448 protein-coding genes, 5 tRNA genes, 1 other RNA gene and 2 pseudogenes (1 of these 456 cut by a window edge) are annotated in these 455122 nt (G+C 61.3%); 235 read left to right on the plus strand and 221 right to left on the minus strand.

The window, feature by feature from the left end; genetic code table 11:
• The 8 genes from IC609_RS00005 to flhA all read right to left on the minus strand — a co-directional run.
• A partial coding sequence (locus tag IC609_RS00005) for a TolC family protein (RefSeq protein ID WP_225223929.1) occupies nt 1-625 on the minus strand: 625 nt, incomplete at its 3' end.
• A 176-nt stretch (nt 626-801) separates the two neighbouring features.
• Nucleotides 802-1224 (minus strand): flagellar export chaperone FliS, encoded by a 423-nt coding sequence (fliS, locus tag IC609_RS00010; RefSeq protein WP_191817422.1) that lies wholly within the window; start codon nt 1222-1224, stop codon nt 802-804.
• 98 nt (nt 1225-1322) lie between these two features.
• Nucleotides 1323-1952 (minus strand): hypothetical protein, encoded by a 630-nt coding sequence (locus IC609_RS00015; RefSeq protein WP_191817423.1) that lies wholly within the window; start codon nt 1950-1952, stop codon nt 1323-1325.
• Between the two features lie 8 nt (nt 1953-1960).
• Entirely contained in the window at nt 1961-2458 is a 498-nt protein-coding gene (locus tag IC609_RS00020; RefSeq protein WP_191817424.1) for a hypothetical protein, read from the minus strand.
• A gap of 61 nt (nt 2459-2519) precedes the next feature.
• Nucleotides 2520-3242 (minus strand): RNA polymerase sigma factor FliA, encoded by a 723-nt coding sequence (fliA, locus tag IC609_RS00025; protein ID WP_225223930.1) that lies wholly within the window; start codon nt 3240-3242, stop codon nt 2520-2522.
• Nucleotides 3239-4057 (minus strand): MinD/ParA family protein, encoded by an 819-nt coding sequence (locus tag IC609_RS00030; protein ID WP_191817425.1) that lies wholly within the window; start codon nt 4055-4057, stop codon nt 3239-3241. Before IC609_RS00030 ends, fliA begins: the two co-directional genes overlap by 4 nt.
• Nucleotides 4050-5504: a flagellar biosynthesis protein FlhF gene (locus IC609_RS00035; protein ID WP_191817426.1), complete on the minus strand. Its 1455-nt coding sequence runs from the start codon at nt 5502-5504 to the stop codon at nt 4050-4052. The genes IC609_RS00030 and IC609_RS00035 overlap by 8 nt, the downstream gene beginning before the upstream one ends.
• 6 nt (nt 5505-5510) lie before the next feature.
• The gene (flhA, locus tag IC609_RS00040; RefSeq protein WP_191817427.1) at nt 5511-7628 is read right to left on the minus strand and encodes a flagellar biosynthesis protein FlhA; all 2118 of its coding nucleotides are present in this window, start codon (nt 7626-7628) and stop codon (nt 5511-5513) included.
• Between the two features lie 223 nt (nt 7629-7851).
• Here flhA and IC609_RS00045 point away from each other — a divergent pair, with 223 nt between their 5' ends.
• The 12 genes from IC609_RS00045 to IC609_RS00100 are packed head-to-tail and all read left to right on the plus strand — an operon-like array spanning nt 7852 to nt 17608.
• Complete coding sequence (locus tag IC609_RS00045; protein WP_191817428.1) at nt 7852-9528, plus strand: flagellar hook-length control protein FliK; 1677 nt, start codon at nt 7852-7854, stop codon at nt 9526-9528.
• Between the two features lie 22 nt (nt 9529-9550).
• Complete coding sequence (locus IC609_RS00050; protein WP_191817429.1) at nt 9551-10126, plus strand: flagellar basal body-associated FliL family protein; 576 nt, start codon at nt 9551-9553, stop codon at nt 10124-10126.
• A gap of 18 nt (nt 10127-10144) precedes the next feature.
• A complete protein-coding gene (gene fliM / locus IC609_RS00055; protein WP_191817430.1) occupies nt 10145-11155 on the plus strand; it encodes a flagellar motor switch protein FliM in 1011 nt (336 codons plus the stop codon).
• A 17-nt stretch (nt 11156-11172) separates the two neighbouring features.
• Complete coding sequence (gene fliN, locus IC609_RS00060) at nt 11173-11481, plus strand: flagellar motor switch protein FliN (RefSeq protein ID WP_191817431.1); 309 nt, start codon at nt 11173-11175, stop codon at nt 11479-11481.
• Between the two features lie 11 nt (nt 11482-11492).
• Complete coding sequence (gene fliO, locus IC609_RS00065; RefSeq protein WP_191817432.1) at nt 11493-11798, plus strand: flagellar biosynthetic protein FliO; 306 nt, start codon at nt 11493-11495, stop codon at nt 11796-11798.
• The gene (gene fliP / locus IC609_RS00070) at nt 11795-12538 is read left to right on the plus strand and encodes a flagellar type III secretion system pore protein FliP (RefSeq protein WP_191817433.1); all 744 of its coding nucleotides are present in this window, start codon (nt 11795-11797) and stop codon (nt 12536-12538) included. Before fliO ends, fliP begins: the two co-directional genes overlap by 4 nt.
• A gap of 9 nt (nt 12539-12547) precedes the next feature.
• Nucleotides 12548-12817, plus strand: a complete 270-nt coding sequence (gene fliQ / locus IC609_RS00075) for a flagellar biosynthesis protein FliQ (RefSeq protein WP_191817434.1) — start codon at nt 12548-12550, stop codon at nt 12815-12817.
• A 13-nt stretch (nt 12818-12830) separates the two neighbouring features.
• Nucleotides 12831-13607: a flagellar biosynthetic protein FliR gene (fliR, locus tag IC609_RS00080; RefSeq protein ID WP_191817435.1), complete on the plus strand. Its 777-nt coding sequence runs from the start codon at nt 12831-12833 to the stop codon at nt 13605-13607.
• Entirely contained in the window at nt 13600-14763 is a 1164-nt protein-coding gene (flhB, locus tag IC609_RS00085) for a flagellar biosynthesis protein FlhB (protein WP_191817436.1), read from the plus strand. Before fliR ends, flhB begins: the two co-directional genes overlap by 8 nt.
• A complete protein-coding gene (locus IC609_RS00090; RefSeq protein WP_191817437.1) occupies nt 14760-16055 on the plus strand; it encodes a hypothetical protein in 1296 nt (431 codons plus the stop codon). Before flhB ends, IC609_RS00090 begins: the two co-directional genes overlap by 4 nt.
• The gene (locus IC609_RS00095; protein ID WP_191817438.1) at nt 16052-16606 is read left to right on the plus strand and encodes a hypothetical protein; all 555 of its coding nucleotides are present in this window, start codon (nt 16052-16054) and stop codon (nt 16604-16606) included. The genes IC609_RS00090 and IC609_RS00095 overlap by 4 nt, the downstream gene beginning before the upstream one ends.
• Nucleotides 16607-16624: 18 nt before the next feature.
• Nucleotides 16625-17608, plus strand: coding sequence for a hypothetical protein (locus IC609_RS00100; RefSeq protein WP_191817439.1), 984 nt, complete (start codon nt 16625-16627; stop codon nt 17606-17608).
• A 21-nt stretch (nt 17609-17629) separates the two neighbouring features.
• Here the strand turns inward: IC609_RS00100 and IC609_RS00105 are convergent, their stop codons facing one another.
• Both IC609_RS00105 and IC609_RS00110 read right to left on the minus strand, forming a co-directional pair.
• Nucleotides 17630-18031 carry a surface-adhesin E family protein gene (locus tag IC609_RS00105; protein WP_191817440.1) on the minus strand — a complete coding sequence of 134 codons (402 nt, stop codon included), beginning with the start codon at nt 18029-18031 and terminating at the stop codon, nt 17630-17632.
• Between the two features lie 11 nt (nt 18032-18042).
• Complete coding sequence (locus tag IC609_RS00110) at nt 18043-18969, minus strand: lipid II:glycine glycyltransferase FemX (RefSeq protein ID WP_191817441.1); 927 nt, start codon at nt 18967-18969, stop codon at nt 18043-18045.
• A 3-nt stretch (nt 18970-18972) separates the two neighbouring features.
• On the opposite strand from IC609_RS00110, the gene IC609_RS00115 reads away from it, so the two are divergent.
• The 3 genes from IC609_RS00115 to IC609_RS00125 are packed head-to-tail and all read left to right on the plus strand — an operon-like array spanning nt 18973 to nt 21077.
• A complete protein-coding gene (locus IC609_RS00115; protein WP_225223931.1) occupies nt 18973-19242 on the plus strand; it encodes a hypothetical protein in 270 nt (89 codons plus the stop codon).
• A gap of 15 nt (nt 19243-19257) precedes the next feature.
• Entirely contained in the window at nt 19258-20121 is an 864-nt protein-coding gene (gene motA / locus IC609_RS00120) for a flagellar motor stator protein MotA (protein WP_191817442.1), read from the plus strand.
• The gene (locus IC609_RS00125; protein WP_191817443.1) at nt 20121-21077 is read left to right on the plus strand and encodes a flagellar motor protein MotB; all 957 of its coding nucleotides are present in this window, start codon (nt 20121-20123) and stop codon (nt 21075-21077) included. Before motA ends, IC609_RS00125 begins: the two co-directional genes overlap by 1 nt.
• Before the next feature lie 17 nt (nt 21078-21094).
• On the opposite strand, the gene IC609_RS00130 is transcribed toward IC609_RS00125, so the two are convergent.
• Nucleotides 21095-21589, minus strand: a complete 495-nt coding sequence (locus IC609_RS00130; protein ID WP_191817444.1) for a hypothetical protein — start codon at nt 21587-21589, stop codon at nt 21095-21097.
• Between the two features lie 83 nt (nt 21590-21672).
• Nucleotides 21673-22926 carry a sigma-54 interaction domain-containing protein gene (locus IC609_RS00135; RefSeq protein ID WP_191817445.1) on the minus strand — a complete coding sequence of 418 codons (1254 nt, stop codon included), beginning with the start codon at nt 22924-22926 and terminating at the stop codon, nt 21673-21675.
• Between the two features lie 246 nt (nt 22927-23172).
• Here IC609_RS00135 and IC609_RS00140 point away from each other — a divergent pair, with 246 nt between their 5' ends.
• From IC609_RS00140 to IC609_RS00160, 5 genes are read left to right on the plus strand one after another with little or no spacing between them, the layout of a single operon-like run.
• Nucleotides 23173-23661 carry an LPP20 family lipoprotein gene (locus tag IC609_RS00140; protein ID WP_191817446.1) on the plus strand — a complete coding sequence of 163 codons (489 nt, stop codon included), beginning with the start codon at nt 23173-23175 and terminating at the stop codon, nt 23659-23661.
• A gap of 15 nt (nt 23662-23676) precedes the next feature.
• The gene (locus tag IC609_RS00145) at nt 23677-24900 is read left to right on the plus strand and encodes a hypothetical protein (protein WP_191817447.1); all 1224 of its coding nucleotides are present in this window, start codon (nt 23677-23679) and stop codon (nt 24898-24900) included.
• 25 nt (nt 24901-24925) lie between these two features.
• Nucleotides 24926-25429: a hypothetical protein gene (locus IC609_RS00150; RefSeq protein WP_191817448.1), complete on the plus strand. Its 504-nt coding sequence runs from the start codon at nt 24926-24928 to the stop codon at nt 25427-25429.
• A gap of 26 nt (nt 25430-25455) precedes the next feature.
• Nucleotides 25456-26574, plus strand: coding sequence for a hypothetical protein (locus IC609_RS00155; RefSeq protein ID WP_191817449.1), 1119 nt, complete (start codon nt 25456-25458; stop codon nt 26572-26574).
• On the plus strand, nt 26571-26849 hold the full coding sequence (locus tag IC609_RS00160; protein ID WP_191817450.1) for an EscU/YscU/HrcU family type III secretion system export apparatus switch protein: 279 nt from the start codon (nt 26571-26573) through the stop codon (nt 26847-26849). Before IC609_RS00155 ends, IC609_RS00160 begins: the two co-directional genes overlap by 4 nt.
• Nucleotides 26850-26881: 32 nt before the next feature.
• Here IC609_RS00160 and IC609_RS00165 read toward each other — a convergent pair whose 3' ends face one another.
• The 3 genes from IC609_RS00165 to flgA all read right to left on the minus strand — a co-directional run bounded on the left by IC609_RS00165 (nt 26882) and on the right by flgA (nt 28450).
• Complete coding sequence (locus IC609_RS00165; protein ID WP_191817451.1) at nt 26882-27304, minus strand: flagellar export chaperone FlgN; 423 nt, start codon at nt 27302-27304, stop codon at nt 26882-26884.
• Nucleotides 27305-27311: 7 nt separating this feature from the next.
• Nucleotides 27312-27602: a flagellar biosynthesis anti-sigma factor FlgM gene (gene flgM, locus IC609_RS00170; RefSeq protein WP_191817452.1), complete on the minus strand. Its 291-nt coding sequence runs from the start codon at nt 27600-27602 to the stop codon at nt 27312-27314.
• Nucleotides 27603-27721: 119 nt separating this feature from the next.
• Nucleotides 27722-28450, minus strand: coding sequence for a flagellar basal body P-ring formation chaperone FlgA (flgA, locus tag IC609_RS00175; protein ID WP_225223932.1), 729 nt, complete (start codon nt 28448-28450; stop codon nt 27722-27724).
• A gap of 135 nt (nt 28451-28585) precedes the next feature.
• Here flgA and IC609_RS00180 point away from each other — a divergent pair, with 135 nt between their 5' ends.
• The 17 genes and pseudogenes from IC609_RS00180 to IC609_RS00265 all read left to right on the plus strand — a co-directional run bounded on the left by IC609_RS00180 (nt 28586) and on the right by IC609_RS00265 (nt 46417).
• Nucleotides 28586-29659: a LysM peptidoglycan-binding domain-containing protein gene (locus tag IC609_RS00180; RefSeq protein ID WP_191817453.1), complete on the plus strand. Its 1074-nt coding sequence runs from the start codon at nt 28586-28588 to the stop codon at nt 29657-29659.
• A gap of 177 nt (nt 29660-29836) precedes the next feature.
• Nucleotides 29837-30226: a flagellar basal body rod protein FlgB gene (gene flgB / locus IC609_RS00185; protein ID WP_191817454.1), complete on the plus strand. Its 390-nt coding sequence runs from the start codon at nt 29837-29839 to the stop codon at nt 30224-30226.
• Between the two features lie 2 nt (nt 30227-30228).
• Entirely contained in the window at nt 30229-30654 is a 426-nt protein-coding gene (gene flgC / locus IC609_RS00190) for a flagellar basal body rod protein FlgC (protein ID WP_191817455.1), read from the plus strand.
• 14 nt (nt 30655-30668) lie between these two features.
• Nucleotides 30669-31364: a flagellar hook assembly protein FlgD gene (locus tag IC609_RS00195; RefSeq protein WP_191817456.1), complete on the plus strand. Its 696-nt coding sequence runs from the start codon at nt 30669-30671 to the stop codon at nt 31362-31364.
• Nucleotides 31365-31399: 35 nt separating this feature from the next.
• Nucleotides 31400-33784, plus strand: a complete 2385-nt coding sequence (locus IC609_RS00200) for a flagellar hook-basal body complex protein (RefSeq protein ID WP_191817457.1) — start codon at nt 31400-31402, stop codon at nt 33782-33784.
• Nucleotides 33785-33815: 31 nt separating this feature from the next.
• Nucleotides 33816-34577 (plus strand): flagellar basal body rod protein FlgF, encoded by a 762-nt coding sequence (locus IC609_RS00205; RefSeq protein WP_191817458.1) that lies wholly within the window; start codon nt 33816-33818, stop codon nt 34575-34577.
• Between the two features lie 19 nt (nt 34578-34596).
• Complete coding sequence (gene flgG / locus IC609_RS00210) at nt 34597-35382, plus strand: flagellar basal-body rod protein FlgG (RefSeq protein ID WP_191817459.1); 786 nt, start codon at nt 34597-34599, stop codon at nt 35380-35382.
• 12 nt (nt 35383-35394) lie between these two features.
• Nucleotides 35395-36105, plus strand: coding sequence for a flagellar basal body L-ring protein FlgH (locus tag IC609_RS00215; RefSeq protein ID WP_191817460.1), 711 nt, complete (start codon nt 35395-35397; stop codon nt 36103-36105).
• Nucleotides 36106-36121: 16 nt separating this feature from the next.
• Nucleotides 36122-37270, plus strand: a complete 1149-nt coding sequence (locus IC609_RS00220) for a flagellar basal body P-ring protein FlgI (RefSeq protein WP_191817461.1) — start codon at nt 36122-36124, stop codon at nt 37268-37270.
• A gap of 18 nt (nt 37271-37288) precedes the next feature.
• Complete coding sequence (locus tag IC609_RS00225; RefSeq protein WP_191817462.1) at nt 37289-37747, plus strand: rod-binding protein; 459 nt, start codon at nt 37289-37291, stop codon at nt 37745-37747.
• Entirely contained in the window at nt 37744-40236 is a 2493-nt protein-coding gene (gene flgK, locus IC609_RS00230) for a flagellar hook-associated protein FlgK (protein WP_191817463.1), read from the plus strand. The genes IC609_RS00225 and flgK overlap by 4 nt, the downstream gene beginning before the upstream one ends.
• Before the next feature lie 11 nt (nt 40237-40247).
• A complete protein-coding gene (flgL, locus tag IC609_RS00235; protein WP_191817464.1) occupies nt 40248-41159 on the plus strand; it encodes a flagellar hook-associated protein FlgL in 912 nt (303 codons plus the stop codon).
• Between the two features lie 78 nt (nt 41160-41237).
• Nucleotides 41238-42659, plus strand: coding sequence for a flagellar filament capping protein FliD (fliD, locus tag IC609_RS00240; protein ID WP_191817465.1), 1422 nt, complete (start codon nt 41238-41240; stop codon nt 42657-42659).
• A 175-nt stretch (nt 42660-42834) separates the two neighbouring features.
• Complete coding sequence (locus tag IC609_RS00245) at nt 42835-43209, plus strand: flagellar protein FlaG (protein WP_191817466.1); 375 nt, start codon at nt 42835-42837, stop codon at nt 43207-43209.
• A 159-nt stretch (nt 43210-43368) separates the two neighbouring features.
• Nucleotides 43369-44220, plus strand: a complete 852-nt coding sequence (locus IC609_RS00250) for a flagellin N-terminal helical domain-containing protein (protein WP_191817467.1) — start codon at nt 43369-43371, stop codon at nt 44218-44220.
• 144 nt (nt 44221-44364) lie between these two features.
• Nucleotides 44365-45137 (plus strand): annotated as a pseudogene (locus tag IC609_RS16045) (IS3 family transposase); the annotation flags it as partial.
• Nucleotides 45138-45329: 192 nt separating this feature from the next.
• Nucleotides 45330-46417, plus strand: a pseudogene (locus IC609_RS00265) (IS3 family transposase).
• Between the two features lie 65 nt (nt 46418-46482).
• Here the strand turns inward: IC609_RS00265 and pseI are convergent.
• From pseI to IC609_RS00325, 12 genes are all read right to left on the minus strand, one after another.
• On the minus strand, nt 46483-47529 hold the full coding sequence (gene pseI, locus IC609_RS00270; RefSeq protein ID WP_191817470.1) for a pseudaminic acid synthase: 1047 nt from the start codon (nt 47527-47529) through the stop codon (nt 46483-46485).
• Nucleotides 47513-48208: a WbqC family protein gene (locus tag IC609_RS00275; RefSeq protein ID WP_191817471.1), complete on the minus strand. Its 696-nt coding sequence runs from the start codon at nt 48206-48208 to the stop codon at nt 47513-47515. The genes pseI and IC609_RS00275 overlap by 17 nt, the downstream gene beginning before the upstream one ends.
• A gap of 10 nt (nt 48209-48218) precedes the next feature.
• The gene (locus tag IC609_RS00280) at nt 48219-49457 is read right to left on the minus strand and encodes an FAD-dependent oxidoreductase (RefSeq protein WP_191817472.1); all 1239 of its coding nucleotides are present in this window, start codon (nt 49455-49457) and stop codon (nt 48219-48221) included.
• Nucleotides 49454-50065, minus strand: coding sequence for a class I SAM-dependent methyltransferase (locus tag IC609_RS00285; RefSeq protein ID WP_191817473.1), 612 nt, complete (start codon nt 50063-50065; stop codon nt 49454-49456). Before IC609_RS00285 ends, IC609_RS00280 begins: the two co-directional genes overlap by 4 nt.
• A complete protein-coding gene (gene pseG, locus IC609_RS00290) occupies nt 50052-51047 on the minus strand; it encodes a UDP-2,4-diacetamido-2,4,6-trideoxy-beta-L-altropyranose hydrolase (protein WP_191817474.1) in 996 nt (331 codons plus the stop codon). Before pseG ends, IC609_RS00285 begins: the two co-directional genes overlap by 14 nt.
• A gap of 20 nt (nt 51048-51067) precedes the next feature.
• Complete coding sequence (pseF, locus tag IC609_RS00295) at nt 51068-51748, minus strand: pseudaminic acid cytidylyltransferase (protein WP_333473610.1); 681 nt, start codon at nt 51746-51748, stop codon at nt 51068-51070.
• Nucleotides 51749-51756: 8 nt separating this feature from the next.
• On the minus strand, nt 51757-52917 hold the full coding sequence (gene pseC, locus IC609_RS00300) for a UDP-4-amino-4,6-dideoxy-N-acetyl-beta-L-altrosamine transaminase (RefSeq protein ID WP_191817476.1): 1161 nt from the start codon (nt 52915-52917) through the stop codon (nt 51757-51759).
• A gap of 3 nt (nt 52918-52920) precedes the next feature.
• Nucleotides 52921-53919, minus strand: a complete 999-nt coding sequence (pseB, locus tag IC609_RS00305) for a UDP-N-acetylglucosamine 4,6-dehydratase (inverting) (protein WP_191817477.1) — start codon at nt 53917-53919, stop codon at nt 52921-52923.
• Nucleotides 53920-54086: 167 nt separating this feature from the next.
• Nucleotides 54087-55835: a hypothetical protein gene (locus IC609_RS00310; protein WP_191817478.1), complete on the minus strand. Its 1749-nt coding sequence runs from the start codon at nt 55833-55835 to the stop codon at nt 54087-54089.
• Between the two features lie 32 nt (nt 55836-55867).
• Nucleotides 55868-58405: an HAD family hydrolase gene (locus IC609_RS00315; RefSeq protein ID WP_191817479.1), complete on the minus strand. Its 2538-nt coding sequence runs from the start codon at nt 58403-58405 to the stop codon at nt 55868-55870.
• Nucleotides 58402-59748, minus strand: a complete 1347-nt coding sequence (ispD, locus tag IC609_RS00320; protein ID WP_191817480.1) for a 2-C-methyl-D-erythritol 4-phosphate cytidylyltransferase — start codon at nt 59746-59748, stop codon at nt 58402-58404. The genes IC609_RS00315 and ispD overlap by 4 nt, the downstream gene beginning before the upstream one ends.
• On the minus strand, nt 59741-61126 hold the full coding sequence (locus IC609_RS00325) for a hypothetical protein (RefSeq protein ID WP_191817481.1): 1386 nt from the start codon (nt 61124-61126) through the stop codon (nt 59741-59743). Before IC609_RS00325 ends, ispD begins: the two co-directional genes overlap by 8 nt.
• A 36-nt stretch (nt 61127-61162) precedes the next feature.
• Here IC609_RS00325 and IC609_RS00330 point away from each other — a divergent pair, with 36 nt between their 5' ends.
• From IC609_RS00330 to IC609_RS00380, 11 genes are all read left to right on the plus strand, one after another.
• Nucleotides 61163-61393, plus strand: a complete 231-nt coding sequence (locus IC609_RS00330; protein WP_191817482.1) for a hypothetical protein — start codon at nt 61163-61165, stop codon at nt 61391-61393.
• A 164-nt stretch (nt 61394-61557) separates the two neighbouring features.
• Nucleotides 61558-62394, plus strand: coding sequence for a flagellin N-terminal helical domain-containing protein (locus IC609_RS00335; protein WP_191817483.1), 837 nt, complete (start codon nt 61558-61560; stop codon nt 62392-62394).
• A 328-nt stretch (nt 62395-62722) separates the two neighbouring features.
• Nucleotides 62723-63202: a hypothetical protein gene (locus IC609_RS00340; RefSeq protein WP_191817484.1), complete on the plus strand. Its 480-nt coding sequence runs from the start codon at nt 62723-62725 to the stop codon at nt 63200-63202.
• Between the two features lie 58 nt (nt 63203-63260).
• Complete coding sequence (locus IC609_RS00345; RefSeq protein ID WP_191817485.1) at nt 63261-64112, plus strand: flagellin N-terminal helical domain-containing protein; 852 nt, start codon at nt 63261-63263, stop codon at nt 64110-64112.
• 395 nt (nt 64113-64507) lie between these two features.
• The gene (locus IC609_RS00350; protein ID WP_191817486.1) at nt 64508-65995 is read left to right on the plus strand and encodes a sigma-54 interaction domain-containing protein; all 1488 of its coding nucleotides are present in this window, start codon (nt 64508-64510) and stop codon (nt 65993-65995) included.
• Between the two features lie 11 nt (nt 65996-66006).
• Entirely contained in the window at nt 66007-66351 is a 345-nt protein-coding gene (gene fliE / locus IC609_RS00355; protein ID WP_191817487.1) for a flagellar hook-basal body complex protein FliE, read from the plus strand.
• A 25-nt stretch (nt 66352-66376) separates the two neighbouring features.
• Complete coding sequence (gene fliF, locus IC609_RS00360) at nt 66377-68218, plus strand: flagellar basal-body MS-ring/collar protein FliF (RefSeq protein ID WP_225223933.1); 1842 nt, start codon at nt 66377-66379, stop codon at nt 68216-68218.
• Between the two features lie 21 nt (nt 68219-68239).
• On the plus strand, nt 68240-69334 hold the full coding sequence (gene fliG / locus IC609_RS00365) for a flagellar motor switch protein FliG (RefSeq protein WP_191817488.1): 1095 nt from the start codon (nt 68240-68242) through the stop codon (nt 69332-69334).
• On the plus strand, nt 69321-70283 hold the full coding sequence (locus tag IC609_RS00370) for a FliH/SctL family protein (protein WP_191817489.1): 963 nt from the start codon (nt 69321-69323) through the stop codon (nt 70281-70283). The genes fliG and IC609_RS00370 overlap by 14 nt, the downstream gene beginning before the upstream one ends.
• Nucleotides 70270-71592 (plus strand): FliI/YscN family ATPase, encoded by a 1323-nt coding sequence (locus tag IC609_RS00375; RefSeq protein WP_225223934.1) that lies wholly within the window; start codon nt 70270-70272, stop codon nt 71590-71592. Before IC609_RS00370 ends, IC609_RS00375 begins: the two co-directional genes overlap by 14 nt.
• A 13-nt stretch (nt 71593-71605) precedes the next feature.
• Nucleotides 71606-72055, plus strand: coding sequence for a flagellar export protein FliJ (locus IC609_RS00380; protein WP_191817490.1), 450 nt, complete (start codon nt 71606-71608; stop codon nt 72053-72055).
• 15 nt (nt 72056-72070) lie between these two features.
• On the opposite strand, the gene IC609_RS00385 is transcribed toward IC609_RS00380, so the two are convergent.
• The 11 genes from IC609_RS00385 to uvrB form a co-directional block, all read right to left on the minus strand.
• The gene (locus IC609_RS00385) at nt 72071-73021 is read right to left on the minus strand and encodes a hypothetical protein (protein ID WP_191817491.1); all 951 of its coding nucleotides are present in this window, start codon (nt 73019-73021) and stop codon (nt 72071-72073) included.
• Nucleotides 73022-73401: 380 nt separating this feature from the next.
• A tRNA-Val gene (locus IC609_RS00390) sits at nt 73402-73476 on the minus strand.
• Nucleotides 73477-73528: 52 nt separating this feature from the next.
• Entirely contained in the window at nt 73529-74233 is a 705-nt protein-coding gene (dnaQ, locus tag IC609_RS00395; RefSeq protein ID WP_191817492.1) for a DNA polymerase III subunit epsilon, read from the minus strand.
• 19 nt (nt 74234-74252) lie between these two features.
• Nucleotides 74253-74591 (minus strand): ISC system 2Fe-2S type ferredoxin, encoded by a 339-nt coding sequence (fdx, locus tag IC609_RS00400; RefSeq protein ID WP_191817493.1) that lies wholly within the window; start codon nt 74589-74591, stop codon nt 74253-74255.
• 23 nt (nt 74592-74614) lie between these two features.
• Nucleotides 74615-76480 carry a Fe-S protein assembly chaperone HscA gene (gene hscA / locus IC609_RS00405; protein ID WP_191817494.1) on the minus strand — a complete coding sequence of 622 codons (1866 nt, stop codon included), beginning with the start codon at nt 76478-76480 and terminating at the stop codon, nt 74615-74617.
• Nucleotides 76481-76517: 37 nt separating this feature from the next.
• Nucleotides 76518-77036, minus strand: a complete 519-nt coding sequence (gene hscB, locus IC609_RS00410; protein WP_191818837.1) for a Fe-S protein assembly co-chaperone HscB — start codon at nt 77034-77036, stop codon at nt 76518-76520.
• A 15-nt stretch (nt 77037-77051) separates the two neighbouring features.
• The gene (gene iscA, locus IC609_RS00415) at nt 77052-77375 is read right to left on the minus strand and encodes an iron-sulfur cluster assembly protein IscA (protein WP_191817495.1); all 324 of its coding nucleotides are present in this window, start codon (nt 77373-77375) and stop codon (nt 77052-77054) included.
• A gap of 8 nt (nt 77376-77383) precedes the next feature.
• Complete coding sequence (gene iscU, locus IC609_RS00420; protein WP_191817496.1) at nt 77384-77770, minus strand: Fe-S cluster assembly scaffold IscU; 387 nt, start codon at nt 77768-77770, stop codon at nt 77384-77386.
• A 20-nt stretch (nt 77771-77790) separates the two neighbouring features.
• Nucleotides 77791-79011 (minus strand): IscS subfamily cysteine desulfurase, encoded by a 1221-nt coding sequence (locus IC609_RS00425; RefSeq protein WP_191817497.1) that lies wholly within the window; start codon nt 79009-79011, stop codon nt 77791-77793.
• Between the two features lie 20 nt (nt 79012-79031).
• The gene (iscR, locus tag IC609_RS00430; protein ID WP_191817498.1) at nt 79032-79568 is read right to left on the minus strand and encodes a Fe-S cluster assembly transcriptional regulator IscR; all 537 of its coding nucleotides are present in this window, start codon (nt 79566-79568) and stop codon (nt 79032-79034) included.
• A gap of 156 nt (nt 79569-79724) precedes the next feature.
• On the minus strand, nt 79725-81827 hold the full coding sequence (uvrB, locus tag IC609_RS00435) for an excinuclease ABC subunit UvrB (protein ID WP_191817499.1): 2103 nt from the start codon (nt 81825-81827) through the stop codon (nt 79725-79727).
• A 98-nt stretch (nt 81828-81925) separates the two neighbouring features.
• Here uvrB and IC609_RS00440 point away from each other — a divergent pair, with 98 nt between their 5' ends.
• From IC609_RS00440 to rsxB, 3 genes are all read left to right on the plus strand, one after another.
• The gene (locus IC609_RS00440) at nt 81926-83122 is read left to right on the plus strand and encodes an amino acid aminotransferase (RefSeq protein ID WP_191817500.1); all 1197 of its coding nucleotides are present in this window, start codon (nt 81926-81928) and stop codon (nt 83120-83122) included.
• Between the two features lie 153 nt (nt 83123-83275).
• Nucleotides 83276-84715: a polyhydroxyalkanoate depolymerase gene (locus tag IC609_RS00445; RefSeq protein WP_191817501.1), complete on the plus strand. Its 1440-nt coding sequence runs from the start codon at nt 83276-83278 to the stop codon at nt 84713-84715.
• Between the two features lie 5 nt (nt 84716-84720).
• Nucleotides 84721-85419 carry an electron transport complex subunit RsxB gene (gene rsxB / locus IC609_RS00450; RefSeq protein ID WP_191817502.1) on the plus strand — a complete coding sequence of 233 codons (699 nt, stop codon included), beginning with the start codon at nt 84721-84723 and terminating at the stop codon, nt 85417-85419.
• 34 nt (nt 85420-85453) lie between these two features.
• Here the strand turns inward: rsxB and IC609_RS00455 are convergent, their stop codons facing one another.
• The 5 genes from IC609_RS00455 to scpA are packed head-to-tail and all read right to left on the minus strand — an operon-like array spanning nt 85454 to nt 92766.
• Nucleotides 85454-85936, minus strand: coding sequence for a VOC family protein (locus IC609_RS00455; protein ID WP_191817503.1), 483 nt, complete (start codon nt 85934-85936; stop codon nt 85454-85456).
• On the minus strand, nt 85937-87985 hold the full coding sequence (locus IC609_RS00460) for an acetyl-CoA carboxylase biotin carboxylase subunit (protein ID WP_191817504.1): 2049 nt from the start codon (nt 87983-87985) through the stop codon (nt 85937-85939).
• Nucleotides 87986-88005: 20 nt separating this feature from the next.
• Entirely contained in the window at nt 88006-89538 is a 1533-nt protein-coding gene (locus IC609_RS00465) for an acyl-CoA carboxylase subunit beta (RefSeq protein WP_191817505.1), read from the minus strand.
• Nucleotides 89539-89573: 35 nt separating this feature from the next.
• Complete coding sequence (meaB, locus tag IC609_RS00470; protein WP_191817506.1) at nt 89574-90587, minus strand: methylmalonyl Co-A mutase-associated GTPase MeaB; 1014 nt, start codon at nt 90585-90587, stop codon at nt 89574-89576.
• Between the two features lie 22 nt (nt 90588-90609).
• The gene (gene scpA, locus IC609_RS00475; RefSeq protein WP_191817507.1) at nt 90610-92766 is read right to left on the minus strand and encodes a methylmalonyl-CoA mutase; all 2157 of its coding nucleotides are present in this window, start codon (nt 92764-92766) and stop codon (nt 90610-90612) included.
• Nucleotides 92767-92949: 183 nt separating this feature from the next.
• Here scpA and IC609_RS00480 point away from each other — a divergent pair, with 183 nt between their 5' ends.
• Nucleotides 92950-93585 (plus strand): GntR family transcriptional regulator, encoded by a 636-nt coding sequence (locus IC609_RS00480; protein ID WP_191817508.1) that lies wholly within the window; start codon nt 92950-92952, stop codon nt 93583-93585.
• Between the two features lie 5 nt (nt 93586-93590).
• Here the strand turns inward: IC609_RS00480 and dusA are convergent, their stop codons facing one another.
• Nucleotides 93591-94592, minus strand: coding sequence for a tRNA dihydrouridine(20/20a) synthase DusA (gene dusA / locus IC609_RS00485; protein ID WP_191817509.1), 1002 nt, complete (start codon nt 94590-94592; stop codon nt 93591-93593).
• 97 nt (nt 94593-94689) lie between these two features.
• Here dusA and IC609_RS00490 point away from each other — a divergent pair, with 97 nt between their 5' ends.
• On the plus strand, nt 94690-95112 hold the full coding sequence (locus IC609_RS00490) for an NfeD family protein (RefSeq protein ID WP_191817510.1): 423 nt from the start codon (nt 94690-94692) through the stop codon (nt 95110-95112).
• A gap of 32 nt (nt 95113-95144) precedes the next feature.
• A complete protein-coding gene (locus IC609_RS00495) occupies nt 95145-96065 on the plus strand; it encodes an SPFH domain-containing protein (protein WP_191817511.1) in 921 nt (306 codons plus the stop codon).
• Between the two features lie 94 nt (nt 96066-96159).
• On the opposite strand, the gene phbB is transcribed toward IC609_RS00495, so the two are convergent.
• The 3 genes from phbB to IC609_RS00510 form a co-directional block, all read right to left on the minus strand.
• Nucleotides 96160-96897 carry an acetoacetyl-CoA reductase gene (phbB, locus tag IC609_RS00500; RefSeq protein WP_191817512.1) on the minus strand — a complete coding sequence of 246 codons (738 nt, stop codon included), beginning with the start codon at nt 96895-96897 and terminating at the stop codon, nt 96160-96162.
• 119 nt (nt 96898-97016) lie between these two features.
• Nucleotides 97017-98198 carry an acetyl-CoA C-acetyltransferase gene (locus IC609_RS00505; protein WP_191817513.1) on the minus strand — a complete coding sequence of 394 codons (1182 nt, stop codon included), beginning with the start codon at nt 98196-98198 and terminating at the stop codon, nt 97017-97019.
• A 23-nt stretch (nt 98199-98221) separates the two neighbouring features.
• Entirely contained in the window at nt 98222-99937 is a 1716-nt protein-coding gene (locus IC609_RS00510; RefSeq protein ID WP_191818838.1) for a PHA/PHB synthase family protein, read from the minus strand.
• Between the two features lie 115 nt (nt 99938-100052).
• On the opposite strand from IC609_RS00510, the gene IC609_RS00515 reads away from it, so the two are divergent.
• The gene (locus IC609_RS00515) at nt 100053-100358 is read left to right on the plus strand and encodes a hypothetical protein (RefSeq protein WP_191818839.1); all 306 of its coding nucleotides are present in this window, start codon (nt 100053-100055) and stop codon (nt 100356-100358) included.
• On the opposite strand, the gene pgeF is transcribed toward IC609_RS00515, so the two are convergent.
• Nucleotides 100275-101039: a peptidoglycan editing factor PgeF gene (gene pgeF / locus IC609_RS00520; protein ID WP_191817514.1), complete on the minus strand. Its 765-nt coding sequence runs from the start codon at nt 101037-101039 to the stop codon at nt 100275-100277. The two genes, IC609_RS00515 and pgeF, sit on opposite strands and share 84 nt — an antisense overlap.
• A gap of 107 nt (nt 101040-101146) precedes the next feature.
• On the opposite strand from pgeF, the gene aat reads away from it, so the two are divergent.
• From aat to IC609_RS00535, 3 genes are read left to right on the plus strand one after another with little or no spacing between them, the layout of a single operon-like run.
• Nucleotides 101147-101908, plus strand: coding sequence for a leucyl/phenylalanyl-tRNA--protein transferase (gene aat / locus IC609_RS00525; protein ID WP_191817515.1), 762 nt, complete (start codon nt 101147-101149; stop codon nt 101906-101908).
• Nucleotides 101905-102627, plus strand: coding sequence for an arginyltransferase (locus tag IC609_RS00530; protein WP_191817516.1), 723 nt, complete (start codon nt 101905-101907; stop codon nt 102625-102627). The genes aat and IC609_RS00530 overlap by 4 nt, the downstream gene beginning before the upstream one ends.
• A gap of 60 nt (nt 102628-102687) precedes the next feature.
• Entirely contained in the window at nt 102688-103473 is a 786-nt protein-coding gene (locus IC609_RS00535) for an IclR family transcriptional regulator (protein WP_191817517.1), read from the plus strand.
• A gap of 55 nt (nt 103474-103528) precedes the next feature.
• Here IC609_RS00535 and IC609_RS00540 read toward each other — a convergent pair whose 3' ends face one another.
• The 6 genes from IC609_RS00540 to IC609_RS00565 form a co-directional block, all read right to left on the minus strand.
• Complete coding sequence (locus IC609_RS00540; RefSeq protein ID WP_191817518.1) at nt 103529-104545, minus strand: serine hydrolase; 1017 nt, start codon at nt 104543-104545, stop codon at nt 103529-103531.
• Nucleotides 104546-104697: 152 nt separating this feature from the next.
• Nucleotides 104698-106236 carry a 2-isopropylmalate synthase gene (locus tag IC609_RS00545; protein ID WP_191817519.1) on the minus strand — a complete coding sequence of 513 codons (1539 nt, stop codon included), beginning with the start codon at nt 106234-106236 and terminating at the stop codon, nt 104698-104700.
• 196 nt (nt 106237-106432) lie between these two features.
• The gene (pssA, locus tag IC609_RS00550; protein ID WP_191817520.1) at nt 106433-107248 is read right to left on the minus strand and encodes a CDP-diacylglycerol--serine O-phosphatidyltransferase; all 816 of its coding nucleotides are present in this window, start codon (nt 107246-107248) and stop codon (nt 106433-106435) included.
• Nucleotides 107249-107381: 133 nt separating this feature from the next.
• Nucleotides 107382-108398, minus strand: coding sequence for a ketol-acid reductoisomerase (ilvC, locus tag IC609_RS00555; protein WP_191817521.1), 1017 nt, complete (start codon nt 108396-108398; stop codon nt 107382-107384).
• Between the two features lie 39 nt (nt 108399-108437).
• A complete protein-coding gene (gene ilvN, locus IC609_RS00560; RefSeq protein WP_089953931.1) occupies nt 108438-108929 on the minus strand; it encodes an acetolactate synthase small subunit in 492 nt (163 codons plus the stop codon).
• 2 nt (nt 108930-108931) lie between these two features.
• The gene (locus IC609_RS00565; protein WP_191817522.1) at nt 108932-110695 is read right to left on the minus strand and encodes an acetolactate synthase 3 catalytic subunit; all 1764 of its coding nucleotides are present in this window, start codon (nt 110693-110695) and stop codon (nt 108932-108934) included.
• A 265-nt stretch (nt 110696-110960) separates the two neighbouring features.
• Between IC609_RS00565 and IC609_RS00570 the strand changes: the two genes are divergently transcribed.
• Genes IC609_RS00570 through IC609_RS00595 form a run of 6 tightly spaced genes read left to right on the plus strand, consistent with a single transcriptional unit; the run spans nt 110961 to nt 114227 of the window.
• Nucleotides 110961-111527 carry an RNA polymerase sigma factor gene (locus tag IC609_RS00570; protein ID WP_191817523.1) on the plus strand — a complete coding sequence of 189 codons (567 nt, stop codon included), beginning with the start codon at nt 110961-110963 and terminating at the stop codon, nt 111525-111527.
• Nucleotides 111524-111973: a DUF3619 family protein gene (locus IC609_RS00575; RefSeq protein ID WP_191817524.1), complete on the plus strand. Its 450-nt coding sequence runs from the start codon at nt 111524-111526 to the stop codon at nt 111971-111973. Before IC609_RS00570 ends, IC609_RS00575 begins: the two co-directional genes overlap by 4 nt.
• Nucleotides 111966-112646 (plus strand): DUF3106 domain-containing protein, encoded by a 681-nt coding sequence (locus IC609_RS00580; RefSeq protein WP_191817525.1) that lies wholly within the window; start codon nt 111966-111968, stop codon nt 112644-112646. Before IC609_RS00575 ends, IC609_RS00580 begins: the two co-directional genes overlap by 8 nt.
• The gene (locus IC609_RS00585) at nt 112643-113179 is read left to right on the plus strand and encodes an RDD family protein (protein ID WP_191817526.1); all 537 of its coding nucleotides are present in this window, start codon (nt 112643-112645) and stop codon (nt 113177-113179) included. The genes IC609_RS00580 and IC609_RS00585 overlap by 4 nt, the downstream gene beginning before the upstream one ends.
• 46 nt (nt 113180-113225) lie before the next feature.
• The gene (locus IC609_RS00590; protein WP_191817527.1) at nt 113226-113627 is read left to right on the plus strand and encodes a diacylglycerol kinase; all 402 of its coding nucleotides are present in this window, start codon (nt 113226-113228) and stop codon (nt 113625-113627) included.
• Between the two features lie 12 nt (nt 113628-113639).
• Nucleotides 113640-114227: an LOG family protein gene (locus IC609_RS00595; protein ID WP_191817528.1), complete on the plus strand. Its 588-nt coding sequence runs from the start codon at nt 113640-113642 to the stop codon at nt 114225-114227.
• A gap of 67 nt (nt 114228-114294) precedes the next feature.
• On the opposite strand, the gene IC609_RS00600 is transcribed toward IC609_RS00595, so the two are convergent.
• Both IC609_RS00600 and IC609_RS00605 read right to left on the minus strand, forming a co-directional pair.
• Nucleotides 114295-114633, minus strand: coding sequence for a P-II family nitrogen regulator (locus IC609_RS00600; RefSeq protein WP_191817529.1), 339 nt, complete (start codon nt 114631-114633; stop codon nt 114295-114297).
• Nucleotides 114634-114654: 21 nt separating this feature from the next.
• A complete protein-coding gene (locus IC609_RS00605; protein WP_191817530.1) occupies nt 114655-116328 on the minus strand; it encodes an NAD+ synthase in 1674 nt (557 codons plus the stop codon).
• A 52-nt stretch (nt 116329-116380) separates the two neighbouring features.
• Here IC609_RS00605 and IC609_RS00610 point away from each other — a divergent pair, with 52 nt between their 5' ends.
• Complete coding sequence (locus IC609_RS00610; protein ID WP_191817531.1) at nt 116381-117505, plus strand: GNAT family N-acetyltransferase; 1125 nt, start codon at nt 116381-116383, stop codon at nt 117503-117505.
• Nucleotides 117506-117561: 56 nt separating this feature from the next.
• Here the strand turns inward: IC609_RS00610 and ppa are convergent, their stop codons facing one another.
• On the minus strand, nt 117562-118098 hold the full coding sequence (gene ppa / locus IC609_RS00615) for an inorganic diphosphatase (RefSeq protein WP_191817532.1): 537 nt from the start codon (nt 118096-118098) through the stop codon (nt 117562-117564).
• A 215-nt stretch (nt 118099-118313) separates the two neighbouring features.
• Between ppa and IC609_RS00620 the strand changes: the two genes are divergently transcribed.
• The 6 genes from IC609_RS00620 to moeA all read left to right on the plus strand — a co-directional run bounded on the left by IC609_RS00620 (nt 118314) and on the right by moeA (nt 125833).
• Nucleotides 118314-120383, plus strand: coding sequence for a sodium-translocating pyrophosphatase (locus tag IC609_RS00620; RefSeq protein ID WP_191817533.1), 2070 nt, complete (start codon nt 118314-118316; stop codon nt 120381-120383).
• A gap of 103 nt (nt 120384-120486) precedes the next feature.
• Nucleotides 120487-121920: an aldehyde dehydrogenase family protein gene (locus tag IC609_RS00625; RefSeq protein ID WP_191817534.1), complete on the plus strand. Its 1434-nt coding sequence runs from the start codon at nt 120487-120489 to the stop codon at nt 121918-121920.
• A gap of 20 nt (nt 121921-121940) precedes the next feature.
• Nucleotides 121941-122702, plus strand: coding sequence for an SDR family oxidoreductase (locus IC609_RS00630; protein WP_191817535.1), 762 nt, complete (start codon nt 121941-121943; stop codon nt 122700-122702).
• Nucleotides 122703-122764: 62 nt separating this feature from the next.
• On the plus strand, nt 122765-123907 hold the full coding sequence (gene moaA, locus IC609_RS00635) for a GTP 3',8-cyclase MoaA (protein WP_191817536.1): 1143 nt from the start codon (nt 122765-122767) through the stop codon (nt 123905-123907).
• Between the two features lie 4 nt (nt 123908-123911).
• Entirely contained in the window at nt 123912-124541 is a 630-nt protein-coding gene (mobA, locus tag IC609_RS00640; RefSeq protein ID WP_191817537.1) for a molybdenum cofactor guanylyltransferase MobA, read from the plus strand.
• Between the two features lie 5 nt (nt 124542-124546).
• Nucleotides 124547-125833 carry a molybdopterin molybdotransferase MoeA gene (gene moeA / locus IC609_RS00645; RefSeq protein ID WP_191817538.1) on the plus strand — a complete coding sequence of 429 codons (1287 nt, stop codon included), beginning with the start codon at nt 124547-124549 and terminating at the stop codon, nt 125831-125833.
• A 64-nt stretch (nt 125834-125897) separates the two neighbouring features.
• Here moeA and IC609_RS00650 read toward each other — a convergent pair whose 3' ends face one another.
• From IC609_RS00650 to IC609_RS00665, 4 genes are all read right to left on the minus strand, one after another.
• Nucleotides 125898-128981 carry an efflux RND transporter permease subunit gene (locus tag IC609_RS00650; RefSeq protein ID WP_191817539.1) on the minus strand — a complete coding sequence of 1028 codons (3084 nt, stop codon included), beginning with the start codon at nt 128979-128981 and terminating at the stop codon, nt 125898-125900.
• 1 nt (nt 128982) lies between these two features.
• A complete protein-coding gene (locus IC609_RS00655; protein ID WP_191817540.1) occupies nt 128983-130248 on the minus strand; it encodes an efflux RND transporter periplasmic adaptor subunit in 1266 nt (421 codons plus the stop codon).
• A 126-nt stretch (nt 130249-130374) separates the two neighbouring features.
• Nucleotides 130375-130821, minus strand: coding sequence for a ribonuclease HI (gene rnhA / locus IC609_RS00660; RefSeq protein WP_191818840.1), 447 nt, complete (start codon nt 130819-130821; stop codon nt 130375-130377).
• Between the two features lie 20 nt (nt 130822-130841).
• Nucleotides 130842-131645, minus strand: coding sequence for a class I SAM-dependent methyltransferase (locus IC609_RS00665; RefSeq protein ID WP_333473611.1), 804 nt, complete (start codon nt 131643-131645; stop codon nt 130842-130844).
• Here IC609_RS00665 and gloB point away from each other — a divergent pair.
• Together gloB and IC609_RS00675 are read left to right on the plus strand one after the other, a co-directional pair.
• Nucleotides 131644-132417 (plus strand): hydroxyacylglutathione hydrolase, encoded by a 774-nt coding sequence (gene gloB / locus IC609_RS00670; protein WP_191817541.1) that lies wholly within the window; start codon nt 131644-131646, stop codon nt 132415-132417. The two genes, IC609_RS00665 and gloB, sit on opposite strands and share 2 nt — an antisense overlap.
• Before the next feature lie 23 nt (nt 132418-132440).
• Nucleotides 132441-133940 carry a transglycosylase SLT domain-containing protein gene (locus IC609_RS00675; protein WP_191817542.1) on the plus strand — a complete coding sequence of 500 codons (1500 nt, stop codon included), beginning with the start codon at nt 132441-132443 and terminating at the stop codon, nt 133938-133940.
• Nucleotides 133941-133968: 28 nt separating this feature from the next.
• Here IC609_RS00675 and IC609_RS00680 read toward each other — a convergent pair whose 3' ends face one another.
• From IC609_RS00680 to dnaX, 4 genes are all read right to left on the minus strand, one after another.
• Entirely contained in the window at nt 133969-135009 is a 1041-nt protein-coding gene (locus IC609_RS00680; RefSeq protein WP_191817543.1) for an ABC transporter substrate-binding protein, read from the minus strand.
• Between the two features lie 135 nt (nt 135010-135144).
• Nucleotides 135145-135735 (minus strand): recombination mediator RecR, encoded by a 591-nt coding sequence (gene recR, locus IC609_RS00685; protein ID WP_191817544.1) that lies wholly within the window; start codon nt 135733-135735, stop codon nt 135145-135147.
• A 12-nt stretch (nt 135736-135747) separates the two neighbouring features.
• A complete protein-coding gene (locus tag IC609_RS00690; RefSeq protein ID WP_191817545.1) occupies nt 135748-136071 on the minus strand; it encodes a YbaB/EbfC family nucleoid-associated protein in 324 nt (107 codons plus the stop codon).
• A 28-nt stretch (nt 136072-136099) separates the two neighbouring features.
• Entirely contained in the window at nt 136100-138040 is a 1941-nt protein-coding gene (gene dnaX / locus IC609_RS00695; RefSeq protein ID WP_191817546.1) for a DNA polymerase III subunit gamma/tau, read from the minus strand.
• Between the two features lie 128 nt (nt 138041-138168).
• Here dnaX and ffs point away from each other — a divergent pair.
• An RNA gene (gene ffs, locus IC609_RS00700) (signal recognition particle sRNA small type) lies at nt 138169-138265 on the plus strand.
• 130 nt (nt 138266-138395) lie between these two features.
• Here ffs and IC609_RS00705 read toward each other — a convergent pair.
• Together IC609_RS00705 and IC609_RS00710 are read right to left on the minus strand one after the other, a co-directional pair.
• Nucleotides 138396-138689, minus strand: coding sequence for a hypothetical protein (locus tag IC609_RS00705; protein WP_191817547.1), 294 nt, complete (start codon nt 138687-138689; stop codon nt 138396-138398).
• Nucleotides 138690-138772: 83 nt separating this feature from the next.
• On the minus strand, nt 138773-140074 hold the full coding sequence (locus tag IC609_RS00710; protein WP_191817548.1) for a TIGR03862 family flavoprotein: 1302 nt from the start codon (nt 140072-140074) through the stop codon (nt 138773-138775).
• A gap of 100 nt (nt 140075-140174) precedes the next feature.
• Here IC609_RS00710 and trxA point away from each other — a divergent pair, with 100 nt between their 5' ends.
• From trxA to IC609_RS00740, 6 genes are all read left to right on the plus strand, one after another.
• Nucleotides 140175-140507, plus strand: coding sequence for a thioredoxin TrxA (trxA, locus tag IC609_RS00715; RefSeq protein ID WP_191817549.1), 333 nt, complete (start codon nt 140175-140177; stop codon nt 140505-140507).
• 233 nt (nt 140508-140740) lie between these two features.
• Nucleotides 140741-142003 carry a transcription termination factor Rho gene (rho, locus tag IC609_RS00720; RefSeq protein WP_191817550.1) on the plus strand — a complete coding sequence of 421 codons (1263 nt, stop codon included), beginning with the start codon at nt 140741-140743 and terminating at the stop codon, nt 142001-142003.
• An 82-nt stretch (nt 142004-142085) separates the two neighbouring features.
• Nucleotides 142086-142343 (plus strand): type B 50S ribosomal protein L31, encoded by a 258-nt coding sequence (locus tag IC609_RS00725; RefSeq protein WP_191817551.1) that lies wholly within the window; start codon nt 142086-142088, stop codon nt 142341-142343.
• Nucleotides 142344-142442: 99 nt separating this feature from the next.
• Nucleotides 142443-144146 (plus strand): hypothetical protein, encoded by a 1704-nt coding sequence (locus IC609_RS00730; protein WP_191817552.1) that lies wholly within the window; start codon nt 142443-142445, stop codon nt 144144-144146.
• 3 nt (nt 144147-144149) lie between these two features.
• Entirely contained in the window at nt 144150-145502 is a 1353-nt protein-coding gene (locus tag IC609_RS00735; protein WP_191817553.1) for an MATE family efflux transporter, read from the plus strand.
• A 59-nt stretch (nt 145503-145561) separates the two neighbouring features.
• A complete protein-coding gene (locus IC609_RS00740) occupies nt 145562-145864 on the plus strand; it encodes an antibiotic biosynthesis monooxygenase family protein (protein ID WP_191817554.1) in 303 nt (100 codons plus the stop codon).
• Here the strand turns inward: IC609_RS00740 and IC609_RS00745 are convergent.
• On the minus strand, nt 145851-146339 hold the full coding sequence (locus IC609_RS00745) for a MarR family winged helix-turn-helix transcriptional regulator (protein ID WP_191817555.1): 489 nt from the start codon (nt 146337-146339) through the stop codon (nt 145851-145853). The genes IC609_RS00740 and IC609_RS00745 overlap by 14 nt on opposite strands.
• 154 nt (nt 146340-146493) lie before the next feature.
• Between IC609_RS00745 and IC609_RS00750 the strand changes: the two genes are divergently transcribed.
• The 6 genes from IC609_RS00750 (at nt 146494) to IC609_RS00775 (ending at nt 151174) form a co-directional block, all read left to right on the plus strand.
• Nucleotides 146494-147189 (plus strand): fumarylacetoacetate hydrolase family protein, encoded by a 696-nt coding sequence (locus tag IC609_RS00750; RefSeq protein WP_191817556.1) that lies wholly within the window; start codon nt 146494-146496, stop codon nt 147187-147189.
• A gap of 79 nt (nt 147190-147268) precedes the next feature.
• On the plus strand, nt 147269-148300 hold the full coding sequence (locus IC609_RS00755) for a TRAP transporter substrate-binding protein (RefSeq protein WP_191817557.1): 1032 nt from the start codon (nt 147269-147271) through the stop codon (nt 148298-148300).
• 103 nt (nt 148301-148403) lie between these two features.
• Nucleotides 148404-148892: a TRAP transporter small permease gene (locus IC609_RS00760; protein WP_191817558.1), complete on the plus strand. Its 489-nt coding sequence runs from the start codon at nt 148404-148406 to the stop codon at nt 148890-148892.
• The gene (locus IC609_RS00765) at nt 148889-150205 is read left to right on the plus strand and encodes a TRAP transporter large permease (RefSeq protein ID WP_191817559.1); all 1317 of its coding nucleotides are present in this window, start codon (nt 148889-148891) and stop codon (nt 150203-150205) included. The genes IC609_RS00760 and IC609_RS00765 overlap by 4 nt, the downstream gene beginning before the upstream one ends.
• Nucleotides 150206-150294: 89 nt before the next feature.
• A complete protein-coding gene (locus tag IC609_RS00770; protein WP_191817560.1) occupies nt 150295-150843 on the plus strand; it encodes an NUDIX hydrolase in 549 nt (182 codons plus the stop codon).
• A 94-nt stretch (nt 150844-150937) separates the two neighbouring features.
• The gene (locus IC609_RS00775) at nt 150938-151174 is read left to right on the plus strand and encodes a hypothetical protein (protein ID WP_191817561.1); all 237 of its coding nucleotides are present in this window, start codon (nt 150938-150940) and stop codon (nt 151172-151174) included.
• A gap of 69 nt (nt 151175-151243) precedes the next feature.
• Here the strand turns inward: IC609_RS00775 and IC609_RS00780 are convergent, their stop codons facing one another.
• A complete protein-coding gene (locus IC609_RS00780; protein ID WP_191817562.1) occupies nt 151244-152890 on the minus strand; it encodes an acyl-CoA synthetase in 1647 nt (548 codons plus the stop codon).
• Between the two features lie 83 nt (nt 152891-152973).
• On the opposite strand from IC609_RS00780, the gene dnaG reads away from it, so the two are divergent.
• The gene (gene dnaG / locus IC609_RS00785) at nt 152974-154938 is read left to right on the plus strand and encodes a DNA primase (protein ID WP_191817563.1); all 1965 of its coding nucleotides are present in this window, start codon (nt 152974-152976) and stop codon (nt 154936-154938) included.
• 14 nt (nt 154939-154952) lie between these two features.
• Here dnaG and cysE read toward each other — a convergent pair whose 3' ends face one another.
• From cysE to IC609_RS00800, 3 genes are read right to left on the minus strand one after another with little or no spacing between them, the layout of a single operon-like run.
• Entirely contained in the window at nt 154953-155720 is a 768-nt protein-coding gene (cysE, locus tag IC609_RS00790; RefSeq protein WP_191817564.1) for a serine O-acetyltransferase, read from the minus strand.
• Between the two features lie 22 nt (nt 155721-155742).
• Nucleotides 155743-156483 carry an RNA methyltransferase gene (locus IC609_RS00795; RefSeq protein ID WP_191817565.1) on the minus strand — a complete coding sequence of 247 codons (741 nt, stop codon included), beginning with the start codon at nt 156481-156483 and terminating at the stop codon, nt 155743-155745.
• Nucleotides 156484-156519: 36 nt separating this feature from the next.
• The gene (locus IC609_RS00800; protein ID WP_191817566.1) at nt 156520-156891 is read right to left on the minus strand and encodes a hypothetical protein; all 372 of its coding nucleotides are present in this window, start codon (nt 156889-156891) and stop codon (nt 156520-156522) included.
• Between the two features lie 241 nt (nt 156892-157132).
• Between IC609_RS00800 and IC609_RS00805 the strand changes: the two genes are divergently transcribed.
• Complete coding sequence (locus tag IC609_RS00805) at nt 157133-158065, plus strand: inositol monophosphatase family protein (protein WP_225223936.1); 933 nt, start codon at nt 157133-157135, stop codon at nt 158063-158065.
• 30 nt (nt 158066-158095) lie between these two features.
• Here IC609_RS00805 and IC609_RS00810 read toward each other — a convergent pair whose 3' ends face one another.
• Together IC609_RS00810 and IC609_RS00815 are read right to left on the minus strand one after the other, a co-directional pair.
• A complete protein-coding gene (locus tag IC609_RS00810) occupies nt 158096-158557 on the minus strand; it encodes a CBS domain-containing protein (RefSeq protein WP_191817567.1) in 462 nt (153 codons plus the stop codon).
• 73 nt (nt 158558-158630) lie between these two features.
• Nucleotides 158631-159065, minus strand: coding sequence for an Hsp20/alpha crystallin family protein (locus IC609_RS00815; RefSeq protein WP_191817568.1), 435 nt, complete (start codon nt 159063-159065; stop codon nt 158631-158633).
• 291 nt (nt 159066-159356) lie between these two features.
• Between IC609_RS00815 and mutS the strand changes: the two genes are divergently transcribed.
• From mutS to IC609_RS00830, 3 genes are read left to right on the plus strand one after another with little or no spacing between them, the layout of a single operon-like run.
• Nucleotides 159357-162005, plus strand: coding sequence for a DNA mismatch repair protein MutS (gene mutS / locus IC609_RS00820; protein ID WP_225223937.1), 2649 nt, complete (start codon nt 159357-159359; stop codon nt 162003-162005).
• A gap of 3 nt (nt 162006-162008) precedes the next feature.
• Nucleotides 162009-162836, plus strand: a complete 828-nt coding sequence (locus IC609_RS00825) for a proteasome-type protease (protein WP_191817569.1) — start codon at nt 162009-162011, stop codon at nt 162834-162836.
• Entirely contained in the window at nt 162836-163645 is an 810-nt protein-coding gene (locus IC609_RS00830; protein ID WP_191817570.1) for an alpha/beta fold hydrolase, read from the plus strand. Before IC609_RS00825 ends, IC609_RS00830 begins: the two co-directional genes overlap by 1 nt.
• Before the next feature lie 22 nt (nt 163646-163667).
• Here IC609_RS00830 and IC609_RS00835 read toward each other — a convergent pair whose 3' ends face one another.
• Nucleotides 163668-164492, minus strand: a complete 825-nt coding sequence (locus IC609_RS00835; RefSeq protein ID WP_191817571.1) for an undecaprenyl-diphosphate phosphatase — start codon at nt 164490-164492, stop codon at nt 163668-163670.
• An 85-nt stretch (nt 164493-164577) separates the two neighbouring features.
• On the opposite strand from IC609_RS00835, the gene IC609_RS00840 reads away from it, so the two are divergent.
• Both IC609_RS00840 and IC609_RS00845 read left to right on the plus strand, forming a co-directional pair.
• Nucleotides 164578-164991: a DUF2306 domain-containing protein gene (locus IC609_RS00840; RefSeq protein WP_191817572.1), complete on the plus strand. Its 414-nt coding sequence runs from the start codon at nt 164578-164580 to the stop codon at nt 164989-164991.
• 84 nt (nt 164992-165075) lie between these two features.
• A complete protein-coding gene (locus IC609_RS00845) occupies nt 165076-166299 on the plus strand; it encodes a cytochrome-c peroxidase (protein WP_191817573.1) in 1224 nt (407 codons plus the stop codon).
• A 32-nt stretch (nt 166300-166331) separates the two neighbouring features.
• Here the strand turns inward: IC609_RS00845 and IC609_RS00850 are convergent, their stop codons facing one another.
• On the minus strand, nt 166332-167537 hold the full coding sequence (locus IC609_RS00850; protein WP_191817574.1) for an MFS transporter: 1206 nt from the start codon (nt 167535-167537) through the stop codon (nt 166332-166334).
• Between the two features lie 247 nt (nt 167538-167784).
• Between IC609_RS00850 and IC609_RS00855 the strand changes: the two genes are divergently transcribed.
• Together IC609_RS00855 and IC609_RS00860 are read left to right on the plus strand one after the other, a co-directional pair.
• Nucleotides 167785-169623, plus strand: coding sequence for a glutamine--tRNA ligase/YqeY domain fusion protein (locus IC609_RS00855; protein WP_191817575.1), 1839 nt, complete (start codon nt 167785-167787; stop codon nt 169621-169623).
• A gap of 84 nt (nt 169624-169707) precedes the next feature.
• On the plus strand, nt 169708-170547 hold the full coding sequence (locus IC609_RS00860; RefSeq protein ID WP_191817576.1) for a hypothetical protein: 840 nt from the start codon (nt 169708-169710) through the stop codon (nt 170545-170547).
• A 341-nt stretch (nt 170548-170888) separates the two neighbouring features.
• On the opposite strand, the gene IC609_RS00865 is transcribed toward IC609_RS00860, so the two are convergent.
• Together IC609_RS00865 and IC609_RS00870 are read right to left on the minus strand one after the other, a co-directional pair.
• Nucleotides 170889-171596, minus strand: a complete 708-nt coding sequence (locus IC609_RS00865) for a type I restriction endonuclease subunit R, EcoR124 family (RefSeq protein ID WP_333473612.1) — start codon at nt 171594-171596, stop codon at nt 170889-170891.
• Between the two features lie 59 nt (nt 171597-171655).
• A complete protein-coding gene (locus tag IC609_RS00870) occupies nt 171656-172291 on the minus strand; it encodes a GIY-YIG nuclease family protein (RefSeq protein ID WP_191817577.1) in 636 nt (211 codons plus the stop codon).
• A gap of 181 nt (nt 172292-172472) precedes the next feature.
• On the opposite strand from IC609_RS00870, the gene IC609_RS00875 reads away from it, so the two are divergent.
• The 6 genes from IC609_RS00875 (at nt 172473) to IC609_RS00900 (ending at nt 175536) form a co-directional block, all read left to right on the plus strand.
• On the plus strand, nt 172473-172811 hold the full coding sequence (locus IC609_RS00875) for a type II toxin-antitoxin system RelE/ParE family toxin (RefSeq protein WP_191817578.1): 339 nt from the start codon (nt 172473-172475) through the stop codon (nt 172809-172811).
• On the plus strand, nt 172808-173098 hold the full coding sequence (locus tag IC609_RS00880; RefSeq protein WP_225223938.1) for a helix-turn-helix domain-containing protein: 291 nt from the start codon (nt 172808-172810) through the stop codon (nt 173096-173098). The genes IC609_RS00875 and IC609_RS00880 overlap by 4 nt, the downstream gene beginning before the upstream one ends.
• A 40-nt stretch (nt 173099-173138) precedes the next feature.
• Entirely contained in the window at nt 173139-173678 is a 540-nt protein-coding gene (locus IC609_RS00885; protein WP_191817579.1) for a DUF924 family protein, read from the plus strand.
• A gap of 76 nt (nt 173679-173754) precedes the next feature.
• Nucleotides 173755-174237: a helix-turn-helix transcriptional regulator gene (locus IC609_RS00890; RefSeq protein ID WP_191817580.1), complete on the plus strand. Its 483-nt coding sequence runs from the start codon at nt 173755-173757 to the stop codon at nt 174235-174237.
• 64 nt (nt 174238-174301) lie between these two features.
• Complete coding sequence (locus tag IC609_RS00895; RefSeq protein ID WP_333473613.1) at nt 174302-174913, plus strand: nucleotidyl transferase AbiEii/AbiGii toxin family protein; 612 nt, start codon at nt 174302-174304, stop codon at nt 174911-174913.
• Nucleotides 174914-174918: 5 nt separating this feature from the next.
• A complete protein-coding gene (locus IC609_RS00900; protein ID WP_191817582.1) occupies nt 174919-175536 on the plus strand; it encodes a pyridoxamine 5'-phosphate oxidase family protein in 618 nt (205 codons plus the stop codon).
• Between the two features lie 8 nt (nt 175537-175544).
• Here the strand turns inward: IC609_RS00900 and IC609_RS00905 are convergent, their stop codons facing one another.
• A complete protein-coding gene (locus IC609_RS00905; RefSeq protein ID WP_191817583.1) occupies nt 175545-176213 on the minus strand; it encodes an SOS response-associated peptidase in 669 nt (222 codons plus the stop codon).
• A gap of 39 nt (nt 176214-176252) precedes the next feature.
• Here IC609_RS00905 and IC609_RS00910 point away from each other — a divergent pair, with 39 nt between their 5' ends.
• From IC609_RS00910 to IC609_RS16235, 4 genes are all read left to right on the plus strand, one after another.
• Nucleotides 176253-176786 (plus strand): pseudouridine synthase, encoded by a 534-nt coding sequence (locus tag IC609_RS00910; protein ID WP_191817584.1) that lies wholly within the window; start codon nt 176253-176255, stop codon nt 176784-176786.
• A gap of 47 nt (nt 176787-176833) precedes the next feature.
• Nucleotides 176834-177472 carry an NAD(P)H-dependent oxidoreductase gene (locus IC609_RS00915; protein ID WP_191817585.1) on the plus strand — a complete coding sequence of 213 codons (639 nt, stop codon included), beginning with the start codon at nt 176834-176836 and terminating at the stop codon, nt 177470-177472.
• A gap of 100 nt (nt 177473-177572) precedes the next feature.
• Nucleotides 177573-177872 (plus strand): 2Fe-2S iron-sulfur cluster-binding protein, encoded by a 300-nt coding sequence (locus tag IC609_RS00920; protein ID WP_191817586.1) that lies wholly within the window; start codon nt 177573-177575, stop codon nt 177870-177872.
• Between the two features lie 23 nt (nt 177873-177895).
• Nucleotides 177896-178864, plus strand: coding sequence for an RluA family pseudouridine synthase (locus IC609_RS16235; protein WP_191817587.1), 969 nt, complete (start codon nt 177896-177898; stop codon nt 178862-178864).
• A 102-nt stretch (nt 178865-178966) separates the two neighbouring features.
• On the opposite strand, the gene ntrC is transcribed toward IC609_RS16235, so the two are convergent.
• The 11 genes from ntrC to IC609_RS00980 all read right to left on the minus strand — a co-directional run bounded on the left by ntrC (nt 178967) and on the right by IC609_RS00980 (nt 189038).
• The gene (gene ntrC / locus IC609_RS00930; protein ID WP_191818845.1) at nt 178967-180478 is read right to left on the minus strand and encodes a nitrogen regulation protein NR(I); all 1512 of its coding nucleotides are present in this window, start codon (nt 180476-180478) and stop codon (nt 178967-178969) included.
• Nucleotides 180479-180500: 22 nt separating this feature from the next.
• Complete coding sequence (gene glnL / locus IC609_RS00935; protein ID WP_408611007.1) at nt 180501-181565, minus strand: nitrogen regulation protein NR(II); 1065 nt, start codon at nt 181563-181565, stop codon at nt 180501-180503.
• Nucleotides 181566-181582: 17 nt separating this feature from the next.
• On the minus strand, nt 181583-182155 hold the full coding sequence (locus IC609_RS00940) for a hypothetical protein (RefSeq protein ID WP_191817589.1): 573 nt from the start codon (nt 182153-182155) through the stop codon (nt 181583-181585).
• Nucleotides 182156-182161: 6 nt separating this feature from the next.
• Nucleotides 182162-183577, minus strand: a complete 1416-nt coding sequence (glnA, locus tag IC609_RS00945; RefSeq protein ID WP_191817590.1) for a type I glutamate--ammonia ligase — start codon at nt 183575-183577, stop codon at nt 182162-182164.
• A 199-nt stretch (nt 183578-183776) separates the two neighbouring features.
• Complete coding sequence (locus IC609_RS00950; RefSeq protein ID WP_191817591.1) at nt 183777-184640, minus strand: competence/damage-inducible protein A; 864 nt, start codon at nt 184638-184640, stop codon at nt 183777-183779.
• Nucleotides 184609-185526, minus strand: a complete 918-nt coding sequence (locus IC609_RS00955) for an EI24 domain-containing protein (protein ID WP_191817592.1) — start codon at nt 185524-185526, stop codon at nt 184609-184611. The genes IC609_RS00950 and IC609_RS00955 overlap by 32 nt, the downstream gene beginning before the upstream one ends.
• Nucleotides 185527-185603: 77 nt before the next feature.
• Nucleotides 185604-186011 carry a type II toxin-antitoxin system VapC family toxin gene (locus tag IC609_RS00960; protein WP_191817593.1) on the minus strand — a complete coding sequence of 136 codons (408 nt, stop codon included), beginning with the start codon at nt 186009-186011 and terminating at the stop codon, nt 185604-185606.
• A 9-nt stretch (nt 186012-186020) separates the two neighbouring features.
• Nucleotides 186021-186251 (minus strand): ribbon-helix-helix domain-containing protein, encoded by a 231-nt coding sequence (locus tag IC609_RS00965; protein ID WP_191817594.1) that lies wholly within the window; start codon nt 186249-186251, stop codon nt 186021-186023.
• Nucleotides 186252-186306: 55 nt separating this feature from the next.
• Nucleotides 186307-187269, minus strand: a complete 963-nt coding sequence (locus IC609_RS00970; RefSeq protein ID WP_191817595.1) for a sterol desaturase family protein — start codon at nt 187267-187269, stop codon at nt 186307-186309.
• Between the two features lie 4 nt (nt 187270-187273).
• On the minus strand, nt 187274-188077 hold the full coding sequence (locus tag IC609_RS00975; RefSeq protein WP_191818846.1) for a polysaccharide deacetylase family protein: 804 nt from the start codon (nt 188075-188077) through the stop codon (nt 187274-187276).
• Between the two features lie 13 nt (nt 188078-188090).
• Nucleotides 188091-189038 (minus strand): YVTN family beta-propeller repeat protein, encoded by a 948-nt coding sequence (locus IC609_RS00980; protein ID WP_225224030.1) that lies wholly within the window; start codon nt 189036-189038, stop codon nt 188091-188093.
• 92 nt (nt 189039-189130) lie between these two features.
• Here IC609_RS00980 and IC609_RS00985 point away from each other — a divergent pair, with 92 nt between their 5' ends.
• On the plus strand, nt 189131-189937 hold the full coding sequence (locus tag IC609_RS00985) for an alpha/beta fold hydrolase (RefSeq protein ID WP_191817596.1): 807 nt from the start codon (nt 189131-189133) through the stop codon (nt 189935-189937).
• A gap of 52 nt (nt 189938-189989) precedes the next feature.
• Here the strand turns inward: IC609_RS00985 and IC609_RS00990 are convergent, their stop codons facing one another.
• Complete coding sequence (locus IC609_RS00990) at nt 189990-190709, minus strand: pseudouridine synthase (protein WP_191818849.1); 720 nt, start codon at nt 190707-190709, stop codon at nt 189990-189992.
• 72 nt (nt 190710-190781) lie between these two features.
• On the opposite strand from IC609_RS00990, the gene IC609_RS00995 reads away from it, so the two are divergent.
• Together IC609_RS00995 and IC609_RS01000 are read left to right on the plus strand one after the other, a co-directional pair.
• Nucleotides 190782-191060 carry a hypothetical protein gene (locus IC609_RS00995; RefSeq protein ID WP_191817597.1) on the plus strand — a complete coding sequence of 93 codons (279 nt, stop codon included), beginning with the start codon at nt 190782-190784 and terminating at the stop codon, nt 191058-191060.
• Nucleotides 191057-192046: a P1 family peptidase gene (locus IC609_RS01000; RefSeq protein WP_191817598.1), complete on the plus strand. Its 990-nt coding sequence runs from the start codon at nt 191057-191059 to the stop codon at nt 192044-192046. The genes IC609_RS00995 and IC609_RS01000 overlap by 4 nt, the downstream gene beginning before the upstream one ends.
• Nucleotides 192047-192064: 18 nt before the next feature.
• Here the strand turns inward: IC609_RS01000 and ettA are convergent, their stop codons facing one another.
• The 5 genes from ettA to IC609_RS01025 all read right to left on the minus strand — a co-directional run bounded on the left by ettA (nt 192065) and on the right by IC609_RS01025 (nt 197388).
• Nucleotides 192065-193732 (minus strand): energy-dependent translational throttle protein EttA, encoded by a 1668-nt coding sequence (ettA, locus tag IC609_RS01005; protein ID WP_191817599.1) that lies wholly within the window; start codon nt 193730-193732, stop codon nt 192065-192067.
• Between the two features lie 90 nt (nt 193733-193822).
• Nucleotides 193823-194968, minus strand: a complete 1146-nt coding sequence (locus tag IC609_RS01010) for a 3'-5' exonuclease (protein WP_225223941.1) — start codon at nt 194966-194968, stop codon at nt 193823-193825.
• Nucleotides 194965-195684, minus strand: a complete 720-nt coding sequence (locus IC609_RS01015; RefSeq protein ID WP_191817600.1) for a hypothetical protein — start codon at nt 195682-195684, stop codon at nt 194965-194967. Before IC609_RS01015 ends, IC609_RS01010 begins: the two co-directional genes overlap by 4 nt.
• Nucleotides 195684-196229, minus strand: coding sequence for a hypothetical protein (locus IC609_RS01020; RefSeq protein WP_191817601.1), 546 nt, complete (start codon nt 196227-196229; stop codon nt 195684-195686). Before IC609_RS01020 ends, IC609_RS01015 begins: the two co-directional genes overlap by 1 nt.
• A 163-nt stretch (nt 196230-196392) precedes the next feature.
• Complete coding sequence (locus IC609_RS01025) at nt 196393-197388, minus strand: Bug family tripartite tricarboxylate transporter substrate binding protein (RefSeq protein WP_191817602.1); 996 nt, start codon at nt 197386-197388, stop codon at nt 196393-196395.
• Nucleotides 197389-197704: 316 nt separating this feature from the next.
• Between IC609_RS01025 and IC609_RS01030 the strand changes: the two genes are divergently transcribed.
• Nucleotides 197705-199456 carry a DEAD/DEAH box helicase gene (locus tag IC609_RS01030; protein WP_191817603.1) on the plus strand — a complete coding sequence of 584 codons (1752 nt, stop codon included), beginning with the start codon at nt 197705-197707 and terminating at the stop codon, nt 199454-199456.
• 48 nt (nt 199457-199504) lie between these two features.
• Here the strand turns inward: IC609_RS01030 and IC609_RS01035 are convergent, their stop codons facing one another.
• A complete protein-coding gene (locus tag IC609_RS01035; RefSeq protein ID WP_191817604.1) occupies nt 199505-199888 on the minus strand; it encodes a cupin domain-containing protein in 384 nt (127 codons plus the stop codon).
• 166 nt (nt 199889-200054) lie between these two features.
• Here IC609_RS01035 and IC609_RS01040 point away from each other — a divergent pair, with 166 nt between their 5' ends.
• Nucleotides 200055-201047, plus strand: coding sequence for a 2-hydroxyacid dehydrogenase (locus tag IC609_RS01040; RefSeq protein WP_191817605.1), 993 nt, complete (start codon nt 200055-200057; stop codon nt 201045-201047).
• Between the two features lie 2 nt (nt 201048-201049).
• Here IC609_RS01040 and gntR read toward each other — a convergent pair whose 3' ends face one another.
• Nucleotides 201050-202105, minus strand: a complete 1056-nt coding sequence (gene gntR, locus IC609_RS01045; protein WP_191817606.1) for an HTH-type transcriptional regulator GntR — start codon at nt 202103-202105, stop codon at nt 201050-201052.
• 188 nt (nt 202106-202293) lie between these two features.
• Here gntR and IC609_RS01050 point away from each other — a divergent pair, with 188 nt between their 5' ends.
• The 10 genes from IC609_RS01050 (at nt 202294) to gndA (ending at nt 211196) form a co-directional block, all read left to right on the plus strand.
• A complete protein-coding gene (locus IC609_RS01050) occupies nt 202294-203253 on the plus strand; it encodes a 2-hydroxyacid dehydrogenase (protein ID WP_191817607.1) in 960 nt (319 codons plus the stop codon).
• A gap of 11 nt (nt 203254-203264) precedes the next feature.
• Nucleotides 203265-203816: a gluconokinase gene (locus tag IC609_RS01055; RefSeq protein WP_225223942.1), complete on the plus strand. Its 552-nt coding sequence runs from the start codon at nt 203265-203267 to the stop codon at nt 203814-203816.
• An 18-nt stretch (nt 203817-203834) separates the two neighbouring features.
• Entirely contained in the window at nt 203835-204173 is a 339-nt protein-coding gene (locus IC609_RS01060) for a hypothetical protein (RefSeq protein ID WP_191817608.1), read from the plus strand.
• 37 nt (nt 204174-204210) lie between these two features.
• Nucleotides 204211-205185, plus strand: a complete 975-nt coding sequence (locus IC609_RS01065; protein WP_191817609.1) for a TRAP transporter substrate-binding protein — start codon at nt 204211-204213, stop codon at nt 205183-205185.
• Between the two features lie 64 nt (nt 205186-205249).
• The gene (locus IC609_RS01070) at nt 205250-206017 is read left to right on the plus strand and encodes an SDR family NAD(P)-dependent oxidoreductase (RefSeq protein WP_191817610.1); all 768 of its coding nucleotides are present in this window, start codon (nt 205250-205252) and stop codon (nt 206015-206017) included.
• Between the two features lie 76 nt (nt 206018-206093).
• Nucleotides 206094-206633 (plus strand): TRAP transporter small permease, encoded by a 540-nt coding sequence (locus IC609_RS01075; protein WP_225223943.1) that lies wholly within the window; start codon nt 206094-206096, stop codon nt 206631-206633.
• Nucleotides 206634-206648: 15 nt separating this feature from the next.
• Nucleotides 206649-207926, plus strand: coding sequence for a TRAP transporter large permease (locus tag IC609_RS01080; RefSeq protein ID WP_191817611.1), 1278 nt, complete (start codon nt 206649-206651; stop codon nt 207924-207926).
• Between the two features lie 23 nt (nt 207927-207949).
• The gene (locus IC609_RS01085) at nt 207950-208990 is read left to right on the plus strand and encodes an L-idonate 5-dehydrogenase (protein WP_191817612.1); all 1041 of its coding nucleotides are present in this window, start codon (nt 207950-207952) and stop codon (nt 208988-208990) included.
• A gap of 39 nt (nt 208991-209029) precedes the next feature.
• The gene (locus tag IC609_RS01090; RefSeq protein ID WP_191817613.1) at nt 209030-209779 is read left to right on the plus strand and encodes an SDR family oxidoreductase; all 750 of its coding nucleotides are present in this window, start codon (nt 209030-209032) and stop codon (nt 209777-209779) included.
• 7 nt (nt 209780-209786) lie between these two features.
• Nucleotides 209787-211196 (plus strand): NADP-dependent phosphogluconate dehydrogenase, encoded by a 1410-nt coding sequence (gene gndA / locus IC609_RS01095; protein WP_191817614.1) that lies wholly within the window; start codon nt 209787-209789, stop codon nt 211194-211196.
• Nucleotides 211197-211225: 29 nt separating this feature from the next.
• On the opposite strand, the gene IC609_RS01100 is transcribed toward gndA, so the two are convergent.
• The 3 genes from IC609_RS01100 to IC609_RS01110 all read right to left on the minus strand — a co-directional run bounded on the left by IC609_RS01100 (nt 211226) and on the right by IC609_RS01110 (nt 214284).
• Nucleotides 211226-212419 carry a mandelate racemase/muconate lactonizing enzyme family protein gene (locus IC609_RS01100; protein WP_191817615.1) on the minus strand — a complete coding sequence of 398 codons (1194 nt, stop codon included), beginning with the start codon at nt 212417-212419 and terminating at the stop codon, nt 211226-211228.
• A gap of 66 nt (nt 212420-212485) precedes the next feature.
• Complete coding sequence (locus tag IC609_RS01105) at nt 212486-213493, minus strand: TRAP transporter substrate-binding protein (RefSeq protein ID WP_191817616.1); 1008 nt, start codon at nt 213491-213493, stop codon at nt 212486-212488.
• Nucleotides 213494-213537: 44 nt separating this feature from the next.
• Entirely contained in the window at nt 213538-214284 is a 747-nt protein-coding gene (locus IC609_RS01110; RefSeq protein WP_191817617.1) for a FadR/GntR family transcriptional regulator, read from the minus strand.
• A 185-nt stretch (nt 214285-214469) separates the two neighbouring features.
• On the opposite strand from IC609_RS01110, the gene IC609_RS01115 reads away from it, so the two are divergent.
• Together IC609_RS01115 and denD are read left to right on the plus strand one after the other, a co-directional pair.
• On the plus strand, nt 214470-216206 hold the full coding sequence (locus IC609_RS01115) for an IlvD/Edd family dehydratase (protein WP_191817618.1): 1737 nt from the start codon (nt 214470-214472) through the stop codon (nt 216204-216206).
• A gap of 15 nt (nt 216207-216221) precedes the next feature.
• A complete protein-coding gene (denD, locus tag IC609_RS01120; RefSeq protein WP_191817619.1) occupies nt 216222-217226 on the plus strand; it encodes a D-erythronate dehydrogenase in 1005 nt (334 codons plus the stop codon).
• Nucleotides 217227-217267: 41 nt separating this feature from the next.
• Here denD and IC609_RS01125 read toward each other — a convergent pair whose 3' ends face one another.
• Complete coding sequence (locus IC609_RS01125; RefSeq protein WP_191818854.1) at nt 217268-218548, minus strand: alanine racemase; 1281 nt, start codon at nt 218546-218548, stop codon at nt 217268-217270.
• A gap of 92 nt (nt 218549-218640) precedes the next feature.
• Between IC609_RS01125 and IC609_RS01130 the strand changes: the two genes are divergently transcribed.
• The 3 genes from IC609_RS01130 to IC609_RS01140 are packed head-to-tail and all read left to right on the plus strand — an operon-like array spanning nt 218641 to nt 221152.
• Nucleotides 218641-219603, plus strand: a complete 963-nt coding sequence (locus IC609_RS01130; RefSeq protein ID WP_191817620.1) for a sugar kinase — start codon at nt 218641-218643, stop codon at nt 219601-219603.
• Nucleotides 219600-220499: a 2-dehydro-3-deoxygalactonokinase gene (locus IC609_RS01135; protein WP_191817621.1), complete on the plus strand. Its 900-nt coding sequence runs from the start codon at nt 219600-219602 to the stop codon at nt 220497-220499. The genes IC609_RS01130 and IC609_RS01135 overlap by 4 nt, the downstream gene beginning before the upstream one ends.
• Nucleotides 220500-220501: 2 nt before the next feature.
• Nucleotides 220502-221152: a 2-dehydro-3-deoxy-6-phosphogalactonate aldolase gene (locus IC609_RS01140; protein ID WP_191818856.1), complete on the plus strand. Its 651-nt coding sequence runs from the start codon at nt 220502-220504 to the stop codon at nt 221150-221152.
• Here the strand turns inward: IC609_RS01140 and IC609_RS01145 are convergent.
• Both IC609_RS01145 and IC609_RS01150 read right to left on the minus strand, forming a co-directional pair.
• On the minus strand, nt 221131-221901 hold the full coding sequence (locus tag IC609_RS01145; RefSeq protein ID WP_191817622.1) for a tRNA-uridine aminocarboxypropyltransferase: 771 nt from the start codon (nt 221899-221901) through the stop codon (nt 221131-221133). The two genes, IC609_RS01140 and IC609_RS01145, sit on opposite strands and share 22 nt — an antisense overlap.
• Nucleotides 221901-222278 (minus strand): VOC family protein, encoded by a 378-nt coding sequence (locus IC609_RS01150; protein ID WP_191817623.1) that lies wholly within the window; start codon nt 222276-222278, stop codon nt 221901-221903. Before IC609_RS01150 ends, IC609_RS01145 begins: the two co-directional genes overlap by 1 nt.
• A gap of 142 nt (nt 222279-222420) precedes the next feature.
• Between IC609_RS01150 and IC609_RS01155 the strand changes: the two genes are divergently transcribed.
• From IC609_RS01155 to IC609_RS01165, 3 genes are read left to right on the plus strand one after another with little or no spacing between them, the layout of a single operon-like run.
• The gene (locus tag IC609_RS01155; RefSeq protein ID WP_191817624.1) at nt 222421-222981 is read left to right on the plus strand and encodes a PaaI family thioesterase; all 561 of its coding nucleotides are present in this window, start codon (nt 222421-222423) and stop codon (nt 222979-222981) included.
• Nucleotides 222978-223376, plus strand: coding sequence for a lactoylglutathione lyase (gene gloA / locus IC609_RS01160; protein ID WP_191817625.1), 399 nt, complete (start codon nt 222978-222980; stop codon nt 223374-223376). Before IC609_RS01155 ends, gloA begins: the two co-directional genes overlap by 4 nt.
• A 25-nt stretch (nt 223377-223401) precedes the next feature.
• Nucleotides 223402-224079, plus strand: coding sequence for an SDR family oxidoreductase (locus tag IC609_RS01165; protein WP_191817626.1), 678 nt, complete (start codon nt 223402-223404; stop codon nt 224077-224079).
• A 29-nt stretch (nt 224080-224108) separates the two neighbouring features.
• Here IC609_RS01165 and eda read toward each other — a convergent pair whose 3' ends face one another.
• From eda to IC609_RS01180, 3 genes are all read right to left on the minus strand, one after another.
• Complete coding sequence (gene eda, locus IC609_RS01170) at nt 224109-224744, minus strand: bifunctional 4-hydroxy-2-oxoglutarate aldolase/2-dehydro-3-deoxy-phosphogluconate aldolase (protein WP_191817627.1); 636 nt, start codon at nt 224742-224744, stop codon at nt 224109-224111.
• Nucleotides 224735-226576, minus strand: coding sequence for a phosphogluconate dehydratase (edd, locus tag IC609_RS01175; RefSeq protein WP_191817628.1), 1842 nt, complete (start codon nt 226574-226576; stop codon nt 224735-224737). Before edd ends, eda begins: the two co-directional genes overlap by 10 nt.
• Before the next feature lie 171 nt (nt 226577-226747).
• Entirely contained in the window at nt 226748-226966 is a 219-nt protein-coding gene (locus IC609_RS01180) for a hypothetical protein (protein ID WP_191817629.1), read from the minus strand.
• A gap of 51 nt (nt 226967-227017) precedes the next feature.
• Here IC609_RS01180 and IC609_RS01185 point away from each other — a divergent pair, with 51 nt between their 5' ends.
• On the plus strand, nt 227018-227632 hold the full coding sequence (locus IC609_RS01185) for a gamma-glutamylcyclotransferase (RefSeq protein WP_191817630.1): 615 nt from the start codon (nt 227018-227020) through the stop codon (nt 227630-227632).
• Nucleotides 227633-227725: 93 nt separating this feature from the next.
• On the plus strand, nt 227726-228358 hold the full coding sequence (pdxH, locus tag IC609_RS01190) for a pyridoxamine 5'-phosphate oxidase (RefSeq protein WP_191817631.1): 633 nt from the start codon (nt 227726-227728) through the stop codon (nt 228356-228358).
• Nucleotides 228359-228370: 12 nt separating this feature from the next.
• Here pdxH and IC609_RS01195 read toward each other — a convergent pair whose 3' ends face one another.
• From IC609_RS01195 to IC609_RS01215, 5 genes are all read right to left on the minus strand, one after another.
• Nucleotides 228371-229327 (minus strand): AEC family transporter, encoded by a 957-nt coding sequence (locus IC609_RS01195; RefSeq protein ID WP_191817632.1) that lies wholly within the window; start codon nt 229325-229327, stop codon nt 228371-228373.
• A gap of 91 nt (nt 229328-229418) precedes the next feature.
• Nucleotides 229419-231398, minus strand: coding sequence for a TonB-dependent receptor (locus IC609_RS01200; RefSeq protein ID WP_225223944.1), 1980 nt, complete (start codon nt 231396-231398; stop codon nt 229419-229421).
• A gap of 76 nt (nt 231399-231474) precedes the next feature.
• On the minus strand, nt 231475-231846 hold the full coding sequence (locus IC609_RS01205; protein WP_191817634.1) for a hypothetical protein: 372 nt from the start codon (nt 231844-231846) through the stop codon (nt 231475-231477).
• Between the two features lie 54 nt (nt 231847-231900).
• Nucleotides 231901-232434: a peptide-methionine (S)-S-oxide reductase MsrA gene (gene msrA / locus IC609_RS01210; protein ID WP_191817635.1), complete on the minus strand. Its 534-nt coding sequence runs from the start codon at nt 232432-232434 to the stop codon at nt 231901-231903.
• Between the two features lie 29 nt (nt 232435-232463).
• Nucleotides 232464-233354, minus strand: a complete 891-nt coding sequence (locus tag IC609_RS01215; protein WP_191817636.1) for a LysR family transcriptional regulator — start codon at nt 233352-233354, stop codon at nt 232464-232466.
• A 100-nt stretch (nt 233355-233454) separates the two neighbouring features.
• Here IC609_RS01215 and IC609_RS01220 point away from each other — a divergent pair, with 100 nt between their 5' ends.
• From IC609_RS01220 to IC609_RS01250, 7 genes are all read left to right on the plus strand, one after another.
• On the plus strand, nt 233455-234642 hold the full coding sequence (locus tag IC609_RS01220; protein WP_191817637.1) for an acyl-CoA dehydrogenase: 1188 nt from the start codon (nt 233455-233457) through the stop codon (nt 234640-234642).
• Between the two features lie 175 nt (nt 234643-234817).
• A complete protein-coding gene (locus IC609_RS01225; protein ID WP_191817638.1) occupies nt 234818-235465 on the plus strand; it encodes a TetR/AcrR family transcriptional regulator in 648 nt (215 codons plus the stop codon).
• Nucleotides 235462-236598 (plus strand): efflux RND transporter periplasmic adaptor subunit, encoded by a 1137-nt coding sequence (locus IC609_RS01230; RefSeq protein ID WP_191817639.1) that lies wholly within the window; start codon nt 235462-235464, stop codon nt 236596-236598. The genes IC609_RS01225 and IC609_RS01230 overlap by 4 nt, the downstream gene beginning before the upstream one ends.
• 12 nt (nt 236599-236610) lie before the next feature.
• Nucleotides 236611-239787: an efflux RND transporter permease subunit gene (locus tag IC609_RS01235; RefSeq protein WP_191817640.1), complete on the plus strand. Its 3177-nt coding sequence runs from the start codon at nt 236611-236613 to the stop codon at nt 239785-239787.
• Nucleotides 239788-239827: 40 nt separating this feature from the next.
• Nucleotides 239828-240481, plus strand: coding sequence for a protein-L-isoaspartate O-methyltransferase family protein (locus IC609_RS01240; protein ID WP_191817641.1), 654 nt, complete (start codon nt 239828-239830; stop codon nt 240479-240481).
• Between the two features lie 3 nt (nt 240482-240484).
• Entirely contained in the window at nt 240485-240814 is a 330-nt protein-coding gene (locus IC609_RS01245) for a rhodanese-like domain-containing protein (RefSeq protein ID WP_191817642.1), read from the plus strand.
• 34 nt (nt 240815-240848) lie between these two features.
• Nucleotides 240849-242222, plus strand: a complete 1374-nt coding sequence (locus IC609_RS01250) for a TolC family outer membrane protein (protein ID WP_191817643.1) — start codon at nt 240849-240851, stop codon at nt 242220-242222.
• A 92-nt stretch (nt 242223-242314) separates the two neighbouring features.
• Here the strand turns inward: IC609_RS01250 and IC609_RS01255 are convergent, their stop codons facing one another.
• Entirely contained in the window at nt 242315-243589 is a 1275-nt protein-coding gene (locus IC609_RS01255; RefSeq protein WP_225223945.1) for a 3-deoxy-D-manno-octulosonic acid transferase, read from the minus strand.
• 8 nt (nt 243590-243597) lie between these two features.
• Nucleotides 243598-245001 (minus strand): phosphomannomutase/phosphoglucomutase, encoded by a 1404-nt coding sequence (locus IC609_RS01260; protein WP_191817645.1) that lies wholly within the window; start codon nt 244999-245001, stop codon nt 243598-243600.
• A 125-nt stretch (nt 245002-245126) separates the two neighbouring features.
• Here IC609_RS01260 and IC609_RS01265 point away from each other — a divergent pair, with 125 nt between their 5' ends.
• From IC609_RS01265 to IC609_RS01275, 3 genes are read left to right on the plus strand one after another with little or no spacing between them, the layout of a single operon-like run.
• Entirely contained in the window at nt 245127-246677 is a 1551-nt protein-coding gene (locus IC609_RS01265; protein ID WP_191817646.1) for a DNA-3-methyladenine glycosylase 2 family protein, read from the plus strand.
• Nucleotides 246674-247177, plus strand: a complete 504-nt coding sequence (locus tag IC609_RS01270; RefSeq protein ID WP_191817647.1) for a methylated-DNA--[protein]-cysteine S-methyltransferase — start codon at nt 246674-246676, stop codon at nt 247175-247177. The genes IC609_RS01265 and IC609_RS01270 overlap by 4 nt, the downstream gene beginning before the upstream one ends.
• Nucleotides 247174-248076, plus strand: a complete 903-nt coding sequence (locus IC609_RS01275; RefSeq protein ID WP_191817648.1) for a DMT family transporter — start codon at nt 247174-247176, stop codon at nt 248074-248076. The genes IC609_RS01270 and IC609_RS01275 overlap by 4 nt, the downstream gene beginning before the upstream one ends.
• On the opposite strand, the gene IC609_RS01280 is transcribed toward IC609_RS01275, so the two are convergent.
• The 4 genes from IC609_RS01280 to IC609_RS01295 form a co-directional block, all read right to left on the minus strand.
• Nucleotides 248077-249141, minus strand: coding sequence for a M48 family metallopeptidase (locus IC609_RS01280; RefSeq protein ID WP_191817649.1), 1065 nt, complete (start codon nt 249139-249141; stop codon nt 248077-248079).
• Nucleotides 249142-249154: 13 nt separating this feature from the next.
• On the minus strand, nt 249155-250294 hold the full coding sequence (locus IC609_RS01285; RefSeq protein ID WP_191817650.1) for a YjgN family protein: 1140 nt from the start codon (nt 250292-250294) through the stop codon (nt 249155-249157).
• A gap of 132 nt (nt 250295-250426) precedes the next feature.
• Nucleotides 250427-251467 carry an RNA methyltransferase gene (locus tag IC609_RS01290; RefSeq protein WP_191817651.1) on the minus strand — a complete coding sequence of 347 codons (1041 nt, stop codon included), beginning with the start codon at nt 251465-251467 and terminating at the stop codon, nt 250427-250429.
• A gap of 8 nt (nt 251468-251475) precedes the next feature.
• Nucleotides 251476-251697, minus strand: a complete 222-nt coding sequence (locus IC609_RS01295; RefSeq protein WP_191817652.1) for a SlyX family protein — start codon at nt 251695-251697, stop codon at nt 251476-251478.
• Nucleotides 251698-251873: 176 nt separating this feature from the next.
• On the opposite strand from IC609_RS01295, the gene metK reads away from it, so the two are divergent.
• A complete protein-coding gene (metK, locus tag IC609_RS01300; protein ID WP_191817653.1) occupies nt 251874-253055 on the plus strand; it encodes a methionine adenosyltransferase in 1182 nt (393 codons plus the stop codon).
• A gap of 236 nt (nt 253056-253291) precedes the next feature.
• Nucleotides 253292-254029 (plus strand): phosphoribosyltransferase, encoded by a 738-nt coding sequence (locus IC609_RS01305; protein WP_191817654.1) that lies wholly within the window; start codon nt 253292-253294, stop codon nt 254027-254029.
• Here IC609_RS01305 and rfbC read toward each other — a convergent pair.
• From rfbC to uraH, 6 genes are all read right to left on the minus strand, one after another.
• Nucleotides 253945-254496: a dTDP-4-dehydrorhamnose 3,5-epimerase gene (gene rfbC, locus IC609_RS01310; RefSeq protein ID WP_191817655.1), complete on the minus strand. Its 552-nt coding sequence runs from the start codon at nt 254494-254496 to the stop codon at nt 253945-253947. The genes IC609_RS01305 and rfbC overlap by 85 nt on opposite strands.
• Nucleotides 254497-254499: 3 nt before the next feature.
• Nucleotides 254500-255372, minus strand: a complete 873-nt coding sequence (rfbA, locus tag IC609_RS01315) for a glucose-1-phosphate thymidylyltransferase RfbA (RefSeq protein ID WP_191817656.1) — start codon at nt 255370-255372, stop codon at nt 254500-254502.
• Between the two features lie 32 nt (nt 255373-255404).
• The gene (gene uppS / locus IC609_RS01320) at nt 255405-256127 is read right to left on the minus strand and encodes a polyprenyl diphosphate synthase (RefSeq protein WP_225223946.1); all 723 of its coding nucleotides are present in this window, start codon (nt 256125-256127) and stop codon (nt 255405-255407) included.
• Between the two features lie 95 nt (nt 256128-256222).
• Nucleotides 256223-258580, minus strand: a complete 2358-nt coding sequence (gene xdhB / locus IC609_RS01325; RefSeq protein ID WP_191817657.1) for a xanthine dehydrogenase molybdopterin binding subunit — start codon at nt 258578-258580, stop codon at nt 256223-256225.
• Nucleotides 258581-260053, minus strand: coding sequence for a xanthine dehydrogenase small subunit (gene xdhA / locus IC609_RS01330; protein WP_191817658.1), 1473 nt, complete (start codon nt 260051-260053; stop codon nt 258581-258583). It abuts the gene before it with no gap.
• Nucleotides 260054-260184: 131 nt separating this feature from the next.
• Complete coding sequence (gene uraH / locus IC609_RS01335) at nt 260185-260538, minus strand: hydroxyisourate hydrolase (RefSeq protein WP_191817659.1); 354 nt, start codon at nt 260536-260538, stop codon at nt 260185-260187.
• 132 nt (nt 260539-260670) lie between these two features.
• Between uraH and IC609_RS01340 the strand changes: the two genes are divergently transcribed.
• The 10 genes from IC609_RS01340 to IC609_RS01385 all read left to right on the plus strand — a co-directional run bounded on the left by IC609_RS01340 (nt 260671) and on the right by IC609_RS01385 (nt 273191).
• Nucleotides 260671-261336, plus strand: a complete 666-nt coding sequence (locus IC609_RS01340; protein WP_191817660.1) for a GntR family transcriptional regulator — start codon at nt 260671-260673, stop codon at nt 261334-261336.
• A gap of 21 nt (nt 261337-261357) precedes the next feature.
• A complete protein-coding gene (puuE, locus tag IC609_RS01345) occupies nt 261358-262308 on the plus strand; it encodes an allantoinase PuuE (RefSeq protein ID WP_191817661.1) in 951 nt (316 codons plus the stop codon).
• 2 nt (nt 262309-262310) lie between these two features.
• On the plus strand, nt 262311-264086 hold the full coding sequence (gene uraD / locus IC609_RS01350; protein ID WP_191817662.1) for a 2-oxo-4-hydroxy-4-carboxy-5-ureidoimidazoline decarboxylase: 1776 nt from the start codon (nt 262311-262313) through the stop codon (nt 264084-264086).
• A complete protein-coding gene (locus IC609_RS01355) occupies nt 264083-265336 on the plus strand; it encodes a M20 family metallopeptidase (RefSeq protein ID WP_191817663.1) in 1254 nt (417 codons plus the stop codon). Before uraD ends, IC609_RS01355 begins: the two co-directional genes overlap by 4 nt.
• 148 nt (nt 265337-265484) lie before the next feature.
• Nucleotides 265485-266972, plus strand: a complete 1488-nt coding sequence (locus IC609_RS01360; RefSeq protein WP_191817664.1) for a nucleobase:cation symporter-2 family protein — start codon at nt 265485-265487, stop codon at nt 266970-266972.
• Between the two features lie 212 nt (nt 266973-267184).
• A complete protein-coding gene (locus IC609_RS01365) occupies nt 267185-269482 on the plus strand; it encodes an NADP-dependent malic enzyme (RefSeq protein WP_191817665.1) in 2298 nt (765 codons plus the stop codon).
• A 157-nt stretch (nt 269483-269639) separates the two neighbouring features.
• Nucleotides 269640-270674 (plus strand): ABC transporter substrate-binding protein, encoded by a 1035-nt coding sequence (locus IC609_RS01370; RefSeq protein WP_191817666.1) that lies wholly within the window; start codon nt 269640-269642, stop codon nt 270672-270674.
• Between the two features lie 82 nt (nt 270675-270756).
• Entirely contained in the window at nt 270757-271575 is an 819-nt protein-coding gene (locus tag IC609_RS01375; RefSeq protein ID WP_191817667.1) for an ABC transporter ATP-binding protein, read from the plus strand.
• Nucleotides 271576-271583: 8 nt separating this feature from the next.
• On the plus strand, nt 271584-272351 hold the full coding sequence (locus IC609_RS01380; protein ID WP_191817668.1) for an ABC transporter permease: 768 nt from the start codon (nt 271584-271586) through the stop codon (nt 272349-272351).
• Nucleotides 272352-272360: 9 nt separating this feature from the next.
• Nucleotides 272361-273191 (plus strand): urease accessory protein UreD, encoded by an 831-nt coding sequence (locus tag IC609_RS01385; RefSeq protein WP_191817669.1) that lies wholly within the window; start codon nt 272361-272363, stop codon nt 273189-273191.
• Nucleotides 273192-273269: 78 nt separating this feature from the next.
• Here IC609_RS01385 and urtE read toward each other — a convergent pair whose 3' ends face one another.
• The 5 genes from urtE to urtA form a co-directional block, all read right to left on the minus strand.
• The gene (urtE, locus tag IC609_RS01390) at nt 273270-273974 is read right to left on the minus strand and encodes an urea ABC transporter ATP-binding subunit UrtE (protein ID WP_191817670.1); all 705 of its coding nucleotides are present in this window, start codon (nt 273972-273974) and stop codon (nt 273270-273272) included.
• Between the two features lie 51 nt (nt 273975-274025).
• Nucleotides 274026-274901, minus strand: coding sequence for an urea ABC transporter ATP-binding protein UrtD (urtD, locus tag IC609_RS01395; protein WP_191817671.1), 876 nt, complete (start codon nt 274899-274901; stop codon nt 274026-274028).
• Complete coding sequence (gene urtC, locus IC609_RS01400) at nt 274898-276010, minus strand: urea ABC transporter permease subunit UrtC (protein WP_191817672.1); 1113 nt, start codon at nt 276008-276010, stop codon at nt 274898-274900. Before urtC ends, urtD begins: the two co-directional genes overlap by 4 nt.
• Nucleotides 276007-277575, minus strand: a complete 1569-nt coding sequence (gene urtB, locus IC609_RS01405) for an urea ABC transporter permease subunit UrtB (RefSeq protein WP_191817673.1) — start codon at nt 277573-277575, stop codon at nt 276007-276009. Before urtB ends, urtC begins: the two co-directional genes overlap by 4 nt.
• A 109-nt stretch (nt 277576-277684) precedes the next feature.
• Complete coding sequence (gene urtA / locus IC609_RS01410) at nt 277685-278956, minus strand: urea ABC transporter substrate-binding protein (protein ID WP_191818858.1); 1272 nt, start codon at nt 278954-278956, stop codon at nt 277685-277687.
• 217 nt (nt 278957-279173) lie between these two features.
• Here urtA and IC609_RS01415 point away from each other — a divergent pair, with 217 nt between their 5' ends.
• The 9 genes from IC609_RS01415 (at nt 279174) to IC609_RS01455 (ending at nt 286439) form a co-directional block, all read left to right on the plus strand.
• Nucleotides 279174-279476, plus strand: coding sequence for an urease subunit gamma (locus IC609_RS01415; protein WP_124510104.1), 303 nt, complete (start codon nt 279174-279176; stop codon nt 279474-279476).
• A 20-nt stretch (nt 279477-279496) separates the two neighbouring features.
• A complete protein-coding gene (locus tag IC609_RS01420) occupies nt 279497-279670 on the plus strand; it encodes a hypothetical protein (protein ID WP_191817674.1) in 174 nt (57 codons plus the stop codon).
• Nucleotides 279671-279677: 7 nt separating this feature from the next.
• Nucleotides 279678-280007, plus strand: coding sequence for an urease subunit beta (locus IC609_RS01425; RefSeq protein ID WP_191817675.1), 330 nt, complete (start codon nt 279678-279680; stop codon nt 280005-280007).
• Nucleotide 280008: 1 nt separating this feature from the next.
• The gene (gene ureC, locus IC609_RS01430; protein ID WP_191817676.1) at nt 280009-281727 is read left to right on the plus strand and encodes an urease subunit alpha; all 1719 of its coding nucleotides are present in this window, start codon (nt 280009-280011) and stop codon (nt 281725-281727) included.
• Nucleotides 281727-282332, plus strand: a complete 606-nt coding sequence (gene ureE / locus IC609_RS01435) for an urease accessory protein UreE (RefSeq protein WP_191817677.1) — start codon at nt 281727-281729, stop codon at nt 282330-282332. The genes ureC and ureE overlap by 1 nt, the downstream gene beginning before the upstream one ends.
• Nucleotides 282322-283011 (plus strand): urease accessory protein UreF, encoded by a 690-nt coding sequence (locus tag IC609_RS01440; RefSeq protein ID WP_191817678.1) that lies wholly within the window; start codon nt 282322-282324, stop codon nt 283009-283011. Before ureE ends, IC609_RS01440 begins: the two co-directional genes overlap by 11 nt.
• Entirely contained in the window at nt 283008-283667 is a 660-nt protein-coding gene (gene ureG / locus IC609_RS01445) for an urease accessory protein UreG (protein ID WP_191817679.1), read from the plus strand. Before IC609_RS01440 ends, ureG begins: the two co-directional genes overlap by 4 nt.
• 40 nt (nt 283668-283707) lie before the next feature.
• Nucleotides 283708-283795, plus strand: a tRNA-Ser gene (locus tag IC609_RS01450).
• A gap of 463 nt (nt 283796-284258) precedes the next feature.
• Nucleotides 284259-286439 (plus strand): hypothetical protein, encoded by a 2181-nt coding sequence (locus IC609_RS01455; RefSeq protein WP_191817680.1) that lies wholly within the window; start codon nt 284259-284261, stop codon nt 286437-286439.
• A 271-nt stretch (nt 286440-286710) separates the two neighbouring features.
• Here IC609_RS01455 and IC609_RS01460 read toward each other — a convergent pair whose 3' ends face one another.
• Entirely contained in the window at nt 286711-287670 is a 960-nt protein-coding gene (locus IC609_RS01460) for a Gfo/Idh/MocA family protein (RefSeq protein WP_191817681.1), read from the minus strand.
• 103 nt (nt 287671-287773) lie between these two features.
• Here IC609_RS01460 and IC609_RS01465 point away from each other — a divergent pair, with 103 nt between their 5' ends.
• Together IC609_RS01465 and IC609_RS01470 are read left to right on the plus strand one after the other, a co-directional pair.
• On the plus strand, nt 287774-288145 hold the full coding sequence (locus IC609_RS01465) for a hypothetical protein (RefSeq protein WP_225223947.1): 372 nt from the start codon (nt 287774-287776) through the stop codon (nt 288143-288145).
• Nucleotides 288142-288747, plus strand: coding sequence for a hypothetical protein (locus IC609_RS01470; RefSeq protein WP_191817682.1), 606 nt, complete (start codon nt 288142-288144; stop codon nt 288745-288747). Before IC609_RS01465 ends, IC609_RS01470 begins: the two co-directional genes overlap by 4 nt.
• Here the strand turns inward: IC609_RS01470 and hemW are convergent.
• The 3 genes from hemW to rph are packed head-to-tail and all read right to left on the minus strand — an operon-like array spanning nt 288704 to nt 291256.
• Nucleotides 288704-289888 (minus strand): radical SAM family heme chaperone HemW, encoded by a 1185-nt coding sequence (gene hemW, locus IC609_RS01475; protein WP_191818860.1) that lies wholly within the window; start codon nt 289886-289888, stop codon nt 288704-288706. The two genes, IC609_RS01470 and hemW, sit on opposite strands and share 44 nt — an antisense overlap.
• 34 nt (nt 289889-289922) lie before the next feature.
• Nucleotides 289923-290528, minus strand: a complete 606-nt coding sequence (gene rdgB, locus IC609_RS01480) for an RdgB/HAM1 family non-canonical purine NTP pyrophosphatase (RefSeq protein ID WP_191817683.1) — start codon at nt 290526-290528, stop codon at nt 289923-289925.
• Nucleotides 290525-291256 carry a ribonuclease PH gene (gene rph, locus IC609_RS01485; protein ID WP_191817684.1) on the minus strand — a complete coding sequence of 244 codons (732 nt, stop codon included), beginning with the start codon at nt 291254-291256 and terminating at the stop codon, nt 290525-290527. The genes rdgB and rph overlap by 4 nt, the downstream gene beginning before the upstream one ends.
• A gap of 146 nt (nt 291257-291402) precedes the next feature.
• Here rph and IC609_RS01490 point away from each other — a divergent pair, with 146 nt between their 5' ends.
• The 4 genes from IC609_RS01490 to IC609_RS01505 all read left to right on the plus strand — a co-directional run bounded on the left by IC609_RS01490 (nt 291403) and on the right by IC609_RS01505 (nt 295541).
• Nucleotides 291403-292320 (plus strand): YicC/YloC family endoribonuclease, encoded by a 918-nt coding sequence (locus IC609_RS01490; RefSeq protein ID WP_191817685.1) that lies wholly within the window; start codon nt 291403-291405, stop codon nt 292318-292320.
• Nucleotides 292321-292334: 14 nt separating this feature from the next.
• The gene (gmk, locus tag IC609_RS01495) at nt 292335-292955 is read left to right on the plus strand and encodes a guanylate kinase (protein ID WP_191817686.1); all 621 of its coding nucleotides are present in this window, start codon (nt 292335-292337) and stop codon (nt 292953-292955) included.
• Between the two features lie 17 nt (nt 292956-292972).
• Entirely contained in the window at nt 292973-293173 is a 201-nt protein-coding gene (gene rpoZ / locus IC609_RS01500) for a DNA-directed RNA polymerase subunit omega (RefSeq protein WP_191817687.1), read from the plus strand.
• 109 nt (nt 293174-293282) lie between these two features.
• On the plus strand, nt 293283-295541 hold the full coding sequence (locus tag IC609_RS01505; protein WP_191817688.1) for a RelA/SpoT family protein: 2259 nt from the start codon (nt 293283-293285) through the stop codon (nt 295539-295541).
• 4 nt (nt 295542-295545) lie between these two features.
• Here IC609_RS01505 and greB read toward each other — a convergent pair whose 3' ends face one another.
• Nucleotides 295546-296100 (minus strand): transcription elongation factor GreB, encoded by a 555-nt coding sequence (greB, locus tag IC609_RS01510; RefSeq protein WP_191817689.1) that lies wholly within the window; start codon nt 296098-296100, stop codon nt 295546-295548.
• Nucleotides 296101-296142: 42 nt separating this feature from the next.
• On the opposite strand from greB, the gene IC609_RS01515 reads away from it, so the two are divergent.
• Nucleotides 296143-296943, plus strand: coding sequence for a hypothetical protein (locus tag IC609_RS01515; RefSeq protein ID WP_225223948.1), 801 nt, complete (start codon nt 296143-296145; stop codon nt 296941-296943).
• Nucleotides 296944-297021: 78 nt separating this feature from the next.
• Here IC609_RS01515 and IC609_RS01520 read toward each other — a convergent pair.
• The 3 genes from IC609_RS01520 to IC609_RS01530 all read right to left on the minus strand — a co-directional run bounded on the left by IC609_RS01520 (nt 297022) and on the right by IC609_RS01530 (nt 299010).
• Nucleotides 297022-297098: transfer RNA gene (locus tag IC609_RS01520), tRNA-Arg, on the minus strand.
• A gap of 54 nt (nt 297099-297152) precedes the next feature.
• Nucleotides 297153-298550, minus strand: a complete 1398-nt coding sequence (locus IC609_RS01525; RefSeq protein ID WP_333473617.1) for an MATE family efflux transporter — start codon at nt 298548-298550, stop codon at nt 297153-297155.
• The gene (locus IC609_RS01530; RefSeq protein ID WP_191817692.1) at nt 298543-299010 is read right to left on the minus strand and encodes a MarR family winged helix-turn-helix transcriptional regulator; all 468 of its coding nucleotides are present in this window, start codon (nt 299008-299010) and stop codon (nt 298543-298545) included. Before IC609_RS01530 ends, IC609_RS01525 begins: the two co-directional genes overlap by 8 nt.
• Nucleotides 299011-299058: 48 nt before the next feature.
• On the opposite strand from IC609_RS01530, the gene IC609_RS01535 reads away from it, so the two are divergent.
• A complete protein-coding gene (locus IC609_RS01535; protein ID WP_191817693.1) occupies nt 299059-299607 on the plus strand; it encodes a PaaI family thioesterase in 549 nt (182 codons plus the stop codon).
• Nucleotides 299608-299703: 96 nt separating this feature from the next.
• Nucleotides 299704-300255 (plus strand): hypothetical protein, encoded by a 552-nt coding sequence (locus IC609_RS01540; RefSeq protein WP_191817694.1) that lies wholly within the window; start codon nt 299704-299706, stop codon nt 300253-300255.
• A 145-nt stretch (nt 300256-300400) separates the two neighbouring features.
• Here IC609_RS01540 and hrpA read toward each other — a convergent pair whose 3' ends face one another.
• Nucleotides 300401-304213: an ATP-dependent RNA helicase HrpA gene (gene hrpA / locus IC609_RS01545; protein ID WP_232844230.1), complete on the minus strand. Its 3813-nt coding sequence runs from the start codon at nt 304211-304213 to the stop codon at nt 300401-300403.
• A 146-nt stretch (nt 304214-304359) separates the two neighbouring features.
• On the opposite strand from hrpA, the gene argA reads away from it, so the two are divergent.
• A complete protein-coding gene (argA, locus tag IC609_RS01550) occupies nt 304360-305706 on the plus strand; it encodes an amino-acid N-acetyltransferase (protein ID WP_191817696.1) in 1347 nt (448 codons plus the stop codon).
• Nucleotides 305707-305748: 42 nt separating this feature from the next.
• Here the strand turns inward: argA and IC609_RS01555 are convergent, their stop codons facing one another.
• Nucleotides 305749-306930, minus strand: coding sequence for a pyridoxal phosphate-dependent aminotransferase (locus tag IC609_RS01555; protein ID WP_269902664.1), 1182 nt, complete (start codon nt 306928-306930; stop codon nt 305749-305751).
• A gap of 90 nt (nt 306931-307020) precedes the next feature.
• Here IC609_RS01555 and IC609_RS01560 point away from each other — a divergent pair, with 90 nt between their 5' ends.
• Nucleotides 307021-307275: a hypothetical protein gene (locus tag IC609_RS01560; RefSeq protein ID WP_191818955.1), complete on the plus strand. Its 255-nt coding sequence runs from the start codon at nt 307021-307023 to the stop codon at nt 307273-307275.
• A gap of 88 nt (nt 307276-307363) precedes the next feature.
• Here IC609_RS01560 and recD read toward each other — a convergent pair whose 3' ends face one another.
• Genes recD through recC form a run of 3 tightly spaced genes read right to left on the minus strand, consistent with a single transcriptional unit; the run spans nt 307364 to nt 316685 of the window.
• Nucleotides 307364-309415 carry an exodeoxyribonuclease V subunit alpha gene (gene recD, locus IC609_RS01565; protein WP_225223950.1) on the minus strand — a complete coding sequence of 684 codons (2052 nt, stop codon included), beginning with the start codon at nt 309413-309415 and terminating at the stop codon, nt 307364-307366.
• 44 nt (nt 309416-309459) lie between these two features.
• The gene (gene recB, locus IC609_RS01570) at nt 309460-313122 is read right to left on the minus strand and encodes an exodeoxyribonuclease V subunit beta (protein WP_191817698.1); all 3663 of its coding nucleotides are present in this window, start codon (nt 313120-313122) and stop codon (nt 309460-309462) included.
• The gene (gene recC, locus IC609_RS01575; RefSeq protein ID WP_191817699.1) at nt 313119-316685 is read right to left on the minus strand and encodes an exodeoxyribonuclease V subunit gamma; all 3567 of its coding nucleotides are present in this window, start codon (nt 316683-316685) and stop codon (nt 313119-313121) included. The genes recB and recC overlap by 4 nt, the downstream gene beginning before the upstream one ends.
• Nucleotides 316686-316960: 275 nt before the next feature.
• On the opposite strand from recC, the gene IC609_RS01580 reads away from it, so the two are divergent.
• Together IC609_RS01580 and IC609_RS01585 are read left to right on the plus strand one after the other, a co-directional pair.
• Entirely contained in the window at nt 316961-317359 is a 399-nt protein-coding gene (locus tag IC609_RS01580; protein ID WP_191817700.1) for a 5-fold beta-flower protein, read from the plus strand.
• Nucleotides 317360-317422: 63 nt separating this feature from the next.
• Entirely contained in the window at nt 317423-318058 is a 636-nt protein-coding gene (locus tag IC609_RS01585; protein ID WP_191817701.1) for a flavin reductase family protein, read from the plus strand.
• A gap of 30 nt (nt 318059-318088) precedes the next feature.
• Here IC609_RS01585 and IC609_RS01590 read toward each other — a convergent pair whose 3' ends face one another.
• A complete protein-coding gene (locus tag IC609_RS01590; RefSeq protein ID WP_191817702.1) occupies nt 318089-318886 on the minus strand; it encodes a 2-keto-4-pentenoate hydratase in 798 nt (265 codons plus the stop codon).
• Between the two features lie 57 nt (nt 318887-318943).
• Between IC609_RS01590 and IC609_RS01595 the strand changes: the two genes are divergently transcribed.
• From IC609_RS01595 to IC609_RS01615, 5 genes are all read left to right on the plus strand, one after another.
• Entirely contained in the window at nt 318944-319615 is a 672-nt protein-coding gene (locus IC609_RS01595) for a transglutaminase-like domain-containing protein (RefSeq protein ID WP_191817703.1), read from the plus strand.
• Between the two features lie 135 nt (nt 319616-319750).
• Nucleotides 319751-321061, plus strand: a complete 1311-nt coding sequence (locus tag IC609_RS01600; RefSeq protein WP_191817704.1) for a sensor histidine kinase — start codon at nt 319751-319753, stop codon at nt 321059-321061.
• A complete protein-coding gene (locus IC609_RS01605; protein WP_191817705.1) occupies nt 321058-321882 on the plus strand; it encodes a LytR/AlgR family response regulator transcription factor in 825 nt (274 codons plus the stop codon). Before IC609_RS01600 ends, IC609_RS01605 begins: the two co-directional genes overlap by 4 nt.
• A gap of 18 nt (nt 321883-321900) precedes the next feature.
• Nucleotides 321901-323967 carry a M3 family metallopeptidase gene (locus IC609_RS01610; RefSeq protein ID WP_191817706.1) on the plus strand — a complete coding sequence of 689 codons (2067 nt, stop codon included), beginning with the start codon at nt 321901-321903 and terminating at the stop codon, nt 323965-323967.
• A 37-nt stretch (nt 323968-324004) separates the two neighbouring features.
• A complete protein-coding gene (locus tag IC609_RS01615) occupies nt 324005-326650 on the plus strand; it encodes a zinc-dependent metalloprotease (RefSeq protein WP_191817707.1) in 2646 nt (881 codons plus the stop codon).
• 76 nt (nt 326651-326726) lie between these two features.
• Here IC609_RS01615 and IC609_RS01620 read toward each other — a convergent pair whose 3' ends face one another.
• From IC609_RS01620 to hemC, 4 genes are read right to left on the minus strand one after another with little or no spacing between them, the layout of a single operon-like run.
• A complete protein-coding gene (locus IC609_RS01620) occupies nt 326727-328016 on the minus strand; it encodes a heme biosynthesis HemY N-terminal domain-containing protein (protein WP_191817708.1) in 1290 nt (429 codons plus the stop codon).
• Between the two features lie 5 nt (nt 328017-328021).
• Nucleotides 328022-329068, minus strand: a complete 1047-nt coding sequence (locus tag IC609_RS01625; RefSeq protein WP_191817709.1) for a uroporphyrinogen-III C-methyltransferase — start codon at nt 329066-329068, stop codon at nt 328022-328024.
• On the minus strand, nt 329065-329871 hold the full coding sequence (locus IC609_RS01630) for a uroporphyrinogen-III synthase (protein WP_191817710.1): 807 nt from the start codon (nt 329869-329871) through the stop codon (nt 329065-329067). Before IC609_RS01630 ends, IC609_RS01625 begins: the two co-directional genes overlap by 4 nt.
• Nucleotides 329872-329881: 10 nt before the next feature.
• Nucleotides 329882-330814: a hydroxymethylbilane synthase gene (hemC, locus tag IC609_RS01635; protein WP_191817711.1), complete on the minus strand. Its 933-nt coding sequence runs from the start codon at nt 330812-330814 to the stop codon at nt 329882-329884.
• A gap of 59 nt (nt 330815-330873) precedes the next feature.
• Between hemC and ppc the strand changes: the two genes are divergently transcribed.
• A complete protein-coding gene (ppc, locus tag IC609_RS01640; protein WP_408610983.1) occupies nt 330874-333813 on the plus strand; it encodes a phosphoenolpyruvate carboxylase in 2940 nt (979 codons plus the stop codon).
• A gap of 12 nt (nt 333814-333825) precedes the next feature.
• Here ppc and IC609_RS01645 read toward each other — a convergent pair whose 3' ends face one another.
• The gene (locus tag IC609_RS01645; RefSeq protein ID WP_191817712.1) at nt 333826-335643 is read right to left on the minus strand and encodes a DUF885 domain-containing protein; all 1818 of its coding nucleotides are present in this window, start codon (nt 335641-335643) and stop codon (nt 333826-333828) included.
• A 167-nt stretch (nt 335644-335810) separates the two neighbouring features.
• Between IC609_RS01645 and IC609_RS01650 the strand changes: the two genes are divergently transcribed.
• Both IC609_RS01650 and argH read left to right on the plus strand, forming a co-directional pair.
• Nucleotides 335811-336482, plus strand: coding sequence for a DUF1345 domain-containing protein (locus IC609_RS01650; RefSeq protein WP_191817713.1), 672 nt, complete (start codon nt 335811-335813; stop codon nt 336480-336482).
• A gap of 42 nt (nt 336483-336524) precedes the next feature.
• Nucleotides 336525-337973 (plus strand): argininosuccinate lyase, encoded by a 1449-nt coding sequence (argH, locus tag IC609_RS01655; protein ID WP_191817714.1) that lies wholly within the window; start codon nt 336525-336527, stop codon nt 337971-337973.
• 30 nt (nt 337974-338003) lie between these two features.
• Here argH and IC609_RS01660 read toward each other — a convergent pair whose 3' ends face one another.
• The gene (locus IC609_RS01660) at nt 338004-338657 is read right to left on the minus strand and encodes a hypothetical protein (protein ID WP_191817715.1); all 654 of its coding nucleotides are present in this window, start codon (nt 338655-338657) and stop codon (nt 338004-338006) included.
• Between the two features lie 167 nt (nt 338658-338824).
• Between IC609_RS01660 and IC609_RS01665 the strand changes: the two genes are divergently transcribed.
• Together IC609_RS01665 and IC609_RS01670 are read left to right on the plus strand one after the other, a co-directional pair.
• Complete coding sequence (locus IC609_RS01665) at nt 338825-339142, plus strand: NIPSNAP family protein (protein ID WP_191817716.1); 318 nt, start codon at nt 338825-338827, stop codon at nt 339140-339142.
• A 72-nt stretch (nt 339143-339214) separates the two neighbouring features.
• Entirely contained in the window at nt 339215-339928 is a 714-nt protein-coding gene (locus tag IC609_RS01670) for a YebC/PmpR family DNA-binding transcriptional regulator (RefSeq protein ID WP_191817717.1), read from the plus strand.
• Between the two features lie 55 nt (nt 339929-339983).
• On the opposite strand, the gene IC609_RS01675 is transcribed toward IC609_RS01670, so the two are convergent.
• A complete protein-coding gene (locus IC609_RS01675) occupies nt 339984-341198 on the minus strand; it encodes a urate hydroxylase PuuD (RefSeq protein ID WP_191817718.1) in 1215 nt (404 codons plus the stop codon).
• Nucleotides 341199-341380: 182 nt separating this feature from the next.
• Nucleotides 341381-342181 carry a xanthine dehydrogenase accessory protein XdhC gene (gene xdhC / locus IC609_RS01680; RefSeq protein ID WP_191817719.1) on the minus strand — a complete coding sequence of 267 codons (801 nt, stop codon included), beginning with the start codon at nt 342179-342181 and terminating at the stop codon, nt 341381-341383.
• A 91-nt stretch (nt 342182-342272) separates the two neighbouring features.
• Between xdhC and IC609_RS01685 the strand changes: the two genes are divergently transcribed.
• On the plus strand, nt 342273-342812 hold the full coding sequence (locus tag IC609_RS01685; RefSeq protein ID WP_225223951.1) for a hypothetical protein: 540 nt from the start codon (nt 342273-342275) through the stop codon (nt 342810-342812).
• A gap of 117 nt (nt 342813-342929) precedes the next feature.
• Here the strand turns inward: IC609_RS01685 and IC609_RS01690 are convergent, their stop codons facing one another.
• Both IC609_RS01690 and IC609_RS01695 read right to left on the minus strand, forming a co-directional pair.
• Nucleotides 342930-343226 carry an H-NS histone family protein gene (locus tag IC609_RS01690; RefSeq protein ID WP_191817720.1) on the minus strand — a complete coding sequence of 99 codons (297 nt, stop codon included), beginning with the start codon at nt 343224-343226 and terminating at the stop codon, nt 342930-342932.
• Between the two features lie 96 nt (nt 343227-343322).
• On the minus strand, nt 343323-344618 hold the full coding sequence (locus IC609_RS01695) for a hemolysin family protein (protein ID WP_191817721.1): 1296 nt from the start codon (nt 344616-344618) through the stop codon (nt 343323-343325).
• 100 nt (nt 344619-344718) lie between these two features.
• Here IC609_RS01695 and IC609_RS01700 point away from each other — a divergent pair, with 100 nt between their 5' ends.
• From IC609_RS01700 to IC609_RS01710, 3 genes are read left to right on the plus strand one after another with little or no spacing between them, the layout of a single operon-like run.
• Nucleotides 344719-345549, plus strand: a complete 831-nt coding sequence (locus IC609_RS01700; RefSeq protein ID WP_191817722.1) for a symmetrical bis(5'-nucleosyl)-tetraphosphatase — start codon at nt 344719-344721, stop codon at nt 345547-345549.
• Between the two features lie 41 nt (nt 345550-345590).
• Complete coding sequence (locus IC609_RS01705) at nt 345591-346334, plus strand: CoA pyrophosphatase (protein ID WP_191817723.1); 744 nt, start codon at nt 345591-345593, stop codon at nt 346332-346334.
• Nucleotides 346331-347308, plus strand: a complete 978-nt coding sequence (locus IC609_RS01710) for a CobD/CbiB family protein (protein ID WP_191817724.1) — start codon at nt 346331-346333, stop codon at nt 347306-347308. Before IC609_RS01705 ends, IC609_RS01710 begins: the two co-directional genes overlap by 4 nt.
• 19 nt (nt 347309-347327) lie before the next feature.
• Here IC609_RS01710 and rsgA read toward each other — a convergent pair whose 3' ends face one another.
• Together rsgA and IC609_RS01720 are read right to left on the minus strand one after the other, a co-directional pair.
• Nucleotides 347328-348296, minus strand: a complete 969-nt coding sequence (rsgA, locus tag IC609_RS01715; RefSeq protein WP_191817725.1) for a ribosome small subunit-dependent GTPase A — start codon at nt 348294-348296, stop codon at nt 347328-347330.
• Complete coding sequence (locus IC609_RS01720; protein ID WP_191817726.1) at nt 348293-349552, minus strand: M48 family metallopeptidase; 1260 nt, start codon at nt 349550-349552, stop codon at nt 348293-348295. The genes rsgA and IC609_RS01720 overlap by 4 nt, the downstream gene beginning before the upstream one ends.
• Before the next feature lie 65 nt (nt 349553-349617).
• Here IC609_RS01720 and orn point away from each other — a divergent pair, with 65 nt between their 5' ends.
• Together orn and IC609_RS01730 are read left to right on the plus strand one after the other, a co-directional pair.
• Complete coding sequence (gene orn / locus IC609_RS01725; protein ID WP_191817727.1) at nt 349618-350205, plus strand: oligoribonuclease; 588 nt, start codon at nt 349618-349620, stop codon at nt 350203-350205.
• Between the two features lie 256 nt (nt 350206-350461).
• Nucleotides 350462-352399 carry a DEAD/DEAH box helicase gene (locus tag IC609_RS01730; protein ID WP_191817728.1) on the plus strand — a complete coding sequence of 646 codons (1938 nt, stop codon included), beginning with the start codon at nt 350462-350464 and terminating at the stop codon, nt 352397-352399.
• Between the two features lie 154 nt (nt 352400-352553).
• Here the strand turns inward: IC609_RS01730 and rplS are convergent, their stop codons facing one another.
• The 4 genes from rplS to rpsP all read right to left on the minus strand — a co-directional run bounded on the left by rplS (nt 352554) and on the right by rpsP (nt 354770).
• Nucleotides 352554-352937, minus strand: coding sequence for a 50S ribosomal protein L19 (gene rplS, locus IC609_RS01735; protein WP_191817729.1), 384 nt, complete (start codon nt 352935-352937; stop codon nt 352554-352556).
• Nucleotides 352938-353086: 149 nt separating this feature from the next.
• Entirely contained in the window at nt 353087-353860 is a 774-nt protein-coding gene (gene trmD, locus IC609_RS01740) for a tRNA (guanosine(37)-N1)-methyltransferase TrmD (RefSeq protein ID WP_191817730.1), read from the minus strand.
• A gap of 26 nt (nt 353861-353886) precedes the next feature.
• Nucleotides 353887-354501: a ribosome maturation factor RimM gene (rimM, locus tag IC609_RS01745; RefSeq protein WP_191817731.1), complete on the minus strand. Its 615-nt coding sequence runs from the start codon at nt 354499-354501 to the stop codon at nt 353887-353889.
• A gap of 17 nt (nt 354502-354518) precedes the next feature.
• The gene (gene rpsP, locus IC609_RS01750) at nt 354519-354770 is read right to left on the minus strand and encodes a 30S ribosomal protein S16 (RefSeq protein ID WP_191817732.1); all 252 of its coding nucleotides are present in this window, start codon (nt 354768-354770) and stop codon (nt 354519-354521) included.
• A gap of 136 nt (nt 354771-354906) precedes the next feature.
• Between rpsP and IC609_RS01755 the strand changes: the two genes are divergently transcribed.
• Nucleotides 354907-355428 carry a GNAT family N-acetyltransferase gene (locus tag IC609_RS01755; protein ID WP_191817733.1) on the plus strand — a complete coding sequence of 174 codons (522 nt, stop codon included), beginning with the start codon at nt 354907-354909 and terminating at the stop codon, nt 355426-355428.
• 8 nt (nt 355429-355436) lie between these two features.
• The gene (locus IC609_RS01760) at nt 355437-355883 is read left to right on the plus strand and encodes a TM2 domain-containing protein (RefSeq protein WP_191817734.1); all 447 of its coding nucleotides are present in this window, start codon (nt 355437-355439) and stop codon (nt 355881-355883) included.
• 43 nt (nt 355884-355926) lie between these two features.
• On the opposite strand, the gene IC609_RS01765 is transcribed toward IC609_RS01760, so the two are convergent.
• The 8 genes from IC609_RS01765 to IC609_RS01800 form a co-directional block, all read right to left on the minus strand.
• The gene (locus IC609_RS01765; protein WP_191817735.1) at nt 355927-356937 is read right to left on the minus strand and encodes an inorganic phosphate transporter; all 1011 of its coding nucleotides are present in this window, start codon (nt 356935-356937) and stop codon (nt 355927-355929) included.
• Nucleotides 356938-356959: 22 nt separating this feature from the next.
• The gene (locus IC609_RS01770) at nt 356960-357607 is read right to left on the minus strand and encodes a DUF47 domain-containing protein (RefSeq protein ID WP_191817736.1); all 648 of its coding nucleotides are present in this window, start codon (nt 357605-357607) and stop codon (nt 356960-356962) included.
• 121 nt (nt 357608-357728) lie between these two features.
• On the minus strand, nt 357729-358088 hold the full coding sequence (locus IC609_RS01775; RefSeq protein ID WP_191817737.1) for a DMT family protein: 360 nt from the start codon (nt 358086-358088) through the stop codon (nt 357729-357731).
• The gene (folK, locus tag IC609_RS01780; RefSeq protein WP_191817738.1) at nt 358085-358573 is read right to left on the minus strand and encodes a 2-amino-4-hydroxy-6-hydroxymethyldihydropteridine diphosphokinase; all 489 of its coding nucleotides are present in this window, start codon (nt 358571-358573) and stop codon (nt 358085-358087) included. Before folK ends, IC609_RS01775 begins: the two co-directional genes overlap by 4 nt.
• A gap of 5 nt (nt 358574-358578) precedes the next feature.
• The gene (gene pcnB / locus IC609_RS01785) at nt 358579-360126 is read right to left on the minus strand and encodes a polynucleotide adenylyltransferase PcnB (protein ID WP_191817739.1); all 1548 of its coding nucleotides are present in this window, start codon (nt 360124-360126) and stop codon (nt 358579-358581) included.
• Nucleotides 360123-360791: a histidinol-phosphatase gene (locus IC609_RS01790; RefSeq protein ID WP_191817740.1), complete on the minus strand. Its 669-nt coding sequence runs from the start codon at nt 360789-360791 to the stop codon at nt 360123-360125. Before IC609_RS01790 ends, pcnB begins: the two co-directional genes overlap by 4 nt.
• Nucleotides 360788-361474 carry a DnaA regulatory inactivator Hda gene (gene hda, locus IC609_RS01795; RefSeq protein ID WP_191817741.1) on the minus strand — a complete coding sequence of 229 codons (687 nt, stop codon included), beginning with the start codon at nt 361472-361474 and terminating at the stop codon, nt 360788-360790. Before hda ends, IC609_RS01790 begins: the two co-directional genes overlap by 4 nt.
• A complete protein-coding gene (locus IC609_RS01800) occupies nt 361471-362571 on the minus strand; it encodes an AI-2E family transporter (protein ID WP_225223952.1) in 1101 nt (366 codons plus the stop codon). Before IC609_RS01800 ends, hda begins: the two co-directional genes overlap by 4 nt.
• A gap of 129 nt (nt 362572-362700) precedes the next feature.
• On the opposite strand from IC609_RS01800, the gene purM reads away from it, so the two are divergent.
• Nucleotides 362701-363732: a phosphoribosylformylglycinamidine cyclo-ligase gene (gene purM, locus IC609_RS01805; RefSeq protein ID WP_191817742.1), complete on the plus strand. Its 1032-nt coding sequence runs from the start codon at nt 362701-362703 to the stop codon at nt 363730-363732.
• 4 nt (nt 363733-363736) lie between these two features.
• Here the strand turns inward: purM and IC609_RS01810 are convergent, their stop codons facing one another.
• Both IC609_RS01810 and murJ read right to left on the minus strand, forming a co-directional pair.
• On the minus strand, nt 363737-364600 hold the full coding sequence (locus IC609_RS01810) for a SirB1 family protein (RefSeq protein WP_191817743.1): 864 nt from the start codon (nt 364598-364600) through the stop codon (nt 363737-363739).
• Between the two features lie 11 nt (nt 364601-364611).
• Nucleotides 364612-366177 (minus strand): murein biosynthesis integral membrane protein MurJ, encoded by a 1566-nt coding sequence (gene murJ / locus IC609_RS01815; RefSeq protein ID WP_191817744.1) that lies wholly within the window; start codon nt 366175-366177, stop codon nt 364612-364614.
• 151 nt (nt 366178-366328) lie between these two features.
• On the opposite strand from murJ, the gene rpsT reads away from it, so the two are divergent.
• Entirely contained in the window at nt 366329-366631 is a 303-nt protein-coding gene (gene rpsT, locus IC609_RS01820) for a 30S ribosomal protein S20 (protein ID WP_191817745.1), read from the plus strand.
• Between the two features lie 249 nt (nt 366632-366880).
• Here rpsT and IC609_RS01825 read toward each other — a convergent pair whose 3' ends face one another.
• Nucleotides 366881-367201 (minus strand): DUF3579 domain-containing protein, encoded by a 321-nt coding sequence (locus tag IC609_RS01825; RefSeq protein WP_191817746.1) that lies wholly within the window; start codon nt 367199-367201, stop codon nt 366881-366883.
• A gap of 210 nt (nt 367202-367411) precedes the next feature.
• On the opposite strand from IC609_RS01825, the gene IC609_RS01830 reads away from it, so the two are divergent.
• The 6 genes from IC609_RS01830 (at nt 367412) to kynA (ending at nt 372762) form a co-directional block, all read left to right on the plus strand.
• Nucleotides 367412-368614 carry an aspartate aminotransferase family protein gene (locus tag IC609_RS01830; RefSeq protein WP_191817747.1) on the plus strand — a complete coding sequence of 401 codons (1203 nt, stop codon included), beginning with the start codon at nt 367412-367414 and terminating at the stop codon, nt 368612-368614.
• Complete coding sequence (argF, locus tag IC609_RS01835) at nt 368611-369549, plus strand: ornithine carbamoyltransferase (RefSeq protein ID WP_191817748.1); 939 nt, start codon at nt 368611-368613, stop codon at nt 369547-369549. Before IC609_RS01830 ends, argF begins: the two co-directional genes overlap by 4 nt.
• Nucleotides 369550-369557: 8 nt before the next feature.
• Nucleotides 369558-369866, plus strand: a complete 309-nt coding sequence (locus IC609_RS01840; RefSeq protein ID WP_191817749.1) for a YkgJ family cysteine cluster protein — start codon at nt 369558-369560, stop codon at nt 369864-369866.
• 69 nt (nt 369867-369935) lie between these two features.
• Entirely contained in the window at nt 369936-370565 is a 630-nt protein-coding gene (gene kynB, locus IC609_RS01845; RefSeq protein WP_191817750.1) for an arylformamidase, read from the plus strand.
• Between the two features lie 18 nt (nt 370566-370583).
• Nucleotides 370584-371870: a kynureninase gene (kynU, locus tag IC609_RS01850; protein ID WP_191817751.1), complete on the plus strand. Its 1287-nt coding sequence runs from the start codon at nt 370584-370586 to the stop codon at nt 371868-371870.
• Nucleotides 371871-371880: 10 nt separating this feature from the next.
• Entirely contained in the window at nt 371881-372762 is an 882-nt protein-coding gene (gene kynA / locus IC609_RS01855; RefSeq protein ID WP_191817752.1) for a tryptophan 2,3-dioxygenase, read from the plus strand.
• 30 nt (nt 372763-372792) lie between these two features.
• Here kynA and mutY read toward each other — a convergent pair whose 3' ends face one another.
• Together mutY and mutM are read right to left on the minus strand one after the other, a co-directional pair.
• Nucleotides 372793-373848 (minus strand): A/G-specific adenine glycosylase, encoded by a 1056-nt coding sequence (mutY, locus tag IC609_RS01860; RefSeq protein ID WP_225223954.1) that lies wholly within the window; start codon nt 373846-373848, stop codon nt 372793-372795.
• The gene (mutM, locus tag IC609_RS01865) at nt 373833-374648 is read right to left on the minus strand and encodes a bifunctional DNA-formamidopyrimidine glycosylase/DNA-(apurinic or apyrimidinic site) lyase (RefSeq protein ID WP_191818867.1); all 816 of its coding nucleotides are present in this window, start codon (nt 374646-374648) and stop codon (nt 373833-373835) included. The genes mutY and mutM overlap by 16 nt, the downstream gene beginning before the upstream one ends.
• A gap of 116 nt (nt 374649-374764) precedes the next feature.
• On the opposite strand from mutM, the gene IC609_RS01870 reads away from it, so the two are divergent.
• The 7 genes from IC609_RS01870 (at nt 374765) to pth (ending at nt 380373) form a co-directional block, all read left to right on the plus strand.
• On the plus strand, nt 374765-376444 hold the full coding sequence (locus IC609_RS01870) for a tetratricopeptide repeat protein (RefSeq protein WP_225223955.1): 1680 nt from the start codon (nt 374765-374767) through the stop codon (nt 376442-376444).
• Nucleotides 376441-376932: a lipoprotein insertase outer membrane protein LolB gene (locus IC609_RS01875; protein ID WP_191817753.1), complete on the plus strand. Its 492-nt coding sequence runs from the start codon at nt 376441-376443 to the stop codon at nt 376930-376932. Before IC609_RS01870 ends, IC609_RS01875 begins: the two co-directional genes overlap by 4 nt.
• A gap of 30 nt (nt 376933-376962) precedes the next feature.
• Complete coding sequence (gene ispE / locus IC609_RS01880; RefSeq protein ID WP_191817754.1) at nt 376963-377811, plus strand: 4-(cytidine 5'-diphospho)-2-C-methyl-D-erythritol kinase; 849 nt, start codon at nt 376963-376965, stop codon at nt 377809-377811.
• 33 nt (nt 377812-377844) lie between these two features.
• A tRNA-Gln gene (locus IC609_RS01885) sits at nt 377845-377921 on the plus strand.
• Nucleotides 377922-377966: 45 nt separating this feature from the next.
• Complete coding sequence (locus IC609_RS01890) at nt 377967-378935, plus strand: ribose-phosphate pyrophosphokinase (protein WP_191817755.1); 969 nt, start codon at nt 377967-377969, stop codon at nt 378933-378935.
• 101 nt (nt 378936-379036) lie between these two features.
• A complete protein-coding gene (locus tag IC609_RS01895; protein WP_191817756.1) occupies nt 379037-379663 on the plus strand; it encodes a 50S ribosomal protein L25/general stress protein Ctc in 627 nt (208 codons plus the stop codon).
• Between the two features lie 71 nt (nt 379664-379734).
• Nucleotides 379735-380373, plus strand: a complete 639-nt coding sequence (gene pth / locus IC609_RS01900; protein WP_191817757.1) for an aminoacyl-tRNA hydrolase — start codon at nt 379735-379737, stop codon at nt 380371-380373.
• A gap of 17 nt (nt 380374-380390) precedes the next feature.
• On the opposite strand, the gene IC609_RS01905 is transcribed toward pth, so the two are convergent.
• Nucleotides 380391-380648, minus strand: a complete 258-nt coding sequence (locus tag IC609_RS01905; protein ID WP_191817758.1) for a YfhL family 4Fe-4S dicluster ferredoxin — start codon at nt 380646-380648, stop codon at nt 380391-380393.
• Nucleotides 380649-380714: 66 nt separating this feature from the next.
• Nucleotides 380715-381374, minus strand: coding sequence for a histidine phosphatase family protein (locus IC609_RS01910; RefSeq protein ID WP_191817759.1), 660 nt, complete (start codon nt 381372-381374; stop codon nt 380715-380717).
• A gap of 53 nt (nt 381375-381427) precedes the next feature.
• On the opposite strand from IC609_RS01910, the gene IC609_RS01915 reads away from it, so the two are divergent.
• The 6 genes from IC609_RS01915 (at nt 381428) to IC609_RS01940 (ending at nt 386538) form a co-directional block, all read left to right on the plus strand.
• Nucleotides 381428-382285, plus strand: coding sequence for a 3',5'-nucleoside bisphosphate phosphatase (locus IC609_RS01915; protein WP_191817760.1), 858 nt, complete (start codon nt 381428-381430; stop codon nt 382283-382285).
• On the plus strand, nt 382282-383181 hold the full coding sequence (locus IC609_RS01920) for a DMT family transporter (protein ID WP_333473618.1): 900 nt from the start codon (nt 382282-382284) through the stop codon (nt 383179-383181). Before IC609_RS01915 ends, IC609_RS01920 begins: the two co-directional genes overlap by 4 nt.
• 3 nt (nt 383182-383184) lie before the next feature.
• Nucleotides 383185-383808, plus strand: coding sequence for an L-threonylcarbamoyladenylate synthase (locus tag IC609_RS01925; protein WP_191817761.1), 624 nt, complete (start codon nt 383185-383187; stop codon nt 383806-383808).
• Between the two features lie 41 nt (nt 383809-383849).
• Nucleotides 383850-384518, plus strand: coding sequence for a site-2 protease family protein (locus IC609_RS01930; RefSeq protein WP_191817762.1), 669 nt, complete (start codon nt 383850-383852; stop codon nt 384516-384518).
• A 7-nt stretch (nt 384519-384525) separates the two neighbouring features.
• The gene (locus tag IC609_RS01935) at nt 384526-385845 is read left to right on the plus strand and encodes a tryptophan--tRNA ligase (RefSeq protein WP_191817763.1); all 1320 of its coding nucleotides are present in this window, start codon (nt 384526-384528) and stop codon (nt 385843-385845) included.
• Nucleotides 385846-385929: 84 nt separating this feature from the next.
• Complete coding sequence (locus tag IC609_RS01940; RefSeq protein ID WP_191817764.1) at nt 385930-386538, plus strand: LuxR C-terminal-related transcriptional regulator; 609 nt, start codon at nt 385930-385932, stop codon at nt 386536-386538.
• Nucleotides 386539-386602: 64 nt separating this feature from the next.
• Here the strand turns inward: IC609_RS01940 and IC609_RS01945 are convergent, their stop codons facing one another.
• The 5 genes from IC609_RS01945 to IC609_RS01965 form a co-directional block, all read right to left on the minus strand.
• Entirely contained in the window at nt 386603-386767 is a 165-nt protein-coding gene (locus tag IC609_RS01945) for a hypothetical protein (RefSeq protein ID WP_191817765.1), read from the minus strand.
• Between the two features lie 57 nt (nt 386768-386824).
• Nucleotides 386825-386914 (minus strand) — tRNA-Ser (locus IC609_RS01950).
• A gap of 33 nt (nt 386915-386947) precedes the next feature.
• Nucleotides 386948-388258 (minus strand): serine--tRNA ligase, encoded by a 1311-nt coding sequence (gene serS / locus IC609_RS01955; protein WP_191817766.1) that lies wholly within the window; start codon nt 388256-388258, stop codon nt 386948-386950.
• 16 nt (nt 388259-388274) lie between these two features.
• Nucleotides 388275-389222 (minus strand): 4-hydroxy-3-methylbut-2-enyl diphosphate reductase, encoded by a 948-nt coding sequence (ispH, locus tag IC609_RS01960; RefSeq protein WP_191817767.1) that lies wholly within the window; start codon nt 389220-389222, stop codon nt 388275-388277.
• Entirely contained in the window at nt 389222-389665 is a 444-nt protein-coding gene (locus IC609_RS01965) for an FKBP-type peptidyl-prolyl cis-trans isomerase (protein WP_191817768.1), read from the minus strand. The genes ispH and IC609_RS01965 overlap by 1 nt, the downstream gene beginning before the upstream one ends.
• 118 nt (nt 389666-389783) lie before the next feature.
• On the opposite strand from IC609_RS01965, the gene radC reads away from it, so the two are divergent.
• On the plus strand, nt 389784-390455 hold the full coding sequence (gene radC, locus IC609_RS01970) for a RadC family protein (protein WP_191817769.1): 672 nt from the start codon (nt 389784-389786) through the stop codon (nt 390453-390455).
• 5 nt (nt 390456-390460) lie between these two features.
• Here radC and IC609_RS01975 read toward each other — a convergent pair whose 3' ends face one another.
• From IC609_RS01975 to IC609_RS01985, 3 genes are read right to left on the minus strand one after another with little or no spacing between them, the layout of a single operon-like run.
• Nucleotides 390461-391099 (minus strand): Smr/MutS family protein, encoded by a 639-nt coding sequence (locus IC609_RS01975; RefSeq protein ID WP_191817770.1) that lies wholly within the window; start codon nt 391097-391099, stop codon nt 390461-390463.
• Nucleotides 391096-391503, minus strand: a complete 408-nt coding sequence (locus tag IC609_RS01980) for a group II truncated hemoglobin (RefSeq protein ID WP_191817771.1) — start codon at nt 391501-391503, stop codon at nt 391096-391098. The genes IC609_RS01975 and IC609_RS01980 overlap by 4 nt, the downstream gene beginning before the upstream one ends.
• Before the next feature lie 42 nt (nt 391504-391545).
• Nucleotides 391546-394065, minus strand: coding sequence for an ABC transporter permease (locus tag IC609_RS01985; protein ID WP_191817772.1), 2520 nt, complete (start codon nt 394063-394065; stop codon nt 391546-391548).
• Nucleotides 394066-394171: 106 nt separating this feature from the next.
• Between IC609_RS01985 and IC609_RS01990 the strand changes: the two genes are divergently transcribed.
• Nucleotides 394172-394570 (plus strand): surface-adhesin E family protein, encoded by a 399-nt coding sequence (locus IC609_RS01990; protein WP_191817773.1) that lies wholly within the window; start codon nt 394172-394174, stop codon nt 394568-394570.
• Nucleotides 394571-394581: 11 nt separating this feature from the next.
• On the opposite strand, the gene IC609_RS01995 is transcribed toward IC609_RS01990, so the two are convergent.
• The 20 genes from IC609_RS01995 to IC609_RS02090 form a co-directional block, all read right to left on the minus strand.
• On the minus strand, nt 394582-395448 hold the full coding sequence (locus tag IC609_RS01995) for a formate dehydrogenase accessory sulfurtransferase FdhD (protein WP_225223956.1): 867 nt from the start codon (nt 395446-395448) through the stop codon (nt 394582-394584).
• A gap of 82 nt (nt 395449-395530) precedes the next feature.
• The gene (locus IC609_RS02000) at nt 395531-395857 is read right to left on the minus strand and encodes a hypothetical protein (RefSeq protein WP_191817775.1); all 327 of its coding nucleotides are present in this window, start codon (nt 395855-395857) and stop codon (nt 395531-395533) included.
• Between the two features lie 15 nt (nt 395858-395872).
• The gene (locus IC609_RS02005; RefSeq protein ID WP_191817776.1) at nt 395873-397054 is read right to left on the minus strand and encodes a formate dehydrogenase subunit gamma; all 1182 of its coding nucleotides are present in this window, start codon (nt 397052-397054) and stop codon (nt 395873-395875) included.
• A 19-nt stretch (nt 397055-397073) separates the two neighbouring features.
• Complete coding sequence (locus tag IC609_RS02010) at nt 397074-397307, minus strand: hypothetical protein (protein ID WP_191817777.1); 234 nt, start codon at nt 397305-397307, stop codon at nt 397074-397076.
• Between the two features lie 2 nt (nt 397308-397309).
• Complete coding sequence (gene fdh3B, locus IC609_RS02015; RefSeq protein ID WP_191817778.1) at nt 397310-397912, minus strand: formate dehydrogenase FDH3 subunit beta; 603 nt, start codon at nt 397910-397912, stop codon at nt 397310-397312.
• A gap of 10 nt (nt 397913-397922) precedes the next feature.
• Nucleotides 397923-400883: a formate dehydrogenase subunit alpha gene (locus tag IC609_RS02020; RefSeq protein ID WP_191817779.1), complete on the minus strand. Its 2961-nt coding sequence runs from the start codon at nt 400881-400883 to the stop codon at nt 397923-397925.
• 35 nt (nt 400884-400918) lie between these two features.
• Entirely contained in the window at nt 400919-401128 is a 210-nt protein-coding gene (locus tag IC609_RS02025; RefSeq protein WP_191817780.1) for a formate dehydrogenase, read from the minus strand.
• A gap of 220 nt (nt 401129-401348) precedes the next feature.
• The gene (locus IC609_RS02030) at nt 401349-403208 is read right to left on the minus strand and encodes a TRAP transporter large permease (protein WP_191817781.1); all 1860 of its coding nucleotides are present in this window, start codon (nt 403206-403208) and stop codon (nt 401349-401351) included.
• Nucleotides 403205-403870 (minus strand): TRAP transporter small permease subunit, encoded by a 666-nt coding sequence (locus tag IC609_RS02035; RefSeq protein WP_191817782.1) that lies wholly within the window; start codon nt 403868-403870, stop codon nt 403205-403207. Before IC609_RS02035 ends, IC609_RS02030 begins: the two co-directional genes overlap by 4 nt.
• Nucleotides 403871-403951: 81 nt before the next feature.
• Nucleotides 403952-405070 carry a TRAP transporter substrate-binding protein gene (locus tag IC609_RS02040; protein ID WP_225223957.1) on the minus strand — a complete coding sequence of 373 codons (1119 nt, stop codon included), beginning with the start codon at nt 405068-405070 and terminating at the stop codon, nt 403952-403954.
• 146 nt (nt 405071-405216) lie between these two features.
• Nucleotides 405217-405840 carry a TorD/DmsD family molecular chaperone gene (locus tag IC609_RS02045; RefSeq protein WP_191817784.1) on the minus strand — a complete coding sequence of 208 codons (624 nt, stop codon included), beginning with the start codon at nt 405838-405840 and terminating at the stop codon, nt 405217-405219.
• 2 nt (nt 405841-405842) lie between these two features.
• Entirely contained in the window at nt 405843-407975 is a 2133-nt protein-coding gene (locus tag IC609_RS02050) for a 4Fe-4S dicluster domain-containing protein (protein ID WP_191817785.1), read from the minus strand.
• Nucleotides 407902-408540 (minus strand): DUF3306 domain-containing protein, encoded by a 639-nt coding sequence (locus IC609_RS02055; protein WP_191817786.1) that lies wholly within the window; start codon nt 408538-408540, stop codon nt 407902-407904. Before IC609_RS02055 ends, IC609_RS02050 begins: the two co-directional genes overlap by 74 nt.
• Nucleotides 408537-409112 carry a DUF3305 domain-containing protein gene (locus IC609_RS02060; protein ID WP_408610986.1) on the minus strand — a complete coding sequence of 192 codons (576 nt, stop codon included), beginning with the start codon at nt 409110-409112 and terminating at the stop codon, nt 408537-408539. The genes IC609_RS02055 and IC609_RS02060 overlap by 4 nt, the downstream gene beginning before the upstream one ends.
• Nucleotides 409113-409120: 8 nt before the next feature.
• Nucleotides 409121-411907 (minus strand): formate dehydrogenase subunit alpha, encoded by a 2787-nt coding sequence (fdhF, locus tag IC609_RS02065; RefSeq protein ID WP_191817788.1) that lies wholly within the window; start codon nt 411905-411907, stop codon nt 409121-409123.
• Nucleotides 411904-413613 carry an NADH-ubiquinone oxidoreductase-F iron-sulfur binding region domain-containing protein gene (locus IC609_RS02070; protein ID WP_191817789.1) on the minus strand — a complete coding sequence of 570 codons (1710 nt, stop codon included), beginning with the start codon at nt 413611-413613 and terminating at the stop codon, nt 411904-411906. The genes fdhF and IC609_RS02070 overlap by 4 nt, the downstream gene beginning before the upstream one ends.
• Nucleotides 413614-413619: 6 nt before the next feature.
• Nucleotides 413620-414930 carry a benzoyl-CoA 2,3-epoxidase subunit BoxA gene (gene boxA, locus IC609_RS02075; RefSeq protein WP_191817790.1) on the minus strand — a complete coding sequence of 437 codons (1311 nt, stop codon included), beginning with the start codon at nt 414928-414930 and terminating at the stop codon, nt 413620-413622.
• 243 nt (nt 414931-415173) lie between these two features.
• Nucleotides 415174-416601: a benzoyl-CoA 2,3-epoxidase subunit BoxB gene (boxB, locus tag IC609_RS02080; RefSeq protein ID WP_191817791.1), complete on the minus strand. Its 1428-nt coding sequence runs from the start codon at nt 416599-416601 to the stop codon at nt 415174-415176.
• Between the two features lie 88 nt (nt 416602-416689).
• A complete protein-coding gene (boxC, locus tag IC609_RS02085; RefSeq protein WP_191817792.1) occupies nt 416690-418348 on the minus strand; it encodes a 2,3-epoxybenzoyl-CoA dihydrolase in 1659 nt (552 codons plus the stop codon).
• Between the two features lie 159 nt (nt 418349-418507).
• Nucleotides 418508-419422 carry a helix-turn-helix transcriptional regulator gene (locus IC609_RS02090; protein WP_191817793.1) on the minus strand — a complete coding sequence of 305 codons (915 nt, stop codon included), beginning with the start codon at nt 419420-419422 and terminating at the stop codon, nt 418508-418510.
• A 208-nt stretch (nt 419423-419630) separates the two neighbouring features.
• Between IC609_RS02090 and IC609_RS02095 the strand changes: the two genes are divergently transcribed.
• The gene (locus tag IC609_RS02095; protein ID WP_191817794.1) at nt 419631-421199 is read left to right on the plus strand and encodes a 3,4-dehydroadipyl-CoA semialdehyde dehydrogenase; all 1569 of its coding nucleotides are present in this window, start codon (nt 419631-419633) and stop codon (nt 421197-421199) included.
• 64 nt (nt 421200-421263) lie between these two features.
• Nucleotides 421264-422826, plus strand: coding sequence for a benzoate-CoA ligase family protein (locus IC609_RS02100; RefSeq protein ID WP_191817795.1), 1563 nt, complete (start codon nt 421264-421266; stop codon nt 422824-422826).
• Nucleotides 422827-422893: 67 nt separating this feature from the next.
• Here the strand turns inward: IC609_RS02100 and apbC are convergent, their stop codons facing one another.
• Nucleotides 422894-423982, minus strand: a complete 1089-nt coding sequence (gene apbC, locus IC609_RS02105; protein WP_191817796.1) for an iron-sulfur cluster carrier protein ApbC — start codon at nt 423980-423982, stop codon at nt 422894-422896.
• A 94-nt stretch (nt 423983-424076) separates the two neighbouring features.
• Between apbC and IC609_RS02110 the strand changes: the two genes are divergently transcribed.
• The 7 genes from IC609_RS02110 to panC all read left to right on the plus strand — a co-directional run bounded on the left by IC609_RS02110 (nt 424077) and on the right by panC (nt 432165).
• Nucleotides 424077-425255, plus strand: a complete 1179-nt coding sequence (locus IC609_RS02110; RefSeq protein WP_225224043.1) for a patatin-like phospholipase family protein — start codon at nt 424077-424079, stop codon at nt 425253-425255.
• 91 nt (nt 425256-425346) lie between these two features.
• A complete protein-coding gene (gene metG, locus IC609_RS02115) occupies nt 425347-427413 on the plus strand; it encodes a methionine--tRNA ligase (protein WP_191817798.1) in 2067 nt (688 codons plus the stop codon).
• A 114-nt stretch (nt 427414-427527) separates the two neighbouring features.
• Complete coding sequence (locus tag IC609_RS02120) at nt 427528-429201, plus strand: SulP family inorganic anion transporter (protein WP_191817799.1); 1674 nt, start codon at nt 427528-427530, stop codon at nt 429199-429201.
• Between the two features lie 65 nt (nt 429202-429266).
• Nucleotides 429267-429470: a DUF3460 family protein gene (locus IC609_RS02125; RefSeq protein ID WP_191818872.1), complete on the plus strand. Its 204-nt coding sequence runs from the start codon at nt 429267-429269 to the stop codon at nt 429468-429470.
• Between the two features lie 40 nt (nt 429471-429510).
• Nucleotides 429511-430368 (plus strand): segregation and condensation protein A, encoded by an 858-nt coding sequence (locus IC609_RS02130; protein ID WP_191817800.1) that lies wholly within the window; start codon nt 429511-429513, stop codon nt 430366-430368.
• Between the two features lie 53 nt (nt 430369-430421).
• Nucleotides 430422-431291, plus strand: a complete 870-nt coding sequence (panB, locus tag IC609_RS02135) for a 3-methyl-2-oxobutanoate hydroxymethyltransferase (RefSeq protein WP_191817801.1) — start codon at nt 430422-430424, stop codon at nt 431289-431291.
• Between the two features lie 25 nt (nt 431292-431316).
• A complete protein-coding gene (gene panC / locus IC609_RS02140) occupies nt 431317-432165 on the plus strand; it encodes a pantoate--beta-alanine ligase (protein ID WP_191817802.1) in 849 nt (282 codons plus the stop codon).
• A 48-nt stretch (nt 432166-432213) separates the two neighbouring features.
• Here panC and IC609_RS02145 read toward each other — a convergent pair whose 3' ends face one another.
• The 4 genes from IC609_RS02145 to IC609_RS02160 form a co-directional block, all read right to left on the minus strand.
• The gene (locus tag IC609_RS02145) at nt 432214-433215 is read right to left on the minus strand and encodes an NAD(P)H-dependent glycerol-3-phosphate dehydrogenase (protein ID WP_191817803.1); all 1002 of its coding nucleotides are present in this window, start codon (nt 433213-433215) and stop codon (nt 432214-432216) included.
• A gap of 18 nt (nt 433216-433233) precedes the next feature.
• Nucleotides 433234-433710 carry a protein-export chaperone SecB gene (secB, locus tag IC609_RS02150; RefSeq protein ID WP_191817804.1) on the minus strand — a complete coding sequence of 159 codons (477 nt, stop codon included), beginning with the start codon at nt 433708-433710 and terminating at the stop codon, nt 433234-433236.
• 142 nt (nt 433711-433852) lie between these two features.
• Nucleotides 433853-434113, minus strand: a complete 261-nt coding sequence (gene grxC / locus IC609_RS02155; RefSeq protein ID WP_191817805.1) for a glutaredoxin 3 — start codon at nt 434111-434113, stop codon at nt 433853-433855.
• A 17-nt stretch (nt 434114-434130) separates the two neighbouring features.
• Nucleotides 434131-434532: a rhodanese-like domain-containing protein gene (locus tag IC609_RS02160; protein WP_191818873.1), complete on the minus strand. Its 402-nt coding sequence runs from the start codon at nt 434530-434532 to the stop codon at nt 434131-434133.
• A 111-nt stretch (nt 434533-434643) separates the two neighbouring features.
• On the opposite strand from IC609_RS02160, the gene gpmA reads away from it, so the two are divergent.
• The 3 genes from gpmA (at nt 434644) to IC609_RS02175 (ending at nt 437705) form a co-directional block, all read left to right on the plus strand.
• Complete coding sequence (gpmA, locus tag IC609_RS02165; RefSeq protein WP_191817806.1) at nt 434644-435387, plus strand: 2,3-diphosphoglycerate-dependent phosphoglycerate mutase; 744 nt, start codon at nt 434644-434646, stop codon at nt 435385-435387.
• A gap of 105 nt (nt 435388-435492) precedes the next feature.
• Nucleotides 435493-436941 (plus strand): S41 family peptidase, encoded by a 1449-nt coding sequence (locus IC609_RS02170; protein ID WP_191817807.1) that lies wholly within the window; start codon nt 435493-435495, stop codon nt 436939-436941.
• A gap of 5 nt (nt 436942-436946) precedes the next feature.
• Nucleotides 436947-437705, plus strand: coding sequence for a HesA/MoeB/ThiF family protein (locus IC609_RS02175; protein ID WP_191817808.1), 759 nt, complete (start codon nt 436947-436949; stop codon nt 437703-437705).
• Nucleotides 437706-437721: 16 nt separating this feature from the next.
• Here the strand turns inward: IC609_RS02175 and IC609_RS02180 are convergent, their stop codons facing one another.
• Nucleotides 437722-438216, minus strand: a complete 495-nt coding sequence (locus IC609_RS02180) for a thermonuclease family protein (RefSeq protein WP_225223958.1) — start codon at nt 438214-438216, stop codon at nt 437722-437724.
• Complete coding sequence (locus IC609_RS02185) at nt 438213-438737, minus strand: MarR family winged helix-turn-helix transcriptional regulator (RefSeq protein ID WP_191817809.1); 525 nt, start codon at nt 438735-438737, stop codon at nt 438213-438215. The genes IC609_RS02180 and IC609_RS02185 overlap by 4 nt, the downstream gene beginning before the upstream one ends.
• A 112-nt stretch (nt 438738-438849) precedes the next feature.
• Between IC609_RS02185 and IC609_RS02190 the strand changes: the two genes are divergently transcribed.
• The 7 genes from IC609_RS02190 to IC609_RS02220 all read left to right on the plus strand — a co-directional run bounded on the left by IC609_RS02190 (nt 438850) and on the right by IC609_RS02220 (nt 446328).
• The gene (locus IC609_RS02190) at nt 438850-439809 is read left to right on the plus strand and encodes a tripartite tricarboxylate transporter substrate-binding protein (protein WP_225223959.1); all 960 of its coding nucleotides are present in this window, start codon (nt 438850-438852) and stop codon (nt 439807-439809) included.
• Between the two features lie 127 nt (nt 439810-439936).
• Nucleotides 439937-441370: an NAD-dependent succinate-semialdehyde dehydrogenase gene (locus tag IC609_RS02195; RefSeq protein WP_191817810.1), complete on the plus strand. Its 1434-nt coding sequence runs from the start codon at nt 439937-439939 to the stop codon at nt 441368-441370.
• A 56-nt stretch (nt 441371-441426) separates the two neighbouring features.
• Entirely contained in the window at nt 441427-442398 is a 972-nt protein-coding gene (locus IC609_RS02200) for a Bug family tripartite tricarboxylate transporter substrate binding protein (RefSeq protein ID WP_191817811.1), read from the plus strand.
• A gap of 8 nt (nt 442399-442406) precedes the next feature.
• On the plus strand, nt 442407-443756 hold the full coding sequence (locus tag IC609_RS02205; RefSeq protein WP_191817812.1) for a sulfatase family protein: 1350 nt from the start codon (nt 442407-442409) through the stop codon (nt 443754-443756).
• 28 nt (nt 443757-443784) lie between these two features.
• Nucleotides 443785-445461 (plus strand): SulP family inorganic anion transporter, encoded by a 1677-nt coding sequence (locus IC609_RS02210; protein ID WP_408610987.1) that lies wholly within the window; start codon nt 443785-443787, stop codon nt 445459-445461.
• Nucleotides 445462-445621: 160 nt separating this feature from the next.
• Nucleotides 445622-445948 carry a glycine zipper domain-containing protein gene (locus IC609_RS02215; protein WP_191817814.1) on the plus strand — a complete coding sequence of 109 codons (327 nt, stop codon included), beginning with the start codon at nt 445622-445624 and terminating at the stop codon, nt 445946-445948.
• Nucleotides 445948-446328 (plus strand): hypothetical protein, encoded by a 381-nt coding sequence (locus IC609_RS02220; protein ID WP_191817815.1) that lies wholly within the window; start codon nt 445948-445950, stop codon nt 446326-446328. The genes IC609_RS02215 and IC609_RS02220 overlap by 1 nt, the downstream gene beginning before the upstream one ends.
• 144 nt (nt 446329-446472) lie before the next feature.
• On the opposite strand, the gene IC609_RS02225 is transcribed toward IC609_RS02220, so the two are convergent.
• The 8 genes from IC609_RS02225 to IC609_RS02260 are packed head-to-tail and all read right to left on the minus strand — an operon-like array spanning nt 446473 to nt 450806.
• Nucleotides 446473-446850 carry a VOC family protein gene (locus IC609_RS02225; RefSeq protein WP_191817816.1) on the minus strand — a complete coding sequence of 126 codons (378 nt, stop codon included), beginning with the start codon at nt 446848-446850 and terminating at the stop codon, nt 446473-446475.
• 19 nt (nt 446851-446869) lie between these two features.
• The gene (locus IC609_RS02230) at nt 446870-447313 is read right to left on the minus strand and encodes an SRPBCC family protein (protein WP_191817817.1); all 444 of its coding nucleotides are present in this window, start codon (nt 447311-447313) and stop codon (nt 446870-446872) included.
• A gap of 60 nt (nt 447314-447373) precedes the next feature.
• Complete coding sequence (locus IC609_RS02235; RefSeq protein ID WP_191818878.1) at nt 447374-448066, minus strand: aspartate/glutamate racemase family protein; 693 nt, start codon at nt 448064-448066, stop codon at nt 447374-447376.
• A gap of 36 nt (nt 448067-448102) precedes the next feature.
• Complete coding sequence (locus IC609_RS02240) at nt 448103-448588, minus strand: cupin domain-containing protein (RefSeq protein WP_191817818.1); 486 nt, start codon at nt 448586-448588, stop codon at nt 448103-448105.
• Nucleotides 448585-448935 carry an antibiotic biosynthesis monooxygenase family protein gene (locus IC609_RS02245; protein ID WP_191817819.1) on the minus strand — a complete coding sequence of 117 codons (351 nt, stop codon included), beginning with the start codon at nt 448933-448935 and terminating at the stop codon, nt 448585-448587. Before IC609_RS02245 ends, IC609_RS02240 begins: the two co-directional genes overlap by 4 nt.
• 28 nt (nt 448936-448963) lie before the next feature.
• Nucleotides 448964-450058 carry a DNA glycosylase AlkZ-like family protein gene (locus tag IC609_RS02250; protein WP_191817820.1) on the minus strand — a complete coding sequence of 365 codons (1095 nt, stop codon included), beginning with the start codon at nt 450056-450058 and terminating at the stop codon, nt 448964-448966.
• 36 nt (nt 450059-450094) lie between these two features.
• On the minus strand, nt 450095-450307 hold the full coding sequence (locus tag IC609_RS02255) for a DUF4287 domain-containing protein (RefSeq protein WP_191817821.1): 213 nt from the start codon (nt 450305-450307) through the stop codon (nt 450095-450097).
• A gap of 16 nt (nt 450308-450323) precedes the next feature.
• On the minus strand, nt 450324-450806 hold the full coding sequence (locus IC609_RS02260) for a RidA family protein (RefSeq protein WP_191817822.1): 483 nt from the start codon (nt 450804-450806) through the stop codon (nt 450324-450326).
• Nucleotides 450807-450915: 109 nt separating this feature from the next.
• Between IC609_RS02260 and IC609_RS02265 the strand changes: the two genes are divergently transcribed.
• Nucleotides 450916-452193 (plus strand): Y-family DNA polymerase, encoded by a 1278-nt coding sequence (locus IC609_RS02265; protein WP_191817823.1) that lies wholly within the window; start codon nt 450916-450918, stop codon nt 452191-452193.
• 96 nt (nt 452194-452289) lie between these two features.
• Here the strand turns inward: IC609_RS02265 and IC609_RS02270 are convergent, their stop codons facing one another.
• The 4 genes in view from IC609_RS02270 to folE are tightly spaced (at most 43 nt apart) and all read right to left on the minus strand, a layout consistent with a single transcriptional unit that may run on beyond the window.
• The gene (locus tag IC609_RS02270) at nt 452290-453126 is read right to left on the minus strand and encodes a DUF429 domain-containing protein (protein WP_191817824.1); all 837 of its coding nucleotides are present in this window, start codon (nt 453124-453126) and stop codon (nt 452290-452292) included.
• 6 nt (nt 453127-453132) lie between these two features.
• Nucleotides 453133-454014, minus strand: coding sequence for a DMT family transporter (locus IC609_RS02275; protein ID WP_191817825.1), 882 nt, complete (start codon nt 454012-454014; stop codon nt 453133-453135).
• Nucleotides 454015-454057: 43 nt separating this feature from the next.
• Nucleotides 454058-454480 carry a BLUF domain-containing protein gene (locus tag IC609_RS02280; RefSeq protein WP_191817826.1) on the minus strand — a complete coding sequence of 141 codons (423 nt, stop codon included), beginning with the start codon at nt 454478-454480 and terminating at the stop codon, nt 454058-454060.
• 2 nt (nt 454481-454482) lie between these two features.
• Nucleotides 454483-455122, minus strand: partial view of a GTP cyclohydrolase I gene (gene folE / locus IC609_RS02285; protein WP_191818880.1) — the 3' portion only. It continues 89 nt past the right edge of the window; the window shows 640 of its 729 coding nt (coding positions 90-729); its start codon lies beyond the right edge, outside the window; its stop codon occupies nt 454483-454485.

Here is a 455122-nt window from a genome sequence, read left to right on the forward strand (position 1 = left end):
GTCTAAGCCGCTGGCAATGCGCATGGGGGTAATCGTCTGAGTGTGTGGGAATAGCTGTGGTAACTTGTTGTATGTGGACCGCTAAGCCGCTTCGTTTAAGCAGGTTGGGCTCAGGCTGTGTCAACCTGAGCGAGTTCATGTTGTATTTGTGGTTGTTCTGTGTGGCGCCTGCGGTCTGCGACTGCTCAGGGCCAGTGGCGCTGCGCATAGAAAGGCTGGGCAAGAGGTCTGCCTTTGCAGCTTTGCGTTGCGCCTGGGCACTTTCTTGCTGCGCCTTGACCTGCCGCAGCTGTGGATTTGAACTCAAGCCACGGGCGATCAGTTCCTGCAAAGTTGTGGCGGCATGGTGCTCATGCGACTGTGACACGGGATCAGTGCCCAACAACTCTGTTTGAGGGAGCGTTAAAAACTGCGCTCTTGCCAGATCAGAAAAACGCAGATCACCATACTCATGCGGCCCCGACTGTGCAAACACAGGCGAGATCAACACACCCATGGATGCCAGCAACAGCCTCATCACACCGAACAGGGCGCTTGATTTGCTGGCTGCGCCCATGTGCATGGCTGAACCACACAGTGCAGTTTTCGGTTTTTTTATTGCCTTTAAAGTATTCATTTTTCGCATTTTATATGCCAATAGAAAAATTTTATGGCAAAATAAAGATGCGATGTGTTAAATTATCTTAGTTCGATAGTATTTTTAGATTTATTAATAATTTTCGAAATAACAGCATTTCAAACATCAAAAACGCAAAAGCCGAGCATTTCTGCTCGGCTCGGCATCTCGAAAGAAAGAGGAGATCAGTTGGCGTAAGCGCTGATTTGGCTGCTGGAACCCAACAGACTGGGCAGTGTCTGCCAAGCTTGAGCGATGTCTTTCATCAAAGTGGTGACTTCCTCCAGGGCATTGAGATCATTGTGAGCGTTGACATGGAACAAGCGGCGAGTCACATAAGCATAAAGCTCGTTCAGGTTTTGGGCCAATTCACCGCCGCGCTCAAAGTCCAGCGCACCTTGCAAACCCACCACAATGCGACCAGCACGCGCGATGGCTTTGGATTTTTCCTCAATGGAACGGTTCTGGATATGGCCTTTCGCCATGGCCAAACTTTCGATCAGGCCGTCAAACAACATCTGGATCAGTTGGACATTGTTGGCTGTGGCCACACCTGTGACAATTTGTACAGAACCGTAGCTTTCAGCAGCTCGAGAGTAGGCGCGCATGATCAGAAACTCCTCTTACAACAACATTCTTGTAAGAGGTATCGGTGGTCTGACTGAAAACTTGAGCCCCTGTGCCCAGAAAAAAACCAGCCGACTCGTCAGGCCTTCGGCAGGTCTGTGTGGCCAGAAGCATCCGTTGCTGTGGCTTGCAGCAGCGGAGTTTGAGCGGTGGGAACAGGCATCAACCAGCCTGAAAGAGCTTGACGAACTTCCAGTTGGGTTTTGCTGTAGAGGATATTGGCGGCCTCATCCATGTCTGCCCGGAGGCTGTCCCACAACTCAGGCGGGCGCTGCGATGCCTGTAGACCGCATTGGTAAATGGTTTTGACCTGTGGCATGGGCAGCCATGATTCCACCTGCCCGGTTGCCGTTGAGATGGTGCGAACGTTGGTGGGCTCCATCAGTGTCCCGCGCTCACCGTCGCGCCAACCGTCTTTGTAGATGCCTTCCAGGTGCTTGTGGAGAACGAGGTCGTAGCGTTCTCGCAATTCAGCCAGCAGATCCGAAGAAATGCTTTCAGCGCCTTTGCCGATCATCGCTTCCCATAAACGCCTGCCAGACAGCCCTGCAAAAGGTGCTTTGGACTCCTTGGATGGACCTTTGTCCATTGACAAAGCCATCCTCCGGGTTTCTTTCTCTATGGTGTTGACACGGTCGACCAAGTAAACGATCAACAACAAAATCAGCAGCAGGCCAATGGCAATGAAAGCGGTGGCCAGTGCATCCATGGCGAATCTCAGTCTTTGTCTGCTGGCGGTGCCGCCTCGTCAGCAGCGGGCTCCGATGCACTCGCATCTGCGGCCAATTCGTCACGCAGAAAACTGAGCGCCACAAAGGGCTCTGGCAAACGCAGTTCGTAGTACGAGATTTGGTTGGCCAAGGCCTGCATGGCTTCGATGGCCTTTTCTGCAGTCACTTCGGTCTTTTGATATTTGGACCCCAACACGAAGGCCTCGTGCGAGTACTCGTCGGGAAGGTAGACGTAAACCTCGGTCTCCCCCGATTTGATTTTTTGGAATCGGGAGGCGGTGGGCAAATCAGGCGCTGCGTCTCCGGAGGCCACGGCCAAGGCCGCAGCTTCTTGCCAACGAGCCGTCTGCTCGGCTCCTGCAACAAACGTCTTGTCCAAATGTGCACGGCAAAGCATCCCCATGCGCACACGCATGCTGTGGGCCTCGCGAGAATCGGATTTGAGCGATGCGACTTTTTCAAAAGCCGCCTTCGCCTGCTTCATCTCTTCCTCAGGACTTGACTTGCTTAAAAAGGAAAACATCGCCATTCGGATACCTTATCGTTCAACCAATTTTGAGTTCCAGGCGCAGTTTTTTCACCACGGTGGACAGTATCTGGCTGACTCTTGATTCACTCACGCCCAAAACCTCGCCAATTTCTTTGAGGTTGAGCTCCTCCACATAGTATAGCGACATGACCAGTTTTTCCCGCTCGGGAAGATGGTCAATGGCCTGCATCACGGCATCCATGAACTGCGCTTCTTCCACCATGACTTCCGGCTGCATATGGCTGTCACCGGGCATGCTCATGACCTCATCGGTGACAACTTCCATCGAATAAGTTTCGAAGCGTTTGGCCTGCCCGCGGTCCTTGTGAAATTCTTCAATGTCCTTGCCCATGAATTCGGCCAACTCCACTTGCGTGGGTGCACGGCCCAGCTCGGCACTCAGAACATGAATCGCTTCGTTTTCACTTTTATTGAAAGCCACTGCAGAACGTGGCAAAAACGATTGACGTCTTACCTCATCCAGGATAGCGCCACGAACCCTGCTCAAAGCAAAGTGTTCGAATTCGAATCCTTTGGTGGGGTCAAACGAGCGCGCAGCCTCGATGAGACCCACCATGCCCACCTGGATCAACTCGTCAAGCTCCATGAAGGGAGGCAGCCTGGCCTTGAGGTGAACAGCCACACGTTTGACCATGGGCATGTGGCCCATGATCAGTGACTCATGGCGGTTATCGACCTGCTCGTAAAGTGAAACTGAAGCCACGGTTTTCAGCCTCAAGAAGCGTTGTGGAGCATGCGCCCCATGAAGAACTGCAATCGGCCCGAGGCTTGCTCGATCGGCGGCAACTGGGTGATGAGTTCGGCCAAGGTTCTGAAATCGCGGGCAGCCACGCTGCCTGGCGCAAAGTCCAGCACCGGCTTGTATTTGCGCAAAGACTGCAGCACCAGCTCGTCAGCTGAAATGGAGTGAAGATGGCGTATGGAGATGCCCAAGAAGCGATTACAGACATCGTTCAGACGACGGTAAAGTTGTAATCCCTGAGCGCTGCTGGCGACCATGTTAGGAATCAGATAGATTTCATCCAGATTCTGCTCAGTCGCCATCACTTTGATCAGGCCGTAAGCATCGGCAATCGATGCTGGCTGATCACAGACCACCACAAAACGGCGTTGGCAAGCGGCCATGAAATCGAGCACAGCGGGAGAAATGCCGGCCGCAACGTCGACCACCAGATAGTCTACGGGTTCCTGAATGTCATCAAAGCTGCGGATGATAGCCGCGATTTGGCTGTTGTCCAGCGCCGCCAGATCGCGCACCCCCGATGCACCGGGCACCAAGCGCACCCCTTGTGGGGTGGTGACGATGATGTCACTCAGGGCATGGGAGCCGTCCATCACATGACCAATGTTGAGTGGTGCGTGCACACCCATGGCAATCTGGGCGTTGGCCAAACCCAGATCAGCGTCAAGCAGCATCACTTTGGCACCGCGCATGGCCAAAGCCACCGCCAAATTGATGGAAATCGTTGTTTTGCCAGCGCCGCCTTTGCCGCTGGCAATGCCGATCACCTGGGTGTGGGAGAAGTTATGCATTCAAGACCTTGGCCGTGGAGCGGCTGCGTTTTACAACCTCTTTCGGGGTGGATTCTAAGGGGCTGACGCGCTTGCGGCTTGTTTTTTTCTTGGGCATCACCATGGGCATGGTCCCCAGTGGTGACAGGGCCATCTCGATCAACTGCTCTGGATCAAAGCCCGTCGATGGGTGAGACAGCATCGCACCGTGGCTGATCATGGACACCCCCAGAGTGCTGTTGCACAAGCCCTGGATCAACGGCCAGGGATGGGCAGCTTCATCGAATTTGCTGAGCATCAAAGAAGACCAGGGCACCGTGGCGCTCTCCAGCACTTTTTGAACACTGGTCACCGTAGCGTCCACTGGCAGCACGGCATGCAGCTGGACATTGGGAACCGCTGCGTGAAGCGCTTGCGCATGGGACAGAAAATCGGTTCCAGGTGTGTCGATCCAAATGGCTTTGCGACCAGAAAGCTCATCGAGCAGCAGCTTGAGCGTTTGGGCATCGCTTGCCTTGTAGCACTCGATTCCGGTTTGAGCAGCCAGCACTTGCAGCTGACTCCAGGCACCCGGACGTTGGTCGCAATAACTGATGATGGCTTGCTGCTCGGCATCCAGACTCAAACTGGCCTGCTTGGCCAATCGGACAACCATGAGGGTTTTGCCTGCGCCAGAAGGACCGCACAAGGCATGTGCCCCTTGCTGTGGTGCCGTCACGCCGGGGCGCTTCAAGGCGGCAGACAACAACTGAAAGACCATGCCCCGAGCCTCTTCCACAGAATGCAGATTTCGCACACTGTCCAGCAGCAAGGAACGCAAGCGCGCCGGCATGCCCAACTCCAGCAACTGGTTCCAAAGCTGGTCAATTTCCGGCGACAGGCCTTGGCCACCCTGCCAAACGGCCATTTGCCGTGACAAGGCAAACTCTTGACGCAGCGCTGACATTTCCTGTCGAAGCAGCTCAACCGTTTCCTGGCTGCGTCGGAAATCATGGGCCATTTCCGCTGGCGCGGCAGCCATCGGTGAGGTCACCGGTGCAATGGGGGCGGCCGCAGCCGTTTTGACCAAGGCAGGCTCGGCCACAGCGGATGGAGCAGGATGAGACACCACTCTGCGGGACAGCGCCGTCAAGGCATCCATGACCATGTCATGCTCGGCGGATTCAGGGGTGCCCGAAGACCCCTCTTCAACGGAACTGCCCATCTGTGATTCAAACACTTTGGCGAATGCATGCCCGGCAGGCTTTTCTGCCACATGGACGGACTCTGCGCCCAGAACCGGCAAAGGTTTGAAATCATTGGCCGAGGCAACCGGTGGCACTTCAGGTGCTGTTTCCACAGCCACGACCAATTCAATCTGGTTGTCCACTTTGTGGCTGGAGATGATGAGGACATCCTGACCGTACATCTGGATGGCTTTTTCGTTGGCCGAACGGGTGTCTCGGGCGATGATGCGTTTGAGTTCCATGATTTATCAGTCGTTAGAAACGGCAGGATTGGGGCGGGGATCGGCTTGCACCGTGCTGATGACCTTGACCGATTGGTCATCCGGAATTTCACTGTAGGACAGCACCGTCAGGTCGTTGACGCGGTAACGCACTGAGCGCGACATCCAGGAACGGATCGCAGGCGACACCACCAGCACAGCTGGCAGACCCTGATCCTCCATGTCGCGGGCACTTTGACGCAAGGCCGAGAAAAGGCTTTCTGCCAATGCAGGCTCCAAGACCATGCCCTGCCCGCCCGTGTTCTGTGCCAGCACGTTGTGCAGCAGTTGCTCCAGCTGAGGGTCGAGCGTCAGCACCGACAGGGTGTCACGGTTTTCAACCAGGCCTTGCACAATCATTCGACCCAACTTGGGACGGATCAGGGACGTCAATTGATCCGGGTCCTGCGTGCGGGCACTGGCCTCGGTCAAGGACTCGACGACGGTGCGCATGTCACGGATGGGCACCGACTCTTGCAACAGGTTTTGCAGCGTGCGTGTCACCACGCCCAACGGCAGCTTGCCGGGCACCAGCTCTTCCACCAACTTGGGCGAGCGAGCTGCCAGCTTGTCCAGCAATTTCTGGGCTTCGTCGTGGCTCAACAACTCACTGGCACTGTCACGCAGAACCTTGTTCAAATGCGTGGCAATCGCGGTGCTGGGGTCGACCACGGTGTAGCCCAGGGCACGCGCCTGGTCACGCAGTGAAGGCTCAATCCAGACCGCGTCCAGACCGAAAGCGGGCTCCTTGGTGGCTTGACCTTCGATGCGGCCATAAACCTTTCCAGGGTTGATGGCCAACTCGCGACCCACACGGGCCTCGCCCTTGCCGCGCACCACGCCATTGAGGACGATGTGATAAGCATCAGGGTCCAGGTTCAGGGCATCGCGGATGCGAACGGGCTGCACCAGAAAGCCCAACTCGGCGGACAATTTTTTGCGAACACCTTTGACGCGGGTCATGAGCTGACCACCGGATTCGGGGTTGACCAATGGGATCAGGCCATAACCAATTTCCAGGCCAATCAGATCCACCTGCTCCACATCATCCCAATCCAGCTCTTTAGGTGCATCGGCAACGGCGGGCAAGGCATTGGTCTGCGCCTGCTCTGCTGTGTGTTTTTTGTTGACCACCATGACCCCAATGCCCGCTGTGGCTGCGGCCAAGGTCAGAAAAACCAAGTGCGGCATGCCCGGCACCAAACCCAACAGCGTCAAGATGCCAGCTGTGATGAACAAAGCTGGCGGATTGGCCAGTTGTGTGCTGGCCTGCTCTGTCATGGACTCGGATGTGGTCACCCGTGTCACGATGATGGCCGTGGCCAGAGACAGGAACAAGGACGGGATTTGCGCCACCAGACCATCGCCAATGGTCAGCAAAACATAAATGCGGGTGACTTCGGCCAATGGCAGGTTGTGCTGGCCCACGCCGATGGCCAGACCGCCCACGATGTTGATGATCAGGATCAGCAGACCGGCAACCGCGTCACCGCTCACGAATTTGGAAGCACCGTCCATCGAGCCGAAAAAGTCTGATTCCTGCGACAGCTCTTCGCGGCGCTTCTTGGCGGTTTCCTGATCGATCACACCCGCGTTCAAGTCGGCGTCGATCGACATTTGCTTGCCGGGCATCGCATCCAGCGTGAAACGGGCGTTCACCTCAGAAACACGGCCTGCACCCTTGGTCACCACAATGAAGTTGATGACCATCAGGATCACGAAGATGATGAAACCCACCAGGTAATTGCCCGCGATCACGAACTCGCCAAACGCGGCGATCACCTTGCCGGCTGACTCCGCGCCTTCATGTCCGTGCACCAGGATCACACGGGTAGAGGCCACGTTCAGTGCCAGACGCAGCATGGTGGCAAAGAGCAAGACGGAAGGAAACGAAGAAAAGTCCAGTGGTTTGCGGGTGCCAATCGCGATCATGATGACCACCAGACCCACAATGATGTTGAAAGTGAACAGGATGTCCAGAATGATCGCGGGCAGCGGGATGATCAGCATGGCCATGATCACCAGCACCAGGGCAGGAATGCCCAAACCCGCCAGCTCGAATCTGGAGAAATTCTGTCGAAGTGTTGACAGGGTCATGGTGCTCATGGGGTGATGGGGCTCGTCAAACAGCGGTTCATGGGTCTTTTGACAACCTTCAAGCAATCCTCATGCCACACAAACCGACACCCTGGTGGCCCCACCCATCGGTCCGGGCAGGTTGGCCTGTAATTTGCAATACCTAAGTTGTCGAGGTGAAAGCGGCAAGTTCTTTCCGCCAGCAGCACCTCCACATGTCAACCCAAAGCAGTACCCCTGAAGCACCCACACCATGGCCTTGAACCTTTCAGACAGCTTGAGCACCACGGCAATCACCACGGAAAAGAGTTCTTTTTCGCTCAAAACCAAAGAAATTCCCGATGGGGATGTCGTTGATTTTGGCCAATTGCTGGGGGGCATCATGAATCCGACGCGGCTCAAAACGTTGATCCGCACGGATGGAACCACCGAGTCCGCTGACAACAAGGACACGGACGCCGGGCAAAAATTTGCCAGGGCGAGCACGGATGGCATCGCTTCGGATGCTTCAGCCGCCATGATGGCCATGGGTTTGGCCACGCCCACTCCACCACCGCAAAACCTGACGGCCGTGGTCTTGAGTCCCAACATGACCGCCATCACCCCCAGTCAGTCCACCCCGGACACCGACAGCCTGGTGGCTTTTGCCAAATCACAAGGACTGGACGACAACGTGGCCGCCTGGCTCATCGATGCGAACAAAGGCGCTGCGGTCAGTCCTGTGGCTTCTGCAAAACCACAAGGGCAGGACGACAAGGTGGCCGCTTGGCTCATCGATGCGAACAAAGGCGCTGCGGTCAGCCCCGTGGCTTCTGCAAAACCACAAGGGCAGGACGACAAGGTGGCCGCTTGGCTCCCGACCACGAACAACAGCACGACGGTCGGCACGGCGGCGGCCATCCCCACAGCTGACGCGACATCGGAACCGGGCGTCGTTGGCTCGCCTGGGCTAGCCAGCGCAGCTGCAGCCATCAGTCTTCTGACCTCGCCCATGCAGACGGCAGCCAAACCCTTGGTCACAAGCCCTGCCATGGAGGGCGCCGCACCGCCAGTCCAGCTCATGCCCATGGCTACGCCTACAGCCTGGCTGACGACGCGCCCTGCTGCAGCAGGCAAAACCGCCCATGCCGCCCCTGCTTTGCCACAAACTGCCAGCGACAAGGACACAGCACACGCCAGCGATCTCGACTTGACACTGATTTTTGGCAATGGCAAGGAGCCCGTCAAAACCATGTCCACTGCCGAGGTGTCCTTCACCCCGGCCGCCTGGGTGATGGCGGGTGTGGCTGGCAACGCCGAGCAGGCATCGTCGCTGCTCAGCGACGCCACGCTGGTCCGGTCTTTGGCGAGCAGCAAACAGAGCGACGATGGCAGCGCCAAAGTGGAAGGTCTGAGCGGCATGACCGCCGAGCGCAGCCCTGGCAAAACCAATGACCCGTCGACCAGCGCCACCACCCTCAAAGCCACCGAATCGGGCTTGACCACCGCCGAGCGCGAAGAACTTCACCACGCTCAGGCCGAAAAAATGGGGCAAGCCATCGGCCAACGAATGCTCAGCGAGATGGAAAAAGGCCATTGGCACCTGAAAATGATGCTCAAGCCTGCTAACCTTGGCAACATCGAGGTCGAAATGCGTTTGCGCAATGGTGAGCTGGATGCCAATTTCACCGCATCACAGGCGGCCACGCGTGATTTGCTGCAAGATGGCTTGCCCAAGCTGAAAGACACCTTGACCCAAATGGGCATGGATGTTGCTAGCATGAACATCGGTGGTGGATCGAGCCAAAAAAATGGCGGAGATTCGACACCTCAGCAAGCGCCAGCTTTGACCTCAGAGGCTAAATTGGCACACACCGAGGAAACCACCACCATCATTCAGAGCGCGCAAGTCACTCCGTCCGGTCAGGATGGTCTGGACGTGCTGGTTTGAACCCCATTGAAGAGGCAACACCATGGCAGATGAAGAAATCGAAGTCGAAGAGAAAAAGAAGTCCCCGCTGATCAAGATCATCATCTTTGCCGTGGTGGGCATCCTCGTGCTGGCTGGCACGGTGGTGGGTACGATGTTCGTCACCGGCTTTTTCGATAAAAAAGACAGCAGCGCGGTGGAAGCCCGACTGGCCGAGCTGGAGGCTGCAGCTTCTGCAGCCAAAGCCGCCAGCGAAGCCATCCCGCAAAAAGTCACCAAAGACTCGCCCGAGTTGACGCGTTTTGAGAACAGCTACATGGACCTCGAAAAGCCTTTGGTGTCCAACATGATGAACTCCCGCAAAGTCATGCAGGTCAATGTGTCCATCATGACCCACTACGACGAGCGCGTCTTCAAAAACGTCAAAAAACATGAAGTGGCGCTGCGCTCCGTGGCACTGGATGTGATGCGCCAGCAGACCGACGCTGAGCTCAACACCCCGGAATTTCGCAAGGAACTGGCCAACAAAATCCGTGATGCGATGAACAAGACACTGGAAAAATACGAGGACTTTGGGGGCATTGAAGAAATCTTCTTCTCCAGTTTCGTGGTGCAGTGATACAGAAAACAATCACAAATGTCTGACTCTCAACCCCTGTTGACGCCTGAAGAACTGGCCGCGCTTTCTGCGGCCCTGGACGATGGCAGCCTTGGCGTCGATACAGGGTACAACCTGGAGGTTCAGGTTCGCAAGCACGACCTGACGACCGAAGACAGCAGCCTGGGGATCAATGTCGCTTCACTGGACATGATCAACGAGCGCTTCATTCGCTTGTTCAGGTTGGGCATGCTCGAAGTGCTGCGCACCAGCCCACGGATCAACCCGACACACACGCAAATTGTTCGCTTTGGTGACTACATCAAGGATCTGAAGGCGCCCCTGTCCGTCAACATCATCCGGATGGCACCGTTTCGAGGCTATTCAATGGTGGTGATTGAACCCACTGTGGTCTTCAGTTCTCTGGACAGTTTTTTCGGCGGCTTTGGCCGGGGCGTGGGTCAATTGCCACCTGGTCGGTTGTTTACACCGACCGAAACCCGCATCATCAAAATCATTTTGCAGGTTTTCTTCCGCTCCCTGAAAGAAGCCTGGTCACCCGTCTCAACGGTTGACTTCGAACACGTCAGCTCGGAAATCAACCCGCAATTTGCACAGATCGCTGACGAAAATGATCTGGTGGTGCTGTGCCGTTTTGAATCCGAGTCCAACAACAACAGCCGTGGCACAGGTTTCATCGACATGGTGATTCCATATGTGGCACTCAAACCCGTGCGCGACCTGCTTCGCAGCCGTGTCCAAACAGGCGATGGCAACGAAGAGTCCGACAATTTGTGGCGCAACCAGCTGGTGGATGCGGTCAAAGACGCCGAGCTGCACATGAATGTCCTGCTGGGCAAACTGCAGATTTCACTCAGTCAACTGCAGCAAATGCAAGTGGGTGATGTGCTGCACTTCAAAAAGGCCGACTATGCTCGGGTCATGATCCGCGATCTGCCTGTTTACGACGTGGAAGTCGGCACCATGGGCAGCCAAACCGCGGTCAAGATCGTTGAGGCCATCAGCCCGGCCATGAACACCACAGATTGAATGCCAAGGAGCAGCGAATGAGCGAGTCGAACAATACAGAAAACGGCCAGGAACTGGCCGACAAAGGCCAGATCCACACGGACGTCCTGCAAAACATCCCAGTCACCTTGTCCATTGAAGTGGGTCGTGCCGTGATCAAAATTCGCGACCTGCTGCGACTCACCCAGGGCAGCGTGGTGGAACTCGACCGCATCGCGGGTGAACCTCTGGATCTTTTGGTGAACAACACTGTGGTTGCCCAAGGTGAGGTGGTTCTGCTCAACGATCGCTACGGCATCCGCCTGACCCGCGTTGTCCCGGCCTCCGAGCGCCTCGAAAACCTCTGATAATCACCCTCATGTCGAATGGGTGGACTTTTCTGGACTGGCTGCAATACCTGCTGAGCTTTGCCTTGGTGATTGGCTTGCTGCTGGCCATGCTGTGGGCCTTGCGCAAGCTGCAACATGGGCAGGGTTTCATCAAGCGCCCTCACCAGCGCCTGACCATCCTGGAAAGCCTGTCTGTGGCACCACGCCAGAAAATTGCGCTGGTTCGCATGGATGAGCAAGACATCCTGGTCGGCATCACGGCCCAGAACATCACCGTCCTGCACACCGCCAAAGCCAAGCCTGCCCCTCCCGAGAGCTTCGAGGCCCCTCTATGAAATCCAGATTGTTCTGGCTGGTTCTGTTGTTGAGCCTGCTGCCCGTGTTGGCACAGGCTGCACCTGACATACCGGCCATCACCTCTAGCAACACGGGCAAAGGCACCCAGTACAGCATGTCGCTGCAACTGTTGGCGTTGATGACCACGCTGACGTTGCTGCCATCATTGCTGCTGATGATGACGGCGTTCGTTCGCATCGTCATCGTCATGTCGATCCTGCGATCGGCTCTGGGCACAGGCCAGACCCCGCCCAACATGGTCATTGTGGGACTGTCCCTTTTTCTGACCTTGTTCATCATGTCCCCAGTGCTGAACGACGTCTACCAGAATGCACTGCTGCCCTACATGAACCAGGGCATGCCCTTTGACAAAGCGCTGGCACTGGCTGAGAAACCCATTCGCGCGTTCATGTTGAACCAGACCCGTGAAGACGACATCGCCATGTTCATGGAAATCGCCCGCAACAAGAATTTCAGCAGTGCAGCGGATGTGCCCTTCACCACGCTGGTGCCTGCTTTCCTGACTTCGGAACTCAAGAGCGCCTTCACCATCGGCTTTCTGATTTACATCCCCTTCGTCGTGATCGACCTGATCGTCGCCAGCGTGCTGATGTCGATGGGCATGATGATGCTCTCGCCCATGATGATTTCGATGCCCTTCAAACTCATGCTGTTTGTGCTGGTGGATGGCTGGAGCCTGATCATGGGCTCGCTGGCCTCCAGCTTTGCCATGCCCTAGGAGAGTGACATGGATACCGCAATGGTCATTGACCTGGGCAGACAAGCCCTTTGGACCGCCGTGCTGGTGTGCGCACCGCTCTTGACAGTGGCGTTGGTGATTGGTGTCATCATCGGCATCATCCAGGCCGCCACATCCATCAACGAACAAACCCTGAGTTTCATCCCGAAGCTGATCGGCTTGGCACTGGCACTGCTGTTGTTTGGCAGCTGGCAAATCGTGACATTGGTGGATTTCACCCGATCCATCTTCCAGCGCATCCCCACGCTGTTCACCTGAGCCGAGGCAACGCATGAATGTGTTGGCGGCCGACATCGTGGAGCGGTTTTACACCTTGATGTGGCCCATGCTGCGCATTTCTGCGTTGATGCTCACGGCCCCCATTTTGTCGCAGCACGCCTTCAATTTGCGCATGCGGATCTTGTTGGCACTGGTGCTGGCCTGGATGGTCTATCCACTGCACCGCTGGCCCGTGATTGACCCCACATCGGCACAAGGCCTTGTTGAGCTTTTCAATCAAATCATGATCGGCAGCATGATGGGGCTGATACTCCAGGTGGTGGTGGCTGCGGTCGTGCTGGCTGGACAAAGCGTGGCCACGGCCATGGGGCTTTCGATGGCCAACATGCTGGACCCGAACATGGGTAATGTGCCCGTGATCTCCCAATTTTTCACCATCCTGGCGACATTGATTTTTGTGGGTTTTGGCGGTCACGCCATGCTGTTGGGGCTGATCGCAGATTCCTTTCATGCCCTGCCCATAGGACAGTCATTGCTCAATCAGGAAATCTACGGTCGCATTCTGCGGTGGAGCTCGATGATGTTTTTGGGATCCATGCTCATGGCCTTGCCCGTCATGATTTCCCTCCTGTTCATCAACGTGGGCATGGGTGTTGTCACCCGTGCGGCACCCAGTCTGAATATTTTCGCTGTCGGATTTCCGGCCATGACACTTGGTGGCTTTTTGATCCTGATCATCTCGATGCAAAGCATTGGGGGCCGGATGGAGTGGCTTTGGATGCAGGGCTTCCATGTTCTGCGCGACATCTTGGGGCTGAGCCATGGCTGAGGGCAGCGGAGAAGACCGGACCGAACTGCCCACGGCCAGGAAGCTGAGCAAGGCCAGGGAAGACGGTCAGGTTGCACGCTCGAGCGAACTGCCTGCCGCCGTGATCGTGATCGGCTCATTCATGATCCTGATGATGATGGGTGGCAAACTGGTGCAGAGTTTGGCCAATATCTTTGCCAGCGGGCTGGTGTTTGACCGCAAAAGCTTGGACCGCCCGCAAATGCTGGCCAGCATTTTTGCAGATCAGCTGGTCTCGGCCTACTTGCTGATCATCCCGATCGTCATCTTCACGATCATCGCTGCAGTCGTGTCCTCTGGCATGACAGGGGGCTTTCTGTTTTCCATGCAAGCGGTCATGCCCAAGGCCGCCAAGCTCAACCCGTGGAACGGCCTCAAACGCATTTTTGGCATGCACGCGCTCGTCGAGCTCGCAAAATCCATCCTCAAATTCACCATTGTCTCCAGCGTGTTGTGGTGGTCCATCATGTCCAACATGGACTCCCTCATTCAACTGGGGCAGATGGGCTTGGAGCCTGCGCTCAGCCTGGCCGGCAGAATGATCGCCCAATCTGCCCTTTGGATCGCCCTGAGCCTGGCAGCCATTGCGGCGATCGATGTGCCGTATCAGAAGTATGAATTCATGAAGCGCATGAAGATGACCAAGCAAGAGGTCAAAGACGAATACAAAGACATGGAAGGTCGCCCGGAAATCAAGGCTCAGATACGCAGACGTCAGCGTGAAATGGCCAACGCCCGCATGATCCAGCGCATCAAGGACGCGGATGTGGTGATCACCAACCCCGAGCACTTTGCTGTGGCCCTCGAATACGACCCAACAGGCGATGGTGCCCCCGTCATGGTGGCCAAAGGTTCGGACCATATGGCGGCCAAAATTCGGGAAGAAGCCCAAATTCATGGCATCCACCTGTTTGAAGCCCCCCCATTGGCACGTGCCATTTACTTCACCACCGAACTGGAGCAGCAAGTCCCTGAAGACTTGTACCATGCTGTCGCGCAGGTCATCGCCTACGTTTTCAGCCTTGAAGCAGCCTCACCGCAACAGGCTGCTCGCAACCGCCCTCAGGTCAAAGTGCCCCCGTCCATGCTTTTCAATCCGGATGGCAGCCGTGTTGAGGCCCAGGAAGTTTCCGCATGAATCCATTGATAGACCACACCGACAACCTCTTGCAGGATTTCTTTTTCCGTACCGCAGACCGCATGCGCGTGGAAGGCTGCGCCAACGCCATTGCCAATGAAGGCCTGAGCCTGGTGCTGTATTCGCCTCATGAGGCGCTCCTGGACCATTACCTCGGATTGTTGCTGGAGAGACTGCGCCGCCAGAGCCCGCAGCCACGGATCGAAGCGTACTTTCCCACCAGTACCGAATCACTCATTGCACGCTTCAACGACGTGCTGGCCAAGCAATCCGTCAAAGAAGCCACACGCTCGCCACAAGACAGCGACAATGCTCAAATCTGGGTTGTGCATGACACCCAGCTGTTGCCCGATCAGGAAATCCAGCTGATGGCCCGCCTGATTCAAAATTTCCCGGGTGCCAACATTCGCGCGATTTTGTTGATGACGGGCAACAACCCACAAAAAGCGTCGCTGTCGGCCATGGGCCGCAAGGTCTTACGCTGGGACATTGAAGCCCCCACGCCAGAGCAGGTTCAAATTGCCCTCGACGCAGCGTCTCAAAACGGGCAGCTGCAGGCTGCGACCCAATTGCTGCGCCGCATGGGGCGCCTGACTGCGCCAGACCCTGCTCTGAGCCTCGATGCCGCCGATGCAGAAAATGCGCCCCCCCCCGCCCCCGCTAAATCCAGCTCGGTGAGCTCACTGCGGGCAACGGTGGCGCGCTGGCGCAAGCGCCCTGCAAAGTGGTTTGGCGACCTGCGAGGACGTGTTGCAAATCGATCTGGCACGCGGGTGCCCTCGCGCTTACCCTTGATTTTGGGTGCTGCGTTGCTCACATCAGTGGCGGTGATGGCGTGGGTGCAACCTCAGGCATTTGGTCTGTCTCGCCCAGCGGCAAATCCTTCAACACCTGTTCCGAAACCGGTTGAAGCCTCCCCTGTCGCGCAAGCAGTCGCCGCTTCAGAGCCAGCACCAGAAGTTCCCGACGAATCGCAACTCACCCAGGCGTGGGTGCGCAATCTGCCCAGCGACAGCTTCTTGATTCAGCATGCCAGTGTGATGACTTACGAAAAAGCCCTCATCACACTCAAAACGGTGCCTGCACAAGCCAACGCCAAAGTGGTTGCCGCTTACCGCACTGGAGAGCCTTTGGCACATTTTGTGATTGTTTCCGGGCCGTTTGACTCCTTAGGCAAAGCCTATGAAAGTCTGAAACGCAAAGAAGGCACGAAAAACAGTTGGGTGCGTGCCACCAAAACCTTGCAAGACCAGATCACAGGGCCCACACGCCCGCAGGAAGTCCGTCCATGAGCACCACCAAAGTCCTGAAAAACAAGAAACCGGTAACTGTCGACATCAGTGAGGACTCCCGCACTGCACAGCGCAAACGGACCAAAGTCCAGGTGGCAGCAGATCCGGTCAAGGCACCCGGCAAAGCCCCCATCAAGGTGACGACCAGCCAGTCCCGAGGTGCGGCGAGAGCAGCTGCGCAGCCCCCATCTACCCTGACTGGGAAATCTGCACCTGTGACCCCATCTGCGCCTGCAGCCAAGTCACCACGCCCGAAAACCGCGCGCGCACCTGCGCCAGCGATCCCGGCGTCCATCGCCAAATCCGCTGAACCGTCTTCGAAAAAGAAGCGCACCAAAGCGCCACTGAAGCCTCAAGTTCAAGAATCCACCACTGCTGTCGATACTTCAGCAGAGTCCACAGTGACAACGCCGCCGAGTGCCCCCCGGGCCCCTATCCCTGAGCCGGAGCTTTGGGAAAAAGACAGCCCGGTGATGCGGCGCATCAGCTTGTTGCGTACACGTAATGCACAACTGAATGAACAAGTCCTGAGGCTCAAGAAACCCCTATAAGACTGAAGATCCAAGCCCATGAGTGAATCCACACCACCGACCGCTGACACCCAGGAAGCCCCAGCTTCAACCGAGGCAGCATTCGTTGCGGCCGAGCCTGTGACTGTGCCGGGCAGTGTGGATGCACCGGAGGTCTCTGCGGCCAAAGCGCTTGAGGCGACAGACAGCCCCAAAGCGTCTGACGCCCATGCAGGATTGGCGGTAGACGAAAGGGCTTATCAGCAATACCAGGCTTTGGCACAGACCGTGCTGGATTCTGCTGACATTGCCAGCAAATCAGCGGAATCTGCGCTGGCGGTCAGCGGACAGCTGCGCAAAGCCACCATTGAACTCAAGGCTTTGACCGATGTCGGGCACAAGAAAGCACGTCTTTTGCTGGCCATCGGCGGTGGCGTGATGGTGGTGTGTACCTTGTTTTTCCTGATCATGGGCGTTCGGATGGTCGGTCGCATCAACCAACTGGATGTCATGGTGGAAGCCGTCGGCAAGCGGGTGATCGAGTTGAACGTGGCCATGGAGTCGATCGAAGGCGTCAACCGCAGCATGCAGGAGCTGACGGCCAAGCAGAACGAACTCACGAAAGCACAAGGTCAAATCGAGGGCCGCATCGATGCTTCGCTCAAGCAATCCGAAAGCCTGGTTCAGAAAGTACCCAGTGAAACCGCCAAACAAGTGGCGGCCAGCAGCGATTCGCTGATGCGTCAGGTTCAGGGCATCAACAGCCGACTGCAAAGCCAGGCCAATGCGGTTCAGTCACTCGGTGGGGAGGTCAAGTCACTCAAGTCCGCCGTGGGCAATGTGGACAGCCTCAAGCGTGATGTAGAGAGCCTGATCACCCTGCAAAAAGAGCGCTACCTTGAAGCCTTGCAGAAAAACAATGCCAGCGCAGTCAAAGAACGGGCACTGCAATACCCCAGGGTCTCACCTCCCAAGCCCGCGGAAGCCGCGCCCTCGGCCCAGAGTAACCCTGGCCCAGTCTTGGCACCAGCGGCCAAACCTTGAGGCCATTGCCTCAATGGCGCTTCACTTGCAAAGCCAGATATAGGTGAGCGTGAACAGTCCGTATGGCGGGATTTTTTTCCAGTAGCCTGGCTCTTCGACAGTGAACAGTTTTTTCCCCGTCAAAGACGGGCCACTGAAGCTGTCCATCTGGCTGATGCGGTGCATCTTGTACTGACAGTCGTACTCGTTCATGTAGCGCCGCGACATGACGCCGTCCGGATCCGCGATTTTGAGGTCCTGCATCTCCCAGACACGGCGAATGGCATCGTCTTTCTCGACCGCATTGCGGTTGACGTGCAGGACCACTTCGGGCGTCTCGCCGATCTTGGTCCAGGTCATGGCCTGCGCAGGCGTGGCAAGCCCAACGACAGATGCCAGGAAGGCGCTGCGCCATCCAAATAACGGGAAGTCTCGAAATGCCATCTGTTTCATTTTCAGAAATACGTTCCCGCCAGTGTAAGCACCTGACCACCCGTGGCGAGTTTGAACCGGGAAATGCCTGGCAGATCGTGGGTGTTGATACCCCCCAGATCCAGACGCCGAATGCCTTGCCTTTTCAAATGAAGCATGGCCTGCCAAAGCATGACGTTGTGGGCACTGAGTTTACGCCCCTCCTCGTCCGACCAGCCGATATGGTAGGTGGCCCCACCGCCATGCAACAGGAAGAGCATGGAGGCGATGATTCGTCCTTCATGGCGCGTGGTCGCCACGAAAAAGCCCTGATCAGGCCGCTCGTGGCCATCGATGAATGCGGGCACAAAATCCGTGGGCAACCCATGGAAATTCCGGCTGGCCCTCTGTTCCATCTCCTTTTCGAGTAAATGCCTGCATTCGCGCATGTCGGGTTTGAATTGCACCTGCAAAGGGGCACTGCGCAAAGGACGGAACACCCGGTTGCGCCATTTGCGGTCCAGACCTTCGCGCAGCTTGGCCTCGTCTTGCGTCAAGTCCAGCACGACGGTGGAGTAACCCGTCATCACCCTGTGCAGGCCCTTGACCGATGCGTGTTCCACTTGATCCAGCGGTAAATCAGGCGAAAACAGGGTCACCCTGAACATGCGCGTCGGGATGGACTTCTTGAGTGCCTTGTAGAGGTGGTTTTTAGCCGCCGCATCGAGCGCAGGTGACCAAACGGGTCCACGTGTACAGGACGCCAGGCTGATGTAGTGCAGATACCGCCGTCCGATGAATTGCGCCAGTGCGAGCACCTTCTTGCCGTCCATGACCGCGGCACGGTGCGCCTGAACCCCCAGTGTCTTCATGGCTTCGCCATAAGCCCAGGACTGTTGCAAAGACCCACCATGTTGGGCATGAAATTCCTGCCATGCCTTGCGCGGTAACGCATTCCAGATCACCTTCATGGCATGATCATAGTTAAATTGCTTCTACAGACTCAAGAAATCTACAATTCTGTCGATTTCTCCGATGTCGCCAAACGTATCCGGGCCATGAAACGAGCACCTTCGCAAACGATTTTCTTTGGGCATGATGTGCCCAAAGACCATCTGACGCTGGCGGGCTACCTTTGGCTGGGGGTCTATCTTGGTCTGCCCGTTGTGATTCTGGGCAACCTGCTGGACCTGCTGATGCAAAAATGGTTTGGCTGGTGCATTGGCTTTTGGTGCATCCTCTAGTTTCAAAGGTTAACCATGTTCTTTTTCGTTGGTCTCGCCGTTGTGTTTGGCGCTGTGTTCGGTGGTTACATCATCCACGGGGGCAAGATGGCGCCCATCATCAAGGCCGCGCCTTTCGAGTTCATCATCATTGGTGGTGCGGCCATCGGGGCTTCTTTGGTGAGCAACAGCCTGGCCGTGTTCAAGGCGGCCATGGCCGGTATTGGCACCTGTATCAAAGGCCCCAAATGGCACCAGGCCGACTATCTGGCCTTGATGGTGCTGATCGGCAAACTCCAGGCTGTGATGAAAAAAGAAGGCGTTGTGGCGCTGGAAGGCCATGTCGAAAATCCGGAAGCCAGCCCAATTTTTGGTGAATTCCCTCAGTTGGTCAAAGACCATTCGATCGTCCAAATGATCTGCGACCCTCTGCGCCTGATGGTGATTTCCCAGGGTAACCTGGATCCGGATGCGGTCGATGACCTCATGAAAAGAGCCATCAAAGTCCACCACCACGAAGCCCTGCTGGCCCCGGGGGCACTCACCGCGATTGCCGGTGGTTTGCCTGCTCTGGGTATCGTGGCTTGCGTGTTGGGTGTGGTGAAGACCATGGGCTCGATTGACCAGCCGCCCACCGTGCTGGGTGGCCTGATCGGCTCGGCACTGGTTGGTACCATGCTGGGGGTGTTTTTGGCTTACGGCATGTTCGAACCCTTTGCCGGCCGACTCACCCAGATCATCAACGAAGATGCCCAAGCCTACGATGTGATCAAAGAAATGATTGTGTCCAACCTGAAAGGGTATGCCCAGCCCGTGATCATCGAGTCAGCTCGTGCCTGTATCAGTCACCACAATCAGCCCAGCTTCTCGGAAGTCTTTGACAGCCTGCGGGGGGCTTGATGGCTGAGGCAGACAAACCCGCAGAAGGCACGCCCGACGCAGCACCGGCAGAGCCGGTTCGGCCCATCATCCGCAAAATCATCGTCGAAGATGGTCATGCGGGTGCCCACGGTGGTGCCTGGAAGATTGCGCTTGCGGACATGATGACGGCCATGATGGCCTTCTTTTTGCTGATGTGGCTGTTGGGTGCCAGCACGGATGACAAGCGCAAAAGCGTTGCCGAATACTTCCGCCCTGCTTCGCACAGTCAAATCGTTTTTGGTGAACTGGCAGGCTCCAATGGCATGTTCGGTGGCAAATCCATCATCGATCCAGAAGATGGCTTTCCATTCACCGCCAAACAAACCGCTCTGCTGGAGCGTCTGACCCCCCAGTCAGAAGGTGGCCCCAATGCAGACAACGGGTCCTCGCAAGAAGAACGAAACAGGGAAGGCCCGCAAGATGACGCGCCCAGCGGTGCAGCTGGATCATCGTCCAAACAGCAGGACAAGGAAAATTACGACAAGCTTGAAAAAGACATCAAACAAAAGCTCCAGGATAACAAACAACTCCAGGGCATGAAGGATCAGGTCAACATTGTCCGTGAAAAAGATGGCTTGCGCATCGAAGTGATCGACAAAGCCGATTACTCCATGTTCTCCAGCGGGACTGCCGACATGAATGGCAAAGCGGCCAATCTGATCAAGGAAGTGGCCAAGTCGCTCAAGGACATGCCCAACAAGGTGGCCATTCGTGGCCACACCGACAGCATGGGCTTCGCGCCGGACAGCCTGCGCAACAACTGGTCTTTGTCGAGTGAGCGAGCTGATGCGACTCGCCAAATCCTGCAGGGTGCGGGGATCAACTCCAACCGCTTCTCACGCATCGAGGGCGTCGCAGACACGGCCCCGTTCGTGTCCAATAACCCGGCCGATCCGCGCAATCGGCGGGTCAGCATCACAGTTTTGAACCAATAAGAAAATGATCAAACCGCTCAAAATGGCGGTTTGATCACTTGAGCGCAGGTCCCCTTGATGAGACGGATGGTCTTGCCGGATTGGGTGCCAATGCTCTGTTCAAAGCTGCCTGTCTTGCGGTCGATGGTGAACTCTTCACGGTTGATCATGACCCCGAAACGCTGGAACATGGCTGGGCGTGACACCATCAATTTGCTGCCCACGACGCTCAAGTTACCACCTCGGCTCTCTGAAATCGCAATCTTGCCTTGATACCAGCCCGTGGACTTGGTGAAATCCACTTGAGCCATGGTGATGCGGGAAGGCTCATCGACCGTGATGCCCAAAGCGATCTGCCCATCGAGGTCCAGACTCAGCTCGCAGATCATGTCCATCACGCCCTTGTTGCTGCCAGGCTTGCTGACCTCGACGGGCGATGTGGACGAATCGCCAGAACCGAGCAAGCCCATCAGACCCCAAATGCCTCCCATGAGCGCTGCACCCATGGCCATACCACCGAGTATTTTTTTCATCGTGATTGAAATTGAATTGTGCTTTGCACATCATACCCAGCACAAGCAGCACCCGGCAACTGCCATTGGGTGTAGCCGGCCCGTCAGCCCACTGAGCGCAGTTCGTACTTGTTGATTTTTTCAATCAAGGTGGTGCGCTGCAGCTGCAGCAATTTTGCTGTGCGTGACACATTGCCCTGCGTCCGCGAAAGCGCCTGCTCGATCAGACTGCGCTCGACATTCACCAAATGCTGCTTCAGAGACAACCCATCGGGCGGCAATGTCTGAATGCCTTGCGCCAACAAGATCACTTCCTCCACCGCATTCATTTCATCGTTGGATGCCCCACCAGCCAAAGGACTGGACGGCAGCATGAATGGCGGCAATGGCGCTGGTGCATCCTCGGCCGTCAAAAGCAGATGGGCCATGGGATCGTTGTCATCGGCAAAAGGCCCTTTCGGCGGCTGTGCCGCAGCGACCACACTGGCACCATCGCCACCTGCACGAGCCTGCAAGAGTGCAGACAGGGGCACTTCGGAGCCCCCTGCTGATCCCTTGGACAAGACTTTGGCCTGCAAAGCAGCCATCCCGGACGGCAACATGCTCGATGGCACCATGTGCACATGCACGGCCTGCCCTGGGAACAGCGTTGAAAACCGATCCACCAGATTCGACAACTCACGCACATTCCCTGGCCAGGCATAACCCTCGAACAGTCCCAACATGTCAGGCGCCAGGCTCAGTGGCTTGGTTCCCGGCAACATGTGCTTGCGTGCATAAAACTGAACCAGTTGCGAGACGTCCTGACTGCGCTCACGCAGCGGTGTGGTCGAGATCGGCAAGACATTGATCCGGTAGTACAAGTCCTCGCGAAAACGACCCGCTTCCACTTCCTTTTCAAGATTGCGGTGCGTGGCAGCCACCACGCGCACATCGATCGGCACCTCCGTAGAAGCCCCCACAGGCAAGACACATTTTTCCTGCAACACACGCAGCAATTTCACCTGCATGTCCATCGGCAAATCGCCGATTTCATCGAGAAACAAAGTGCCACCGTTGGCCAACTGAAATCGGCCCATGCGATCAGAAACCGCCCCAGTGAATGTGCCTTTGCGGTGACCAAACAATTCACTCTCGATCAACTCACGGGGAATGGCGCCACAGTTGATCGGGACGAACGGTCCGCTGGCCCGCGGACCTTGCATGTGCAGCGCTTGCGCCACCAACTCCTTGCCTGTTCCGCTTTCACCCGTGACCAGGGCTGTGGAGCTGGAGGCAGCGATGGCCTGAATCAGTTGGCGCAACGATTCGATGGCTGGACTCTGTCCAATGATGGGAATGGCTGAAGCTGGTCGCATGGGGCTAAATTACAATTTCGTCGTTTATAAGATATTTACGCGTTTTTAACAATTTATTTATTAAAAACGACGTCAGTTTGGCGCAACGAGCTTCATTAAAGAGCACCAAAGAACTCACACAAACCATTTTTTCATTGCCCGCCCACGCTGGCCTGCTCAAGAGATCGAAGCTGATGCCGATTCCAGAGACAAGCCGCACACAGCCTGTCTGGAATGTCTGTTGTGGGGCGCAAGGAGTTCTGAACCATGATCCCCCAAAAAATGACAATTGCCCTGCTCGGGCTCATGCTGGCAGGTTGCCAGTCCATCCCCTTGTTCCCGGTTCAAGGCGATGCATCGGGCGCCGAGGGTACCAAACCCAACATGATCACGCCCCTGGTGGAAAAACGTGAAACCATCATGGCCACGGGCTATGCCGTGATCAGCATACAGAACCACAAAAACCCCTCGCAACAGCGTTTGCTGGCGATCCGGGCCTCCAAGCTGGACGCCTACCGGGCCCTGACCGAACAAGTCTATGGTCAGCATCTGGACGCCACCACCACCGTGGCGGACATGACCATCATGAGTGACACTTTCCGCGCCAAGGTTGAAGGCGTGATTTATGGTGCCGTGCTGGTGAGCATCACCCCGGTGGGTGATGACACCTACGAAACGACGCTGTCGCTGGACACGAGCGTGGTGCGCGATCTTCGCTTGCTGTACCTGAGCCAATTGGCCGCACGTCGCAAGTAAGAGCGAGGAGCTGCAATGAAAACCGCTCTTTGGATGGCCGTGGCTCTGGCAGTGGCTCCATCTGTGGCCCTGGCGCAAACCAAAACACCTGCTCGCACCAGCGCACCTGCACCTGCGGCCGCAACACGAGCCCCACTGACAGTGTCTTCATTGCTGCCGGCACCAGCGGCACTTGCCACGCCTTCGACCCCAGCACAAGAGCATGAGCGCCAACTGCAGGCGATTCGGCAGGCTCTGCTCGAAGCCACCATGGATCGCCCGACCCGTGTGATTTCCAGCGCCTGGGTCGATGGCGATGGCGTCCTGCACGAAAGCGCACACTTCCATTCCCAAGCAGAGGTGCAAGGTGTTCGCATCCTGTCCTATGTTCAGGGCGAAGAGCCCGTCACTGCCAAAGTGGACGCCCAGGTCTTGCCTTGGGGCTTGCGCCAAACCAAAGCGGCCGATGGCAGTTGCCAGAGCCCGCCGCGCGCTTGGCGTTTACCGATGACACTGCAAACCCGATTGGACAACGGCTTCAGTGGGTCGCAACAGCACGCCAGTCAATGGCTGCTCAAGGCAGCCAGCCATTACTGGAGTGAGCGCTTGAGCGAGTCCAAACGCTGGCAAGGCCAGGAAAGCGCACGTCCAGCAAGCAACACGTACAGCCAAATGCTGTACGGCAGTGGCGAAGCCAGTGCCGGTTGGGCCGCCGAATTGAGTCTGAGCCCGCAACCTGCACCCGAAGACCAGGCCCTGCCCTGGACCCAGCGCATGCCCTGGGTCGCGCCCGCATGGCGTTGGAGCCTGAACCTCACCGTGGGTCGCCGCTCGGCGCCTGACCTGCCCATCCAGCCCGTATGGACTGCCCGCCAAAGCGTATCCATCCCCATCCAGGACATGACCCACCAACCCACGGTGGTGTTGGCACAACTCCAGCAAGCCCTGGAGCGTAAAGTGGGTGAATGGATCCAGACGCTGGAGCAAAACAACCAATGTGAGCCGCTGCAATTTGCCGTCTTGCGTCAGTCCGGCAGTCAATTGATGCTGCAAGCAGGCCAAGGCAGCGGATTGCGCCCAGGCGACCGGGTGCTGCTCATGAACCCGACACACGTCCCCAGCCGCGTGCTCGAGCCAGGCGCAACACAGCACTTGGCACTGGCAGAGGTGGTGCGCATTGACCGACACCAGACCGAATTACAACAACTCGCTGGCCCGGCCCTGCCCGCGCACGGCCAATGGGTGGCTCTGCCACTGTGATGACCTCTCCCCGGAAATGATCCATATGCGCCTCCGCCCTCACCTCTGTATCACGCCAGTCAAACCCCATCTGGGCGCCCTGATCGTGGGTCTGGCGGCCAGCTGGTCAGGTCTGGTCCATGCCACGGACAGCTCTGCTGCTGCAGCCGCCGTGGCCAAATTGTTGGCTCTGCCTGCACCAGGCAGCGAAACAAGCCTCGCCGCACCAGACCAGACCCGCAGACCGGTTGTCACCGTGCTTCGCGGTGAAACGCTGGACCGTGTCATTCGCCGCACCTTGCCGGGTCAACCTTTCAAGGACGAGTTTGTGCGCAAGGCATTTGTCCAACTCAATCCGGGAAGTTTGGACAACCGATCAACACGGGTCTTGCCCGCTGGCAGCACGCTCCAGGTGCCCACCCCTCAAGACCTGATGGGCATGCTGAGCCAGCAGTACCCTGCACTGCTCAAAACCAGACCGGGCGAGTCTGGCGAAGAAGCTGCTGTGGCCAACTTTGCACCAAAGCGCCGCTGGGTCCAGTACCCGTGAACATGGCTTGATCCGGTTAAAACGCCATGATCACTGGCGCCGAAACGGCCCACCTGAGCACGAGACACAGCCCCATTTACCTGGAGGGCAAGCTGGCTTTGGCCGAAGCCCCCAGCGCGCAAGAGCTGGGATTGCGGGAAGGGCAAATCGTTCGTGCCAATGTACAAGCCCGTGAGGGTGGCCTGCAAATGAGTCTGGGCGGCCGAATGCTGGACTTGCCGCGGGATTTACCTCCGGGCCTGCGCTTGTCGGCTGGAGACAGCCTGCTGTTCAAGGTGCAGGTTCAAAGCGATGGCACCATCGTCCTGCGGCCAGCCTCAGGGCAAGCCAGTGAGCCCCCCCCATCTCTGTCGAGTGCCGCAGCGGTGCCAGGAACTTGGCCGGGCAGAACCCAGCAGCTGGAATTGCGCCCCCCTGACATGGGCTTGCTCAGCCAGCTGTTGCGACCCGGGATACTCGAAGGCCTGGCACAGCAAGTGGCCAGCAGCTCGCCCCAGCTGGCCATGGTTGTTGAGCAGTGGCTGCGCCAGCGCATGAGCATGGCCCAGCTGACACCCGAGAAGCTCAAACAACTGTTCAGTCGCAGTGGCTGGATGAATGAGGCCTTGTCACTGCAAAAACGCAGCCCCGATGGCGTTGACCTCAAAAGCACCCTGAAACAATTGCTGGGCGCGCTTGAAAAACAGGAGGCCGATGGCGTTCACTTGGTCAAGAACGCCCTCGATGACATCGAGTCACGGCAACTGGCTGCGGCGGAATCCCTCAGCGCCCGCGAATGGGCGTTTTCCATCATGCTGCCATTTCGTGATGCAGAACCGGTGGCATTGCGGTTTTCCAAGGCGCGGCGCCCACCAGACGAAGAAACCGCGCCCTTCGTCATCCAGTTGCACACACGCAATCAGGACCTGGGCGAGGTCTGGCTTCAAACCTGCATCAGCCATCAGACCGACGTGGACATGGTCATGTGGGCCGTACGCGAAGACATTGCGGCCCGAGCCCAGGCACAGTCAACCCAGCTGTCGGAGGAGCTGGAAAATGCAGGATTGCGAATGACGCGCTTACAGGTCATTCATGGCGTTGCGCCCAAAGATCTGGCCAGCTGGGTTCCACCCGAGTCTGGCAGCATGGTGGATGTGCGCACATGAAACCCCTGATCAAAGAAGCCATTGCGCTGGAGTATGGCAAGCGGTCCACGCCGATTGTGAGTGCCAGGGGTCAAGACGAACTGGCCCAGCGCATCATCGATGAAGCACGCCAACACGGCGTCTATGTCGCCGAAGACCCTCAATTGGTGGCCCTGTTGTCACGTGTGGATCTGGAGGCAGAAATTCCTACCGAGCTCTATACCGCCGTGGCGGTCATCCTCTCGTGGGTGTATTGGCTCAAGGGCATGCGCCCAGGCGATGAAAAAAGGCCCTGAACAGGCCTGGCAGAAGGGGGCAAATAAGAATATCAGGCCAGATGCTGTGACCAAGTGCCTTGCGGCCGAGACATGCGACCCAGCCGATCGTACAAATCCACTGTGGCAGCTTCTTGGCCTTGCAAGGCCTGCAAAGCACCGCGCACAGCCTGCAATTGGCGCTGCATCAGCTGGATATTGCGCAGATGCGCTTCGCGACAAGCGCGCAGAAGAACCTGCTGGTCTTCCCAAGCCTGAGGCACGGAGGCTTGCGCAGTGGCCCATTGCGCGAGAGCTGACAGCTGCTCCAACACACTGTTTTTTTCTGCCTGAAGTTCCTCAAAACGTGGCAAATCGCGGACTTTGAGTGCCTCAAACTCCAGCTCGAGCAGCGCCTGAAGGCGCTGCGTCAACGGTTCAGCATGCGCCAGCCCAACTTCAGGCAACACTTCGGCCATGCGCAAATCCTCTGTCATGGACGGGTCAGCCCCTGATCATGTTTTCAATGGCCACAAAGTTCTCGGCAATGCGGCGCACATCCAGTGGATACTGACCTTGCTGGATCGCACGCTTGATCGCTTCGACCTTGGCACGGTCAAATTGGGGCTCTTGCGTGGCCTGGCGCGCCACTTCACTGAGGTGAAGTTCATCGCTTTGGCCAGACGCGGGTGCCGCCTTGGCTTTGTCCGTGCTTTGTTCACCCTTGGCTGCCACCTTGCGGATGGAAGAATCCATCTGGGCAATGCGGCCAAAATGAGAAATCGGATCGGTCATGTTGTTACTCTTTTCTGGTCTCTGTCATCTGAGCTGAGACCATGCTCGTATTCAGCATCGGCATGAGATTTTAGAACTTGAGCTGTTTTTCGATTTCTTTTTTATTTTGTATTATGAAATCAATAGCCCTGAACAGCATTGGGCCCCTTCACCACCCCCGTCAGGATCTTGCCTGATTCATTGTTCTTGAGTTGAACCTTCTCTCCCATTCGCCCATCTTGCAATGCCTCGACCCGGGCCGTGATCTGAAAACCTTGGGCCTGCCCCACAGACAGCAGCACCAGCTGACCGCGCTTGACCAGCACAGTCGGCCTCACATCCTGAGTGCGGATCGGTTGACCAGGGCGCAGATCACGCACCAGCTCCGAGTGCAACACATCGGCCACCACCTCAAAGGCAGGTGAGCCCACAAGGGAAGTATCGGCATCAGCCAGCACAACATGAGTCTCGTTGAGCACGGTTCCCCGCGGCAACACCCCGGTGGCCACCAGAACCTTGCGAGGTGCCTCTTTGACTGGTGTGGACTCCCGCTGGGTCGAGGCCAATGGTTTGGGCGCCAATTTGTTGTTCACTTTGACATACAACTGCCATACAGGCTGACTGCAACGCACACGAACCGTCTCTGCGCTGCTGAAAGGCGTGTCCAACACAAGGGGAACACCACAAGCTTGCAACTTCAAACGCGGATCCAGGGGCGCCAACTCCAACGCCTCGATCGGGGTCTTTTGTTGTTCTGACGCCCACTTTTTGACCGTCTGCTCAAGAACTGCCATCGGGCTGACTTCGGTCACCGCTGGGCGTTCGGCTTTGCTTTTGGCCAGGGCAGGACTCAGCAGTCCGTTGCCCATGAGGCCTAGCAGACCCAATCCAAACAAAAGGATCCATCGGCACAGCAATTGCTTTAAGACGTACATGGGTGTGGAAGTTTCGACAGTTTGTGGATGCAGACACACCGATCAAGCAAGAAAGAGACCAAGGCCAATATGGCACTTCAAAATCCGGGAATCACGCCTGCCACCGCCTTGACGAACCTGTCGTCAGGCGGCAGTGTGCCCGGTAAAAATGTCGCCAACAGTGGTCAATTCAGCCGTGTTCTGGCTCAAATTGCCCCCACCACCAGCCCCACCGTGCAGGTCCAGCGGGGGGACACTTTGATCGGCTTGGTCAAAAGCCAACACAGGCAACAGGGCCTCATGGTGAACGACAACCAGGCATTCCGCCTGGCCCATCAGATCGCGGCAGACAACCGCATCGCCAATCCCGACCTGATCCGTCCTGGCCAAAAAATCGACTTCAGCCGCCTGAATCAGACATTCGCTGCCAAACCGCCAACAGTGGCCAGCGTTCTGGACACCCCACCAGCAGCCAAGACGGCCCTCGACCAACTGCGCGCCAGCACCGCTTCGGCAGTGCCCCCCCCCCCTCTCCGATCGGCGGCAAATCACCCCGTCCTGGATCAAGTGCTGAATCGGGCGGTCGATAAAGGCTTTCTGCCAAGCAGCGATTTGGCCGGGGTGCGCAGCAAAATTACCCAGTTGGCCGAAAAATACAACTTCGAGCCCGACGACTTTGCGCGTTTGAGCCTGATGGAAAGTGGCGGCATGAATCCCCGGGCCAGCAACGGTCACTGCCACGGGATCATTCAGTTTTGCGATGGGCCCGCCCGTGGCGCTGCGGCGGTCGGCTTTCCCCGCAATGCCAAAGCCATCCTGGGCATGAGTCTGTTCAAACAACTGGATCTGGTGGACCAGTATTTCAGCAAGGTGGGGATGCCCGTCAAAGCCGAAAAACAAGGTCTGGACGATCTGTACCTGAGCATCCTGTCACCCGCAGCACGCAGTGAAGCTCGCCCTGATGCCCCCCTGTCCATTGGTGGACCTCAGGCCAGCTGGTTGCATGTGGACCGCAACACACGCAACCCGATCACGCGGTCTTCGCTGGTCTCGGGCCTGCATGCCATGACCGAGGTGCTGCTGGGTTCAAACACCCCGAACAAGAGGCCGACGCGCATCTATGCAGAGGTGGCAAACCCCGCCAATCCTGGCTCAGAGTGGTGAGCGGCAAAGCCTTGCCGCCAGCGTCAATTCCTTGCCGCTGAGAGCGGCAGAGTCCCTCAAAAGCGTCAAAAAACCAGCTGGCACGCCTTTTGCAGGGATCGACATGAACAAGCACAACTTGAGGCGTGATCGTCAAAAAGTTGGCAACCAACGGTTTTGGAAATCTGAGGAACCAAGATGAACCTTTTGAACAACATGATGGGGCTGCAAGAGCAAACGCTGCAACTCAAGGCACGTCGTTTGGAAGTCATCGCCCAGAACATTGCCAACGCAGACACGCCCAATTACAAAGCGCGCGACATCGACTTCAAGGCCGTGCTCGGCGCCACCCAGCAGCAGGAAACCGCGATGGAGGCGACCAAATCGGGCCACTACTCGTCAGCCCAGACCATGAGCCCGGACGGCATGCGTTTTCGCACCCCGTTCAACACCTCTTTCGACGGCAACACCGTGGAGATGAGCCTGGAGCAAGCGCAATACGGTAAGGCCGCAGGCGACTACCAGGCCACTCTGAACTTTCTGCAAAGCCGCATTGGCGGCATTCGCAAAGCACTGAAAGGCGAATGAACATGGCACTTGACAGTATTTTTGGCATTGCCGGCACTGCACTGAATGCGCAGTTGACCCGCATGAACGCCACCGCGTCCAACCTGGCCAACGCCGGCACCGTGTCCGCCACCGAAAAAGAAGCTTTCCGCGCCAAACGCCCTGTGTTCCAGGCGCTGATGGACGAGCAAATGACCCATTCGGGCGCAGCCTATGTGGGCGGCGTCAAGGTGGCCAAGATTGCCGACGACACCGCTCCACCCCAGCGTGTTGCAGACCCGAAAAACCCGCTCGCTGACAAAGATGGCTATGTCTACAAATCCAACGTCAGTGAAGTCACCGAAATGGTGGAAATGATGGCTGCCGCACGCTCCTATCAGAACAACGTGGAAGTGATCAACACGGCTCGCCAGTTGATGATGCGCACGCTGGACATCACCAAAGCCTGATTGGACACGCCCACATGACCACCACAGCCCCCACCTCGGCCGCCTTGCTGGGCTCCAAAGTGACCAGCTATGAGGCCAATAAAACGGCCAGCGCCACTGCGACAGCCGCCAACATGGGCAAGCAGGATTTTCTGAAACTGTTCACCGCACAGCTCAACAACCAGGACCCTTTGGATCCGGTGAAAAACGAAGCATTCGTGGCTCAGCTTGCCCAATTCTCGCAACTCGAAGCACTGACCAACATCCAGACTTCCATGGACGGCTTCGTCAACAGCATGTCCTCCGAGAAGATGCTGGGCAGTGCTTCGCTCATTGGCAAACGGATTTCTGTGCCCGATGCGCCAAGTCAGCTCAGCGAGGGCGGCACGATCGACGCCAACATCGATTTGCCAGAGGGTGCCAGCGGCATTCAACTCAATGTCACTGACGCCAATGGCAACAAGGTTCAAGAATTGATCGCCGGCCCACAATTGCCAGGCTCGGCCAATTTGAGCTGGGATGGCCGCGACAGCCTGGGCAATCCAGCGCCTGCAGGCACCTACTACCTCACGGCCAATGCCGTGGTCAATGGCAAAACAACCAAGGTCTCGGTCAACACCCTGGCCACCGTCCGTTCCATCACCACCAACCCTGCTGACGGCAGCATCAGCCTCGACGTGGGCAGCAGCAAACCGATTTTGCTCTCCAGCGTCAAGCAAATCAGCCAGTAAACCATTCAAACCTTCCATAACAGGAGAAGTTCACCATGTCGTTCTATACCTCGCTGACCGGCCTGAACGCTGCCACCGCGCAACTGGGTGTCACCAGCAACAACATCGCCAACGTGGGCACCACAGGGTTCAAGCGCTCACGCGCTGACTTCGGTGACATTTTCTCAACCTCGCCACTGCAAAAATCGTCCAGCAACATCGGTCAGGGCGTCTCGCTCAAACAGGTGAGCCAGGAATTCAGCCAGGGTAACGTCAGCACATCCGGCAACTCCCTGGACTTGGCCATCACTGGCGACGGCTTCTTTCCCCTGCGTTCACCCGACGGGCTGCAGGAGGTTTACACCCGCAACGGCTCCTTCATGCTCAACGACCAGAACAACGTGGTCAACTCGGCTGGCCAACGTCTGCTGTCTGCCGCGGTTGACAGCTCCGGCAAGGCCGACCTGAGCAAGCTCTCGGTGCTGAACATCCCGCCCAAAACATCGGGCATGGCCAAAGAAACCACCAAGATTCAACTGGGTTTGAACTTGCCGGCCGACTCCACCGTGATCACGGCCGAATTCGATCGAACCAACCCTGCCACTTACAACAAAAGCACGGCGCTGACGGTGTACGACAGCGGTGGTAACGGTTATCTGGCCACGGTCTATTACGTCAAAACCCAAGGTGCCAGCCCCTCCATGCCTCAGAGCAAATGGCAAACCTACGTGTATGTTGGCAACAGCAAGGTCACCCCTTCACTGATGCAAGCGACCGACAAAAACGGCCAACAACTGTACGTGAACAAGTATGGCGATATCAAACCGGAATCGGCAGTTCAGGACGAACTGGTGACCGGAAAAACCATGATGTTCTCGCTCAATCAATTGACAGACCAGCGCGTGTCGCAACCAGCCAACCTGCACGGCGAAGAAGTCACGGTCTTGACCGCCGACATGACGCCCACACCTGCAGACGTCAATCTGGGCAAGATCTCTTTGGGCGGTGCGGCCAGCAGCACAGGCACGGCAAAATTCAAACTGTCCGTTGATGGCTCCGCCGATGTGGACATCCAATTGGACGAAACCACCGCAAAAACGCCTGAAGAAATCGCAGCTCGCCTGGCGAATGCCATCAACAAAGCCTTTGGTGACGATGCATTGGTCACGCCGGCAGACCCTACCGCCACGCCTCCCGTGGTTGGCAAGGACGATCGCCGCTATGGCATCGATGTGAAATACGACACGGCAGCGAAACAATTCATCATTTACTCCGGCACCACAGGTGACACCTCGAGCATCAAACTGACTGTGGATGACACCGATCCCGCGGCAACTCAGCTGGGCTTGATCAGCACCGAGACTCCGGCATCGACCATCGATGCTGTTCGTGGCAAGCCCTCGGCCCCCGCCGTGCTCAATGGCAACGCGATCACCGTCAACACCTCGGGCAGCGTGAGCATCAACGACCTGAACAACAAATTCAGCATCACGGTCAATGGCGTCAAGGGCACGATCACGCTGCCGGCACCGAACAACACAGGCACGATCACCGACCTGGCGCAAACGCTGCAGACAGAAATCAACAAACTGGAAGACCCCAATACCGGCAAACCCATTCGCGGCGTGACTGTCAATTTTGATGCCCCGAACAACCGCCTGGTCTTCAGCACAGGCAACACCGGCGACAGCGCTTCCATCAAAGTGACCGGTTCGGCCGATTGGGGCTTGAGCAATTCGGAAACCGCTCGCGGCAGCACATCCAACTGGTACAGCATGCACCAGTTCACCGAAACAGCAGATGGACTGCAAAAGCCCCAATTCATCGATGAAAACGGCAAGCAAACCGCTCTGCGTGATGGCTTCAACACCCTGCCCTCCTGGTCCCCCATCTACCTTGACCGTGGTGAGCTGAGTTTTGACCTGTCGGGTAAAACCCTCTCGCCACGCAGCAACATGCTTTTTGACACAGCCTTCCTGGAAGGTGGTAAAGGCGCTTTGACCATGCAGATCGACTTCACACAGTCGACCCAATACTCGTCACCATTCGCTGTGCTGTCGCAATCGCAAGACGGCGCCCCTGAAGGTGACTTGATGGGACTGGACATCGGCGTGGACGGCTTGGTCAGTGCCAACTATTCCAATGGTTCACAGCAGTCGCTGGGCAAGATCGTTCTGGCCAACTTCTCCAGCCCCACGGGTCTGCGTCAAGTGGGTGATGCCAGCTACCTGGCCTCCGCCACCTCTGGCAAGCCCAAAATCGGTGAAGGCGGCTCAGCAGGCTTCGGTGGCATTCGTGCGGGTGCAACAGAACGGGCCAACGTGGACTTGACCAAGGAACTGGTGGATCTGATCACTGCACAGCGAAACTTCCAGGCCAATGCCAAAGCCATTGAAACCAGCAGCACGATGACCCAGGCCATCGTCAACATCCGTTCCTGATTCAACGGATTGACCTTCAGGTAAACAAGCCATGGATAAACTGGTCTTCACCTCCAACTCCACCATCAAGGAGATGGCCACCGCACGCCAAGTCTTGGTCAACGACCTGGCCAACGTGTCCACTGTGGGCTTCAAGAGCAGCTATGACGTGGCCATGCAATCCGTCAAAGTCCAGGGGGCCGGGTTTGACACACGTGTCCAGGCCCAGGCGGTTGCGCGTGACCTCGTGCGACTTGAGCCCGGTGCCGTCATGGCCACAGGTCGACCTTTGGACATTGCCCTGGCTGGCAGATCGGTGCTGGCAGTGCAGGCGCCCAATGGTGAGATGGCATTCACACGCCGAGGCGACCTCAAGGTCAACGTTCAGGGTCAACTGGAAACCGGCAACGGTCACCTGGTGATGGGTGAAGGCGGTCCGATCAACATCCCGCCCGGCTTGCAAGTCACGGTCAATCCGGACGGCAGCGTCTACGCCCGTGACCCCAACCAAGTCGGACCTGCAGCCTCTGTGCTGATTGACCAACTGCGCCTGCGGGACGCCAGCACGACACCGCTGTCTCGCCGTACCGATGGTTTGTTCAGCGTGGCCGAAAAACCCGCAGGCACAGACATCACCAACGGCCCCGATGTACCTCAAGTGATCCCACAGGCACTGGAGGGCAGCAATGTGAACGCCATCGAAGCCATGGTCCGCCTGATGGACCACTCGCGTAGTTTTGAAACCCAAATGAAGATCATCAAGGAAACCCGATCGCTCGACGAATCCGGCTCCTCCATGATGAAAAACGCCTGATTGAAACCCGGAGAACCCCATGGACGCCTCAATGTGGATTGCCAAGACCGGCCTGGATGCGCAGCAAATGCGCATGTCGGTCATCTCGAACAACTTGGCCAACGTCAACACCACCGGCTTCAAACGAGACCGGGCCTCATTCGAAGACATGCTCTACCAAAACCTGCGCCAACCCGGCTCACAGGTCGGAGCCAACGCCCAAGCCCCCACTGGGTTGATGATGGGTACCGGTGTGCGTATCGTGTCCACCGAAAAAACCCACACACAGGGTAGTTTCGTGTCCACCAAGAATGCCCTCGACTTGGCCATCCAGGGTGAAGGCTTTTTCCAGATCCTGCAACCCGATGGCACCACTGCCTACACGCGTGATGGCTCCTTCAAGTTGTCCAACACTGGGCAATTGGTGACATCGAACGGCGCAGCACTGCAGCCCGCCATCACCATCCCCAACAATGTGGCCAGTGTATCGGTAGGCAACGACGGCACAGTTTCTGTGGAATTGGCCGCTGGTGGCGGCACCCAGGTGATTGGTACCGTGCAGATCGCCCGCTTCGTCAATCCTTCCGGTCTGCAATCCATGGGTCAGAACCTGATGAAAGAAACCCAGGCCAGCGGCGCCCCTCAGGTCAGCCAGGCAGGCTTGGGCGGTGCAGGCAGCATCCAGCAAGGCAGCCTGGAAGCCTCCAACGTCAACGTGGTCGAGGAAATGGTCAACATGATCGAAACACAGCGCGCGTACGAGATCAACTCCAAAGCGATCTCGGCTGTGGACGGCATGCTTAAGTTCCTGAACAACAACATGTAAGGCTCGGTGATCATGCTTCGCCATTTCACAACCGCATCGCTGCTCAGCGTGGTCATCACGCTGATGGCCGGGTGCGCAACACCGCCTGCACCCCTGGCTCATACGCCCGAATTTGCACCGGTCTATCCCCCAGCACTCGAAAAGTCTCAAGGCAACTCCGGTGCCATCTTCAGCAGCCGCACAGACAATTGGTTTGGCCGCAACAAGTCTTACCAGATCGGTGATGTGGTCACCGTGCTGCTGAATGAAGAGACACAAACCGAGCGCAACGTGGCGGCCAACGTCAACCGAAAGTCGACCAACAATGTACTCGCTGGCAGTACAGGCTTGTCCAATGCCATTCAGAACATCAGCATTGGCGGCAGCAAGCTCAGCGGCGTGATGCAAGGCCTCAAGATGGACGGTGCCGAATTCACCAATTCCGGTGGAGGCCAAGACTCCAAGACAGCCAAACTGATTGGCGCGGTGACCGTGACCGTGGTGGAAGTGTTGGCCAATGGCAATTTGGTGGTGCGCGGAGAAAAACAACTGGCGCTGACCGAAGGGTCCGAGATCATCCAGCTCAGCGGCATCATTCGCCCCACAGACATTTCCCCCAGCAACATGGTGCAGTCGAGCCGTTTGGCCAATGCCCAGATCGCCTATCGCGGCACAGGTGACTTGGCCAACGCTTCAAAACCCGGCTGGGGTACGAGCGCACTGATGAAAATCTGGCCCTTCTGAATTTCAGGGATCAATGATGTCTTTCCATCGCTTTCTCTTGACGACCTTGTTGGCACTGCTGGCCTGCGGCAACGCTTGGGCTGACCGTGTCAAAGATTTGGCCACTGTGGCCGCTGGCCGTTCCAACCAATTGATCGGTTTTGGCCTGGTGGTCGGTTTGCAAGGCACGGGCGACGGCTCCGATGTGTCGTTCACCACCCAAAGCATGAAGGCCATTTTGGGCCGTCTGGGCATCAGCGTGGACGTCCCTTTGTCCGACTTCTCTTTGCTCTCTGGCGCAGAAAAAGACGCCAAGGTTGGCAAGATCGATGTCAAAAATACCGCCGCCGTGCTCGTCACAGCTGAACTTCCTGGCTTTGCCAAGCCGGGTCAAAAAATCGATGTAAACGTCTCCGCCATCGGCAAAGCCAGCAGCCTGCGCGGTGGCAATTTGATCTTGACCAGCTTGCGTGGTGTCGACGGTGAAATTTACGGCATTGCACAGGGTGCACTCACAGCCACCGGGGTGGAGAGCAGCGCTGCAGGCTCCAAAGTCAGCATCGGCGTGCCGACATCTGCACGGATTGCCGGTGGTGCCACAGTTGAACGACTGGTGGAGAACCCTTTCGAGAAAGCCTCACACATTGTCATGAACGTGCGTGAAGCCGACTTCACTACCACAAGCGCCATCGTCAATGCCATCAACAAGAATTTTGGCGACGGCATTGCCAAGGCCATCGATGGCATGTCTCTCGCTGTGAAGGCGCCGACCGACCTGTCGCAGCGGGTGAACTTCATGAGCCTGATTGAGAACCTCGATGTGCAACCCGGTGAGCCCCCTGCACGCGTGGTGGTCAATGCCAAAACCGGCACGGTCGTGATCAGCCGCAATGTGAAAGTATCCGCTGCGGCGGTGGCGCACGGGACCATTTCTGTGGCAGTCACGGCCACCAACGAAGTTTCACAGCCCGGTGCGTTTTCACAAGGCCAGACGACTCCAGTGCAGAACGCCGACATCAAAGTGGAAGAACCCAAAAATCCGATGTTCCTGTTCCAGCCTGGTGTTGACCTTCGCCAGATTGTGGATGCGGTCAACCAGGTCGGAGCCACCCCATCGGCATTGATCGCGATCCTCGAAGCCCTCAAGAGCTCGGGCAGTCTGCGCGCTGACCTGATCATCATCTAACGCTTGATCGAGACACCCATGAGCGATTTGTCTACCACCAACTCTGCCAGTTACCTGGACTTTGGTGCGCTTGGCCGCCTCAAGGGTGAGGCATCTCGCGACCCCACTCAGGCCGTTCGGCAAACCGCTGAGCAGTTTGAAGCGTACTTCCTGCAGCAAATGATGAAGTCCATGCGCGACACGGTCGAAAAAAGCGATCTGGTCGAAAGCAACAACATGGAGATGTATCAGGACCTGATGGACAAGGAAGTGGCCATGAAAATGGTCAAGCGCGGCGGCATTGGTGTGGCCAACATGCTGGAAAAGCAGATGCTCAAACAAAGCGCTGAACTCTCCACGCAAGACGCACTGAAATTGCGGCCGATGGTGCAGCCGGAGGCGATACCTTTGGTCAAGCCGACAGAGCCGCTGCCGCTGAAGTCGACGGCCATTCAATCGTATGAGCTCAGTCGCCAAACCGTTGGAGGTAAGCCATGAGTGATTTACTCGGCATTGGCAGCTCCGGCGTGACCGCGTACCAGCGCGCTCTGGCCACAGTCTCTAATAACATTGCCAACGTCAGTACCGACGGCTACAGCCGCCAGGACGTCAACATCACCGCCAACGAACCCAGTCGCGAAGGCATCAGCTACGTTGGCAACGGCTCACGCTTTGATCAGGTTCGCCGTCAGTACGATGCTTTTGTAGAAACCAATCTGCGCAACAGCAACAGTGATTTGGCGGCACAAAAACCCCTACTCACCTATGTCAACCGCCTGATTGACGTCATGGGCGATCAGAGCATTGGACTGACCAGTGCCATGAATGAATTTTTCAAAGCCGCGGGTGATCTTGCCACAGATCCGGCATCGACCATCTCTCGCAGCAGTTTTTTGCAAAATGCCGATGGCTTGGCGGCACGCTTTCGTCAACTGGACAGTCAGCTGCAAATCCTTGACAGCGAAACACGTCAAGCGCTCGAAACGGATGCCGGTCAAATCAATGCCTACACGCAGCAGTTGTCTGCGCTCAACAAACAGCTGAGCAAGAATGGCGATGCAGAGAAACAACCTTCTGAATTGCTGGACCAGCGTGATTTGTTGCTGAAAAAGCTCTCCGAATTGGTGACCATCAAAACCAGTTTTTCGAACAATGGCGAAGTGCTGGTCACGCTTGGAGACACCAACAGTCAGGGATTCTTGGTCAAGGGCGCCACGTCCAGAGATGTCGTTCTGCAAGCTTCTGACCAAGGTGAACTGCAAATCAATTACCGCTATCCGCCCGTCGATGCAGTGAGTGGTAAAAAACTGGCCCTCCCCCCCATCAGCAGTGGAAAAATTGGTGGCACCCTGGCGTTTCGTGAGCAAGTGCTCCAGCCTGCCCAAAACAGTCTGGACAATCTCGCCAGGGTCATGACCACCGAAATCAACCGGATTCACACTTCCGGCATCGACGCCGAAGGAAAACTGGGCGGAGATCTTTTTGGCTTCGCGCCAGAAGCACAAGGCAAAGCAGCCGGCATCCAGGTGATCATCCAAGACACCAACCGTGTGGCTGCTGCTGGGCATTTTCGCATCATTGACGACCCCCTCAACGGCGGCACAGCACAGGCGCGAATCGGGTTCACAGCACCGGTGTACACTGGCCCCACTGGCTTGGTTGATGATTTGGCGAACGGCAACCGCCCTGCGATTGGAAGGCTGAGTCTGAGCGTTGGCGGCAACCAGCCCTACAACAGCGTGGGCTTGATCCCTGTGGGGCAAACCGATGTCGAGATTCACTTGGACCAGCCTCTTGCAGGACAGTCTCTGCAAGTCTTCACACGCGATGGACGGCAACTCCTTGGACAACCTTTGGCCGACGGTTCCATGGTCAAAACCGCCAACGGCATGGAAAGTGGCGCCACGTACAGCACACAGTACCTGAACAAGAGCGGCGACGACACTTACCTGGGCATGGACATCTTCATGGGCGCCAAAGCCAGCCCCATGGCCATCCAGCAGTTCAGCGTCCAAACGGGCGATGCCATCGAACCGCAAATGCGGGCAGCGGTGCTGACTGGCAGCACTTTCAATCCGTCTTTGACTTTACCCATAGCCGCAGGCGATTACACACTCAATGGCGTTGCCTTGGGTGCCCTGCCCCATGGCAGCAGCACCAGCCTGACCGCCATGGTCAACTGGCTGCGCAGCGCCAACGTGACCGGCATCACTGTGACTGCCGACACGGCCAACAACCGCATCGTGATGACCCGAACCGACACCACAGGCGATATCCGTCTTGGCTTGGGCAATGGCGGCAGCGCAGCAGAACTCAAAAAGATGGGGTTCGACACCGCTGTATCGATTCAAGGTGCTGCAGCCGATGATTTGCTGGTTTTTGTGAGCGACTCCAGCAACAGTGCGCGAACTGCAAGTATTTCTTCCCAATTTGGCGCGACCCAGGGCGACATGAAGCAAACCCTGCGCAGCGAGTCGTTCCAGATTCTGTTCAGCACAGACACGCATTATCAGATCATTGACAACAAGACCCAGACCATTTTGGCTGAGCGGGATCTGACTTATGACCCAGCCAATCCAACGCCCAGCATCAGCTACCGCGGTCTGAAAATGGATTTTTCAACCTACCCTAAGCAAGGCGACAAATTCACGATCGACGGCAACACGGATGGCATTGGCAACAACGAGACCATGATGGGTCTGGTGAATTTGGAAAATCAGAACGTCATGCCTGGCGGGCTGACCATGACCGAGGCCTACATTGAGCAAGTCAATAAATTAGGCAATGTATCCAGACAAGCCACGATTGCACAGCAAGCACTGACCGTGGTTTTCAACCAGGCCAAGGAAACACGGGACAGTGTTTCCGGCGTCAGCTTGGACCAAGAAGCTTCTGACTTGGTGCGTTATCAACAAGCCTACCAGGCCAATGCCAAGGTGATGCAAGTCGCCAGTCAACTTTTTGACTCCATTCTTCAGGTCCGCTGAGAAAGACCATCATGAAAATTTCAACCTCGATGCTCTTTGACCGTGCGACTGAGCGCATGAGCACCATTCAAAACCGGTTGGCCACGACGCAGGCTCAAATGGCAGAAACCAAACAAGTTCTCTCGCCCAGCGATGCCCCCGATCAAGCTGCAGCCATTCAACGTCTGCATGGCGAAATTGATCGCCAGGACAGCCACATACAGGCACTGAAGGTGGCCATGCAGCGATTTTCGGCTGAAGAAACCGCGCTGAAGTCATCGAGTGACATCCTGACCCGAGTCAAAGAGTTGGGTCTGCAAGCGGGCAACGACACCTTGAGCCCAGAAGACCGCAAAGCCGTCGGCGTGGAACTCAAGGCATTGCGTCAACAACTGGTCAGTCTGGGCAACAGCCGGGATGACAGCGGCAACTATTTGTTTTCGGGCACACGGGTCAAGACGCCCGCTTTTTCGGAAGATACCGATGGGGTCGTGACCTACCATGGCGATCAAACGCAAACCCAGATACCTGCGGGCGTGGAACGCGTTGTGCAGTTCACGCGCGCTGGTACCGATGTTTTCAGCCGAGTGGTCCGTCAGGATGGGCAGAGCGTAGGTTTCTTTGACGCGCTCGATCACATGATCAAGGCTGTTGACAACAGCGATACCCAGGGCATTCAGCAAGGCATTTCTGATGCCTCCCAGATGAGCAGCAACCTTGACCTGGCTTTGGCTCATACAGGATCCGATCAAAAAGTCGTTCAGTCACAATTGGACGTGCTCAATGAAACGACGCTCCGGCTCAAGTCCTCGCTGTCCCAAGTTGAAGATCTGGACTATGCCAGCGCAGTCACCAAAATGAACAAAGAGATGATGGCCCTGCAGGCCGCCATGGGCAGCTTTTCCAAAATCTCCAGCTTGAGTCTGTTCGAGTACATCAAATGAGCCATGCTGACTGAAACCCATTGCACGGGTTCACATTTCTTTCAGCAGTAACTCCTTCTTTGAAGATCACCAACCACCATGGCCACCAACATCGTTACAACACTGGGCGCAGGTTCTGGCATCGATGTCAAGTCGTTGGCACAAAGTTTGGTCGATGCAGAAAAGACGCCGCGCAAAGACGCTATTGAAGCAAAGATCAAAAAAACAGAGGCCAAAATTTCAGGGCACGGTGCGATCAAATACGCTTTATCTCAATTGCAAACAGCGTTTGCCAAAATGAACGATGCATCTGAGTTTGCCTCCATCAAAACCACGAACAGCCAGCCTGCAGCATTTGGCGTCAGCACCACCAGTCTGGCGGAGGCAGGGAGCTTTAACGTATCTGTGGGACAAATTGCGCAGGCACAACGGACTGTAACCGGCGGCTTTGTAGCCAGAAATACCCCCTTGAGCCCCGACGACGACCTGGAACTGACCCTGGTCACAGGCATCAGCCCAAACACCACCAGCGACACCATCAGTGTCAACACCAAGACACCAGCGGGCATTGTGAGTGCGATCAACAGCGCCAACAAAGGCATCAGCGCTCAGCTCGTCAACACGGGCAGCAATTTCAAAATTGTCATCACAGGCGAAACGGGTGCCGCCAAAGCCTTCACACTGACCAGTTCATCAACAGATGTGACATTCAATGCACCGGCGCAAGTTGCACAAGACGCTCAATTCAGCATCAACGGACTCGGCATTACCCGGAGCAGCAACACCATCAGTGACGTTGTTGATGGCGTCACTTTTGATTTGTACACACCAACCACCACGCCTGCACGTCTGGACTTGCAACGCGAAACCACCAGCATCAAAGACAACATCAAGGGGCTTGTCACCGCATACAACGACTTTGAGTCGGCCATGAAAGTCTTGGGTGACAGAGAAAGCAAAGTGGATGAATTCGGTGGTGCACTCGCAGGCGACAACCTGCTTCAGACTGTTCGCAGCCAGGTCCGGTCCATGGTCACGGGCAATTTCAAGGCATATGCGAACCCATCTGCAACGACCGGTACCCCACTCAACCCTGATGTGTACGCCGGTCGCCACGTCGGTCTGAGCATTGACCGCAATGGCGTCTTGACACTGGACGAAGCCAAACTCGACAAGGCACTGAGCAGCCATTTTGACCAAGTCAGCACCATGTTCACCGCTGGACAAAATGCCCAGAGCATTTACAACCCCGCGAACGGCGGCTTGGCAGGAGAAGCAGTCAAAAAATTGGACAAAATGCTCAGGAGCACCGGCATCATTGATGGCCAAACCAAGACGGCCACAGCCAAAATCACGGCATACAAAGCCGACTTGAGCAAACTCGACGATCAAATGACCAAATTGCTGGACCGGTATACCCAGCAATTCAGTGTCATGGAATCCATCGTGGGCAACAGCAACAGTGTGCGCACCGGACTGAAGAATACTTTCGCGTCCATGTCAAACAGCAACAACAACTAAAACATAAACCCTCAGGAGCATCTGCCCTGGGGATTACGATTTATCTGATTCGGCACTCAAGTTATCGGAGTGAGTGCCGATGCATGGTGACGACTCCCCTGTTCTGGGCATTCACACCCCTGTGGATGCATCCATTTTGTAGCTCATTCAGGGGTCCATTGCAAAGGACATCATCATGACTACCGATATTGCACGGGTCGCCAACACCCCTCCAAGCCCAGTTGCGCACTTGCGTGAAGCACATGGCATCAAAGCGGGAGCCACTGGCCTGGAGCGCAGCGCCAAAGCCGAGCCCAAACCTGCCATTCAGTTCGACCCAGAAGCGCAACGCAAGAACCTTCAGAAAACCCTGGAGGAGCTGAACAACCAGATGAAACAAACCGGTCGCAACCTGAACTTCAAGATGGACGACGCGCTGAACATGCCCATCGTCACGGTGACCAACTCACAAACGGGCGAGGTTATTCGGCAAATCCCCAATGAGGTGGTCGTTCGTGTGGCTCACAACCTGCAGGACCTCAAAGGCATTCTGCTTAACGAAAAAATCTGAAGGCAGCATCTTTTAAAAAAACTTCTCAAGTTTTTTCTGCCAACGACGATTCATCAACCAACAGAGATTCATATCAGATTTTCTGTAAATCCGGCAGGTCCTACTCCCACCAAGGTTCCTGCCACACCAAAGTGAATTTTCTCTTTCAGGAGTAAGACCATGACTGTTATCAACACCAACGTCAAATCGCTTGTTGCTCAGAACGCCATGAGCGTCAACAACCGCAGCTTGAGCAAAGCCATGGAGCAGTTGTCCACTGGCAAGCGCATCAACAGTGCCGGTGACGACGCCGCAGGTTTGGCCATCAGCAACAAAATGACCGCTCAAATCCGCGGTCTGAACCAGGCTGTGCGCAACGCCAATGACGGGATTTCTTTGCTGCAAACTGCAGACGGCGCAACTCAGGAAATCACCAACATGCTGCAACGCATGCGTGAACTGGCTGTGCAAGCCTCCAACGACACCTACACCGCCGATGACCGTTCAGCCCTGAACAACGAAGTCACTGCACTTCAAGATGAAATCACACGCATTGCAGACAACACCGAGTGGAACGGCATGAAACTCTTCACTGCAGCCAGTGCAGGCAGTGCTGGTGGTATTGGCACCTCGGGCCTGGTCACATTGCAAGTGGGTGTGGATGGCACATCGGCCGACCAGATCACGGTTCAGCTGAATGACCTCGACGCTGCCTCCTTGGGCATCAGCGGTATTTCTTTGACCACGACCTCTGGCGCCACTGCGGCCTTGAGCACCTTGGACGATGCACTTGCCCAGATCGACACAGACCGTGCGACTTTCGGCGCAACAATGAACCGACTGACTTACGCTGTCGACAACCTGTCCAACGTCTCGCAGAATGCACAAGCGTCTCGCAGCCGTGTGTTGGACACTGACTACGCACAATCGACCACTGAGCTGGCACGAGCGCAGATCATTCAGCAAGCAGCGACCGCGATGCTGGCGCAGGCCAATCAGCAACCGCAGAGTGTGTTGTCTTTGCTGCGCTGATATTGACCTCCTGCATGAATCGTCTCTGCGAGATGGTTCATGCTCTGGCAAGCCTAAAAAGCCAAGCGAAAGCTTGGCTTTTTTTTGGTGATGACCCGTCCTGCCAGAGGTTGACACCTTTTCTTGGAAGAAAAGGCAAGTCAAATGGAATCAGGTATCAAGAGGAATCAGAAGGACTACACGCTGGCTTTTAAACTGGCTGTGGTCGAACAAGTAGAAAAAGGCGAGCTGACCTACAAACAAGCGCAGCAACGGTATGGGATCCAGGAACGCTCGACGGTGCTGGTGTGGATGCGCAAGCATGGACGCCAAAGCTGGAGCATTCAGGCATCATCGGCAGCCATGCCCCGAGAAAAAACACCCACATCTCTGACACCCGAGCAACAGATCAAAGCCTTGCAAGTTCAACTCAGGGAGGCCAAGGAGAAGGCCCAGTTGTTCGAGGCGGTGCTGGACGTGCTGAAGAAGGACTACGGGGTGCGTGTCGTAAAAAAGCCTTTGGGCAAGTCCTCTCGCAGCAACTCGTCCAAGGGCTGAGTGTGAAGAGGGCTTGCCGCCATATGGGGGTAAGTCGCCAGGCTTTCTATCAGGGCCAGCGGCGTCACGCCCAGCGTGAGAGTCGAGGCCAGGCGGTGGTGCGGTTGGTGCGAGATTGGCGTGTCAGGCAGCCCCAGCTGGGCACACGCAAGCTGCACCATGTGCTGCGTGATCCTCTGGCGAAGGCGGGCATTGAACTGGGGCGCGATGCGATGTTTGATGTGCTGCGCAACGCTGGAATGCTGGTGCCGCAGCGACGGGCGTATCACAAGACCACAGACAGCCATCACCGGTTTCGCCGCCACCCGAACCTGCTCAAGGCGGGGGAGCAGCAACTGTGCGTTACAGCCAGCGAGCAGGTATGGGTGGCTGACATCACCTGAGGGTGTGCAGGATTTTGTGTAAACGGACAATCCCCCTGGGGCATGAGCCCCACAGTCCGTAATCACAATGATCACCAAGAAACACGAAGTACCCGAAGAACTGCTGTCTGGCCTGTTGGCCAACTACAGGTAATCCTCCCTCAAAACCACCGGAGTGAGAAGTAGAAATTTCTCGAAGAGAATTTCTACATGAAGAAGTCCAAGTTTTCCGACAGCCAGATCATGGATGCGCTCAAGCGCGTTGAGTCTGGCCTACCTGTTCCAGACCTTTGCCGCGAAGTCGGTATCAGCACAGCGACCTTTTACAAGTAGCGCGCCAAGTTCGGCGGCATGGACACATCCATGATGGCCCGCATGAAGGAGCTTGAAGAAGAGAACCGGCGGCTCAAGAAGATGTACATCGAGGAAAAGCTCAAGGCCGAGATCGCTGCCGAGTACCTCGCAAAAAAGTAAGTCGGCCGTCTCGTCGTCGCGAGATGGCCAAAGAAGTTGTGGCCCAGCGTGGCATTAGCATACGACTGGCTTGCCGGGTGTTCACGGTCAGCGAGAGCTGCTACCGGTACGAGGCCAAGCTCAATGCAGAGAACGTCCGGATTGCCGAGTGGTTGCAGCGCCTGACGGACAATAACCGCAGCTGGGGCTTTGGGCTGTGTTACCTGTACCTGCGCAACGTCAAAGGCTTCCAGTGGAACCACAAGCGCGTCTACAGGATCTACCGGGAGCTGGAGCTGAACCTGCGCATCAACCCCCGCAAGCGGCTGGTGCGTGACAAGCCCGAGCCGCTGAGCGTGCCCCAGGCCATCAACGAAGTCTGGTCCATGGACTTCATGCACGACCAGCTCGAGGATGGCAGGAGCTTCAGGCTGTTTAACGTCATTGACGACTTCAACCGCGAAGCCTTGGGCATTGAGATCGACTTCTCGCTGCCCGCAGAGCGGGTGATCCGAGCCCTGCGCCAGATCATTGCCTGGCGTGGCAAGCCGCAGGTCATACGCTGCGACAACGGCCCCGAGTACATCAGTGCAACGATCCAGCGCTGGGCGCATGACTGGGGCATCAAGCTCGAATACATCCAGCCGGGCAAGCCCCAGCAAAACGCCTATGTGGAACGGTTTAACCGGACTGTGCGCTATGAATGGCTGTCACAGCACTACTGGACCGATCTGCAGGAGGTTCAGCTGTTCGCCACCCAGTGGATGTGGAAATACAATCACGACCGCCCAAATATGGCCCTGGGCGGCATCACCCCCAAGCAGCGACTGGCCATGGCTGCATAACCGTTCTACTTCTCGCTTCAGTGAAAAACGGGGGGATTACCATGCACCTTGATTCTAGGGACTATTCAGTCTTTGATATCGCATGGCAAAACAGGGGTTCCTGCGACCACTTCTCGAATCAATGTCCTGCCTATCATTTGATCTAAAAATTTAGGGGATAAACCAAATCCAGGTCGTACGCTGCGAATATCGCCTGCCTTAATCTTTGCACCGCAGGCCAGTGTCTTTGTAAAGTAAAGTGAACGGCGATATTTCACATTGCCTTTTTCGCTCGCTTTTTGACCATAGTCCACTTTCCCCAAGGCCCGCCAAGCTGTTTTTGCGCCATGACACAAAACAGCAAGATCAGCTGGTTCCAATGAGAAACTGTCATCAGGCCCACCACCACTTCGGTCAAGGGTGAAATGTTTTTCAATGATGCTGGCGCCCATGGCCACACTGGTAATGGCCGTGGTGTTGTCCAATGTGTGGTCCGACAGGCCAGTCACCAGACCAAATCGCTCGATCATGTCAGGGATGATGCGCAGGTTGTAGTCTTCTGCAGGTGCAGGGTATCCACTCACACAATGCAAAATCGCCAACTCCTTGCAACCACTTTCTCGGGCCGCATCAATAGCTTCTTGAATTTCTTGCGCATCAGCCATCCCGGTAGAAATGATCATGGGCTTGCCCGTGCTCGCCGCATATCTGATCAGCGGCAGATCCACCGCCTCGAATGAGGCAATTTTATAAGCTGGCGCATTCAGGTCTTCCAGCAAGTCAATCGCAGTAGGGTCAAACGGCGAACTGAACAGGGTGATCCCCACTTTTCGGGCGTGTTCAAAAATAGGTTTGTGCCATTCCCACGGCGTATGCGCTTCATCATACAACTCGTAAAGCGTACGACCATCCCAGAGTCCGCCATGAATTTTGAAGTCTTCGCTGTCGCAATTAAGTGTGATGGTGTCGGGTTTGAAAGTTTGAATCTTGACTGCATCAGCACCCGCCTTCTTGGCCTCTTCAATTAAACGCAAGGCCAATGAAAGTTGTCCATTATGGTTAGCTGACAATTCGGCGATGACATATGGCGACTCATTCGTGCCGATAACCCGGCCATCAATTGTGATTTGCATCGTGAGTTCCTTTTTTGACGTACACACCCGCAAAATCCAGTCCGCAATGTCCAATAACGTCGATCACAGACAGATGAGAAACAAAGTTGAGCGACTTCCCTTGGGGATAGGCGCTGGGGATGAATTCACTTAACTTGAGGTTGACACCGGAGAAGTTTTCGAACTGGTCTTCCTCAAGATATGCACGCGAGCCCATGGGCGAATAGTAAGTATCAGCTTGGACCATTTGGCAAATTTCAGCCAAATGGTGGGAGCGATGGCCGCCACAACCCAAATTCGATGCCCTTAGCGTTTTACACCCGATGTTCAACCAGTTGAAAAAAAGAGAGATCAAAGCAATGTTCAAATCAGCCAAGTTCAGATGTGGCCCCTCGAGCACCTCAGTTAACGGCTCGCGCAATTGAGGGTTTTTCCAAATAGAGGGATATGCCACCTGTATTGAGCGCAAATGCTTCTTCTGCCAGGGTGTATCGCATGAAAGAAGGACATCACGAATCAGCGTTTGCTGCGGAGCCTGCTGCACCGGGACAACCAACAGATGTGCTTGACCATTAGAGAGAATGTTGTTTCGACTCTGCCAAGATCTACGCTCGAACTGCACATCGTCAAGAAACACAAACGTGTCAACTTGACTGGCCAGATGAAAATACCCGCTCCAAGGGAGGTACGTGGGCTGCATGATGGCGCAACTAGGCATAAGTGACCTCAGTTTGTGCTTGCAACAGCTCATCCAATGACGAAAGGATAGAGGTGACTTTTTCCTCTCGGCCATAGTATTGCCAACCACCTGGAACCACACCGTGTGCCAGCATTTCTGGTGTCAGGGTCTCAAAGGCTTGGTGCTCCTCTGGGCTGAAATTGACATATCGAGTTTGTTTCGATACGGAAACCAATTGGTGGCCCTGTCCCAATCCACACAGTTGCATCACTCTTTGCAAATCACGCCAGGCAGCGGCGCTGTCAACCGAATCAAAGGTCTCAGCTGAAAATTTTAAAACACCGCCAAGCTCGTAGATATAGAGCCTTACCACACAAGAACTGCTATCGAACACTTGCCAGTAATAGGGCAACGACACGGGCAACTGGGCATCCTTGCGCAGATCACCAACCAATAATTTCATGGGAATCGGCGGTGTATCCAACCGCGTACCGAACAGGCGGCTGAAAAGTGGCTGTGGATTAGCCGTCCACACCACAGCATCCGCCGGTATCTGGTCCGACCGAGAACTCAGAATCAATTGGTCTCCTTCAAGAGAAGGTTTGACCGGTGACTGGAGCCGAATGGTGACACCTAAATCGAGCATGGCCTGCTCCATTCGAACAAAAAACTCTTTATAGCCTTTTCTTGGCAACCAAGCTTTTTCGGCCATTTGTCCCCGCTGTCGACGAGGTATCGCGAGCAATTCATTCGCGCATTGACTCTCCATCTTCCACTTTGGAATTTCCGGATCATCGGGAAAATGAAGCCTCGAAAGTTGCATCGGAATGAGGCAGCGCCAATCGAGGTGTTCAAGATCTCCGAACGATCGTGCCCAATTGATCAGTCCAGGGGCATGCGCTCCATAGGCGTGAAGTCGCTGTAAAGCGCTACCCTCTATTGAAGATACATCCGATAAATAGACTTTCCCATCGAGTGAGGGCTGGGCACAATCGTTCACAACTCTGATTTGACCATTGCCAAGAGCTGTAACGCTACCGTATTCATGCGAGAACTCAATAAATGCATCGGACCAGCCCAATCGATTCACCGAACCCTCGCGCAAATATTGGCACCCATTGAAATAGAGACCGCCAGCCGCCTCAACATCTCGCAGAACTCCACCCAGGCGCTCTCCAGTTTCCAATAATGTCACCTCATGACCTTCCTGAGCGCCATGGAGTGCAGCCATGCAACCTGTGAAGCCGCCACCGATGACAGCGACTTTCATTGGCCGCTCCGGTAGGCATAGACTGTGAAGTCAAAAGGTACAACCCCCGGTTTCACTTCGTAGTCGTTTCGCAGGGTCACAAATGGCGTGACTTCGCGCTTAAGGAATCCGAACACTTTTTCCGGGTATTCATAAAAAAGGTTAGGCGCCTGAAAGTCAACGTACGCGCTCATCATGTTGAAAGACAGTCCAAGTCTGCACATTGAAAAAAGCTTAGCGACAGTCTCTTGGTAAAACTGGCTGTTATTCGCCATCTTGTTGTTGAAAACACCACCCACAAAAACATAGTCAAATTCGAGGTGCGACAAGCGATCGAATTTTTCGAAAGTTCCTTGTGGGAACTTGCACTGACAGAGTGTCAAAAATTCTTCAACAATGTCAGTGCCGTAGTACTCAAAATTAATACCCTGTGCTTGGAGGTAGCTGCCCAGTTGCCCTGTGCCACAACCAAAATCGAGGATCCGCTTGTTCCTCAAGTCACCAATACCTGCGAGCAATTCAAATCGCCTCTCTTGGCTTTTTTTGCAAGCGTACTGAACAGCTTGGGGTGAGTCACCGTGTTCGGCGAGTAAGCGACGGTAATGGGCGCTGATGTCATCGGTGTTCATGAAATTTCTCCAATAAGTTGGCGACCTGCTTAGCACCAGGACGAAGCGTTTCATTGAGGGGCTTTGGCGCCATGGCGGCCGCCTGATGCAGGGCTTTTTGTAGGCATTCAGAGTCTGACAAATCATCCACTGAAAGTGCTACGCCAGTCCCCATTCGTTGCAGTGCATTGGCGACCTCCGCTTGAACAGGGGTGGAATGAATGTTCACCGCAGGAATACCCAGCAGCGCGAGCTCGTATGACACAAAACCACAGCGCACAACGGCCAGTTTTGCACTGCGGTAAAGAGGGGCTGGATTTCGCAGGTCGCAATACACCTGTCCACCGCTTGAAAGACGCTCCTGCCAGTGCGCCATGGGCAGGTAATCAGATGACACCAAAACCTTCAGCGGATGGCAATCGACACGTTCAAGTAATTTTTCGATCAAAGCTGTGAGCGGCTCACTGTGGTCGCCGCCACCTAAAAACAGCAACGTACCGGATCTATCCTCATCACTCTTTGCGTAGAACTCCGGCCTCGCCAACAAGTTCGACCAACCCATGACTTGGACACATTGCTGGGGCAAAAGATCGGTATAGAGCAGTTGCAAGCGGTTCGGTACATTTTGGTCGACTAAGATGTCGCAGTCATGACGGCGATTGGCCAAGTCGTCAATGACCATGATGTGCGCCGCAAAAGGACGTGCAGCGCTTTCCCAGCCTGCATCAATCCCATAGTGATCGATCACCAGCCAATCGACAGATGCCTCATTGTGGATATAAGCGAGTTCCGCCAAGCCATCGCTTGCTGGGTTGATGTCCTGCAAAACGAGGCCACGTTCCCGCATCAAGCTCTTCAATGGGAGAGGCATAGATTGAGCAAGCACAGTGACAGCGTGTCCTCGCTCAAGCAATTCGACACAAAGCACCATACTGCGCATGAAATGACCGTTACCGAACTGCCCTCCAGCGTCCAAGCGGAAAACAAAGTGCAGACGGTTCATGGACAGCTGATGAGATGTATTCATGACTGTGCTTTCCATGCGCGGAACATCCATTCGGCACGGATCCAGTCTTCAGGGGTATCGATATCTTGAACTCGATGGCGAGGCAAGTAGACTGGGCAAGAGTACTTTGAAAAAACGGGTGTTTGTGCCAGCCATGCAGCCGCTTTCCCCCAATAAAACTGACCTGCATCATGCCAAGCCTCCTCCAAATCTTGCGACCTGGTATGGAAATGATCGGGTTGAAACATTTCAACCCTCTGCTCTGAAGTGATGCGAATGGCCCGTTGGATGGGAAATGCGTAACTGGTCACGCTGAACGCGTAATCTGCGCCGCTGCTATGAAGCTGTGCCAAGCCAGATTGGATGTCTTGCGATTGAATGAATGGAGCGGTCGCGTAAATGCAACAAACATCCACTGCGGGAACACCATTCTCGCCTTGCCAAAGGATCGCATGGGCCATGACGGGTGTGGTTCCCGTTTGATCATCTGACAGTTCGGGCGGTCGGACGAAGGGCACCTCAGCGCCAAAAAATTGAGCAATATCTGCGATTTCTTTATCATCTGTACTCACGAGCACGCGGTCAAAACAGCCGCTTTGCAATGCGGCCTCGATTGACCAAGCGATCATCGGCTTTCCCGCAAAGTGCTTGATGTTTTTTCGGGGAATGCGTTTGCTGCCACCGCGTGCAGGAATCACGGCCAATCTCATGAGCAGATGGCCTCTCGCAATGCATCGACAACGAACGACTGTTCTGCATCGGTCAGATTGACATGCATGGGGATGCTGATGGCTTCGCGGTAATACTGCTCGGCCTCAGGAAAATCACCCAGCTTGAAACCCATTTTTTGGTAGTAGGGTTGAGTGTGCACTGGAATGTAATGCAAGTTAACCATGATGTTTTTGGCGCGAAGGGCTTCAAAAACCTCTCGATGACTGCGTGTCATGCGCTGCAATTGCAATCGAATCACATAAAGGTGGAAAGCGCTGTAGCTGTCTGGATTTTGAGCGGGCAATGTCAGCGGCAGATCTGCCAGCAATTCTTTGTATCGCTTGGCTATGTCGTGGCGTCGCTGAATGTAAGCAGTCAGACGCGTCATTTGACTGGTACCCAGTGCAGCCTGGATATCGGTCATGCGGTAGTTATAGCCCAAGGCCACTTGCTCGTAATACCACGGACCATCCATGGGCCGGGTCATCAATGCAGGATCTCTGGTGATGCCGTGGCTTCGCAACAAACCTAGGCGTGTGGCCAGCTTGGTATCGTTGGTCAAGGCCATACCACCTTCACCTGTGGTGATTATCTTCACTGGGTGAAAACTGAAGACGGTGATATCGCTGTAGCAACCATGGCCAATGGGTTCGCCTTTGTATTGAGCGCCAATGGCGTGTGAGGCATCCTCAATGATTTTGAAGCCGTACTTTTGTCCCAAGGCATGTATAGCGACCATATCGCAAGGCTGACCAGTCAGGTGCACTGGCACCACTATTTTGGGCAGTCTGTTGGCTTTTTGAGCCAGGATTAGTTTGGCCTCCAACTTCTCAGGACAGAGGTTGTAGGTATGCGGGTCAATGTCCACAAAATCCACGTTCGCACCACAGTACAAAGCGCAGTTTGCAGATGCCACAAAAGTGTTGGGGGCGGTCCAGAGCCAATCACCAGGACCGAGCTCCATTGCCAAGCAAGCGATGTGGAGTGCAGCAGTGGCATTACTCACAGCAAAAGCATACATGGCACCTGTATGCCTGATCACGCTTTGCTCAAATTGCTCTATAGCGGGTCCTTGCGTCAGATTTACGGATTTGAGTACCGCGACCACAGCGTCTATGTCGGTTTGGGTCACTTCCTGACGGCCATAGGGAATCATCACTCAAATGCTCCCGATTTTTTCTTTGTTGGCAACCATCCAATCCTGCAATTGCTCTTCACTCATCCATTCGGAATTGTTGTCACTTGCATACACAAAACCTTCAGGCACTTTGATACCGGTTTGGATACGCTTCGGACAGTTAGCCCAGCCATTGATGGTGGGCAGAATTTTGAAATGCTCTGGGTACTCATATGTGTAGTGCGCATCTTCGGCACTGATCATCTGTTCATGCAGTTTTTCACCAGGACGAATGCCGACCACTTCCTGGCGGGCTTCAGGTGCAACCACACGAGCGAGATCTGTGACCTTCATTGAAGGTATCTTCTTCACGTAAATTTCACCGCCAACCATGTCTTCAAAAGCGTGCCAAACCAGCTCTACGCCCTCTTCCAGAGAGATCATGAAGCGCGTCATTCGATCGTCTGTAATGGGCAACACACCTTTGTCTTTGATGGACATGAAAAAGGGAATCACGGAACCACGCGATCCCATGACGTTGCCGTATCGAACCACCGAAAAACGAGTTGTTTTCCCACCGGAGTAAGAATTACCCGCGACAAACATTTTGTCTGAGGCCAATTTGGTGGCGCCATACAAATTGATGGGACTGCTGGCTTTATCCGTTGACAGGGCCACCACCTTTTTGACACCCTTGTCGATACAGACATCGATCAAGTTCATGGCACCTATCACATTGGTCTTGACGCACTCAAAAGGGTTGTATTCGGCCGTTGGGACAATTTTGGTTGCGGCAGCATGCACAACAAAATCGACGCCATCCAGCGCACGATGCAATCTGTCTTTGTCTCGTACGTCACCAATGAAAAACCGGACGCGTTCATCCCCATGGAACTTCTTGGCCATGTCCCATTGCTTCATTTCATCGCGTGAAAAGACGATGATTTTCTTAGGGTTGTATTTGGCCAAGGTCATCGGCAGGAAGGTGTTTCCGAACGAACCTGTGCCACCGGTCACAAGAATGGTTGAGTTGCGCAGCATAGAAACCTTGCTTGAAGTGAATACATCAAAAAATTGACACCATCACAAAAAGCATGATTTGTGCCAATTTTTTTGAGCAGTTATCACTTACCAAGAAGCTAACCCATCAAGGCGCCTCTCTCTGAGCAGGTTTTGCTCCATAAATCAACACCACACTAGTCGGTGCATCAATTTGTGAGCCTGCTTTCGCGCAACGCAAGCAACTTAGCGAACTGTGTCAATCGCAATTGATCAAGCTGATTTTTGTCTGAAAGCACTTGCGCTATCAGCTCCAGACCCTGCTCAGGTGAAAAACTCTCCAAGATATTTCCATCAAGCAAAGTTGAGCTGATAAATGGACGATTTGCAATCAAAATGACCGCGCACCCCAGTTCAAGGGCTTCCCACAAAGCAGAAGAAGGGTCATCAATGGCAATGACCAACTCCGTATTTCTAAGCAAAACATCCAATGGCTCTTGAATACCTTTTTGACACAACTCACGGTCAAGCTCAAGCAAATGACAGAATGCATCCAACGGGGTTTGATCGCCTGGCTTCAATCTGTATGCCAACTCACAACCTTCATTTGAGCAAATTTCCACTATGTCAGTCAGTGTTTTTTTAAAAAAACTCAGGCCAGTATTGAGAGCCGTCCATCGGTGAATACCATTGAATAGAACCACCACCTTCTGAGGCCTTGGTGCACTCCACAAATCCATCGTGCTGTCTAGATTGAGCTCTGTTGGCAAATAAACAGGGATATTCACCGCTCCTCGATGAGACATGGAAGGCTGGGGTTGCCAGTATTCAGTTATGACCGTGCAAGGCCCTTCACTGGCCTGATTGATCACATGGCTGTGGGGCAACATATAACAAGGGGACGAAGCATCCTGCGCGGCAGAAAAAAGCGAACCATTGATACCGCCATCAAGATTACTGACAATCAAAGCATCCATTTTTTTGATAGAACACAAGTGAGCCATACCCAGGAACGTCAAACACTGAAAAAGATGCCGTTGCTTGATTTGCTGGATTTGATGCTGGTAAAGATCCAAACGTTCCATTTGATCGCCCAGTATTTCCTGCATCACTTCATCTGTGGAGGCGGTCATGCCTTCAACCATCGCCATCAACGCTTGCTGCATCGATGGGCTCAGGTTTTCATAAGCGGACTGAACCGAAACTCTGTCCTTGAAACCAGTGCCGTCTGGGATGACGTTCCAAAATGGTGGCGAGAGCATCCATGTCTTGGTGGTAACGCCCAGTTTTTTAATCAAATGCAATAATTTTTTCTGATCCGACTTATAAAAAAGACCGCTTGGCGAAATCACAACGTTAGAATCCGATTCCTGCCATTTTTGCGAAACGTCAGCAGACCAATAATTCGGAATTTGACTGTAAACTGTTGGCGCATAAGTCGAAATCAGTTGAGATAGTGGCAAATAAATCGTCTCAGTCTGAAATCCCGCGCGCTGAAGTTTATCTTGAATAATGGCGGTCAACAAACCACCAGGAAAATGGTAATCACCTACGCCCACGCGCTGCAGCATCAACAATGGGACTGATTTGGATAGGTTCTCAACAGCCAATGCTGCGGTTTTTTGGGCAGAAGAAAACAAAGTCAGTTGTGTCAGGTTGTGCTGATGATTCCAATAGGCATGCTCATTGAAGCCCATCGAATTTCGCTGCTCAATGAAGGACTCTTCCAAACACTGCAATTTAGAATACACGTATCGGTGCTCATCTGCAGAAAATGTTCCAGTTGCTTGCAACCAAGTTGGCATTTGAGCGTGTGGGAGTTGCAGCTGAAGACACCTGTCCAGTGCATCAATGGATAAACAAAGCCAATTCGCCTCTTTCGCTAACCAAGGAAACTTCGCAATACCAGCAGTGATCTCATCCGGAAAAATAACCAATACTGTTTTACGCGTGGTCATGAATATCCCTGAAGTTCGGATGAAATAGCGCTTCAATCAACATGAGAGATCACTTTAGGTTCTTCCACTTGCTGGATCGCTAAAATACCGGCTTCTGTTTGAGTGGAAGATGCTGTGCGGGCAGCTATGTCCCTGAACACAATGATCAAAACTATGTCACCCCGAGTTGTCATTGAGCAATCCTTGAGATCGATATGCAGATAACCGTCTGAATTTTCAAAGTGGACAAGTCCTTGACCAAGGCTTTGACCACCTTCGGCATGGGACTTGGGAATCAAATCAACTTGTGACTGCCAACCAGGGTTACTCGCGAATTGTGCCCAATCAACCAATGCGATGGAATGAATTTGCAGCCATTCATGTTTAAGACCAAAACTTAATCCAACGGCTGAACAGGTCTTAATGGCCCTAAGAATGCCTACCTTAAAGCCTTCATGAGAACTGAAACATGGCATTTTTGTTTGGTGAAAATTTTCACCTTGCAACAGCACACAAGGTACATCACCGCCGACGACCTTGTGATCCATCAACGTGAATTTAACCCCCAAGCGTGACTTCAGAAAATTAAAGTTTGTTAATTCAGGTCCGAAAGCGTTTAAATCATTCGATAGCATTTTGTGATATTCGCTATCGTATGTCATATTTCCACCACGTATCAACATTTGTCGGGACATGACGGGATTTGAAATCCAACGCAAACGCCTGGTGCCATTGTTGATGTCGTGACTGAAAAGTTGGTACAACTCTATTTCGCTAACCGTTGGCTGGAGCGTAAATCGCCCGATAAGTCCTGCAGCCTCCATATGCGAGAACGGATGATTTTTGATAAATTGCAAAATATTTTTTGATTGCGTCTGAATAAAATCAAGTGCCGCCGTTTGCACATTCTGCTTAACCAATCGCTGTTGATCCGATAAAGGTGATTTTTCGTACACCGTTCGACCAACCTCTGTATACTGAATCAAACTCCCATTGTCATTGACAGTCAGTTGTTCCAGAGTCTGAATTTGTGACAACAACAAGTTCAATGAATTTCTGTTCATCGAACGGTAGTCAATCAAACCCTTTTTGCTGGTTTGCCTTGAGGAGGCCTCTCGAAGGATCAAGTAACGTCCTTCAAGTTTCAGGCCAAACTCTTCAGCCAAAATACCCTTGATCTGTTCTTGAATCGTCCCGGTGTAGCCTAAGTCAGCCAACACCAATGTTTCCCCAGTCTTGGGTCGAATTTGTTTGTGGATATACCGAATAAAGTTAGCCCGATGCTTGCGCGATGCATCGATGATGGATTGGATGTTTTCAGGCTGCAGAACACTCTGCATGAATTCAGTCCAAGGGAGCGCATCATCCGTCTTGATGTTGACTTGAACTGCGTCGATGTCATGCACCCCCATCAACTGACGGACCATCTCAGCACGGTACATCTTGTCCTTTTGGCTGATCAGGTAGGTCTGTATCGCATGCTCATCGTTGAAATTCAGGGCCAAAGTTGCGAATCTCGATACATCCATCGCATGGACTGGTGCGTCGAAAGGAACGAGGCCTTGAGCTTGCAAGCTCTGGTAGGCCTTGAACGGCAAATAACCGTCTCTCATCATGAAGACGATGCGAGGACTATGGCCTTGCGCTTTGAGCGCTTGAATCTCTGACATCAACCATTGAAGGTACTGAACCATCACCGGGCCCAAGTAATACCAACCAACCATTTCCATGGTGTTGTTTGTCCGAGGCAAACGGGACCATGTGGCGTGCCAATTGCTTGCCATAGGCAAACTTTCGCCATGGTCGTTGCTGAGCAATCGTTGCATGGTGGCATTTTTGCGCATGCAGTCTTCCAACAAGGGCGTGAACCTGTTGAAGTGGTAACCCTTGACCCCAGCGCGACGCGCGCCCTCCAAATCCGCATGAGGGTTATCGCCAATGTGTAAGAAAGCCTCTTGAGGTTCGCCCAATTGTTTGGCCACGATATGAAATAAATCGCGTCCTTTGGTCGTTCGATGATCCGCTGACGTGAAGTAGTGATCGATGTGAACAGGGACACCCGCTTTTTTGGCACAAGACTCCACCAGTTCTTTAAGCTGATGACCATGGATGTACATGTCGCTGACCAACACGGTTTTCATACCCATCTTCTTGGCCTTTGAAAGCAAGTCAAACATGGGCGAATAAGCAAAAAGGTATTTTTTCTCAGTTTCAACCTCTGCACGCACGAACTGCTCGACGAGCTCTTTGGAAGCGTCAGGCAACATGTGTTCATACACTTCCTCAATGGTGACTTCATGTTCACCATACAAACCTGCACGCAATTGCCGAACACGCCGCTCAGCCATACGGCGGCTCTCTGAGCAAATACCGTACTCAATATATAAGGGTTGGTTTTGAAGGTCCTTGAACACCTCAACGGGTTCACTGACTGTTCGCCACAAGAGCGTGTCAAAACAGTCCAGGCTCAAAACCCGTATCTGACCTGCATGTTGATTCAACAAATCAGAAATGGCTGCAATATCGAGACTTGTAGATTCTGGTATTGGATTTTTTTTCATAGCATTTAATTCATTAAGTTCGTTAATCAATGAACACGCTCGAGCCGTCCACTGTGATCACCACAAATCACCCGCGATGCGGACAATGCAATTTGGTACGGGTTAAAAAGGCTGTCCTGAGCCTCTGCTTTGAAATTTGACGTTCGCATTTCAGTGTCCGTGCGCCCGGGAACGATACAGTTCACCCGAATGCCATCTTCTGCCCACTCTTCGCTGAGCCCTTGCGTCAAATTCACAATGGCAGCCTTGGTAGCAGAGTAAACGGCCGAGCCTGCCCGTCCTCGGGTGTAGGAAGACGATGCAAAGAACAGGAGTGAGCCTTGAGTTTGCTCAAGCCAGAAATGCGCATGGCGGGCCACATTCAAGGCGCCGAGCAAGTTGATGTTGATCTGTTCTGCGGCATCTGCGGCTGTTTGCTCTTGTACCTTGCCATTTTTCAGCAGCCCCGCAGCATTCACCACAACATCGATGCCCCCAAATTCAGCTGCGGCATTTTCCAAAGCACGTTGCACATCTTCTTCTTTGGTGATGTCACACCCGCTTTCACGTGAACACCCCAGGACCTGTGCCCCGCCACCCACGAGGATATCGGCCATCGCTTTGCCAATGCCTCGAGTACCACCAAAGATGACCACGCGCTTGCCGCGCAAATTCACCCCCGGCTTGTCCACATTCGATGATTGAGACCGCAAGCGGAACATTTCATCGGCCAGGATCAAATCAATCGGATACGTGACCTTGATGTTTTCTTCACTGCCTTTGACGATGCGCACGCGCGCGTCAGGGTTACAGGCCATGAAAATACCGCAGTCGTCAGTGAATTGGTCAAGCTTGTGCTCCCCCAAGGTCTGATAGCAAGTCACCAGGTCTTTGTATCGGAAAGCCTGTGGTGTTTGACCACGCAACAGGTGCTGGCGCTTGGGAATATGGTCGATGTACCCTTCACGCTCGACAATGATCGTGTCGGCCGTTGGAATGGCCACATCAACGGCATCGTGTTCTTTGAGAGCTTCAATCACATCACGGATGATGCGACCGTCCAAAAATGGCCGCGCTGCATCGTGGATCATGACGTTACGGGGCTTATGTTTTGCCAGGGCCTTGAGGCCCCTCAGGGTCGACGCCTGTCGGCTGGTGCCACCGGCCACCACTTCGACCAAGGGGTCTTCGCTGAACATGTCTGCCACTTTTCTGACTTGGTCAAATGGTGTGGTGACCACAATCACCGCATCTGGCATGTTCTCCCGGAGCGTACTCAGGCTGTGTTCCAAAATGGTTTTTCCCGCAATGCGCACAAATTGTTTGGGCTGATCACCCGACAACCGGGTCCCTGAGCCACCGGCTAACAAGATGCAAGCTGTTTGTTCATGCATGGCACGGCTCCTCTGAATGGGCGTCTTTTGGAGACACCGATTGGTTCAACAAGTCGATGAGTTCTAGAGACATGGCGCCGTCGACTCCTTGGTGCTCCCGCATCAATGTCAGAATTTTTCGCAACTTGGCCGGCTTGTTCTTGATGCATGCCGATAAGGCTTGCAGGCGCGCGGTGAGCATGTAAGACAGGCCGCCCTTGTCCATGGTGGAAGGCGACTCCAGATGTGACAAATACGCTACATCCGGGACTCGCCAGTTGCCATAGTTCTCGGTCAAATTGATTTCAGGGTTGATTGGCGCCTTCATGGTCACATCGAGGAACTCGATGTCCTGCAGTTCAAACGGGGTAAAGGCAAATGTCTGTCGATAGCCGAAGAAGAAATCCACGCCAGTGATCCATTTGCCATCTTTGGGGTGGTAGACAAACACATCGATCCACATGCCTGTCGCGTTGTGCTTGATCGGGATGTAAAAAGTTTCGGGCCCTTTGAGGAATTGGGCAGAGACAGTGAACAAGCCTGATTCTTGTAATGCCATGCACAAGGCGTACTGGTTTTCCCAACCGACGATGCCCACGTCAATGTCTTTGTCGTGCGAGAGCAGCTGCCCCTCACGCACATAGCCCAGCAAAGTCCCGGACACCAGGAATACGGGCGTGCCCTTTTCTTGTGCCATGCGGCTCAAGTCACTCAAAGCACGCGAAGCTTTCTTCAAGTCAAATGACTTTTCGGGCACCGTGAACTCACTGCGGCCAGCCTCCAGCATTCCAGTGCTCACCTGCCCTTCGACGTTTTTTGTCGACACTTGCAATCGCAGCGCCATGTCCAAACTGGCAATCGATTGGATGGCATCTCCAGCTTTACAGTGGTTGCGCGCTATATCCAATTGCACCGCGACCGATTTGGCATGGGGGTCCAATCGATTCAATCGACTGATGGCATTGACATGTTCACCAGCGATCTCCTGAGCACTGGCTGCCAAATGGTTAAGGGCCCGTTGCACCTTCTCCACTTTGGCATTTTGAGCCGCATCCGCACACAGCCCATACAAGCGAGCCAGGGCGCGGTAATCCACGTCCGCCTGCGGCAATCCTGTTTCATCGACGTACAAGCGATGACGACGGGAGAGGCAGCGCGAAATCTGAAGCCAAATGGCCGTCTCAGCTGGCTGACGCCCCAAGTGGGCCAGCAAAGCCACCAATGAAGACCAGTCTTTGTGGTCCAGCAGCAGCTCGACTGCATCTTGCCAAGCCAGCGGGGATCCTTTGGGTTTGGTCTTTTTCAATTGATCGCCTGTCAGCGGCTGTCGGTGTGTCAATGCCTCGACAGCCAGTCGCAAAACCTGCTGACTCGACAATTGGCGCAGACTCGACGCCATCTGCTTTTGCGCAACGGACTGGTAGCAAGCCAACCAATGGCGGGCTCGGTCGACCTCCACATCATTGTGTTCGGCCAGCGTGCAAAGCAACATGGTCAAAGGCCCCTTGCCCAGGGCACGCACGGCCGCAATGGTGTCCTGCGACAGGATTTCTTTGAGCTCCACGCCATCAAATGCTTGCGCCAACGCCGCGTCATCACCCTTGATCAGGGCAGCATTGATGCGGGCCAAGGCGTGGTGCAATTCCGCACTGATTTTCATGAATGACTCCATCTGGCAAAGGTTTGCCGTTGAATTTTTTCTATCAACAAGCAAAAACCGAGCCAGGCATGAAAAGCCAATATTTCCTCTTTTTTGAAAATTGGACTCAAGTTTTCCAGCGTCGCTCCGACTCTGGAACTGTCGAGAAGCAATAAAGACTGGATAAGCCCATGGCCGTCGTCAATTCCAACCTGAATGCACTGGTTTCGCAACACGCGATGGCAGTGAACAACCGCGCCACAACGAACGCAATTCAACAACTGTCTACGGGAAGGCGCATCAACAGTTCAGCAGACGATGCCGCCAGTCTGGCCATCAGCAACAAGCTGGGAAGCCGAATCATCAGCCTGGACATGGCTGTGCGCAATGCAAACGATGGCATTTCGATGCTTGAAACAGCCGATGGGGCTGCGGCAGGCCTGAGTGATGTGCTGTTCCGCATGCGCGATCTATCGGTTCAGGCAGGCAACGACACCAACTCCAGCGACGACCGGGATGCCATGCAGACCGAGGTGGCCGCACTGCAAAGCCAGCTGGGAAACATCCTGAACAACTCTGAATGGAACGGGATGAAAGTCCTCAAAGGCGAAGCAGGCAACTCAGGGACTGTCGCTTTTCAGGTGGGCGCCAGCAGCAGCGACGCCTTCACCTTGTCCATGAGTTCGCTGGACACTGGCTCTTTGGCCAGCGCCCAAACCTCAGGCTCAGTTGATGTGAGCAGCCAATCGGGAGCAGCAGCTGCCATAGAAGTGATTGACAGCGCGTTGACTGAAATTGATCAGGCAAGGACAGAATGGGGAGCCACCGCCAACCGCTTGATGCATGCCGCCAACAATTCAGCCAATGTTTCGCTCAACTCCCAAGCATCACGGAGCACCCTGGTGGACACGGACTACGCCAAGACAACCGCAGAATTGGCCCGTGCCATGATTCTGGAAGAAGCCGGCGCGGCCATGTTGACGCAAGCCAACCAACAACCTGCCTACGTATTGGCTTTGCTACGTTGAATATCTGGCTTCTTATCGTATTGACCAGGCGCTCTAGGTAAGCCTAAGACACCGATGTATTGACAACCTTCTCCTGCGCGTGACCTTGCGCGCACTCAACGACAGCGGCAAACATTGGCCGCTGCCGCTGCTCGCTATGGCCATCAGATGGCCATGATTCCCCCTTGGCTTACATACAAGCTGCGTGCGCCAAGCTCGGGAGGCCAGGCATAAAGATCAAAAAGAACTGGCCACCATCAGTTGGCACAGCCTTTGCTTAATGGGTTTCACAGATCGCTGCGGCAAACATTGTCCGGCGGATTTTTGACACTCACACAGGGGACACCCCATGAGCATGCGCAGTCAACTGCTGATAAATGAAGTCATTGCCCAACAACCTCCACTGTCGAGCAGGGAGGTATCTCGCTTCTCCGCCACAGAGATTCGTGAAGCGATTGCCAAACTGGTGGTGGATGACCGCATGGAATTGGCACAAGCCCTTGGCGATGCAGGGCTGAGCCTCTATCCCAATCATCCCGAAATTTTGGCCATTGCGACTTTGCTGGCTGAAATCCGTCATGACTGGATCGCTGCTGACAGTCTGATTGAACAGCTTGTTCATATCCAGGGAGACGCGACGCCTGTCGTGACTTGGCAGCACTGGGTCCGTATTTTGCGCAGCCAGTGTGAACATCAAAAAGCACTCAAAGTCGTGAAGGCTGCGCTCACTTTGTACCCCGATCAGCCTGTGCTGTTGCAAGAACGTCTTTCTTTGACGGAACTTCTCGGGGACACCAACACCATGCCGTTTTCAGCTCGCGTTCAGTGAAGCGCATTGCTTGCCACGCCAACACAAACCACACATTATTTGATCGCAGGACACAGCCATGACCGTCATCAACACCAATATCAATTCGCTGGTTACCCAAAATGCTTTGGTTCGTAACAACCGAGCCCTGTCCAGCAGCATGGAACAGCTGTCTACAGGAAAGCGCATCAACAGTGCCTCCGATGATGCGGCCGGCCTGGCCATCAGCAACAAGATGACGGCCCAAATCCGTGGTCTGAATCAGGCTGTTCGTAACGCCAACGATGGCATTTCATTGATGCAAACGGCTGAAGGTGCCACCACCGAAATCACCAACATGCTGCAGCGCATGCGTGAACTGGCCGTGCAAGCATCCAACGACACGTACACATCGTCGGATCGCTCCGCGCTGAATGCGGAGGTGACACAACTGAAGGCTGAGATCAGTCGAATTGCCGACAATACAGAGTGGAACGGTATGAAGCTGTTCACTGCGAAAAGCGCAGGCAGCGCTGGAGGCATTGGCACCTCGGGTCTCGTTACTCTCCAGGTTGGCGTTGACGGCACAAGCAGCGACCAAATCACGGTCCAGTTGAATGACATCGATGCCATCGCTTTGGGTGTCAGCGGTATCACACTGACTTCAACATCGGGCGCCACGTCCGCTTTGGCCACACTGGATGCCGCCATCAGTGCCATTGATGACGATCGAGCCAAATTCGGCGCGATCACCAACCGACTGACCTATGCAGTGGATAACCTGACCAACGTCGCGCAAAACACCAGCGCTTCACGCAGCCGTATTCTGGATACCGATTACGCCAAAGCATCGAGTGAGCTGGCTCGAACTCAGATCATTCAGCAGGCGGCAACTGCCATCCTGGCTCAAGCCAACCAAAGTCAGCAATCGGTCCTCAAACTCCTGGGTTGATCGCCAGCCGGCTTTGCCGTCATGACAAACCCGGAACGACGGACTTTGGCATGAGTCCTGAGATGCCCTCATCCGTACGCAGCCCCAATTGCTGGGGCTGCGTCTTTTTTGCTGTGAGCCACAATCCAGCAACCCCTTACGCCTGCAGGCGAATGGGATTTCAGTCACGCGCCTTGCCAGCCATCGATGTCTTGCGCATCTCTGGCCAGCCTTGCCAGGGCATGATTCCTAAACCGACAGTCTGTCAAACTTCCGGCAGTCTGAGACCCTGACACATCTTTAACTTAAATATATTTTAAGTACTCATTTAAATAAAAAAAACATTCACCGGTAATCTTAAAAATCCTGGCACAAGGGTTGCTTAATCAACCTCAACTCATTGCGAGGTTTTTACCGTGAAGTCACAACCCGTTTCTGCTCCTCTGGCCCTTTGGCTGGACCCCGAAACACCCCTCAGTCAAAGCCACGCGCAGGTTCTCAACGAGACCGGCTGGGCTGTGTTGTCGGTGGACACCCTCGATGGCCTGATTCAGCATGCCCCACACGCCTCTGCCATCGTCCTGCGCCTGGCACAGGATGTGACCCGACTCAAAGCCGTACAGCAACTGCTGCAGGACGCCAACGTGTCATTGCCAGTGGTGTGCCGCGTAGACCGTCAGGAACTGGAGCTGGCGGTTGGTGCGACGCAAGCCGGTGCATCAGCCGTTCTGGCATTGCAAGACACCCGTGTGGACAGTTGGCAGCAACTGCGCGAGAACCTGTTTCAGAACACAGCACCTGCGGCACCTGTTCGTCACGTGCGGCATGTGGTGTTTGTTGATCCGGCCAGTCAGCACTTGTTGGCCTTGGCGCAAAAAGTGGCCCAAGCCGAAGTCACCGCCTTGTTGGTGGGTCCAACAGGCGCAGGCAAAGAAGTGCTGGCACGCGTGCTGCATGAAGCTTCACCGCGTGCACGCGGTCCATTTGTGGCCCTCAACTGTGCCGCGATGCCTGAGAACCTGATCGAAGACATGCTCTTCGGTCATGAGAAAGGCGCCTTCACGGGGGCCCACCGCGAACACAAAGGTCTGTTTGAGCAAGCCCAGGGCGGAACCCTGTTCCTCGACGAGATCGGCGAGATGCCAATGCCGTTGCAGAGCAAGTTGCTGCGTGTGCTGCAAGAAAAGCAACTCACTCGCCTGGGTGGTCAGACCGTCATTCCGCTGAATGTGCGCATCGTGGCGGCCACCAACAAAGATTTGCGCCTGGCCATCGAGCAGCGTGAATTCCGTGAAGATCTTTACTACCGCATCGCAACTTTCCGCATGCGTTTACTGCCGCTCAAAGATCGCCCCGGGGACATCATTCCCCTGGCTGTCCAGAGCTTGGTGCAGAACGACAACACTGGCAAGGCCTGGCAAATCCACCCGCAAGCACAAGCACAGCTGCTGCAATACCCCTGGCCTGGCAACGTGCGCGAGCTGGAAAACGTGATGCGCCGTGCCCTGGTGCTGTGCCCGGACCACATTGTGACCTCTGCACACCTGATGTTCGACGACTGGCTCACAACGGAAGCGTTCGCGCCCATCGAAAAAATCGAAACCACAGTTAGCGAAGACCGCGCAACTTTGGCATCAGCCTCTGCCCTGCTCTCTGCGGCATCCCATGATGCACAAGCTTGGTCTGCCCCCTTCCACACAACGGCACCGCAGACACCCCCCCATGCCGTGCAAGACTTGCACAGCGCTTCGCGCATGAATGAGCACCAGGTGATCATGGCCACTCTGGCCGCGACACCCAGCAAGCAAGAAGCAGCCAAACGTTTGGGCATCAGCCCGCGCACACTCCGCTACAAGCTGGCGCAGCTGCGTGAACACGGCCTGGGCATGGCCACTGCGAACTGAGGGAATAAACCATGATCGAAAAAGCCACCTCACCCGCGAACATCACAGCCATGCTGCAAACCTTGCGTGCGCATCAAGCGGAAGCCTCTGGCCTGTCGGGTGCCACCGAAGGATTGGGTCAAAAACCAGTTGGCAAAACCGGCTTTGGCGAGCTGATCAGCAACGCGATTGGCAATGTCAATGAGTTGCAAAATGCAGACGACAAGCTCCAGGACGCCTACGACCGTGGCGAGAATGTGCCCCTGACCGATGTGGTGCTGAGCATGCAGAAATCTTCCCTGGCGTTTGAGGCCACCTTGCAAATTCGCAACAAGGTGCTCAAGGCTTACGAAGAAATTCTGAACATGCCGGTCTGATGACAACATTTAAAGAACAAACACCATGTCTACCGCAACTTTGAACCCAGGCACCATGACCGGCGCCCCCATGCCAGGTGCAGCGACCGGCAATGCCCTTGCCATGACCGGTAACCCGTCCCCAGCAGCAACTGGCGAAGAAACAGGCACAGCACTGGCCCCATGGGGGGTGAGCAGCATCTCTGACACGGTCAAGAATGTCATCACACAACCCGCTGTGCGGCGTGTACTGCCTTTGATCGTGATGCTGTTTGTGCTGGTGGTGTTCGGCCTCACCTATGCACTGATGCAAACGACGCCTTATCGCCCCGTCATGCCCGGTCTACTGGAAGCCGATCAGCAAGCGGCTTACGAGGCCCTCAAAAAAGCCGAGTACAACCCCAAAATCGACCAGCAGACAGGTCAATTGACCGTGCCATCGAACCGGTTTCACGAAGCCCGGATTTACCTGGCATCGCAAGGTTTGCCCAAGGCGGGCGCGACAGGTCTGGACAGTCTGAAAGACCAGTCGTCCATGACCACCAGCCAATTCATGGAGCAGGTCAAAGTCAACGCGGCCATGGAGCAGGAACTGGCCCGCAGCATCATGCAAATCGGCAGCGTACAAAGCGCGCGCGTGCATTTGGCCACACCCAAACAAAGCGTCTTCGTGCGCGACCGCACGCCTCCCAAGGCATCGGTGGTCATCTCGCCCTACCCCGGCCGCGCCGTATCGGCCTCGCAGGTGCAGGCCATTGTTCACCTGGTGTCGTCCAGCGTTCCTTACCTGGCACCTGACCATGTGACCGTTGTCGACAACGTCGGCAAATTGATGACCGAATCGGCGTCCGAGCTCAAACTGGGCTTGACGGCTGCACAAGACCAGCACAAGCAACAGATGGAAGAGGTTTACCGCAACCGCATCTTGCAGATTTTGTCGCCCATTGTGGGCGAGGCGAATGTGCGCTCACAGGTGAACCTGAGCCTGGATTTCACCCAGATCGAGAGCACCACAGAAGACTTTGACAACAAGGACAAAGGCCCCCGCACACGCTCCGAAGTGCTGGCTGAAGAGCGTGGCGCCCTGCGCGATGCAGCAGGCGTTCCTGGCTCCTTGTCGAACACCCCGCCACCCAACCCGACGGCAACAACCAATACGCAGGCCGATCAGACCAAAGGCGATACCGAGTCCAAAAGCACCACCAGCAGCCGTTCAACGCGCAATTACGAACTTGATCGGACCGTGCGTCACGTCAAAAACGCGACCGGCGGCATCATGAAAGTGAGTGTGGCGGTGGTCGTCAACGAGCGCGCAGCACCGCCTCCAGCCAAAGATGCACAACCTGACCCCAAAGCGCCCACCAGCGTGCCTTACACGCAGGAGGAAATGGACCGCATGCTGCAACTGGTGCGCGGTGTTGTCGGCTTCGACCAGCAGCGTGGAGACAACGTTTCTGTGGTTCCTGCCAAGTTTGAGCCTGTGGCCGCGATGGAAACCATCCCATGGTACTTGGAGGATGCGGTGCAAACAGGCATCAAGAGTGCACTGGTGGCCATCAGCTTCATTGTCTTCATGATGATTGTGGTGCGTCCGATCATGCGCAACCTCTACAACCTCAAGTCCAAGGCCGAAGAGGCAGAATTGGCCAAGGCAGCCATTGCCGATGGTGAACTCAGCGCTGAAGACATGCGCATGATCCAGATCGGTGAAGGCGAAAGCCTGGAAGAAATCAAGGCCAAACTCAAGCCCAAGAAATCCAGCATTTCGATGGAAATGCTCGATACGGCCAACACGTACGACGACAAGGTGGCCCTCATCCGCATGCTGGTGGCAGAAGACTCCGGTCGTGTGGCCAACGTGCTCAAGGGCATGATCCGCGCCAATTGATCGTCCAAAGGATTCACAAAAATGGCAACCCAAAAAGAAGAAAAGACCGAGCAAAAGTCAACGAATGCAGCAGCAGATGCTGTGTCCGAAGCCTTGATGCCGGAAGAGCTCAAGAAAGAGCTTGAAGGTCTGTCTGGCACCCAGCGTGCCGCCGTATTGATGCTGCTGCTGGGCGAGCAACAGGCGTCCGAGATCATCAAGTTCATGAGCCCTAAAGAGGTTCAGCACCTGGGTGGTGCCATGGTGTCCGTTGCAGACCTTTCGCAAGAAGCCGTCAACGTGGTGCTGGACGAATTTGTGGTGACGCTCAAGAAACAAACCAGCTTGGGTCTGGGCACCGGCGACTATGTCGAGAAAGTGTTCAAACGTGCCCTGGGCGATGACAAAGCAGCATCTGTGCTCAGCCGCATCATGCCGGGCCAGGGCAGCAAAGGTCTGGAAATCCTGCAGTGGATGGACGCGCGCTCGATTGCCGACATGATCCGCGGTGAACACCCGCAGGTGACCGCCATCATTTTGTCGGTGCTCGACTATGCGATCGCAGCCGACGTCATGAGTTTCTTGCCGGCAGAAGCTCGCCCGGAAATTCTCCAGCGGATTGCCAGCCTGGAAACCGTTCAGCCCTCGGCCATGGAAGAGCTGGAATCGATCATGATGAAACAGTTCGCCTCCAGCTCATCAGCCAAGTCTTCGAGTTTCGGTGGCATCAAAGCCGCCGCCAAGATCATGAACTTCGTCAAGGTGGACATGGAGTCCAGCATCATGTCCGGCTTGGGTCAGCTCGATGCCGATTTGCTGATGAAGATTCAGGACAACATGTTTGTGTTTGACAACCTGGTGGGCGTGGACAACCGCGGCATCCAGGTGCTGATGCGCAACGTGGAGCCCGACATGCTCATGACCGCCCTCAAAGGTGCGGGAGAACAGGTCAGAAACAAATTTTTCGACAACATGTCGGCGCGTGCACGGGTCATGTTCATGGACGACATGGAAGCCAAAGGTCCGCTGCGCATCACCGATGTGGAGGAAGCCCAAAAGCAGGTCATCCGCATTGCGCGCAAACTGTCGGATGCAGGCGAAATGATGCTGGCAGGACGTGGCGATGACTTTGTCTGATCTCGAAAAACCAGCCGCCACGTGGACGTCGGACCCGTTGCTCAACGCCAAGTCCAACTCGCCCAGCTACACCCGAAAGCAATGGGACGAGAAATCGGTTCAGAATTTTGGCCCCTGGCGAATGGGTCAGAAAGCAGAGCCGACGCTCAACCAGACCACGCCTATCGTGCCCGTCATCGGTCACAACGAGCAAGCCGATGCCCAGCAGGCGCTGGAGCATGGCATGGCCGAGCCCGATCCGATGACCGACATCGTAGAGACGGCTCAAGCCCAATTGTCGGAAGCCGCACTGAGTGCATTGCGCGAAGAAGCCTATCAGCGTGGACTCGAAGCAGGTCTGGCGCAAGCCAGGGAAGAACTCAACGCCGAACGGCAACATGAACGGGAGCTGTTCAGGCATCTGACCATTGAGCTGCGCAGCCTCAATCAGGACCCACAACGCTTTTTTGAGCCCCTCAAACGTTTGTCCCTGCATGTGGCCGAACAACTGGTGAGGGGTGAATTGCAAATTTCCGGCCATGTGGTTGATACCTTGATCAAGCAATGCCTGGAACAGTTCGACCATCCCGCAGAGAAAGCGGTCGTGAGTCTGAACCCCGCAGACATGCAGCGACTGCAGGCCATGGAGCCATCGGTGACCCAGGGTCTGGATCTGGAACCCGATCCTCTGCTCAACGCAGGCAGCGTGCGCGTCAGAGTCAACGACACGGTGGTGCAAGACTTGATCGAGCACCGCCTGGAGCCTTTGGTCAGACGACTGCTGAATCAACCGGAAGCCTGGATCAACCGATCTGCCCTGTTGAGCAAGGAAAAAATCGAAGTCAGCGAAGTCAGCCTTCCTTCCCGGGACTGGGGTCGACCCTTGCCAGATGTGCAAGACACCGAAGTCAAGGCCGTCACGCCGCCAGCCGAAACGATTGAACCCGAGGACCAGCATGATGGACTTTGACAGCGAAGTCGATCTGCTGTTGAACGGTCTGCATGCGCCAGAACCCCAGCGCAGCGGTACCCTGGTGCGCTTGGTGGGCATGCGGCTGGAAACCCGTGGTCTGATGGCACCGCTGGGCGCGTGCTGTGAAGTCACCGGTCAATTCGGGCACAGCGTGCAGGCCGAGGTGGTGGGTTTCAATGACGAAACCCTGTACTTGCTGCCCTTCAACGAACCGCATGGCATTGGCCCGGGGGCCAAAGTCACCGTGATCAGCAACACAGCGCAGGTCCGTCTCGGACCTGAACTGCTGGGCCGCATCATCGACGGCAGCGGTGAACCGATCGACGGATTGCCTGCACCCGAATGCAAGGATGTGCTCAGCCTTCAGGGGCGTCCCATCAACCCGATGGAGCGCGGCCCCATCAATCAGATTCTGGATGTGGGGGTCAAGGCCATCAACGGCATGCTGACCATCGGCCGTGGCCAACGCTTGGGTCTGATCGCTGGCTCGGGTGTTGGCAAAAGCGTCTTGCTCGGCATGATGACCCGGTTCACCGAAGCCGATGTGGTCGTGATCGGTCTGATTGGCGAGCGCGGCCGCGAGGTGCAGGCCTTCATCCATGAATCGCTTGGCCCTGAGGGCCTGGCCAAATCGGTGCTGGTGGCTGCGCCCGCCAACGTCTCGCCCGTACTGCGCCTCAAGGCGACGCACATGACGCATGTGATCGCCGAATACTTTCGTGATCAGGGCAAAAACGTGCTGATGCTGGTGGACAGCCTCACCCGCGTGGCCCATGCCCAGCGCGAAATCGGCCTGGCCGTGGGCGAACCCCCTACCGCCAAAGGCTACCCACCGTCGGTGTTTGCTTTGCTGCCCAACCTGATCGAACGCGCAGGTGTTGGTCGGCACGGCCTGGGGTCCATCACGGCCATCTACACCGTGCTGGCCGAAGGCGACGACAGCAATGACCCCATTGTGGACATCGCCCGCGCATCGCTCGACGGGCAGGTCATGCTGTCACGCAAACTGGCCGATGCGGCCCACTACCCTGCCATCGACCTCAACGGCTCGATCTCTCGCGTGATGCAGAACCTGCTGGACCCGCAGGATCTCAAGATGGCCAACCGGTTCAGGCGGCTGTGGTCGCTGTACCAGCAAAACCAGGATCTGATCCAGGTGGGTGCTTATGAAACAGGCAGCAACCCGGAGCTGGACCAGGCCATCCGTTTGCGAGAGGCCATGGAAAACTTTTTGCGCCAGGACATGCACATCAGCCAGGACGCGCAGACCACGCGCCAGGGCATCCATAGCCTGATGCAGGTCTGAAATAGGAGCACACATGAAACCCCAATTGCGTGCATGCTGGCCCGTCCTGTCGGGCAAGGCCAAAGACAAAGTCGTTGAATGCCAGACCAGCATTGGTCAACTGTCCCAACGACTTGAAGATTTCAGGCGAAACCAGTTGCGCCTTCAAAAACTCTATGACGAATACCGTCAGCAAGAGATGGCAGGTGATCAAAACAGCCGGGGCATGCAAGCGGCCATGAACCAGCGCCAATTCATGAACCAGCTGCTGGGTCTGCAGGAAAAGCTGAACCATGAAATCCAGAACACCGAATCCATGCTGGCGCAACAGCGCAAGCAGTTGATCCAGGCCGAGCTCGAATTCCAGAAAATGCAGGCCTTGTCCGAACAAGACCAAAAGCATGTCCAGAAGGCGCTCGACAAGATCGAGCAGCGGCAAATGGACGATCTGGCGGTGGCCCGCTTCAACCTCCGGTCCGCTTGAGCTCAGGGCTGGGGCTCAACGCACGCAGTAAAAATGCAGATCCTGCCCCCGGACCTCATCCACCGACCGGATCGGCGATGGGTTGCGCAAGTCCGGCGCCAGCACTTTACCGCCGGCCAGCACCCATATGTCGTGCTTGAGGCTGACACCGCCACTCCAGTCGCCCAGCATCGAGAGTTGCTCGTACTCTTCGGCCGAGGGTAAACGCGCATTCATGGATACACATGCCCGCTCTGCATCAGCAGGTGTGGGGGCGTGGGTCACCGGACCCGCAGGGGTTCCGACCAGGGTCAGGCGCTTGCTGTTCAACAAGACGTCCGATGGGAAACGTGTGGTCTGAAAAGCGTTGAACATGCGGTTGGCCACCATGTGCGCCGCAGTTTCTGGCAAACCGGAGCCGCTGAAACTGAAGGTTTCACCGCTGCGCAGTTCCACATGCACAGTGAGCACGATGTCGCCACGGCAACCCGACGCAAAGGAATACGTGCCCCAGGCGACGCCGCTGACCCGTGAAAGCATGCGCACATCCAACGGTCCGCGTTGGCGTTGCTCACGCAAGTTGTTCAGAAGATCCAGGACCGAGCCGGGATTGAAAAAACCGATCTTGCGCACACGAGGTGCCGCCTCGCGCATCATCTGGTCCAAAGAAGACTTGATCGCGGCCTCCAGCGTCACATCCCAGCCAGGCCCTCCGGCGGCCAATGCCCGGTTTTTGGAGATCAAGCTGTCGATCACGACCAAGGGCACCAGCGCTTCCTCGGGTGTTGCCCCCAGAAAGACCAGTTCCTTGACCTGGGCACCCATCTCGCGCATCAACGAACTGCGGCTTCGACTGTAAGCGTCTTGGTATTGGCAAAGGTCTGCGCCCCGCACGAAGGGGATTGTCGGCCACAAGGCGGGCGCACTGCTTTGTGCTTGGGCGGACATGGCTGCAAACAAAGCCAGCAGAGTCAACGTTGTTTTCATGATCCGCGACAGCAAAGAATGTGAACTACCGACCAACATGCAAACTCTCCAGACAAAATTGCCAAGCCTCAGCGCTCAGTGCAGATTGACGCCATCGCCACCCCATCGATGGACCATCACGACAACAGTGTATTGAAGCACAACAAGCCTTTCTTGATGGAAGTCAAGCAACAGGCAGAAGTGACATTCCGTCCTGGGCACCCTCAGAAGGCGCATGGCTCCAAGGTTCGGAGATGGATTTGGAGTGTTTGACTGTTTCGAAAATCTATGAAAAGACATCGAAAAATCTAGGATGAACAGTACAGGCGCACCATACTAAAAAACCCAAAGAAAAAGCACCTAGAGTTTCCTCCAGGTGCTTGATTCTATTGGGTTTTATTTGGTGGGCGATACATGGATCGAACATGTGACCCCTGCAGTGTGAATGCAGTGCTCTACCGCTGAGCTAATCGCCCCTCACTGCATTGCAGCGAAGACCACAATTATGCCACAAAAATCAGGTCGTTTTCATGGGCTGATTTGTCGCCACACGGTTTTTCCGCCACTGGCCTTGTCCATTTGTGCCAAAACATCCTCGTGGGCGGCCATTTCCTGGGCATTGGCGGCCAGCACGGGCAGCACAAACTGGCTCAGGTCGCGGCTGACCACTGTGGTTTTCTCGCTGACGGCATCGACCGACTCCATGACCAAGGCCTCCTGGCCACGGGTCATGTTGATGTAGACATCGGCCAGCAACTCGGCGTCCAGCAAAGCGCCGTGCAAGGTGCGGCCGGAGTTGTCCACTTCGAGGCGGTCGCACAGCGCGTCCAGGCTGTTGCGCTTGCCCGGGAACATTTCCTTGGCCATGACCAGGGTGTCGATCACGCCTGACACGTGGTTTTTGAACGGTGGCTTGCCCACGCGCTCGAGCTCTTTGTTGAGAAAGCCGATGTCAAACGCCGCGTTGTGGATGATGACCTCGGCATCCTGCACATACGCCAGGATGTCATCGACCAATTGCGCAAACTTGGGCTTGTCGCGCAAGAACTCGTTGCTGATGCCGTGCACCTTGAGCGCGTCTTCGTGGCTGTCGCGCTCGGGGTTGATGTAAAAGTGCAGGTTGTTGCCCGTCAGCTTGCGGGCATACAGCTCCACGCAACCAATTTCGATGATTCGGTCACCCCCTTCGGCCGACAGGCCTGTGGTTTCCGTGTCCAGAACGATTTGACGCATGGCTTTTCGCTCCGCCTTTTCAGTGGTTTTCTTTGGCGTGGTTGATGGTGTAACGCGGGATCTCGATCACCAGATCCTCGCGGGCCACGATGGCCTGGCAGCTCAGGCGCGAATCGGGCTCCAGCCCCCAGGCCCGGTCGAGCAAGTCCTCCTCGGTTTCTTCCATCTCGTTGAGGCTGCGAAAGCCCTGGCGCACGATCACATGGCAGGTGGTGCAGGCGCAGCTCATGTCACAGGCGTGTTCGATGTTGATGTGGTTTTCGAGCAGGGCTTCGCAAATACTGGTGCCTGCGGCGGCCGTGATCTCGGCACCCTGCGGGCAAAGTTCAACGTGGGGAAGGATCTTGATGACGGGCATGGTGTGTGGGGTTCAGTGGTGTTTCACAGCGACTGGATGTTCTGCCCAGCCAGCGCTTTCTGGATGCTGTGGTTCATGCGTTCAGCCGCGAAAGCTTCCGTGCCTTTGGCCAGGGCTTGTGTGGCGTCTTCCAGGCGCTTGGCGTCCTGCTCGGTCTGAACCGACTGCTGCAAGGCCAACAGCAGCTGGTCAATGGCAGCACGCTGCTCGGCATCGAGCAAATGGCCGTCGGCGGCCAGCGCGCTGCGCGTGGCCAGCAGCATGCGGTCGGCGTCTACGCGGGCTTCAACCAGGGCACGCGCCTGCATGTCTTGCTGGGCCGTTGCAAAGCTGTCTTGCAGCATGGTGGCGATCTGCTCATCTGACAGTCCGTAGGACGGCTTGACGTCGATGCGCGCTTCCACGCCGCTGATCTGCTCCTTGGCGCTGACTTGCAGCAAGCCGTCGGCATCCACCGTGAACGTGACACGGATGCGCGCAGCGCCTGCGGCCATGGGCGGGATGCCCCGCAGCGTGAACCGCGCAAGACTCCGGCAGTCTTGCACCAAGTCGCGCTCGCCTTGCACCACATGCAGGGCCAGTGCGGTTTGGCCGTCCTGGTAGGTCGTGAAGTCCTGCGCCATGGCCGTGGGAATGGTCTGGTTGCGCGGCACAATGCGCTCAACCAAACCGCCCATGGTCTCGATGCCCAGCGACAGCGGGATCACGTCCAGCAGCAGCAAGTCCCCAGCCGAATCGTTGCCCGCCAATTGGTTGGCCTGGATGGCCGCGCCCAGCGCCACCACCTCGTCGGGGTTGAGGTTGTTCAAGGGTGCTTGCCCGAAAAAGTCGCCTACCGCGCGCTGCACTTGCGGCATGCGGGTCGAGCCGCCCACCATGACCACGCCCTGGACTTCGTCCTTGGACAGGCCCGCATCGCGCAGCGCCTTGCGCACCGCCGACAGACAGCGGGCCGTCAAGGCTTCGGTCACGCGCTCAAAGTCGCTGCGCCCGACCTGCACATTCAGGCTACCCGACGCCAGCTGCACGCTCAGCGTCGTGCTGTCGGCGTCCGTCAGCGCTTCTTTGGCGGTGCGTGCCGCCGCTTTCAAACGGGTTTTGTCTTCAGGCGTGTCGGCTTGCACGCCGCTGACCTGCGCCAGTGCCCAATCGGCCAGCGCCCGGTCATAGTCGTCACCACCCAGCGCAGAGTCGCCCCCCGTGGCCATGACTTCAAACACGCCCCGCGTCAGGCGCAAAACGGAAATATCGAAAGTCCCACCGCCGAGATCGAACACGGCGTAAATGCCTTCGCTCGCGTTGTCCAGGCCATAGGCAATGGCCGCCGCCGTGGGTTCGTTGATCAGCCGCAACACGTTCAGGCCAGCCAACTGGGCCGCATCCTTGGTGGCCTGGCGCTGGGCGTCGTCAAAGTAGGCGGGCACGGTGATGACCGCACCGTACAGGTCGTCGTTGAAGCTGTCTTCGGCCTGGTAACGCAAGGTGGCCAAGATCTCGGCACTCACTTCGACCGGGGACTTGGCACCCTGCACCGTCTGGATGGACAGCATCCCGGCTTGCTGGTCTACAAATTGGTAAGGCAATTTTTCAGGATGTGCAATGTCTTTGAGGCCACGCCCCATGAAGCGCTTGACCGAGGCGATGGTGTTGGCCGGGTCCTGCGCCGCATGGGCCTGGGCGTCCCAGCCGATCTGACGGCCCTGCCCTGGCAGGTAGCGGACCACCGAAGGCAAGATCACTCGGCCCTGGCCGTCGGGCAGGCATTCGGCCACGCCATGGCGCACTGCCGCGACCAGCGAATGGGTCGTGCCCAGGTCAATGCCAACGGCGATGCGCCGCTGGTGCGGGTCAGGCGACTGCCCGGGTTCAGAAATCTGCAATAGCGCCATGGTTCACAAACAAAAAGCGTCCTCTTGAAGGACGCGGTCAGGCCGACAACTTGTCGAGTTTAGCGTCCACCTCGTGGGCAAAACGCTCGATGAACATCAGCGCCCTCACCTGCGCCACAGCCGCGTGCGGGTCGCGCTCGACATCGAGCAACTGGCCCAGCGACTGCTGCACGCGCTTGCGCTGCGCCGCCACCTCGTCAGCCAGTGCCTCCAGTGCGCTCACCTGGTCGGTGTCTTCGAGCGCTTCGCGCCAGGCCATTTGCTGCATCAAAAATGCGGCAGGCATGGCCGTGTTGTTTTCGGCCTGTACGGCTGCGCCTTGCAGCTCGCACAGGTAAGCGGCGCGTTTGAGCGGGTCTTTCAGGCGCTGGTGGGCTTCGTTGATGCGCACCGACCACTGCATGGCCACGCGCTGGGCGGCAGCGCCTTCGGCCGCAAAACGATCGGGGTGTGCTTCGCGCTGCAGGGCTTTCCAGCGGTCATCGAGCTGCGCCCGGTCCTGCGCAAACTGCTGCGGGAGTTCAAACAGCTCGAAATCGTTGGCCTGGAGGGAAATCACGCGATCGGCTGCTCAGACGCGGAACGACTCACCACAACCGCAGCGGTCACGTTCGTTCGGGTTGTTGAAGCGAAAGCCCTCGTTCAGACCCTCGCGCACAAAGTCCAGCTCGGTGCCGTCGATGTAGGCCAGGCTTTTGGGGTCCACCAGCACTTTCACGCCATGGCCTTCAAAGATCACGTCTTCGGGCTCGGCTTCGTCCACGTATTCAAGCTTGTAGGCCAAGCCCGAGCACCCCGTGGTCTTGACGCCCAGGCGCACGCCCAGACCCTTGCCCCGTTTGGACAGGTAGCGGTTCACGTGCCGGGCTGCGGCTTCACTGACGGTGATGGCCATGGTTCGCCTTACTGCGCGTGCTTTTTCTTGTAGTCATCGACCGCGGCCTTGATGGCATCTTCGGCCAGGATGGAGCAGTGGATCTTGACAGGTGGCAATGCCAGCTCTTCGGCGATCTCGCTGTTCTTCAAAGCCGCCGCTTCGTCGAGCGTCTTGCCTTTGACCCACTCGGTCACGAGCGAGCTGGACGCGATGGCCGAGCCGCAACCGTAGGTCTTGAAGCGCGCGTCTTCGATCACGCCCGTCTGAGGATTGACTTTGATCTGCAGCTTCATCACGTCGCCGCAAGCGGGCGCGCCGACCATGCCGGTGCCCACATCCTCGTCACCCTTGTCAAAGGAGCCGACATTGCGGGGGTTTTCGTAGTGGTCAACCACTTTTTCAGAATAAGCCATGGTGTTTCTCCGGATTCAGTTCAGTGGGCGGCCCACTGGATGGTGCTCAGATCGATGCCGTCTTTGTACATTTCCCACAGGGGGCTCAGGTCGCGCAGCTTGGTGACGTTCTCGCGAATGGTGGCGATTGCTTCATCGATTTCGGCTTCGGTGGTCCAGCGGCCAATGGTCATGCGCAGGCTGCTGTGGGCCAGCTCGTCACTGCGGCCCAAAGCACGCAACACATAGCTGGGCTCCAGGCTGGCCGAGGTGCAGGCCGAACCCGACGACACCGCCAGACCCTTGATACCCATGATCAGCGACTCGCCTTCAACAAAGTTGAAGCTCATGTTGATGTTGTGCGGCACGCGCTGGGTGGCATGGCCGTTCAAGAACACCTGCTCCATGTCCTTGAGGCCATTGACCAGGCGATCGTGCAAGGCACGGGCCTTGGCGTTGTCCTGAGCCATTTCAAGCCGGGCAATGCGGAATGCTTCACCCATGCCCACGCACTGGTGGGTGGGCAAGGTGCCCGAGCGCATGCCACGCTCATGGCCGCCGCCGTGCATCTGCGCCTCCAGGCGAATGCGGGGCTTGCGGCGCACATACAAAGCGCCAATGCCCTTGGGGCCATAGGTCTTGTGCGAGGCCAGACTCATGAGGTCCACGGGCAGTGTGGCCAGATCGATGGCAACTTTGCCCGTGGCTTGCGCGGCGTCCACATGGAACACGATGCCTTTTTCACGGCACAACGCGCCGATGCCAGGGATGTCCTGGATCACGCCGATTTCGTTGTTCACGAACATGACGCTGATGAGGATGGTGTCGGGCCGGATCGCCGCCTTGAGCGCGTCCATGCTCAGCAAGCCGTCGTCTTGCACGTCAAGGTAGGTGACGTCAAAGCCCTGGCGCTCCAGCTCGCGCATGGTGTCGAGCACAGCCTTGTGCTCGGTCTTGACAGTGATCAGGTGCTTGCCGCGCGACTTGTAGAACTGCGCTGCGCCCTTGATGGCCAGGTTGTTGGACTCGGTCGCGCCGCTGGTCCAGACAATTTCACGCGGGTCGGCGCCAATCAGGTCGGCCACGTCCTTGCGGGCTTTTTCCACCGCCTCTTCGGCCTCCCAGCCCCAGGCATGGCTGCGCGAAGCCGGGTTGCCAAAATGCTCGCGCAACCAGGGGATCATGGCGTCAACCACACGCGGGTCGCACGGCGTGGTGGCGCCGTAGTCCATGTAAATCGGGAAATGAGGTGTGCTGTCCATGGCGTACTTCTTCTAGAGGATCAGGATTTGGCAAAAACGTTGCCGAGCTCAAACACGGAATTGGGACCGGTGATGCGGATCGGCTTGACCACGGGCACCGAAGAAATGGCCCGCTTGATGGCGGGTTTGTTCTCAACGACCAGCCCGCTGGAGAGCTGGTCGTCCACCAGCTTTTGCAAGGAAACGGAATCCAAGAATTCGACCATCTTGGCATTCAGCGATGCCCAAAGGTCGTGCGTCATGCAGCGGCTGTCGCCGCCGTGGCAGTTTTCCTTGCCTCCGCAGTGGGTGGCGTCGATAGGTTCATCCACCGACAAGATGATGTCGGCCACCGTGATGTCGTCGGCCTTGCGGCCCAGGCTGTAGCCGCCGCCGGGTCCGCGGGTGGACTCCACCAGGTTGTGGCGACGCAGTTTGCCGAACAGTTGCTCCAGGTAGGACAGAGAGATCTGCTGGCGCTGGCTGATCGCAGCCAGGGTCACGGGACCGGATTGCTGGCGCAAGGCCAGATCGATCATGGCGGTCACGGCAAAACGGCCTTTGGTGGTCAAACGCATGGCGAGCTCCTGAAGTTGGGCTGAACCTCGTGTCGGCCCGGAAATGCCCCGGGTTCCCGACTAAAGGACTCAAGTATAGCCGAATCCCGATTAAATCGCTCGGGTTACTGAACTGATCAGTCTATTTTTCCACCGACCGCACTGCGGCGGCCAGAATCAAGCCCGCACCAAGGGCACCACGTTGTCACCCCCCGCTGCACCAAAGGCCTGCTCCTTGAGGATGCCCAGCTGGTCGCGCACCTGTGCGGCTTTCTCGAACTCCAGGTTACGGGCGTGCTCCATCATCTGTTTTTCGAGCAACTTGATGGCCTTGGCAATGTCCTTCTCGCTCATGTCTTCGACCTTGGCGCGCTGCAACGCAGCCTGTTCCAGGCGCGCCGCTTCCTGTCCCGACTTCTCGCTGTAGACCCCATCGATGAGGTCGCGCACCTTCTTGACGATGCTCTTGGGCGTGATGCCATGCTCTTCGTTGAAAGCGATCTGCTTGGCCCGGCGCCGCTCGGTCTCGCCCATGGCTTTTTTCATGGACTCGGTGATGCGGTCGGCGTACAAGATCGCCTTGCCGTTCAGGTTACGCGCTGCCCGACCGATGGTCTGGATCAAGCTGCGCTCGGCGCGCAAAAAGCCTTCCTTGTCCGCGTCCAGGATGGCCACCAGCGACACCTCGGGGATGTCGATGCCCTCGCGCAGCAGGTTGATGCCCACCAGCACGTCGAAGGCACCCAGGCGCAGGTCACGCAAAATTTCCACGCGTTCCACCGTGTCCACATCGCTGTGCAGGTAGCGCACCTTGACGCCGTTGTCGCTCAGGTAGTCGGTCAGCTGCTCGGCCATGCGCTTGGTGAGCGTGGTGATCAGCACGCGCTCGTTCTGGTCCACGCGGATGCGGATTTCCTGCAGCACATCGTCCACCTGGTGTGTGGCGGGGCGCACCTCCACCAGCGGGTCCACCAGGCCGGTGGGCCGCACCACCTGCTCCACCACCTGGCCAGCGTGGGTCTTTTCGTAATCGGCCGGTGTGGCCGAAACAAAGATGCACTGGCGCATGCGCTGCTCGAATTCCTCGAACTTGAGGGGGCGGTTGTCCAGCGCACTGGGCAGCCGAAAGCCGTACTCCACCAGCGTGGTCTTGCGCGCCTTGTCGCCGTTGTACATGGCGTTGAGCTGACCAATCATCTGGTGGCTCTCGTCCAGGAACATGATGGCGTCCGCTGGCATGTAGTCGGTCAGCGTGCTGGGCGGCTCGCCGGGCGCGGCACCCGACAAATGCCGGGTGTAGTTTTCAATGCCCTTGCAGTGCCCCACTTCGGACAGCATTTCCAGGTCAAACCGGGTGCGCTGCTCCAGGCGCTGGGCTTCGACCAGCTTGCCCATGCCCACCAGCTCTTTGAGGCGCTGGTCCAGCTCCAGCTTGATGGTCTCCACCGCCGCCAACACCTTGTCGCGGGGCGTCACGTAGTGGCTCGACGGGTAAACGGTGAAGCGTGGGATCTTCTGGCGGATGCGGCCTGTGAGCGGATCGAACAGTTGCAGGCTTTCAATCTCGTCGTCGAACAGCTCGATGCGGATCGCCAGCTCCGAGTGTTCCGCCGGGAACACATCGATGGTGTCGCCGCGCACCCGGAACTTGCCCCGACTGAAATCCTGGTCGTTGCGCTGGTACTGCATGCGGATCAGCTGGGCGATCACATCACGCTGACCCAGTTTGTCCCCCACCCGCAGCGTCATGATCATGCGGTGGTAGCTCTCAGGGTTGCCAATGCCGTAGATGGCCGACACCGTGGCCACAATCACCACATCGCGCCGCTCCATGATGCTTTTGGTGCAAGACAGGCGCATCTGCTCGATGTGCTCGTTGATCGCGCTGTCCTTTTCGATGAACAGGTCACGCTGCGGCACATAGGCCTCGGGCTGGTAATAGTCGTAATAGCTGACGAAATACTCGACCGCGTTCTTCGGAAAGAACTCGCGGAACTCGGAATACAGCTGCGCAGCCAAAGTCTTGTTGGGCGCAAACACGATGGCCGGGCGGCCCAGCTGGGCAATGACATTGGCCATGGTGAAGGTCTTGCCCGAGCCGGTCACGCCCAGCAGGGTCTGGAACACCTCGCCGTCCTGCACCCCCTCGACCAGCTGAGCAATCGCCGTGGGCTGGTCACCTGCAGGCGGGTAGGGCTGAAACAGCTCGAAGGGCGAGCCAGCGTAGCTGACAAATTGGCCTGCGGCAGGGGCAGAAGAAACTTCGGTGAGCTCGGTCATCGGTAGGGCCCTACAGGCCGTTAAAATCAGGGACAACCCGAAAGCCTAACCGAGGATCGGGATTCCTGCCACCACTGAACCATTCCCAAGGACTTTTCATGTCTCTGTTTTCTGCTGTCGAAATGGCCCCCCGCGACCCGATCCTGGGTCTGAACGAGCAATACAACGCCGACACCAACCCCAACAAGGTGAACCTGGGCGTGGGCGTGTACTTCGACGACAACGGCAAACTGCCCCTGCTGCAATGCGTGCAGGCCGCCGAAAAAACCATGATGTCCACCCCCACAGCGCGTGGCTACCTGCCCATCGACGGCATCGTGGCCTATGACAACGCCGTCAAGGCGCTGGTGTTTGGTGCCGATTCCGACGTGGTCCAGTCCGGCCGCGTCTCCACCGTGCAAGCCATTGGCGGCACGGGGGGCCTGAAGATCGGTGCCGACTTCCTGAAGAAAGTCAGCCCCAACGCCAAGGTGCTGATCTCCGACCCCAGCTGGGAAAACCACCGCGCCATTTTTGTGAACGCCGGTTTCGAGGTCGACACCTACGCCTATTACGACGCGGACAAGCGCGGCGTGAACTTCGATGGCATGCTGGCCAGCCTGAACGCGGCGGCCCCCGGCACCATCGTCGTGCTGCACGCCTGCTGCCACAACCCGACCGGCTACGACATCACCGATGCCCAATGGGACCAGGTGATTGCTGTCGTCAAGGCCAAGGGCCTCACGGCTTTCCTGGACATGGCCTACCAGGGCTTTGGCCACGGCATTGCCGAAGACGGCGCCGTGATCGGCAAGTTCGTGGCCGCCGGCCTGAACATCTTCGTGTCCACGTCTTTTTCCAAGAGCTTCAGCCTGTACGGTGAGCGCGTGGGCGCCCTGTCGGTGGTGGCCTCTGACAAAGAAGAAGCCGCCCGCGTGCTCTCTCAGCTCAAGATCGCCATCCGCACCAACTACTCCAACCCACCCATCCACGGTGGCGCGGTGGTGGCTGCCGTGTTGAACAACCCAGAGTTGCGCGCCCAGTGGGAGCAGGAACTGGCTGAAATGCGCGTGCGCATCAAAGCCATGCGCCAGAAGCTGGTCGACGGCCTCAAAGCCGCTGGCGTCCAACAAGACATGGGCTTCATCACCAGCCAGATTGGCATGTTCAGCTACTCCGGTCTGACCAAAGACCAGATGGTGCGCCTGCGCAGCGAATTTGGCGTGTACGGCACAGACACTGGCCGCATGTGCGTGGCCGCGCTCAACAGCAAAAACATCGACTACGTCTGCCAGGCCATTGCCAAAGTGGTGTGATTCAATTTACCACGATATGAAATTAACCGCCTCTGGGCGGTTTATTTTTGGTGAGTCGTCATCATGACCTTTGATTAGGGTCAACACTCCATTTTTTTGATCCCCCCGTCCTGTAATATTGCTGCACCGCACCATTGCCTAGGGAAACACACCATGCTTTACCAGATCTACGAAACACAACGCTCGATCATGGAGCCCTTCTCCGACCTGGCACAGGCCGCCTCCAAGCTGTACAGCAACCCGCTCAATCCAATGGCCCAGACGCCTTTGGCCCAGCGCGTATCGGCCGGTTATTCCCTGGTGCACCGTCTTGGCAAGGACTATGTCAAGCCCGAGTTCGGGATCCGCACGGTCAAGGTTCGCGGCACAGACGTTGCCATCCATGAGCGCGTGGAGATCGACAAACCCTTCTGCGAGTTGCGTCGTTTCAAGCGTTTTTCGGACGATCCCGCCACGCTCAACCTGCTCAAGAGCCAGCCACCGGTGCTGATCGTGGCCCCCTTGTCGGGCCACTACGCCACCCTGCTGCGCGACACGGTCAAGACCATGCTGCAGGACCACAAGGTCTACATCACCGACTGGAAGAACGCCCGTCTGGTGCCCTTGTCCGACGGTGAGTTCCACCTCGATGACTACGTCAATTACGTGCAGGAATTCATCCGCCACCTGCAATCGATCTATGGCAACTGCCATGTGATGAGCGTGTGCCAGCCCACGGTGCCTGTGTTGGCTGCCGTCTCGCTGATGGCCAGCCGTGGCGAGAAAACCCCGCTGACCATGACCATGATGGGCGGCCCCATCGACGCCCGTCGATCGCCGACCGCGGTCAACAACCTGGCGACCAACAAGAGCTTCGAGTGGTTCGAGAACAACGTGATCTACCGCGTGCCACCGAACTTCCCGGGCGCGGGTCGCCGTGTGTATCCCGGCTTTCTGCAGCACACCGGTTTTGTGGCCATGAACCCCGACCGCCACGCCACCAGCCACTACGATTACTTCAAGGACCTGATCAAGGGTGACGACGCCAGCGCCGAAGCCCACCGCAAGTTCTACGACGAGTACAACGCCGTGCTGGACATGGACGCCGACTACTACCTGGAAACCATCCAGACCGTGTTCCAGGACTTCAAGCTGGTGAATGGCACCTGGGACGTCAAAGGCGTGGATGGCCGTGTGGAGCGCGTCAAGCCCCAAGACATCCAAAAGACCGCCTTGCTCACCGTCGAAGGCGAGCTGGACGACATCTCCGGATCCGGCCAAACACGCGCGGCGCAAGACCTGTGCAGCAGCATCCCCAAAGACCAGCGCACCCACCTGGAAGTGGAAGGCGCAGGCCACTACGGCATCTTCAGTGGCCGCCGCTGGCGCGAAATGGTTTACCCACAAGTGGTGAAATTCATCAAGGCCCATGCGCAATCGGCCGGTGCGGCCACGCAACCAGCAACCAGCAAACCCATTGCCAAACCCACTGCCAAAGCTGCCACCAAAGCGGCGGCCAAGGCCCCGGCCAAAACGGCCAGCAAAGCTGCGCCCGCCAAGGCCAGCAAGCCTGCGGTGAAAACCCAATGGGCTGCGCCCAAAAAACAAGCCTGAGGTCCATGCCCCAAACTCCCCAAAACGCGCCTGCTCTGCAGGCGCTTTTTTTGGCCATCGACGCGGCCTTGCCGCAAACGCAGTGCACCCGCTGCGGCTACCCCGATTGCGCAGGCTACGCGCAGGCCATTGCCTGCGGACAAGCCCCCATCAACCAATGCCCACCCGGCGGCCAGGAAGGCATTGAGCGCCTGGCCCGCATCACTGGCCAGACCGCCCTGCCCCTGAATGCCGAACATGGCAGCGAAGGCCCGCGCCATGTGGCCGTGATTGACGAAGCCTGGTGCATTGGCTGCACCCTGTGCATCAAAGCCTGCCCAACCGATGCCATTGTGGGGGCCAACAAATTGATGCACACCGTGATCGAGCCCTGGTGCACGGGCTGCGAACTGTGCATTCCCGTTTGCCCGGTGGACTGCATCCAGCTCGACAACGTGACGGACACACGCACCGGCTGGGCCGCCTGGTCAGTCAAAGAAGCCCAGACAGCCCGACAACGCTACGGGTCTCGCCAGATGCGGCTGGTGCGCGAGCAGCAAGCCCACGAGGCCCGCCTGCAAACCGAAGCGCAAATGAAACTGGCCGATCTGGCCGCTCACACCAAAATGCCACAAGGCCCCGGTGCCGAAGCCGAGATGGACCGCAAACGCGCCATCATCGAAGCGGCACTGGCCAAAGCAAAAGCCCGCCAGACCGGAGCCTGACGGGCTTTGAGGCGATCACAAAGATCGAGCGGACTCAGGCCGGTTGCGCCGCCAAAGCGGCAAAGGCTTTGACCACTTCGGCCGGTGCCTGAACCAACTCAATCAACACGCCCTCGCCACCAATCGGGAACTCTTCGTTCGCCTTGGGGTGCAAAAACGTGATGTCAAAACCGGCAGCGCCCTTGCGGATGCCCCCTGGCGCAAAACGCACGCCCTGCGAAGTGAGCCACTCCACGGCCACGGGCAGGTTGTCGATCCACAGGCCGATGTGGTTGAGTGGCGTGGTGTGCACGGCAGGCTTTTTCTCGGGGTCCAGCGGCTGCATCAAATCGACCTCGACCTTGAACGGGCCGGTGCCGATCGCACAGATGTCTTCGTCCACGTTCTCGCGTTCGCTTTTGAAGGTGCCGGTCACTTCCAGGCCGAACATATCAACCCAGAGTTTTTGCAGGCGGCCCTTGTCAGGCCCGCCGATGGCGATCTGCTGGATGCCCAAAACCTTGAATGGCCGTGTCATTTATTCGAACTCCACGATCATCTGGTCCACCGTCAGCGATTCGCCCTTGGCCGCGACCACTTTCTTGACCACACCGTCTTGCGCGGCAAAGAGCACGTTTTCCATTTTCATGGCCTCGATCACGGCCACACGCTCGCCGGCCTGCACCTTCTGGCCAGGCTGCACAGACACCTCGACCAGGAGGCCAGGCATGGGCGAAATCACATAGCGGCTCAAATCAGGCGGTGCCTTGAACGGCATGAGCTTGTGCAGCTCGGCCATGCGGGGCGACATGACCAGCGCTTCGATGCGGGTGCCGTTGTGCTGCACTTGCAGGGCCAAGGGGTTTTTGACGGTGCCGCGTTCGACCTGCGCGGTGAAAGGCTGGCCGTTGCAAGTGCCTTCGATGCGGATATCGTTCAGGCGTGAATTGCTTTCGATCGCGTAGGTTTTGCCGTCCACGGTGATCTGCGCCACACCGGACTTGCCCACGAACTCGTCCACGTGCACTTGCACATAGCGGTTGTTGCCGCCCTGACCCAATTCGACCACGGTGTAGTCCTGGCCGACCTTGACGTCGTAACCGGGCAACTGGCCGCTCAGGTTGGCAGCGCGTTCACGCGACTTGCGGCGCACAAAGGCGGCCAATGCAGCCAGGAAGTCGTGGTCCTCGTGTGGCACATCTTCGGCGCGGAAGCCGTGGGCATAGTGCTCAGCGATGAAGCCGGTGTTGAACTGGCCTGTCACGAACTTGGGATGCGCCAGCAAAGCGGCCTGGAACGGGATGTTGGAGCTGATGCCACGGATCACAAAACCGTTCAAGGCTTCACGCATCTTGGCAATCGCTTCATTGCGGTCCTTGCCGTGCACGATGAGCTTGGCGATCATCGAGTCATAGAACATCGGGATCTCGCCGCCGTCCTGCACACCGGTATCCACACGCACGCCCTGCAAGGCGCTGGTGTTGCCCTGGAACATGCTCTGCTTGGGTGTCTGGAAACGCACCAGGCGGCCTGTCGATGGCAAGAAATTGCGGAAAGGGTCTTCGGCGTTGATGCGGCACTCGATGGCCCAGCCATCGCGCTTGACATCGGCTTGTGTGAACGCCAGTTTCTCGCCAGCGGCCACACGGATCATCTGCTCGACCAGGTCGAGGCCAGTGATGCACTCGGTCACCGGGTGCTCCACCTGCAGACGGGTGTTCATTTCGAGGAAGTAGAAATCCTGGTCTTTGCCGACCACAAATTCCACCGTACCCGCAGACTGGTATTTCACGGCTTTGGCCAAGGCCACCGCCTGCTCGCCCATGGCTTTGCGGGTGGCATCCGAGATGAAAGGCGACGGTGCCTCCTCAATCACTTTTTGGTGACGGCGCTGGATCGAGCACTCGCGCTCGTTCAGGTACACCACGTTGCCGTGGCTGTCGCCCAAGATTTGAATCTCAATGTGGCGAGGCTCCAGCACGTATTTTTCGATGAACACGCGGTCATCGCCAAAGCTGTTGCGCGCCTCGTTGCGGCAAGAGGTGAAGCCTTCAAAAGCTTCCTTGTCATTGAAGGCGACACGCAGGCCCTTGCCGCCGCCACCGGCCGAAGCCTTGATCATGACGGGGTAGCCAATGCCCTTGGCGATCTCGACCGCTTGCTCGGCGGTGTCAATGGCGTCGTTGTAGCCGGGGATGGTGTTGACCTTGGCTTCGTTGGCCAGTTTTTTGGAGGCGATCTTGTCGCCCATCGCTGCGATGGAGTGGGCCTTGGGGCCGATGAAGGCAATGCCTTCTTCTTCGCAGCGCTTGGCGAAGTCGGTGTTCTCGCTCAAGAAACCATAGCCAGGGTGGATCGCCTGCGCGCCCGTGGCTTTGGCCGCCGCGATGATTTTTTCAGCCACCAGATACGACTCACGCGAAGGCGCGGGGCCAAGCAACACGGCTTCGTCGGCCAACTGCACATGGCGTGCTTCTTTGTCGGCCTCAGAGTAAACAGCCACGGTTTGGATGCCCATTTTGTGGGCGGTGGCGATGACACGGCAGGCGATTTCGCCGCGGTTGGCAATCAGAATTTTGGTAAACATTTTGTTCTTCTCCTTGGCAATCACAGTGGAATGTTCCCGTGCTTGCGCCATGGGTTTTCAATCTTCTTGTCTTTGAGCATGACCAGCGAGCGGGCAATGCGCTTGCGGGTTTCGTGGGGCTGGATGACATCGTCGATGAAGCCACGCGCACCGGCCACAAAGGGGTTGGCAAAGCGGGCTTTGTATTCAGCTTCCTTGGCGGCCAGTTTTTCGGGGTCACCCTTGTCTTCGCGGAAGATGATTTCCACCGCGCCCTTGGCCCCCATCACCGCGATTTCGGCGTTGGGCCAGGAGAAATTCACGTCACCGCGCAGGTGCTTGGAGGCCATCACGTCGTACGCGCCGCCGTAGGCCTTGCGGGTGATGACGGTGATTTTGGGCACCGTGCACTCGGCGTACGCGTAAAGCAGTTTGGCACCGTGCTTGATGATGCCGCCAAACTCCTGGCTGGTGCCGGGCATGAAACCGGGCACGTCGACGAAAGTGATGACGGGGATGTTGAACGCGTCGCAGAAACGCACAAAGCGGGCCGCCTTGATGGAGCTCTTGATGTCCAGGCAACCGGCCAGCACCAGCGGCTGATTCGCCACGATGCCCACAGTCTGACCGTCCATGCGGGCAAAACCGATCAGGATGTTCTTGGCATAGTCGGGTTGCAGTTCGAAGAAGTCACCATCGTCCACGGTCTTAACGATGAGCTCCTTCATGTCATAGGCCTTGTTGGGGTTATCGGGCACCAAGGTGTCCAAGCTCATGTCCATGCGGTCGGTCGGATCACCGCTCTTGCGCACGGGCGCCTTTTCGCGGTTGTTGAGCGGCAAGTAGTTGTACAGGCGGCGCAGCATGAGCAGCGCTTCCACATCGTTTTCAAAGGCCATGTCGGCCACACCGCTCTTGGTGGTATGGGTCACGGCACCGCCGAGCTCTTCGGCGGTCACTTCTTCGTGGGTCACGGTCTTGACCACGTCAGGACCCGTCACGAACATGTAAGACGTGTCTTTCACCATGAAAATGAAGTCGGTGAGCGCTGGCGAGTACACAGCACCACCAGCCGAGGGGCCCATGATCATGCTGATCTGGGGCACCACACCGCTGGCCATGACGTTGCGCTGGAACACTTCAGCGTAGCCGCCCAAAGACGCCACGCCTTCCTGGATGCGGGCGCCGCCCGAATCGTTCAGGCCAATCACGGGCGCGCCGACCTTCATGGCCTGGTCCATGATCTTGCAGATCTTTTCAGCATGTGTTTCGGACAGGGCACCACCATAAACGGTGAAGTCCTGGCTGAACACGAAGACCAAGCGGCCGTTGATCATGCCGTAGCCGGTGACCACGCCGTCGCCGGGGATCTTGTTGGCTTCCATGCCGAAGTCGGTGCAACGGTGTTCGACGAACATGTCCCACTCTTCGAAAGTGCCTTCGTCCAGCAAGACTTCGATGCGCTCACGGGCCGTGAGCTTGCCTTTGACGTGCTGCGCATCAATGCGCTTTTGCCCGCCACCCAAGCGGGCCGCAGCGCGCTTTTTTTCCAGTTGTTCGATGATGTCTTGCATGGTTGCTCTCTCTTTTCTCCAGGAAGATTCCAGATTCAACTCTGCGCCTGGTAGGCGCTGAGCAGTTGACGGGCAGCGGTCGATGCAGCCAGCTGGCCCGCCGCGACTTGTTGACTCAGTTGGGGCAGCAGCGTTTGCACACGCGGCTGCGCCCGGAAATTTTGTTTCAGACCGGCGTCGATGCGTTCCCACATCCACGACAGGGCTTGTTGTTGACGACGCATGCCAAAGCGCCCGTTTTTGTGCTGAATGGCCTTGAACTCGCTCACGGCCGCCCAGAAACTGTCCACACCTTGATTCAGCAAAGCACTGATCTGCACCACCTTGGGGTGCCAAACGCTCTCGTCGCCGTGCATGTGGCCTGAGGAGGCGTGCATGCCCAGCAATTGCAGGGCGCTGGTGATCTGCAGCTGCGCGCGGGTCGCAGCGATGGCGTCGATGTCAGCCTTGTTGATGACCACCAGATCGGCAATCTCCATCACGCCTTTTTTGATGGCCTGCAGATCGTCGCCCGCATTGGGCAGTTGCAACAGCACAAACATGTCGCTCATGTTGGCCACCGCCGTCTCGCTCTGGCCCACACCCACGGTCTCGACGATGACCACGTCGTAGCCTGCGGCCTCGCACACCAGCATGGCTTCGCGGGTTTTTTCGGCCACACCGCCCAGCGTGCCGCTGCTGGGGCTGGGCCGGATGTAGGCCTGCGGGTGCACACTCAAATGCTCCATGCGCGTCTTGTCGCCCAGAATCGACCCGCCCGACACAGTGCTGGAGGGATCGACCGCCAGCACCGCCACGCGATGGCCCTGCCCAATCAGGTACAGGCCCAGCGCCTCGATGAAAGTGGACTTGCCCACACCCGGCACACCGCTGATGCCCAAGCGAAACGAGTTGCCCGTGTGCGGCAGCATGGCTGTGAGCAGTTCGTCGGCTTGCGCCCGGTGGTCGGCGCGGGTGGATTCGAGCAACGTGATCGCCTTGGCCATGGCGCGGCGCTGCACAGGCGCGGAGCCCTGCAGTAAACCTGGCAACAACTGATCAGGCGTCACACCGTTGTCCTGACGGGGGAGATCAGGCCACGGCCTTCTTGATCTGCTCCAGCACATCCTTGGCGCTGGCGGGGATCGGTGTACCGGGGCCGTAGATGCCTTTGACGCCTGCGTCGTACAGCATTTCATAGTCCTGACGCGGGATGACGCCACCCACGAACACGATGATGTCGTCAGCGCCCTGCTTCTTGAGCTCGGCAATGATGGCAGGCACCAAGGTCTTGTGACCGGCAGCCAGGGTGGAGACGCCTACAGCGTGCACGTCGTTTTCAATCGCCTGGCGGGCGCACTCTTCTGGCGTCTGGAACAGTGGGCCCATGTCCACATCAAAGCCCAGGTCGGCGTAGGCGGTGGCGACCACTTTGGCACCCCTGTCGTGACCGTCCTGACCCAGCTTGGCGATCATCACGCGGGGGCGACGGCCGTGCTGGTCAGCGAATGCGGCGATTTCTTTTTGCAGTTGTTCCCAGCCTTCGGCGGAATCGTAAGCGGCAGCGTACACACCGGTCACCTTTTGTGTGTCAGCGCGGTGGCGGCCGTAAGCCTTTTCCAGCGCGTCGGAAACTTCGCCCACAGTGGCCCGCAGGCGGATGGCTTTGATCGAGAGATCCAACAGGTTGCCCTGGCCGGATTCGGCCGCAGCGGTCAATGCGTCCAGCGCGGCCTGTACGGCGGCGCTGTCGCGGCTGGCGCGGATTTTTTTGAGTCGTTCGATCTGGCCGTCGCGCACCTTGACGTTGTCGATGGCCAGAATCTCGACCGGGTCCTCTTTCGCCAGCTTGTACTTGTTGACGCCCACGATGACGTCTTTACCGGAGTCAATGCGGGCCTGCTTTTCAGCAGCAGCGGCTTCGATCTTGAGCTTGGCCCAGCCGCTGTCCACGGCTTTGGTCATGCCGCCCATGGCTTCGACTTCTTCGATGATGGCCCAGGCCTTGTCGGCCATCTCTTGCGTCAGGCTCTCCATCATGTAGGAACCGGCCCAGGGGTCGATCACGTTGGTGATGTGGGTCTCTTCCTGGATGATCAGCTGGGTGTTGCGGGCTATGCGTGAGCTGAATTCGGTGGGCAGCGCAATCGCTTCGTCCAGCGAGTTGGTGTGCAGCGACTGCGTGCCGCCGAACACGGCCGCCATGGCCTCAATCGTCGTGCGCACCACGTTGTTGTAAGGGTCTTGCTCGGTAAGCGACCAGCCCGAGGTCTGGCTGTGCGTGCGCAGCATGAGGCTCTTGGGGTTCTTGGCGTCAAAGCCCTTCATGATGCGGCACCACAGCAGGCGCGCCGCACGCATCTTGGCGATCTCCAGGTAGAAGTTCATACCCACCGCCCAGAAGAAGGACAGGCGACCCGCAAAATCGTCCACGTCCATGCCTTTGGCAATGGCGGTCTTCACGTATTCCTTGCCGTCGGCCAGGGTGAAGGCCATCTCCAGCGCCTGGTTGGCCCCGGCTTCTTGCATGTGGTAGCCCGAGATCGAGATCGAGTTGAACTTGGGCATGTTCTTGGCCGTGTACTCGATGATGTCGCCGATGATCTTCATCGACGGCTCGGGCGGGTAGATGTAGGTGTTGCGCACCATGAACTCTTTCAGAATGTCGTTCTGAATCGTTCCGGAGAGTTTGTCCTGGCTCACGCCCTGCTCCTCAGCGGCCACCACATAGCCCGCCAGCACCGGCAGCACGGCACCGTTCATGGTCATCGACACGCTGACCCTGTCCAGCGGGATCTCGTTGAACAGGATCTTCATGTCCTCGACCGAGTCGATCGCCACACCGGCCTTGCCCACATCGCCTTCGACACGGGGATGGTCAGAGTCGTAGCCCCGGTGCGTGGCCAGATCGAACGCGACCGACACGCCCTGCCCGCCTGCGGCCAAAGCCTTGCGATAAAACGCGTTGGACTCTTCAGCCGTGGAGAAACCGGCGTACTGACGGATCGTCCAGGGGCGCACCGCGTACATGGTGGCCTGCGGCCCGCGCAAAAAGGGCTCAAAGCCGGGCAGCGTGTTGGCGTAAGGCAAGTTGGCCGTGTCCTCGGCGGTGTACAGCGGCTTGACGATGATGCCATCGGGGGTCTTCCAGTTCAGGGCCGACACATCGCCGCCAGGGGCGGATTTGGTTGCTGCTTTTTGCCAGGCTTCCAAGTTGGAAGCATTGAATTCAAAGGATTTGGACGACATGGCTCACCGCTTTCGAGACAAAAATTGCTGTCGCTGATTTTGGCAGCCCATGGCTGCCTACCGGCTTACAAGCATTGTGATTCATAATTATTGATGCAAAATATTTTAACCGGCTTACAATCCGGCATCTGAAATGTCTTCCAAGACGCCTGATGGACCCGTTCCAAGCCTGATTCTTTAGCCATGTCTGCCCTCTCGCTCGCACCACGCGCCCTGTACGAAGAAGTTGCCGAACTGCTGCGCCAGCGCATCTTTGCCCGCGAACTGGAGCCCGGCAGCTGGATCGATGAGCTGAGGATTGCCGAAGCTCTGGGCATCAGCCGCACCCCGCTGCGCGAAGCCCTCAAAGTCCTGGCCGCCGAAGGCCTGGTGACCATGAAGGTGCGCCGTGGCGCCTACGTGACCGAGGTCAGCGAAAAAGACCTGCGCGACGTATACCACCTGCTGGCCTTGCTGGAATCCGACGCGGCCCGCATGGTGGCCCAAAAGGCGAGCGATGCGCAAATGGGCCAAATCCAGCAGCTGCAACAAGACCTTGAAAACGCCACCGGCGACCGTGACCGGTTCTTCCAGATCAACGAGGCTTTCCACATGCTGCTGCTGCAGATCGCGGACAACCGCTGGCGCGACCAGATGGTGGCCGACCTGCGCAAGGTGATGAAACTCAACCGGCACAACTCGCTGTTCAAGGAAGGCCGCATCGAGCAGTCCTTGGCCGAGCACCGGGACATTGTGGACGCCTTGACAACACGCCAGCCAGAACTGGCAGCCGAGCGCATGTCGGCCCACTTCACGAACGGCCTGCAGGCCGCGCAGTAAGCAGATCAGGCGGGCACTTCGGCCCCACGCGCCAGCGCCTCGCGGGCCTGCTGCCAGACCTCACGCGGGGGCAAAGGCTTGAGCTTGTGGTTGCTCCAGACCTGACGCCACAAACGACCACCCCGCTGACCGTGGTACAGACCCAGCATGTGGCGGGCAATCGCGTACCATGGGCAACCGTCTTCGGCAAAGGCGCGCTCCATGTAGGCCACCATGGCCTCCTCCACCGCTTCGCGGCTAGGCACCTCGTGCGTGTCGCCATAAAACTCGGCGTCCCAGGTGCTCAGCAGCCAGGGGTTGTAATAGGCCTCGCGCCCAACCATCACGCCGTCGGCGTGCTGCAAATGGGCAGCGATTTCTTCGTTGGTCTTGATGCCGCCGTTCACGGCGATCAGCAAACCCGGAAAGTCTTTTTTGAGCTGGTAAGCCAGCTCGTAGCGCAGCGGCGGGATTTCGCGGTTCTCCTTTGGGGAAAGCCCGTCGAGCCAGGCGTTGCGGGCATGCACGATGAACACCCTGCAACCAGCCTCGCTCACCGTGCCCACAAAGTCACGCACAAAGTCGTAGCTTTCGATCTTGTCGATGCCAATGCGGTGCTTCACGGTCACGGGCACATCGACCACATCGAGCATGGCCTTGACGCCATCGGCCACCGTGCGCGGCTCGTTCATCAGACATGCCCCAAAAGCCCCGCGCTGCACACGGTCACTGGGGCAGCCGCAGTTGAGGTTGATCTCGTCGTAACCCCACTCTTGCCCCAGCTTGGCCGCGTGGGCCAAGTCGGCGGCATCGCTGCCGCCCAGTTGCAGGGCCACGGGGTGCTCTTCGGCATTGAAACGCAAATGCCGCTGCACGCTGCCGTGGCGCAACGCCCCTGTGGTCACCATCTCGGTGTACAAAAGCGTATGCTGGGTCAGCAGGCGATGGAAATACCGACAGTGGCGGTCGGTCCAGTCCATCATGGGCGCCACGGACAGGCGCCAGCGTTGGGCATCGGGAAATTGCATGGGGCCTGATTATCCCTGCCGAGACCCGGGCAAGTTGTGGCCCTGAGCAAACAAAAGGTAACATGGGCCACGATGCGCTCAACCCCGGAGAATGCAAATGAACGAAACAACGATTTGGTGGATCCTGACCGGCGTGCTGGTGGCGATAGAGCTGATGTCGGGCACGTTTTACCTGCTCATGCTGGCCATCGGGGCCGCTGCCGCGGCGCTCGTGGCACTGGCGGGCGCCGGGCTCTCTGGTCAGCTGGTGACTGCAGCAGTGGTGGGCGGTCTGGCGGTGATCCTCTGGGGTCGCTACCGCCAGCGGCAACACCCCGCCGACCCGGCCAATGCGCAGGACCTGCATCTGGACATCGGTGAAACCGTGCAGGTCCAGGCCTGGGATGCCGAAGGCACCACACGGGTCAAACACCGGGGGGCCTTGTGGGCAGCGATCAGCGCCCCCGGTGCGAAGCCCGAACCGGGCTTGCACCGCATTGAGGCCGTGGTCGGCAGCCGACTGGTGCTCCACAAAATCTGACATCCAAGCCACATTCAAAAGGGAGAATCTTCATGGAAATCGCACTCGTTTTGCTGGCCATCGCGGTCTTGTTCATCATCAAGACCGTCAAGGTCGTGCCCCAGCAGCATGCCTGGGTGGTGGAACGGCTGGGCAAGTACCACGCCAGCCTCACCCCGGGCTTGAACTTTGTGGTGCCCTTCATCGACAACGTGATCCAGAAGCACAGCCTCAAAGAGATCCCGCTCGACGTGCCCAGTCAAATTTGCATCACCCGCGACAACACGCAGTTGCAAGTGGACGGCATCTTGTACTTCCAGGTGACCGATCCCAAGCTGGCCAGCTACGGCTCGTCCAACTACATCGTGGCCGTGACGCAGCTTGCGCAGACCAGCCTGCGCAGCGTGATTGGCAAGCTGGAGCTGGACAAGACCTTTGAGGAGCGCGACATCATCAATGCACAGGTCGTGGCTGCCATCGACGAAGCCGCGCTCAACTGGGGCGTGAAGGTGCTGCGTTACGAAATCAAGGACCTGACACCACCCAGCGAAATCCTGCACGCCATGCAGTCACAGATCACCGCCGAGCGCGAAAAACGCGCCCTGATCGCGGCATCGGAAGGCCGACGCCAGGAACAGATCAACATCGCCACCGGGGAACGTGAGGCCTTCATTGCCCGATCGGAGGGCGAGAAGCAGGCTGTCATCAACAAGGCGCAAGGCGAAGCCGCGTCCATCACCGCCGTGGCCGAGGCCACGGCCCTGGCGATCGAGCGGATCGCACAAGCCATCCGCCAACCCGGCGGTGAGCAAGCCGTGCAGCTCAAAGTGGCCGAGCAGGCTGTGCAGGCCTACGGCAAAGTCGCACAAGACGCCAAGACCACGCTGATCGTGCCAGGGAACATGACCGAGGTGTCCGGGCTGATCGCGTCGGCCATGCAGATGGTGGGCACAGGCAAGTCATCCGGGCACTGAACCGCGCCCGCAGCGCAGGCAGAAGCAAAAAACCCGCCGAGGCGGGTTTTTTTGTGGGCGCTGCCCAAACCGATGCGGCCCATGGGCCAGGGCATCAGCCCATGTGCAGACCACCGTTGACCGAGAAGTCAGCGCCGGTGGCATAACCGCCCTCTTCGCTGGCCAACCAGGCCACGATGGAAGCGATTTCGCTGGGCTGACCCAGGCGCTTGACGGGCACGGTGGCCACGATCTTTTCGAGAACATCAGGACGGATGGCATTGACCATGTCGGTGCCGATGTAGCCCGGGCTCACGGTGTTCACAGTCACGCCCTTGGTGGCCATTTCCTGCGCCAGGGCCATCGAAAAGCCATGCATGCCGGCTTTGGCGGCCGAGTAGTTGGTTTGACCCGCCTGGCCTTTGTTGCCGTTGACCGACGAAATCTGGATGATGCGGCCCCAGCCTTTTTCCACCATGTCGGGCACGACCTGCTTGGTCACGTTGAACATGGAGTTCAGGTTGGTGTCGATCACGGCATCCCAATCCTCGCGCGTCATCTTCAGGAACACCCGGTCCTTGGTGATGCCGGCGTTATTGACCAGCACATCGATCACACCATGCTCTTCCTTGGCTTTGGTGAAAGCCGCGACGGTGGAATCCCAATCGGCCACATTGCCCACCGAAGCGTAGAACGTGTAACCCAGGGCTTTTTGCTCATCCAGCCATTTGGTGAAGTCACGGGTCGGACCGCAACCGGCGATGACTTTGAAACCTTCCTTGTGAAGGCGCTGGCAAATTGCGGTACCGATACCGCCCATGCCACCGGTGACGTAAGCTACTTTTTGACTCATGGTTGTCTCCTGTTATGAGTGAAATGAAAAAGGATGAAAGGTGATCCGCCCGTGATTCTTGGCTGCCCTTATACGGCTGGGCAGTGCGCCAGGGCACACCAGACAGACACCTTGGGATTTCAGACGCGTTCGACCGCCAGCGACACGCCCATGCCACCACCGATGCACAGCGCGGCCAGACCCTTGTTGACCTGACGGCGCTGCATTTCGTGCAGCAAGGTCACCAAAATGCGGCAACCGGACGCACCGATGGGGTGACCGATGGCGATGGCACCGCCATTGACGTTGACCTTGGCCGGATCGATGTCCAGTGCCTTGTTAACAGCGCAGGCTTGCGCGGCAAAAGCTTCGTTGAGTTCAAACAGGTCCACGTCCTGAGCTTTCCAGCCCGCACGGGCCAGGGCCTTTTGTGATGCAGGCACCGGGCCCATGCCCATGTGGGCCGGGTCCAGACCGCTGGTGCCGAATGCGGCAATGCGAGCCAGCGGCTTGAGCCCAAGGGCAGCAGCCTTCTTGGCGCTCATGACCATCACGGCAGCGGCGCCGTCGTTGATGCCGGAGGCATTGCCAGCGGTCACACTGCCCGCTTTGTCAAACGCGGGGCGCAAACCAGCCAGCGCTTCGGCATTGGTTTTTTTGTTGATGAACTCGTCGGTGTTGAACACCAGCGGATCGCCCTTGCGCTGGGGGATCAGCACATCCACGATCTCGTCCTTGAACTTGCCCGCATCCTGCGCGGCAGCGGCTTTTTGCTGACTGCCCAAAGCCAATGCGTCTTGCATGTCGCGGGTGATGCCGTGGGCTTTGGCCACGTTCTCGGCAGTGATGCCCATGTGGTACTGGTTGTACACGTCCCACAGACCGTCCACGATCATGGTGTCGGTCATCTTCCAGTCGCCCATGCGCTGGCCGTCGCGGCTGCCATTCAAGACATGCGGGCTGGCGCTCATGTTTTCCTGTCCACCGGCGATTACGATTTCACTGTCGCCCCAAGCCACCGCTTGTGCGGCCAGCATCACGGCTTTCAGCCCCGAGCCGCAGACCGCGTTGATGGTGAGGGCTGGGGTTTCCTTGGCCACACCAGCTTTCATCATGGCTTGGCGAGCCGGGTTCTGGCCCGCGCCTGCGGCCAGCACCTGGCCCATGATGACTTCACCGATGGCGTCAACGGGCAAACCGCTGCGCTCAAGCAAGCCCTTGATGACGATGCTGCCCAGCTCTGTGGCAGGCGTCTTGGCCAGCGAGCCACCAAATTTGCCCACGGCGGTGCGGGCGGCTGAAACGATGACGATGTCTTCCATTTTTGTCTCCAATAAAAAATCAATCAGGCCTTGGCCTTCACATAGCGGCCAGGGGCCGCCTCGATGGTTTTGAACTTGCTGCCCTTGCCATAGGTCTTGGGTGCAGGAACTTGCTTGCCCGCATGGGTTTTGAGCCAGCTGGACCAGTCGGTCCACCAGCTGCCGGGCATTTCCTTGGCACCGGCGATCCATGCATCCACATCGGCCGGGAACTTGCCGTCCTCGCGCAACCAGTGGCTGCGCTTTTTGGCAGCGGGTGGGTTGATCACGCCTGCAATGTGGCCCGAGGCGCCCATGACGAAACGCTTCTTGCCTGGCAACACTTGCGTGCTGGCGTAGGCGCCACCAATGGGCACGATGTGGTCTTCGCGTGAACCGTAAACGTACACCGGCAAGTCCAGTTTGCGCAGGTCGATGGCTTCGCCGCAGACCTTGACCTTGCCGGGCTTGACCAGGTTGTTTTCCAGGTAGGTGTTGCGCAAGTACCAGGCATAGAAGGGCCCGGGCAGATTGGTCGAGTCGCTGTTCCAGTACAGCAGGTCAAAAGGCGGCGGTGTTTCGCCTTTGAGGTAGTTGCCCACCACATAGTTCCAGACCAGGTCGTTCGGGCGCAGGAAGCTGAAGGTGGACGCCAGGTCCTGCCCTTTGAGGAGGCCGCCTTGGCCCATCTGCATTTCACGGAATTTGACGAAGTTCTCGTCAATGAACACGTCCAGGATACCGGTGTCGGTGAAGTTGATCAGGGTGGTCAGGAACGTGGCACTGGCCACGGGTTTCTCGCCACGTGCGGCCAGTACAGCCAGGGCCGTCGAGAGGATGGTGCCCCCCACGCAGAAACCCAAAGCGTTGATCTTGGGCGCGCCGGTGATATCCTGCACGGTGTGGATGGCCTGGATGGCGGCCTGCTCAATGTAGTCGTCCCAAGTCTTGTCCTTCATTGACTCGTCGGGGTTGCGCCAGCTCACCACGAAGGTGCGGTGACCTTGGCTCACGGCATAGCGGATCAGCGAGTTTTCAGGCTGCAGGTCGAGGATGTAGAACTTGTTGATGCAAGGCGGTACCAGCAGGAACGGCTTCTCGTAGACCTTGGCCGTGAGGGGCTTGTATTCGATGAGCTGGAAAAATTCGTTCTCGAAGACCACCGCGCCTTCGGTGGTGGCCACGTTCTTGCCGACCTCGAACAGGCTCTCGTCGGTCATCGAGACATGGCCTTGCTGCATGTCGTGCATCAGGTTCTGCACGCCTTTGGCGATGCTCTCGCCCTGGGTCTCGACAGCCTTTTTTTGGGCTTCGGCATTGAAAGCCAGGAAATTGCTCGGTGCGGCCGCAGCCACCCATTGTTCCACAGCAAAGCGGATGCGGGTGCGTGTCTTGGCGTCGGCATCGACCGCATCGGCCAGGCCCATCAGTGTGCGGGCATTGAGCAGGTAGGTGGCGGCATTGAAGGCGGCGACCGGGTTGGCAGACCAGGCTTCAGAAGAGAAACGGCGGTCCTTGACTTGCAGGCTGTTGTGCAGGCTCTGGTTCCAGATCTCCGAAGCATCCTTGAAATACTGACCTTGCAGGGCCTGCAATTTGTCTGGATGGAACTTCAGGGCAGGCATGGCGGGCGCACCTTCGGGCTGAAGACCGCCCAGGTCCATGGTCTGGAAGCTCTCCATGGCCTTGCCCCAGCTTTGGGCCAGGCTCTGTTGAAAAGTTTCGCCCATCTGGGTCCAAAACTTGGGGGATGCGTCCATCATCAGACTGTCTCCTGTTATTGATCACCGTGGCTGTTTTCAGCCATGGATTGACAGTGTCAATGCTTTCATTGTCACCAAAATTACAATCCATTTGAAACTTGAAAAGAAAAAAATGTACTTGATCGTGATTGCATGGCTTTATGTGGTGCTGATGATGGCGGTGGCTGAGGCGTTCAGCACGCAAGGCTCCTTGCTGGGGGCGGTCATCACCTTCCTGCTCTACGGGTTGCTGCCTCTGAGCCTGGTGATCTACATCATGAACACGCCGCAGCGCAAAGCCCGGCTCAAGGCCGAAGAGGCACTTCAGGCTCAAAGTGCGCAAGCACCGCCCGTTTCAACGGTCCAGCCAGATGCAGGCGGCCATGCGCCCGGTCGCGCCCAGGATGCGGCTGTCGCGCCGGTGCGAAAAGAACCTTGAGGGGTGGCCCACCGTGCACCAGCCGGGTTGGCTGTCGTTGCCGCTGAGCTGACCAATGCCCAATTGCTGCAAGCGCCAGCGCGCCAAACCGGCCAGATCGGCCAGGAACCGCCCCTGCGGCCGGCGCTTGAAATGCGCGGCCAGGTCCAGGCCGTCCTGCACAAAAGCATCACGCACCTCGGGCCCGACTTCAAAGGCCTGAGGACCGATGCAAGGGCCCAACCAGGCCCGCGTGTGTGCAGCGTGCGCCCCGTGGGCCTGCAACTGCTGCCACAAGGACTCCAGCACCCCCTGCCCTTGCTGTCCAGCCAGCCCACGCCAGCCTGCATGGGCGGCAGCCACCCACTGACCACCGTCATCGCACAGCAACACGGGCAGACAGTCGGCCACCATCGCGGTGCAGGCGACACCGGGCTGTTGCGTCCAGCAGGCATCGGCCTGCAGCCCATTGGGCGTGTCCTGGGTCAGCGCGAGGACGTGCACGCCGTGAACCTGCTCCATGAACACGGGGCGCGCAGCCAGGGTATGCGCGAGCAATTGCCGGTTGCGCGCCACCGCTTGCGGATCGTCGCCCACATGGTTGCCGAGGTTCATGGCATCCCAGGGGGCAGCAGACACCCCACCCGAGCGTTCGGTCATGCAGGCGTTGACACCAGGAATAGAGGGCCAGTCGAGGCGCATTCAGGTTCAGAAAAGGGCGGATGCCCCATTGGCACCCCGGACCTGGAGCATAAGCGCGTTTGAGCCCGTCAGGCGTGCAGCGGCATGCTTTGTTGTCTAATTCGTTCATGCACGACAGCAGGCCTTCGCCCCCTCTGACCTGGCTTGAACCCGGTCTGCCTTTCCCGCCTGTCTCACAAGCCTGGGGGCCTGGCAGCGAAGCGCCTGGGCTGCTGGCAGCTGGCGATCACTTGGACGCTGCGATGCTGGTTCAAGCCTACCGGCAGGGCATCTTCCCCTGGTTCAGCACGGGGCAGCCTGTGCTGTGGTGGAGCCCCGATCCGCGCATGGTGTTGCCGGTGAGCGCCTTCAAACTGCACAGGTCGCTGCGTCAGACCCTCAAGCACTGGACTATGACGCCAGGCGTGGAGATGGTTTTTGACCGAGACTTTGCGCAAGTCATCACCCGATGCGGCCAAGCGCCCCGCCCCGGCCAAACAGGCACCTGGATCGTGCCCGGCATCGTCGATGCCTACACCCAGCTGCACCGCATGGGCCTGGCCCACAGCGCCGAAATTTGGCAAGACGGTCAACTGGTGGCGGGTCTCTATTTCGTGAGCTTGGGCCACACCGTGTTTGGCGAGTCGATGTTCACCACCGTGCGAGACGGCTCCAAAATGGCGCTGGCCATGCTGGTGAGCGCTGCCAGACGCCACGGCGTTCAGATGATTGACTGCCAGCAAAATACGCGGCACCTGGCATCTTTGGGCGCGCATGAGATCCGCCGCGAGGACTTTGTGCGCTGGGTGGCAGCCGAACAGGGCAAGCCTCCCATCTTGTGGGCAGATGAATCTTTATACTGGGACACATTGACCCGCCCTGCCCTGTGACCCTGCTTCAAGATCTCCCCCTCCAGGCGATTCAGTTCTATGCCACTGCGCCTTATGCCTGCAGCTACCTGCCGGAGCGTTCGGCGCGCTCCCAAGTGGCCACGCCCAGCCACTTGATCCAGAACGAGGCTTATTCGGACTTGGTGGCCAAGGGCTTTCGCCGCAGCGGCGTGTTCACCTACCGCCCCTACTGCGATGGCTGCCAAAGCTGCGTCCCTTTGCGGGTGGACGTGGCCCGCTTCCAGCCCACCCGCAGCCAACGGCGCGCGCAAGTGCGCCACGCCCAGCTGTCGGTGCGGGTGATGAACCTGCACTTTGATCCCCGACATTACGCGCTTTACCTGCGCTACCAGCATGGTCGCCATGAGGGTGGCGGCATGGACCAGGACAGTGTCGACCAGTACACCCAGTTCTTGCTGCAAAGCCGCGTCAACACACGGCTGGTCGAGTTTTCCGACCCCGTCACACACGACATCAAGATGGTGAGCATCGTGGACGTGCTCAACCACGGCATTTCGGCGGTCTACACCTTTTATGAACCGGGCGATGACGCCAGCTATGGCACCTATGGTGTCCTGTGGCAGATTCAGCAAGCGGCAGAACTGCAGCTGCCGCACGTTTACCTCGGTTACTGGATCGAACAGAGCCCCAAAATGAATTACAAGGTGAAATTCCAGCCCTGCGAATCACTCCGGGACGGGCAATGGACGCCTGTGTGAGCCTGCACAGACGCCATTTCACAGCGTAAAATCAGTGTTTCGCTTTGTCATTGCAGTCCTATGAGAAAAGCCGACACCCCCCTGCCCGCCACGCCGACCATCCAGGTCATTGAACGCATCTTCAGCCTGATCGATGTCCTCGCCAGTAAGGAGGAAGCGATTTCCCTGAAAGAAATCAGCGAAAAAACCGGCCTGCACCCTTCCACCGCTCACCGCATCCTGAACGACCTCACCACTGGCCGCTTTGTCGACCGTCCGCAAGCGGGCAACTATCGCCTGGGTATGCGTCTGCTGGAGTTGGGCAACCTCGTCAAGGGCCGACTGAACGTACGCGATGCGGCTTTGGCCCCCATGCGGGATCTGCACAAGCTGATCCAGCAACCCGTGAACCTGAGCGTGCGCCAGGGGGACGAAATTGTCTACATCGAACGCGCCTACAGCGAACGCTCGGGCATGCAGGTGGTGCGTGCGATTGGTGGCCGTGCCCCACTGCACCTGACATCGGTCGGCAAACTGTTCCTCGCCGCCGACGACCCCATCCGCGTGCGCGCTTACGCAACACGCTCCGGGCTGGTGGGGCACACCCGCAACAGCATCACCCTGCTGCCCGTGCTCGAGCGCGAATTGTCCCGCGTGCGGCAATACGGCATTGCCCGCGACAACGAAGAATTGGAACTGGGTGTGCGCTGCATCGCGGCAGGCATTTACGATGACCAGGGCAAATTGCTGGCGGGCTTGTCGATTTCTGCCCCGGCTGACCGCCTGGACGAAGAGTGGCTGCCCAAATTGCAAGCCACGGCGCAGAGCATTTCAGCCTCACTCGGTCACAACGAACTGCAGGACTGAATGCGCCCCGCCTGCGCTGGGGACGGCCTGGCGCGCTCATGCGCCAGCCGTTAGATCACCCTTGGCGGGATGCTGCCACCGGATGACCGGCAGCAGAGCGGTGCGAAGTTTCGATCCAGCGACGAACGCGCTCGGCATCGGCAATGCGGCTGAGTTTGCCAGCAGAGTCCAGGAACACCATGATCAACTTGCGACCCGAAACCTGGGCCTGCATGACCAAGCATTGCCCGGCTTCGGAGATGTAGCCGGTTTTCTGGAGACCGATGTCCCACTGCGGGCTCTTCACCAAGCGGTTGGTGTTGTTGTATTGCAGGGTGCGGTGGCCCACTTCGATTTCCCGACCCGGCGAGGTCGACAGCTCACGCAACACAGGCTCTTTGTAGGCTGCCGCCACCAGCGTGGCCAGGTCATGCGCGCTGGACTGGTTGCGGCTGGACAAGCCCGTGGGTTCCACATAACGGGTGTCGGTCATGCCCAAGCCTTGGGCACGGGCGTTCATGCGCGCGACAAATGTGTCCAAGCCACCCGGAAAAGTGCGTCCCAAAGCGTGGGCGGCACGGTTCTCACTCGACATCAAGGCGAGATGCAACAAATCACCCCGGCTGAGCACGGAGCCCACGGCCAGACGTGAACGGCTGCCTTTTTCAGTGTCCACATCGTCCTGGGTGATGGTGATCATCTCGGACATGGGCAAATTGGCATCAGAGATCACAAGACCCGTCATCAATTTGGTCAAGGAAGCGATGGGCAGCACCGCCTGGTCATTTTTGCGCAGCAGCACTTCATGGGTGTCCTGGTCGATCACCAGCGCGACGCTGGAGCGCAAATCCAGCGGATCCATGGCAGTGTGCAAGCCGGCGAGTTTGCCAAAGGAAGGGCGCTCTGGCACGGCGGCCATTTTGGCACCACGGGCGGCCTGGCGGTTCTTGGCCAACGGTTTGGCGGTGGCTGCCTTCTTTTGGGCCTGGGCTGGTTTGCGCTTGTTGGCTGCGTTTTCAGCTTGCGCAGGCAAGCCCATCAACAGGGCAGCCGAGAGCAAACCCAAGCTGATCACGCGGCCCCAGGGACCCATAGAAAAGGAGGCAAAAGAAAAAGTCATGCGCTTGAACAATACAACAAATTCGAAGGACAAGTCGCAGAGTTTACACATTAAAAAAAAGTCGCGCAAGATCAACCACTTGCGCGACTTTATTGAAGTCGAATGAATGTATTTAAGTACTCATTTCAACCTTGTGCGGCGACCCGGTCGGCCTTGCTTTGCAGCTTGTTGAGCGCGCTCAGGTAGGCCTTGGCCGATGCCACGACGATGTCGGGGTCAGCACCCACCCCGTTGACCACGCGGCCGCTGTTTTGCAAACGTACCGTGACCTCGCCCTGGCTTTCGGTGGAGCCACTGATGGCATTGACCGAATACAGGACCATCTCTGCCCCGCTTTGGACATGCGATTCGATGGCCTTGAGCGAGGCATCCACGGGACCGTTGCCCGAAGACTCGCCCTTGACCTCCTTGCCATCGACCGTGAACACGATCGATGCCTGAGGCTGCTCACCGGTCTCACTGTGCTGTGACAGGGACACAAAACCGTACTGCTCTTTTTCACTGGTCACACTCTCGTCACTGACCAGGGCGAGGATGTCCTCGTCAAAGATTTCGCTCTTGCGGTCGGCCAGTTCCTTGAAACGGGCAAAGGCGTTGTTGATCTCGGTTTCGCTGTCCATCTGCACGCCCAGGTCCTGCAGGCGCTGCTTGAAGGCGTTGCGCCCGCTGAGTTTGCCCAACACGATTTTGTTGTTGGACCAGCCCACGTCCTCGGCACGCATGATTTCGTAGGTGTCACGCGCCTTGAGCACACCGTCCTGGTGAATGCCTGAAGCATGCGCAAACGCATTGGCCCCAACCACCGCCTTGTTGGGTTGAACCACAAAGCCCGTGGTTTGGCTGACCATGCGGCTGGCAGCGACGATGTGCTGCGTGTCGATGCCCACATCAAGCCCGAAATAGTCACGGCGCGTCTTGACGGCCATGACCACCTCTTCAAGCGAGCAGTTTCCCGCACGCTCACCCAACCCGTTGATGGTGCACTCGACCTGACGGGCGCCACCGATCTTGACACCCGCGAGCGAGTTGGCCACCGCCATGCCCAGGTCGTTGTGGCAATGCACAGACCAGATGGCCTTGTCGGAGTTGGGGATGCGCTCGCGCAGGGTTTTGATGAAGTTGCCGTACAGCTCGGGCACGGCATAACCCACGGTGTCAGGCACATTGATGGTGGTAGCGCCTTCGGCAATCACCGCCTCGATCACGCGGCACAGGAAGTCCACATCGCTGCGGTAACCGTCTTCGGGACTAAATTCGATGTCGCCCACCAGGTTGCGTGCAAAGCGCACCGACTGCTTGGCCTGCTCCAGCACCTGGTCAGGCGTCATGCGCAGCTTCTTTTCCATGTGCAAGGCCGAAGTGGCAATGAAAGTGTGGATACGCGCGCTGTTGGCGCCCTGCAAGGCTTCTGCTGCCCGCGCAATGTCGCGGTCATTGGCGCGCGAGAGTGAACAAACGGTCGAATCCTTGATCGCATTGGCGATCGACTGCACAGCCTCAAAATCCCCATTGGAGCTGGCCGCGAAACCGGCTTCAATCACGTCCACTCGAAGGCGTTCGAGCTGGCGGGCAATGCGCAGTTTTTCGTCCTTGGTCATGGACGCACCGGGCGACTGCTCGCCATCGCGCAAGGTCGTGTCAAAAATAATCAATTTGTCAGCCATGTTCACTCCTGGTCAATACCCGCAAATCCATGCACCAATGCAAAAGGCCCGTTGCGGATGGCATACGGGCCTTTAGGGAAAATGTTCGCGTGCGCTACAGATCCCGCCCGTGGGGCGTTAGCAGTAGAGCCAGCAATTCAAATTTCATGTATTCACTTTAGCACAAATCAAAACGCCTTCTGTCCTGCACACGACATCACTGGTGCAGGCCCCGCTCATCGGGCTCGTCGGTGGATGTGCTGATCATGCTGGTGGGCTCGCCCTTGGCTTTGCGCCAGACATAAATCACATAGCCGCTCAGGCTGTAACCCACAAACAAGGCAAACAAGACCGTAGGCGGGTCAATGTTCACGACCGCGATGCCCAAAGCCACCAGCACGATGGAGGCAAATGGCACACTTTTCTTCATGTGCATGTCCTTGAAACTGTAGAACGGCACATTGGTCACCATGGTCAGACCCGCAAACAAGGCCACTGCAAACATCCACCAGGCCACACTGTGCGGATCGATGGCATTTTCTGTCGCGATCCAGATGAAGCCTGTGACCAGCGCTGCCGCCGCAGGCGAAGGCAAACCCTGAAAATAACGTTTGTCAACGACTGCGGTGTTCACATTGAAGCGGGCCAGGCGCAAAGCCGCGCAAGCGCAATAAACAAAAGCGGCAATCCAGCCCCAGCGGCCCAGGTTCTTCAGTGCCCAGACATAAGAGATCAGGGCCGGAGCGGCGCCAAAGGACACCATGTCGGACAGGGAGTCCATCTGCTCACCAAAAGCGCTTTGGGTGTTGGTCATGCGGGCCACACGGCCGTCCAGGCTGTCGAGCACCATGGCGCTGAAAATACCGACCGTTGCCAGGTCAAAGCGCCCGTTCATGGCCATCACCACCGCGTAAAAACCGGCAAACAAGGCTGCCAGCGTGATCATGTTGGGCAGCATGTAGATGCCCTTGGAGGGCTTGCGCGGTCGGGGCGCCGTGTCCACATCGTCTGGCGAATCAATTCGGTTGTTCATCGTCTTGTCCTGTCAGGATTCGGCCACATCCGTCGCCGAAAAAAAGGGGAGCAACCCCGATTGGAGACTGTGAGTGTAGCCCCCATGAAAAAAGGCCACCTCAGTGGCCTTTTCCCGATTTGCCAAATGCAGATCAGTTGCGGGTCTGGTCGACCAGTTTGTTCTTGGCGATCCAAGGCATCATGGCACGCAGTTGTGCGCCGACTTGCTCGATCGAATGCTCGGCGTTCAAGCGGCGACGGGCCGTCATGCTGGGGTAGTTGGTTTTGCCTTCCAGGATGAACATCTTGGCGTATTCACCGGTCTGGATGCGCTTCAAGGCATTGCGCATGGCTTCGCGCGACTTCTCGTTGATGACTTCGGTGCCGGTCACGTACTCGCCATACTCCGCGTTGTTGGAGATGGAGTAATTCATGTTGGCGATACCGCCTTCGTACATCAGGTCCACGATCAGCTTCAACTCGTGCAGGCACTCGAAGTAGGCCATTTCAGGAGCGTAACCAGCTTCGGTCAGGGTCTCGAAGCCCATCTTCACCAGTTCCACCGCGCCGCCGCACAACACGGCCTGCTCGCCGAACAGGTCGGTCTCGGTTTCTTCCTTGAAGTTGGTCTCGATGATGCCGCCCTTGCCGCCACCGTTGGCCATGGCATAAGACAAGGCCAGGTCACGGGCTTTGCCAGACTTGTCCTGGTACACCGCGATCAGCGAAGGCACGCCGCCGCCCTTGAGGTATTCAGAGCGCACGGTGTGGCCTGGGCCTTTGGGGGCGACCATGATCACGTCCAGGTCAGCGCGGGGAACCACTTGGTTGTAGTGCACGTTGAAGCCGTGGGCAAATGCCAAAGTGGCGCCTTGCTTCATGTTGGGGGCGACGTTGTTGTTGTACACCTCGGGGATGTTCTCGTCGGGGAGCAAGATCATGACCACATCGGCGGCTTTGACCGCGTCGTTGACTTCCATCACCGTGAGGCCGGCTTTGGCCACTTTGTCCCAGGATGCGCCACCTTTGCGCAGACCGACCACGACTTTGACGCCGCTGTCATTCAGGTTCTGGGCGTGCGCGTGGCCTTGCGAGCCGTAGCCGATGATGGCCACGGTTTTGCCTTTGATCAGGGACAGATCACAGTCTTTGTCGTAAAAAACTTTCATGGGGTTCTCCTTGGGAATAAACAGGTTCAAGAGTTAAGTTTAGACGCGCAGGATGCGCTCGCCGCGCCCGATACCGCATGCACCTGTGCGCACGGTCTCCAAAATGGCACTGCGGTCGATCGCCTCCAAAAAGGCGTCGTTCTTGGACTGGTCACCGGTCAGCTCAATCGTATAGCTCTTGTCGGTGACATCGATCACACGGCCACGGAAGATGTCGGCCATGCGTTTCATTTCTTCGCGTTCCTTGCCCACGGCGCGCACCTTCACGAGCATCAGCTCGCGCTCGGTGTAGGCACCTTCGGTCAGGTCCACCACCTTCACCACCTCGATCAGGCGGTTCAGGTGCTTGGTGATCTGCTCGATCACATCGTCAGACCCAGTGGTCTGGATGGTCATGCGCGACAGGCTCGGGTCTTCGGTCGGGGCCACCGTCAATGACTCGATGTTGTACCCACGGGCCGAGAACAAACCCACGACGCGTGACAGGGCACCGGCTTCGTTTTCAATCAATACAGCAATGATGTGTTTCATGATCACAGGTCCTCCGCACCCAGCAGCATCTCGGTGATGCCTTTGCCCGCCTGCACCATCGGGAACACGTTTTCCGTCGGGTCAGTCCGGAAATCCATGAACACTGTGCGGTCCTTGAGCTTGCGCGCTTCGATCAGCGCACCTTCTACGTCTTCCGGACGCTCAATCAGCATGCCTACATGGCCATAAGCCTCGGCCAACTTCACAAAATCCGGCAAGGCATCCATGTAGCTGTGGCTGTAACGGCCGGAATACTCGATTTCCTGCCACTGGCGCACCATGCCCAGGTAACGGTTGTTGAGCGAGAGGATCTTGATCGGGGTGTTGTACTGCAGGCAGGTCGACAGTTCCTGGATACACATCTGCACCGAGCCTTCACCCGTGACGCAAAACACTTCGCTGTCGGGCTTGGCCAGTTTGATGCCCATGGCGTAGGGGATGCCCACACCCATGGTGCCCAGACCACCGGAGTTGATCCATCGACGCGGCTCGTCAAACTTGTAATACTGGGCCGCAAACATCTGGTGTTGTCCCACATCTGAAGTGATGTAGGTGTCGGTCCCACGGGTCATGTTCCACAGGGTTTCGACCACCATCTGGGGTTTGATCACCTGGGTGTTGCCGCGGTCGTACTTCATGCAGTCACGCGAGCGCCAGCCTTCGATCGTGTCCCACCAGCCCTTGAGGGCTGCGGCATCGGGTTTGAGACCGGATTCACGGATCATGCCCATGAGTTCGGTCAGCACATCTTTGACGTCGCCCACGATGGGCACGTCGACCTTGACGCGCTTGGAGATGCTCGAAGGGTCGATGTCGATATGGATGATCTTGCGCTCGACCGAAGCGAAGTGCTTCGGATTGCCAATCACGCGGTCGTCAAAACGGGCACCGACGGCCAGCAACACATCGCAGTTTTGCATCGCGTTGTTGGCTTCGAGGGTGCCGTGCATGCCCAACATGCCCAGGAATCGGCGGTCGGTGGCCGGAAAGGCACCCAGGCCCATCAGGGTGTTGGTCACCGGGAAGTTCAGCATGTCCACCAGCGCGCGCAACTCGCCGCTGGCTTCGCTCATGAGCACCCCACCGCCGGTGTAAATGTAGGGGCGCTTGGCCGACATCAACAGCTGCAGGGCCTTACGGATCTGACCACCATGGCCTTTGCGCACCGGGTTGTACGAACGCATTTCGACAGCTTCGGGGTAACCGGTGAACAGCGCCTTGTTGAACGACACATCTTTCGGAATGTCCACCACCACAGGGCCGGGACGGCCGCTGCGGGCGATGTGGAAGGCCTTTTTCATGACTTCCGCAATGTCACGGGCGTCCTTGACCAGGAAGTTGTGCTTGACGATGGGGCGGGTGATGCCCACGGTGTCGCATTCCTGGAAAGCATCGAGGCCGATGGCCGCAGTGGGCACTTGCCCGCTGATGATGACCATGGGGATGCTGTCCATGTAAGCCGTGGCAATGCCGGTCACGGCATTGGTCAGGCCGGGCCCCGAGGTGACGAGGGCCACGCCCACCTCGCCTGTCGCGCGGGCAAAGCCGTCGGCTGCATGCACTGCGGCCTGCTCATGGCGCACCAGCACATGCTGGATGGTGTCTTGTTTGTAGAAAGCGTCGTAAATGTGAAGAACGGCACCGCCGGGGTAACCCCAGATGTACTGCACGTTTTCAGCCTGAAGCGCCTTGACGAGGATTTCTGCGCCACGCAACTCTAGCGCGCCCGCAGGGACAGATGCCGTGTCGGCCTTGTTCATTTCCATATTCAACCTTTGTGAATTTCTCTAACGAAAAACCTTGGGTGCCCCTGGACTCGACTCTTGTGGAGTGGCTTTGGGACTTGAGACCACAGACATGGGCACCAAACTGTAAAAGTGCCGGACGGTGATCCGTTTGCTTTTTTTCAATTGCAATCTCGGATTATCGCATTGTTGGACGCCGGGGCCTTTTCCGCATACGCCAGACCAAAGCACGGATGCCATAATTGCCCACTACCGAACACGCTGCTGCGCAAAGGCATCTCCCAACTTGGCCACCGACAAAGAACTTTCGGACTTTCTCAAGGAAACCGAAAAAAAAGCCTTCAAACGCACGTATTACCACGTGCGCAATGAAGACGCGGCCCTGGACATCCTGCAAGACAGCATGATCAAGCTGTCCACCCACTATGCGGACAAACCGGCAGCCGAGCTGCCGCTGCTGTTCCAGCGGATCCTGTCCAACACCACACTGGACTGGTTTCGGCGCCAAAAAACACGCAACGCGCTCTTTTCCAACCTGTCCGATTTCACATCGCAAGATGACGGTGAGAATTTTGACTTGCTCGACATCAATGCCACCGACAGCCCCCACGGGGTGGGCGAGAGTGCAGAGCAATGGACTGGCCGCCTGCAAACCATGCAGCAAATCGAATCTGCGGTGATGGATTTACCCGCGCGTCAACGGGAAGCCTTCCTGCTGCGTTACTGGGAAGAGTTGGATGTGGCAGAAACCGCCGCCGTCATGGGTTGCACGGAAGGCAGTGTCAAGACACATTGCTCCCGCGCCATCCAGGCCTTGAACAAGGCGCTCACCGCTCAGGGAATCAAAACATGAAAACACAAGACCTCACCGCGCAACACGACCCGATGGACCTGTTGGGCCAGCAATTGGCTCAGGCTTTGACACGCCACAGCAGCGATCTGCCTCACGATGTGAGTGAGCGGCTGCGTTTTGCCCGCCAGCAAGCCATGGCTGTACGCAAGCCGGACATGGCTCCGGCACTGCTGGGCATTCGCCAGTCCAACGGCAGCCTGACCCTGGCAGGCCCGCCCAGCGAAGGTCTGAACCTCTGGAACATCCTCGGCTCGGCCTTGCCCCTGATCGCCTTGGTGGCGGGCTTGGTCACCGTCAGCTGGATCAACCGTGAAAACACGGTGGCGGAGCTGGCCGCCGTCGACTCGGCACTGCTGGTCGATGAATTGCCGCCAGCGGCCTACACCGATCCTGGCTTTGCACAGTTTTTGAAACAAGGTCTGGGCGAAGCCAAATCGAATGACTGAGTCCGCTGCCCTGTTCAGATGCCGTCGCTTGGCAGCCCCGCTGACGCTGGGTCTGGCCTTGTTCTGCATGCCTATCGGCATGTGCTGGGCCCAAAATGCGCCAGCTTCTACGACCCAGAGCCCGCCATCCAGCAATGGCTGGCAGCAGTTGTCCGCCAAAGAAAAACGCGCTCTGGCCCCTCTGGCATCGCGCTGGGGTGAGCTGTCTGAAATTCAGAAAGGCAAATGGATCGCCATTTCCCAGAATTTTGACCAACTCTCTGCGGCAGAAAAATCCGTCATGCATGCCCGCATGACGGACTGGGTGAACCTCAGCCCGGTACAACGCAATCAGGCCCGACTGAACTTCAACGCTGCACAAAACCTGCCCAAGGACGAGAAAAAGGCCAAGTGGGACGAATACCAGTCCTTGAGCCCCGAGCAAAAGCGGCAGCTGTCTGCGGTCAACCAGGGCCCGGCCAAGACCACAGCGCCCAGCTCCAAACCGGCCAATGCAGAACGCTTGGTGGCTCCTCCACCGGCATGGCAAAGCAGCCCTGCAGCCGCGCCCCCATCCAGAGCCCCGATCGATAAAAAGACCTTGCTGCCGATCCCGATCCCCGGCGAAACACCCAGCAAGCCAGCGCCAACGTCACCCGACGCATCCAGCCCACGCGACGACACCGCGTCATGACCGAAGCTGACAAGCACAGCCTGCCGCCTTCCGAGTGGTTGGTGCCCTCCGTGTCTCGCCGTCTGGCCTGCTGGCTTTATGAAGGCGTGCTCTTGTTCGGCGTTCTGGTCACGGCGGGTCTGGCCTATTTCATCCTGGCCTACTGGACCAGCGGCCTGGGGCCAGGTGATGTCGGTCAGCACCCCATGCTGCGCTCCGGCTTTCAAGCCACCTGTTTTCTGAGCCTGGGGATTTATTTCATCTGGTTCTGGTCACGTGGACAAACCCTGGCCATGAAAACCTGGCACATCCGGGTTGTTGACACGGCAGGCCGCCCATTGAGCAGGACACTGGCGCTCACACGCTACATGGCCTGCTGGCTGTGGTTTTTGCCCCCCTTGCTGATCACCCTGCCACTGGGTCTGCCTGTCCGCGAAGTGGGTGTGCTGACACTGGGCTGGGTCCTTGTCTGGGCCTTGCTCAGTCGCTTTCACCCGCAGCGCCAATTTCTGCACGATGCCCTGGCAGGCACGCGCCTGATCACCCACCGCTGAGCCGTCTGTTGGCACTGACCTGCAGCTTGTCGGCGACAATCGGAACATGACCGAGCCGCAACTGCCCCCCACCGCCAACCCGCAAAAAGCCCGCAAGGGTCTCTCACGCATCCTGCACGCCGGAGGCTACTCGGTGCAAGGCCTGTTGGCCGGTTGGGGAGAAACGGCTTTCCGACAGGAAACCCTGGCGGCCATCGTTTTGCTGCCCTTGGCATTTTTTTTCGGACAGGACTGGGTTGAAGTCGCTTTGCTCGGCGGCAGTGTGCTGCTGGTCATGATCGTGGAGCTGCTCAACACGGCGGTTGAGTCGGCCATTGACCGGATCGGCCCCGAATGGCACGACCTGTCCAAGCGCGCCAAGGACATGGGCAGTGCCGCTGTCCTGCTCAGCCTGCTGCTGTGCGGGGGCATCTGGGGCGCCGCCCTCTGGTCTTTTTTCTGCGCCTGAAACAAACCGACCATGACAGCCCTGGCATTTTCTGTCTGTGTGTATTGCGGCTCCAAATCCGGCGAAGACCCCCGCTTTGCCTCCATTGCCGCCCAGGTGGGGCAATGGATCGGTGAGCACGGAGGCCAGCTGGTGTACGGAGGCGGACGCAACGGCCTGATGGGTATCGTGGCCGAAAGCACCATGGCGGCAGGAGGCAGCGTGGTCGGCATCATCCCCCGCGCCTTGGTCGAAAAGGAATGGGCCCACCACGGCTGTACCGAGCTGCACGTGGTCGAGACCATGCACGAGCGCAAACGCATGATGGCCGAGCGCGCGGATGCATTCCTGGCCCTGCCTGGCGGCATTGGCACCTTTGAAGAACTCTTTGAGGTCTGGACCTGGCGCCAGCTCGGCTACCACGACAAACCCGTTGGCATCCTCAACAGCCACGCTTACTACGACCACCTCATGGCATTCATGGGCCAGGTGGTTGCGCAAGGCTTCATGGGAGAGTGGCAAATGGACCTGGTCACGGTCGGCACCGAGCCAGCGACTTTGCTGCGCCAGCTGGTGGAATCTGCGGGGTTTGCGCCCCCTGCCCGCATGCAGGCGCTCTGATCAAACGCAACCAAAAGCGAAAAAGCCCGGACTGCAAAGTACCGGGCTTTTTGCTGGAGGTGTGCCATCAGATGGCGCTGTCGTCCTGCTCGCCCGTGCGGATGCGCACCACGCGCTCGACCGAGGTCACGAAAATTTTTCCGTCACCGATCTTGCCAGTGCGTGCGGCCTTGACGATGGCGTCCACACAGCGGTCTGCATCGTCGTCCTTGACCACGACTTCGACCTTCACCTTGGGCAAAAAGTCCACCACGTATTCGGCGCCACGGTAAAGTTCGGTGTGGCCCTTCTGACGGCCAAAGCCTTTGACTTCGGTGACCGTCAGACCGGTCACGCCGCACTCGGCCAGACCTTCGCGGACTTCTTCGAGTTTGAAAGGTTTGATGATGGCAGTGATTTGCTTCATGAAAATGTCCTCAATTGATGATCAGGCGCGAAAACGATTGGTCATAGGATAACGCCAATCCTTGCCAAAACTGCGATGGGTGACGCGAATGCCAACCGGGGATTGGCGGCGTTTGTACTCGTTGAGTTTGATCAGGCGGGTTACCTTCTCCACATCCGCGCGCTCAAAGCCATCGGCAATCAGGGCGTCCACACCTTCGTCATTTTCCATGTAGCGCTCGATGATGGCGTCCAGCACCTCGTAAGCGGGCAAACTGTCCTGGTCCTTCTGGTCCGGTCTCAGCTCGGCACTGGGTGGGCGGGTGATGATCCGCTCGGGAATGGGCGCCCGGCCTGTGCCGTAGGGGTCGTTCTGGTTGCGCCAGCGGGCCAATGCAAACACCTGCGTCTTGACCACGTCCTTGATGACGGCAAAACCGCCCGCCATGTCACCGTAGAGCGTGCAATAGCCTGTGGCCATCTCGCTCTTGTTGCCTGTGGTCAACACGATGGCACCGGTCTTGTTCGACAAGGCCATGAGCAAGGTGCCCCGGATTCGGGCTTGGATGTTCTCTTCGGTGGTGTCTTCGGCCAGTCCTGCAAACTGCCCGGCCAAAGCCTGCTTGAAACCTGCGAACAGCGGCGCAATCGCGATTTCGTCATAGCGTACACCCAGGCGTTTGACCATGTCTCGGCTGTCGATCCAGCTGATGTCGGCCGTGTAGGGGGAAGGCATCATCACCGCATGGATCTTGTCGGCACCGATAGCATCCACCGCAATGGCCAGCACCAAGGCCGAATCGATGCCGCCAGACAGACCCAAAATGGCGCCTTTGAAACCGTTTTTACCCAGGTAGTCACGAACGCCCAGCACCAGGGCATCCCACAGCTCGGCCTCGGCGCAGGGCCACGCCACAATCGCCTCAGGGGCAGCCGTCAACTGGGCCACACCCTCAAGCACCTGGACTGACAGGTCGGGCGTGGCCTCGCGAAAGCCCTCAGCCCGCGCCACCACATCTCCTGCGGCATTGAGCGCGAAAGACCGGCCTTCAAAAATCACTTCGTCCTGCCCGCCTACCAAGTGGGCATAAACCAGGGGCAGCCCGCAATCGGCCACCCGCTCGCGCATGCGCTGCTCACGCTCGGCGCTCTTGCCCGCATGGAAGGGGGAGGCGTTGAGCACAGCCAGAAGCTGCGCCCCGGCATCGCGGGCCGCACGGGCTGGCTCCTGGAACCAGGCGTCTTCACAGATCAGCAAGCCCACCTTGACCCCCTCGACCTCGAACACCCCGGGCTGCTCGCCAGGGGTGAAGTAGCGGCGTTCGTCAAACACCTGGTAGTTGGGCAACTCGCGTTTGTCGTAGTGGGCCACGCGTTGGCCTTCACAAAACACCGAGGCCCGGTTGTGGCGGCGCGTCACGGCCACGCTGCGTGTGCGCACGCCCCCACCCTCGGGGTGGCCCACCACCACGTGCAGGCCTTTTAACCCAGCCAACTCTGCGGCGATGGTTTTCAGGGCATCATCGCAGGCATCAATGAACGCCGGGCGCAGGAACAGGTCTTCCGCCGCATAACCGCAGATCGACAACTCGGGCGTGAGCACGAGGCGCGCGCCACGGGCATAAGCCTCGCGGGCGGTGTCGATGATCTTGCGGGCATTGCCCGGCATGTCGCCCACGACAAAATTGAGCTGAGCGACGCAAATTTGGAGAGTCATACAGGTGCTGGGAAATATCGGGGTCAATTATGTCACCCGTGTCTTTGATGACATGGACGCCATCGCACCGGCCCTTTGGGACGGCCTGTTGGCACAGCAACCCGCGCCCACGCCCTTCATGCGCCACGCCTACCTGTCGGCCATGGCCAGCAGTGGTTCGGCCACGCCCGAGACCGGTTGGACGCTGCAGCTGATCAGCCTGTGGCAAGACAACACCCTGGCCGCCGCCTGCCCGGTGTACCTGAAAAGCCATTCTCGGGGGGAATACGTCTTTGACTGGGCCTGGGCCGAGGCCTACGAGCGGCACGGCCTGGCCTACTACCCCAAGGCGCTGGTGGCGCCGCCATTCACCCCCGTGCCCGGCACCCGGCTGCTGGCGGTCGACGAACAGGCCCGTTGGGCGCTGGTGCAAGCCCTGCAAGCCTGGTGTGAATCGCGGCAACTGCCTTCGCTGCACGTGCTGTTTGCCGACCCGCAGGACCTGGCCGCTTGTGCCCGGGCCGGCTGGCTGCAGCGCCAACAGGTCCAGTTCCATTGGCAAAACCAGGGTTGGCAGGACTTTGATGACTTTCTCGGCAGTCTGAACCAGGAAAAACGCAAAAAAATCCGACAGGAGCGCCGCAAAGTGCACGACGCTGGCGTCACGTTCCGCGCGCTACAAGGCCAGGCCATCACCCCCGAAGCCTGGGCCTTTGCACAACGCTGCTACCAGCAAACCTACTGGGAACACGGCAACCCGCCCTACCTTCAGCCCGGCTTCTTTGAGCAGATGCGCGAGCAGATGCCCGCAAACTGGCTGCTTTTCGTGGGTGAGCGGCAAGGCCAGCCCATGGCCATGAGCCTCATCGGGCTGCAAGTCGATGCGCAGGGTCTGCCCGGTGTCGCCTACGGCCGCTACTGGGGCGCGCTGGAGCGGGTGGACTGTCTGCATTTCGAGGCCTGCTACTACCAGCCCATCGCCTGGTGCATTGCCCACGGCGTACAGCGCTTTGAAGGTGGCGCCCAAGGCGAGCACAAGATGGCCCGTGCCCTGCTCCCCACCCCGACGGTCAGTGCCCATTGGCTGGCCCACCCGGGTTTTGCCGAGGCCGTGCAGCGCTACCTGGAGCGCGAAGGCCAGGGCATCGACGCCTATCTGGACGAGTTGCAGCTGCACTCCCCCATGAAACGGGCATGAAAAAGGCCTGCCGATCAGGCAGGCCTGCTGCGTCTGCCCCGCCACGGCATGGGGCATCACTTCTTGGCCGCGTTGTAGGCAGCGATGCCGTCAGTGACTTCCTTCATGGCCGCGTCAATGCCTTCCCAGCCAAGCACCTTGACCCATTTGCCTTTTTCGAGGTCCTTGTAGTGCTCAAAGAAGTGGGCGATCGCATTGCGACGCATGGAATTCACATCCTCAATGGACTTCCAGTGGTCGTACATCGGCAGGATTTTGCTGGTCGGCACGGCAATGACTTTGCCATCCACGCCAGCTTCGTCTTCCATCATCAGAATGCCCAGCGGACGGCATGGCACGACCACGCCCGGGTGCAAGGCGTAAGGGGTGATGACCAGCACATCGACCGGATCACCGTCGCCCGACAGGGTTTGAGGCACATAACCATAGTTGGTCGGGTAGTGCATGGCGGTGGTCATGAAACGGTCCACGAACAGCGCACCGGTTTCCTTGTCCACCTCGTATTTGATCGGGTCGGCGTTCATCGGGATTTCGATGATCACGTTGAAGGCTTCGGGTACGTTTTTACCGGGGGTGACGTTGTCGAGGGACATCTTGCAGGTCTCGTGATGAAAAGTTGATGGAAAACAGAATTGCTAGGGATTAACCCCGATTTTACTTTCACAGGGCTTGCGCCTTGTACGCCACTGCCTCTTTAATGAGGCGTTGGCCAATCGTTCTCCGGTTTTCGGCAACGAGGAAGCAACGCCGTGGAGGTGTCTTCCATGCGTTGCACCTCTGTTCTGCGACAACCATCGAGGAGAACACGATGACAGGAAACTCAGCGCTCATTCTGGCGCTCGTCTGCGGGCTCATGGCCGTGATCTACGGCATCTGGGCCCGGGGCTGGATTCTTTCCCAGGACGCGGGCAACGCCCGCATGCAGGAAATCGCGGCGGCCATCCAGGCCGGGGCCGCAGCCTACTTGGCCCGACAATACAAAACCATCGCCATCGTGGGCGTGGTGCTGGCGGTGCTCATGGGGGTGTTTCTGGACGGCACCACCGCCATCGGCTTTGTGGTGGGGGCCGTGCTCTCTGGCGCTTGCGGCTTCATCGGCATGAACGTATCCGTGCGGGCCAATGTGCGCACAGCCCAAGCGGCCACCCAGGGCATCGGCCCGGCACTGGACGTGGCCTTCCGGGGCGGCGCCATCACAGGCATGCTGGTGGTGGGCCTGGGCCTCTTGGGCGTGAGCGGCTTTTTCTGGTTTTTGACCGGCAATGGCAACCTCACACCCGACAAAAACCTCGCCACCCTGCTCAACCCCTTGATCGGCTTTGCCTTCGGCTCTTCACTGATCTCCATCTTTGCACGCCTGGGCGGCGGCATCTTCACCAAGGGCGCTGACGTCGGTGCCGACCTGGTGGGCAAGGTGGAAGCGGGCATCCCCGAAGACGACCCGCGCAACCCGGCCGTGATCGCCGACAACGTGGGCGACAACGTGGGCGACTGCGCCGGCATGGCCGCCGACCTGTTCGAGACCTACGCCGTGACCCTGATCGCCACCATGGTGCTGGGCGCGCTGCTGGTGACCGGTGCACCCGGACAGGCTGTGCTCTACCCGCTGGCGCTCGGCGCAGTGTCCATCGTCGCCTCCATCATCGGCTGCTTCTTCGTCAAGGCCAGCCCCGGCATGACCAATGTGATGCCTGCCCTCTACAAGGGCTTGGCCATTGCGGGCGTGCTGTCGCTGATCGCCTTCTACTTTGTCACCACTTCGCTGATGCCCGACAACGCCCTGGGCGCTGCGGGCAGCCAGATGAAGCTGTTTGGTGCCTGTGCAGTGGGTCTGGTGCTGACTGCAGCCCTGGTCTGGATCACCGAGTTCTACACCGGCACACAGTACAGCCCGGTGCAGCACATCGCCCAGGCCTCCACCACCGGCCACGGCACCAACATCATCGCGGGCTTGGGCGTGTCAATGCGCTCCACTGCCTGGCCGGTGATGTTCGTTTGTCTGGCCATCTGGACGGCTTACGCGCTGGGCGGCCTGTACGGCATCGCCGTGGCGGCCATGTCCATGTTGAGCATGGCCGGCATCGTGGTGGCACTGGACGCCTACGGCCCCATCACCGACAACGCCGGCGGCATTGCCGAAATGAGCGAGCTGCCCAGCAGCGTGCGCGACATCACCGACCCGCTGGACGCCGTGGGCAACACCACCAAGGCAGTGACCAAGGGCTATGCGATTGGCTCGGCAGGTCTGGCCTCTTTGGTGCTGTTTGCCGACTACACCCACAAGCTGGAGTCCTACGGCAAAGCCATCAGCTTTGACCTGTCCGACCCGTTGGTGATCATTGGTCTGTTCATCGGCGGCCTGATCCCCTACCTGTTCGGGGCCATGGCCATGGAGGCTGTGGGCCGGGCAGCTGGCAGCGTGGTGGTCGAGGTGCGCCGTCAGTTCAAGGAAATCGCCGGCATCATGGAAGGCACGGCCAAGCCCGAATACGGCAAGGCCGTGGACATGCTGACCACCGCCGCCATCAAGGAGATGGTGATCCCCAGCCTGCTGCCGGTGATTGTGCCCGTCCTGGTCGGTCTGTTGCTCGGACCGAAAGCTTTGGGTGGCCTGCTCATGGGCACCATCGTGACCGGCCTGTTTGTGGCGATTTCGATGTGTACCGGCGGCGGTGCCTGGGACAACGCCAAAAAGTACATCGAAGACGGCCACCACGGCGGCAAAGGCTCCGAGGCCCACAAAGCCGCTGTGACCGGTGACACCGTGGGCGACCCGTACAAGGACACTGCCGGCCCGGCCATCAACCCACTGATCAAGATCATCAACATCGTGGCGCTCTTGATTGTGCCGCTGGTGGTCCAGTTCCACGGCGGCTGAAGCCACTCTCCCCACAAACACCACAGGCCCGCTTCGGCGGGCCTTTTTCATGCGCTGTCCCCCTGGTGATTTTCAAAACGGCAAGCCCACGCACAATGGATGCATGCAAATGAATTTCATTGACAACCAGTCTACCCCCGCCCTCAGCAGGCAAACGATCGACGTGATCGACCCCTCTGACGGTCAGGTGTTTGACCAGATCCAGCGCAGCCAGGCCGCAGACATCGATCAAGCCGTCAACGCCGCCCGGGCCGCTTTCCACGGTCCTTGGGGCCACCTGAGCGCTGTCGAACGCGGACGTTTGCTGATGGCCTTGTCCCGCAAGGTGACCGAACACGCGACCGAGCTTGCCGCACTCGAGCAGCGCGACTGTGGAAAACCCACCAAACAAGCGGCAGCAGACGCGGTCGCTCTGGCGCGCTATTTCGAGTTTTATGCCGGTGCCTGCGACAAGTTGCACGGCGAGACCCTGCCCTACCAGAACGGCTACAGCGTGCTGACCTGGCGCGAGCCGCATGGTGTGACGGGGCATGTGATCCCCTGGAATTACCCCATGCAAATTTTTGGCCGCAGCGTGGGCGGGGCATTGGCTGCGGGCAACGCCTGCGTGGTCAAGCCCGCCGAGGACGCGTGCCTCAGCCTGATCCGCGTGGCGCAGCTGGCGGCCGACGTGGGCTTTCCACCCGGCGCCATCAACATCGTCACCGGCTATGGCCACGAAGTGGGCGATGCGCTGGCCCGCCACCCCGGCATCGACCACATCAGCTTCACCGGCAGTCCTCGGGTGGGCACACTCATCCAGCAAGTGGCCGCCGAGCGGCATTGCCCGGTCACGCTGGAGTTGGGCGGCAAAAGCCCACAAATCATTTTTGAAGACGCCGATCTGGACGCGGCCATCCCGGTGGTGGTCAACGCCATCGTGCAGAACTCGGGCCAGACCTGCAGCGCAGGCTCGCGCGTGCTGATTCAGCAAGGCATTTACGAACCCCTCTTGAAACGCCTGGGCGAAGCCTTCAGCCGCCTGCAGGTGGGCTCGGCCGCCATGAACCTGGACCTGGGGCCACTGATTCGCGCCAGCCAGTTGGAGCGTGTGACGGGCTTTCTGGACCAGGCCCGGGCCGATGGCATCGCCACCGTGGCGCAAGGTCAAATCGCCCCGGGCGTGCCCGCTGGTGGCTTTTACCAGGCGCCGACCTTGCTGAGGGATGTGCCTGTGATGCACCGTCTGGCGCAAGAAGAGGTCTTTGGCCCGGTGCTGTCGGCCATGTCCTTCACCGACGAAGACCACGCCGTGGAACTGGCCAACGCCACCGAATTCGGTCTGGTGGCAGGCGTCTGGACCCGCGACGGGGCACGCCAGTTCCGCATGGCCCGGCGCGTGCGCAGCGGCCAGGTCTTCATCAACAACTACGGCGCCGGTGGCGGCGTGGAGCTGCCCTTTGGCGGCGTCAAGTCGTCCGGCTACGGCCGCGAAAAAGGTTTCGAAGCCCTGCTGGGCTTCACCACCCTCAAAACCGTGGCCATTGCCCACGGTTGAACCCCACTCAAGGATTGCCCATGCGCTTGAAAAACAAAGTCATCATCGTCACCGGCTCGGGTGGCGGCATCGGCGAAGGCATCGCCAAACGGCTGGCCGCCGAGGGCGCCCAGGTCATCGTCAACGACATCCAGCCTGCTTTGGGTGAGAAGGTCACGGCCGAGATCGTGGCGGCAGGCGGTCAGGCCTCGTTTGTGCCTGCGGACGTGACGAAATCCGAACAGGTACAGGCCCTGGTTAATGCTGCCGTGAAGCAGTTTGGCCGACTGGATGTGATGGTCAACAACGCGGGCTGGACGCACCGCAACCGCCCGGCGCTCGAGGTGACCGAAGACGAGTTCGACCGCTGCTACGCGGTCAACATGAAGAGCATCTACCTCTCCACCATCCACGCCACCCCGGTGTTTCGCCAGCTGGGCGGCGGCAGTTTCATCAACATCGCCTCCACAGCGGGTGTGCGCCCTCGCCCCGGCCTGAGCTGGTACAACGGCTCCAAAGGGGCCGTCATCACCACGAGCAAGTCGCTGGCCGCCGAGCTGGGGCCCGACAACATCCGCGTGAACTGCATCAACCCGGTCTTCAACCCCGACACCGGGCTTTCGGCCGAGTTTGCAGGCGGCCCTGTGGACGAGGCACGCCGGGCGAAATTCCTGGCCACCATTCCGCTGGGTCGTTTTTCAACCGCACTGGATGTGGCCAACGCAGCCCTGTACCTGGCCAGCGACGAAGCCGCGTTCATCAGTGGCGTGTGTATCGAGGTCGATGGTGCCCGTTGCGTCTGAAAGCCTGAACCGGGATTGGCCCTGACAGGGCCCAGGCCTCTGGCCTCGGGCACAATCTCACCATGTCCGAACGCGTCATTCCGCTGGTCGATCAGCGCCACCCGAGCTGGCCTTTGCCCGCTGCCACGCCTTTGCAGGCTCTGGGCGAGCTGCCGCTTGACCAGCTGCAACGGCCTTTGCACGATCTGCGCATCAGCGTGACCGACCGCTGCAACTTCCGCTGCAGTTACTGCATGCCCAAGGAAGTCTTCGACAAGGACTACACCTACCTGCCCCACAGCGCCTTGCTCAGCTTTGAAGAGATCACCCGCACAGCACGCCTGTTTGTCGAGCGTGGCGTGCGCAAAATCCGCCTGACCGGGGGCGAGCCGCTGCTGCGCAAGAACATCGAGATACTGGTCGCCCAACTGGCGGCGCTGAAAACACCCGACGGTCAGCCGCTGGACCTGACCCTCACCACCAACGGCTCCTTGCTGGCGCGCAAGGCCCGAAGCCTCAAAGACGCCGGCCTGCAGCGCGTGACGGTGAGCTTGGACGGGCTCGACGATGCGGTGTTCCGTCGCATGAACGATGTCGACTTCCCGGTGGCCGATGTGCTGGCCGGAATCGAAGCCGCACAGCAGGCCGGTTTGGGGCCCATCAAGGTCAACATGGTGGTCAAGCGTGGTACCAACGACCACGAGATCATCCCGATGGCACGGCACTTCCGCGGCTCGGGCGTGGTGCTGCGTTTCATCGAGTACATGGACGTGGGCGCCACCAACGGCTGGCGCATGGACGAAGTGCTGCCCAGTGCACAAGTCATCGAACGGCTGAAAACCGAGTGGCCCATGGTGGCCCTGAGCCCGAGCAGCCCTGGCGAAACCGCCGAGCGCTGGGGCTACGCCAACGCGCAAGGGCGGCACGATCCGGCCTTGGGCGAGGTGGGCGTGATCAGCAGCGTGACCCAGGCTTTTTGTGGCGACTGCAACCGCGCCCGCCTGTCGACCGAGGGGCGCCTCTACCTGTGCCTGTTTGCCAGCCAGGGCTACGACCTGCGGCCGCTGCTGCGCGAGCAAAACGCCTCCGACGAACACATTACCGCCACGCTGGACGCGATCTGGCGCGGGCGCAAGGACCAGTACTCGCGACTGCGCAGCCTGCAGCCCCCGGACACCGACAGTGGCCCCGTCAAACGGGTCGAAATGAGCTACATCGGTGGTTGAAGACATGCACGAGCTGAACACCTCCCCGGCCATCACGGGCCTCATCCTCGCTGGTGGCCGGGGCTCGCGCATGGGCGGGGTCGACAAAGGCTTGCAGAACTTCCGTGGCTTGCCACTGGCCCTGCAAACCCTGATGCGCCTGCAACTGCAAAGCCTGCCGCCACAGGAAGTGCTGATCAACGCCAACCGCAACCTGTCCGCCTACGAATCCTTAGGCGTGCAGGTCTGGCCCGACAGCCTGAGCGATTACGCGGGCCCACTGGCGGGTTTCCTCACGGGCCTGGAGCGTTGCGAAACACCGCTGCTGCTCACCGTGCCCTGCGACACCCCACTCTTTCCGCTGGACCTGGCCGAACGCCTGCTCCAGGCCCTGACAGCGCAAGACGCCGACCTGGCCATGGCCGCCGCCCCGGAAGCCGACGGCACGGTGCGCCCGCAACCGGTTTTTTGCCTGCTCAAGGTCGATCTGCTCGAAAGCCTGGTGGCCTTCACGCAGGCCGGTGGTCGCAAGATCGACGCCTGGACGGCCCAACACCGCTGCGCCATCGTGCCTTTTGACCAGCCTGGCGACAGTCCGCAGGCTTTTTCAAACGCCAACACCTTGCAAGAGTTGCAGCAGCTCGAATCCCTTTGACCCCCATGACCGCGCCACTTTCACTTCAGGACATCGCCGAACGCCTGCAAGGCTATGACCCGCAGGCCCTGTCTGCAAGCCATGTGACCCGTTTTCTGTCCGAGCTGGTGCAGCCCGTGCGCGAGACCGAAACCGTGCCCATCCTGCAGACACTGGACCGGATTCTGGCCCGTGATGTCATCTCGCCGATCAGCGTGCCACCCCACGACAACTCCGCCATGGACGGCTTCGCCTTGCGGGGCGAAGAACTCTCAGCTACCCAAGCCACCCGCTTTCGCATCGTGGGCACTGCGCTCGCCGGGGCCGCCTGGACTGGCCAGGTGCAGGCCTGTGAATGCGTACGCATCATGACCGGCGCGATCATGCCCAGCGGGCTCGACACCGTCGCCCCTCAGGAGCTGGTGCAAGTCGACAACGATCACATCACCGTGCCTGCGGGTGTGCTGCAGGCAGGTGACAACCGCCGCCTGCTGGGCGAAGACCTGATGGCTGGACAGCCTGCACTGGCAGCAGGCTCACGCCTCACCCCTGCAGCCTGCGGCATGCTCGCCAGTCTGGGCTTGCCCGAGGTCACGGTCTGGCGCCGCCCGCGTGTGGCGTATTTCTCGACGGGTGACGAAATCCTCAGCCTGGGCGAAGCGCCACGCGAAGGCGCCGTGTACGACAGCAACCGCTACACCGTCCACGGCATGCTGCAGCGCCTGGGGTGCGAAATCATCGACATGGGCGTCGTCAAAGACAACCCGGCAGCACTGGAGGCGGCCTTTCGCGAGGCTGCGGCCCAGGCCGATGCCATCATCACCAGCGGTGGCGTCAGCGTGGGCGAGGCCGACCACACCAAAGCCATGATGAAAAAACTGGGCGATGTGGCCTTCTGGCGCATCGCCATGCGCCCTGGCCGCCCCATGGCGGTGGGCCGCATCCAGCAAGGCGATCGCTCAGCCCTGCTGTTTGGCTTGCCCGGCAACCCGGTGGCGGTGATGGTGACCTTTGCCGCCTTTGTGCGCCCTGCCCTGCAGCAGCTCATGGGCTGGCAAGCGCCTGCAGTGCCTATGCTCAAAGCCAAAAGTCTGGAGACCCTGCGCAAAAAACCTGGCCGCACCGAGTACCAGCGCGGCATCGTGCGCACCAACGCTGCGGGAGAACCAGTGGTCAGCACCACCGGCAACCAAGGCTCGGGCGTGCTCAGCTCCATGGTGCAGGCCAATGGCCTGATCGTGCTCGGTCACACACAAGGCCAGGTGCAGCCGGGCGACTGGGTCGATGTGATGGTGTTTGACGGGCACCTCTGAAGTTGGCCACGCAGACACAAAAAAGGGGCTTCACAGCCCCTTTTCTTTTGGCGGTCAATGACCGTCAATGCGCAGACCCGCTCGGCGGCGCATCCAGTGCCACGGCCTTGTTGGGCCCGGGCACGCTCTTGCGTGCAAGCAGGGAATACATGGTGGGCACCACAAAAATGGTCAGCAAAGTGCCCAGGGACATGCCGCCCACAATCACCCAGCCGATTTGCGTGCGGCTCTCGGCACCTGCTCCCTTGGCCAGCGCCAGCGGCACCGCGCCCAACACCATAGCACCCGTGGTCATCAGGATCGGCCGCAAGCGCTGCCCGGAGGCCTTGATCAGCGCATCGCGCATCGCCATGCCTTCTTCGCGCAACTGGTTGGTGAATTCCACAATCAGGATGCCGTGCTTGGTGATCAAGCCCACCAGGGTGATCAGGCCAATCTGCGAATACACGTTCAGGGATCCGCCAGTCCACTGCAAAGCCAGCATGGCCCCGATCATCGACAAAGGCACCGAAAGCATGATCACAAAGGGATCGATGAAACTTTCAAACTGCGCGGCCAGCACCAAAAAGATGAAGAACAGCGCCAGCACAAACACGATGACCAAGGCCCCCTGCGAGTTCTTGAATTCACGCGATGTGCCGTTGAGTTCGGTGGTGTAACCGGGCTTGAGCACCTTGGCCGCCGTCGCGTCGAGGAACTTCAGGGCTTCACCCAAGGAATAGTCAGGTGCCAGGTTGGCCGTGATGGACACGGAGCGGCGTTGACCAAAGTGGTTCAACTCGCGCGGAGAGACGCTTTCGCGCACCTTCACCACCGCAGACAGCGGGATCATGGCGTCGTTGCGGCCACGGATGTAGATGTTGTCGATGTCATCGGGCGTGTTGCGGCCGCTGGCCAGGGTTTGCACGATCACGTCGTACTGCTCGGCATCGCGCTTGTAACGGGTCACGACACGGCCGCCCAACATGGTTTCCAGGGCTTTGGCCACGGCGTCCACACTCACCCCCAACTCAGCCGTCTTGTCCCGATCCACCTCGATGCGCAACTCGGGCTTGTTCAGACGCAAATCGACATCGGGCGAGAGGATGCCGGGATTTTTCGCGATCTCGTCGAGCATCTGGCGCGTGACCGCGTTGAGGTTCTGGTAGCTGTCAGAGGTCAGGATGACAAAGTTGACCGGCCGCTCGCGAAAGCCTTGCCCCAGAGACGGCGGCGTGATCGGGAAAGCGGTCACGCCAGGCAAGCCCCCGAATTTCGGGGCCAGTTCACGCGCGATCTCCAGCGTCGTGCGTTTGCGGTTTTCCCAATCGACAGCGCGGTAAATGACCGAACCCTGCGCCACAGTAGGGTTGCCGATGTTGGCAAAAATCCGGTCGAATTCCGGGTACTTCTCGCCCATCTTTTCGAGCACTTTGGCATAGCGGTCGGTGTACTCCAGCGTGGAACCATCGGGTGCGGTCACCGTGGCCAGCAAAACGCCACGGTCTTCCAGCGGAGCCAGTTCCTGCTTCATGCCGGGATAAATGATGGCGATGGCGGCGCCACTGCCCACCATGACCAGCAGCACCAGCCAGCGGGCCTTGACCAGCACCCAGCGCAACACGTTTTCGTAGCCATTGGACAACTGCGTGAGCAGGCGCTCCATGGTGCGGTCAAACCAGCCCGGGTTCGGGTTGTGACGCAGCAGTTGGGAGCTCATCATGGGCGACAGTGTCAGGGCCACAAAGCCCGACACGATCACCGAACCGGCCAGGGCCAGGGCGAATTCGGTGAAGAGCTTGCCCGTGCGACCGGGCGTGAACGCCAGCGGCGCAAACACCGCCGCCAGTGTGGCGGTCATGGCGATGACGGCAAAACCGATTTCACGGGCCCCTTTGATGGCCGCAGAGAAAGGATCAAGCCCTTCCTCGATATGCCGGTAGATGTTTTCCAGCACCACGATGGCATCGTCCACCACCAGACCGATCGCCAGCACCAGGGCCAACAAAGTCAATGTGTTGATGGTGAAGCCGGCCAAGGCCATCATGGCAAAGGTACCAATCAGACTGACCGGAATGGTGATGATGGGAATGATGGACGCACGCACGGTACGCAGGAAAACAAAAATCACCAGGGCCACCAGAACCACCGCTTCCACGATGGTCTGGAACACGCTCTTGATCGAGCGGTCAATGAACACCGAGTTGTCGTTGGCCACGCTGATGGTGATGCCCGGTGGCAAATCAGCTTCCAGGCGCGGCATCATCTCGCGCACGCCTTTGGACAGCTCCAGCGGGTTGGCTGTGGCTTGGCGAATCACACCAGCCGAAATCGCGTTTTGTCCACCCAAGCGCACAGCGCTGCGCTCGTCGGCCGCGCCCTCTTGCACGCGTGCCACATCGCGGATCTTGACAGGAAAGCCATTGACCAGCTTGATCACGATGTCGCCAAACTGCCCTGCTCGGGTGAGGTCGGTTTGGGAGGTAACAGTGAATTCGCGCTGATTGGATTCGATGCGTCCGGCCGGCAATTCCAGGTTGCTGCGGCGGATGGCGTCTTCCACGTCCTGTGGGGCCAGCTTGTAAGCGGCCAGTCGCTCAGGCTCCAGCCACACGCGCATGGCGTATTTTCGCTCACCGTAAATGCGCACATCGGCCACCCCGGTCACGGTTTGCAGACGGGGTTTGACGATCCGGTTGATCAGGTCATTGATTTGCAGTGGATTGAGGGTGTCACTCGAAAAAGCCAGCCAGATCACAGGAAAAGCATCGGCTTCCACTTTGGCGATCACGGGTTCTTCAATGGCTTGCGGCAAGCGGTTGCGCACACGTGAGGTGCGGTCGCGCACTTCGGCCGCCGCAGTATCGGCATCTTTTTCAAGACGGAAACGCACCGTGATCTGTGACTGCTCGGCACGGCTGATCGAGGTGATCACGTCCACCGCGTCGATCCCGGCAATGGAATCTTCCAACGGCTTGGAGACCTGGCTTTCAATCACCTCGGCCGAAGCGCCGGGGTACTTGACGCTGACAGTGACCGTGGGTTCATCGATCTTGGGGTACTCGCGCACGGACAAGCGATCAAAGCTCACCGCGCCCACCAACAGGATGAGCAAGGACATGACCACGGCCAGCACGGGCCGCCGGATGGAAATTTCTGCGAGCTGCATCTCAGCCTTTCAGGCAGGGATTGGGGCCGCTCACGGCCGCTGGCTTGGGTGCAGCTTTGGCCACAGGGGCTACAGCGGGTGTTGCAACCGGCTGAGGCGCAGACGCGGCCGCACCTGGGGCGCTGGCTGGACTGCTGGCCGGTGCTGCCGCAGGTCCTGCAGGCCGCGACATGTCCACCACGCGGACCGCCGTGCCATCTTTTTGCAGTCGCTGGTGCCCAGCCGTCACAACAGAATCCCCCGCTTCCAGGCCTTCCAGGATTTCCACTTTGCCAGGTTGGCGCACGCCCACCTTGACCGCCACGCGCTGCGACACGAGTGTGTCGGCTTGCTCACCGGGGACCACTTTGACCACAAAGGTGCGGCCGCCTTGCGGAACAATCGCCTCTTCGGGAATCACCAGAGCTTTGTCGCGAACGCCAAACACGGTTTTGACCCGGGCGAACATGCCCGGACGCAACTGCTGCTGACGGTTGTCGATGCACCCGCGAACGCCCACCGAACGGCCATTGGCGTCGATCAGGGGATCCACCGCCTGCACCACTGCCGCGAAAGGACGGCCGGGCAAGGCATCGATGTTGAGCTGGGTTTTCTGACCAGGTTGGATCTTGGACTGAAAACGCTCTGGCAAACGGAAGTCCACCAGCACCGCGTCCAGGTCCTCAATGTTGACGATGTCCGCTCCGTCCTTGAGGTAATCACCCACACTCACTTGCTTGAGGCCCACGACGCCATTGAACGGCGCCACAATTTTCAGTCGCTGCAGCGTGGCCGCAGCCAAATCGAGTTTGGCCTGCGCCACATCCAGGGCCGCCGCGCTCTCGTCCAGCGAGCGTTTGCTGATGAAGTTCTGCGCCACCAGCTCCTGGTTGCGCTTGTGGTTGGCCAAGGCGATCGACAACTCGGCTTTGGCCTGCGCCAATTGCGCCGCCTGCAGCTGGTCGTCGAGCTGAACCAGCAATTGGCCTTTTTCGACCCGCTGCCCGTCGTTGATGAAGATCTGTTTGACACGCCCGGCCACCTCGGGGCGCAGCATCACGCTCTGGCGTGAGCGCAAACTGCCCACCGATTGCGTTTCATCGATCAAGGTGATCGTATCCACCTTGGCCACTTCCACTGCAGGCGCGCGCTGTCCACCCGCCGGGGCGGCCCCGGCTGCGGCAGGGGCCGTGGACGAAGCCGATTTGTTCTGATACCACCAGGCAGCACCCGAGGCCACGCAGATACCTGCCAGAGCCATCACCGCATATTTCTTTTTGTAGGCCATTCGAACCGTCTCAAACAAAACGCAAACAGTTTTGAAATGTAACAGTGCTGTGGGTTTTCCCAAATTCGGTTCAGGCGCTTTCGCAACACGCGCCTGCGGCTTTACACGGGCTTTACACAGCAGCCCTCAGCGCCCCAGAACCTTGTCCACGCCTTGGTTGGCGAGCGCATCGGCCCGCTCATTGCCTGGGTCACCCGCATGGCCTTTGACCCAGTGCCATTCGATGTGATGTCCCGAAGTTGACACCAAATGGTCGAGCGCTTGCCAGAGCTCCACGTTCTTGACGGGTTTCTTGTCGGCCGTGCGCCAGCCTTTGGCTTTCCAGCCATGGATCCACTCCAGGATGCCCTTGCGCACGTACTGGCTGTCGAGGTAGAGGGCCACATGGCACGGCCGCTTGAGCGCCTTGAGCGCTTCGATGACCGCCGTGAGTTCCATCCGGTTGTTGGTGGTGTTGGCTTCGCCACCAAACAGTTCGCGCACATGCGTACCCGACTGCATCCGAACACCCCAGCCGCCCGGGCCAGGGTTGCCCTTGCAGGCGCCATCGGTGTGGATTTGCACTGTGTTCAAAGTCATGGGATCAAAGTTTTTCAAGGCCTTGGATGGCCAGCACTGGCATCGGTTCGTGCCACAGGCACCGTCGACGAAGCGGCTGATCGTACCTTGCGCCAGGGCCGGCTGGTCAACAAGCGTCCGCCAGGCACACGCTTGGTGGCCACGATCAGGTAAGCGCCTCCCAGAATCGGCCACCATCGCTGTCCCAACCGATCCAGCCAGAGCCAGCGTTTGCGCCAACGCTCGGACTGCACTGCCGGCGCCCAGCCTCCGAACTGGACGACCTGCACCTCAAAACCCAGCAGGCCCAGCCAGTCCCGCAAGCGGTTGCAGCTGAGCAACTGTCCCGCATGGCCTTGCGGATCGGCGGCACGCCGCTGACGGACAAAGTGGCTTTGGCGCCAGCCCCACAAGCTCCAGGGGTTGATGCCCGTGATGAACAACTGCCCCTCCGGGATCAGGACGCGCTCCACCTCGCGCAGGCAGGCATGGGCATCGGCCGATTGCTCCAGTGTGTGCGGCAGGACCACCAGATCCAGCGACTCGGCAGGCCAAGGCCAGGCCCGGCTGTCCATCCACAAGCCTTCAAGACATGACTGGGGCGCTTGGCCGGGCGATTCATACTCGGCCCCCGCATTCCAGCGGTGCGGCATGCGGTTGGCCCGAAGACTGTCCAGCGCAGGCCAGCCCAGCTGCAAGGCGTGGTAGCCAAACACATCGGCCAGCAACACATCGGCATGCGTTTGCTCCCAGTCCAGCAAGGCCATGGCCGTGGCGGAGCCCAAACCTGCCAGCCAGGCATTTCCAATAGGGGGGGTTTCTATAATCTCGGACGCCATGCAATTGACTCCACTGCCCGCATTCTCTGACAACTACATCTGGTTGTTGAACGACCAGCACCGCTTGCTGGCGGTCGACCCCGGTGAGGGTACAGCCGTGCTGAACTGGATGGACAAGCACCCCGGCGTGCAGCTGGACACCATTCTAGTGACCCACCACCACGCAGACCACACCGGTGGACTGGTCGAACTGGTCCAGGCCACCGGTGCCCAGGTGTATGGCCCCGCTCTTGAGAAACTGCCCGTGCCACACACCCCGGTGGCGCAGGGGCAATCGCTGTCCTGGGGGCCGCTCACGATCCAGGTCATGGACGTCCCGGGCCACACCCTGGGCCATGTGGCCTACTGGACCCAACCTGCAGGCCAAGCCCCGGTGCTGTTCTGTGGTGACACCCTGTTTTCGGCAGGTTGCGGTCGCTTGTTTGAAGGCAGCCCGGCGCAAATGCTGGCCTCTTTGGACCAGTTGTCCGCCTTGCCCGCAGACACCCGGGTCTGCTGTGCCCACGAATACACGCTCTCGAACCTGAAGTTCGCCCTGGTGGTGGAGCCTGACAATGCCGAACTGCAGACTTATGCAGGTCAATGCCAGCAACGCCGCAGCCAATCGCTGCCCACCTTGCCCGTGGCCTTGTCCACAGAGCGGGCCATCAACCCGTTTTTGCGCAGCCGACAAGCCTCGGTTCGCCAGAGCATCCAACAACACTGGCCAGAGGCTTCGGACGATGTGTCCGCGTTCGCTGCCCTGCGACAATGGAAAAACGAATTCCAATGACCAATTCACACTGCGGGCGGACCATGCCCCGCTGGCCAGGCTTGTGTCTGGTGATGGCGTTGGGCTTTTGGCTCTCCGGCTGCGCCAGCACCACGAACTCACCGACGCCGCCTGCACAAGCGACATCCGCGGCCCCAAGTGCCAAAACCAGCCCTTCTGAAGCCGCCAGCGATACCCCCAATGGGGAACTGGCGCAAGCGGGCACCCTCAAGCCCAAAGCCAATCTGGGCCTGTTGCCCCCGACAGACATCTGGGAACGCATCCGCCGAGGTTTTGCCATGCCTGACCTCGAAGGTCCGCTGGTGCGCGACCGCGAGCAGTGGTATGCAGCCAGGCCCGACTACATCCTGCGCATGACCGAGCGCTCACGCCGCTACCTGTTCCACATCGTCGAGGAACTGGAACGCCGCGACATGCCGACCGAGCTGGCGCTGCTGCCCTTCATCGAGTCGGCGTTCAATCCAGAGGCGGTGTCCTCAGCGAAAGCCGCAGGCATGTGGCAATTCATGCCCGCCACCGGCAAGTACTTTGACCTCAAACAAAACCTGTTTCGCGATGACCGCCGTGATGTGCGCGAATCCACGCGTGCTGCGCTGGATTACCTGCAAAAACTCTATGGCATGTTCGGTGACTGGCACTTGGCGCTGGCCGCCTACAACTGGGGCGAAGGCAGCGTGGGCCGTGCCCTGGCCCGCAACAAAGCGCTGGGCAAACCGCTGACCTACAGCGAGCTCAACATGCCCAACGAGACGCGTTACTACGTGCCCAAGCTGCAAGCGGTCAAAAACATCATTGCGCTGCCCGAGTCCTACAAGGTGGACTTGCCACTGATCCGCAACCACCCTTACTTCAAGAGCGTGCCAATTGAACGAGACATCGATGTGGCTTTGGCAGCCCGACTGGCCGAGATCAGCCTCGACGACTTCAAGGCCTTGAACCCGTCGATGAGCCGCCCCGTGATTCTCGCTTCGGGCACACCGCAAATCCTGCTGCCCTGGGACAATGCCACGGTATTCGAGCGCAACTTGCAAAGCCACAGCGGGCAACGACTGGCCACCTGGACCGCCTGGGTAGCGCCACGCACCATGAAACCCGAAGACGCGGCGCAAGAAGTGGGCATGCCCGTCGAGCAATTGCGCTCGGCCAACAGCATTCCGCCGCGGATGATGGTCAAGGCCGGCTCGACCTTGCTGGTGCACCGCAAAGGCCCCCTGGACACCGATGTCACCGAGCACATGGCCGACACAGCGCAATTGGCTTTGGCACCGGAAGTCGTACTCAAACGTATCCTGGTCACCGCCCGTAAAGGCGACACCCTGGCAAGCCTGGCCGCAAGGCATGGTGTGACGGCCGCCAACATGGCCAGCTGGAACAAGCTGCACATCGTGACCAGCCTCAAAGGCGGTCAGAGTCTGATCGTGTATGTCCCCAGCGAAGCGCCACGGCGTGCCCCCAAAGCGGTGGCCTCAGCCCCTTCGGCCCGCGCTCACAAGGCCCCTGCAGCCAGGAAAAAGAAACACTGAATGCCCCCCGCCCATGCCGGGGGCGGGTTCAGGCCTTGAGTCGCGCCTTGGACCGCAAGGCAAAGGCGTTGTTGAATGTGCGCGCCAGCAGCACACGGCTGGTCTGCATGCGTCCGGTCAGTCGGGCCTGCGCCCGCCAGAGGTTCAGGACCGTGTCTTCCTGAACAAGCCCATCGATGGCATAGGATTCCCGAAGTTTCTCAAACGCCCCCAGATAGGCGGCACGGTCATTCATCCAGTAGGCAGCAGGAACGTAGCGGAACAAATCGGTGGGGCCCGATGTTTTCAACCACTTGAGCGCATGGACGACGCCATCGGTCAAGGCCTGGGCGACTTCGGGCTGGCGTTGCAGGAACTCTTCACGGGCAATCAGGCTTGCACCGGGCACCGCGCCCCCCATGACCTGTTGGGCTCCCTGCAGACTGCGGGCTTCACCCACCAGCAACACCTCGCCTTTCATCTCAAGCCAATGCATGATCGGATCGGGATTGCACAAGGCATCGATACCGCCACTGCGCAAAGCCTCCAGCACCCCACCCGAAGAGCCCACTTCGATAAAAGTCACATCCTCGGGCAACACACCATGCAACAGCAGCCACTGGCTGGCCATGGTATGGGTGGAAGATGCGATCGAGGTGACCCCCACCCTGGTGCCTTTGAGTTCGGTCAGCGACTTCAATCCGGACAGCCGCGTCGACACCCCCAGGCTCACCTGAGGGCTGCGCCCCATCAACGCAAAAGCCTGGAGCTTGTGGTTTTGGTACTGGGCATTGAACACATGCTCGAACGCACCGGCGACCACTTCGGCCTTGCCAGACACCAGGCTGGCCATGGCATGCGCGCCCGCGTCGTGCACGATGAAATCCACCGCCACCCCGGCTTGACGAAAGTAACCAAGCTGGTCTGCCAGTACCAAAGGCAAGTGGTACAAGCTGTGTTTGGCGGCCAACGCGATGCCCACCTTGGCAAGCTTGCCCGAGGCCGCAGACAGCGCACGAGCGGGCGATGCGAGCGGCAAAGCGCTTGCAGCAGCAGCCAGCGACAGCAGTTGTCGACGTCGGGCATCCATCTCTCGCGCTCCATCCTCGGTTCTATCTGGGTTGGACCAAGCTTAGGCCAAGCGCCTGATGCGCGCATCGGGACTCATCCCGAGCGGGTTTTCACGTAATGGATTGTGAGTAGCCTGCCGCAGACTCCACCGCCATCAACGGCGGTCGACCAGGGCGTGGGCGATGGTGCCCAGATCCACATATTCCAGCTCACTGCCAGCAGGCACACCACGCGCCAGCCGCGTCACGCGCAGGCCAAGCGATTTGAGCATCTCGGCAATCACATGCGCCGTGGCTTCACCCTCGGCGGTGAAGTTGGTGGCCAAAATGACCTCGCGCAAGCCCTCTTCCGACGCCCGCTGGCGCAATTTGGCCAGGCCGATGTCGTGCGGCCCAATGCCGTCGAGCGGGCTGAGCTTGCCCATGAGCACAAAGTACAGGCCGCGGTAGGTGCCTGTGCGCTCCACCGCAGACTGATCCGCCGGGGTTTCGACCACGCACAACTGGCTGTGGTCACGCGAAGCATCGGCGCAGGTGTCGCAAATGTCCGCTTCGGTGAAGGTGTGGCAGCGCTCACAGTGGCGCACATGCGCCACCGCATGGCTCAAAGCCTGCGCCAGCTGCATGGCCGTGGCGCGGTCGTGCTGCAGCAAATGGAACGCCATGCGCGAAGCCGACTTCACGCCCACCCCGGGCAAGCCCTTGAGGGCCTGCACCAAAGTCGCCAGCGCGTGGGTATCGGCCATGGCTCAGCCGCCTCAGAAAGGCAGCTTCATGCCGGGCGGCAGACCGGCGGTGAGCTTGCCCATTTTCTGTTGGGACACTTCCTCGGCCTGACGCACGGCCGCATTGAAGGCCGCAGCCACCAGGTCTTCCAGCATGTCCTTGTCGTCGGCCAGCAGGCTCGGGTCGATGGTCACGCGGCGCACCTCGTGCTTGCAGGTCATCAGCACTTTGACAAGGCCCGAACCAGACTGCCCCTCCACTTCGATGAAGGCCAGTTCGTCCTGGGCTTTTTTCAGGTTGTCTTGCATGGCTTGCGCCTGTTTCATCAGGCCGGCCAGTTGTCCTTTGTTGAACATGTTTGTCTTTCTGTCTTGAATGAAAAAATCAGAGGGGCTGGATGCTGCCCGGCACGATCCGGGCACCAAAGTCACGCACCATGGCTTGCACCAGCGGATCGCTTTGAATGAGCTCCTCCGCCGCCACCATTTTGGCTGCAGCCGCCACCGCCAAGCGCTTGGCCGGGCTGTCCACCACCGGCCCCAGCTCGACCGCCAGGCGCACTGCATGGCCTGCGGCCTGCAAAGCCGCCTGCAAACGTTCGCGGGTGCTGGGCATGTTGAGCGATTCGCGCTCGATGCGCAGCTGCCATTGGTCAGCGCTGCGGCTGAACAATTGAGACTGCAGTGCGAGTTCTCGCACCAGCGCAGTGATGACGTCAGCGGCCATCAGATCCCGCACCACCTCGGCCCAGAAGTCACCTTCGGGGGTGGGCTGCAAAGGCACTTCGGGGCGCTTGAGCGCGTCCACCCGGGCCGATGGTGCCGGAGCCTCGCGCACAGGCAAGGGGCGAATGGCCGGCGCAGCCACAGGTGCTGCGCTCACCGCCACCTCGTCCAGTTCCTCCCAGGGCGGCAGGTCCATCGGTGGCTCGTCCAGGGCGGCCAGCATCTCGTCCACCGAGGGTTCGGGATCGGAGGGCGACGCAGCGGGCTGGGGCTGAGCGGGTCGTTCGGTCCCAACTTGAGGCACCGGAGCAGATACCGGCTCAGGCGGAGTCACGGGCACTGCGGCCACAGGCTCAGCACGCGAGGGAGATTCAACACGTGCAACGGCAGCAGGCACCACTGGCGCTGGCGCCACTGTTGGTGCTTTGACTGGAGGGACGGGACGGGCGGACTCAGCCCGCTGCGTCAGCGATGGGCTTTTTTTTTCAGCCGACCCGCTGGCGGGTTTGAAAGCCAGCAGGCGCAGCAGCACCATGGTGAGCGCCGCGTATTCGTCGGGTGCCAGACCCAGCTCAGTGCGACCGTGCAGGCACAGGCTGTATAGCAACTGGGTTTCTTCGGCCGACATGCGCTCGGCCAGATCGACCAGCACCGGTGCATCCGGGTCATCGGCATCTTGCGTCAAACCAGGCACCGCCTGCATGACGGCCATGCGCTGCAGCAAGGTGCTCATGTCTTCCAGGGTGGCAGCAGCCGACACACCATGCTGGCGCAAGGCATCGACCAGGGACACCACCGACGCGCCATCGGCATCGGCCAAGGCGCGGATCAGGTTGAGCACATGGCTGCGGTCCACGCTGCCCAGCATTTGGCGAACGCCCGCCTCCTGCAACTGACCGCTGCCAAAGGCGATCGCCTGGTCGGTCAGGCTCAGCGCGTCGCGCATCGAGCCGCGTGCGGCACGGGCCAGCAAGCGCAAAGCGGCGGGCTCCGCCGCCAGGCTCTCGGCCGCCAGCACGCGGGTCAGGTGTTCAAACACCGTCTCCGGGGCCATCGGACGCAGGTTGAACTGCAGGCAGCGCGAGAGCACCGTGACCGGAACTTTTTGCGGGTCGGTCGTGGCCAGCACGAACTTGAGGTATTCGGGGGGTTCTTCGAGTGTTTTCAACATCGCGTTGAACGCGGTGTTGGTGAGCATGTGCACCTCGTCGATCATGAAGACCTTGAAGCGCCCCTGAACAGGTTTGTAGACCGCCTGCTCCAGCAGGCTCTGGACTTCGTCCACCCCCCGGTTGGAGGCGGCGTCGAGCTCGGTGTAATCGACAAAACGGCCGGCATCGATGTCTCGGCAGGCCTGGCACACGCCGCAGGGCTCGGCCGTGATGCCGCCTTGCCCATCTGCGCCCTGGCAGTTGAGCGACTTGGCCAAGATGCGCGAGACGGTGGTCTTGCCCACCCCGCGGGTGCCGGTGAACAGGTAGGCGTGGTGCAGGCGCTGCTGGGTCAGCGCATTCGACAGGGCCTGAACCACATGCTCCTGCCCCACCATTTCGGTGAAAGAGCGCGGGCGGTACTTGCGGGCCAGGACAAGGTAAGACATGGGAGGATTCTATCGGGCCAAGGCTGCCGTTTCGAAGAAAGGCGGACAAACCCGCCAGATCGTGTCCGAACGTAAATTAAGTGCGTACGGGCACAGAAAAAGCGCGGTGCTCGCCTACAATCAACCCCGACGGGCCTTCCCGCATGGTGAAGCGGCCAACCGGGTCAGGTGGGGAACCAAGCAGCCCTAACTGTGGAGCCAGTGCCGGGGTCAAGGCTCGTCACCTTCTTTTTTGCGCCGGAGACATCTCTCCACCGTTCAGCGCCAACCCCACCCCAAAAGACAAAAACCCGGACCAAGCCGGGTTGTGAAGTACACCCCGACGCCATTCGGGGCACAAGCATGGACATGCGGATCAGGCCATGCGGCGACGCAGCATCGGGAACGGGATGGTTTTGGCCTTGGGCTGTGCAGCGCGCTTGGGCACCGACTGACCCGATTGGATGAACTGGGACACCAGGGCATCGGCCTCGGGATGGGCACCGGCCCGGCTGGCTTCGAAGTGGAAGCGGGTCTGCTGGGACATTTGGGCCACAAAATTCTGAGGGTAATCCCGAACATTGAAGCCACGCAGGGCCATCACCTTCATGAAAGCGTTGGCAGCCTCTTCGACGGCAACTTGGTATTCGGTGGAAGCAACTGGGGTCATGTCATCCTCATGTGTGATGTGTTGTAGACCACCCTCTAACGCACCCCAAGCCCGTCCGGTAGACAGGCATTTGTATAAATTTGTTACTTCCAGTCGAAAATGCCTTCAGCGGCCCGTTTTCCGCTGGCCAGGCAGGCGGTCAACAGATAGCCCCCCGTGGGCGCTTCCCAATCGAGCATCTCGCCTGCGCAAAAAACCCCAGGCAGCTGCCGGAGCATGAGTTGTGGCGTCAATGCCTGCTCAGTCACGCCCCCGGCAGTGCTGATGGCTTCGGCCATCGGACGCGGCGCCTTGAGGGGCACCGGCAGACCCTTGATCGCTTGCGCCAGCGCCTGCGGCGAGGCCCAGATGTCTGCCGGGCACAGCTCGTGGATCAAGCCGGTCTTGACCCCTTGCAAACCCAGCCGACCTTTCAGATGGCTCGACCAGCTTCGGCTGCCACGGGGCCTTTTCACCTCGGCCAGCACCTGCTCCAAAGACTTGTCGGGCAAAAGGTCCAGGGTGAAATGCGCAGCACCCGAGCGAATCAGCGCATCGCGCAGAGGGGCCGAAGCGGCATAAATCAGACTGCCCTCGACCCCGGTTTGCGTCACCACAAACTCGCCTTTGCGGTACCAAGGGGCGTCGTCCTCGGCACTGGCGCCATCCAAGGCCACGGCCACGGACTTGAGCGGCTCTCCCGCAAAACGGGTTCGAAAGTGTTCGCTCCAACCTGCCCCATCCCGCCCCAGAACGTCAAATCCGCAGTTGGCGGGCTGCAAAGCAGCCACATCCACACCTTGCTGGGCCAGCAGCGCCGTCCAGCTGCCGTCCGAACCCAGCCGGGGCCAACTGCCGCCGCCCAGCGCCAGCAAGGTGGCCCGCGCCTTGACCTTGAGGGGCGCGCGCCCTTCGCTGCGGCCAAACACCATGCAGCCATCGTCCCAGCCCAACCAGCGGTGGCGCATATGAAACTGCACGCCCCCCCCCACCTGCGTGTGGCGCAAACGGTGCAACCAGGCGCGCAGCAAAGGCGCGGCCTTCATCTCGGTCGGGAAGACGCGCCCCGATGTGCCCACAAAGGTGTCAATGCCCAACTCCTGGGCCCAGGCCCGCACCTGCTCGCCGTCCAGCCCATCCAGCCATGAACCGACCCAAGCCTGGCCTTGGGCGTAGCGCTGGTCAAACTGGGGCCGGCGTTCAGAATGGGTGAGGTTCAAGCCCCCTTTGCCCGCCAGCAAAAATTTGCGCCCCACCGAAGGCATGGCGTCAAACAAATGCACCGAGCGCCCGGCATGGGCCAGCCAATCAGCGGCCATCAAGCCGGCCGGGCCACCCCCCACGATCACGACGTCGGCGTCCAAGGAGTCAAATGAAGCAACAGCAGGAGCAGCAGGCAAGGACATGGGGATCAGCGGTAGAGCCTCCGCGACAGACGGGGCATTGGGATTCTGTCAAAATAGCCGCAACTTTAGCTGCATATTCACTCTTGAAAAGGAACAGGCCATGGCCAGCGATTTGATCAAACACGTTTCTGACGCCTCTTTCGAAACCGATGTCGTCAATGCTGGCCAGCCAGTGGTGGTCGATTTCTGGGCCGAATGGTGCGGTCCCTGCAAAATGATCGCCCCCATCTTGGACGAAGTCGCAGGCGCCTACCAGGGCAAACTGCAAGTGGCCAAGATGAACGTCGACGAGAACCGTGACATCCCGGCCAAGTTCGGCATCCGTGGCATCCCCACATTGATGCTGTTCAAGGACGGCAAGCTCGCAGCCACCAAAGTGGGCGCCATGAGCAAAGCACAGCTCACCGCCTTCATCGACCAGCAATTGGCCTGAGCCCCCCTCGGGTCTTTCACAAAAACCGGGACACAACGTCCCGGTTTTCGTTTCTGGCGGCACCCTCTGAAAACCTGTCATAATTTCCGCTCAGCAAGCACCTGACAGGGTGCTCCTGCTCAGAGCCACCGGCATTGGACCTCGTGACCCTAGGCCCAGCCGGATCTGGACCCCTCCCCCCCGGTTTTTCTGCATACGGCACCAACAAGCCGTCTTGATACAGGCCATTTCCCATGCATTTGAATGAACTGAAGGCACTGCATGTGTCTGAACTCCTGAAGCAAGCCGACACGCTCGAAATCGAAAACACCGGTCGCATGCGCAAACAGGAGCTGATGTTTGCCATCATCAAAAAGCGCGCCAAAGCGGGCGAGCAGGTGTTTGCCGACGGCGTGCTGGAAATTCTGCCCGACGGGTTTGGCTTTTTGCGCAGCCCCGACTCCAGCTACACGGCCAGCACCGACGACATCTACATCAGCCCCAGCCAGGTGCGACGCTTCAACCTGCACACGGGCGACATGATCGAAGGTGAAGTGCGCATCCCCAAAGACGGTGAACGCTACTTTGCCCTGACCAAGCTGGACCAGGTCAACGGCGACCTTCCCGAGAACAACAAGCACAAGGTCATGTTCGAGAACCTGACGCCCCTGTTCCCCAAGGAGCAGATGCGCCTGGAGCGTGACATCAAGGGCGACGAAAACATCACCGCCCGTGTGATCGACATCATTGCGCCGCTGGGCCGCGGCCAGCGCGCCCTGATCGTGGCGCAGCCCAAGTCGGGCAAGACCGTGATGATGCAGCAGATCGCGCATGCCATCACTGCCAACTACCCCGATGTGCACCTGATGGTGCTGCTGGTCGACGAACGCCCTGAAGAAGTGACCGAGATGCAGCGCAGCGTGCGCGGTGAAGTCATTTCGTCCACCTTCGACGAACCCGCCTCTCGCCACGTGCATGTGGCCGAAATGGTGATCGAGCGCGCCAAGCGCCTGGTTGAGCTGAAAAAAGACGTGGTGATCCTGCTGGACTCGATCACCCGCCTGGCCCGCGCCTACAACAACGTGGTGCCCTCATCGGGCAAAGTGCTGTCGGGCGGTGTGGACGCCAATGCCCTGCAACGCCCCAAGCGCTTCTTTGGCGCGGCGCGCAATGTGGAAGAAGGCGGCAGCCTGACCATCATCGCCACCGCCTTGGTCGACACCGGCAGCCGCATGGACGAAGTGATCTTTGAAGAATTCAAGGGCACCGGCAACTGCGAAATCCACCTGGAGCGCCGCCTGTACGAAAAACGCGTGTTCCCGGCCATCAACCTCAACCGCAGCGGCACCCGCCGCGAAGAATTGCTGCTGCAGCCCGAAGTGCTGCAAAAGACCCGCATCCTTCGCCAGTTCATGTACAACATGGACGAAATCGAGGCCATGGAGATGGTCTTGAAGAGCATGAAAGCGACCAAGTCCAACGTCGAATTCTTCGACATGATGAGACGTGGCGGCTGATCCCCTATAATCCAAGGTTTTGCGGAAAGTGCGCACAGATTGGCTGGGGCGTGGCTACCGTGGTTTCAAAAAGGAAAAACCCATGAAAGACGGCATTCACCCGAACTACCGTGAAGTTTGCTTCCAGGACATGTCCAACGGCTTCAAGTTCGTGACCCGCTCCTGCGCCAACACCAAAGAAATGATCAAGATGGAAGACGGCCGCGAACTGCCATGGTTCAAGCTCGACACCACCAGCGAATCGCACCCCTTCTACACCGGCACCCAGAAGTCGGTGGACAACATGGGCGGTCGCGTCGAAAAATTCCGCAACCGTTTCGGCAAGATCACTTCCAAGTAATCCCGCCGCCGCAAGCGACAAGGGCAGCCCGGTTGACCGGCCTGCCCTTTTGTTTTGGGCTTCATCCCGCATGAGGTCAGACCTGTTATCTTTGCCAACGTGACGCCGACCAGCCCCGCCCTTGTTGCCCAAAATGCCGTGCGACGCTTGCCACGCACCGCGCTGATCCTGCTCAGCCTGGCTTATGTGCTGCCAGGCTTTCTGGGTCGCGCGCCCTGGAAGGCCTACGACATCGAAGCCTTCGGCTTCATGCTGCAACTGGCGCAGCCCACACCAGGCACGGCGGTCAGTTGGCTGCACCCGACTTTGCTGGGCCAAGTGGACGCCAACCTCGCCTTGCTGCCCACCTGGCTGGGGGCACTGTTCATACGGCTGGCCCCTTGGGGCATGGAAGCCGTGGCGGCGCGCTTGCCTTTCATGGCGATGCTGGGCTTGACCCTGGCATCCACCTGGTTTGCGGTGTATGCGCTGGCACGCAGCGACGCGGCCCAGCCCGTGGCCTTTGCTTTTGGTGGCGAAGCGCGCCCCGCAGACTACGCCCGCACCCTCGCCGATGGCGGCCTGCTGGCCCTGATGGGCTGCCTGGGCCTGGCCCAGCTTTCGCACGAAATCACCCCGGCACTGAGCCAGTTGTGCTTCACCGCCATGCTTTTTTGCGGTCTGGCCACCTTGCCCCGCAGAAAGGCCTTGAGCCTGCTGGCGGTGGCCTGCGGCATGCTCGGGCTGACCCTGTCGGGCGCACCCGTGCTGGCACTCATGTTGGGCGTTGGCGGCAGCCTGATCAGGGCTGTGGCTGATCCCAACCGCTCAGAACGCCGCTTGAACATGCTGGAGCTGGGCGTGCTGGCTTTGCTGTGCCTGTTGTCGATCACTCTGGCGGGGGCGCTGGACCTCTGGCGCTGGCGCATCGTGCCCCATGCCATGCCCGATGTGCATGTGTTTGGCCGACTGCTCCTGTGGTTCACCTGGCCTGCAGGCCCGTTGGCCATCTGGGCACTGTGGCGTTGGCGCTACCAGCTGGCTCGGGGCTGGCGCTTTGTGCACATCGGTCTGCCGGTCTGGTTTGCCGCCGTCACGGTGGGCACCACCTGGTTCACCGGCCTGACCGACCGTGCACTGCTGCCTGCCTTGCCCGCCATTGCCGCTTTGGCCGCATTTGCCCTGCCCACCTTGCGTCGCAGTGTGGGGGCGTTCATCGACTGGTTCACACTGCTGTTCTTCAGCATCTGCGCCCTGATCATTTGGGGGGTATGGATCTCGATGGAAACAGGCATCCCTGCACAACCCGCACGCAATGTGGCACGCGCAGCGCCCGAGTTCATCCACACGTTTTCACCCGGCCTGCTGACCGTGGCCGTGTTGGCCACCCTGGCCTGGTGCGCGGTGCTGCGCTGGCGCACCGGGCGTCACCGCCCCGCCATCTGGAAGTCGCTGGTCCTGCCCGCCGCAGGCACCACCTTGTGCTGGTTGCTGCTCATGACCTTGTGGCTGCCTTTGCTCAACCACGGCCGCAGCTATGCGCCTCTGGTCCAAAAAATCCAGGCCCTCACTGGCCCAGCCACGTGTCTGCAATACGCCGGACTGAGCAAAGCGCAAGGCGCGGCTTTTCTCTACCATGGCCGGGTCCAGCTGCAAGCGGCCAGCCAACCCACGCCGGCATGCACCTGGCTGATCGCCGACAGCGGGCAGCTGCCTCGCCTTGCGGGCCAACTCCAGCAACTGGGTTGGACAGAATCTGCCCGCGTGCTGCGCCCCACCGACAACAATGAAACCCTGGTGCTGTTCAAGCCCGCGCAGGACTGAGCGGTGTCCGAGCTGCGAACGATTGCCCGGCACGCCGGCACTGTGCTGATCGGGCAGCTGGCGGTCATCGCCTATGGCGTGGCAGACACCGTGATCGCAGGGCGCGTGAGTCCACAAGCACTGGCCACGCTGTCGCTGGCCTCCTCCATCTACATCAGCGTCTATGTCGGGCTGAACGGCCTGATCCAGTCGCTGCTGCCCATTTGGGCCGAGCTGCGCGGTGCAGGCCAATACCCGCAGATTGGCCAATCGGTCAGGCAAGGCTTGTACCTGGCGGCAGGCGCAGGGCTGCTCGGCATTATGGTGCTGTGCTTTCCAGACCCCTGGCTGTTGTGGACCGATGTGCCGCCAGCGCTCTGGCCTGAGGTGCACGCCTACCTGCAGGTGCTCGCACTGGCCCTGATCCCGTCCTTGCTGTTTCGGATGTTCAGCACGCTCAACCAGAGCCTGGGCTACCCGCGACTGGTCACCTGGCTGCAGGCGGGTGGCCTGTTTGTCAAAGTGCCCCTGTCGGCCAGCCTGACCTTTGGCCTGGCGGGCATGCCCGCATTGGGGGTGGTCGGTTGCGCCTGGGCCACGTTGGTGGTCAACAGCCTCATGCTGCTGACCGGCATCTGGCTGCTGCACACCCAATCGATTTACCGGCCTTACCGGCTGTGGTTGCCGCTGGAAGCCCCTCATGGCCCCACATTGCGGCGCTTTTTGCGGCTGGGGCTGCCTGCGGGCTTGTCCATCATGGTGGAGATCACCTCCTTCACCCTCATGGCCTTGTTCATTGCGCGGCTCGGGGCCAGCGCACTGGCCAGCCACCAGATTGCCGCCAACATGGCCGGGGTGCTGTACATGATCCCACTGGCTTTGGGCATCGCCAGCAGTGCGCGCACAGGCTATTGGCTCGGCGCCAACCAGCCACAGCGCGCCCGCGAGGCCGCCCGCACCGGACTGACCCTGGCTGCTGGCATGGCGCTCGTGTCTGCCTGCGCTCTGTGGTTGGCACGCGAACCCTTGGCACAGCTGTTCACCGCCGACCCGAGCGTGGCCCTGGCCGCGGCAGTCTGGCTGGGCTGGGTGGCGGCCTACCACCTGACCGATGCAGTGCAAACCGTTTGTGTGTTTCTGTTGCGCTGCTACCGCATCACCCTGGCACCGCTGCTCATCTACACCGTGATGCTCTGGGGTGTGGGCCTGTTCGGGGGTTACCTGCTGGCATATCGGGGACTGGGCCCTTGGGCCGCGCAGCCAACGGTAGGCAGTTTCTGGCTCACCAGCTTCGCCGCGCTCGCGGTGGTGGCCCTGCTGTTTTGCGCATTGCTGTGGCGGGCCGTGCGTGTACCGCCAGCGGCGTCAGACTGCTGAGCCACCAGACGCGACTTTCGGGTAAGGTAGCGGGTCTCATTCAACCTGAACCTCGCACCATGATCCTCGAACTCGCCGACATCCGCATACAGCCCGGCCAGCAAGCCGCCTTTGAAGAAGCCATTGCCCGGGGCCTGTCCACCGTGGCCAGCCGCGCCAAGGGCTACCAGGGCGCCAAGGTCAACCGGGGCATCGAGAGCCCGGAGCGCTATGTGCTGCAAATTTTCTGGGACACGCTGGAAGACCACACCGTGGGTTTCCGTGAATCGCCCCTGTTCACCGAGTGGCGCGCCATTGTGGGGCCCTTCTTTGCTGCGCCCCCCGTGGTTGAACACTTCGAGCTGGCCTTCAAATCCGCCTGAACGGACCTGAGCCTCGGTACAACAGATCTCTGGGACTGTCCTGCTGCTCATGGCCCGCGACCAGGCGGGCCAGCAAATCGAGGAACTGCACCTGCTCACTCGCCGACAAGGGGGCCAGGATGTTTTTCTGGACTTGCGACACCGCAGCAGACATCTGCACCACCGCCTGAGTCCCAGCGGGCGTGACAAACAGCAACTTGCGCCGCCGATCTTGCGCATCGGCCTGACGGCGCAGCCAGCCCTTGGCCTCCAGCCTGGCGATCACCGACCCCGATGTTGCCGGATCGAACGCCACGGCTTTGGCCAGCGTGACCTGGTCCCCGCCGGGTGCGTCGATCACGGCATTGAGCAAGGCGAACTGCACCGGGGTGATGTCGAAGTCGACCAGCACACGGGCAAACTCGGCCACCGCGATTTGCTGCGCACGCCGGATCAGATGGCCCGGGGCCTGGGCAAAATCAAAACTGCGTGTCATGTCGGGAACAAAACCAAGGGTTTTCCTTGATGAATTAAAGTGCAGAAACGGGCCGCAGATCAGTAGACTCATCCCCTGACAACGGCGTCGATTGTTGCAGTGTCAGTCACACCCTTGTGACGGCTTTGGGACCCTCAACTGCGAAAGCTCATCCATGGATTATCTCTTCAGCCCACCTGCGCCCGTGACCGTGCCCGTCAACGGCGAATCCCGAGCGTTCCCTGTGCACCGCATTTACTGCGTGGGCCGCAACTACGAAGACCACGCCAAGGAAATGGGGTTCACTGGGCGCGAGCCACCTTTCTTCTTCCTCAAGCCTGCCGACACCCTGGTGGTGGTGCCCAATGGCCAAACCGGCACCATGCCCTACCCCAGCCTGACGTCCAACCTGCACCATGAAATCGAACTGGTGGTGGCCATTGGCGTGGGCGGCAAGAACATCCGGGCTGCCGACGCCGTCAAGCACATTTACGGCTATGCCGTGGGTCTGGACATGACCCGCCGCGACCTGCAAAACGACATGAAGAAACAAGGCCGCCCCTGGTGTATCGGCAAAGGCTTTGACCACTCGGCCCCGATCGGCCCCATCACGCCCCTGGCGCAAGCCGGTGACGTGAACAATGCCGAGATCAGCCTGCAGGTCAATGGCGCTGACCGCCAGCGCAGCAACGTGGCCAAACTGATCTGGAACGTGGCCGAAACCATCGAACACCTGTCTGCCGCCTGGGAACTGCAACCCGGCGATCTGATTTACACCGGCACGCCCGAAGGCGTGGCCGCTGTGGTGCAAGGCGACACCCTGGTGGGCACTGTCGCCGGCCTGGGCACCCTGAGCGTCCAAATCGCATGAGCGCCCTTGGGTAAGTACCGATTAACCGACCGATCGGTTGGTTTAAGATGAATTTTGATTTTTGCCACCTGGAGACTACATGACTGCCATTCTGAAAAAAACGGCCCTGGCCGCTGGTCTGATCTGCACCGCCTGGGGCGTACAGGCCCAAACCGTGACCCTCAAGGTTCACCACTTCCTGGGCCCACAGTCCATTCAGCACACCACCATGCTGGGTGACTGGTGCAAGAACATCGCACGCGACTCGAAAGACCGCCTCAAGTGCGACATCTTCCCGGCCATGCAATTGGGCGGCACCCCGCCACAGCTGTTTGAGCAGGTGCGCGACGGTGTGGTCGATGTGGCCTGGACGCTGCAAGCCTACACCCCCAAGCTGGCCAAACTCGAGGTGTTCGAGCTGCCCTTCATGATGACCAACGCCGAGGCCACCAGCCGTGCCGCCTGGGACTTCGCGCAGAAGTATGCGCAGGACGACTTCAAGGACGTCAAGATGCTGGCCATCCATGTGCACGGCCCAGGCAACATCTACAGCAAGTCCAAAGCCGTGACCACCATGGCCGACTTGAAAGGCATGAAAGTCCGCGCACCCACACGCCAGGTCAACAAAATGGTGGCCATGATGGGCGCCACACCCGTGGCCATGCCCGTGCCACAGGTGCCTGAAGCCCTGTCCAAAGGTGTGATCGACGGTGCTGTGATCCCCTACGAAGTCGCGCCTGGCCTGAAGGTCAACGAGCTGACCAACTTCACGGCCGAGACCGACCGCAGCTACAACGCGCTGTACACCACCGTGTTCGTGTTGCCCATGAACAAGGCCAAATACGACGCATTGCCCGCCGACCTGAAGGCCGTGATCGACAAAAACTCGGGCCGCGAACTGTCGGCCTTCATGGGCAAGACGCAAGCTGGTCAGGACGTGCCCAGCAAGAAGGTGTTTGAAGCTTCTGCCAACCAGAAGATCAGCGTGATCCCCAAGGCCGAGCTGGAAAAGTGGAAAAAAGCCACCGACTCGCTGGACGACGCCTGGGTGGCCGAAATGACCGGCAAAGGCTTTGACGGCAAAGGCATGCTGCAAACCGCGACCGACCTGATCAAGCAGTACACCAAGTAAGTTGCTGAAGATCACAACCGGAACAAAGGCCTGTGCCTTTGTTCCGGTTTTTTGATCCTGCTGCGCTTGCGCACCGATTCATCACTCTCCCCGACCGAACACCATGATGTTTTCCACCACCCTGGCGCGGCTTGCCCGGCTCTGCAGCATTCTGGGAGGTCTGCTCATGACCGCACTGATGCTGATGACCTGTTACAGCCTGATTGGCCGCAACGTGTTTGACACCGCGCTCATCGGCGACTTCGAGCTGACCGGCATCGGCTCCGGCGCCGCCATCGCTTTTTTCATGCCGCTGTGCCAATTCAAGCGCGACAACATCATTGTGGATTTCTTCACGGCCAACCGCAGCGCCGCCTTCAACCACAAGCTCGACCGCTTTGGCGACCTCTTGATGACGGTGATCTTCTTCCTGCTGTCCTGGCGCTGCGCACTGGCGGCCGTCAACGCCAAGGAAACCATGGGTGCCTCCATGCTGCTGGGCTTTCCCGACTGGATCGTGTTCACCAGCATGAGCATTCCTTTTGGGCTGACCACCGTGATTGCGGCCATGCAAACACTCTCCAAGTTCAACCCTGAGGAGGCCAGCGCATGACCCCGATCCAACTGGCTTTGCTGATCTTCGGCGTGATGCTGTTCCTGATGGTCGTGCGCGTGCCCATTGCGGGTGCCATGTTCATTGCAGGCGCTGCGGGCTTTGTGCTGCAGTCCGGCTTGGCACCCTTCCTGAACTTTGTCAACAACCTCGCGTTTGCCCGGCTGGCCAACTATGACTTGTCGGTGATCCCGCTGTTCATCCTGATGGGACACTTTGCCACGCAGGGTGGCATCAGCAAGGCCCTGTTCCAGTTTGCCGCTGCGGTCATGGGCCGCTTCAAGGGCGGTCTGGCCATGGGCGCGGTGCTGGCTTGCGCAGCCTTTGGTGCCATTTGCGGTTCTTCGGTGGCCACGGCGGCCACCATCACGGGCGTAGCCTTGCCTGAAATGAAGCGCCACGGCTATTCGGGTCGCTTGTCCACGGGCACTTTGGCTGCGGGTGGCACGCTGGGCATCCTGATCCCGCCGTCGGTCCCGCTGGTGATCTACGCCATCCTGACCGAGCAGAACATCGCCAAACTGTTTGCCGCCGCCATGATGCCCGGCATCATCGCCATGGTGGGCTACATGATCGCCATCGCCATTTATGTGCGCGTGGTGCCTGGCCAGGCCCCGGACAGCGAAGACGTCGAGAAGCTCACTTTCGAATCGCTCAAGGGCATCCTGCCGATCGCGACCATCTTCATCATCGTGTTCGGCGGCATCTATGCCGGCTTCTTCACACCGACCGAAGGGGCGGCGGTGGGGGCCACCTCGACCTTTGTGGCGGCCCTGCTCAAACGCGAGCTGACCTGGGCCAAGTTCCTGGAATGCTTCCACGCCACGGCGCTGAGCTCGGCCATGATCTTCATGATCTTCATGGGTGCCGATGTGATGAACGCCTCGCTGGCCCGCACCCAGGTGCCCGGCCAGCTGGCCGAGATGGTGGTGGCCATGAACCTGGCCCCACTGATGGTGGTGAGTGGCATCCTGCTGCTGTACGTGGTGCTGGGCGCGGTGATGGACGAGCTGTCCATGCTGCTGCTGACCATCCCGATCTTCTTCCCCATCATCATGAAGCTCAACTTTGGCATGACGCCTGAGCACACCGCCATCTGGTTCGGCATCATGGTGCTGATGACCGTGGGCTTTGGCATGCTGGCGCCACCCGTGGGCTTGAACGTCTATGTGGTCAACGGCATGGCCAAGGACGTGCCCCTGAGCGAAAGCTACAAAGGCATCATGCCTTTCCTGATCAGCGACACCCTGCGCACCTTGCTGCTGCTGTTCTTCCCGGGCATCAGCCTGTACCTGATCCAGTACCTGACTTGATCATGCAACGGGGGCTTCGGCCCCCGTTGTTTTGAGGCAGGACTTGGTAGACTTGACCGCATCCATGAACTTGCAGCGCAGACGACCCCATGAGCTTTGATCGCACCATCCGGCACTGCCGCCAATGCGGCCACCCGGTCGCCAAGCGCCTGCCCGATGACGGCGACACGCGCGAGCGCGACATCTGCACCGTCTGCAGCACCGTGCACTACATCAACCCCCTGAATGTGGTTGGCACCGTGCCCTGGTGGGAGGACCGCATCCTGCTGTGCAAGCGCAACATCGAGCCCCGTCTGGGCAAATGGACGCTGCCCGCAGGCTTCATGGAGCTGGGCGAAACCACTGCCCAGGGCGCCGCCCGCGAAACCGTGGAAGAAGCCGGAGCCCAATTCGAGATCGAAGACCTGTTCACCGTCATGAGCGTGCCCCGCGTGGGGCAGGTGCATCTGTATTACCGCGCCCGCCTGACCAGCGACCAGTTCGATCCTGGCCACGAAACGCAAGAAGCCCGGCTGTTCCGCGAAGACGAGATTCCTTGGGAAGAACTGGCCTTTCGCACCGTGCGCGAAACCCTGCAGCGCTACTTCGCGGACCAGCGGGCGGGCCGCTTTGGCACCCACGCTTTTGACATCGAGTGATTTTTTCAACCACACAGCTGAAAAAGCCCTGGGTGAGACCGGATAATCGCCATGCGTTTTCCCCTTCCGGGGAACATCTTTTCAAAGGTTTTTCATGATCAAGACACTCAGCGCACTCACCCTGAGCCTGCTGGCCGCCAGCGCCATCGCTCAAACTGCAGCCCCCATGCCTGCGCCCGTGGCACCTGTGGCCCCCGCGGTGGCGCCTGCCGCACCTGCAGTGACCGCCCCGGCCAAAGCCGAAGCGCCTGCCGACAAAAAGGCCGACAAGAAAAAGGCCCACAAGGCCAAGAAAGCCAAAAATTCAAAGAAGCACAAAAAGGCCGATTGAACCCGCTTCCCCGACAGTCAACAAGGCCCCATAGCTGGGGCCTTTTTGCTGGGTGCCGCCTGCCAGGCGTCAGACATCAATGGCCGCAGCCGATCCGGCCTGCTTGCGCAGCTCGAACTTCTGGATCTTGCCCGTGCTGGTCTTGGGCAACTCGCCAAACACCACCGCACGCGGCACCTTGAAGCCTGCCAGATGCTGCTTGCAGTGCGCCACGATGGCTTCGGGCGTGGTGGTGGCCCCGGCCTTGAGCTCTACAAAAGCGCAGGGTGTCTCGCCCCAACGCGCATCGGGCTTGGCCACCACGGCTGCAGCCAGCACATCGGGGTGGCGGTACAGCACGTCTTCCACTTCGATGGACGAGATGTTCTCGCCGCCCGAGATGATGATGTCCTTGCTGCGGTCCTTGATCTTGATGTAGCCGTCGGGGTACTGCACCGCCAGATCCCCGCTGTGGAACCAGCCCCCAGCAAAGGCTTCTTGTGTGGCCTTGGGGTTCTTCAGGTAGCCCTTCATGGCGATGTTGCCCCGGAACATGATCTCGCCCATGGTCTCGCCGTCCTGCGGCACGGGCTGCATGGTTTCAGGGTTCAACACACGCACATCGCGCTCCAGGTGGTAGCGCACGCCCTGGCGCGCGTTCAGGCGGGCCCGCTCGCCAATGTCCAACTGCTGCCAGTCCTCGTGCTTGGCGCAAACCGTGGCCGGGCCGTACACCTCGGTCAGGCCATACACATGGGTCAAATCAAAGCCCATCTGCTCCATGCCCTCGATCATGGATGCAGGCGGCGCAGCACCCGCCACCATGGCCTTGACACCTGCGGGCACGCCCTCCTTCATGCTCGCTGGCGCATTGACCAGCAGGCCATGCACGATGGGCGCGCCACAGTAATGTGTCACGCCGTGCTGGCGGATCGCGTCGAACACCGCCTGCGGCTCCACGCGGCGCAGGCACACGTTTACCGCTGCACGCGCCGCCACCGTCCAGGGGAAGCACCAGCCATTGCAGTGGAACATGGGCAGTGTCCACAAATACACCGCGTGCTTGGGCATGTCCCATTCCAGCACGTTTGAGATGGCATTGGTCGCCGCCCCACGATGGTGATAAACCACGCCCTTGGGGTTGCCTGTGGTGCCGCTCGTGTAATTCAAGGCAATCGCGTCCCACTCATCAGCAGGCAAGTCCCAGGCAAACAGCGGGTCACCTCCGGCCACGAAGTCTTCGTAGCTCAACGTGCCAAGTTTTTCGGCGGGGCCGCTGTACAGGGCGTCCTCCACGTCGATCACCAGCAGCGGCGCCTTGGACTGGCGCAGCGCCAGGGCCTTTTTCATGGTGCCCGAAAACTCCGGGTCCACGATCACCGCCTTGGCCTCGCCGTGGTCGAGCATGAAGGCGATGGTTTCAGGGTCCAGTCGGGTGTTGAGGGTGTTGAGCACGGCACCCGCCATGGGAATGCCGAAGTGCGCCTCCACCATGGGCGGGGTGTTGGGCAGCATCACCGCCACGGTGTCGTTCTTGCCTATGCCTGCCTGGCGCAAAGCGCTGGCCAGGCGGCGTGTGCGGGCATAGGTCGTGGCCCAGTCCTGGCGCAGATCGCCGTGCGCCACCGCCAGACGGTTGGGGTACACCTCGGCCGTGCGCTCAATGAAGGACAGGGGCGACATGGGCGCATGGTTGGCGGGCGTCTTGGGCAAATCCTGGTCGTAAATGCTGCTCACGGTGTACTCCTCGGGTATTCAGGGGCCGATTTCAATGCATGGGACTGACAGGAGGCTGAAGCCGGATGGGCGACAATCACCCCATGGCGATCCCCCAGTCATTCTTGCAGGAACTGCTCAACCGTGTCGACGTGGTCGAGGTGGTGGGCAAGTACGTCCAGCTCAAGAAGGGCGGCGCCAACTTCATGGGGCTGTGCCCCTTCCACGGTGAAAAATCCCCCAGCTTCAGCGTCAGCCCCACCAAACAGTTCTTCCACTGCTTTGGCTGCGGCAAGAACGGCAATGCCATCGGCTTCCTGATGGAGCACACGGGCATGACCTTCATCGAGGCCGTCAAGGACCTGGCCCAGCAAGTGGGCATGCAGGTGCCCGAAGAACAGCAGTCGCCCGAAGACCGTGCCCGTGCTGCTGCCGCCAAAGCCAAGCAGGACAGCCTGACCGATGTGCTCGAAAAAGCCGGGGCGTCTTACCGCGAACACCTCAAGACCAGCCAGCGGGCCATCGCCTACCTCAAGGGCCGGGGCCTGTCCGGCCAGATCGCCAAGCGCTTTGGCCTGGGCTATGCGCCCGAGGGCTGGCGCAGTCTGGCCAGTGTTTTTCCGGAATACGACAACCCGCTGCTGGCCGAATCGGGCCTGGTGATCGTCAACGAAGAAGACGACAAACGCTACGACCGCTTTCGCGACCGGATCATGTTCCCGATCCGCAACATCAAGGGCGAATGCATCGGCTTTGGCGGCCGGGTGATCGGCGACGGCACGCCCAAGTACCTGAACTCCCCCGAAACCCCGGTCTTCCACAAAGGCCGCGAGCTCTACGGCCTGTACGAAGCCCGCGAAGCGCTGCACAGCGCGGGCTACGTGCTGGTGACCGAAGGCTACATGGACGTGGTGGCCCTGGCCCAGCTGGGCTTTGCCAACGCCGTGGCCACCCTGGGCACCGCCTGCACGCCCGACCATGTGCAAAAGCTGTTCCGCTTCACCGACTCGGTGGTGTTCAGCTTTGACGGTGACGGCGCAGGTCGCCGCGCCGCCCGCAAGGCGCTCGACGGTGCCCTGCCCTACGCCACCGATGTGCGCAGCATCAAGTTTTTGTTTTTGCCAGCCGAGCACGACCCCGACAGCTACGTGCGCGAGTTCGGCCAGGACGCCTTTGCCGAGCAGATCAAACAGGCCATGCCCCTGTCGCGCTTTCTGATCGAAGCGGCCAGCGCCGACTGCGATTTGCACACCGCCGAGGGGCGAGCCCGCCTGTCCAGCCAGGCCCGCCCGCTGTGGCAGCTGTTGCCCGAGGGCGCGCTCAAGCAGCAGCTGCTGGCCGAACTGGCCCAACTCATCCAGCTCGAAACCGCTGGACTGGAGCGCCTGTGGGGCCAGCAAGCGGCCAGCGACCAGCGCTTTGCGCCTGCTGCCTCGCCCGCAGCAGCCGCGCCAACCCGGCAAGCTGCGCCGCCCCCGGAATACGCGGGCTATGCCAGCTCCAGCGCGCCAGCCAAAAGCTGGCCACGCAAATTCGACAAAGGCTCGGGCAACAGCCGCTGGCGCAGAACCGCGCCACCGCCCAACACCGGGCCACGCACCTTGCCCGCCAGCCGCGCCGACCACGCCGCACGCCTGCTGCTGGGCAACATGGCCTTGTGGGAAACATTGGCCAGTGAAGACCAGGCCATGCTGTGCGAGCTGCCCATGCCCCACGGCATGTTGTTCGCCTGGATGGAGGCACAGTTCCACGAACACGGCCCCCTGGGTTGGTCAGCGCTCAAGGCCGAAATGCAAGGCCAACTCTTTGCCGAGCAGGCCGAGCGCTGGATGGCCCAGCACGCCTTGGGTGCGGGCGACGACCCCACACCACCCGACATCCATGAAGCACGCCAGGAGTTGCGCGGCTTGCTGAATTTGTTGCTGATTGACCGCTTGAAACAGCTCGAAACCGAGGCGCTGACACAAGCGCAAAGCGGCAAGGACCCGGAGGCCCTCAAACGGTACGAAAGCCTGTACCGCAGACGGCTGGAGTTGAGCGCCCAAAGCCGGTCAGTCGCCAGCGACTGACCTGAGCCAGGGGCTCATTTGCCCACCAGCTCGTTGAGCTTGTCGGCTTCGAAGGTCTCGCTGCGGGCCGCATCACCGGGCATCTGCACCTGTTGCTGGGCACACAACTGCTCCACGGCTTTCCAGAGCATGGCGATCTGGTGCTCCTGACCTGCGGCGTTGTCGATCAGGCCGCGAAGCGCCTGGCTGACCGGATCGTCTTCCTGGGTGATGCCATAGGCGTTGAACTTGCGGTCGGTGCCCGACACATCGGCACTCTCACCCGCCTTGGACGGGATGATGCGAGCCGGAATGCCCACCGCCGTGGCCCCGGCAGGCACGGGCTTGATGACCACCGCATTGCTGCCGATCTTGGCACCATCGCCCACCACAAAGCCGCCCAGCACCTTGGCACCCGCGCTCACCACCACGTCCTTGCCCAGCGTCGGGTGGCGCTTGGTGCCTTTGTAGAGCGATGTACCACCCAGAGTCACCCCTTGGTAGATGGTGCATCCGTCACCGATTTCAGCGGTCTCGCCCACCACCACGCCCATGGCGTGGTCAAAAAACACACGGTGGCCAATCTTGGCACCAGGGTGGATTTCGATACCTGTCAGCCAGCGCGAGATGTGCGAAATGAAACGCCCCAGCCACTTGAAGCCGTGGTTCCAGCACCAATGCGCCCGGCGGTGCAGGATCAAGGCATGCAGGCCCGGGTAGCAGGTGAGCACTTCCCAGGCGCTGCGGGCGGCCGGGTCGCGTTCAAGGATGCACTGGATGTCGGCGTGAAGGCGGGAAAACATAGGCTCCAAGTCTATCGCTTGCTCAATGCCCTTGTGGGGGTCGACGGGCAGCTTCCATCATGACCTTGGCCACGCCGCGCAAAATGTGGATTTCCTCGGGCTGCAGATCGGCCCGATTGAACAGTTGGTTCAGTCTGGGCATGAGCTTTTTGGGCGCCGCCGGGTCCAGAAAACCGATCTCGGTCAAAGCCTGCTCCCAGTGACCCAGCATGCCCGCTACCTGCTGGGCATCGGCCCTGTCCACAGGGCTGGCCGCTGCCTGCACCGGGAAACCGCCCAGCGCCATGCGCCAGTCGTAGGCGACGACCTGGATGGCCGAGCCCAGGTTGAGCGAGCCAAACGTCGGATTCGTCGGGATCGAGAGCGCCACATGGCAGCGGTAGACGTCCTCGTTTTTCATGCCGTAGCGCTCAGAGCCAAACAAAAAGGCCACCGACTGCTCGGGCGCACCAGGTCGGGTCAATTCGGCAAAGTGTTCACGCGGGGCCCGAGTGGGTGGCCCGAAGTCGCGCGGCGTCATGGCCGTGGCGCACAAATGGGTCACCCCGTCGAGCGCCTCATCGAGCGTCTCGACCACACGGGCCTTGGCCAGCACGTCGTTGGCCCCGCTGGCGCGCTGAATGGTCTCTTCCTTGCGCAGCACGTTCTGCCAGCGCGGCTTGACCAGCACCAGCTCGTCAAAGCCCATGACTTTCATGGCCCGGGCCGCAGCGCCCACATTGCCGGCATGGCTGGTTTCGATCAGGATGAATCGGGTTTTCATGCCCCGATTGTCCATGCAAGTCCTGGGGCCAGTGCTTCAGGCCAGTGAAAAGTGACGCACCGCCACCAGGCTCAGGGTGAGGCAAAACGCCATAGCGCCCGAGCGGATCAGTCCATGGAGCGTGGCATCGGCTCTGCGCCTGCGCCACAACACCACCAAGGCCGACGCCAAAAAAGGCGAGAGGATCAAATTCACCCAACGCAAAGGCGTCCAAACCAGCAAGGCATGGCTCCACATCACCACCGACAACAAGCCCGCCAAAGCCCCGACAGCCAAAGTCCCCAGCAGATCGATCATCCACCGCACGGCTCTGGGCTCTTGGCGGGGTTCACGCAACAACAGAAATGGCAGGTTAGGCAAACCATTGATGAGCATTTCGCCCAACAACCACAGCAAAAAATCAAGCACAAACGCTCCTTGGGACTGGTTTCGACCTGTCCGTGGATTGTGCTTTCAATCTCACCTTAAGTTCACTTTGGTCTTCAATCAAAGTAAGCAAATGAATCCCTCAGGGCATGGCGTTTCGTATGTCGTCAGCAGACAAGGAGGATCCTTAGATCTCCTGCGCCAAGCATTTGTTCATTTATGCGAAAATACGCACTTCACCTGCGCGATCGTGCGCTGGTCAATCCAGCTCTTCACACAATTCATGTCGTCCACACTCCACCCCATGCTCAACGTGGCCATCAAGGCTGCGCGCGCCGCTGGCGCGATCATCAACCGCGCGGCCCTCGATGTCGAATCCGTTCGGATTTCGCAAAAGCAGGTCAACGACTTCGTGACCGAGGTGGATCACGCCAGTGAAGCCGTCATCATCGAGACGCTGCTCACCGCCTACCCCGACCACGGCATCCTGGCCGAAGAATCGGGCAGCACGCATGGCAACCCGGGCGCTGACCACATCTGGATCATCGACCCCCTGGACGGCACCACCAACTTCATCCACGGCTTTCCCGTTTACTGCGTGAGCATTGCCCTGCAAGTGCGCGGCAAGATCGAGCAAGCCGTCATTTACGACCCCAGCCGCAACGACCTGTTCACCGCCACCAAGGGCCGTGGCGCGTTCATGAACGAACGCCGCATCCGCGTGAGCAAGCGCACCCGCCTGCCGGAGTGCCTGATCTCCACAGGTTTTCCCTTCCGCAAGGGCGACAACTTCAACAACTACCTGCGCATGATGGGCGACGTGATGCAACGCACCGCTGGTCTGCGCCGTCCCGGTTCTGCCGCGCTGGACCTGGCCTATGTGGCCGCAGGCTTCACCGACGGCTTCTTTGAAACCGGCCTGTCCCCCTGGGACGTGGCTGCGGGATCGCTGCTCGTGACCGAGGCGGGCGGTCTGGTGGGCAACTTCACGGGCGAGTCCGACTTCCTGGAACAAAAGGAATGCCTGGCAGGCGCCCCGCGCATTTACGGCCAGTTGGTCAGCATCCTGGGCAAATACAGCAAATTCGCCAGCGCAGGCGACAAGGCCGCGGTGCGTGCCGCGGTCGAAACGCTCAAGCGCGGTGGCGCAGCTGCCGAAGGCGAAGACACTGGGCTCAACGCCCCCGCTGACGACACCAACAACGCACCGTTTTGAGCCCCCGAGCCTCGCGAGCTGGCCTTCGGGTCAGTGACGCCGGACATGCTCTTGCCGAATGGCCGCATCCATCGTGCCAATGAGCATGTTCAGCTCGCGCACGAGGATTTTCAGCACATCGTCCATCGTGACCAGGCCCATCAGCTCATCCTGAGCATCGACCACGGGCAGTCGGCGTACGCCATGGTCGCGCATCGCCCGCATCAGGTCGGTCAGTGAATCGGCCTCGGCCACCGTGATCAGCCGCTCCGACATGATGTCCTCCAGACACAAGGGCTCAGCTTGGAGGCCTGTGGCCACCACAGCCATCACGATGTCGCGATCGGTCACCATGCCGCAAACCCGGCGGCTGCCGTTGTCTTCGTCAACCACCACCACCGACCCCACATGGTCTTCGCGCATCAGCTGTGCGGCCGCCACCAAAGAAGTTTGTCGGTAGCCCACGGTGACCTTGCGCTTGCAAATTTCGCCGGCCGTCAGTTGTTTGCCCATGCTTTTGCTCCTGATCATTCCAGATGGGTTGGGGCCACTGGCCAGCGCCACAGCACTGGCCTGACCCACGGCCTCAAGCGATCTTGAGCATGTGGCTTTGGCCATTGGGCTTTTTGGGCAAGGTCAGCTGCAACACACCGTTTTCGTATTTGGCCTGGGCAGCCGACTGGTCCACGCTCTCACCCAAGGCGAAACTGCGCGCGACACTGCCGTAATAGCGTTCGCTGCGGATCACTTTGGAGCCCTCTTTTTCTTCCTTCTCTTTTTTGACCTCTGCGCTCACCGACACCTGATTGCCGTCCACCGACACCTTGATGTCTTCCTTGCGGACACCCGGAATCTCGGCTTTGACAAAGAAATGGCGCTCGTCTTCGGACAGGTCCAGGCGCATCTGGGGTTCGCCTTCCATCATGCGGTAGACGGGGCGCAAGGCAAACCCCTTGAAGAAATCGTCGCTGAATGGGTCGCGCAGTTCGCTGAAGGGGTTGAATCGTGCAAGGTTGCTCATGGGTGTTCTCCGTTGAATGGATGGGCAGCAGTGCTGCATGGTTGGGAGGCTGTCACCCTCCCTGACCTGCCAAATGGCAGACCAGGCACCACTGTCCAGGAATTCACGATCCCGATCAGTTGACCAATTCACACAGCCGGACCCAAGGCATGTCCAATCAAGGGGCATCACAGGCACAACAATAAATTTCTGCCCAGACCGGGATTGCCACTGTTTTTAAAGATAATTTGAGTTGCCTAGGTGGCAGCAGCCCACCCTCTGTCGCCGCCGCGATCATTGGCCTCGTCATTGATGCAAAAAGATACTCCTTCAGCCAAGACCTCCGCGCCCGACCAGTCAGGGCACACGCCCATGATGCAGCAGTACCTGGCCATCAAGGCGGAGTTTCCTGACACGCTCGTCTTCTACCGGATGGGCGACTTCTACGAGCTGTTCTGGGATGACGCCGAAAAAGCCGGTCGCCTGCTCGACATCACCATCACCCGTCGCGGCCAGTCCGCTGGCCAGCCCGTGGTCATGGCAGGCGTGCCCTTCCACTCGGTCGAGGGCTACCTGGCGCGCCTGATCAAGCTGGGCGAGTCGGTGGCCATTTGCGAGCAGGTCGGCGATGTGGCCACATCCAAAGGCCCGGTCGAGCGCAAGGTGGTGCGCGTGGTCACCCCCGGCACCTTGACCGACAGCGAACTGCTGAGCGAAAAATCCGAAGCCTTGCTGCTGGCCGTGCACCAGGGCAAAAAGGCCCGCTGTGGCCTCGCGTGGCTGAGCGTCACACAAGGCGTGATCCACCTGGCCGAATGCGCCCACGACGAGCTGGCCGACTGGATCGACCGCATCGCCCCGGCCGAGCTGCTGGCCAGCGCGGGCATGACCCAGACCTTTGAAGACCGCCTGCGCCAGATCCGCGCCCAGCACCGGGGTGCGGGCCTGTCGCTGGCCCTGCGGCCCGACTTCCAGTTCGACGCCGGACTGGGCCAGCGCAAATTGCAGGAACAAATGCAGGCCGCGAGCCTCGCCGCCTGGAGCGCGGACACCCTGCACGACGCGCATGCCGCCGCCAGCGCGCTGCTGACCTACGCCGAGCACACCCAGGGCCGCAACCTGCCGCATGTGCAGAGCATCCGCGTGCAGCGCTCGGACACGCTGATCGACCTGCCCCCGGCCACCCGCCGCAACCTCGAACTCGTGCAGACCTTGCGCGGCGAGGACTCCCCTACCCTGTTTTCGCTGCTCGACACCTGCATGACCGGTATGGGCAGCCGCATGCTCAAGGGCTGGCTGCTCAGCCCCCAGCGCGACCGCGCCCAGTCCCAGGAGCGCCTGGCCGCCATCGCCCAACTGCAGGCCAGCGGCGCCTGGAGCACCTTGCGCGAACAGTTCAAGGGCGCCAGCGACGTGGAGCGCATCACCGCCCGCACCGCGCTGCGCCAGGTGCGCCCGCGTGAGTTGGTCGCCCTGCGCTTTGCACTCGAACGCGCCGATGGTCTGGCCCACACACTGCAAACACTGGCCCCGCCAGAGGGCACGCTGCTGGCCCGCCTGGCGCGCTGGCTCACACCGCCTGCAGGCTGCGCGGCATTGCTGGGCCAATCGCTGCTCGAAGAACCTGCCGCGCTGGTGCGCGACGGCGGCGTGATCGCCCCGGGGCTGGACGCCGAGCTGGACGAGCTGCGCGCCATCCAGACCAACTGCGACAGCTTTCTGCTCGACCTGGAAACCCGCGAGAGGGCCCGCACCGGCATCGCCAACCTGCGCGTGCAGTTCAACAAAGTGCACGGCTTTTACATCGAGGTCACGCAAGGCCAGCTCGACAAAGTGCCTGAGGACTACCGCCGCCGCCAGACGCTGAAGAACGCCGAGCGATTCATCACCCCCGAACTCAAGACCTTTGAAGACAAAGCCCTGTCGGCGCAAGAGCGGGCGCTGGCCCGCGAGAAGTGGCTCTACGAAGGCTTGCTCGACCAGCTGCAGAGCTTTGTGCCTGCCCTGACTGGCCTGGCCCAGGCCATGGCCGGGCTGGACGCGCTGTGCACCTTGAGTGAGCGCGCCATCACCCTGAACTGGTGCGCGCCCGAATTCACCCGCGAGCCCTGCATCGACATCCGCGCTGGCCGCCACCCGGTGGTAGAAGCGCGTCTGGCCGAGCTGTCTGGCGGCAGCTTCATCGCCAACGACACGGTGATGGGCCCACGCCAGCGGCTGCAGATCATCACCGGCCCCAACATGGGCGGCAAATCGACCTACATGCGTCAGGTGGCACTGATCGTGCTTCTGGCCAGCATCGGCAGCCACGTGCCCGCCAGCAGTTGCCGCCTGGGGCCCATCGACGCGATCCACACCCGCATCGGTGCGGCCGACGACCTGGCCAACGCCCAATCGACCTTCATGCTGGAGATGACCGAAGCCGCGCAAATTTTGCACAGCGCCACGCCCCACAGCCTGGTGCTGATGGACGAGATCGGGCGCGGCACCTCCACCTTTGACGGCCTGGCCCTGGCCAGCGGCATCGCCACCCACCTGCACAACAAGGTGCAGTGCTTTGGCCTGTTTGCCACACACTACTTCGAGCTGACCGAGTTCCCGGCCACGCACACGGCGGCCGTCAACATGCACGTGAGCGCCGCCGAGTCGGGCAGCGACATCGTGTTTTTGCACGAAATCCAACCCGGTCCCGCCAGCCGCAGCTACGGCGTGCAGGTCGCCCGTCTGGCGGGCATGCCTGCGGCCGTGCTCAACCACGCCCGCCACACCCTGCAGGCGCTCGAATCGGGCGCCCAGGATGCCCGCGCCCAGGTGGACCTGTTCGCACCGCCCCCCGAAGCCGAAGTCACTGGCCCCACTGCAGTGGAAGCCGCTTTGGCCCAGATCAACCCCGACGCATTGAGCCCGCGTGAGGCGCTCGATGCCCTGTACAGTCTGCAGCGCCTGCTGCCCAAAAAATAACCCATGACTTATTGCGTTGCCGTCAAAACCCGCGCCGGACTGGTGTTCCTCTCCGACTCCCGAACCAATGCGGGGCTCGACCAGATCAGCACTTTCCGCAAGATGATCATTTACGAGAAGCCGGGCGACCGCTTCATGACGCTGCTGTCGGCGGGCAACCTGAGCATCTCGCAATCGGTGCGCGAGGTGCTGCAGATCGAAAAACTGGTCGAACCCGGCCAGGACGAACCGCTGACCATCTGGAACGCCAAGAGCATGTTCGATGCCTGCCGCGTGCTGGGTGCGGCCGTGCGCCGGGTCTACGAGCGTGATGCGGCAGCCCTCAAGGCCTCAGGTGTCGAGTTCAACGTGTCCATGATTTTTGGCGGCCAGATCGGCACCGAGGGCATGCGCCTGTTCCAGGTCTATTCACCCGGCAACTTCATCGAAGCCACCGACGAAACGCCCTACTTCCAGATCGGCGAATCCAAATACGGCAAACCGGTGCTCGACCGCGTGATCACGCCCAACACCCCCTTGGACGAAGCGGCCAAATGCGCGCTGGTGTCGATGGACTCCACCCTCAAGTCCAACCTGTCGGTGGGCCTGCCCCTGGACATGGTGGTCTACCAGGCTGGCAGCCTGCAGACCGACCGCATCATGTGCATCGATGAGCACAACCCCTACTTTCAGATGCTGCGCTCGAGCTGGGGCGACAAGCTGCGCCAGATGTTCGACAGCATCGAAGACCCGATGTGGCATGGTGGTGCCACCGATGTGCCCCTGATGGTGCCCGCCGCGCGCAACACCTTGCTCAAAAAGATCACCACGCCTGACGAGAAACTGATCTGATGCCCACCCCTGCGCGCATCATCTTCTCGCACGGCAACAGCTTTCCAGCCAGCACCTACCGGGTCATGCTGGACAGCTTGCGCCAGCGCGGCTTCAAGGTCGATGCGCTTGAAAAATTCGGACACGATCCGAAATACCCAGTCACCAACAACTGGCCACACCTGGTGGAACAGTTGGCCGACTTTGCGCGCCAAAAACAAGGCTCGGGCGAGCCTGCCTTTCTGGTGGGTCACTCGCTGGGCGGCATATTGAGTCTCATGTGCGCTGCACGCCACCCGGAACTCGCTCGTGGTGTGCTGCTGATCGACTCCCCCGTGCTGGGCGGCTGGCGCGCCACCACGCTGGGCCTGGCCAAGCGCACGCCCTTGATCGGCGCTCTGTCACCGGGGCGCATCAGCCAAAAGCGGCGCAACCACTGGCCCAGCAAGGCAGCGGCTCTGGAGAGCTTTCAGCACAAAAAAGCCTTTGCCCACTGGGACCCGCAGGTGTTGCGCGACTATGTGGAGCACGGCACACACGACCACAACGGCCAGCGCTACCTGAGTTTTGACCGCGAGATCGAAACCGCGATCTACAACACCCTGCCCGACAAGCTGAGCAGCCTGCTCAAGCGCCGCCCACTCAAATGCCCCGTGGCTTTCATTGGTGGCACGCACTCGGCAGAAATGCGCCAAGCAGGCACCGAGCTGACCCAGCAAGTGGTCAAAGGCCGCGTCATGATGCTGGACGGCTCCCACCTGGTGCCGATGGAAAAGCCATTGGCCACGGCAGCGGCCATAGAAGCCTCGCTGCGCAACCTGGGCGTTTGAGGGAGTCAACGCTCCGGACGGCTCAGGCTGCCCAGGTCACCCAACCTGTGTAGTGGGTGCCCAGCACCACCAGACCAAAGACGATGCGGTACCAAGCGAACACTTCAAAGCTGTGGCTTGAAATGAAACGCAGCAACCAGCGCACGCACACCCAGGCGCTGATGAACGACACCACCAGCCCCACGCCAAAAAGCGGCACATCGGCCATCGACAGCAACGCTCGCTCTTTGAAGAGGCTGTAAGCCCCTGCACCGATCAATGTGGGGATCGCCAGAAAGAAAGAAAAATCGGTCGCCGCTTTGCGCGACAAACCCAGCAGCATGCCCCCAATGATGGTCGCCCCACTGCGGCTGGTGCCCGGAATCATGGCCAGGCACTGCACCAAGCCCACCTTGAGCGCGTCACGCCCGCGCATGTCCTCCACCGCGCGGATGCGCACCGAGCTGGCAGGGCGGCGCTCGGCCCACAAAATGATGAAGCCACCGATGATGAAGGTGGTGGCCACCACCCAAGGCGTGAACAAATGCGCCTTGATCGCCTTGCCCAGCAGCAAGCCCAGCACCACCGCAGGCACAAAGCCAATGAACACATTGAACGCGAAGCGCTGCGCTTCTTCGCGGTATGGCAGCGCCTTGATGGTCGCGTGGATTTTTTCCCAATAGACCAGGATCACCGCAAAAATGGCACCTGTCTGGATGGCGATGTCAAACACCTTGGCCTTGTCATCGTCAAAGCCCAGCAAAGCCCCGGCCAGGATCAAATGCCCCGTTGAAGAAATCGGCAAAAACTCGGTCAAACCTTCGACCAGCCCCATCACGGCGGCTTTGAGCAGCAAAACGGTGTCCACAAACGCTCCTGAAAACTGAAGTGGATTATCACTGCAGCATCGACATGCCAAAATCCGCTTCAAGCTGTTTTTTGTCCTGCCTGCCATGCAACTGACCCACACCATCGCTGTGCACATGAGTGCCGCCATCGGCGCCTTGCTGATTGGCCCCATCGTTTTGTGGGCGAGGCTGGGTCAACGCATCAAACCATGGTTGCACCGTGCACTGGGCTATGCATGGACCACGCTGATGTTGGTCGCGGCCATCAGTGCCCTGTTCATTCGCGACTTCAATCTGCCCAATGTGGGGGGTTACACCCCCATTCATCTGCTGATTCCGGTCACGCTGGTGAGCTTGTTCATGGCATTTCGTGCACTGGCCAGACGTGAACTCGAAGTGCACCGCAAAACAATGCAAAGCCTCTACATCGGAGCCTGTCTGGTCGCTGGCGCATTCACACTGCTGCCCTCGCGCTACTTGGGCCAAGTGATTTGGCACGACTGGCTCGGCTGGCTTTAACCAAAAGCTGCACGACTTTGCAGAACATACATATTGAATTAATTGGTACTCGTTATATTAGCCAGATCTCACCCAGGATCTGCAATGACCAACGACTCTATTGACCCCTCTTTGTTCTCATCCAAGCGCTTGCGCCGAGGGCTGTGTGTCCTCAGCAGCGTTGTGCTGAGCGCATGCGGTGGCGGTGGTGGCAACACAGCATCAGACACGACCCCTGCAAATCCGTACCCGGGCGTCACGGCCTACACCTCTCTGGATTTGAGTACACCGCTCAACTACGCATCACCTGCGCTGCCTGCCCATTACGACGCGAGCGTGTTGGCCACCAGCAACCAAACCGCCGCCAATGTCACCACCGACAAAGGCGCCACGCTGGGCCGTGTGTTGTTCAACGATGTCCGTTTGAGCTTCAACAACACCAAGTCCTGTGCTTCGTGCCACAGCCAAGCCAATGGCTTTGTGGACCTCGCCCAGTTCAGCACGGGGTTTGCCGGAGGCCTCACCACAGCGCACGCCATGCGCTTGGGCAATATCGCCTTCTACCAGGGCAACAGCATGTTCTGGGACAAACGCGCCACCAGCATCGAAGACCAGGCGACCGACCCGATACAAAACGCCACAGAGATGGGATTTGACGCCACGCATGGGGGCTTGGCGGCGCTGTTGACCAAGATGCAAACCTTGCCTTACTACCCCGAATTGTTCAAATGGGCGTTTGGCGACAGCACCATCACCGAAACGCGCATTCAAAACGCACTGGCGCAATTTCAACGCAGCATGGTCTCGGCCAACAGCCAGTGGGACCGCGCCTATGCCGTGGTCTACGCCAGCAATGGCAACACCAACAGCCCACAAAACTTTGGCCGCTCATTGGCGGGCAACAACATCCCTGCGGCGGACCGCTTCACGGCAGCGCAAGACCGAGGACGCGCCTTGTTCATTCAGGGCCCCAACAACGGCGGTAAAGGTTGTGCGGGTTGCCATCAGCCCCCGACATTTGCGCTCGACCCCAACTCCAGAAGCAACGGGCTGGACCAGGGCGAGACCAAAATTTTCAAATCGCCCTCGCTCAAAAACGTGGCACTGTCAGGCCGCTTCATGCACGACGGCCGCTTCAGCTCTCTGGAGCAAGTCTTGGCGCATTACGCGACCGGCATCCAGGCCGGGCCTGCCCGCGACAACCGCTTGCCCGTTGGCGGGATCGGCATGACCGCGCAAGAGCAAGCCGACATCGTGGCCTTCCTGCACACCCTGACCGACACCACGCTCAACACCGACAGCCGCTTTGGCAGCCCGTTCATTCAATGAAGCAGCTACAGGCCTGAGCGGTCAAACCCTGTTCAGGCATGGTGCAGGCGCGCCCGGCGGTGCCTGCGCAAGTGCATGACCGCCAGCGCCAACGACGCCAGCTGCAAAGCAGCGCAAAAGAAAAACGGCGCGCCAATGCGCCAGTCGCCTTGCGGCAGGTGCGACACCATGGCCAGCAAAGGCGCGCCCAGCATGGGCGCAACGACGGCCATCAGGCCGTTGAGAGAGCTGACCGCGCCCATGGTCTGGCCCTGGCTCTTGCTGTCAGCCGCTGAAGAAATCATGCTTTGCACCGATGCCGCCACCGTGCCGCCCAGCAGGTTGAAGGCGATGACGGCGTACATCATCCAGCCCTCGGTGGCCGCGCCCCACAGGGTGTAAGCCACCACCGACGACACCAGCCCCATGATGGCCAGCTGCTGCGGTGCAAAGCGCTTGAGCAAACGGCCCATCAGCACGCCCTGCACCAGCACCGCCACGATGCCCACCACGGCGAGCGACCAGCCGTTTTCTTTCGGGCCCCAGCCAAACTTGAAGCTGTTGTAGAGCACCCAGACTGTGTACAGCACAAACTGGGCGAGCCCGCTGAACGCGACCACGCCCACCAGCGGCCCCACCCCCTTGAGCTGCGCCAGCTTGCGCAGCGAGGTGGCCGGGTTGGCCGTGCGCCAACTGAACGGCTTGCGCTGCGAAGCAGGCAAGGATTCGGGCAGCACAAAATAACCGTACAGCCAGTTGAGCAAGGTCAGGCTGCCCGCCACATAAAACGGCAAATGCAGATTGACCGCGCCCAGCAAGCCGCCCAGCACCGGGCCGATGATGAAGCCCAGCCCCATCATGGCGCCCAGCAAGCCAAAGCGCTTGGCGCGCTGCTCCGGGGCAGAAATGTCGGCCACATAGGCGTTGGCAATGGCCGCATTGGCCTGCATCGCGCCGCCCACGGTGCGCACCGCGATCAGCCCCCACAGCGAGGTGGTCATGGCCGTGCCAAAAAAGCTCACGCCCAGCCCCATGAAGCCCAGCAACAACACAGGCCGCCGCCCATAACGGTCTGACAAAGCACCCAGCACGGGCGAGGCCAGAAAGTTGGACACCCCGAAAGACACCGCCGCCACGCCATACCAATAGGCCTGGTCGGCCTGGCTGCTGGAAAAACTGCCCACCAACGCAGGCAAAACCGGGATGATGATGCCAATGGCCGCCATGTCGATGAGCACAGCCAGCATGATGAAAGGCATGGCGGCCTCTCGCGAACGGAAATGGTGACGCACGGATGGGCCCGATCGGCAGAAAGTCAGCAAGCATTGGGCCGCTGGGGCCAGATGCTGCAAAGGGGTTGGGAATGTTTTGCTGCGCGGGAGGCAAAGAGCCAAGAGGGCTTTTCTGGCGCAGTCAAAGGATTCTAATGCCCCCTTGCAGGGCAAGTGCCCCTCGGCTTGTGCCGTGGATCCCGGCTGGCCCCGATCCAACCCCTAAAATCACGGCATGAATTCCCCCACCGCCAAAGCCACCGATTGCAACGCCGCAGCCGACACCAAAGTCAGCAACTTCCTGCGCCAAATCATCGAAAACGACCTGGACAAAGGCACCTACGCCAGCCGCCGCTGGGCAGGCAGCCCCGGCGACGCCGCCCACCACGCCAAGGGCGAGCCCGATCCGGCCAAGATCCGCACCCGCTTTCCGCCCGAGCCCAACGGCTACCTGCACGTGGGTCACGCCAAAAGCATCTGCATCAACTTCGGGCTGGCCAAGGAATACGGCGGCGTGTGCCACCTGCGCTTTGACGACACCAACCCCGAAAAAGAAGACACCGAATACGTCAACAGCATCATCGACGCCGTGAAGTGGCTCGGTTTTGACTGGGCGCAATTGGGCCAAGCCGCTGGCAGCGCCGCGCCCTACCAAGCCAGCGACTATTTCGACTTCATGTACCGCGCAGCCGAGGCCTTGATCGAAGCGGGCCACGCCTATGTGGACGAACAAAGCGCCGAAGACATGCGCGCCAACCGAGGCGACTTTGGCAAGCCCGGCGTGGACAGCCCATTCCGTACGCGCACCGTCGCAGAAAACCTGGCGCGATTCCGAGAAATGCGCGACGGCCAACTGGCCGACGGCGCTGCCGTGCTGCGCGCCAAGATCGACATGGCTTCGCCCAACATCAACCTGCGCGATCCGGCCATCTACCGCATCCGCCGCGCCACCCACCACCACACGGGCGACAAATGGTGCATCTACCCGATGTACACCTTTGCCCACCCCATCGAAGACGCGCTGGAGCAAATCACCCACAGCATCTGCACGCTGGAGTTTGAAGACCAGCGCCCGTTTTACGACTGGCTGATGGAGCGCCTGTGCGAATGCGGCCTGCTGGCCGCGCCCAGCCCCAAACAATACGAATTTGCCCGCCTGAATCTCACTTACGTCATCACCAGCAAACGCAAGCTGGCGCAATTGGTCAATGAAGGCAAAGTCAGCGGCTGGGACGACCCGCGCATGCCGACCATCGCGGGCCTGCGACGCCGCGGCTACACGCCAGAGAGCCTGCGCCTGTTTGCCGACCGCATTGGCGTGACCAAAAGCGACAGCTGGATCGACTACAGCACGCTCGAAGGCTGCCTGCGCGAAGACCTGGAAAACAAAGCCCACCGCGGCATGGCCGTGCTCGACCCGGTCAAGCTCGTGCTGACCAACTGGGCCGAGGCTTTTGGCAGCGACGGCTACACCGAGGCCTGCACCCAACCCGCCCTGCCCCACAGCGCGATTGCCGAGGGCCAAACGCCACCCGCCGACCGCACGTTCCAGATCGGCAAAGAAGTGTGGATCGAGCGCGAAGACTTTGAAGAAGTGCCGCCCAAGGGCTACAAACGCCTGTTCCCCAGCAACGTGGTGCGCCTGAAGGGCGGCTACGTGATCGAATGCACCGGCTGCGCACGCGACGCGGCGGGCAACGTCACCGAAGTGCACGCCAAAGTCATCCCCGGCACCAAGAGCGGCACCCCCGGCGCCGACAGCGTCAAAGCCAAAGCCGCCATCACTTGGGTGGGCGTGGCCGACGGCGTGCAAGCTGAAGTGCGCCTGTACGACCGCCTGTTTGCCGAAGCGCATCCTGATGCGGGCGGCAAAGACTTCTTGCAGTCGCTCAACCCGGACAGCCTGAAAGTGGTCACAGCCTATGTGGAGCCATCACTGGCCGGGGCGCAGCCGGACCAGAAGTTTCAGTTTGAGCGCTTTGGATACTTTGTGGCGGATCGCCTGGATCATGTGGCGGGCGCCAAGCCGGTGTTTAACCGAGTGACTGGGCTGAAAGATTCTTGGGGGAAGTAAGGTTGACTTTGGAAGTAAAAATTAATCCGAATTTTCAAAATATTGGATTAATAAGTTAACATTCATCCATTCTAAGGAGTGAGCATGGATGATCCAAAGTTGCAATCCAAAATTTATACAACCATTGAAAAAATCAACTCAAAATCATTTGACACTTCAACACTGACAGATTTTTACTCTGCCGTAAGATGGTCTGATGCTAATCAAAATTGGCCACTAACACTTGAAATTTCCAATTTTGTGGCGCACCATAAAAGAGATAGAGGTTACGTACTTGAAAAAATAGCATCAATGGAAGTTATTTCAAACTTCATTGAGGAAGAAAATTTCAATCAATCGAAATCTGTTAATGCACTAAAATTTCCTCAACGTGTCTTTGAGGCAATTCTTGATATACATGGGACAGAGATCAAAAAATATTACATCTTAGATAAGAAAAATAAATTTTACAACAGGAATAATAAACCAGATCCCTCCGGCAAAGTCCTCAAATATCTCAAGGGTGTTTTTTACACTATTGAATTTCAAAAACCACTAATTGATTCAAATGAGATCTATAGTGATTTTTTCGGATCACTTAATTTTCATGCGGGTATTTTTAAAATAAATCGACTAAAGCCAGTCGACTTAGAAACAAAGAACGAGATCATTCTTTGTATATTATCTGTGCTATCTTCAATATCAATAGAAACAAAATCGGGTGCAATAATAAATCCGAAATTTAAAGCCGCCGACGGAGTAATTCAGCTACGTTACGGCTATCCATTTAAAAACCCAGCTGTCAGCTTTACCCTTAAAGGAGCAACATTAGACTTTCTTTTTTGTTCCGGTAAATTTGATGCTGAAGATCTTAAATTTTCTGAGCATTCTTCCGACTTGATTCGATCTGAATCGGGTGATTTATTTTTTGTTCAATGCAATTAGTTCATTCACACAACCCAAAGTGGGGCAACCTTTCGAATCAAACGCAAGGAAACTAGGTGCATATCCAAGAGATGGCGGTGTAAAGAAACCGATCCATCATATGTAAATTTATTTTTTAAGCGAAGACAAACGTCCATAGGTGCACGAACAGTTCTCACGCAACGCCTACAACGGCACGTCCAACACATTTCATGGGCCGCGTGTGCCTTGGTGCTGACTCAAGAGTTGCGGACAAGCTGTCAGGACAGCCTCCGGCCCCGGGAGCAACGCAGCTTCGGCAACATACCCAGATTTTCTTCAACAAGCTCGCGCAGAAAGATGGCCAAAACTGTGTAAACCTATCAAATCGCCCCACCAACCCCCTTAAATTTCTCCACAAACGCAGCCACCTTCTGAAACACGGTTTGCTTTTTGGTCAGGTACAGCGGGTTCAGGGGGCTCATTTTGGGGAGCATGGCGTTGAGTTCGGTGCCGTTGTCGCTGGCGTATTCGCGCTTGAGTGAGTGGACGATGTAACGCTTGGCGGCGTCGGCGTTCAGGTTTTCTGAGCTGATCAGCTCTTGCGCTTCGCGCAGCTGTTCGGCTTGCGCAAAGGTGAAGAAGGCTTCGATCACGCTGGCTTTGTCGTCGAACTGGCTCAGGTCCGTCTGGTTGATGAAGTCCACCAACAGGCTTTCTTTGGCACGGTTGCCCAAGCTGGCGCGAATGGCGCGGCGCACCTCTTCAACCAAGGCGGCTTTGGTCTTGACCTTTTTGTTGTTGTCGAAGATCAGCTCAAGGATGTAGTCCAGGTTGATCTCTTGCGACTTGAGAAAATCCACCTCAAACACCACATCGTCCCAATCGACGCTGGACTGCTCGGGTTGCTGGCCTTCGCGTTGGCGGCGCAGCCAATCGCGGATGTCGTTGTAGGCCGATCGGTAATCTTGCACGGCCCGCTTGCTGGGGCTGGTCTGGATGAGCCGCAAGATTTGCTCGGTGTCGGCCAGATCAGTCAGGTATTTTTTGCCGTCGGCGGCGAGCAATTTCAGTTGGTTAGTGGCACACACCAACTGACTGCTCTTGAACTTCACCCGATCCAGGCAAACATATCAAGGGCGGGCTCAGGTCATTCTTGGCCGCTGTGTGTGTCGTCGTAGATCTCGTGCAACGACTTGCCGTTGAAGGTCCAGTGTGGTGAGGGCTGAATCGCGTAGTCTTTGGGCAAACCCAAAACGACGCGAGTGGCTGCCGACAACGAGCATTCTTGCCCTTCAAACATCACCTTCTTCTCGCTCGCCACTGTGGCTTGGCGGCTGCCGTCTTTGAAGACCAGCACCGAGCCGCTGGGGATGCCCAGCTCATGAAAATTCATGCGTGGGCGACGCGCTTCTTTCATCACCTCTGCGGATTGTTTGTCTGCCGCGTCGGTGTCCGCTTCAATGGTTTTCTCCACCGCGTCGGTGATGTCCTCGACCTGTAAAAGCTTCAAGACCGCGATCACCCGGTCCGCCTCGATTCGGAAAAACTCCCGGTTCGGGTTGATCCGATCTTTGCCAAACGCATAGTGCAAAGCGCGCTCCACTTCGCTTGCGTCTTTGACTTGACACGCAAACGCGCAGTCGTAAGGCACAGGCACACCAGTGCTGTAAAGCTGCTTCATCCGCGCTTCCACCTCCATTTGGGTGGTCATGCCAATTTTGATCAGCCCTGGCATGGCGGGGTTGGTCAACACGTAAACGATTTGGTTGGAGTCGATGGACATAGATAGGGGCAACAAAACGGATGAACAGCTTCACACGCGGTGGAGCATAAAGCACTTATAAAAGGTAAAAAAATAACATAAATAGATTTTCTTTGTATTCATTTTTACCTTATTCTGGCGATGGAGGGTTATTGTCGGAACCACACCACAGCCCGCATGAAATTATCAAAACGGATATAAAATGAAACGCATCCAGTGGCTCGGCACCAGTCTCAATGCGGTCAGAGAATTTCCCGATGAAGCTCGGGCCATGGTGGGTACGGAGTTGCGGCAGATTCAAAACGGTTTGATGCCCAGCGACTTCAAACCCATGACGACCGTGGGCGCTGGCGTTTTCGAGATCCGGGTGCGAGCAGGCAACCAGTACAGGGTGATTTACGTGGCCAAATTTTCAGAGGCGGTGTATGTGCTGCATGCTTTCGTCAAGAAGACGCAGAAGACCAGCGCCCCCGATTTGGAGTTGGCGCACAACCGTTACAACGCATTGCTGAACACAAGAAAGGCAGGCAATCAGTCATGAGCAACAAACTGAACATGGTCGTTGGCAGCGACAACGTCTTCCACGATCTCGGCTTTGCCGAAGCACAAAACCTGTTGCTGCGCGCCGACTTGGTCTCGCACATCCGCAAGGTCATCCTCAAACTCGACATCACCCAAGCCGAGGCCGCGAAACGCGCTGGCATCAGCCAACCGCGCATGAACGATCTGGTCAAAGGCCGTACTCACAAATTCACGCTGGACGCGCTGGTCAATGTGGCAGCGCAACTGGGCTACACCGTCAAGCTGTCTGTCAAGCGGGCAGCTTGATGGAATGGCTGCTCTAGCGGCATCCAGCCGCACTATCGCAATGAACCCACAAACTGTCCTCGACTTCTGGTTCACCGAACTCACCCCCAAGCACCACTTCGCCAAAGACCCCGCCTTGGACGAAACCATCCGCACCCGCTTCGGGGCCACGCTGGCGGCAGCAGCGCGGTGTGAGTTGTTTGCCTGGCGCACCACGCCCGAGGGGCGATTGGCCGAGATCTTGGTGCTCGACCAGTTCTCGCGCAATGTGTACCGCGACACCTCCCAAGCCTTTGCGCAAGACGCGCTGGCCTTGGCGCTGGCGCAAGAGCTGGTGGCCAGTGGGCAAGACCGCAGCCTGCCCTTGGCGCAGCGCAGCTTTGTCTACATGCCCTACATGCACAGCGAGTCCGCCCTGGTGCACACCCAAGCCGTCATCCTGTTTGCGCAGCTGGGTAACGAAGACACCCTGCGCTTCGAGCAGCGCCACCAAGCCATCATCGAGCGCTTTGGCCGCTACCCCCACCGCAACGCCATCATCGGCCGCAAGTCCACGGCCGAGGAGCTGGCGTTTTTGAGTGAGCCGGGGTCGGGGTTTTAGCCACAGCGCTTTCCGCACAGCCAATAAATGTCAAATATTTTTGACATTTATTATGTCTTCATGCTCCAATGCAGCCATGAATCTCACTGACATTGGCCTTATCGTTCAAACCCGCCGCGAAGCCTTGGGGCTGTCGCAGGCACGTTTGGCACGGTTGTCTGGTTTGTCGCGAGCCACCATCAACCAGCTGGAAAACGGCAGCCTGGTCGATCTGGGCACGCACCGTTTGTTGGGCTTGCTGCATTTGCTGGGCATGGATCTGACAGCCCAAACCCGCACGCCCCGCACAAAGGCACTGGCTTTGCTGAGCCAAACCGCCAGCGTGAGTTACAAAACAGCGCTCATGCCCGATGCTTTGGCGCAGGCGCTGGTCAGCGGTGAGCTGCCCGATGCACTGCTGCCCCAGGTGTCCACCCTGCTCGACGAAGCACCGTTACCCTTGATCGTTTCTGGCCTGGAAGAAGTGGCTCAGCGCACCCATACGCCCCCCAAGACACTCTGGAAAAACCTGACGGCTTGGGCGCAGGCTTTGCAGTCGCCTCGGACGGCTTGGGTTTAAGGTCTCACACATGCGCAGTAACACCCAACCAGGCGATGTGCCAAAGGGCATTTGGCAAACTTTGTTGCCGCATGCCTTCACGCTGATCGATGAGATTGCGCTGCGGGGCATCGCTGATCCGTTCTGGACGTTTGGCGGCGGCACGGTGTTGATGCTGCGACACCAGCACCGGTTAAGCAAAGACATCGATATCTTTGTGCCCGATCCACAGTACCTGGGTTTTGTGACGCCTCGGCTGAACGATGCAGCTGAAAGTGTGTCGCAAGACTATGTAGAAGGTGCTGGCTATGTGAAGCTGCTGCGCCCAGAGGGTGAAATTGATTTTGTGGCTTCGCCCAATCTGACGGCACAACCATTTGAAGAGTGGACCTTGCTGGGCCGCCAAGTCAAAGTTGAGACCTCAGCGGAAATCGTCGCCAAAAAACTGTGGCATCGCGGCGACCGGGCCACAGCCCGTGATCTGTTCGATTTGGCTTTGGTGATCGAACGTGAACCGGATTCCTTAATCACGGCTGCGCCTTATCTGACGCGCCACCGTGAGGCTTTTTTGTCGCAGCTTGAACAGAGGCGGACAGTGCTGTCCGCTCAGTTTGAGGCGATTGACACCTTGAACTACCAACCCCGCTACGACGAAGCCGCGCAGCAAGTCAACGAATTCCTTTCAAAAATTGCATAGCAACCATGCACATCTCCACCCTAACCGCCCTGCGCCAGCTCTACGGCCCCGCCCGTGAGCGTTCGGTCAAAAAAGAAATCCCGTCGCTCGACGCGCATGCGGTGCGCTTCATTGGCTTGTCGCCCTTTGTGGTGCTGGCCAGCAGCGATGCAGATGGGCACATGGACGCGTCGCCGCGCGGGGGCGATGCGGGCTTCGTCAAGGTGTTGGATGCACAGACACTCTTGCTGCCTGATGCACCGGGCAACAACCGGCTGGACACGCTGGAGAACATCGTCGCCACGGGCCGCCTGGGCACTTTGTTCATGGTGCCGGGCTTTGACGAGACTTTGCGCGTGAATGGCCGCGCTGTGCTGTCAACCGATCCGGCTGACTTGGCGCGGTGTGCCGATGCGCGGCGCACGCCCGCGCTGGTGATCCGCCTGACGGTGGAGTCGGTGTACCTGCATTGCGCCAAGGCTTTCATGCGCTCCAAGCTGTGGGACGCCTCGCACCAGACCGACCGGGCGCAGATGCCCAGCATGGCCGAGATGCTGCGCGACCAGATCCTCGCCTTCAAGGGCGAGGAGATCGAGGCCGAAACCCAGGCCCAGATGCTGGCGCGCTACCAGCAGTCGTTGTAAGGCGGGCTTTACTTTTTCTGCACCGGGTTGGCCAGCAGCAGGCTGGCCGAATAGGTCCGCATGAACTCTTTGGCCTTGTCGATCGGGGCCGTCAGCCAAGCGCTGTACGCGCCTTCGTTCAAGATGGCGGGCATGCGCTTTTCGTTGCCGTTTTGCTGGTAACGGCGCATCAGCTCGTGGCTGTTGGCGTTCACCGTCAGCATGGCAAAGCTGATGATTTCTTCGCCGTCTTTGTGCCAGCGCTCCCAGAGTCCCGCCACACCCATGGGCTTGCCGTTCACACGGGCAATGCGGGTGGGCACGGCCTTGCCGCTGCGCCAGTCGTCTTCAATGAAGGCCTGCATCGGGATGATGCAGCGCTGCCCTTGCAGCCAGGTGTCGCGGAAGTTGGTGGAGGTGGTCACGGTCTCCGACCGGGCGTTGACCAGCTTGGTGGAGCGCAGCTTGGCGTCTGACGCCGACTTGACCCAAGGCGGCACCAGCCCGTATTGGCCCTGGGCCAGTTCCAGCACTGCGGGTGTGTCGGCCACGGGCTCGGTCAGCTCGACCTGCGCCTTGCGGATGAACAGGCCAGGCTGGCGGGGCCAGACGGCTTTGCCCAGCAGTTGGGCGGGGGCAGCGACGCCAAAGGCTTCGTACAGATCGGCCGTTTTGAGGCATTCGTATTGGGAACTCATGCGGAGGATGCTAACCGACGACCTGATACGCTCACGCCCATGCTGATCCGTTTCAACAAGCCCTATGGCGTGCTCAGCCAGTTCACCCCCGAGGGGCGCTGGCAGGGACTCAAAGACCACATCGACCTGCCCGGGGTGTATGTGGCCGGGCGGCTGGACGCCGACAGCGAGGGCTTGCTGCTACTCACCGACGACGGCAAAGAACAAGCCCGCATTGCCGATCCGCGCTTCAAGATGGAAAAGACCTACCTGGTGCAGGTCGAAGGCGTGGTGGACGAGCAGGCGCTGACCGCCCTGGCCCGGGGCGTGACGCTGAACGACGGCCCCACCCTGCCCGCCCGTGCCCGGGCTGTAGAGCCGCCCGTTGACCTGTGGCCACGCACCCCGCCGATTCGGGAGCGCAAAAACATTCCGACCTCTTGGCTGGAACTGACGATCCGCGAGGGGCGCAACCGCCAGGTGCGCCGCATGACGGCGGCGGTGGGTCTGCCCACGCTGCGCCTGATCCGCATCGCCATTGGGCCGTATCACCTGCGTGACCTGCCCACGGGCACATGGCAGCAGGTGGATTAGGGTTTCAGAGACAATCCACGCATCCGTATCAAAAACAAGGAAGAACCATGTCCGATTTGCTCAAGAAAATGCAATGGCGCTACGCCACCAAAAAAATGGACCCCTCCAAGGTCGTACCCCAGGACAAAGTGGACCGCATCGTCGAAGCCGCCCGCCTGGCCCCCACATCGAGCGGCTTGCAGCCGTTTGAAGTGTTGGTGGTGACCAACCCTGAGCTGCGTGCCCAGATCCAGGCCAAAGCCCACAACCAGGCCCAAGTGACCGAAGGCTCGCACCTCCTGGTGTTCGCCGCCTGGGACAACTACACCGCCGAGCGCATCAACACCTACTTCGACTTCACCAACGCCGAGCGCGGTGGCACCAACGAAGGCTGGGAAAACTACCGCAAGATGCTGCTGGCCAATTACCCAGGCCGCTCTGCCGAAGTGAACTTCGAGCACGCCGCCCGCCAGGCCTACATCGCCCTGGGCGCTGCGCTGATCTCGGCGGCTTTTGAAGAAGTCGACGCCACACCCATGGAAGGCTTTGTGCCCGCCGCTGTGGATGAAATTTTGGGCCTGGCCGCACGCGGTCTGCGCAGCGTCGTGATCGTGCCGCTGGGCTACCGCGCCGCAGAAGGCGACTGGCTGGCCAACCTCAAAAAGGTGCGCCGCCCACGCGAGAAATTCGTCACCGAGGTGAAATAAGCACCTGCGCAAGCACCGTCTACACAAAGCCGCTTGCGCGGCTTTGTGCTTTGACGGGCCCACAAGTCAGCCTCCCGGACTGCCGCCCCACCCTCACACGATGCCAGAGAATTTCCAGACCTTCACCGCACGCGTGCTGCCCGCCGATTTGCAATTCGACGTGGAAGGCGACCTGACGCTGCTCGAAGCTGCCGAGATGTCGAGGGTGCAGTTGCCCAGCTCCTGCCGCAACGGCACGTGCCGCACCTGCCTGTGCCAGCTCATCAGCGGTGAGGTGAGTTACACCATCGAGTGGCCCGGTCTGTCGGCCGAAGAAAAGGCCGAAGGCTATGTGCTGCCCTGCGTGGCGCGGCCTTTGTCAAACGTGGTGCTGGACCAGCCCCTGGCCAAAGCCGCTTGATCGCCTGCTGAAAGCCGCTGGCCATGACACCCATTCACGAAGACGAACACCTGCTGGTGCTGCACAAACCCAGCGGCCTGCTGTCGGTGCCCGGGCGTGGCCCGGACAAGCAAGACTGCCTGGCCAGCCGCGTGCAAGCGGTTTACCCCGAGGCGCTGGTGGTGCACCGACTGGACCAGGACACCTCGGGCCTGCTGGTCATGGCGCGGGGCATCGAGGCGCAGCGCCGCATGAGCCGCCTGTTTGAAACGCGCCAAGTCCACAAGCGCTATGTGGCCGTGGTGGCGGGCCAACCCGAACAAACCCAGCAGCACGAGCCAAGCGACGCCGAAGGCTGGCGCACCATCGACGGGGCCATCTTGCTCGATTGGGAGCGCCGCCCGCTGCACATCGTTCACCCCGACGGCAAACACGCCCGCAGCCGCTGGCGCGCCTTGCAAAGCAGCAGCACCGCCACCATGGTGGAGCTGGAGCCGGTCACGGGCCGCACGCACCAGCTGCGGGTGCACATGCAAAGCATCGGCCACCCCATGCTGGGCGACGCGCTGTACGCGCCTGCCCCGGTGCGGGCACTGTGCCCGCGCCTGATGCTGCACGCGCAGTCGCTGGCTTTTGCGCACCCGTTCACCAATGTACCCATGGATTTTTCCGCGCCAACCGATTGGACGGCCCACGCCCCCTATGGCCATTTCACCGAGGAGCCCGCCATGTCATTTGAAGCGTTCAAACAGCAAGCCTTGGCCGAAGGTTTTGACGAGGTGCTGGAGCGCAGCTGGGAACCGAACACGGTGCTCGACACGCACACCCACCCGTTTGGCGTCAAGGCGCGTGTCACGGCCGGGCAGATGTGGCTGACCCAAACCGATGCCAGCGGCAAAAGCCAGAAACGCTACCTGACCACGGGGGACGAGTTCACCGTAGCTCGCGAAGAACCGCATGCCGAGCAATACGGTCCGGAAGGCGCCACCTACTGGGTGGCCCGCAAAAACTGATCGCGCCCCTGTGGGGGCCGCGCCCTCGCGGCGATTCTGTGTGGACTGCAAACACCCTATCGCTGCGGGGGCGCAGCGCCCACAGCAATCGGCAATGCACGTTCACTCCTCGATGCCGAGTTCCTGGATCTTGCGGGTGATGGTGTTGCGGCCAATGCCCAACTTTTGCGCCGCTTCGATGCGCCGCCCGCGGGTGGTGAACAAAGCGGCCTGGATCATCCGGGTTTCAAAACGCCGTGTCAGCACGTCCCACACATCGGTGCGTCCGCTCTCCAGCAGTTGCAGGGCCTCGGTGTCGAGCGCGGTTTCCCACGCGCTGGGCGCAGCCACAGCAGGCTCGGGCGCGAGTGGTGCAGCTACCATGCCGTCCACGCTGGCAGGTGGCACATCGCTCAAGGCCGCCGCGGGCGAAGGCACAGTGGCCGCTGGCAATGCAGCCGCAGCTTCTGCCGACTGCAACACCTCGGGCGGCAAGTCCTTGCATTCAATCACCTGGGCTGGCGCCATCACGGTCAGCCAGTGGCAGATGTTTTCCAGCTGGCGCACGTTGCCGGGGAACTGAAAATTGCACAGCTGTGCCAGCGCCGACTCGGCGATGCGCTTGGGCTCCACGCCCAGCTGCTGCGCGCTGCGCTGCAAAAAGTAGCGCGTGAGCATGGCCACGTCTTCGCGCCGCTCACGCAAGGCAGGCAAGCGCAGGCGGATCACGTTCAGGCGATGGAACAAGTCTTCGCGGAACACGCCTTCCTTGACGCGCTGCTCCAGGTCCTGGTGGGTGGCGGCGATCACGCGCACATTGGCCTTGACGGCGCTGTGCCCACCCACGCGGTAGAAGTTGCCGTCCGACAGCACACGCAGCAAGCGGGTCTGCAGGTCAAACGGCATGTCGCCGATTTCGTCCAGGAACAGCGTGCCGCCATCGGCCTGCTCGAAGCGGCCACGGCGTGAGGCCTGCGCCCCGGTGAACGCACCACGCTCGTGCCCGAAGAGTTCGCTCTCCAGCAGGTCCTTGGGGATGGCGGCGGTGTTGATCGCCACAAACGGACCGCTCGCACGCGGCGAGTGCTTGTGCAAGGCGCGGGCCACCAGCTCCTTGCCCGAACCGGACTCGCCCGTGATGAGCACCGTCACATGGCTTTGCGCCAGGCGGCCGATGGCGCGAAACACATCCTGCATGGCCGGGGCCTGGCCCAGCATTTCGGGGGTTTCGGTGATCTGCTCTTCGGCGACTTCGTCGCGTTTGCCCTCGTCCACCGCACGGCGGATCAGCTCGATCGCCTTGGGCAGGTCAAAGGGCTTGGGCAGGTATTCAAAGGCGCCGCTGGAGAAGGCCGAGACGGCGCTGTCCAGGTCCGAGAAGGCGGTCATGATGATGACCGGCAGATTGGGCAGGCGCTGCTTGATGGCGGTCAGCAGATCCAGGCCCGAGCCCCCGGGCATGCGGATGTCGCTGACCAGCACCTGGGGGCCGCCTTGGGGGCCTTCGGCGTCCAGCGCCTTGAGCACCTCGCGGGGGTTGGTGAAGCTGCGTGTCGGCAGGCCTTCGCGCAACAGTGCTTTTTCGAGCACGAAGCGGATGGATTGGTCATCGTCTACGATCCAGATCGGCTTCATCGACATGTGGGCTTTCTCAAGTTCAGGGCAGCGGAATCAAAATCTTGAAATCCGTACAACCGGGCTCGCTGTCACACTCGATCAGGCCATGGTGCTGCTGGACAAAGGTTTGTGCCAGCGTGAGCCCCAGGCCCGAGCCGCCTTCGCGCCCCGAGATCAACGGGAAGAAAATGCGGTCCTTGATCGAGTCTGGTACACCAGGCCCGTTGTCAATGACATGCAATTCCAATGCCAGGCGATAACGCTGCTTGCCGAAGGTGACTTGGCGCAGGATCCGGGTCTTCAATTCGATGCGGCCATCGCCTTGCGCAATGCGCTCATGCAGGGCCTGCGCCGCGTTGTGCGCGATGTTGAGCACGGCCTGGATGAGCTGCTCGCGGTCACCCCGGAACTCGGGGATCGAGATGTCGTAGTTGCGCACCACGGTCAACCCCTTGGGGAATTCGGCCAGGATCAGCGAGCGCACCCGTTCACACACCTCGTGGATGTTCACATCGCCCACCACATGTGGGCGGCGGTGCGGGGCCAGCAGTCGGTCCACCAGGGTCTGCAGGCGGTCGGCCTCGTGGATGATGACCTGGGTGTATTCGGTCAGGTCTTTGCTTTCCAGCTCCATCTCCAGCAACTGCGCCGCGCCGCGTATACCCCCCAACGGGTTTTTGATCTCGTGGGCCAGGTTGCGGATCAGCTCCTTGTTGGCCTTGGCCTGCTCCAGTTGGCGCTCTTCGCGCTCCTGGCGGGTCTGTTGCTCCACGGGCAGCAATTCAACGATCACTTCGTTGGCCTGGTCTGAAGGCGCCAGAATGACGTGCACGGGCAAGGCGTCTTCGTGGTGGATGCGGCGCAGCAAGGCCTCGTAGCGCAGCGCCGCAAATTCGTTGGCCCGCACCCCCATGAGGGCGTTGATCATGGGCTGCGGGTCCACAAACTGCTCGATCAAGGACACCCCATGCAAGGTGCGGCGCGACTGGCCCAGCACATCTTCGAGTGCGGCGTTGACGGACAAGATGGCGCCTTGCACATCGAGCACCGCCACAGGCGTGGCCAATAGATCAAAGGCCTGAAATCGGGGATTGGGGCTGGGCATTTTCATGGGTTCAACCATCAGGGCGCAGGTCTGCGGGCCAGCTCACGCTGCAGGCTGTCCATGTCGCGCTCATGGCGCTCGATGGCGGCTTTGAGCTGGGCCACACGCTCCTGGTATTTCTGCGGGCTGGCCGCATCTGCTTCTGTTTTGGCAGGGGCGCCCTGCCTGTATTCCTGCACCAGCTCGGCGTGGCGCTGACGGGTTCTTTCCAGTTCTGTGGCCACAATGGTGCGCGCTTGCTGGTCGCGTTGCCTTTGTGGTGCGTCCACATGCCAAGTGGCACCCGAGGGTGCGGGCGCGACCGCAGCTGGGGTACCCACGCCGAGCACCACGGGCTGCGCGCTGGGCGCGGTGGCGTCCATCCGTGCAGGCTTGAGCCCTGGGATCACCGTCACCGATTGCGGTGACAACCGCTCGCAGCGGCTTGCCTCCTTAGGGGCGTTGGTGTATTCCTGACCGCAGCGGTAGACCTGCTCTTGCGCGAGCACCGGAGTGCCCGCAACAGCGCACAGCAGCATGGCGCTGCCCCAGAAAAAAAAGGACGGCCTGAGCCGTCCTTTTTCTGCACTGTGCGGTGCAATCTTCCGCATGGAGGATTACAGCGAGTAGTACATGTCGTATTCGACAGGAGACACTTCCACGCGAGCGCGGGTGACTTCTTGCATCTTCAGGTCGATGTAGGAGTCGATCCAGGCGTCGGTGAACACGCCGCCCTTGGTCAGGAAGGCGCGGTCCTTGTCGAGAGCTTCCAGGGCCTGGTCCAGGCTGGAGCAAACGGTGGGCACCAGTTTATCTTCTTCTGGAGGCAGGTGGTACAGGTCCTTGGTCGCAGCTTCACCGGGGTGGATCTTGTTCTCGATACCGTCCAAGCCAGCCATCAGCAGGGCCGCAAAGCCCAGGTAAGGGTTGCACAGTGGATCGGGGAAGCGGGCTTCCACGCGACGGGCCTTGTCGGAAGCCACATTGGGGATACGGATCGAAGCCGAGCGGTTCTTGGCCGAGTAAGCCAGCTTCACAGGCGCTTCGAAGTGAGGCACCAGACGCTTGTAGCTGTTGGTGCCGGGGTTGGTGATGGCATTCAAGGCACGGGCGTGCTTGATGATGCCGCCGATGTAGTACAGCGCGAACTCGGACAGGCCAGCGTAGCCGTTGCCTGCAAACAGGTTCTTGCCGTCCTTCCAGATGGACTGGTGAACGTGCATGCCGGAGCCGTTGTCGCCAGCGTAGGGCTTGGGCATGAACGTGGCGGTTTTGCCGTAGGCGTTGGCCACGTTGTGGATCACGTACTTTTGCAGCAGTGTCCAGTCGGCGCGCTCGACCAGGGTCGAGAACTTGGTGCCGATTTCGCACTGGCCAGCGCCAGCCACTTCGTGGTGGTGCACTTCAACCGGGATGCCCACGGATTCGAGGATCAGGGACATCTCGCTGCGCATGTCGTGCGTGCTGTCCACGGGCGGCACTGGGAAGTAGCCGCCTTTGACGCGAGGACGGTGGCCGGAATTGCCGCCTTCGATTTTGGTGCCGCTGTTCCATGGGCCTTCGGCTTCGTCGATGGCGTAGAAGGTGTTGTTGGGCTCAGTGCTCCAACGCACGTCGTCAAACAAGAAGAATTCTGGTTCTGGACCGAAGTAGGCGGTGTCGCCCAGGCCAGACTGCTTGAGGTAAGTCTCGGCGCGCTTGGCGATCGAACGTGGGTCACGCTCGTAGGCTTTGCCGTCGGTGGGCTCGATCACGTCGCAGATCAGGACCAGGGTGACTTCTTCAAAGAAGGGGTCGATGATGGCGCTGTTGGGATCGGGGATCAACAGCATGTCAGAGGCTTCGATGCCCTTCCAGCCAGCGATCGAAGAGCCGTCGAAGGCTTGACCGTCTTCGAACTTGCTTTCGTCAAACTGCGACACGGGCGCAGTGATGTGCTGCCACTTGCCACGGGTATCGGTGAAACGGAAGTCAACGAACTTGACTTCGTTCTCTTTCACCATCTTCATCACGTCTGCGACGGTCTTGGCCATCAGATTCTCCTGGTTGGAAAGGGTTGGTTAAACGTACTGTCAGGTCTTGCAGTTTCTGTGCCAACTTGTGCACCGAACATCCGACCTAGAACAACCCGTGATTGTGCCTTCACCCAAGCCGAATTCCATGGACGAAGACCAAAAAATGCCCCATCACGAAAGCACCAACATGGTGCAATTATGCTTTATTTTGGTGCAATCAAACCTGTCGCACCAATTCCGGGCCGTACTGCAAGCCAAACGGCTCCAGCCCCGAGCGCAGGTCGGCATAAGCCGCGTCGACAGCCTGTGGCTCGCCTTTGACACCCAGTTCGATGTGACGCCCCCATTGCGGGTGATCCACGCTGGGCAGGCTGAACACCTTCACGCCGGGGTGCCGAGCCTCGATGGTCTCCATCAGCGGCGTGAGGGTCGCCTCCATCGAGCCGAACAGGATCACCGATTTCTCCACATGCGCATGGCGCTGGAAAAAGTCGCTGTAATGCGCGTCCAGCACCGACTCGATCATCGGCCAGGCCATGACCGGGAAGCCGGGCACAAAGTGCACCGTGCCGCCCCCAGGGCCGTCGCACGAGAAACCGGGGATCTTGTTGTATGGGTTGCGAATGATGCGGGCGCTCTCGGGAAACACACCCATGTTGAGACGGTGGATGTTGTCGGCGCGGTCAGGCTCGTAGGGCACGCCCTGCTCGCGCGCCGTGTCCTGCATGCGCTCACGGATCAAGGCTTCGGCCTCGGGGTGCAGCGCCAGCGGCTGACCCAGGGCACGGCCTGCGCACTGGCGCGTGTGGTCGTCGGGCGTAGCGCCGATGCCGCCGCACGAGAACACCACATCGGCCGAGGCAAACGCCCGCTTCAGTGCAGCGGTGATGCGCTCGGGCGAGTCGCCGTGGTACTCGGCCCACGACAGCGTGAGGCCCCGTGCGCCGAGCAACTCGATCACCTTGGGCAAATGCTTGTCGGCACGTTTGCCGGAGAGGATTTCGTCGCCAATGATGATCACGCCAAATGTGGGCGCGGCCCTGGAGGTCTCAGGATTCGGAGCGGTGTTCTGGGAGTTCATGGGCCGATGCTAAACGCTCGGCCGCGTGGGGCGAAGGCATCCCCGTCGTGGCCGTGACATCGACCACGTCGCCTTTGCCGAAATCGCTGACGACCTCTTGGCGCAACGCATGCAAGGCGGCCAGCGCAAAGTGCGCAAACCACAGCGACGAGAACGCGAACACCAGCGTGTAAATCCAGATCGCCACCGGGATCAGGACCACAAAGGCCGCCGCAAACAAGGCCCCCGAAGCCCAGACCAGGCTGGGCGCTGCCCCCATCAGACCCGTCAACACCCCGATGCCCAAGAGGCTCATGCGATGCCGCGCCATCAGGCTCTGGCGCTCTGGCGGACTGGCGAACTCGGCCAGCACATCGAACGCCATGACCCGGTAAGTGAGCCAGCCCCAGATGACCGCAGGCAAGACCAGCGCCAGCGGCGGCACCAGCCACAAGGGCAAGGTCAGCAGCAAAGCCCCCAGCGCCAACAACAATGAAATCAGGGTCCAGCCCACGCTTTGCAGCGCCGTGCCGCCCTGCTTGCGCTGCAGGCCTGCAAAGCGCCGCTCGGCCACCAGCCGGGTGAGCGCAGGCGTCATGAAAAACGACACCGCCAGCAAGGAAGCCACCACCACCGCAGGCGTGACCGCAAAGATCACCAGCAGCGGCGCCACCACCGTCTTGAGGTTGGGTGCCCCCACCTGCTCCAGCCACTGCCAGACCGAGCCCAGCAGGCTCGACGCCTCCAGCCACACCCGCACCTGGCCCACGGCCCCGTCCCAAAACCAATACCCCAAGGTCCCGGCCAGCACCACCGTGAGGACGAGCGGCAACAAGGACAAAAAGATGACGCGGGGGTACAGGCAATAAAACGCTGCACGCCAAAAAGATTCGATCAGGAGTCGCATAGGGGCAAGCTTAGCAGTCCGTCAAAACTTTCAAGCCAGTGCAGAACGCACGTCAAGCGATATTGCTCGCTTGAGCATCAAGCATCCGCATGCCAGTTCAGCACTTGCAAGCCGGGCACACGCGCGAACTCGCGCGCATTGCGCGTCACCAAGCTGGCTTGATGCCTGAGCGCTGTGGCCGCAATCAGTGTGTCATGCGGGCCAATGGGCGTGCCCGCCGCCTCCAACGTGGCACGGATGCGGGCAGCATGCGCCGCGCATTCGGCATCGAAAGGCAGCATTTGCATGGGTCTGAGCAGTTGCGCCAAGGCCTCCAGCCGAGGAGCAGCCGCCTCTTGGGGAAGGCGCAGCAAGCCATATCGGAGTTCGTACTCCACAATCGCCGGAACCCCCAAATCGGCGGGGCGCACGGCTTGAAGTTTCGGCACGACCTGTGGGTCACCCCGGAAGTAATAGCTGATGGTGTTGCTGTCGAGGACCAGCATGTCAAACCCTCAAAAGCCCAAACGCGGCACGTCAGCGGGCTGCGTAGCAGCTGCGTCTTCGCGCAGCGGGAAGTCGGCAAACCGCCCGGCCAGCTTCAGGCAATCCTTGGGCCACTCATGAGAGGCATAGGTGCGGATGATGTCCGCCACCCAACGGCTTTTGGACACACCGTTGGCCTTGGCCGCTTCGTCCACCAAAGCCTGTGTCGCGTCATCGAGGTAAAGCGTGATTTGTGACATGGACTCGCCCATTAAAACAAGTATACGTGCAAGTATATGTGTTTTGAAAAATGATTCAAGCCCTGCCCATCAGCCTCAGCAAGCCCTGCCACTGCTGCGCCCAAAAACCCTGGCCGTAGTCGCGCCCCTGCTCCACCTGGTCGCGCACGCCTGTGGGGTCATAGCGCAGCTGGAAGTCGGCGGTACCAAACAGCATGTCCCACCAGGGCAGCAGTACCCCGAAGTTGCACCCGCCCAGAACTTTTCGCCCCTGCACTTCAAACTCATGCCCGATGCCAATGCTGTGGTGCCTGCGGTGAAAGCGCGGGCTGACCCACAGGCGTTCGCCGATGCGGCCAAACCAAAGGCGCACATTGGCGTGCTGCAAGTTCTCGCTGAGCTGGCTGATCGCCACCAGGGCCACAAACTGCCCCGGCCCGACGCCAATGAGCACCGCCACCGCTGACAGGATCAGGCTGGTCACAACGTCATCGAGCAGGTGGTTGCGGTTGTCGCTCCACATGGTCATTTGCCGCTGCGCGTGGTGCAGCGAATGCAGCGCCCACCAGCGTTGCGACTGGTGCTGGGCGCGGTGCAGCCAGTAGTGCACCAAGTCCAGCGCCACCAGATAAACAAAAAAGCTCACCAGCGGCAAATCGCTCACCCCGGGCCAGACCTGGTCCAGGTGCCAAGTGGGCAGGCCCCAGGTGCGGAGCAGGCCCAGGCCTTGCTCAAACCAGGCTTCGAGCGTGAAGAACATGGCCAGCTTGAACAGGCCCAGGCGGTGGATCAGGGTGTACAGAATGTCCACCCGCACAGCATGGCGGTCGCGCACAGGCTCGGCAGGCCACAGGCGCTGCATCGGCCCGAACACCACCACCATGACGGCGATCTGCAGCAGACCCACCACCAGCCAGCCCGTGCCTTCGTAGGCCAGCTCCAGCAGGTTGGCCTGGCCCAGCCAGACGGCCAGGGGCTGCACCATTTGCTCGAACAAGGCTTGCTGCAAGCCATTGAAAAGGTCGGTCAACACATCCATGGCGTCATTGTGGCGAAGCAGGCAAACCCGACAACTTCAAAGGATGTTGGGTGATCCAGCGCTGGTAGTGCGGGTGCTCGCGCAGCGTGGCAAAGCACAGACCTTTGGCCTTGAGGCCCACGATCAACGGCTCCAGCACCGCCGGGGCCCAGGGGTCTTGCCGCGACCAGATGCCCAGATGCGCCATCAGGATGTCGCCGCTGCGGATGGTCTTGAGCGCTTTCTGGAGCAAGCGGTCATTGGGGAACTTGTCGCTCGACAACTCGTCGCCGAGAAAGCCCGCCTCGGCCCAGCCCACATGCTCAAACCCGCAGGCCTTGGCCGCACGCAGCAGCGCGGGCGAGGTCTTGCCGCCCGGCGCGCGGAACAAAGACAAAGGCGCTTGCCCCGTCAGCGTCTGCAGCCGCGCTGCCGCCTGGCGCAGGTTGTCGCAATAGTCCTGCGCCGACCAATTGAGGTCCTGCCCGGCCTGGCTGCCCGAGCTGGGCCGGATGCGAAAACGCTGCTCTGGCAGGTCGGCGCGCCAGTAGGCGTGGTCATAGGTGTGGGAAGCAAACTCGTGGCCGTGGCGGGCCTGCTCGCGCCACCAGGTGGACCAGTGCTGGCCCAGCGTGCCATCACCTTCACGGGTTTTTTCCTGCGCGGCAAAAAAAGTCACACGCACCTGCTGGCGCTGGAGCACCTCGGCAATCAGGGGGGCCACGCCCATGTGGCCCGTGTCGAAGGTGAGGTAAACCGGCTGGGAGCAAACAGCGGCCCAGACGCTGCCCGACCAGGCCGACCACAGCGCCAGCAGGCTGGCGACCATGAGCTGCAGCGTTTTACTGGCGCGGCGCATGGTCCAGCGTCCAGACCCCGTGCGGCGATTTGCCCACCGGAACCTGGCGCACCACTTTGCGGGTGGCGATGTCAATCACCGTGAGCTTTTTGGCCCAACGCGACGCCACCATGATGAACTTGCCGTCGGCCGAAACTTCCATGCAGTCCGGGCCAGACGGGCCAGGGAACTGCGCCACCACCTGCAGCGTGGCGTAGTCGATCTGGCTGATGGTGTTGGCCACGCGGTTGCTCACCAGCACATGGCGCTTGTCCCCCAGCGCGCGAAAAGCGTGCGCACCCTTGCCCGTGGGCAACATCTTGATGAGGCGTGGCTGTGGGCCGGAGATGTCATAAATTTCAACCCCGGTGCCGCCGGTCATGCCCACCAGCAGCGTTTTGTCGTCGGGCGTGCCAAACACGTCTGCGGGCAAGGAGCCCGTGGGTGTGCGCGATTTCACGGTCTGCGTGCCCAGGTCGATCGAGATCAGCTCATCGTCGTCCTGGATGGACGACCAGACCGTGGTGCTCTTGCTGTCGATCCACAAGTGGCTCGGCGTCTTGCCGGTGGGGATGCGCTTGACCAGCGTGGGGTTTTGGCCGTCCCAGCGGTAAATGTCGATGTGGTTCAAGCGGTTGGCCGCTGTGACGAACCACTTCATGTCGGGCGAAAACCGCAGGTGGTACGGGTCGCTGATGCCCGTGATGACGCGCTGGACCTGGGCGGTGCGCGGGTCAATGAAAGTGAGCGAGTCGCTCAGCGCATTGGCCACGATCACTGACTTTTCGTCGGGCGTGAGGTACAGGTGGTGCGGCTCTTTGCCCGTGGGGATGCGCTTTTGCTCGGTCCAGCTCACCGGATCGATCACACTGACGTTGCCGTCAAGCGAGTTGAGGACAAACACCGGGTTGGTGGCCCAGGCGTGGGCGCAGGCCAGCAGGCTCAGCGCCAAGAAGAAACAACGGAAAATGCGGTAAAAAACGGTCACAAACAGGGCTTTCTCAAACGCATTCGAGTGTAAACGGCCCTGCACCAGGAATCTTGATGGACATCACGCACCCGCGACAAATCAGCGTTCACGGCATCGCGCTGGAAACCCTGCAGATCGGCGGCCCGGCCGAGCGCCCCACCCTCGTCTTTTTGCACGAAGGCCTGGGCAGCGTGGCCTTGTGGCGCGACTGGCCCCAGAAGCTGTGCCAGCGCCTGGGCCTGCCCGGGCTGGTGTACTCGCGTCAGGGCTATGGCCAGTCGGATGCCCGCCCCGATGTGCGCGGCGAGCCCCGGGTGGTCAACGGCCTGGCCCATGGTCGCCTGCAGCCCGACTACATGCACCACGAAGCGCGGGTGGTGCTGCCTGAGCTGCTGCGCCAGCTGGGCATTGCGCGTCCCTTGCTGCTGGGCCACTCTGACGGCGGCACCATCGCCTTGCTGCACGCGAGCCAGCACCCGGTGGTGGGCTGCATCGTGATGGCCCCGCATGTGATCGTGGAAGACATCTCGGTGAAAGCCATCGCCGAGGCCCGTGAGGCCTACCTGAGCGGTCCGCTGCGCCAGCGCCTGGCCGCTTTTCATGCCGATGTGGACTGCGCCTTCTGGCAGTGGAACGACGCCTGGCTCAACCCGGCGTTTCGCAGCTACGACATCCGGCCCGAGCTGACCACCATCACCGCCCCGCTGCTGGCCATCCAGGGCGAAGGCGATGCCTACGGCACCCTGGCGCAGATCGACGAGATCGCGCTCAAGGTGCCACACACCCGCCTTACGAAACTCACCGACTGCGGCCACTCACCGCATCGCGACCAGCCCGAAGCCGTGGCCCAAGCCATTGAGCAGTTCATCGCCGCACTGTAAGAGCAGCACCCTGTGGGAGCGGCGCCCCCGCCGCGATGCCCCCAGCAGCCGCTCAGGGCTTGAGCAGCGCCAAATCTTCTGCGGTCAAGAACCGCCACTGCCCCGGCGCCAGATCGCCCAGCACCATGCCGCCGATCTGCGAGCGGTGCAGGCCCTCGACCCGGTTGCCCACGGCCGCCACCATGCGCTTGACCTGGTGGTACTTGCCTTCGGTCAAGGTCAGCTTCAGGTGCAATTCGCTCACCGCCGCGCAGGCTGCCGCCTTGACCGGCTTGGGATCGTCGTCCAGCACCACGCCTGCCAGCAGCTTTTGCACCATCTCGTCGGTCACGGGGTGCTTGGTGGTGACCTCGTAGACCTTGGGCACATGGTGCTTGGGCGAGCTCATGCGGTGGATGAAGGCACCGTCGTCGGTCAGCAGCAGCAAGCCGGTGGTGTCCTGGTCTAGACGCCCAACAGCCTGCACGCCCTGCACCGCTGCCTTTTGCGGGCGCTGGCGCAGCGGCGCGGGCAACAGCGTGTAAATGCTGGGCCAGGTCGACGGCTTTTGCGAACACTCGGTGCCCGCAGGTTTGTTCAGCAGCACATAGGCTTTTTCGTGAAAGGTCCAGACCGTGCCCTGCACGGTGAATTCCAGGCCCTCTGGAGCATAAAACTCGCCCGCATCGGTCTGCACCTGGCCTTGCACCGTGACGTGGCCTTGCTGGATCAGGCCTGCGCACACCCGGCGCGTGCCAAAGCCCTGGCTGAACAGAATGTCTTCCAGGCGCATGGGTTTGAGGGACTTGGCTTTCATGGGGCATGATTGTCGCCTCGAAAATGTGTTTTGCCCGGAGACAAGCGCATGGACACCGCACACCACACCCTGCACCAGATGACCGAGACCCTGCGCCAGTGCCAGCAGGGCCAGCGCCCCTTGAACGAACTGACCCGCCAATGGCGCAGCGATGGCAGCGCGCTGCCCCTGCCCGAGCGCTTCAACGAGGTGCTGGGTGGCCTGCTCGACCGGCTCGAAGCCGGGGCACTCTTCAGCGAAGAAAGCTGCTCCTTCAGCCAGAAAGACCTGCTGGACAGCCTGCAGCTGTGGGCCGACAAGGCCCGCGCCCAGCTGGACAAAGCATGAGCACCCCCACCGACAGCCTTTGCGATGTGGCAGGCATCGAGGTCGGCCACTTCACCGACCCGCGCCGCCCCACGGGCTGCACCGTGGTCATGGCCCGCGAGGGCGCGGTGGGCGGTGTGGACGTGCGCGGCGCAGCCCCCGGCACCCGCGAAACCGACCTGCTGGAGCCCGGCAACACGGTGCAGACCGTGCACGCCGTGCTGCTCTCGGGCGGCAGCGCCTGGGGCTTGGACGCAGCAGGCGGCGTGATGCGCTGGCTCGACGAACACGGCATTGGCCTGGCCGTGGGGCCTGCCCGGGTGCCGATCGTGCCCGCCGCCGTGCTGTTCGACCTGCATGTGGGCGACGCCCGCATCCGCCCCGACGCGGCAGCGGGCTACGCAGCCTGCGCTGCGGCCAGTCGGCAGGCCCCTGCGCAGGGCAATGTTGGTGCGGGCGCCGGGGCCACGGTGGGCAAAATGTTTGGCATGGCCGGGGCCATGAAAGGCGGCATCGGCTCGGCCTCAGTCCGTGTGGGCGACTTCACCGTCGGGGCCATCGTGGCCTGCAACGCGCTGGGCGACGTGGTCGACCCGGGCACAGGCCGCATCCTGGCAGGCGCTCGCCAGAGCGACAACACGCTGGCCGACACCACCGCCCAGCTGCTGGCCGGACGCACGCCGGGGCAGATCCTGCCCGGCACGCAAACCACCATCGGCCTGATCGCCACCGATGCCACGCTCGACAAAGCCCAGGCACGCCGCTTGGCGCAAGTGGGGCACGACGGGCTGGCGCGTTGCATCCAGCCGGTCCACACCACTTCGGACGGCGACACCCTGTTTGCGCTGGCCACAGGCCGCGTGGCCACACCGCCGCCCATGACGGTGCTGTGCGTGATGGCGGCCGAAGCCGTGGCCCGCGCCACCGTGCGTGCGGTATTGAGCGCCAGCACCATGAAAAACGGCGGGCTCGAATGGCCCGCCGCTGCCGATCTGGCCGCCCCGTGAGGGACTGCCGACGCCTGATTACTTGAGCGCCTTGAAGCGCACGCGCTTGGGCTTGGCGCCCTCTTCGCCCAGGCGCTTTTTCTTGTCGGCTTCGTACTCCTGGTAGTTGCCGTCAAAGAACACCCACTGGCTGTCACCTTCGGCGGCCAGGATGTGGGTGGCGATGCGGTCCAGGAACCAGCGGTCGTGGCTGATGACCATGACCGAACCGGCAAACTCCAGCAGCGCGTCTTCCAGCGCACGCAGGGTTTCGACGTCCAGGTCGTTGGAAGGTTCGTCCAGCAGCAGCACGTTGCCGCCCTGCATCAGGGTCTTGGCCAGGTGCAGACGGCCGCGCTCACCACCGGAGAGCATGCCCACCTTCTTTTGCTGGTCGCCACCGTTGAAGTTGAAACGGCCGCAATACGCACGGCTGGGCATCTGGAACTTGCCCACGGTGATGATGTCTAGGCCGCCGGAAATGTCTTCCCAGACGGTCTTGTCGTTGGCCAGGTCCTCACGGGTCTGGTCCACGAAAGCCATCTTCACGGTCTGGCCAATGTGCACCTCGCCGCTATCCGGTGTTTCCTTGCCCGAGATCAACTTGAACAGGGTGGACTTACCGGCGCCGTTGGGCCCGATGATGCCGACGATGGCACCCGCAGGCACCTTGAAGCTCAGGTTGTCAATCAACAAACGGTCGCCAAAGGACTTGCTGACGTTCTTGAACTCGAACACGTCGTTGCCCAGGCGCTCGGCCACGGGGATGAAGATCTCGTTGGTCTCGTTGCGCTTCTGGTATTCGTGGTCGCTCAGCTCCTCGATGCGGGCCAGACGGGCCTTGCTCTTGGCCTGGCGGCCCTTGGGGTTCTGGCGCGCCCATTCCAGCTCCTTCTTCATGGCCTTGCTGCGGGCGTCTTCGGTGCGCTGTTCCTGCTCCAGACGGGCTTCCTTTTGCTCCAGCCAGGTGGAGTAGTTGCCCTTGTAAGGAATACCGTGGCCCCGGTCGAGTTCCAGAATCCACTCGGCGGCGTTGTCCAGGAAGTAGCGGTCGTGGGTGATGGCCACCACGGTACCCGAAAAACGCGAGAGGAACTGCTCCAGCCAGTCCACCGATTCGGCGTCCAGGTGGTTGGTCGGTTCGTCGAGCAGCAGCATGTCGGGCTTGGACAGCAGCAGGCGGCACAGGGCGACGCGGCGTTTTTCACCGCCAGACAGGTTCTTGATGGAAGCGTCCCAGGCGGGCAGGCGCAGCGCGTCGGCCGCGATTTCCAGCAGGTGCTCGGAGTCGCCCTCTGCACCCGCAGCCGAGATGATGGCTTCGAGCTGGGCCTGCTCGGCAGCCAGGGCGTCAAAGTCGGCGTCTTCTTCGGCGTAGGCAGCGTACACCTCTTCCAGGCGCTGCTTGGCCGCAGCCACTTCGCCCATGCCGCTTTCGACCGACTGGCGCACCGTGTGTTCGGGGTCGAGCTGGGGCTCCTGCGGCAGGTATCCGATCTTCAGGCCCGCCATGGGGATGGCTTCGCCCTCGATCTCCTTGTCGATGCCGGCCATGATCTTGAGCAGCGTCGACTTGCCCGAGCCGTTGAGGCCCAGCACACCGATCTTGGCGCCAGGAAAAAAGGACAGAGAGATGTCCTTGAGGATTTGGCGTTTGGGCGGCACAGTCTTGCCGACCCGGTTCATGGAAAAGACGTATTGAGCCATGTATCACCCTGAAAAAATGCAAGCAACCGCGCATTATCCCAGCTTGGCGAGTCACTTCCCCAAAACAACCATCACCCGGGGGCGGGACTTCTACAGCTCGCGGTCGGTCTGCTGGCCTGGCCGCGCCGAAAACTGCACCCGGCTGTCCATGGCTTCGAGCTGCACGCGGGCGCGGCGCTGGCCGTAGACCTCGGCGCGCAGCCAGTCGCACTCGGCGTCCAACAAGGCTTGTGAGCCCAGGGAGCACCACCAGACTCGGCCTTCGCCGTCCCAGCGGTAACCCCGGGCCTTGAGTTTGTCCTTGGACTCGAACGGCGCGCCCGTGGCCCGCAGCTTGTAGCGGGTTTGCCCGGCCCCGGCCAGCAAGCGCGCCAGTCCGGTTTGCCCGTCGGCCAACGGGGTGGACAGCACCTGCAACAGCGCGTGGCAGTCCACCTGCGCCCGGTGGGCGTCGTAAAACCAGCCGCGCTCCGACGCCAAAAACTCCAGCTTGGCCGAGCCGCTGCCCTCTTTCTTCCAGTCGATGCCCGCAAACGAACAGTTCCAGGGCTTGGTGGCGAACACGGGCAAACGCGCCTCGACAAATGGGCGGTCAAAGCCGGCGTTGTGCGCCACGATCAGGTCGGCCGCTTGGACCAGCGCCGTCACGGCCGCGTCGTCGATGCGCTGGCCCGCGACCATGGTGTCGTCGATACCCGTGATGTCCTGGATCGCAGGCGGAATCGGCTTGCCCGGGTCCTCAAACGACTCGTAAATGGTGACCGGGCCCACAGGCAGGCCCGTGGCCGTGTCCACCTGTACCGACAGCATGGCCAACTCGATGATGGCCTCATTGCGGCTGTCCAGCCCGGTGGTTTCGGTGTCCAGCACGATCACCCGCTGCGTGGGCTGGCCCTGCAGCCCGCCATAGTCGGCCACCGGCTGCAAACGGCGCAGCACGCGAAAGTCGGGGTGCTGCGTCAGCACCTGGGCCATGGCTTCGGGGTCGGTGCCCAGCGCGGGCAGCTGCACAGCGGCCGGCACCTCTGGCGGCACGGCGGCCACAACAGGCAGGGCAACGGTGGCCGCTACAGGAGCAGGCGAAGGTGCATAGGCAGTGGCTGCCGCATTGATCGCCGCTGCAGTCGGGGTGCTTTCAGGCTTGGAGGCCTTGGCAGGCTTGGCCGGTTTTTCGGCCACTTCGGGCTCGAAGCCGAGAAAACTCATCTGGTCTGTTTTGCGCTTGTGGGTACTCATGTCTGGGCTAACTCTGAAATATGTTGAATCTTGATCAGCAAATCTGGCAAGCGCGCCTGGCTCGCGCCATCAGGCGGCAAGTGGCCCGGTAAGGCATCAACAAAACGGCGGTCTGCCAGCAGATGCTGAAACTGTGCAGCCAAATACGCACGCAAAGGTGCCAGGCTGTCCTGACATTCGTTCAGCAAAGATGCACGGCCATCGATCACACTGACAATGTCGCCCATATCGTGGCTGAACAAATAATCGCCAGCACCTCTGCCGTAGAACGCTTCCAGTTTGGTGGCAATGAACTCGGGCGCACGCAGAACACGGATGGGTACCCCACTGGGCAGCGTGAGTGTTTGCGCAGTGGACACGCCCATGCGATACCACCGGTTGGTGAAACCCAAAATTTCTTCTTGTGTAGGCATCAAATCGACGGCCACACCGTCCACCTGCCAACGACACACGGGAGCCTCGTGACTGGGGTCTTGCACAAAGCCCAAGCCACGCAACTGATCTTCAAAACGGTAATAGTCGGTCAATGCCTCGGCGTTGGTCACGATGTCTACATCATCCGTGCGTCGAATGGGCGGCAACGCCAAATCAGTGATCAGCAAACCAGCCGCTGCACCACCCACAAACACAAATTGACTGCACAGCTCGGGCCCCAAACTGCGGGCTACGCGCTCCAGCATGGCCACATTCGGATCATTAGGGTTAAACACCTGCATCAACTGGCCCAGCGTTTATCCAGCTCGGCAATGGCCAAGGCGCGCTCGCGCATGTTGCCCCCTCGCACAGCATCCACCAAGGCCAGCAGCTCGTACAGGGAGGGGTTATTTGTGGCGGCATCGGGCACTGTGGGATACAAAGGGTAAAACGCCACACCCCGCACCGGACCGTCTTTGTGTGGCCACACCGGCGCAGGATCGGTGCTTTGCACAACCAGTTTATTCAGCGGCGCAGCCGCGTGCGCCGTTGGCATGCCCCGCCCCATGGGGCCATGCGTCGCCGGAAAGCTGTAGCGCACACCGTGCTGCACAAACAAACGCAAAGCATCAAGCAACACCAGGGGCTTGCCTGATTCGTCCTTACGCGCCAGTTGCGCGGCCACAGCGCGATCGACCCCCGCATGGATTTCGGACGCCGTGAGCTTGAGCTCTTGCGCCAAAGCAGCGTAGGTTGGCACGCTGTCTGCGTTCAAGGACAAACGCAACAGCACCACCACGTCTTGCGGGCGCAAAGCGATTTGCGGGTTCGATTTAGAACGGTTCATCGGTGCAGTTTAACCCAACATTCGCCATTCGCGAATAGCGAATATGCACCTATCAACCGATAAAACGGCTGAAAGGAGGTATCTTGCCCTTTGCATGCCAGCCGCCTGTTGGCACTGCGCTCCTGCACCGCTGTGATTCAGAGATGCCGCACATGCGTAATGCTCAATCGAGCTTGATCCCCAAGTCCACCGCCATCTTGATCCAGACAGGCACTTCGCTCTCCCAGTCCTTGCGGGTGTCGGCCAGGTTCTTGGGCTTGTTGGGGATGGCGAAGGTCTCGCGCAGCTTGGCGGCCTTGTCGGTGTTGGACCAGGCCACCGCCTCGTCGGCCAGGCGCTTGAGGATGGGCTCCGGCGTGCCCGCCGGGGCCACCAGCGGCAGGCCGCCTTCAAGCGTGACCAGTTTTTCGGTGTTGCCCTGCTCGGCCAGGGTGGGCACATCGGGCAGTTTGGGTGAGCGGTAGCTGCCCGTCACGCCAATAGCACGCACGCCGCGTGCCGCCATGGCGTTGAAGGCCTGAAAACTCCCCACCGCAATTTGCGACTGGCCCGAAGCCACGTCCAGCCACATGGCGGCCTCGCCCTTGTAGTGCACCGACTGGATCTGGGTGCCGTGCTGGCGGTTGGTCTGGTCGGCCACCATGTGCGGGTAAGAGCCCGGCGCGTAAGTGCCCATGGAAGCCGGGTTCTTTTTGGCCCAGGCCACAAACTCGGCCATGTTCTTGGCAGGGATCTTGTCGTGGATACCCACCACCAACGGGCCCGAGGGGAACACGGTCACAGGCGTGAGGTCCTTGTCGAGGTTGTAGGGCAGCTTGCTGTAGAGGATGCGGTTTTGCCAGTAGGTGCCCGAGGTGCTCATGCTCAGGGTGTAGCCGTCGGCAGGCGCTTTGGCCACAGCGTCGATGCCAATGATGGCGCCCGCACCGGGCTTGTTCTCGATGACCACGGGCACGCCCAGCTTGGTGGACAGGTATTCACCGTAATTGCGGGCATACGCATCGGTCAGGCCACCGGGTGGGAAGGCCACCACGATCTTGATGGGCTTGGAGGGCCACTTGGGTGCCTGCGCCTGTGCGTGACCGGCAAGGGCCACGGCTCCCAGGGCAGCTGCAAGGGCCAGGAGGTGACGACGGGGGTGGGCTGTGCGCAAAGTCATGCAGTACTTTCCTTCAATGGATCTGCTGCTCAGTCTAGACAAGAGCGCCGGGCAAGTGCATTGGGGTTTGAACCCATGCCGGGGCGGGTACCCCGGCCCGCAAACGGCCGCGCTGGCTTTGTGCGACAATGCAAGCCGTTGCAGCTCACCAGTTGCTGCAACAGCAGCATTTCTGCTGGGGCCTGACCCAGGCAACGCTCAAAACAAGCGCCTGCGGTTTCCATGCCCACCCCTTGAGACTGATCGGCCACGACTGGCTGTTGTGAACCTCACAACGGAACGGACCGATCCCATGCGCCAGTGTGGCGCTCCTTGAATGAACTTTGAAGAATTGAATCTGGCTCCGGCCATCATGCAAGCCGTGCGCGAGCTCGGTTACGAGAACCCCACCCCCATCCAGGCACAGGCCATCCCAGCGGTGCTGGCAGGCCATGACCTGTTGGCAGGCGCGCAGACCGGGACCGGCAAAACCGCCGCCTTCACGCTGCCCTTGCTGCACAAGCTCAGTCTGAGCGCCCCCGGCAACAACCGCTTCGGCGGCAAAGCCATCCGCGCTCTGGTGCTGACCCCCACCCGCGAACTGGCTGCCCAGGTCGAAGAGTCGGTGCGTGACTACGGCAAATACCTCCAACTCGACTCCACCGTGATTTTTGGCGGCGTGGGCATGAACCCGCAAATCAACCGCGTCAAAAAAGGCGTGGACATCCTGGTGGCCACGCCGGGCCGCCTGCTGGACTTGCAAGGCCAAGGCCACCTGGACCTGTCCACAGTCGAAATTTTGGTGCTTGACGAAGCCGACCGCATGCTGGACATGGGCTTCATCCACGATGTGAAGAAAGTCCTGGCCCTGGTGCCAAAGGAAAAGCAGAGCCTGCTGTTCTCTGCCACCTTCAGTGACGAGATCCGTGAGTTGGCGAACAACCTGCTCAAAGACCCGCAAAGCATCCAGGTCACGCCCCGCAACACCACGGTGCAGCGCATCACGCAAGTGATCCACCCCGTGGGCCGCAACAAGAAAAAAGACGTGCTGCTGCACATCATCCAGAAAAACAACTGGAGCCAGGTGCTGGTGTTCACCCGCACCAAGTTCGGCGCCAATAACGTGGCCGACTTCCTGACCAAGAACGGCGTGAAAGCCATGGCCCTGCATGGCAACAAGAGCCAGAGCGCACGGACCCAGGCGTTGGCTGGCTTCAAGAGCGGAGAGATCCGTGCCCTGGTGGCAACCGACATCGCAGCGCGCGGCATCGACATCGAGGACTTGCCGCACGTCGTGAACTACGAAATCCCGAACATCTCGGAAGACTACGTCCACCGCATTGGCCGCACGGGCCGTGCAGGCGCCACTGGCGAAGCCGTCAGCCTGGTGTGCCTGGACGAAGAAGGTTTCATGATGGAGATCGAGCGCTTCACCAAGCAAGAGATCCAGGTGCAGATGCTCGAAGGCTTTGGCCCCGAGCCAGGCGAGGTGGCGGAACCCATTGCCATGGGTCGACAGACCCTGTGGGGTGGCGCAGGTCGCCCACCGAGCCGCGATGTGATGGCCGCAGCTGCCAAGGCCGCGCGCCAGGACATGATGCAGCGCATCCGCGAAAACAAGACCAAGCAAGGCGACCGCCCTGCCCGTGCAGAGGGTGAAGGCCGTGGCCCACGTCCGGCGCGCCAAGGTCAACCTTCACGCCGTCATCAGGGTGAAGGCCAGGGACCACGCGGTGAGCGCGGCGAAGGCGCACCACGCGGCCCACGTCCAGAACACGGTTTTGGCGGCCAAGGTCCACGACGCGATGAACGCCGAGGCGATCGCGGTGACCGTCCACCACAAGAACGTCGCCGTGGCGATGGCGACGAGTTGCCACGCCACATCGACCCGCTGAAAACCACCCAGTTTGCCCGCCTGGACCTGCCCGGTCGCAAGCCGATCAAGAGCGGTGGCCAGCCAGACCCAACACGCACCAGCATCGACAGCCTGGCCAGCGGTAACCGCCGCCGTCACGGCGGTGGTGGAGGCGGCAACGGCGGTGGCCGTGGCTTCGGTGGTGGTGGTGGCCGGGGTGGCTTCGGCCGCTGACCTGCTCTCAGCCGACCTGCCAAGCCCGCTCCATCGAGCGGGCTTTTTTCATCCACGCACGAACAAGGTCACCAGCGGGTCGGGGCCGACCTGGCGGCTGGCGTGGCCATGCAACTGCGGGTCAAAGCTCGCCCCCTCGGGCAGCGTGTCGCCCGAATAAAAATGCTCACCCGGGCCAAAGATGCGCGACGAGCCGTCCTGCAGAAAAATCTCCATCTGCCCTTGCAGCACAAACAACCACTGGGGGGTGCCCGTGCAATGGAAGCTGCTGCGAAAACCCACAGGACTTTGCCGCAGCTGAAAACCACCTGAAGGCATCAGCGGTGACAACTGGCTTTGTGGCGTGCCCTCGCTCAGGGGCAGCGCTTCGTCGCGAAAGCGGGCACGGCCATCGGTGTCGGTGAAGAGGATGACTTTGTTCAAATGGGTCATGTCAGGGTTCCAGAAGAGTCAAGAAGATCAGGGGCATCAAGATGCCGTGATTGTCACCGAGCCAACAGCACCGGGCACCACGGGCGTGTGGGCTCTGGCATAGTCCCAACCCATCAGGGGCTGGCACAGCGCTGGCCTCGCACACCGCACACGCCCGCGAGACGCCATGCCCCACACCGCTTTGAAGATCGTTTTCCATGGTCAGAACGCAGCCAATTTCCGTCAGGGCTTTGAAGCCCTGATCGCGCCCGGACACCAGGTACTGGACCTGAGCGATGCACTGAACCTGCCCGGTGAGCGCGAGCAGTTTGAAACCGCCGACGTGGTGATCGGTGTGCAACTGAACGAAAGCATGCCCCGACCGCTCCAGGCCCGGTTGTTCCATGCACCAGCCGCTGGCACCGATGCGATCAACACCACGCTCCTGCCCGCGCAGTGCACCTTGGCCAACTGCTTTGGCCACGAAAACGCCATCGCCGAATACATCATGGCGGCTTTGCTGATGCGCCATGTACCACTGGCACAGGCCGACGAGGACTTGCGTCAGCAACGCTGGACTTTTTTTGCAGGCCGCCCCGGGGCCTTGCGCACCGAGCTGGGCGAACAGACGCTGGGCCTGGTGGGTTTTGGCCACATTGCACAGACCGTGGCCGAACGCGCCAAGGCCATGGGCATGCGGGTGCATGTGGCCAACCGCAGCCCCGTTGCGCATCCGCTGGTGGACCGCAGCTGGGCACTGGACGCGCTGGACGACTTCATGGGCACGTGCGATGCGGTGGTGGTGAGCCTGCCTTTGACCGACAACACCCAGGGCCTGGTGGACGCATCGACCATCGCAGCCATGCGGCCTGACGCGGTGCTGCTCAATGTGGGGCGCGGCGCCGTGATCGACGAAAAAGCCTTGTACGAGGCCTTGCGCCATCGCCGCATCGGCGGCGCAGTGATCGACACCTGGTACCGGTACCCCACGCCCACACAGCCTGAGTGCGCGCCGTCGCAATTCGATTTCGCATCGCTCGACAACGTGCTGATGACGCCCCACATGTCGGGCTGGACATCGGGCACGGTGCGCCGCCGCCAGGAAACGCTGGCCGAGAACGTGGGCCGCTTGAGCCGTGGCGAAACTTTGATCAACGTGCTGCGCGCGCCGCTGGGCTGACTTCAGCTGCTTTGCCGCTGCAGGATGTCAAAGCCCAAATCCAGCTGAGGCGCTTCGGGATGCTCGCCGCGCATCAGACTGAGCAGCATCTGCGCAGCCGCCTCGCCGATTTGCGCACGCGGTGTGCGCACAGTGGTCAGTGGCGGCAACATCTGGTCGCTGCCGGTGAGGTCGTTGAAGCCCGCAATCGCGACTTGTCCCGGCACCGCCACGCCCAAACGCAATGCGGCCATGAGCGCGCCTTGCGCCAGATCGTCGTTGCAAAAGAAGATCGCATCCACCGCAGGGCGTTGCTGCATGATTTGCTCAAACAGCACCCCCCCCAAAGCCAGCGACGAAGGGGCAGGATTCAAAAACTCCAGCGTGGGCTCGTACAGACCCGCCTCTTGCAAGGCCGTGCGCCAGCCGTACAGCCGCTGCATCACACGCGGGTCGAGCTGCGCAGCGGCAAAAGCGATGCGCCTGCGGCCTGTCTGCAACAAATGCCGCGTCATGGCTGCCCCCGCATCGGTCTGCCGAAAGCCCACGCAGTACGGCGCATCGTCACGGTCAACGGCAGGCAAGTCCATCAGGTGCACACACGGCACCTGGCTGCTGGCCATGAGCTTGCGGGTGGCCGGGTTGTGGTCCAGCCCCGTCACCAACAAGCCTGCCGGGCGGTGCAACAGCTGCTCGCGCAGCAGTTGTTCTTCTTCGCTGGCGTCGTAGTGGGTCACACCCATCAGGGTCTGGTAGCCGCCTGCGCGCAGCGTTTTCTGGGCCGCGTCGAGCAGGTCCACAAACAAGGCGTTCGACAACAGCGGGATCAGGATGGCCACATGGTTGCTGCGCTGCGAGGCCAGCGCACGGGCGGCCGGATCGGGCACATAACCCAAACGTTCAGACACCGCCTGCACCCGCTCGATCAGGGCTGGGTCCACTGCCCTTTCACCGCGCAAGGCGCGCGAGACGGTGCTGGGGCTCACCCCTGCGGCACGGGCCACATCACTGAGCGTGACACGGCCTGTGGCGCGGTGGCGCTTGAGCGGTTTGGGCGAGAGGTCGGTGGCGTTGGGCAAGGGTTAATCCGGAGCAAAATTCAGAACAACAGTCGATAGGATAGCGCTATCCCAGAGTCGGGAGTGAAGTTTTGAGCGATTCGTGGAAACCCTTGGTCTCAAATTAAGTTCGTACATACTTCGCGCTCGCTTTTTTTTGATTTTTCTGGACAGCGCTGTCCAAACCTGTTTTTCGATTGGAGAGTGACGTGTCTAAACCCGATGTGCTGGCGGTGGCCAAGCTCCATCCCTTCTACCAACAGGCGCTGGAGACGGTCTACACCGTGCACGATCGCACCCACATCACCGACCCGGCCGCTTTTGCAGCGCTCGCCCCGCGCATTGTGGGCGTGGCCGGCACGGGCGAGGCCAGCGTGCCCCGCAGCCTGCTGGCGCAAGTGACGAACGCCAAAGTGGTGTCGGTGTTTGGCGTGGGCTACGACGGCGTGGATGTGGCCGCCGCCATCGAGCACGGCATCCCCGTCACCCACACCCCCGATGTGCTGACCGACGATGTGGCCGATCTGGCCATGGGTCTGGTGCTGTCGGTGGGCCGCACCATCCCGCAAGCGGACCAGTTTGTGCGTGCAGGCCAGTGGCCCACCGGCCCCATCGCTCTGGGCCGCAAAGTCTCGGGGGCGCGGCTGGGCATCGTGGGCCTGGGCCGCATTGGCAAAGCCATTGCCCGGCGCGCCCAGGGTTTTGGCATGTCGATCGCCTACACGGCCCGCTCTGAAAAGACCGATTCCGGCTTCAAGTTCTTTGCAACGCCTGCCGAGCTGGCTGCAAACGTGGATTTTCTGGTGGTCATCACACCCGGCGGCGCAGGCACCAAACACCTGATCAACGCCGGAGTGCTCCAGGCCCTGGGCCCACGCGGCTTTTTGATCAACGTGGCACGCGGCAGCGTGGTTGATGAAGAGGCCCTGATCGCTGCACTGCAAAACGGCACCATCGCGGGCGCTGGCCTGGATGTGTTTGCCAACGAGCCCCATGTGCCCGAAGCTCTGTGGGCCATGAACAACGTGGTGCTGACCCCGCACATGGCCAGCGCCACGACCGAAACCCGCCAGGCCATGGCCGATCTGGCCTTTGCCAACATGCAGGCGGGCACATCGGGTCAGCCCTTGCGCACGCCCGTGCCCGAATGCGCGGCGCTGCTGAAGTGAACCCGGGCTGCATGCCACGAAACGACATGGGCACGCCAACTTTGCGCCTGATCGTCATGGGGGTGTCCGGTTGCGGCAAATCCACCATGGCCCAAGCCTTGGGCGAGCGTCTGGGCTTGCAAATGGTCGACGGCGACGATCTGCACCTGCCCGAGAGTGTGGCCAAGATGCGCTCGGGCATTGCCCTGGAAGACGCCGACCGTTGGCCCTGGCTGGACCGCATTGGCGCTTACCTGTCCCAAGCGGATGCACCCGGACGCGTGGTGGCCTGTTCGGCGCTCAAGCGGGTCTACCGAGAACGCATCCGCGCGCAAGCTGGCGATGTGTGCTTTGTGTTTCTGGACGGCGACTTTGAGCTGATCGACCAGCGCATGCGCCAGCGCGTGGGCCATTACATGCAACCGGACTTGCTCAGCAGCCAGTTCCGCACCCTGGAAAAACCCCTGGCCGATGAAACCGACGTCATCCGCCTGCCCATCACCGAGCCCGTGCAGGACATGGTCCAGCAAGCGCTGGTGGCTTTGCGGGCACGAACGTCTTCGGGTCTGCACCCCGTCCTCTGAATTTCAAGAAAGTCCACCATGTTCATCCGCTGTGCATTTTTCCAAGGTCAAGTCAAACCCGGCATGGAAGACGCTTTCAACCGCTACATCCGCGACAAACTCGTGCCCCTGTGGACCCGTTTTCCGGGCGCACAGGAAGTGCGTGTGCTGCGCCAGGTCGAGAGCGATGTGAACGACCCGCACTTCGGCATGGTGCTGTCGGTGCGCTACCCCAGCCGCGAGTCGATCGAGATCGCTTTGGCCTCCGCCGTGCGTCTGGAAAGCCGCGAAGTGTCCAAAGACCTGATTGCCATGTTCGATGGCACCGTGTTCCACACCGTCTTCAGCGCCGACGAATACGCGCTGCCCACCGACTGATTTTTTCGACCGACCTTTTCAACCCGGAGACAACACCATGAAAATTTCCCGTCTGCTTCTCGCCTGCCTGATCGCCGCCACCGGCTCGGCCGCTTTTGCCGCCAAGTTCAACCTGAAAATGGGCCACGCGGTCAACACCACCGACGGCCAGCACGCCGCAGCCATGAAACTGGCCGAACTGGTCAAGCAACGCACCAACGGCGATGTGGAAATCACCATCTTCCCGTCCAACCAGCTGGGCAACGACGGCGCCATGATCAACGGCGTTCGCGGCGGCACCATCGACATCGTCTCCAGCGGCGCCTCCAACTACAACGGTCTGGTGGCCAACACCGCTGCGATGGAACTGCCCTTTGTGTTCCGCAATGCCCAGCATGCCTACCATGTGCTGGACGGCGACATCGGCACGGGTGTCCTGAACGAACTGGCTCCCCACAACATGAAAGGCTTGGCCTACTGGGAAAACGGCTGGCGCGCCTTCACCAACAACAAGCGCCCCGTCACCAAGCCCGAAGACCTCAAGGGCCTGAAGATCCGCTCCACCCCCAACCCGTACCACATCCAGGCCTTCAAGCTGCTGGGCATGAACCCCTCGCCCATGCCGATCGCCGAGCTCTACACCGCACTCGAATCGGGCGCTTTTGACGCGCAGGAGCACCCCATCAACGTGACCTGGTCGTCCAAGTTCTACGAAGTGCAAAAGTACCTGACAGTCAGCAACCACGTGTACTCGCCCATCATCGTGGCGATGAACAAGGCCAAGTTCGACAGCTTGCCCGCCAACTACCAGAAGATCGTGGTGGACGCAGCGCGCGAAGCCGCCACCTACCAGCGCAACCTGAACGCGCAAAACGCGGGCAAGGTCGTGGCCGACTTGAAGAAGTCGGGCATGCAGGTCATCGAGAACGTGGACATGGCCCCGTTCCAGAAGATCGTGTCGGCTGAAATCGCCAAGACCTTTGGCGAGAAAAACGGCACGGCCCTGCTCAACGCCATCGAAGCGACCAAGTAACCTGCCTTCACCTGCCCCCTCTGCGGAGGGGGCGTTTTCACTGCCGGACAACCGGCTTTCCCGCATGAGCATTCTTGAGTCTTTTCAATTGAACGGCCGCAGGGCCCTGGTCACCGGGTCCTCCGGTGGCATCGGTTTTGCCCTGGCCCGCGCCTTGGGGCAAGCGGGCGCCCATGTGATCTTGAATGGCCGCAGCGCCGACAAGCTTCAGCAAGCGGCCACCACCTTGCAAGCCGAAAATTTGTCGGTCAGCACCAGTGCCTTTGACGTGACCCGCGCCGACGAGGTGCGTTCGGCCATTGAGGGCATCGAGGCCCAGGCCCCCATCGACATCCTGGTCAACAACGCCGGGATGCAGATCCGCGGCCCGTTGCACGAATTTGCCGATGACGATTGGCACACGCTGATGAAGACCAACCTGGACAGCGTGTACTTCGTCAGCAAGGCCGTGGCCCAGAAGATGATTCCACGGGGCCAAGGCAAGATCATCAACATCTGCTCGGTGCAAAGTGAATTGGGCCGCCCAGGCATTGCCCCCTACACCGCCAGCAAAGGCGCGGTGAAGATGCTCACCAAGGGCATGGCCATCGACTGGGGCCAGTTTGGCCTGAACGTCAATGGCCTGGGCCCGGGGTATTTCAAGACCGAACTGACCGAAAAACTCGTCAAGGACGAGGCATTCACTGCCTGGCTGGTCGGCCGCACGCCGAGCCGCCGCTGGGGCGACGTCGAAGAACTCGGCGGCGCAGCGGTCTTTCTGGCCAGTGAGGCTTCGCGCTTCATGAACGGCCATGTTTTGTATGTGGACGGTGGCGTCACCGCCACGCTGTGATCGAAATGATCACCCTTTTGCCTCATTTGTATTTCATGATCACGCACCCCTTCGATCCCAACCCAAAGGCTTTCTCATGATTGACCGACTCATAGACCATCTTTGCAAGCTCATCAAAATCATCATGGTGGTCTTTTTGGCCGTCATGGTGGTCCTCGTCTTCGGCAACGTGGTGCTGCGCTACGGCTTCAATTCGGGCTTGGCCGTGTCGGATGAACTCTCGCGCTGGCTGTTCGTCTGGATCACCTTCATGGGCGCCGTGGTGGCCATGCGCGAAGGCACCCACCTGGGCACCGACACCCTGATTTCGCGCCTGTCGGTGCGGGGACAAAAAATCTGCTTTGTCATCGCCAACTTGCTGATGCTCTTTTGCTGCGCCTTGCTGGCCAAAGGCGCCTGGCAGATCGTGGGCATGAACATGGCGACCAAAAGTCCCGTGATGGAGCTTTCCGAAGGCCTGTTTTACGGCTGCGGCATTTTTGCGGCCGTGACCGGTGGTGCAGTCCTGATCTACAAGATGTGGCAATTGAGCACGGGTCAACTCAAGGACTCCGAACTGATCGGGGTTCGCGAGTCGGAAGAAGACACCCTGGATCTGCCCACGGCACAACGCTAAGCAAGGGAGCACAACATGACCATTTTCATTTTCATTGGCTCTTTGCTCGCCGCCATGGCGCTCGGTGTGCCCATCGCGTTTTCACTGCTGATCTGCGGCGTGGCCCTGATGTGGCACATGAACATCTTTGATGCCCAGATCTTGGCGCTCAATGTGATCGAAGGGGCCAACAGCTTCCCACTGCTGGCCGTGCCCTTCTTCATGCTGGCGGGCGAAGTCATGAACACGGGCGGCCTGTCGCGCCGCATCGTGGACTTTGCCATGGCGCTGGTGGGCCACATCCGTGGCGGCCTGGGTTATGTGACCATCGTGGCCGCCTGCTTGTTGTCGGCACTGTCGGGTTCGGCCGTGGCCGATGCGGCAGCGCTCACAGCCCTGATGTTGCCCATGATGGTCAAGGCCGGACACGACAAGGCGCGCAGTGGCGGCCTGATCGCCGCCTGCGGTGTGATCGGCCCGGTCATCCCGCCCTCGATTGGCTTCGTGATCTTCGGCGTGGCCGCCAACGTGTCGATCAGCAAGCTGTTTCTGGCGGGCATCTTTCCCGGCATCTTGCTCGGTGCCGGACTGTGGATCACCTGGTGGTACCTCACCCGCAAGGAAGATCTGGCACCGCCCCCCCGCAAAACCTTGGCCGAAGTCATGGCTGCGATGCGCAGCGCAGGCTGGGCCTTGATGCTGCCCCTGATCATTCTGGTGGGCTTGCGCATGGGCGTGTTCACCCCCACCGAAGCTGCTGTGGTGGCGGCGGTGTATGCCCTGTTTGTGGCGGGCGTGGTGTACCGCGAACTCAACTGGAAGCAGCTCTACGAAGTGTTTGAACGCGCCGCCATGACCACCGCACTGGTCATGTTCCTGGTGGCTGCGGCCATGGTTTCGGCCTGGCTGATCGCCGTGGCCAACCTGCCCGCACAACTGGTCGAGATGCTGCAGCCGCTGATCAACCAGCCCACCTTGCTGATGTTCGTGATCATGATCTTGTGCATGGTGGTCGGCACCGCCATGGACATGACCCCCACCATCCTGATCCTCACCCCGGTGCTGATGCCCATCGTCAAGGCCGCGGGCATCGATCCGGTTTACTTCGGCGTGCTGTTCATCATCAACAACTCCATCGGCCTGGTCACGCCGCCCGTGGGCACCGTGCTCAACGTGGTTGCGGGCGTGGGCCGCATGCGCATGGACGATGTGACGCGGGGTGTGCTGCCCTTCATGACCGTGCAGTTTGTGGTCATGTTCCTGATGGTGATGTTCCCGGCCCTGGTCATGGTGCCGGCGCGCATGATGTATTGAACCCCTGATTGAAAGTTGAACCCATGCGTTCTGTGATTTGCCACGGCCCCTGCGATTTGCGACTGGAGCAGCGCGAGCTGCCCACCCTGAAACCCCAACAGCTTCAGGTACAGGTTGCCTATGGCGGCATTTGCGGCTCTGACTTGCACTACGCCCAGCACGGCGGCTTTGGCACGGTGCGCATCAAGGAGCCGATTGCCTTGGGGCACGAGGTGTCCGGCATCGTCCAGACCGTGGGCGCCGACGTGCAGGGTGTGGCCGTCGGCCAACGAATCGCCATTTCGCCCTCGCGGCCTTGCGGGCACTGCCGCTTTTGCCAGGCAGGGCAACACAACCACTGCCTGAACATGCGTTTTTACGGCAGCGCCATGCCCTTCCCACACATCCAAGGCGCGTTCAGTGAACAGCTGGTCATCGAGGGCTACCAAGCCCACCCGATCGCCGACCACCTGAGCCTGTCAGAAGCGGCTTTGGCCGAGCCCCTGTCGGTGGGCCTGCACGCCATCCAGCGCGCAGGCAGCGTGTTGGGCAAGCAGGTGCTGGTGACCGGCTGCGGCCCGATCGGCTCGCTGCTCATTGGCGCTTTGCGCCGTGCAGGTGCGGCCCGCATCGTGGCCGCAGACATCGCCGACCTGCCGTTGAAGTGCGCCAAGGAAATGGGTGCCGACGAAACCATCAACCTCAAAACCCAGGCCGAGGCGCTGGACCCATACAAATTGGACAAGGGCCAGTTTGATGTGGTGTTCGAGGCCTCGGGCAGCGAGGCGGCCCTGCGCACCGGTCTGGACGTCATCGTGCCGCGTGGCGTGCTCATCACCGTGGGCATGGGCGGCGACATCAGCCTGCCCATGACGCAGATCGTGGCCAAAGAGGTCGACCTGCGCGGCACCTTCCGCTTCCATGCCGAATTTGCCACTGCCGTACGCTTTTTGAACGAAGGTCTGGTCAATGGCAAACCGGTCATCACCGGCGTCTTGCCCATGGACCGGGCCCTCGAAGCGTTTGAGCTGGCGGCCGACAAGAGCCAGTCGCTCAAGGTACAGATCGCCTTTGCCGATGCATGACAATCGCGCCATTGCTTGTATTTTAGAAAGTCGCATTCCATGAAAAAAGTTGCCCTCGTCACCGGTGCCAGCTCCGGCATTGGCCAGGCCTGTGCCCTCGGTTTGCTGAGCGAAGGCTGGCATGTGGTGCTGGTCGGTCGCCGTGCCGACGCATTGCAAGAGACCCTCGCCAAAGCCGGTGCCAACGCCGCCAACGGCGTGGCCATGCCCGCCGATGTGTCCAGTGAAGAACAGGTCAAGGCTTTGTTTGACAAGATCCGCGCCCAATTCGGACGTCTGGACCTGCTGTTCAACAACGCAGGCATCTCGCTGCCCACCACCCTGCCCGGCGACGTGACGGGTGACGACTGGCGCCGCATGGTGGACGTGAACCTGAACGGCGCGTTTTATTGCCTCTCGCACGCCTTCAAGCTGATGCAAGAGCAAAGCCCTCAGGGCGGCCGCATCATCAACAACGGCTCGATCTCGGCCCATGTGCCGCGCTACGGCTCGATCGCCTACACCGCCACCAAACACGCCATCTCGGGCCTGACCCGTGCCGCCTCGCTCGATGGCCGCGCTTTCAGCATTGCGGTGGGCCAGATCGACATCGGCAACGTGGCCTCGGACATGACCGAGCGCATGGCCAAGGGTGTGCCCCAGGCCGACGGCACCATCAAGGCCGAGCCCCGCATGGACATGTCGGCTGTGGTCGACACCTTCCTGACCATGTCACGCCTGCCCCTGTCGGCCAACATCCTGTTCACCACTGTGATGGCCACCAACATGCCCTTTGTCGGACGCGGCTGAGCCACCCATGCAGACGATGGACATTGGCCTGGTGGGCCTGGGGGTGATGGGCGAAAACCTGGCGCTCAATCTGGAGCGCAATGGGTTTTCGGTCAGTGGCTTTGATCTGGACGCAGGCAAACGCAACAGCTTTGAATCGCGCACGCAAGGCCTGAACGCGCAAGCGGTTCACGCGCTGGCCGATCTGGTGGGCAGCCTGCAGCAACCCCGCTGTGTGTGGCTGATGGTGCCCGCAGGCGCTGCCGTCGATGCGGTGCTGGCCGAGTTGACGCCCCTGCTGTCAGCGGGCGATGTGGTCATGGACGGTGGCAACACCCTCTACACCGACACCCAGCGCCGCATGCAGGCCCTGAAAGACTCGGGCATCCACTATGTGGGTGCAGGCGTGAGCGGTGGCGAAGAAGGCGCATTGCGCGGCCCGGCCCTGATGCCCGGCGGGCATGCACCGGCTTGGCCGCGCCTCAAACCCATGCTGCAGGCCATCGCCGCCAAAACCGAAGACGGCACACCCTGCTGCGACTGGATGGGGCCAGGCGGCTCGGGCCACTTCGTGAAAATGGTGCACAACGGCATCGAATACGCCGACATGCAGACAATTTGTGAAGCGTATGCACTGATGCACCAGCTGCTGGGCATGAGCCCGGCTGACATGAGTGCCGTCTTTCACGAGTGGAACCAGGGCGAGCTGGCCAGTTACCTCGTCGGCATCACCGCCGACATCCTGGCGCACACTGATCCCGAGACCGGCGAAGCGCTGGTCAACCTGATCCTGGACACCGCCGAGCAAAAAGGCACCGGCAAGTGGGCCAGCCAGGTCGCACTCGATCTGGGCGTAACCGCCCCCACCATCGCCAACGCCGTGTTTGCCCGCACCATCAGCGCACTGCAGCCTGAACGGGTGAAAGCGGCGCAGGTCCTGTCCGGCGCCGACACTCAGCCCATGCCCGATCGCAGCACCGTCTTGCCGCGCCTGGAACGCGCCCTGCTGGCCGCCAAGATTTGCGCCTACGCGCAAGGGTTCAGCCTGCTGCGGGCAGCCGACAAAGAACACCAATGGCAGCTGCCCATGGGCACCGTGGCCTCAGTCTGGCGTGCGGGTTGCATCATCCGTGCACGCTTGCTGCAAGATATCCGCCGGGCCTTTGAGGGATCACCCGATCTCGACAACCTGCTGATGGACCCGCACTTTGCGGAGGTGATGGCGCGCTGTCAGCAGGACCTGCGCGAAATCGTGGCCCTGGGCGCGCTGCACGGCGTGGCCATGCCCTCGTTCATGAGCGCGTTGAGCTACTACGATGCCTACCGCTCGACCCGACTGCCCGCCAACCTGCTGCAGGCGCAGCGCGACTACTTTGGCGCGCACACCTACCAGCGCGTGGACAAGCCAGGCAAATTCCACACGCGCTGGAACGGTTGAGCAGCTTCATTGCCGCAAGGGCGGGGCTCCTATTCGCTGATGCGCACCACCGCATCCCCGCGCTTGTGCAAGTCTGGCAACAGCTCCAGGCCCAGACCCGGTTTGTTGTTCAGGCTGATCATGCCGTTTTTGACCTGCGGCAATTCGGTCACCAGTTCCTTGTACCAGCCGGTGTAGAAGGCGCGCACGCTCTCTTGAATCAAGGCATTGGGCGCGTGCAGCGACAAATGCGTGGACGCCGCCCACACCACAGGCCCGGTGCAGTCGTGCGGTGCCACGGGCAGCTGCCAGGCATCGGCCATGGCCGCGATCTTGCGCGCTTCGGTCAAGCCGCCACACCAGCTCAAATCCAGCATCGCCACACCGGCCACACCGGTCTGCAGGTAGTCCTTGAAGCCCCATTTGTAGCTGAGCGTTTCGCTCGCACAGATCAGCGCCTTGCAGTCCAAGGCGTACTGCTTGAGCAGGTCCAGGCTGTCCATGCGGATCGCATCCTCGTGCCAGAAGGTGTCGAATTCCTGCAGCGCGCGTGAAATCTTTTGCGCCATGGGCAAACGCCACAGGCTGTGAAATTCGACCATGATGTCCATCTTGTCGCCCACCGCCTTGCGGATTTTGCGGAAAGGTTCGAGCGCGGTGTTCAGGTCTTGCGGGCTGATGTACTGGCCATGCGATTTTTCTGCGGCCATGTCGAAGGGCCAGATCTTCATGCCGGTGATGCCTTCGGAGAGCAGCGACTCGGCCAGTTCGTCGGCATGGTTCAAAAAACCCTGCAGGTCTTCGTAAGGCCCGGCGTTGTTCCCCAGGCCCCAGTTGCTGCTGGTCTGGTTGACGTTGCTGCGGATGTACTGGTAGCCCGCGCAGGTGTTGTAGACGCGGATTTCGTCGCGGCTCTTGCCCCCCAGAGCGGTGTAGACCGGCATGCCTGCGGCCTTGCCAAAAATGTCCCACAGCGCGATGTCCACGGCCGAATTGCCCCGGGTTTCGGCACCAGACCCGCGCCAGCCCAGGTAGCCGGTGATGTCACGCTGGCGTGATTCGATGGCCAGCGGGTCCTGCCCGATCAGCTTGGGGGCCACCCATTCGTGCAAGTAGGCCTCGACCGCCTGCGCGCCCATGAAGGTTTCACCCAGGCCCACCAGGCCTTCGTCGGTGTGCAGCCGCACCCAGATGATGTTGGGGAATTCGCCCAAGCGGATGGTTTCGAGTTGCGTGATTTTCATGACCAGTCCGATTTCAGACATTAAAAAAGCCCCACAGCTTGTGGCTGTGGGGCTGACGGGGATGGTTCAGCCGCCGCGTGCTTTCTTGAGCTCGTCCTGCACCGCCTTGATGGCGTCGGCACCGATCGAGTCCTTGTGCTTGTCATACACCGCAGCCACTTTGGTGCGGATGCGGCTTTGCTCGGCCGAGCTCACTTCGTTGACCTGCATGCCCTTGGTCTTGAGCGAGGCCAGCGACTTTTCGTTCAGGGCACGGTTGGCCGCACGCTGAACCTTTTGGCCTTCGATGGCCGCTTCACGCAACACGGCTTGCTCTTGCGGGTTCAGCTGGTCCCACAGTTTTTTGCTGTAGAGGATCAGGAAAGGCGTGTAGGCGTGGCGCGTCACGCTCAGGTACTTTTGCACTTCATTGAACTTGGAGGTTTCAATGGTCACAAAGGGGTTTTCCTGGCCATCGATGGCGCGGCTTTCCAAGGCCGAGAACACTTCGGGGAAGGCCATGGGCACGGCGTTGGTGCCCAGGGTCTTGAAGGTGTCCAGGAAGATGTTGTTCTGCATCACGCGGACCTTGACGCCCTCAAAGTCTTCGAGCTTGGCCACCGGTCGCTTGCTGTTGGTGAGGTTACGGAAACCGTTTTCCCAGTAAGCCAGGTTCACGAGGCCTGCGGCTTCAAGCTTGGCGTTGAAGTACTTGCCAGCCGGGCCATCGAGCACCGCATCGGCTTCTTTTTCGTTGGCAAACAGGAAAGGCAGGTCAAACACGCCCAGTTCCTTGACGATGCCCACCAGCGGCGAACTGGAGGTGCACACCATTTCTTGCGTCCCCGCACGCAGGGCCTGGGTGGCCTGCAGGTCACCGCCCGCCATGCCGCCCCAGAAGGCGGTGATCTTCATCTTGCCGCCGGTTTTGGCGGCCAGGATTTCCTGCATCTTCTTCACGCCCACGCCCACAGGATGGTCTTCATTCACACCGTTGGTGAATTTGATGTTGCGCTCCGAGAACTGCGCCATGGCGCTGCTGGCCACCAGGAAGGTGCCTGCGAGCAGGGTCACCAGATTTCTGCGTTTGAACATGTTTGTCTCCTTATATAAAACACAGGGTTGAAAATCAGAAAAACTCAAGCCACTTTCTTCAAGCGTGCGGGCACACCCGTCAGGCCTGGGATTTTTCGCCGCGTGGACACCACGCGCTCGATGTCTTCATGGGCACCATTGATCAGCACCATGATGGCCCGCTCGGCTTTGGCTGGCGCATGTTGGATCACGGCGTCGAGCACAGCACGGTGCAAGGGCAATGAACTGCGGGGGCCGTCCTGAATGCGGGTGGAAATCTCAAAGCTGGTGCGCAGCAAGGCGCTCAGGGCCTTGCCCATCTGGATCAGCATGCGGTTGTGCGAGGCATGCAGCAAGCCCTGGTGAAAGCGCAGGTCGTGCACCACATAGTCGCCACCTTGTTCCACCGCCAGCTTCATGCCGGCATAGGCTTCTTCGATTTCGGCGATGTCTTGCGGGGTGGCTTTTTCAGCCGCCAGACGCACGGCGGCGGGCTCCACCACGCGGCGCAGCTCTTGCAGGTCACGCAAAAATTCAGGCGTCAAACCCGCATGCGCTTGCCAGGTGATCACATCGGGGTCGAACCAGTTCCACTGGTCATCCTGGAGCACCCGTGTCCCCACTTTGGGGCCGGTCGAAATCAGACCCTTGGCCACCAGGGACTTGATGGCCTCGCGCACCACCGTGCGGCTGACGCCAAACTGCTCGCACAACACAGGCTCCGGCGGCAAGCTCGCGCCCACAGGGTATTGGCCGGACAAGATGGCTTGTCCCAGCAAATCCAGTGTGTGACCGTGTGCGTTTTTGACCATGAGCGATGCAGTGAATGCATGCAATCATATGATGAATGAGGCGTTTCAACCCTGCGGAAAACCCTGAAGGCCACAGCGCTCGTCTGCCAATTCCAAGCTGTCTCAGGGTTTACATGGTGGCCGACTGATTTCATTCATCATACGATTGAATGCATTCGCCAACCACCGACTCAGGCTCTTTACCCATGTCCTCCTCCCCCCGCAAAAAACCCGAAGACCTGCGCAGCCAGCAATGGTTTGGCCGACAAGACCGCGATGGCTTTGCCTACCGCAGCTGGGTCAAGGGCAAAGGCGTGCCGCACGACCAATTCGATGGTCGCCCCGTGATCGGCATCTGCAACACCTTCAGCGAACTCACGCCCTGCAACTCGCACTTCCGCACCCTGGCCGAGCAGGTCAAGATCGGGGTGTACGAGGCCGGCGGCTTCCCGCTCGAATTTCCGGTCATGTCGCTGGGCGAAACCTTGCTGCGCCCCACGGCCATGCTGTACCGCAACCTGGCCAGCATGGACGTCGAGGAATCCATCCGTGGCAACCCCATTGACGGCGTGGTGCTGCTGATGGGCTGCGACAAGACCACCCCCAGCTTGCTGATGGGTGCATCCAGCGCGGGCCTGCCCACCATCGGCGTCTCGGGCGGCCCCATGCTGAACGGCAAATGGCGCGGGCAAGAATTGGGCTCGGGCACCGGCGTGTGGAGCATGAGCGAGCAGGTGCGCGCTGGCACCCTCAAGCTGCAAGACTTCTTTGAAGCCGAAAGCTGCATGCACCGCAGCCACGGCCATTGCATGACCATGGGCACCGCCAGCACCATGGCCAGCATGGTCGAGGCCCTGGGCATTGGCTTGCCCGGCAACGCCGCCTACCCCGCCGTGGACGGCCGCCGCAATGTGCTGGCCCGCGAGGCCGGTCGGCGCATCGTCGAGATGGTGCACACCGACCAGACCATCAGCCAAGTGCTCACCCGTGAAGCCTTTGAAAACGCCATCCGCACACTGGCGGCCATTGGCGGCTCGACCAACGCGGTGATCCACCTGATCGCGATTGCGGGTCGCCTCGGTCTCAAGCTCACCGTGGACGATTTCGAGCGCCTGGGCAGCGAGCTGCCTTGCCTCTTGAACCTGCAGCCCTCAGGCGAGCACCTGATGGAGGACTTCTGCTACGCGGGCGGCCTGCCCGTGGTGATGAAGGAGATCGAGCACCTGCTGCACAAAGACATCGTCACCGTGAGTGGCAAGACCGTGGGCGAGAACATCGCCCATGCTGTGAACTACGACCCGCGTGTCATCAAGAAGTTTGACGAACCCTTCAAGGAAAAGGCCGGCATCGCCATCCTGCGCGGCAACCTGGCCCCGCGTGGCGCGGTCATCAAGCCCAGCGCCGCCACACCTGCGCTGATGGTGCACACCGGCCGCGCCGTGGTGTTTGAAGACAGCCACGACTTCCACAAGCGCATCGACGACGAGAATCTGGATGTGGACGAGAACTGCATTTTGGTTTTGAAAAACTGCGGACCCAAGGGCTACCCCGGTATGGCCGAGGTGGGCAACATGCCGTTGCCGCCCAAGGTGCTGCGCAAGGGCATCACCGACATGGTGCGCATCTCGGACGCCCGCATGAGCGGCACGGCCTACGGCACCGTGGTGCTGCACACTGCGCCCGAGGCGGCCGCCGGTGGCCCGCTGGCCGTGGTGCAAAACGGCGACATGATCGAGCTCAACGTGCCCGAGCGCAAACTGCAGCTGCTCATCAGCGACGAAGAACTGGCCAAGCGCCTGGCGCAATGGACAAAACCTGAACCGGCCATGCCATCGGGCTACTGGAAGCTCTACATCGACCATGTGCTGCAAGCCGACGAAGGCGCGGACATGGACTTTCTGGTCGGCCAGCGCGGCGCGGCCGTGCCCAAAGACAACCACTGATTCACGGAGAAAAACATGCGCATTTTGATCACCGGCGGTGCCGGATTTTTGGGTGCCCGTCTGGCCCGCGAGATTCTGAAAAAAGGCCAGCTCAACGGCCAAACCGTCTCCGAAGTGGTCATTGCCGACCTCTTTCCTGCACCGGCCGACCTGCTGGCCGATCCTCGCGTGAAAGGCCATGCTGGCCCCATGCTGGAGCAAGGCGATCTGTTCAAAAGCGGCTTTGACGGTGTGTTCCACCTGGCGTCTGCGGTGTCGGGCGAGTGCGAGCTCGACTTTGACCTGGGCCTGCGCTCCAACGTGGACAGCAGCCGATTGCTGCTCGACAGCATCCGTGCCTCGGGCAAAGCATCCCGACTGGTGTTTGCCAGCTCGGTGGCCGTTTTCGGCCCCGACATCGGCAACCCCATGCCCGACCTGGTGACCGACACCACCTTGCCCACGCCGCAAACGTCGTATGGCACACACAAACTCATGATCGAGCACATGGTGGCCGACTACACCCGCAAGGGCTACATCGACGGCCGCTCGGCCCGACTGATGACCGTGGCGGTGCGACCCGGCAAGCCCAATGGTGCAGCCTCCTCGTTTTTCAGCGGCATCATCCGCGAACCCCTCTCGGGCGTGGACGCCGTTTGCCCGGTGGATGCCAGCGTGTCGCACCCGCTGTCCTCGCCAGGCAACACCATCCACGGCCTGATCACCGTGTTCGAAGCCAGCCGCGAAGCGGTGGGGGGTCGCATGGCGCTGAACCTGCCAGGGCTCAACGTGACCGTGGGCCAGATGCTCGATGCCCTCGAAAAAGTCGCAGGCCCCGCTGTGCGCGCACGGGTGAAGTTCGAGCGCGATGAGCGTGTGGCGGGCATTGTGGCCAACTGGTCCCGGGGCTCGACGTCCGAGCGGGCCAACGCCTTGGGCTTGAAAGCCGAGAGCAACTTCGAGGCCATCATCGAGCAATACATCGAAGACTGCAAAACGCGCCCCGGCTACCCGGCCGAGGCCCTGAACGGCCTGAAGTGAAGCGCGGCCCACGGCCTGTACCATGGGCCGTGGCGTGCCTTTCAAAAATGCGTGCTGATCGCCCCGCTGATGCGGCCATCGTCTTCAATGACCGCCATCCAGCGCCACTTGTCAAACGTGGTGCAGGGGTGGGAAATGCCCAAGGCGATGCGGTCGCCCACACGGGGCACCGGGCCATCCATGGCAAACACCATGTGGGCGTGCTGGTCACTCAAGGCCTTGACTTGCCAACTGCCCGGCGCGGCCTGGATGGCCCCTGGCCCGCTTTGTCCCCGCGCCGCCCAGCGCACCGGCATGGGCATGCACTGATCAAAGGACAGATCGCGCCGCCCGGCGCTCAGAATGGCCAGCCCCGGCTCGGGCACCGACTGCACGATGGCCCAGACCTCCAGGGCAGGCTTCAGCGACGCGCTCAGGCCCTCGCGCTGCTCGACCAGCTTGAGGTAGCGGGCGTAGTTCCAGTGGTCGTGCGTCACATAGCAGCCCGAGCGCAGCACGCCTTGGACCGGACGGCTTTGAACCTGCAGCTTCAGCATCGGGATCACCAGGTCGAACACGGCCGAGCCCCCGGCCGAAAGCAACACCTCATCGCGGCCCCACAGGCCTTGCGCATCGATTTGCTGGACCAGCGCCTGCACGCTGCGCACCAGGGCGCTCACCGCCGCGCTGTCGTGCGCGCTCTCGCATTGGCCCAAACCGCCTTCGTAACACTCCACCCCACCCAGCCTCACCACCGGCGAGGCCGCGATGGCCTGCGCCAATGCCAGCGCCTCTTCGTGCGTGCGGCAACCGGTGCGGTAGCCCGCGATGCCCAGCTCCAGCAGCACGTCCCAGCAGCGGGTGTTCTGGCGACGCTGGCCCCAGTCGGCCAGGGCATCGAGCTGGGCCAGCGAGTCCACCAAAAACCAGACCCGCACCTCGGGGTACTGCATGAGCAAGGTGTCGAGCCCGTCCAGGTCCGCGTCGGACACCAGCTGGTTGGCGATGATGGCGCGCTGCGCCCCTGCGGCCAGGCCCACACGCAGCTGGTGCACGTTGGCAAAAGTCAGGCCCCAGGCCCCGGCCTGCAGCTGCAGGCGAAACAACTCGGGCGACATGGTGGTTTTGCCATGCGGAGCCAGGGCCACGCCCTTGCGCTGCACAAAGTCCTGCATCCAGGCCAGGTTGTGCGAGAGTGCCGGGCGGCGCAGCACGGCCACAGGGTAAGCCAGCGCGTCGTCCAGCAGGTTCCAGCCACGTGCGGCCAGGTCGGACACCGCACACGGCCCGGCTGCGAGCGGGTAACCTTTGCAATGTGCATCCAGTACAAAACCGTGTTCCATGTCCATGATCATCCTCTTGTCGCCGTTCGGGGCGCTCCCCCGTCAGGCGCTGATTCTCCCATTCAGCACTGCCACGCCATGCGAGGCCTGAGATGAACGCACCCCCCAAAACCCTGGACATCGTGGCCTTGGGCGAAGCCATGGTCGAGTTCAACCAGACCCGGCACCAGAGCGAAGATGAAGCCCCGCTCTATCTGCAAGGCTTTGGGGGCGACACCAGCAACGCCGCCATCGCGGCAGCCCGTGCGGGCGCGCAGGTGGCCTACCTCACACGGCTGGGCACCGACCGCTGGGGCGAGCACCTGATGGCGCTGTGGCAGCGCGAGCGGGTGGAGACGCGCTGGGTGCTGCGCGATGCGCAAGCCGCCACCGGCATCTACTTCGTGAGCCACGATGCGCAGGGCCACCACTTCAGCTACGCCCGCGCCGGGTCCGCTGCCAGCCGCATGCAGCCCTGCGACACCACACACTGGGCCGACGCCGTGCAGCAAAGCCAATGGCTGCACCTGTCGGGCATCACGCTGGCCATTTCGGCCTCGGCCTGCGACACGGCTTTTGCCGCCATGCAGCACGCCCGCAGCGTGGGCACCCGCGTGGCACTCGACTCCAACCTGCGCCTGTCACTGTGGCCGCTGGCCCGTGCACAAGCGTGCATCCGCCATGCGGTGGGCCTGTGCGACCTGTTTTTGCCCAGCCTCGAAGACATCACGGCGCTCACGGGCCTGACCCAGGCACAAGACATCGTCGCCTGGAGCCACGCCCAGGGCGCAGCGCAAGTGGTGCTGAAACTCGGGGCCGATGGCGCGCTCGCCAGCGACGGACAAACGCAGCGCCAGCTGCCCGGCCATGCGGTGCAGGCCGTCGACGCGACCGGCGCAGGCGACTGCTTTGCAGGCAACCTGCTCGCCCGCCTGGCGGCAGGCGACACCCTGTGGGCCGCCACAGCCTATGCCAACGCGGCAGCGGCTTTGTCGGTGCAAGGGTTTGGCGCGGTGCCACCGCTCCCCCGCAGCGAAGCGGTGGCGCAACTTCTGACGAAAGAGGGGCCCGCATGAGGCCCCTGATCGCCATCGACTGGGGCACGTCCTCGCTGCGCGGTGCGCGGCTGGGCGACGCGGGCCAGGTGCTGGATTCGCGCGAATTTCCACGCGGCATCCTCACCGTGCCGCCCGGGCAGTTTGAAGCCGTATTGCACGAACTCTTTGGCGACTGGTTGCAAGCGCCCGATGCCCTGTGCCTGATCTCGGGCATGGCGGGCAGCCGCCAGGGCTGGCAAGAAGCGCCCTACTGCCCTTGCCCTGCAGGCTTTGCCGAACTGGCTCAGCACCTCCTGTGGTTGCAGCCTGCTCGCATCGCCTTGGTGCCGGGACTGAGCTGCACGACGTCTGACACCCCACACACCCCCGACGTGATGCGCGGGGAAGAAGTGCAGATTTTTGGTGCGCTGCAACGGGCCGGGCGAGACAGCGCCACGCTGGTGCTGCCCGGCACACACAGCAAATGGGTGCAGGTGCAGGCGGGCCGCGTGCGGCGTTTCCAGACCTTCATGACCGGCGAGGTGTTTGCCCTGATGGGCCAGCACTCGATTCTGGGCAAGACCATGGACCTGGCCGGGCCCTTTGACGAAGCGGCTTTTGTGCAAGGCCTTCACCAAGCCCCGCAGCCCGGCGGCGTGTTGCACCACCTGTTTTCGGTGCGTACCCTGGGCCTGTTCGATCGCCTGAGCGCGGCCGCCCAGCCCAGCTACCTGTCGGGCCTGTTGATTGGCGAAGAGCTGCGCCACCAGGACCTGAAAACCAATGCAGACCCGGTGATCCTGATCGGCAACCACACCCTGACCCAGCGCTACACGCTGGCCCTGCAGCAGCTGAACATCGCCAGCCAAAGCCACGGGGCCGAGGCCACTTGGGCGGGTTTGTTCGCGCTGGCTGCTTCATTCCTTTCACCATGACCATGACCGCTTTGCCCACACCCGCCTCAGCCCTGGCACAAGCCATGGCGCAGCTGCCTTTGGTGGCCATCCTGCGCGGCCTCACGCACGCCGAAGCGCCCGCCATCGGCGACGCGCTGGTGAGCAGTGGCTTTGCCCTCATCGAGGTGCCGCTGAATTCGCCCGAGCCTTTGCAAAGCATCGCCGCGCTGACGCATCGCCACCCACAAGCCTTGGTCGGCGCGGGTACGGTGCTCAACGCGCAGCAGGTGAAAGAGGTGCACGCTGCGGGTGGCCGCCTGGTTGTGTCCCCCAATTTCAACCCCGCCGTGGTCGCGCAGGCCCTGGCGCTGGGCATGGTGGTGATGCCCGGTGTGGCCACCCCCACCGAGGCCTTTGCCGCGCTCGATGCGGGCGCACATGGCCTCAAGCTTTTCCCTGCTGAGATGATCTTGCCTGCCACCGTGAAAGCACTGCGGGCGGTGCTGCCGCAAACAACGGCCTTGCTGCCTGTGGGCGGCATCACGCCCGACAACATGGCCGCTTACCGCGCCGCTGGGGCTTCGGGTTTTGGTCTGGGCTCGGCCTTGTATGCACCGGGGCGCAGCGCCGAGCAGGTGCGAGACAAAGCGCTCGCTTTTGTGCGGGCCTTTCAGGCCACCGTGGCCGCTTGAAGACGGGTCTGCGCAACGGCCTGAGTGCAAAGCCCAAGCGCCGTGTGCGCCTGCCCACCCCAATCAGGCGGCTGCTGGTGCTTGGCTTGCAGGTAGTGGTGGGTGAACACCTCCAGATACGCCTGCAAGGTGTTCGCCACCAACGCTTCGCCCGCCATCTCCAGGCACAGGGCCGCCACTTCGCTGGTGCAAAAATGGTCTTGCCTGCGCGAGCGGCGCAGCACATAGCGTGAAACCTGCTCCGGGTTCAGACTGAGCACCGGGAAATCGTTGAGGTAAGGGCTCTTGCGGAACATCTTGCGTGCCTCAGGCCAGGTCGCGTCCAGCAAGATGAAGAGGGGCCGTTTGCCCGTTCCATGGGCAGGCACGCTCCGGGCCATGCGCTCGGGTGCCACAAACTCCCCCGGGAACACCACCAAAGGCTGCCACTGCGGGTCGGCCGGCATTGCCAGCAAAGCCGGGTCCACCTCGGTGCGCGCCCATCCAAAAGCAAAGGTGTCGGGCACCACATCGGCAATCAGCCAGCCGGTATTGCTGGGCTTGAGCGGTTCCGTGTCGGCCATGAGCAAACACACACCCGCGCGGGTGTGCACAGCCGGGCGCACGCAGCACATGCAGTGGCTGGGCACCAGACGGCAGCCCGGGCAACGCTCGCCCTTGATGCCACCACGGGCCATGAACGGTTTGACGCTGCGCGCCAGCCGCTGGGCCCGCAGCCGGGCCACGGCATGCGGCACCACAACCCCCATCACGTGGGGCGGTACAAGACGCAAATTTTGTGGCCGTCGGGGTCGCGCAGATAGGCCAGATAAAGTTTGCCCGAGGGGCCTTCGCGCCAGCCAGGAGGGTCTTCACATGTCACGCCACCGTTGGCCACACCGGCTTGGTGGAAAGCATCCGCCTGCTCTGGCGAAGTCGTTTTGAAACCGATGGTGCTGCCGTTACCGACCGTGGCGGCTTCGCCATTGATGGGGGTGGTGATACCAAAAGAGCCCGTGGGGCTGCGGTAAAAGTAACGCTGGTTGTTGGCCACACCTGGGGGCAAGCCCAATGTGCCCAACACGGCGTCGTAAAACTTTTTGGAAACTTCGAGGTCTTTGACCCCGACCATGACATGACTGAACATCTGTTTTCTCCATCAACGTGAGGAACCGAAGGGTTTGGGTCATCATAACGGGGCCATGTCCGTGACCCGAGTCACCCAGGTGGTTGCGCCGCATCTGGCCCATCGTGCAAGCTCGGCGCTTCCCTCATTTCACTGTCAAACCATGCCCACTCCATCCCACGACAACACCCCCGATGAATGGCTCGCGCAAGAGCGCACAGTGCGCGAACGGCTGGACAAAGGCGCTGGCCCGGGCGTCGCCACGCGCGAGCAAGTCGCCGGCAAAACCGGCCTGCAAGTCATGCAAGGCCTGCTCAGCGGCGAGTTGCCCTATGCCAGCATCGCCAAAACGCTGGACTTTGTGCTGATCGACGTCAGCGCAGGTCAGGCCATTTTTCAAGGTGCGCCTGGCCTGAACCACATGAACCCTTTGGGCACCGTGCACGGCGGCTGGTTTGCCACCCTGCTCGACTCGGCCCTGGGCTGCGCGGTGCACACCATGATGCCGCCCGGACGGGGCTACACCACGGCCGACCTGAGCGTGAAGCTGGTCAAGGCCCTGACCCCCAAAGTGCAGCGCGTGCGGGCCATTGGCCAGGTGGTGCACTGCGGCCGCCAACTGGCCACCGCCGAAGCCCGACTGGTCGGCCCCGACGGCACCCTGTACGCCCATGCCAGCACCGCCTGCCTGGTTTTTGAAATGCCAACACAATCCAAACCATGAGATTCCTTCACACCATGCTCCGCGTTGGCCACCTTCAACGCTCGATCGACTTCTACACCCAGGTGCTGGGCATGCAACTGCTGCGCACTTCGGAAAACCCCGAGTACAAATACTCGCTGGCCTTTTTGGGCTATGGCAAGAACCCCGAACACGCCGAGCTGGAGCTGACCTACAACTGGGGCGTGGACAGCTACGAGCTGGGCACCGCCTACGGCCACATCGCGCTGGGGGTGCCCGACGTGCATGCCGCGTGCGACAAGATCAAGGCCGCTGGCGGCAACGTGACCCGCGAGCCCGGCCCGGTCAAGGGTGGCACCACCGTGATCGCATTCGTGACCGACCCCGATGGTTACAAGATTGAGCTGATTCAGCGGGCGGAATACGCCCAGCTGTGAGCCTTCACTGACGGAGACCGCCACCATGACCTCGCTGACTGGCCAACGCATCCTGGTGACCCAGGCCCAAGACTTCATGGGCCCGGCCCTGTGCCACGAGTTGCGCGCCTGTGGCGCCGAAGTGATCGCCGACGCGCGTCTGCTCACCCACCCGCAAGACGCACAAGCCGTGGTCGAGGCGGCAGGGCCGCTCGATGCGTTGGTCATCAATCTGGCGCTGCCTGCGCCGTCCACCCCCGTCACGCAAATTGACGAAGCCGAATGGCGGCAGGTGTTTGAAGTGATGGTCGACCCACTGCCGCGCCTGGTGCGCGCGGTGGTGCCCGGCATGAAGGCACGGGGCGGCGGCAAGATCGTGGTGATGGGCAGCGCCTCGGCCCTGCGCGGCATGAAGCGTGCCGCCAGCTACAGCGCGGCGCGCGGTGCACAGCTGGCCTATGTGCAGGCGGCGGGTGTGGAGCTGGCCCCGGACAACATCCAGCTCAATGTCGTGGCGCAGAACTTTGTCGACAACCCCACCTACTTCCCGCCCGAAGTGCAAGCCAACCCGCGTTTTCAGGAGCGCCTGAAACGTGAAGTGCCGTTGGGCCGCCTGGTGAAAGCCGAAGAAGACGCCCGCTTTGTGGCCTACCTGTGCAGCGACGCGGCCAGCTGCTTTGTCGGACAGGTGTTTCCGATGTCGGGCGGCTGGGCGGTGCGCTGATCGGGCGCATTTGCTGCGCCCTTCAATCCTCAGCGCGGCAATTGGCTGGCTTCGCGGGCCAGCGCTTCGATGCGCGCCCAATCGCCTTGGGCCAGCGCATCGGAGGGCACCAGCCACGAGCCGCCAACGCAGGCCACATTGGGCAAGCTCAGCAGGTCGTTGGCGTTTTGCTGCGTGACGCCGCCTGTGGGACAGAACTTCACATCGAAGAACGGACCGCTCCAGGCCTTGAGCATGGCGGGGCCGCCCGCCTGCATGGCCGGGAAAAATTTGAGTTCGGTGTAGCCGTCTTCCTGGGCCATCATGATTTCGCTGCCGGTGGCCACACCGGGCAAGAGCGATAAACCATGGTCACGGCAGGCCTGGCCCACCGCGCGGGTGTAGCCGGGGCTCACGGCAAAACGGGCACCGGCTTTGACCGCTGCAGCCGCATCTTGCGGGCTGCGCACCGTGCCGGCACCGACCACCGCACCCTCCACCTCGTTGGCGATGGCTTCCATGCAAGCCAGTGCCTGCGGGGTGCGCAAAGTCACTTCGAGCATGCGGATGCCGCCCGCCACCAGAGCGCGGGCCATGGGCACAGCGTGGGCCACATCGTTCAAGACGATCACGGGGATCACGGGGGCGTCCTGCATCACTTGCAGGGCAGTCAGATTCACAGCCATGTGCAGGCTCCTTCTTCGGCTTTGAGCGCATTGCGGCGCAAGTTGGCAAACAGTTCACGGCCCATGCCCACCCCGTTGGCGGCACGCAGCTCGGCAGGCATTTGGACCAGGGGGCGGGCGGCCCATTCGGCCTCGCTCACCAGCACCTGCAGGGTGCCTGCCACGCCGTCGAGGCGAATCAAGTCACCGTCTTGCACTTTGGCCAGCGGGCCACCGGCTGCCGCTTCGGGCGAGACATGGATGGCCGCAGGCACCTTGCCCGAGGCACCGCTCATGCGGCCGTCGGTCACCAGTGCCACCTTGAAGCCCTTGCCTTGCAACACGGCCAGCGGAGGGGTGAGCTTGTGCAGCTCGGGCATGCCGTTGGCTTGGGGGCCTTGCCAGCGCACCACGCACACCACATCGCGGTCCAGCTCACCAGCTTTGAACGCGGCATGCAACTCGTCTTGCGAGCTGAACACACGGGCAGGCGCTTCGATGGTGTGCAGGGCTTCGGGCACGGCCGAGATCTTGATCACACTGCGGCCCAAATTGCCTTGCAAGACTTTCAGGCCACCCGTGGCGCTGAAAGGGCTGCTGGCGGGGCGCACCACGGTGTCATCCTTGCTGGGGCCAGCGTCGTGCCAGACCAGCTGACCGTCCTGCAAGGCCGGAATGCGGGTGAACTCGCGCAAACCGCCGGGTCGCACCGTGAGCACATCGATGTGCATCAACCCGGCGTCGAGCAGTTCGCGGATCACGTAGCCTGGGCCGCCTGCAGCCTGGAATTGGTTCACATCGGCGCTGCCGTTGGGGTAGACGCGGGTGAGCAAGGGCACCACTTCCGACAGGGCCGCGAAGTCGTCCCAGTCGATCACGATGCCTGCGGCACGCGCCACCGCCACCCAGTGGATCAGGTGGTTGGTCGAGCCGCCGGTGGCCAGCAAGGCGACCATGGCGTTGACGATGCAGCGCTCATCGACCAGACGTCCGATGGGTGTGAAATTTTTGTCTTTCACCAGCGCCAGCACGGTGCGTGCGGCTTCGCGGGTCAGTTCAGCGCGTGCACCCTCGCCCGGGTTGATGAAGGCCGTGCCCGGCACGTGCAGGCCCATGGCTTCGAGCAGCAGCTGGTTGCTGTTGGCCGTGCCGTAGAAGGTGCAGGTGCCCTCGCCGTGGTAGGCGGCCGATTCGGCTTCGAGCAATTCAGGGCGGCCCACCAGGCCCTGCGCGGCTTTCTCGCGCACCTTGGATTTTTCGCTGTTGGACAGGCCGCTGGTCATGGGCCCAGCCGGCACAAAGACCGTGGGCAGGTGGCCGAACTGCAAAGCGCCTATGAGCAGGCCTGGCACGATCTTGTCGCACACGCCCAGCATCAGGGCGGCGTCAAACACATCGTGGCTGAGCGACACCGCCGTGGCCATCGCGATCACATCGCGGCTGAACAGGCTGAGTTCCATGCCGGGTGTGCCCTGGGTCACGCCGTCGCACATGGCGGGCACGCCCCCGGCCACTTGGGCGGTGGCGCCCAGCTTGCGGGCTTCGTCCTTGATCAGGTCGGGGTAGTGCTGCAGCGGCGCGTGGGCCGACAGCAGGTCGTTGTAGGCGTTGACGATGCCAATGTTGGGCGCGCGCGGGGCCACCACCTTGATTTTGTCCAGCGCCGTGGCGCGACTTTTGTCAGCCTCGGGCATGGCCGCAAAGGCGTGGGCCACGTTGGCACAGCCCAGGCGCTGGGCGCCGGGGTCGCGCTGGGCTGCGGCGTCCACCTGTTGCAAATAAGCCTGGCGGGTCGGGCGGCTGCGCTCGGTGATGCGGGCGGTGACGGCGGCCAATGTCGGATGAAGGGTCATGTCCTTGCGCCATTGCAGGCGTGGTAACTAAATTACATCCGCGATGGTAACCGCCTTCTCCTGCTTTGGTGGCCTGGGCTGGTTACAGACTGGGTACAACTCGCAAAAGCGCCACTTCAGACGCAAAAAAACCCGCCGCGGCGGGTTTTGTGCCCTGGCGCGTGCCGAGGATCACTTGGCGGCAGAAGCCTCGGCGGCAGGCGCGGCAGAAGCTTCGGCAACGGGTGCAGAGGCTTCGGCAGCAGGCGCGGTAGCAGCGACGGGGGCAGCAGGTGCGGCTTTTTTGCTTTTGGCAATGCCAAAACCGACGGCCAGGCCCACGGCCAGCACGATCACGGCCACCAAAACGGCCCACACCACGGGTTGATTGTCATCTTGAGCGGTCGACATGTTTGTTTTCTCCGAAAATAATGCGCAGATTGTAATGGGGCCTTGTTGCACATGACTGACACATCCGTTGATGCCCAAAGCAGCACTGCCGCAGAGGGGGCGTCCACGGCCTACCAGGGGGCTTTGCTGGAGCGCTTCAGGGCGCACATTGCAGGCCAGGACCTCTGGGTCTTTGGCTACGCCTCGCTGCTGTGGCGGCCCGAATTCGAAGCCCAGGAGCAGTACATCACGCGTGTCTGGGGCTGGCACCGCGCCCTCAAGATGTGGAGCCGCCTCAACCGTGGCAGCCCGGAATGCCCGGGACTGGTATTCGCCCTGCTGCCGGGCGGCAGCTGCCAGGGCGTGGTGTACAGGGTGGACCGTCAGCAGGCCGATGAGGTGCTGGTCCGGCTTTGGGCCAGAGAGATGCCGATGGACGTCTACACCCCCTGCTGGTTGCCCTGCCAGACACCCGAGGGCACCGTCAAAGCGCTGGCCTTCACCTTGCCACGCACCAGCCCCAGTTTCACGGGGCATTTGCCCGCCGAGACCTATCGGCACATCTTTCAAAACGCCAGCGGCCGCTTTGGCACCACCCTCGACTACGCACGGCAAACCTACGAGAGTTTGCTGGCCCACGGCATCGAAGACCGGGCCTTGGCCGCTGTGCTGCGCCACGCCAACTGAAGGGCAGCACCGCCAGCGGCCAAGCCCCTGCCCGCACCAAGCCCACCGACCGCCAGCGGACTGACACACACAGGGCCTGCCTATACTCAGGCCATGAACATCGCCGACCTGCGCAAGAGCTACGAAAAAGCCGAGCTCAACGAAAACGCCTCGCACGCTGACCCGCTGAAGCAATTTGGCCAATGGTTGCAAGAAGCCATCGCCGCCGAAGTGCCCGAACCCAACGCCATGACGCTGGCCACGGTGGCCAGCAACCTGCGCCCCAGCACCCGCGTGGTGCTGATCAAGGGTTACGACGAGCGCGGCATCGTCTGGTACACCAATTACGACAGCCGCAAAGGCCAAGAGCTGGCAGGCAACCCTTTTGCCGCACTGCAGTTTCACTGGGTCGAACTCGAACGCGTGGTGCGCATCGAAGGCCGGGTGGAAAAAGTCAGCGACGAAGAAAGCGACGCCTATTTCCACAGCCGTCCGCTGGACTCCCGCATCGGGGCATGGGCCTCACCGCAGAGCCAGGTGATCGACGGGCGCACGGTGTTGGTGACCAACGCCGCCAAGTACGCGGCGCAATTCATGCTCAACCCGCCGCGCCCACCGCACTGGGGCGGCTACCGCCTGGTGCCTGACGAATGGCAGTTCTGGCAAGGCCGCAAGAGCCGCCTGCATGACCGTCTGCGCTACCGCCTGGACGCTGACCAGTGGCTGCGCGAGCGCCTCGCACCCTGATCGGTTGGGCCATCAGGTCGGCAGCAGGGGCAGCAAAGCCAGTACCACCGTGATGCTGACCAGGGCCACAGCCGTAGACACCCCCACGGCGGCGGTGATCATCTCTTCTTCTTTGCGGTAGCGCTGAGAAAACAGGAATACATTGGCGCCGATCGGCAGGGCCGCGGCCAGCACCATCACGCCCAGCTGCAGGCCGCGCAGGCCCAAGAGCCAGCCCACCGCGGCCATCAGGGCCGGGTGGACCACGGTCTTGACCAAGGACAGCCGCAGCGCGGTTTTCCACTGCTGGCCCACGGGCGTCTGCGACAAGGTGATGCCCACGAGCACCAGCGCCACAGGCCCAAAGGCATTGCCCAGCAGCAGCAAAGGTTTGTCGATCACGGGGTGCAAGCCCCAGCCGGTGAACGAGTAAGCGATGCCAGCGAGAATGGGCAGCGGCACGGGGTGGATGATGGCGTTGCGCACCGCAGAGCCCACCGTGCGCCAGACCGAGCGCACGTCGCCCGACTGCGCAGCGGCTTCGCGTGCCACCTGCAACTCCAGCACCAACGTGGCGATGCTGAGCAAAATGAGTGCGTGCAGCGAGATCAAGGTGAACAAGAGCACCTGCCCGGCTTGCCCGTAGGCCAGGCCCACCAAAGGCACACCGATCATCAAGGTGTTGCTGAAAATGCCCGCCAGCGCCATGACCGAGGCCCGGCTGTTGCCGCCGTACACCGCCAGCATGGTGAAGAACAGCACGCTGGCCACCAAAAAGTATTGCATCACCGGGCGAAAGTCGAGCTGCGCCACATGCGAGCTGGCCATGGTGCGAAACAGCAGCGCCTGCGTCAGCACCAAGAACACCAGGTTCGACAGGTCCCGCACCGACTCGCCCCGCACCAGACGCGCACGCCCGGCCATGTAGCCGATGAAGATCAGCACCACCACCGGCAGCAGCGAAGACAAAACGGGGTGGTCAAGGTTCATGCCCCGAATTATCCCGGGCCACACCAGCGGGCCGTCTTCGGAAACCACTTACAAGGCCCATGCGTCCGTCGCGTTGTGCCTTGGCCAGTGGTCAGAACCCGGCCTGAACACCCAGCTTGAAGCTGCGCCCGGGCAAAGGCGACTTGCCAAAAGCGGTGCTGGTGAGGATCGACGTCGGGCTGTAGGCCAGCTGGTTGGTGAGGTTATCGATGCGGGCGAACCAGTCCAGCGTCAACCCAGGCAGCTTCTGGCGATAAGACACGCTGGCGTTGGCCAGGGTGTAGGCCACCGTGGCCACGCTGCCCGCAGGCACACGGTGTTGTGCCGCGTGCCAATCGGCCCCGAACTTGGCATGCCAAGGACCTTGGGCATAGGCCAGCGTGGCCCCCAGCCGCAGCGGTGCGATGCGGGGCAAGGGCTCGCCCGTGCTGTCGTTGCGGGCGCGCACGATGTCGGCGCGCCAGTCCAGGTCCAGCGTGGAGGCGGCTTGCCACAGGCGCTGGCGACCACCGGCCTCCAGACCACGAAAACGCGCTTTCACACCCTGGTAGGTTTGCACCGGCAAACTGTCCTGCGTCTGCCCCGTGGCCAGCAAAGCGATGAAGTTGTCAAAGTCGCTGGCAAAGGCGGTGATGCCCATGCGATGGGGGCCCGATTGCCACGCCAGCCCCGCGTCCAGACTTCTGGATTTTTCCAGACCCAGCTGGCTGTTCCCGACTTCCCAGGCGTGCGTGGCCAGGTGTGGGCCATTGGCAAAAAGCTCGTAGTCTTTGGGCGCACGCTGCGTCATCGCGGCGTTGCCCGTCAGGCGCCAGGCGGGCGCAATCTGCACCAGCGTGCCAGCAGCGAGACTCCAGGGTGCGAACGCCCTCGTGCCCACTTCAAAACGGTCCAATGACGGGTTGCCCAAAGACGCTACGCGCACCGACTCCCAGCGCGCCCCGGCATTGAACTGCCCCCAGGCGGTGGGCAAGACTTCGTGTACAAACAGCGCCTGGCTGCGGGTCTGGCTGAACGGGGCAAAGGCCTCGTCCCCGACCGCTGAAAAGCGCCCCGACTCCACCTGCGCGCCCAGCACACCCTGCCAGCCGAGCAGCGCGCGGTGTCGCGCCTCGATGCGCAGGTCCTGACCCTGGTTGGCGAACACGGTCCCCGGGGCACCGTTGTCAAACTCGGTGTGCCGGTAGTCGGTGTGGCCCAAGCGGCCTTTGACGCTCTCGAACCAACCAGGCAACTGGCGCTGCTGGACTTCGAGCGCATAGCGCGTGGTCTTCATGCCGATCGTCACCTGGTCTTCGGCCACGGTGCCGTAGTCGCTTTGGTGGGTGTTCACCGAAGCCCCGAGATAGCCATGGTCCCAAAAAGTACTGGCCCCCACGGCGCCACCCCGCGACTGGCTGGCCGAATTGCAGATGCGCGCTGCGTAACGCGTCTCGCCCGTCTTGTCGCAGGCCACGCTCAGCGGCACACGCACATCGCCCGTGTGGCGGTCGAAGCCGTCCACATGCCAGGCCCAGCGCGCGTTGCCCGACTCCAGCAGTGCAGCTGCGCTGCGCTCGCGGTTGCCCGTGGCCCCCTGCAACTGCGCCTTGCCCGACAGCCCTGACAAGGGCTCGCGCGGGATGCGGTTGTCGATCACATTGACCACCCCGCCCACGGCGCTGCCGCCGTACTGCAAGGCGGCCGGGCCGCGCAGGACCTCGATGCGCTCGGTCGACAGCACATCGAGCGGCACCGCATGGTCAAAGCTCAGCGCCGACACGTCCACGCTGGAGGCGCTGTTGTTCAACACCCGGATGCGGTCACCGTCCAGCCCCCGGATGATGGGGCGGCTGGCGTTGGGACCAAAGTAGGTGCTCGACACACCGGGCAAGCCGCTCAGGGTCTCGCCCAAGGTGCTTTGCCCGCGCTCGATCAGATCGCTGCGCCCCAAAGCGCTGGCGGGCACCGAGGTCTGCTCGCGCCCCAGGGGGTTGCCGGTGATGATGATTTCGCCGGGCGTGGTTTGCGCCATGGCCGAGCACAAGGCGCAAGCGCAGGCCAGCGGCGACAACTTGAAATAGGAATGCATGGTCTGGACTTGAAAAACAGAAACTCGTCTGACGCCCCGGCCACTGGCCAGGGTCATGCAGACAACGGTCGGTATTTCAGGTCCAGGTCGGGGGCGCGCGTGCGGGTGGCGTGCAGCAGAGCCGCGCAACCACGGCAGGGAACGTCAGACCCGCAGGCACGCTGGGCGTCAGCAACAGAAGGCTGACCTGCAGCGGCCAGGCACTCAGGGCGCTGGCGTGGCCCAGATGGTCCAGAACCAGGCACAGCGCCGAGCCTGGTGCGTGGCCTTCGTCCATGTCGCCCACCACGGGCGCTGCAGCTGCGGGCGCAGCCACCGCCTGCTGCACCTGGTGCGCGATGCCATGCCACTGACCCCAGATGGGCGCCCAGAGCAGCGCCACGATCAGCCACAAGGCCGATGCGACACGCCAGCGCGCTGTTGGAGGAAGTGAACGACGTAAGGACATCAATGCCATTGGAACATCAAAACGATGACAGGACCGTGACCTGCTGCACCGGCTTCAATCACGCACCAGGCGCACAAAAGTCTTGCGGAACTTGGCCACCTTGGGCGCCGCCACCGCCAGGCAGTAGCCCTGGTGCGGGTTGCGCTCGAAAAAGTCCTGGTGGTAGTCCTCGGCCGCGCTGTAGTTGGCCAAAGGCAACACCTCGGTCACGATGGGCTGGCCAAAGGCCTGCGCCGCGTTCAGCTCGGCGATCAGCGCCTGCGCCACCTGCTGCTGTTCGGGTGTGGTGAAGTAAATGCCGCTGCGGTACTGCGTGCCCACGTCATGGCCCTGGCGGTTCAGCGTGGTGGGGTCGTGGATGACAAAGAAGATTTCGAGCAGCTCACGGGTGCTGACCTGGGCCGGGTCGTACTGCAGCTTGACCACCTCGTTGTGGCCCGTGGTGCCGGTGCACACCTGCTCGTAAGTGGGGTTCAGCGCATGGCCATTGCTGTAGCCGGACTCCACATCCAGCACACCGCGCACCTGCACGTACACCGCCTCGGTGCACCAAAAGCACCCGCCGCCCAGCACCAATGTGTCGGTCATCTCATCCCCTTGCGTTGTGGAGTGGGCGATTATCCGGCCGGGGCGAAATCGGCGCTGACCGCCTGCACGAAGTCCTTGAGCGCCATCTGGTCGCGGCCACTGCGCCACAGGCAGCGCGTGTCGTAACGCACATCGGCCTGGGCCAGCGGCACAAAGGCCACCCCGGCCAAAGCCGATTGTTGCAAGGCCTGCGGCACCAGCGCCACGCCTTGGCCCTGTGACACCAGCGATACCACGCTCAGCCAGTGGCGCAGCTCGTGCACCGCTGGCGGCAACCAGCCCGCCTGCTCGCACTCGCTCAGGATGCGGGCGTGGTAGTCGGGCGACACCGTGCGCGAAACCACCACCAGCGCCTCGCCGCGCAACTGGTCCAACCCGACCACATCAGCCCGGGCCAGCGGGTGCGACTGCGGCAGGCAAGCCACCAGCGGCTGGCTCACCACCAGCACCTGGTCAAAGCCCGGCGGCACGCGTGGCGTGTGGACAAAACCCACGTCCAGCCGGTCACGCACCAGCTCGGACAGCTGCTCGCTGGAGCTGAGCTCCAGCAGCACCAGCTTCAGGCGCGGGTGGCTGGCCTGAAAGCGGCTGAGCAACTGCGGCAAACCGCAGTACAGCATGGTGCCAGCAAAGCCGATGTGCAGCTCGCCCGACTGCCCCTCAGCCACCTCGCGCGCTTCGCGGGCGGCGTCGCTCGCCTGCGCCAAGAGCGCACGGGCGGCGGGCACAAAGGCTTGGCCTGCGGCGGTGAGCTGCACGCCCCGGCTGTTGCGGGTGAAGAGCTGCGCGCCCACAGACGCTTCGAGCTGTTGGATATTGAGCGACAGCGGTGGCTGCGAGATCGACAGCCGCTGGGCCGCCCGACCAAAGTGCAGTTCCTCGGCCAGGGCCAGAAAATAACGGAGATGACGGAATTCCATGTATTAAAAATTTATATTGATGAATCCATAATCAATATTAGACAGCTATTCATGCCACCCTGACAATCGGACCCAAGACTTTTTTCACGGAGACACCCCCATGGCCACCACCAAGAACACCTTCAACTGGGAAGACCCCTTTCACCTGGCTGAGCAACTGACCGACGACGAGCGCCAGGTCAGCGAAGCCGCCCGCGCCTACTGCCAGGAACGCCTGCTGCCCCGTGTGAAAGACGCCTTCTTGAACGAAACCACCGACCGTTCGATCTTCAACGAGATGGGCGAGCTGGGCCTCTTGGGTGCCACCATCCCCGAACAATACGGCGGCGCGGGCCTCAACTATGTCTGCTACGGCCTGGTGGCCCGCGAAGTCGAGCGCGTGGACTCGGGCTACCGCTCCATGATGAGCGTGCAGTCGTCGCTGGTGATGGTGCCGATCAACGAGTTCGGCACCGAAGCACAAAAGCAAAAATACCTGCCCAAGCTGGCGCGTGGCGAGTGGGTCGGCTGCTTTGGCCTGACCGAACCCAACCACGGCTCTGACCCCGGCAGCATGATCACCCGCGCCAAGAAAGTGCCTGGCGGCTACAGCCTCTCGGGCGCCAAGATGTGGATCACCAACAGCCCCATCGCCGACGTGTTCGTGGTTTGGGCCAAGGACGATGGCGGCCAGATCCGTGGCTTCATCCTCGAAAAAGGCTGGAAAGGACTGTCCGCCCCTGCGGTGCACGGCAAGGTGGGCCTGCGCGCCTCCATCACCGGCGAGATCGTGATGGACGAGGTGTTCTGCCCTGAAGAAAACGCCTTCCCTGAAGTGCGTGGCTTGAAAGGCCCCTTCACCTGCCTCAACAGCGCCCGCTACGGCATCGCCTGGGGCGCGCTGGGCGCCGCCGAAGACTGCTTCTTCCGCGCCCGCCAGTACGTGATGGACCGCCAGCAGTTTGGCCGTCCCCTGGCCGCCAACCAGCTGATCCAGAAAAAACTGGCCGACATGCTGACCGAGATCAGCCTGGGCCTGCAAGGCTGCCTGCGCCTGGGCCGCATGAAGGACGAAGGCACCGCCTCGGTCGATCTGACCTCGATTCTCAAGCGCAACAGCTGCGGCAAGGCGCTCGACATCGCCCGCCTGGCCCGCGACATGATGGGCGGCAACGGCATCAGCGCCGAATACGGCGTGGCCCGCCACCTGGTCAACCTGGAAGTGGTCAACACCTACGAAGGCACCCACGACGTGCACGCCCTGATTTTGGGCCGGGCCATCACCGGGATCGCGGCTTTCTCGAACTGAGTGCCAGCCACACAGCCATCCAGGTCTACGAGGGTATGGGTGGGTCTGTGGCTCCAACCACCATCAAGGGGCTTCGGCCCCTTTTTATTTACCCGTCATTCACACCGCCGGTCTTGACGCGGAGCCAGCCTGCGCCTACATTACTAACCTTCCAGTCATTAACTGATTTCCGGCCTTGTCCGACCTGAACACCCCCCACAAACGCGAACGCCGCAAAGAGGCCCGCCCCGGTGAACTGCTGGAGGCGGCGCTGGATCTGTTCGTGGAAAAAGGCTTTGCAGCGACCCGCTCCGAAGAGGTGGCCATCCGCGCCGGGGTCTCCAAAGGCACCCTGTTCCTGTATTTCCCCAGCAAGGAAGAGCTGTTCAAAGCCGTGGTGCGCGAGAACCTGGTCAGACACCAGACCGAAGGCGCCGAAGAAATCGCCCGCTTCGAGGGCAGTGCGGGCGAGTTGCTCGAATTCTTGATGCTCGAATGGTGGCGGCGCTACGGCGCGACCAAGGCCTCCGGCATTTCCAAGCTGATCATGAGCGAGGCCAACAACTTCCCTGACCTGGCCCGCTTCTTCCAGGAAGAAGTGATCACGCCCGGCCACGCCATGGTGCGCGCCGTGCTGCAGCGGGGCATTGACCGCCAAGAGTTCCGCCCGGTCAACCTGGACCTGGCTGTGCACTCCGTCATCACGCCGCTGCTCTTTTTGATCATGTGGAAACACTCGATGGGGCCGTGCTGCCCACAGACCGAGCAAATCGACCCCGAAGCCTTCATCTCTCAACACGCCCAGCTGCTGGTGCGTGGTCTTTCACCGACTGAATCACCATGAAACGTTCTACCCTCTGGATCCTCACTGGCTTGGCCGCGGCTGTCCTGATCGCAGGCGGCGCACGCTGGGCCGGACAGCGCAAGGCCGCAAGCAGCAGCGGCCCAGAGGCGGCCACCAACACCTCTTTGATCGAGCTCGGTGCCAGCGATGTCATCACTGCACAAAAAATGGACATGACCGTGGGTCTGCCGATTTCGGGCTCGCTCAAGGCCAGCCAGAGCGCGCTCATCAAGGCGCGCGTGGCGGGTGAACTGATGGACCTGGTGGTGCGCGAGGGCGACCAGGTCAAGGCCGGGCAAATCATTGCCCGCATCGACCCCACCGAATACCAGGCCCGCGAGCGCCAGGCCAAGCAGCAAGCCGATGCCGCACAGGCCCAGGTCGAAACGGCACAAAAACAGTACGACAACAACAAGGCCCTGGTGGACCAAGGCTTCATCTCGCAAACCGCCTTGCAAAACTCGGCGTTCACGCTCAATGGGGCCAAGGCCACGCACATGGCCGCCCTCGCAGGGCTGGATGTGGCGCGCAAGGCGCTGGACGACGCCACCGTGCGCTCGCCCATCGACGGTCAGGTTTCGCAGCGGCTGGCCCAGCCCGGCGAGCGCGTGGCGCCCGACGCCCGCATCGTCGAAGTCGTGAACCTGACGCAACTGGAAATCGAAGCCGCCCTGCCTGCGGCCGATGCCAGCCAGGTGCGCGTGGGCATGAAGGCCAAGCTCAAGGTGGAGGGCCTGGAAGAGCCCCTGCAGGCCAAGGTGCTGCGCATCAGCCCGGCAGCCCAGGCTGGCAGCCGCAGTGTGATGGTGTACCTGGGCGTGACCGGTGACGAGGGCCTGCGCCAGGGCCTGTTTGCCGAGGGCAGCCTGGGGACACGCAGCATCCAGGCGCTGGCGGTGCCGCTCTCCAGCGTGCGCACCGACAAACCCCAGCCCTACGTGCAGGTGGTGGACAAGGCGCAGATCCGCCACGTGACGGTGCAGACCGGCGCACGCGCCGAAAAAACCGTGCAAAACAACACCCTGACCTGGGTCGAAGTGCAAGGCCTGAGCGAAGGCATGCAGGTGCTCGCTGGCAGCGCCGGGGCCGTGCGTGAAGGCACCGCCGTGAAGTTCACCGCCGGCGTGCGCTGAAGGATCTGATCCATGTGGTTCACCCGTGTCAGTCTGAAAAACCCCGTTTTCGCGACCATGGTCATGCTGGCCCTGGTGGTGCTGGGCCTGTTTGCTTACCAACGGCTCAAAGTTGACCAGTTTCCCAACATCGACTTCCCGGTGGTGGTGGTCAGCACCGAATACCCTGGTGCCTCGCCCGAGATCGTGGAGAGCGAAGTCTCCAAGAAGATCGAGGAAGGGGTCAATTCGATCGCGGGCATCAACGCCCTGACGTCGCGCAGCTACGAAAACCAGTCGGTGGTGGTGATCGAGTTCCAGCTGCACATCGACGGCCGCAAGGCGGCCGAAGACGTGCGTGAAAAAGTCGCCGCCATCCGACCCAACCTGCGCACCGAGGTCAAGGAACCACGTGTCCTGCGCTTTGACCCCTCAGCCCGCGCCGTCTGGTCGCTGGCCGTGATTCCTGAAAAGACCGACGGCACCGGACCGTCCTCGGTGGAGATCACCAACTGGTCCGAGCAGGTGCTGAAAAAGCGCCTCGAAAACGTGCGTGGCGTGGGCTCGGTCACGCTGGTGGGCGGCACCCGTCGCGAGATCAACCTGTACCTGCAGCCCGCCGCCATGGAGGCCCTGGGGGTGACCGCCGAGCAGGTGGTCAGCGCCGTGCGCAACGAAAACCAGGACCTGCCCGTGGGCGCGATCCGCTCGCGTGAGCAAGAGCGCATGGTGCAGATCGAGTCGCGCATGAAGCGGCCCGAAGACTTTGGCAGCATCATCGTGGCCCGCAAGGGCAGCACGGCCATACGCCTGTCGCAAGTGGCCCGCGTGCAGGACGGCGCGCAGGAGCTGGAAAGCCTGGCGCTGTACAACGGCCAGCGCACCTTGCTGCTGTCGGTGCAAAAAGCGCAGGACGAGAACACCATCCAGGTGATCGACGGTCTGGTCAAGACCGTGGCCGAGCTGAAAAACCAGCTGCCCCCAGGCCTGCGCCTGGAGCCCATCACCGACAACTCGCGCCCAATCCGGGTGGCGGTGGACAACGTGCGCCGCACGCTGATCGAGGGCGCCATCCTCACCGTGCTGATCGTGTTTTTGTTCCTCAACTCCTGGCGCTCCACCGTCATCACCGGGTTGACGCTGCCGATCTCGATCATCGGCACCTTCATGTTCATGAACATGTTCGGCTTCACCATCAACATGATCACACTGATGGCCCTCAGCCTGTGTGTGGGCCTCTTGATCGACGACGCCATCGTGGTGCGCGAAAACATCGTGCGCCATGTGCAAATGGGCAAGGACGCTTACAACGCTTCGCTGGACGGGACTCAGGAAATCGGTCTGGCAGTGCTGGCCACCACCTTGTCCATCGTGGCGGTGTTTTTGCCCATCGGTTTCATGGAAGGCATCATCGGCAAGTTTTTTCACGAGTTCGGCATCACCATCGTGGCGGCCGTGATGATCTCGATGTTCGTCAGCTTCACGCTCGACCCCATGCTCTCAAGCATCTGGCATGACCCCAGCATCGAGGCCCATGGCCAGCGCCACGCCCCGGTGACGTTGTACGACAAAACCATTGGCCGCGTCACGGGCTGGTTTGACGAGGGCACCGAGCGCCTCTCCGAGGGCTATCAGAAGATCCTGGCCTGGTCGTTGGTGCACAAGCGCAAGACCGTGTTGTTGGCCGTGGGCATCTTTGTCCTGAGCATTTTCATGGTGCGTTTTCTGGGCACCGAATTCGTGCCCAAGGCCGACTTTTCGGAAACCACGGTGAACTTCCAGACCCCCGTGGGCAGCGCCATTGAGGCCACCGAAGCCAAGACCCGGCAGGTGGAGGCCATCGTGCGCGAATTCCCCGAGGTGCGCTACACCGTGGCCACGCTCAACACCGGCAATGCGCTGGGCAAAAACAATGTGAGCATTTATATCCGCCTGGTTGACCGCAGGGACCGCAGCCGCAATGTGGATCAGATGTCGGCTGCGCTGCGCGAGCGGCTGCGCCAGGTGCCGGGCATCACCGTGATCCATGCGGGGCTGCTCGATGCCGTGGGCGGCAACAAACAAATCGAGTTTTCACTGCAAGGCCCGGACCAGCGCGAGCTCGAACGCCTAGCCCTGCTGGTCATGGACAAGATCCGGATCATCCCTGGCCTGGTCGATCTGGACTCCAGCGTCAAGGCCAACAAGCCCACCATCCGCGTAGACTTGCAGCGCGATTCGGCCTCGGACCTGGGACTGGGCACGGGGCAACTGGCCTCACCGCTGCGCACCCTGGTGGCAGGCCAGACGGTGGGCAACTGGCGCGCCCCCGATGACCAGACTTACGATGTGAACGTGCGACTGGCCCCCGAGAGCCGCAACAGCCCACAAGACCTGGAGCGACTGCCCTTTGCCGTGGGCACTGCCGCCGATGGCAGCCCGCGTGTGGTGCGTCTGGGCCAGGTGGCCAAGGTCAGCGAGTCCACGGGCTCCAACCAGATCAACCGCCGCGACCTGACACGCGAAGTGGCGATCAACGCCAACGCCTATGGCCGAGCCACCGGTCAGGTGTCGGGCGACATCAAGCAGGTGCTCGACAGCCTGAACCTCCCCCCGGGCTACCGCTACCAGTTTGGCGGTTCGACCAAGAACATGGCCGAATCGTTTGGCTACGCGATCTCGGCCCTGGCGCTGGCTGTGATCTTCATCTACATGATTTTGGCCAGCCAGTTCAAGAGCTTTCTGCAACCGCTGGCCCTGATGACTGCCCTGCCCCTGACCTTGATCGGCGTGGTGCTGGCGCTGATGGTGTTCCGCTCCACCTTGTCGATGTTCTCGATCATCGGTGTGATCATGCTCATGGGCCTGGTGACCAAAAACGCGATCTTGCTGGTGGACTTTGCCATCCGCGCCCGAGAAGATGGCATGGCCCGCACCGAAGCGCTGCTGCTGGCGGCCAAGGTGCGGCTGCGCCCCATCTTGATGACCACACTGGCCATGATTTTCGGCATGGTGCCGCTGGCCTTTGCCCTGACCGAGGGCTCGGAGCAGCGCGCCCCGATGGGCCAGGCCGTGATCGGTGGCGTCATCACCTCGTCACTGCTGACACTGGTGGTCGTGCCCGTTGTTTACTGCTACATGGATGATCTGGCGCAATGGTTGCGCCGCCAAGCCGGACTGCCCCCGGCCCCGGCACCTGCGGGTCAGCCCGGTGCAGGTCCCAAACAGTAAAATTGGACCCAATCGCTCAACTTTCCTCCCGGAGTCAAACATGGACCTCAACCAAGCCCGCTTCAACATGATCGAACAGCAAATCCGCCCCTGGGAGGTCCTGGATCCCCAAGTGCTGGCCTTGCTGTCCGTGGTGCGCCGCGAAGACTTCGTGCCGCTGGCCCACAAGGCCCTGGCTTTTGTCGACATGGAGATCCCGCTGGGCAACGGTCAGGTCATGTTGGCCCCCCGTGTGCAGGCGCGCCTGCTGCAGGACCTGGCTCTGCAAAAAACCGACAAGGTCCTCGAAGTGGGTACTGGTTCGGGCTTCATGGCCGCCTTGCTGGCCCACCAGGCCGCCAGCGTGCTGAGCCTGGAAATCGACGCCGGTCTGGCCACGCAAGCCCAGAAGAACCTCTACAAAGCCGGTGTGGAGAACGTCACCGTGCGCCAGGCCGATGGCAGCCAGGGCGCGGCCGCCGACGGCCCCTTTGACGCCATCTTGCTGTCCGGCTCCGTGGCCGAAGTGCCGCAAGCCCTCTTGGCACAGCTGAAAGTCGGCGGCCGCCTGGTCGCCATCGTGGGTCAGGAGCCCATGATGCGTGCCACCGTGGTGACCCGCACCAGCGAAACCGCCTTCACCACCACCCAGCCCTGGGATGTGAACACCGCTCGCCTGGCTGGCTTCAACGAGCCATCGCGCTTCGCGTTCTGAGCCATGCAGCAAATCAACCCATCCCAGTTGGTACAGTGGGCCAGCGCACAAGCGCAGCGCCCGGTGTTGCTGGACGTGCGCGAGGGCTGGGAGCTGCAAACCGCCAGCGCCAGTGCCCCCGAGCTGGACCTGGTGCACATGCCCATGCAAACCATCCCGGCGCGACTGGATGAACTCGACCGCACCCGCCCCATCGCCTGCCTGTGCCACCACGGCGGCCGCAGCATGCAGGTGGCGCACTTTCTGGCCAGTCATGGCTACGAAGTGGTGAACATCGCCGGTGGCATCCACGCCTGGTCGGCGCAGGTCGACCCCCAGATTCCCGTTTATTGAGCTTCGCTTTTTCAGGCTTTCACGAAAGATCTCCATGCAGCTGTCACGTCCCTCCGCCTTGTTTCGCCAATTGCCACTGAGTCTGGTGCTGACACTGGCCTTTGCAGGCAGCAGCCAGGCGCAAAGCCTGGTCGATCTGTACAACCTGGCCAAAAGCTATGACGCCAGCTTCCAGTCGGCCAAATCCCAGTACGAGGCCAATCTGGCCAAAGCAGACCAAGGCAAAGCGCAGTTGCTGCCGCAGCTGGCACTGACCGGGGGCGCAACACGCAACCAGCTCGAAAGCCACAGCTCGCCTCTGGTGTCTGCCTACTCCCAGGACCGGGCGTTCACCACACAAACCGGTGGCCTCAATGCCACACAACCTTTGTACCGCCCGGGCAACCTGGCCACTTACCGGCAAAGCCAAAAAGCGCTGGACCTGGCACAAGCGGCCTTGTCACAAGCCGAGCAAGACCTGATCGTGCGTGTGAGCCAGGCTTACTTTGATGTGCTGGCCTCCCAAGACAGCCTGACTTTTGTGCAAGCGCAAAAGAAAGCCGTTGCAGAACAGCTGGCCAGCGCCAAGCGCAACTTTGAAGTGGGCACAGCCACCATCACCGACACCCGCGAAGCCCAGGCCCGCTATGACCTGGTGACTGCGCAAGAAATCGCTGCCGACAACGACCTGCGCGTGAAGAAAGTGGCGCTGGAACTGTTGGTCGGTAAAAACGACCTGACGCCCCAACGCCTGAAAAGCAATGCGGCACTGCCTGCCGTTGAAGGCCAGGGTGCGGACACCTGGATTGCCCAAAGCGAACAGGCCCACCCGGCCATCCAGCAAGCCCGCGCCAACCTGGACATCGCCAAACTGGAATCGGAAAAAGCCATGGCCGGGCACAAACCCACCGTGGATCTGACCATGGGTTACAACGTCCAGAAAAACCTGAACGGCACCAGCATTGGTGCCCTGGCGGGCGGGGTGAACTATACCCAGACCACGGTCAAGAGCGCGGGCATCACCGCCACGCTGCCCCTGTTCGCGGGCACCGCCACCCAAAACCGCTTGCGCGAAACCGTGGCGCTGGAAGAAAAAGCCCGCATGGACCTCGAAGGTGCGCAGCGCCAAGTGGCACAAGCCACCCGCACCGCCTTCCTGGGGCTGCAATCGGGCCTCGGCCAGGTCAAGGCCTACGAAGCGGCTGAGAGCTCCAGCCAGGTGGCGCTCGACGCCAACAAGCTGGGTTACCAGGTGGGCGTGCGCATCAACATCGATGTGCTCAACAGCCAAAGCCAGCTTTACCAGACCAAACGCGATCTGGCCAAGGCCCGCTATGACGTGTTGGTCGGCCAACTCAAACTGCGCCAGGCCGCCGGTGTGCTCAAGGCCGAGGACATGGCCAGCATCAACGCCTTGCTGGCGCCTTGAGCGTTTACTGCAGGAGGCCCGCCCTCGGGCCGATGGTGGGATGATCCTGGGCGGCCTTTATGAGCCGCATCGCCGCGAGGGCGCGGCTCCTACTAGGCCAACAAATCCTTCACCAGCGCGGCCACTCGCCGCGCTGCGCCTTTGTGGGCCTGCGTGAACGCGAGCGCCTGACTCCGCCAGGCTTGCATGCCCACGGTGTCTGCCACAGCGCCAACAGCCTGCTCTACCGCCTGCACCATGTCCGGCACGCGCCGGGCAGCGCCTTCGGCTTCGGCCTGCTGCGCCACTTCGGCAAAGTTGAAGGTGTGCGGCCCCATGAACACAGGGCAGGCACAGGCAGAGGCCTCGATCAGGTTCTGCCCGCCCAAAGGTGCAAAGCTGCCCCCCAGCAAGGCCGCGTCGGCCAGGCTGTAGTAGAGCGCCATCTCGCCCAGGCTGTCGCCCAGCCAGACCTCTGCCGTGCCCTGCGGGCCTGCCGCACTCCAGCTGCTGCGGCGTGACACGGTCAGCCCGGCCTGCCACAGCAAGTCCTCCACCTCTTCTACCCGCTGCGGATGACGCGGCACGATCAGCCATTGGGCCTGCTGCAAGGCCGAAGGGACAGTGCGCAAGGCCTTCAGCCATTGGGCCTCTTCGCCCTCGCGGCTGCTGGCCAACATGAGCACAGGCCGCGTCAAGCCGCTGCGCCAGGTCTGCGCCTGCGCGCACTGCGCTGCATCGGGCTGCGCATCGAACTTGAGGTTGCCCGTGACGGCCTGCACCGTGGCGCTCAAGGCGCGCAAGCGCCCGGCATCGTCCTCGGTCTGGGCCCAGACGGCGGCTAAAGCGCCATAAGTCGGCCGCATCAGGCTGGCCCAGCGCAAGGCCGAGCGCAAGGATTTGTCGCTCATGCGGGCGTTCACCAGCGCCAGCGGCACGCCTGCGGCGCTGCTTTGCAGCACCAGGTTGGGCCAGACTTCGGTTTCCATCAGCAGGCCCAGACGGGGCCGGAAATGCCGCAAGAAACGCTGGACGGCCGCAGGGGTGTCCCAGGGCTGCCACACCTGCACATCGCCTGCACGCAGCAGCCGCTGCCCTTCGGCGCGGCCCGTGGCCGTGCCGTGGGTGAGCAGGATGCGCACACCGGGCAAGGCCTCACGCAAAGCCTGGATCAGAATGCCGGCGGCCCGCGACTCGCCCAGCGACACCGCATGCACCCAGACCAGCTCGGACGACGCCTCGGGGGGCTGCGTGTAATGGCCAAAGCGCTCGGGCACCGCCACGGCATAACCCGGCTCGGCGACCGCACGGCGCGCCAGTTTGCGGCGCAGCAGGGGCTGCGCCAGTTGCACCAGCAGGTTGTAGACCGTGTGGCTCAAGCCAGGCATGAACGCCATCAATGCGCCGATGCGCCCACTTGCGCGTCGGGTTTGACTTCGCGCAGCAGCGCCAGCATGGCCGCTTCGATGCGGTGCAGCGCCGCCTCGGTCTGGCCTTCAAAGCGCAGCACCAGCACGGGCGTGGTGTTGGACGCGCGGATCAGGCCAAAGCCATCGGGCCAGTCCACCCGCAGGCCGTCGATGTCGGACACTTTGGCGGGCAACGGGAACGCCTGCGCCGCCTTGGCCTGCAGGGCACGCGTCACGGTGTGGGGCTCGCCTTCGGCGCAGGCCACGTTCAGCTCGGGCGTGCTGAAGCTGCTGGGCAACGCGTTGAGCACGGCGTTGGCATCGGGGCTGCGGCTCACGATCTCCAGCAGGCGGGCACCCGCGTAGGTGCCGTCGTCAAAGCCGTACCAGCGCTCCTTGAAGAAGATGTGGCCGCTCATCTCGCCGCCCAGCGGGGCCTGGCCGCCTACGGCCTCGACTTCTTTCATCTTGGCCTTGATGAGGGAGTGGCCGGTTTTGTACATCAGGGCCTGGCCACCCGCGGCCTCGATGGCCGGAGCCAGGCGCTGCGAGCACTTGACGTCAAACAAAATGGTGCCGCCGGGCACGCGCTGGAGCACGTCTTCGGCAAACAGCTGCATCTGGCGGTCGGGGTAGATGTTGTGACCGTCCTTGGTCACGATGCCCAGGCGGTCGCCGTCGCCGTCAAAGGCCAGGCCCAGCTCGGCGTCGGTGCTTTGCAGGGTGCGGATCAGGTCCTGCAGGTTCTCGGGCTTGCTGGGGTCGGGGTGGTGGTTGGGGAACTCGCCATCGACCTCGCTGAACAGCTCGATCACCTCGCAGCCCAGCGCCCGGAAGATGCCCGGAGCCGAGGCCCCGGCAATGCCGTTGCCCGAATCGACCACCACCTTCATGGGTCGCGACAGCTTCACATCGCCCACGATGCGCTGGGTGTAGTCGGCCAGCACGTCCAGGTGCTCGATGCTGCCGCCCGCCTGCAGTTGCCAGGACTCCGACTCCATCGTCTGGCGCAGGGCCTGGATCTCATCGCCATAAATGGCGCGCCCGGCCAGCACCATCTTGAAGCCGTTGTAGTCCTTGGGGTTATGACTGCCAGTGACCTGGATGCCGCTCTGGCAAGCGGTATTGGCCGCAAAGTAGAGCATGGGCGTGGTGCACAGACCCACGTCGATCACGCGCACGCCCGCCGCCACCAGCCCGCGAATCAGCGCCGCAGACAGGCTGGGCCCGCTCAGGCGGCCGTCACGCCCCACGGCCACAGTGTGCTGGCCTTCGGCCAGGGCGCGGGTGCCAAAAGCTTTACCCAAACCCTCGGCCACCGATTCGTTGAGCGTGGACGGCACAACGCCCCGGATGTCGTAGGCTTTGAAGATGGCGGCGTTGACTTGCATGAGGAACCCGTTGGTACACAAAGAATGGACATCGATTGTAGGTGTCAATGCCCGATCGGCATTCCGAAACAGCCTCGAAACCGCATGTCCGGAAATGGCCAGTGCCTGTGGCTTTTGAGGCTAACATGCCCCACATGCACACCCCTCTGGAACTGTTCTTGCACGGTCAGCCCGTCGACGAAGGCCGCTGCTACCGCGCCTTCCAGGACAAGGATGCCCGCTTTGACGGACTGTTCTTCATGGGCGTGCGCTCCACAGGCATTTACTGCCGCCCCGTGTGCCGGGTGCGCTTGCCTTTGCCCAAGAACTGCCGGTTCTTTGAAACCCCCACGCAAGCCGAAGCGGCGGGTTTCCGGCCTTGCCTCAAGTGCCGCCCCGAACTGGCCCCGGCCCAGCGCTGGTGGTCCACCACCGATGCCAGCGCCATCCTGGCGCAAGCGGCGGCCCGCTTGCTCGACCAGGCCTTGACCCAAGGCGGCAAAGCCCCGGCCATGACCGCGCTGGCCGCCCAGCTGGGCGTGAGCGATCGGCACCTGCGCCGCGTGTTTGAAACCCACTGGCAAGTCTCCCCTTTGCAGTACCTGCAAACTCAGCGCCTGCTGCTGGCCAAGCAGTGGCTGCACGACAGCCCACTGCCCACGTCCGAGATCGCCCACCTCAGTGGCTTCGGCTCGACACGGCGCATGAATGCCTGCTTTGCCCAACATTACCGTCTGGCACCCAGGCAGCTGCGCCCCCAGACACGCGACCCTGAGGCACCCGTGACACTTCGGCTGGCCTACCGCCCGCCCTTGCAGCGCGAACACCTCTGGGGCTTTTTGCAAAGCCGCTCCTTGCCGGGTGTTGAACTCTGGACTGGCGAAGGCCTGCGGGCGCAGCTGCACCGAACGGTGCGCTGGTCTCCCAAGGCCTCGCGGTCAAGCCCACTCATGGGCTGGATCGTGCTGGGCTGGGCACCGGATTCGCCCCATGTGCAACTGCAGGCCAGCGCCAGCCTCTTGCCTGTGCTGCCCGAGTTGGTGGCCCAGGTGCGCCAGTGGCTGGATCTGGACGCCGATCCGGCTGCGGTGCATGCGGTGCTCGGACACCACTTCGCGCAGGCCCACGGCATCCGCATTCCAGGGGGCCTGGACCACTTTGAGCTGGCGGTGCGCGCCGTGCTGGGGCAGCAGATCACCGTCAAGGCTGCCCGCACACTGGGCGACCGCCTGGTGCAGGCCCTGGGACAGCCCTGCCAGACGCCCTGGCCTGAGCTGAATCGGCATTTTCCTGATGCAGCGACCTTGGCCCGCGAGGAAAACGCCGTCCTCATGGGCAGCCTGGGCATCGTGCGCCAGCGCCAGTGCGCCATCCAGGCCCTGGCGCGGGCCGTCGACAGCGGTCAACTGCAGCTGACACCGGGCAGTGACGTCGCCGCCACCTTGAGCGCGCTGCAAACCCTGCCCGGCATCGGCCCTTGGACAGCCCACTACCTGGCCATGCGCACCCTGCACTGGGAAGACGCCTGGCCGGTGCAAGACGTGGCGCTGCAAAACGCCTTGGGGGTGCGTGATGAGGCCCGGCCCACCCAAGCGCTCGAGCGCATGGGCCAAGTCTGGCAACCTTTTCGCAGTTACGCCTTGCTGGCCGCCTGGGCCTGGCCTGCCCCATCCCACACCGCGCTGGAGAAGCCATGATCACATTCACCACCCGCACCGCCAGCCCTTTGGGCGAACTCATCCTCGCCTGCAGCGACCGGGGCCTGTGTGGCGTCTGGTTCGAGGGGCAGCGCCACGGTCCGCAAACATCTGTGGTGCAGGGCTGGCAGCCCGCGCCCGACCACCCCGTGCTGCAAGCCACTGCAGCGCAACTTCAGGACTACTTTGCCGGGCGCAGGACCGTGTTCGATCTGCCGCTGGACCTGTCGCGCGGCACGGCATTTCAGCAAGCCGTGTGGCAAGCGCTGCTGGCCATTGCGGCAGGCACTCACCAAAGTTACGGCCAACTGGCCACGCGCTTGAACAACCCCCAGGCCGTTCGGGCCGTGGGTGCGGCGGTGGGGCGCAATCCGGTGAGTATCATCGTGCCTTGCCATCGGGTGCTGGGCAGCACAGGTCAGCTCACCGGATACGCCGGAGGCCTGGAGCGCAAACGTGCGCTGCTGCTGCTCGAAGGCCACCACGACCTCTTTGCATGACCACCTCCCCTGCCCGCCCCTGGGTTCGCGACTTCTTGCTGCTGGCCCTGATCTGGGGCTCTTCATTCCTCTTCATGCGCATCGCCGCCCAGGAGCTGGGGCCCCTGCCCACGGCCGCCGTGCGCGTGACGATTGCCGCGCTGTTCCTCTGGCCCATCCTGCGCATGCGGGGCCACGCACCGCTGCTGCGCCAGCACTGGAAACCCATCTTTTTTGTGGGCGTGCTCAATTCCGGCATCCCGTTTGCGCTGTACTCGTTTGCCGTGATGCACATCACCACGGGTCTGTCGTCGATCCTCAACGCCACGGTGCCGCTGTTCGGTGCCATCGTCGCCTGGCTGTGGCTGGGCGACCGGCCAGGTCAGTCGCGCAGCCTGGGACTGGCGCTGGGCTTTGCGGGCGTGGCCCTGCTGGCCGGGGGCGAAGCCTCGTTCAAGCCCAACGACTCAGGCATCGCCCCGTTCTGGGCGGTGCTGGCCTGCCTGGGGGCAACGGTCTGCTATGCCCTGTCGGCCAGCTTCACCAAAAAGCACATCCCCAGCCTGCCGCCGCTGGTCACGGCCACCGGCAGCCAGATGGGCGCAGCCCTGGCTTTGGCACTGCCCGCCCTGTGGTGGCGACCGGAGCACCTGCCCAGCCTGCACGCCTGGGGTGCCTTGCTCACGGTGGGCATCGTGTGCACGGGGCTGGCGTACATCCTCTATTTCAAGCTGATCGAGAACACCGGCCCGGCCAAGGCACTGACGGTGACTTTCATGGTGCCGGTGTTTGCCATCTTGTATGGCGTGGTGTTGCTGGGCGAAACAGTGACCCCCTGGATGCTGGGGTGTGGCCTCATCGTGCTCTTGGGCACCGCGTTGTCGAGTGGCTTGATCCACATCGGCCAGCGCAAGACCTGATCAGGGCTGCCAGTTGGTGAAAAACGCGATGCGCTGCGCATCGGACGGGTGGCTGGCCAGACCAATGGGCAAGACATCCTGCACCGAAGTGCCGGAATCCTTGCTTTTGTCCTTGGCTTGCTTGCGCAGGCGCTCGAACAACACGGCCATGACACGCGGGTGGATGTGGTTGCGGTGCAGAAACAAGGCGGCCGCTTCATCGGCCTCGCGTTCGGCATCGCGCGAATAACCTTGCGTGGCCAGCAACATGGGAATCGCCGTCAAGAAGCTGCCCGCATCGCCGATCACCGCGCCGACCAAGGCACTCAGCAGGCTGGTCTTGACCACCATCTGCATGCCGTGGTGGTGTTCGACATGCCCCAGTTCATGGGCCAGCACCCCCATCAACGCATCGGGCTGGTCACGCAGCAGTTCCACCATGCCATCGGTCAACACCACGTCGCCGCCAGGCAAGGCAAACGCATTGGCGCCCAACGCGGGTGCTTTGTAAAAGTGCAATCGCCAGGGCACAGGCGGCTGGAGGTGAAGCCGTTGCTCGGGCGTTTGCGCGGCTTGAGTCATCTGCCCAAACCGGTCGCGCAAGCGGGCTTGTTCGTCAGAACCGATGGCGGTGGGTTTGAGCCAAAGACCCTGGATCTGCTCAAGGGCCTGCGAGCCAATGCGCTGCTGCAGCGGCAAAGGAATTTGCGGCGCCACCCACTCGCTGGCCGCCGGGATGCCCCAACGCCAAGCCGCCGCAGCGATCACCGCAATGCCCAGCACCGAGGCCATCACAGCCCGCCAACTCAAGGTGGTGGCCACCACCCAGGAGGGACGAAAGCCCTGCCGCTCGAACCACTCGTCCCATTGGGCTGCGTTGGCGTGCTGCAGGCTGCTGCCATCGGGCAGATCACACAGGCGGGGGCCATGGCGCGATTTTTCAGGCCAGCGCACGCTGGGCAAGGCATAAGTGCGTTCAAGGCCATCGCCTTGAACCAGCAATTGCCCCTGCGCCAAAGTCACAGACACGGCCAGCCCTTGCGGGCTGAGGCCATCAAACCAGGTGGTGGGTAAAGCGTCTTGCATGCCTGCCAAGTTGTCACAAACCCATGTCCATGCCGAAGAAGTCCCCCGAGGCATCGGCCAGAACACCCGCAGAACCTGGCGGCACTTGCGACACCCAGGTGCCGACATCGCCATCGATCTCCACCGTGATGGCTTCCAGCCGCATGCGGGCCATGCGCACTGCGGCAAAGGGCCAGTACAAACCCAGCGTCAACACGATGAACAGCCAATTCAGCGCACTCCAGCCCAGAAAGCGCCAGAAAGACAAATCGCTGTGCAAGCGCACATGCGCGCTGGCGGTGTGGGACCACAGCAGGTTCTGAGTCAGCACCACGGCCAAACTGTAAATGGCGATGAACGACAGAAAATAACCCAAACCCATCAAAGCCGGGATCACGATGGCAGGGTTCCAAAGCAGCACCTTGACCATCAAGAAGCCCACGCCCACCAGCACCGCGACCAGGCCGATGAACACCAGCAATAACTTCATGAACAGCCAGTAAAGTGCAGATGCCTTGAGTGTCAAGGCACTGCACTCTTGCGCAAAGCGGTAGCCGTTGTGCTGGAACCGATAGACCTGAACCATCAGCCAAGGCAGCACCAGCAAAAAGACGCCCGAAATGGCCAACGCGCCCAGCCCAAGAATTTTCACGGATTCAGGATCGGGTTTGATCCAAAGCGGCAGGACATTCAACGCAATGCCTGGAACAAACAAGGGCAAGAATGCTTTGTAGGCTTGCACCAGATCACCTTCAAAATCAAAACGCACACCGCGCCAGCTGGTGTTGCGCATCCGGAAACCCAAAGCTGCTCGCCACAAGGCAGGCCAGACCAATGCCATCAACGCCAGTCCAAGCCATTGGTATGTGGGCCACAGATAAGACAGTGCCGCATAAGTCCCCCCGACCACGAGCAACACCAGATGCCCCCGGAACATCTTCCACGGATCGCCATGAAAACCAAGGGCATGGCCCTGCACTTCGGTGTGGTTGTGGAAAAACGTCAATCGGCGCGCACGGGCAAAAGGCCAGTACAGCGTGAGCGTGACCAGCGTCAGCAGCAGATTGACGGACCAGATGCGAAAAAACTCGGAGCCACTGCCCGTGAAACGGATGCGGCTTTGGTGAAGTGGTGCCGAATGTTCTGCACTCGCTTGGAGGTTCGGGTCTTGCACGGTCGTCCTTTCAGAGATACGGCGAGCACGTCGCGGCCCTTCCGTGCAAAATAATTTACCACTTAATAATTAAATAAATCCAAGATCAAGCCAAAGAGAGGTTCTTTCGGGTTACCAACCGGGTTCCAGGAATCAACCCTGAGCGGCAAGCGCACGCACGATCTTCACCCGCTGCATCACCTCCCGCGCGCGCAGCTGGCCGCAGCCCCCATCCACGTCCTGCCCGGCCGACTGGCGCAGCTTGGTCAGCACGCCGCGCTGGTGCAGGGTGCGTGCGATGGCTGCCGCACGCTCCCAGCTGGGCCGGGCGTAAGGCAGGTCGGGCACGGCGTTGTAGGGGATCATGTTCATCAGCGCGTATTTGCCCTTGAGCAGCCGCACGATGCCTTCGATCTCTTCGTCGCTGTCATTGACGCCCTCGATCAGCGTCCACTGGTACTGGATCGGGTAGCCGGTGGCGCGCGCGTAGCGCTCACCCGCCTCCACCAGGTCCTGCGGGTCCCACCTTGGCGCTCGGGGCAGCAGCTGCGCCCGCAAATCGGCCCGCGTGGTGTGCAGCGACAAGGCCAGCGCAGGCTTGACCAGCCCCTGCGGCAAGCGTTCAAACACGCGCTCGTCACCCACCGTGGAAAACACCAAGTTCTTGTGGCCGATGTTGCCCACCGTGCCCAGCAGGTCGATGGCCTCCATGACCTGATCGAGGTTGTGCGAGGGCTCCCCCATGCCCATGAACACCACCTTTTTCACCGGGCGCAGACTGCGGGCCAGTGCCACCTGGGCCACGATCTCGGCGCTGCCCACCTGGCGCACCAGGCCTTCGCGCCCGGTCATGCAAAACACGCAGCCCACCGCGCAGCCCACCTGAGAGGACACGCACAGGCCATCGCGGGGCAACAGCACACTCTCGACCGTTTGCCCGTCCCTGAGGCCCACCAGCAGGCGGGCCGAGCCGTCTTCGGCGGGGTGTTGCTCGCGCAGTGTGGCCAAGGCGGCCAGATCCTGGCTCAACTGCGGCAGCGCATCGCGCAAGGCGGTGGGCATGAAGCTGTCGAGTGCGCGCCGTCCACTGTCCTGCGGCTGCGCCTGCGCCCACAGGCGCAGCACCCGCAGCTCGTGCTTGGGCCGGGCCCCCAGGGCACGCAGACGCTCACGGATGTCCTGCACGCTCCACATGGCAGGGCTCAATAGTGCGGCGGGATCTCGTCGCGCAGGTTGCGCACATCGGCACCACCGCCACCTTCGGGCATGCGGTCGCGCAAGGTGCGCAACTCGTGGATGAGCGCGTCGATTTGCTGCTGCTGGCGAAACACCTGGGCATTGAGCTGGTCCAGCAGGTCTTCGGTGAAACCGGCCTTGATTTCCAGATCGATCAAACGGTTTTCAATGGGGGTGGGAATATCCATAAGCACGTATTGGACATGATTTTCAGCAGGGCTTTGTCATCTTTTATAATCTAACCATCGCCGAGTTATTGAACAACTTGCAGGGCGATTCACAAATCCTGCTAAAGCGTTCGCCAGGCTCCGGGTTTTCAGGGTCGGCAACGCCGAACAACCACTGCAAAACAGGAGCTTTTTTCATGTCCAACGACTTTCTCTTCACGTCCGAATCCGTCTCGGAAGGCCACCCCGACAAGGTCGCCGACCAGATCTCCGACGCGATCCTCGACGCCATCTTCCAGCAAGACCCCCGCAGCCGTGTGGCCGCCGAAACCCTGACCAACACCGGTCTGGTGGTGCTGGCTGGCGAGATCACCACCAACGCGCATGTGGACTACATCCAGGTGGCGCGCGACACCATCAAGCGCATCGGTTACGACAACACCGACTACGGCATCGACTACAAGGGTTGCGCGGTCATGGTCTGCTACGACAAGCAGTCCAACGACATCGCCCAGGGCGTGGACCACGCCTCTGACGACCACCTGAACATCGGCGCAGGCGACCAGGGCCTGATGTTCGGCTACGCCTGCAGCGAAACGCCCGAGCTGATGCCCGCGCCCATCTACTACGCCCACCGCCTGGTCGAGCGCCAGGCGCAGCTGCGCAAGGACGGCCGTCTGCCCTTCCTGCGCCCCGATGCCAAGAGCCAGGTGACCATGCGCTATGTGGACGGCAAACCCCACAGCATCGACACCGTGGTGCTGTCCACCCAACACAGCCCCGACCAGTCGGAATCGGCCACCAAGATGAAGGCCAGCTTCACCGAAGCCATCATCGAAGAAATCATCAAGCCCGTGCTGCCCAAAGAGTGGCTGCAGGACACCAAGTACCTGATCAATCCCACAGGTCGTTTTGTGATTGGCGGCCCCCAGGGCGACTGCGGCCTGACCGGCCGCAAGATCATCGTCGACACCTACGGCGGCGCTTGCCCGCACGGCGGCGGCGCTTTCTCGGGCAAAGACCCCTCCAAGGTGGACCGCTCGGCCGCTTACGCCGCCCGCTACGTGGCCAAGAACATCGTGGCCGCAGGCCTGGCCGAGAAGTGCCAGATCCAGGTGGCCTACGCGATTGGCGTGGCCCGTCCGATGAACATCACCGTGAACACCCTGGGCACTGGCAAAGTGTCCGACGAGGTGCTCTCCGCCCTGGTGGCCGAGCACTTCGACCTGCGCCCCAAAGGCATCATCCAGATGCTGGACCTGCTGCGCCCGATTTACACCAAGACCGCCGCCTATGGCCACTTTGGCCGCGACGAACCCGAGTTCACTTGGGAGAGAACTGACAAGGCTGCTGCGCTGCGTGCAGCGGCAGGCCTGTAAGGACTGCAAGCGCCGAAGGCGCTTCAGCAGCCTTGGGGCGGAACTCATATGAGCGCAGCGAATGTGAGTGAAGACCACAAAGCACAAGCGCTGCGTGCAGCGGCCAGGCTGTAAGTTCAGTTCGCCAACACACACGCCAGGCCGCACCCTTCATCCGGTGCGGCCTTTTTCATGGTCCAGACAGCCGAAAAAAAGCGGCGTTCTTTCCACAATGTCTTCAGACAAAAGGAAGAACGATGTTCAAGGACCGATCAGACGCTGCGCAGCAGCTGGCCCAAAGGCTGATGCGCTACCGCGGCCAGCACCCGCTGATTCTGACCATCCCGCGTGGTGCGGTGCCGATGGGCCGTATCCTGGCCGAGGCACTGCAAGGCGACCTGGACGTGGTGCTGGTGCACAAGCTGTGCGCGCCTTTTGACCCCGAGGTGGCAATTGGGGCCGTGGATGAAAACGGCCACACCTGGCTGAGTCCGCATGCGAGCACACTGGGTGCCAGCGCACCTTATGTGCAGGCCGAGAGACAAAGGCAATTGCAGCTGTTGCAAGAGCGGCGGCGGCATTACACCGCGATCCGTGCCCCCATCAGCGCCGTCGGGCGCTTGGTGATTGTGGTGGACGATGGGCTGGCCACGGGGGCCACCATGATGGCGGCACTGATTGCACTGCGAGCGCAGCGCCCCAGTCGTCTGGTGTGCGCAGTGCCCGTCGCTTCAACCGAAGCATTGAGCAAGATCCGCCCCCTGGCCGATGAGGTGATTTGCCTGTCTGTGCCGCCCTTCTTCCAGGGCGTCGGGCAGTTTTACGAAATGTTCGAGCAGGTCAGCGACGAGGAAGTGATGGCCCAATTGCACCAGCGCACCTTGTTCAACGAACCGCCGTCCTCTTTGAATCAGGCAAACACGTCGGCATCGGCCAGCAGACGGCCTGCAGCATCCTTGGCGGCCAGCAAAGGGGCCGTGCACAGTGGCCATTGAACCGCCACGGTCGGGTCCGACCACAGCAGGCTGCGCTCGTGCTCGGGGTACCAGTAATCGGTGGTCTTGTAGAGGAACTCGGCGCTCTCGCTCGTGACCACAAAGCCATGCGCGAACCCGGGGGGCACCCACAGCTGGCGGTGGTTGTCGGCGCTCAGGTGGACCCCGACCCACCGGCCAAACGTGGCCGAGCTTTTGCGCAGGTCCACCGCCACATCGAACACCTCGCCTTGCACCACACGCACCAGCTTGCCCTGCGGATGCTGGATCTGGTAGTGCAAACCACGCAGCACGCCTTGGGCCGACTTGCTGTGGTTGTCCTGCACAAAGTCCACATCCAGGCCGGTGGCCTGGGCAAAGTCGCGTGCATTGAAGGATTCAAAAAAGAAGCCCCGCGCATCGCCAAAGACCTTGGGCTCAAGGATCAGGACATCAGGGATCTCGGTGGGCGTGACGGTGTAGGGCATGGCTTACTTCAGCAAATTCAGCAGGTACTGGCCGTAGCCGTTCTTGGCCAGGGGTTGCGCCAGTTTTTGCAGCGCGGCTGCATCGATCCATTTCTGGTGAAAGGCAATTTCTTCGGGGCACGCGACCATCAGGCCCTGGCGCTTTTGCAGCGTGGCAATGAAGCCGGCGGCTTCGAGCAAGCTGTCGTGCGTGCCCGTGTCCAGCCAGGCATAACCACGGCCCATGATTTCCACATTGAGTTGCTGCTGCGCGAGATAGCGCTTGTTCACGTCGGTGATCTCCAGCTCACCCCGGGCCGATGGCCGGATGTCGGCCGCGATGTCGCAGACCTGCTGGTCATAGAAATACAGACCGGTGACGGCGTAGTTGCTCTTGGGCGACTGCGGTTTTTCCTCGATCGACAAGGCCCGGAAGTCGGCATCGAACTCCACCACACCGTAGCGCTCCGGATCGTGCACGTGGTAGGCGAACACGCTGGCCCCGCTGGTACGAGCATGGGCACTGTGCATCAGCTTGACGAGGTCATGCCCATAGAAAATGTTGTCCCCCAGCACCAGCGCGCTCGGGTCCTGGCCCACGAAGTCCTTGCCGATGATGAAGGCCTGGGCCAGCCCATCCGGGCTGGGTTGCACTGCGTACTGGATGTTCATGCCCCACTGGCTGCCGTCCCCCAGCAAGTCACTGAAACGGGGCGTGTCCTGCGGTGTGCTGATCAGCAACACATCGCGGATGCCCGCCAGCATCAGCGTGGTGAGCGGGTAATACACCATGGGCTTGTCGTAAATCGGCATCAGCTGTTTGCTGACCGCCTGGGTCACCGGGTACAGGCGTGTGCCCGAACCGCCCGCCAAAATGATGCCTTTGCGTTTTTGCATGGGTGTGTCCTTGAACCTGTGTGCTCAGTGCGTTACAGGGGTGCCGACGAGCCGAAACGGCGGTCGCGTTGTCCAAACCAGGAGATGGCCTCGCGCAGGCGATCGGCCCCGAAGTCAGGCCACAAATCGTCGGTGAAAAACAGCTCGGCATAAGCCGCTTGCCAGAGCAGGAAGTTGCTCACACGCGACTCGCCACCTGTGCGGATCAGCAAGTCCACCTCCGGTGCATCGGCCGTACTCAGGTAGGGTGCCAACGCGTCTTCGGTCAAAGCCTGCAGGGATTGGCCGGGGTGCGCCTGCTGCCAGGACTTGACCGCATGGAGCATGTCCCAACGGCCACCGTAATTGGCACAAACCATCAGGGTGATGCCCTGGTTGGCTGCTGTCCGCTGCTGCGCGTCGGCAATCAGCTCCCTCAAAGGTTCGGAAAACCGCTGGGTATCGCCCAGCACCCTCAGACGCACGCCGTTGGCGTTCATCGAGGCCACCTCCTTCTGGAGGTAGGTCATGAACAAGCCCATCAGGCTGCTGACCTCGTCTTCGGGGCGTTTCCAGTTTTCCGTGCTGAAAGCGAACAGGCTCAGGTGCGTGACCCCCGCTTCGGCACAGGCCTGCACCACCTCACGCACACGCTTGGCCCCGGCCGCATGGCCCAACGCTGCGGGCATGAACCTGTTTTTAGCCCACCGCCGATTGCCATCCATGATGATGGCCACGTGGCGGGGAGTGGCGGAAGGGGAAGGAGCTTGCGACAAGGTGCAGGGGGTCGTGTGGAATGCCAGAGGATTCTAAAGGTCTGCACCTCGATCCGTCGGGGCAGCGCCGTGTGGGACGGGCTGCCCTGACCGTGTCAGGCTGCCGCAGCCTTGACCGCTTCGCAAGCCATCAAGATGCGCTCAGGCGTGGCGGGGGCGTCCATGCGTACCACCACCTTGTGGTCAGCGCTGGCCGCCACCGCATCGCGCAAGGCGAAGAAAGCCGACAGGCCGAGCATCAAAGGCGGCTCGCCCGTGGCCTTGCTGTTGAACGGCGTAGGCTTCAAGTTGGCGTTGTCGAACAAAGACACCTTGAAGTGCTCTGGAATGTCGCCCGCCACGGGAATCTTGTAGGTACTGGGGCCGTGCGTGAGCAGCTTGCCCTTTTTGTCCCAAATGCACTCTTCCATGGTGAGCCAGCCCATGCCTTGCACGTAGGCGCCTTCGATCTGGCCTTTGTCCAATGCGGGGTTGATGCTGCGGCCCACGTCGTGCACGATGTCCACGGCCTTGAGCCACCACTCGCCGGTGCGGGTGTCGATTTCCACTTCGCTCACGGCGGCGCCGTAGCAGTAGTAGTAGAACGCACGGCCGTTCAGGGTGGTGAAGTCGTATTTGATTTCGGGCGTCATGTAGAAACCCGTGACGCTCAAGCCCACGCGGTCGAGCCACGCTTGCTTGGTCACATCACCCCACTTCACCGACTTGCCGCCGCCATGCACTTCGTTGTTGGCAAAGGTCACATCGCCTTCGGCGCAGCCCAGCATGCGGGCGGCCACGGGCTTCAAGCGCTCTCGCATTTGCGCGGTGGCGTTCATGATGGCCGCGCCGTTGATGTCGGCACCGCTCGATGCGGATGTGGCCGACGCGTTGGGCACTTTTTGCGAGTCGGTGGCCGTGATGCGCACATGGTCCACGCTGATGCCCAAACCATCGGCACACACCTGCGCCATCTTGGTGTTGAGGCCCTGGCCCATTTCGGTGCCGCCGTGGTTGCAGCTCACCGAGCCGTCCATGTACACCACCAGCAATGCGCCGCCCTGGTTCAAGTGCGTAGCGGTGAAGCTGATGCCAAACTTCAAAGGCACGAGCGCAATGCCGCGCTTGCGGGTTTTGCTCTTGGCGTTGAAAGCTTGCACTGCGGCGCGGCGCTCGGCGTACTTCGACTCTTGCTCCACCTGCGCGATCACCTTGTCGCCCACCCAGTCTTCGATGAGCTGGTTGTATTGGGTGGTCATGGTGTCGGGCGTGCCGCTGATGGACGGGTCTTTGTAGAGGTTGAGCTTGCGCACTTCCAAGGGGTCTTTGCCCAAAGTCATCGCAATTTCGTCCATCACCGTCTCGATGCCGAACATGCCTTGTGGACCGCCGAAACCGCGGAAAGCGGTGGCGCTTTGCGTGTTGGTTTTGCAGCGGTGGCTCACCAGCTTGAGCGCAGGCAAATGGTAGGTGTTGTCAATGTGAAGGCAAGCGCGATCGTTGACGGGGCCCGAGTAGTCGGTGCTGTAGCCGCAGCGCGACATGAGCGTGATGTCGGCACCCAAGACGCGGCCGTTGTCGTCAAAGCCCACTTCGTAGTCGATGCGGAAGTCGTGACGCTTGCCGGTGATGGTCATGTCGTCGTCGCGGTTCACACGCAGCTTGACCGGCTTGCCCAGCTTGTGCGCAGCCAAAGCAGCACTTTGGCTGAAGATGCTGGCGTTGCCTTCTTTGCCACCAAAGCCGCCACCCATTCGGCGGCAAATCACTTCGACGTCGTTGGTGTGCAGGTTCAGGGCGTGCGCAGCTTCGCGCTGGTTGCCGTCGGGGTGCTGGGTCGACACGTACAGCGTGAGCTGGCCGTCTTCTTTCGGCACCGCGTAAGTGATCTGGCCTTCCAGATAAAACTGCTCTTGCTGGCCGGTGCGGGTGGTGCCCTTGATCTTGTGCGGCGCGCTGGCAATGGCCGCAGCGGCATCACCGCGTGTGATGCCCTTGGGCGGCATGATGAAACTGCCCGCTTCCATGGCCTCTTCCACCGTCAAGATGGGCTTGAGTTCTTTCACCAAGACCTTGGCCTTTTTGGCGGCTTCACGGGCGTAGAGCATGTCGCGCGCCACGACCACAGCCACGGCTTGGCCGACGAACTCGACCTTGCCAGCGGCGAGGAAAGGGTCATCGTGCACGATGGGGCCGCAGTTGTTTTCGCCAGGAATGTCTTTGGCAGTGTAAACCGCGACCACGCCGTGCTCTTTGAGGATAGCTTCGCGGTCAATGCCGTCACCAATCAATTCGCCGTGCGCCACGGGCGACAGAATGAGCGCGGCATACAAAGTGCCTGCATGCTCAGGGATGTCATCGATGTAGGTGGCCGAGCCCGTGACGTGCAGGTGCGCGGACTCGTGAACGATGTCGGTGCCTTGCTGAACGCCTGACACAGGCAGCAGGTTTTTGAGTGCGGTAGGAGCGTTCATTCAAGCCACCTCTTTCTGTTCTTCAATGAATTCAAGGGCCAGGTTGCGCGCCACCAATGCGCGGTATGCCCATGTGGCACGCAAGCCGTCGCGTGCGGTGAAGCTCGCGGCAATAGCGGCGTCCAGGTCTGCGGCTTTCACGTCAGCGGGTGATTTGCCTTCGAGCATGGCTTCGAGTTTGGGCGCACGTGCTGGGAAGGGGCTCAGGCCGTTGTAGGCCAGCTTCACGCCAGACAGCTTGCCGCCTTTGAGCGTGTAACTGATGGCGGCGCAAGTGGCCGAAATGTCTTGCTCAAAACGCTTGCTCACCTTGTGGGCGCGGAACACTTGCCCCGCCACAGGCTTGGGCAACTCGACCGCTTCGATGAACTCACCGGCTTCGAGCACGTTTTTCTTCATGCCGGTGTAGAAGTTGTCCAGCAACACGTTGCGGGTCTTCTCGCCACGGCGCAACACGAGATTGGCACCCAACGCCAGCAAGCAAGGCATGGAGTCGCCAATCGGCGAACCGTTGGCAATGTTGCCCGCCAGTGTGGCAGTGGAGCGGATGGGGGGCGAGCCAAAGCGGCGCAGCACTTCGGTGAAGTCCGGGTAAGCCTGGGCGACCAGCGCTTCGACTTGCGTCAGCGACACGGCCGCGCCAATGCGCCAGGCCTTGTCGGTCTCTTGGATCTGACGCAGCTCAGCGACATTGCCCAGATACATGATGTGGTCGGGGCGGCTGAACTGCTTGTTGACCTGCAGACCGATCTCGGTGCTGCCGGCCAGCAGCGTGGTCGTGGGGTGCTTGACCAAGTAGTCGGCCACTTCGGCGATGGTGGCGGGCGAGACAAACTCGTTGCCCTTGCGTGTGCGCACCACCGGCTGGACGATGATCTCGCCGTCCAGGCTCAGCGTGGGCGTTTTGGCACGCTGGATCTCCTTGAGCAACGGCACATCGGCGCTGTCGTCGATCTTGAGCGCCTCGGGTTTGGCGCAAGCCTTGGTGGCCGATTCGATGATTGGCTTGTAGCCGGTGCAACGGCACAGGTTGCCACTGAGTGAATCGGTGATCTGCTGGCGACTTGGGACGGGCAAGACCTGCACCAGGTTCACCAGGCTCATCACGATGCCGGGGGTGCAAAAGCCGCACTGCGAACCGTGGCACTTGACCATTTCCTCCTGCACCGGGTGCAGCGAGCCATCGGCTTTTTTCAGGCTCTCGATGGTCTTGACCGATTTGCCGTCCAGCGAAGGCAACAACTGGATGCACGAATTGGTAGCCACATAGTCGACGCCCGTACCCGCAGCATTGAGCTCACCCACCATGACCACGCAGGCGCCGCAATCGCCTTCGGCGCAGCCCTCTTTGGTGCCGGTGCGGTGCAATTGTTCGCGCAGGTAGTCCAGAACAGTGGTGGTGCGGCGCTCGCCTTGAGCTTCAACGATGCGGCCGTCGAGCACAAAGCGCACGGTGTTGGTGACTTGGGTCATGGTGAGGGAGTGAGGATAAATAAACGTCAGGCCCTGATTTTAAAGAACCGGGGCCTTGTCGGGCGGGTTTGGCGACGGATTAATTGGGATCTGACCCCGATTGATTCAATGGGGGTCAGATCCCCATTGTTTCAGGAACCGCGGTAGGTCGAATAGCTCCAGGGGCTGGCGAGCAGGGGCACGTGGTAGTGCTGGTCTTCGTGGGCCACGCCAAAGTCCAGGCTGACTTTGTTCAAAAAGTTCGGCTCGGGCAGCTGAACGCCCTTGGCCTGGAAGTAGCCCGCCACGTCAAACACCAGGCGGTACGTGCCTTTGCGCAGGCTGGCGTGGTCGTACAGCATGCCATCGGGGTTGCGGCCATCGTGGTTCAGGGTGAAGCTTTTGACCAAGGTGGCCTGCTCGCCCTGCGTGGTGTAGAGGGCCACCTGCATGCCTGCGGCGGGGCAGCCGTGCATGGTGTCCAGAACGTGTGTGCTCAATCCCATGGTTTTGCTCGCTTTTCAACAGTTTTCAAAAGTTGGATGGGGCACGCCGCATCCAGTCGACCAAAGTGTATACAATTTTCAATTGGGTGGCTATCATGGGCACCCACAAGACAAACCCGATCTGCCAGAGACATGGAAACTTCGACCACCCACCACATTGTCGAGTCGCTCACGCGGGCGATTGTGGAACACCGCTTGCTGCCCGGCGCCAAGCTGGTGGAGCAAAAACTGGCCGACCACTTTGGTGTCTCCCGCACGCTGGTGCGGCAGGCCCTCTTCCAGCTGGCGCAAAACCGTTTGATCAAGCTCGAACCGGCCCGAGGCGCCTTTGTCGCCGCGCCCTCTGTGGAGGAAGCCCAGCAGGTGTTTGCCGTGCGCCGCATGCTGGAAGCCGAGATGACCCGTGCCTTTGTGCAGCAAGTCACCCCTGAGCAGATCAGCGCCTTGCAGGCGCACATCGTGCAGGAGCGCGCCGCCGTGAGCCAGGGCGATGTGCCGGGCCGCACCGAGCTGCTGGGCGACTTCCATGTGCGCATGGCCGAGCTGATGGGCAACCAGGTGCTGGCCCAGGTGCTCGGCGAGCTGATCTCGCGCTGCGCCCTGATCACCCTGATGTACCAATCGCGCAACGAAGCCGAGCACTCCACCGACGAGCATGAAGCCATCGTCGCTGCGCTGGCTGCAAAAGACAGCGACCAAGCCGTGCAGCTGATGCACGAACACCTGCTGCACGTCGAAGAAAGCCTGACCTTTGACCGCCAGGTGCCGACCCACGACATTTCTCTGGCCCTGGCCTGACCCCTTGCACCGAACACCGCCATGAGCACCTACGATTCCACCCTCCCCTACCCCCGCGACTTGAAAGGCTACGGCCGCCATGTGCCGCACGCCCAGTGGCCGGGCGGCGCACGTGTGGCCGTGCAGTTTGTGCTGAATTACGAAGAAGGCGGCGAAAACTCGGTGCTGCATGGCGATGCCGGCTCCGAGCAGTTCCTGTCCGAGATGTTCAACCCCGCATCCTTCCCCGAGCGGCACATCAGCATGGAAGGCATCTACGAGTACGGCTCTCGGGCGGGCGTGTGGCGCATCCTGCGCGAGTTTGAAAAGCGAGGCCTGCCGCTCACCGTCTTTGGCGTGGCCACCGCCCTGCAAAAACACCCAGAATTAACGGCCGCGTTCAAAGAGCTGGGCTACGACATCGCCTGCCACGGCCTCAAGTGGATTCACTACCAAAACATCGACGAAGCCACCGAACGCGCGCACATGGCCGAAGCGATGGAGATCATTCAGAAGCTGACCGGCGAGCGGCCCTTGGGCTGGTACACCGGGCGCGACAGCCCCAACACCCGGCGCCTGGTGGCCGACTTTGGCGGCTTTGAGTACGACAGCGACTACTACGGCGACGACCTGCCCTTCTGGATGAAGGTACGCAAGTCAGACGGTACCGATGCACCGCAACTGATCGTGCCTTACACCCTGGACTGCAACGACATGCGCTTTGCGCTGCCGCAGGGCTATTCGCACGCCGACCCGTTTTTCCAGTACATGAAAGACACCTTTGACGCGCTGTACGCCGAAGGCAATCCTGATGGCGACAACGCGCCCAAGATGATGAGCATCGGCATGCACTGCCGGCTGCTGGGCCGCCCGGGCCGCATCACCGCGCTGCAACGCTTTCTGGACCACATCCAGTCGCACGACAAAGTCTGGGTGGCGCGCCGCATCGACATTGCGCAGCACTGGAAGGCGACCCACCCCTACAAGGATTGAACATGGCCCTGACCCTGGAACAACTCAACAGCGCGTCGCACGCCGACGCAGCGAACATGCTCGACGGCCTGTACGAGCATTCGCCCTGGATCGCCGAGCAGGCGCTGGCCCAGCGCCCCTTCACCTCGCTGGCGCACCTCAAGCACACCATGTGCGAGGTGCTGGCACACGCCGGGCGCGAGGCGCAACTCGGCCTGATCCGCGCTCACCCTGAACTCGCGGGCAAGGCCATGGTCAGCAAGACGCTGACAGCCGAGTCCACCAACGAGCAGACCAAGGCGGGCCTGACAGACTGCACGCCCGAAGAGTTCGCCAAAATCCAAAAGCTCAACGCCGACTACAACGCCAAGTTTGGCTGGCCCTTTATCCTGGCCGTGCGCGGCCCGCGCGGTGTGGGCTTGAACAAGCAGCAGATCATCGACGCGTTCGAGCGTCGCCTGCATGGGCACCCCCAATTCGAACTGGCTGAGTGCCTGCGCAACATCCACCGCATCGTCGAGATCCGCCTGAACGACAAGTTCGGCGTGGAACCCACCCTGGGCCACCAGGTCTGGGACTGGCAGGAAAAGCTGGCGCAACACTCCGACCCCGGCTTTGCCGAAGCAGGCCAACTCACCGTCACCTACCTCACCGACGCGCACCGGGCCTGCGCCCAGCGCATCACCCAAAACATGCGCGACTGCGGCTTTGACGAGGTCTACACCGACGCCGTGGGCAATGTGGTGGGGCGCTACCATCCGGCCACTGTGGGCGGCAAATACCTCTTGACCGGCAGCCACTACGACACCGTGCGCAATGGTGGCAAATACGACGGTCGCTTGGGCATCTTTGTGCCCATGGCCTGCGTGCAGCAGCTGCACCAACAAGGCAAACGCCTGCCCTTTGGCATCGAGGTCGTGGCCTTTGCCGAAGAAGAAGGCCAGCGCTACAAAGCCACCTTCCTGGGCTCTGGCGCACTGATCGGCGACTTCAAGCCCGAATGGCTGGAGCAGCAAGACGCCGACGGCATCACCATGCGTGCGGCCATGCAGCACGCGGGTCTGTGCGTGGACGACATCCCCAAAATTCAACGCGACCCGGCGCAGTACCTCGGCTTTGTCGAAGTCCACATCGAACAAGGCCCGGTGCTCAACGAAGTCAACATCCCACTGGGCGTGGTCACGTCGATCAACGGCAGCGTGCGCTACCTGTGCGAAGTGATTGGCACCGCCAGCCACGCAGGCACCACCCCCATGGATCGCCGCCGCGACGCAGCCTGCGCTGTGGCCGAACTGGCGCTCTACATGGAGCAGCGCGCTGCCAAGGATGGCGACAGCGTGGCCACCATCGGCCAACTCAACGTGCCCAATGGCTCGATCAACGTGGTGCCTGGCCGCTGCAGTTTCAGCCTGGACATGCGCGCCCCCACCGATGCACAGCGCGATGCGCTGGTGGCCGATGTGATGGCGCAGCTGCAAAGCATTTGCGAGCGCCGCAGCGTACGCTACACCGCCGAGCTGACCATGAGCGCCGCCGCCGCGCCCAGCGCCCCCGAGTGGCAAGCCCGCTGGGAACGCGCCGTGAGCGCCTTGGGTGTGCCGCTGTTCAAGCTGCCCAGCGGCGCAGGCCACGACGCCATGAAGCTGCACGAAGTGATGCCGCAAGCCATGCTGTTCGTGCGTGGCGAAAACGCGGGCATCAGCCACAACCCGCTCGAATCCACCACCAGCGACGACATGCAACTGTGCGTCGACGCTTTCACCCATGTTCTGAATCAACTTTCGCAGGAATTGTCATGAGCGCCACCCCAGCCCAATACCAACAACTCGATGCTTGGATCGACGCGCACTTCGACGAGCAGGTCAAGTTCCTGCAGGCCCTGGTGCAGGTGCCCACCGACACGCCACCGGGCAACAATGCGCCGCACGCCGAGCGCACGGCCGAGCTGCTCAAAGGCTTTGGTTACGAAGCAGAAAAACACGCTGTGCCCGAGGCCGACGTGAAGGCTTATGGTCTGGAGTCGATCACCAACCTGATCGTGCGCCGCCAATACGGCGCAGGCAAAACCATTGCCCTGAACGCCCACGGCGACGTGGTGCCCCCGGGCGAAGGCTGGACGCACGCGCCCTACGGCGGCGAGATCGACAACGGCGCCATGTACGGCCGCGCCACCGCCGTGAGCAAGAGCGATTTTTCCACCTTCACCTTTGCCACCCGCGCGCTCGAATCTCTGGGCACCCCGCTCAAAGGCGGTGTGGAACTGCACTTCACCTACGACGAAGAGTTTGGCGGCGAGATGGGCCCCGGCTGGCTGCTGGCCAAAGGCCTGACCAAACCCGATTTGATGATTGCGGCGGGTTTCAGCTACCAGGTGGTCACCGCCCACAACGGCTGCCTGCAAATGGAAGTGACAGTGCAAGGCGAGATGGCCCACGCGGCCATCCCCGACAGCGGCACCGATGCGCTGCAAGGCGCGGTGCACATCCTGAACGCGCTGCATGCTCTGAACGCACAGTACCTGAAAGTCACTTCCCAGGTCGAAGGCATCACCCACCCCTATCTGAACGTGGGCCAGATCAGTGGCGGCACCAACACCAACGTCGTGCCCGGCAAGGTCGTCTTCAAACTCGACCGCCGCATGATCCCCGAAGAGAACCCCGCCGAAGTGGAAGCCAGCATCCGCCAGACCATTGACGACGCCGCCGCCACCTTCAACCCGCCGCGTGGTGGGAAAGAACTCAAAGTGGACGTGCGCCGCATGCTGCTGGCCAACGCCATGAAGCCGCTGGCGGGCAACCAGCCCCTGGTGGACGCGATCCAAAAGCACGGCGGCGAAGTCTTTGGCGAAGCCATCCCCGCCGTGGGCACGCCGCTCTACACCGACGTGCGCCTGTACGTGGAACGCGGCATCCCCGGCGTGATCTACGGTGCAGGCCCCCGCAGCGTGCGCGAGTCCAACGCCAAGCGCTCAGACGAACATGTGCAACTCGAAGACCTGCGCCGGGCCACCAAGGTGGTGGCGCGCACGCTGCTGGATTTGCTCGCTTGACCCGCACCCCTGCCTGAGGTACGCCAGAGGCAGGGTTTTCACGCATCCACACCCCTCCTGTTTTGTATACAGTTCAGCACACAAAGCTGCAAAGTTCTAGCCGCTTTGGGATGTTTCCCTCCCCGTTTATTTGCAAGGAGCCTCCTCCATGAGTTCAACCACCCACCCCGTGGACGAAAAGCTGCCCTCGGGCCAACTCGCCGCTTTGGGCCTGCAGCACGTGCTGGTGATGTACGCCGGTGCCGTGGCCGTGCCCCTGATCGTGGGCCGCGCCCTCAAGCTCAGCCCGCAAGACGTGGCTTACCTGATCTCGGCCGACCTGTTTTGCTGCGGTCTGGTCACCCTGATCCAGTCGCTGGGCGCCACGCAGTGGTTCGGCATCCGCCTGCCCGTGATGATGGGCGTGACCTTCGCCTCCGTGGCCCCCATGGTGGCCATGGCCAACAGCAACCCCGGCGAGATGGGGGCGCAGCTGATCTTTGGCTCCATCATCGGGGCGGGCATCATCTCGATCATCATCGCGCCGCTGGTCAGCCGCATGCTGCGCTTCTTCCCGCCGGTGGTCACCGGCACCATCATTGCCGTGATCGGCATCAGCCTGATGCGCATCGGCATCAACTGGATCTTTGGCAACCCCTTCGGCCCCACCGCTCCGAGCGTGGTCACGCCCGAGCACAAAGCCTGGCTGGACGCGGCCGCGGCCGCGGCCAGCGCCCCTGGCTCTACGCTGCCGGCCATCCCCAAAGACCTGGCCTTGCTGCCCAAGATGCCCAACCCCAAGTACGCCGATCTGGGCGGCGTGGGTGTGGCCGCTTTGGTGCTGGTGTCGATCTTGCTGATCGCCCGCTATGCCAAAGGTTTCGTGGCCAACATTTCGGTGCTGCTGGGCATCGTGATCGGCGGCGTGGTCGCCACCGCCATGGGCCTGATGACCTTTGACAAGGTCGGCAAGGCCGACTGGTTCGGCATCGTGACGCCTTTCCACTTTGGCATGCCGGTGTTTGAGCCGGTGTTGATCCTGACCATGTCCCTGGTCATGATCGTGGTGATGATCGAATCCACTGGCATGTTCCTCGCCCTGGGCGAGATGACCGACAAAAAAGTCGACCAGGCCGCACTCACACGCGGTCTGCGCACCGACGGTCTGGGCACGCTGATTGGCGGCATCTTCAACACCTTCCCCTACACCAGCTTCTCACAGAACGTGGGTCTGGTCGCCGTCACCGGTGTCAAGAGCCGTTTTGTGTGCGTGGCCGGTGGTTTGATTTTGGTGGCGCTGGGCCTGCTGCCCAAGATGGCGGCCCTGGTCGAGTCGCTGCCCACCGTGGTGCTGGGTGGTGCGGGTCTGGTGATGTTCGGCATGGTGGCCGCCACCGGCATCCGCATCCTGGGTGGTGTGGACTTCAAGAACAACCGCTTCAACGCCTTGATCGTGGCGATTTCGATCGGCATCGGCATGATCCCGCTGATCGCCCCCAACTTCAAACAGTGGATGCCACACAACCTGCACCCATTGATTGAATCGGGCATCCTGCTCGCCTCCATCAGCGCGGTGATTTTGAACCTGTTCTTCAATGGCGCAAGCGGTGACAACCGCGATGCGATCGAGGCGGCCAAGCAAGCCGAAGCCCACTGAAGACCGCTTTGAACAGGTAGGACGACGCCCCTCACCAACTGGCGCTGACAACACCGCCAACATTGCCCCCGAGGGTGGGTTCCTACAGTCACTCAAAAGGCCAAGCCAAGTGCTTGGCCTTTTGCTTTTTAGAGGGGTAATGTTCGTCAGGAAGCGGTTACAAATGAGTTACGCTGCTGCCCATTCCCTGTTCTTTCTTTGAGACAACAACAATGAGCGACAACCTCTCCCCCGCCGAACAAGCCCTGCGCGATGCCGCCCGTGACTACCACCGCTACCCCACACGCGGCAAGATTTCGGTCAACCCCACCAAGCCCATGTCCAACCAGCGCGACCTGTCGCTGGCCTATTCGCCCGGTGTGGCTTACCCCTGCCTCGACATCGCGGCCGACCCGTCCAAAGCCGCAGAGTACACCTCGCGTGGCAACCTGGTGGCCGTGATCACCAACGGCACCGCCGTGCTGGGTTTGGGCGACATCGGCCCGCTGGCCAGCAAGCCGGTCATGGAAGGCAAAGGCGGCCTGTTCAAGAAGTTCGCAGGCATCGACGTGTTCGACATCGAACTGGCCGAGCGCGACCCCGACAAGCTGGTCGAGATCATCGCCAGCATGGAGCCCACGCTGGGCGGCATCAACCTCGAAGACATCAAGGCGCCCGAGTGCTTCTACATCGAGAAGAAGCTGCGCGAGCGCATGAACATCCCGGTCTTCCACGACGACCAGCACGGCACAGCCATCATCTCGGCCGCCGCCATGCTCAACGGCCTGGAGCTGGTGGGCAAAGACATTGGCGCGGTCAAAGTGGCGGTGTCGGGCGCAGGCGCTGCCGCCATCGCCTGCCTGGACGTGATGGTGGGCCTGGGCGTCAAGACCAGCAACATCTACGTCTGCGACTCCAAAGGCGTGATTTACGAAGGCCGCCCTGGCGGCTACGACGAATCCAAAGCCCGCTACGCGCAAAAGACCGAAGCCCGCACCCTGGCCGACGCGGTCAAGGGCGCGGACGTGTTCCTGGGCTGCTCGGCCCCCGGCGTGATGACGGTGGAGATGGTCAAGACCATGGCCGACAAGCCGATCATTCTGGCGCTGGCCAACCCAGAGCCCGAAATCCGCCCCGAGCTGGCCAAGGCCGCCCGCCCGGACTGCATCATCGCCACCGGTCGCTCGGACTACCCCAACCAGGTCAACAACGTCCTGTGCTTCCCCTACATCTTCCGGGGCGCACTGGACTGCGGCGCGACCAAGATCACCGAGGCCATGAAGCTGGCCTGCGTGCGCCAGATCGCCGATCTGGCCAAGGCCGACATCAGCGAAGAAGTGGCCAGCGCCTACGCCGGACAGGACCTGACCTTTGGCAGCGACTACCTGATCCCCAAGCCGTTTGACTCGCGCCTGATCCTGCGCATCGCGCCCGCCGTGGCGCAGGCCGCGGCCGAGTCGGGCGTGGCCGAGCGTCCGATCACCGACATGGACGCCTACCGCCAGCAGCTGCAAAGCTTTGTGACGCAAACCGGTCTGCTGATGCGTCCCATCTTCAACGCCGCCAAAGCCGTGCCCAACGGTGCCAAGCGCGTGGCCTATGCCGACGGCGAAGACGAGCGCGCCCTGCGCGCTGCGCAAATGGCCATCGACGAAAAACTGGCCCACCCGATCCTGATCGGTCGCCCCTCGGTGATTGCGGCGCGCATCGAAAAAGCCGGTCTGCGCATGCGCCTGGGTGTGGACGCAGAAAACGTGAACCCCGAAGACGATCCACGCTTTCGCCAGTACTGGGAGCACTACCACCAGCTGATGAAGCGCAACGGCGCCACGCCCGCTGTGGCCAAAGCTGCCGTGCGCCGCTCCAACACCATCATCGGCTCGCTGATGGTCTCGTTGGGCGACGCCGACGCCATGATCTGTGGCTTGGCCGGGACCTACATGACGCACCTGGAGCGCATCGATTCCATTCTGGGCAAGCGCGCGGGCGTGGGCAACTACGCTGCGGTGAACGCGCTCATGACCAACCAGGGCCCGCTGTTCATCGCCGACACCTATGTGCATGAAGACCCGAGCGCCGAGCAACTGGCCGAGATCGCCTTCATGGCGGCGCAAGAAGTGCAGCGCTTTGGCATCGTGCCCAAGGTGGCCTTTCTCTCACATTCGAGCTACGGCTCGTCCAAGCGGGCCTCGGCGCGCAAGATGCGCCTGGCGCGTGACCTGTTTGTGGCGCAGCACCCCGACATCGAGTGCGATGGCGAGCTGCACGGCGACGCGGCCCTGCAGCCCGAGATCCGCAGCGCCTACATCGAAGACAGCACGCTGAGCGGATCGGCCAACCTGCTGGTCTGCCCCAACCTGGATGCGGCCAACATCCTGTACAACGTCATGAAAACCACCACCAGTGGCGGTGTGACCGTTGGCCCGGTGCTGATGGGCGCGGCAGCCTCGGCCCACATCCTCACGCCTGCGGCCACCGTGCGCCGTGTGCTGAACATGACGGCCCTGGCCGTGGCCTGCGCGCAACAGTGAGTCACACACACCAAACTGGTGCCCCGCCCGCCAGGGCTGCACCAGCTTGGGGTTGATCTGAGCACCGACCTGACGCGAAACGTCAGGGGCATCCCTGATAATGGGCACTGAACTTGCTTGACCGAGTTCACCGTTTAATTGATCCAGGAGCCCCCCGATGAACAAGCGTTTTTTCCTCCAGGCCACCGCCGCATTGGCTGCTGCCGCCAGCCTGGGTGCCGCACAAGCCCAAACCACCCCGATCAAATTCCAGCTCGACTGGCGTTTTGAAGGGCCATCGGCGTTCTTCCTGCTGCCAGCTGCCAAGGGCTACTTCAAAGACGCCAAGCTCGACGTGAGCGTGGACGCGGGCAACGGCTCGGGTGGTGCGGTCACCCGCGTGGCCTCGGGCACCTACGACCTGGGCTTTGCTGACCTGGCCGCCCTGATGGAATTCCACGCCAACAACCCCGACGCGCCCAACAAGCCCGTGGCGGTGATGATGGTGTACAACAACACCCCTGCATCGGTGATGGCCCTCAAGAAATCGGGCATCAAAACCCCGGCCGATCTGGCGGGCAAGAAGCTGGGCGCCCCCGTGTTCGACGCAGGCCGCCGTGCTTTCCCGATCTTCGCCAAGGCCAACAACGTGGGCAATGTGGCCTGGACCGCGATGGACCCCCCATTGCGCGAAACCATGCTGGTGCGCGGTGATGTGGATGCCATCACTGGCTTCACCTTCACCTCGCTGCTCAACATCGAAGCGCGTGGCGTCAAGGCCGACGATGTGGTCGTGCTGCAGTACCCCGACTACGGCGTCAAGCTGTATGGCAACGCCATCATCGCCTCGCCTAAGATCATCAAAGAAAACCCAGCGGCTGTGAAAGCCTTCCTGGCCGCCTTCACCAAGGGTGCCAAGGACGTGATCGCCGATCCGGCCAAAGCCATTGAAAGCGTCAAGGCGCGCGACGGCATCATCAACGTGGAACTCGAAACCCGTCGTCTGAAGCTGGCCATCGACACCGTGATCAACAGCCCCGACGCACGCGCCGAAGGCTTTGGCCAGGTCAAGGGCCCCCGCCTGAGCCTGATGGCTTCGCAAGTGTCTGACGCCTTCAATACCAAAACCCGCGTGAAAGCCGATGACATCTGGAACGGTTCGTTCCTGCCCTCGGCCAAAGAGCTGGACATCCTGCCCAAAGGCAAAAAGTGAGCTTCGGGTCGCAATCTGCGGCCTGAAACCGAATCGCTCGGGCCTGCGGGTCCGGGCGTGAACCTGCGCAAAGAGTTTCACCATGTCCCAAGACGCATTCGTCGATTTCCAGAATGTCTGGCTGGCCTACAACGAAGAGTTGCTGGCCCAAAACCACTTTGCGGTGGAAGACATCAACCTGCAGGTCAAGCAAGGCGAGTTCATCGCCATCGTGGGCCCGTCGGGCTGTGGCAAGTCTACCTTCATGAAGCTGACCACGGGCCTGAAAATGCCCAGCAAGGGCCGCATCCTGATCGACGGTCAGCCCGTCACCGGGCCGCTCAAGATCAGTGGTATGGCCTTCCAGGCCCCCTCGCTGCTGCCCTGGCGCACCACGCTCGACAACGTGCTGCTACCGCTGGAAATCGTGGAGCCCTACCGCGCCAGCTTCAAGCAGAAAAAAGCCGAATACGTCGAACGTGCCCGCAAGCTGCTACAGACTGTGGGCCTGGGGGGGTATGAAGACAAATTCCCCTGGCAACTCTCGGGCGGCATGCAGCAACGCGCCAGCATCTGCCGCGCCCTGATCCACGAGCCCAAGATGCTGCTGCTCGACGAGCCCTTTGGTGCGCTCGACGCCTTCACCCGCGAAGAGCTGTGGTGCATCTTGCGCGACCTGTGGACCGCGCAAAAATTCAACGTCATTCTGGTCACGCACGACCTGCGCGAATCGGTCTTTTTGGCCGACACGGTGTACGTGATGAGCAAGAGCCCGGGCCGCTTTGTGGTCAAAAAAGAAATCGACCTGCCGCGCCCCCGCGATCTGGAAATCACCTACACGCCCGAATTCACCAACATCGTGCACGAGCTGCGTGGGCACATCGGTGCCATGCGCAAGACCGGCGCAGCCATCCACCAATGAGTGCCCTCATGAAACAAAAAAACCTTGAACGCTGGGCCCCCTGGGTGCTGTTGATCGTCAGCATTCTGGTCTGGGAAGGCCTGTGCCGCGCCTTCAACGTGTCGGAATTTGTGTTCCCCAGCCCTTCGCGCATCGCGCAGCAAACGGTCGAATACCGCGACGTGATCGCCGGTCACGCCTGGCGCACCTTCTGGGTGACCATGGTCGGCTTTGGCATCGCCATCGTGGTGGGGGTGCTGCTGGGCTTTGTCATTGGCAGCTCGCGCCTGGCCTACGCCGCCGTCTACCCACTCATGACCGCCTTCAACGCCCTGCCCAAGGCGGCCTTTGTGCCCATCTTGGTCGTGTGGTTCGGCATCGGGGTCGGCCCGGCCATCTTGACGGCCTTCCTCATCAGCTTCTTCCCGATCATGGTGAACATTGCCACGGGCCTGGCCACGCTGGAGCCCGAGCTGGAAGACGTGTTGCGCGTGCTGGGCGCCAAGCGCTGGGACGTGCTGGTCAAAGTCGGCCTGCCGCGCTCCATGCCCTACTTTTATGGCTCGCTCAAAGTGGCCATCACACTGGCCTTTGTGGGCACCACCGTGTCGGAGATGACCGCAGCCAACGAAGGCATTGGTTATCTGCTGATCTCGGCCGGCTCGGCCATGCAGATGGGCCTGGCGTTTTCGGGTTTGGTGGTTGTGGGTGCCATGGCCATGGTGATGTACGAACTCTTCAGCACCATTGAAAAGCACACCACCGCCTGGGCCCACCGCGGCTCGCAAGGCGAATAAGCCCCGCCAATGACTTGGCACGCCAGCCTGCGACTCGACTACACGCTGGAGTCTGAACGCAGCGTCGCCCGCTACCAGCACCAAGGGCCGCTGCGCATCCTGCAAAGCCTCTACCCCGAAGGCGATGCGGTCTGCCACAACGTGCTGGTGCACCCGCCCGGCGGCCTGGTGGGCGGCGACACGCTGGACATGCGGATCACGGTGGGCCAAGGCGCACACGGCCTGGTGACCACACCTGGCGCCACACGGTTTTACCGCTCCACCACCGGTTTGGCCAAACAGCAAGTCCATGCCCAAGTGGCGGAAGGTGCACGGCTCGAATGGCTGCCGCTGGAGGCCATTGCCTACAACGCCTGCGATGCGCTCAACCGTGCCACGTTTGAACTCGCACCCGGTGCAGAAATGATGACCTGGGACATCACAGCGCTGGGCCTCCCCGCCGCCGACTTGCCCTTTGAGCAAGGCACCTTCCGCCAACACATGGAGATCCCTGGCGTTTGGCTGGAGCGCGGCAGCATCCACGCCAGCGATGCACGGTTGATGAACAGCCCTTTAGGATTAGCAGGTCAGCGCTGCATGGCCACACTGGCGTTTGCCGCAGGCAGCGCCATCGCCGCCGAGCGCAGCGAACGGGCATTGGCCTGTGCCCGCGAACTGCTCGATGCCTCCCCATTGCGCCTGACGGCAGGCGCCACATCGCCGCACCCGCAGGTCATCGTACTGCGCGTGCTGGCCCCTGTGACCGAACCCGCGCTGCAACTGCTGCGCCTGGTCTGGGCTGCGTGGCGGCAGGAGATGTGGGGGCTGCTGGGGACAGTGCCTCGGTTGTGGAACCTGTAGGAGCGGCGCCCTCGCCGCGTTAGGGCATGGGCTGCTCCAAGTTTCACTGATCGCGACGAAGAAATCGCGCCTACAAAATCAAATCGCCACCAACTGCTGAATGTTCTTCACCTTCATCTCACTCCCCGGTCCGCTGGCGATCACTTCGCCGCGCTCCATCACCAAGTACTGATCGGCCAACTCTTCGGCAAAGTCGTAGTACTGCTCGCACAGCAAAACGCCCATGCGCTGGCCTTGCAGGCCAACGTCGGCCAGTTGGCGGATGACGCGGCCAATGTCCTTGATGATGCTGGGCTGGATGCCTTCGGTCGGTTCGTCCAATATCAATAGGCGCGGCTTGGCGGCCAGTGCGCGGGCAATGGCCAGCTGCTGCTGTTGGCCGCCAGACAAGTCACCGCCACGGCGGTGCAGCATTTGTTTGAGCACCGGGAAAAGCTCAAACAACTCGGGAGGGATCGGCGTGCCACCGGGCTGCGTGGCCAGGCCCATGCGCAGGTTGTCTTCGACAGTGAGGCGGGCAAAGATTTCGCGGCCCTGGGGCACATAGCCAATGCCAGCCGCTGCGCGTTCGTAGGGTTTGGCTTTGGTGATGTCCTGACCAGCGAGCGTGACGCTGCCGCTTTGGATGGGCACCAGACCCATCAGGCTTTTGAGCAGCGTGGTCTTGCCCACGCCGTTGCGGCCCAGCAGCACCGTCACGCGGCCCTGGGCGGCGCTCAGGCTCACGTCGCGCAGGATGTGCGAACCGCCGTAGTACTGGTGAATATTTTTGACTTCTAGCATGTGCGTTTCTTCGGAATTTATCGCGGCGAGGGCGCCGCTCCTACAGGGGGGTCATCGACCAAGGTAGACCTCAATCACCCGCTCGTCGGCCTGCACTTGGTCGAGCGTGCCCTGGGCCAGCACAGAGCCGTCGCACAGCACGGTGACGATGCCCCCGAGGGTGCGGATGAAGCTCATGTCGTGCTCCACCACCATCAGCGAGTGCTTGCCCTTGAGCGTGAGGAACAGCTCGGCCGTGCGCTCGGTCTCGTGGTCGGTCATGCCGGCAACGGGCTCGTCCAGCAGCAGCAGCTTGGGGTCCTGCATGAGCAGCATGCCGATCTCCAGCCACTGCTTTTGACCGTGGCTGAGCAGCCCTGCTGGCTTGCTGACGCTGTCCGCCAGGTGGATGGTGTGCAGCACTTCGGCCAAACGGCCTGACTGCACCGAATCGAGCTTGAAGAACATCGAGGCCTTGACGCCTTTGTGGGTCTTGAGCGCGAGTTCCAGGTTTTCAAACACGGTGAGCTGCTCGAACACCGTGGGCTTCTGGAACTTGCGGCCAATGCCCAGCTGGGCGATCTCGGGCTCGTTGTGGCGCAACAGGTCGATGGTGCTGCCAAAGTACACCGTGCCTTCGTCGGGCCGGGTCTTGCCGGTGATGATGTCCATCATCGTGGTCTTGCCCGCGCCGTTGGGGCCGATGATGCAGCGCAGCTCGCCCGGGGCGATGTCGAGCGACAACTTGTTGATAGCCTTGAAGCCGTCAAAGCTCACGCTCACGTCTTCCAGGTAGAGGATGCGGCCGTGGCTCACATCCACTTCGTTGCGGTCTTGTACCACGCGGCCGTAGCCTGCGCTGCGGCCACCGGACTCGGTGGATTCAACCCTCAGTTTGGCGTGTTCGGCGATGCGCTCGGCGCCTTGTTTGAGCAGGTCGGGCGTCATGCGGCACCGCCTTTCTTGTTTTTGAGTTTGGCAACAAGCCCAACCACGCCGTTCGGTAAATACAAAGTCACGGCAATGAACAGAGCGCCCAAGAAGTACAACCAGAATTCAGGCGCAGTCACCGTCAGCCAGCTCTTGGCACCGTTGACCAGGAAGGCACCCACGATGGGGCCAATGAGCGTGCCGCGACCACCGACAGCCGCCCAGATGGCGATCTCGATCGAGTTGGCGGCGCTCATCTCGCCGGGGTTGATGATGCCCACCTGCGGCACGTACAGGGCTCCGGCCACACCGCACATGACGGCAGAGATGACCCAGATGCTCAGCTTGTAAGGCAGCGGCGAATAGCCCGAGAACATGACACGGGTTTCCGCATCGCGGATGGCCTGCAACACACGGCCATACTTGCTCGTGACCAGCCAGCGCGCGAACAAGAAGAAGCCCAGCAGCGTGAGGCCCGTGATCACAAACAAACTCATGCGCATGCCCGGGGTGGCTATCGGCATGCCCAAAATGCGCTTGAAGTCGGTGAAACCGTTGTTGCCACCAAAGCCGGTTTCGTTGCGGAAGAACAGCAGCAAAGCCGCATAGGTCATGGCCTGCGTGATGATGGAAAAGTACACCCCCTTGATGCGCGAGCGGAAGGCAAAGAAGCCAAACACCCCGGCAATCACCGCAGGCACCAGCACCACCAGCACCAGCGTGGCGACAAAGCTGTCCGACAGCAGCCAGTGCCAGGGCAGCTCTTTCCAGTCCAAGAAGACCATGAAGTCGGGCAGATCGCTTTTGTAGTTACCGTCTTGCCCGATCTGGCGCATGAGGTACATGCCCATCACGTAGCCGCCCAGCGCAAAGAACAGGCCGTGCCCCAGGGACAGGATGCCGGTGTAGCCCCAGATCAGGTCCATGGCCAGCGCACAGATGGCGTAGCACATGATCTTGCCGACCAGGGCGATGGCGTAGTCGCTCATGTGCAAGGCACTGCCCGCAGGCACCACCAGGTTGAGCACCGGGGCCAGCACGCCGACCACAAGCAGACAGATTAAAAAAGCAGTCCAGGCCTTGCGTGACAGCAAAGCGGGTGCCGCAGGAAGAATCAGTGGGCTCATGCTTCTGCACTCCGACCTTTCATCGCGAAGATGCCCTGCGGGCGCTTCTGGATGAACACAATGATGAAAACCAGCACACAGATCTTGGCCAGCACCGCGCCGGTCCAGCCTTCGAGCAGTTTGTTGACGAGGCCCAAGCCCAGCGCGGCATACACCGTGCCCGCCAGCTGGCCCACGCCACCCAGCACCACCACCATGAACGAGTCCACGATGTAGCTCTGGCCCAAATCAGGGCCGACGTTGCCGACCTGGCTGAGGGCGCAGCCCGCCAGCCCGGCAATACCCGAACCCAAAGCAAACGCGTAGGTGTCGATGCGTGCGGTGTTGACGCCCATGCACGAGGCCATGGGACGGTTTTGCGTGACGCCACGCACGAACAGGCCCAGGCGCGTCTTGCCGATCAAGAGCGCCATGCCCACCAGCACGGCAGCCGCAAACGCGATGATGATCAGGCGGTTCCAGGGCAGCTGCAGGTTGGGCAACAACTGCAAGGAGCCGCTCATCCACGCGGGGTTTTCTACACCCACGTTTTGTGCGCCAAACAGGCTGCGCACGCCTTGCATGAGCACCAAGCTGATGCCCCAGGTGGCCAGCAGGGTTTCGAGCGGGCGACCGTAGAGGTGCTTGAGGATGGAGCGTTCCAGCGCCGCACCCACCAAGGCCGAAGTCAAAAATGCCACCGGCATCGCCGCCAGCAGGTAATAGTCAAACGCACCCGGAAGGTACTGACGGAAAGCGACCTGCACCACATAAGTGGCATAAGCGCCAATCATCATCAGCTCGCCATGCGCCATGTTGATGACGCCCATCAGGCCATAGGTGATGGCCAGGCCCAACGCCACCAGCAGCAAGATGGAGCCCAGGCTCGCGCCGGTAAACAGCTGACCGAGCCGCTCGCCCCAGCGCAGGCCGTCCTGCACTTCACGCAGCGAGGCCTTGATGACGCTCTGAACAGCGGGATCGGTTTCAGCCGTGAGTTGCTGATTCAGCAGTAAAAGTACTTCGGGCTGGGCACTGCCTGCGAGTTCACGCGCGGCGAGCAGGCGGTCGTTGGGCACTTCGCTTTGCAGCAGCACGGCGGCGCGCGCCTGCTTGATCAGGGCGTACACCTTGGGGTCTTGTTCTGCGGCCAGTGCTTTGTCGAGCACAGGCCTGCGGCTGGCGTCGGGTTCCTTGAGCAAGGACAACGCTGCCTGCGCACGGATCTTCACCTCGGGGCTGAACAGCTTGAGTGCGGCCAGGGCCGCATCCACCTCGCCGCGCAGGCGGTTGTTCAGCATCACATCTTCGGCGTCTGCAGGCAGGTCGACTTTCTCGCCTGTCACCGGATCGGTGGCCTGGCCGCCTTGCAGCACCAGCACCCTGCCGCCAACGATTTTGACCGCGTCGTCGGCCAGGGCCTGCAGGTAAGCCGCTGTTTTCTCATCGCCTTGCGCCACCGCTTTGGCCAGGGCCTCGACCCGGGCATCGTTGTCTCCGGCGGCAATGCCCAGGGCTTCTTCCCGGGTCAAAGCCTGCGCAGTGCCCACCCACAACAGGCACAGCACCAGCAACCATCTCGTCATTGTTTGCATTCCAGTTTTCCTTTGCAGGCGCACAGCCCACGGCGCCTTGCACTCCAACAAAAAAAGGGGAGGACGTGCGCCCTCCCCTTTTCAGGACGCTGCTGCCCAATTACTTCTTGACAGGTTCGTCAGGCTTGGAAGCATTGCCTTCGATGAAAGGGCTCCATGGCTTGGCCTTGACGGGGCCAGGGGTCTTCCAGACCACGTTGAACTGGCCATCGGCCTTGATCTCGCCGATGAACACCGACTTGTGGAGGTGGTGGTTCTTTTCGTCCATCTTGCTGGTGATGCCAGAAGGTGCCTTGAAGGTCTGACCCGCCATGGCCTTGATCACGGCATCCACATCGGTGGTCTTGGCTTTCTCAACCGCTTGCTTCCACATGTTGATGCCGATGTAGGTGGCTTCCATCGGATCGTTGGCCAGCGGCTTGTCTTTGTGACCCGCGATGCCTTTGGCCTTGGCGTAAGCAGACCACTTCTTGATGAAGTCGTCGTTGGCAGGGTTCTTGATGCTCATGAAATAGTTCCATGCCGCCAAGTGGCCGACCAAAGGCTTGGTGTCCACGCCACGCAACTCTTCCTCACCCACCGAGAAGGCGACCACGGGCACGTCCTTGGCCTTCAGACCGGCGTTGCCCAGTTCCTTGTAGAACGGCACGTTGGAGTCGCCGTTGATGGTGGAGACCACTGCGGTCTTGCCACCGGCACTGAACTTTTTGATGTCAGCGACGATCGTCTGGTAGTCAGAGTGACCAAACGGGGTGTACTTCTCATCGATGTCGCTGTCTTTCACGCCTTTGCTCTTGAGGTAGGCGCGCAGAATTTTGTTGGTGGTGCGGGGGTACACATAGTCGGTGCCCAGCAGCACCCAGCGCTTGGCCGAGCCACCGTCTTTGCTCATCAGGTAGTCCACTGCAGGAATGGCTTGCTGGTTGGGGGCAGCGCCTGTGTAGAAAACGTTTTTGGACAGCTCTTCACCTTCGTACTGCACGGGGTAGAACAGCAGGCCGTTCATTTCTTCCACAACAGGCAACACCGATTTGCGAGACACCGAAGTCCAGCAACCGAAGATGACCGAAACTTTGTCCTGGCCCAACAGCTGCTTGGTTTTTTCAGCGAACAGAGGCCAGTTGGAGGCAGGGTCGACCACAACAGGTTCGAGCTTCTTGCCCAGAACGCCGCCCTTGGCGTTGATTTCGTCAATCGCCATCAGCACGGTGTCTTTCAACACAGTTTCAGAGATGGCCATGGTGCCAGACAGGCTGTGCAACACACCGACCTTGATGGTATCGGCTGCTTGCGCTTGCAAAGAGAAAGTCAATGTGCCAGCAGCCAAGGCAGATGCCAGGGCCAAAGCTTTGAGGTTGCCGCGACGGTTCATCATGAGATCACTCCAGTAGGGAAAAGTTTTTTGAACACTTGAGGGCAAGATTGCCAACCCGCAGAGGTATTCGCAAACACCGTGCCAGCTTTTTGCTGGTGTACAACGCACCAGAAAACGGCATACTTGCAATGGACTTCTCCATGGCGCCTATAAAGAGGGCACGCAATTTGCATGGAATGACACAACGCACGAATTCGGAAAGACGCGCACCAAGATGGAACTCACTCCCCGCGAAAAAGACAAGCTGCTGATCTTCACCGCCGCACTGTTGGCCGAGCGCCGCAAGGCCCGTGGCCTCAAGCTCAACTACCCGGAAGCGGTGGCATTGATCAGCGCCGCCGTCATGGAAGGCGCGCGCGACGGCAAGACCGTGGCGCAGCTCATGAGCGAAGGCCGCACCGTGTTGACGCGCGCGGATGTGATGGACGGCATCGCGGAAATGATTCCGGACATCCAGGTCGAAGCCACTTTCCCGGACGGCACCAAATTGGTGACCGTGCACCAACCCATCGTCTGAAAACACCAAGGAGCACACCCATGAATACCAAATACCTCGCCACTTTGCTTGTTGGTGCATTCACCCAAATGGGGGCACTCGCCCACGACGGCCACGGCATGGCCGGAGCCCACTGGCACGCCACGGACGCCGTCGGTTGGGTGGTCGCCATCGCACTGGCGGTGGCGGGCTGGTACATCGGCACGCGCAAGTGAGGTGCGCATGACACCCGGTGAACTTTTGATCGACGATGGCGAGCACGCCATCAACACCGATCGCCGCAGCGTCACGCTCGTGGTGCAGAACACGGGCGACCGCCCGATCCAGGTGGGGTCGCACTACCACTTTGCCGAGACCAACGCGGCGCTGGGCTTTGACCGCCTCGCCGCCCAAGGCATGCGGCTGAACATCGCGGCGGGCACGGCTGTGCGCTTTGAGCCTGGGCAGCAACGCACGGTGGAGTTGGTGGACTATGCGGGCGACCGTGTGGTTTACGGCTTCCGTGGTTTGACGAATGGGCAACTTGACACCAACGTCAAAGGAAAGCTTTGATATGGCAACGATTGGAAAACGCGCTTATGCGGAGATGTTCGGCCCCACCGTGGGTGACCGCGTGCGGCTGGCCGACACCGAACTCGTGATCGAGGTCGAAAAGGACTACACCCTGCAAGCGGGCGGCTATGGCGAAGAGGTCAAGTTTGGCGGTGGCAAGACGATCCGCGACGGCATGTCGCAGTCGCAGCGCACCCGCGCAGAGGGTGCCGTAGATTGCGTGCTGACCAATGCGCTCATCATCGACCACTGGGGCATCGTCAAGGCCGACATTGGCCTGGTGGGCAACCGCATCGCCGCCATCGGCAAAGCGGGCAACCCCGACACGCAGCCGGGGGTCGACATCGTGATTGGCCCGGGCACCGAAGTCATCAGCTGCGAGGGCATGATCGTCACCGCAGGCGGTGTGGACACGCACATCCACTTCATCGCGCCGCAGCAGATTGATGAAGCCCTGGCCAGCGGCGTGACCACCATGCTCGGCGGCGGCACGGGCCCGGCCACCGGCACCTTTGCCACCACCTGCACGCCCGGCCCCTGGAACATCGAACGCATGATGCAGGCGGCCGACGCCTTTCCGATGAACCTGGGCTTTTTGGGCAAGGGCAACGCCGCACTGCCTGCAGCGCTGCACGAGCAGATCAGCGCGGGCGCCATTGGCCTCAAGCTCCACGAAGACTGGGGCACCACACCAGCAGCCATCGACAACTGCTTGAACGTGTCCGAAGAAACCGACACGCAAGTGGCCATCCACACCGACACGCTCAACGAGTCGGGTTTTGTGGAAGACACCGTGGCCGCGTTCAAGGGCCGCACCATCCACACCTTCCACACCGAAGGCGCAGGCGGCGGGCACGCGCCCGACATCTTGAAAGTGGTGGGCGAAGCCAATGTGCTGCCGTCTTCCACCAACCCGACACGGCCCTACACCGTCAACACGCTCGACGAGCATGTGGACATGCTCATGGTCTGCCACCACCTGGACCCGGCCATTGCCGAGGATTTGGCCTTTGCCGAAAGCCGCATCCGTAAGGAAACCATTGCGGCCGAAGACATCCTGCACGACCTGGGCGCCATCAGCATGATGAGCAGCGACAGCCAGGCCATGGGCCGGGTGGGCGAGGTCATCATCCGCACCTGGCAGACGGCGCACAAGATGAAGGTGCAGCGCGGCAAGCTCGATGGCGATACCAACCGCCACGACAACGCCCGCGTCAAGCGCTACATCGCCAAATACACGATCAACCCCGCGATTGCACACGGCATCAGCCACGAGGTGGGCAGCGTCGAGGTGGGCAAGTGGGCCGATCTGGTGATCTGGAAGCCCGCCTTCTTTGGCATCAAACCCGCCATCGTCATGAAGGGTGGCTTCATCGCGCTGGCCGCCATGGGCGACCCGAACGCTTCCATCCCGACACCCCAGCCCGTGCATTACCGCCCGATGTTTGGCAGTTTTGGCGGCGCACTGGCTAAGGGTTCGCTGACCTTTGTGTCGCAGGCCGGGCTACTGGCGGGTGTGGGCGAGCGCTATGGCCTGGCCAAAACGCTGTCAGCGGTCAAGAACATCCGCAACGTGGGCAAAAAGGACATGGTCCACAATGCCTACGCGCCGCGCATGGAGGTGGATGCCCAGACCTATGTGGTGCGCGCCGACGGCATGCTGCTGACCTGCGAGCCCGCAGCCAGCCTGCCAATGACCCAACGCTACTTTTTGTTCTGATGCTCCACTGCTCCAAACTCATGCCGCAAGGCCGTGGCCTGGCCCGTGTGCTGGTCCAACGCGCCAGCACCATCACGCTCGACTGGGACGTGCGCCAGAAAAGCCGTTTTGATGCGACAGACAGCGCGGGCCGCGCCCTGGGCATCTTTTTGCCCCGAGGCACCGTGGTGCGCGGCGGCGATGTGCTGGTGGCCGAAGACGGCTCGCTGGTCCGCGTCGAGGCAGCACCCCAAGCGGTGCTGCGCATCACCGCCTGCACAGAGCACGGCTCGCCCTTTGACCTGACCCGCGCCGCCTACCACCTGGGTAACCGCCATGTGCCCATTGAGCTGCAGCCCGACCATCTGAAGATCGAACCCGACCATGTGCTGGCCGACATGCTGCGCGCCATGCACATGACGGTGGTGGCCGTGTCTGAGCCCTTTGAGCCCGAGAGCGGCGCTTATGGCGACCACAGCGGCCATGCGCACAGTGGTCATTCGCACGGAAGCCAGGGCCACAGCCACGATCACGCACCCGTCGCAGCCAAGCGCATCGCCATACCGATCCACTCGGCCCCTGCCGCGCCCCATGTGCACGGACCCAACTGCAACCATGCGCACTGACACCGCGCCCTCGGGTTTGCTGCAACTGATCTGGCTCGCATCGCCTGCGCTGCCAATCGGCGGCTTCTCGTATTCCGAAGGCCTGGAAGCTGCCATCGAGCAAGGCCTGGTAGATGACGAAGCCAGCGCCACCGACTGGGTGGTGGACCAACTGCACCTGACGCAGTCGCGCGGCGACATGGCGGTGTTGGCGCAAGCCATCCCCGCCTGGCAGCGCGGCGACACCGTACGCCTGCAAGAGCTCAACGATTGGGTCATGGCCACCCGCGAAACCGCCGAGATGCGCTTGCAAACCGAGCAGATGGGCCGATCCCTGCTCGACTGGCTGCGCAACCTGCAGCAAGCCAGCGACGATCAACTTCACGTGTGTGCCCAATTGCCAACAACCTACCCTTTGGCCATGGCACTGGCCTTGTCCTTGGCACAAGCGCCCCTCGACCAAGCGCTGCAAGCCTGCGCCTTTGGCTGGGCCGAAAACATGACCCAGGCCGCCCTCAAGGCCGTGCCGCTGGGCCAAAGTGCTGGCCAGCGCATGTTGGCGCGGCTGGCCCGCGAAATACCTCTGGCCGTGAAAACGGCCATGCAAACCCAGGACGAAGACCGGCAAGCCTTCAACCCCATGCTGGCCATCCTGTCGGCACGTCACGAAACCCAATACTCCCGAATTTTCCGATCATGAGCTCTGCACTGCACCACATCCCGAATCGCACCAAAAAACTACCGCCCCTGCGCGTGGGCATTGGCGGGCCTGTGGGCTCCGGCAAAACCACGCTGCTCGAGATGCTCTGCAAAAACATGCGCGAGCGTTGGGACCTCATCGCCATCACCAACGACATTTACACCAAGGAAGACCAGCGCTTGCTCACCGTGAGTGGCGCGCTGCCCGCCGAGCGCATCATGGGCGTGGAAACGGGCGGCTGCCCGCACACGGCCATCCGCGAAGACGCGTCCATCAACCTCGAAGCGATCGACCGCATGCTGGAGAAGTTCCCGAACGCCGACGTGGTCTTCATCGAAAGCGGCGGCGACAACCTGGCCGCCACCTTCAGCCCCGAACTGTCTGACCTCACGATCTATGTGATCGATGTGGCCGCAGGCGAAAAAATCCCCCGCAAGGGCGGCCCCGGCATCACCAAGAGCGACCTGTTCGTCATCAACAAGACCGACCTGGCGCCGCACGTGGGCGCTGACCTGGAAGTGATGCGCGCCGACACCGACCGCATGCGCCCCAACCGCGAGACACGCCCCTGGGTGATGACCAACCTCAAAACGCTGGATGGCCTGGCCGAAGTGGTCACCTTCATCGAAAAGCGGGGCATGCTCCACAGCGCCTGAAAAAGCGCCCGAGGATGCCGCTACAATATTGCCATCGACGGGAAGAGTGGCAGAGTGGTCGATTGCAACGGTCTTGAAAACCGTCGACTCGCAAGGGTCCGTGAGTTCGAATCTCACCTCTTCCGCCAGCCCCCCAATCAAATTAAGCGCTTAGGCGCTTTTTTTGTCTCAACTATCAAATCGACTTTCAACTGAGCTTAGGCCACCCGCCACGATTAAGACCCTGATTCGTCCAAATCATCCACGCCATCGTGATCGGACACACTATCCGCGTTGGGCTTGGCTCATTAGGAAATTCAAAAAATGCTTGGCCTCCCTTAGGTAGGGCAAAGGAATGGAACATAGTCATAGGTTGGATCGCGAAAGATCTGAAATTTTTTAAAGTTATTTAGCGATTAGATCACTGAGCCTTGATGTTCATGTCGTAGGTCAAATTGTCTTTTCGACACAAACACCGTTACCACCAATTGCAGCAACCATCTTCTCAAATTAAGAAGCCTTCTCGGTTTCCGGGATGGTTCAGCTGGACTAGGTACATCAACAGCGACAAATGATATATTACGAATTAATAGTTATTTTTTGGAGGATAGTATGGGAATTGCTTCGCTATCAAAAAATCCGTATGCACTTACAGGAAATTCGATCATCGATGCCACGACTAATGGTTACAAGTGGTACTTCCCAGCAGGTGCAAGCCAAGTCTTAAACTGGTCCGTCTCTTCTTCGGCATGGAGCCATCCTTCACTTCAAACATCAGCGATTCAAAAAAATTTTACACAAGCATTTGCAAATATTGCTGAATTCATTGATGTGACGTTCAATTTTTTGGGCTACGTCGATGGAAGTGGCAACAAGTATGGGTATGAGAATGCTCGACTTCAGGGCTCCGATATGAACATCACGTTCGCATACGAAGGTCTGACGTCTTCCGGATTTTTACTATCTGATAAAAAATTCACGTCAGCTAGCGCAACAGCTTTTTGCTACTTTCCCGATGCAGACTTAGACACTCTAGAATATTTTGGAGCACCTGGTGATACATGGTTAAATTACAATAATCCTTTTATAAGTAGTCGTAATTTTAACGTTGGCACAAATGGGTTCCAACTTTTATCGCATGAGATATTGCACGGATTAGGACTTAAACATCCACACGATAGCGGGGGTACAGGAAGACCAACTTATACACAGCTAGGTATTCAATTTGCGGACAGGCAGTGGGTATCTATTATGTCCTATGACTTGACCAAAAATGGTGGAGATTCAGCGTATCAAGGATCACAACCTATTGGCCCAATGATCTATGACGCAATTGCCTTGCAGTTTTTATACGGCGAGTCAAAATTCAACTCTGGCAATACTACCTATGACATTAATCAATACCTTGGGAACTACTACAACTGCCAATGGGACGCTTCAGGTACGGATACATTGAATGGTGCGAATTTAACTTATGGCGTTGTGGTTGATTTGGGTTACGAAAAAGAGTCCAACGGTTCGAAAATACATAACGTAGGATTTATTACAACCTGGCTTGATAGCTTAAATCTCTCCGATAATGGAACTAACCCTGAAAAGTGGACGTGGCTTTGGGGTGAGTATGAGAATATCATCGGTTCCAACTTTAATGATATTTTTAATGGCAATGATTTTAATAACGATATCAATGGTGGTAGTGGTGATGACTATATGAGTGGTCGTGAAGGCGATGATCGTTTTGATTGGGACTCTTCTCAGCGTGGTGGAGCAGATACCATGGTCGGTGGTCTCGGAAATGATATATACGTTCTGGATTCAGTTTATGATAATATAATCGAATTGGGAGGCGAAGGAGTTGACACCGTATATGTAGGCTTCAACTACTCTATAACCAATACATTCCTTGAAAATATCAGAACTTTCAGCGATCAGACGACGCCTTTGGTCTTTACTGGGAACTCCTGGAACAACATCATCGTTAGTGGTGATGGTGCAGATACGATTTACGGAAACGAGGGAGATGACACACTTACCGGAGGCAATGGAAGCGACTTCATCAATGGTGGCGTTGGAACGGATACCGCCAGCTGGACTAGGAAAGCTGTCAACTTTCAATTGATCAAAGTTGCAGGTGGTTGGCAGGTTAAGGACAAAACTGGCACTGAAGGCACTGATACAGTGTCCAATGTCGAACGTCTGCAGTTTGCCGACAAAAATGTCATCATCGACTCCAATGCACACGTCAGCTACGCCAATCTGCCCGTAGGCCTGTACCAGTTCTTCATCACCGCCTTCAATGCAGCACCGGGTGTGACCTACATGGACCAGCTGGCCGCAGCTTATGGGGCGGGCATGTCGGTTAAGCAGATCGTGGATGTTTTCACCACCAAGTCGCAGTTCACAGATATGTACCCCACCGGCATGAGCAACGCTCAACTGGCTCAGGCGTTGGTGAACAACATTGTCAAAACCAGTGCAAGTGACGCCACCAAGCAGCAAGCAGTCAAGGACATCACGGACGCGATGTCGAACGCCAAATGGACGGTGGGGCAAGTGATTTACCAGGTGTTTGGCAACTTGACCAATTTTGCGTACACCGACCCGACCTGGGGCAACACGGCTAAACAGTTTGCCAACGAGATTGCGGTGGCCAAGACCTACACCGACACGCTGAGCCAAAGCACGACCGATCTGGCGACGCTCAGGAGCGTGATGGCGCCTGTGTCGCACTTGACGGATGTATCAACGCCAGAGCTGCAGATTACGCTGATTGGGCAGGCGTTGATGGGTTGATGGGTTGATGGGTTGATGGGTTGATGGATTGATGGGTTGATGGGTTGTTGATAATTGAAGGAACTTCAAGAATCCCTAGCCACTTGAACATATCCGTGACCAATGACCTTTATCAATGACTTGCTTAACCGCATCAGACTTGAACTCGGAGGTGACGGGTTCTAAAGTTTAGTGCAACACCCTGCCCTCAATAGATGAGGGTAGAGTGCGAGGGCTATGCAAGAGCAATACATCTTGGATGTGCGTTTTTTTCTTTCAAGCTGCAACACGCTCAACACACCAGCATCACCTCCACCAACTCCTGCACAGCCAAAGCTTCTTCTGCCGTGGCGAGTTTGTGAGGTTGGCCCTTCAGCCACAAGTCCGCCTCCGTCAATTGACGCTGCAACGCGCTGGTGCGGGGGTCTTCGGTGGACCAGTCCAGAGCCTCTTGCCATGGCCCGCCATCGGATCGCCACAGCTGGTAAAACTCGCGGAACTGGTGGTTCATGCGGCTGCCGCGCACGGTGACTTCCTGGCGGTCTGGCTGCTGGCCTCCGGTCGTGGCCATGACCGTCACGGGCCTTCCGTCTGCCGTGGTGAGTCGCGCCAGCATGTCCAGCTCGCAAAGCGTCGGGTCTTGCGGGTAACGGGGCGATGCGTGCTGCAAAGTCAGCGGCCCCAGAAAGCGACCCGCCAAAAACAAGAAATGCGAAATCACCTCTCGGGTGTAGCCCCCTTCGTGGCGCAGCCGCAGCCAGTCGGCGTCTTTTTGCCAGGCGCGGGGCCAGGCGGGGTAGTTGACAACGATGTCGATGCCCAGCAGCTCGCCCGTCTCATCCGTGTCGATGGCGCGTTGCAGCTCTGCAAAGCCGCGTGAGGCGGCCTGGGTGAAGTTGACCACGCCGGGCAAGCGGGCCTGACTGAGTTGCGCGAGCAGATCGCGGCTTTGCGCGTTGTCCGTGCCCAAGGGCTTTTCCATGAAGACGCCCTGCCCGGCTGCAGCGGCCTGCAAGGCGTAGGCTTTTCGGGGGCCAGGCGGGCAAGACAGGTACACCACGTCCGCTCCGGCCATGGCCGCCTGCGCACTCTCGGCCACGGGGGCTGCGGGCAGAGTCTGCCGCGTCTTGGCCACCGAGTCAGTCGATGGATCCCACACGCCGCTGACCTCAAAAGCAGGGTGTTGCAAGGCGTTTTCCAACATGCGTCGACCCATGATGCCCAGCCCGATGATCGCCATTCGATGTGTCATGTGTGTCTCCTTTGCGTTGAGCTTAACCATTCACCCCACACCATGCCCCTAAATGTCTTGCAAAACCCGACAACCAACCGCCAATTTCTATAAAATTATCAGCATGACTGATTCCAATAGTTCTCCGCTGGCCAGTGCGTACCTCCGGTTTTTGCAACTGGCGCGTGCCGTGCAGGAGCTGCCCGATGGTTCCGGCATGGACGCCAACGAAACGGCCTTGCTGGAGGCCGTGGTTCTGCGCTGGCACGAAGGGCAAGCCATGACGGTCCGCGAAGCCATCAGCCTGGAGCACCTGGGCTCACCCGCCACGCTGCACAAGCGCATCACGCGCCTGCGTGAGAAGGAAATGCTGACCACCTTCAACCAGGAAGGCGACCGCCGCGCCAAGTTCCTGGTGCCGACTGAACGCACTTTGGCGCACTTCAGCCAGCTGGGCCGTTCGATCCAACAAGTTCAGCTTCAAGCCGGCACATGAACCGACGGATTCGGCAAGGCTTGGAGATGACCGCCATGGTCGCCATCAGTGCCTTGCTGTATGTGGAGTTTTTCAGACTCAACGAACTGATGTTTGCGCGCCTGGAGCACATCCAGGGCGTGAACTGGGTGTTTCTGCCTGCGGGTTTCCGCGTCTTGCTGGTTCTGTGCATGGGCCTGCCCGGCGCTGCAGGCATTTTGATGGGCAATTGCTGGCTCGACCGGGACAATTTCAGCGCAGACACTTTGTACTTGCTGCTGGCCACGGGGGTGGTGTCTGGTTTCACCCCTTGGTGCGTCAAGTGGGTGATGGAAAAAAAGCGCCTTTTGACACAGCAGTTGCAGAAACTGAGCGCGCGATGCCTGCTCCAATTTGTGCTGGCCTATGCTGCAGCCAATGCGCTGGGTCACCAGCTCGTGTGGTGGGCGCTCGATCGCCCGGGCACCAACCCCTGGGTCGATGTCTGGCCCATGTTCGTGGGCGATGCCATTGGCGCACTCATGATCCTGTACACCTTGAAACTGATGCTGCCCGCGCTGCTGGTGTGGGCGACACGCTTCAGGTCGAAGCCCCGGGCAAAAACAAGGCCTGCAGGTCGCTGAGGAAATCAAAGCCCCTGGCCGTGGGCCAGACGCGCGAAAAATCACGCTCGATCAAACCCAGTCGCTCACCCTCTTGCAAGCCTTGTTGCAGGCTGGTCATGGCCAGCCCCGTGCGCTCCATGTAGTCCGCGAGCGCGAAGCCTTCTTTCAGCCGGAGGGCGTTGAGCATGAATTCAAACGGCAGATCTTGCCGTGCAATCTCGTGGTGCTGCGTGACCGGCTCGCCCTGAGTGGCCTGCGTCATGTAAAGCTGGGGCTCGCGGTAACGCACCTGGCGCACGATCCGGTGGGCAAAACTCAGTTTGCTGTGTGCGCCTGCGCCGATACCCAGGTAATCCCCAAACTGCCAGTAATTCAGGTTGTGCGCGCAAGCGTGGCCCGGTTTGGCATAGGCCGAGACCTCGTAACGTCCCAGACCCGCTTGGGCCGTGCGCTCGGTGATGCGGTCCATCATCGCGTAGGCGTCATCGTCTTCGGGCAGCACAGGCGGGTGCTTGGCAAACAGGGTGTTGGGCTCGATGGTGAGGTGGTAGATCGACAGGTGCGGTGGTGCAAAGCCCAGGGCCGTATTCACATCGTCGGTGAGCTGCGCCAGCGTCTGCCCGGGCAGCGCGTACATCAGGTCCAGATTGAAGGTGTCGAACACCTGCGCCGCCTCGTTGAGCGCAGCCAGGGCCTGCGATCGGTCATGCACACGGCCCAAGGCCTTGAGGTGGTCGTCGTTGAAGCTTTGCACCCCCACCGACAGGCGGGTGATGCCCGCTTGTCGGAACGCCTTGAAGCGGTCTTTTTCAAAAGTGCCGGGGTTGGCTTCGAGCGTGATTTCGCAGGTGCCCGACAGGCGCAGCCGCGCACGCAGGCCAGCGATGAGTCGGTCAATCGCCTCGGGCGAAAACAGACTGGGCGTGCCGCCACCCAAAAAGATGGTGTGGACCGTGCGGCCCCAGATCAGAGGCAAACTCGCTTCCAGATCAGCGAACAAGGCGTCGATGTAGGCGTCCTGCACGGACGCAGCGTCATCGCCCGAGCGGAACTCATGCGAATTGAAGTCGCAGTAGGGGCACTTTTTGAGGCACCAGGGCAGATGCACATACAGCGACAGAGGCGGCAGTGCTGGCAACTGCAGCAAGCCTGGGCGCATGGCATGCACCGGATCGAGCGGGTGGCTCACGGGCTCAGTCCCCCATCCAGCGTTCACGCATCAGCATCAGCATTTGTTGGGTGGCGCGGCCGCGGTGGCTGTTGGCGTTTTTGACCTCGATCGGCAGCTCGGCAAAGGTCTTGCCGAATTCGGGAATGAACATGATGGGGTCAAAGCCAAAACCGTTGCTGCCCCGGCGCTCGGTGGCGATCTCGCCCACCACGCGGCCCACGGCAATCAGTGGCTCCGGGTCATCGGCACTGCGCACCGCCACCAAGGTGCTGACCATGGCGGCTCGGCGGTTGGTGATGCCTTGCATTTGCTCGAGCAGCGCCGTCACGTTGTTGTCATCGCCTTTTTCATAGCCAAAACGGGTGGCGTAATACGCCGTGTCCACACCCGGTTGCCCGCCAAAAGCGTCCACACACAGACCCGCGTCATCGGCCAGCGCGGGCAGACCCGACAGGCGCGAGGCGTGGCGCGCTTTGGTCAGCGCGTTCTCAACAAAGGTGCGGTAGGGCTCTTCGGCCTCGGGAATGTTCAGGTCAGCCTGACGCACCAGCTCGACCTGCAGCGGGGCCAGCATGGCCTGCAGCTCGACCAGCTTGCCCTGGTTGTTGGACGCCAGAACGATCTTCATGCCGACAACGCCTGCTTTTGCAGCTGGACCAATTGGCCGATGCCTTGCTCGGCCAGTTGCAGCATGCTGTTCATCTCGGCGCGGGTGAAAGCCACGCCTTCGGCCGTGCCCTGCACTTCCACAAAATTACCCGCCCCCGTCATCACCACGTTCATGTCGGTGTCGCAGGCCGAGTCTTCGGGGTAGTCCAGGTCCAGCAGCGCGGTGCCGTCCTTGAGGCCCACCGAAATCGCGGCCACATGGTCAATGATCGGCGTGGCTTGCAGCTTGCCGGTCGCGATCAGCCAGTTCACCGCGTCTTGTGCGGCCACAAACGCCCCGGTGATGCTGGCCGTGCGGGTGCCGCCATCGGCCTGCAGCACATCGCAGTCCAGGTGGATGGTGCGTTCGCCCAGTTTTTTCAGGTCAAACACGGCGCGCATAGAGCGGCCAATCAGGCGCTGAATCTCTTGCGTGCGGCCGCTTTGCTTGCCGCGTGCGGCTTCGCGGTCGCCTCGGGTGTGGGTCGCGCGGGGCAGCATGCCGTACTCGGCCGTGACCCAGCCTTCGCCACTGCCTTTTTTGTGGCCGGGCACCTTTTCTTCGACCGAAGCGGTACAGAGCACGCGGGTGTTGCCAAACTCGATCAGGACCGAGCCTTCGGCGTGGATGGTGTAACCCCGGGTGATGCGCACGGTGCGCAAGGCATCGGCAGCGCGGCCGGTTCGGACATAGGCGGAAGAGGTCATGTGAGGGTTCTCAGGGTGTGGGGTTCGGCGCCCGCCCGGCGAGGCTTGGCGAGTTTGCGATAATGGCTTGTTTCATGCCGCCCATTCAGCGCGGCACATGGGGGCCAAGCCTTGAATTCACGGGTCGGCCCGAAGGAACTTGATCAATGCCAGTTTACAGTATGACCGGGTACGCCAGCGTGCAGAAAACACTGCAGCAGGCCGAGGGCGAGAATGCCACCAGCCCCCACCAGCACACCCGTCTGGGCCTGGAGATTCGCTCGGTCAACAGCCGCTTTCTGGACCTGGGTTTCCGCCTGCCCGAAGAGCTGCGCCAGCTCGAACCGGCCCTGCGCGAGCTGGTCACCAAACACCTGCGCCGGGGCAAGGTTGAAGTGCGCGCCAGCCTTGAAGCCGGTGAAGGCGCGGCTCTGCCCTCCCCCAGCCCGCAAGCCCTGCAACGCCTGGCCGCCTTGCAGGACAAGATTCAGGATTGGCTGCCCAAGGCGCGCGACCTGAGCGTGGCCGATGTGCTGCGCCTGAACCAGGGCAGCAGCAGTACCCAACCCGTGGACGATGCCGCCTGGACTGCGCTGGCGCTTGAAGCAATTGACGCCTTGCGCGAAGCCCGTGCCCGCGAAGGCGCCCGCCTGACCGAGATGCTGCAAGGCCACATTGGGCAGCTGCTTGCACTGGCCGAGCAAGCCGTACCCTTGGTGCCGCAATTGGTCGAGCAGCAGCGCCTGCGTTTTCTGGAGCGCTGGAAGGACGCCATGGCCCTGGCCGATGGCAACCACTTGCCCGAAACAGCCCAAGACCGGGCCCTGACCGAAGCCACAGCCTTTGCCATCCGCATCGATGTGGCCGAAGAACTGACCCGCCTGCGCGCCCACCTGGACGAGATCAGCCGACTGCTGGACAAGGGCGGCGACATCGGCAAGCGCCTGGACTTCCTGATTCAAGAGTTGCACCGCGAGGCCAACACCCTGGGCTCCAAATCTGCCGTGCTGGAGATGACCCGCATCTCGGTGGACATGAAAGTGCTGATCGAGCAAATGCGCGAGCAGGTCCAGAACATCGAATAAACACAGAAAAAACCATGGACTACCCAGGCAATCTTTTCGTCGTCGCCGCCCCCAGCGGGGCTGGCAAATCGAGCCTCGTCAAGGCGCTGATGGAGCTGGACTCGGGCGTGCACCCATCCGTCTCGCACACCACCCGCGCACCCCGTGGCCAGGAAAAACACGGGCGCGAGTACTTTTTTGTCTCCCCCCAGGAGTTCGACAGCATGGTGCTGGCCGACGCCTTTGTCGAGTGGGCCCATGTGCATGGCCAGCGCTACGGCACCTCCAAGAAAATGATCGAGGACCGCATGGCCCAGGGCTCCGATGTGGTGCTCGAAATCGACTACCAGGGCGCCATCCAGATCAAACGCATGTATGCCAATGCGGTGCTGATCTTCATCCTGCCGCCCAGCTGGGAAGAGTTGCGCTCGCGCCTGGAGCGCCGTGGCGAGGATGCCCCCGACATCATCGAGTTGCGTCTGAAAAACGCCGCCGAGGAACTGGCCCAGGCCAAGGAATTCGACTTCGTTATAATCAACGAAGTCTTTGAACGGGCCTTGTTTGACCTCAAAGCTGTGGTGCATGCCCAGCGGCTCAAATACACCGCTCAGCGCCGCGCCCGGGCTGACACTTTCAGAGCCCTCAAAATCGACTGAATCCTAAGGAAATCATCATGGCCCGCATCACGGTTGAAGACTGCCTGCAACAAATCCCTAACCGCTTCCAGCTCGTGTTGGCTGCCACTTACCGCGCCCGCATGCTGAGCCAGGGTCACACCCCCCGCATCGAAAGCAAGAACAAGCCTGGCGTGACCGCCCTGCGCGAAATCGCGGCCGGCAAAGTCGGCATCGAAATGCTCAAACGCGTGGTCTGACACCATATCCCGCTGATCCGGCAATCACCGGATCCATTCAAGGCCCCAGCGATGGGGCTTTGTCACGTCTGGGCCCTTTGTCACCCTCTGCTTGCGTTACATTGATGCCATGAGCGCTGCCACCCCTGTCACAACGAAACTTGGCACAAGCCCCACTCCGGGCCAAGGGCAAGCTGCGGCCAATGCGGCCGCAGCCAGTTTTGCCGCGTTGACAGACCGCCTCGAATACATGAGCGCGCCAGACATCGACATGGTGCGCAAGGCCTACCGCTTTGCCGACGACGCCCATCTGGGCCAGATGCGCAAAAACGGCGAGCCCTACATCACCCACCCCATCGCAGTCGCAGCCCTGTGCACCGAATGGAAGCTGGACGCGCAGGCCCTGTGCGCCGCACTCATGCACGACTGCATGGAAGACTGCGGCGTCACCAAGATCGAGCTGATCGAAAAATTCGGCGCTCCAGTGGCTGAACTGGTGGACGGCCTGACCAAGCTGGACAAGCTGGAATTCAACACCCGCGAAGAAAATCAAGCCGAGTCTTTCCGCAAGATGCTGCTGGCCATGGCACGCGATGTGCGCGTGATCCTGATCAAACTGGCCGACCGCACCCACAACATGCGCACCATGGGCGACATGCCGCGCAGCAAGTGGGAGCGCATCTCCTCCGAAACTCTGGAGATTTACGCCCCGATCGCCCACCGCCTGGGCCTGAACCAGATTTACCGCGAACTGCAGGACCTGTCGTTCCGGCATCTGATGCCGTGGCGCTACGCGGTGCTGACCAAAGCCGTGTCCCGCGCGCGCAACCGCCGCCGTGACCTGATCCAGAAAGTCCAGTCCGAGCTGGAAACCGTGTTTGCGCAAGCGGGCATGCAAGTGCGCATCAGTGGCCGCGAAAAAACCCTGTACTCCATTTACCGCAAGATGGCCGACAAACACCTGAGCTTTGCCCAGGTGACCGACATCTACGGTTTTCGGGTCATCGTGCCCGAGGTGCTGGACTGCTACACGGCCCTTGGCTTGCTGCACCAGCTCTACAAACCCGTGCCTGGCAAGTTCAAGGACCACATCGCCATTGGCAAGGTCAACGGCTACCAGTCGCTGCACACCACGTTGGTGGGCCCCTCGGGTGTGAACGTCGAATTCCAGATGCGCACCGAGGCCATGCACCTGGTGGCCGAGTCTGGTGTGGCCGCGCACTGGCTGTACAAAACCAACAAATCGGTCAATGCCCAGTCCGAGCGGCTGGGCACCCAGTGGCTGCAGTCGCTGCTGGACATCCAGAGCGAAACGCGCGACGCAGCAGAGTTTTGGGACCACGTCAAAGTCGACCTGTTCCCCGATGCCGTGTACGTGTTCACCCCCAAGAGCCAGATCATGGCCCTGCCCCGTGGTGCCACGGTGGTGGACTTTGCCTATGCCATCCACAGCCGCGTGGGCGACCACGCCATGGCGGCCAAGATCAACGGCGACCAGGTGCCTTTGCGCACCGAGCTGAAAAACGGCGATGTGGTCGAAATCATCACGGCCCCGGTGTCGGCTCCGAACCCGGCATGGCTGGGGTTTGTGCGCACGGGCCGCGCCCGCTCCAAGATCCGCCACCACCTCAAGACCATGGCACAGACCGAGTCCACCCAGCTCGGCGAAAAGCTGCTCAGTCAGGCCCTGCGCGCCGAAGGCATCGACAAGCTGCCCGGCAACGAGCCTGCGCTGCAGCCGCTGTGGGACAAATTGCTGCGCTTCACTGGCAACCGCCACCAGCAAGACCTGCTGATGGACATCGGGCTGGGCAAGCGCATTGCCAGCATTGTGGCCAAACGCCTGGTCGTGCTGCTGGGCGAACAAGGCCAGAAACCCGACGCCCTGCTGATGACCCGCGAGCGCTTCACGGCGCACGAAACCGTGTCACAAGGCGCCATCACACTCGACGGCAGCGAGAACGCATCGGTCACTTATGCCCGGTGCTGTCACCCGATTCCTGGCGACGAGATCGTGGGCTATCTGGGTCGGGGTGAAGGCCTGGCCGTGCACCGCAGCCAATGCGCCAACGCCCGCAAGCTGCAGCAAAAAGACAGCGAGCGGTTCATCGGTGTGGAGTGGTCGGACGAAATCGTCCGCAACTTCGAAACCGCCATCGAGGTCAGCGTGGTCAACGGCAAAGGGGTTCTGGCCCGGGTGGCCGGGGCCATGGCGGCGGCCGAAGCCGACATTGTCCACGTCGACATGGGCCAGGAAACCGCCCAGGACACGGCCGAGCTGCGCTTCATGATTTCGGTGCGCGACCAGCAGCATCTGGACGGCGTCCTGCGTCAACTCAAGCGCACACCGTCCGTCATCAAAGCCGAGCGGCAAACCCTGCGCAACTGAAGCCTCAAGCTGGGGCGGGGTACTGAACGTCCAGCACCTCGATGTCCAGCACCCCGGTGGGGGTCACGAGCTTGAGCTCATCACCCACGCGTGACTTGAGCAAGGTGCGCGCAATGGGTGACACCCAACTCACCTGGCCTTGCAGGCTGTCGGCCTCGTCGATGCCCATGATGGTGATGGTGCGCTCCACGCCATCGGCTTCGGCATAGGTGACCGTGGCACCAAAAAAGACCTGGTCGTTGCCGTGGTGCAAGGACGGATCGGTGACTTCGGCGATTTCAAGGCGCTTGGTCAGGAAACGGATGCGGCGGTCGATCTCGCGCAAGCGCTTTTTGCCATACAGGTAGTCGCCATTTTCCGAGCGGTCGCCATTGCTGGCCGCCCAGTGCACCACCTCCACCACCTTGGGACGCTCGTTGTCGATCAGGTCGAACAACTCCGCACGCAGCCGGGCATAACCCGCAGGGGTCATGTAGTTGCGTGTGCCCGACGGCAGCGCGGGCAGGCCAATCTCATCGTCGTCATCTGAATCGGTTTCTTTGGTGAACGCTTTGCTCATGCCGTGATGATGCCGCAGTTTGGAGGCTCCGATGGAGGTCTTATGATGATTTCCACAGAACTGGAGTGCCATGACTTCCACCATCCCAACCGCCTCAAAACCCTCCTGATCGCTGCCACGTTCTGGGTCAGCAGCTTGGCGCAAGCGCAAACGCACCCCACACAGGCCACAGAAGGCGATCCAAGCAGCGCTGCGCCGTGGCAATTCAAACTCACGGCGTCCAACTACGACACCCATGGCCAAATTTCGGCACAAGACATCAACCTGCGTGGCATGCGCGAAGACACCACCTGGTGGCTGGCGCACTACCGGCGGGCCTCGGAGTTCGAGCAGTCAAGGGCTGGCTGGGAACAAAACTGGGGCTTTGGCTGGGGACAACTGACCTCCTCACTGCAAGTGGCCTCACACGGCTTTGCAGGCGGCGCACTGAGCGCCCGGCTCGGTGACGAAGCGCTGTACGGACTGATTGGCTGGGGCCGAACCAACCTCAGGGACTACTACAACCTGAACTTCGACCCCAACGATGCCGTCACCCTGGGCGTGGGCGGGAAGCTGCAAGGCAGCGCCAATTACACCTTGTTCACTGTCAAAGACGACCGCTTGCACACGGGTCAACAAATCAGCCATGCTGTGCTGCGTCTGCCGCTCCAGGCATCTACCCGTTTGACTCTGGACTATGCCTACAAACGCGGACGCAGCTCCGCGCAGGACCCACTGCTGCACGGCAATGCGTTGGCCATCGGGCTCGATCACCACGATGTGTTTTTGCGTGTGACGGCCGACAACAAGGTCAACTTCAGCAACTACAACCAAACCCGTGTGGCGGTGGGTCTGCGGTTTTGAGACGGCCCGGCAAGGGCCTGCAGAAAGCGGATCACCAAATGAAAACGGGTCAATCTTTTCAGATTGACCCGTCCATAATGGTGCGGCTGGCAGGAATCGAACCCACGACCCCTTGGTTCGTAGCCAAGTACTCTATCCAGCTGAGCTACAGCCGCGCAATACATGTATTCTAGCACAGGATTTTGCGGCTACAGCCCGCCCCCTCAAATTCATTCTCTTGGGCGAGTGGCCTCACCCCATGGGGTGATCTTGATGATCCACACTGTGCTCAGGCCATACACCGCCATGCCCGCACCCACCAGCGCAAAAATCATCCAGGCAGGCGACTGCCAGTAAGACAGCAACGCACCGCCCAAGGCCACCACCAGCAAACGCAGCGTGCCCGCTATGACCGGACCAATGGCCTTGCCTGCCCCCAGCGACGAGAAATACAAAGACAAACCCAGGCCAAACAAACCATAAAAAGGCCCCGCCCACATCAGGTAGCTGGCGGCAGATGCGAGCACCGACGGGTCCTGGGTATAGAGGGAAGACCAGACATCGGGCGCCAGGGTCACGATCAAACCCAACGATTCCAGCACGGCAGTGGCCACGGCTGCCGCTGTCCATGCGGCCTTGCGCGCACGGGCAATTTGTCCTGCGCCGATGGCCATGCCCACCAGCGGCACCGAAGCCACCCCCACGGCAAAAGCGATGGGGACCAGCAAAAACTCCAGGCGCGTGCCAATGCCATAGCCCGCCAGCGCTTGCGTGCCCAAAGTGGCCACCAAGCGGGTCAAAATCAAAATCGTCAGCACCGTCTGGAGCGGTGAAATGCAAGCCACGGCCCCCACGCGCAAGATGTCGATCAGGTGCTTGCGGTCCAGCGTGGTGCGGCGCACCTGTAACTGAATCTTGGCGCGCCCCGAAGACAGGTAGCTCCACAGAAACAAGGCCCCGCACAGATTGGCCAGCACACCGCCTGCGGCCACGCCGCGCATGCCCCACTGTGGCAACGGCCCCCAGCCCAGACCCAGAGCGCCCCCCATCAACACTTGCGCCAATGCCACGGCAAACAACGTGACCGAAGGCACTTTCATGTTGCCGCTGCCTCGAATGACCGAAGACAAGGTGTTCACAATCCACACAAAGACCGAGCCGACAAAGGCCACCTCGCCATAGGCCACGGCCTGCGCCAGTGCCTCACCCTTGCCGCCCAGGATCGCCATGAATGTCGGCCCCAGCAACTCCATCAAAACCATGTAAAACAGGCCCAGCGTGATGCCAATCCACAAGGCATGCACCGCCAGCACATTGGCCCGCCCGACATCGCCCGCCCCCAGCGCACGGCTCACAGCAGACGACACCCCTCCGCCCATGGCCCCAGCCGACATCATGTTCTGCAACATCACAAAGGGGAACACCAGCGCCATGCCCGCCAAAGCGGGAGCGCCGAATTGCCCAACATAGCTGGTCTCCGCGATCGCTGCCAACGCCGTGGCCAGCATGGCCACCATGTTAGGCAAGGAAAACCGCAACAAGATGGGCAGGATCGGCCCGGTCAACAAAGGGTTGGCTGCTGGTGAATTCGTGGGGTTTCCGTTCTGGGGTGGGTTGAATTCACTCACCGCTCGCCTCATCGGCCAGGGGTTCGAGCAAAGCCATGGAACTGTCAATCAAATCGTGCAGCTGAGCCACCTTGTCGGTGCCCAGCATGCGCTGAATGTCGTCTTGCGCCACACGCCAGCGGCGCTGTGCTTCGGCGCGCTTGAGACGCCCCGCTTCAGTCAGGCTCACCAAACGGCTTCTCGCGTCATTGCCCGCTGACACGACCACCCACTGCGCATCCACCAAAGGCTTGAGGTTGCGTGAAAGCGTGGATGTGCCCATCTTGATGTGGCTCGCCAACTCGGTTTGCCCGATGGGTCCCAACTTGGCGATGTAGGAAAGCAAGGAGTACTGGGTCGTCTTGAGACCCACCTTGGCCAACTGCACGTCATAGTGCTGCGTCACGCGCCGCATGAACTGCCGCAACTTGAGGTTGGTGCAACCCAGGGGACTGGCCGAGGGACTGAAGGTTTCCGTCATGACTTGATTGTATCTACAATTGTTGCATATGCAATTAAAGGAGATTTCATGACCACCACCCACATCACTGCAGACGCCACCGATTGGACCCACCAGCAAATGCAGGCGCGTCAGTACATGCACAGCCACGGCGGACAGCCGGGCATCGCCACCATGGCGCAACTGGCTGGAAAAAGCGGACGCGAAATTCTGGAAGGCATGATGGATGGCAGCCTGCCTCACCCGCACATGAACGAATCATTGGGCCTGGACCTGCTGGAAGTGGGCGATGGCATGGCGGTGTTTCAGGGTGTGCCTGATTTGCGTTATTTCAACCCCATGGGTACGCTGCACGGCGGCTGGTACTCGACGCTTCTTGACTCGGCGCTGGGTTGCGCCGTGCAATCCAAGTTGCCCGTGGGCCGTGCATACACGACGGCCGAATTGAGCATCAACATCGTGCGCCCTGCCACACAAAAGACGGGCCCACTGCGTGCCACCGCCAACGTGATTCACATGGGCAAGCAAATGGCCACTGCCGAAGCCAAGATCCTCGACGAACAAGGCCGCTTGTATGCCCACGCCACGACCACCTGCTTTGTGTTTGATGTGAGCTGAGCCTCACCCCTGCACCCGGTGTGTCAAGTACCGCACCGACACGCAAAGACCAGGCGTGCGTCAATGGGTTCTCTTCATCATCTTCAAGGGAACCCCATGAAAACACGCCGACCACTCCTTGCCGTCTTCCTGTGCCTCGGACTGCTGACACTCACGGCAGTGCAAGCCGAGACGATCAGCAAAACCGAATACAAGGCGGGCAAAACCCGCATCAGCGATACCTACAAGGCAGACAAAGCCGCCTGCAAATCTCATTCAGGCAACGCCAAAGACGTGTGCATCGAAGAAGCCAAGGCCAAAGAAAAAGTGGCACACGCCGAGCTGGAATACAGCTACACGGGCAAAGCCACTGACCGCAACAAAATGCACGTGGTGAAAGCCGAGACCGACTACGCGGTGGCCAAGGAAAAGTGCGACGACCTCGCAGGCAATGCCAAGCACGTGTGCGTGCAAGAAGCCAAAGCCGTTGAGCAAAAAGCCCTGGCCGACGCCAAGATGGGCAAAGAAATCGGCGAAGCCAAAAAAGACGCTGCTGCTGAAAAAATGGACGCCGACTACAAAGTCGCCATGGAAAAGTGCGACGCCCTGGCTGGCGACGCCAAGGCCAGCTGCGTGGCAGCGGCCAAGAGCAAGTTCGGCAAGAAGTAAACCCGGGGGGCATGAGATAACTTTGAGCGACGACCCGGATGTCTGCCTAGATCATCTCGCTTTCGCCTCATGACTACTCCGAAGACTCGAGCGTGCGGGGTACAAATGAAGATCTACAAGAGCCGTCTGCTGACTAAAACCATCCTCAATGGTTCAACTGCCCCCAAGCCTTCTCCAGCCGCTTGATGCTCACCGGCTGCGGGGTTCGGAGTTCCTGCGCGAAGAAGCTCACGCGCAGCTCTTCCAGTAGCCAGCGGAATTCGAGCATGCGGGCGTCCTGGGCGCCTTTGCGTTCGGCCACGAGACGCCAGTAGCGCTGTTCTTGCGGCTTGAGCTCGGTCAGGCGCTGGGCGTCGCGGGCGGGGTCGGCGCGGTACTTGTCCAGGCGCAGGGTGATGGCCTTGAGGTAGCGGGCGTAGTGCTGCAACTGTGGCCACGGGGTGGCGGCCATGAAGTTTTTGGGCATCAGGCGCTGAAGTTGCTGCGTGCAGTCTGCCGTCGCGTCGGGGGCGTTTTTGGTGTCCTTGATCTTGCGGGTGGCCGCGCCAAACTCCAGCAAGATGGTGCCCGCCAGCCGGGCCACTTCGTTGGCAATCAGGGTGAGGCGGCCCCGGCCTTCTTCGATGCGGCGCTTGAACGTCGTCTCGTCGTTGGGCAGCGGGTCCAGCAAAAAGGCGCGGTCGAGCGCCACGTCGATGATCTGGGTTTTCAGCTCGTCGGCGGTGCCCAGTGGCATGTAGGCCACGGCCATTTTTTGCAGATCGGGGATGTTTTTCTCAAGGTACTTGAGCGCGTCTTTGATCTGCAGCGCAAACAAGCGGCGCAGGCCTGCTCGGTTTTTGCTGGCGGCCACTTCGGGCTCGTCAAACACCTCGATGGTCACGGCGTCTTGCATGTCCACCAGCGCCGGGAAGCCGATCAAGGTCTGGCCGCCTTTGCTGATTTCCATCAGCTCGGGCAGTTCGCCGAAGGTCCAGGCTGTGTAGCGCTGATCGGCGGATTGAGCGCTCTGCCTCTGCGAGGAATCAATCGGGGTCAGAGCCCGATTTCCTTCGGACAATCGGGATCCGACCCCATTGGATTTGGAGTCTGCTGGCGAGGCAGCCGCAGGCGCAGAAGTCACCTTCAGCTGCGCCAGCGCCTGGAACGCGCCACGCGCTTTGGCGCCCAGCTCGCCTTTGAGTGCGCCCAGGTTGCGGCCCATGCCCAACTGGCGGCCATGTTCGTCCACCACACACAGGTTCATGAACAGGTGCGGGCTGAGCATCTCGTGCTTGAAGTCGGTGCGCTTCACGTCCAGGCTGGTTTCGTCGCGCACTTTTTTGAGCAGCACGTCCGTCAAAGAGCCTTGCCCAAACAGTTCAGGCGCCGACAGCTCGGCCGCGATGCGTGTGGCCGATTCGGGCAGCGGCACAAAGCGGCTGCGCGGGCGCTGCGGCAGGCTTTTGAGCAAGGCCTGGATTTTGTCTTTGAGCAAACCGGGCACCAGCCATTCGCAGCGGTCTTCGCTCACCTGGTTCAGCACAAACAAAGGCACCGTCACCGTCACGCCATCGCGGGCATCGCCCGGCTCGTGCAGGTAAGTGGCTTGGCAGTCGGTGCCACCCAGGCGAATGTGTTTGGGGAAGGCCTGCGTGGTGATGCCAGCGGCCTCGTGACGCATCAGCTCTTCGCGGGTCAGCAGCAACAGCCGTGGCTGCTTGGCGCTTTCGGCGCGGTACCAGTTCTCCAGCAAGCGGCCGCTGCACACCTCGGGCGGGATCTGCTGGTCATAAAAAGCGTAGATCAGCTCGTCGTCCACCAGCACGTCTTGCCTGCGCGACTTGTGCTCCAGCTCTTCGACCTTGGCGATCATCTTGTGGTTGGCGGCCAGGAAAGGCAGTTGGGTCTCCCACTGGTCACCCACCAGCGCTTCGCGGATGAAAATTTCGCGGGCGCCGTGCAGGTCCACCCGGCTGTAGGGCGTGCGGCGGCCGTTGTAGACCACCAGGCCGTAAAGCGTGGCGCGCTCCAGCGCCACCACTTCGGCGGTCTTCTTTTCCCAATGCGGGTCGAGCAGTTGCTTCTTGAGCAGATGCGCGCCAACTTGCTCCAGCCACTGTGGCTCAATCGCCGCAATGCCCCGGCCAAACAGGCGCGTGGTCTCGACCAGTTCGGCCACCACGATCCAGCGGCCCGGCTTTTTGGAAAGGTGCGCGCCAGGGTGGCGGTAAAACTTGATGCCCCGAGCGCCGAGGTACACGTCTTCGTCGTCGAGCTTGTAGCCCACATTGCCCAGCAGGCCCGCCAACATGGACAGGTGCAATTGCTCGTAGCTCGCAGGCTGCGTGTTGATGCGCCAGCGGTGCTCGGTCACCACCGTGAGCAGCTGGGTGTGCGTGTCGCGCCACTCGCGCACACGGCGGATGTTGACGAAGTTCTGGCGCAGCAGTTGTTCGTACTGGCGGTTGCTGAGCTTGTGCTCGGTGCCGTGGCCACCTCGGGCGTCATGAATCCACTTCCACAGCTTGAGGTAGCCCGTGAATTCGCTCTTGTCGTCGTCGAACTTGGCGTGCGCCTGGTCGGCCTGGGCTTGCGCGTCCATGGGGCGATCGCGCACGTCCTGCACGCTCAAGGCGCTGGCGATCACCAGCACTTCTTCGAGCGCCTGGCGGTCGCGCGCCTCCAGGATCATGCGGCCCACACGCGGGTCCAGTGGCAGGCGGGCCAGCTCCTGGCCCATGGGCGTGAGTTCGTTGGCGTCATCCACCGCGCCCAGCTCGGCCAGCAGCTGGTAGCCGTCGGTGATGGCACGCTTGGACGGTGCTTCGATGAACGGGAAGTCTTCCACCACGCCCAGGTGCAGGCTCTTCATGCGCAAGATCACGCCCGCCAGAGACGAACGCAAAATCTCCGGATCGGTGAAGCGCGGGCGACCTGCAAAGTCCTTCTCGTCGTAGAGGCGGATGCAGATGCCGTTGGCCACACGGCCGCAGCGGCCCGCCCGCTGGTTGGCTGCCGCCTGGCTGATGGGCTCAACCATCAGCTGTTCGACCTTGCTGCGCAGGCTGTAGCGCTTGACACGGGCCGTGCCCGCATCGATCACATAGCGGATGCCGGGCACCGTGAGCGAGGTTTCGGCCACGTTGGTGGCCAGCACGATGCGGCGGCCGTTGGACGAATCAAACACCCGGTCTTGTTCGGCCTGCGACAAGCGGGCAAACAGGGGCAGCACTTCGGCCCCGCGTGTCAGCGGCTGGTGCGACAGGTGTTTGCGCAGGTGATCCGCAGCCTCTCGGATTTCGCGCTCACCGGGCAAAAACACCAGGATGTCGCCACCCATGCCCCCGGCCCAGAGTTCGTCCACACCATCGGCAATCGCGTCGTTGAGGTCGTGGTCGCGGGACTCTTCAAACGGGCGCCAGCGTTGCTCGACCGGAAAGGTCCGACCCGAGACCATGATGATGGGCGCGTCACCCTTGCTGGAGGCAAAGTGCTTGGCAAAGCGGTCGGCGTCGATGGTGGCCGAGGTGACCACCACTTTCAGGTCCGGGCGGCGCGGCAGGATCTGGCGCAGGTAGCCCAGCAAGAAGTCGATGTTCAGGCTGCGTTCGTGTGCCTCGTCGATGATGATGGTGTCGTAGGCCTGCAGCAGTGGGTCGTTTTGCGTTTCGGCCAGCAAGATGCCGTCGGTCATCAGTTTGACCGAGGCGTTTTTGGAGAGGCGGTCCTGGAACCGCACCTTGTAGCCCACCACCTCGCCCAGCGGGGTCTTGAGTTCTTCGGCAATGCGCTTGGCCACCGAGCTGGCCGCAATGCGCCGGGGCTGGGTGTGGCCGATGAGACGGCCCTTCTCTCCTGGCTTGGCGTTCAAGCGCCCACGGCCCAAGGCCAGCGCGATTTTGGGCAGCTGGGTGGTCTTGCCCGAGCCGGTTTCACCGCAGACGATGATGACCTGGTGCTGGTCCATGGCGGCCATGATTTCGTCGCGACGGGCCGAGACCGGCAGGCTGTCGGGAAACTCGATTTGGAGGGGGGTGGCGGACAAGGCGGAAAACTCTGTAAAAATCAGGTCAAAGCGGTTCATTGGATTATCCCCGCTCCACCTGCCCCACACCCTAGCCCATGTCCACTGTCTTCAACTTCACCTTCGTGCCCTGGTTCCGGTCGGTGGCGCCCTACATCCACATGCACCGGGGCAAGACCTTTGTGGTGGGCATCGCGGGCGAGGCGATTGCAGCGGGCAAGCTGCAAAACCTGGCGCAAGACTTGGCGCTGATCCAGAGCATGGGCGTCAAGATCGTGCTGGTGCACGGCTTTCGGCCGCAGGTCAACGAGCAGCTGGCGGCCAAAGGTCACACGCCCAAGTATTCGCACGGCATCCGCATCACCGACAGCGTGGCGCTGGACTGCGCCCAAGAAGCCGCAGGTCAGCTGCGCTACGAGATCGAAGCGGCCTTCAGCCAGGGCTTGCCCAACACGCCCATGGCAGGCTCGACCGTGCGGGTGATTTCGGGCAACTTCATCACGGCGCGCCCGGTGGGCATTGTGGACGGCGTGGACTTCATGCATTCGGGTCTGGTGCGCAAAGTCGACGTGCAAGGCATCACCAACACGCTGGACATGGGCGCGATGGTGCTGCTCTCGCCCTTTGGCTTCTCGCCCACGGGTGAAGCTTTTAACCTGACCATGGAAGAAGTCGCCACCAGCGTGGCCGCCGAGCTGCAGGCCGACAAACTGATCTTTTTGACCGAGGTGCCCGGCATCCGCATCGACCCGCACGCCCCGGCCAGCGACGACAACCCCATCGACACCGAGCTGCCGCTGGCCGCCGCCAAAAAACTGCTGGCCGAGTCACCCAACCCCACACAGCCCACCGATCTGGCGTTTTACCTGCAGCACTGCGTCACGGCTTGCGAAGAAGGCGTGGAGCGCAGCCACATCCTGCCCTTTGCGGTCGACGGCGCACTGCTGCTGGAGGTGTACGTGCACGACGGCATCGGCACCATGATCGTGGACGAAAAACTTGAAGAACTGCGCGAAGCCACCGCCGACGATGTAGGCGGCATTCTGCAATTGATCGAACCGTTCGAAAAAGACGGCACCCTGGTCAAGCGCGACCGCACCGAGATCGAGCGCGACATCGACCACTACACCATCATCGACCACGACGGCGTGATCTTTGCCTGCGCGGCGCTCTACCCCTACCCCGAGGCCAAAACGGCCGAGATGGCGGCGCTCACCGTGTCGCCCCAGTCACAGGGTCAGGGCGATGGCGAAAAAGTGCTCAAACGCATCGAGCAGCGCGCCCGCGCCATGGGCCTCAAAAGCATCTTCGTGCTGACCACACGCACCATGCACTGGTTCATCAAGCGCGGCTTTGTGCAGGTGGACCCAGACTGGCTGCCCGAAGCACGCAAACGCAAATACAACTGGGACCGCAAGAGCCAGGTGCTGGTCAAGAAGCTCTGACCCTTGTTGTAGGAGCCCCGCCCTCGGGGCGATGTTGCGGCGTCAAACGTTCAGCCACGCGCGCAAACGCTCCGCCCCCTGCGACAGGCGTGACAAGTCCTTGGACGCAAAGCACCAGCGCAACCAGCCCGCCGCCTCGGGGGCAAAGGCCTCGCCCGGGGCCAGGCCCAAGCCCGCCTCGGTGACCAGGCGCTTGGCCGTGGCCACCGTGTCCGGGTGTCCATCCAACTGAAAGAACGCATACATGCCCCCTTTGGCCGGAGCCACCCGAACGCCGGGCACGGCCTGCAAGAGCGGCACCAGCGTATCGCGGCAGGCCTGGAGGTGGGCCACCACGCGGGGCGTGATGTCAGCCGTGTGCTGCAGCGCGGCGATGCCTGCGCGCTGGGTGAACACCGAGATGCACGAGGTGTTGAACTCGATGAGCTTGCCCACGGGCTGTGTCATGGCGGGCGGCATGACCAGCCAGCCCAAACGCCAGCCGGTCATCAAAAAGCTTTTGGAGAAGCTGTGCACCACGACCAGACGGTCGTCAGGTGTGGCGAGGTCGAGGAACGACGGCGCGCAGCCGTTGACGGTGTCTGCCTCGTAGTACAGGCGCTCGTAGACCTCGTCGGCCAGGATCCAGGTGCCTGTCTGGCGGCAGTGGTCGAGGATGGCTTGCTGCTCGGCGCGGGTCAGCGTCCAGCCTGTGGGGTTGTTGGGCGCGTTGAGCACCAGCACGCGGGTGGCCGGGGTCACGGCGGCTTTCAGGGCGTCGATGTCGAGCACCCACTGGCCATTGATGGGTTTCAGGCTCACGCACTTCAGGCGTGCGCCCATGACCAGCGGTTGCGCCGTGAGGTTAGGCCAGACGGGGGTGACGGCCACAACTTCGTCGCCCGCATCGACCAGCGACTGGAACGCCAGCATGAGCGCGTTGACCCCGCCCGATGTGATGGCGATGCGGTCCATGCCGATGTGTCCGTGCAAGCCGCTCATGTAGTCGGCCACCGCCTGGCGCAGCTCGGGCAGGCCCAGGTTGTGCGAATAGAAGGTCTCGCCGCGTTGCAGCGAGTCGATGGCCGCCTGGCGGATCACATCGGGCGTGACTTCGTCCGACTCGCCAAACCAGAAGGCCAGCACATCGCTGCGCCCCAGGCCCGCATTGGCCACCTCGCGGATGCGGGATTCTTCGAGGTCGAGCACCGTCTGGCGCATGAATGGCGTGGCTGTGTTGTTCATGCCCAGATGCTAACGCCAGCAGAGCACGGGGGTTTTCACACAGGCGTCAGCGGCCTATCATGGCCACACAAAAACACCAGGGAGAGAGACATGAACACACACGGCTTCATGGGCAAGACCAGGGGCATGACCGCATGGGTCCTGCTGGCCCTGGCTGCCGTGCTGGCACTGCCGAGCGCACAGGCACAGGCGACGACCAGCACGTCAAAGAACACCCGCGCCAAAACCCGCAAGCCACCCGTGGACAAGGGCCCGGCCGAGTCACGCGCCGAACGCGACAAGCGCCTGCAGCGGGAATGCAAAGGCAAGCCCAATGCGGGGGCTTGTGAAGGTTACGGCGGTTAGGTTTATCGCGGCGGGGGCGCCGCTCCTACAGCAGGCGCCGCTCCTACAAGGAATGTGGGAGCCCCGCCCTTGGGGCGATTTCAGGCCGTCAAAGCCACCACTGTGCCAAGCCACTTGCCCGCACGCTCGGGCGGTCAATGGCCGCTTCGAGCAAGCCCGCCTCAGCCTCGATCAGCGTGAACTGCTCCCGTGCCCGGGAAATGCCCGTGTAGGCCAGCTCGCGACTCAGCACTTCGGCACCGCCCGGAGGCAACACCAGCGCGGTGTGCTCGAACTCCGAGCCCTGGCTCTTGTGCACCGTCATGACGAAAGCGGTTTCAACATGGGGCAGGCGCATCACACTCACCGAGCGCAGTGCCTCGCCGTCGAGGAACCAGACCTTGAGCGTGCCTTCGGCGTTGGGCAACACCACGCCCACATCGCCGTTGAAAACGCCCAGCTGCGCGTCGTTGCGGGTGACCATGACAGGCCGCCCGGCGAACCATTCGCCCGTGACTTTGAGCAGACCCTTGTCGGCCAGGGCTTTTTGTACGGCGGCGTTGAGGCCTTCGGTGCCCCAGTCGCCCCGGTGCACCGCGCACAGGATTCGAAAACGCTCGAAAGTCTTGAGCACGCTGCGCACCCAAGCGGCATGGACTTCGGCGTCTTGCCCACCCGGCACCTGCTGCATGAGGTGCAGGTAGTCGGCATACGACGGTTTGCCGGATGTGCCAAGCGCCAAGGTGCAAACAGCTTGTGGCGTGGACGGTTGGAGGGCGAGCAAAGGGGCCACATCGTCACCTGATCGCGGCGAGGGCGCCGCGCCTACAGGGTTCAGGAAAGCTGCGCGGGCAGCAGCCGCGTCACCGCCATTCACCGCCAGGGCCAGCTGGCCAATGGCACCTTTGAAGCGGCGACTATGGTGCAGCATCACGGTTTGTTGGGCGAGCAAGGGCGCAGTGCCCGCAGACAGGTATTGGGCAGGCAAGGTCTGCCCTGACACAGCCTGCACAAACTGCACGGTGTCCGCGCTGTAACGGCCTGCGGCAGCGTCGCGGCACAGGTCGCCCAGCACCGCGCCCGCCTCGACCGAGGCGAGCTGATCTTTGTCGCCCAGCAGCACCAGCCTCGCCGTGGGGGGCAGCGCCTGCAGCAGCGCGTCCATCATTTCCAGATGCACCATCGAGGCTTCGTCCACGATCAGCACGTCCACATCGAGCGGGTTGGCCGCGTAGTGGCGGAACTGGCGCGTGTCGGGCCGCGCACCCAGCAGCGAATGCAGCGTACGAGCCGGGCCCATGCGGGCGATCAGCGTGTTCAAGTCGAGGCCGCTGCCCTCTGGCACCTGGTCTTGCAAACTGGTCAGTGCGTTGTCGATGGATTGCTTGAGCCGCGCCGCCGCCTTGCCCGTGGACGCAGCCAATGCCACGCGCAGCGGACTGCCCTCCTCGTGCAGAGCCAGCAGCAGGGCCAGCAAACGGGCTGCGGTGTAGGTCTTGCCCGTGCCCGGCCCGCCCGTGATGACCGACAGACGCGCACGCAGCGCCACCGCGCAGGCCACCTTTTGCCAGTCGGTGTCGGCGGGTGCGTCCGCATGGGGCACAAAAAAGCGGTCCAGCCAGCGGCGTGCCGCCGCCTCGGGCACAGGCAGCGGTTCGCTGGCCCTTTGCAGCAGACCTTGGCCCACACGCTTTTCATAGCCTGCATAACGGCGCAGGTACAAGAGGGGTGCATCAGCGCTGCCGCCCAGCACCAGCGGCTGGCCTTGGTCGGGTGCATCGCTGTGGCGCATGCAGGCCTTGGAGGATGTCGCCCTTTGCAAAGCGGCTTGCCAGTCGGGCAGCGTGGCGGGCAGGTGCGCCCACAGGGCTCGCAAGCCTTGCGGCCCTTCCACCGCCACGGTGGGCCAACCTAGCAGGGCCACAGGCGGTGCGCACAGGTCGGCCAAGGGCAGGCAGGTGTGGCCCCGCCCTTCCATTTGTGCGAGCAAGGCCGCCGCCACCAGCAGCGCAGGGCTGGCCTGCGCATCGAGCCGCAGCAATTGGGCTGCAAGGGCGCTGTCGATGTGGCGCAGCAGGCCCTGCTCGGTCCACAGCTGCAGCCATTGCAGCGTTTGCGCGCCGCTCAGGCCTTGGGCGGGCAAGTCGTTCAACCAATCCATTTGCGTGGTGGGAACAGACATAATGCGCGAGGGCTTTTTGAAACTCATGCGTTCACCTCGGCATTCAACATGGCGTCGAGGCCATCGAGCAATTCGAGCGGCGCAGGCAAGGTGCAGCAGCCGCCCGCTGGTCCGTCGATACCGCGCAAGAACAGGTACACCGCACCGCCCAGCTGCTGCGCCGGGTTGTAGGCCTCGCCCAGGCGGGCGCGCAGCAGGCGGTGCAGCGCCAGCATGTAGAGCGCGGCCTGCACCTCGTAGCGGTGATGGGCCATGGCCTGGTCCAGGGCCTGTGGTGTGTAGGCCGCATCGTCAGGCCCCAGGTGGTTGGATTTGTAGTCGAGCACCCAGTAGCGGGCTTCGTACTCGAACACCAGATCGGCAAAGCCCATCAGCATGCCGTGCAGCTGCGCATCGGGCAGCTGGGGGCGGCTCAAGCCAGGCAGCAGGTGCTGCTGGCACAAGGCGTCCACCTCGCGGGCATGCAGCCGCTCGGCGGGCAGCCAGAACTCCATCTCGGGCAACAAGGTGCCCAGCGCGTTCAGGGGTGCATCCGGACCACGCAAGGGCTGGGCCACCACACGGGTGAGCCACTGCACCACGTCGTCGGCCTGGCTTGTGTAGCCTGCGTTGTCGCAACGCTTTTTCAGTCGCTCGGCCTTGGGCGCGTCCAGCACAAAACCATCGGCGGCCAGCCATTCGAGCTGGTCGTGCAAAAAGTTGCCTGCGCTCGGGCCTTTGGCAAAGCGGTGCCAGGGGACCAAGGCGCCCAGGGGGTTTGCGGCTGCAGGCAGCGCCTGCGCGTCCACGGGCGGCTCGTCGTCGGCCGGGCGAGGCGGGGCCATGTGCAGCACCGTTTGCGAAGCCAGGTCACGCGTCAGGCGCGAGAAGCTGGCGATCGTCCACGACTTGTCGATGCGGGCGGTGCAGCTCAGCGCGTCGCGCAGCTCGGTGGGGCGCACGGGCCGCGCCCAGACAGTGCACGGCACCTCTTCGCTCGCGCTCACCAGTTGCACCGACAAGCGCTGCTCATCTGCATCTTTTTCCAGCGCTTGCAGCTTGGACAACCAGTCGGTGGCCTCCAATGCCAAACCACCGCCCAGCAAATGGCCTGCCGCGCTGTCGTGGTTGACACAGCTTTTGCCCGAGCCGCGCGTGACAGGGCTCCAGCCCACCCAGAGCGCATGCCGCGCACGCGTGAGCGCCACGTACCACAGGCGCAGGTCTTCGCGCAGGCGGTCGCGGTCGGCCAGCTTCGTGTCGTCTTTGTCAAAGTCCAGCGTCCAGTGCCGCTCGCCCTCGCCGTCGTCCAATTGCAGCACCGGGGTTTTGTGCGCTTCCATCCTGCGATGGCTGTGCGCAAAGGGCAGGCACACCACCGGGTACTCCAGGCCTTTGCTGGCGTGGATGGTGATGACCTTGACCAGGTCTTCGTCGCTCTCCAGGCGCACGGTCTGCTCTTCGCTGTCGCCTGCGCCGCCCGCGTTCACCTCGTCAATCTGCTGGGCCAGCCAGCGGATCAGGGCCTGTTCGCCGTCCAGCTGGCTGCTGGCGGTCTGCAGCAGCTCGGCCAGATGCAGCACATTGGTCAGGCGGCGCTCGCCGTCGTTCTGGCCACGCCAGCGCCCGGCCAGTTGCAGCACGTGCAGCGACTGGCGCAACATGGCCAGCACGCCCTGCTGCAGCCAGACTGTGCGCAACTCGCGCATCTGCTCGGAGCGTTGGTCCAGCAGTTCATCATCGGTGGCCAACGCGTGCAACTCGGCCAGCGACAGGCCCACGGTGCGCGTACCCAGGGCCGCGCGCACGCGGCGCATGTCCTGGGGCTCGGCCACGCCGCGCAGCCACAGGCACAGGTCGCTGGCTTCGTCGCTGGCAAACACCGAGTCGCGGTCCGACAGGTACACCGAAGCCACGCCCCGCACCCGCAAGGCCTCGCGCACGGCGTTGGCCTCCTTGCCGGTGCGCACCAGCACGGCGATGTCTTTGGCTTGCAGGGGCTGGTCGCCCTTTTCAGCGTTGACAAAACGGGCCTGCGGGTCGCTCAGCCAGACCACGATCTGCTCGGCGCACAGGGCCGACAAATGCGTTTGCGCATCGCGCTGGCTGCGCAACGTGGCGTCGTGGACCACGGTCAGGGCTTTCACCTCGCCGTCGAGGGTGGTGAAGACCTCGTTGCGCCCTTTGGCGTCCACGGGCTGGAAAGGCAGCGGGTCTTCATCGCCGCGCCGGTAGCCAAAGGCGTCCGGCGCAATCTGGAACCAGCGGTTGACCACATCGACCACATCTTGGGTCGAGCGGTAATTGGTGCCCAGCACATGGTGGCGACCAGCGGTGGCGCGGCGGGCGCTCAGGTAGCTGTGGATGTCGGCGCCGCGAAAGCCGTAGATCGACTGCTTGGGGTCGCCGATCAACAGCAATGCCGTCTCTGGATCATTGGCAGAGGTTCGGTAGATGCGGTCAAAAATCCGGAACTGCAGCGGCGAGGTGTCCTGGAATTCGTCGATGAGTGCCACCGGGAATTGCTCGCGCAGGCGCTGCGCCAGGCGCTCGCCTGAATCGGGGTCGGCCAGCGCCACATCCAGGCGCTGCAGCATGTCGGCAAAACCGAACAGGCCGCTGCGCTTTTTCAGCTCGGCCATGCGCTGCTGCACATGGGTGCGGGCGTGCAGGCGGGCCGCTTGTGCGGGTTCGGGCAAGGCCTGCAGGGCAGCTTGCAGATCGGCATAGGCTTGCGATTCGGGCGGCAAGTCCACAGGCGGTTCGCCGGGTTTTCGGCATTCGAGCAGGCCTTCGGGCGTGAAGCGGGTCCAGCCTGTCTTCATGTCCGCTTGCAATACCTTGGGTTCGTCGGCACTTTGCGACCACGCTTTGAGGACACCCAGCCATTCGGCGCATTTTTTGTACGTCAGCTTGCGGCCATCCCAGCTGGACTTGTGGTGCTCCAGCTGCCCCTCGATCCAGCCCAGCAGGTTGTCGGCTTTTTCAACCCATCCCTGCTTGAGCGGCGCCAGTTGGGCATCCCGCTCGGCCAGCGCAGCGCCGAAGACCTGCGCCAGCGAGCCGGGGGCGGCGTCTGCCAGCGTTACAGGCATCAGGGCACGCATGTCCTTTTCCAGTGCGGGCACATCGCGCCAGATGCGCTGCACCTGCGCGACCAGCGCTGTGGGCATGGGGTAGAGCTGCTGACGCCAATAGTCCTGCACGGCCTCCAGCCGCAGCGCGGCTTCGTCGCCCACCAGCTGCTCTTCAAACAGGCTGCCACTGTCAAAAGCATGCTCGCGCAGCATGCGCTGGCACCAGGCGTCGATGGTGTAGACCGCCGCGTCGTCCATGGCCTGTGCGGCCAGCGCCAGCCGGTACGCCGCCTGCTCGCGGGGCTCGCCTTCGGGGTATTCGCTTTGGAGTTGCTTCAGGAAAGCATCGTCGGTTTTCGCGATGCCCCGGAACACCTGGGCCGCCTCGGTCAGGCGGGCGCGGATGCGGTCCGACAGCTCACGGGTGGCCGCACGGGTGAACGTCATCACCAGCACATCCTGCGGCAGCATGGGGCGCACGGGTGCGGTGTTCGCGTCGCCATGGCCCAGCACCAGGCGCACATACAGCGCGGCAATCGTCCAGGTCTTGCCAGTGCCTGCGCTCGCCTCGATCAGGTGGCTGCCCCGCAGGGGAAAACTGTGGGGGTTGAGGGTGTGCGCGGTGCTCATGCCTCGTCCCCCTCATCGTCTGCAGGCGTATCTGGCAACGGATCGATGTGGAGTCGCTCAGCCCAGGCTTTCAGGGGTTCGTATACCTTCTGCGCAAGGCGTTCGAACTCGCCCGTGGCCAGCAAGTCCGCCAGCGTAGGGTAGGTGCGGGCCAGGGCCGGGTCCTTGTCCTTTTCTGCACTCTTGTTGTAGTCACCGCCCTCATAGGCATCGGCCAGCGCATTGGTGTTTTTTTTGTCCTTGAGCCACTGCAAGGCCACGCCGGGCGGCAGGGGCAGCGGCCAGCGCATGCCTTCGGCCCAGGTGGCCAGCAGGGCCTGCAACTGGGCACGGGCGGCGTCTGTGTCTTGCGGTTCTGCACGCACCAAGGCATTGCGACCCACCACCACGCACTTGCAGGGTTGATCCATGGCGGCAGCGGCCAGTGACTGCAGCCAGATGTCGATGAGTTTTTCAGGCAATGCGGTGGCCTTGCCCGCTTTCGAAATGCTGACCAGCTTGTTGGCGCGCAGGCTCAAAAGCATTTGTCCACCCTCGCCTGCCAGCAGACCGCCCAGCGCATCCTGCAAGCCAACCTGCGGCTGTCCCAGATCAACCAGCACACGCTCGGCTGCATGAGGGTAATTCTCGCGCTCGCGCCATGCAGCGGCCAGCTGGGTCTGCAGGATGTGGGTGAGCTTTTGGGCTTCGAGCGTGCCCACACCCGCCAGCGGCAAGGCCCCGGCCTCACGCAGGTGCTGCACCACACGCGCTGCATGGCTGGGCAGTTCGTCTGCGCTCAAATCCGCAGGCACGTGCTGCAGTTCATGGTCGAGCAACTGGTACAAGTCCAGCCCGCCCAAGCCAAACAGTTCTTCGTCATGCAGCGCGCTGCGCTCGTCTTCCAAATGCACCTGCAGCCGCTCTCTGAAAAACGCGCCCACAGGTTTGCGCAGGAAGCGGGCCAATTGGGCGAGCGAGATGATCGGGGCCTGCTCGTTGGCGGCCATGAGCGGCGGCAACAACGCAGGCCATCGCGGCGAGGGCGCCGCTCCCACCAATGCCCCTGTAGGAGCGGCGCCCTCGCCGCGATCCCCTGCAGCGCCAATGATTGACCCACCACCGTCGCCGCGATGGTCTTGTTGCGCCGCCCGCCATTCTTTAGCATAGGTCTGCAAACCACTGCCCGCCTCAAAGTAAGCGCGGCTGAACGGTTGCAGCGGGTGCACCGTGGTCAGGCCTTTGGCCGTGTCTTTGCCCCAGAGCAGGTCGATCTCATCGCGCAGCTGCGACACCAGCACCGAAGGCGGTTGTTCGCTGTTGTCCCGCACGCTGCGGCCACTCCAGCTCACGTAGAGCACCTGCCGTGCCGACAACAGCGCTTCGAGCATGAGCTGGCGGTCGTCGTCGCGGCGCGAACGGTCGCCCGGACGCGTCATGCCGGGCAAGCCCATCAGGTCGAAGTCGGCACGCGGGCTGCGGCGCGGGTAGTCGCCATCGTTCATGCCCAGCAGGCACACCGCCTGGAATGGGATGGCCCGCATCGGCATGAGTGTGCAGAACGTCACGCCACCCGCCCTGAAGCGCTGCTCCAGCCGCGGCGTTTTGAGGGCTTCGAGCCAGGCCGATCGCGCCACGGCCAAGGGCACGGCCTCGGCAAAACCCGCTTCGTCGCAAGCCCGCACCCAGTCATTCAAAGCCTGATCCAGCGCTGCGAGCGCATTGCGGTCGTTGTCGTCACGCGGCTTGAACAGCGCCGCGAGCGTGGCGCGGCAACGCTCGGCCCACTGCACAGGCGTGGCGCTTTGCGTGCCGATCTGCCACCAGTCGATCAGGGCCTGCAGCAGGTGCGCCAGCGACCCCGCCAGCTCGGCGTCCAGCCCGCCCACTTCAAAGTAAGGCGATACGCCCAATGAAGCACCGTCGTCCAACGGGTCAGCACCACAGGCATACCCCATGAGCATGCGCTGCACGCCAAACAGCGCCGAATTGTCGTCCCCGCACACACCCAGGCCCAGACCTGCGCGGTGCTGCGCCGACAGGCCCCAACGGATGCCCGAGCCCGCCATCCAGCGCGTGAGCGTGGGCAGGTGTTCATCCTTCAGGCCAAAGCGGGCCGCGAGCGCGGGCACTTCGAGCAGCTCCACCAGCTCGCTCATGCGGCTGCGCTGCTGCGGCAGGGCCAGCAGCCATTGCACCGCGTGGATCAGCGGGCTGACCGCCTGGGCGCCCAGATCGGCAATGTCAAACGGGATGAAACGCGCATCGCCCCGCTTGTACTGGCCAAACACGGCGCGGATCGCCGGGGCCATGACCTCGATGTCGGGCACCATGACCACCACGTCACGCGGCGACAGGGGCCGATCACCCGGGGTCGTGTGGAACCACTGCAGCAGCTGGTCGTGCAGCACCTCGAGTTCGCGCACCGGGCTGTGGGCCACGCTGAAGGTGACCGAGCGGTCGCCTTCGCGCAGCGGCACCGCCGGGGTGCCCGAGCTGGACGGTTCCAGATCGCGGATGCGCCGCTGCAACTGCGCCAGCAAACGTGTGCCGTCTTCGCCGGGCACATCGTCAAAAAAGTCCAGACGGTTCAGCTGTGTGAGCGTCAACGCCGCACGCACATCGTCAAACGCATCGAGCTGGCGAATGAAATCGCGCCCCTGCCGCCCCCAGGCGGCCAGCAGCGTGGGCGCGTGCAAATGCATCTGCGCCAGCGGCAAGCCTGCCAGCGCCTCGCCCCGGTAGGCGTGACGGCGGCGCTCGGCCTGCAGCCACTCGCGTCCGTCGATGATGTCGCCCCAGTGGTACTGGCACGGGTTGGGCACGGCCAGCAGCACCTGGCTGTGCGCGGCCAGCGCCGCCAGCATCTCCAGCAGCTGCCCGGGCATGTGGCTCATGCCGAACACCGACACGCGCCGCGCCACGGGGCTCGCCAGCGGCTGACCCGACTGCAGGTGCGCCAGCGCCCGCGCATGCAGCGCCGGACGGGTGGCCTGGCGCTGAGTCTCGTCCAAAGTGGCCAGCACGCGCCGCCACAGTTCGGCCTGCCAAAGCTGGTCTTCGCCCAGTTCATCCTGGCCAGCGGCCTTGCGCAGCACGTTGCGCCCGGCGGTCCAGTCCTGCAGCCAGTCGGGGCGGTAGATCTGGTACTGGTCAAACAGGTCGGCCAGTCGGCTGGCCAGTTGCAGCAGGCGGTCGGGCTCGTCGCCTCTCAAGAAACCTGCCACGGGTTGGAACACCGGGTCTTGCAGACAGCCAGGCAACAAAGCCATCAGCCGCCAGGTCATGGGCAGTTTGTCCAGTGGCGAATCGGACGGCACGTTGTGCTTGCCCAGCACCTGCCGGTAGGTACGCCACAAAAATCGCGAAGGCAGCTCCACCCGCGTGGCCGCGCACACGCCGCCTTGGCGGGCAAGTTCGATCTTGATCCACTCGGCCATGCCGTTGCTCTGCACCAGCACGACTTCGCTCTCCAGCGGCAGCAAAGGGTGCGTGCGCAACCAGCCCGTCAGGGTGTCGGCCAGCACCTCGGCGCGGTGGCTGTGCAGGGCAATGAAGCCGGGCGAAATGGTGGATGCGGGCATGCAGAAGGGGTGAACCGAGGGCGGCAGAAAGCATCAAGAATAGCCGCAATCCGCCCCGCTACAGGCGCCAGAGGCGAGCGTGTATTTGCCCGTTTTTTAAGCACCGCCCGCCGAGCGAGCAAACACGGGCCCTGGCGCAGTTGTTCATGGACTTATCCACACCTTTGGGCACGGGGTTTGGGGATACCTGCGGGGACAAGGCACCATGCGTTTGAAATCAGTTGACCGGAAACCGGACACAATCGGACCCAAGCCCCCCACCCGATGGAGTCCCCATGAAACACCTGCAACACCTCGCCACCGCCTTGTTGATCGCACTGTTGATGGTGCCTGCCTTGGCGCAGCGCATGTACGACGGCAGTGGCTACCAGATCGGCCGCGTGGATGGCGAGCGTTATTACAGCGCCTCGGGCCAGCAGATCGGGCGGGTCGACGGTGAGCGCGTGTATGACGGCTCGGGGCGGCAACTGGGGCGCATCGACGGCGACAGGGTGTACAGCGCTTCGGGCAGCCAGATCGGTCGCATTGACGGTGACCGCCTGTACAGCGCTTCGGGCTCGCAGATGGGCCGCATCGATGGCGAGCGGCTGTACGACGGCTCGGGCCGCCAGATTGGCCGCGCCGACGGTCTGCGCCGGATGCAGATGATCGTGTTCTTTTATTTCTTCATGTGAATGCGTGGGGGCTTTGTCATGCGCATGACTGGGCCAAGCCTGTTCCCGTTTTAGAGTGGTGGCATGATGCATTTCTACGAACCCCACCTCGGCCACGGTCTCAAGCACGACCCGTTCAACTCGATCGTCGGTCCCCGGCCCATCGGCTGGGTGTCCAGCCGCAGCGCGGACGGGGTGCTGAATCTGGCCCCTTACAGTTTCTTCAGCGCCTTCAACTATGTGCCGCCGCTGATCGGGTTTTCGAGCATCGGGCGCAAGGACTCTCTCAACAACATCGAGGCCACGGGCGAGTTTGTCTGGAACCTCGTCACACGCGACCTGGCCGAGGTGATGAACCAGACCTGCGAGGCGGTACCGCCCGAGGTGGACGAATTTGCATTGGCGGGCCTCACACCCGAGCCTTCGCGCATCGTCAGCGTGCCACGGGTCGCGCAAAGCAAGGTCAGTTTCGAGTGCCGCTGCACGCAGATCCTGCAAATGGAAGACCTGCAAGGCCAGAAGCTCCAGACCTGGATGGTTTTTGGCCAGGTGGTGGGCGTGCACATCGACCAGCGGCTGGTGCCCGGCGGCGTGTATGACACCGCCCGTGCGGGCCACATCCTGCGCGGCGGCGGCCCGGCGGACTACTTCAGCATCGGGCCCGAGCAGCTCTTCAAAATGTACCGCCCCGAGAGCGGTGCGCGCGATTTGCCCAAGTGAATGGCAGGCCCTGTGGCCAGCCACCACGGCTCACTTCATCGTCACCGACAAACCGGGCAATGGCCCGGAAAACCTGACCGACCACTGCTCACCCGCTGCAATCGCAAACGCATCGGTCCAGGTGCCTGTGGTGACCACATCACCCGGCTGCAGATCGGCTGCGCCAGGGCATTGGCGCAACTCCTTCAAAAAGTGGTGCAGCGCCAGCAAGGGGCTGTCGAGCACATTCATGCCTTGCCCTTGGGCCACGGCCTGGCCGTTTTTGTGCAGCGTGGCCAGCGCCTGGGCCAGCAGGGTGTTGAGTGCCGTGGCATCGGCCGCCAGATCACGCACGGGCACGCGTGGCCCGACCAGCAAACGTGCGTGCAGTGCACTGTCGGTCACGGTTTCGCTGGCCGTGAATTGCCAGTCCGGGCAATGCGACTGCACCACCTCAAAACCGGGCGCCAACCATTCGATGGCGTCGAACAACTGATCCACCGAGGCGTTGGCTGCGGGCGTAGCTCGCAGGCCAAACACGATCTCCGGCTCGATGCGCGGCTGGCAAGTCGCCGTGAGGTCGATGTGCCCCTCGCCCTCACAAAATGCCAGACCGCCTGCCCACACGGTGCCCCAGATGGGCGCAAAGACCTTGTACAGCGGCCAGAGGGTGCGGTTGGTGAAACCGATTTTGTAACCCCGGGGCGCTTCGCCACGCTGCAGCCTCAACTGGCGCACGGCGAGCGCTTGCTGGTAGGCCGAAGCCAGATCGGCAGGCACGTCAGCGCGCTCGGCAGGGCCCCAGGGCAGGCCCTGGTCATGGTGCTGGAGGAGTTGTTCAGGGCTCATGCGGCCACTATAGCCCGCGTGACCCACCTCGGCCAGCACAAACGCTACAGTGGAGCCATGGAACAACCGACCCCCGCTCACCTGGCCGCCACGCCCCTGATCGACAGCGACCACCCCGAGGTGATCGCCTTTGCCCGCCAGCATGCACAAGGCAGCGATGCGCGCGAGCGCGCCGTGGCGTTGAACCTGGCCGTGCGCGACCTGATCCGCTACGACCCCTACAAGATCGATCTGTCGCCGCAGGGCATGCGCGCCAGCACGGCGCTGCGCCAGGGTCACGGCTGGTGCGTGCCCAAGGCGGCCTTGCTGGCGGCGGTGTGCCGGGCAGCGGGCATCCCGGCCCGGCTGGGCTACGCCGATGTGCGCAACCACCTGAGCACCGAGCGCCTGCGCCAGACCATGCAGACCGATGTCTTCATCTGGCACGGTTACGCCGACCTCTGGCTGGATGGCCGCTGGGTCAAGGCCACGCCCGCGTTCAACATCGAGCTGTGCAACAAGTTCGGCCTGCTGCCACTGGACTTTGACGGGCGCAGCGACTCGATCTACCACCCCTTTGACCAAGCGGGCAACCGCCACATGGAGTACGTGCAGCAGCGCGGCACGTTTGACGACATGCCGCTGGCACAAATCACCTCGGACTTCCAGCGGGTGTACGGCCACTGGATGCAAAGCCAAAACCAACTGCAGGCCGCCAGCTTCGAGCAGGATGTGCAAAAGGAAACCTGAGTGCGACAGGATTTTTTGGAAAATGGATCCCGTGTTTTTGACCATTCACCCCCTCCAATCTGCATTTCGTCACATGGTGCATGACGGCGTCTGGGGCTTTTTTTAGAGTGCCAGCACTTGAAAAGGAGTTTCCCCATGAGCACTGTCCCCTCTGTCTCACCCCGCTGGCCGCATGTGCGCGCCGCCTTCCACGCCTATGCGCGCTGGCTGGTCTCGATCAGTTGGAAGCGTTTCTGGCTGCTGGCCTTGCTGTTGATGATCGGCACCGGCATCCTCAAAGACCTGCCCCCCTTCAGCTGGTCATGGGGCCCCACTGAAAAAGTGCAGGTGGTGCACAAAAAGGAGATCCGGGTCGCACCGGCGCAAATCCAGATCGTCCACGGGGATGGCCACAGCAGCGAGCAGGTCAAGGAAGGTCTGGACATCTCGATCGATGAAAACGGGGTACGGATCAAGAAACGGACCATCCCCCAGCAGGCCTCGCCTGCGGCATCCGAAGCATCCGGTGCGCAGGGCGCAGCCACTCAGGCGTCTGACCCTGCCAGTGCCGCCTCGGACCAGCCCGCAGACGATGAAGAAGCCACAGTGCACACCGAGTGGCATGAAAAAGCAGGCTTTCGCCTGGGCGACGTGCTGCACGATCTGGCCTTGCTGTGGATCGTGGCGTCGATCATGATCAAGATCACCTACAAAGGCCAGATGCAGGCACGCGAAGAAGCCGTTCAGGCCAGCGCCCACGCCGAGGCCGAGCAGCTCAAGCGACAGCTGGCTGAAGCCCGTGTGGCCACCATCCAGGCCCAGGTGGAGCCGCATTTCCTGTTCAACACACTGGCGTCCATCGACCACCTGATCCAGGTTGATCCGGCCAAGGCCAGCCTGATGCAAAAGAACCTGATCGCCCTGCTGCGTGCGGCCATGCCCCACCTGCGCGGGTCGTCCCAACAAGCGCTGGGCACACTGGGGCAGGAGCTGGACATGGTGCAGCCCTACCTGGAGATCCAGAAAATACGCATGGAGGAACGCCTGGACAGCCACATCGATGTGCCGCAAGGCCTGCTGAGCGCCGAGTTGCCCCCCATGATGCTGCAGACCCTGGTGGAAAACGCCATCAAGCACGGCATTGAGCCCCAGGCCGAAGGCGGCCGCCTGCAGGTCAGCGCGCAAGTGCGCGACGGCCAGCTGGAGATCGCAGTCAGCGACACGGGGGTGGGCCTGAACGCCCTGCCCGGTGGTGCATCCGGTGCGACAGCATCGACCGGTACGGGCCTGAAAAACATCCGCGAGCGTCTGCAGCTGCATTACGGGGCGCAGGCCCAGCTGGCGCTGCTGTCGCAGCCACAAGGCGGCGCACTGGCCCGCCTGCGCTTGCCCTACCGGGTGGCACCGTCCGTCGGCGAGGCAGCACCGCATCAGCCACCTGCCCCCAACGAAAGCAGCGCCGCATGAACCGATGGCCAGCCCGGGCCATCCTGGCCGACGACGAGCGCCTGATGCGCGACCAGCTGGTGCTGGCCCTGCAGCAGGCCTGGCCCGAATTGCGCATCGAAGCGCAAGCGCGCAACGGCCAGGAGGCGCTGGCGGCGGTGCAGCAATGGCGCCCCGAGGTGGTGTTCCTTGACATCCGCATGCCCGCCCTGAACGGCATCGACACGGCGCGCGCCATCGTGGACTGGGCCGATGAACAGGACACCACGGCCCCCGAAATCGTGTTCATCACCGCCTACGACCAGTACGCGGTCGAGGCGTTTGAGCACGGCGCGGTCGACTACATCCTCAAACCCGCCGAACCCGAACGCCTGGCCAAAACCGTGGCCCGGGTGTGCCAGCGCCTGCAGCAGCGGCACCAGGACGCATCCCCGGTGGCCAGCGATGCCGTGCCGCCACCACTGCTCGCACAGGTGCTGCAGCAGCTCACGCGCCAGATGAAACCGCAGGCGAGCGCCCCACTGCGCTGGATTCAGGCCAGCCTGGGCCAGAGCCTTCAGATGGTGCCTATCGAAGAGGTGCTGTTTTTCAGCAGCGACGATAAGTACACCCGTGTGCGCACGGCCACGCAGGAGCACTTCATCCGCAAGCCGATCAAGGAATTGATCGACGAGCTGGACCCCGAGGTGTTCTGGCCCATCCACCGCGCCACCGTGGTCAATGCCCGTGCCATCGAAGCAGCGCGGCGCGATGACCGGGGCCGCCTGGTGCTGAGTCTGCGCGGCTGCAGCGAAACGCTGGTGGTCAGCCGCAACCACAGCGCCCGATTCAAAAGCATGTAAGCCCATGAGGAGACCTGAGTGACCCCACAGAACAACCCTTTGCTGAGCCCCTGGAACACCCCTTTCGGCATCCCCCCTTTCGAATCTTTCAAGCCCAGCGATTTCGAGCCCGCTTTTGAGCAGGCGATGGCCGAGCACCTGGCCGAGATCGACGCCATCGTGCAGCAAAGCGCTGCACCGGATTTCGACAACACGGTCGTCGCGCTGGAGCGCTCGGGTCAGGCTCTGCAGCGGGTCAGCGCGGTGTTTTTCAACCTGAGCGCGTCCAACACCAGCGAAGCGCTACAGGCCGTCGAGCGTGTCATGGCCCCCCAGCTGGCAGCGCACGAGAGCCGCATCCGGCTGAACACGGCGCTGTTTGCGCGCATCGATGCGGTGCACGTTCAAAGCGCACAACTCGGGCTGGATGCGGAAAGCCAGCGCGTGCTGGAGCGTTACCACCTGGACTTCGTGCTGGCGGGTGCGCGGCTGAACGAGGCCCAAAGAGCCAGGCTCGCCGAGATTTCACAGGAACTGGCCGGGCTCTACACCCGTTTCTCGCAAAACGTGCTGGCCGATGAAGGCGAGTTCAGCCAGGTTCTGCGCACCGAAGACGAGCTGCAGGGCTTGCCGGATTTCGTGCGGACGGCGGCGCGTCAGGCTGCCCTGGCCCGGGGGCTGAACGATCCGCAAGCGCATGTGATCACCTTGTCACGCTCCTCGCTGATGCCGTTCATGACGTTTTCGCCCTGCAGGCCGCTGCGCGAGCAACTCTGGCGCGCCTGGTGCCTGCGTGGCGAGCGGCTGGCCGCACACGACAACCGTCCACTGATCCGCCACATCATGGGGCTGCGCCACGAACAAGCCCGGCTGCTGGGCTACCGCAGCAGCGCGCACAAGGCGCTGGCCGACACCATGGCGGGCAGCCCCGAAGCAGCACGCCAGTTGCTGACCACGGTGTGGGGCCCCGCCAAGGACCGCGCCCGCCAGGAGTACGCCGACATGCTGGCCCTGGCCCGCGAAGAGCAGCCCGGGCAAGCGCCCGAGACCATCGAGCCCTGGGACTGGCACTTCTGGGCCGAGCGGGTGCGGGCCAGGCGCTACGCCATCGAGGAAGCACAGATCAAGCCCTACCTGCAACTGCACAAGCTGACCGAGGCCATGTTCCATGTGGCCGGGCGGCTGTTCGGCCTGCAGTTCCGGCCCTTGCACGATCACCCGCGCTACACCAAGGCCCTGCAGGCCTATGAGGTGCTCGACGAACTGGGCCAGCATGTGGGTGTGTTCGTGTCCGACAACTTTGCGCGCCAGAACAAGCGTTCGGGCGCCTGGATGAGCACTTTCCGTGACCAGGCAGGGCTGCTGAATGCGCGCCCCATCGTCATCAATAACAACAACTTTGTGGCCCCTGCCGCAGGCGCCCCGGCCCTGCTGAGCCTGGACGACGCGCGCACCCTGTTCCACGAGTTCGGCCATGGTCTGCATGGCTTGCTGTCGCAGTGCCACTACCCGAGGCTTGCCGGGACCGCCGTGCTGCGGGACTTTGTGGAGTTCCCTTCACAGATTCTGGAGAACTGGCTGCTGCAGCCTGCCGTGCTGCGCCAGTTTGCGCTGCACCACGCAACGGGCGAGCCCATGCCCGATGCACTGATCGACAAGATCCTGCAGGCCAAGACCTTCAACCAGGGCTTTGCCACGGTGGAGTACCTGGCCAGCGCCCTGGTGGATCTGGCCCTGCACGAACACGAAGACCCCGCCAGCCTGGACCCCACCGCGTTCGAGCAAGAGGTGCTGGCGGCTCTGGACATGCCTGCAGGCATCGGCATGCGCCACCGCCTGCCGCATTTCCTGCACCTGTTTGCGGGCGATGGCTATGCCTCGGCCTACTACGTTTACCTCTGGGCCGAGGTGCTGGAGGCCGACGGCTTTGAGGCCTTTGTGCACAGCGGCGACATCTTTGAGCCCACACTGGCGCGCAAGCTCAAGGGCCACATCTTTACCCGGGGCAATGCCGTGCCCCCGATGCAGGCCTACGAGGCGTTCAGAGGCCGCCCGCCGCTTGTGGATGCACTCTTGCGACAGCGTGGACTGCAGCAGGATGCTTGACAAGGCAAAATTGCAAAATCTGTCAAACGGAGACAACATGAAGAACAACACCATGCTCACCTGGCTGACGCTATCGCTGGCCACTGCGCTGCCCGCCTTGGCCCAGTCACCCGCGCCTGGCACAACGCCCGCAGCCCCCAAACCAGCCGCCAGTGCGGCATCTGAAGCCGCGGCCAGCAAACCCGCTGCTGCTACACCCACCAATGGCTTGAAAGCCTACGCCGAAGTCATCAAGGACAGCAAGGCGCTGCCGGGCCACTTCACCGCGCACCAGAAAGACGACAAGGTCTGGCTGGCCATCACGCCCGAACAGCTGAACCAGCCCTTCTTCTTCACCGCCAACGTGAGCCGTTCGGTGGGCGAGCGCGGCTTGTATGGCAGCCAGATGGGCCGCTCCTACCTGGCCACTTTCCGCCGCGTGGGCAACCAGATCCAGCTGGTGGCGCTCAACACCCGTTTCCATGCCCAGGTGGGCACACCGCAGGCGCAGTTCGTGTCCGAGTCGTTTTCCGAGAGCCTGCTGGGCAGCGCCCCCGTGGTCTCGCTCAAACACCCCGACACCCAGGCGGTGCTGATCGAGGCCAACGCCCTTTTGATGAGCGACATCCCGGGCTACCAGACAGCGCTGGAAGAAGCGTTCCGCATGCCGTTTGCACTGGACGCCAAGAATTCGGAATTCGCCTCGGTCCACAACACCCCGGACAACACAGGCCTGGAAGTGCGGGCGCATTTTTCGGTGCCCAAAATCGCGGCATCTCCGCTGTCACCGCCGCCCACACCCACACCGCCGCCGCCCAAAACCACGCCCGATCCGCGCAGCCTGTTCACCAGCTTTTATTACAACCTGGCCAAACTGCCTGCGCAGCCCTTGTCGCCACGGCTGGCCGACGAGCGCATCGGTTATTTCGTGATGACGCGCACGGACTACACCGAAGACACACAGCCCAAAACCAGGCAGCACTGGATCAAACGCTGGCGTCTGGAAAAGCAGGACCCGACAGCGGCCCTGTCCCCACCCAAACAACCCATCACCTTCTGGCTGGACAAGAACATCCCGGTCAAATACCGCGCGTCGGTGCGGCAAGCCGTGCTGGAGTGGAACAAGGCCTTCGAGAAGATCGGCTACCAAAACGCCATCGTGGTCCAGCAGCAGTCGGACACCGACAGCTTCAACACCATGGACGCACGCCACGCCTCGGTGCGCTGGTTCACGGGCTCTGACATCGGCTTTGCCATTGGGCCGAGCCACGCCGACCCGCGCACAGGCGAGATCCTGGACGCGGACATGGGCATGTCGGATGTGTTCGCCCGCGGTGCACGCCGTCAGGTGAACGAAGACCTGCGCCACACGCACGCATCGCACAGCCATGACGCAGCCCACTGCGACTACGCCCAGCAGGCACAGCAGGAGCTGGACTTCGGCATGGACCTGCTCGAAGCACGTGGCCTGAGCATGGACGGCCCCGAGGCCGAAGCCCTGGCGCAAGCCTATGTGAAACAAACCATGATGCACGAGGTCGGCCATGTGCTGGGCCTGCGCCACAACTTCCGCGCCTCCACCGTCCACAGCCTCAAGGACCTGCACAACCCTGCCTTTGCTGGCAGCAAGGGCCTGGCCACCTCGGTGATGGACTACATCCCCTTCAACCTCACCGCCGAGGGCCAGCCCGTATCGCAGATGGTGATGAGCACCCTGGGTGAATACGACTACTGGGCCATCGAGTACGGCTACCGCGAGATCGCGCCGGCCGACGAGGCCAGGGTGCTGGCCCAGATCGCCAGCCGCGCCCGCGAGCCCCACCTGGCCTTTGCCACCGATGAAGACGCGGGTTACGGCCCCATGAGCGGCGTGGACCCGCTGATCAACCGCTTTGACCTGGGCAACGACCCGCTGGCCTATTACAAGCACCGCATGCAGCTGTCCAAAGAGCTGTGGCGCCGCATCGAAAACCTGAAGCTGGCCGATGGCGAAAGCTATGAGCGCCTGACCCGCAGCTTCATGAGCGGCTTCCGCGCCGTGAGCAACATCGCCCCCCTGGCGGCCAAGTACGTGGGCGGTGTGCTGACACGCCGTGACCGTGCAGGCGGCCTGCCCCTGGCCGAGCCCGTGTCCGCAGCGCGCCAGCAGGAAGCCCTGAACCTCATCAGCCGGGACTTTTTCCAGACCCACAGCTTCCGCTTCAAACCCGATCTGCTGGCCCGCCTGGCGCAAGACCCGATGGACCGCGATGGTCCCCGTCAGGACCTGTCGGTGCCCGCCATGGTGCTGAGCCTGCAAAAAGCGGTGCTCGACCCCCTCATGTCGGCCCAAACCGCGCAGCGCCTGGCCGAGTCGCCCCTGCGCGACCTGGCAGGTCAAAACAGCCTGACCTTGGCCGCCGTCTACACGCGCCTGCAGTCGGACATCTGGAGCGAGGTTGCCAGTGGCCAGCAGCCCGACCTGCTGCGCCGCAACCTGCAGCGCGAACACCTGCGCCGCAGCATGGACAGCCTGCTGCGCCCTGCAGCCGCACAGCCTGCGGACGTGCGCAGTGTGCAGCGCCTCTTGCTGTCGCAACTGGCCGAGCGCCTGGAGCAACGCCTGAAAGCGGGCGCGCTGCAACTGGAAACCCAGGCCCATTACAAAGACGCCTTGGGCAGCATCCGCGCCGCACTGAGCGCCAACCTGCAGCGCAACGGCTGACACACCGACCGCTGAACAAAAAAAGGCCCCCTGGGGCCTTTTTTCATGCTGTGCAGCGGCAGCGCTCAACCACCTGTTAACGCACCTGAGCCGCCTCTTTCCAGGCCTGCATGGCTGCCGCTGTGTCTTGTCGCTGCTCAGCCAGCTCTGCCAGTGCGCACCATGCCTGTCGGCGCATGAGCGGATCCTGCAAACCTTTCACCGACTGTGCCAACAAGGTCTGGGCCTTGCCCCAGAGTTGGTGACGCTGGCAGGCCATGCCAGCCAGGTACTGCAAATGCGGCTCTGAAGGCCTGGCCTGCTGTGCCGCCTCGATTCGAGCCAGCCAAGGGCGACCATCGGCGGACTGTGCATCGGCCAAGGTGGCCTGCACACCGCGCACCAGCCGCTGCATGGCCTCTGCAGACCAGACAGGCTGCGCCGACTGCATGGCTTCCCACACAGGCAGCAACCACTGGCGTGCCTGTGCCTTGCTGCCGCCCAGCTGCACCAGACGGACAGCCGCGTCAGTCGCCACTTCGGTCAGGCCGCGCTGTGCAGGCGGCAAAGACAGCCAGAGTTTCTCAAGGGCTTTGTCGTCGTGCGCGCTGCCGATCAGCTCCTGCACCAAGCCACGCACCAGACTCTGAGACGCGGCAGGGCTGAAGGCACGGTGCTTGGCCAGGAGCAAAGCCGTGTCCAAGGCCTGTTCAGGCTTGCCCGCCAGGCGGGCCGCTTTCAGGTGCAAACGCATGGCCACGGTGCGGCGTGCCACGGAGGTTGGCAACTGGCGCAACTGCGCCAGGCTGGCATTCGCATCACGGTCATCGATCAGCCAGCGCGCAGCGCGCAGGGCAATGCCGTCGAGCAGTGTTTGGCGGTCGGCACCACTGGCCCGCTCGGCTTCCTGCTGGGCCTGGGCCAGATGGATTTCCCGCAGTCCCTTGTCTTGCAAGGCATGGGCCGACTCAGCCACCATCACATGGGCCATAGAGCGCAAAGTCACCGAATGCGCCAGCTTCTGGTCTGCCGCATTCAATGAGGCTTCGCGCTCCAGCACCGCTTCAGCCGACTTGCGGGCACGCAAAAAGCGCCCGGCCATGAAGTGGCCCATGGCATCGAGCAAAGCCGCATGGGCTGCCCGTTCTTTTTGTTGGAGGCGCCAGCGGCGCGCCTCGCGCGGCAAGGACAACAGCGCCGACAGCGCCCGCTGCACCAGCAGCAAGACAAACACCAGCCCGCCCAGACACAACAGGACCAGGTTGAGCGACACATCGATGCGGTACGGTGACAGGAAAACCGCCACCGTGCCATGGTTGTTGCCCGCCAGCCAGGCCCCGGCCACTGCCAGTGCAAACAGGCCCATCAGCCAAAGTGCTGCGCGCATGGGACTTACCTTCCCGCCGCCGCTGTGGCCAAAGCCACCAGTGACGCGTCCAGACGCGGCACCTCACCGGCCTTGGTTTGCTGCTGCGCCTGCTCCAGCAAGGCCAGCATTTGCTGGGTCTTGCGCGACTGGCCATCGGCATAGCGGCGCACTGCCGCGCTCACATGGACCATGTCGGTGCGGGCCGCGTCGTACTGGCGCGCCAGCAAACCCAGACGTGCGTTGAGCAGCTTGAGTTTGATGTTTTCGCGCAAAAAGAAAATTTGCTCCGGCGACAACAGCATCGCCTCGGGCGCGTCGATCCGGCTGATGCGCACCAGGCCCATCAGCTGCTCGCCAATCTGCTTGAAGCCAGGCACCCACCAAGCGGTTGGTAGCGCCGCCTCGGAAGCGGCGCTGCGCGGCGCAGTGGCAGCCACGGGCGCCTGATTGGCAAACACCAGCCCGTCGGCCAGGGCCACGCCTTCGTCCAGACGAATCAACAGACCCGGCAAATCGAAGGCCTGCTGCGTGCGCAAGCGCTCCAGGTCTTTTTCGATGGCGCGCTGCACCGGGGCCAGGCGGGGCTGCGCGGCCCGCTGCACACGCTGCTGCGCGCTTTTGAGCGCCCCCAACAAAGGCTCCAGGCTGCCCGTCAGCTGCGCTTGCTGCTGCGCCATGCGCAAGGCGGCCTCAATGTCCACCACCAGGTTTTCATCGCGTGAACGTGACAGGCTCTGGATCAGCTCTTCGAGCTGGCTGCGCTGCAGTGCCACTTCACCCAAACGGCTTTCGACCAGTCCCAACCGGGCGGCGCTGTCTTTCACGGTGTCCTGCGCTTGCTTGGCCCAGGCCTTGGCTTCAAGCGACTGTTGCCCAGCATCGGCGCTCTGCTTGGCCAGTTGCTCTTGAATGCGTGTGATTTTCTGCCAGACCTGCGCAGACACCAGCAGGGCCAGCACCGCCACAGCCAGGGCCAACAAGGTCATCCAGAAGCTGGAGGCACTTTTGGACTTGGCGGAACCATCAGAAGCAGGCACGGCGGCCTGGGCGGGGTCAGGGTGAGGCGTCATGTGAGTGATTTTATAGACAGGGCCTGGGCTGGCAGTGCGGCAGGCACCAAGACCACGCGGGACCAGCCCCATTGCTTCAGGCGCTCGGCGATGCGGGGGTGCGTTGCCAAGGCGCGGGCACGTGACAGGTCTGCTTCTGGCAAAAGCACGCGCAGGTGCGCTGCGGCTTCGGAACTGCTGAACAGCCACCACTGGCCATCCCTCAGCGCTTGCCGGGCTTTGGCCAGTTGGACCGCGTCCAGTTGCGGCACCTGGCGGGCATAGGCCACGCATTGCGCCACCTGCAGGCCTGCGGCCACCATTTGCTGAGCCAGCCAGTCACGACCCGCCAAGCGCCCTTGGGCGTCAGCCCCCCGCACGATCAGCGCAGCATGCACTTGCCCGTCCTGCTGCCAGCGCTGGACATCGGCCTGGACCATGGCCCACAGGGTTTCCGAGTCGAATTGGGCCGCGTCCGGCGACGGACAACGGATCCCATCGCGAGGCCAACCTGCAGCGACCAATGCCGCCTCGGTACCAGGCCCTGTGCCCCAAGCCTGCAGCGCGGGGATGGCCACTTGGGCAGGACGAGCCGCCATGAAATGCTGCACGGCATGGGCACTGACAAACATCACCGCCGAACAGGACGGCAATCGGTCCCAGGCCGACACCAGTTCAACCGCGTCGGGCAAAGCCACGATGTCGATCAGGGGAAGGGCTTGTGCATCCACCCCCTGCGCCCGCAAGGCCTGCACCCAAGCCTGCGCTGCGCCTTGTGGGCGTGTGACCCACACCAGAGGGGAAGGGGCGGTGGCGCTTGTCATGCAGCGCGGCTCAGTGCGCACCGCTCTCACGCAGAACCTGGGCCACCTGCACACCCAGTTGCTCGGCTGAGGCCAGGTCCAGCACCGCCGTCTGCGCCTGCGCCTGCACCAGGGTGGCCGCGCCTTGCGGATCCCCCCAAGCCGCACGCAGATGGAGCACGCCCGCTTCGAGCACGGCATGTGCCGCCAGCGGCATGGAGCAGCTGCCGCCCATGGCGCGGCTGACGGCCCGTTCGGCGGCCACACGCAGCCAGGTGTCCATGTTGGCCAAGGGGGCCAGCAAGGCCTTGAGGTCTTCGCGTCCGGCACGGATCTCGATGCCCAGCGCCCCCTGCCCTGCTGCGGGCAGCATCTGCTCGGTTTCAAAAATGTGGCGAATCCGGGAAGACAGCTCTAGCCGTTTGAGGCCCGCTGCTGCCAGAACGATGCCCGCATACAGACCTTCGTCCAGCTTGCGCAAGCGGGTGTCGAGGTTGCCGCGCAGCGGCTCGATCTTCAAGTCCGGGCGCAGGGCCCGCAACAGCACCGTGCGGCGCAGGCTGGATGTGCCCACCACCGCGCCCTGGGGCAAATCTTCGAGTCGCGCATATTGTGGGGACACCCAGGCGTCGCGCGGGTCTTCGCGTTCCATCACGCAGGCCAGCTCAAAGCCTTCGGGCAGGTCCATCGGCACGTCTTTGAGCGAGTGCACAGCGATGTCGGCACGGCCTTCGTCGAGTGCGACTTCCAGTTCCTTGACGAACAGGCCCTTGCCGCCGACCTTGGACAGGCTGCGGTCCAGGATCTGGTCGCCCTGGGTGGTCATGCCCAGCAAGCTGACCTGTGCGCCACGGGCCTGCAGCAAAGCCTTGACGTGTTCGGCCTGCCACAGGGCCAGGCGGCTTTCACGGGTAGCAATGACAACAGAGGTGGCGGGAGCAGCAGACACGGTGAGGCTTTCCATAAAAACGTGCGCTCAAATTGAAACCTATTGGTAATTTTTGAGGCTGCAGCGATGCTAGCATGAGCTTTGCACACCCGAATCGGGCTGCAGACTGCACGGTGCCACAAGCGCCGCCCACGATCGCCCATCCCACACACTTCACCGCACCTCCGATGAAACAGGCCTCCCCAGTCGCATCCAAAGCCCCCGCCAAAGCCGCTCCGCGCGCCAGCAACCGGGACAATGAAAAACCCCTGGTCGAGGACATCCGGCTGCTGGGCCGCATTCTTGGCGATGTGATCCGCACCCAGGAAGGTCCGGAGGCTTTTGAACTGGTCGAGCAGATCCGCAAGCTGTCGGTGGCTTTCCGGCGTGACGCCGACCACGAAGCCGACAAGGCACTCAAAAAACTCCTCAAAGGCCTGCCCGGTGACCGCGCCGTGAGCGTGATCCGCGCCTTCACCTATTTTTCGCACCTGGCCAACCTGGCCGAAGACCGCCACCATATTCGCCGCCGTGCCATCCATGAGCGGGCGGGGCACACGCAAGAGGGCAGCATCGACGTCGCGCTGCAACGCCTGCGCTGGGCAGGCATCACGCCCAAAACCATTTCGCAAACACTGGCTGGCAGCTACGTCTCGCCTGTGCTCACCGCCCACCCAACCGAAGTGCAGCGCAAAAGCATCCTGGACGCCGAGCGCGACATCGCCCACCTGCTGACCGAGCGGGACGCCATCAAGGCCCGCGCCGCTGCGGTCAACGCCGCCAAGGACGCGCTCAGCCCCAAAGAGCTGGCCGCCAACGAACAACAAATCCGTGCCCGCGTGATGCAGCTGTGGCAAACCCGTTTGTTGCGCTTTACCAAACTCACCGTGGCCGACGAAATTGAGAATGCGCTGAGCTATTACGAGTCCACTTTCCTGCGCGAGATTCCCAAGCTCTACGCCGAGCTGGAAGCCTCGCTCGACGGTCAGCCCGTGGCCAGCTTTTTGCGCATGGGCCAATGGATTGGCGGTGACCGCGACGGCAACCCCAATGTGACCGCCCAGACGCTCGAGCACGCACTGACCCGCCAAAGCGATGTGGCCCTGCGCCACTACCTGACCGAGGTGCATTACCTGGGCAGCGAGCTGTCGCTGTCGGCCATGCTGGTGCCTTTTGGCCCCGAGATGCAGGCGCTGGCGGCGCAGTCGCCCGACACCAACGAGCACCGCCAGGACGAGCCGTACCGCCGGGCACTGACGGGCATGTACGCCCGCCTGGCCGCCACCCTGAAAAACCTGACCGGTGGTGACGCCGCCCGCCACGCCGTGGCCCCGCAAAACCCTTATGCCAGTGCCGAAGAGTTTCTGGCTGACCTGCGCGTGATCGAAGCATCGCTGTGCAGCCACCACGCCGAAGCACTGGCTGCCCAGCGCCTGCACCCACTGATCCGCGCCGTCGAGGTGTTTGGCTTTCATCTGGCCACGGTGGACCTGCGCCAAAGCTCGGACAAGCACGAAGAAGTGGTGGCCGAACTGCTGACCACCGCCCGCGTGGAAAAGCACTACAGCCAGCTCGATGAGCACGCCAAGCAAGCCTTGCTGCTGGGCCTGCTCAACGATGCTCGCCCGCTGCGTGTGCCGGGTGCGGTGTACAGCGAACACAGCGTGTCAGAACTGGCGATTTTCGAAACCGCCAAACGCATGCTGAGCACCTTTGGCCAGCAGGCGATCCGCCACTACATCATCAGCCACACCGAGACCGTGAGCGATTTGCTCGAAGTGCTGCTGCTGCAAAAAGAAGCGGGCCTGATGCGGGGCACACTGGACAGCGAAGCGCACAACGACCTGATCGTGGTGCCCTTGTTCGAGACCATCGAAGACCTGCGCAACGCCGCGCCCATCATGCGCGACTTCTACGCCCTGCCCGGCGTGGCCGCGCTGGTGCAGCGCTCGGGCGCCGAGCAGGACATCATGCTGGGCTACTCCGACAGCAACAAGGACGGTGGCATCTTCACCAGCAACTGGGAGCTGTACCGCGCCGAAATCGCGCTGGTCGAGCTGTTTGACAAGCTCGAGCGCAGCCACGGCATCAAAATCCGCATGTTCCATGGCCGCGGCGGCACCGTGGGCCGGGGCGGTGGCCCCAGCTACCAGGCCATTTTGGCGCAGCCGCCCGGCACCGTGCGCGGCCAGATCCGCCTGACCGAGCAAGGCGAAGTGATTGGGGCCAAGTTCGCCAACCCCGAAATCGGCCGCCGCAACCTCGAAACCCTGGTCGCTGCCACCCTCGAAGCCACGCTGCTGCAACCCACCAAACCCGCCACGCGTGCGTTTCTGGACGCGGCCGCCGAGCTGTCCGAAGCCAGCATGGACGCCTACCGGGGGCTGGTGTACGGCACACCGGGCTTCACCGATTACTTTTTCGGGGCCACACCGCTGCGCGAGTTGACGCAGTTGAACATCGGCTCACGCCCCGCTTCGCGCAAGGCGCTGCAAAAAATCGAAGACCTGCGCGCCATCCCCTGGGGCTTCAGCTGGGGCCAATGCCGCCTGACACTGCCCGGCTGGTTCGGCTTTGGATCGGCGGTGGCCAGTTTCCTCGACAAGCCCGATGCGGCCGAGCGCAAAGCGGCGCTGGCCCTGCTGCAAAAGATGTATCGCCAGTGGCCGTTCTTCCGCACCCTGCTGTCCAACATGGACATGGTGCTGGCCAAGAGCGACTTGGCACTGGCCTCGCGCTACGCTGAACTGGTCAGTGACACCCGCCTGCGCAAAAAGATTTTTGCCGCCATCGAAGCCGAATGGCACAGCACTGCAGATGCCCTGGCCCAGATCACGGGCGAGAAAAACCGGCTGGAGGGCAACCCGGCCCTGGCCCGCTCGATCCGCCACCGCTTCCCCTACATCGACCCGCTGCACCACCTGCAGGTCGAACTGATCCGCCGATACCGGGCAGGCCTGGCCGATGAACGTGTGCAGCGCGGCATCCACATCTCGATCAACGGGATCGCGGCGGGCTTGCGCAACACGGGTTGATCGCCCAGAGGTTCAGCCTTTTTGAGCGGCGACCCAGTCCCGCACAAGCTGGTCAAGCACATCCAGGGGCACGGCGCCATTGGAGAGCACGACATCATGGAAGTCTGCCAGCTTGAACCTCGGGCCCAGCTGCTGCTGCGCCCATTGGCGCAGGCTGAGGATTTTCATCATGCCCACCTTGTAGGCCAAGGCTTGTCCGGGGTCGATCAGGTACCGTTCGATCTCGACAGTGACCTCGTTTTCATCCATGCCCGTCTCGCGCACCATGTAGGCGATGGCCTGTTCGCGGCTCCAGCGTTTGGCATGCATGCCCGTGTCCACCACCAGCCGTGCCGCGCGGAACATCTCGGCTTGCAGGCGACCGAGGTCATGGAGCGGGTCCGACTGCAAGCCCATCTCCCAGGCCAATTGCTCTGCGTACAAAGCCCACCCTTCAATGTAGGCCGTGAAGCCTGACGCCCGTCTGAAAAAGGGCAGATTGTCCAGCTTCATCTGCAAGGCAATTTGCAAATGGTGCCCCGGTATGGCTTCGTGGTACGCCAATGTCCGCATGCCGAATTTCGGTGTGCTTTCAATCTTGTACAGGTTGGTAAAAAACGTGCCCGGGCGACCGCCATCGAGGGAAGGCATCTGGTAGTAGCCAACAGGTGAGGTCTTCTGTGCAAATTCAGGCACCCTCTGGACCCGCACACCCGCCTGGGGCCAGGCATTGAAAGCCACGCGGGTCTTGATGGCGGCTTCATCGATGATGGTCTGGTAGTCCTGCAGCAATTGCTGTCGACCTTCGTCGGTGTCGTCGTAACGCTGATCAGCCCTGCGTGCGAGTGTCCGTATTTTTTCACCCCGGTCTTTGCCGCTCAGTTTCTCCTTGGCCAGGATGGCATCGATCTGACGTCCAATGCGCTGCACCTCGGTCAAGCCCGTGAGGTGCAATTCATCGGCCGAGAGTGAGGTCGTCGTGTGCCGGGCAATGGCGAACTGGTAATAGTCCTGACCTTGGGGCAGCGCCCACACACCCTCATTGTTCAAGGGTTTCTGCAGCAAATTCTGCAAATGCGCGTCCAACTTGCGGTACGCGGGATAAACATCACGCTCAACGACCCCCGCCGCCTGTTGCGCCAGTGTGGCCTGCTGTGCCTCGCTCAACACCGAGGGGGGCAACTGCCGCATTTTGGAAGTCAAAGCCGCCACCAGAGGGTGCTGGTTCGCAGGGTGCACCAGAAAGTGACGAATTTGCTCACGGGTTTTTTCAACTGAAAAACGGGGAGGAAACAAAGCCTTGTCTTCCCTGACCTTCAAACCCTCCAGGATTTGATCAAAAGCACGAGGAAAAGCCCGCATGCGGGCGATGTAGTCCTGAGCGCTGGCCTGGTTGTGGACGCTGTGGATATTGATCAGAAAGTCCGGCAACTGTGACTGCAGGCCAAACAGAGAATTGACCGGATAGCTGTGCCAGCGCCACTTGGCCTGCGCCGCTTCCTGCTGGTATTGGTAACGGGCGATCCACCAGTTGATCTTGTCCTCGCCCTTGAGGGCTTGTGCATCGTAGCCCTCGAACTGCTGGGCATTTTGCTGTGCCAAAGCCAACTGCTGATCTTCATGCGCCAGCGAGAAATCGTCCAGTTTGTCGCTGTACCAGGCCCACCCCGTCTTGTCGAGCAGCTCCAGGCTGGACATGAACATGGGGGAATCGATCAGGCCTTGCAGGAAAACACGGTCATAAAACCAATTGATCTTGATGGGGCGCATCCACCATGTGTGCGCCAACAAGAGCACAAACAGCACAGCCAAGAGCACAAGCACCTGAAAAAAACGCCGGAGATACTTCATGGGGACACGCACCTCTGTTCCATACCAAGACAAGTATAAAGTTCACGTTGCGCCGATGATGACATGACGTGGCGGTGAAAGCGCCACACCCACCAGCTTGTATGCAACGGCCCCGCCTTGAAGGACAAGCTGGACCCGCTGCATGCTCTGAACACAAAGAAGACCCGATGAATCGCCCCCTTTTCACCTTCTTGCGACAACTCAAGGCCCGCATCCGACTGGTCAGCGCTGCGCTGTTTGGCATGGCACTGCATCTGGCCCTGCCGCCTGACTGGCCGTCATCGCCCACCACACGCCTGCTGCTGTGCTGGAACGCGGCCGTGGCGCTGTACCTGCTGATGGCCTTGTGGGTGATGCGCCAGTCCGATGTGGAACACATGCGCCAGCGGGCTTACCGCCAGGACGAAGGCCAAAAAACCATTTTGCTGCTGACCATCGTGGCCGTGCTGGCCAGCCTGGTGGCCATCGTGGCGGAGCTGTCCGCCATCAAGGAACTGAGCGGCAGCGACAAACTGCTGCACATTGGCCTGACCGCAGCCACCGTGGCCAGTTCCTGGGTGTTCATGCACCTGATGTTTGCCATGCACTACGCCCACGACTACTACCTGAGCGGTCGCCACGGGCGCGAACCTGGCCTGGCCTTCCCGCAAGAGGCCCAGCCGGACTACTGGGACTTTCTGTACTTTTCGGCCGTGATCGGCACCTCAGGCCAGACGGCCGATGTGTCCTTCACCTCCAAAGCCATGCGCCGAACGGGACTGGTGCACTGCGTGCTGGCCTACTTTTACAACACCACGGTGCTGGCTCTGACGATCAACATTGCGGCCAGTTTGATGTGAGTCGGCGGGGGCAGCGGCCCGCGCCCGATAAAATCCGGGCTTATGACAAACCAACTCGACAAAAAATCCCAAGCCTGGTCCGCGCTCTTTTCTGAACCGATGAGCGAGTTGGTCAAGCGCTACACCGCCAGCGTGTTTTTTGACAAGCGCCTGTGGCAAGCCGACATCCAGGGCTCTCTGGCCCATGCCGAGATGCTGGCAGCGCAAAACATCATTGGCGCCAGCGATCTGGCCGACATCCAGCGCGGCATGGCGCAGATCACGCAAGAAATCGAATCCGGCGCTTTTGAATGGAAGCTGGACCTCGAAGACGTGCACCTGAACATCGAGGCACGCCTGACCCAATTGGTGGGCGATGCGGGCAAACGCCTGCACACCGGGCGCAGCCGCAACGACCAAGTCGCCACCGATGTGCGCCTGTGGCTGCGCAGCGAGATGGACCTGATCATCGACCTGCTGGTGGATCTGCAAAAGTCATTGGTCGATGTGGCCGAACACAACGTCGAAGTCATCCTGCCGGGCTTCACCCACCTGCAAGTGGCCCAGCCCGTGAGCTTTGCACACCACCTGCTGGCCTATGTGGAAATGTTTGCCCGGGATGCAGAACGCATGAGCGATGTGCGCCGCCGCACCAACCGCCTGCCCTTGGGCAGCGCCGCCCTGGCGGGCACCACCTACCCGCTGGACCGCGAACGCGTGGCCCGCACGCTGGGCATGGTCGACGAACACGGCAACCCACAGGTCAGCCAAAACAGCCTCGACGGCGTGAGCGACCGCGACTTCGCCATCGAATTCACCGCTGCGGCCAGCCTGTGCATGGTGCACATCAGCCGCTTCAGCGAAGAACTGATTTTGTGGATGAGCCAGAACTTCGGCTTTGTGCGCATTGCCGACCGCTTCACCACCGGCTCCAGCATCATGCCGCAGAAGAAAAACCCCGACGTGCCCGAGCTGGCACGCGGCAAAACCGGCCGTGTGGTAGGCCACCTGATGGGCCTGATCACCCTGATGAAGGGCCAGCCCCTGGCCTACAACAAGGACAACCAGGAAGACAAAGAGCCGCTGTTCGACACCGTGGACACGCTCAAGGACACCCTGCGCATCTTCAGCGAAATGGTTGGCGGTCAAGTCAACCCTGCCACCGGCCAAAAAGAAGGCGGCATCACCGTCAACGCTGCCGCGATGGAAGCGGCCGTGAAGAAGGGTTACGCCACTGCGACGGACCTCGCCGACTACCTGGTCAAGAAAGGCCTGCCCTTCCGCGATGCGCACGAGGTGGTGGCCCATGCGGTCAAAACCGCCCAGGGCCTGGATGTAGACCTGTCCGAGCTGCCCCTGGAAACCCTGCAAAAGTTCGACAGCCGCATCGAAGCCGATGTGTTCGGGCCGCTCAGCCTGCAAGGCTCAATGAACGCCCGCAACACCTTGGGCGGCACAGCGCCTGTGCAGGTGCGCCTGCAAATTGCACGCCACCGCGCCCGTTTGGCCTGAAAACGATTCAGCGCAGTCTGCTGCGCTGGATCACCCCCACTCCCGCCCCAGCATGGGCGCTGACACCCCTTTGTGCAGGCGGATCACTGGCACCGCCATGGTGATGACGCGGGGCTTTTCGTCCTTGAGCAACACCACGTTCAAAAACAAGGTGCCCAAGCCCTTTTCGGTCTTGAAGAGGCCCCAGCGCCGCTTGGGCGCCATGGCGGCCAACAGGGCTTGTTCATCCCATTCATCGGTCAAGGGCAGGTAGCTGTAGGCCTGCTCGCGGTGGCGCAGCATCACATGGGTGTAGCTGTAGCCGGGGATGGGTTGGCCGTCGGTGCCAATCGGGCGGAACTTGATTTCGTAGTCGCCCGTGGCGGTGTTGCCGTGGGCATAACGGCCTGCGTGGATGCCTTGGGTGAACTTGAAGTTGGGACGGCCAATCACCAATGGCGCATCCATAAGGTTGCGCAGCTCGATGTTGAGCACATTGGGGTAATTCTTGTGGCCTGTGACCAGCGAGTAGCTCAGGTGCACTGAAAACTCGGGAATTTTCTTTTTGTTGCCGCTGAGCACAAAAGCGGAGATCAGCAAACCCGAGCCTGCGGTGATGAAGTCCCACAAGCCCTGGTCTTTGGCCCATTTGATCCAGTTGAGGGGTTGCTGGACGACGCCCCACAGGTCTTGCCATTCGATCATTCACCGTCCTTTTTCCCGCAGTTTTTAAAAAATTCACATCAAAGTATACAAATTGAGTGTTTTTTCTTCCACGAGCTGGAACCCAGCCGCGGTCACTTAAGCGGCATGGACGGAGGAGCGCTGGACGTAGGATTTGAATCCAACATCCACTGCACCGAGGAGTCCACATGGCCATTTACGAATTGAGAACCTACAACGTCACGGTCGGCAAAATGGCCGAAGTGGTCTCGCTCTACAAGAACGAAGGCTGGCCAGCCCTGGCCAAACACCCGCAAAAGCTGATGGGCTATTTCACAGGCGACATCGGTGCACTGAACCAGCTGATCCACGTCTGGAAATTCGATGACGATGCGGACCGCCGGGCATTCTGGGCGGGCGTGTTCTCGGATCCTGACTTCATGGCTTTCGCAGGCAAGCTGCGCCCGCTGCTGCAATCGCAGGAAAACAAGCTGATGCTGGCCGCCCCCTGGGGCCCCACGCTCTGAAAGGCTCGATAATCCAGGGTCACAACACCTCAATTTGCGCCTGGTTGCGCAAGCAACTCAAGGAAGAACGACATGGGCGCGCAGTGGAAAGCAAAAGGCAAGGCACAGGCAGCAGACGCCAGAGGCAAACTCTTTGGCCGCCTGGCCAAGGACATCATGATCGCTGCACGCAACGGCGCCGATCCCGCCTCGAATGCGCGGCTGCGTCTGGTGGTGGAGCAAGCCCGCAAAGTGTCGATGCCCAAGGACACACTGGAGCGTGCCATCAAGAAAGGCGCGGGCCTTTTGGGTGATGCCGTGAGTTTTGAGCGCGTGATTTACGAAGGTTTTGCCCCGCACCAGGTGCCCGTCATGATCGAGGTGCTGACCGACAATGTGAACCGCACGGCCTCGGAGATGCGCGTGCTGTTCCGCAAAGGCCAGCAAGGTACATCGGGCTCGGTGTCCTGGGACTTTGACCATGTGGGCATGATCGAGGCGGAACCTGCACAAGCCGGTGCTGACCCTGAATTGGCCGCGATCGAAGCAGGCGCGCAGGACTTTGAGCCTGCCGACGAAGAAGGCATGACGCTCTTCATCACCGAGGCCACCGATCTGGACCTGGTCAGCCGCGCCCTGCCCACACACGGCTTCACCGTGGTGACGGCCAAGCTGGGCTACAAGCCCAAAAACCCGGTAGATCCCGCCAATCTGAGCCCCGAACAACTGGAAGAAGTTGAGGCCTTTCTGGGCGCCATCGACAACAATGACGACGTGCAAAACGTCTTTGTGGGGCTCGCGGGCTAAGCCCTGAATCTGTACCTGCAGCGGTCTGGCACCCATACAGGGCACCAGCACCCGCTCAGTCGACCTTGGCGCCGCCTGTGAACCAGCGGCCCACCAACTCGCGCTCGGCATCGGTGATGCCCGTCGCGTTGTTCATGGGCATCTGCCGGCTCACCACCACTTGCTGGTAAATGCCCTGTGCGTGGGTCTGGATGCCTTCGGCGCTGTCCAGTCGGATGTTCTTCATCTGCATCGTGGCACCGTGGCACATGGAGCAGCGCTGCTCGATCACGGCCTTGACTTCGGCGAAGGCCACAGGCGCCTGCACAGCAGACACCGTCTGAGCAGGCGCTGCAGGCTTGAGGGCCACGATCACGCCCAAAATCAGGACCACCCCCACCACCGCAAAGGGCAGAGGATTCTTGGCCCGGCCCAGGTGGTAGCCGTGGCGCTGCACAAAGAACTGGCGGATCAGGGCCCCGGCGAACATCATCACGAACAGCAGCACCCAGCGCTGCTCGTGGGTGTACAAAAAGCTGTAGTGGTTGGACAACATCGCAAAGATCACGGGCAGCGTGAAATAGGTGTTGTGCACGCTGCGCTGTTTGCCGCGCTTGCCGTGGATGGCCAGGGCCTGGGCATCGTACTTTTCGCCCGAAGTCATGGCGGCCACCACCTTGCGCTGACCGGGGATGATCCAGAAGAACACATTGGCGCTCATCGCGGTGGCGATCATGGCCCCCACCAACAAAAAGGCGGCACGCCCGGCAAACAAGTGGTTGGCCAGCCAGCAAGCGCAGGCCACAACCAGGATCATCAAACCGGCAACGATCAGTTCGCCGTTTTTGCGAAAACCAAAGAGACGGCAAACGGTGTCATAAACCAGCCAGAACGCCACCAGAAAGCCCAGCGCAGCCGCACCCGCAGTGGTCGGCGCCCAGTCCATCAGTGATTTGTCGATCAGGAAGGTGCCCGCGTTCCAGAGGTACAGCACCGTGAAAAGCGCAAAGCCGCTGAGCCAGGTCGAGTAACTTTCCCAGTAGAACCAGTGCAGTTTGGTGTGGATTTTCTTGGGTGCCACCATGTACTTCTGGGGGTTGTAAAAGCCCCCACCGTGCACCGCCCACATGGCGCCATCCACCCCTTTTTCGAGCAAGTCGGGCGAGGTGGGTTTGAGCAGGTTGTTGTCCAGAAAGACAAAGTAGAACGACGAACCGATCCAGGCAATGGCCGTGATCACATGAACCCACCTGAGCAGCAGGTTGGCCCAATCCAGCAAATAAGCTTCCATCAGGATTCTCCAACCTGCTCACCACCGCGGGCGCTGTGAGCAGTCATTCTGTCGCGAAGATAAGGGGCTTGAGAGCCCGAATGTGCGCCGCTGCGACTGGTGCACTCAAGTGTATACAATTTTCCTGGTGCGATCCAGAACCGCGTTTCAGGGTAAACCAGCAAGCCGACATGGGCTGCCCTTCAAGCAGCCATCTGCAAGAGTTGTGCTGCCACGGCCACGGCGATGACCTCAGGCTCTTTGCCTGCGATACCGGGCACCCCAATGGGACACGTGATGCGTGCGATCTCGGTTTCTGAAAAACCACGCGCGTCGAGCCGGTGTCGGAAGGTGGCCCATTTGGTCTTGCTGCCGATCAGTCCGACAAACGGCAAATCATGGCGTTCACGCAGGCGCTTGAGGCAGGCGATGACCACATCCAGGTCCTCGGCGTGGCTGAAACTCATGATGAGCACCCGGCTGCCAGGTGCCAGCGTGTCCACCGCCATGTGCACTGGGCTCGAGTGTTCACAGACCACCTGGGGGGGCACATCCGTGGGGAAAATTTCGTCGCGGCTGTCGATCCAGCGCACCGCAAAGGGCAAGGGGGCAAGCACATTCACCAGCGCCTTGCCCACATGGCCGCCACCAAACAACGCCAAAGGGGTGCGTGCAGGGCCCAGGCGGGCGCGCAAGCCGGCAGCGTCGGTTGCATCGACCCGGCTGAAAGCCAGCGCCACGGAGCCACCGCAGCACTGCCCCAGGTTCGGACCCAGCACGTGCTGCATGGCCAGCTCTTGCGTTTGCCCCGACAGCAGCAGGCGGGCGTGCGCGATGGCCTGGTACTCCAGATGCCCCCCGCCGATGGTGCCGCACTCACCGCGGGCAAACACCACCATCGAGGTGCCCGGGCCACGCGGCACAGAGCCTCGGGTGGCATTCACCGTCACGCACACGGCGGGCTCTTGGGCCAGTCTTTGAAGGGCTTGATCAATCCAGTTCACACGAGCTTTCCATTTTCGAACGACAACGCTGCCGGGATGCGGGGGCAATGCCACAATCGCAGCCCATGCAAGAGTATGCCAAGGAGCCACGATGAGCCGCACACAAAGCACCGATTGGAACAGCCTGGCGCGCCGCTGGACGGCAGGTCTGTGGGGTTGCACCTCGGCGGTCTTGCTGTGGCTGGGCGGCTGCACCTCCACCCATTTGCAACAGCCGCCTTCACCCGCCCAAACCCCGGCCAAGCCCGGCGCAGCAAGCTCGCCCAGCGCCTCTACTCAGGCGCTGCAGACGTCCTCGGCTCCCAACGCCAAAGACTACCGCAAAGATGCGGCGAAGCATCTGTACTTGCAGCAAAAAGACAAGGTCTTCAAAGGCCGCCTGCCGCCCATGCTCTACGCCATCGGTGTGTTGAATGTGGACATCGACCGCCAAGGGCAAATTCAGGCGCTCCAATGGACACGTGCCCCCCGCCATGCCCCTGAGGTCATGGCCGAGATCGAGCGCATGGTCCACGCCGCAGCCCCCTTCCCTGCCCCCATGCGGCTGGGCAAAGTCACCTACACCGACGTCTGGCTGTGGGACAAGAGCGGACGCTTTCAACTCGATACCCTGACAGAAGGTCAGGATTGAATCGCTCTTGCAGTCACCCGCCATCGAGAGAAATATTTCGAATGGATCGCAAAATCAGGATTTATAAACAATAAACCCCGCCATGGCGGGGTTCATGTGAATCGTGATGTGAGAGATTCAGGCAATCAGAAACTGGTTGCGGTCTTTGCCATCGATCCATTTGGGCGCTTTGCCGCGGCCAGTCCATGTTTGCCCAGTGGCAGGATCGCGGTATTTGGGAGCCACCTTGGCAGTGGATTTGCCAGCAGACTTGGCACCACGGGACGGAAATACATCTTGCGCCGTCAGGCCAAATTCAGCCACAAGTTCACGGACTTTGGCCACAGCCGCAGCAATTTCATTTTGGCGTGCCTGGACAATGGCTTTTTCAAGAATTTCACGTTGCTGAAGCAATTCTTTATAACTTTGGCTCATGAGGTAACTCCATTAAAAAATAATCATCCAATATATCAGATGTTTATCGCATGGAGATGCCCAGTATTCAATATGCCGTCCTGAATCAGGCCATTTTCATGGCGACGCCATTAAATGGGCCAAAACTTTATCAATTCGGCGTCCATCCAGGTCCACGATTTCAAAACGCCACCCCCCGATCACCACAGACTCGCCAGTCTGGGGTAATCGGCCCAAAACAAAAAGCAACAAGCCCGCCAGCGTGTTGTAGAGCCCCCTGTCTTCGGCAGGCAGGTCCTTGATTTCCAGCCGGGCCTTGAGTTCATTGATGGGCATGAGCCCGTCCAGCAACCAAGAGCCATCGCTGCGTTGCGTGGCCCAGGCTTCGGTCTGGGTATCGGGTTTGAGCTCACCCGTGATGGCTTCGAGCAAATCCAGCGGGGTCAGCAAACCCTGCACTTCGCCATATTCGTCCACCACAAAAAGCATGCGACTGGACTGGTCGCGCAGTTGTTCGAGCAACTCCATGCCGCTGAGGGTTTCAGGAACAAAATGCGCTGGATGCGCAAAATGCTCAATGGGACGCGACTCCCCAGCGGGCAAGGCCAGCAACTGGAAGACACTGATCACGCCCAGCACATGCTCGAGGCCATCGCGGCAGACCGGATACCAGGAATGGTGGCCCGCTTCGCGCAGGGCGTTGATGCGGGCCATCGCTTCGGGCAGCGTCATGGCGGCATCCAGCCATTGGATATCGCTGCGGGGCGTCATCATCGACGTCAAGGGCCTGTCGTCCAGATGGAACACATTGCGCACCATCTGGTGCTCGTGCTCCTCGATCAAGCCGGCATGCACGCCTTCGGCCAGACTGGCGGTGATCTCCTCCTCGGTCACCTCCTGGCTGCCTTTGCTGCTGATGCGCATGAGCTTGAGCACCCCTTGCGTGGACAGCGCCAGCAGCTTCACAAACGGTCCTGCTGCGCTGGCCAGCCAGGCCATGGGGCGTGACACCCAGCGGGCCACCGCCTCCGGGTAGAGCTGACCGATGCGCTTGGGCACCAGCTCACCAAAAATGATGGTGGCAAAGGTGATCAGGGTAACGACGATGGCCGTGGCCGACAAGGCAGCGGCGGCCTCGCTCAAACCCCGGGCTGTCAGGTACTGCGCCAGACCCGCACTGAACGCGGCTTCGCCGACGATGCCGTTGAGCACGCCGATCGAGGTGATGCCCACCTGCACAGTCGACAGAAACTGGGTGGGTTGCTCCAGCAAGGTGATGGCCACCTTGGCCCCTTTGTCGCCGGCTTCGTCGAGCGCGGCCAGCCGCGCCTTGCGACTGGAGGCGAGCGCCATTTCAGACATGGCAAACAAGCCGTTGAGCAGGATCAGAAAGGCAATCAGCAGGAAATCCATGACCCCATTGTGCCAAGGAAGCGAGGCAGCATCGCCGCTGCCGACTGTGGGCCGCGCGCACGCACAGCCAATTTGGGACAATCGGTCTCAAGAGGTGTTTATGGCGGTGTATTTGATTGGCGACATCCAGGGCTGCGACGAGCCCCTGGCGCGCCTGCTGGAAAAGGTGGATTTCTCGCCCAGTCGCGATGCCTTGTTTGTGCTGGGCGATCTGGTCAACCGTGGCCCCGACTCGGCCGGGGTGCTGCGCCGCTTGATGGCGCTGGGCCCATCGGTGCATTGCGTGCTGGGCAACCACGATCTGCATGCACTGGCCGTGGCCACGGGTGCGCGCCACAGCAGCCGCATGGACACCCTGCAAAACCTGCTGCATGCCCCGGACCGTGACACCCTGCTCAACTGGCTTCGCCACCAACACATGGCACTGCACGCCCACGGCATGCTGATGGTGCACGCCGGGGTGTTGCCACAGTGGTCCACCGCACAGACGCTGCGCCTGGCCGCCGAAGTCGAAGCGGTGCTGCAAGGCCCTGATTGGCAAGACTTCTTGCGTCATATGTACGGCAACCAGCCTGCCGCCTGGGACGACGCGCTCGTCGGCATCGAGCGGCTTCGGGTCACCGTGAATGCCCTCACCCGGCTGCGCTTTTGCACCGCCCAGGGGGTGATGGAGTTTGAATCCAAGGACAGCGCCCAGGCCGCCCCAGCGGGCTGTATGCCCTGGTTTGACGTGCCTGGACGCCAGACAGCCCATGATGTGGTGGCCTTTGGCCATTGGTCCACCCTGGGCTGGCTGGACCGCAGCGATGTCTGGGCATTGGACTCCGGATGCGTGTGGGGCGGCTGCCTCAGTGCACTGGCGCTGGACCCGGTGCATCAGCGGCACGCCCTGATTCAAGTCGGCTGCGAACCAGCGCAGACACCGGGATGAGCACCGGCCAGCAGCGCCCCCGCCAAAGACAGGTATAAACCATGGCTGTGTCTTCTCCTTTGTCCTTTGACCCCCGCCAGGTGCCCGTGTCCCGTGTGGACGACGACCTGCCGCGTGTGCCCCATGCTCACCTGCGGCCCGAGGCACTGCGTCAGCGCTTTGCCTCGCCCCCAGATTGGTCTCCCGAGGTCGTGCGAGAGCCACGCTTTGGCGAACGGGCACCCGCCCAAGCCGCGGTGCTGATCCCCATCGTGCTGCGCGACGCGGGGGCGGGTGGCCCCACCATCTTGCTGACGCTGCGCACGGCGCACCTGTCCACCCATTCGGGGCAAATTGCATTCCCGGGTGGCAAGGTCGACGCCGAAGACCCCAGCGTACAGGCAGCCGCCCTGCGCGAAGCCCACGAAGAGGTGGGCCTGTCGCCCGAGCGGGTGCAGGTGATCGGCGAATTGCCGATCTATGTGACCGGCACCTCTTTCCTGGTCACCCCGGTGGTGGGACTGGTGGAGCCCAACTTCACCTTGAACCCCAACCCGGGGGAAGTGGCCGACGTGTTCGAAGTGCCTTTGGCCTTTTTGATGAACCCAGCGCACCACCGCCGCCACACGGTGGACTGGCAAAGCGGTCGCCGTGAATGGTTTTCCATGCCTTACACCGAGCACCGGCTCAACGGCCAAGGGCTCATCGAGCCGGTGGAGCGTTTCATTTGGGGCGCCACTGCGGGCATGCTGAGGAATTTTTACCGTTTCTTGCTGGCTGAACATGCAGCCTCGGAGGTGCAATGAGTTTTTTTGCGATTCTTCTGGCCTTGGTGCTCGAGCAAGCCCGACCCATGACGGCGCAAAGCCGCATTTACAACATCGTGGGCGGCTGGGCCGACTGGGTGGCGCGCACGCTCGACGCGGGTGTGCGCCACCAGGCGTGGGTGGCCTGGGGCATCACGGTCCTGGCCCCTGCCGTGTTGGTCATGCTGGTGCACTGGCTGTTGGTGCTGAGCCTGGGCTGGCTGGTGGCCATGCTGTGGAATGTGGCGCTTTTGTATGTGACTTTGGGCTTTCGCCAATTCAGCCATCACTTCACCGCCATCCGCGATGCGCTGGAGGACGGTGACGAAGCCAAAGCCCGCGAACTGCTGGCCGAATGGCAGCAAGTCAAGGTGGGCGACATCGCACGCAGCGAAATCGTGCGCCATGCCATCGAGTACTCGATGATCGCCGCGCACAGACACGTCTTTGGGGTGTTTTTTTGGTACGCGGTGATGTCCATCATCGGCCTGGGGCCTGTGGGCGCTGTGGTTTACCGCATGGCGGATCACGCACAGGCCCGCTGGCAGCGCCAGCAAGCCGATGGCTCCGGGGTCAGCGAAGTGCTGAGCGAAGTGTCGCAGCACGCCTGGATGGCCATCGACTGGCTGCCCGCGCGTGCCACGGCTTTGGGCTTTGCCATCGTGGGCAGTTTTGAAGACGCGATGGACGGCTGGCGCAACCACGCGCAACGCTTCCCCGAAGACAACGACGGCGTGATCCTGGCTGCCACCGCGGGTGCCATCAACATCCAGCTCGGCGGCGCTGCATTGGGCAGTCAGAGCGGGCCGGACGGTGAAGAGCCTGACAGCGACAAGATCGCTGGCAGCAGCAGCACCCCAGGTCGCCCCGCACAAGTGGCACACTTCGCGCAGGTGGTGGGTCTGGTCTGGCGCACGGTGCTGATGTGGCTGGTGCTGGTGGCCTTGCTCACCATGGCCAACCTGCTCGGCTGAGACCTTCGGGACAGTCAGCTCACCAGCGCTGCTGGCCCAACTCTTCAAACAGCTGCGCGTAAATGCGGTGGCGCCGAGCACTGATGGTGCCTGTCTTTTCATCCGTGCTGACCTCGGCCAGCACAGCGCAGCCCGGCTCATGCAGGTGGGTGCAGTTGTAGAACTTGCATTGACCCAGGTACTGGCGCAAATCGGGCATGCATTGGGCCAGCTGCGTGGGCTCGATGTGGTTCAGGCCAAACTCCTGAAAACCCGGCGAATCGATCAAAGCGGTGCGCTGCCCTGCCCGGTCCAGCTCGGGCACCCAGTACCAGCGCGTGTTGGTGGTGGTGTGCTTGCCCGAGTTGAGCGCTTGTGAAATTTCCCCGGTCTCCACTTGCGCGTCAGGCAGCAGGCGGTTGATCAGCGTGCTCTTGCCGCTGCCTGAGGGGCCCAGCACCAGCGTGGTCTGGCCTTGCAGCTGCGCGCACAGGGCGTCGACACCATCGCTTTGCGTCAGCGTCGAGCGCGGGTTCAGGCTCAGAGGCAAGACCAGGTAACCCATGGCACGGTAAGGAGCCAGCCGCTCCCAGGCCTGCGCAAAAGGCGCGGCCAAATCGCTTTTGTTGAGCGCAATGATGGGGGTGATTTTTTCAGCCTCGGCCGCCACCAGGGCCCGGCACAGCTGGCTTTCCGAGAACTCGGGCTCGGCCGCGATCAAGATCAAAACCCGGTCCAGGTTGGCGGCAAAGGATTTGGTGCGGATTTCGTCCTGACGGTAGAACAGGTTGCGGCGTTCCTGCAGGCGTTCAATGCTGCCCTCGTCGCCCGTCGCCTGCCAAAGCACCTGATCGCCGACCACGGCCTGGTTCTTCTTGCCACGCGGGTGGCAGATCAATCGGCGGCCGTCGGGCGTTTCCACCAGGCTGTGGCGCCCGTAAGCGGCCACCACCAGGCCGGCTTGCAAGTCTGCAGTGGGCGCTGCCTCGCGCGCTTTGGCTTTGCTCATGCGGGCTTCATCCGGGCCAGACGCTCGCTGGCGGGCGGATGAGAATAGTAGAACTTCACAAACAGCGGATCAGGCGTCAGCGTGGACGCGTTGTCCTGGTAGAGCTTGAGCAAGGCGGACGCCAGATCGGCCCCCGGCGTTTGCGCCACTGCGTAGGCATCGGCCTCAAACTCTTGCTGGCGCGAGCGCCATGAACTCAACGGAGCCAGGAAGAATGTGAACACGGGCACCACCAGCATGAACAACACCAGGGCCAGCGCGTTGTTGTTGCCCGCCATGCTCGGCACCACACCCAGTCCGGTGTAAAACCAGACCTGCTGGACCAGCCAGCCCAGCAGGGCCAACCCCGCCAGCGTGGTGGTGAAGCTCACCGCCATCATTTTGAGGATGTGCTTGTGTTTGAAGTGGCCCAGCTCGTGGGCCAGCACCGCTTCCATTTCAGCCGGGCTCAACTGTTTGAGCAAGGTGTCAAAGAACACCACCCGCTTGCTGGCGCCGAAGCCCGTGAAAAAAGCGTTGGAGTGCGCCGAGCGGCGGCTGCCGTCCATCACGAAAAAGCCTTTGGCCTTGAAGCCAGAGCGTTGCATCAAGGACTGAACACGCGCCTTGAGCGCTTCGTCTTCAAGTGGCGTGAATTTATTGAAGAGCGGCATGATCACGTTGGGCGCAATGGCCATCAGGAACAGTTGCCATGCCACCAAGGAACACCAGGCCCAGAGCCACCACCGGTCTCCACCCATTTCCATCAACCAGAGCACCAGCCACAGCAGCGGCAAGCCCAGCAAAGCCCCCAGCAACAGCCCCTTGAGCAGATCGCTGATCCACAGCGCGGGGGTCATCTTGTTGAAACCGAATCGCTGCTCCACGCCAAAGGTCTGTACCAGAGACAGGGGCAGACCGATCACACCGCCGACCACCATGAACGCCACGATCAACGCAATTTGCTGCGCCATGCCCGGGCCCATGAGTCCAAGCAAGAACTGGTTCAACGCATCCAGCCCACCCAGCAAGGTCCAGCCCACCAGCACAGCTGCGTCGAGCACGATGTCGATCTGTGAGAGTTTGGCCTTGGCCAGGGTGTAATCCGCCGCTTTCTGATGGTCGGCCAGGCTGATCGTCTGGGCATGGGCCTGCGGGACCGCGCCCCGGTGGGCCGCCACATGGTGCACTTGCCGGGCGTTGAGCCAGAGCTTGAGGGCCACATGGGCCACCAAGGCCACCGCCAGCGTGAGGGTCAGATTCAGGGACGCGTTCATGGGCGCAAAGTGTAGGGCAGATTCCGCAGGCCAGCGCCTGCACGGTCATCGGCGACAATGGCCCCATGTCTGAAGTGAATGCATCCCCCGCCCCTGAAACCGCTGAATTGGCCAAATCCGACCAGAACCTGGTCTGGATCGATTGCGAAATGACAGGGCTCGACCCCGAAAAAGAGCGCCTGCTGGAGATCGCCGTGATCGTCACAGGCCCGCACCTGTCACCCCGCATTGAAGGCCCAGTGCTGGTCATTCACCAAAGCGACGAACTGCTGAACAAAATGGATGCCTGGAACAAAGGCACCCATGGCAAAAGCGGCCTGATCGACAAGGTCAAGGCCTCCACGGTGAGCGAAGCCCAGGCCGAGGAGCAAATCCTCAATTTCCTCCAAACCTACTTGCCCAAGGGGGCTTCGCCCCTGTGCGGCAACACCATCAGCCAGGATCGCCGCTTTCTGGTGAAGTTCATGCCCAGGCTCGAAGCGTTCTTTCACTACCGCAACCTCGATGTGAGCACCCTCAAGGAGTTGTCACGCCGCTGGAAACCCGAGGTGTATTCGTCTTTCAAGAAGCAGCAAAAGCACACGGCGCTGGCCGATGTGCATGAATCCATCGACGAATTGGCGCATTACCGCGAGCATTTCATCCAGCTTTGAAAGTTTTCAGGGAAAACCCTAGCCATTTTTCCTGAACCATGCCATAATCTGAGGCTTCGCTGCACGCCAAGTGCTGCGTTTCTCACATCTCCCTTCATGCCTTGACCCACCGATAGGGTCACTCACAGCGGCCAGGCTCCACGCCCAGCGCCCCTCGCGAGCACCGTTTGATGGTTGATGTTTTTTCAACCTTGCGGTGCCTGCGGCCAAAGCAATCCTTTGCGGCCGTTGTTCCGTGCGAGTTTTATTGATACACATGACCGACACTTTGATCACAGTGCAGGACGACCTGTCGCCTGCCGAAAACCTTTCCATCGCCACCGAACTGGCCTCTGAAGCCGTTGCAGCCGAAGACATCATTGCCGATGTGCCCAACGGCTTTGTTGAACTGGGCTTGGCGCCCGAACTGGTGCAAGCCGTGGCAGACCTGGGCTACACCCAGCCCACCGCTGTGCAAAAACGCGCCATTCCGTTGGCCTTGCCCACCGCTGGCGGCTCCAAAGACGGCCAATCCAATGGCTACAGCGACCTGATGGTCTCGAGCCAAACCGGCAGCGGCAAAACCGCCGCCTTCTTGCTGCCCGTGCTGCACACCCTGATCCAGCAAATGGCCGAGCAGGAGGCTGCCGAGCGCGCCGAGTTTGAACAAGCCTGTGCTGACGCCGCCGCCAAGGGTGAGCCCGCGCCAAAGCGCGCCAAGCGCAAAGACCCCACCAACCCCCGCAACTTCAAAGCGGCTGTGCCTGGGGCCCTGATCCTGTGCCCCACACGCGAGCTGGCCCAGCAAGTGGCGCACGACGCCATCGAGCTGGTCAAGCACACACGCGGTCTGCGCGTGGCCAACGTGGTCGGCGGCATCCCTTACCAGCTGCAAATCGCCAAGCTGCAAAACGCCAACCTGGTGGTGGCCACGCCCGGCCGCTTGCTGGACCTGCAGCGCTCCATGCAAATCAAGCTGGACCAGGTGCAGTTCCTGGTGGTGGACGAAGCCGACCGCATGCTCGACCTGGGCTTCTCGGACGATCTGGCCGACATCAACGACATGACCAGCCAGCGTCGCCAGACCATGATGTTCAGTGCCACCTTCGCACCGCGCATTCAGCAACTCGCCATGCGCGTGATGCACGACGGTGGTTCTTCGGTCCAGAAAATCCAGATCGACAACCCCCAAGAAAAGCACAACAACATCAAGCAGGTGCTGTTCTGGGCCGACAACGCCCAACACAAGCGCCAATTGCTCGACCACTGGCTGCGTGACACGACGATTGACCAAGCCATCGTCTTCGCCAGCACCCAGATCGAGTGCGATGGCCTGGCCACCGACCTGCAGCAAGACGGCTTCTCCGCTGTCGCCCTGCACGGCGCCCTGAGCCAAGGCATGCGCAACCGACGTCTGATGGCCCTTCGCAATGGCCAGGTCCAGATCCTGGTGGCCACCGATGTGGCCGCTCGCGGCATCGACGTGCCCACCATCACCCACGTGTTCAACTTCGGCCTGCCCATGAAGGCCGAGGACTACACCCACCGCATTGGCCGCACTGGTCGCGCCGGTCGTGATGGCATTGCTGTGACTTTTGCCGAGATCCGTGACCGCCGCAAGATCGGTGACATCGAGTCCTACACACGCCAACCCTTCAAGGCCGAAGTGATTCCGGGCATGGAGCCCAAACAGCGCTTTGACGCTCCCCGCAAGCCCTTCGGCAAAGGACCCGCGCGTGGCGGCTTTGGCGACCGTGGTGGCTACGCTGACCGCAGCGGCTTCAACGACCGCGGTTTCGGCAGCCGTGGCCGCCCCCAAGGCGACCGCTTTGACAACCGTGGCCCACGCGACAACTTCCGTGACGAGCAGCCTCGTTTCGAACCCCGCTTTGACCCACGCAAGGACGGAGGTGGCCGGGGCGATCGTTTCGAAGGTCGCCAGGAGCCGCGTTTTGAGCCTCGCGCCCCACAAGGTGCCCCTTGGGAACGCGGTGAGAGCCGTGGCGCGCCGCCCCGCCAAGACACGCGCGGCGGCGGCCGTTGGGAAGAGCGTGACAGCCGTGCTGCACGACCCGCGCCTCGCAACGCAACCGGTGACAAGTTCGCCCCCCGTGGCCCCAAACAGTTTGGTGCCAACAGCTTCAAGCCCCACAATGCGGGCGGCCCGGCCAAACGCAGCGCTGGCGCCAAGGTGCTGAAAATCACACGCGGCTGATCCAGCCCAGAGCCTGACACGCCATGTCAGGCCTGCAACCGCTCACGGGCCCACGGCCCTGAGCGGTTTTTTCATGGGCTCGCTGTGAAAACGGCAGGCGTAAAAAAACCGCCCGGGCTTGCGCCGTGGGCGGTTTTCTTTGTACCAGGAAGGCTTATGCAGCAGTGGCAGCAGCCACTTTGCGCTGAGGCAGCTTTTCCTTGATACGTGCCGACTTGCCGCTGCGATCGCGCAGGTAGTACAGCTTGGCACGGCGCACGTCACCACGACGCTTGACTTCGATGCTGGCGATCAAGGGGCTGTAGGTCTGGAATGTACGTTCCACACCTTCGCCACTGGAGATCTTGCGCACGGTGAAGCCGCTGTTGAGGCCACGATTGCGCTTGGCGATCACCACACCTTCGTAAGCCTGAACGCGCTTGCGGTTACCTTCAACCACGTTCACGTTCACGATCACGGTGTCGCCGGGGGCGAACTCGGGGATGGTTTTGCCAAGGCGAGCAATTTCTTCTTGCTCAAGGGTTTGAATCAGGTTCATTTGAAACTCCGACATTTCTCTCGTTCATGCCTGCTGCACTAGGGGCGTTCCGTGCGTCATTGCATCAATGACAAGATCCGCAAGTCAAGACTGCGGGGGCCGGATCGCGGCAGGTAGAGGACCGGGATAGCCTTGGATTATAGCTTTTTTCAGTTTCCAGCTGGCCCACTGGCGGGCAAGCGACTCAAAAAGGCTTCGTCCTCCGGGCTCAAGCCCCCCGCAGAACGCGCTTGCACCAACAATTCGGGACGATGACGGGCGCTGAGCGTCAGGCTTTGCTCACGTCGCCAGCGCTCGATCCTGGCATGGTGCCCTGACAGCAAGGCCTCGGGCACGGCCTGCCCTTGCCAGACTTCCGGGCGGGTGTAGTGCGGGCTGTCGAGCAAGCCGTCCAGAGCCGGATTGAAGCTGTCGAACTGGTGGCTACCCTCATCGTGGAGCACACCGGGCTGCAAACGGGCCACGGCATCGAGCAAAGCCATGGCCGCGATTTCACCGCCCGAGAGCACAAAGTCGCCCAAGCTGATCTGGGCCGTGACATGGCGGTCAATGAAGCGCTGATCCACCCCTTCATAGCGACCGCACAGCAGCACCGCCCCCGAACTCCCGGACCAGGCCTGTACCGCTGCATGGTTCAGTTTTTGGCCAATGGGAGAGAACAGCACCAAGGGCGCTGGCTCGGCCTCAGCGCGGTCAGCGCGGATGGCCTGCAGGCATTTTTCCAGGGGCTCGGCCAGCATCACCATGCCTGGGCCACCGCCAAACGGGCGGTCGTCCACACGACGGTAGTTGCCTTCGGCGTGATCGCGGGGGTTCCACAGCCGCACATCGACACTGCGGCTGTCGTAGGCGCGGCGCGTCACGCCACTGGTCAGCAAAGGCGCAAACAGCTCGGGAAACAGCGTGATGATGTCAAAGCGCATGGATGGCCCTCCACGGCCGCAGCCCGTCAGTAATCGGGTTGCCAGTCGACGGTGATGCGTTTGGCGGGCAGGTCCACGCCATCCACAAAAGCCGACACAAAGGGAATCATGCGCTCCACGGGCTTGCCGCCTTCGGTCTCGGGTGCAGCTTCAAGCACCAGCACCGTCTGCGGTCCGGTCGACATCAGGTCGCGCACCTGACCCAGGTCCAGACCTTCGCGGTTGACCACCTGCAGACCGATCAGGTCCACCCAGTAGTACTCGCCTTCGCCTGCGCTCGGAAAACTCGATCGGGGCACAAAAATGCGGGCACCGCGCAGGGCTTCTGCGGCGTTGCGGTCATCGATGTCGTGGGCAGAGGCCACGATGGTGTCGGAATGGTCTTTGGACTCCCTGATGCGCAGCACCAGAGGCTCTGTCCAGGCCTGAGCCGTTTGGGAGGAGGCAGTGTTGACCACTCGGCTGGGTTTCATGGGCCGATCGGGCGGCAACAAAAACCAGCGCTTGGAAGAAAAAAGCGCCTCGGGCGAGGCGCTGTGGGGCAAGACCTTGAACCAGCCTTTGATGCCCCAGGCATCGGCAATGCGCCCAACTTCAATGGCGTCAGCTGGCAACGCAGCTGTTTCCAAAGCAGGACGCATGGCCAGTGCCAGAGCGATCAGGCTGCGGCTTTGGCAGCTTGACGAACCAGGCGTTCCACGGTGGGAGAAGCCTGAGCGCCAACGCTCTTCCAGTAGGTCAGACGATCTTGTGCAATGCGCAGACCTTCTTCGCCACCACGGGCGGTGGGGTTGTAGAAACCGATGCGCTCCAGGAAGCGGCCATCACGACGCACGCGCTTGTCGGCGACGACGATGTTGAAGAAAGGACGGGCTTTAGAGCCGCCGCGGTTCAGACGAATAACAACCATGATTTATCCTTGGGTGGTTGGGTCTCTTCGGAACAATTGCCGAGACACCCGATTTCTTCCAGCGTTTGAGACACGCAACTGGCCACCCGGCCAGTGACACACTGAAAAGCCCACCATTATAGCGGGAGCCGAAAGCATGAGTTTGATCCGACCCAGCCGCGACGAAGACTTGGCGGCCATCACCGCCATTTACCGCCACCATGTGCTGACCGGTACGGGGACGTTCGAGATCGATCCCCCCAGTGAATCCGACATGGCCGCCCGCCGCGCCGATGTGTTGGCCAAAGGCCTGCCTTACCTGGTTGTCGAAGTGGACCAGCAGGTGGTGGGCTTTGCTTATTGCAACTGGTTTCGCCCCAGGGCAGCTTTCCGCTTTTCAGCAGAAGACTCGATCTACATGGCCCCCACCGTCCACCGCCAAGGCCTGGGCCGGGCATTGCTGGCCGAACTGTGCGCCCGGGCCGAGCGATCAGGGATCCGCAAAATGATCGCCGTGATCGGGGACTCGGCCAATGCGGGCTCCATTGGCGTGCACCGCAGCATGGGCTTCACCCACACCGGGGTGGTCACCTCCTGCGGCTGGAAGTTCGAGCGCTGGCTGGACATGGTGTTCATGGAAAAGGTGCTGGGCACAGGGGATACCCGTCCTCCGCAATAATCGACGCCATGAAAAACAAGACCCTGGCCACCTGGCTCACCTTTTTCGGCGGTCCGCTGGGACTGCACCGTTTTTACCTCTATGGCCTGGGCGACATGACGGGCTGGCTGCTGCCCATCCCCACCGCCTTGGGGGTTTATGGCATTGAGCGGGTCCAGCAATATGGGTTGGATGACCAGGCCAGCTGGTGGCTGATCCCCCTGCTGGGCTTTACCATCGCCGCTTGCAGCCTCAACGCCATCGTGTACGGCCTGATGTCGCCCGAAAAATGGAATGCCCGCCACAACCCGGGCGCAGCCGCCCAATCACCTGCCGGACAAACCCACTGGCTTACCGTGGGCGGCATTGCCGTGTCGCTGCTGATCGGCACAGCCGTGCTGATGTCCAGTCTGGCGTTCAGTTTTCAGCGGTATTTCGAGTACCAGATCGAAGAAGCACGAAAAATCAGCCAATGAAAAAGGCTCCTTGAAGGAGCCTTTGTTCTGGTCAGTGGGTGCTTCAGAAAATCTGGAAGCTGACCCAGTAGGAAATCGCGGCCACAAAAGCACTGGCTGGAATGGTCAACACCCAAGCCCAGACGATGTTGCCCGCCACCCCCCAACGCACGGCACTGGCGCGCTGCGTGGAGCCCACACCCACAATCGCACCGGTGATGGTGTGCGTGGTCGACACCGGAATGCCCAGCGCGGTCGCCAAGAACAGCGTCATGGCCCCACCTGTTTCAGCGCAAAAACCACCCACGGGCTTGAGCTTGGTGATCTTCTGGCCCATGGTTTTCACAATGCGCCAGCCACCGAACATGGTGCCCAGGCCAATGGCCATGTAGCAAGAAATCACCGTCCATGTTGGCGGTGCTTTGTCACCCGGCAAGGCATAACCGGTTGCAATCAACAACAACCAGATGATGCCGATGGTCTTTTGTGCATCGTTGCCGCCGTGGCCCAAGCTGTAGGCGCTCGCGGAGACCAGTTGCAAGCGACGGAACCATTTGTCCACCTTGGATGGGCGTGTGCGACGGAAAATCTGCGCCACGATCACCATCATCAAAGAGCCCAAGGTGAAGCCCAGCAAAGGCGACACAAAGATGAATGCCACCGTCTTGAGGATACCGGCAGACACCAGGGCGCCAGCACCGGCCTTGGCGATGACTGCCCCCACAATGCCGCCAATCAGGGCGTGCGATGAACTGCTGGGAATGCCGTAGTACCAGGTGATCACGTTCCAGGTGATCGCCCCAACCAAAGCGCCAAAGACCACATGCACATCCACCACCCCGGGCTGGACAATGCCCTTGCCGATGGTGGCCGCCACACTGAGGTGGAAGATGAAGATGGCCACAAAGTTGAAAAAGGCCGCAAACACCACCGCCTGGGTGGGTTTGAGCACGCCTGTGGAGACCACGGTGGCGATGGAGTTGGCCGCATCATGAAAGCCGTTCATGAAGTCGAATGCCAAGGCCAGCGCCACCAGCAGGATCACCACCCACAGGGCGGTTTGTACGGTTTCCATGTGTCAGGACTCCGCTTACAGATCAGGAGTTCTCGAGGACGATGCCCTCGATCTGGTTGGCCACGTCTTCGCACTTGTCGGTGATGGTTTCCAGCAGTTCGTAGATGGCCTTGAGTTTGATGATTTCGCGCACATCGGGCTCGTCGCGGAAGAGTTTGCTCATGGCGCTGCGCATCACGCGATCGGCGTCGGACTCCAGGCGATCGATTTCTTCGCAGGTTTTCAAAGCCGACTCGGCCACAGCGGGCTCACCAATGCGGGGCAAGAGCTTGACCGCGTCCTGCAGGCGCTCGCAACAACGCACCGACAGATCGGTCAGGCGCGTGATCTCGTCGGTCATGTGGCGCACGTCATAGAGCGCCATGGTCTCGGCCGAGTCCTGGATCAAGTCAGCCACATCGTCCATCAGGTTGATGAGCGCATGGATCTGCTCACGGTCGATCGGGGTGATGAAAGTGGTGTGGATCAGGCGGTTGACTTCCTGCGTCACACGGTCGGCCGCGTGCTCGGCATTGTCCACATCGCGGTTGTATTTTTCACGCAGGTGGGTGTCACCGTAGTTGGCCACCAGGTTGGAAAACGCACGGGCTGCATCCACGATGCGCTCGGCATGTTGGTTGAACAGTTCGAAAAAATTGCCTTCTTTGGGCAGCAGCTTGCCAAACAACATGGGAGAACTCCTGAGAACTTGAAAAGTGACAGTTCGGTGACAGGCGGGAGTTTAACCGCCCCAAGGTGGGTCTTCGCGGAAAACTGGCCGAAGCAAACCACCGTCAACGAGGCACCAGCCCTCAAGCACTGCGAAAAATGAAATAAACCGCCCCCACCATGCACACAGCGGCCCAGACATAGTCCAGTTTGAAGGGCTCCTTGAGGTAGAACATGGCAAAGGGAACGAAGACCGTCAGGGTAATGACTTCCTGCATGATCTTGAGCTGCCCGACATTGAACTCGGCGTAGCCAATGCGGTTGGCTGGCACCTGCAACAGGTACTCGAACAAGGCAATGCCCCAACTCACCAGTGCCGCGACGTACCAAGGGGCCATTGACAGGCTCTTGAGGTGACCGTACCAGGCGAAGGTCATGAACACATTGCTGGCCAGCAGCAGCACCACCGTTTGCAAGCCCACAGGCCAATGGCCCCAACTCATGTCGGGGTTCCCGCTTCTGCCAAGGGCGCAATCGCCTGCTCGCCCACCGCCGCGAGACCTCCAAGGGGGATGCGCTCAGGCGCCAGCTCGGCCAGAGGGTGGAGCACAAAGGCCCGCCCCCACATGCGCGGGTGCGGCACGCTCAGGCGCGGGCTGTCGATGCGGGCATCGCCGTAGAGCAACACATCCAAATCGAGGGTGCGCGGGGCATTCAGATAGGGTCGTTCACGCCCAGCCTGCAGCTCCAGCGCCTGCAAGGCATCGAGCAACTGGGGAGCCGTCAGGCGGGTCGACACGCGGGCCACCGCGTTGATGAAGTCTGGCCCTGACGCCTCATGCGGCGCTGTGCGGTACAACCGCGAGCGCCCCGTGACCGAGGTGTTCGGCAAGCGGCTCAAGGCACCCAGCGCATCCAGCACCGCCTGCCGGGCATCACCCAGGTTGGCTCCGAGCGCCACAAAGGCGGTGACCGGCTCGCGCGACATGGGGCTTATCCGGCAGCGCCTTCGCTGGCGGCACCCACACCATCGCCCCCGCCGGGCTTGCGGCGACGGCGGCGGCGCTTTTTGGGTGCTGCCGCATCGCCATCGCTGCTGGGCAGCGTGTCGGCCACAGGTGCCGCAGCGCGGGACTCGCCAGTTGCAGGCTTGGGCACACGGCGCACACGAGGCTTGGCCAGCTGCTCGGCACGGGCTTGCTGCACCAGGTCTTCGCGCGTGGCATCGTCGGCCAAGCTGAACTCCTGCCACCAGTCGGCCAGCGTGACGTCCACTTCCTGCACATCGGCGCGCAAACGCAAAAAGTCGAACCCAGCACGGAAACGCGGCTGCTCCACCATGCCAAACGGCGTGCTGCCCACGCGTTTTTCAAAACGCGGCTGCATCATCCAGATCTCGCGCATGTCGGCGGCCAGTTTGCCGCGACCCGACACATCGCCAATGCGGGCGTCAAAGACCTCGTCAATCGCCTCTTGCAAAGCGGGGAACGGGTGATCCTTGCGGGCCAGTCGCTGGGCCCAGCCATCGCGCACATCAGCCCACAACACACAGGCCAGCAAAAAGCTCGGTGCCACCGGCTTGCCCTCGCCGACCCGACGGTCGGTGTCGGCCAGCGCGGCTTTCACAAAAGCGCTGTCGGCACGCTCCACCACCACGTCGAGCAAGGGGTAAATGCCCTTGGCCAGGCCCAGGTGTTTGAGCTGGGCAATGGATGCCAGGGCATGGCCCGTCTGCAAGAGCTTGAGCATCTCGTCGAACAAGCGGCTTTGAGGCACATCGGCCAGCAAGGCCTTGGCCTCGACCAGCGGTTTCGCAGTTTTGGATTCGAGCTTGAAACCGAGCTGGCTGAGCTTGGCCGCAAAACGCACGGCGCGGATGATGCGCACCGGATCTTCGCGATAGCGTGCGACCGGGTCACCGATCATGCGCAAGGTGTGCTTTTTGGCGTCCTGAATGCCACCATGGTAGTCCACCACGATCTGCGTCTGGGGGTCGTAATACATCGCGTTGACCGTGAAGTCGCGGCGCGTGGCGTCTTCGTCCTGCGGCCCCCACACGTTGTCGCGCAGCACACGGCCACTCGAATCCACCGCATGCTGCATGCCTTCGAGCTGGCGCTTGCTGGTGCGTTCGTTGCCTTTGACCTGCTCGGCAGCGGCGTTGTCGAGGTAGGCACGGAAGGTGGAAACTTCTATCACCTCGTGTTCACGGCCACGGCCGTACACCACATGCACGATGCGAAAGCGCCGCCCAATGATGAAGGCCCGGCGAAACAAGCCCTTGACCTCTTCGGGGGTGGCGTCGGTGGCCACGTCAAAGTCTTTGGGGCGCAAGCCCAGCAGCAGGTCACGCACAGCGCCGCCCACGATGTAGGCCTCAAAACCCGCTTGCTGCAAGGTGCGCACCACATTGACAGCGCGCTCGTCCACCAGGTTCGGGTCGATGCCGTGCACACTGGCGGGCACTTCGGTGCGGCGACCGAAATCGGGCTTGCCGCTTGCCGGCTTGCCCAGCAGTTTGGTGATGAATTTTTTGATCATTCTTGAAAGAGGTCCAGGATGCGCCAGCCACGCTCGGTGGCCAATTGTCGCAGTCGTTTGTCAGGGTTGGTGGCCACCGGGTGCTGGGCTTTTTCCAGCAGCGGCAGGTCGTTCATCGAGTCGGAATAAAAGCTCATCTGGACATCGGTCCAGCCAAGACCTCTGTCGGCCAGCCAGTGCTCGACCCGGGTGACTTTGCCTTCGCGAAAGGACGGGGTGCCCTTGATCTCGCCTGTGATCCAGCCACTGGCATCGCGTTCGAGCTCCACCGCAATCAGCTCGCTCACCCCAAAAGCCTGCGCAATCGGGCGGGTCACGAACTCGTTGGTGGCCGTCACGATCATCACCGTGTCGCCCGCGTGTTGGTGCGATCGTACCAGTGCCAGCGCCTCGGGGGTGATGCGCGGGCGGATCACCTCGTCCATGTAGCGCGCATGGGCGTGCGCGGCCTCGGTGGCACCGCGCTCGCGGGCAGCCCGGGTGGCAAAGCGCACATAGTCGTGAATGTCGAGCGTGCCCGCCTGGTAATGGGCATAAAACGCGTCGTTGCGTTGGCGGAAATGTTCGGGGTCGTTCCAGCCCAGCTCGGTGGTGAACTCGCCCCAGGTGTGGTCCGAGTCGATCGGCAGCAGGGTGTGGTCCAGGTCAAAAAGCGCAAGTTTCATTCGTTTTCCAGCATGGCACGCACGAGCGGAATGGTCAGGGCGCGCTGCGTCTGCAAGGCATAGTGGTCTAAGTGATCGAGCAACTGCATGAGGCTGCCCAGATCGCGGGAAAAGCGGTTGAGCATGTAGGACATGACCTCGTCGCTCAAAAACAGGCCACGGGCATCGGCCTCCTGGCGCAGCACGGCTCGGCGCTCGGCCTCACCCAGCACCTGCAGGCCGTACACATGGCCCCAGCCCAGGCGGGTGCGCAAATCGTCGCGCAGCTTGAGGTCAGCGGGCGGCAGGCTGCCCGCCGCCAGCACCCAGCGAGGCGTGCCCGTGCGGGGCGTGAGCGCATTCACAAACCAGTTGAAAGCGGTGTGCTGCTGCTCGGCGTTGTACAGCTGCACATCGTCCATCAGCACCGCCACCCACTCGTCCTGAAATTCGGGCGGGTTCATGGTGTGTGCGTCGAGCCAGCCCACGGCGTGGCCCTGCTCGGTCAGTGCATGGTGGACAGCCTGCAACAGGTGTGTTTTGCCCGATCCGGCTTCGCCCCAGAGGTAAGTGGGCACAGGCGCACGGGTCTGGCCAGATGCCCAGAGTTTGAGGTGACTGAGCGCCGACTCGTTGGGGCCCGCAAAAAAACTGGCCAAGGAGGGCACAGTGGCCAACCCGATGTCAAGCGCCAGTTGCTTCATGGATGGTGTGTGCCCGGATCGTTCGAGCTGTACAACTGGCTTTGCAAATACTGCTCACGCAAACGGCGCAGCGCCACCAGCAAGACCGCACTCGCAGGCAAGGCGATCAGCACGCCCACAAATCCCAGAAGTTGGCCAAAGGCCATCAGGGCCAGGATGACCGACAAAGGGTGCAGGCCGATGCGCTCGCCCACCAGGCGCGGGGTCAGCACAAAACTCTCCAGCAACTGACCGAGGCCATAAACCACCGCCACCATCAAGAAGGCATGCCCTGGCGAAAACTGCAGCAGGCCCGCCAGCAAAGCCAGCACCAGGCCCAGCCCAAAACCCAGGTAAGGCACAAACACCGCCAGCCCGGTGAACACCCCAATCGGGAGGGCCAGATCGAGTCCGAACAGGCTCAGGCCCACGGCATAAAACACGGCCAGCGCCAGCATCACCAGCAGCTGGCCACGCAGGTATTCGCCCAGCACCGTGTCACAGTCGAGCATGAAGCTGTCAAAACGGCTGCGCAACCGGGGCGGCACCAACTCCACACACAAACGAACCATGCGCGTCCAGTCGTGCAACATGAAAAACAGCGCCACAGGCACGAGCACGGCATACCCCGCCACGGCCAGCGCCACGCTGCCACCCAGCTTGAGAGAAGACAGCAAAGGGGCCAGCCAGTCTTCGCGGTTGGCCGTAAGGTAGTCCTTGAGCTGGGTCTTGATTTCACCCAGGTCCAGCGACACCTCCACGCCCCACTGCGCCAGCCAGGGCCTGAGCGATGCATCGAGCCGGTCCAGCACCAAGGGCAACTGCTGTTTGATGAGTGGCCACTCGCGCCAGACCACCGGCACCAGCAGGAGCAGCAAACCGACCATCGCCAACAAGGCCAGGGCTTCCACCAACACCACCGCCAGTGTCCGGGGCAAACGCCCACGGCCCCAGCCCTCCAAGCGCAATACCAAAGGGTGCAGCACATAGGCCAGCACGGCAGCAATGACGAATGGCGCCAGCACGGGTGCCAGCAACCAGAGCAAAGCCAGGCACAGCACCAGCACGCCCAGCCAGGAGGCCAGGCGGCTCAGCAAAAGAGGCTTTGTAGCTTGCAAATCGGACTCGAATCTGGAGGGATGAAACCAAGGGTCAGGGTGAACCCTTAAAATTGCGTCTGATTTTAGTCTGCCCGCCGTTTATTGGGCCCCTCTACTCCCTTTGAAAGCCCTCTTTGGGCCAAAACCATGAGCCAAACACCCCTTTCCTACAAAGACGCAGGCGTTGACATCGTTGCTGGCGACGCGCTGGTCGAGCGCATCAAGCCCCTGGCCAAGAAAACCATGCGCGAAGGCGTGCTGGCCGGTATCGGCGGTTTTGGCGCGCTGTTTGAGGTGCCCAAGCGCTACAAAGAACCCGTGCTGGTGAGCGGCACCGACGGCGTGGGCACCAAGCTCAAGCTGGCGTTTGAATGGAACATGCACGACACCGTGGGCATCGACCTGGTGGCCATGAGCGTGAACGACGTGCTGGTGCAAGGCGCCGAGCCCCTGTTCTTCCTCGACTACTTTGCCTGCGGCAAGCTGGACGTGGACACGGCAGCGGCCGTGGTGGGTGGCATTGCCAAAGGCTGCGAGCTTTCGGGCTGCGCCCTGATCGGCGGCGAAACCGCCGAAATGCCGGGCATGTACCCGGCTGGCGAATACGACCTGGCCGGTTTTGCGGTCGGTGCGGTCGAAAAATCCAAAATCCTGACAGGCCAGAACGTCCAGGCCGGTGACGTGGTGCTGGGCCTGGCGTCGAGCGGCGTGCACTCCAACGGTTTCAGCTTGGTGCGCAAGTGCATCGAGCGCGCGGGCAGCAACGCCCCTGCCTCGCTGGACGGCAAGCCCTTCAAGCAAGCGCTGATGGAGCCCACCCGCCTGTACGTGCTGAATGTGCTGGCCGCGTTGGCCAAGCACCCGATCAAGGCGCTGGCCCACATCACGGGGGGCGGTCTGCTCGAAAACATCCCCCGCGTCTTGCCCGACGGCCTGGCCGCCCACCTGCAAAAAGGCAGCTGGCCCCAGACCGAGTTGTTTGCCTGGCTGCAAAAGACCGCGGGCATCGACGACACCGAGATGAACCGCACCTTCAACAACGGCATCGGCATGGTGGTGGTGATTGACGCGGCCGAAGCCGACAGCTGCGCGGCCACGCTGCGCGCTGCGGGTGAGCAGGTCTACACGATTGGCCGCATTGCAGCGCAAGGCAGCGGCGAGCCAGTCGTCGTCGCCTGAAGACTCAGTCGCTGGCGAGCTCGCTCATGCGGGCTCGCAAAGCTTCCTGATCCGGCGCCAGCGGTTCGGCCTCCAGATAGGCCTGCAAGTCAGCCAGGGCTTGGTCCGCATGGCCCAGCTCGGCGTGCACCAAACCCCGGTCGCGGCGCTCACTGAGGGTGTCGGGCAACAAAATCACCAGACGGTCCAGCACCGCCAGCATGCGCGGCCAGTCCTCCTGGGCGCGGTGAATTTCCTTGAGGTTGCGCAGCATGCGTGCCAGCACATCACGTGGCGGGCAAGCCTGCAAATACAGCCCCAGCGGGGTTTCACCCTCGTCCAGATCCGCCCCGGCCAATTGGTCAGCACCGTCCCGGTAGGGCGCGAGCATCTCTGCCAGCTGGTCCACGCCGAGCGACTCGCCAGTGACCGGATTCATCACCACCAAGCCATCCGTCAAGGCGATCTTGACCAAAAAGTGGCCTGGAAATGAAATGCCCTTGGCCTGCAAATTCAGGCCCTGCGCCAGTTCCAGCCAGATCACGGCCAAGGACACAGGAATGCCCCGACGCGTCCGGATCACCTCATGCACATGGCTGTTCTCGGGCGCGTAGTAATCGTTGGCATTGCGGGCAAAGCCCATGTCTTTGTAAAAAACCTGGTTCAGGATCGCCAGGCGCGTCAAATCATCGGCCCCCTGCGGCAAACGAGCCTTGACCCGTTTGAGCATGCGCTCCGCATCATCGAGCACTTGTTGCACATCGAGCGCTGGATCTTCATCATGGGCCAGCGTGGCTGCAGCCTCCAACAAAGGGAAATGCGCATCGCTTTGCACCAGGCTGGCAAAGTACTCCAGCGGCGAGGGGGGGCGGACAAAGGGCAGGTTCATGACCGCAAGGCTCAGCGCTGGATGAAGGCCTTCAGGCGCAGGCCCGTGGCCCACAGACTGGCGAAGTAGAGGCTTGCCGCCGCCAGCAACACCAGCGCCATCCAGCCCATGCGCAGCCAAACATGTTGACGCAAAGCCACCCAGGGCAGCGCATGCGCCGCGAACCACAACAAAGCCGTCAGCAGCGCCGTGGCCAAAAGCACCTGCAGTGCAAAACGTCCCCAGCCAGGCTGCGGCTTGTAGCTGCCCCGGCGCAACAACCCCACCAAGAGCCACAGCGCATTGACCATGGCGCCCAAGCCGATGGACAAGGCCAGGCCTGCGTGGGCCAGCCAAGGCACGAACAAGAGGTTGAACAATTGCGTGATCACCAGCACCACCACCGCAATCCGGACCGGGGTGCGGATGTCCTGGCTGGCGTAGTAACCTGGCGCCAGCACCTTGATGGCCACCAGCCCCAGCAGGCCCACACCATAACCCGTGAGCGAGAGTGTGGTTTGCTGCACATCGCGGTCGGTGAACGCGCCATAGTGGTAGAGCACTGCCACCAGCGGCTCGGCAAACACCAGCAAAGCTGCCGCACAGGGCAAGGCCAGCAGCAGAACCAGGCGCAAGCCCCAGTCCAGCATGGCCGCGTAACGATCCAGGTCGCCTGAGGCCTTGGCGGCAGCGAGTTGCGGCATCAGCACCACGCCCAGCGCCACACCCAACATGGCGGTCGGGAACTCCATCAAGCGGTCGGCGTAACTGAGCCAGCTCACACTGCCTGCGACCAGATGGGATGCAATCTGGGTGTTGATGAGCAAAGAGATCTGCGCCACCCCCACGCCCAGCAATGCAGGCCCCATGAGCCGCAGGATGCGCCGTGTGGCGCTGTCGGTCCAAGCCGCGCGCAAGGCTGTGGGGCTCCATCCCACGCGAGGCAGCAACCCCAAGCGATACAACGCCGGGATCTGCACCGCCAATTGCAGCGCGCCACCGAGCATCACCCCAGCGGGCAAGGCATAAATGGGCGCCACGCCCTGCCCCTGGAGCCAGGGGGCCAGCGCCAAGGCGGCCGCGATCACACTCACATTGAGCAACACTGGGGTGGCGGCAGGCACAGCGAAGCGCTTCCAGGTGTTCAAAATACCCGCCGACAAGGCCACCAGCGACATGAAGGCGATGTACGGGAACATCCAGCGGGTCATCTGCACCGCCGCGTCGAACCCCTTGCCTTCTTGCGCCAGGCCACTGGCCAAGGCCCAGACCAGCCAAGGTGCAGCAAGCACCCCCAGAATTGAGACCACAAGCAACACCCAAGCCAGGGCTGTGGCCACATGGTCAATGGCCTGCCGGGTGGCGGCATCGCCCCGCTCTGCCCGGGTAGCCGCCAGCACAGGCACAAAAGCCTGACTGAACGCCCCTTCGGCAAACAGACGGCGAAACAGGTTGGGAATGCGGAACGCGACGTTGAAGGCATCGGTCAGCGCGCTCGCGCCGAACAGGGAGGCGATCAGGAGCTCCCGCACCAACCCCGTCACCCGCGAGGCCAGGGTGAAGACGGAAACGATGGAGGCGGATCGAAGGAGGCTCACAGGCGGCAAGTGTAGCGATCTCGGGCCCGCCAAAGGGCCCGCAGACCAGGCCCGCTTGCAGAAAGCTGTTGCCGGGAGCCACCACGGAGCCGGGTTCTGCTAGAATGCCGGGTTCGCCGACAACATCCTCAAACCCTTCAAGGAAAAAATCATGGCATCTGGTAAGCCAAAGAAAAAGAACCCCCGTCTTGCATCCGGCCGTAAACGCGTCCGCCAAGACATCAAGATCAACGCCGCGAACTCTTCGCTGCGCTCCAAATACCGCACCGCTGTGAAGAACGTCGAAAAAGCCGTTGCAGCTGGCGACAAGACCAAAGCCACCGAACTGTTTGCCAAGATGCAAGCTGTAGTGGACACGATTGCCGACAAGGGCATCTTCCACAAGAACAAGGCTGCTCGCGACAAGAGCCGCCTGAGCGCCAAAGTCAAGACTTTGGCTCTGGCCGCAGCCTGATCCGCTTTTAAAGATCAACAGCCCGGCCGGGTTCTCCTGGCCGCCGTTTGAAACGGGTGCGCTGTCAGCGAAATAAAAACCGCCTTCGGGCGGTTTTTTCATTTCTGGCCTTCTGCTACGCCGGGGTGAGGGTGGCGGTGCACGCCTCATGATTCGCTTCGCTCATAAAATCGGCGCCCACAGCCACCCTCACCTCGGCTCTGACGCACCGAAAAACAAAAAACCGCCCAAAGGCGGTTCGTGTCTGGGTTATTTGGAGGCAGGGGGGTCCGGCAACAGGCAGGCTTCAGCGACCTGCAGGTTGTTGTCCTTGGCGAAGTTCATGACGAAATCCCAGGCCATCACATCGTGATCGCGCAAATCCCGGTGGACCACCACGCATTTGTCGCGGCCCATGGTGGTGGGGATGCACCAGGGTGAATAGCTCAAATGGCTGCCGGGGCTTGCGCCACCGGGGCGGAACTGGCTCATGACCCCTGCCAGACGCTCCGCCCAGTCACTGGGGCGGAAGGTTCTGCCATCCTGGGTGACGCCCAGGATGAAGACTTCTTTGGCGGAGTTGGAGACCATCGGATAGAAGGATAAAGGGAAACAGTACAGAGTTCGGGATCGCCGCTCTCTGGTTTACCCAGTATTGTATCTTATATAAGACCTGAAACCGCCTTGTAACTCGCGCGCACCATGCAAGGCCCCCATGAACAAGCACGCCACTTTCTGCCTCTAAAATCTCGTTTCAACGGCCCTCTTCGTTGGGCCGCTTTTTATTTCAGGAGTTCACGCATGTCTGCTTTCATTGAAGCCGCCTCACCGCACACCATGAACACCTATGGCCGACTGCCGATCGCACTCAGCCATGGTCAGGGTTGCCGAGTCTGGGACATCAATGGCAAGCAGTACCTGGATGCTTTGGCTGGTATCGCCGTGAACACGCTGGGGCACAACCACCCCGACTTCGCACCCGCGCTGCAAGACCAGATCGGCAAGATCATCCACAGCTGCAACTATTTCCATGTGCCCAATGCCGAAAAACTCGCCGCCAAGCTGGCCGAGCTGTCGGGCATGACCAATGTGTTCTTCTGCAACTCGGGGCTGGAAGCCAACGAAGCGGCCATCAAGCTGGCACGCAAATTCGGCCACGACAAGGGCATCACGAACCCCAAAATCGTCGTCTACGAAAAAGCCTTCCATGGCCGCAGCATCGCCACACTCAGCGCCACCGCCAACGTGAAGCTGCAGCAGGGCTTTGGCCCCATGCTGGAAGGCTTTGTGCGCGTACCGCTCAATGACATCGAGGCCCTCAAGAAAGCCACCGCCAACGACCCCGATGTCGTGGCCGTGTTCTTCGAGACCATCCAGGGCGAAGGCGGCATCAACCCCATGCGCGCCGACTACCTGCGCGAAGTGCGCGCCCTGTGCGACCAGCAGGACTGGCTCTTGATGATCGACGAAGTGCAGTGCGGCATTGGCCGCACAGGCAAATGGTTTGCCCACCAGTGGGCAGGCATCGTGCCCGACGTCATGCCCCTGGCCAAAGGCCTGGGCTCGGGCGTGCCGATCGGCGCGGTCGTCGCTGGCCCCAAGGCCGCCAACATCTTCCAGCCTGGCAACCACGGCACGACCTTCGGCGGCAACCCGCTGGCCATGCGTGCGGGTGTGGAAACCATCCGCATCATGGAAAAAGACGGCCTGCTGGACAACGCCGCACGCCTGGGCGCTCACTTCCATGACAAATTGACCGCTGCATTGAGCGGCCAAAAAGGCGTCAAGGAAATCCGTGGCCAGGGTCTGATGATCGGCATCGAATTCGATCGCCCCTGCGGCGTGCTGCTCAAGCAGGCCGCCGATGCGGGCCTCATCATCAACGTGACCGCCGACACCGTGGTGCGCCTCTTGCCCCCACTGATCATGACCACCGCCGAAGCGGACGAGGTGCTGGCCATCCTCTTGCCGCTGATCAAGACATTCCTGGCAGAACAAGCATGAGTTCCCTCCAGCAAAACGCCATCCGGCACTACCTGCAGTTCACGGACCTGAGCGCCGACGAGTACGCGCACCTGTTTGCACGGGCGGCCGAAATCAAGCGCAAGTTCAAAGCCTACGAAAAGTACCACCCGCTGGCCGACCGCACACTGGCCATGATCTTTGAAAAGGCCAGCACCCGCACGCGTGTGAGCTTTGAAGCGGGCATGTACCAGCTGGGCGGCTCGGTGGTGCACCTGACCACGGGCGACAGCCAGCTGGGCCGCTCCGAGCCCATCGAAGACAGCGCCCGCGTCATCAGCCGCATGACCGATCTGGTGATGATCCGCACCTTCGGCCAGGACAAGATCGAGCGCTTTGCCGCGCACTCGCGTGTGCCGGTCATCAACGGCCTGACCAACGAGTTCCACCCCTGCCAGATCCTGGCCGACATCTTCACCTACATCGAGCACCGTGGCTCGATTCAAGGCAAGGTGGTGGCCTGGGTGGGTGACGGCAACAACATGGCCAACACCTGGCTGCAGGCGGCCGAATTGCTGGGCTTCACCGTGCACCTGAGCACACCCAGCGGCTACGAAGTCGACCAGGCGATTGCAGGCTTGCGCAGCAGCGCCAGTTACAAGGTCTTCAAAGACCCGCAGGACGCCTGCCGCGGCGCTGACCTGGTCACCACCGATGTGTGGACCAGTATGGGCTATGAAGCCGAAAACGAAGCGCGCAAGAAAGCCTTTGCCAACTGGTGCGTGGACGAATCCATGATGCAGGCGGCCAAACCGGACGCCCTGTTCATGCACTGCCTGCCCGCCCACCGCGGCGAAGAAGTCAGCGCCGAAGTCATCGACGGCCCGCAATCGGTGGTGTGGGACGAAGCAGAGAACCGCATGCACGTGCAAAAGGCGCTGATGGAGTTCCTGCTGCTGGGCCGCGTGTCGGCCTGAGCCTGACCGTGAGCCAGTGCACCAGCTGCGGCGCCTGCTGCGCCAGCTTTCGGGTGGACTTCTCGGTCTTCGAGCACGAAGAAGGCGGCGGCTCGGTGCCTGCCGGGCTGGCCTCGCCCATCACCGACAGCACCTGCCGCATGCGCGGCACCGACCACAGCCCGCCACGCTGCGCCGCACTGTATGGCCGCATTGGCGAGAAAGCCATCTGCGGCATTTATGAATGGCGTCCCTCGCCGTGTCGTGAATTCGAGGAAGGCAGCGATGCGTGCCAGCGCGCACGCCAGCGGCATGGGCTGCCTGCGCTGAACAGCTGACTTCATTTTTCGCGGTTGTTGGAAATAACCGACACCGCAGCTTTTCTGTGGGTGCTACCTTCGCACACCATGAAAAAACTCTGGGACATTTCCCCGCCTGTGGACGCCAGCAGCCCGGTCTTTCCGGGGGACACCCCCTACACGCAGCGATGGGCCGCCACGCTGACCGAGGCCTGCCCCGTCAACGTGAGCGCCATCACGCTCTCGCCCCATGTGGGCGCGCATGCCGATGCGCCGCTGCATTACGACCCGCAAGGCGCGGCAGTGGGCACACTCGAACTCACACCATTTCTCGGCCATTGCCGTGTGATCCACGCCATCGGTGCGTGGCCACTGATCACCACCGCGCACCTGCAGCATGCGCTGCAGGACCTGCCTGAGCGCGTGCTGGTGCGCACTTGCCGCCAGATGCCGCTGGACCACTTCGATACCCAGCTCACCGCCTTTGATCCACAGGCCGTGCAGCACTTGGCAGACCTGGGCGTGAAACTGATCGGCACCGACAGCGCCAGCATCGACCCCGCCGACAGCAAGCAGCTGCCCAGCCACCAGGTGATCCGCCAACGCGGCTTGCGGGTGCTGGAAAACCTGTGGCTCGACAACGTGCCCGAGGGCGATTACGAGCTGATCGCCCTGCCCCTCAAACTCATGCGCGCCGATGCCAGCCCCGTGCGGGCCGTGCTGCGCGAACTGCCATAACGATTCAAGGGACACCCCATGATGAACCTCACCCCCACACTGCAGGACTGCGAACTGCTGGACCAGCAAGACCCCTTGCGCAGCCTGCGCTCGCAGTTCGATTTACCGCCTGGTGTGATTTACCTGGACGGCAACTCGCTGGGCGTGCTGCCCAAAGCCACCCCGGCCCGCGTGGCCCAGGCCGTCACGCAGGAATGGGGCACGGACCTGATCAAGAGCTGGAACAGCGCAGGCTGGTTCACCCTGCCGCAGCGTGTGGGCGACAAGATCGCGCGCGTCATCGGCGCACAAGCTGGCGAGGTGGTGGCCGCCGACAGCACCTCGATCAACCTCTACAAGGTGCTCTCGGCCGCACTGCACATCGCGGCTGCCGACCAACCCCACAAGAAAACCATCGTCAGCGAACGCAGCAACTTTCCGACGGACCTCTACATTGCCGAGGCGCTGTGCAAGGAGCGCGGCTACACACTGAAGCTGGTGGAGGCCGAAGACATCGCCACCGCCTTGCAAGGCGATGTGGCCGTACTCATGCTCACCCACGTGAACTACCGCACCGGGGCCATGCACGACATGCAGGCCGTGACCGCACAGGCCCACGCGCAGGGCGCGCTCACCGTGTGGGACCTGGCCCACAGCGCAGGCGCAGTGCCGGTGGACCTGCATGCGGCCCAGGCCGACTTCGCCGTGGGCTGCGGCTACAAGTACCTCAATGGCGGCCCCGGAGCGCCCGCCTTTGTGTGGGTCAACCCGCGCCACACCGAACGCTTCTGGCAACCGCTGGCGGGCTGGTGGGGCCACGCCACGCCATTTGAGTTCACGCCCGACTACCGCCCGGCCCCCGGCATCACCCGCTACCAATGCGGCACGCAGCCCATCCTGAGCCTCACCGCGCTGGACTGCGGCCTGGACACCCTGCTGGCCGCTGACCGCCTGGGCGGCATGGCCGCCTTGCGTCAAAAGTCACTGGCGCTCACCGGGCTGTTCATGCAGCTGGTGCGCACACGGCTGCACGGCCAGGGGTTTGGCATCGCCACGCCTGCGCTGGAATCGCAGCGCGGCTCGCAGGTCAGTCTGACCCGCGCCGAGGGGGCGTACACCATCGTGCAAGCCCTGATCGCACGCGGTGTGATTGGCGACTTCCGCGCGGGCGACGGGGGCCAGCACCCGGACATCCTGCGCTTTGGCTTCACGCCGCTGTACATCGGCTACGCCGATGTGTGGAACGCCGCCGAGCAGCTGTGCCAGGTGATGGCCAGTGGCGAATGGCAGGACGCCCGCTTTGCCCAGAAACACGCCGTGACCTGAAAGGACCGCCATGAGTTCCTGCCCTTTCCACAGCAGCGCAGACAGCGCCAGCACAGCGCAAGGTGAGCGCATCGTGCACGAAGAAAAAGCCCAGCTCGACTTTGACGGGCGCATGAGCTACGGCGACTACCTGCAGCTCGATGCCCTCCTCAACGCGCAACAACCGCGCTCGCCAGACCACAACGAGATGCTGTTCATCGTGCAACACCAGACGAGTGAGCTCTGGATGAAGCTGATGCTGCACGAACTTCGCGCCGCCGTGGACAACATAGCAAGCGACCAGTTGCCCGATGCCTTCAAGAAGCTCGCCCGTGTGAGCCGGGTCATGGAGCAGCTGGTGCACGCCTGGGACGTGCTGGCCACCATGACACCGCCCGAGTACAGCGCCATTCGCCCCTACCTGGCCCAATCGAGCGGCTTTCAGAGCTGGCAGTACCGCTGCATCGAATTTGCCATGGGCAACAAGAACGCGGCCATGCTGCAACCTCATGCGCACCGCTCCGACTTGTCCGCCACCGTGCAGGCCGCCTACGAAGCGCCTTCGCTGTACGACGAATGCCTGCGCCTGCTGGCACGGCGCGGGCTGGCGGTACCCGCCTCGCACACCGAACGCGACTGGCGTCTGCCCTACGCCGCCGACCCGGGTGTGGAGCAAGCCTGGCTCACCGTCTACCGTGACCCCACCCACCACTGGGACCTGTATCAGCTGGGTGAAGAACTGACCGATCTGGAAGACGCGTTTCGCCTGTGGCGCTTCCGCCACCTCACCACGGTGGAGCGTGTGATCGGCTTCAAGCGCGGCACAGGCGGCACCGGCGGCGTGAGTTACCTGCGCAAGATGCTCGACACCGTGCTGTTCCCCGAGATCTGGTCGCTGCGCACCGAACTTTGACAGCAGATCACCCGGGCCTCAGCCCTGACCTCAGCCTTTTTGCCCATCCAACAGCAAGCGGATGGGTGCAGGCAAACCCAGTTGAGGCCAGTCCTGCGCGTCCACCCACTGGCCCTCGCAGCCAGGTGCCTGATGGATCTGCACATGCACCGGGTGCAGGTGCAGATCGCGGTGGGTCAGCACATGCTTCCAAGGCGCGATGTAGCGCGGCGACCGGACATCGGCACAACTGGCCAGCAAAGCAGCCTCGTCATCGAACACGGGCAGACTGAAGAGGCCTGCCCAGACGCCCCGGGCCGGGCGTTTGTGCAGCCAGACCTGCCCCTGCGCATTGACCGCCCAGAGCAGCCACAGCGTGGCGCTGCTGCGTTTGAGCTTGCGGGTCTTGACCGGGTAGGCCAAAGGCTTGGCCTCTTGCCGCGCTTGGCACAGGCTGGCCACAGGGCAGCCGTCGCACTGCACTTTGCGCGGCAGGCAGACGGTGGCACCCAGGTCCATCAGCGACTGGGTGTAGGCCGGCATATCGGCCGCATCGGGGGGCAGCAACTGCTCGGCCAGCGCCCACAGGCTGCGCTCGCTCGCAGACAGCGCCAGGTCTTCGCCGTAACCCAGCACACGGGTGAGCACACGTTTGACGTTGCCGTCCAGAATGGCGGAGCGTTCGTGAAAGCAAAACGCCGCGATGGCTGCTGCCGTCGAGCGCCCAATGCCCGGCAAGGTGACGAGCTGCTCGGCCGTGCTCGGGAAAGCGCCGCCAAACCGCGCCACCACCTCCTGCGCGCAGCGGTGCAGGTTGCGGGCACGGCTGTAGTAACCGAGGCCACTCCACAGGCCCAGCACATCGTCCTGCGGCGCGGCGGCCAGCGCCGCCACATCGGCAAAGCGCTGCAAAAAGCGCGGGTAGTAATCGAGCACGGTGCTGACCTGGGTCTGCTGCAGCATGATCTCGGACAGCCAGACGCGGTAGGGGTCACGCGTGTTTTGCCAAGGCAGGCTTTGGCGACCGTGCTGGCGCTGCCAGTCCACCATGCGGCGGGCAAATCCGGTGGGCAGTTTCGGTGTTTCCGGCTTCAGTTTTTCTGACATTGGGGGCAAAAGAAAGTGGTGCGCTGGCCTTGCACGATGGATCGGATCGGGGTGGCACACACCCGACAGGCCTGGCCCGCGCGGCCGTACACAGCGGCTTCGAGCTGGAAGTAACCCGTCTTGCCTTCGGCACTGACAAAGTCCCGCAGGCTGCTGCCGCCCTGGCGCACGGCGCGGGCCAGCACCTCGATGATGGCCGCGTGCAGCCGGTCAGATCTGGGACGCGAGACCTTGTTGGCGCGCAGCGTGGGGCGAATGCCCGCCATGAACAAGGCTTCAGAGGCATAGATGTTGCCCACCCCCACCACCGTGTCGCCCGCCAGCAGCACCTGCTTGATGGGCGCCGAGCGCTTGCGCAGCGCGGCATGGAACGCCGCCGCATCAAAGCCCCCTTCGAGCGGCTCCACGCCCAGGTGGCCCAGCAGTTTTTGCGCTGTGGCAGACGCCTCAGACGGTGCCCAGACCACCGCACCGAAGCGACGTGGATCGTGCAGGCGCAGCACCCCCTTGTCGGTCGCGAGGTCCATGTGGTCGTGGGGACCAGCAGGCGGCTGGGTCGGCGCGAAATTGAGGCTGCCCGACATGCCCAGGTGCAGCAGCAAGAGCCCCTCGTCCAGGTCCACCAAAAGGTACTTGCCACGGCGGCGCACACCATGGATGCGTTGACCGTTCAAACTTTCCGGCGCACAGCCCAGGGGCCAGCGCAGTGGCTTGCCCATGCGCAATCCGTGGACGCGAGCGCCCGCAATGCGCTCGGCAAAACTCTGGCGGGTGACTTCGACTTCGGGCAACTCGGGCATGGGAAACTTCTGGATCGGCGAGGCCATGCCAAAGAGGCCAGCCGGAAGGTAGACGCTCGATTATCATGGGTCGCATGAAATTCTGGTTCCGTTTGGCCGTTTTGTCCTCTTGTGTGATGAGTTGTCTGGCTCAGGCCGCAGAGCCCGCCAAAGACAAGATCGTGCCCCAATCCGCGCTCGATGGCATGCTGTTTTACCAACTGCTGCTCGGGGAAATGAATGTGCGCGAAGGCTCACCCGGTACAGGCTTTTCCATGGTGCTGGACGCTGCACGCAAAACGCGCGACCCAGCGCTGTTTCAACGGGCCATCGACATTGCCTTGCAATCACGCTCTGGCGAAGCCGCCCTGCAAGCCGCGCAGACCTGGAAGCGTGAAATTCCGGGTGCGCAAGAACCCAACCGTTACATCCTTCAAATCCAGCTGGCGCTCAACCGCATCCCCGAAGCGGGCCAGGCCCTGGCCACTTCCTTGAACGAATTGCCCGTGGACGAACAAATCGGGGCCATCATCTCGATTCCCCGCGTCTTTGCACGGGTGCACGATAAGGTGCAGGCGGCGCAAGTGGTCGAAAAAGCGCTGAGCCAGTTCCTCAATCGCCCTGCGTTGGCGGCCACCGCATGGACCACGATTGGCCGCATGCACCGCGATGCAGACCAACTGGCGCAAGCCGTGGACGCCGCGCTCAAAGGCCACGCGGCAGACAAGAGCGCGCAAGGGCCGCTGATCCTTGCCTTGAGTTTGCTCAGCAAAGACACGCCGCCATTGAAAGCCATGCTCGACGAGGCCATGCAGAGCCCTGTGGCGGGTGAACTGCGTCTGGCTTATGCGCGGACGCTGATTGGCCAGCGCGCCTATGGCGACGCCCTGCGCCAGCTCCAAACGCTGACACAGCGGCACCCCGAGGTGGCGCAAGGCTGGCTGATGCTGGGCCTGATGCAGCAGGACATGGGGCAGGCACTGCAGGCCGAGCAACTCCTCATCCGCTTTCTGGATGTGAGCAAGAACACCCAGGAGCCCGAGCTGGAAGCGGGTCGCGCAGAAGCCCTGCTCGCCTTGTCGCAAATGGCTCAGCAAAAAGGGCAAATCGAACGGGCTAGTCAGTGGCTCAGCCAGATTCCGGCCAATGTGGACCCGATCCGACTGGGCAGCCGTCGAGCCGAATTGCTGGCGCAACAAGGGCGAATGGACGAAGCGCGCCTGGTGCTCAGCCAGATCAAGACCACCACGCCCGACCAGTCACGCCGCAAAGCCCTGGTGCTGGCGCAATGGTTGCGCGAGCACAAGCAACACGCTGCAGCCCATGAAGTGATTCAGCAAGCCCTGACTGAACAACCGGACAGTCAGGAACTGCTGACCGAGTTGTCCCTGATCGCCGAAAAGCTGCAACGCTACGACGAAATGGAGACCGTGCTGCGCGGCTTGATGAAGTCTTACCCCCAAGACCCCCATGCTTACAACGCCTTGGGTTACTCGTTGGCCGACCGCAAGTTGCGCCTGCAAGAAGCCCAGCAGCTGATTGCCAAGGCCGTGGAACTGGCTCCGGAAGACCCTTACATCCAGGACAGCCTCGGCTGGGTTGAATTCAGGTTGGGCCACACGCAGGAAGCGCTGCGGATTTTGCAGGCCGCCTACAAGGCCAAGCCCGACGCGGAAATCGCGGCCCACCTGGGTGAAGTGCTCTGGAGTCTGGGTCGGCAGCAAGAAGCGGGTACGCTCTGGCGCGAAGGCCTGCTGCTCAAACCCGACAACGAAACCTTGGTGGAAACCATCCGGCGCTTCCAGTTCAAGCCATGAACAGCTCGCGACGCACCCAACTTGGGGCCCTGCTCGCGGCGGCCCTCTGGCTGAGCGGCTGCGCCACCCCCGCCCGACAGCTGCCGCCCGAAGCCGCCTTCTGGGCCGGGCGCATCGCTGTGCAAATCCAGTCACAGCCGGCCCAGAGCCTGAGCGCAGCCTTCGAGCTGCAAGGCTCGGCAACGCAAGGCGAGTTGCAACTGCTCAGCCCCATCGGCAGCACATTGGCGCAACTGAACTGGACCCCCGAGAACGCCAAGCTGAGCCAGGGCGCACATCAATGGTCCGGCACCAGTCTGGACGAGCTGACGACCCGACTGACGGGCACACCTCTTCCGATGGCCGCCCTGTTTGATTGGCTCGCCGGGCAAGCCACCGCACCCGCCGGCTGGCAGGTGGACCTGTCACAGTGGGCAAAAGGCCGCATCCAGGCCGAGCGCCAAAGCCCGGCCCCGGCCGTGCAACTCAAACTGGTTCTGGAGCGTTGAGGCAGAGTCCAGCATGGCGATAATGCCCGCATGAAAGCGCTGTACGACGTTCCTGCCCCCGCCAAGCTGAACCTGTTCCTGCATGTGACGGGCCTCCGGGCCGACGGCTACCACCTGCTGCAATCGGTGTTCATGCTGATCGACTGGTGCGACACCTTGCACTTTGAGCGCCGCAGCGACGGCCAGATCAGTCGCCAGGACCTGGCCGTGCCGCTGCCCGCCGACGACCTGATCGTCCGCGCCGCGCGGCTGTTGCAGCAACACACAAGCTGCAGTGATGGCGCAGACATTGCCATTGAAAAGCGCCTTCCTGCCCAGGCGGGCATGGGCGGCGGCTCGTCCGATGCCGCCAGTTGCCTGCTGGCGCTCAACCGCCTGTGGAACCTTCACCTGCCGCTGCGCACATTGGAGCAGCTGGGCCTGCAACTGGGCGCAGACGTCCCTTTCTTCCTTCGGGGCCGCAACGCCTGGGTCGAGGGCGTGGGCGAGCAGATCACCCCCATCACCTTACCAGCAAGCCGCTTTTGCATCATCAAGCCTCCCTCGGGTCTGGAAACCGCACAAATTTTTCGCGATCCAGGTCTGAACCGGTCCACAAACCCTGCTATACTTTCAGTCTTTGCTGCAGACCCCTATGACTTCGGTCACAACGATCTGCAACCCGTGGCAGAAGTTCTTTGTCCTGAAGTTTCTCAAGCACTGAAGTGCCTGTCCAACGCAGGAATGAACGGAAAAATGACGGGTTCCGGCAGTGCAGTTTTTGCGCCTTGCCCAGCAGGTCAGTCGAGACAAGTTCAGGTTCCTGAACATTGGCTGATACAGGAATGCAGCAATTTGGAGGTTCATCCTTTACAGGGTTGGGCATCCAGCGACAATTGATCGGTAGGCAGCTGCAAAGCTGTCCACCTGTGTAGGGGAGTCGCCAAGTTGGTTAAGGCACCGGATTTTGATTCCGGCATGCAAAGGTTCGAATCCTTTCTCCCCTGCCAAACCATTCAACCGTTCAGTCCTGTTTTCTGATCGCTGGAACGCTCATGCAGCCTGCTTCTACCCCCGATTTCATGATTTTCACTGGCAATGCCAATCCGGCATTGGCGTCCGAGATTGCCAGCAACCTTGGCACCTTGCTGGGTGCTGCCGATGTGGGCCGCTTCTCCGACGGTGAAGTCACCGTGGAGCTCAAGCAAAACGTGCGTGCCCGCGACGTGTTCGTGGTGCAGTCCACTTGCGCGCCCACCAACGAAAACCTGATGGAACTGCTGATCATGGTCGACGCGCTCAAACGCGCTTCGGCCGAGCGCATCACGGCCGTCATCCCCTATTTCGGTTATGCCCGCCAGGATCGCCGCCCACGCTCGACGCGTGTGCCGATTTCAGCCAAGGTCGTGGCCAACATGCTGCAAGCCGTGGGCGTGGACCGCGTCCTGACCATGGACCTGCACGCTGACCAGATCCAGGGTTTCTTCGACATCCCGGTCGACAACATTTACGCCTCGCCCGTGTTGCTGGGTGACTTGCGGCAGAAAAACTACGACGACCTGATCGTCGTCTCGCCTGACGTGGGCGGTGTGGTGCGTGCACGCGCCCTGGCCAAACAGCTGGGCTGCGACCTGGCCATCATTGACAAGCGCCGCCCCAAGGCGAACGTGAGCGAAGTGATGCACGTCATCGGCGAAATCGAAGGCCGCAACTGCGTGATCATGGACGACATGATCGACACCGCAGGCACTTTGGTCAAAGCCGCTGAAGTCCTCAAGGAACGCGGTGCCAAAAAGGTCTACGCCTACTGCACACACCCCATTTTTTCGGGTCCCGCCATCGACCGCATCGCCAAGGGCGACGCCCTGGATGAAGTCGTGGTCACCAACACCATTCCGCTGTCGGCCAATGCGTCGGCATGCACCAAGATTCGCCAGCTCTCCGTCGGCCCGCTGATCGCAGAAACGATCCAGCGCATTGCCAAGGGTGAGTCGGTGATGAGCCTGTTCGCGGATCAGAACTGATCTGTACAGGCTCCCAAGTGGCCTGCCACCTGTTCAAGGGTTGGCAGGCTTTTTAAAGTCAGGACGACACTGGTCGCGGTGGGTCCTAGAAGGAGAAGAGTATGAAATTCGTCGCTTTTGAGCGCGCCAAGCAGGGTACGGGTGCGAGCCGCCGTCTGCGCAATTCGGGCAAAACACCTGGCATCGTTTACGGTGGCACAGGTGAGGCCAAGCTGATCGAGCTGGACCACAACGCACTGTGGCATGCCCTGAAAAAAGAAGCTTTCCACGCCAGCATCCTGGACATGGAACTCAACGGTCAAACCAGCAAAGTGTTGCTGCGTGACTACCAGATGCACCCTTACAAGCAACTGGTGCTGCACATCGACTTCCAGCGCGTGGAAGCCAACACCACATTGCACATGAAAGTGCCACTGCACTACAGCGGTGAGCAGGACTCTGAAGCCGTCAAGACCGACAAGTGCCTGGTCAACCACGTGGTCACAGAAATCGAAGTGGCTTGCATTCCTGCCAACCTGCCCGAGTTCATCAACGTGGACCTGTCCGGTCTGAAAAAGGGCGTGTCCCTGCACGTGAACGACATCACTCTGCCCAACGGCGTGAAAGTCATCACCCACGGCAAGCCCAACCCGGTCCTCGTGTCTGTGACGGCACCTGCTGAAGAAGTGGAAGCAGCACCCGCAGCTCCTGCTGCTGAAGCCCCCGCCAAAGGCAAAGGCAAGAAGTAATCTTCTGCCCGAGCTGATCCAGGCCCGCCTTGTGCGGGCCTTTTTCATGGCCCCCACACGATAATCGCCTGATGATCAAACTGCTTGTCGGCCTGGGTAACCCCGGCCCCGAATACGAAGACACCCGGCACAACGCCGGTTTCTGGTTCATCGATGCCGTGGCCCGCGAACTGAAAGTCACGCTCGTGCCCGAGCGCAGCTACCACGGCCTGGTGGCTCGCACCAGTGTGAATGGCCAGAATGTCTGGTTGCTGGAGCCGCAGACATTCATGAATCTGTCAGGTAAATCGATCGCGGCCTTGGCACGCTTTTTCAAAATCCAGCCGCAGGAAATCCTGGTCGCGCACGACGAGATGGACATCGCCCCGGGCGAGGCCAAACTCAAGCTCGGCGGCTCACATGCGGGCCACAACGGCCTGCGCGACACCCATGCCCAGTTGGGCACCGCCGATTACTGGCGCTTGCGCATCGGCGTGGGCCACCCGGGTGTGAAGTCCGAAGTGGTGAGCTGGGTGCTCAAAAAACCCATGGCCGAACACCGCGAGGCGATCCACGCCAGCATCGACCGGGCCGTGCTGGCTCTGCCCCTGCTGCTGGCAGGCGAGATGGACAAAGCGATGGTGAAAATCCACACCAGCAAACCGCCGCGGCCTAAACCCCCCAAGCCACCCAAACAACCACCCCTGCCCGAAACGCCAGCAGCAGCATGACAGCCTGGTCCTGCGCCTCAGGCGCCTGAGTTGCTCTGCAGCCTGCGGTACTTGGCCCACAAGCTTTCCTGGTTTTCCACATGGGCCGGATTCACCGGGATGCAGGCCACAGGGCAGACCTGCACGCATTGGGGCTCATCAAAATGCCCCACGCATTCGGTGCACTTGTTCGGGTCGATTTCGTAAATCTCGGGCCCGAGAAAAATCGCCTGATTGGGGCATTCGGGCTCACACACATCGCAGTTGATGCATTCATCCGTGATCATCAATGCCATGTCTTGACCTCTTGCCCTTGAAACGTGCCGTGCATGCCGATGATTATCCCCGAGGGGCAGCAACCCTCAGGCTTTTGGGGCTGCCAGCGGGTACACCGCCGAGGGCGGTAAGCCCTCCAGATGGTTGGCCTGGGCCCAAGACACGATCTCGAAGCGCCGCCCGTCTGTGCGCACATGGTTGAGCCCCGCGTTCGGGATCACGCACTGGCGCGGTCCGCCCAATGGCTGCCCCGTGGCCGAGCGGTAAATCATGTCCAGCACACCCCCGTGTGAGACCACCACAGGCGATGTCCAGGCCTCTTGGGCGCAACGCTCCAGCAGAGACTGCACCGCCCGCATGACCCGCGCATGAAATTGCCGCTGCGACTCTCCGCCCGGTGGCGCAAAGTCCGGGTCGTGCGAGCGCCAGCCCTGCACGATCTCGGGGTGTTGCTCGTGTACCTGCGCCAGCGTCAGGCCTTCGATGATGCCAAACGACTGCTCGCGCCACAGGGTGTCGGGCAACGCCGCGCGCTGCCAATGCTCGCCCAGCGGCTGGGCCGTCTGGCGTGTGCGCAGCAAATCACTGGCCACCAGCGCCCGGGGCGCTTGCGCCGCCAGGTGTTGCCCCAGCCGCTGCGCCTGCTGCAAACCCAGGGCGTTCAGCGGCGCGTCCAGATGCCCCTGAAACCGCAGCTCGCGGTTCCAGTCGGTCTCGCCATGCCTGACCAAGCAGATGTCCATCATCTGACCATTATGCGGGCGAGCACACCCGCCTGGGCAAACGGTCATAAAATGAAATGGTGAACGCACTGACCAACGCCGACCTGCACTGCCACTCTGTCGTCTCCGACGGCACCCTCACCCCCGAAGCCCTGGCCGAACGTGCCAAAGCCAACGGCGTGGAACTGTGGGCGCTGACCGACCACGATGAAATCGATGGCCAGGCCCGCGCCCTGGCCGCAGCCCGTGCCCAGGGTATGGGCTACCTGACAGGTACCGAAATCTCCGTCACCTTTGCCCAACAAACCGTGCACATCGTGGGCCTGGGTTTCGATGCAGACAACACCGCCCTGGCCGAGGGCCTGCGCCGCACCCGTGGAGGTCGCAGGGAACGCGCCATGGAAATGTCGGATGACCTGGCCAAGGTCGGCATTCAAGGAGCCTATGAAGGTGCACTCAAATACGTGGGCAACCCCGAGCTGATTTCGCGCACCCACTTTGCCCGCTATCTGGTCGAAAGCGGCGTCTGCCAGGAGACCGCCGAGGTGTTCCGCAAATACCTCACCGAGGGCAAACCGGGCTATGTGCCCCACCGTTGGGCCCGGCTGCAGGACGCAGTCCAATGGATCACGGATGCAGGCGGCATGGCGGTGATCGCCCACCCGGCGCGCTACGGTTTCACACCCAACGAAGAGTACGCCCTGTTCACCGAATTCAAGGCCCATGGCGGCCGTGGCGTCGAAGTCGTCACCGGCAGCCACTCCAGCCAGGAAGCCGTGCGCTACGCCGAAACTGCGCTGGAATTCGGCCTGGCCGCGTCCCGTGGCAGTGATTTCCACAGCCCCACCGAAAGCCGCATCGACCTGGGCACCTTGCCCCTGCTTCCGGGTCAGCTGACTCCTGTCTGGGAACTGCTGGCCGATCGCATCCAGTGAAACAGCCCGCACAGCAGGTGCTTGCAGGCATCGGGTTTGCCGTCCTGGCCGTCGCCTGCTTTGCCACCCTCGACACCATCACCAAACACATCAGCGCCAGCCTGCCCCTGTTGGTGGCCCTGTGGTTCCGCTACACCTTTCAGGCTGTGACCACCACGGCCATCGCCTGGAAAGGGCGTGGGCGACAGCTGCTGATGATGCGGCACCCTCGATTTCAAATCGCCCGCGGCATGCTGCTGTTTGGCAGCAGCCTGCTGGCGTTTTTCAGCCTCAAGTACATGCCCGTGGGTGAGTTCACGGCCATCGCGCTCATGGCTCCGCTGGTCATCACCCTGCTGGCCGCCTGGAAACTCCAGGAGCACGTCAGCCCGCAGCGCTGGGCGCTGGTCCTGGGCGGCTTTGCGGGCACGCTGGTCATCATCCGGCCCGACACCCAGCACTTTGACTGGCACTTGCTGCTGCCCCTGCTGCTGGTGCTGACCAATTCGAGCTTTCAGGTACTCACCAGCAAACTGGCCAGCGAGCAGGAAGACCCGATGACCACCCATGTCCTCACGGGCTGGACCGGTACCGTGCTGGCTTCGTGCATCCTGCCCTTTGTGTGGGAAACCCCACAGGACGCGGTGGTCTGGCTGCAGCTGCTCATCATGGGGCTGATGGCCACCCTGGGACATTTCTTTTTGATCATGGCCTTTGGCCGCGCGCCTGCCGCCACACTCACGCCCTACATGTATGCGCAAATCGGATTTGCGGTGCTGGGCGGCTGGGTGGTCTTTGGCCACATACCCGACCAGTGGACACTGGTCGGTATGGGCATGGTGGCCCTGTGCGGCGCTTTGGGGGCCTGGCTCACATTGCGTGAAAGCCGGGTGAAAGTGGAGCTGCCAGAATCCTGAGCCATGGCCCAATTCTTTTCTGTTCATCCCGACAATCCGCAAGCCCGTTTGCTCAAGCAAGCCGTGCAGTTGCTGAACCAAGGCCAGGTGCTGGCCGTGCCCACCGACTCCAGCTACGCCCTGGTCTGCCATGTGGACGACAAGAGTGCCGCCGATCAGCTGCGGCGCATCCGGGGTGTGGATGACAAACACCACCTGACCCTGCTGTGCCGCGACCTGAGCGAGCTGGCCAACTACGCCCGGGTGGACAACCGGCAGTTTCGCCTCATCAAACAGGCCACGCCAGGCCCATTCACCTTCATTCTGGAGGCGACCAAGGAAGTGCCCCGGCGCCTGAGCCACCCGCAGCGCAAGACCATCGGCCTGCGCGTGCCCGAGCACACAGTGCTGCAAGAGTTGCTGAGCCTGCACGGCGCCCCACTGATCGCGGCCACCTTGATCCTGCCGGGCGACGAAGACCCCCTCAATGACCCGGAAACCATCCGCGAGCGCCTGGAGCACCGGGTGGGCGCCGTGATCGATGCCGGGGCCTGCGCGCTCGAACCCACCACCGTGGTGGACATGAGCGGCGACGAGCTCACCATCGTGCGCCAGGGCCAAGGCGACCCCGCCAGACTGGGACTTTGAGCCCACCGTCAGTCGCCCCTGCGGTCTGAGACAATCGCAGGGTGGAAACCACTCAACTCATTCAGACCGTCCTGATCTATGCCCTGCCGGTGATCTTTGCCATCACCTTGCACGAGGCCGCGCACGGCTATGCGGCCCAACGCCTTGGCGACCCCACGGCGGCCATGATGGGGCGCGTCACGCTCAACCCTTTTCCGCACATCGACCCCATCGGCACCATCCTGATGCCTTTGCTGCTGTACTTCAGCACCTCCGGCGCATTCCTGTTCGGCTACGCCAAGCCGGTCCCTGTGCGGTTTGACCGCTTGCGCCACCCCAAACGCGACATGGTCTGGGTGGCCCTGGCGGGTCCGGCGTCCAACCTGCTGCAGGCCCTGTTGTGGGGTGCGCTGCTCTACCTGCTCGCTGGCAGCGGCGTCACCGAGCGTTTTTTCCTCGAGATGTGCAAGGCTGGCCTGCTGACCAATGTGGTCATGTTCGCCTTCAACCTGTTTCCGCTGCCGCCGCTCGACGGTGGGCGCATCGTGGTGGGCCTACTGCCCTGGCGGCAAGCCCTGCTGTTCTCACGCATCGAGCCCTGGGGGTTTTTCATCGTGATGGCGCTGGTGATCACCGGGGTGGTCAGCGCGATGTGGATGCAACCGCTGATGGACCTGACCTTTACCTTCATCAAGCTGGCCTTGAGCCCGCTGTCTATTCTGATCCGTTGACCGACTTATGACTTCTGCTGACCGTACCCGCGTTCTCACCGGCATCACCACCACAGGCACCCCGCACCTGGGCAATTACGTGGGTGCCATCCGCCCCACGGTGCAGGCCAGCCGCGATGCCAGCACCGATGGTTTCTACTTTCTGGCCGACTACCATGCGCTCATCAAATGCGACGAACCCGCCCGCATCCAGCGCTCGACCATGGAAATCGCTGCCAGCTGGATCGCCTCAGGGCTTGATCCGGACAAAGTCACCTTCTACCGCCAGTCCGACATCCCCGAAATCCCCGAACTGACCTGGCTGCTCACCTGCGTGACCGGCAAGGGTTTGCTCAACCGTGCCCACGCCTACAAGGCGGCCATGGACAAGAACCACGAAGCCGGCAAGGACACCGATGCCGATGTGACTGCGGGCCTGTTCATGTACCCGGTGCTGATGGGTGCCGACATTTTGATGTTCAAGGCGCACAAGGTGCCCGTGGGCCGCGACCAGATCCAGCACATCGAGATGGCGCGCGACATGGCTTCGAGCTTCAACCACTTGTACGGCGAACACTTCGTGCTGCCCGAAGCCGTGGTCGAAGAATCCGTGGCCCTGCTGCCGGGCCTCGATGGCCGCAAGATGAGCAAGAGCTACGACAACACCATCCCGCTGTTTGCGCCTGCGGCACAGATGCGCAAGCAGATCGCGGCCATCGTGACCGATTCCAAGGCCCCGGGCGAGCCCAAGGCCACCGAAGGCTCGGCCCTGTTCCAGATTTACCAGGCTTTTGCCAGCGCCGAAGAAACCACTGCTTTTGCCCAGGCCTTCGCCGACGGCATTGGCTGGGGTGACGCCAAGCAGGTGCTGTTCGAGCGCATCGACCGTGAAGTGGCGCCCATGCGCGAGCAGTACCAGGCCCTGATCAACAACCCGGCCGAACTGGACCGGCTGCTGCGCATTGGCGCCGAAAAAGCCCGCAGCCTGGCCACCCCCTTCATCCGCGAATTGCGCCATGCTGTCGGCCTGCGCGCCCTCGCCTCTGGCTCTGTCACGCCAGCGCCCAAACAAGACAAAGTGGTGTTGTCGAGCTTCAAACAGTACCGTGAGAAAGACGGCCAGTTTTACTTCAAGCTGGTGTCTCCCCAAGGCCAGACACTGCTGCAAAGCCTGGGCTTTGCCTCACCCAAGGACGCGGGTCAGGCCATCTCTCGCCTGCAAAGTGAAGGCGCAACGGCTTTGCCGGAATTGATGGCTCAGCTGCAAGCGATGCCCGCCGAATCGACGGCATTGGCCTTGACGGAAATCAATAAAATTTATAATTTCGCCAATAAAGAGAAAAAATAAATACAACCCATAAATAGATAGTATTGACAAATTCGCCCCTATGGGGTATTCTTGAACTTTTAGTCTAACAACACAATTCAAATCATGACTGTATACGTCATCGACGATCACCCCCTCATGCGGGACGCTCTCACCATGCTGATCCACCGTGTGCGTCCGGGTCTCAAAGTGGTGTCCGTGCCCAAAATGAACCTGCTCGAAACAGCGGTGGAAAAAAACGGCCCTGCCGAGTTGTTTTGCCTGGACTTGCAATTGCCAGACACTCTGGGCTTGTCAGGTGTACACACCATCAAGGCCAAGTACCCCGATGTCGCACTCGCTGTGGTCACGAGTTCAGACGCCAGCGAATTCGAAGAGCGCTGCATGCAAGCCGGCGCCGATGTGTTCATTGAAAAGTCCAACAACCCGACCCAAATCATCGCGGGTCTGCGTGAACTGCTGGTGACTCCCGAAATGACGGCCGAAGAAGAAGGTGCCTCTGGCACCCCCGCGCCGACCAAACTGTCCAAACGTCAGAAACAATTGATCCTGATGCTGGACCAAGGCCTGTCCAACCGCGACATTGCCGAGAAACTCGACATCAGCGAACACACCGTGAAGGTGCACTTCTGGCGTCTGTTCCGCCGTCTGGGCGTCAACAGCCGCACCCAGGCGCTGCACTTTGCACGCACCAACGGCTGGCTGGGCATCTGATTTCAGCCACACCATGACAAAGGGGCCTTCAAGGCCCCTTTTTTTGTTGCGCGCTGTCAGCGCATCACTTGTCTTTTTTCTTGTTGACAATGTCCGGTGTCACCGCGTCGATCACGTTCACCGTCGTCTTGACCGCATAGACCGCAGCGGAGCCTGCGGCATCGGCGATGGCCAGCAAGGTGCAGCCTTGCAGCAAAGCAGCAGTGATCAAAAGCGCGAGGTATTTCATGGTCTGTCCTGGCAAGGCACTGTGGATACAAAAAAGCCCCAACAAATGGGGCTTTCGTGGCGGAGAGGGAGGGATTCGAACCCTCGGTAGTGTTGCCACTACGCCTGATTTCGAGTCAGGTACATTCGACCACTCTGCCACCTCTCCTGAATCGGTGCGTGCATCGAAGCCGTGATTCTATCAGGCTCTGAGGGTGTCCACGCCGCCCATGTAGGGACGCAGCACTTCGGGCACCGTGACCGAGCCGTCGGCATTCTGGTAATTCTCCAAAACCGCCACCAGCGCCCGGCCCACCGCCAGGCCCGAGCCATTCAAGGTGTGCACCAACTCGTTCTTGCCTTGGGCATTCTTGAAGCGGGCCTGCAGGCGGCGCGCCTGGAAGGCCTCGCAGTTGGACACCGAGCTGATCTCGCGGTACACGCCCTGCGCAGGCACCCAGACTTCGAGGTCGTAGGTCTTGGTCGCACCAAAGCCCATGTCACCCGTGCACAGGCTCATCACGCGGTAGGGCAAGCCCAGCTTCTGCAGGATAGCCTCGGCATGGCCCGTCATGGCTTCAAGCGCTTCGTAGCTTTTCTCAGGGTGCACGATCTGCACCATCTCAACCTTGTCGAACTGGTGTTGGCGGATCAGGCCCCGTGTATCGCGCCCGGCGCTGCCTGCCTCAGAGCGGAAGCAAGGGGTGTGCGCCGTGAGCTTGATCGGCAGATCGCTCTCGGCCACGATCTCGTCACGCACCACATTGGTCAGCGTGACTTCAGAGGTCGGGATCAGGTACATCGCTTGGCTGTCTTCGCCCCCATCTTGCCCACCCTTGTTGGCCGCAAACAAGTCGGCCTCGAACTTGGGCAACTGGCCCGTACCGCGCAGGGTATCGCCGTTGACAATGTAGGGCGTGTAGCACTCGGTGTAGCCATGCTCACGGGTTTGGGTGTCGAGCATGAATTGGGCGAGCGCCCGATGCAGTTGCGCGATCGGGCCGCGCATGAAGGTGAAGCGCGAGCCCGAGAGCTTGATGCCGATGTCAAAGTCCAGACCCAGCTTCTCGCCGATGTCCACATGGTCCTTGACCTCGAAGTCAAATGCGCGGACCGTGCCCCAGCGGCGCACTTCCACATTGCCGTGTTCGTCCTCGCCCACTGGCACGCTCTCGTGGGGCAGATTGGGCACGGCCAGCAGCAAGGTCTGCAACTCGGCCTGGATCACGTCCAGACGGGCGGCCGAGTTGTCCAGTTCGGTCTTGATGGCCCCCACCTGCGCCATGACGGCATCGGCCTCGGCGTGCTGGCCTTTGCCCTTGAGCATGCCAATCTGCTTGGACAGGCTGTTGCGCTGGCTTTGCAGCTCTTCGGTGCGGGTTTGCAGGGTCTTGCGCTCGGATTCGAGGGCGCGAAAGGCGTCCACATCGAGGAAGGTTTGCGGGTTCTTGCGGGTCTGCAGCCGCGCGATCACGGCGTCCAGGTCTTTGCGGAGTTGGAGGATGTCAAGCATGGCTCAATTGTAGGTGTCAGCCTGCCTCGGCCTGGCCGTCGTTCTTGAGGCCTTTGGGCAGCGGGAATTTGATGGTTTCCTGGATGCCGTCGAGCGTGCGCACCGACAGCGCGCCCAGCTCGCGCAAGCGGGCAATGACCGCCTGCACCAGCACATCGGGGGCCGAAGCACCCGCCGTCAGGCCGATCCGCTGTTTGCCCTCGATCCAGGCCGAGTCCAGATCGGCCACCGAGTCCACCATGTGGCCCGGCGTGCCCATGCGGTCGGCCAGTTCGCGCAGGCGGTTGCTGTTGGAACTGGTGGGGCTGCCCACCACGATCACCACATCCACCTGCGGACTGAGCATCTTGACCGCATCCTGGCGGTTCTGGGTGGCATAGCAAATGTCCTGCTGCTTGGGCTCGCGCACCAGCGGAAAGCGGGCTTTGACAGCCGCCAGAATCTCGGCCGCATCGTCCACACTCAGCGTGGTTTGCGTCACCACGGCGAGCTTGTCGGTCTGCGCAGGCTGCACACGGGCCACATCGGCCGCGTCTTCCACCAGATGGATGCCGCTGTCGAGCTGCCCCATCGTGCCTTCCACTTCAGGATGGCCCTTGTGGCCGATCATGATGAACTCGTAGCCCTCTTTGTGCAGCTTGGCCACTTCGACATGCACCTTGCTCACGAGCGGGCAGGTGGCGTCAAAAATACGGAACCCCCGACGCTCGGCCTCTTGCTGCACGGCCAAGCTCACGCCATGGGCACTGAAGATCAGTGTGGCCCCAGGCGGCACATCGGACAATTCCTCGATGAAGATCGCGCCCTTTTCCTTGAGGTCATTGACGACGTAAGTGTTGTGCACGATCTCATGACGCACATAGATTGGGCGACCGAACTTGGCCAAGGCGTGCTCGACGATGTCAATCGCGCGGTCCACCCCGGCGCAAAAGCCGCGCGGCTCGGCCAACAGGATTTCGGTCATCAGAGCACCCCGATCACATGGACTTCGAAGGTCACGGGCTGCCCTGCCAGCGGGTGGTTGAAATCGAACAGCACCGCGCCTTCGGGGCCCACTTCCAGCACGGTTCCGGCGTAAGCGCCCAAGCCATCGGGTGTGGGGAACTGCACCACATCGCCTGCGGTGTACTTCTCCATCGGGTCACCCAACTCATTGAGCAGCTTGCGCGCCACCCATTGCTGCATGTCGGGGTTGCGCTCGCCAAAGGCTTCGCCTGCCGGGATCTCGATCACCGTGTGGGTGCCTTCTTCCAGGCCCAGCAGACGCTGTTCCATGGCGGGCGACAGCTCACCCGAGCCCAGTGACAGGGTAGCGGGCTTGTCATTGAACGTGTTGATCACATCGCCCTGAGGCCCCGCCAGGCGGTAATGCAGCGTCAAAAAGGAACCGGGTTGGACTGTAGGCATAAGGGTTTCTTGGAATGCCGCCAAAGCGGCAGCAGGGGCATAAACAGGTCTCTATTGTAAAAAGCCGGGCCACCCGATCGGAAATCAGGGGTCAAGGCGGTTCCAGGGAGGAACATTCATGGACATCAAGGACCTGCCCGCCGAGGCACGCCCCCGCGAAAAACTGCTGCAACGCGGGGCTCAGGCCCTGAGCGATGTGGAACTGCTGGCCATCTTGTTGCGCACAGGCATGGCGGGCAAGAACGTGTTCCAACTGTCGCAGGAGCTTTTGCAGTTGGGGGGCATCTCGGGCCTCCTCAGCGCCAGCCCGGCCACCTTCAAAACCATCAAGGGCCTGGGCCCGGCCAAAAAGGCCGAGCTGCTGGCGGTGTTCGAGTTGGCACGCCGTGCATTGGCTGAGCGACTGCAAAAGCGCGAGGCCTTTCAGACACCAGGCGCGGTCAAGCAATACCTGCAGCTGCAGCTGGCGCACAAAAGCCATGAGGTGTTTGCCGTGCTTTTCATGGACAGCCAGAACCGCCTGCTGGCCATGGAGGAGCTTTTTCGTGGCACCCTGACCCAGACCAGCGTCTACCCACGCGAGGTGGTGCTGCGTGCACTGCACCACCAGTGCGCCGCGGTGGTGCTGGCGCACAACCACCCCAGCGGCTCGGTCCAGCCCAGCCGGGCCGACGAGGCACTGACGCACAACCTCAAGGCTTCACTGGCCCTGGTGGATGTGCGGGTGTTGGACCACATCATCGTGGGCCAGGGCCAATCGCTGTCGATGGCCGAGCAAGGTCTGCTGTAGGCGCGTCAGCCCGCAGGTTTGAGCAGCACCACCAGCGCGCCCGCGCCGCCCTCGGCGGGTTTGGCTTGCACAAAGGCCATGACCTGGTTTTTTTGCACCAGCCAGCTGTGCACCTTGGACTTGAGCACGGGTGTTTTTCCCGGTGAACCCAGCCCCTTGCCGTGCACCACGCGCACGCAACGCAAACCATTGCGGTGCGACAGACGGATGAATTCGGCCAGAGCCACCCTCGCCTCGTCGCTGCGCAGACCGTGCAGGTCGATCTCGCGCTGGATGGCCCAGTCGCCCTTGCGCAGTTTGTGGGTCACATCCGGCCCGATGCCCGGGCGGCGAAAGCTCAGGGCTTCGTCGGTGTCGAGCAAGGTGCTCACATCGAACTCGTCGCTCAGGGCATCGCGCAACACCGCTTCTTCGTCCTTTTGGCGCTGCAGAGCCACAGGGGCTGCCGCCACCTGCGGCAAACGGGCCTGCTTGCGGTCAGGCAAAGGCTGCACCACCCCCACCGCCCGGGCAAACAGGTTGCGTGCCGCTTCGGCCTGGCGCGCCCGGGCTTGCCTGGCCGCCTGCTCGGCCTGGGCGCGCTCATGGGCGGCCTGGAGTTCTTTCTGGACTTTTTTCAGGTCCTGCAGCGAGTTGAGTTTCACACGCCACCCCGGTTGCGCATCCAGTCGGCGGTCTGGAAGAAGCTCTGCTGCAGGCGCTCGCGCAGCACCGGGTCCACATCCGTCTCGGTCATCGCCTGGGCCATGCAGGCCAGCCACTGGTCGCGCTCTTCGATGCCGATCGAAAACGGCATGTGGCGCATGCGCAGACGTGGGTGGCCAAAACGCGCCTGGTAGTGGTCCGGGCCACCCAACCAGCCGCACAAAAACCAGAACAACTTGTCGCGCGCAGCCTCGAGCGTGCTGCCATGGCTGGCACGCAGCACGCGGTAGCCCGGCTCGATGTCCATCAGGTCGTAAAAGCGGTCTACCAGTGCACGCACACGGGACTCGCCACCGATCCATTCAAACGGTGTCTCGAACGGTGGTTTTTCTTGAATTTGCATGAGGGGATTGTGCCTTCACTCCGACTTGCAGCCACAGGTGCATCACTGCTCAGCCTGGCGCAAGGTCTGCACCACGGGCTGTCGCAACACCCCAGCCAGACTCAGGCTGCCTGCCGCCCAGGCCAGCGCCGCCCCCAGTGCGCCCCCGGCCAGCGGCGCCCACAAGGGCGGCTGCCAGGCGAACTCGAACACAAAGCGGGTCAGGCCCCAACCCACCACCAGCGCCATAGAAGAGGCCATGAAACCGGCCAGCCAGCCCAGGCCCAGCAGTTCGGTGCGCTGCACCTGTGCCAACAGCTGGCGACTTGCGCCCAACGCCCGCATGATGGCGTACTCGCGCTCACGCGCCTGACGGCTCGCGCCCACTGCAGCCAGCAACACCATCAGGCCTGCTGCCAGGGTGAAGCCGAACAAAAACTCCACCGCCCGCACCACCTGGTCGAGCACTTTCTGAACCTGGTTCAGGGTGCTGCGCATGTCCACACTGGTGATGTTCGGGAATTTCTGCACCATCGCGTTCTCAAAGTTGAGCGCCTCCACAGGCGTGCGAAAAGCCGCCATGTAAGTGATGGGCAAATCCGGCATCTGCGCCAGCGGGAACAGCATGAAGAAGTTGGCCCGCATCGACGCCCAGTCCACCTTGCGCACGGACGTGATGCGCGCCTCGTGCTGCACGCCGCCCATGTCAAAGCGCAGGCGGTCGCCCATCTTCAGGCCCAGCGTCTCTGCAATGCCCTGCTCCACGCTCACGCCGTCGGCCTCGCCGGGCACCCAGCGCCCGGCCACCAGCGGGTTGTGCGCGGGCAAGGTCTCGGTGTGCGACAGGTTGAACTCGCGGTCCACCAGGCGGCGCGCCCGCTCGGTGGCGAAGTCACTGGACTGGACCTCGCGGCCATTGATGGCCACCAGCCGCCCCCGGATCATCGGGAACCAGTCGGGCGAACGCACCCCGCTGGCCGTCAGATGCGCCAGAAAATCCTGCGCCTGCTCGGGCTGCACATTGATGACGAAACGGTCGGGCGCGTTGGCGGGCGTGGCCTGCCGCCAGCTCGCCACCAAATCGGTGCGCAGCAGCACCAAGAGGGCCAGCGCCAGCAAGCCCACCGACAAGGCACTCACCTGCACCACCGCAAACACGGGGCGCGCCGCCACCTGGCGCGTGGCCAGGCGCAGCCAGCGCGGCGCTTGCTCGCCCGGCACAAAGCGGCGCAAGGCCCACAGCGCCGCTGCGGCCAGCCCGGCGAACAGCAGCAATGCCACGCCAAAACCACCCACCGTGATGAGCCCCAGCGTCCAGCTGCGGCTGACCATCAAGAGCGTGAGCGCAAAGCCCACCAAGCCCATGCCCAGCACCAGGCCCGAGCCCAATTGCAAACCACCGAGGTCTCGCCGAATCACGCGCAGCGGCGGCACCTGCGCCAGCTGCAAGACAGGCGGCAGGCCAAACGCCACCAAGAGCGTCAGCCCCATCGCCAGACCCATCAGCGCGGGTTGCAGGCTGGCCGCAGGCAACTGCGTCTCCACCAGGCCTGCCAGCAACTGCACAAAGCCCAGGTGAACACCATAGCCCACCCCCAGCCCCAGCAGGCTGGCCGCCAGCCCTGCACCCAAAAACTCCACGCTGTAGCTCAGTGTCAAGGTGCGTTGGCTCTGACCCAGCACCCGCAAGAGCGCGCAGGCATCGAGCTGGCGCTCGGCAAAGCTGCGGGCTGCCAATGCCACGGCCACGGCACACAGCATGGCCGCCAGCAAGGCCACCAGGTTCAAAAACTGCGAGGCCCGCTCCAGCGTCTGGCGCATTTCAGGGCGGCCGCTGTCGAGCGACTCGACCTGCACACCACGCCAATGACCTTGCTGCGCCTGATCGCGTGCCCAGGCAGCGAACTGGTTGGCCACCTTGTCGGGGCCAGCCACGGCCATGCGCCAGGTCACGCGGCTGGCCGGCTGCACCAGTGCAGTCGAGGCGAGATCGGCCGCATTGAGCATCACCCGGGGCGCGAAATTCATGAAACCGGCGCCACGGTCGGGCTCACGCTCAATGAGCGCACTGACACGGAAAGTCCGCTCGCCCAACGCCAGCGCCTGGCCCGGCTGCAAACGCAGGGCTTCGAGCAAGGCGGCATCGACCCACACCTCGCCAGGCGGCGGAATGGCGCTGGCGTGACCCGCGCCTTGCAATTCCAAGCGCCCACGCAAGGGGTAGCCCGGCGCCACCGCCTTGAGCGCCACCAATCGGCTGGCACCGCCCTGCTCAGGCAGGGCGCGAGCCATGGTCGGAAAGCTCACACTGGTGTTGATCTGCAGACCCAGGCGCTGCGCCTCTTGGAGCACCTGCGGCGGTGTGGCCTGGTCACTCACCACCACCGCGTCGCCGCCCAAAAGCTGCCGCGCATCGCGCCACAAACCCGCCTGCATGCGATCGGCCAGAAAGCCCACTGCGGTGAGTGCGGCCACAGCCAGTGCCACCGACAGCATCAACAGCCGCAGCTCGCCCGCACGCACATCGCGCCAGAGGCTGCGTGCGCCCAATCGCAGGCCGTGGGTCCATCCTTGTTGCTTCATGCCGCTACCTTACCGCAGAGCCGATGGCCCGTCCTGCAACGGGACAAGGCGCCTGCAAACGATCGCATCACACAAACAGTAAGATGGTTGCATCGGAATCCACACCATGAACCTCTTTCACTCCCCTCTTCGCCTGCTGCTGAGCAGCAGCCTGTGCCTGTCCGCCATGGCTGCACCAGCCCATTGGGACGCTGTGCTCCTCACAGAACTGGGCCTTTATCACTTTGACCCACAAACAGTCAGTGACAAAGGCGCGATCAAAACCATCCAGACCCTGCTGGACTACAAAACCGCGCAAGAGACGTCCGAGGGTCAAAAATACCGTTCCAGCCAAACGGAAATTCAACTCAATTGCAAAAGCCGCTCAGCGCGCATCATGCACACCACTTATTACCTGGGTGCCATGGGCTCAGGCAAAGAAGTGTTCAAGGAAGGTTCGGTTCGCGAATGGCTGGATGTGGTCAAGGGCACCCCCATCGATCGCATCGCCCACCGCGTCTGTTGATGCAAGTTGGATCAAGCGCTGGCGGTTTGAAGCAGCTCGGGCTGCCACACCAGCCGCTCAGGTGCGCTGAAGCACAGAAAACGCTTGTTGGTGGCCCGGCCAATCGCGCACAGGCCCACGCGCTGCGCGACGCCCAAGCCCATCTGAGTGATGCCGCTGCGCGAGACCACCACCGGGATCCCCATCTGGGCTGATTTGATGACCATCTCGCTGGTCAAACGGCCCGTGGTGTAGAACACCTTGTCATGGCCAGGGATGTCGTTCATCCACATCCAGCCCGCGATGGTGTCGACCGCGTTGTGGCGACCCACGTCTTCGACGAACATCAGCATCCGCTCGCCCTGAAAGAGCGCACAGCCATGCACCGAGCCCGATGATTTGTAGGTGCTCTCCTGCAGCCGAATGGTGTTCACCAACCCGTAAAGCTGACTCTGGGTCAATTTCGCAGGTGGCAACTGAATTTCGTCGATGCTTTGCATCAAATCACCAAACACGCTGCCTTGGCCGCACCCTGTGGTGACCACGCGCTCGGCACTGCGCTGCACAGTCACATCCGCGCCGAGGCGGGTGTTGACGGCGGCCACACCGGGCTCGCCCACTTCACCCTCACCCACCGACCAGTCCACGGTGATGGATTCGATCTGGTCCACCGACCCGATCAGGCGCTGGTTGCGCAAAAAGCCCAGCACCAGCAACTCGGGCTGCCCACCCAGCGTCATCAGCGTGACGAGTTCACGTTTGTCCAGGTACACCGTCAAAGCACGCTCAGCCGGAATCTCTGCATCCGAACACGCGCCCGATTCATTCCAGACGCGCACAGTGCGGGTCAATGCCGCCTGCGCCTGGGTCAGGCGAGGCTTGAGTGGGGGTGCGGGCATGGCAACAAGCATGGGGCAAGCCTAACGTAAAAATCCCCCGCCGGATTCGGCGGGGGATTTGGAGAGGAGGGCTGAAAAACCGTCAGCCTTTTTTGGCTGGCGCAGCAGCAGGCTTGCCCGGTACAGCGGCAGCTGTGGCTGCAGCATCAGCGGGCTTGTAAACGCCAGGGTCCACACAAGCAGGCGTGGCCGTGGGCGCGGGCTTGCCTTTGCCGTTGGTCTTGTAATAGTGGGCGGCGACCTTCTCGCGTGACTTGCACAATTGATAATCAGCCACCTTGTTGGCGTGCGCGGTTTTGGCTGCGGCTTCAGCCGCCTTGGCCTTGGCTTCATCGCTGGGTGCAGGCAATTTGGCCCAGACGCCAGAAGAGAGTAGCAAGGCCAGCGCCAGTGTGATGTTCTTTGTCATGACAGATCTCCAGATTCAGACCGAGGCCGTAGAAGCCGGGGTATTGGACACAGCCGATGCGGCGGCAGTGCGCTCGGCAGGGATCTTGCCTGCCTTGATGTCGTCGTACCAAAGCTCATGGTGCTCTTTGGCCCAGGTTTCATCCACATAGCCCTCGCGCATGGCGCTGTAGGCGCCGCGCATGCCAATCGTTCCCATGTAGATGTGCCCGATGAACATGGCCATCATCAAACAGGTGGCGACTCCATGCACCATGTTGGCAATCTGCATGGTGCTGCGCTCGTAAATCAGCCCCGGCACCAGTTTGTCAAGCACCAAGCCTGACGCCACCACCACCAAACCGAGGAAGAACACACCGCCCCAGAACAGGAGTTTCTCACCGGCATTGAAACGGTGCGAAGGCACCTCGGTACCAGAGAACAAGCCCCCCCCCTTGAGCAACCAGGCGATGTCCTCCTTGCGCGGCAAGTTGTCGCGTACAAAGGTCACGATCACCACCACCAGCGAGACCGCAAACAGGGGACCTGCAAAGTTGTGGATGTTTTTGAGCGCGTAGGTCAGCCAGCCAAACAGGGCGTTGCCGATGATGGGCTGGATGAAAAACTTGCCAAAGGCCATGACGATGCCTGACACGGCCAAAGCGACAAAAGCGATCGCATTGGCCCAGTGGGCCGAGCGCTCAAACGGTGTGAAGCGCTCGATCTTGCGTCCGGTTTCCTGACCGTGCAGATCGATCGTTCCTTTGCGCCAGTAAAACAGCGCGACAGCCCCCAGAGCAATCAGCAACAAAGACCCACCGTAGGGAATGATCCATTGGTTGCGCACCTGACGCCAGGCTTCACCGGCATTGGTCAGGCGCGAGCCTGGGTACTGCACGAACTTCTGGATCAAGTTACCCGCTTCGGGCGCTTGGCTCGCTGGCAGGCTGCTGTAGCCGGTCACGCCCTGACCCACCTGCCGCCACATGGGCGCGTTGTTGCCGGGCTGGACCTGGCCGCGCTCGGCATTGGTCTGATCCTTGTATTTCGGGTCCGTGTCGGCACCGGGTGCGACCTGGAAGATGTTGGCGCTCTTAACGCCCGCAGCGGCATCGGCAGGCGCTGCCGTCCGAGCCACGGCATCGGCAGGCGCTGCCGACTGGGCCATCGCGCCTATGGCCATGCAGCTCAAGGCCAACGTGAAGATCAAGCGACGCATGATCGGCTCCTCAATGTGCTCACTTGGGCGCACGCAGGTGATCGTTCATGCCGTAATTGGCACGGGCCTTGAGTTGATTGGACCAGCTGGCGTGGTCGCCAGCTTTCCAGCCTTCTGCGGTGAAAGCCGCGACGCCCGTCCCCGCTTGGGCGGGCTGGTCGCTGCGGATGCCCGCACGGTCTTGTGCTTTTTCGCCACAGGCGCTCAGACCCAGGGAGGCGATCACGGCGGATGTCAACAGAATGCTGCGCATGTTCAGGCTCCTTGCTTGGTGGCGGTGCCATAGGCAGTCCCCCAGCCCCAGACTTCGGCACCCTTGCCGCGCTGAACCACGCGCTGGCGGAAGATGTCGGACACCACATCGCCGTCACCGGCGAGCAGGGCCTTGGTCGAGCACATTTCAGCACAGGCGGGCAGCTTGCCTTCGGCCAGGCGGTTACGGCCGTATTTGTCGAACTCGGCCTGGCTGCCATGCTCTTCAGGACCACCCGCACAGAAAGTGCACTTGTCCATCTTGCCGCGCACACCGAAAGTGCCCTGGCTTGGAAACTGTGGCGCACCGAAGGGGCAGGCATACGAGCAATAACCACAGCCGATGCACACATCCTTGTCGTGCAACACCACACCTTCGTCGGTCTTGTAGAAGCAGTTGACCGGGCACACCGCCATGCAGGGCGCGTCCGAGCAGTGCATGCAAGCCACCGAAATGGATTTCTCGCCCGGCACCCCATCGTTGAGTGTGACCACACGGCGGCGGTTCACACCCCAAGGAACCTCGTGTTCGTTCTTGCAAGCGGTGACGCAACCATTGCACTCGATGCAGCGCTCGGCGTCACAGATGAATTTCATTCGTGCCATCGTGTTCTCCTCAAGCCTTCTCGATGTTGCAAACGGTGGTCTTGGTCTCTTGCATCATGGTGACGCTGTCATAGCCGTAAGTGGTCGCCGTGTTGACGGCTTCGCCGCGCACCACAGGGGCAGCGCCCTTGGGGTAGTAGGCCAGCATGTCAGCGCCCTGCCAGCGGCCCGAGAAGTGGAAAGGCATCCAGACGGTGCCGGTGTCCACACGCTCGGTGACCAGTGCCTGCACGTTCAGGCGGGCCCCCGTGGCACCCAGCAGCCAGACACGGTCACCGTTGCGGATGCCTCGGTCGGCCGCGGTCTTGGGGTTGATCTCCACATAGGCTTCCTGCTGCAACTCGGCCAGCCAGGGGTTGGAGCGGGTTTCCTCGCCGCCGCCTTCGTACTCGACCAAGCGACCAGACGTCAGGATCAGTGGAAACTTCTCGTGCACCTTGTCGGCGATGTTCTTGTCCTGCACGGTTTTGTACAGGGTCGGCAAGCGCCAGAAAGCCTTCTTGTCGTCGTGCGTCGGGTACTTGGCCATCAGGTCCGGACGCGTACCGTACAAAGGTTCGCGGTGTTGCGGAATGGGATCCGGGAAGTTCCAGACCACAGCGCGGGCCTTGGCATTGCCGAAAGGATGGCAGCCGTGGTTTTTCATGAACACGCGGATCATGCCGCCAGACGCATCGGTCTTCCAGTTCTTGCCTTCGGCCTTGGCTTTTTCGGCCTCGGTCAACTCGTCCCACCAGCCCAGCTTCTTGAGCAGGATGTGGTCAAGTTCAGGGTAACCGGTCGTGATGTCGGCACCCAGCGAATGCGAACCATCTTCGGCGAGCAGGCTTTTGCCTTCACGCTCCACCCCAAAGTTGGCGCGGAAATTACCACCGCCGTCCATGACATGCTTGGAGGTATCGTAGAGGTTGGGCGAGCCAGGGTGCTTGAGCTCGGGTGTGCCGTAGCACGGCCAGGGCAAACCGAAATAGTCACCCGTGAAGTCGTAGCCCGTGTCCTTGTCCTTGCCGCCTTTGGCCTTCAAGGTCTTCACATCGAACACGTGCATGTTCTTCATGTGGGCCTTCAGGCGCTCCGGGCTCTGGCCGGTGTAACCGATGGTCCAGACGCACTTGTTGATCTCGCGCAAGATGTCTTCGGGCACGGGCTCATCCATGCCCTTGACCTTCTGCATCTTGTAATTTTTGACGAGTTCTTTGTCGAAGCCCAGCTTTTGCGCCAGCTGGTACATGATCATGTGATCGGAGCGGCTTTCCCACAGCGGATCGATGACCTTCTCGCGCCACTGGATGGAGCGGTTGGACGCGGTGCATGAACCGCTGGTTTCGAACTGGGTTGCAGCGGGCAGCAGGTAAACGGCACGGTTGGGATTGAGGTCTTCGGCCTTGCCCGGCATCGCTGCCATGGCAGCGGTGGCCGATGGGTAAGGATCCACGACCACCAGCAGATCCAGCTTGTCCATGGCGCGCTTCATCTCCAGACCCCGGGTCTGCGAGTTGGGCGCATGGCCCCAATAGAAGACACCACGCAGGTTGCTGTCCTGGTCGATGAGGTCGTTCTTTTCGAGCACCCCATCGATCCAGCGCGAGACCGTGATGCCGTTCTTGCCCATCATGGCCGGGCTGGCGAACTGTTTTTTGATCCACTCGAAGTCGACACCCCAGGCATTGGCAAAGTGCTTCCAGGAGCCCTCGGCCAAACCATAGTAGCCAGGCAGTGAATCGGGGTTGGGGCCCACATCGGTCGCGCCTTGCACGTTGTCGTGGCCACGGAAGATGTTGGTGCCACCGCCTGTTTTGCCCACATTGCCCAAAGCCAGTTGCAGGATGCACGATGCACGCACGATGGCATTGCCGATGGTGTGCTGCGTCTGTCCCATGCACCACACGATGGTGCCTGGGTTGTTCTCATGCAACATCTTGGCAATCTTGAAGACCTGTTCTTCTTTGACGCCGCAGGCCTCTTCCACTTTGTCGGGAGTCCACTTGGCCAGGACTTCGGTCTTGACCGCATCCATGCCGTACACACGGTCGTTGAGGTACTTCTTGTCTTCCCAGCCGTTCTTGAAGATGTGGTAGAGCACGCCAAACAGGAACGGGATGTCGGCGCCCGAGCGGATGCGCACGTACTCATCGGCTTTGGCGGCGGTGCGGGTGAACCGTGGATCAACCACGATCATCTTGCAGCCGTTTTCCTTGGCGTGCAGCATGTGCAGCATCGAGACAGGGTGGGCTTCTGCGGCGTTGGAGCCGATGTACAAAGCGACCTTGCTGTTTTGCATGTCGTTGTACGAGTTGGTCATCGCCCCGTAACCCCAGGTGTTGGCCACGCCAGCCACGGTGGTGGAGTGGCAAATGCGGGCCTGGTGGTCACAGTTGTTGGTCCCCCAGAAGCTCACGAACTTGCGCAGCAAGTAGGCTTGTTCGTTGTTGTGCTTGGAAGAACCAATGAAATAAACGCTGTCAGGCCCGCTGGCTTTGCGCAGCTCCAACATCTTGGCACTGATCTCGTTCAGGGCCGTGTCCCAGCTGATGCGCTCGTACTTGCCATTCACCAGCTTCATGGGATAGCGCAAACGGTATTCGCCATGGCCATGTTCACGCAGGGCCGCACCTTTGGCGCAATGGGCACCCAGGTTGATGGGGGAATCGAAGACGGCTTCCTGGCGGACCCAAACCCCATTTTCAACCACCGCATCGACCGCGCAACCCACCGAGCAATGGGTACAAATCGTGCGTTTGACTTCGACCTTGCCTTTGCCAATGTTGTCCACACCGGCTGCGGCATGGGCTTTTTGCACCAGGCTCAGCTGGGAAGCGGCCAAGCCCACACCCACGCCCAACCCGGAACGGCGCAAAAAGCTGCGGCGGTCAAGCGTGGGCAAGGCCTGGGACAAACCGCGGCGCAGGCTGTGAACGAAAGAGGACGATGCACTGCCACTGGCAGCCGTCTGTTTTTTGGTCAGCAACATGGAAGACTCCAGTTGGGAAAAATGAAAAAGAAAACTCAGATGCGGGTGGTTTTGTAGTACCGCTGAACGTGTTCGCTCAGGCTGTAGCCACCACCACGCTCAGGTTTGGGCAGCGCAGGCGCGGCAGCTGGCAAATTGTTTTTGACCACCGTGGGCAGCACGCTGGTGGCTGCAGCCACAGCGCCGACGGTGGCCACACCGCCAAACAGACTGCGGCGCGAGAGGGAGGAGTTTTTAGATGACATCAGAGACTCCAAAATGGATTGAACCAAAGACCTATTGACCTATGCATTTTTGTTCATTGGCGATGTTAACTTCACCCCGGTTTTGCCTCAAGGGAAAAACCCTTATACCCATGGATAAAGGTCAGGTTTGAGCCCGCACAGACACGCAGCATCGCCGCCCATGCACATGAAAAAAGCCGCTCAGCATGCATGCCGAGCGGCCTGGCATCAGCCCACCCGTTCACTTGGGTCCATAAAGGTATTCGGGCAACCAAAGCGTGAGCCCTGGCCAGATGTACATCAAAACCATGCAGATGATCACGATCAACATGTAGGGCATCATGCCGGCAAAAATCTGATTGATGGTCACATGGGGGGGTGACACCCCTTTCAGATAGAAGGCCGACATGGCGACGGGCGGCGACAGGAAAGCCGCTTGCAAATTGACGAACACCAGCACACCCCACAGGATCGGGTCGATCTGGAAATGTGCGAGCAGGGGCAGGAAGATGGGCACAAAAATCACAATGATCTCTGTCCACTCCAAAGGCCAGCCCAGCACAAAGATGATCGCCTGCGACAGCAACATGAACTGAAGTGGTGTGAGGTTCATGGCCATGACCCATTCCTCGACGAGGCGTTGACCACCCAGGACAGCAAACACCGCCGAGAACAGCGCAGAGCCAACAAACAACCAGCACACCATGGACGTGGTTTTGGCCGTCAAGAACACGGCTTGTTTGGTCTTTTCAAAGTTCAGCGAACCTGACCACCAGGCCATGATGAAGGCACCCGTAGCCCCCACAGCCGCCGATTCGGTGGCTGTGGCCAGGCCCAGCAAGATCACACCCAAAACGACTGCAGTCAGGATGCCCAAGGGCATGACCGACTTGACCAGCATGTTCAGGATTTCATACTGCTCCGCGTCAAAGCCCTTGTAATACCAGACCAGCAAGCCCAGCAACACCAAGGCAGTTCCCCAGAATCCGGTGTAGAAGCTCTCAGGCACCTCGACCACTTTGTTGGCCTCCACCACCTCGTCGCCCAAAGACACAGGGTTGTCATTGTTTTCAGGGGCGGCTTCCACTTTGTCACCCCCCATCTCCTGCAAGCCTTCCGGCTCTGCAGGGACGCTGGTTTTCTCGGCCACGATGTCGCTGCTCATCTGGACGATCTCAGTACCCGCTTGCGCATTGGCGGTGGCCTGTGAATACACCACAACGTACCACCAGGATGTGGCGAGCATCGCCACCACCATGAACACAGGCGCCAAGGCCATGCTCAAGCTGCGGACCAGGAGGCCCCAAGTCACGCGCATGTCAGCCACGCTGATTTGCAGTGCACGTCCAGGCATCACGACCGCCTTGACCAATGCAGGCAACATGCGACGGGAATACTGCTGACCCAGTTGGTCCAGCCAAGGTGCCACGGGTGCTTTGGTTTGGTCTTCCGGAAGTTTGGGAGCAATTTTCGGATCGATCAAGACCCAGCCAATCACATAGACCAAATAGAGAAAAGCGAGGAAAAAGCCCGGGAACATGGCCGCGGCATACAGCTTGACCACCGACTGCCCTGCCACAGCGGCGTAAACAATGATCATCACCGAAGGGGGAATCAGAATCCCCAAAGTACCACCAGCAGTGATCACGCCTGCGGCCAGGCGCGTGTCATACCCAGCGTTCAGCATGGGGCGCATGGCAATCACCCCCATCAGGACCACCACGGCACCCACCAAACCACTGGCAATGCCCCAGAAGGTGCAAATCACCAAGGTGGCCACCGCCAACGAGCCAGGCAAGCGACGGAAAGCCAGCTGCACACTGTGGAACATTTTGTCCACCAGCGCACCGCGCTCCATCACATAGCCCATCAGCACAAAGAGCGGGATCGACAACAAGGTGTCGTTGGTCATCGCACCGTAGGTGCGTTGCACCATGAGGTTGAAAATGCGGTTGTCCAACCAGGGTTGACCTGGCTCATAAAAAGCCGTGAATCCAAAGGCCATGCCCAAACCCATCAGGGTGAAGGCCGTGGGAAAGCCCATCATGATCACCACGATGATCAGACAGAGCATCAAGAGGCCGAGTGCTGGATCGCTCATTTCTTTTCTCCCGTCGAGCTGCCACGCTGGTGGGCCTCTTCGTCAATGTGTTTAGCGCGTTCAATCGCCTCGCGTTTGGCGTCTTCGTCAACATAGGTGCTGGCCGAGAGCTGTTGTTCGACCACATCAATTTCGTTGGCATCTTTCAGGCGTGCGGGCCACTCGCCGGTTTTCAGGCACACCACACAGCGGATGATCTCCGCCAAGCCCTGCATCAGCACAATGAATCCCGTGATCGGGATGATGGCTTTGAATGGGTAGAGGGGAATCGCGTCGGCGCTGTTGGTCATTTCACGAATCGATATCGCATCGCCCGCGTATGTCCAACCAGCCCATGTCAAAGCGATCACGCCAGGAATGAAAAACAGGATGTACAAGACGAAGTCAAGTGTGGCTTGCGTTCGTGGCTTGGCGCTGCCATAAAAAAAGTCGCCACGCACATGGCCATCCTGACTCAATGTGTATGCACCGCACATCATGAAAGCGGTGCCATAGAGCATGTTGCTGGCTTCAAAAATCCAGGCGGTAGGTGCGTTCAAGGCGTAGCGCTTGAATACTTCACCCATCACCATCACCATCAGCACAACAATCAGCCAGGCGAAGGTTTTGCCCACCCAGGTGCTGATGTTGTCTGCCGCGTGCAGCAATTTCAGTGTGTTCATATTGTTTTTCTCGAATGCAAAAGGACTGAATCCTGCTGAACGCAGAATTCAGTCCCATGGAAAGCGCGATTCAGAACCGCATCAGGCTTTTTTAGCGCCGAAGAAATGGTTCACCGCCATGCGACGGCTGATCATGGTGTCTTGCTCCCACTTGACCGCACGCTGTGCAAATGCCTTTTGCGACGCCACGATTTCTTTGAACAAGGGGTTTTCTGCCGACTTTTTCTCCAGGATTTCGGACCAGATTTTCAATTGGTCCTGCAAGATCGAATCCGGGGTTTTGTAGAACTTGACCTTGTCCTTGGTCTGCAACTCTGCATAGTCCTTGGAGTAGCGGTCCACCGACTTCCAGGACATGTCGGCAGATGCGGCTTCTGTGGCGCCTGCAATCACCGCCTTCATCTTGGCTGGCAGTGCGTCGTACTTGGTCTTGTTGAACATGACCTCAAACGTCTCGGCGCTCTGGTGGTAGCTCTGCAGCATGCAGACTTTGGACACATCGGGAAAGCCCAAAACGCGATCCGATGTGGCGTTGTTGAACTCAGCGCCATCGAGCAGACCACGGTCCATGGCTGGCACGATTTCGCCACCTGGCAATGCATTCACGGCAGCGCCCATGGCCGTGAACAGGTCAATGGCCAAACCGTTGGTACGGAACTTCAGACCCTTGAAATCAGACGTCTTGGTGATCGGCTTCTTGAACCAGCCCAGGGGCTGGGTGGACATGGGGCCATACAGGAAAGATTGCACGTTGCCACCGATTGAGGCATACAACTTGGCCAACAGCTCGGCGCCACCGCCGTACTTGTGCCAGGCCAGAACCATGTTGGCGTCCATGCCGAACGCAGGGCCCGAATTCCACAAAGCCAAAGCGTTTTGCTTGCCATAGTGGTAGCCCAACACCCCGTGGCCACCGTCGAGTGTGCCCTTGGAGACCGCTTCGAGCAGGCCGAATGCGGGCACCACGGAGCCGGCGGGCAAGACTTCGATCTTCAGCTCACCGCCGGTCATGTCATTGACTTTTTTCGCGTAGTCGAGCGCGTACTCGTGGAAGATGTCCTTGGCAGGCCAGGTGCTCTGCCAACGCATGTTGATGGGCCCGGTTTGGGCCGTGGCGATCATGGGGGCAGAAAGGGCACCTGCAGCGACAGCTGCACCTTTGAGAAGGTTGCGACGGCGGGGAGTGGTTGTATCGGTCAAGGCGTGTCTCCAATCGTTGTTGAACTTGCAAGCGTAAAAAATTACCGCTTGGTCATCCATTATGGGAGCGCACCTTTTTTTGGTTCTAAGTGAAAACCCGAGCAAAAAATGACATTATTTTCAAAACCATCCGGAAATAATTTCAATCACCCCAAAAGATCAAAGCCCTGCGACTCCACACTGATGAAGGTTTCGGTGAAGGCGGCCAGGCGTGCATAAAAAACGGCCCGGGGATGGTTTTGCAGTGCCTGACACAGGGCAGGCAACCACGGTTGCACATGCTGATTGAAAAAAGCTTGCTGACGGGCCAGGTTGGACACTGCGGCATCGTCGCCAGCGATCAGAAACCGCATGACCTCGAAAACACAGGCGACATGGTCTTCCGTTTCGGGCATGGACTCGCTGCGGGCCAGGCCCAATTCAGCCAGATCGTCACGCAATCGCACCAAGGGTTTTTCATTGAGAAAACCGCTCAGGTAATGGGAGCCGAACAGGTACACCTCAGGCTTGCCCACCCCCCCAAAAAGGCTGCTGTATTCCGCTGCCAGTTGCTCAACGCTTTGGCTGCGCGCACAAGCCACCAATTCACGCCAAGGCTCTTCCAAAAAGCCCCCGGCATCGGGCGCTTCGGTCACGGCCACCTGCAGCTGCCCCAATAGCTCGGCGTCGGGGGCTGCGTAGTACAGCTGCGAAAGCAGTCCGTACAACTCGGCACGTGCGGTTTCTTCGTCGAGGGCGTGGCTGCTGGACAAGTTCAGGTCTTGGCTCATGGTTATTGCGGTTTGGATGGGTGGTCACCCGCCATGCGCACCTGGTTTTCATCGGTGAACATGTCGATCACGCGGCAGTCGCCGCACATTTTCAGGCGCTCCAGCGCCGCGCCCTGGAACATGCTGTGCCCGGACAGGCGGCCGAGCATGGTTTCGATGGCCTTGAGTGTGCCAAAAGGCTTTTGGCAACGGATGCAGGCATACGGCGGGCTGTGGTGCAGGCGACGCGGCTGGCTGCGCTCGGGCGTGAGCAACAAACGGGGTTGCAGCGTGATGGCCTGCTCGGGACAAGTCTTGGCACACAGGCCGCACTGCACGCAGTTTTTCTCAATGAACTTGAGCTCAGGCTGCTGCGGGTTGTCCTGCAAAGCGGCCGAAGGGCATGCCCCCACGCAGCTCATGCACAAAGTGCAGCGCGAAGCGTCGACCGCGAGGGTGCCCAGCGGAGCGCCCGCTGCAGGCAAGGCCAGCGCCTCGGGCTTGACTGTGCTTTGCAGGGCCGGGGCATGCGCCATCAGGTGGTCCAGCGCCAGCTCCAGGGTGCTGCGCTTGTCGGACTGCACGGCATGGCGCGCTGCCACGCCCGGCCCCACAGGCACTTTGGCACTGCGGCCAGACAAGCGTTGCAATTCGCTGTCGAGCACCTGCGGATGTGCGGCCTCGATCAACTGCAAATGCACGCCGTCGTAGCCCAGGCCGTTGAGCACGGCTTGCGCCACGGCCATCTGCTCCACCAGCGCTGTTTTGTATTGCGGCGCTTCTTCGTCGGTCAGCAGCACCATGATCTGGCGCGCGCCATAAGCCACGGCCGACAGCCACACCTCCAGCCCCAGGCTGACCGTGTGCCACAGTGCCATAGGCATCACGCGAGCAGGCACACCCTGCATGACCTTGAGCTGTGCACCCCGGCCCAACTCATCGATCAGGGCCTGGCCTTGGTTCTGGCTGTGCAGCAACAAGGCCGCATCGCGCCCGCCAGCCGCCTGGTAGGTGCTGAGCAAGGTGCGGATCTTGTCGCCCTGCTCCGAGGCTCGGGGGTAGGCATAGGTCAAAGCGCCAGTCGGGCACACGGTGGTGCAAGCACCACAGCCCACACACAGGTGGGGGTTGACCTGGATTTGCTGGCGCGACTTGTCCGAAGCAATCGCTTCGGCCGAGCAGATGTCCACGCAGGCATTGCAACCGGTTTGGTCATTGCGGCTGTGGGCGCACAGTTTTTGTTTGTAGGCGAAGAAGCGAGGCTTTTCAAATTCGCCCACCATGTCGCGCAACTTGAGCAAGGTCTGAAGATCCTTGCCATCCCAGCGGAAATAGCCTTGGGGCAAAGCGTGCTGGCGGAAAGTCACCGCTGCCTGCGGGCCACGCAGGTCCAGCACCAGATCAAAGCGTTCGCTTTGCGAACGGGGCTCGCGCGAAAAATCGATGGCACCCGCCGCATGGCAAACCTTGACGCAATCGCGGTGCGCGCTGCAACGCGACAGGTCAACCTGGTAGTCCAGGCCAATGGCCTGTTCTGGACAGGCGACCACGCAGGCGTTGCAGCGGGTGCACAGGTCCAGATCGATCGGGTTGTTGGCCAGCCAAGCCACCTGGAAGGCCCCCAGCCAACCGTTCAGACTTTGCAGCTTTCCGGCCATGACCGGAAAACGCCGCACCTGGCTGCCTCCGGCCTCGCCCGCGCCATCGGCCCAGAGGGTGATGTCCAGCACATCCGACAACAAGGCCGCTGCGCGCTCGGCCTGGTCGAGCGGCCCCAGGATCAACAACCGCCCCTGGCTTTTGAAGGTCACCGTGGGCACGGGCTCAGGCTCGGGCAAGCGGGCGGCGGCCAGCAAAGCCGCCATCTTGGGGGTGGCCTGCCCACCTTCGGCAGACCAGCCTGCGCTTTCCCGGATGTTCACAAAACGGATGGAGGCCGCTGCGCCCTCGGTCTGTTCGGCCAGCTCGGTCAACAGCCGCTGCTCCTGGGTGCAGGCCACCACCACGGTCTCGCGGCCCTGGATGGCCTGCTGGAAAGCGCCCGCCTCTCGGCGGCACAGCGTGGTGTGTTCTTTCAGGTCCTCACCGAGCGCTTGACCCAGCTTGGGGGTCTGCAGCGGCAGGGTCTGGTTGCAGTTGCAAATCAGTGTCGTCATGGTCAGTGCTTGTCGCGGCCATTGGGGCTGCATGATCCGGCGACTGTGCCACAACTGCGGCGCCTTGTTGCGACTGAGGGTTCTGACCGGGGTTTTGCTCTGCGCCGCCGCGGGTACGTCCTCCCTCGGGCCCAGGTGCTTGTGGCGGCACCAGGTTCAGGAACTGCGCCCCCGCCATTTGCGCCAACATGCCAGCAGGCAAAGGGTCAGGCTGGGTGTAGTCACCGATGTAAATGTCCAGACCGTCCATCACATTGAAGTGCGGGTCGGCAAAGAGTTTCTTCATCGCTGCATTGCGCACATCCGGGGTCACGCCCTGGCGCATGAAAGGCTGAAAGTCCGACGAGGGGCTCAGCGCTTGAGCGTCTTGCAGCGAGGGCAATGGTGCATCGGCCTCCTCTTGTGCAAGGCGTGCCTCTGGCACAACCGCACTGGCGGGGCCTGACAAGTCCTGCGGTGGCGGCACGACCGAAGTGGCCACCGACGGCAGCGGTTCGTCCAGCGCACGGCCGAGCGCCGCATCTTGCTTGCGACGCGACCAGCGGCTGAAAAAGTTGTCGCTCATGGTGCACGCCCTCCCCCCTTGCGCTTGGACTCGGTACTGACCGAGGCAGGCTGTCCGAAACGGTCGGTGAGGCGCTGAAAACTTTGGGGCCGCTGGCGTTTTTTGACTTCCGGGACGAAATGCTCGGCTGCAAAACCATGCAACCACTGAACCACATCAGCAGGTGCTGCCACGTTTTCGACCATTTCCTGGGCATCCAGCCAGCGGCCTGCATCGTGGTAACTCAGACTGACCGCCTGAGGCACCGCCACCGGGTCGCCGCCATCATCGGCATCGATGTGTCGCCACATCACAAAATAGCACGGTGTTGGGGAGCTTGCATTCAGCCAGTAACCCTGTGCATCGTCCGGAAAAAGCTCTACAGTCCAGTTGGGGTACAGCCACAGGGCCTCGTGGTCACTTTGACGCAAGCAACGCGGCTCGGAGCCGAAACCGGCTTCGTGAGGCACCACATCGGCCAGCACCCAACGCCAAGGCTGCCAACGCGCCATGGCCCCTTGCACCGGCTCACGGCGCATGAGGACAGCCACACGGACTTGGGGGCGTACAGAAGAGACGGGCTGTTCGGTCATGCGCCGCATTATGCGGCGGTCGCAGATTCCACTCGCACCGCACAGTATTTGAACTCCGGGATCTTGCCAAAAGGATCCAGTGCCGCATGGGTCAGTTCGTTGGCCGCCGCCTCCACATAGGCAAACGGGATGAACACCGCCCCCAGGGGCGTGCCATTGTCCTGACGCAAGGCGAGTTCCACATGCCCGCGTCGCGAAGCCACACGGATGCGTTGCCCCGGCTGCAAACCCAGACGCCCCATCTCCGCCCCATGCATGCAAGCGGTAGCGGCAGGCTCCAAAGCATCAAGCACGGTGGCACGGCGCGTCATGCTGCCCGTGTGCCAGTGCTCCAGTTGCCGACCGGTGATGAGCACCAGGGGGTAATCGGCATCGGTTTGTTCTGCCGCCGCAATCAAGCTTGCAGGGACCAGGCGAACGCGACCGTCTTGCGTTGGAAAGTGGTCGTGGAAGACGATGGGCTGGCCCGGGTCATCGGCGCTCACGCAGGGGTAGGTGACCGAGCCTGCATTCAAACGCGCCCAGTCGATGCCGCCCATGGTCAGGGCCATGGCCTGACGCATTTCTTCATACACCTGGGCCACACCTTCGTGTGCACCCACGTAGTGCCAATTAAGGCCCATGCGCTGCGCGATCTGCTGGATGATCCACAAATCGGGTTTCGCATCGCCCGGGGGCAACACGGCCTGGCGGCCCATCTGCACCGTGCGGTCGGTGTTGCTGACGGTGCCGGTTTTTTCGGGCCAGGCGCTGGCGGGCAGCACCACATCGGCCAGCCAGGCGGTCTCGGTCAGGAAGATGTCCTGCACCACCAGGTGCTGCAAACTGGCCAAGGCATGGCGGGCATGGTGCAGGTCCGGGTCGCTCATGGCCGGGTTCTCACCCAAGATGTACATGCCGCGCACCTTGTGCGGGTCGCTCTCGGGCGCGAGCGCCTTGTGCATGATCTCGACCACGGTGTAGCCGGGCTGGTCGTCGAGTTTCGTGTCCCAAAATTTCTCAAACCAGTCCTGCGCAGATTTGTCGCTCACACGCTGGTAGTTGGGGTACATCATCGGGATCAGGCCCGCGTCGCTCGCGCCCTGCACATTGTTCTGGCCGCGCAGCGGATGCAGGCCGGTGCCGGGGCGACCGATCTGGCCCGTGATGCTGGCCAACGCGATCAGGCAGCGCACATTGTCGGTGCCATGCACATGCTGGCTCACACCCATGCCCCACAAAATCATGGCCGCCTTGGCCGTGGCATAAGCCCGCGCCACCTCGCGGATGGTGTCTGCCGGAATGCCGCAAACCACGCTCATGGCCTCGGGTGTGTAGTCCCGCACATGGGCTTTGAGCTCGGCCACATGGTCGGCACGCTCGCGCAGGAAGGTCTCGTCGCACAGGTTTTCGGTCACGATCACGTGCAGCATGGCGTTGAGCAGCGCCACATCGGTGTCAGCCTTGAACTGCAAGGTGCGCCAAGCGTGGCGACCGATGTCGGTGATGCGCGGGTCCATCAGCACGATGCGTGTGCCGCGCCGGGCAGCGTTCTTCATCCAACTGGCGGCCACCGGGTGGTTGGCCGTGGGGTTGGAGCCGATCACGATGATGAGGTCGGCATGCGCCACATCGCGCACCGGGTTGCTCACCGCGCCGGAGCCCACGCCTTCGAGCAGTGCAGCGACACTGGACGCGTGGCACAGGCGCGTGCAGTGGTCCACGTTGTTGCTGCCAAAACCGGTGCGCACCAGTTTCTGGAAAAGGTAGGCCTCTTCGTTGCTGCCTTTGGCCGAGCCGAAACCGGCAAGCGATTTGGGGCCGTGCAGTTGACGCAGCCTGTTGAGCGGCAGGGTGGCCAGATCCAGTGCTTCTTCCCAAGTGGCTTCGCGGAAGACATCGCGCCAGTCGGTGTGGCCCTCCAGCAGCGCCACGTCCTTGGCCACGCCCGCCTTGCGGATCAGTGGCCGGGTGATGCGGTCCGGGCTGTGGATGTAGTCCATGCCAAAGCGGCCTTTGACGCACAGGCGCCCTTCGTTGGCCGGGCCTTCGCGGCCCTTCACGCTGATGATCTTTTCATCGCGCACCTGGAAAGTGACCAGGCAACCGACACCACAAAACGGGCAGACGGAGTCGACTTCGCGGTCCACGCTTTGTGGGCCCATGTGGCTCTTGGGCATGAGCGCGCCTGTGGGACAGGCCTGCACGCATTCGCCACAACCCACACAAGAACTGCCACCCATCGTGTCGGCCAGGTCAAACACCACCTGGGTGTGCGCCCCCCGGAAGGCCAGGCCGATCACATCATTGACCTGCAGGTCGCGGCAAGCGCGTTCGCAGCGGTTGCACTGGATGCAAGTGTCCAGATTCACCGCCATGGCCGGGTGTGACAGATCGGCGGGCACGGCCTCGCGACGCAAGTCGGCCAACGCCGGACGCACCTGTACGCCGTGGTGTTCGGCCCACTGGCTCAGCTCGCCGTGCGGGGCCTCGAGGCGGTCGTCCAACCACTTGTGGCCCTGCTCGGGCAGGTCGGCCAGCAGCATCTCCAGCACCATCTTCTGGCTTTTGACCGCACGTTCACTGTTCGTTTGCACCTGCATGCCGGGCGTAGCGCTGCGGCAGCAGCTGGGCGCGAGCGTGCGTTCACCGGCCACCTCGACCACGCAAGCGCGGCAGTTGCCGTCGGGCGCGAGGCCTTCCTTGTGGCACAGGTGCGGGATGGCAATACCCAGGTCTTTGGCAATGTTGAAGATGCTTTTGCCAGCGGGCGCTTCAACGCTTTGGCCGTTGAGGGTGAATTGGACGGTGCTCATGCCGCCCCCACTTCGTGCGGGAAATACTGCAACACGCAGCGGATCGGGTTCGGCGCGGCCTGGCCCAGACCACAGATGGACGCATCGCCCATGACCTGCGCCAGGTCTTCGAGTGTTTCGCGGTCCCAGACCTCACGGGCCATCAGCTGCGCCGCCTTGTCGGTGCCCACGCGGCAAGGCGTGCACTGGCCGCAGCTCTCGTGCGCAAAAAAACGCATCACGTTCAGGGCCGCTTCACGGGCGCTGTCGTGTTGGCTGAGCACCACCACGGCGGCCGAGCCGATGAAGCAGCCATGCGGCTGCAAGGTGTCAAAGTCCAGCGGCACATCGGCCAAACGGGCAGGCAAAATGCCGCCGCTGGCACCGCCGGGCAAATAGGCGTACAGCGTGTGCCCCTCGGCCATGCCGCCGCAGTGTTCATCCACCAGTTCGCGCAGCGTGATGCCCGCAGGCGCGAGCTTCACGCCCGGCTGCTTCACACGCCCGCTCACGCTGAAGCGGCGCAGGCCCTGGCGACCGTGGCGGCCCTGCGATGCAAAGCTGTCCGCCCCGTTTTCCAGCAGCTTGCGAATCCAATAGAGGGTCTCGAAGTTGTGCTCCAGCGTGGGTCGACCAAACAGGCCCACCTCGGCGATGTAAGGGGGGCGCAGGCGCGGCTCGCCACGTTGGCCTTCGATGCTTTCGATCATGGCGGATTCTTCACCGCAGATGTAGGCCCCTGCGCCGCGTCGCAGCTCGATGCGCGGCAAGGCGCAAGGCGGATTCGCCTGCAGATCGGCCAGCGCTTGCATGAGCAGCACACGCGCTTCGTGGTATTCGTCACGCAGGTAGATGTACACCGCTTCGCAACCCACCACACTGGCGGCGATCAGCACACCCTCCAGAAAACGGTGCGGGTCCGACTCCAGGCCCGTGCGGTCCTTGAAGGTGCCGGGTTCGCCCTCGTCGATGTTCACCGCCATCAGGCGCGGGGCTGGCTGCTGGCGCACGATACGCCATTTGCGACCCGCCGGAAAACCTGCGCCACCCAGACCACGCAAGCCCGAGGACTCCAGCACCTGGATCACCGATTCGGCCTCGCGCTCACCCGAGGCCACTTGTTGTGCCAGGCGGTAGCCCCCGGCTTGCACATAAGCGTCCATGTGGACCGCATCGGGCAAAGCATTCGGCTGCGTCTGATGGTGAGTGACACGTTGCACCACCGCATCAACGCTCGCGTACGCCACGGCCTGCTGACCCACCTGTGCCGCCGGGGCCTGCTCGCAGCGGCCCAGACAGGGCACAGGCACCACCTTCACATCCAGCAAATCGTTTTGCAATTGGCGAAGCAAGCTGTGGCTGCCCGCGAGGCTGCAGCTCAGGCTGTCGCACACCCGCACCTTGATGCGCGCAGCGGCTTCATCGTCTTTCAGGATCTCGAAGTGGTGGTAGAACGAAGCGACCTCGAACACCTCGACCACGGACAAGCGCATCTCGGCCGCCAGCGCCACGATGTGGCGCTCGAACAAACCATGAAAATGGTCATTCAGCACATGCAGATGCTCGATCAGCAGGTCACGGCGGTGGCCGTTTTCGGGCGGGTCACCGATCAGGGCCCGCACCTCGGCACGGGCTTCATCGCTGGCCTGACGGCCTTTGAGCTGTGAGCGCGGCTGGCGCAGTTGCTGGCGAAGCTGGTCCAGACCGATGTGGGTGGCGTTCGCCATACTGGCTCAATAGGTTTCGAGGTGCAGGCGGCCTTCTTTCTTGAGCGCGCCACCGATGGCTTCCCAGTCCAGACCGGCGTTCTGAGCGATGTCGCGCAGCGCCATGACCACGCCCTCTTCCATGCTCTTCAAACCGCACACATAGAAGCAGGTGTTGGGGTCTTTGAGCTGCAGTGCGATGTCGGCAGCGCGGTCACGCAGCGCATCCTGCACATAGCGCTTGGGCTTGCCCACTTCACGCGAAAAAGCGAACTCGATGTCGATGAAGTCTTTGGGCAGGTTGTTGAGCGGCCCAAAGTACGGCAGCTCGGCCGGGGTGCGGGCACCAAAGAAAAGCATCAGCTTGCCCCCCTCGAATTTGCCGCTCGCCCGCAAGCGGCGACGCCATTCGGTCATGGCGCGCATCGGGGCCGAACCCGTCCCCGTGCAGATCATGACGATGTTGCTCTTGGGGTGGTTGGGCATCAAGAAGCTCGCGCCAAACGGCCCGATCACCTGCACTTTGTCGCCGACCTGGAGGTCGCACATGTAGTTGGAGCCGACGCCACGCACAGGTTGGCCGTCGTGGTCTTCGAGCACGCGCTTGATGGTGAGCGACAGGTTGTTGTGGCCCGGACGCTCGCCGTTGCGGGGGCTGGCAATGGAGTATTGGCGGGCGTGGTGCGGTTTGCCTTTGGCGTCCACACCGGGCGGGATGATGCCGATCGACTGGCCTTCGAGCACCGGGAAAGGCATGCTGCCAAAGTCGAGCACGATGTGGTGGGTGTCGTAGTCTTGCTGGCCGTCTTGTTTGCCGACTTCGGTCACGCGCAGGTTGCCGGTGACGGTGGCAGTGATGGTTTTTTCGGCCGCCTTGGGGCCATACAGGTTGGTGTAGGCATGGGCCGCTGACCAAGGGGGAATGGTCGCGCCGTAGGCGGCCGAGTTGAAGCCGGACGCGCTGGCGGTGCTGGCGGCCGATGCGGAGGAAGCCGCGGCTTGTGCAGCGGCTTGGGCTTCTTCCTGAGCGGCGCCGACCTCGGCACCGGCTGCGGCAAGTTCTTCGGCGCTCAGTTCAGCAGGCAGCACGTCCCATTTGAGCTGTTCTTCAATGCTGTAGGCCTTGGCCTTGGGCATCATGCGCCAGTTGTCGATGGAGCCCGTGGGGCATGGCGAGATGCAGTCCATGCAGAGGTTGCAGACATCGGCCTTGACCACGTAGTTGAGGGAGTCGTGGGTGATGGCCCCGACCGGGCAGATCGCTTCGCAGGTGTTGCAGCGGATGCAGATCTCCGGGTCAATGACGTGCTGTTTGATCAAGGTCGTTTCGGTGCTCATGTCTTGGCTTTCTTGTTGTCGCTTCGGCTTTGGTCTTTGGCTTACGGGGTCCGCAACGATATGGCTTGGAGCCGGGCAAGCAATGCAGTCTACCGGCATTGTGTGTGCTTGGCGCACACCATGCAGTCGTCAAAGGCAGGGGCGGGTGACGATTTTTGGTACCCCAGTATGAGGAACCCGCCCCTGCCTTTGACGACTGCTGCCCCACAAATGAGGCAGCAGTCAATTCAAAAGCTCAACGCATCAGTTGAAGCGGACGTAATCAAAGTCCACAGGCTGACGGTTGATGCCCATGACGGGAGGCGCGATCCAGTTGGCGAACTTGCCTGGCTCGACGACACGGCCCATCAGGCTGGCCACATAAGCGCGGTCTTCGTTGGTCGGCAGCCACTCGCCCACTTTGGCGTTCCACTCGGCCTCAGACACCACACGGCCTTCGGGCGTGATCTTGGCGCCGGACAAAGAACCGATGTTGCGGTGGAAAGCCTTGTGTGGCGCAGTCAGCTTGAAGGGGATGCCGGCTTTTTCGATCACACGGTTCCAGCGCTCGATACCGCCTTTGGAATCGGTGATGTAGTCATCGCGCAGCACTTCGTTCAAGGCGTTGAGCATCGGCACTTCTTTTTCGACCAGCTTGCCGTCTTCGACCGACAGGATCTTGTAGCTGTTGCCCTTGAGGACATGGTCATCGGTGCGCTTGCCTTCTTCGTAACGGCCCTTCAAGCCGGAGCTGTAGAAGGTGGCGGCGTTGGACGACTGATCGGCACCGAACAGGTCGATGGTCACCGAGAAGTGGAAGTTGATGTAACGCTGGATGGTGGGCAGGTCGATCACGCCAGCCGCGCGCAGCTTGGCCACGTCGTCGGTTTTCAGCTGGTTCATCACATCCACGGTGCGCTGGATGGTGCGGCTCACGCCGGACTCGCCCACGAACATGTGGTGGGCTTCTTCGGTCAGCATGAACTTGGTCGTGCGGGCCAGCGGATCGAACGCCGACTCGGCCAAAGCGCACAACTGGAACTTGCCGTCGCGGTCGGTGAAATAGGTGAACATGAAGAAGGACAGCCAGTCGGGCGTCTTCTCGTTGAAGGCTTGCAGAATGCGGGGGTTGTCGGCGTTGCCGCTGTTGCGCTCGAGCAGGCCCTCGGCTTCTTCACGGCCGTCCTTGCCAAAGTACTTGTGCAGCAGATAGACCATGGCCCACAGATGACGGCCTTCTTCCACGTTCACCTGGAACAGGTTGCGCAGGTCGTACTGGCTGGGCGCAGTCAGGCCCAGGTGGCGTTGCTGCTCGACGGATGCGGGTTCGGTGTCGCCTTGGGTCACGATGATGCGGCGCAGGTTGGCGCGGTGTTCGCCAGGCACGTCTTGCCAGGCGGCTTCGCCGATGTGGTCACCGAAGTGGATCTTGCGGTCTTGCTCGCCGGGATTGAGGAAAATGCCCCAACGGTAGTCGGGCATCTTCACGTGGCCAAACTGGGCCCAGCCTTGGGGGTCCACGCTCACGGCGGTGCGCAGGTAAACGTCGAAGTTTTGCGAGCCATCAGGACCCATGTCATTCCACCACTGCAGGTAGTTGGGCTGCCAGTGCTCCAGCGCGCGTTGCAGCGTGCGGTCTTCCGACAGGTTGACGTTGTTGGGGATTTTTTCGCTGTAGTTGATACCGGACATGAGAGTCTCCAGAAATTAAAGCAACGGTGGGGTCAAATTTCGGTTGCAGCGCGGACCACCGGGAACCACGCCGCACAACGTCAAAACATCAAACGCGGTTCAGGTCGAACTGGACTTTTTCGCCCTTGCCGTAGACCTTCAGAGCGCCCTTTTCGCCGACGGCGTTGGGGCGCTGGAAAATCCAGTTCTGCCAGGCGGTCAGGCGGCCGAAGATGCGGGTCAGCATGTTCTCTTGGCTAGCAAAACGCAGATTGGCTTCCAAACCGGTCAGGGCGTCGGGCGACATGGCAGAACGCTCTTCCAGGGCCAGGCGGATCTCGTCGGCCCAGTCGATGTCATCAGGGGCTGCCGTGACCAAGCCCAAAGCCAGGGCCGCGTCAGCGTCCAAAGCCTTGCCGATGGCGCCGCGTGCGGCTTCCATGGCAGGCACTTCTTCGTAGAAGCGGCGCTGCAGGCGGGTCTGGTCGTTGACCATGGGGAAGAAACCGAAGTTCATTTCGTTCAGCTGGATCTTGGGGGCATTGGCCTCGTCGTCAGGCAGCGCCAGCATGTAGGCGCGGTCGGCGCAGAAAGCCAGTTCGGCGAGTGTGCCGACAAAACATGTCCCCTCTTCAATCAGGGCGAACAGGCTGCGCGAAGTCACGTCCATGCGGGCCAGTGTGCGGCGCAGGTGGCCGATGGTTTCACGCACAAACCAGTGGTCTTTGTTCGCCAGCATGGTGGCGTCGGAGGCCAGCACGGCAGCGGCGTCGCCCGAAGTCTTGAGCACCCAGGTGCCGATGTCGAGTTCGTTGGTGCGCATGTGCAAGATGGCGTCGTCCAGTTCACGCACCATCTGCAAGGGCCACCAGTTCATGCCCGCGGCTTCAATGCCCGCGATATCAGTGGGCTGCGCGGTGGCCGGGGCCTTGACGGTGAAGGTGGCGATGCGCTTGGCGCGGTCGATCTCCACGGTGACGTTGGTATAAGTCAGCGCGTCGGCCGCGATGGTGCGGTTCAGGGGCGTGAGCGCCACACCCTTGGCACCTGCAGGACGGATGCTGCCAGCAGCCAGCTTGGTGGCGCGTTCTTTGACCACATCCTTGAACACGGCGGGCTTGGCGATCGCATCCACCAAACGCCAGTCCACGGCTTTTTGACCACGCACACCCTCAACACTGGTGCAGAAGATGTCGGCCAGATCGTGGCGCACATGGCGCTTGTCGGTCACACGCGTCAGGCCGCCCGTACCGGGCAACACGCCGAGCAAAGGCACTTCAGGCAGCGACACGGCTGAAGAGCGGTCATCAACCAGCACGATGTCATCACAAGCCAGCGCCAGCTCATAACCACCACCAGCGCAAGCGCCATTCAGGGCGGCGACGAATTTCAAGCCGTCGTGCTTGCTGGAGTCTTCGATGCCGTTACGGGTTTCGTTGGTGAACTTGCAGAAGTTCACTTTCCAGCCGTGCGTAGACACACCCAGCATGAAGATGTTGGCACCGGAGCAGAACACGCGGTCCTTCAAGCTGGTCACCACCACCGAGCGCACTTCGGGGTGCTCAAAGCGGATGCGCTGCAGCGCGTCATGCAACTCGATGTCCACCCCCAGGTCGTAGCTGTTGAGCTTGAGTTTGTAGCCAGGGCGGATACCGGCATCTTCGTTGATGTTGATGGCCAGCGTGGCAATCTCACCGTCAAAAGACAGGTTGATGTGTTTGTATTGCGAAGGGTTGGTCTGGTAATCAACCTGAGGTGCTGCGGTCATGGGTGTCTCCGTCAATGAAGGGGTGGATTTGATTTCGGTCAAAGATGCATTTCACTGCATGTTGAGCTGAAGTTTAGTGCAGATGACACCGGGCAGCAATATGCACTTTATTGCATTTTATAAGTATTTACCCTAGGAAGCAAGCTTCAGGGCCTTGTATCAAGCGGGCAAGGCCAGATGTTGGCGAACCGAAGTACGCAAGGCGTCGAAGGCCTGGTCTTCGCTGCGGCCACTGGTGTTGATGGTCAAGTCGGCTTTGGAATAGAAGGCCGAGCGCCCTTCGAGAATGCGCTTGAGGTCTTCCATGGCCTCGCGGCTCGCGGCCATCGGGCGCATGTCGCCTTGCGCAGCCACACGGCCCATGTGGTCGGCCGCGTCAGCCTGCAGCCACACGGTGGTGCAGTGCGAGAGCAGCACATTGAAGTTGGCGGAATCAGACACCAAGCCTCCCGGTGTGGCGATCACCACCTCGGGGTAAATTTGAATCGCTTCCTCGAGCGCACGGCGCTCGTAACGGCGGTAGGCGTTGGCCCCGTACAGGTTGTGGATTTCACTGATCTGGCAGCCGGCAAACTGCTCGATCTCGCGGCTCAGTTCAATGAAGGGAAAGCCCATGTCATCGGCCAGGCGCTGCCCCAACGCGGTTTTGCCGGCCCCACGCAAACCAATCAGGGCGATGCGATTCTTGCGTTCCTGTGCATTGCCGCCTTCACCAAACATCTCGCCCAGCTGGACGCGGGCACGGCGCAAATCGGCCTCGCTGCGCGTCGAGAGCAACTCACGGATCAACAGCCACTCGGGCGAACTGGTGGTGACGTCACCCAGCAATTCGGCCAGCGAGCACTGCAAGGCATGGGACACCTGCAACAGCACCAACACCGAGACATTGCCGGTGCCGTATTCCAGATTGGCGAGGTGCCGTTCGGACACATCGGCGGCCACCGCCACAGCACGTCGCGTCATGCCCTGGCGCGAGCGCAAGGTGCGCACGCGCTCGCCCAGCGCCTCCAGAAACGGGCTGCGTTTTGTCTCCGACTCGGACACTTCCATCAACGTGGACTCTTGACTTGTCATGTTGGACCTTGGATCTAAGACAAGGGAAAACCCTTAAATTTCAACAACCCCAAAACATGCACTTTATTGCATACTTGCAGGCACGCACAATAGTGCATCAACTGCTGTTTATACCGCCAACTGGACCACTCGAACAGTTTTTTGTTGCATGCCCCCGCCTGCAACACACCTGACTACCCTCATTTCGAGACGACTGAAAGCCATTCACATGACCGCATTGCTCCCCAACTTCTTCGCCGGCCGCTGGCAGACCGGCACCGACGCAGGTACGCCTCTGTTTGACCCGGTGCTGGGCACCGAACTGGCCCGCGTGTCCAGCAGCGGCATCGACCTGGCCGAAGGCTTTGCCTTTGCCCGCGAGCAAGGTGGCGCGGCCTTGCGCGCCATGCGCTACGGCCAGCGCGCCGCCATGCTCAGCCAAATTGTGGAAGTGCTGCAAGCCAACCGCGATGCCTACTACGAAATTGCCACCGCCAACAGCGGCACCGTGGCCAAAGACTCGGGCGTGGACATTGATGGCGCCATTTTCACCCTGGGCTACTACGCCAAGCAGGGCGCGGCCCTGGGCGATGCCACGCTGCTGCTGGACGGTGAACGCATCCGCATGGCCAAAGACCCGGCCTTCCAAACCCAGCACATCCAGGTGCCCACACACGGCGTGGCGCTGTTCATCAACGCCTTCAACTTCCCCAGCTGGGGCCTTTGGGAAAAAGCCGCCCCCGCCCTGCTCTCGGGTGTGCCGGTCATCATCAAGCCCGCCACAGCCACCGCCTGGCTGACCCAGCGCATGGTCAAGGATGTGGTGGACGCAGGCGTGCTGCCCGTGGGCGCGCTCTCGGTGATCTGCGGCTCGTCAGCAGGCCTGATGGACCAACTGCAGGCCTTTGACGTGGTCAGCTTCACCGGCTCGGCCGAGACGGGCCGGATCATCCGCAGCCACCGCGCCGTGACCGAGCTGTCGGTGCGCTGCAACATCGAAGCCGACAGCCTCAACAGCGCCTTGCTTTCGCCCGATGCCACAGCTGACAGCGAAGCTTTCAAGCTGCTGGTGGCCGAAGTTGCGCGCGAGATGACCGTCAAATCCGGCCAGAAATGCACCGCCATTCGCCGCATTTTTGTGCCGCGTGCCTTGTACCAAGCCACTGCACAGGCCATTGGCGCGCGCTTGGCCAAAACCAGCGTGGGCAACCCAAGGAACGAGTCCGTGCGCATGGGGGCCCTGGTGAGTCAAGAACAAAAAGCCAGTGTGCTGGCGGGCCTGGCCCAGCTCAAGACCGAAGCCACGGTTTTGTACGATGGCAACGCAGCACCGCTGGTGGATGCCGACGCATCGAGCGCCTGCGTGGCCCCCGTGCTGCTGGGCACCGAATCGCCCATGAGCGCCCAGGTGCTGCACGCGGTCGAGGTGTTTGGCCCCGTGTCCACCCTCATGCCTTACGACAGCATCAACGAGGCCTACACCATGATCCGCCGGGGTGAAGGCTCGCTGGTGTGCTCGGTCTACAGCGAAGACCCGACTTTCACCGCCCAGGCCTCGGTGGCGCTGGCCAGCAGCCACGGGCGTGTGCACGCGGTCTCGCCCGATGTGGCGACCCTGCACAGCGGCCACGGCAACGTGATGCCCATGAGCCTGCACGGTGGCCCTGGCCGCGCTGGCGGCGGTGAAGAGCTCGGCGGCTTGCGCGCCCTGAACTTCTACCACCGCCGCAGCGCCGTGCAAGGCAGCGCGCTGGCCCTGGACCAGCTGGCCGCACAGGGCGCCAAGCTGCCCCTGTAAGGACAAGTCCCCATTTTCCGAACCGACCCGACCACAGACACTGAGAACCCGCAGGAGACAAGACATGAGCCATGTGAGTGCCCCGCCCACCGAATTCAACTTCGCCCAGCACCTGATCGCCACCAATGCTGGCCGCGCCGACAAAACCGCCCTGATCGATGACATCGGCCAGCTCAGCTATGGCCAGCTGGCCGACCAGGTGCGCCGCTTTGCGGGCGGCCTCAAGGCCCTGGGCCTCAAGCGCGAAGAACGCGTTCTGCTGCTGATGCAAGACAGCAGCGACTGGGTGGTGGCTTTTCTGGGTTCGCTCTACGCGGGCGTGGTGCCTGTGGCCGTGAACACCCTGCTCACAGCCGAAGACTACGCCTTCATGCTGGCCAACAGCCGCGCCCAGGCCGCACTGGTCTCGGGCGCCCTGCTGCCCACGCTGCAAAGCGCCCTGACCCAGGTCAAGACCGAAGTGCAGCACGTGGTGGTGTCCCGCCCTGCGGACGCCTTGCCCGCCGGAGCACACGACATGGCCACGTTGGTGGCGCAAGGCCAGCCGGGCGTGCCTGCGGCCACCCTGGCCGATGAACCGGCTTTCTGGCTGTACTCGTCGGGTTCTACCGGCAAGCCCAAGGGCACGGTGCACAGCCAGGGCAATCTGTACTGGACCGCCGAGCTGTACGGCAAAGGCGTGCTGCAACTGCGCGAGAGCGATACCGTCTTCTCGGCCGCCAAGCTGTTCTTTGCCTACGGCCTGGGCAACGCGCTCACCTTCCCCTTGAGCGTGGGCGCGAGCGTGGTGCTGATGGCCGAGCGCCCCACCCCGCAAGCGACCTTCAAGCGCCTGGTCGACCACCAGCCCACCGTGTTTTATGGCGCGCCCACCGGCTACGGCGGCATGCTGGCCAGCCCCGAGTTGCCCGCCAAAAGCCAGGTCGCGCTGCGCCTGTGTTCATCGGCCGGTGAAGCCTTGCCACGCGACATCGGCGAGCGCTGGACGCAGCATTTCGGCTGCGAAATCATCGACGGCATCGGCTCCACCGAAATGCTGCACGTCTTTTTGTCCAACCGCCCCGGCGATGTGCGCTACGGCACCACGGGCAAACCGGTCGAGGGCTATTTGGTCGAGCTGCGCAACGAGGATGGCAGCGTGGTCACCGGCCACAACGAGATCGGCGACCTCTACATCCAGGGCCCCAGCAGCGCCCTGATGTACTGGAACAACCGCGAAAAATCGCGCGACACCTTCCAAGGCGTGTGGACCAAGAGCGGCGACAAGTACACCCGTGACCCCGACGGCTACTACACCTACGCGGGCCGCAATGACGACATGCTCAAAGTCAGCGGCATCTACGTTTCGCCCTTCGAGGTCGAGGCCACCTTGGTGCAGCACCCTGCCATCCTTGAAGCGGCTGTGATCGGCAAGGAAGACACCGATGGTCTGACCAAAACCAAGGCCTTCATCGTGCTCAAAGCGGGACAAAGCCTGACGCAGGAAGAGGTCAAGGCTTTTGTGAAAGAGCGCCTGGCTCCGTACAAATACCCGCGCTTCATCGAGTTTGTGGCCGAGTTGCCCAAAACCGCCACGGGCAAGATCCAGCGCTTCCGTCTGCGCGATCTTGAAAAACAGCAAGGCTGACGCCCGGCACCCCAAATCAACAAAGGCCCGCAAGCGGGCCTTTGTTTTGAGCGCTGCCTGAGCAGGATCAGGTGTCCTTGCTGATCTTGATGCTGGGGAACTTGCTCGAAAAATCCTTGGCCTTGGCGGCGATCTTGACCGCCACCTGGCGGGCCACGGCCTTGTAGATCTGGGCAACCTCGCCGTCGGGGTCGGACACCACCGTGGGCTTGCCGTTGTCGGCCTGCAGGCGGATCTGCATGTTCAGGGGCAAGGCCCCCAGATAGTCGATGCCTTTTTCGGCTGCATAGCGCTTGCCGCCGTCTTCACCAAAAATGTGCTCCACATGGCCGCAGTTCGTGCACACGTGCACCGCCATGTTTTCCACCACGCCCAGAATCGGCACCCCCACCTTCTCGAACATGGCCACGCCCTTGCGGGCGTCCAGCAGGGCGATGTCTTGCGGGGTGGTGACGATCACCGCACCCGTCATGGGCACGCGTTGGCTCAGGGTAAGCTGAATGTCACCCGTGCCTGGCGGCATGTCCACGATCAAATAATCGAGGTCCTTCCAGTTCGTCTGGCGCAACAACTGCTCCAGCGCCTGGGTGGCCATGGGGCCGCGCCAAATCATGGCTTCGTCCTGGTCCACCAGGAACCCGATCGACATGACCTGCACACCATAGTTCTCCATGGGCTCCATGTTCTGGCCGTCCAGGCTCTCGGGACGTCCTTCGATGCCCATCATCATGGGCTGGCTGGGGCCGTAAATGTCAGCGTCCAGCAGACCCACCTTGGCCCCCTCGGCGGCCAGGGCCAGGGCCAGGTTGACGGCCGTGGTGCTCTTGCCCACGCCGCCCTTACCCGAGGCCACCGCCACAATGTTCTTGACCTGCGGCAGCAGGGCCACACCGCGCTGCGCGGCATGGGCGACGATCTTGACGCTCACATTGGCCGACACATTGCTCACGCCGGCCACGCCTTTGGCCGCGGCAATCAGGGCCTGGCGCAGTGCCGAGATCTGGCTCTTGGCCGGGTAACCCAGTTCCACGTCAAAAGCGACGTCGCCGCCGTCGATCGTCAAATTCTTCAACTGCTTGGAAGACACGAAGTCCTTGCCCGTGTTGGGATCAATGACGGTTTGCAGGGCTTGAAGCAATTGTTCTGAGGTGGCCATGGGCAAGAATCCACAAAAAAGATGCCTGAGTCTAACCAAGCACGGGTGTCCCCTGATTCCGCGAGGTTGAAACCCCTCTAGCATCACAAAAATGATGAATTCAACAGGTTTGATACTTTCCGGGGGCGGCGCACGCGCGGCCTACCAGGTGGGTGTGCTGGCGACCATCGCCCGCATGCGGCGCGAAGCCGGCGCTGCACAGGGCAATCCTTTCCCCGTGATCTCGGGCACATCGGCCGGGGCCATCAATGCCGCTTTTTTGGCATGCCATGCAGACCATTTTGATGACGCCATCGAGGAACTGGTCGCGGTTTGGCGGGATTTCGAGGTCGAACAAGTCTACCGCTCCGATGTCTTGGGCATGATCCGTTCAGGGGCGCGGTGGGTTTCTCTGCTCTCTCTGGGCTGGCTGATCACACAGAAACGGTTTCGACCCAAGTCCTTGCTGGACAACACCCCATTGAGCACGCTGCTGCAAGAGCGTCTGGACCTGAAACGGTTGCCCACCCTGCTGGAGCAGGGCCACCTTCAGGCCTTGGCCATCACGGCTTCCAGCTACAGCACAGGCGAGCATGTGACTTTTTACGACAGCTGCCATGCCGTGACGCCCTGGGTCAGGAACCAGCGGCTGTCCCAGCATGGGCGCCTGACACACGCGCACTTGCTGGCCAGTTCAGCGATTCCCTTCATCTTTCCAGCGATGCGGCTGGACGGCCCTCAGGGCAGTGCTTTTTTTGGGGATGGCTCCATGCGGCAAACCGCACCCATTTCGCCTGCGATCCACCTGGGGGCCAGCAAAATTTTGGTGGTGGGTGCTGGTCGCATGCTGGAGCCCAAGCAAAGGATCGATGAAGAGCCCGCTTACCCGTCCCTGGCCCACATCGCGGGCCATGCCCTGTCCAGCATTTTTCTGGACTCGCTGGCGGTCGATGTCGAGCGCATGCAGCGCATCAACCAAACCTTGCAACTCATCCCGGAAGAAAAACGCCAGAGTACGCATTTGCGGCCCGTGGATTTGCTGCTGATCGCACCATCGCAGCGGCTCGATGCCATCGCGGCCAAACACGCCGAAGCCTTGCCTCAGACAGTCAAAAGTCTGCTGCGCACCTTGGGCGCCAGCCCCGCCTCGTTTCAAGGTCAGGGCAGTGCCCTGGTCAGTTACCTGCTGTTTGAAGCCGCCTACACCCGTGAACTGATGGCGCTGGGCGAAGCCGATGCACTGGCCCAACGTGAGGACATCCACCGGTTTTTCGGCTGGACCACCCCACCCTGAAGGCCATGGAACAGTGCAGGGCCTTTCTGAGCCAAAGAGCCTAGCGTCTAAAATCGCCAGCTTGCTTTCTGGGCTTTCAGCCACTTCCGACATGTCCAAGCGCCAACTCTTCGTCACCACCGCCCTGCCCTACGCCAACGGCAACTTCCACATCGGCCACATCATGGAGTACATCCAGGCCGACATCTGGGTGCGGTTCCAGCGCATGCAAGGCAGCCAGGTCAACTTTGTGGGCGCGGACGACACGCACGGCGCGCCAATCATGATCGCCGCCGAAAAAGCGGGTAAGACACCCCAGCAGTTCGTGGCCGACATCGCCGCCGGGCGCAAGCCCTACCTGGACGGCTTTCACATCCAGTTCGACAACTGGCACAGCACCGACGCCTCCGAAAACCACGCCCTGGCCCGCCAGATCTACCTGGACCTGAAAAAAACCGGGCTCATCGAGTCACGCACCATCGAGCAGTTCTTCGACCCCGAAAAGAACATGTTCCTGCCCGACCGCTTCATCAAGGGCGAGTGCCCCAAGTGCCATGCGCAGGACCAGTACGGCGACAACTGCGAGGTGTGCGGCGCAGTCTACGCCCCCACCGACCTGATCAACCCGTTTTCAGCCCTCTCAGGCGCAAAACCCGAACTCAAGAGCTCGGAGCACTTTTTCTTCAAGCTGTCCGACCCGCGCTGCGTGGAATTCCTGACCCAATGGACCCAGGACGGCAAGCTGCAGCCCGAAGTGGCCAACAAGGTCAAAGAATGGTTCAGCGTGCGCACCAACCCCGATGGCAGCACCAGCGATGGCCTGGGCGACTGGGACATCTCGCGTGATGCGCCCTACTTCGGCATCGAGATCCCCGATGCCCCGGGCAAGTACTTTTACGTCTGGCTGGACGCCCCTGTGGGCTACCTGGCCTCGCTCAAAAACCTGCTGGACCAGCGTGGCGAAGACTACGAGGCCTACATGGCCAACCCGGACCTGGAGCAGATCCACTTCATCGGCAAGGACATTGTCACCTTCCACACCCTGTTCTGGCCCGCCATGCTGCATTTCAGTGGCCGCAAGACACCCAACAAGGTGAACGTGCACGGCTTTTTGACGGTGAACAACGGCGAAAAAATGAGCAAGAGCCGGGGCACGGGCCTGGACCCGCTCAAGTACCTGAGCCTGGGCATGAACCCCGAATGGCTGCGTTACTACCTGGCCGCCAAGCTGTCGGGCCGCAACGAGGACATCGACTTCAACGCCGAAGACTTCATGGCGCGTGTCAACAGCGACCTGATCGGCAAGTTCGTGAACATCGCTTCGCGTTCGGCGGGCTTCATCGCCAAGCGCTTTGAGGGCCAGCTGGGCGCCATCACGGCCGACGGCCAGGCCCTGCTGGCTGCGCTGCAGGCGGCCACGCCCGGCATCACGGCCAGCTACGAGGAACGCGAATACGGCAAGGCCCTGCGCGACATCATGCTGTTGGCCGACAAGGTCAACGCCTATGTGGACCAGAACAAGCCCTGGGAACTGGCCAAGCAAGAGGGCCAGGACGCCCGCCTGCACGACGTGTGCACGGTGTGCATCGAAGCCTTCCGTCTGCTGAGCCTGCAGCTCAAGCCCGTGCTGCCCGCCCTGGCGGCCCAGGTCGAGGCCTTCCTGAACGTGGCCCCCTTCACCTTTGCCCAGGCGCAAAGCCTGCTGGGGGCGGGCCACGCCATCAACGCTTACCAGCACCTCATGCAGCGCGTGGACGTCAAGCAGCTCGACGCCCTGTTCGAGCCGCCTGCCGCGCCCGAGCCCGAGAAAGTCCTGCCCGGTGGCGAAGAGATCGCCCCGGTCATCGCCATCGACGACTTTGCCAAGATCGATCTGCGCATCGCCCAGATCGTCAACTGCGAGGCCGTGGAAGGCTCGACCAAGCTCTTGCGCCTGACGCTGGACGTGGGCGAGGGCCGCACCCGCAATGTCTTCAGTGGCATCGCCAGCATGTACAAGCCCGAAGACCTGGTGGGCCAGCTGACGGTGATGGTGGCCAACCTGGCCCCGCGCAAGATGAAGTTCGGCGTCTCCGAAGGCATGGTGCTGGCCGCCAGCCACGCTGACGAAAAAGCCGAGCCGGGCATCTACGTGCTGCACCCCTGGCCGGGTGCCAAGCCGGGCATGCGCATCCACTGACACCCCCAACGAGCGAAATCAATGGGGATCTGACCCCAATTGATTTGCCCCTGATTCATTGGCGCAGGGGTCGTTCAGTTGGCTGTAGGGTGGCTGCGGCATACTGTTCGGGTCATGAAGTTCGACCTGAACCTGTTTCGCCCCAAACTGCTGGACGCCCTGCCTGGTTACAGCCGCCAGCAATTGGCCAAGGACATCGGCGCGGGCATCACCGTGGGCATCGTCGCTCTGCCGCTGGCCATGGCCTTTGCCATCGCCTCCGGGCTCAAGCCCGAATCCGGCCTGTTCACCGCCATCATCGCGGGCTTTCTGATCTCAGCGCTGGGTGGCAGCCGGGTGCAGATTGGTGGCCCCGCCGGGGCGTTCATCGTGATCGTCTACGGCATCCTGGAACACTATGGCCTGGCCAACCTGATCCTGGCCACGGCCATGTCGGGCGTGCTGCTGTTCCTGATGGGCCTGTTCCGGCTGGGCACGCTGGTGCGCTTCATCCCGGTGTCGGTGGTGATTGGTTTCACCAACGGCATCGCGGTGCTGATCATGCTCTCGCAGATCAAGGATTTTCTGGGACTCAAAGTCCCGTCCATGCCTGCCGACTTTTTCGGCATCCTGAACACCTTGGGGCAACACCTGCACACGGCCGATCTGCCCTCGGTGCTGGTGGCGCTGGGCTCGCTGTCGCTGTTGATCGGCTGGATGCGTCTGGGCCGACGCCTCGAAAACACCCGCTACAAGGGCATCAGCGCCGTGCCCGGCTCCATCATCGCACTGCTGTTTGCCACGCTGGCCTGCGTCAGCCTCTCGCTGCCCGTGGAGACGATTGGCAGCAAGTTCGGCGGCATCCCCGCGCACCTGCCCACCTTGCAGTGGCCCGAGTTCAGCTGGAGCAGCGCCCGCTTCCTGTTCATGCCCACCCTGACGCTGACGTTGCTGGGCGCCATCGAGTCTCTGCTGTGCGCCCGCATTGCCGACGGCCTGATCGACGACCGGCACAACCCCAACCAGGAACTGATGGCGCAGGGCGTGGCCAACTTCATCACACCGTTTTTTGGCGGCATGCCCGCCACAGGCACCATCGCCCGCACCATGACCAACATCAAAAGCGGCGGCAGCAGCCCGATCGCGGGCATGGTGCACGCGCTCACGCTGCTGTTCATCGTGCTGGTGGCTGCGCCACTGGCGTCCTATGTGCCGTTGTCTGCGCTGGCCGCCATCTTGCTGTTTGTGGCCTGGAACATGGGCGAGTGGCGCGAATTCATGCACCTGCGGCAGTACCGCCTGCCCTACCGGCTGACGCTGCTGGCGGTGTTTTTCCTCACCGTGGTGTTCGACCTCACGGTGGCGGTGCAGGTCGGCCTGGTGGCCGCGTGCCTGACCTTCATCTACCGCATCTCCAGCCTGAGCCGCAGTGAAGCCGTCAATCGGCTGGATCACCCCGGTCTGGCGGGGCAAGAAGACACGGTGCAAGCCTGGCGCCTGTATGGGGCCCTGTTTTTTGGTGCGGTCAAGCTGATCGAAGAAATCGAAGACAAGCTCAGCACCCCCGTGCTGGTCATCGACCTCAAAAACGTCATCTATGTCGACTCGTCGGGCGCAGACGCCTTGATGAACCTGATCCACACTTGCCACAAACGGCAGATTCAACTGATCGTGTGCGGGCTGATGCACCAGCCCATGGACATCGCCCTGCGCACTGGCTTGCTGGATCACCTCGAAGGCAAGCTCGAACCCGATCTGAGCGCAGGCATCGCCCGCGCCAACAGCCTGGGGGCCAGCCTGGCCCGGTAAAATACCCATACTGCGTGTCCAAACTTCTTGCGGACACGGTTTTTCAAAGATTCGAGCCGACCATGTTGTCCATCTTCCGCCGCCCCGACTACCGCTCTGACGCCACCGAATTCATCGACGCGCTCAAGGGCCAGCGCCCCGAACTTGAAGCCCAGCAACGCGAAGGCCGCGCCCTGCTGTGGGACAAGCAAGTCAATCGCAACGACCAACAGGAATTCAAGGCCGCCCGCGTGGCCCAAAAACCCTACGTTTACCAGACCCAGGCCTGAGTTTTTCAGCATCTGAGCCCCGTTTGAACGGCCCCCACCCATGAGCACATCGGCCGAACCGACCGAGCTGCCCCAGCCGCTGGACAGCGCACCCGCATCCATGCCCCAGGTGGTGGACCAGGTCGCGCTGGCGCGCCTGTACGGCGAGCCGCTGTTCTCGATGCCCTCCGACCTGTACATCCCGCCGGATGCACTGGAGGTGTTTCTGGAGGCCTTCGAAGGCCCGCTCGACTTGCTGCTCTACCTGATCCGCAAGCAGAACTTCAACATCCTCGACATCCCGATGGCCGGGGTGACCCGCCAGTACCTGAGCTACGTGGACGAAATCCGCGAGCACAACCTGGAGCTGGCGGCCGAATACCTGCTCATGGCCGCGATGCTGATCGAGATCAAGTCGCGCATGCTGCTGCCACCCAAGAAAGTGGCCGAGGGCGAAGAGGCCGAAGACCCGCGTGCCGAACTGGTACGCCGTCTGCTCGAGTACGAGCAGATGAAGCTGGCCTCGATGCAACTGGCTGAAATCCCGCAGTTTGGTCGTGACTTCCTCAAGGCCCAGGTCTACATCGAGCAAAGCCTGCAGCCGCGCTTTCCCGACGTCAGCCTGGACGAGCTGCAAGCGGCCTGGCGCGACATCCTCAAGCGGGCGCAGCTGGTGCAGCACCACAAGATCAGCCGGGAAGAGCTCAGCGTGCGCGAGCACATGAGCATCGTGTTGCGCACTCTGCAGGGCCGCAAGTTCGTCGAGTTCGAGCACCTGTTCGACCCCAGCCGCGGCACGCCCGTGCTGGTGGTGACCTTCATCGCCCTGCTGGAGCTGGCCAAGGAAACCCTGATCGAGATCACACAGGCCGAGGCCTTTGCCCCTATCTATGTCCGGTTGGCTTTCACGCCCAACTGAAACCCTTCCGATCTGCTGACAGAATCGGGCTCCCCGAGGCCCATCCGCTTGTCATGAACACTTCCAACGCCACGCCCTACGGCACCCTGCCCCCTGCATCGCCTGTGGCAGCCCGCAAACCCATCAGCCTGCCGCGCCTGCAGGACATGCGCGAGCGCGGCGAAAAAATCTCCATGCTCACCGCTTACGACGCCACCTTTGCCGCCGTGGCCGACGCCGCAGGTGTCGACTGCATCCTGGTGGGCGACTCCCTGGGCATGGTCTGTCAGGGCCTGCCCAGCACCGTGGGCGTGAGTCTGGAGACCATGCGCTACCACGTCGAAAGCGTGGTGCGCGGCGTGCAGCGCGTGCAAGGCACCACCTGGATCATTGGCGACCTGCCCTTTGGCAGCTACCACGAGTCGCGCGAGCAGGCCCTGCGCAGCGCCACCGTGTTGATGCAGGCTGGCGCGCACATGGTCAAGCTCGAAGGCGGCGGCTGGACCACCGAGACCGTGCGCTTTCTGGTCGAGCGCGGCATCCCCGTCTGCGCCCACCTGGGCCTGACCCCACAAACCGTGCATGCCCTGGGCGGCTACCGGGTGCAAGGCCGTGGCGACTCGGCCGCCAAGCTGCGCCAGGACGCGCTGGCCCTGCAGGACGCAGGTGCCGCCATGCTGGTGCTGGAGATGGTGCCCGCTGCCCTGTCGGCGGAGCTGACCGAAGCCCTGCCGCGCTGCCACACCATCGGCATTGGCGCGGGCAAGGGCACCGCAGGCCAGGTGCTGGTGATGCACGACATGCTGGGCATCAACCTGGGCAAGAACCCCAAATTCGTACGCAACTTCATGACGGGCCAAAGCAGTGTGCTGGACGCCATGGGCGCTTATGTCCGCGCCGTCAAGGACGGCAGCTTCCCCGACAACACCTTGCACGCCTGGTGAGGCGTGCATCCACTCCAAATTTCCCATGATCATTGCCCGCTCCATCGACGAACTCCGCCAGGCCCTGAGCGCATCGCAGCGCCCCGCCTTTGTGCCCACCATGGGCAACCTGCACGCAGGCCACATCAAGCTGGTCGAACTGGCCAAGCCCCAGGGCGACTGCACTGTGGTCAGCATCTTTGTGAACCGCCTGCAGTTCCTGCCCCATGAGGACTTTGACAGCTACCCCCGCACCTGGGAGGTTGACTGTGCCAAACTCGAAGCCGCAGGCTGCGACGTGGTCTTTGCCCCGCGCGAGACCGACCTCTACCCCGAAGCCCAGACCGTCAAGGTGCATGCCGACCCGGCGCTGGGCAACATCCTGGAAGGCGAATTTCGACCCGGCTTTTTCACGGGCGTGTCCACCGTGGTCATGAAGCTGTTCATGAGCGTGTTCGCGGGCAAGGCCCAGGGCGTGGCCGTGTTTGGCAAAAAGGACTACCAGCAACTCATGGTGATCCGCCAGATGGTGCGCCAGTTCGCGCTGCCCATCACCGTGGTGGGGGTGGACACCTGCCGTGCCGAAGACGGCTTGGCACTGAGCTCACGCAACGGCTACCTGAGCGAAAACGAACGCGCCGAAGCACTGCAACTGTCACTGGCACTGCGTGCGTTGGGCCGCGACGCCCTGGCCGCTGCCGACGCGCTGGCCACCCACCTGCCCGCCCTTGAAGCCAAAGCCATGGACCACCTGCGCCAGCGCGGCTGGCAACCCGACTACCTCACGGTGCGCCGCCGCCACGACCTGCAAGCCCCGCAAGCGGGTGATGCCCTGGTGGTGTTGGGCGCAGCCAAGCTGGGCTCTACCCGCTTGATCGACAACTTCGAAATCTGAGTCCACCACCTGGGCGGAGCCAGGCCAAGCCGGGCAGACAAAGCAGGTTTAAACTGCCTCGCCCCGGGGCCCGCGCCCCATCAGCACCTGCACGGCATCAAACGCCTTGAGACGACCGTCGAGCAGGGCCACCACCGCTTCGGTGATGGGCATGTCCACGCCCAATTGGCTTGCGCGCTGGTGCACGGTGCGGGCGCTGTACACGCCTTCGGCCACATGGCCGAGCGAGGTCACAGCTTGCTCCAGGCTCAGGCCTTTGGCCAGCAGCAGGCCCACTTGGCGGTTGCGGCTCAAGTCGCCGGTGGCCGTGAGCACCAGATCGCCCAGACCCGACAAACCCATGAAGGTCTCGGCCTTGGCGCCCAGCGCCACACCCAGGCGGGTCATTTCGGCCAGACCCCGGGTGATCAGGGCGGCGCGGGCGTTCAGGCCCAAGTCGAGGCCATCGCACAGGCCTGTGGCAATGGCCAACACGTTCTTGACGGCGCCGCCCACTTCCACGCCCACGATGTCGTCGTTGGCATAAACGCGTAGGGCCGAGCCATGGAATGCCTGGACGAGTGCCTCGCGCACCGAGGCGTGCGGGCTGGCCGCCACCAGCGCGGTGGGTTGGGTGCGGGCCACTTCCTGGGCGAAGCTCGGGCCATTCAAGGCGCCCGCGTGCAGCTGCGGGGCCACCTGGGCCTGGACTTCGTGCGGCATCAGGCCTGTACCGGCTTCAAAACCTTTGCACAGCCAGGCCACCGACGCGGGCACACCCTGCAGCGCCTGCAAAGTGCTGCGCAGGCCCGCCATGGGGGTGGCGATGATGAACAGGTCTTCGGCCCGGGCGGAGGGCAGCAATGCGTCCAGCGGGCCTGACGTGATGGTCAGAGCCGCAGGCAGATCGATGCCGGGCAGGTAGCGCTCGTTGCGGCGCATCTGCTGCATGGCCTGGGCCTGAGCCGCGTCACGCGCATGCAAAACCACCCGGTGAGCATGAGGCTGGCGGCTGGCGGCAATGGCCAGCGCCGTGCCCCAGGCCCCTGCACCTATGACGGTGATCTGCATGCCGGGCGCGAGCGGTGTTTACTGCTGGGTGGCGGCAGCCTGGGCTTGCTGCTGCTCGAACATGGCCTGGAAGTTGATTTCGGCCAAGTGCACGGGCGGGAAGCCACCACGGGTGATCAGGTCGGCCACGTTGCCACGCAGGTAGGGGTAAATGATCTGCGGGCAAGCGATGCCAATCAGAGCGCCCATCTGGTCTTCGGGGATGTTGCGCACTTCAAAAATGCCGCCTTGCTTGCACTCGGCCAGGAACACGGTCTTGTCACCGATCTTGGTGTGCACGGTGGCGGTCACGCTCACTTCGAACACGCCTTCGGCCACAGGCAGGCTTTCCACGCCCAGTTGGATGTCCACACTGGGCTGCTGTTGTTCGAGCAGGATGGCGGGGGAATTGGGTTGCTCCAGAGACGCCTCCTTGAGGTAGACGCGCTGGATCTGGAATACGGGGGCCAGGGCTTCGGTGGCGTTGATTTCTGGCGTGTTGGGGGTATCGGACATGGTGATTTCTTGAAAAAACGCGGGCAGTCCGGGATGGACTGCCCGCAGGTGTCAACGGGGGAATTATCGGCGATGTTTCAGGGGTTTCCGAGGCAACGGTCGCGCGCCCGCCCCTGAGGAAACCCGAAGGCCGAGGCGCGCTTCACTGGGCTTGCAGCAGCGGCACCAGGCCGCCTTTGGCGTCCAGCGCCATCAGGTCGTCACAGCCGCCCACATGGGTGTCGCCAATGAAGATCTGCGGCACGGTGCGGCGTCCGGTGATCTGCATCATGTGGTCACGCTGCTCGGGCGAGGTGTCGATGCGGATTTCTTCGATCTGATCAACGCCCTTGGCTTTGAGGATCTGCTTGGCACGCACACAGTAGGGGCAAACAGCGGTGGTGTACATCTTGACGGGTGTCATGGGTTTCCTTGCAGCGGTCAGGCGGTGAGGACGGGCAGGCTGGCGGCTTGCCAGGCTTTCATGCCGCCCGACAGGCTTTGGGCGTTTTCGTAGCCGAGTTTGCGGGCCACGGCAGTGGCACGGGCCGAGCGCACGCCGCTCTGGCACACCAGAATCAGCGGGGCCGACTTGTTTTTAGCCACCTGGGGCAGCTGAGCCTCCAACTGGGCCAGCGGCACGTTTTTGGCCCCCAGAACGTAACCACGGGCAAATTCATCGGGCTCGCTCACGTCCACCACCACAGCCTTGTCGCGGTTCATCAGCATCACGGCCTGCGCCAGGCTCAGGCCATTGCCCTGCGTCAGCACGGGCCACAGCAAAGCCAGGCCAGAGGCCAGAGCCACGGACACCAACATCCAGTTGTCGAGCAAGAAATTCACGGAACCCACCTTTATTTCAATAAAAAAACCGATCCGTCAGCGGACCGCCATGCCTCAATTCTAAAATGCGGGCCTTGATCCCGTATTGACCCGCTCTCAGAAGACCTTGCCATGTACAAACTTGTCCTGATCCGCCACGGCGAATCCACCTGGAACCTCGAAAACCGCTTCACCGGCTGGACCGACGTCGACCTGACCCCCACTGGTGTGAGCCAGGCCATGTCGGCCGGCAAGCTGCTCAAGGCCGAGGGCTGGGACTTTGACCTGTGCTACACCTCCGTGCTCAAGCGCGCCATCCGCACCTTGTGGCTGACGCTGGACGAAATGGACCGCACCTGGCTGCCCGTGGTCAAGGACTACCGCCTCAACGAACGCCACTACGGCGGCCTGCAAGGCCTGAACAAAGCCGATATGGCCAAGCAATACGGCGATGAGCAGGTGCTGGTCTGGCGCCGCAGCTACGACACCCCACCACCCGCCCTGGAAGCGACCGACCCCCGCTGCGAGCGGCAAGATCGCCGCTACGCCCATGTGGACCCCAGCGCCGTGCCTTTAACCGAATGCCTCAAGGACACCGTGGCCCGCGTGCTGCCCGCCTGGAACGACAGCATTGCCCCCAGCATCAAGGCGGGCAAGCGCGTGCTGATCGCGGCACACGGCAACTCCATCCGCGCCCTGATCAAGTACCTGGACAACATCTCCGACCAGGACATCGTCGGCCTGAACATCCCCAACGGGATCCCGCTGGTGTACGAGCTGGACGACAACCTCAAGCCGATCCGCCACTATTACCTGGGCGATGCTGCGGCAGCCGCTGCTGCTGCTGCCGCGGTGGCCAGCCAGGGCAAGGCCTGACAGGAACACAACCACACGCCGCCAAGGGTTTGCCCGAGGCGGCGTTTTCACAATGACGCTCGGTGTATATTGGGTCGCCTTGGCAAAAAGAGAATTTCTGACTACATGAGACAACAAATGAAGATCATCGGCTGGGTTGGCGCAGGGGCCCTGGCGGGCGCACTGACCACCGTTTCGCTGCAAACCGTGGCGCGCGGCAACATGGCCCCACTGCCGCTCGAAGAGCTGCAGCAACTGGCTGCGGTCTTCAGCATGGTCAAGAGCGACTATGTCGAGCCCGTGGACGAGAAAAAGCTGATCACCGAAGCCATCTCCGGCATGGTCTCCAGTCTGGATCCGCACTCACAGTACTTTGACAAAAAGAGCTTCAAGGAATTTTCCGAAGGCACATCCGGCAAGTTCGTCGGTGTCGGCATCGAGATCAGCCAGGAAGATGGACTGATCAAGATCGTCTCGCCCATCGAGGGCTCGCCCGCTGACCGCGCAGGGCTCAAGACCAACGACCTGATCACCAAGATCGATGACACCGCCGTCAAGGGCCTGAGCCTGAACGAAGCGGTCAAGCGCATGCGCGGCGAACCCAAGACCAAAGTGGTGCTGACCGTTTTCCGCAAGGACGAGAGCCGCACCTTCCCGGTCACCATCATCCGCGAAGAAATCAAGACCCAGTCGGTCAAGGCCAAAGTGGTCGAGCCCGGCTATGGCTGGATCCGTGTGACCCAGTTCCAGGAACGCACGGTCGAAGACTTTGCCAAGAAACTCGAAGAGATGGTGCAGCAGGAAAAGACCCTCAAAGGCCTGGTGCTGGACCTGCGCAACGACCCGGGCGGCCTGCTGGACGCGGCCGTGGCTTTGTCTGCGGCTTTCCTGCCCGAGAACGTGGCTGTGGTGTCCACCAACGGCCAGCTCGAAGAGAGCAAGTTTGTCTACAAGGCCTCCCCCCAATTCTGGCGCCGCAGCCCTAGTAACGACCCGATCGCCAAGCTGACCCAGGCCACGAACGGCATTCTCAAGAAAGTGCCTTTGATTGTGCTGGTCAACGAAGGCTCGGCCTCGGCCAGCGAGATCGTGGCCGGTGCCCTGCAGGACCACAAACGCGCCACCCTCATGGGCAACCAGACTTTCGGCAAAGGCTCGGTGCAGACCGTGCGCCAGCTGGGCCCCGAGACAGCGCTGAAAATCACCACCGCGCGTTACTACACACCCAACGGCCGCAGCATCCAGGCCAAAGGCATCGTGCCTGACGTCATGCTCGACGAAACCGAGAACGGCAACGTCTTCGCAGCCTTGCGCACCCGCGAAGCGGATCTGGAAAAGCACCTGTCCAACGGCAAGGAAGCGGAGAAAAAAGACCCTGAGCGCGAGAAGGCCCGCGAAGAGGCGCTCAAAAAGCTCGAAGAGGAATCCAAGAAGCCCCTGTCCGAGCGCCGACTGCCCGAATTCGGCTCTGACAAGGACTTCCAGCTGCAGCAAGCCCTCAACCAGCTCAAGGGTTTGCCGGTCAAGGCCAGCACCACGCTGGCTGAGCGCAAGGTCGAGAAGAAAGAAGACTGAAGCCCATGGAAGACGCCCAGCTGCTGCGTTACTCGCGGCACATCCTCCTCAATGAGCTGGGCATCGAAGGCCAGGAAAAACTGCTCGCATCGCACGCGCTGGTCATTGGCGCGGGTGGCTTGGGCTCACCCGTGGCCCTGTACCTGGGCAGCGCAGGTGTGGGCCGCATCACCCTGGTCGACCACGATACGGTGGACGCCACCAACCTGCAGCGCCAGATCGCCCACACGCTGGACCGTGTAGGCCAGCCCAAGGCCGAGTCGGCCCGCACCGCCATTGCACAGATCAACCCCGACCCGCAGGTGCACTGCATCGCGCAACGCGCAGACGCGGCGCTGCTGGACAAGCTGGTGCCCCAGGCCGATGTGGTGATCGACTGCTGCGACAACTTTGAAACCCGTCAGGCCGTGAACCTGGCCTGCGTGCAGCACCGCAAGCCGCTGGTGTCGGGCGCGGCCATCCGCATGGACGGTCAGGTCTCGGTGTTTGACAGCACCCGGCCCGACGCGCCTTGCTACGCCTGTGTGTTCCCGCCAGACACGGCCCCAGAAGAAACCCGCTGCGCCACCATGGGCGTGTTTGCTCCCCTGGTGGGCATCATTGGCACTGTGCAAGCGGCTGAGGCGCTCAAAATTCTCAGCGGCATGGGCAGCCACATGGCTGGCCGCCTCTTGATGCTCGATGGGCGCGAGTTGTCTTGGACCGACATCCGCATTGGCCGCAACGCCGACTGCCCAGTGTGCGCCGCGCACCGCTCAGCCTGAACCCAACAGCCTGTTATCAACCGCCGTGGCAGCTGCCATGGAACTGCCGGAACACGGGCGGTGACATCGCGGTTTCCTTGGCCGCAAACAAACCGATGCGCTGCTGCTGCGCCTGCCGCTGCCAACGTGCATAAGGGCCTTTGCCCGTCTTGAAGCGGTAGGCCCAGGCCATGCCCGTACGCACCATCTCGGCACCCAGATCCAGCTCACCCCGCATGACGCGGGCCACCTGGCGGCCATAAACGTCTTCGGCCACCAGATCGACTTCAACGCGCTGACGCAAGGCCAGTGAGATCATCGCCTCGCGCGCCGCCTCGCCTCCGGGCTGACAGCTCTCGGGCGCATCGATGTCCTTGACGCGCACCTTGACCGGCTCGTGCTGGTCGTCCAGCACCACCAGCAAGGTGTCGCCGTCCATCACCCAGCTGACCCAGCCGGAATGGACTTCGGCACAGGCCTGAGTGGCCAAGGCGCAGGCACACAGCAGCGCGATCCACGTCCGCCGCTTCATGGCTTGTCGGGCATGCTGCGCCCCCGATGCCGATGGGTCTTGGGCAGCACCGGGTGCAGCTGGTCCTGCAACACCTGGACCTGCGCCTGCAAACGGTCGAGCAGGCCATCGAATTGCGCCGCTTCTTCAGAACTCAGGGCACTCAAAATCTGGCCATTGATGGCCTGCACCTGCGGCATCAGCGCCTCGTACAAACGCTGCCCCGAGGCCGACAGGCTGATGCGCACACTGCGGCGGTCGTTGGGCAAAGTCACCCGCTCGATCAGCCCCTTGCCGAGCAAAGCCGTCACGGTGCGCGATGTGCGGGCCCGGTCGCGGTGCATTTGTTCGGCCAGCTCCGAAGGCAGCAAGCCAGCCTGGCCATGGAGTTTGGCAATCACGCCCCACTCGCGCCGGGTCACGCCATAGCCACCTTCACACAAGCGCACCACCATGGCGCCCGCCGTCGAGGACAAACGGCCCATGCGGTAGAGCAGCAAATCGTCCACGCTGGCCAGACGTTGGGATGGAGACAAAGACATCAGGGTTTTCAGGGAGGATGGTTGATTAGATCAATCAATCGGACTTGCCCTACATTGTGAGGCTTGCAGGCCGTCTGGCCCGTGCCCCACTCAACCCCTGGAACCACCCGCCATGATGACCCTGACCCGACGCACCTTGACCGCCGCTTTGCTGGCCCTCGCAGCGCTCAACGCGCAGGCCCAGGACAAGCCACCGCTGAAGATCCTGGTGGGCTTTCCGCCCGGCGGATCGGCCGACGTGATCGCACGCATCGTGGCCGACGCCCTGCGCGATGACTTCAACCCGGTGGTGGTGGACAACAAACCCGGCGCAGGCGGGCGCATTGCGCTGAACATGGTCAAAGTGGCCAAGCCCGATGGACAGACCGTGATCGTTCTGCCCAGTGGACCGATGGTGCTGTTCCCGCACGTCTACAAAAAGCTCGACTACGACGCGGTCAAAGACTTCACACCCGTCTCGCAAATTGCCCGTTTCCAGTTCGGCGTGGTGTCCGGCCCGGCGACCAACGTCAAAAACGTGGCCGAGATGGTTGCCAAAGCCAAGAGCGACCCGGCCAACGCCAGCTATGGCACACCCGGCGCAGGCACCCTGCCCCACTTCATGGGCGTGCTGATGGAGCAGTCTGCAGGCATCAGCCTCAACCATGTGCCCTTCCAGGGTGGCGCTCCCGCCAACAACGCGCTGCTGGGCGGCCACATTGGCTACAAGTTCGATGTGGTGTCTGAGACCGCCGAGTTCCACCGCACAGGCAAGGCCCGCATCATCGCCGTGACCGGCAGCCAACGCGACCCGCAGGTGCCCGACGTGCCCACGCTCAAGGAGTCGGGCGTCAACATGGAAGCCACCGCCTGGTTTGCCATGTACGGCCCCGCAGGCCTCAAGGGCGAGGCCCTCGCCCGACTCGAAAAGGCCATGATGAAACTGGCCCGCGACCCGGCCATCAAGGACAAGATGGTCAAGCTGGGCCTGGAGCCGATCGGCTCGAACTCGGCCGACCTGGCGGCGGCGCAAAAAGCCGATCTGGCCCGCTGGGAAAAACCCATCAAGGCTACAGGCGTGCAGCTCGACTGAGCCACGCCTGGTGGAAGCCCTGGCGGCAGCATTTGCAGCAGTCAAGGGCTGGCAACTGCGGGACCGACGGGCCGCCCCGCAGGAATTAACATGAACCCGTCTTTTACTTTGATGGAAAGCCTGAACGATGTACCCCAACACCCAACTGTTCATTGACGGTCAATGGTGCGACGCCGCCGATGGCCGTACCCTGCCCGTGTTCAACCCGGCCACAGGTCTGGAGATCGGGCGCCTGGCCCATGCGGGCATTGCCGATCTGGACCGTGCGCTCGATGCCGCCCAGCGCGGCTTTGATCTGTGGCGCAAGATGCCCGCCGCCGAGCGTGCCACCATCATGCGCCGTGCGGGCGCCCTCATGCGCGAACGCGCCGAAGCCATCGGCCAGGTGCTGACGCTCGAACAAGGCAAACCCCTGGCCGAAGCCAAGGGCGAGGCCATGGCCTCGGCCGACATCATCGAATGGTTCGCCGAAGAAGGTCGCCGTGTGTACGGCCGCATCGTGCCCGCCCGCAACCTGGCAGGCCAGCAGATGGTGCTCAAGGAGCCTGTGGGCCCGGTGGCTGCGTTCACGCCCTGGAACTTCCCGATCAACCAGGCCGTGCGCAAGATCTCGGCAGCGCTGGCCACAGGCTGCTCGATCATCGTCAAGGCCCCCGAAGAAACCCCGGCGGCCCCTGCTGCACTGGTGCAGGCCTTTGTGGATGCGGGCGTGCCTGCGGGCGTGATCGGTCTGGTGTACGGCACACCGTCGCAAATTTCCGAATACCTGATCCCGCACCCGATCATCCGCAAGATCACCTTCACAGGCTCGACACCCGTGGGCAAGCAGCTCGCCGCGCTGGCTGGCCAGCACATGAAGCGCGTGACGATGGAGCTGGGCGGTCACGCCCCGGTCATCGTGTGCGAAGACGCCGATGTGGCACTGGCCGTCAAGGCCGCAGGTGCGGCCAAATTCCGCAACGCGGGCCAGGTGTGCATTTCGCCCACCCGCTTTTTGGTGCACGAGTCGATCCAGGACGCCTTCGTCGAGGCCTTTGCGGCCTACGCCAAAGGGCTCAAAGTGGGCGACGGCCTGCAAGCGGGCATGCAGATGGGCCCACTGGCCAACGACCGCCGCCTGGACGCCATGCAGCAACTGACCCAGGACGCCGTGGCCAAAGGCGCCAAGATCGCCGCAGGCGGCGAGCGCATCGGCACACAAGGCCATTTCTTTGCGCCCACAGTGCTCACGCACGTGCCGCTCGACGCCAACGTGGTGAACCAGGAGCCTTTTGGCCCCATGGCCGCCGTGCGCAGCTTCAGCCGCCTCGAAGACGCGATTGCCGAAGCCAACCGCCTGCCCTACGGTCTGGCCGGTTATGGCTTCACCCGCTCGCTGAAAAACGCACACCTGCTCAGCCAGGAGCTGCAAGTCGGTCTGCTGTGGATCAACCAGCCCGCCATGGCCTGGCCTGAAATGCCCTTCGGTGGTGTCAAGGACTCCGGCTACGGCTCCGAAGGCGGACCCGAGGCCCTGGAGGCCTACCTGGCCACCAAGTCGGTGTCCATCATCAACCTGTGAACCCAATGCCCTCTGCGCTGTTGCGGCAGAGGGCGCTTTTTTATCCGAACCTCACCATGCGTCAACGCCTTCGCCCCTTGGCCTGTGCCCTGCTGCTTGGCGTCGCCTCTCTGGCGGCGGTACCCGGCTGGGCCCAAAGCTACCCCAGCAAGCCCATCCGTTTCATCAACAACTTCCCTGCAGGCGGGCCGTCGGATTTTCTGGCGCGCACGGTGGGCGAAGCCATCACCACCAGCTTCAAGCAAGCGGTGATCACAGAAAACAAACCCGGTGCGGGCGGCAACATCGGCGCAGACATGGTGGCCAAAAGCCCGGCCGACGGCTACACCGTGCTGTTCGGCATCGACACGGCGTTCACCGTGAACCCGCACATTTACAAAGGCATGCCCTTCAAGCCCAGCGATTTCAAACCCATCATGGTCATGGCTTCATCGGGCCTGCTGGTGGGCGCGCACCCGAGCACCGGCTTCAAGACGGTCAAAGACCTGATCGCCCAAGGCAAAGGCAAAGGCCTGAACTTCAGCAGCGGCGGCAGCGGCAGCCCTGGCCACCTAGCGGCCGAGATTTTCATGGACGCCGCAGACATCAAGATCCAGCACATCCCCTACAAGGGCAACACCCCGGCCGTGACCGCCGTGCTGGCGGGCGAGGTGGATGCAGGCGTGCTGGCCACGCCGGGCATGCTGCCCCATGTGAAGGCGGGCAAGATCACGCCGCTGGCGGTGACCAGCCGCCAACGCTCACGCTCTGCGCCTGAGGTGCCCACCGTGGCCGAAGCGGGTCTCAAAGACCTGGAGCTCGAAGTGCTCTACGTCGCCATGGTCCCGGCCGCCACGCCCGAGCCCGTGGTGCAGTTGCTGCAAAAAGCCTTCACCGATGCCTTGAAGCGCCCCGACACACAAGCCCAGCTGGTCAACATGGACCTGTTCTACGAGGGCCTGACGGGGGCCGATGCGGCCAAGCGCCTGGCCGATCTGTCGCAGCGCTATGGCCGCACCATCAAAGCCACAGGCATGAAAGTCGAATGAGCTTCGCCATGAACAGCACCGCACACCAAGAAGCACATCGCCCCAACATCATTTTCATTGTGGCCGATGACCTCGGCTTTGCCGACCTCGGCTGCTACGGCGGTCGCGACGCGCAGTTCGGCAAGGTCTCGCCCGTGCTCGACCAACTCGCTGCTGCGGGTCTCAAGTTCACACAAGGTTATTCCAACTCGCCCGTGTGCTCGCCCACCCGCTTTGCGCTCATGACCGCGCGCTACCAGTACCGTCTGCGCGGCGGGGCCGATGAGCCCATCAACAGCAAAAGCAAGGGCAGCAAAGTGCTGGGCCTGCCCCCTGAGCACCCCACACTGCCGTCCTTGCTCAAGGCCAGCGGCTACCGCACGGCCTTGATCGGCAAATGGCACCTGGGCTACCCGCCGCATTTCAGCCCCATCCAATCGGGTTATGAAGAATTCTTTGGCCCCATGTCAGGCGGCGTGGACTACTTCACCCACGCCAGCAACAACGGCACGCACGACCTCTACACCAACGAAGAAGAAAAGCACGAAGACGGTTACCTGACCGATCTGATCTCGCACAAGGCGGTGGACTTTGTGAACCGCATGGCGCCTGGCGCGGCGCAGGGCACGCCCTTCTTCTTGAGCCTGCACTACACCGCGCCGCACTGGCCCTGGGAAACGCGCGAAGACCACGCATTGGCTCAGGAGGTCAAGGACAACCTGTTCCACCTGCACGGCGGCAACATCCACACCTACCACCGCATGATCCACCACATGGACGAGGGCATTGGCTGGGTGGTGGACACGCTCAAGAAAAACGGTCAACTCGACAACACCCTGATCGTCTTCACCAGCGACAACGGCGGCGAACGCTTCAGCGACAACTGGCCGCTGGTGGGCGGCAAGATGGACCTGACCGAAGGCGGCATCCGTGTGCCGTGGATCGCGCACTGGCCTGCCGTCATCGCGCCCGGCGGCACATCCACGCAACACTGCATGACCATGGACTGGTCAGCCACCATGGTCGAGTTGGCAGGCGCGCAGGCCGATGCCAAGCACCCGTTTGACGGTGTGTCGCTCGCCCCCGTGCTACGCGACGCGAAGCACCAATTCGAGCGACCGCTGTACTGGCGCATGAACCACCGGGGCCAGCGCGCTCTGCGCATGGGCGACTACAAGTACCTGCGGGTGGACGGCAACGATTATTTGTTCAACATCCCGGCCGACGAACGCGAACGCGCCAACCTGGCCAAGCACCAGCCCGAGAAGCTGCAAAGCCTGCGTGCCGCCTGGGAGGCCTGGGACGCCACGGTGCCCGCCATTCCCGAAGACGCCACCATCAGCCTGGGCTACTCGGTCAAAGACATGCCGCAGCGCTGATCTGCTACACCTTGGACCACGCATGCCTATGCAACGCTTTTTGACCTTTCGCCACTGGCCGCGCCTGTCTCCTGAGCTGGCACGCTCCGAAGTGCTGGCAGGGCTGACGGTGGCACTGGTCATGGTGCCGCAGGCCGTGGCCTACGCAGGCCTGGCGGGCATGCCTTTGGTCACCGGGCTCTACACCTGCCTGTTGCCCGCTTTGCTGGCGGTGTTGTTTGGCAGTGCCTCAAGGCTGTCGGTGGGCCCGGCTGCACTGACTTGCGTGTTGATCGGCGCATCGCTGACCGGGCTGGCCGAGCCAGGCTCCACGCAGTGGGTGTCGCTCGCGGTGTGGCTGTCTTTGCTGTCGGGGGGTATCCAGTTGCTGCTGGGCCTGGGCAACTACGGCTGGCTCATCAACCTGGTCAGCTCGCCCGTGATGATGGGCTTCACCCAAGCGGCGTCGCTGCTGATCATGGCCTCTCAAGTACCCGCGTTGCTGGGCATCCCGGCCTGGCGTTGGGACATGTCCAGCTGGGGCACCTGGCTGACCGGCTGGCCCGCCCTGTTTGGTCTGGGCAGTCTGGCGGTGCTCTTGCTGCTGCGCCACTACCAACCGCGCTGGCCCGGCATCATGCTGGTCATGGGAGCCGCCTCGATGCTGGGCTATGCAAGTGACTACACGCAACACGGCAGCATTGTGGGCTTGCTGCCCTCGGGCTTGCCCGCGCTCTACTGGCCCGAGTGGCCAGGGCTGGATGTGCTCAACCAGCTGTGGGTGCCCGCCATGGTGATTGCGCTGGTGAGCTTTCTCGAGACAGCATCGAGCGCGCGCATCGAATGCCAGCGCGACGGCAAACGCTGGGACGACAGCACCGAACTCTTCAGCCAAGGCCTGGCCAAGCTGGCCTCGGCCTTGTCCGGCAGTTTTCCGACCAGCACCTCTTTTTCGCGCTCGGCGCTCATGCTCTACGCTGGCGCCCGTTCAGGCTGGGCGGTGGTGGCCTCGGTGGGCTTTGTGCTGCTCGCTCTGCTGGTGCTGATGCCCGCACTGCAATTCGTGCCACGCTCGGTCATGGCAGCTGCCGTCATCGTGGCGGTGCTCAATCTGTTTCAACCACGCCAGTTTCTCAAACTCTGGCGCATTGACCGTGTCGAGACCGCCACGGCCGCCGTGACTTTTGCCATCACACTGGCCACAGCGCCGCGCATCTACTGGGGCGTCATGGCAGGTGTGCTGCTGGGCCTGAGCCACTTTCTGCACACCCGGCTGCACCCCCGCATCATCGAAGTGGGCTTGCACCCCGACGGCAGTTTGCGTGACCGCCACCTGTGGCATCTGCCCCCGCTGGCCCCGCACCTGTTTGCCCTGCGCATGGACGCCGAACTCGACTTTGCAGCAGCCAGCAGCTTTGAACGCGCCATCACAGACCACCTGGCACAGCACCCCGACACGCAACACGTCTGCCTGTTCGCGCAACCCATCAACCGGATCGATGCCACAGGCGTCGAAACCTTTGGCCAACTGCAACGGCAACTGGCCAGTCGCGGCATCACGCTGCACATCAGTGGCATCAAACTGCCCGTCGAAAAGGCGCTGCAACGCGCAGGTGAGCTGCCCGACGTACCTGAACTCAAACTCTACCGCACCGATGCGGAAGCCTTGCAGGCGCTGAGGCAACTGGCACCGCTGCCGGACGACATCGGTGCTGCGTCCATCTGACGCCTGACAGCACTCGCCCTTGCGCACCCTGCGCACGGCTGTGTGGTCCAGCAGACGGTGCGATCCGCTGTGTTTTTCTAGACTGCCTTCTCCAGCCCCTGATGGCAAGACACGCCGCGCCATCGGCTTGGCACAACCCTTCCACGATGAAAGCCGCCTCATGAAAACACACACCGACCCCATGACCAAAGCCACCGACATCGGCAGCCACATCTCGGGCGCCTTGCACGAAGCGATGCGCGAGAACAGCCACGACCTTCACCGCGTGAGCGAACGGCTCGCCGACAGCATCAACAACCTGGCCAGCAAGAGCAAAGACGCTGCCTCAGACGTGCAGCACCGCCTCGAAAAAGAAGCGCAAAAGATGAGCGCCACTGCCGAGCATTACATCCAGAACGATCCCTTCAAATCGGTGCTGATCGCAGCAGGCGTTGGCGCCACGGCTGGCGCGCTGCTGAGCTGGTGGTTGGGTTCACGTTCGCGCTGATGCTCCAGATCCTGTTCAAACTGCTGCTGCGACCTGAACTCATCTCGATGCATGTTCAGGGCTATGCAGATTTGATTTCCGAAGAATCGAGCCTGCTTCTGCGCTATGTGAGAAACCAGGCGCTGCTCTGCGCCATCGGCGTTGGCAGTCTGGTGCTGGCCGTTCTCTGGGGCGGCGTTGCGCTGCTGCTGTGGAGTGCTTTGCCCGCCGTCGACCCCCATTTGGCCTGGGTGCTGTGGGCGTTTCCGCTGGCATGGGCCGTGGTGGCTGTGGGCTGCTGGTTGATCTACAGGGTCTTCGATCGGTCGGTCTTCTTTCCGCGAACACGTGAGCAAATTCAGCTCGACGTGCTGGCACTCAAACAAGCACGCAAAGCATGAGCCATGTCCATGAGCAACGCCTGGCGTTGTCACGCGGCTTGATCGTTGCGGCACTGCGCGAACCCACCTGGATGATGGTGGTGCAGCGCTGGCTGATGTGGCGCGTGCAGCGCCCCAGGAGCGACCCGATTGAACACCATGCGCTCAAGGTGCCGAATGCAGCCCGATCATGTTGCCCTCGCTATCGGTCACAAGGGCAATGGACCCGTAGGGGCCAATAGACGTTTTGGGTTTCACGATTTGCCCGCCAGCGGCTGCAGCCTTGGCGGCTTCATTTGCGCAATCGGCGCATGAAAAGTAGACCAACACACTGTTGCCACCAGGCTCAAAACCAGGCATGCGCACCAAGGCTCCGGCGGCGCCATAGCCTTCGTTGTTCATCTCAAAGACCAGCATCTCTGGCCCACCTTCGGCCTGCTGCGGCAAAGGGTACAAAGGCTGGCCGAACACCGTTTCGTAAAACGCCTGGGCACGGGGCATGTCGTGCACATAAATCTCGAACCAGCCTACGGGATTGCTCATCGGATGCGCCTCCTAAGCATCAGCCCGTGATGTCGGGCTCGACCAACAGCGCCAGCAACTGCAAGGACTCTTGCCAGCCCAGGCAGCACGCCTCGGGTGGGATCATGTCCGGAATGCCCGCCTGCTCGATGTTCACCTCCGTGCCCACCAGCACAGGTTTGAAGGTCACAGTGGTCACCATCTGCCCCGGCAGGTTCGGGTCATCGAAGGTGTCGGTGTGGCTCAAACGCTCGCCAGGCACCAGCTCCAGAAAGGTGCCACCAAAACTGTGGCTCTGCCCATTGCCCAGGTTGGTGAACGACATGCGGTAGCTGCCGCCTACACGGGCATCCATCTCGTGTACCCGGCCCGTGAAGCCGTGCGGTGGCAACCACTTGTTCATGGCATCCGGGTCAATGAAGGCACGAAAGACCCGCTCGGCGGGCGCACGAAAAACGCGCTGAAAACGGACGGTGTTGGGCATGGTCAATCCTTGAATCAATGTTATTGATTGTGACAGCCTGCAGGCTTGTGGATGAGTCCTTCAGGCCAGCATCCAATCGACCGCCGCCTGCGCATGCAAGGCCGTGGTGTCGAACAATGGCACGGTACTGTCGTTCGCATCCACCAGCAAACCAATTTCAGTGCAACCCAAAATGATGCCTTGAGCCCCTTGTTCAATCAGACAGTCCATCACACGGCGGTACGCATCACGTGAATCACCGTTCACCTGCCCCAGGCAAAGCTCTTGGTAAATGATGCGGTGCACCTCATCGCGATCGCTTGCCTCCGGCACCAGCACATCCAGACCCCATGTTTTTTGCAAGCGTGCTTTGTAAAAGTCCTGCTCCATCGTGAATCGCGTGCCCAGCAAGCCCACCCGCTGCAGCCCTGCCGATCGCACGGCCTGCGCTGTGGCGTCGGCAATGTGGATCAGTGGCAAATCAACTGCTGATTCGATGGCTTCAGCCACCTTGTGCATGGTGTTGGTGCACAGCACCAGACCTTGAGCGCCTGCTGCCTGCAGCGACTGTGCGGCCTGCGCCAGCATGTGCCCAGCCTCTGACCAGCGGCCTGCCGACTGCAGCTCTTCCACCTCGGCAAAGTCCAAGCTGTAGAGCACCAGTTTGGCCGAGTGCAAGCCACCCAAACGGGCCTTGATGCCTTCGTTGATGAGGCGGTAATAAGGCACGGTGGATTCCCAGCTCATGCCGCCGATCAGGCCCAGGGTTTTCATGTTCATCTGCCTTGTCTCTCGGCCGAATCCAGCCCATCAAAATGCCTCGCCGTTTTTGCGGAAGAAAGACCACTGTCCGTCCAGCTGGCGTCCCATCAGATCGGCTTCGGGGTACGTCGCCGTGTCGCCATCGGTGCGGTCACCGACTTCGAGCACCACCACCGGCTCAGACGACTCGTTACGCAGCTGGTGGGCGTTGCCCGATCCGGCCTTGAAGCCAGCACACATGCCAGGCGACAGCAAAGTCCGGCCCTCATCGGTCACCAGCGTGGGCGTGCCCGAGACAATGAAGATGAACTCATCCTGCAGGCTGTGCGCATGCCGCAACGACGATGCAGCGCCCGGTGCCAACGTGGTCAGGTTGACGCCGAAATTCGTCAGGCCAAAAAGATCACCCAAGGGGCGTTTTTCTCGCCCGGCCAGCAAGGGCTGCAGCATGGCCACGACTGCGGGCGGGTAGTTGGACGGTTTGGCGCGCAACGGTGCCTGTGCGGCCAGCAAAGCTGTAGCTGAAGTGCTCATGAGCGCTCTCCTTGAGGTGCCATGCCATAAGCCCGATCGACTTTGGCCACACGCACACTGAACTGACCATACCAGCGTTTGCGCCCTTGCTCACGGGCCAGGGTGTGTTCGGTATGCTGGCGCCAGCCTGCAATCGATTCTTCGCTGGACCAATAGGACACCGTGATGCCCATCCCGTCTGCACCGCGCACGCTTTCTACACCCAGAAAGCCCGGCTGCTGCTTCGCCAACGCCACCATGCGCTCGGCGGTATCGGCATAGCCATCGTCCCCGTCTGCGCTCTGGCGGGAGCGTTGGTTGGTGAAGATGACGGCGTAATACGGGGGTTCAGGGGTTTGGGCAAACATCGGGACTCCAATCAAATCAAGCAGCGATTCATGCGTCGTTCAGCCTCAAGAACACAGACATGCGATGCAGCTCATCGTCCAGGGCCGCAGCAAAGGCTTTGTCCTTGGGCGCTGTGCTCACAAAGCCCACGTCAGGTGTGAGCACGCCCGACTTGGCACTGACGTTGGCCCAGCCGATGACCTGATCGCGCCAGAGCAAGGGCATGGCGTAGTGGCCGCGCACCCGTTTGGCCGCGGGCGTATAGGCCTCAAACCGGTAGGCCCAGCCCCACAATTGCTCGAAGCGGCGGCGGTCCCACACCACCGGGTCAAAAGGCGCCAGCAAGCGCACTCTGTCCTCCACGCCGTGGCGACGCGAAGCGGGGTTTTCGTCCTTGGGCCAAAACCAAGTTGTCCCATCCACGTCTGCAGTGGGCAAGCGCAGGCGCGCACGCTGCAGCATGGCTTGGCGGTGCTGCCGCCACTGCGGTACACCGCCCGCCAGCAGCCCGACCAGCTGCCCCAGACTGGCTGCAGGCAATGGGGCGTACTTGGCCACGATCACATCCACCAATGCGTCCATGATGGCATTGGGGCCCAGCCCATTCGGTTCGTGCTCACGAACGGCATACAAACGTTGACCACTCTCGCGCCGCACCACACGCAGCAGACCCCGGTAATGCATGCCTTCGAGCAACTGGGTGCTGGCCTTGCTGTTGCCACCAAACCAGTTGACCACGCGGCCATGGTCAAAATGGGCGTCCACTTGCGCGGGCCGGACAACGCCTGCCTCACGCACAAAAGCCAACACCTCTTGCGCTTGCTTCATGCGCGCAGCCGACCACACGATGCGGGCCGTGCGCGGGTGCATCAGGTGGTGCAAATCACGCCGCACAAAACCGTAGTTGACGAAAAAATCTTCCTCAATGGGCATTTGAGGGTAACGCGACTCCAGGTCCCCGACCCGGTAGCCCGCGACACGGTGGCGCAGTGTCAGGTCTTGTGCACGGGCAGGCGCACGCAAGGGGTCGGCCTGCACAAAGCCCAGGCGCTGCAATGCCTTGGGCAAGGTGGTGGGCGCGAACAGGCTGCGCGCCACCGCATAGCGGCGCAGCTGGTCCAGAGTCAACACGGGGGATGCCATGGCCGCATCATGACGCAGACGTACCTCATGGGGCTGTTATTTTTTAGCCGCCATCCAATAAGCCACGATGGCATTGGCATGGCCATGTCCCATGCCGTGCTCGGTCTTGAGCCAGGCGACCATCTCCATGTGCTTCATGCCCTCGCATGCTTTGAGCAAGTCCAGCCAATGCGCGATGGGCTGACCGTACTTCTTTTCGATGGACGGGAAATACGAGGCGGGGCCTTTGGTTTTTTCGGGGGTGCTCATGGCGGGGTCTCCTTGTTCACACGGTTGCAGCAGCGATTGTCGCCACCAAATCCAACTCGACGGCAGCCCCCTTGGGCAACTGCAGCACGCCGACCGATGTGCGGGCATGCACCCCACGCGGCCCCAGCACGCGACACAGGACATCCGACGCACCATCGGCCACTTCGCTTTGCTGGGTGAACGAGGGTGCTGAGTGGACATAAACCGTGATGCGCAAGATGGACGAGATCGCGTCCAGACTGCCCGCCGTGCGCTGCAAAAACGCCAGCGCCCGCATGGCGCCAATGGCTGCGGCTTGCTGACCCTGTGGAACATCAAGAGCATCACCCACAGCGCCGACAAACAGCACTTCGTCACCCACTCGCGGGATCTGACCGCTCACAAACAACTGGTGACCATCACGCGTGACTGGCGTGTAGTTGCCGCCGATCTTGATCTCGCCACTGAAGTCGTGGCCGAGTTCCTGGGCCAGTTGCTGGAATCGTATGTCTGCGGTCATGGCATCAATGAACAATCAATTAGTTTTCATTATCACAGCCAATCCATGCGGCCTCTTGGTGATGCCGACTCTTCCTCATATACTGTACAAATATACAGTTAATCAAGCCATGCTCCGCTCCCTCTTCATCGACTTCAACAGCTACTTCGCCTCGGTCGAGCAGCAGCTCAACCCGGCCTTGCGTGGGCGGCCGGTGGGGGTCGTGCCGGTCATGGCCGATTCGTCGTGCTGCATTGCGGCAAGTTACGAGGCCAAGGCTTTTGGCGTGAAGACGGGCACGCGGGTGTCTGACGCCAAGCGGCTGTGCCCGGGCATTGCACTGATCCTGGCAGACCACGCCAAGTATGTGGAGGTGCACCAGCAGGCCGTGGCCGTGGTGGACCGGCTGGCACAAGTGCGGCAGGTGGTGAGCATTGACGAGATGGAGTGCGAGTTGACGGGCCGCTGGCGTGAACGTGATCGCGCTGTGGCACTGGCCCGGCAGATCAAGGCGGCGCTGCTGGCCGAGGTGGGCGAGTGCATGCGCACCTCCATTGGCATTGCGCCCAACACGCTCTTGGGCAAGCTGGCCTCTGACATGCACAAGCCCGATGGCTTGACGGTGATCGAGCTGCACGAGTTGCCCGAGCGGCTGTTTCACCTGAAGCTCTCGGCCCTGCAAGGCATTGGCCCGCGCATGCGTGAGCGGTTGTCGCGCTGCGGCATCGAGACGATGGAACAGCTTTATGCCGCGCCGCGTGATTTGCTGCACACGGCCTGGGGCGGCCTGGCGGGCTCTGACATGTACGACAGGCTGCGTGGCCAGTGGTACGGGCCGCGCACCACCACGTCGCGCTCGCTCGGGCATTCGCATGTGTTGCCGCCCGATTTGCGTCACCCCGAGGGGGCACGACAGGTGCTGCACCGCCTGACGCAGAAGGCCGCCATGCGGCTGCGCAAGCAGGGCTTTTACACCACGGCCATGCAGGTGTTTGTGCGCTGCGACCACCGCTGGCAGCGCGAGTCGGGCGGTGAGCGCTACGCTCATATGGGCGAGACGCAAGACACGGGCTTTTTGTTGCACACCCTGGACCAGCTGTGGTTCAGCGGCCTGCACCTGCTGCAAGGCCCCAAAGCGGTGGGCGTGCAGCTGTGCGGTCTGGTGCTGGCGAGTCAGCACACACCCGATTTGTTTGACGCGCTCGAAGACGCACAGGCGCCGTCTGCGCAGACGAAACAAAACCACGAAGCCCAACGCGACCGGGCACGCTTGATGTCGGCCATGGACGCGCTCAACCGCACTTATGGCAAAAACGCGGTGTACTTTGCCAGCGCACACCATGCGCTGGATACCGCCCCCATGCGGATCGCGTTCAACCGCATCCCGGATCTGGAGACCGAACGCTGACGTAGGAGCGGCGCCCTCGCCGCGATAGGGCCCTGGCAAACCGCAAGCATTCGCCGCGAGGGCGCGGCTCCCACAGAATCCCAGTTGGCGAGAAACTCAAGCCGTCACGATCCAGCCTTCGAGCGGGTCGCACGGTGGCAAGCCGTATTGCGGGTGCCCGGCTTCGTGCTGTTGCTGCGCCCAGGCAGCCTGCAGCAGGCACAGGGTGGCATCCAGTGCATCGCCGCTCGCATCATCGGCCAAGCAGCCCAGCAGCGCGTTGCTGGCCACCAGACGCAGGCCCAGACGGGTTTGACCGCGCTCCAAAGCACTCAGCAGTTCACGCCGGGCCAGCAAGCGCTCAGGCGTTTGCTTGGCCTTGTCGTCGCTTTTGTAGCTGGTGTTGCCCAGCACCTCGCGTGCGAGCAGGCCGGGGTAGGCCTCCAACGCCACACGGCGCACATCGCCCGCACACAGGCCAGGCAGATGCACCCCCGCCTGGCGCAGCAAGGGCACGCCTGCGTGCAGCATGTAGGCCACAGGCGGGTTGACCCATTTCATGGACGGACTGGAGCCTGCAGGTTGGTCGGCCGCGCGGTGGGCGAATTTGCCGCCCACCGGGCGGGCGTTGCAAAACGCCGCAAACTGCTCGCGAATCTGAGGACGCTCCAGGGCGCAGTAATGGTCCATGCAAGCGGCCCAGTCGGTAGGCCAGCCCAGGGTCTCCACCAGCTCACGCGGCAGGCCAAAGGGCAAATCAAAGCCGCCCACCCAGTCGGCAGGCTGCGCCAGCCACTCGCCAAACGCATTGAGCGTTTCAAAAGTCAGCAGGGCCTGCAGCTGCACCCTGCCCTGTCGGGCTTGGCCCAGCGCCAGCACGATGGGTTTGCGTTTGCTGGGGCTGCTAGAGAAGTCGCAGCCGATCAAGGAAGGAGACATTCCGAGGTGTTTCATGGCCACTCAGCCCATGCCCAAAGCCATGACGCCTGCGGCGATCAGCGCCGCGCCTGCGATGCGCGGGCCACGGTCTTTTTCGCCCAGCAGATGGCCGCCCAGCAAGGCCGCAAACAGCATGGACACTTCGCGCGCCGGAGCCACATGCGACAGCGGTGCCACCTGCAGGGCATACAGCACCAGCACATACGACACAGGGCTGAAAATGCCCACAACCAGGGCATACCGCCGCTGCTGCTGCCACAGCGCCCACACGGTCGGGCGATCACGCAGCAAGGTGGGCAACAAGAAAACCAGACGCACCCAATTGCCAAAATAATCCACCAGAATGGGCGACATCAGCGCGACCTTGACGGCGTAGCCATCGACCACGGTGTAGCTGGCAATGAACAGGCCCGTGATACCGCCATAAAAAATACCGATGCGCACCCGCGCTTGCTGGTGCGGGTCGTGCGCGGCTTTCCACAGGCCAGGGCCACCCGCGATCAGGAAAACGCCCCCGACCACGCCCAGAATGCCCGCCAGGCCGAGCGCCGAAATCTGTTCCCCCAACAAGACAATGGCCACCATGGACGAGAGCAGCGGCCCAGATCCCCGCGCCAGCGGATAGACCACCGTCAGGTCGGCTTGGCGGTAGCCACGCAACAGCACGATGAAATAGCCTATGTGCAGCAAGGCACTGGCCAGCACCAAAGCCCATTCCCGCACACCCCAGGCGGGCACTTGCTGCCAACCGACCCACAGCCCCACCGGCGCCCAAAACACCATCAGCACCACCGAAGTGAAAGCGACAAAGCGCACATCGCCCCCTGCCTTTTTGGCAGCGATGTTCCAGCAGGCATGGATGAAACCGGCCAAAACAACCAGGGCAAGCGCGCTCAGGGGCATGGACGTGAAAAAGCCCCTTGCGGGGCTTGGGGGTGAGGGCTGTTTAAGCCCGACCGATGATGGAGGCGGTGGCCATCAGCTCTTCGAGCAGGGCCAGTGACACTTTGCCCGACACGTTGTAGGGATCGAGTTCGGCACGCTCGGAGTACTTGAGCAGGATGTTGGTGTTCACGCGTGAAGCGTCCACCTGGCCCATGGTCCAGCCACCAAAACGGCGCTCAGTGATTTCTTCGTAATGCAGCAAGACCACGTCCTTGTGGCGCGGGTCTTTCTGGATGTGGCCGTACAGATCGCTCACGGCGTTGCGCCCGCCTTCAATGGCTTGCAAAAAGATGCCCCCGCCGTAGCACAGGATGCCCGTGATCCCGCTGGTCGGGTTGAACTGGCGCGACTGGTTGAGGATGGATTCGATCGTTTCCGCACGTGTGTCCACAGCGCGGCTGGCGTAAAGCAGGCGTACCAACATGGTCAGTTCTTTCCAGGAATCAGTGACAGGAATTCTCGGCGCAGGTTCGGGTCCTTGAGGAAGGCACCGCGCATGACCGAGTTGATCATCTTGCTGTCCATGTCCTTGACGCCACGCCAACCCATGCAGTAATGGCTCGCCTCCATGACGATGGCCAGGCCGTCAGGCTGGGTCTTGCGCTGGATCAGGTCGGCCAGTTGCACCACGGCCTCTTCCTGGATCTGGGGTCGGCCCATGATCCATTCGGCCAGGCGAGCGTATTTGGACAAGCCGATCACATTAGTGTGCTCGTTGGGCAGCACGCCGATCCAGATCTTGCCGATCACGGGACAAAAGTGGTGGCTGCAGGCACTGCGCACGGTGATGGGGCCGACGATCATCAACTCGTTGAGGTGCTCGGCGTTGGGAAATTCGGTGATCTCGGGGCCTTCCACATAGCGGCCCTTGAACACCTCCTTGAGGTACATCTTGGCCACGCGGCGGGCGGTGTCGCCCGTGTTGTGGTCGTTGACGGTGTCAATGACCAGGCTGTCGAGCACGCCCTCCATCTTGGTGGTGACTTCGTCCAGCAGCTTGTCCAGCTCGCCGGGCTCGATGAATTCGGCAATGTTGTCGTTGGCGTGGAAGCGTTTGCGGGCCGCG

Source organism: Limnohabitans radicicola, assembly GCF_014837235.1.
Classification (GTDB): Bacteria; Pseudomonadota; Gammaproteobacteria; order Burkholderiales; family Burkholderiaceae_C; genus Limnohabitans_A; species Limnohabitans_A radicicola.

Coding starts and splice junctions, on each gene's coding strand:
- IC609_RS00765 (WP_191817559.1), top strand. CDS start 148,889: ATGACCCCGATCCAACTGGCTTTGCTGATCTTCGGCGTGATGCTGTTC.
- IC609_RS00275 (WP_191817471.1), bottom strand. CDS start 48,208: ATGCAGCCCACGTACCTCCCTTGGAGCGGGTATTTTCATCTGGCCAGT.
- IC609_RS00505 (WP_191817513.1), bottom strand. CDS start 98,198: ATGGAAGACATCGTCATCGTTTCAGCCGCCCGCACCGCCGTGGGCAAA.
- IC609_RS01110 (WP_191817617.1), bottom strand. CDS start 214,284: ATGGTCAAAAACGCACACGGTCACACACTGGATTTGCTGGGACAAGCC.
- urtB (WP_191817673.1), bottom strand. CDS start 277,575: ATGACGAGATGGTTGCTGGTGCTGTGCCTGTTGTGGGTGGGCACTGCG.
- fliD (WP_191817465.1), top strand. CDS start 41,238: ATGGCCACCAACATCGTTACAACACTGGGCGCAGGTTCTGGCATCGAT.
- iscU (WP_191817496.1), bottom strand. CDS start 77,770: ATGGCTTATTCTGAAAAAGTGGTTGACCACTACGAAAACCCCCGCAAT.
- IC609_RS01385 (WP_191817669.1), top strand. CDS start 272,361: ATGACTTGGCACGCCAGCCTGCGACTCGACTACACGCTGGAGTCTGAA.
- IC609_RS00960 (WP_191817593.1), bottom strand. CDS start 186,011: ATGCTGGTCCTCGACAGCAACACCATCAGCTATTACTTCCGGGGTGAC.
- gloA (WP_191817625.1), top strand. CDS start 222,978: ATGAGATTCCTTCACACCATGCTCCGCGTTGGCCACCTTCAACGCTCG.
- IC609_RS01910 (WP_191817759.1), bottom strand. CDS start 381,374: ATGATGGACATCTGCTTGGTCAGGCATGGCGAGACCGACTGGAACCGC.
- IC609_RS01645 (WP_191817712.1), bottom strand. CDS start 335,643: ATGAAGTATCTCCGGCGTTTTTTTCAGGTGCTTGTGCTCTTGGCTGTG.
- IC609_RS01235 (WP_191817640.1), top strand. CDS start 236,611: ATGTGGTTCACCCGTGTCAGTCTGAAAAACCCCGTTTTCGCGACCATG.
- IC609_RS00885 (WP_191817579.1), top strand. CDS start 173,139: ATGAACCCACAAACTGTCCTCGACTTCTGGTTCACCGAACTCACCCCC.
- IC609_RS01440 (WP_191817678.1), top strand. CDS start 282,322: ATGCGCACTGACACCGCGCCCTCGGGTTTGCTGCAACTGATCTGGCTC.
- IC609_RS01240 (WP_191817641.1), top strand. CDS start 239,828: ATGGACCTCAACCAAGCCCGCTTCAACATGATCGAACAGCAAATCCGC.
- IC609_RS01700 (WP_191817722.1), top strand. CDS start 344,719: ATGGCGGTGTATTTGATTGGCGACATCCAGGGCTGCGACGAGCCCCTG.
- motA (WP_191817442.1), top strand. CDS start 19,258: ATGTTCTTTTTCGTTGGTCTCGCCGTTGTGTTTGGCGCTGTGTTCGGT.
- IC609_RS01000 (WP_191817598.1), top strand. CDS start 191,057: ATGAGCACCCCCACCGACAGCCTTTGCGATGTGGCAGGCATCGAGGTC.
- fliN (WP_191817431.1), top strand. CDS start 11,173: ATGAGCGAGTCGAACAATACAGAAAACGGCCAGGAACTGGCCGACAAA.
- IC609_RS01650 (WP_191817713.1), top strand. CDS start 335,811: ATGAATCGCCCCCTTTTCACCTTCTTGCGACAACTCAAGGCCCGCATC.
- IC609_RS00970 (WP_191817595.1), bottom strand. CDS start 187,269: ATGGATGTGTTGACCGACCTTTTCAATGGCTTGCAGCAAGCCTTGTTC.
- urtA (WP_191818858.1), bottom strand. CDS start 278,956: ATGAACCGTCGCGGCAACCTCAAAGCTTTGGCCCTGGCATCTGCCTTG.
- fliQ (WP_191817434.1), top strand. CDS start 12,548: ATGGATACCGCAATGGTCATTGACCTGGGCAGACAAGCCCTTTGGACC.
- IC609_RS02035 (WP_191817782.1), bottom strand. CDS start 403,870: ATGAACACACTGAAATTGCTGCACGCGGCAGACAACATCAGCACCTGG.
- ilvC (WP_191817521.1), bottom strand. CDS start 108,398: ATGAAAGTTTTTTACGACAAAGACTGTGATCTGTCCCTGATCAAAGGC.
- IC609_RS00950 (WP_191817591.1), bottom strand. CDS start 184,640: ATGAACTCCCAGAACACCGCTCCGAATCCTGAGACCTCCAGGGCCGCG.
- xdhA (WP_191817658.1), bottom strand. CDS start 260,053: ATGACCCAAGTCACCAACACCGTGCGCTTTGTGCTCGACGGCCGCATC.
- IC609_RS00345 (WP_191817485.1), top strand. CDS start 63,261: ATGACCGTCATCAACACCAATATCAATTCGCTGGTTACCCAAAATGCT.
- IC609_RS02225 (WP_191817816.1), bottom strand. CDS start 446,850: ATGAGCAATCCCGTAGGCTGGTTCGAGATTTATGTGCACGACATGCCC.
- IC609_RS01250 (WP_191817643.1), top strand. CDS start 240,849: ATGCAGCTGTCACGTCCCTCCGCCTTGTTTCGCCAATTGCCACTGAGT.
- IC609_RS01260 (WP_191817645.1), bottom strand. CDS start 245,001: ATGCAAGTCAACGCCGCCATCTTCAAAGCCTACGACATCCGGGGCGTT.
- IC609_RS00100 (WP_191817439.1), top strand. CDS start 16,625: ATGAGTGAATCCACACCACCGACCGCTGACACCCAGGAAGCCCCAGCT.
- ntrC (WP_191818845.1), bottom strand. CDS start 180,478: ATGAAGCCGATCTGGATCGTAGACGATGACCAATCCATCCGCTTCGTG.
- IC609_RS02055 (WP_191817786.1), bottom strand. CDS start 408,540: ATGAGCGACAACTTTTTCAGCCGCTGGTCGCGTCGCAAGCAAGATGCG.
- IC609_RS02050 (WP_191817785.1), bottom strand. CDS start 407,975: ATGACGACACTGATTTGCAACTGCAACCAGACCCTGCCGCTGCAGACC.
- fliR (WP_191817435.1), top strand. CDS start 12,831: ATGAATGTGTTGGCGGCCGACATCGTGGAGCGGTTTTACACCTTGATG.
- IC609_RS00770 (WP_191817560.1), top strand. CDS start 150,295: ATGAGCTTTGATCGCACCATCCGGCACTGCCGCCAATGCGGCCACCCG.
- rpsP (WP_191817732.1), bottom strand. CDS start 354,770: ATGGTTGTTATTCGTCTGAACCGCGGCGGCTCTAAAGCCCGTCCTTTC.
- IC609_RS02235 (WP_191818878.1), bottom strand. CDS start 448,066: ATGAAAACCCTGGGCCTGATCGGCGGCATGAGCTGGGAATCCACCGTG.
- urtD (WP_191817671.1), bottom strand. CDS start 274,901: ATGACGCCCGACCTGCTCAAACAAGGCGCCGAGCGCATCGCCGAACAC.
- argF (WP_191817748.1), top strand. CDS start 368,611: ATGAGTTCCCTCCAGCAAAACGCCATCCGGCACTACCTGCAGTTCACG.
- IC609_RS00030 (WP_191817425.1), bottom strand. CDS start 4,057: ATGCATAACTTCTCCCACACCCAGGTGATCGGCATTGCCAGCGGCAAA.
- ureE (WP_191817677.1), top strand. CDS start 281,727: ATGCTCCACTGCTCCAAACTCATGCCGCAAGGCCGTGGCCTGGCCCGT.
- IC609_RS01130 (WP_191817620.1), top strand. CDS start 218,641: ATGAACGCACCCCCCAAAACCCTGGACATCGTGGCCTTGGGCGAAGCC.
- mutY (WP_225223954.1), bottom strand. CDS start 373,848: ATGTCAGAAAAACTGAAGCCGGAAACACCGAAACTGCCCACCGGATTT.
- IC609_RS00620 (WP_191817533.1), top strand. CDS start 118,314: ATGACAGGAAACTCAGCGCTCATTCTGGCGCTCGTCTGCGGGCTCATG.
- IC609_RS01965 (WP_191817768.1), bottom strand. CDS start 389,665: ATGCCTACAGTCCAACCCGGTTCCTTTTTGACGCTGCATTACCGCCTG.
- IC609_RS01275 (WP_191817648.1), top strand. CDS start 247,174: ATGACCACCTCCCCTGCCCGCCCCTGGGTTCGCGACTTCTTGCTGCTG.
- IC609_RS02025 (WP_191817780.1), bottom strand. CDS start 401,128: ATGTCATCTAAAAACTCCTCCCTCTCGCGCCGCAGTCTGTTTGGCGGT.
- IC609_RS01245 (WP_191817642.1), top strand. CDS start 240,485: ATGCAGCAAATCAACCCATCCCAGTTGGTACAGTGGGCCAGCGCACAA.
- IC609_RS01630 (WP_191817710.1), bottom strand. CDS start 329,871: ATGACAAGCGCCACCGCCCCTTCCCCTCTGGTGTGGGTCACACGCCCA.
- IC609_RS01620 (WP_191817708.1), bottom strand. CDS start 328,016: ATGCGCGCAGCACTTTGGCTGATGGGCCTGTTTGCACTGGCAGTGGCC.
- IC609_RS00495 (WP_191817511.1), top strand. CDS start 95,145: ATGGAAATCGCACTCGTTTTGCTGGCCATCGCGGTCTTGTTCATCATC.
- IC609_RS00690 (WP_191817545.1), bottom strand. CDS start 136,071: ATGTTCAACAAAGGACAACTGGCCGGCCTGATGAAACAGGCGCAAGCC.
- IC609_RS01415 (WP_124510104.1), top strand. CDS start 279,174: ATGGAACTCACTCCCCGCGAAAAAGACAAGCTGCTGATCTTCACCGCC.
- ppc (WP_408610983.1), top strand. CDS start 330,874: ATGAGCTTTGCACACCCGAATCGGGCTGCAGACTGCACGGTGCCACAA.
- IC609_RS00225 (WP_191817462.1), top strand. CDS start 37,289: ATGAGCGATTTGTCTACCACCAACTCTGCCAGTTACCTGGACTTTGGT.
- rpoZ (WP_191817687.1), top strand. CDS start 292,973: ATGGCCCGCATCACGGTTGAAGACTGCCTGCAACAAATCCCTAACCGC.
- IC609_RS01370 (WP_191817666.1), top strand. CDS start 269,640: ATGAACAAGCGTTTTTTCCTCCAGGCCACCGCCGCATTGGCTGCTGCC.
- recR (WP_191817544.1), bottom strand. CDS start 135,735: ATGGCCGATACCCACGCGCTGGCGACTTTGGTGCAGGCCCTCAAGGGC.
- boxA (WP_191817790.1), bottom strand. CDS start 414,930: ATGAGCACCGAAACGACCTTGATCAAACAGCACGTCATTGACCCGGAG.
- IC609_RS00880 (WP_225223938.1), top strand. CDS start 172,808: ATGAGCAACAAACTGAACATGGTCGTTGGCAGCGACAACGTCTTCCAC.
- IC609_RS01685 (WP_225223951.1), top strand. CDS start 342,273: ATGAGCCGCACACAAAGCACCGATTGGAACAGCCTGGCGCGCCGCTGG.
- IC609_RS00445 (WP_191817501.1), top strand. CDS start 83,276: ATGCTTTACCAGATCTACGAAACACAACGCTCGATCATGGAGCCCTTC.
- IC609_RS01085 (WP_191817612.1), top strand. CDS start 207,950: ATGCGTTCTGTGATTTGCCACGGCCCCTGCGATTTGCGACTGGAGCAG.
- IC609_RS01705 (WP_191817723.1), top strand. CDS start 345,591: ATGGCTGTGTCTTCTCCTTTGTCCTTTGACCCCCGCCAGGTGCCCGTG.
- IC609_RS02200 (WP_191817811.1), top strand. CDS start 441,427: ATGCGTCAACGCCTTCGCCCCTTGGCCTGTGCCCTGCTGCTTGGCGTC.
- IC609_RS00655 (WP_191817540.1), bottom strand. CDS start 130,248: ATGGCCTACAAAAAGAAATATGCGGTGATGGCTCTGGCAGGTATCTGC.
- IC609_RS00955 (WP_191817592.1), bottom strand. CDS start 185,526: ATGCGACTCCTGATCGAATCTTTTTGGCGTGCAGCGTTTTATTGCCTG.
- IC609_RS02110 (WP_225224043.1), top strand. CDS start 424,077: ATGAATTCAACAGGTTTGATACTTTCCGGGGGCGGCGCACGCGCGGCC.
- boxC (WP_191817792.1), bottom strand. CDS start 418,348: ATGACCGCAGCACCTCAGGTTGATTACCAGACCAACCCTTCGCAATAC.
- denD (WP_191817619.1), top strand. CDS start 216,222: ATGCGCATTTTGATCACCGGCGGTGCCGGATTTTTGGGTGCCCGTCTG.
- IC609_RS00810 (WP_191817567.1), bottom strand. CDS start 158,557: ATGGGCAAACAACTGACGGCCGGCGAAATTTGCAAGCGCAAGGTCACC.
- moeA (WP_191817538.1), top strand. CDS start 124,547: ATGACCGCGCCACTTTCACTTCAGGACATCGCCGAACGCCTGCAAGGC.
- IC609_RS00515 (WP_191818839.1), top strand. CDS start 100,053: ATGTACTTGATCGTGATTGCATGGCTTTATGTGGTGCTGATGATGGCG.
- IC609_RS00340 (WP_191817484.1), top strand. CDS start 62,723: ATGAGCATGCGCAGTCAACTGCTGATAAATGAAGTCATTGCCCAACAA.
- flhA (WP_191817427.1), bottom strand. CDS start 7,628: ATGAGCACCATGACCCTGTCAACACTTCGACAGAATTTCTCCAGATTC.
- IC609_RS01455 (WP_191817680.1), top strand. CDS start 284,259: ATGGGAATTGCTTCGCTATCAAAAAATCCGTATGCACTTACAGGAAAT.
- mobA (WP_191817537.1), top strand. CDS start 123,912: ATGCACGAGCTGAACACCTCCCCGGCCATCACGGGCCTCATCCTCGCT.
- IC609_RS00455 (WP_191817503.1), bottom strand. CDS start 85,936: ATGACACGGCCATTCAAGGTTTTGGGCATCCAGCAGATCGCCATCGGC.
- IC609_RS00650 (WP_191817539.1), bottom strand. CDS start 128,981: ATGCAGCTCGCAGAAATTTCCATCCGGCGGCCCGTGCTGGCCGTGGTC.
- IC609_RS00195 (WP_191817456.1), top strand. CDS start 30,669: ATGACCACCACAGCCCCCACCTCGGCCGCCTTGCTGGGCTCCAAAGTG.
- IC609_RS01945 (WP_191817765.1), bottom strand. CDS start 386,767: ATGAAATACCTCGCGCTTTTGATCACTGCTGCTTTGCTGCAAGGCTGC.
- IC609_RS01140 (WP_191818856.1), top strand. CDS start 220,502: ATGACCGCTTTGCCCACACCCGCCTCAGCCCTGGCACAAGCCATGGCG.
- ispH (WP_191817767.1), bottom strand. CDS start 389,222: ATGACCGAAATCCTGTTGGCCGAGCCGCGCGGCTTTTGCGCCGGGGTG.
- kynB (WP_191817750.1), top strand. CDS start 369,936: ATGAAAAAACTCTGGGACATTTCCCCGCCTGTGGACGCCAGCAGCCCG.
- pseB (WP_191817477.1), bottom strand. CDS start 53,919: ATGCTGCGCAACTCAACCATTCTTGTGACCGGTGGCACAGGTTCGTTC.
- IC609_RS02130 (WP_191817800.1), top strand. CDS start 429,511: ATGAGCACATCGGCCGAACCGACCGAGCTGCCCCAGCCGCTGGACAGC.
- IC609_RS02220 (WP_191817815.1), top strand. CDS start 445,948: ATGCTCCAGATCCTGTTCAAACTGCTGCTGCGACCTGAACTCATCTCG.
- IC609_RS00840 (WP_191817572.1), top strand. CDS start 164,578: ATGCAACTGACCCACACCATCGCTGTGCACATGAGTGCCGCCATCGGC.
- IC609_RS00775 (WP_191817561.1), top strand. CDS start 150,938: ATGATCAAGACACTCAGCGCACTCACCCTGAGCCTGCTGGCCGCCAGC.
- metK (WP_191817653.1), top strand. CDS start 251,874: ATGTCCAACGACTTTCTCTTCACGTCCGAATCCGTCTCGGAAGGCCAC.
- panC (WP_191817802.1), top strand. CDS start 431,317: ATGATCATTGCCCGCTCCATCGACGAACTCCGCCAGGCCCTGAGCGCA.
- IC609_RS00595 (WP_191817528.1), top strand. CDS start 113,640: ATGACAGCCCTGGCATTTTCTGTCTGTGTGTATTGCGGCTCCAAATCC.
- IC609_RS00680 (WP_191817543.1), bottom strand. CDS start 135,009: ATGGATGCCCGACGTCGACAACTGCTGTCGCTGGCTGCTGCTGCAAGC.
- IC609_RS01535 (WP_191817693.1), top strand. CDS start 299,059: ATGACCACCACCCACATCACTGCAGACGCCACCGATTGGACCCACCAG.
- IC609_RS00460 (WP_191817504.1), bottom strand. CDS start 87,985: ATGTTTACCAAAATTCTGATTGCCAACCGCGGCGAAATCGCCTGCCGT.
- fdhF (WP_191817788.1), bottom strand. CDS start 411,907: ATGAGCACCGTCCAATTCACCCTCAACGGCCAAAGCGTTGAAGCGCCC.
- IC609_RS00705 (WP_191817547.1), bottom strand. CDS start 138,689: ATGACCCCAGTTGCTTCCACCGAATACCAAGTTGCCGTCGAAGAGGCT.
- ppa (WP_191817532.1), bottom strand. CDS start 118,098: ATGTCCCTCGACAACGTCACCCCCGGTAAAAACGTACCCGAAGCCTTC.
- IC609_RS02265 (WP_191817823.1), top strand. CDS start 450,916: ATGCTCCGCTCCCTCTTCATCGACTTCAACAGCTACTTCGCCTCGGTC.
- IC609_RS00135 (WP_191817445.1), bottom strand. CDS start 22,926: ATGCGACCAGCTTCAGCCATTCCCATCATTGGACAGAGTCCAGCCATC.
- secB (WP_191817804.1), bottom strand. CDS start 433,710: ATGTCCGATACCCCCAACACGCCAGAAATCAACGCCACCGAAGCCCTG.
- IC609_RS01360 (WP_191817664.1), top strand. CDS start 265,485: ATGAGTTCAACCACCCACCCCGTGGACGAAAAGCTGCCCTCGGGCCAA.
- gmk (WP_191817686.1), top strand. CDS start 292,335: ATGGACTACCCAGGCAATCTTTTCGTCGTCGCCGCCCCCAGCGGGGCT.
- IC609_RS02195 (WP_191817810.1), top strand. CDS start 439,937: ATGTACCCCAACACCCAACTGTTCATTGACGGTCAATGGTGCGACGCC.
- fliO (WP_191817432.1), top strand. CDS start 11,493: ATGTCGAATGGGTGGACTTTTCTGGACTGGCTGCAATACCTGCTGAGC.
- IC609_RS01465 (WP_225223947.1), top strand. CDS start 287,774: ATGACTGATTCCAATAGTTCTCCGCTGGCCAGTGCGTACCTCCGGTTT.
- uraH (WP_191817659.1), bottom strand. CDS start 260,538: ATGGGATTGAGCACACACGTTCTGGACACCATGCACGGCTGCCCCGCC.
- IC609_RS00130 (WP_191817444.1), bottom strand. CDS start 21,589: ATGAAAAAAATACTCGGTGGTATGGCCATGGGTGCAGCGCTCATGGGA.
- IC609_RS01035 (WP_191817604.1), bottom strand. CDS start 199,888: ATGACCCATTTGAACAAAGTCATCCTCTTCACCGACACCGATGGCCGT.
- IC609_RS00245 (WP_191817466.1), top strand. CDS start 42,835: ATGACTACCGATATTGCACGGGTCGCCAACACCCCTCCAAGCCCAGTT.
- flgK (WP_191817463.1), top strand. CDS start 37,744: ATGAGTGATTTACTCGGCATTGGCAGCTCCGGCGTGACCGCGTACCAG.
- IC609_RS01020 (WP_191817601.1), bottom strand. CDS start 196,229: ATGAACCGTTCTAAATCGAACCCGCAAATCGCTTTGCGCCCGCAAGAC.
- IC609_RS01080 (WP_191817611.1), top strand. CDS start 206,649: ATGACCATTTTCATTTTCATTGGCTCTTTGCTCGCCGCCATGGCGCTC.
- IC609_RS02005 (WP_191817776.1), bottom strand. CDS start 397,054: ATGCGTCGCTTGATCTTCACGTTGGCCTTGAGCTGCATGGCCATAGGC.
- IC609_RS00565 (WP_191817522.1), bottom strand. CDS start 110,695: ATGGAAATGAACAAGGCCGACACGGCATCTGTCCCTGCGGGCGCGCTA.
- rho (WP_191817550.1), top strand. CDS start 140,741: ATGCATTTGAATGAACTGAAGGCACTGCATGTGTCTGAACTCCTGAAG.
- ilvN (WP_089953931.1), bottom strand. CDS start 108,929: ATGAAACACATCATTGCTGTATTGATTGAAAACGAAGCCGGTGCCCTG.
- IC609_RS01690 (WP_191817720.1), bottom strand. CDS start 343,226: ATGAGCCAAAGTTATAAAGAATTGCTTCAGCAACGTGAAATTCTTGAA.
- IC609_RS02260 (WP_191817822.1), bottom strand. CDS start 450,806: ATGACCGCAGACATACGATTCCAGCAACTGGCCCAGGAACTCGGCCAC.
- IC609_RS00875 (WP_191817578.1), top strand. CDS start 172,473: ATGAAACGCATCCAGTGGCTCGGCACCAGTCTCAATGCGGTCAGAGAA.
- uvrB (WP_191817499.1), bottom strand. CDS start 81,827: ATGACCGAGCTCACCGAAGTTTCTTCTGCCCCTGCCGCAGGCCAATTT.
- IC609_RS01980 (WP_191817771.1), bottom strand. CDS start 391,503: ATGCAAATTCAAGAAAAACCACCGTTCGAGACACCGTTTGAATGGATC.
- IC609_RS01665 (WP_191817716.1), top strand. CDS start 338,825: ATGGCCATTTACGAATTGAGAACCTACAACGTCACGGTCGGCAAAATG.
- IC609_RS01215 (WP_191817636.1), bottom strand. CDS start 233,354: ATGGAATTCCGTCATCTCCGTTATTTTCTGGCCCTGGCCGAGGAACTG.
- IC609_RS00900 (WP_191817582.1), top strand. CDS start 174,919: ATGCACATCTCCACCCTAACCGCCCTGCGCCAGCTCTACGGCCCCGCC.
- IC609_RS01770 (WP_191817736.1), bottom strand. CDS start 357,607: ATGTTGTTTGGCAAGCTGCTGCCCAAAGAAGGCAATTTTTTCGAACTG.
- pssA (WP_191817520.1), bottom strand. CDS start 107,248: ATGAACAACCGAATTGATTCGCCAGACGATGTGGACACGGCGCCCCGA.
- IC609_RS01995 (WP_225223956.1), bottom strand. CDS start 395,448: ATGCCCGCACCCCCACTCAAGCCTCGCCTGACCCAGGCGCAGGCGGCA.
- IC609_RS01425 (WP_191817675.1), top strand. CDS start 279,678: ATGACACCCGGTGAACTTTTGATCGACGATGGCGAGCACGCCATCAAC.
- IC609_RS01155 (WP_191817624.1), top strand. CDS start 222,421: ATGCCCACTCCATCCCACGACAACACCCCCGATGAATGGCTCGCGCAA.
- IC609_RS01555 (WP_269902664.1), bottom strand. CDS start 306,930: ATGAACAACACAGCCACGCCATTCATGCGCCAGACGGTGCTCGACCTC.
- apbC (WP_191817796.1), bottom strand. CDS start 423,982: ATGGCCACCTCAGAACAATTGCTTCAAGCCCTGCAAACCGTCATTGAT.
- IC609_RS01010 (WP_225223941.1), bottom strand. CDS start 194,968: ATGAGTACCCACAAGCGCAAAACAGACCAGATGAGTTTTCTCGGCTTC.
- iscR (WP_191817498.1), bottom strand. CDS start 79,568: ATGCGTTTGACCACCAAAGGCCGTTTTGCCGTGACCGCCATGATCGAT.
- IC609_RS02185 (WP_191817809.1), bottom strand. CDS start 438,737: ATGTCTTTGTCTCCATCCCAACGTCTGGCCAGCGTGGACGATTTGCTG.
- IC609_RS00140 (WP_191817446.1), top strand. CDS start 23,173: ATGATCCCCCAAAAAATGACAATTGCCCTGCTCGGGCTCATGCTGGCA.
- IC609_RS01990 (WP_191817773.1), top strand. CDS start 394,172: ATGAACCTCTTTCACTCCCCTCTTCGCCTGCTGCTGAGCAGCAGCCTG.
- flgM (WP_191817452.1), bottom strand. CDS start 27,602: ATGACCGATCCGATTTCTCATTTTGGCCGCATTGCCCAGATGGATTCT.
- IC609_RS00905 (WP_191817583.1), bottom strand. CDS start 176,213: ATGAGTTCCCAATACGAATGCCTCAAAACGGCCGATCTGTACGAAGCC.
- flgA (WP_225223932.1), bottom strand. CDS start 28,450: ATGGGCAACGGACTGCTGAGTCCTGCCCTGGCCAAAAGCAAAGCCGAA.
- IC609_RS00310 (WP_191817478.1), bottom strand. CDS start 55,835: ATGACCACGCGTAAAACAGTATTGGTTATTTTTCCGGATGAGATCACT.
- IC609_RS00750 (WP_191817556.1), top strand. CDS start 146,494: ATGGATTATCTCTTCAGCCCACCTGCGCCCGTGACCGTGCCCGTCAAC.
- rimM (WP_191817731.1), bottom strand. CDS start 354,501: ATGCGTCCTGCTTTGGAAACAGCTGCGTTGCCAGCTGACGCCATTGAA.
- IC609_RS01015 (WP_191817600.1), bottom strand. CDS start 195,684: ATGCAGGTGTTTAACCCTAATGATCCGAATGTGGCCATGCTGGAGCGC.
- pcnB (WP_191817739.1), bottom strand. CDS start 360,126: ATGATCAAAAAATTCATCACCAAACTGCTGGGCAAGCCGGCAAGCGGC.
- panB (WP_191817801.1), top strand. CDS start 430,422: ATGAACACTTCCAACGCCACGCCCTACGGCACCCTGCCCCCTGCATCG.
- hscA (WP_191817494.1), bottom strand. CDS start 76,480: ATGGCGCTATTGCAGATTTCTGAACCCGGGCAGTCGCCTGACCCGCAC.
- boxB (WP_191817791.1), bottom strand. CDS start 416,601: ATGTCCGGTATCAACTACAGCGAAAAAATCCCCAACAACGTCAACCTG.
- dnaQ (WP_191817492.1), bottom strand. CDS start 74,233: ATGCGTCAAATCGTTCTGGACACGGAAACCACAGGCCTGTCGGCCGAA.
- IC609_RS16235 (WP_191817587.1), top strand. CDS start 177,896: ATGACACCCATTCACGAAGACGAACACCTGCTGGTGCTGCACAAACCC.
- IC609_RS01560 (WP_191818955.1), top strand. CDS start 307,021: ATGAACACACACGGCTTCATGGGCAAGACCAGGGGCATGACCGCATGG.
- IC609_RS01185 (WP_191817630.1), top strand. CDS start 227,018: ATGACTGACACATCCGTTGATGCCCAAAGCAGCACTGCCGCAGAGGGG.
- IC609_RS01530 (WP_191817692.1), bottom strand. CDS start 299,010: ATGACGGAAACCTTCAGTCCCTCGGCCAGTCCCCTGGGTTGCACCAAC.
- IC609_RS01505 (WP_191817688.1), top strand. CDS start 293,283: ATGAGCGCTGCCACCCCTGTCACAACGAAACTTGGCACAAGCCCCACT.
- IC609_RS01075 (WP_225223943.1), top strand. CDS start 206,094: ATGATTGACCGACTCATAGACCATCTTTGCAAGCTCATCAAAATCATC.
- trmD (WP_191817730.1), bottom strand. CDS start 353,860: ATGCGCTTTGACATCATCACGCTGTTTCCCGAGCTGTTTGCGCCTTTG.
- IC609_RS02095 (WP_191817794.1), top strand. CDS start 419,631: ATGACCGCATTGCTCCCCAACTTCTTCGCCGGCCGCTGGCAGACCGGC.
- IC609_RS00830 (WP_191817570.1), top strand. CDS start 162,836: ATGCCCACCCCTGCGCGCATCATCTTCTCGCACGGCAACAGCTTTCCA.
- IC609_RS00760 (WP_191817558.1), top strand. CDS start 148,404: ATGATGTTTTCCACCACCCTGGCGCGGCTTGCCCGGCTCTGCAGCATT.
- IC609_RS01280 (WP_191817649.1), bottom strand. CDS start 249,141: ATGCAAGACGCTTTACCCACCACCTGGTTTGATGGCCTCAGCCCGCAA.
- IC609_RS01615 (WP_191817707.1), top strand. CDS start 324,005: ATGAAGAACAACACCATGCTCACCTGGCTGACGCTATCGCTGGCCACT.
- IC609_RS00465 (WP_191817505.1), bottom strand. CDS start 89,538: ATGCAAGACATCATCGAACAACTGGAAAAAAAGCGCGCTGCGGCCCGC.
- iscA (WP_191817495.1), bottom strand. CDS start 77,375: ATGGCCATCACCGTCAGTGAAGCCGCAGCCCGGCACGTGAACCGCTAC.
- IC609_RS01875 (WP_191817753.1), top strand. CDS start 376,441: ATGAACAGCTCGCGACGCACCCAACTTGGGGCCCTGCTCGCGGCGGCC.
- IC609_RS01675 (WP_191817718.1), bottom strand. CDS start 341,198: ATGGAAGCTTATTTGCTGGATTGGGCCAACCTGCTGCTCAGGTGGGTT.
- IC609_RS00370 (WP_191817489.1), top strand. CDS start 69,321: ATGACTTTGTCTGATCTCGAAAAACCAGCCGCCACGTGGACGTCGGAC.
- IC609_RS00725 (WP_191817551.1), top strand. CDS start 142,086: ATGAAAGACGGCATTCACCCGAACTACCGTGAAGTTTGCTTCCAGGAC.
- metG (WP_191817798.1), top strand. CDS start 425,347: ATGTCCAAGCGCCAACTCTTCGTCACCACCGCCCTGCCCTACGCCAAC.
- hemC (WP_191817711.1), bottom strand. CDS start 330,814: ATGGAAAGCCTCACCGTGTCTGCTGCTCCCGCCACCTCTGTTGTCATT.
- IC609_RS00490 (WP_191817510.1), top strand. CDS start 94,690: ATGAACGAAACAACGATTTGGTGGATCCTGACCGGCGTGCTGGTGGCG.
- IC609_RS01490 (WP_191817685.1), top strand. CDS start 291,403: ATGCCAGTTTACAGTATGACCGGGTACGCCAGCGTGCAGAAAACACTG.
- IC609_RS00180 (WP_191817453.1), top strand. CDS start 28,586: ATGGCACTTCAAAATCCGGGAATCACGCCTGCCACCGCCTTGACGAAC.
- IC609_RS00985 (WP_191817596.1), top strand. CDS start 189,131: ATGGACATCACGCACCCGCGACAAATCAGCGTTCACGGCATCGCGCTG.
- hda (WP_191817741.1), bottom strand. CDS start 361,474: ATGAAGCAACTGGCGCTTGACATCGGGTTGGCCACTGTGCCCTCCTTG.
- argA (WP_191817696.1), top strand. CDS start 304,360: ATGTCCACTGTCTTCAACTTCACCTTCGTGCCCTGGTTCCGGTCGGTG.
- IC609_RS02170 (WP_191817807.1), top strand. CDS start 435,493: ATGAGACAACAAATGAAGATCATCGGCTGGGTTGGCGCAGGGGCCCTG.
- IC609_RS01375 (WP_191817667.1), top strand. CDS start 270,757: ATGTCCCAAGACGCATTCGTCGATTTCCAGAATGTCTGGCTGGCCTAC.
- IC609_RS01765 (WP_191817735.1), bottom strand. CDS start 356,937: ATGGAAACCGTACAAACCGCCCTGTGGGTGGTGATCCTGCTGGTGGCG.
- IC609_RS01270 (WP_191817647.1), top strand. CDS start 246,674: ATGATCACATTCACCACCCGCACCGCCAGCCCTTTGGGCGAACTCATC.
- IC609_RS01255 (WP_225223945.1), bottom strand. CDS start 243,589: ATGCCTGGCTTGAGCCACACGGTCTACAACCTGCTGGTGCAACTGGCG.
- IC609_RS02045 (WP_191817784.1), bottom strand. CDS start 405,840: ATGAGCCAAGACCTGAACTTGTCCAGCAGCCACGCCCTCGACGAAGAA.
- IC609_RS01830 (WP_191817747.1), top strand. CDS start 367,412: ATGTCTGCTTTCATTGAAGCCGCCTCACCGCACACCATGAACACCTAT.
- IC609_RS01775 (WP_191817737.1), bottom strand. CDS start 358,088: ATGAGTTGGGGCCATTGGCCTGTGGGCTTGCAAACGGTGGTGCTGCTG.
- IC609_RS01065 (WP_191817609.1), top strand. CDS start 204,211: ATGAAAATTTCCCGTCTGCTTCTCGCCTGCCTGATCGCCGCCACCGGC.
- IC609_RS02030 (WP_191817781.1), bottom strand. CDS start 403,208: ATGAGCGATCCAGCACTCGGCCTCTTGATGCTCTGTCTGATCATCGTG.
- purM (WP_191817742.1), top strand. CDS start 362,701: ATGAGCCAAACACCCCTTTCCTACAAAGACGCAGGCGTTGACATCGTT.
- IC609_RS02275 (WP_191817825.1), bottom strand. CDS start 454,014: ATGCCCCTGAGCGCGCTTGCCCTGGTTGTTTTGGCCGGTTTCATCCAT.
- IC609_RS00335 (WP_191817483.1), top strand. CDS start 61,558: ATGGCCGTCGTCAATTCCAACCTGAATGCACTGGTTTCGCAACACGCG.
- IC609_RS01295 (WP_191817652.1), bottom strand. CDS start 251,697: ATGGATATTCCCACCCCCATTGAAAACCGTTTGATCGATCTGGAAATC.
- ispE (WP_191817754.1), top strand. CDS start 376,963: ATGAAAGCGCTGTACGACGTTCCTGCCCCCGCCAAGCTGAACCTGTTC.
- kynU (WP_191817751.1), top strand. CDS start 370,584: ATGATGAACCTCACCCCCACACTGCAGGACTGCGAACTGCTGGACCAG.
- IC609_RS00155 (WP_191817449.1), top strand. CDS start 25,456: ATGATCACTGGCGCCGAAACGGCCCACCTGAGCACGAGACACAGCCCC.
- IC609_RS02245 (WP_191817819.1), bottom strand. CDS start 448,935: ATGTTTGCCCAAACCCCTGAACCCCCGTATTACGCCGTCATCTTCACC.
- rph (WP_191817684.1), bottom strand. CDS start 291,256: ATGACCTCTTCCGCCTATGTCCGAACCGGCCGCGCTGCCGATGCCTTG.
- radC (WP_191817769.1), top strand. CDS start 389,784: ATGGACATCAAGGACCTGCCCGCCGAGGCACGCCCCCGCGAAAAACTG.
- IC609_RS01590 (WP_191817702.1), bottom strand. CDS start 318,886: ATGAGCCCTGAACAACTCCTCCAGCACCATGACCAGGGCCTGCCCTGG.
- IC609_RS01030 (WP_191817603.1), top strand. CDS start 197,705: ATGAACTTTGAAGAATTGAATCTGGCTCCGGCCATCATGCAAGCCGTG.
- IC609_RS00380 (WP_191817490.1), top strand. CDS start 71,606: ATGAAACCCCAATTGCGTGCATGCTGGCCCGTCCTGTCGGGCAAGGCC.
- IC609_RS01895 (WP_191817756.1), top strand. CDS start 379,037: ATGAAATTCGTCGCTTTTGAGCGCGCCAAGCAGGGTACGGGTGCGAGC.
- IC609_RS02215 (WP_191817814.1), top strand. CDS start 445,622: ATGAAAACACACACCGACCCCATGACCAAAGCCACCGACATCGGCAGC.
- IC609_RS00250 (WP_191817467.1), top strand. CDS start 43,369: ATGACTGTTATCAACACCAACGTCAAATCGCTTGTTGCTCAGAACGCC.
- IC609_RS01025 (WP_191817602.1), bottom strand. CDS start 197,388: ATGACTTTGCGCACAGCCCACCCCCGTCGTCACCTCCTGGCCCTTGCA.
- IC609_RS01755 (WP_191817733.1), top strand. CDS start 354,907: ATGAGTTTGATCCGACCCAGCCGCGACGAAGACTTGGCGGCCATCACC.
- IC609_RS01305 (WP_191817654.1), top strand. CDS start 253,292: ATGTTCAAGGACCGATCAGACGCTGCGCAGCAGCTGGCCCAAAGGCTG.
- recC (WP_191817699.1), bottom strand. CDS start 316,685: ATGCCCGCATCCACCATTTCGCCCGGCTTCATTGCCCTGCACAGCCAC.
- IC609_RS00625 (WP_191817534.1), top strand. CDS start 120,487: ATGCAAATGAATTTCATTGACAACCAGTCTACCCCCGCCCTCAGCAGG.
- IC609_RS02230 (WP_191817817.1), bottom strand. CDS start 447,313: ATGCCCAACACCGTCCGTTTTCAGCGCGTTTTTCGTGCGCCCGCCGAG.
- IC609_RS00795 (WP_191817565.1), bottom strand. CDS start 156,483: ATGAAAACCCGATTCATCCTGATCGAAACCAGCCATGCCGGCAATGTG.
- hemW (WP_191818860.1), bottom strand. CDS start 289,888: ATGCGCCCAGGCTTGCTGCAGTTGCCAGCACTGCCGCCTCTGTCGCTG.
- IC609_RS01870 (WP_225223955.1), top strand. CDS start 374,765: ATGAGTTGTCTGGCTCAGGCCGCAGAGCCCGCCAAAGACAAGATCGTG.
- IC609_RS01790 (WP_191817740.1), bottom strand. CDS start 360,791: ATGAAACTTGCGCTTTTTGACCTGGACCACACCCTGCTGCCGATCGAC.
- IC609_RS01060 (WP_191817608.1), top strand. CDS start 203,835: ATGTTCATCCGCTGTGCATTTTTCCAAGGTCAAGTCAAACCCGGCATG.
- IC609_RS00805 (WP_225223936.1), top strand. CDS start 157,133: ATGTCGTCCACACTCCACCCCATGCTCAACGTGGCCATCAAGGCTGCG.
- flgL (WP_191817464.1), top strand. CDS start 40,248: ATGAAAATTTCAACCTCGATGCTCTTTGACCGTGCGACTGAGCGCATG.
- ispD (WP_191817480.1), bottom strand. CDS start 59,748: ATGCATGAACAAACAGCTTGCATCTTGTTAGCCGGTGGCTCAGGGACC.
- IC609_RS00610 (WP_191817531.1), top strand. CDS start 116,381: ATGGACGCCATCGCACCGGCCCTTTGGGACGGCCTGTTGGCACAGCAA.
- aat (WP_191817515.1), top strand. CDS start 101,147: ATGCACGACAGCAGGCCTTCGCCCCCTCTGACCTGGCTTGAACCCGGT.
- IC609_RS00575 (WP_191817524.1), top strand. CDS start 111,524: ATGAAAACACAAGACCTCACCGCGCAACACGACCCGATGGACCTGTTG.
- rdgB (WP_191817683.1), bottom strand. CDS start 290,528: ATGAAGATCGTTCTGGCGTCCAACAACCAGGGCAAGCTGGTCGAGCTG.
- ureG (WP_191817679.1), top strand. CDS start 283,008: ATGAGCTCTGCACTGCACCACATCCCGAATCGCACCAAAAAACTACCG.
- IC609_RS00855 (WP_191817575.1), top strand. CDS start 167,785: ATGAATTCCCCCACCGCCAAAGCCACCGATTGCAACGCCGCAGCCGAC.
- greB (WP_191817689.1), bottom strand. CDS start 296,100: ATGAGCAAAGCGTTCACCAAAGAAACCGATTCAGATGACGACGATGAG.
- IC609_RS01720 (WP_191817726.1), bottom strand. CDS start 349,552: ATGAACGCGTCCCTGAATCTGACCCTCACGCTGGCGGTGGCCTTGGTG.
- IC609_RS01460 (WP_191817681.1), bottom strand. CDS start 287,670: ATGACACATCGAATGGCGATCATCGGGCTGGGCATCATGGGTCGACGC.
- gndA (WP_191817614.1), top strand. CDS start 209,787: ATGCAGACGATGGACATTGGCCTGGTGGGCCTGGGGGTGATGGGCGAA.
- IC609_RS01935 (WP_191817763.1), top strand. CDS start 384,526: ATGACTTCTGCTGACCGTACCCGCGTTCTCACCGGCATCACCACCACA.
- IC609_RS00755 (WP_191817557.1), top strand. CDS start 147,269: ATGACTGCCATTCTGAAAAAAACGGCCCTGGCCGCTGGTCTGATCTGC.
- IC609_RS00910 (WP_191817584.1), top strand. CDS start 176,253: ATGCTGATCCGTTTCAACAAGCCCTATGGCGTGCTCAGCCAGTTCACC.
- fdh3B (WP_191817778.1), bottom strand. CDS start 397,912: ATGGCACGAATGAAATTCATCTGTGACGCCGAGCGCTGCATCGAGTGC.
- fliM (WP_191817430.1), top strand. CDS start 10,145: ATGTCTGACTCTCAACCCCTGTTGACGCCTGAAGAACTGGCCGCGCTT.
- IC609_RS01915 (WP_191817760.1), top strand. CDS start 381,428: ATGGTGAACGCACTGACCAACGCCGACCTGCACTGCCACTCTGTCGTC.
- IC609_RS00540 (WP_191817518.1), bottom strand. CDS start 104,545: ATGGGTCCCTGGGGCCGCGTGATCAGCTTGGGTTTGCTCTCGGCTGCC.
- IC609_RS02190 (WP_225223959.1), top strand. CDS start 438,850: ATGATGACCCTGACCCGACGCACCTTGACCGCCGCTTTGCTGGCCCTC.
- IC609_RS02020 (WP_191817779.1), bottom strand. CDS start 400,883: ATGTTGCTGACCAAAAAACAGACGGCTGCCAGTGGCAGTGCATCGTCC.
- IC609_RS00740 (WP_191817554.1), top strand. CDS start 145,562: ATGATCCTCGAACTCGCCGACATCCGCATACAGCCCGGCCAGCAAGCC.
- IC609_RS01220 (WP_191817637.1), top strand. CDS start 233,455: ATGGCCACCACCAAGAACACCTTCAACTGGGAAGACCCCTTTCACCTG.
- IC609_RS01230 (WP_191817639.1), top strand. CDS start 235,462: ATGAAACGTTCTACCCTCTGGATCCTCACTGGCTTGGCCGCGGCTGTC.
- pseI (WP_191817470.1), bottom strand. CDS start 47,529: ATGCAAATCACAATTGATGGCCGGGTTATCGGCACGAATGAGTCGCCA.
- IC609_RS00050 (WP_191817429.1), top strand. CDS start 9,551: ATGGCAGATGAAGAAATCGAAGTCGAAGAGAAAAAGAAGTCCCCGCTG.
- IC609_RS01985 (WP_191817772.1), bottom strand. CDS start 394,065: ATGAAGCAACAAGGATGGACCCACGGCCTGCGATTGGGCGCACGCAGC.
- IC609_RS01605 (WP_191817705.1), top strand. CDS start 321,058: ATGAACCGATGGCCAGCCCGGGCCATCCTGGCCGACGACGAGCGCCTG.
- uraD (WP_191817662.1), top strand. CDS start 262,311: ATGGCCCTGACCCTGGAACAACTCAACAGCGCGTCGCACGCCGACGCA.
- rpsT (WP_191817745.1), top strand. CDS start 366,329: ATGGCATCTGGTAAGCCAAAGAAAAAGAACCCCCGTCTTGCATCCGGC.
- urtC (WP_191817672.1), bottom strand. CDS start 276,010: ATGAGCCCACTGATTCTTCCTGCGGCACCCGCTTTGCTGTCACGCAAG.
- glnL (WP_408611007.1), bottom strand. CDS start 181,565: ATGCCCAGCCCCAATCCCCGATTTCAGGCCTTTGATCTATTGGCCACG.
- pseC (WP_191817476.1), bottom strand. CDS start 52,917: ATGATTCCCTATGGCCGTCAGGAAGTGACCCAAACCGACATAGACGCT.
- IC609_RS00200 (WP_191817457.1), top strand. CDS start 31,400: ATGTCGTTCTATACCTCGCTGACCGGCCTGAACGCTGCCACCGCGCAA.
- IC609_RS01730 (WP_191817728.1), top strand. CDS start 350,462: ATGACCGACACTTTGATCACAGTGCAGGACGACCTGTCGCCTGCCGAA.
- pdxH (WP_191817631.1), top strand. CDS start 227,726: ATGAACATCGCCGACCTGCGCAAGAGCTACGAAAAAGCCGAGCTCAAC.
- flgG (WP_191817459.1), top strand. CDS start 34,597: ATGGACGCCTCAATGTGGATTGCCAAGACCGGCCTGGATGCGCAGCAA.
- dnaG (WP_191817563.1), top strand. CDS start 152,974: ATGGCGATCCCCCAGTCATTCTTGCAGGAACTGCTCAACCGTGTCGAC.
- IC609_RS00825 (WP_191817569.1), top strand. CDS start 162,009: ATGACTTATTGCGTTGCCGTCAAAACCCGCGCCGGACTGGTGTTCCTC.
- IC609_RS01625 (WP_191817709.1), bottom strand. CDS start 329,068: ATGACGCCTCACCCTGACCCCGCCCAGGCCGCCGTGCCTGCTTCTGAT.
- IC609_RS01380 (WP_191817668.1), top strand. CDS start 271,584: ATGAAACAAAAAAACCTTGAACGCTGGGCCCCCTGGGTGCTGTTGATC.
- IC609_RS01760 (WP_191817734.1), top strand. CDS start 355,437: ATGAAAAACAAGACCCTGGCCACCTGGCTCACCTTTTTCGGCGGTCCG.
- IC609_RS00665 (WP_333473611.1), bottom strand. CDS start 131,645: ATGGCGTCCGAGATTATAGAAACCCCCCCTATTGGAAATGCCTGGCTG.
- IC609_RS00870 (WP_191817577.1), bottom strand. CDS start 172,291: ATGTCCATCGACTCCAACCAAATCGTTTACGTGTTGACCAACCCCGCC.
- IC609_RS01340 (WP_191817660.1), top strand. CDS start 260,671: ATGGAAACTTCGACCACCCACCACATTGTCGAGTCGCTCACGCGGGCG.
- eda (WP_191817627.1), bottom strand. CDS start 224,744: ATGGCTGTGAATCTGACTGCCCTGCAAGTGATGCAGGACGCCCCCGTG.
- IC609_RS00630 (WP_191817535.1), top strand. CDS start 121,941: ATGCGCTTGAAAAACAAAGTCATCATCGTCACCGGCTCGGGTGGCGGC.
- IC609_RS00090 (WP_191817437.1), top strand. CDS start 14,760: ATGAATCCATTGATAGACCACACCGACAACCTCTTGCAGGATTTCTTT.
- IC609_RS00125 (WP_191817443.1), top strand. CDS start 20,121: ATGGCTGAGGCAGACAAACCCGCAGAAGGCACGCCCGACGCAGCACCG.
- IC609_RS02060 (WP_408610986.1), bottom strand. CDS start 409,112: ATGACCGAACAGCCCGTCTCTTCTGTACGCCCCCAAGTCCGTGTGGCT.
- IC609_RS00165 (WP_191817451.1), bottom strand. CDS start 27,304: ATGACAGAGGATTTGCGCATGGCCGAAGTGTTGCCTGAAGTTGGGCTG.
- IC609_RS01195 (WP_191817632.1), bottom strand. CDS start 229,327: ATGAACCTTGACCACCCCGTTTTGTCTTCGCTGCTGCCGGTGGTGGTG.
- IC609_RS02175 (WP_191817808.1), top strand. CDS start 436,947: ATGGAAGACGCCCAGCTGCTGCGTTACTCGCGGCACATCCTCCTCAAT.
- rsgA (WP_191817725.1), bottom strand. CDS start 348,296: ATGAGCAAAGCCAAAGCGCGCGAGGCAGCGCCCACTGCAGACTTGCAA.
- rplS (WP_191817729.1), bottom strand. CDS start 352,937: ATGAACCTGATTCAAACCCTTGAGCAAGAAGAAATTGCTCGCCTTGGC.
- IC609_RS00045 (WP_191817428.1), top strand. CDS start 7,852: ATGGCCTTGAACCTTTCAGACAGCTTGAGCACCACGGCAATCACCACG.
- IC609_RS01205 (WP_191817634.1), bottom strand. CDS start 231,846: ATGTCCTTACGTCGTTCACTTCCTCCAACAGCGCGCTGGCGTGTCGCA.
- IC609_RS01180 (WP_191817629.1), bottom strand. CDS start 226,966: ATGTCGACCGCTCAAGATGACAATCAACCCGTGGTGTGGGCCGTTTTG.
- IC609_RS02180 (WP_225223958.1), bottom strand. CDS start 438,216: ATGAAGCGGCGGACGTGGATCGCGCTGCTGTGTGCCTGCGCCTTGGCC.
- ettA (WP_191817599.1), bottom strand. CDS start 193,732: ATGGCTCAATACGTCTTTTCCATGAACCGGGTCGGCAAGACTGTGCCG.
- IC609_RS01290 (WP_191817651.1), bottom strand. CDS start 251,467: ATGTGGAGCGTGCAGGACATCCGTGAGCGTCTGCGTGCCCTGGGGGCC.
- IC609_RS01890 (WP_191817755.1), top strand. CDS start 377,967: ATGCAGCCTGCTTCTACCCCCGATTTCATGATTTTCACTGGCAATGCC.
- IC609_RS01200 (WP_225223944.1), bottom strand. CDS start 231,398: ATGCATTCCTATTTCAAGTTGTCGCCGCTGGCCTGCGCTTGCGCCTTG.
- IC609_RS00585 (WP_191817526.1), top strand. CDS start 112,643: ATGACCGAAGCTGACAAGCACAGCCTGCCGCCTTCCGAGTGGTTGGTG.
- IC609_RS02090 (WP_191817793.1), bottom strand. CDS start 419,422: ATGACAAGTCAAGAGTCCACGTTGATGGAAGTGTCCGAGTCGGAGACA.
- IC609_RS00915 (WP_191817585.1), top strand. CDS start 176,834: ATGTCCGATTTGCTCAAGAAAATGCAATGGCGCTACGCCACCAAAAAA.
- IC609_RS00385 (WP_191817491.1), bottom strand. CDS start 73,021: ATGAAAACAACGTTGACTCTGCTGGCTTTGTTTGCAGCCATGTCCGCC.
- IC609_RS01470 (WP_191817682.1), top strand. CDS start 288,142: ATGAACCGACGGATTCGGCAAGGCTTGGAGATGACCGCCATGGTCGCC.
- IC609_RS00845 (WP_191817573.1), top strand. CDS start 165,076: ATGACCAACGACTCTATTGACCCCTCTTTGTTCTCATCCAAGCGCTTG.
- fliG (WP_191817488.1), top strand. CDS start 68,240: ATGGCAACCCAAAAAGAAGAAAAGACCGAGCAAAAGTCAACGAATGCA.
- ureC (WP_191817676.1), top strand. CDS start 280,009: ATGGCAACGATTGGAAAACGCGCTTATGCGGAGATGTTCGGCCCCACC.
- IC609_RS02010 (WP_191817777.1), bottom strand. CDS start 397,307: ATGCGCAGCATTCTGTTGACATCCGCCGTGATCGCCTCCCTGGGTCTG.
- flgC (WP_191817455.1), top strand. CDS start 30,229: ATGGCACTTGACAGTATTTTTGGCATTGCCGGCACTGCACTGAATGCG.
- msrA (WP_191817635.1), bottom strand. CDS start 232,434: ATGACCGACACATTGGTGCTGGGCGGCGGGTGCTTTTGGTGCACCGAG.
- IC609_RS00330 (WP_191817482.1), top strand. CDS start 61,163: ATGGCGGGCTCGGTCGACCTCCACATCATTGTGTTCGGCCAGCGTGCA.
- urtE (WP_191817670.1), bottom strand. CDS start 273,974: ATGCTAGAAGTCAAAAATATTCACCAGTACTACGGCGGTTCGCACATC.
- dusA (WP_191817509.1), bottom strand. CDS start 94,592: ATGCAATTTCCCGATGCCCAACGCTGGCGCCTGTCCGTGGCGCCCATG.
- IC609_RS01710 (WP_191817724.1), top strand. CDS start 346,331: ATGAGTTTTTTTGCGATTCTTCTGGCCTTGGTGCTCGAGCAAGCCCGA.
- moaA (WP_191817536.1), top strand. CDS start 122,765: ATGTCCGAACGCGTCATTCCGCTGGTCGATCAGCGCCACCCGAGCTGG.
- IC609_RS01695 (WP_191817721.1), bottom strand. CDS start 344,618: ATGGATTTCCTGCTGATTGCCTTTCTGATCCTGCTCAACGGCTTGTTT.
- folK (WP_191817738.1), bottom strand. CDS start 358,573: ATGTCGCGCGAGCCGGTCACCGCCTTTGTGGCGCTCGGAGCCAACCTG.
- IC609_RS01825 (WP_191817746.1), bottom strand. CDS start 367,201: ATGGTCTCCAACTCCGCCAAAGAAGTCTTCATCCTGGGCGTCACCCAG.
- IC609_RS00745 (WP_191817555.1), bottom strand. CDS start 146,339: ATGACACGCAGTTTTGATTTTGCCCAGGCCCCGGGCCATCTGATCCGG.
- gpmA (WP_191817806.1), top strand. CDS start 434,644: ATGTACAAACTTGTCCTGATCCGCCACGGCGAATCCACCTGGAACCTC.
- mutM (WP_191818867.1), bottom strand. CDS start 374,648: ATGCCCGAGTTGCCCGAAGTCGAAGTCACCCGCCAGAGTTTTGCCGAG.
- glnA (WP_191817590.1), bottom strand. CDS start 183,577: ATGGCCAAGACCGTCGCAGACGTGATGAAGATGGTGAAAGAGAACGAA.
- flhB (WP_191817436.1), top strand. CDS start 13,600: ATGGCTGAGGGCAGCGGAGAAGACCGGACCGAACTGCCCACGGCCAGG.
- IC609_RS00890 (WP_191817580.1), top strand. CDS start 173,755: ATGAATCTCACTGACATTGGCCTTATCGTTCAAACCCGCCGCGAAGCC.
- IC609_RS00115 (WP_225223931.1), top strand. CDS start 18,973: ATGATCATAGTTAAATTGCTTCTACAGACTCAAGAAATCTACAATTCT.
- IC609_RS00815 (WP_191817568.1), bottom strand. CDS start 159,065: ATGAGCAACCTTGCACGATTCAACCCCTTCAGCGAACTGCGCGACCCA.
- scpA (WP_191817507.1), bottom strand. CDS start 92,766: ATGTCGTCCAAATCCTTTGAATTCAATGCTTCCAACTTGGAAGCCTGG.
- IC609_RS00535 (WP_191817517.1), top strand. CDS start 102,688: ATGAGAAAAGCCGACACCCCCCTGCCCGCCACGCCGACCATCCAGGTC.
- IC609_RS01580 (WP_191817700.1), top strand. CDS start 316,961: ATGAAACACCTGCAACACCTCGCCACCGCCTTGTTGATCGCACTGTTG.
- dnaX (WP_191817546.1), bottom strand. CDS start 138,040: ATGTCTTACCTTGTCCTGGCCCGCAAGTACCGCCCGCGCTCTTTCACC.
- IC609_RS00995 (WP_191817597.1), top strand. CDS start 190,782: ATGGACACCGCACACCACACCCTGCACCAGATGACCGAGACCCTGCGC.
- cysE (WP_191817564.1), bottom strand. CDS start 155,720: ATGTTTTCCCGCCTTCACGCCGACATCCAGTGCATCCTTGAACGCGAC.
- IC609_RS00020 (WP_191817424.1), bottom strand. CDS start 2,458: ATGAAGCAGGCGAAGGCGGCTTTTGAAAAAGTCGCATCGCTCAAATCC.
- IC609_RS00105 (WP_191817440.1), bottom strand. CDS start 18,031: ATGGCATTTCGAGACTTCCCGTTATTTGGATGGCGCAGCGCCTTCCTG.
- IC609_RS01600 (WP_191817704.1), top strand. CDS start 319,751: ATGAGCACTGTCCCCTCTGTCTCACCCCGCTGGCCGCATGTGCGCGCC.
- orn (WP_191817727.1), top strand. CDS start 349,618: ATGTCTGAAGTGAATGCATCCCCCGCCCCTGAAACCGCTGAATTGGCC.
- xdhB (WP_191817657.1), bottom strand. CDS start 258,580: ATGAACGCTCCTACCGCACTCAAAAACCTGCTGCCTGTGTCAGGCGTT.
- IC609_RS00850 (WP_191817574.1), bottom strand. CDS start 167,537: ATGCCTTTCATCATGCTGGCTGTGCTCATCGACATGGCGGCCATTGGC.
- IC609_RS00590 (WP_191817527.1), top strand. CDS start 113,226: ATGACCGAGCCGCAACTGCCCCCCACCGCCAACCCGCAAAAAGCCCGC.
- IC609_RS01125 (WP_191818854.1), bottom strand. CDS start 218,548: ATGGAACACGGTTTTGTACTGGATGCACATTGCAAAGGTTACCCGCTC.
- IC609_RS00095 (WP_191817438.1), top strand. CDS start 16,052: ATGAGCACCACCAAAGTCCTGAAAAACAAGAAACCGGTAACTGTCGAC.
- IC609_RS00965 (WP_191817594.1), bottom strand. CDS start 186,251: ATGTCACAAATCACGCTTTACCTCGATGACGCGACACAGGCTTTGGTG.
- puuE (WP_191817661.1), top strand. CDS start 261,358: ATGAGCACCTACGATTCCACCCTCCCCTACCCCCGCGACTTGAAAGGC.
- pseG (WP_191817474.1), bottom strand. CDS start 51,047: ATGAACCGTCTGCACTTTGTTTTCCGCTTGGACGCTGGAGGGCAGTTC.
- IC609_RS00440 (WP_191817500.1), top strand. CDS start 81,926: ATGTCTCTGTTTTCTGCTGTCGAAATGGCCCCCCGCGACCCGATCCTG.
- fliS (WP_191817422.1), bottom strand. CDS start 1,224: ATGCGCGCCTACTCTCGAGCTGCTGAAAGCTACGGTTCTGTACAAATT.
- IC609_RS01595 (WP_191817703.1), top strand. CDS start 318,944: ATGGAACAACCGACCCCCGCTCACCTGGCCGCCACGCCCCTGATCGAC.
- IC609_RS00325 (WP_191817481.1), bottom strand. CDS start 61,126: ATGGCGTCGAGTCTGCGCCAATTGTCGAGTCAGCAGGTTTTGCGACTG.
- IC609_RS01135 (WP_191817621.1), top strand. CDS start 219,600: ATGAGGCCCCTGATCGCCATCGACTGGGGCACGTCCTCGCTGCGCGGT.
- IC609_RS00160 (WP_191817450.1), top strand. CDS start 26,571: ATGAAACCCCTGATCAAAGAAGCCATTGCGCTGGAGTATGGCAAGCGG.
- IC609_RS00285 (WP_191817473.1), bottom strand. CDS start 50,065: ATGAACACCGATGACATCAGCGCCCATTACCGTCGCTTACTCGCCGAA.
- rsxB (WP_191817502.1), top strand. CDS start 84,721: ATGCCCCAAACTCCCCAAAACGCGCCTGCTCTGCAGGCGCTTTTTTTG.
- rfbC (WP_191817655.1), bottom strand. CDS start 254,496: ATGCCCTACACCGTCACGCCCACCGAGATCCCTGATGTCCTGATCCTT.
- pth (WP_191817757.1), top strand. CDS start 379,735: ATGATCAAACTGCTTGTCGGCCTGGGTAACCCCGGCCCCGAATACGAA.
- IC609_RS01515 (WP_225223948.1), top strand. CDS start 296,143: ATGATGATTTCCACAGAACTGGAGTGCCATGACTTCCACCATCCCAAC.
- IC609_RS01150 (WP_191817623.1), bottom strand. CDS start 222,278: ATGTTCAGTCATGTCATGGTCGGGGTCAAAGACCTCGAAGTTTCCAAA.
- argH (WP_191817714.1), top strand. CDS start 336,525: ATGACAAACCAACTCGACAAAAAATCCCAAGCCTGGTCCGCGCTCTTT.
- grxC (WP_191817805.1), bottom strand. CDS start 434,113: ATGACACCCGTCAAGATGTACACCACCGCTGTTTGCCCCTACTGTGTG.
- IC609_RS02280 (WP_191817826.1), bottom strand. CDS start 454,480: ATGTTGGTACGCCTGCTTTACGCCAGCCGCGCTGTGGACACACGTGCG.
- flgB (WP_191817454.1), top strand. CDS start 29,837: ATGAACCTTTTGAACAACATGATGGGGCTGCAAGAGCAAACGCTGCAA.
- IC609_RS00545 (WP_191817519.1), bottom strand. CDS start 106,236: ATGGCTGACAAATTGATTATTTTTGACACGACCTTGCGCGATGGCGAG.
- IC609_RS00015 (WP_191817423.1), bottom strand. CDS start 1,952: ATGGATGCACTGGCCACCGCTTTCATTGCCATTGGCCTGCTGCTGATT.
- IC609_RS01585 (WP_191817701.1), top strand. CDS start 317,423: ATGATGCATTTCTACGAACCCCACCTCGGCCACGGTCTCAAGCACGAC.
- IC609_RS01100 (WP_191817615.1), bottom strand. CDS start 212,419: ATGAAAATCACGCAACTCGAAACCATCCGCTTGGGCGAATTCCCCAAC.
- IC609_RS01420 (WP_191817674.1), top strand. CDS start 279,497: ATGAATACCAAATACCTCGCCACTTTGCTTGTTGGTGCATTCACCCAA.
- pgeF (WP_191817514.1), bottom strand. CDS start 101,039: ATGCGCCTCGACTGGCCCTCTATTCCTGGTGTCAACGCCTGCATGACC.
- IC609_RS02240 (WP_191817818.1), bottom strand. CDS start 448,588: ATGAGCACTTCAGCTACAGCTTTGCTGGCCGCACAGGCACCGTTGCGC.
- IC609_RS01810 (WP_191817743.1), bottom strand. CDS start 364,600: ATGAACCTGCCCTTTGTCCGCCCCCCCTCGCCGCTGGAGTACTTTGCC.
- IC609_RS00035 (WP_191817426.1), bottom strand. CDS start 5,504: ATGGAACTCAAACGCATCATCGCCCGAGACACCCGTTCGGCCAACGAA.
- IC609_RS01070 (WP_191817610.1), top strand. CDS start 205,250: ATGAGCATTCTTGAGTCTTTTCAATTGAACGGCCGCAGGGCCCTGGTC.
- IC609_RS01355 (WP_191817663.1), top strand. CDS start 264,083: ATGAGCGCCACCCCAGCCCAATACCAACAACTCGATGCTTGGATCGAC.
- IC609_RS00580 (WP_191817525.1), top strand. CDS start 111,966: ATGACTGAGTCCGCTGCCCTGTTCAGATGCCGTCGCTTGGCAGCCCCG.
- IC609_RS01145 (WP_191817622.1), bottom strand. CDS start 221,901: ATGGGGGTTGTGGTGCCGCATGCCGTGGCCCGGCTGCGGGCCCAGCGG.
- IC609_RS01115 (WP_191817618.1), top strand. CDS start 214,470: ATGTCCTCCTCCCCCCGCAAAAAACCCGAAGACCTGCGCAGCCAGCAA.
- IC609_RS01165 (WP_191817626.1), top strand. CDS start 223,402: ATGACCTCGCTGACTGGCCAACGCATCCTGGTGACCCAGGCCCAAGAC.
- recD (WP_225223950.1), bottom strand. CDS start 309,415: ATGGATTGGTTGAACGACTTGCCCGCCCAAGGCCTGAGCGGCGCGCAA.
- IC609_RS01090 (WP_191817613.1), top strand. CDS start 209,030: ATGAAAAAAGTTGCCCTCGTCACCGGTGCCAGCTCCGGCATTGGCCAG.
- edd (WP_191817628.1), bottom strand. CDS start 226,576: ATGACCCTTCATCCGACATTGGCCGCCGTCACCGCCCGCATCACCGAG.
- hrpA (WP_232844230.1), bottom strand. CDS start 304,213: ATGGCCGCCATGGACCAGCACCAGGTCATCATCGTCTGCGGTGAAACC.
- IC609_RS00145 (WP_191817447.1), top strand. CDS start 23,677: ATGAAAACCGCTCTTTGGATGGCCGTGGCTCTGGCAGTGGCTCCATCT.
- IC609_RS02205 (WP_191817812.1), top strand. CDS start 442,407: ATGAACAGCACCGCACACCAAGAAGCACATCGCCCCAACATCATTTTC.
- IC609_RS00605 (WP_191817530.1), bottom strand. CDS start 116,328: ATGACTCTCCAAATTTGCGTCGCTCAGCTCAATTTTGTCGTGGGCGAC.
- rfbA (WP_191817656.1), bottom strand. CDS start 255,372: ATGCAAAAACGCAAAGGCATCATTTTGGCGGGCGGTTCGGGCACACGC.
- IC609_RS00710 (WP_191817548.1), bottom strand. CDS start 140,074: ATGTCCTTGCCTGCTGCTCCTGCTGTTGCTTCATTTGACTCCTTGGAC.
- IC609_RS02250 (WP_191817820.1), bottom strand. CDS start 450,058: ATGGCATCCCCCGTGTTGACTCTGGACCAGCTGCGCCGCTATGCGGTG.
- serS (WP_191817766.1), bottom strand. CDS start 388,258: ATGCTTGACATCCTCCAACTCCGCAAAGACCTGGACGCCGTGATCGCG.
- fliP (WP_191817433.1), top strand. CDS start 11,795: ATGAAATCCAGATTGTTCTGGCTGGTTCTGTTGTTGAGCCTGCTGCCC.
- IC609_RS01040 (WP_191817605.1), top strand. CDS start 200,055: ATGCCCCACACCGCTTTGAAGATCGTTTTCCATGGTCAGAACGCAGCC.
- IC609_RS00990 (WP_191818849.1), bottom strand. CDS start 190,709: ATGCGCCTGGAAGACATTCTGTTCAGCCAGGGCTTTGGCACGCGCCGG.
- IC609_RS00425 (WP_191817497.1), bottom strand. CDS start 79,011: ATGGACAGCACACCTCATTTCCCGATTTACATGGACTACGGCGCCACC.
- IC609_RS01055 (WP_225223942.1), top strand. CDS start 203,265: ATGCCACGAAACGACATGGGCACGCCAACTTTGCGCCTGATCGTCATG.
- trxA (WP_191817549.1), top strand. CDS start 140,175: ATGGCCAGCGATTTGATCAAACACGTTTCTGACGCCTCTTTCGAAACC.
- IC609_RS00280 (WP_191817472.1), bottom strand. CDS start 49,457: ATGAAAGTCGCTGTCATCGGTGGCGGCTTCACAGGTTGCATGGCTGCA.
- IC609_RS00480 (WP_191817508.1), top strand. CDS start 92,950: ATGTCTGCCCTCTCGCTCGCACCACGCGCCCTGTACGAAGAAGTTGCC.
- recB (WP_191817698.1), bottom strand. CDS start 313,122: ATGAGCACCGCGCACACCCTCAACCCCCACAGTTTTCCCCTGCGGGGC.
- IC609_RS02145 (WP_191817803.1), bottom strand. CDS start 433,215: ATGCAGATCACCGTCATAGGTGCAGGGGCCTGGGGCACGGCGCTGGCC.
- gloB (WP_191817541.1), top strand. CDS start 131,644: ATGCAATTGACTCCACTGCCCGCATTCTCTGACAACTACATCTGGTTG.
- IC609_RS00600 (WP_191817529.1), bottom strand. CDS start 114,633: ATGAAGCAAATCACTGCCATCATCAAACCTTTCAAACTCGAAGAAGTC.
- fdx (WP_191817493.1), bottom strand. CDS start 74,591: ATGCCCGTCATCAAGATCCTTCCCCACGTTGAACTTTGCCCGCAGGGT.
- IC609_RS01670 (WP_191817717.1), top strand. CDS start 339,215: ATGGGCGCGCAGTGGAAAGCAAAAGGCAAGGCACAGGCAGCAGACGCC.
- IC609_RS00150 (WP_191817448.1), top strand. CDS start 24,926: ATGCGCCTCCGCCCTCACCTCTGTATCACGCCAGTCAAACCCCATCTG.
- IC609_RS02120 (WP_191817799.1), top strand. CDS start 427,528: ATGAAGTTCGACCTGAACCTGTTTCGCCCCAAACTGCTGGACGCCCTG.
- IC609_RS01105 (WP_191817616.1), bottom strand. CDS start 213,493: ATGTTCAAACGCAGAAATCTGGTGACCCTGCTCGCAGGCACCTTCCTG.
- IC609_RS02100 (WP_191817795.1), top strand. CDS start 421,264: ATGAGCCATGTGAGTGCCCCGCCCACCGAATTCAACTTCGCCCAGCAC.
- IC609_RS00205 (WP_191817458.1), top strand. CDS start 33,816: ATGGATAAACTGGTCTTCACCTCCAACTCCACCATCAAGGAGATGGCC.
- IC609_RS01365 (WP_191817665.1), top strand. CDS start 267,185: ATGAGCGACAACCTCTCCCCCGCCGAACAAGCCCTGCGCGATGCCGCC.
- IC609_RS01660 (WP_191817715.1), bottom strand. CDS start 338,657: ATGATCGAATGGCAAGACCTGTGGGGCGTCGTCCAGCAACCCCTCAAC.
- IC609_RS00860 (WP_191817576.1), top strand. CDS start 169,708: ATGGATGATCCAAAGTTGCAATCCAAAATTTATACAACCATTGAAAAA.
- IC609_RS00975 (WP_191818846.1), bottom strand. CDS start 188,077: ATGGTCGCCAGCCTGCTGGCGCTGTGGTCGGCCTGGTCGGGCAGCGTC.
- IC609_RS02070 (WP_191817789.1), bottom strand. CDS start 413,613: ATGGCGAACGCCACCCACATCGGTCTGGACCAGCTTCGCCAGCAACTG.
- fliF (WP_225223933.1), top strand. CDS start 66,377: ATGTCTACCGCAACTTTGAACCCAGGCACCATGACCGGCGCCCCCATG.
- IC609_RS01265 (WP_191817646.1), top strand. CDS start 245,127: ATGCCCCACATGCACACCCCTCTGGAACTGTTCTTGCACGGTCAGCCC.
- IC609_RS00675 (WP_191817542.1), top strand. CDS start 132,441: ATGCCCCGCTGGCCAGGCTTGTGTCTGGTGATGGCGTTGGGCTTTTGG.
- phbB (WP_191817512.1), bottom strand. CDS start 96,897: ATGAGTCAAAAAGTAGCTTACGTCACCGGTGGCATGGGCGGTATCGGT.
- IC609_RS02255 (WP_191817821.1), bottom strand. CDS start 450,307: ATGAGCACCCCCGAAAAAACCAAAGGCCCCGCCTCGTATTTCCCGTCC.
- mutS (WP_225223937.1), top strand. CDS start 159,357: ATGCAAAAAGATACTCCTTCAGCCAAGACCTCCGCGCCCGACCAGTCA.
- IC609_RS00940 (WP_191817589.1), bottom strand. CDS start 182,155: ATGCGGAAGATTGCACCGCACAGTGCAGAAAAAGGACGGCTCAGGCCG.
- IC609_RS02270 (WP_191817824.1), bottom strand. CDS start 453,126: ATGAAACACCTCGGAATGTCTCCTTCCTTGATCGGCTGCGACTTCTCT.
- IC609_RS00510 (WP_191818838.1), bottom strand. CDS start 99,937: ATGGACGCATCCCCCAAGTTTTGGACCCAGATGGGCGAAACTTTTCAA.
- IC609_RS00375 (WP_225223934.1), top strand. CDS start 70,270: ATGATGGACTTTGACAGCGAAGTCGATCTGCTGTTGAACGGTCTGCAT.
- IC609_RS00220 (WP_191817461.1), top strand. CDS start 36,122: ATGTCTTTCCATCGCTTTCTCTTGACGACCTTGTTGGCACTGCTGGCC.
- IC609_RS01940 (WP_191817764.1), top strand. CDS start 385,930: ATGACTGTATACGTCATCGACGATCACCCCCTCATGCGGGACGCTCTC.
- IC609_RS00215 (WP_191817460.1), top strand. CDS start 35,395: ATGCTTCGCCATTTCACAACCGCATCGCTGCTCAGCGTGGTCATCACG.
- IC609_RS00110 (WP_191817441.1), bottom strand. CDS start 18,969: ATGAAGGTGATCTGGAATGCGTTACCGCGCAAGGCATGGCAGGAATTT.
- IC609_RS01905 (WP_191817758.1), bottom strand. CDS start 380,648: ATGGCATTGATGATCACGGATGAATGCATCAACTGCGATGTGTGTGAG.
- IC609_RS02210 (WP_408610987.1), top strand. CDS start 443,785: ATGCAACGCTTTTTGACCTTTCGCCACTGGCCGCGCCTGTCTCCTGAG.
- kynA (WP_191817752.1), top strand. CDS start 371,881: ATGAGTTCCTGCCCTTTCCACAGCAGCGCAGACAGCGCCAGCACAGCG.
- IC609_RS02000 (WP_191817775.1), bottom strand. CDS start 395,857: ATGACAAAGAACATCACACTGGCGCTGGCCTTGCTACTCTCTTCTGGC.
- IC609_RS00920 (WP_191817586.1), top strand. CDS start 177,573: ATGCCAGAGAATTTCCAGACCTTCACCGCACGCGTGCTGCCCGCCGAT.
- IC609_RS01540 (WP_191817694.1), top strand. CDS start 299,704: ATGAAAACACGCCGACCACTCCTTGCCGTCTTCCTGTGCCTCGGACTG.
- fliE (WP_191817487.1), top strand. CDS start 66,007: ATGATCGAAAAAGCCACCTCACCCGCGAACATCACAGCCATGCTGCAA.
- IC609_RS01925 (WP_191817761.1), top strand. CDS start 383,185: ATGGCCCAATTCTTTTCTGTTCATCCCGACAATCCGCAAGCCCGTTTG.